Here is a 461373-nt window from a genome sequence, read left to right as displayed (position 1 = left end):
CAGAATCAGCACGGCGACCGCGCCCATCGACGCGAGCCGCCCGAACCGCAGCACGGCGCCCGAGGCCGGGCGGGAAGCTCTGTGGGAGTGGGCGGCGGGGGCAGGCATGGCCGGGATCATTGGCCATGGGCCCGCACGTGGTCAACTCCTGCGCCACCCGCCGGGCGGACAAGTCAGGAGTTGTACGTGCTTTGCGCCCGCTCAAGTCCCTCGGACACCAGTGCCTCCACCGCGTCCGCCGCCCGGTCCACGAAGAAGTCCAGCTCCTTGCGCTCACCGGACGAGAAGTCCTTCAGCACGAAGTCCGCGACCTGCATACGCCCCGGAGGACGCCCGATCCCGAACCGCACCCGGTGGTACTCCGCACCGAACGCCTTCGTCATCGACTTCAGCCCGTTGTGGCCGTTGTCCCCGCCACCCAGCTTCAGCCGCAGCACGCCGTAGTCGATGTCCAGCTCGTCATGGATCGCCACGACGCCTGCGACCGGCACCTTGTAGAAGTCCTTGAGCGCGTTCACCGGCCCACCGGACAGGTTCATGAACGACATCGGCTTCGCCAGGACCACCCGCCGGCTCGCGGGACCGGGCGGACCGATCCGCCCCTCCACGACCTGGGCCTGCGCCTTACCGGCCCGCTTGAACCGGCCCCCGACCCGCGCGGCCAGCAGATCGGCCACCATGAAACCCACGTTGTGCCGATTGCCCGCGTACTCGGGCCCCGGATTGCCCAGCCCGACGATCAGCCACGGGGCACCTGCAGGGGTGGTCACGTCCATGTCTCCTCACGTGCAACAGCCGCCGCCCCCCGAAGGGAGCAGCGGCTGGAGCTTATACGGCGCCTGTCGGGGCTCAGGCGTCGGCGGCCGCGTCGCCCTCGCCCTCGGCCGCGGCCTCCTCGGCCTGCGCGGCCAGGACCTGCAGGACGACGGTGTCGTCCTCGACGGCCAGCGTGGTGCCCTTCGGCAGGGTGATGTCCTTGGCGAGGATGGAGTCACCGGCGGCCAGGCCCGCGATGGAGACGGTGACCGACTCGGGGATGTGCGTGGCCTCGGCCTGGACCGGAAGCGCGTTCAGGACGTGCTCCAGCAGGAAGGCGCCCGGGGCCAGCTCGCCCTCGGTGTGCACGTAGATCTCGACGTTGACCTGCTCGCCGCGCTTCACCAGCTGCAGGTCGACGTGCTCCAGGAAACCCTTGATCGGGTCACGCTGCACGGACTTCGGGATCGCCAGCTCGTTGCTCTTGCCGTCGATGTCCAGGGAGATCAGGACGTTGGACGTACGCAGGGCGAGCTGCAGCTCGTGGCCCGGCAGGGTCAGGTGGATCGGGTCGGAACCGCGACCGTACAGAACACCGGGAACCTTGCTCTCACGGCGGATACGGCGGGCGGCGCCCTTGCCGAACTCGGAACGGGTCTCGGCGGAGATCTTGACCTCGGACATATGGATCACTCCTCGTAGAAAAAGCCACGGACGTGGTCACCCGGCCACGAACGGCCTGCTACGAAGAGCGCGTCGATAACGGACCGCCGTATCCCTTCTTGCGAAGCGGTACGGCCTCCCTCGCCGAGCAACTGGAGCAGTCTACTCGGAGAGGGAGGCCGTACCCAAAAGGATCTTCAGCAGAACCCTTACTGCTCGTCGAAGAGGCTCGTCACCGAACCGTCCTCGAACACCTCACGCACCGCACTCGCGATCGTCGGCGCGATCGACAGAACCGTGATCTTGTCCAGGTCCCGGCCCAGCTCACCCGGCGTCGGCAGGGTGTTCGTGAACACGAACTCACTCACCCGGGAGTTCTTCAGACGGTCCGCCGCCGGCCCCGACAGCACACCGTGCGTCGCCGTCACGATGACGTCCTCCGCGCCGTGCGCGAACAACGCGTCCGCGGCCGCACAGATGGTGCCACCCGTGTCGATCATGTCGTCCACCAGGACACACACACGGCCCTTGACCTCACCCACGACCTCGTGGACGGTCACCTGGTTCGCCACGTCCTTGTCGCGCCGCTTGTGCACGATCGCCAGCGGCGCACCCAGCCGGTCGCACCAACGGTCCGCGACCCGCACCCGGCCCGCGTCCGGAGACACGACCGTCAGCTTGCTCCTGTCGAGCTTCCCCTTCACGTAGTCCGCGAGCAGCGGAAGCGCGAAGAGATGATCCACGGGACCGTCGAAGAAGCCCTGGATCTGGTCGGTGTGCAGATCGACGGTCAGGATCCGGTCCGCACCCGCCGTCTTCATCAGATCCGCGATGAGCCGCGCCGAGATCGGCTCACGGCCACGGTGCTTCTTGTCCTGCCGCGCATAGCCGTAGAACGGCACGATCACGGTGATGGAGCGGGCCGACGCCCGCTTCAGTGCGTCGATCATGATCAACTGCTCCATGATCCACTGATTGATCGGAGCCGTGTGGCTCTGGATCACGAAGCAGTCCGCACCGCGCGCCGACTCCTGATAGCGGACGTAGATCTCACCGTTCGCGAAGTCGAAGGCCTTCGTCGGGACAACCCCGACATCCAACTGCTGGGCGACCTCCTCGGCAAGCTCGGGGTGGGCGCGGCCGGAGAAGAACATCATCTTCTTCTCGCCGGTCGTCTTGAACCCGGTCACAGCACTGTCTCCTCAGAGGTGTCTCAGCCGACTCTCGACAGACCGCGCCGCTGGGCGCGACGGGCCATCTCAGCTGGTGGGGTGCGGGTGTGCACTTATCACGGTACGACGACTTCGGCGCACCTGTTTCCGGTCAGTCCTCACTCACGCCCTCCCGGGAAGCAGCCTCGGCAGCCCTCGCCGCCGCACTCCCCGGACGCTTCCGGGCCACCCAACCCTCGATATTCCGCTGCTGGCCCCGGGCCACGGCCAGCGAACCGGGCGGCACATCCTTCGTGATCACCGACCCCGCCGCGGTGTACGAGCCATCCCCGACCGTGACAGGAGCCACAAACATATTGTCCGAACCCGTGCGGCAATGCGACCCGACGGTCGTGTGGTGCTTGTCCTGACCGTCGTAGTTCACGAACACGCTCGCGGCGCCGATGTTCGTGAACTCACCGATCGTCGCATCCCCGACGTAGGAGAGATGCGGGATCTTCGCCCCCTCCCCGATCGTCGCGTTCTTCGTCTCCACAAATGTCCCGATCTTGCCCTTCGCACCCAGCCGGGTACCCGGACGCAGATACGCGAACGGTCCCACAGTCGCCGCCTCGCCGATGTGGGCGCTGTCGGCGACCGTGTTGTCGACCCGGGCGCCGACCCCCACCTGGGTGTCCCTGAGCCGGCTGTTGGGGCCCACCTCCGCGCCCGCACCGACATGCGTCGAACCGTGCAACTGCGTACCCGGGTGCACGACCGCGTCCTGACCGAACGTGACCGTCACATCCACCCACGTCGTCGCCGGATCGATCACCGTGACACCCGACAGCATCGCGCGCGTCAGCAACCGGTCGTTGAGGATCCGCCGCGCCTCCGACAGCTGCACACGGTTGTTGATCCCGGCGATCTCGCGATGGTCACCGGCAACGCAGGCACCCACCCGGTGACCGGCCTCGCGAAGAATGCCGAGAACATCCGTCAGGTACTCCTCGCCCTGCGAGTTGTCCGTCCGCACCTTGCCGAGCGCGTCCGCCAGCAACTGCCCGTCGAACGCGAACACCCCGGAGTTGATCTCCCGGACGGCCCGCTGGTCGGCACTCGCGTCCTTGTGCTCGACGATCCCCGTCACCGCACCCGAGACACCGTCCCGCACGATCCGCCCGTAACCCGTCGCGTCCGGCACCTCGGCCGTCAGCACGGTGACCGCGTTCCCGTCCGAGGAATGCGTCGCGGCCAGGGAGTTGAGCGTCTCACCGGTCAGCAGGGGGGTGTCCCCGCACACGACGACCACGGTCCCGTCGACGCGACCACCGAGCTCCTCCAACGCCATCCGTACGGCATGCCCGGTGCCGTTCTGCTGCGCCTGCACGGCGGTTCGTACGTCGGCGTCCGTGCCGGCGAGATGCGTGGTGACCTTCTCCCGGGCGTGCCCGACCACGACGACGAGATTCTCGGGGTCCAACTCGCGGGCCGCGGCGAGTACATGGCCCACCAGGGGGCGGCCACAGATCTCGTGCAGGACCTTGGGTGTGGCCGACTTCATACGGGTGCCCTCACCCGCTGCGAGAACGACGACGGCTGCCGGGCGAATGGCGCTCACGGGATGCCCTTCGGCTGTGGAGGGGGTGGGTGACCTCCGCAGGATACCGGGGCGTTTCGTGGGGGACATGAGAGTGGGCCCTGGCAGTGCTGTCACCGATCAGGACCCGAACTGAGTGTGGCTCCCCCGCCAGGACTCGAACCCGGACATATGGCACCAAAAGCCACAGTGCTGCCAATTACACCACGGGGGAACAATCTCGACTGAACCGGACATTTAGCCAGGTCGTCGAGTGGCGCCTCCTACTATGCCGTACCACCGGCCTTCGATGCGACGGTGCAGATCGGCGCTCCCGAGCACCGCGACTCAGTGATACCGGGTCGTTTCGTGGTCGATCGGTCACTCGATGTGGTGTAGGCCAGTCGTCGAAAGTCACCGGAAATCCGGCGGGCGCCGAACGTAGGCTGAAGGCATGACCACGACGGGGGAAGACAGCGCGACGGCCCGGACGGGGCCGTGGTGGTGGGCATGGTGGCGCAGTGCGGCGTTGGACGTGGGGCTGGCGGCGGCGTCCGCGGTGGAGTGTGGGTTCGAGGGGATCCGGTTCGCGGAGGACGCGGGGATCCCGATGGCCGCGGGGATCGTGTTCGGTGTGCTGGCCGGGTCAGTTCTGGTCGTGCGGCGGAAGTGGCCGATCGCTGTCGTTCTCGTTTCGATCGCGATCACGCCCGCCCAGATGGGCTACCTGATGGGCATCGTGGGCCTGTACACGCTGTCCGCGTCCGAGCTGCCGCGCCGGATCATCGGCTCGCTGGCGGGGATGTCGCTGGTCGGGATGCTGATCGTGATGTTCGTGCGGGTGCAGCAGGATCCGGGCCGGGGAAATCTGGACCTGGGGGACTGGTTCGTACCGTTCGTGTCGATCACGACCGCGATCGGCATGACCGCGCCGCCGTTGCTCCTCGGTTTGTACGTGGGGGCCCGGCGCCGGCTCATGGAGAGTCTGCGGGAGCGGGCCGACAGTCTCGAGCGGGAGCTTCAACTGCTGGCGGAGCGGGCGGAGGAGCGCGCGGAGTGGGCGCGGAACGAGGAGCGGACCCGTATCGCGCGCGAGATGCACGACGTCGTCGCGCACCGGGTGAGCCTGATGGTGGTGCATGCGGCCGCGCTTCAGGCGGTGGCCCGTAAGGATCCGGAGAAGGCCGTGAAGAACGCCGCACTGGTGGGGGACATGGGGCGGCAGGCGCTCACCGAGTTGCGGGAGATGCTCGGGGTGCTGCGCAGTGGGGACGGGTTCGGGCGGCAGGAGCGGGCGGCGGTGCCGTTGGTTGCGGTGGGAGTGGCGGCGGCCGCGGCGGCGTCTCGGGTGGTGGAGGAGGCCGAGGGGCCCTGTCTGGATGATCTGGATGTGTTGATCGGGCAGTCGGCGGCGGCGGGGATGGCCGTGGATCTTTCGGTCGAGGGTGATGTGCGGTCGTATGCCGCGCAGGTCGAGCAGACGGCGTTCCGGGTGGTGCAGGAGGCGTTGACGAACGCCCACAAGCATGCGGCGGGGGCGAAGACGCATGTGCGGCTGGCGCACCGGGTGTCGGAGATCGCGATGCAGGTGGAGAACGAGCCGCCGCCGGATGTGCCGTCGCCGGCGTCGGCGCGGTTGCCGTCGGGGGGCAACGGCCTGGTGGGGATGAAGGAGCGGGTCTCCGCGCTGGGCGGGGTGTTCGTGTCCGGGCCGACGGATGCGGGCGGTTTCAGGGTGTCGGCGGTGATTCCGGCGGTGTAGGGCCCCGGTTCAGCCCGCGGTGAGGCGGGCGGGTTCGATGCCGGAGACGAGGCCGGTGAGGGCCTGGTCGATGTCGGGGCCGAGGTACCAGTCGCCGGTGTGGTCGAGGACGTAGACGCGGCCTTCGGTGTCGATGGCGATGAGGGCCTGGGTGTCGGTCTCTGCGCCGATGGGGCAGACCTCGGTGTCGAGGGCGCGGCCGAGGTCCCCGAGGGTGCGGGCCATGTGGAGGCCGTGCAGGGGGTCGAGGTGGAGGTGGGCGGGGGCGACCTGCCGGCCGGGGCCGGTGGGGGTCAGGTGCAGTCCGCCGAACTCGGCCCAGGCTTCGACTGCGGCGGGGAACACGGCGTGCCGGTGTCCGGCGGTTGACGTGTGTTCTCGCAGGGTGTCGGCCCAGATCTCGGCCTGCTTTATGTCCCAGCGTCCGGGTTGCCAGCCGGCGGTGCGCAGGGCGGCGTCCACGGGGACGGGGAAGCGGGTGCTGTTGGTGCGTTCGGGGTGCATCTGCCCTTCGCGTTCGTCGAGGTCATGGTGGGCGCGGTGGTGCTCGGGGCGCCGTCGTGCGGGTGGTGCCGGTGTGTGGGGGGTGGGGGTATCAGCCGCCGGTTGCCGTCGGGTCGACGATGTGGACGCCGAAGTGGGCGCTGAGGGCGGTGCAGGCGCGGCAGGGTGGGGCGAAGCTGCCGTGTAGGGGGTCGCCGTCCTCGCGGATGCGGCGGGCGGTGAGTTTGGCCTGCTTGAGGGTGCGGCGGGCTTCGCCGTTGGTCATCGGTTTGCGGGCGGCTCGCCTGCTGCGGGCGGCGTCGGCGGCGGCGATGTGCCGGGATATGAGCATGGCTTCGGCGCAGCGGCCGGTGAAGCGGTCGCGTCGGTCGCTGCCGAGGGTGTCGAGGAAATCCTGGACGAGGGGGTGCAGGGGCGGCGTGAGGTCGCCGCGGGCGGCGGTGGAGGTGAGGGTGGCGCCGCGGACCGAGAGGGCGGCTGCGACCGTGGGGAGTATGCCGTCGCGGCGGTGCCGTAGAGCGGGTGCGTGGGGTCTCTCCGCGCTGCTCCAGCCGATGCGCGGGTCGCCGCCCGCGCCGGTGTGCGGGTCGTCGGTGCCGCTCGTCGTCCCGTTGTGCGGTCCCTGGCGCGGTCCTGTCTGTGTCGTGTTCACGTGCGTTGTCCCCTCCCGTGCATCCCCCCGGATGTCACAGACTGCCAAACGGCGTGGCTGGTGCGGAAGCTGGGGCGGTGCGACACGCCCGGGTTTGGGCTGGCTGTCACGGCGGGGTGACGGCTGGTCACGGAAGTGGATGGGGGCCGGCCGGTGCCCGGTGACCGGTGTCGTCGTACCGCATAGGCTGTCGGCACCGCGATCCACGTGGTTGCCGCGGTGCGCGCGGTTGACGCGTGGGGGACGGACGAGACAGTCGATACGGTGCGCGGCAGCCGAGGGTTGTTGCGAGCCGTACCAGAGTGCCGCAGGGGGCTTCAGCCATGACGACAGGTCGGCTCGGGCAGCAGGCCGCGCCGCCGAACGCGGCCTATGCCGGGCAGGTCGTGCATTTCCCGGATCCGGTCCGGGCCGCACGTCATCCCAGAGGGGTGCGGGTGGACGAGCACGGCTATCCCGACTTCTCGCCCTACGCGCGTGCCGCCGCGGAGATCGCCGAGCCGCCGGAGGGTTTCGGGGTCGACGAACTGCGGCTGACGGACTACGTGTCGGCGAACGCGGCGTTGTCGGCGACCGGTCATGCCCTGTGGGACACGGTGCCCGCGGTGGCGACGCCGCACGGCTGGACGTGGCATCACGTGGTGGGGTCGCGGCGGCTGGAGTTGGTTCCGGTCGAGGTGAAGGCGTTGCTGCGGCATCACGGCGGGATCTCGACGACACGTGTCGATCAGACGAAGCGGGGGACGCGGCCGCTCCAGGAGACGCGGCCGGCGCATTTCGGGCTGCCGAAGTCGTCGGTGGCGGTGACCGAGTCGCAGGTGCTGGGGGTCGAGGAGGATCTCGGGTACCGGCTGCCGGGTGCGTACCGGTCGTTCCTGAAGGCGGCGGGCGGATCGGCGCCGGTGGGGGCGGCGCTGGACGCGGAGTTGGGGCTCCTGGTGGACCAGCCGTTCTTCACGGTGCGGGACGAGGCGGCGGTCAACGACCTCGTGTACGCCAACAAGTGCCTGCGTGACCATCTGACCAAGGACTATCTGTGTGTCGGGTTCGTCCAGGGTGGTCTGCTGGCCGTGAAGGTGAAGGGCGAGGGGATCGGTTCGGTGTGGTTCTGCGCGTACGACGACGTGCGCGACGTCGATCCTTCGCTGGCGCCGGCCGAGCGGGTGCAGCGGTTGTTGCTGCCGTGCGGTGTGGACTTCGACGTGTTCCTGTCCCGACTGGCCGGTAATCCGCCGGAGTTGGAGACGGTGGCGAACCTGATGGTGGACGGCGGGTTCGCGCGGTCCGTTCCGGTTGCTGGGGAGTGAACTGACCGATGGTGACGTTCGCGCAGGCGCAGGAGCGCGCGGAAGAGTGGATCAACGGGGACGTGCCGTCGTATCAGCATCGGGAGGTGCGGGTACGGGAGTTCGGCCTGGGGTTCGTGGTGTGGGCCGAGGACCGTGCGGAGGGGCCGCGGTCGGACGGGGGTGCGCAGCGGCTGGTGATCGCCCGGGACAGCGGGGAGGCCACGTTGTGGCCCTCGTTGCCGGTGGGTGAGGTGATCCGCCGCTACGAGGAGGAGTACGGGCGTGAGGACGGGCCCGAGGACGCGGGGCCGGGGGGTGCGGCGGCTGCTCGGGTCGACCTGAACCAGACGTCGTTTCTTCTGTCGCCGCCGGAGTGGTTGCAGGACGCGGCGGACAAGCTGGGGATCGGCGCTGCGGGGGCGGAGGCCGGTGCCGGTGCGCCTGCCGGTGCCGGTGCCGCTGTCGGTGATGAGGTGGCCGGGGGTGCCGAGGTGCCGGCCGGGGCGAGGCCGTGGACCGGGACCGACACCAACGGGGGTGAGGACCTCTCCGTGGCGTTGCCGGAGACGGTGTTCTCACCGCCGCTGAACGTGCCGAGCGGTACGGAGGAGGTCGCTTCGCCGGACTCGGAGGTCTCCGACTCCAGGACCGCGCGGATCTCGGGGACCCGGGGCGACGGGGCGGGGAGCAACGGGGCCGGGGTGGCTGGTGCTGTGCCGCCGTCTGCGTCTGCGTCTGCGTCGCCGTCGGGGGCCGGTGGGTCGTCGTACGGGTATCCGCAGGGGCCGGGTGCGGCGGGTGGGCCTTCTTCGGGTGGGCCGGGGACCGGTGCTGTGCCGCCTTCTTCGGCTGTGTCGGGTGGGTCGTCGTACGGGTATCCGCAAGCGGTCGGCAGTGGGCCGGGAGGTCCCGGGGGGCACGGTGTTCCGGGGCCGCCGCCCGCGCCGAGTGCCGGGGACATCGCCGATGTCGCCACCAGCAGGCTGGCGCCTCCGACGCGGGGCGAGCAGGCCGCGGGGTCGACGCCGCCGCATCCGCCCGGGGCCCCGGGAGCGCCCGGGGTGTGGCAGGGGAGCGGCCCGACTCCGCCGCCCGGCGGGGGTGGTTACGTGCCCACGCAGTTCGTGTCGGCGCCGGGAGCCGACGGGACCGCGAGCCCGGGGACACCGCAGAACCCGCCGGTTCCGGGGCCCGCTGCTGCCACCCCGCATCCGCCCGGTCCGCCGGGGTTTCCCGGCGCGCAGGGTTGGGCCGGTGGGCCGCAGTCGTCCGGCGTGACGGGTGCACCGCAGGGGGCGCAGGGTGGCCCGGGTGCCGTGCATCACGCGGAGACCATGCTGTCCGCGCCCCCGATGGGCGGGCCCGGTATGCCTCCGCCGCCTCCCGGTGCCGTAGCGGCTCCGGGTCTGGCGCCTCCGCCCGGACAGCCCGTGCCCGGGCCGCCCCCGGCCTACGGCTATCCGCCGCAGTCGCAGCCCACCGTCGGTCCCGGCTACCAGGCCGTCCTTCGCTACCGTGCGCAGGACGGGTCGGAGCAGCAGCTGATCCGGCGGTCGGCGCCGGGCACCCCGCACCCGGAGTGGCAGATCTTCCATGAGCTGCGGGGCATGAACGTGCCGCCGGACCAGGTGCTGGAGCTGCACACCGAGTTGGAGTCGTGCGAGCTGCCGGGCGCGTACTGCGCGCGGATGATCCGGGAGCAGTGGCCGCAGGCGCGGCTCGCGAGCATCGCGCCGTACGGGACGGATCACGCGAGCCGGCAGCAGGGCATGCGTCAACTGCTGCTGCACCAGGGCGAGTTGCATCAGGTGGCGGACGGCCCGGCCCGCCCGGCACCCGTGCGGTCGCCGTTGCCGCCGGTGCAGGCGGCGCCGCCGGTTCCGCCGGAGGGCGTGGCGCAGGAACTGGCGGGGGCGTTCGGGCCGGGGATCTTCCGGTTCGAGCAGGCGGCGGTGTCCCGGCAGGGTGTGCCGCCGGTCGTGGCGCACTCGTTGGTGGTGGCGGGGCTGCCGTTGGACATGGGGCCGTTCTTCTGGGCGCAGGCCCAGCCGGGGCGGCCGGTGCCGACGCTGGCGGAGCTGGCGGCCGAGCGCGGGGTGCAGCCGGCCTCGGACGCGGGCTCGTATCTCGTGATGGGCAGCGACTTCGGCAAGGCGGTCTGCGTGCAGTACGGGACGGCGAACATCGTCGCCGTGCCGGTGGAGGCGGGGCCGGGGGGTGCGCCCGTACCGCCGCAGTTCGTGAACACGGGGCTGCCCGAGTTCCAGCGCTGCCTGGCGTTGCTGGGCCGGATGTGGCGGCTCCGCTTCGGCCTGAACCAGGAGCAGGCGGGCCGTTGGACCGTCGACTTCCAGGCCCAGCTGGCCTCGCTCGACCCGGCGGCGCTGGGTTCGCCGGAGAGCTGGTGGTCGGTGCTTCTCGAACAGATGTGGGACGGGCTGCTGTGACGCCCCGCCGCTGATCCACACGCGTATGGAGGGCCGGGCCCGGTCGTAACGACCGGGCCCGGCCCTTTCGTGTACGCGCGACGGCGGAGACGGTGGCGGTGCTGCCCGTGACCTGTACGCGGAGTGTCGCGTTATGAACATTTCCGTCCGATACATCAAGATGTGCGCGAAATCATCATTTCGCGCCCGTTCGTGTCGTTTCGGCGGAGAGGGATTCCAGGATGAGCAGCGCATCGGTGTCGCCCCGGGGGTTCGTGGCCGTACGGGGGCGTGGTTACCGCCCCGAACAGGTCGACGCATACGCAGCCGCCCTGTCCCGGGACCGTGACGCGGCCTGGGAACGGGCCGCGCGGCTGACCGTGCTCGCCCGGGAGATGGAGGCGGAGACGGTCCGGCTGCGAGAGGTCGTGGCGGCGCTGGCCCCGCAGTCGTACGAGTCGCTCGGCGAGCGGGCGCGGCGGCTGTTCGAGCTGGGGCAGGAGGAGGCCGTGGCCGTCCGGGAGGGCGCCCGGCAGGAGGCGCGGCGCCTATTGGACGAGGCGCGGGCGCACGCGGACGGCGTACGGGATGCCGCGCAGGCGCACGCCGACACCGTGCGCGCCGAGGCCGACGAACGTGCCCGCCACCGGCTGCTCGCCGCACGCGCCGAGGCCGACGAGATCCGTGTCGCAGCGCGGCGTGAGCTGAAGGAAGGGCGCGGGCAGGCGCTCGCCGGGTTGCGCGAGGTGCGGCAGAGCACCATCGGGATGCTCGCCGAACAGGCCGACGAGGAAGCAGAACGCTGGGCCGAGGTGGAGCGGGCCGAGGAGAAGCGGGCGGCCGAGACGGACGCGTGGAGCGCCGAACGGGTGACGCGGGCTCAGGCGGCGCTGGCCGAGGCCGAGCAGGACTTCGAGGATGCGGGGGCATCGGTGCAGCGACGCGAGGAAGAGGCACACGCGCGTGCCGAGGAGATCCTCGCGGAGGCACGGGCGCGGGCGGAGCGGATCGCGAGGGAGACGGAGCGGGTGCTGCGCGAGCACGGGGAGCGCTGGGACGACGTACAGGCGCAGATGGACCACGTACGCAGCAGCCTGACGGCACTGACGGGGAGGACGGCGCCGTTGGAGTGACACAGGGACGCTGGGGAGTCGGGGCGGCTGTACCCACCTACGGGCGCGGGACTGTATCGATCTGCGGCTCCGCCGCGTGGGCGCGACCATCCCCCACCTGCCCGCACCCGACAACCGCCCCCGCCTCCCCCGTCTCACCCCCACGTCACCCCCTCCGCACCGCACCCGCCAGAATCCACCCCTCCACCGCCTCGTACTGCCTGCGGTGCTCCTCCGCCTTCCGTCGCCCGGAGATCACCGTCCCCAGCCACCCGAAGGCGAACCCGGCCGGGATCGAGATCAGCCCCGTAGTCGTGAACGGCAGCCAGTTGAAGTCGGCTTCGGGAAACGCCGACACCGGTGACCCGGAGACGAGATTGGTGCCCGGCATCAGTACCAGAACCGTCAGCGTGCCACTGATCAGCGTGCAGAGCAGTCCCGTCCGCGTGTAGCGCCGCCAGAAGAGGCTGTAGACGAGGGCGGGGGCGAGCGCCGACGCGCCGACGCAGAAGGACAGGATCACCAGCGGCTGCAGGCTCCGGTGCTGGATCTGCGTCGCGAGGAAGATCGTGGGGACACCGACCGCCAGCGCGGACACCCGGGCCAGCAGGATCTCGCGGCGCGGCGACATCGACGGGGTCCGCGCCGCGAACACGTCGTGGGCGAGGGAGTTCGCGCAGGCGAGGATCATGCCGGCGACGGAGGCGAGGAGGGTGAGGAAGAGGGCCGTGGTGACCGTGGTGAACAGGAGGGTCTCCCCGGTCGAGACCTCCGGCCCGAAGGCCGCCCGCGACCCCAGGAGGTACGCCGTGTTGCCCTGCGGATCCGCCTGCGCGATCGCCGCCCGCCCGACCAGGGCCGTCGCCCCGACCCCGACGACCGTGATGACCACGACGAACACGGCCACGGCCGACACCGCCCAGGACATCGAACGCCGCACCTGGCGGGCGCTGGAGGCGGTGTACATGCGCATGGTGACGTGCGGCAGACAGGCGCCGCCGATGACGACGGCGAGCTGCGAGGTGATCATGTCGACGCGCGGATACGGCCCGCCCGCGAACTCCAGTCCCGACGTCAGGAAGTCCCGCCCCACCCCGCTCTGCCGGGCCGCCGTGTCGAACAGTGCGCTCGGGTTCCAGGAGAACCGGTGCATGACCAGTACGGCGATCACGGCGCCCGACCCGAGCAGCATGACCATCTTCAGGATCTGGATGAGCGCGGTGCCCTTCATGCCGCCGATGGCCGCGTAGCTGATCATCAGCAGGCCGAGGCCGATGATGAAGCCCGTCTTCAGCGAGTCACCGGAGAACCCCAGGATGAACGCCAGCAGTTGGCCGGCCCCGGCGAGCTGCACCAGCATCAGCGGCAGCAGCGCGGCGAGGGTGACCAGGCACGCCGCGATCCGCACGGCACGCCCGGGCATCCGGCGCGCGAGCGCGTCCCCCATGGTGAACCGGCCCGCGTTGCGCAGGGGTTCGGCCAGCAGGAACATCAGCAGCATCAGCGACAGGGCGGTGCTCAGGGCGAGGACGATGCCGTCGTAGCCGCAGAGTGCGATGACCCCGCCGGTGCCGAGGACGGTCGCGGCGGAGATGTAGTCGCCCGCGATGGCGAGGCCGTTGCGTACGGGGGACAGGGAGTTGTAGCCGGTGTAGAACTCGTCGAGGTCGTCACCGTCCGGGCCTGTCATCACACACAGCAGGAGGGTGAGGGTGGCGACGGCGGAGAACGCCACCAGGCTCATCGCCTGCGCGGAGTCGCTGAAGCCGGTCATCGCGCTCCCGCCCCTCGCCTCGCGTCGACCTCGGACTGCTTGCGGATGCGGTCCGCGAGCGGGTCGACGTAGCGGCGGGCAGTGTGCTCGTACACGGCGATCGCCAGCCAGGTGACGGGCAGTTGGAGCAGGGCGAGGAGCAGGCCGGTGGGCAGTCCGTCGGTGCCGCCGCCCGCCATGAAGGACGGGGCGCAGGCGGAGAGCACCAGGAAGAGCGTGAAGTAGCCGAGCGCGGTGAGGGTGGCGGTGCGCCGCTGCCAGCGATAGGCGCTGCGCAGGATTCGCAGGTCGCTGTGGTGGCCGAGCGGGGGGCGGTGCCGAGGGCGCCGGGGGACCGGCTCGGGCGGCGGGGCGGGCGGCTGCCAGGGGTAGCTGGTGTACGGCTGTGACCGGTCGTGGGACATCCCGGTGCTCCTTGTGCGGCTCGGGTCCGGTGCGGTGCGGACCACAGGAGTTGGGGGGTGGAGGGGTGAGCGGAGCCCCGCACGTTACTCGTCGGTTCGGAGTTGTACATCCCTTTCGCCAAACTGATCGGTCGGTATGCGCTTACTTCTCTGACCTGCGGTGTTACCCCCGTTAACTCAGACTTTTGGTCTCATCGGAGCGTGCGCGGACGCCTACTTCGGGTGCATGGACGGCGACTTCGCGCATGGTGTTCGGCAGTGTGGTGTTCGTGCGTGCGGGCTTGTCCGGATGGACGCTTCCCACCGTGTCAGTGACCGAGGTGCACGCGCGCGTAGTGGACGGCGGGGCGGTCGTTGAGGGTGAACGTGCCGGTGACGGTGAAGCCGTTGCGTTCGAGGACGGTCCGGGACGCCACGTTGTCGAGCGTCACGCGCGCGGTGATCCCGGTGAGGCCGTACGCCGTCGTGGACAGCCGGCACACCTCCCGTACCGCGGCCGTCGCCACACCGCGCCCCGAGGCCGACTCGGCCACCCGGTAACCGAGTTCGGCGGTGCCGCCTTCCGCGTCCATCAGGTTCATCCGCCCGATCAGCTCGCCGTCCTCGTCCAGGACGACGTGGAAGTGGCAGACACCGGCGTCCTGTTCGTCGAGGAGCGCCTGAAGTCGTGCGGGGAACTCGGCGAAGAACGCGTCGCCGCGGTCCGGAATGGAGCGGGCGAAGTAGGCACGGTTCGTGCGCTCGAAGGCCAGCAGGGCATCGAGGTGATCGGCTCGCAGGCGCTCCAGTTCGACCATGCGAACCAGCGTAGGCGGGCCCCGGTTCTCGAACACCTGGATAAGTCCCCGCATGGTCTGGCGCGGTCCTCTTCGCGCGCTGTCCCGGCGGGTTCCGGCGCTTCGGCTCACTGCTCCTTGAGCACCGGGAAGCGCCGGGGCGCCGGCGTCAGCAGCACCACGAACGCCAGTGCCGCCGCGCCCGCCGCCCCCAGATGCACCGCGTGCACCGCGTCCGCGATGGCCGCGCGGGTCGCCTCCGGGCCCGTACTGCTGTCCAACGCGCGCGTGACGGAGGCGAGGGCCGCCGGCGCCATCGCGAGCATCGGAGCGGCCACGACGGCTCCGTGCCGGTCCGTCGACAGGCGCTCCGCGGACTCGCCTGTCGCCGGCTTCGTGTCGTCCACGCCGATTCGTTCCCCCTGCACCTATCTGCCGTACGACAGCTTCCCACCCGTCCTCACATGGCGGCAGGGTGCAGCCCGGCTGCACCGAAGGGTGGAGGCGAACCCCTAGATCGCCTCCACCCGGCGGTGGACTGCCCCTAGGGGTACCTCCGTACTACGGCTGGGGGTGGGTTCGTACTGCCGGAGGAGGAGAGAGGCCCCGGTCCGTCCTTAACCTGGTTTTACGCCGCTGGGGAGCGGTGGGGAGGGACGGCCGGAGCTGCGGGGGTGGGGTTTTCCCCCGTAGAAGAGGGTGCCGAGCACCAGCGCGCCGGTCCGCCTCGCGGCACCAGACTGAACGCCGTAGCCAAGCAGGCAACAAGCACCAGCACCTACCGAACGCCGGGCGATCCCGGCGGCTCATTGGCTGACCGATATAGGAGACATACCGTGACATCGGCTGTGACCATCACCAGGCACGGGGGCACTGGAGGGCGTACGGCCGTTGCCGCGCGGGCGCGACAGGTCGTCAAGGCATACGGGTCCGGTGAGACCCGTGTCGTCGCCCTCGACCATGTGGACGTGGACATCGCTCGCGGTCAGTTCACCGCGATCATGGGCCCCTCGGGGTCGGGCAAGTCCACCCTCATGCACTGCCTCGCCGGGCTCGACACCGTGACGAGCGGTCAGATCCATCTGGACGACACCGAGATCACCGGCCTGAAGGACAAGAAGCTCACGCAACTGCGCCGGGACCGGGTCGGGTTCATCTTCCAGGCGTTCAACCTGCTTCCGACGCTCAACGCCCTTGAGAACATCACGCTGCCCATGGACATCGCCGGGCGCAAGCCGGACAAGCAGTGGCTCGCGCAGGTGGTCGACACGGTCGGCCTTTCCGACCGGCTCAAGCACCGGCCCACCCAGCTCTCCGGCGGCCAGCAGCAGCGCGTCGCAGTGGCCCGCGCCCTGGCCGCCCGGCCCGAGATCATCTTCGGCGACGAGCCGACCGGAAACCTCGACTCGCGCGCGGGTGCCGAAGTGCTGGGCTTCCTGCGCCGCTCCGTCGACGAACTCGGGCAGACCATCGTGATCGTCACGCACGACCCGGTGGCCGCCTCCTACGCGGACCGTGTGCTGTACCTCGCCGACGGCCGGATCGTCGACGAGATGTACAAGCCGACCGCCGAGGCCGTCCTGGACCGCATGAAGGACTTCGACGCCCGGGGGCGCACGTCATGACCGTCATGAAGACCTCCAGGCGCAATTTCTTCGCGCACAAGGGACGCATGGCCCTGTCGGCCGTGGCCGTCATTCTGTCGGTGGCCTTCGTGTGCGGGACGCTGGTGTTCACGGACACCATGTCCACCACGTTCGACAAGCTCTTCGCTGCCACCTCCTCGGACGTGACGGTGAGCGCCAAGGGCGCCTCCGACAGCGGCGAGACGACCTCCGACAACGGCAAGCCGCCGGTCATGGCGGCCGCCGTGGTCGACGAGGTACGCAAGGCGCAGGGCGTGAAGACGGCGGAGGGGACCGTCTTCTCGACCTCGGTGACCGTGGTGGACGCCGACAAGGACAGCCTTTCGCCGTCCGGCGGCGGCCCGACCATCGTCGGCAGCTGGAACGGCAATGACGCCCGCACCATGAAGGTGACCTCCGGTGCGGTGCCGAAGAACTCCGGCCAGGTCATGGTCGACAAGGACACCGTCGACAAGCACCACCTGAAGCTCGGTGACGAGATCGGCGTGATCAGCGCCGTCGGCACGCACACTGCGAAGATCTCCGGCGTCGCCGCGTTCCAGGTCACCAACCCCGGTGCCGCGATCTTCTACCTGGACACGAGGACGGCCCAGGAGACGCTGGTCGGCAAGGCGGGCGTGTTCACGAACGTCAACGTCACGGCCGCGTCCGGGGTCACCGACGCCCAGCTGAAGAAGAACGTCGCGGCCGAGCTCGGCGGCGGATACAAGGTGCAGACGGCCAAGGAGACCGCCGACGCCAACCAGAAAGACGTCGAGGGCTTCATGAACGTCATGAAGTACGCGATGCTCGGCTTCGCCGGGATCGCCTTCCTCGTCGGCATCTTCCTGATCATCAACACCTTCTCGATGCTCGTCGCACAGCGCACCCGTGAGATCGGGCTGATGCGGGCCATCGGGTCCTCGCGCAAGCAGGTCAACGGCTCTGTGCTGGTCGAGGCGCTCCTCCTGGGCGTGTTCGGGTCGGTGCTCGGGGTGGGCGCCGGCGTCGGGCTCGCGGTCGGGCTGATGAAGCTCATGGGCTCCATGGGCATGCACCTGTCGACCAGTGACCTCACGATCGCCTGGACCACCCCGGTCGTCGGGCTGCTTCTCGGCGTGGTCGTCACCGTCCTCGCCGCCTGGCTGCCGGCCCGCCGCGCGGGCAAGGTCTCGCCCATGGCGGCGCTGCGCGACGCGGGTGCCCCGGCCGATGCCAAGGCCGGCCGGGTACGCGCCCTGGTGGGCACGCTCCTGACCGGTGTCGGCGTCGGCCTGCTCTACCTGGCTGCCAACGCCGACAAGGCCCAGGAGGGCTCCGCGTGGCTGGCCCTCGGCGTGGTGTTCTCCCTGATCGGCTTCGTCGTGATCGGCCCGCTCCTCGCGGGTGTCGCGGTTCGCGTCCTGGGCGCGGTCGTCCTGCGGGTGTTCGGTCCCGTCGGCCGCATGGCCGAGCGCAACGCCCTGCGCAACCCGCGCCGTACGGGAGCCACGGGCGCCGCCCTGATGATCGGCCTTGCGCTGGTCGCCTGTCTCTCGGTCGTCGGCTCGTCCATGGTCGCCTCGGCCACGGACGAGCTCGACAAGACGGTCGGCACGGACTTCATCATCCAGTCCGACAGCGGGCAGATGGTCACGCCGGCGGCTGTGAAGGCCGTGCGGAACACCCCGGGACTCGAGAAGGTCACCGAGTACAAGACGACGGAGGCCGACTACACGACCCCCGACGGCAAGACGCTCAAGGACACCGACATCACGGCGGCCGACCCGACGTACGCGACCGTTCTGCGGACCAAGACGGTCGCCGGAACGCTCGCCGACGCCTACAAGCCCGACTCGATGTCCGTGCACGAGAAGTTCGCCAAGGCGCACGGCATCCACCTCGGGTCGAAGATCAGGATCGCCTTCAAGGACGGTGCGACCGCGAACCTGACGGTGCGGGCCATCACGAGCAGCGAGGGCATCATCGACGCGGGTTCGAAGTACATCTCCACCGCCACCCTCGCCAAGTACGTGCCGGCCGACAAGATGCCGCTCGACCAGCTGGTCTTCGCCAACGCCAAGGACGGGCAGCAGGACGCCGCGTACACGTCCCTGAAGTCGGCGCTGCACGACTACCCGCAGTACACCGTGCGCGACCAGACCGACTACAAGCAGGCGTTCAAGGACCAGATCGGCCAGCTCCTCAACATGATCTACGGCCTGTTGGCCCTCGCGATCATCGTCGCGATCCTGGGTGTCGTGAACACCCTGGCGCTCTCGGTGGTCGAGCGGACCCGGGAGATCGGCCTCATGCGGGCCATCGGCCTCTCGCGGCGCCAGCTGCGGCGGATGATCCGCCTGGAGTCGGTGGTGATCGCGCTCTTCGGCGCACTGCTGGGGCTGGGGCTGGGCATGGGCTGGGGCGCGACCGCGCAGAAGCTCCTCGCCCTGCAGGGTCTGAAGGTCCTGGAGATCCCCTGGCCGACGATCATCGCGGTCTTCGTCGGCTCGGCCTTCGTGGGCCTGTTCGCCGCCCTGATCCCGGCGTTCCGGGCGGGCCGGATGAACGTCCTGAACGCGATCGCGACCGAATAGCCACCCACAAGCCACCCTGACACGGGGGAACGCCCGGCGCCGAGAAGTCACGGGGGACTTCTCGGCGCCGGGTTCTTTCGTTCCCGGTGGGGGGTGCGGGGGTGCGGAGCGCGGGGCGGTGTTGGGTGTGCGGGGATGCTGGGTGCCGCCGAGTGGGCGGTGGCGATAGCCGGTGGCGGTGGCCGGTGGCGGGGCGGAGGTTGTCCACAGGCTCCGACGGCCGGGCCGACGCCGTCGTAGGCTGGAGACCCCCCGGCTCTTCACCGCGTCGGGCCCTTCGCGTTGCCCGCCCCCAGTCGACCACCCTGTCGAACCCCCGGACGAAAGCCGCCCAGAATGAGTCTGCACGGTCTGCTCGACGCCGTCGTCAAGGACCCCGCCCTCGCGGAAGCGATCACGGCGGCCCAGGACGGCAACCGCATGCACGTCGACCTGGTCGGTCCCCCGGCGGCGCGCCCCCTCGCGATCGCCGCCCTCGCGCGTGAGGCCGGCCGGCCGGTGCTCGCGGTGACGGCGACGGGCCGCGAGGCGGAGGACCTGGCCGCGGCCCTGCGCTCCCTGCTCCCGCCGGCGGGGGTCGTGGAGTACCCGTCCTGGGAGACCCTCCCGCACGAGCGCCTCAGCCCCCGCAGCGACACCGTGGGCCGACGCCTGGCCGTCCTGCGCCGCCTCGCACACCCCCGCCCCGACGACCCCGAGACCGGCCCGATCTCCGTGGTCGTCGCGCCCGTACGGTCCGTGCTCCAGCCGCAGGTCAAGGGGCTCGGCGACCTGGAACCGGTCGCCCTGCACACCGGGCAGACCGCCGACCTGAACGCGATCGTGGAAGCCCTCGCCGCCGCCGCGTACGCGCGTGTGGAGCTCGTCGAGAAGCGCGGGGAGTTCGCCGTACGAGGCGGCATCCTCGACGTCTTCCCGCCCACCGAGGAACACCCCCTGCGCGTCGAGTTCTGGGGCGACGACGTCGAGGAGATCCGCTACTTCAAGGTCGCCGACCAGCGGTCCCTTGAGGTCGCCGACCACGGACTGTGGGCCCCGCCCTGCCGCGAACTGCTCCTGACGGACGACGTACGAGCACGCGCGCGTGCCCTCGCCGAACAGCACCCCGAGCTGGGCGAGCTGCTGGGCAAGATCGGCGAGGGGATCGCCGTGGAGGGCATGGAGTCCCTGGCTCCCGTCCTCGTCGACGACATGGAACTGCTGGTCGACGTCCTGCCCAAGGGCTCCATGGCCGTCGTGTGCGACCCGGAGCGGGTACGCACGCGTGCGTCCGATCTCGTCGCGACCTCGCAGGAGTTCCTCCACGCCTCCTGGGCGGCCACCGCGGGCGGCGGCGAGGCGCCCATCGACGTCGGCGCGGCCTCCCTGTGGTCCATCGCGGACGTCCGGGACCGTGCGCGCGAGCTGGACATGATGTGGTGGTCGGTGTCGCCGTTCGCGGCGGATCTCGAGTTCGAGGCGGACACGCTCCAGCTCGGCATGCACGCTCCCGAGACCTACCGCGGCGACACCGCCAAGGCGCTCGCCGACACCAAGGGCTGGCTGGCCGAAGGCTGGCGCGCGGTCTTCGTGACCGAGGCGCACGGCCCCGCGGCCCGTACGGTCGAGGTGCTGGGCGGCGAGGGCGTCGCGGCCCGCCTTCAGTCCGACCTGGGAGCGATCTCCCCGTCCGTCGTGCACGTGGCGTGCGGCTCGATCGACTACGGCTTCGTCGACCCGGCGCTGAAGCTCGTGGTCCTGACCGAGACCGACCTGACCGGGCAGAAGGCGGCCGGCAAGGACGGCGCCCGCATGCCGGCGCGCCGCCGCAAGACGATCGACCCGCTCACCCTGGAGGCGGGCGACTACATCGTCCACGAACAGCACGGTGTCGGCCGTTACATCGAGATGGTCCAGCGGACCGTGCAGGGCGCCACGCGCGAGTACCTCGTCGTCGAGTACGCCCCCGCCAAGCGCGGCCAGCCCGGCGACCGGCTCTACATCCCCACCGACCAGCTGGAGCAGATCACCAAGTACGTCGGCGGTGAGGCCCCCACCCTGCACCGGCTCGGCGGCGCCGACTGGACGAAGACCAAGGCGCGCGCGAAGAAGGCCGTCAAGGAGATCGCCGCCGACCTGATCAAGCTGTACAGCGCGCGGATGGCGGCACCCGGGTACGCGTTCGGCTCGGACACGCCCTGGCAGCGCGAACTGGAGGACGCCTTCCCGTACGTGGAGACACCCGACCAGCTCACCACCATCTCCGAGGTCAAGGAGGACATGGAGAAGTCGATCCCCATGGACCGCCTGGTCTGCGGCGACGTCGGCTACGGCAAGACCGAGATCGCGGTCCGCGCCGCCTTCAAGGCCGTCCAGGACGGCAAGCAGGTCGCGGTGCTGGTGCCGACCACGCTGCTGGTGCAGCAGCACTTCGGGACGTTCAGCGAGCGGTACTCGCAGTTCCCGGTGATCGTGAAGGCGCTCAGCCGTTTCCAGACCGACACCGAGGCGAAGGCCACCCTGGAGGGCCTGCGCGAGGGCTCGGTGGACGTCGTCATCGGCACCCACCGCCTGTTCTCCTCGGAGACCAAGTTCAAGGACCTCGGCCTGGTCATCGTCGACGAGGAACAGCGCTTCGGCGTCGAGCACAAGGAGCAGCTGAAGAAGCTCCGCGCGAACGTCGACGTCCTGACCATGTCCGCGACCCCGATCCCGCGCACCCTGGAGATGGCGGTCACCGGCATCCGCGAAATGTCGACGATCACCACGCCCCCGGAGGAGCGCCACCCGGTGCTCACCTTCGTCGGGCCGTACGAGGAGCGGCAGATCGGCGCGGCCATCCGCCGTGAACTGCTGCGCGAGGGCCAGGTCTTCTACATCCACAACCGCGTCGAGTCGATCGACCGGGCGGCCGCCCGCCTGCGCGAGATCGTCCCCGAGGCGCGCATCGCCACCGCGCACGGCCAGATGTCCGAGCAGGCGCTGGAACAGGTCGTCGTCGACTTCTGGGAGAAGAGGTTCGACGTGCTCGTGTCGACCACGATCGTCGAGTCCGGCATCGACATCTCCAACGCGAACACGCTCATCGTGGAGCGCGGCGACAACTTCGGCCTCTCCCAGCTGCACCAGCTGCGCGGCCGGGTCGGGCGCGGGCGCGAGCGCGGCTACGCCTACTTCCTCTACCCGCCTGAGAAGCCGCTCACGGAGACGGCCCACGAACGCCTCGCCACCATCGCCCAGCACACCGAGATGGGTGCGGGCATGTACGTGGCGATGAAGGACCTGGAGATCCGGGGCGCGGGCAACCTGCTCGGCGGTGAGCAGTCCGGGCACATCGCGGGCGTCGGCTTCGACCTCTACATCCGCATGGTCGGCGAGGCCGTCGCGGACTACCGGGCCGCCCTGGAGGGCGGGGTCGAGGAGCAGCCGCCCCTGGAGGTCAAGATCGAGCTCCCGGTCGACGCGCACGTCCCGCACGACTACGCGCCGGGCGAGCGGCTCAGGTTGCAGACGTACCGGGCGATCGCCTCGGTCAACACCGAGGAGGACGTCAAGGCCGTACGCGAGGAACTCGTCGACCGCTACGGCAAGTTGCCCGAGCCGGTCGAGAACCTGTTGCTCGTGGCGGGGCTGCGGATGCTCGCACGCGCGTGTGGCGTCGGCGAGGTCGTCCTCCAGGGCACCAACATCCGCTTCGCGCCGGTGGAGTTGAGGGAGTCCCAGGAACTGCGGGTCAAGCGGCTGTACCCGGGCACCGTCATCAAGCCGTCCGTGCACCAGGTGCTGGTCCCGCGCCCGAAGACGGCCAAGGTCGGCGGAAAGCCGTTGGTCGGACGGGAGTTGCTCGGCTGGGTGGGCGAGTTCCTGACGTCGATCCTGGGTTCATGACGGTGTGACCTGCGGTCTGGGCGTGGGTACGGCGGTGTGACCTGCGGTCGGGCTGTGGGGGCGGTGTGCCTCGCGGTGGGGCCGTGAGCGTGGCGGTGTGCCTCGCGGTCGGGCTGTGGGCGTGACTGCGCGGTCCCGGGCGGGTCCGGGGTGTCCCGGCGAGGCCCGCGGTCGGGCCGTGGGCCCTGCCCGGCGGTGTGCCTTGCGGCCAGGTCCCGCGGCTCAGGGTCTCCGTGTCTCAGGGTCTCCGTGTCTCCGTGGGGTCAGGGCGTGCGGAAGAGCGTCGTCGCCAGGGTCCGGAACATCTCCTCGGGGTCCTTGTCGCCGACCGGGCCGTCCAGGTTGTGGCTCAGGAGCAGCGTGGCGAAGCCGTGGGCGAGGGACCAGGCGGCGACCCCCGCGAGGCGGCTGTCGATGCCGAAGTCCTCCGCCTGTACGGCCGAGACAGAGGTGCGCAGGGCATCGGCGGCCAGGGCACGGGCCGTGGTGAGTTCGAGGTCGTCCGCGCGCAACAGCTCGGGCGTGAACATCACCTGGAAGTGGGCGGGGTGCTCGCGGGCGAAGCGTACGTAGTGCACGCCCGCGTCCTTGAGGTCCGAGGCCTCCTTGAGGGTGGCCGCGAGCAACCCGAAGCCCTCGGCGGCGATCGCCGTGAGGAGCCCGGTGCGGTCCCTGAAGTGATGGGCCGGGGCCGCGTGCGAGACGCCGGCGCGGCGGGCGAGGTCCCGCAGGCTCAGCCCGGCGGGGCCGTCGGCGGCGATGACATCGAGCGCGGCGGTGAGGATCGCGCGGCGGAGGTCGCCGTGATGGTAGGGGCGGTTCGGCTGCTTCGTTTCCGCGGGTGCCATGGTCAGCAGCGTACGCGGAATCTTTCCATTGACAAGTTCGGCCGGGTGAGGCAATCTAGTCAGTGTCAAGTTGTGGATGCGGTGGAGGGGGCAAACCATGTCGAAGTACGACGGTGAAGCTGTGGCCGGTATGGGCGGCGGCGCTGTGGAACCGGCCCGTGTGCGTCAGCTCTGGCACCTCCTGGAACCCCTGCACGCGGTCCTCTACTACGCGCCGGAGGTCTTCGAGGAGGCGGCCGCGCTCGGATACGACACGAAGGAGCGTTGGCCGAGCTACTTCCCCCTCCGTGCAGCGCCGTTGGGGCCGGTGGGTGCCGAGCGAGTGGCCTCCGCCTTCTACAGCTTCAGCCCGCGCATGGTCGCCGAGCACATCGACTCGGCGTGGGCGGCAGCCGATCCCGAGGCGGTACTCGCGGCGAGGTTGCGCGGGATCGACCGGGCCTACCGGACGATCCTCGGTGACCGCGTCGACGGTCCCGAGCTGGCGGAGGCCGCCGCCCTCGCCCGCAGAGCCGCCGAGTCGGTGAACACGGCGGGTCGCCCGCTCGCCGCGGCCAACGCCGAACTGAAGTGGGCCGAGGCCCCGCACCTCCAGCTGTGGCAGGCGGCGACGATCCTGCGTGAGCATCGGGGCGACGGCCATCTGGCGGCCCTGCTGGTGGCCGGCCTCGACCCGGTCGAGTCGTTGGTCTCCTTCGCCGCGATCGGCGCCGCGTCCGTGCCGCGCTTCGAGAGCCGGGGCTGGAGCCCGGGGGAATGGGAGTCCGCGCGGGACCGCCTGGCAGCGCGTGGCCTGGTCGACGAGAGGGGTGGAGCCACGGACGCCGGCCGCGACCTCCGGCACCGAGTGGAACACCACACCGACCAACTCGCTGCCTCCCCATGGCAGTTGCTCGGCGCAACGGAGACGGGCCGACTCGCGGACCTGCTCGGCGACTTCTGGGTCGCGGTGCTGTCCTCCGGACTGCTTCCGTCGGAGACGACCCTGGGCATAGGGAGGGTCTGATCGTGATAGGCAGGGCGGATGCTGGGGCGACTTTCTCTCGCGGAGCAGTTGGACGGATTCCGCACCGTGCTCGGCCGGAACGAGATCCTGACCGAGGTGATCGCCGGCACGGCGAGGCTTGACCTGCCGGGCTGGTACGTGACAGCGGGCTGTCTGTTCCAGACCGTGTGGAACGAGGTCACCGGCAGGCCTCCGGCCCATGGCATCAAGGACTACGACGTCTTCTACTTCGACGACACCGATCTCTCCTGGGAGGCCGAGGACGCCGTGATCAAGGCCGGGCGAGAGGTGTTCGACGGCCTGCCGGCCGAGGTGGAGATCCGCAACGAGGCCCGGGTGCATCTCTGGTACGAGCAGAAGTTCAAAGTGCCCTGCCCTCCCCACGACTCCACCGAGTCCGCCATCGACCGCTTTGCCGCGACGACTTGCTGTCTGGGCGTGCGACTGGAGCCCGGCGGCGACTGGCGCGTGTACGCACCCCACGGACTGTCCGACGTGTTCAACCTCGTGGTCCGGCCCAACCCGGTGCTCGCGCCCAGAGAGGTCTACGAGGCCAAGGCCGCACGCTGGAAAGAGGTGTGGCCGGAGCTCACGGTGCTGCCGTGGCCGGCCTGAACCTCGCGATGCCTGGTGCAAGCTCGCGGAACGCAGAAGCCGCCCGCGGGAGACGGAACTCCGCGGACGGCCTCTGGGCCGGAGGTGAAGGGGAGCCCGCTCGGGCTGTGCTCGGCGGGACCCGGTGTCCTCCGTGGGTCTTCGGGCTTTCGGTCCAACGGGGTCTTGGGCCTTCGGCCTTACGGCTGTTCGGGCCTGTCGCGATCCATGCCGAGCGACCCTTCGATCTTCTGCTGCGCGTCGTCGACCTGGCCCTCGTACTTGTTGCCCGTTTTCTCGTTGGCCTTTCGTTCCGCCATGTCGGACATGCCCTTGGCCTTGTCCTGCATCTGGCGGTTGCTCTTGAACCTGTCGAGGATGCCCATCCAGAGCTCCTTCCGGAGGCGACTCAGAAACGACGATACGACCGTTATGCCCGCGATGCCCACTCGAAGGGGTGGCGGTCCGGACCTTCTGAATGCCGCCGTGCGCCCGCTCGCTACGGTGTGCGCGGCGTCGTTCAGGGAATGCGCTCCCTGCGGGGGCGGACCGGGTTGCAAGGGGAGGGGCGCAAGTGATGCGTCTGAGGGGCGGGGCCGCGGCTGCCGTCGTACTGGTGTTCGCTGTGGCCGGGTGCAAGGCGGAGACGACCGCAGGGTCCGGCGGGCCGGAGGAGAGCGGGGGCTCGGGTGCGGCCCTCACCGCCGCGAAGTCGCTCACCGTGAAGGGGCGGGCGCCCAAGACGGGGTACGACCGCGACAGGTTCGGCACCGCGTGGGCGGACACGGACTCGAACGAGTGCGACACCCGCGACGACATACTCAAACGCGACCTGGAGGACGTGAAGTTCACCAGCGGGGACTGCAAGGTGTCCTACGGCGTGCTGCAGTCGGACCCGTACTCGGGCAAGGAGGTGACCTACCGGCGCGGGCGCAGCCAGGTCGACATCGACCATATGGTCGCGCTCTCCGACGCCTGGCAGAAGGGCGCCAAGTACTGGGCCGCCGGCAAACGCATAGCCCTTGCCAACGACCCCCTCAACCTTCTCGCCGTGGACGCGAGTACCAACCGCTCCAAGGGTGACGGTGACACGGCGACGTGGCTGCCGCCCAACAAGGCGTACCGGTGCACCTATGTGGCCGCCCAGGTCGCTGTGAAGAAGAAGTACGACCTGTGGGTCACGGCTGCCGAGAAGTCCGCGATGGAGAAGGTCCTCTCGGGCTGCGCCGGCCAGAAGCTGCCGACCGGTGGTAACCCGACGGCCGCACCGCCGAGGTTCCACGCGGACTGAGGGGCCTTGCGGGGCCGGGGAGTTGCGCCGGGCCTGCTGCGGGCTCGGCGCCGGGCGGTCGTGTGCCGTGGCGGGCGGGAAATGCGCTTTCCGGTGCTCGGCGCCGCGCCTACGGTGACCGCATGGAGCTGAAGGTGTCGAGTCTCGCCGAGCGCCCCGAGATGCGGGAGCGCGTCCTCGGCATGGCGAACAGCTGGCCGGAGTTCGTGACCGAGGATCCCGTGGGCAACGCCCACTACGGCCGGATCTCCGCCGAACTCCCCGAGTATGTGCTGTTCGCCGAGGACGAGCGAGGTGAGGTCGTCGCGCACGCCCACAGCGTGCCCTTCGCCCTTCACGCCGAGGGGCGCGGTGAACTGCCCGCCCGGGGCTGGGACCAAGTGCTCGTGTGGGCCTTCGACGATCTGCGCCGAGGCGTACGGCCGGACACGGTCAGCGCGATCTCGGTCGTCGTCGATCCGCGTCTCCAGGGCCACGGCCTGTCCGCCCGGATGCTCTCGGCGATGCGTGACAGCGCCCGCGCCCACGGCTTCAGCGAGGTGGTCGCCCCCGTCCGCCCCAGCGCCAAGCACCTGGAGCCGCGCACCCCCATCCACGAGTACGCCCACCGCGTACGCCCCGACGGCCTGCCGCACGACCCCTGGTTGCGCGTCCACGCCCGGTCCGGGGCCGTTGTCCACGCGGTGGCACCGGCCTCCATGACGGTGTCCGGCTCGCTGGAGCAGTGGCGTCGCTGGACCGGGCTGCCCTTCGACACTCAGGGCGACATCGAGGTCCCGGGGGCGCTGGTGCCGGTGCGGTGCGAACCGGAGCGCGGGTACGCGGTGTACGTCGAGCCCAACGTATGGATGCGGCACACCCTTTGAGTGGGCCGCAGCCCGGGGCGGCGTCCTGGGGTGGTGGGACGGTCCCGCGGTTCAGCCGCCGAGGGCGTCGAGGTCGAGGATCCGGCCGGCGGGCTTCTGCGTCGGGACCGGCTTGTCGAAGTCGCTGAAGAACACGGACCCCTGGTCCGCTCCGGCGGTGCTGTCGATCCGCAGCAGATACGGCTTGCCCTCGGTTGCGACGTACAGGGTGTAGCGGTCCTTGCCGTCCTTCTCGTGCAGGGTGATCGCCGGTGCCCCCTCGACGGTGGTCGTCTTCCCGCGGCTCGCGTCGGAGTTGGTGTCCTCGGCGCCGTCGAGCACCGAGCCCAGGTCGCAGAAGCTCTCGAACTCCTTGGCGTCGGAGCCCGTCGCCTTCGTCTTGGTCCACTTGCCGGCCAGTAGGGCCACGGCCGCCTCGGTGTCCGACGTCGACTCGCCCTTGCTCTGCTCGCGGAGCAACGCCTCGTCGAACTTCATGTACACGGTGTCGCCGGTCTTGATCAGTTCGGCCTTGCCCTTGCCGCCCAGGCCGATCGTGCCGGCGCACTCGCCCTTCTTGTTCAGGGTGACATCGAGGCTGATGATGCCGCCGCTCTCGTCGTCAGGGATGTGGCCCTTCACGCGCAGCGAGGAGGCGCCGGTCGTCGCCTTCGTGGCTTGGTCGGCTATTTCGCCGCCGTTCAGCCCGGCGAACGCCTCCTTCTTCGCGGCGGACTTGCTCGGTGAGGCGGACGTGCTGGACGTGCTGGACGTGCCCGTCCCAGTGTCCGCCGTGTCCTGGCCCGGCCGGCAGCCGGTGAGTCCTGCGGTGGCCACGGCAGCGATGCAGAGGGCGGCAAGTGCGGTACGACGCATGGCGATTCCTTGGTGGGTGGCGGTGAGGTGATGGCGTGAGGTGCTGAGGCGGGGCGCGTTGCGCTGAAGCCGGTCGCACCTCGAGCGGGGTGAGCACGCCCATGGCTGTGTCCCCCTCCGACGCGGCGACCATTGCCTTTCGGGCAGTCACTCGTTCGCTGGGTCAATAACAGCAGAGCTTGTGAACCGAGTCAACCGCGTTCACATGGCATAGCATGTACACGGGCGTGAACGGGTAGATCTTGCGTACGTCGGTATGCTCAGCGCACACGCGGGGCGCAGGGTCGGCCCGTACGACGAGGGGAGCGCGTGGTGCAGGACAACGCGACTGAGGTGACCGCTGCCGGTATCGCACGACTGGCCGGCGTCGGCCGCGCGGCCGTCAGTAACTGGCGCCGTCGGCACGCCGACTTCCCGAGGCCCGTCGGCGGCAGCGAGACCAGCCCGTCCTTCGCACTGGCGGAAGTCGAGTCCTGGCTGCGCAAGCAGGGGAAACTCGCCGAAGTGCCCCTGCGGGAGCGCGTCTGGCAGCAGCTCTCGGGCCATCCCGAGGGCCCGGTCACCGCACTCACCCACGCGGGCTGCGTCCTGTTGCTGATCCACGACCGCCCACCGGTCTGGCTGGACGTGAGCGCCGGCTCCGACGAGCGTCTTGCGGACATGCTGCCGGGGGCGCTGCGGGAGGTGCTGACGCCGCGATTCGGATCAGCGCCGACTGTGAACACGCCTAACGCCGTGAACACGCCTCGGGCCGTGAACACCCCGGCCGTCGTGAACACCCCGGGCTCGGTTCCGGCACGCGACGCCGCCCGGCCTGCAGGCGTGAACACCGCGAACATCGCAAGCGCCGAGCGCGCCGCGACCAACCCCAAGAACGGCGCGCACACCCCGCCCACCGCCCCTCCCGTGAACACCCGCCCGGCCGTTCACGCCCCCACCGCCCCCGAACTCCGCCCCTCCGCGCCCCTCCTGCGCGGCGTCGCGGAGCTGGCCGCGGAGCTGGGCGCCCGTCAGACGTTCGAGTTCCTGCTCGGCAGGTACCTCGACGCCAACCCGCGTCAGTACACGCTCACCCCCGCCGACCTGGCCGCCCTCATGGCCGACCTCGTCGGCCCCGCCCGCACCGTCCTCGACCCGGCCTGCGGCACCGGAGCCCTCCTGCGGGCGGCAGCCACCCGCCCCGACCAGGAGCTCTACGCCCAGGACAGCGCCCCCGAACTTGCCGCTCTCACCACGCTCCGGCTCGCCCTGCACACCTGGTCCACGATCCACGGCGCCACCGGCGACACCCTGCGCGCCGACGCCCACCCTCGGCTGCACGCCGACGCCGTCCTGTGCCACCCGCCGTTCAACGAACGCAACTGGGGCCACGACGAACTCGCCTACGACCCCCGCTGGGAGTACGGCTTCCCGGCCCGCACCGAGTCCGAGCTCGCCTGGGTCCAGCACGCGCTCGCCCGCCTCAAGGACGGCGGCGCCGGCGTCCTGCTCATGCCGCCCGCCGCCGCCTCCCGCCGCTCCGGCCGCCGAATCCGCGCCGACCTGCTGCGCCGCGGTGCCCTGCGCGCCGTGATCGCCCTCCCGGTCGGGGCGGCACCGCCGTACAACATCCCGCTGCACCTGTGGGTGCTGCGCCGGCCGGAGAAGGCGCCCGCGCAGCCGGAGGTGCTGCTTGTGGACGTGGGGCAGTTCGCGGGGGAGGGGCGCGGCGGACCGGACTGGCGGGCCGTGCGCGAGGCCGTGCTCGACGCCTGGCAGACCTTCGGCCGGGCCGGCCGTTTCGCCGAACGGCCCGGTCTGGCCCGCGCGCTGCCCGTCATCGAACTCCTCGACGACGACGTGGACCTCGCCCCCGCCCGCCACCTGCCACCCGCCACGATGGCCGACGGCGCCGAACAGCTCACGGCCGTGCGCGAGCGCCTGAACGAGACGCTCCGCCTGACCGTCGACCTCACCCCGCCGCGCGCCGACGCCGCGCAGCCCTCGCGCTGGCCGCTGACCACCATTGGCGAACTCGCGCGCGGAGGCGCTCTGTTGCTGCGCACGGGCGGAAACGGCGGCCACGCGCGTGTGCCCGTCCTCACCGACCACGACGTCCTCTCCGGGACCGACCCCTCCGGGACGCTTCCCGAGAGCGAGGAGGAGGCCGTGCTGACCGAGCCGGGCGACGTCGTCGTACCGGTGCTCGGCGGGGGTTCGATGGCGCGCGTGATCGACGAGGCGGCCGGGGGCGCCGTCCTGGGGCGCAACCTTGTGCTGCTGCGCCCCGATCCCGCCGCGCTCGACCCCTGGTACCTCGCCGGCTTCCTGCGCGGCACCGCGAACAACCGGCAGGCCAGCAGCTACGCCTCCACCGCGACACGCCTGGACGTGCGCCGGCTTCACCTGCCCCGGCTCCCGCTCGACGAGCAACGGCGTTACGGCGAGCGCTTCCGCGCGCTGGACGAGTTCGAGCGGGCGCTCCGACGCGCGGGCCGGCTCGGGGAGCAGCTCGTGCGCGGGATGTACGACGGACTGACGGACGGGACGGTCGCGCCCGACTGAGGCGGAAGCCGCAACTCCGCGCGACCTGCGCGGCCGTGGGAAGTGATCAGCTCGACAACGGTTCGGTACAACCCGGGAACGCATGTCCGTGTCGGCCTATACGCTCGAACTCCGTCCCCATCGGCTTCACCGGTCCAGGAGCAGTCATGTACGGCCACGGCGCGGTGCCGCCCACCCGCAGCGCAGGCACCGTCATCACCCTGCGCGTGCTGTTCGCCGCCGCCGGTTTCCTCTCGTGCGGTCTGTTCGCCTGCGCACCGCTGTTCCGGGTCGCCTTCCTGCGCGGACGCGGGATCGACTGGGTGCTGGCCTGGGCGAGCCTGCCGTTGTCCATCGCGTGCCTCTCGGTGGTCGGCTCGCTGCCGGAGTACGACCACAGGACCGACATCGCCCTGTCGCTGGTCCTGCTCCTGGGCCTCTTCAGCAGCGTGTACTTCCTGGTGACGGACATCCGGTTCCACCAGCAGTTGCGATTCACCGGCTACCCGCCGCCCCAGGGCCCGACCGCCCACTCCGGCTACGGGTATCCGCAGCCGGTGCCGCAGCCGGCCCCGCCGTACATCCCGACCACCCAGCCGCACCCGCATCCGCACTCGCAGTCACAACCCCAGCAGCCGTCCGTGCCTCCGGTCCCGGGGCCCGGTGTCGTACCGCCACCGCCCCAGCGCCCCGCGCCCGTCCGCATCGACCAGGTGCGCGCCGAACTCGACGAACTCAGCGACTACCTGCGCAAGCACGACGGGAACCCTGGCGGCACCCAAGAGAGCGGCTGGTGACCGTGGCGGCAGGACGTGTCGTCGCCGGCCGCTATGAACTGTCCACGCTCATCGGACAGGGCGGCATGGGGCAGGTGTGGACGGCGTACGACGGGCGGCTCGACCGGCGCGTGGCGGTGAAACTGCTGCGCCCCGACAAGGTGGCCGGACAGGAGGCGGACGAACTGCGCCGCCGGTTCGTGCGGGAGTGCCGGGTGACCGCGCAGGTCGACCACCCGGGCCTCGTCACCGTGCACGACGCGGGCAGCGAGGGCGAGGAACTGTTCCTCGTCATGCAGTACGTCGACGGCGCGGACCTCTCCGACCATCTCGCCGAGCACGACCCGTACCCCTGGCAGTGGGCGGTCGCGGTCGCCGCGCAACTGTGCGCCGTGTTGAGCGCCGTGCACGCCGTGCCGATCATTCACCGCGACCTCAAGCCACGCAATGTGATGGTGAAGCAGGACGGCACGGTCACCGTCCTCGACCTCGGTGTCGCCTCCGTCATGGACACCGACACCACCCGCCTCACCCACACCGGCTCGCCGATCGGCTCACCCGCCTACATGTCGCCCGAGCAGGCGATGGGCGGCGCGGTCGGCCCGTACACCGACCTGTACGCACTCGGCGTCGTGCTGCACGAACTGCTCAGCGGCGACGTCCCGTTCGCCGGTTCCACGGCGCTCGGCGTGCTGCACCGGCACCTGTACGAGCCCCCGCTGCCCGTGCGCCGCAGCCGCCCCGAAGTCCCCGAGGCGCTGGAGGCACTCGTTCTGCGCCTGCTCGCCAAGGACCCGCAGCACCGCCCGGCCTCCGCGCAGGACGTCTACGAGGACCTGTCACCGCTCCTGCCCACGCTCGGCACGCCCACCGGAGCGCCCCTCGACCCCACGCGCCCCTTCCTGCGTCCACACGCCCCCTGGCCGGACCGCGCACGCACGCCCGCGCCCCAGCCCGCGCCGGTCACCCCCGTTCCGGAGAAGGCCGAGAAGCCGGATGTCGCGCGCGCGGTCGACGAGGTCAAGCGGCTGCTCGGCGAGGGCCGCATCACCCAGGCCGTCGACATCCTCGGCGGCATCCTGCCCGCGGCCGCCGAACAGCACGGCGTGCACTCCCCGGTCGTCCGCACCCTGCGCAAGCAGTACGCGGCCACCCTCATGGACGACGGCCAGTACCGGCGCGCGCTGCCCGAACTGCGCCGCCTCGCCGACGAACGCGCCGCCGAGGCGGGCCAGGCGGACCCGCAGTCACTGCGCTTCCGCTACGACGCCGCCCAGTGTCTGGAACAGCTCGGCGAACCGGCGGCGGCCCTGGCCGAGTACCGTGCGCTGCTGCCGTACTACGAGAACCAGTACGTCGCCGGCGGCCCCGAACTCGCCCACGACGTCCGCCGCCGCATCGGCCACCTGCTCCTCGCCCTCGGTGACCGCGCCGCCGCCCACGACACCCTCGCGCGACTGCTGCACGACGTGGAACGGCTGCAGGGGCCCGGGCAGCCGCTCGCGGTGGAGATCCGCCGGACGCTGCAATGGCTGAGCCAGGTGCGCGGCTAGAATTTTCCGCTCCCTTGGGAAACCGGTGAACCACAGGGGCCTACGTTTCCGAAAGGCATGGTCGGCGCCGGATAGCTTTACGCTTCGTTGCAGCCATGCACGTCATGTACAGCACAACCAACAGCAGAACCAGGGGTGGGGTCGTCCATGTCCAGCCACAGGCAGTCGAAGAAGCGCAGATACGCCACGTGGGGCGTCGCCGGCGCGGCCGTCGTCGCCGGAGCGGGACTCGCCGCACAGAGCTCGATGGCCGCGACCACCTGGCCCGCCCAGAAGACGTACACCGGCCGCGCGTTCGACACCTGCGCCGCTCCCTCCCTCTCCGCCATGAAGGCCTGGCACGGCGGCCTCTACGGCGCCGCCGCCGTCTACATCGGCGGTAAGAACCGCGGCTGCGCCCAGCCCAACCTGACCGCCTCCTGGGTCAAGTCGGTCAGCACGGTCGGCTGGAAGCTCATCCCCCTCTACGTCGGCGCCCAGCCGTCCTGCCAGACGGGCTCCAGCCCCGAGAAGCTCACTGCCTCCACCGCCGCGTCCCTGGGTGCGAAGGACGGCACGGACGCGGTGGCCAAGGCCGCCGCGCTCGGCATGAAGGTCGGCAGCCCGATCTACCTGGACATGGAGTCGTACGACATCACGAACAAGGCGTGCAACGACGCCGTGCTCACCTATGTGCGCGCGTTCGGCAAGACCCTGCGCGCGAAGACGTACCGCGCGGGCTTCTACGGCTTCACCAGTTCCAGTGCCAAGGCGATCGCCAACGCGACCGACAAGACCGACCTGCCGGGCAACCTCTGGTACGCGCTGTGGGACAAGCAGAACACCACCACCGCGGACTGGCCCTTCGGCGCCAAGCAGTACACGGATCACAGCCGCGGTCACCAGTACCTGGTGAACAGCAAGGAGAGCCGCGGCGGCTACACGATCACCGTGGACCGGGACGCCTGGGACGGGCCGGTCGCGATCACCGGCTGAGAGCCGCACACGCGTGTGGGGAGGCAATGGCGCGGTGCGGGCCGCGCGGCGGTGCCCGAAGTCCCGGTGAATCGTTGGTCGAATGGCTTGGCCCCAGCCCAGCCACTGCCTACCATCGATCACCGCAAGACCTTGTGCGCCCGCCCGTCGCCCGACCACCGCCCCTCAATGAGCCGCTACGCGGCGCACCTTGCCTGCACAATCTCCTCGGGAGGCTTCCTTGCACCGCCGCCGTCGCACCGCGCTAGTCCTCTCCGCCGCCCTCGCCGCAGCGGCACCACTTCTCACCGCCTGCGGAAGCGACGCGCATCCCGGCGCGGCGGCCGTCGTCGGCAACCAGCGGATCACCGTCGCACAGCTGGAGAACCGGGTGACCGAGGTGCGTGACGCACAGCGGACGGTCGGCACGGACCAGACCGGGCAGACAGTCGCCCTCAAGGGCACGCTCGCCCGCGACGTCCTGCACAACATGGTCCTCGACCGCGTGCTGCACCGGGCGGCCGAGAACGCGGGCGTGACCGTGACCCGCAAGGAGGTCCAGCAGCTGAGGTCCGCCCTGGAGGAACAGGCCGGCAGCGCCAAGGCTCTGGAGACGGCCTGGTTCGACCAGTACGGCATCGCGCCCGAACGTCTCGACGACAACCTCCACCTCCGGCTGGAGGCACAGAAACTCGCCACCGGGCTCGGCACCGAAACCGGCACCCCCGCCTTCTGGAGCGCCCTGAGCAAGGCCTCCAAGGAACTCGACGTGGACCTCAACCCGCGCTACGGCACCTGGGACGCCAAGACGAGCACTCGCGTCGACGTGAAGACCCCGTGGGTACGGGACGTCACGGCGACGGGGAGCGAGCAGACCACGTAGCGGGGCCGCGGGGCCGCTCGGACCGGCCACCCGTCGGGGACACGTGGTGTCGTGAGGTGACGACACCACCGCATGCGGAAGATCATACGATCGCATCGCACCCCCCGGCCTGTGGACAAACCGATCTCCCCGTCGGCGGCGTGCGTTAGCTTCGAATCGTGAACGCAACCGGCTTCGAGCCCGCCCCCCACCAGGACCCCGACACGGCGTCCGCCCCCGGCCGCATCGTCCTGCTCACCACCAGCCACCGGGTAGCCCCGGGCCTGCTGTCCTGGCCCGCCTGGCAGGCGCTGCACGCCGCCGACCGTGTTCTCTGTGCGGACGGGGCCCACCCCCAGCTGCCGTATCTGCGCGAGGCGGGCATACGGGTCGACGAGACGTCCCCGACCACCGAGGAACTGGTCGGCGCCTGCGCGGGCGGTCACACGGTGGTCGTCGTGGCCACGGGCGAGGGCGAGCCGGCCCTCACGGACGGTCTGGCCCGCCTCGCCGGTTCCGGACGCACACAGATGCCCGACCTGGAGCTGCTCCCCGCCTCCTACGACCTACCGGGCGCCCGGCTCCTCGACCTCGTCCAGGTCATGGACCGCATCCGCGCCGAGTGCCCCTGGTCCTCCCAGCAGACCCACAAGGGCCTTGCGAAGTACGGCATCGAGGAGGCGTACGAACTCGTCGAGGCCATCGAGGAGGGCGACCGCGACGAACTCCGAGAGGAACTCGGGGACGTCCTGCTCCAGGTCGTCTTCCACGCCCGTATCGCCGAGGACGACCCGGACGCCCCGTTCTCCGTCGACGACGTCGCCGGCGGCATCGTCACCAAGCTCATCCACCGCCACCCGCATGTCTTCGGCGACGAGACGGCGACGACACCGGAGGAGGTCAAGGCGCACTGGCTGCGTACCAAGGCGACGGAGAAACAGCGCACCTCCGTGACCGACGGCGTCCCCCTCGGCCAGCCGGGCCTGGCCCTCGCCGCCAAGCTCACCTCCCGTGTCCGCACGGCCGGCCTGGAGGTCCCGCTCCCGGACACCGGGGGCATCGGCTACGAACTCCTCGCCCTGGCCGCCCGCGCCGAGACGGAGGGCATCGACCCGGAGGCGGCCCTGCGCGCGGCGGCGCGGGCGTACCGGGACGCGATCCGGGAGGCCGAGACACCGCACCACGCCGGATGACCACGCCGGATACGGTCGAGGCGTGACCGACCAGCCCGCCGCCACCCCCGCGACTCCCACCCCCACGAGCCCAACCCCTGAGACTCCGGCTCCCGCGACTCCCGCCGCCGCGAGCCCCACCCCCGAGACGACCACCCCCGCGACTCAGGCGTCCGCAACCCCCGTCCCCGCGAGCCCCACTCCAGCGGCGCCCTCCACCCCCACAACCCCCACCCCCGAGCTGTTCTCCTGGGAGTTCGCCACCGACCCCTACCCCGCCTACGCCTGGCTCCGTGAGCATGCTCCCGTGCACCGGACCCGCCTCCCCAGCGGGGTGGAGGCATGGCTGGTCACCCGGTACGCCGATGCCAAGCAGGCGCTCGCCGACCCGCGGCTCAGCAAGAACCCGGCGCATCACGACGAGCCCGAGCACGCCAAGGGCAAGACCGGTATCCCGGGGGAGCGCAAGGCGGAGCTGATGACGCATCTGCTGAACATCGACCCGCCGGACCACACCCGCCTGCGACGGCTCGTCAGCAAGGCGTTCACGCCCAGGAGGGTCGCCGAGTTCGAGTCGCGGGTGCAGGAGTTGACCGACCGTCTCATCGACGAGTTCGCGGAGAAGGGGTCCGCCGACCTCATCCACGAGTTCGCCTTCCCACTCCCCATCTACGCGATCTGCGACCTGCTCGGCGTCCCCCGCGAGGACCAGGACGACTTCCGGGACTGGGCGGGCATGATGATCCGCCACGGGGGAGGCCCGCGGGGCGGGGTTGCGCGGGCCGTGAAGAAGATGCGCGGCTATCTCGCCGAACTCATCCACCGCAAGCGGGAAGCGCTGCCCGCCGAACCGACTCCCGGCGAGGACCTCATCTCAGGGCTCATCCGCGCCTCCGACCACGGCGAGCACCTGACCGAGAACGAGGCCGCTGCCATGGCCTTCATCCTCCTGTTCGCAGGTTTCGAGACCACCGTGAACCTCATCGGCAACGGGGTCCACGCCCTTCTCACCCACCCCGAACAGCGAAACCGGCTCCAGGCGTCTCTGGCGGCTCAGGAGAGAGGGCTTCTGGAGACCGGCGTGGAGGAGCTCCTCCGGTACGACGGCCCGGTCGAGCTGGCCACCTGGCGGTTCGCCACCCAGGCGCTGCGGATCGGCGGACAGGACATCGCGGCAGGTGACCCCGTGCTGGTGGTACTCGCCGCCGCGGACCGGGATCCGGAGCGGTTCGCCGACCCCGATGTCCTCGATCTCTCCCGCCGTGACAATCAGCACCTCGGTTACGGCCACGGCATCCACTACTGCCTCGGTGCCCCGCTCGCCCGACTGGAAGGGCAGACCGCGCTCGCGACGCTCCTCACCCGCCTCCCCGACCTGCAACTCGCGGTGGATTCAGCTGATTTGCGCTGGCGCGGCGGACTCATCATGCGCGGACTACGCACTTTGCCCGTGGAGTTCACGCCCGTGCCGTAATCGACCGAGACGTCCGGGCTGGCCCGGTGAAGGGCCGCTTAAACATGACACGCACTCAAGTCTGTGATCTTCACGTGATCTACGCGGCATTAACTTGTGACAAGTGATCGAACCCCTATACGTTCACGGACCAGCGCGGTGCTCTCGTGGAGCTCCGCGCGCGTTTCTGCTCCCTCGGGAAAGGTCCCTCCATGCTCTCCGGGAACGGTCGTCACCGTCGCCCCCGTCAGGCTCCGGCTCTCCTCGTGGCAGCCGGTGTGACGGGATCAGCCATTGCGATCCCACTGCTCGGAGCGACCGGGGCGAGCGCTGCGACCGGCACCACCTGGGATCACGTCGCGGAGTGCGAGAGCGGCGGCTCCTGGAGCGCGAACGACGGCAACGGCTACTACGGCGGCCTGCAGATGTCCCAGACGAACTGGGAGAAGTACGGCGGCCTCTCGTACGCCGAGACCGCGGACCAGGCCAGCCGCAACCAGCAGATAGCCGTGGCCGAGAAGCTCCTCGACGACCAGGGCATCGCCGCGTGGCCGACCTGCGGCCTGCTCGCCGGGCTCAGCAAGGACTCGAGCGCGGCCGACGTCGACACGGGTGTGGGGAGCGGAACGCCCTCGGCCTCAGCGTCGGGTTCATCGCAATCATCCGGTTCATCCGGTTCGTCTGATTCCAACGCGTCGGACTCCGAGGACTCTTCCGGTCTGCTCGACTCGCTGGACGGATCAGCCGCGACGCCTTCGCCGTCGACCTCTTCGTCCAGCGGTGATGACGATTCCGGCAAGTCGGGCAAATCCAGTCCTTCCGGATCGGATGGATCCGACGGATCCGCCGCGGAGAGTGCGCAGCCTTCCAGCGGCTCGCCCGTTGTGAGCCCGGAAGAAGACGAAGCGGACAAGTCGTGGCAGCAGGGCGGCGCTTCGGCCCTCGTCGACGTCGGCTCCCTCGGCTCCGGCAAGCACCGCGGCGACAGCGCCGGCGAGGTCGCGACGAAGAGCGCGCCCGCCGTCGCGGGTCGCCATGCCGCACAGACCTACACCGTCCAGGAAGGCGACTCCCTCGCCTCCATCGCCGACTCCCTTGGCCTCGACGGCGGATGGCGTGCCCTCTATGCCGAGAACAAGGACCGCATCGGCTCCGACCCGAGCGACATCGCCGCCGGTCAGACGCTAGACACAGGGGCTGAATAGGGCTGAAAAGTCCAGAAAAACAACGGGAGTTCGCGTCATACTTCGCCACTGAATGTCCACTTTGGTGAAAGTGTGGGATGAGTCTCAGAAGCCCTGATCGTCTTTGAAATTCCGCCGGGCGCGTGTCTACGGTCGTGACCGCTCGGCAACCCGAGCCCCGTCGGTCGCAACGCCGAATCCTGCCAGTGGCCGAACGGGAACAGTCGTCGCGTAAAGCGCCGTAGGCAGGAGCGGGGGACCCAAGGTAAGTGCCGGGCCCAGCAGTTCACGCTGGACCGGCTTGGGGTTAAGTCGTGCACCGGGAGGTGCGCGGCCGGGCAACTCAACCGGCCCGAACCCGACAGCTCACCTCGCAGGCGTCGGTGAGGGGATCCACCATGCTGTTTTCCGGTCAGGGCAAGCACCGTCGTCCTTCCAAGGCCACCCGCGTCGCCGCGCTCGCCGGTGTCACCGGTGTCGCCATCGCCGCCCCGCTGATGGCGGCGGGCACCGCCTCCGCCGCCACCGCCTCCGAGTGGGACACCGTCGCCCAGTGCGAGTCCGGCGGCAACTGGTCCATCAACACCGGCAACGGTTACTACGGCGGCCTGCAGTTCTCGGCCTCCACCTGGGCCGCGTACGGCGGCACGGCGTACGCCTCCACCGCCAACCAGGCCAGCAAGTCGCAGCAGATAGCCGTCGCCGAGAAGGTTCTCGCCTCCCAGGGCAAGGGCGCCTGGCCGAGCTGTGGTGTGGGCCTGTCCGGCGCCTCCTACAGCGGCGGCAGCAGCTCGTCCTCCTCCGGCAACTCCTCTGCCGGCTCCTCGAACACGAGCACCCGTTCGTCCGACGAGCAGAGCGCCTCGCGTTCGTCCGAGCGTCCGGCCGCCAAGAAGAAGACCGTCACCACACCGACCGGCAAGAAGGTCAAGAAGGGTGACGGCGAGTACAAGGTCGTCAAGGGCGACACCCTCAGCTCGATCGCCGAGAAGCACAAGGTCAAGGGCGGCTGGCAGAAGGTGTTCAAGCTGAACAAGGACATCGTCACCGACGCCGACTTCATCTACCCGGGTCAGCAGCTGCACCTCAAGTAACAAGGGGTGCTCGTAGCTGAACCACAGTGCCCTCACAGCCGTGTCCTCAAGGATGAAGGCGTCGTGAGGGCCCCCCGTCCCCACGGGCTCCCCGCTCCGGTGCGTGTTCCCCCGTACGCACCGGGGCGGGGCTTTTTTCTGCCCGGTTTCCGGGAGTGTCTTTGTTCAGTTCAGAAACAATTTACCCTCGGTTCTGTCCAGGGGGCGGTCCACACGGTGGCTGATCCCCCGGAGCCGGTTAGGCTCGGTCTCGCAGAACCCACCGCGGTCCTGGCGGACCGTGTCACATCCAAGAAGGAGATGCTCGTGCCGTCCATCGACGTCGTCGTAGCCCGGGAAATCCTCGACTCGCGAGGGAACCCCACCGTCGAGGTCGAGGTCGGCCTCGACGACGGCAGCACGGGTCGTGCCGCCGTTCCGTCCGGCGCCTCCACGGGTGCCTTCGAGGCCATCGAGCTGCGTGACGGTGACCCCAACCGCTACTTCGGCAAGGGCGTCGAGAAGGCCGTCCTCGCGGTCATCGAGCAGATCGGCCCGGAGCTCGTCGGCTACGACGCCACCGAGCAGCGCCTGATCGACCAGGCGATGTTCGACCTGGACGCCACCGACAACAAGGGCTCGCTCGGCGCCAACGCCATCCTCGGCGTCTCCCTCGCCGTCGCCCACGCCGCCTCCGAGGCCAGCGACCTCCCCCTCTTCCGCTACCTGGGCGGCCCGAACGCGCACCTGCTGCCGGTGCCGATGATGAACATCCTGAACGGCGGCTCGCACGCCGACTCGAACGTGGACATCCAGGAGTTCATGATCGCCCCGATCGGCGCGGAGTCCTTCTCCGAGGCGCTGCGCTGGGGCGCCGAGGTCTACCACACCCTCAAGAAGGTGCTGAAGACCAAGGGCCTGTCCACCGGCCTGGGCGACGAGGGCGGCTTCGCCCCGAACCTGGAGTCGAACCGCGCCGCGCTCGACCTCATCGTCGAGGCCATCAAGCAGGCCGGTTACATCCCCGGCGAGCAGATCGGCCTCGCGCTCGACGTCGCCGCGTCCGAGTTCTACAAGGACGGCAAGTACGAGTTCGAGGGCAAGTCCCGCTCGGCCGCCGAGATGACCGAGTACTACGAGGAGCTCGTCGCCGCGTACCCGCTGGTCTCCATCGAGGACCCGCTGTACGAGGACGACTGGGCCGGCTGGAACGTCATCACCGCGAAGCTGGGCGACAAGGTCCAGATCGTCGGCGACGACCTCTTCGTCACCAACCCGGAGCGCCTCGCCCGCGGCATCGAGGAGGGCTCCGCCAACGCCCTGCTCGTCAAGGTGAACCAGATCGGCTCGCTGACCGAGACCCTGGACGCCGTCGAGATGGCCCAGCGCAACGGCTTCAAGTGCATGATGTCCCACCGTTCCGGCGAGACCGAGGACGTCACCATCGCCGACCTCGCCGTCGCCGTGAACTGCGGTCAGATCAAGACCGGCGCCCCGGCCCGCTCGGACCGCGTCGCCAAGTACAACCAGCTGCTGCGCATCGAGGAGATCCTCGACGACGCGGCGGTCTACGCCGGCCGCAGCGCCTTCCCCCGCTTCAAGGGCTGAGCCTTCCCCACGTCCGCTGCGCGGACCACGGGCACAGCAAGGGCTGACCCGACCCGGGTCAAGGCACAGCCCCATAGCCAGTCGTACGTACGTCCCCGTACCCGGTCCCGTACCGTGTGCGGGGACGTACGCACGTAGAAGGGGAGGCGGGACATGGCCGTGAAGGACCGGGACCGGTTCTCCACCACGACCAGGATCAAGCTGCTCGGCGAACAGACGGCGGCCCGCGTCTACCGCTCCCAGACGAAACGGCAGGCGCGCCGTTCCCGGCTGACCGGCCGGGCCGCGCTGCTGGCCCTCGTGCTGTGCACGCTGGTGGTGGCGCTGGCGTACCCGATAAGGCAGTACGTCTCCCAGCGCGCTGAGATCGCCGACCTCCAGCGGGAGCAGGCGCAGGCCGCCGCGCGGGTCGAGAAGCTGCGCGACCTCAAGGCACGCTGGCAGGACGACGCGTACGCGGAGCAGCAGATCCGGCAGCGGCTGCACTACGTGATGCCGGGGGAGACGGGCTTCATCGTCGTCGACCCGGACGCGGCCAAGCAGTCCCGCACCGACCTCGGCGCGGCCGACCGGCCCTGGTACACCAACGTCTGGGACGGCGTCGACAAGTCCGACGCCTCCGACCGCTGAACCCACAGATCCACAGACCCACGGACCCACAGCCCCGTAGCCCCGTAGCCCCGTAGAAAGACAGGCATGGAAACGCCCCCGCCCTCCACCCCCCGCACCGAGCCGACCGACGCGGATGTCGAGGCCTTCAAGCAGCAGCTCGGACGGCCGCCGCGCGGACTGCGGGCGATCGCGCACCGCTGCCCCTGCGGACAGCCGGACGTGGTGGAGACGGCCCCGCGCCTCCCCGACGGCACGCCCTTCCCGACGACGTACTACCTGACGTGCCCGCGCGCCGCCTCGGCGATCGGCACCCTTGAGGCGAACGGCGTCATGAAGGAGATGACGGAGCGGCTGCAGACCGACCCTGAGCTCGCGGCGGCCTACCGGGCCGCGCACGAGGACTACATCGCGCGCCGCGACGCCATCGAGGTCCTGGAGGGCTTCCCGAGCGCGGGCGGCATGCCGGACCGGGTGAAGTGCCTGCACGTCCTGGTGGGACACTCGCTGGCCGCGGGCCCGGGGGTCAACCCGCTGGGCGACGAGGCGATCGCGATGCTGCCGCAGTGGTGGGCGAAGGGGCCGTGCGTGACGTCGGCCTCGGCCGAGGAGGAGACCCGATGACCCGCGTCGCCGCCGTCGACTGCGGTACGAACTCCATCCGGCTTCTCGTCGCCGACGCCGACCCGCGGACGGGTGAGCTCGTCGACCTGGACCGGCGGATGACCATCGTGCGGCTCGGCCAGGGCGTCGACCGGACCGGCCGGCTCGCCCCCGAGGCGCTGGAGCGGACCTTCGCCGCGTGCCGGGAGTACGCGGCGGTCATCAAGGAGCTCGGCGCCGAGCGGCTGCGGTTCGTGGCCACCTCGGCCTCCCGGGACGCCGAGAACCGGGACGAGTTCGTCCGTGGGGTCATCGACATCCTCGGGGTCGAGCCCGAGGTCATCTCCGGCGACCAGGAGGCCGGGTTCTCCTTCACCGGGGCGACCAAGGAGCTCACCGGCAGCGACCACCTCGCCAGGCCGTACCTGGTCGTGGACATCGGGGGCGGTTCGACGGAGTTCGTCGTGGGCGACGACCATGTGCGCGCCGCACGTTCCGTGGACGTGGGCTGTGTGCGGATGACCGAGCGGCACCTGGTCTTGGACGGGAAGATCACCGACCCGCCCACCGCGGAGCAGATCGCGGCGATGCGCGCCGACATCGAGGCCGCTCTCGACCTGGCCGAGGAGACCGTGCCGCTGCGCGAGGCGCGCACCTTGGTCGGACTGGCCGGCTCGGTCACGACCGTCGCGGCGATCGCGCTGGGACTGGACGAGTACGACTCCGCGAGGATCCACCACTCACGGATCGGCCGCGATCGAGTGAAGGGCATCAGCGACGCCCTCCTCAAGGCCACCCATGAACAGCGCGCGGCACATCCGGCGATGCATCCGGGGCGCGTGGACGTCATCGGCGCGGGGGCTCTCGTACTGCTGTCGATCATGGAGCGGATCGGCGCCGAGGAGGTCGTCGTGAGCGAGCACGACATCCTCGACGGCATCGCGTGGTCTTTGGCCTGACCGCCTACAGGTTGCGGTACACGTCCCGCCGGTCGCCCACCTTGACGACGAGGATGACGAGTTCGCCATCGTTGATCTGGTAGGCGACCCGGTAGCTTCCGACCCGCAGCCGGTAGAGCCCCGACGGGCCGGTGAGCTTCTTGACGTCGGCGTCCTCGCGATACGGGTCGTCACCGAGTGCGGTCAGCGCGGTCAGGATGCGCATGGCGTCGAATCGACTGATGGCCCGGAGCTGCCGCTGCGCCGCCGTGGTGAACCGGAAGGCGTACTTCACGCGGCGCCTTCACCGTGCTCGGTGAACAGATCTGCCAGCAGCTCGGCCATGGTCACGGTGGGGCCGTTCGCGGCCAGGACCGCTTCGGCCTCTCGGGCCAACATGACGTCGGCCGCCTCTTCCAGGGCTTCGAAGTCCGCGATCGGCACCACGGCAGCCACCGGAGTGCCGTTGCGAGTGATGACCGTCGGGGTGCCTTCCTCGGCCAGGTTGATGCGCTCCGCGAGATGGGCGCGGGCTTCCCGTATGGTCACGGTGTCCTCGGTCATGACGTCAGTGTACGCACATGTGTGTACACGCGGCCGGGATGGGTCGTGTTTCGTTCGTGGGAACTCCTCGACGGCATCGCGTGGTCCGTTGCCTGGCCCCTGCTGTTGCCCTCCCCTGAGCAGGGAGAACAACGTATGAGCGGGTCCGAGGGGTCCTTCCGGGCCCCTCGTTCTCGTGCCGCCGAGAAAGTTCGTGAAGTTCTTCACAAGGAATTGGGCTCCGTCGGACGAGGAATGTGGTCCGGTTGGCCCTTCCGGGGGCCCGACACCCCTGTGAACACGTTCAAAACGGTGGGATGCGGACCTCGCGCGAGGAGTGCGTGAGGGGGCTGCGAGAGTCTCCGGCGGGGGGTCTTCGGCACGGAGGGGCAGCTCACGCGGCATTGACAACGGTGATCCGTACACCGTGGTTCCCACTTCGCGCCATGACCTGGATCACGCGAGTCGCGGAGGATAACACACCCTCTGCAAGAGCTTGTGAAGGGGCGCACGAGCGACCCCCCTGGGGCGGGTGGATACTCGATGCCATGAGCACCACGGAGCGTCCCAGGATCCTCGTAGTAGGCGGTGGGTACGTAGGCCTGTACGCAGCTCGGCGCATCCTCAAGAAGATGCGCTACGGCGAGGCGACCGTCACGGTCGTCGACCCCCGGTCGTACATGACCTACCAGCCCTTCCTTCCCGAAACCGCCGCCGGCAACATCTCCCCGCGCCATGTCGTCGTCCCGTTGCGACGCGTGCTGCCCAAGGCGGAGGTCCTCACCGGCCGGGTCACCACCATCGACCAGGACCGCAAGGTCGCCACGATCGCCCCGCTGGTCGGCGAGGCGTACGAGCTGCCCTTCGACTACCTGGTGATCGCGCTCGGCGCGGTCTCCCGCACCTTCCCGATCCCCGGCCTCGCCGAGCAGGGCATCGGTATGAAGGGTGTCGAGGAGGCCATCGGCCTGCGCAACCACGTCCTCGAGCAGCTCGACAAGGCCGACTCCACGAAGGACGAGGAGATCCGCCGCAAGGCGCTCACCTTCGTCTTCGTCGGCGGTGGCTTCGCGGGCGCCGAGACCATCGGCGAGGTCGAGGACATGGCCCGCGACGCGGCCAAGTACTACACCAACGTCTCGCGCGAGGACATGCGGTTCATCCTCGTCGACGCCGCCGACAAGATCCTGCCGGAGGTCGGCCCCAAGCTGGGCCAGTACGGCAAGGAGCACCTGGAGAGCCGCGGCGTGGAGATCTACCTCTCCACCTCGATGGACTCCTGCGTCGACGGCCACGTGGTGCTCAAGAACGGCCTGGAGGTCGACTCCAGCACCATCGTGTGGACCGCCGGCGTCAAGCCGAACCCGGTCCTGTCCCGCTACGGCCTCCCGCTGGGCCCGCGCGGCCACGTGGACACCCAGGCCACGCTCCAGGTGCAGGGCACCGACTACATCTGGGCCGCCGGCGACAACGCCCAGGTCCCGGACCTCGTCGGCCGCAAGGCCGGCAACGAGAACGCCTGGTGCCCGCCGAACGCCCAGCACGCCCTGCGTCAGGCGCGCGTCCTCGGTGACAACGTGATCTCCGGTCTGCGGGGCTTCCCGCAGAAGGAGTACAGCCACGGCAACAAGGGCGCTGTCGCGGGTCTCGGCCTGCACAAGGGCGTCGCGATGATCGTCATGGGCAAGATGAAGATCAAGGTCAAGGGCCGTCTCGCCTGGTACATGCACCGTGGCTACCACGGTCTGGCCATGCCGACCTGGAACCGCAAGGTCCGCGTCTTCGCCGACTGGACCCTCGGTATGTTCCTCAAGCGCGAGGTCGTCTCCCTCGGCGCGATGGAGCACCCGCGCGAGGAGTTCTACGAGGCCGCGCGCCCCGTGCCCGCCGCCGAGCCGAAGAAGACCGAGGCGAAGGCCTCCTGACCGGTTCCGGTCGCTGATCCACCCCGAAGGACCTCCCGCCATCCGTGGTGCGGGAGGTCCTTCGGCGTTCCGCGACCCGACAGGCATGTGTGGCTACGGCATCTTTTTTGCCCAGGCGTGACCGGGTACCGGGACTGCACCCCGCCGTGTCGATGTTTGACCAGGTGGACAAAACCGGAATCCTCGTCACGGAGGTGTGCGCCATGGCAGATGTCGCGCAGCGGCTCAGAGAACTCTTCGAAAAGCTGCTGGGAGTACCGCTACCGGTGCGGGTCCGCGCCTGGGACGGGTCGGAGGCCGGGCCCCCGAACGCGCCCGTGCTGGTCGTGCGCAACCGGCGGGCCGTACGCCGGCTGCTGTGGAAGCCGGGTGAGCTGGGACTCGCGCGGGCGTGGGTGGCGGGGGACCTGGGCATCGAAGGGGACCTGTACACCGCCCTCGGACTGATCTCGGGGCTGGTGTGGGAGCGCGGCGAGGACGCCCGCGGTCTCCGCCAGGCGCTGCGTGACCCCGAGGTCCGGGCCGCCGTACGCGGGCTCGTCGCCCTCGCCGGACCGCCGCTGCCGCCCGCCCCGCCTCCCGAGGAGGTCCGCAGGCCGCGCCGTCATCTGCACACCAAGCGCTCCGACAGACGCGCCATCAGCCACCACTACGACGTCGGCAACGACTTCTACGAGCTCGTCCTCGGGCCGTCGATGGTGTACTCCTGCGCCTACTGGGAGGCCCCCGGGCCCGACGGCACCCTGGAGCGCGCCCAGCGCGACAAGCTCGACCTCGTCTGCCGCAAGCTCGGACTCCGGCCCGGACACAGGCTCCTCGACGTCGGCTGCGGCTGGGGCTCGATGGCCGTCCACGCCGCCCGCGAGTACGGCGCGAGCGTCGTCGGCGTCACCCTCTCCCACGAGCAGGCGGCCTACGCCCGCAAGCGCGTCGCCGAGGAAGGGCTCACCGACCGGATCGAGATCCGGGTGCAGGACTACCGGGACGTCGCCGACGGGCCGTACGACGCGATCTCCTCCATCGGTATGGCCGAACACGTCGGCGCCGAACGGTACTTGGAGTACGCCGAGGACCTGCTGAAGCTGCTCCAGCCGGGTGGGCGGCTGCTCAACCACCAGATCGCCAGGCGCCCGCACCGCGACGAATCGGCGTACACCCTCGACGGGTTCATCGACGCCTACGTCTTCCCCGACGGCGAACTCGCCCCCCTCGGCACCACCGTCACCCAACTGGAGCGCGCCGGGTTCGAGGTGCGGGACGTCGAGTCGATCCGTGAGCACTACGCCCTCACCCTGCGCGGCTGGGTCACCAACCTGGAGGGCGAGTGGACGCGTGCGGCGCGGCTCGCCGGGGCCGGCCGGGCCCGGGTCTGGCTGCTGTACATGGCCGCCTGCGCCCTCGCCTTCGAACGCAACCGCATCGGCGTCAACCAGGTCCTCGCCGTCAGAGCTCCCGAGTCCGGCGCCTCCGGGCTGCCGTTGCGCGCCCGCACCTGGAACTGAGCAGCGAAAAGGGGCCCGTTGACCGGCAACGGGCCCCGACCGCCGTACGGCTACTCCGCCTTGATGGCGGCCAGCATGTTCATCCGGGCCGCCCTGCGGGCCGGCCACAGCGCCGCGAGGATGCCCACCGTCGCCGCCAGGAGAAGGAAGACCGCCATCCTGGCCCAGGGCACGACGAGTTCGTACGTCGGCATCTTCGTGCCGAGGAGCTCACCGGCCGCCCAGCCGAAGAACACGCCCAGACCGATGCCGAGCACCCCGCCGAAGAGCGAGATGACCAGGGACTCCAGACGGACCATCCGCTTGATGCCCTTGCGGTCCAGGCCGATCGCGCGGAGCATGCCGATCTCCTGGGAGCGCTCGAAGACCGACATCGCCAGGGTGTTGACGACCCCGAGAACGGCGACGATCACCGCCATGGCGAGCAGGCCGTAGAGCATGTTCAGCATCAGCGTGAACATCTGCGCGATGGAGTCGGACAGGTCCTTCTTGTCCTGGACCTTGATGGCCGGGTTGGAGCCGAGGGCCTTCTCCAGCCTGTCCTTCGTGGCGTCGGAGACACCGCCCGACGTCTTCAGCATGACCTGCATGTCGGTCACGTCGGTCAGGTGCGGTGAGACCGTCGCGGTGTCGAGCATGATGCCGCTGATCAGCTCGTTGCCCTCGTAGACCCCGGAGACCGTGAGCTTCTGCGCCTTGCCGTCCTCGTAGTGGGCGGTGAAGGTCGAACCCGCCCTCCAGCCGAAGGACTTGGCCCTGTCCTTGTCCACGACCACCTTGGTGCCGCCGACCTCGAACGCGCCGTCGTCGACCTTCAGGTCGGTCAGAGCGCCGATGGCCGAGCCGTTCACGCCGGTCAGGTACTCGGTATCGCCGTCGATGCGGGCGACCGCGTTGCGCAGCGGGCTCACCGCGGTGACGTCGGCGACGTTCCGCAGCTTCTTCTCGACGTCCGGCGAGAGCTCGTTGCCGTTCGCCATGGAGACGACGTAGTCCGCCCTGATCGCCGACGTCGCCATCTTGTCGATCGACTTCTGGAGGCTGCCCGCCATCACCGTCATCCCGGTGATCAGGGTGAGGCCGATCATCAGCGCGGAGGCGGTGGCGGCCGTACGGCGCGGGTTGCGCACCGAGTTCTGACGGGCCAGCTTCCCCGAGATGCCGAACACGCGCATGGCCGGGGCCGCCGCCGCGATCAGCGGGCGGGAGAGGAGCGGGGTGAGGATGAAGACGCCGATGATCAGCAGGACCGCGCCCATGCCCATGGGGGCCTGACCGTCGGAGCCCTCCATCGTCGTCGCCGCGAGGACGACGGCGACACCCGCGCCGCTGAACAGCGCGCCCAGCGTGTTGCGCAGCACCAGCGACTTGGTGGTCGCCTTCGCGTGCAGGCTGCTCATCGCGGCGACCGGCGGGATCTTCGCCGCTCTGCGGCCCGGCAGCCAGGCCGCGAGCATGGTGATCAGGACGCCGACCGCGAGGGCCGCGCCGATGGTGCCCGGCGTGATGACGAGCGGCCCGTCCGGGACGGTGGCGCCGAGCGAGCCCATCAGCGAGCGCAGTCCGGCCCCGATGCCGATACCGGCGACCAGGCCCGTCACGGCGGCCACCAGACCGACCAGGAACGCCTCGGCCAGTACCGACCGGGTGACCTGCCTGCGGGACGCGCCGACCGCCCGCAGCAGCGCGAGTTCCCTGGTGCGCTGGGCGACCAGCATGGTGAAGGTGTTGGTGATGATGAAGGTGCCGACGAACAGCGCGATGCCCGCGAAGACCAGCAGGCCCTGCTTCATCCCGCTCATCTGCGAGGAAATCAACTTCGCCTGGGAGTCGGCGAGTTCCTTGCCGGTCGTGGTCTCCACCCGGTCGGCGGGGAGCGCCTTGAGCAGAGCGGCCTGCAACGCGCTCTGGGAGGTGCCGGCGGCTGCCTTCACGTCGATCTCGTCGTACGTTCCCGGCTTGCCGAACAGCTTCTGGGCGGTGGCCGTGTCGAACAGCGCGAGGCTGCCGCCGGCCGCGACATTGCCGTCGTCGGTGGTGAAGATGCCGGTGACGGTGGGCTTCAGGACCGGGCCGTCGACCGAGAGGCGCACGGTGTCGCCGATCTTGTAGCCGGTCCGCTTCGCCGTCTCGGAGTCGATCGCGACCTGGTTCGCGCCGTGCGGCGCCGAGCCCTTCGCCAGCGGGTACCGGGGGTCCTCGGTGCCCGAGTAGTTGCCGCCCTGCGACTGGAATCCGCCGCCGATGAGCTTGCCGTCCTTGTCGGCGATGGCGGTGAAGCCGCTGACGACGCCGATCGCCTTGGCCGCGCCCGGCACCTCGGCGCTCCGGTCCAGCAGAGCCTGCGTCAGCTTGTGGCTCTTGCCGATCGTGTTGCCCTTGTCCTCCTCGGACTTGGCGGTGACGGCCACGTCGACCTGGCCGAAGCCCTTGGCCGAACTCTTCTGGTAGGCCTCGGAGATGGTGTTGGTGAAGACCAGCGTGCCGGACACGAACGCCACGCCGAGCATCACGGCGAGCACGGTCATCAGCAGTCTGGCCTTGTGCGCGAACACGTTGCGCAGGGCGGTGCGGAACATCAGGAGGTACGGCCCTTCGCGTCGAACCGCTTCAGGAAGTCGAGCACGTTGTCGGCGGTGGGCTTGTACATCTCGTCCACGATCCGGCCGTCCGCGAGGAACACCACCCGGTCCGCGTAGGCCGCGGCCACCGGGTCGTGGGTCACCATGACCACCGTCTGCCCCAACTCCCGTACGGAGTTGCGCAGGAAGCCCAGGATCTCGGCACCGGCGCGCGAGTCGAGGTTTCCGGTCGGCTCGTCACCGAAGATGATCTCGGGCTTGGAGGCCAGTGCCCGGGCCACGGCGACGCGCTGCTGCTGACCGCCGGAGAGCTGCGAGGGGCGGTGACTGAGACGGTCCCGCAGGCCGACCATCCGGATGACCGAATCCAACCACTCCTTGTCAGGCTTGCGGCCGGCGATGTCCATCGGGAGCGTGATGTTCTCCAGGGCCGTCAACGTCGGCAGCAGGTTGAACGCCTGGAAGATGAAACCGATCTTGTCCCGCCGCAGCTTGGTCAGCTGCCTGTCCTTCAACGAGCCCAGCTCGGTCTCACCGATCCGGACCGAACCGGAGGAGAAGGTGTCCAGGCCGGCCACGCAGTGCATCAGGGTGGACTTGCCGGAGCCGGAGGGGCCCATGATCGCGGTGAACTCGGCCTGCCGGAACTCGAAGGTGACCCGGTCCAGGGCGACCACCTGGGTCTCGCCCTGTCCGTAGATCTTCGACAGATCCGTGGCGCGTGCGGCCACGGCGGTGGCACGGCCGGCGACTGGTGTGGTGGTCACAGGATGGAACTCCTAGCGGGACGACATCGTTGAAGGACGTCTCCCATCGTGCTGTCCGGTCCCTGCCGTGTAGTCAGCCGCAGTCCTGGTTCCGGGGGCAGACTTCGGACGGACAGCACGGCTCGCCGTCATACCTGGGGATGACGGGGGCCCTGATCGGGGCCCGTGCAGAGAACAGGTGGAGCGTCCTCGTTCGGACGGTGAAATTCCGTCATTCCGCATGCGTGGCCGGGTGCCCCGCGCAAGGCTATTGGCAAGTGCGGATGGCCTGTTCCATGGTCTGATGCACCCTCAGACATCAATAAAATAAGACAACATCGGTCCGCCCGCCCGCTGTTGGAAGGATGCGTCCCGATAGGCTCGGAACTTCAAACGCGGAGCCCATGACCTGCCCGGATGGTGGAATGCAGACACGGCGAGCTTAAACCTCGCTGCCCCTTCGCGGGCGTGCCGGTTCAAGTCCGGCTCCGGGCACTTTCGCGCCCACGTGGTGGTTCTCCACCCGTGGGCCGTCACCCCTCGTACACGGTCAGTACCGCACCGTCGATCTGAATCCGGCGGCCCGCGCGCAAGCCGTCGCGGCGCAGTGTTCTCAGACAGGTGTGGAAGAGGGGCAGCTCGTCCGCGTCCAGGACGGCGGCGGCCAGTTCCATGAGTTCGGTAACTGACTCGTCGGTCAGTACGTCGGGCAGTTCACCGGAGAGCAGAACGACCGACTCACCGGCAGGTCCACGGACCACGACCGTGGCCGGACCGCCATGCACGAACAACACATTCCCCCCTGGGAGCCCGGGGTCGTGCGTCTCTCGCTCCTCGGGCAGGACGAGAGACTAGCGGGCAGGACCGGCACTTTCGGGCGCAGTCGAATTCTTTTTCCGACTGCACGGAAGAGTGAACATCCGCGGTCGCGGAGCGCCGGGACCGGCTTCCGGACGGTCACTTCCTTGGCCGGGGGCGCGGTCTCGCGCCGGATCTTGAGCGGGGCCCTGGGCGTGGTCCTGGAACGGGTTGCGCCGGGTGGGGGCGGAGCTCGGGTGGTGGGTTCTGTCGGGGCGGGGCCTGCGGGTAGCGGTGCGGCCGGTTGACGGCCGGGCCTCTGCTCCGCGGCCCGGGGTCACTTCTTCGGTGCGGGGGGCGTGGAGCGGTCCAGGAGGGACTCCACGAGGGCGGCGACGTGGCGGCGGTCGTCGGCCGAGAGTTGCTGGACGCTGGCGATCAGCAGATCCACCTCGGGGTCGGCCGGGCGGGCGGCGCCCTCGGAGTCCTGGCCGGCCGGGGTGCCGTACACGTGGATGCCGCAGGCCTCGGCGGCGGAGCGGCGCACGGTGTCCAACGGGAGTTCCAGTCCCTTGGACAGGCCCTCCAGGGTGGTCGACTGGGGCATGCGGACGACGCGCTCGGCGGTCGCCAGGTGGTGGACGGTGGAGCGCGGGATGCCACCGCGGCGCGCCACATCGCCGTAGGACCAGCCCTTGCGGTCCAGGCGCTCACGGATCAACTGCTGGAGTGCGTTGGCCACGGGTGGGTCACTTCCTGCTTGCCGCTCGGCGGAACCGTCCATGTCGGGGCCGATTCTACGGGCGGCCCCACCCCGCATCGAAAGGGTGATTCCCCGAACGGGTTGCGCGACGGCCCCGCGAGGCCCTAGTGTCCAATCTCGTTGGACAGCACGTCCGACCAAGTTGGACAGAGTGCGGGGGGAACCTGACTCGGTCCGACCGGAATTGCCCATCCCTGAGGGGGACTTGATCATGATGGACATGCACGAGCTCGAGGCCGAGTCCGCGGAGCTGCTGCCGGGCCGGGAGGCCCTGGGCAAGCTGAAGTTCAGCTTCAACCGGACGACCAACGTGACCAAGCACGTCGCGAACGTCGAGGCGCACAACTCGTCCCTGGCCCTCAACGACCACTCCGTGTCGTCCGTGGCCAGCTCCGGCGCCTCGCAGGCCATCAGCGTCAACCAGTAGCTCCCGCGCACCACCTCCACAGCCGTCGTCACCACCTGAAAGGACATCCATCATGAGCATGGACATGCACGAGCTCGACACCGAGTCCGCGGAGCTGCTGCCGGGCCGGGAGGCCCTGGGCAAGCTGAAGTTCAGCTTCAACCGGACGACCAACGTCACCAAGCACATCGCGAACGTCCACGCCGACAACCAGTCCGCGGCCGTCAACGACCACTCCGCGTGGTCGGCCGCCGAGTCGCAGGCCTCGCAGTCGATCTCCGTCAACCAGTGACCCTGCGCTGACGACGCCCGCCGGGGCGGACCGCGCACAGGTGCGGTCCGCCCCGGCGGCCATGACGGGGGCAGGACATGGGGGGAGACCACGTATGACGGTGCTCGGAGGCGGGACCCCGACGCTGTACGACTCCGGGCCGGTGCCCGGGCCCGGCGGCTGGCCGGTGACCTACGAGCAGGTGGCGACGGGCAGCCTGCCGGTCGTCGAACAGCGGTTGGTGCCCCGGCTGAGCGCGGGACTGCGGCTGCACGGCGAGTACCAGGGGTCGGGATTCACCGAGCCCAAGTACATCGCCCGTCGGGGGGACGGGCAGGTCGTGCAGCTGTCACGGCTGCTGCATCTCGTGGCGTCGTCGGTCGACGGCCTGCGCGACATCGAGTCGATCGCCCACCGGGTGAGCGCGCGATTCGGCCGCGAGGTCAGCTCCGACAACATCCGCTACCTGGTGGAGAAGAAACTCGAACCGCTCGGGGTGACCGTCCCCGAGGGCCAGGAGAGCGACGAGGTCGACGCACCCCGCTCCGACCTGCTGCTCGCGCTCAAGGGGCACCGGGTCATCTTCAACGAGCGGCGCACGGACCGGATCGCGCGGACGCTCGGCTGGCTGCACCGGCCGGTCGTGGTCACGGCCGTGCTGCTCTCGGCCGTGGCCCTGGACGTGTGGCTGTTCGGCTTCTTCGGGGCGATCGAGCCGGTCCTGGAGGTCCTCGACCAGCCGGTGCTCATCCTGCTCGTGTTCGGGCTGACCGTGGCCTCGCTCGTCTTCCACGAGTTCGGCCACGCCTCCGCGTGCAGATACGGCGGCGCCCGGCCCGGCTGCATCGGCTGCGGGATCTTCCTCATCTGGCCGTCCATGTACACCGACGTCACCGACGTCTACCGGATCGGACGCGGCGGGCGGATCAGGACCGACCTGGGCGGGGTCTACTTCAACGTCGTCTTCATGCTGGGCATGGCCGGGCTGTACTTCGCCACGGGGGAGCAGTTCTTCCTGGCGGCGGTCTACCTCGGGCACTTCGAGATCCTCGAACAGCTGATGCCGGCCGTGCGGCTGGACGGCTACTACATCCTGGGCGACCTCGCGGGCGTCCCCGATCTCTACGGCAAGATCAAGCCGATCCTGCTCGGCCTGGTGCCGGGGAGCAAGGGACGGGCCGCGCGCAAAGAGGTCGCCGGACTGAAGAAGTCGGCGCGGACCATCGTTGCCGTGTGGGTGCTGACCATGGTGCCGCTGATCATCGGCGAGATGGGCTACGCGCTCTGGAACCTGCCCAGGATCCTCGCCACGATGACCCGGTCCATGGTCGAGCAGTTCTCCGGCACCGGGGCGGCCCTCGCGGACGGCAAGGTCGTCGACGGGCTCGTCGGGGTGCTGGGCTGTCTGATGCTGCTGATCCCGATGGGCGGGGTCGTCTACCTCTCCGTGAAGATCGGCGGGCGGATCCTCCGCGCGGCGAAGCGGTCCACGGCGGAGCGGCCCCTGTTGCGGGTGACACTGTGCGCGGTGGTCCTCGCCGGGCTGACAGGCCTCAGCTATGCCTGGACGTCCGGACTGACACCCCAGCCGCTCCCGAAGAAGCCCCCGATCGCGCCGATCCTGCAGCCCGGGGTCTCGACGGAGGAACCAGCGCCCCGTCAGGCGGCGACTCCCGACGGCGACGCGTCGACGTCGGGCGGGGACACCGCGAACGACCCTGCGGTCAGCGGTTCCGGTACGGCCGCGCCGTCTTCGGCGGGCCGTCCCTCGGGCTCCGGCGCCCCCTCCTCCGGTGGCTCCGCCGCCGCGTCGGCGTCCGCCTCACCGGCCGCGTCGGCGTCGGCTCCGGGCACGTCTGCCGGGGGCACCTCCCGCGGGCCGGCGTCCCCGGCCCAGGGCACCTCGGCGGCCCCGGAACCGTCGTCACCTGGCACGGGTGAGGGCACGAGCCCGGCCCCGTCCCCGATCCCCTCGGAGAGCGTCCCGCCCTCCCCGGTCGACTCCCCGTCCCCACCCCCGTCCGCCGCCTCCCCGGCAACGCCCTGACCGACTGACGCCGTGAACGGCTCGGGGGTGGGGGGCGCGGCCGACCTCAGGTCGGGATCGGGACAGACCCCGGAGCGAGGAGCGCGGCCGGTCCCGACCCGGGCCGTCGTCAGGCCCGGCCGGAACCGAGGGCGGCCCCGAATCGGGGGCTGCGCCCCCCACATCCGCACTGATCCATGAACCTGAGGAGATCCCTTGAGCAGTCACCGAAAACCGCGTCCCACCTCTCCGCTCACCCGGCGTGCCGTCCGCGTGGGGCTGTTCGCCGCCGGGGTCGCCGGTGTGGCGAGTGCCGTGCCGGCGCAGGCCGCCACCGGCGGGCCGTCGCGGCCCGCCGTCGCGTCGGACCATGTCTTCAGCCACGCCAACCGGCTGGACCACACGGAGACGAAGGACTCGTTCACCATCCGGCAGTACGGCAAGGTGAACGCCGCCGCCGTACGCAACCAGGCCAACGCGGTCTCGTCGGGCTGCTCCGCCGACGACGAATGCCGTTCGGTCGCGCTGTCCTTCCAGATCGTCACGTTCGCCGGCGAGCAGACACGTCTGAACGCCGTGAACCTCAGCGACGCCGCCAACAAGAACTGCACCGGCTGCCAGACCCTGGCCGGCGCCTACCAGTTCGTGGTGTCCACGCCCACCCCGCTCACCCTCGACTCCGCCCATCGCCGCCAACTCGCCGACATCCACCGCCGGCTGGACGCGCTGACCCGCTCCAAGGTCCCCGCGGCCGACCTGCGTACCCAGGCGGACGGCCTCGCCGCCGAGGTCAACGCCGTCCTCAAGGACGCCGTGGCCGACGCCCCGAAGGGTGACGCACAGGACGACGTCACCATGCACCGCCACCTGGACGGCTGGCCCGGCCGCTGACCCGTCGGCCGTCCGGCCCGCGGCAGCCTTCCGCGGGCCGGACGGCCGCGCAGACCGTTGACATCGGCAGACCCCGAGCGCAGACTCAGGACACAAAAGTGAAAGAAACTTCACCTTGCGAACAATCGCAGGTGCAGTCGCTGACGTCAGCCGAGAACCAAGGTCTCCGAAGGGAACCCCCCGATGCGTACCACCGTCGGCATCATCGGAGCCGGCCCCGCCGGTCTCCTCCTCGCCCGGCTCCTCCATGGCGCCGGTATCGACTCGGTCGTCCTGGAGAGCCGCGACCGCGACTACGTCGAGCACCGCCAGCGCGCCGGGATCCTGGAGCAGGGCACGGTCGACGTGCTGCGCGAGGCGGGCGCCGGTGAGCGCATGGACCGCGAGGGGCTCCCGCACGACGGCATCGAACTGCGCTACGACAGGAAGCGCCACCGCGTCGACTTCCCCGCCCTCACCGGCGGCCGGTCCGTGATGGTCTACGCCCAGACCGAGGTCTGCAAGGACCTCATCGCCCTCCAGCTCAAGGACGGCGGCCCGCTGCTGTTCGAGGCGGAGGCCCTCGCCGTCGAGGGGGCGGACGGAGACAGCCCCCGGATCCGCTACCGGCACGAGGGACGCGAGGACGCCCTGGAGTGCGAGTACGTCGTCGGCTGCGACGGCTTCTGGGGTGTCGCGAGGAAGGCGATCCCCGCCGAACTGACCCAGGTCTTCGAACGGACGTACCCCTTCGCATGGCTCGGCATCCTCGCCGACGTCCCGCCCTCCCACGACGAACTCGTCTACGCCCGCCACGACCGCGGCTTCGCCCTTCTGTCGATGCGTTCCCCGTCCGTCTCCCGTCTCTACCTCCAGGTCCCGGAGGGCACGGACGCCGAGAGCTGGGGCGACGAGGAGATCTGGGACGAACTGGAACGCCGCTTCGAGACCGACGACGACTGGACGCTCGACCGGGGGCCCATCACCCAGAAGTCCGTCACCCCGATGCGCTCCTACGTCCACGAGCCCATGCGGCACGGCCGTCTCTTCCTCGCGGGTGACGCGGCGCACATCGTGCCGCCCACCGGTGCCAAGGGACTGAACCTCGCCGTCGGTGACGTCGTGACCTTCGCGAGGGCGCTGGCGCACAAGAGGGAGACCGGTTCGGCGGAGCGCCTCGACGCCTACTCCGAGACCTGCCTGCGCCGGGTGTGGCAGGCCGAACGGTTCTCGTACGACATGACGGGCCTTCTGCACCGGGCGCCCGACGCCACCGCCTTCGAGGACCGGATGCAGCGGGCCCGGCTGGAGCGGATCGCCGGGTCGACGGCGGCCGAGACCGACCTCGCCGAGGGGTACACCGGCTTCCCCTTCGAGTGAGCGGCCCCTCCGGTGCCGGGAATCACGCGTACGCGTAGCGTGTTGGCCAGCACATCGAGGGAAGATCCTCCTCAAGCACTAGGGTCATTCCTTTGCCTACCTATTACTCTTGAGGCAAGGTCCACACACGGTGGCCACGGAGGAGTGAAATGAGGAGCAGCAACCCGGTCTTCTCGCGACGGGGCTTCAGCCGCGACAACGGCTACGCGGGCTTCAACACCGCGCCGCAGGCCGGGGGCGCAGCCGTAGGCGCGCAGGGCACCAACCCGTACGCGAGCAACCCCTACGCCCAGCAGGACCTTCAGCAGGGGGCGCCGCCGCAGGCCCCGGTGACCACCGGCCGGATGACGATGGACGACGTCGTCATGCGCACCGGCACCACGCTCGGCATCCTGGTCGTCACGGCCGCGCTCGCCTGGGCGCTGCTGCCGGTCGACGACGCCAACATCGGCCGCTCGTACGGCATCGGTATCGGCGCCGCGCTGATCGGCATGGTCCTGGCGCTCGTCCAGTCCTTCAAGCGCAAGGCCTCGCCCGCGCTGATCCTGTCGTACGCCGCGTTCGAGGGCGTGTTCCTCGGGGTCGTTTCCAGCGTCGTCGACAACCGCATCGCGTCCGGCGCGGCCATGCAGGCCGTGATCGGCACCCTGGCGGTCTTCACCGCCGTACTCGTGGCGTACCGGGCCGGCTGGATCCGCGTCAACCGGCGGTTCTACGGCTTCGTCATGGCGGCCGCGCTCGGCTTCGTCCTGCTGATGATGGTCAACATGCTGTTCGCCGTCTTCGGCGGCGGTGACGGCCTCGGCTTCCGCAGCGGCGGCCTCGGCATCATGTTCGGCATCATCGGCGTCCTGCTCGGCGCGTGCTTCCTGGCGCTGGACTTCAAGCAGGTCGAGGACGGCATCGCCTACGGCGCCCCGCGCGAGGAGGCGTGGCTGGCGGCGTTCGGTCTGACGCTGACGCTGGTGTGGATCTACATGGAGTTCCTGAGGCTCATCGCGATCCTCAACAGCAACGACTAGTACACACGCGTAGTACACACGCGGCGTGCGAAAGGGCCCTGGGTTCCTACCCGGGGCCCTTTCCCGTGTGCGCGGCTAGAAGTACCTGCGCGCGGCCCTCCTCAGGTCGTACTCGTGGATGAGCGCTTTCGCGTGGCCGTACGCGAGGTTGTGTTCGTGGCGGAGCCAGCTGACCTTCTCCTCGAAGCGGAAGAGAGCCGGGCCTTCGTCGACGGTGCGGAGCCAGTCGGACACTTCACGACCGGTGCAGTGAGGGATGCGGGCGAGCATGTTGCGGTGGGTCTCCTCGGAGAAAACTTGGGACATCGGCGCCTCCGTGCGCATGGGCTGTAAGCCGGTCCTTCAGGTCACCGTGCCTGAGCGTTCGCGCGTTGGCAACAGTCCCGGTGGGACGCGTACGGTTGCCGGGTGGCTGATACCGAGCGTCTGACCCAGGCCGTGGACCAATTCGCCGACCGGTTGCGGGCCGCGCCGCAGTCCCGTCTGCAGCGGGGCGCCGCCGCTGAGGCGCTGGGGCTGGCCCGGGAGTTCGTCCGTCGGACGCAGGTTCTGGAGGAGCCGGGTACCGAGCTCCGCGAGATGCCGGATGCGGGGATGTTCGCCGCGGCCGACCAAATCACCGTCGCGGTGCACGACTTGGCCCTCGTGCTCGATGACGAGGGCCAGGTTTCCGAGGCTGTGCGGTTGGTGGAGGAAGCGCAGAAGCGGGCGGGCGTCTGAGGTTCGGCGGCGACCGCGGGCCGGTGAGGGCCGGTCGCGCCCACACCGCTACGGCCCCTAGAGGCTCGCTATGACCCGGTCCGCGAGAATGTAGACGTTCTCCTCGCCGCACGCGAACGTCAGCGTGTACGCGCCCGAGATGCCCGAGCCGCCCAGCAGGACCGGGGTCTGGCCCGCGCGCAGGGCCGCTGAGAGGCGTTCCGCCGTCTCCCGGTGGCCCGGGGTCATGCAGAGGGTCGTGCCGTCGGCGAAGACGTAGACGTCGAGGGTGCCGAGCGGACCCGGACGGACGTCGGCCAGTTCGGTGCCGGAGGCGGCCAGGTCCTCCAGGGTCGCCACCGTGCGTTCGTGGTCGCCGACGGTGGGTGAGCCGACCGGGACGAAGTCCGGGTGGGAGGGGTGACGGCGGCGGGCCGCGGCCAGTTCGGGGCTGTCCCCGGCGAACTCGTCCGCTTCCGTGGACGGCTCCGTCACCGACTCCAGCGGCTCCAGGCCCACGAAGTCGGTCTGCCGGGGCAGGAACAGCTCGCTGTCGGGCAGGCCGAGCAGTGAGGGCGCCTCGGAGGCGTCACGGGACTCCTGGGCGGCCCAGAAGGCACGCGCCTCGGCGAGTTCACGCTCGCGTTCCTCGGCGAGGGCCTCGGCCACGGCGGCGCGTATCTCGTCGACGTCGGTGGCGGGGCGGGCGGCCGGTACGAGGCCCCGCAGCGGCACGGTGTTGTTCTTGGCGAGCTCGGTGTGCAGGGCGGCGACCTGTCGGCGCAGCACCATGAGGGTGCGCAGGACGGCGACGCCCACGGCGCCGGTGGCGGCCGTGGTGACCAGCAATGCGATCGGCATGGCGCTCACTGACGTACTCCCGGTTCAAAGTCGACCCCCGACTTCCTACATCAGCTTGAAGGGCGGACTATCCAGCTGTCAGTGCGTAACGTCACGAAACGGACAGGACTTTGGACCCGGGGTTTGGTGGTGAAACGGCTCTGACCTGCGCACATCCCTTCTGGAAGGGAGATAGGTCACATCCTGGGGGAGATTGGATCACAAACGGGCCCAGAACCCAGGAGTTTCCCGGGTTCTGGGCCAGAGGGTGGCGCTGTGTTCCCGCGCGGCTACTTTCCGTACGGATATGGGGTGTTGATCAGCTCAGGCGCTCGATGACCATCGCCATGCCCTGGCCGCCGCCCACGCACATGGTCTCCAGACCGAACTGCTTGTCGTGGAACTGGAGGGAGTTGATGAGCGTGCCCGTGATGCGTGCGCCGGTCATGCCGAAGGGGTGGCCGACGGCGATGGCGCCGCCGTTGACGTTCACCTTCTCCAGCGGGATGCCCAGGTCGCGGTAGGAGGGGATCACCTGGGCGGCGAACGCCTCGTTGATCTCGGCCAGGTCGATGTCGTCGATGGTGAGGCCGGCGCGGCGCAGGGCCTGGTTGCTGGCGTCGACCGGGCCGAGGCCCATGATCTCGGGGGAGAGGCCGGAGACACCCGTCGACACGATGCGGGCGAGCGGGGTGAGGCCGAGCTCGCGGGCCTTGGTGTCGGACATGACCACGACCGCGGCGGCGCCGTCGTTGAGGGGGCAGCAGTTGCCCGCCGTGACGAGACCGTCGGGGCGGAAGACCGGCTTCAGGCCCTGGACGGCTTCCAGGGTGACGCCGGCGCGCGGGCCGTCGTCCCTGGAGACGACGGTGCCGTCGGGAAGCGTGACCGGGGTGATCTCGCGCTCCCAGAAGCCGTTCTTGATGGCTTCCTCGGCGAGGTTCTGCGAGCGGACGCCGAACTCGTCCATGTCCTGGCGGGTGACGCCCTTGGTGCGGGCCAGGTTCTCCGCGGTCTGGCCCATCGCGATGTACGGGTCGGGGAGCAGGCCGTCCTCGCGCGGGTCGTGCCAGGAGGAGCCCTCGGACGCGGCGGTGGCGGCGGTGCGGGCCTGTGCCTCGGCGAAGAGCGGGTTGGTGGTGTCCGGGAGGCCGTCGGAGCTGCCCTTGGCGAAGCGGGAGACCATCTCGACACCGGCCGAGATGAAGACGTCGCCCTCGCCGGCCTTGATGGCGTGCAGGGCCATGCGGCTCGTCTGCAGCGAGGAGGAACAGTAACGGGTGATCGTGCAGCCCGGCAGGTGGTCCATGCCCATCTGCACGGCGACGATCCGGCCCAGGTTGTAGCCCTGCTCGCCGCCGGGCAGACCGCAGCCGAGCATCAGGTCGTCGATGTCCCGCGGGTCCAGCTCGGGGACCTTGGCGAGGGCGGCCTGGATGATCGTGGCGGTGAGGTCGTCGGGGCGCAGGTCCTTGAGTGAGCCCTTGACGGCGCGGCCGATGGGGGAGCGGGCGGTCGAGACGATCACTGCTTCGGGCATCACGGCTCCATTGGCATGCGGGGGTGTTCTTCCGGGCGTGGCTGCTTGCGAAGTTACCCGGACGTATGGCCCAGGTCACGGGCGTCGCGGTGTGACCTATGTCTAAGCGCTTGCTTTTTTCGCCCCCGCCGCCCCTACCCGTCCCGTCCTCCAGGGGGCTCCGCCCCCTGGACCCCCGCTCCTCAAACGCCGGAGGGGCTGAATGAGGTCAGACGCCGGACGGGCTGGTGGGTGACGGCTCCGTCGCCCGGACCCGCCGCCTGCGCCTGCGCTTCAGCAGGACCCAAGGCCCCTTCGGGCCCGTCGGCATCGCCGCCACGACCTCCGTGCCGGGCTCGGACACGGCCTCCGCCGCCGCCCTGGCCACCGGCAGGAAGCCCTCACGGCGCGAGGCGTCCGGACGGTCCTCGTCCGCCGGCCAGAGGCCCAGGGCCGCGCACACCGTCGGCAGCACCGCCATGGCCGCTGTCGCGTACCCCTCCGCGGAGGGGTGGTAGTTGTCCGGGCCGAACAGCTCCCGTGGGTTCGCCGCGAACTCCGGGCCCAGCAGGTCGCCCAGGGACACCGTGCGGCCGCCCTGCTCGACCGCGCCGATCGTCTGGGCGGCCGCCAGCTGGCGGGAGGCTCTGCGGGCCAGCCAGCGCAGGGGCTGCTGGACCGGCTCGATCGTGCCCAGGTCGGGACAGGTGCCGACGACGACCTCGGCACCGGCCGTGCGCAGACGCCGTACCGCCGAGGCCAGGTGGCGCACGGAGCGCGTCGCGGGCATCCGGTGCGTCACGTCGTTCGCGCCGATCATGATCACGCAGATGTCGGGGACCCCCCCGGGGTCCGCCAGCGTCAGCGCCACCTGGCGGTCCAGATCGTCGGACGTGGCCCCGGGCAGGGCGACGTTACGGAACTCCACCGGCCGTTCCGCCACCGCGGCCAGGCCGGACGCCAGCAGCGCACCCGGCGTCTCGCCCGCCCGGTGCACACCCTGGCCCGCGGCCGTGGAGTCGCCCAGCATCACCAGCCGCAGGGCGGGTTCACCGGGCGTGGCGTAGACATGGCCGTACCGGCCCTCGGCCTGGGGGACGTGCGGCGTCACGCCGTTGCCCACCTGCCGTCTCGCCAGCCGTGCCTCCGCCAGCAACAGCCCCATGGCCGCGGCGCCGACCAGGCCGATCCCGCCGCCGCCGTAGGCTGCGCCCGCCGCGATCCGCCGGGCCACCCTCGCCCTCGACATGCTCGTCATACGTTGCGCCACCTCCGTCGTACCCGCTACACACACTCCTTGCCCCGCACGGACCGTGGCCCAATCCCAACGGGGAGTGAACGGCCGTCATGGCGCCCGATCAGGCCATAGGCTGGCGGAACCATTTCGACCACTTCCTTGCAGCATCCGGAGACAACGGTGCAATTCCACGACTCGATGATCAGCCTCGTCGGCAACACCCCGCTGGTGAGGCTCAACAGCGTGACCAAGGGCATCCGGGCAACCGTCCTGGCCAAGGTCGAGTACTTCAACCCCGGCGGTTCCGTGAAGGACCGCATCGCGCTGCGCATGATCGAGGCGGCGGAGGAGAGCGGGGCACTGAAGCCCGGGGGCACCATCGTCGAGCCGACCAGCGGAAACACCGGGGTCGGGCTCGCCATCGTCGCGCAGCAGAAGGGGTACCACTGCATCTTCGTGTGCCCCGACAAGGTGTCCACGGACAAGATCAACGTGCTTCGGGCCTACGGCGCCGAGGTCGTCGTCTGCCCCACGGCCGTCGACCCCGAGCACCCCGACTCGTACTACAACGTCTCCGACCGGCTGGTCCGTGAGACGCCGGGGGCCTGGAAGCCGGACCAGTACTCCAACGCCAACAACCCCCTCTCCCACTACCACTCCACCGGCCCCGAGCTGTGGGAGCAGACGGAGGGGCGGATCACCCACTTCGTGGCGGGCGTCGGCACCGGCGGCACCATCTCCGGGACCGGGCGGTATCTGAAGGACGCCAGCGACGGCCGGGTCCAGGTCGTCGGCGCCGACCCCGAGGGGTCCGTGTACTCGGGCGGCTCCGGGCGGCCGTATCTCGTCGAGGGCGTCGGCGAGGACTTCTGGCCGACCGCCTACGACCGCAGCGTCGCCGACGGCATCGTCGCCGTGTCCGACAAGGACTCCTTCCAGATGACCCGCCGCCTCGCCAAGGAGGAGGGCCTGCTGGTGGGCGGTTCCTGCGGCATGGCCGTCGTCGCGGCGCTGCGGGTCGCCGAGGGGCTCGGCCCGGACGACGTCGTGGTGGTCCTGCTCCCCGACAGCGGGCGCGGCTACCTCTCCAAGATCTTCAACGACGAGTGGATGGCCGACTACGGCTTCCTGGAGGACGAGGGCCCGAGCGCCCGCGTGGCCGACGTCCTCAACGACAAGGTGCACGGCGCCATCCCCTCCCTCGTCCACATGCACCCGGACGAAACCGTCGGCGAGGCCATCGAGGTGCTGCGGGAGTACGGCGTCTCGCAGATGCCGATCGTCAAGCCGGGCGCCGGCCACCCGGACGTGATGGCCGCGGAGGTCGTCGGGTCGGTCGTGGAGCGGGAGCTGCTGGACGCGCTGTTCACCCAGCGGGCCTCCCTCGGCGACCCGCTGGAGAAGCACATGTCGTCCCCGCTGCCCCAGGTCGGTTCCGGCGAACCGGTCGGCGACCTGATGCAGGTGCTGGGTTCGGCGGACGCGGCGATCGTCCTCGTGGAGGGCAAGCCCACCGGAGTGATCAGCCGGCAGGACCTGCTGGCTTTTCTCGCCAAGGGCGGGAAGTAAGCGCATCCTGCGGGAAAACGTCCGGTGAACAGGGCGTGGGCGCGGCGGACTTCCGGTTTCCCACCGAAAGGGTGGACTTCGCGGAACTGGTACGAGCGCGTCACGTCCACGCAGCACACGCTTAACACGAGTCGGGCACATTAGTGGATGTCGGCAGGGCGGGAGCGGCTCCCCGCCCCAGCCGACACCGAACGTCCAAGGACCTCCGGAGCGGCTCCCGGACCTCCAAGGACGCTGGGCGTCAGACCAGGCCTGACCCGGTCGACGCCTCTCGCGGGGACCGCCGTCGTCCCGCCCCCCGGCAACGGGGGTGCGGCGGTCCCCGCGCATACTTTTTTCTGCGCTTCAGCGGGCTGTCGCCCGGTTCCCCAGCTGTTGCAGCCGCCCCCGGCACGTCAACCTGCGTCGGGTCATGGTGCTGCCGACCCGGCCGGGGTGTGCGTCGGGTCAGCCCTCCCAGTCGCTGTCCTGGGTCTGCCGGTGGCGGCGGCCGCGGAAGATCTCCGGGTTGGACTTCGCGGCCTGGAAGGCGTTCACGCCGACGATGCCCGCCCAGGCCACCAGGAGGCCGGGCAGGTGGGCGATGCCGCCGCCGATCGCGGAGAGCGGGATCGCCAGCACCATGGAGACGATGCCGAAGCCGAAGCGTTCACCGAAGGAGTCGGTGGACTTGGGTGAACGGGCGCCCCGGGCCGACACCATCTGCTGCTCGGCGAGCTGCCGGCGCACCCGGCGGTCCACGACGCCGTCGATCCGCTGGTCGACCTTCTCCAGGAACGAGTCGACCAGCGCGGACTCGTACTCCTCGCCCAGTTCCCTGCGCGCATGCAGGGTGGCGTTGAGTTCCTTCGTGAGTTCGGGGTCCCGCGCATCCATTCCGGTCATGGGCTCCACGGTAGGAAACGGACGCGCGCGCCGCACTGGGGATAGCCCCCCTGTTCGGAGTCGGGATCTCAGGACTTCGCCAGCCCGTGCTGCTTCGCGTACGCGTTCGCCACGTCCTCCGGGTCCTTCTTGTCGTTGTCGACCTGGCTGTTGAGCTGCGTGAGCTGTTCGGTGGTCAGGACGTTGCCGAGCCGGGCGAGGGCCTTGCGGACCGTGTCGTCGGCCTTGCGGTCGGCGATGAGGGGAACGATGTGCTGGCTGGGGATGAGGTTCTTCGGGTCGGTCAGCACCACCCAGCCGTTGGCCGCGATGTCGGTGTCGGTGGTGAAGAGGTTCGCCACGTCCACGTCGCCCTTCTTCAGGGCGCCCTTGACCAGCGGGCCGTCCGAGTCGAGCGACTTGAACTCCTTGAACTCGACGCCGTACACGTCCTTCAGTCCGATCGCGCCCACCCGGCGCTTCTTGACCTCGGGCGCGGCGCCGATGACGAGCTTGCCGTTCTGCTTGGCGAGGTCGGCGAGGGTGACGAGGCCGTACTTGCGGGCGGTCTCCCGGGTGACGGCGAAGCAGTCGGAGTCGGCCGCCTCGCTGTAGGGGAGTACCTGGAGGCCCGCGGGCAGGGCCAGGGTGAGGGCGTTCTGCATGGTGCCGGGCTCCGACGAGGCGTCCTTCGGGGCCAGGTAGTTGAGGAGGGCGCCCTGGTACTCGGGCAGCAGGTCGATGTCGCCCGCCTTGAGCGCGGGGATCACGATCTCGCGGGTGCCGAGGTTCGGGCGGACCTTCACCTTCACGCCGGCCTGCTGGAGCACCGCCGCGTAGAGGTAGCCCAGCACCTGGTTCTCGGTGAAGTTGGCGGTGCCGATGGTGAGCCCGCCCTTGCTGGAGCCGCTGCCGCCGGCCGAACTCCCCTGACCGTCGAGGGAGGTGACACCGCCGGAGCAGGACGAGAGGACGGGGACGGAGGCCGCCGCGAGGAGGCCGCCGAGGAGCGTACGTCGGTTCATCTGGGGTCCCTAGGCGGTGCGGTGGCGGAAGAGGAGGCGCTGGAGGCCGGAGAGCAGCAGGTCGAGGGTCACGGCGACCACGGCGACCAGCACCGCACCGCCGAGGACCTGGACGAGGTCGCGCTGGGCGAGGCCGTCGAAGACGTAGCGGCCGAGGCCGCCGAAGGAGACGTAGGCCGCGATGGTCGCCGTGGCGACGACCTGGATCAGTGCCAGGCGCAGGCCGGTCATGATCAGGGGGAGCGCGAGGGGCAGTTCGACCTGGAGGAGGACCTGGTGGCCGCGCATGCCCTGGCCGCGGGCGGCGTCCTTCACGTCCGGGTCCACGGCCGTCATGCCGGCGTAGGTGTTGGTGACGATCGCCGGGACCGCGAGGGCGACCAGGGCGACGTAGACCGGCAGCATGGACAGCCCGCCGGCCAGGAAGACCAGCACCACCAGGCCGACGGTGGGCAGGGCACGGCCGAAGGACGCGAGGTTGATCGCGACGAAGGCGCCCTTGCCGGTGTGGCCGATCAGCAGGCCGAGGGGGAGGCCGATCGCGGCCGCGACGAGGGTGGCCAGCAGCGAGTACTGCAGGTGCTCGGCGAGCCGGTGGGCGATGCCGTCGGTACCGGACCAGCTCGCGCCGCTGGTCAGCCAGTCGCCGAGGTTCTTGAGGAGTTCGTACATGTCAGGCTCGCCTCCGCCGCCACGGGGTCAGGACGTACTGGAGGGCCACCAGCAGGGCGTCGGCGACCACGGCGAGCAGGAGCGTGAGGACCACGCCCACGATCACCGGGGTCGGGAAGTCGCGCTGGAAGCCGTCGGTGAAGAGCTGGCCGAGGCCGCCGTCGCCGATGTAGGTGGCGACGGAGACGAGGGAGATCGACATGACGGTCGCGATCCGCACGCCCGCCATGATCACGGGGAGTGCGAGGGGGAGTTCGACGGTGAGGAGCGTGCGCAGGGGGCGGGTGCCCATCGCCTTCGCTGCCTCCTTCGTCTTCGCGGGGACCGAGTCGAGGCCCTCGACGGTGTTCCGCAGCAGCACGACCAGCGTGTAGACGGTCAGACCGATGACGGTCGTGGTGCGGGTCAGACCGCTGATCGGCAGCAGGAGCACGAAGATCGCGATCGACGGGATCGTGAACAGGACGTTCGAGAGCCCGAGCAGGAAGCCGCGCAGCGGGCGGACCCGGTGGGCCACCACGGCGAGGGGCAGGCTGATCAGCAGGCCGAAGAAGACGGCGCTCAGGGCTGCCTGGAGGTGGGAGACCGTCAGGGTGGTCAGGTCGTCGGTGTGGCCGGAGATCCACGACCAGTCGATGGTCATACGACCACCCGGGCTTCCGAGTGCGCCCGGCCCGCGTGCCGGTGGATGTCGTCACGGGACGTGACGCCGGTGAGCACGCCGTCGGCGTCGACGCGGGCGACCAGGCCGGTCGGGGAGGAGACGGACTCGTTGAGGGCCGCGAGCAGGGAGTCGCCGTCCCGCAGCGGCCGTACGGGGATCTCGGCGTCCTTCGAGGACCAGTGCAGGGGCCTGTCGCCGGCGTCGAGCATGAGGGTCCAGCCGCTGTCGTGCGGCGCCGGGCCCTGCGGGACCTCGGCCAGGGTCTTCAGCGAGAGCAGCTTGAGGCCGCGCTCGGCGCCGAGGAAGTCGGCCACGAAGTCGTCGGCCGGACGGGCGAGGAGTTCGGTGGGCGGGGCGCACTGGACGAGGTGACCGCCGGTGCGGAAGATCGCGATGCGGTCGCCGAGCCGGACCGCCTCGTCGATGTCGTGCGTGACGAAGACGATGGTCTTGTTCAACTCCTTCTGGAGTCGCAGCAGTTCGTCCTGGAGCTGAGTGCGCACGACCGGGTCGACCGCGCCGAAGGGCTCGTCCATGAGCAGCACCGGCGGGTCGGCGGCCAGGGCGCGGGCGACGCCGACGCGCTGCTGCTGGCCGCCGGAGAGCTGGTGCGGGTAGCGCTTGCCGGCGTCGGCGGTCAGGCCGACGGTCTCCAGCAGTTCCGCCGCCCGCGCACGGGCCTTGCGGCGGCCGTGGCCCAGCAGGAGCGGGACCGTGGCGATGTTGTCCAGGACCGTGCGGTGCGGGAAGAGGCCCGACTGCTGGATGACGTACCCGATGGAGCGCCGCAGTTCGGCCGCGTCCTGGCGGGTGACATCCTTGCCACCGACCTTGATGGTGCCGGAGGTCGGCTCGACCATCCGGTTGATCATCCTGAGGGTGGTCGTCTTGCCGCAACCGGAGGATCCGACGAGGACGGTCACGCCGCCTTCCGGCATGTCGAGGGTGAGGTCGTGCACTGCTGTCGTGCCGTTGGGGAAGCGTTTGTGGACCGCGTCGAACTGGATCATGTGGTTGTCCCTTGCCCGGCTGTATAACGTCATGCAGAGTTCTCTGTAGCTGAATGGATTGTCAACGGCCTGGTGTTAATCCGCGGTTACGGATGACCGAAGAGCAAGATCGATCGTCCGGTTTGAGGGGAGTTACTGTCTTATGTCGTCTCGAATCGTGGACACCTTGTATGTCGTGCCGGTCGGGCGCACCGGTCTCGTGGTCCTCGACGGGATCGGGCTGGCCGTCGCGGATGTCGTCGCTCTCGCCGACGGAACCGCCCGACCGGTGGCCGGGACCGAGGCGATGAAGCGGGTGAACGAGTCCTGGGACGCCGCCCGGCAGATCGCCGCGACCGGGCGCGTCTACGGCCGCTCGACCGGCGTCGGCGCCAACCGGAACGAGGACGTGCCCACCGACACGGCCGCCGAGCACGGCCTGCGGCTGCTGCGCAGCCACGCCGGTGCCATCGGCGAGGAACTACCCGCCCGGCAGGTCCGCGCGATGCTCGCGGTACGGGCCAACCAGCTGCTCGCGGGGGGCGCGGGACTGCGGCCGACCGTGGTGACGGCGCTGTGCGAGGCGCTGGAGAGCGGCGCCTACCCGGTGGTCAACGAGTTCGGGTCCGTGGGCACCGGGGACATCGCGGCGCTGGCCCAGGCGGGGCTGGCGCTGGTGGGGGAGCATCCCTGGCGGAACGCCGGGGGGCCGGGGGGCGCCGAGGTGCGGGTGGCTGATGCCGCCGGGGGTTCTGTCTCCGGCGGGTCGGGCGCGGGAGGCTCGCTCGGCTCGGGCGCGGACGTCGCGGTCGGTGCGGGTGCGGGTTCGGCTGCGGGCGCTCGTGGTGGCCGGGGAGCCGGTGCTTCAGGCGGGGCGCGTGAGGTGACCGGCGCCCCCGAGCCCCAGTCGCTCGACAACAACGACGCCCTCGCCTTCATCAGCAGCAACGCCCTCACCCTCGGCCAGGCCGCCCTCGCCCTGCACGAACTGCGCGGGCTCATCGAGGCCACGCAGATCGTCGGCGCCCTGTCGCTGCTCGCCGTGGACGGATCGCACGAGGCGTACGCCGCCCCCGTGCACGCCGCCCGGCCGCACCGCGGCTCCTCCGAAGTGGCCCGGAAGATGCGGGAGTTGATCGGGGCGGAGGACCGGCCCACCCCGCCGCTGGGCCGGATCCAGGACCCGTACGGCTTCCGCTGCCTGCCCCAGATCCACGGGCCGGCACACGACGCCGCCGACGTCCTGGAGGAGGTCCTAGCCATCGAGATCAACGCCGCCGCCGAGAACCCCCTCATCTGCCCCGAGGACATGGCCGCCTACCACCACGGCGGCTTCTACCAAGCCCAACTCGCCCTCGCCCTGGACCACTTCAGGCTGGCGCTCACCCAGGTCGCCCGCCTCTCCACCTCCCGGCTCTCCACGCTCAACGAGCCCGCCTTCACCCGCCTGCGGCCCTTCCTCGCCGACCAGGAGCCCGCCTCCTCCGGCGTGATGATCCTGGAGTACGCCGCCGGCGCCGCCCTCGGAGATCTGCGGGCCTTCTCCGCGCCCGCCTCGCTCGGCCACGCTGTACTCTCCCGGGGCGTCGAGGAGCAGGCCAGCTTCGCCTCGCTCGCCGCCCGCCAGACACTGCGCGCGTGCGGCGCGTACCGTCTCGTCGTCGGCTGCGAACTCGTCGCCGCCGTACGGGCGCTGCGCCAGCGCGACCTGCGGCCCGGCCCGGACCTTCCGGTGGGCCGCGCGCTGGAGCTCGCCGAGGCGGTGCTCGACGACGACCCGGCCGACCGGCCGCTCACGGGCGACGTGACGGCCGCGGTCGCACTGCTCGACCGGTTCACGCAGATCTGGAGGGGGAGCGAGGCATGAGCGACATGGCCGGTGCGGGTGTGGCGGACACTCCCGCGGGACGTCTACAGGCGCTGTTCGAGGGGCATCGGCTCACGCCGACCCAGCGGCGCATCGCGCACAGCATGGTGCGGCGCGCCGCCGACGTGCCGTTCCTGTCCAGCGTGGAGCTGGCCGAACTCGCCGGGGTCAGCCAGCCCTCCGTCACCCGCTTCGCCGTCGCCCTCGGCTTCGACGGCTACCCCGCGCTGCGCCGGCACCTGCGCGAGGTCACACCCGCCGAACAGACGGCGGCCTCCGCGTCGTACAACGAGTACCAGCAGGCCGTCGAGGCCGAGATCGAGAACCTGAGGCACCTGGCGGAGATCCTCGCCGACCCGCGGCCGGTGCAGAGGGCCGGCCGGCTGCTGGCCGCCTCCCGCCCGCTGCCGGTCCTCGGGCTGCGGGCCGCGGCCTCCCAGGCGTACGGCTTCGCGTACTTCGCCGCCAAGGTCCACCCGGACGTACGGCTGCTCAACGAGGGCGGCACGATGATCCACGACCGCATCGACGCCGCCGTCCGCGCGGGCGCCTCGACGCTGCTGTGCTTCGCGCTGCCCCGGCATCCCCGTGAGGTCGTGGACACGCTCGCCTACGCCAAGGAGGCCGGCCTGAGTGTCGTCACGGTCGCCGACTCCGCCTTCGCACCGGTCGCCAAGGTCTCCGACCTCCTCCTGCCCGCCGCGGTCGGCACCGGCCTCGCCTTCGACACCGCCTGCGCGCCGATGCTGCTGGGCCGGGTGCTGCTGGAGGCGATGTGCGACGAGCTGCCGGACGCGCAGGCCCGGCTGGAGCAGTTCGACGCCGGGGCCGCGGCGCGAGGACTGTTCGTGGAATAGCGGGCCTTTCTCAGCCTTGTCTCACGTTCGCTCGTTACCCTCCCCGCCCATCAGGACTGTGCCGGGACGACGAGGAGGCAGGACGTGGCACACGGAGATCGCAGGGCTCAAGGGCTGGCCCGGGTGGCCGTCGTCGTGCGCGCCGGGGCGGCGCCGCTGTGGTGGCTCGGGGTGTTCGCGGCGGGGATCGGGCTGCTGGTGCCGGGGCTGACCGGACGCCGGATCGGCGTGATGGCGGGAGCGGCGCTGTTCATCGTCGCCGCGGCCGTGGTGTCGTACAGCCGTCGCGAGCGGTACACGACACTCGGGCGGGCGGCCGCCCGGGCCGGGAAGCACGACGTGCTCCAGGACCGTGCGGTCAGTGTGCGCAACTGGCGCCGGGGACACCGCTGGTGGCTGCTGGGGGCCTGGCTGGTGGCACTGCTGAGTTCGTTCGCCGTGCCCGTCGCGGGCGGCATGCTGCTCGCCGGGTGCGGTACGGGACTCATGCTCAAGGCCGCCTGGCTGGGACGGCAGGAGCGGGCCGGCGACGCGCTGCTGTGGGTGCGGGTCGACTGGCTCGCCGCGAACGGCGGGCGCCCGGCCGGCAAGACGGTGAAGGCGTACCGCGGCACGGGTATCGCGGCGGGCGACGCGGCCCCCGGCGGGTCGCGCCGCCGCAGCGCGGCACTGGTGTAGGGCGGGTTTCGGCAGGAGCGGCGTCGGCCCCGGCGCCGTCCGGTGCGTGCGAGCGCACGGCGCCGGGCCGCCCCCGATACCGGGTGTATCGGGGGCGAGTCCGGCAACGCGGCCGGGATGCCTTCCAGGCAGGAGGGACCTTCGAAACACGCCCCCCTTAGCGCTCGGTCACACCTCCAGGTCCGCTTCGATCGCCTTCAGCTGGTGGCGGGCCATCGCCAGGTTGGACCTCTTGGCGTCGAGGACCAGGTAGAGGAAGAGCCCGTTGCCGCCGCGCCCGGCGATCAGGCGGATCAGGTGGTACTGGTCGGACAGGGTGATCAGGATGTCCTCGATCTGGCCCTTGAGCCCGAGGTGCTCCATCGTGCGCATCTTCGCGCGGACCACGTCGGTGTTGCCGGCGGCGGCCACGTTCAGGTCGAAGCCCTTGCTGCCGCCCATCGTGCCGAGCGCCATGCCGCTGGTGTAGTCGACGAGGGCGACGCCGGTCGCGCCCTCGATGGAGGCGAGGGCCTCCTTCAGTGCGGTTTCGGTGTTGGCCATGACTGTGTCTCCTCGGTTCTCTCAACTTTCGGTGGTGGTGCGGGCCACCGTCGGAGCGGTGGCCGTGGCGCGGGTGTCCGTGGGCTTGGCCCGGGACGTGCGGGCCGCTCTGGCACGTGCCGGAGCGGGTTTCGCGGGCGCCTTCGTGGTGGTCTCGGTGTGTTCGGTCCGTTCGGACTGTTCGGTGGGGCCGGTGGGGCCGGTGGGGTCGGTCGCGGCGAAGTCGACGAGCTCCCCGATCCGGGCGCCCGCCCGCCGGCCCTCCAGGTGCAGGCGGCCGACGTTGACGCGGTCCTGGGCGAGCAGCGTGACGACGGCCCCGGCGCCCGCCGCGTACGTGGCGACATAGCCGTACACGCCACGCACGAGGAGTTCGCGCAGGTCCCCCTGGCCGGTCTCGTCGGCCAGCTGTGCGGCCAGTGCCCGGGTGGCCCCGGTGAGCGCGGCCACGGTCTCCGGGTCGACGCCCGGGGTGTCCTGGGCCAGGACGAGACCGTCGACGTCGGCCGCGAGGGCGCCCGTGAGCTGCGGCACACGGGCTCTGAGCCGACGCAGCTCCTCCAGGATCCCGTCCTGCGCTGCTGCCATCAGGTCTCTCCTCTCGGCGCGGAACCGCTGCCGTTCAAAGGGCCTCCAGCGCATCCCTGAGCCTCTTCAGCAACGTGATGTGGGGATCGACGGGCGCGACGCTGCCGACGAGATCGACGGGGGGACGGGTGACTTCGGGGCCGGTCAGCTGCCCCGGCATCGGTCCGGGTACCGCTACGGGCAGCTGACCGGGCGGCTGACCGGGCAACGATCCGGACATCGGTCCGGGCATTGCTCCGGGCATTGCTCCGGGCATCGGCTCGGGTGGTGCTCCGGACCACGGGCCCGCCATCGCCTCGGCCAGCGGGCCCGGCAGCGGGCACGGCGAGACGGCCCCGGCCGCCACCAGCCGCCGTAGGTCGACCAGGGTGTGGAACGCCGGGCGGCCCAGCGCGCGGGCGATGTCCGATGCCGTGCGGACGCCGTCCACGAGGGCCAGTACGGCCTGCCGCCGGGCCGGGATCGGCGGGGTCGCGGGGCGGTACTCGCGGGTCAGCGGCACCTCGTCCGGCAACGCGTGCGGCCAGATGCGGTGCAGCAGGTCACGCCGCCGCAGTGTCTCGCGCTCCAGGGCGGCGACCGGGACGGGATGCGGGATGCCGGGACCGGTGAGGGCGTCGCCGTGGACACCGCCGGGTTCGCCGGCCCGTGCGCTGCCGTGTTCGCCGACGAGCGCGTCGGGTTCGCCGCCGGGGGCGCCGGGCCCGTCCTCGGTGCCGTAGCGGAAGCGGCCCGGGCTGCTGCTCGGGGCGAGCGCGAAGTACGCCGCGTCGTACAGGGCGGTCAGCCGGCACATCTCCAGGGCACCCGGGGTGAGCAGCCCGTCCTCGACCAGCCGGCGGCCCGCATGGTGCACGACGTCCGCGCCGGTGAGGCGATGGGCTCCGGTTCCGACGATCCCGGCGCCGCCCGCGAGCCCGGCGCTCTCGGGGTTTCCGGCATCCGCGGCACCCGCGGCGCTCGCCGCGCTCTCGGCCAGGGCCCGGCGCCAGACCTCGGCGTCGAGGGTGCCGTGGGCGGCGAGGAGGACGTGGGCGCCGGGGGCGGCCGGGCTCTCGGCGTGCACCACCTTGCCGTCGGCGAGGTGCAGCGTGCCGCGCTCGCGCACCAGGACGCCGGTGGCGCGCTCGGCGGCCAGCCGGGTCAGCATGGGCGAGACACCGCCCCAGCCGCGTCCCAGGGCCGCCGCCTTGTCGCGGACCGGCAGCCGGGGCGGCGGGGTGGCGGGAGTGGTCCGCACCGTCGTCATTCGAGCTCCAGCCGTCCGGCCATCTCGCCGAGCCGGATCCGGGCCAGCGCGAGGTTGCCCTCCGCGCGGGCCAGCCACAGATGCAGGAACACGCTGCTGTCGAAGGACGTCGGCACGAACCGCAGGACGTGGTAGCTGTCCCGGTTGCTGAGGATCAGATCCTCGACCGGGGGATCCGGCTCGTCCCCCGCGGCATCCGACTCGGCGGCGGAGCTCCCGGAGGAGAAGGCGCGCTGCTCGGCGGCCAGCCGGGCGAGCTCGGCGGCCTCCGCGGCGGCCGCCTCCTGGTCGCCGCCGGGGGATTCCCCCACGACGCCCAGCGCCAGCCCGCTCGTCCAGTCGACCAGCGCGGCGCCCCGCGCACCTGGCAGTCGCATGGCTTCAAGCAGGCACTCGTCGATTCCCTGCACCGTGGCTCCCCTCCCGCCTGGGGTTCGGCTGAGTGACGCCGAAACTACGCAACGTGTGCGTGACGGGTGAGGGATCTGGCATTTTCCGGTGGAACATGCTCCGGGTGGCTAGAGTGGGTCAACTTGCCTTGATTTACAGGCAATTTGATCAGTAGCCCCCCGGGTGCACGTCAACGGTTCCCGGGTGCGCGAAGGGTGGTGAGCGCGTCGGCGTACGCCCCTCCCGACTCGGCCACGATCTCGGCGATCGTCTGCGGTGCCCGCACGGTCGCGAACGCGACACGTCCCGCCGGGTCGGGCGCGAAGCCGTGGACGCCCGGCCGGGCGAGCGAGTTGTACGCGTAGTGGTGCGCGAAGTAGTACGCCCCCGTGTCCAGCGCGGCCGCGTAGTCCCCCTGGTCCAGGAGCGGCAGTGCCCGCCCCTCGGCCAGCAGGTCGCCCGCGAAGCAGGCGGGGCCGGCCACGTCCTGCACCACCACGGGCCCGTTCTTGGGCCGTCCCTTGCCGTCGTACGCCGCGACCCTGAGCGGCCACGACCCCGGCGCGTACACCGTCCGCGTCGCCACCTGCACGCCCGCGTGCGTCACCGCGACCGGCCGGCCGCCCGCGCTCTTGGTGTACTCCACCCGCGCCACGATCGTGCCGTGCTCGGCCAGCAGCGACCGGCCGAACTCGGTCACCAGCCCGTACCGCCCGTCGAACAGCCCCGGCACCGCCGCCCTGAGCGCCCGCGCGTACTGCGCGTACGTCGGAGTCGTCACGTCGGAGGTGAAGTTCACCGGCAGCCCGCCGCCGATGTCGATCGTGTCGATCTGCGGCCGCCCGATGTGGCGGTTGATCTCCTCGGCGAGCGCGTACGTCTCCTCGACGCCCCGGACCATCAGGTCGAGCGGCATGCCCTGCGAGCCGGTGTGCGCGTGCAGCCGGCTCAGCCAGGGCCGCTCGTCAAAGGCGCGCGCGACCCACTCCCGCGCCCCCTCGTCCCGCAGCGCCACCCCGAACTTCGAGGTCGCCGTCGCCGTGGAGGTCGCCCCGATGGAACCGCCGCCGACCTGCGGGTTGACGCGGATCCCGAGCGGGGAGCGGCTGACGGCCGACCGTACGAGGCCGTCGATGCGGTGCAGCTCCTGAGGGTTGTCCGCGTTGACGGCGATCCCCAGCGCCAGCGCCTCCCTGAGCTCGGCCGGCGTCTTGGCGGGCGAGTCGAGGACGGTCCGGGCCGGCGGGATTCCGGCCGCCCGGGCCAGTGCCAGCTCGCCGGGACTCGCCACCTCCGCGCCGATGCCCTCCTCGCGCAGCAGTCGCAGCACCGGCACCAGCGGGGTGGCCTTCACCGCGAAGGCGTGCAGCACCGGGGTGCCGGGCGCGGTGACCTCGTCGAAGGCCGCGCGGAGCTCCGCGGCCGACTCCCGGATGCCGGTGACGTCGAGAAGCCCGACGATGGGGGAGTCCGGCCCCAGCAGTCCCTGTTCCACGGCCGCGCGCACCGCCTCGTCCCGGCGGGCGGCCCGTCCTTCGCCGGTGTTGCCGTACTCGTCCACCACGTCTCCTGTCTGTTGTCGCCCGCTCCCGGACCCCCTCGGGTGTCCGACGGAACATCCCTGCCCCACTCACGCTGACGCGAGAACGTATTGACTAGTTCTATTCAGGAAGCCAGGATGTGAATATCGACAACAACAGGCTGCGGCCGGAGCCCTCAGGAGGCAGACCATGTCAGGACCCCGCCCCGTACGAGCGTCGCGCGGTACGGAACTGAGCACCCTGGGATGGCAGCAGGAAGCCGCCCTGCGGATGCTCCAGAACAACCTCGACCCCGAGGTCGCCGAGCACCCCGACAAGCTCGTCGTCTACGGCGGCACCGGCAAGGCGGCCCGTGACTGGCGCTCCTTCGACGCGATGGTCCGCACGCTGCGCACCCTCAAGCAGGACGAGACCATGCTCGTGCAGTCCGGCCGCCCGGTCGGCGTCATGCAGACCCACGAGTGGGCCCCGCGCGTCCTGATCGCCAACTCCAACCTCGTCGGCGACTGGGCCAACTGGGAGGAGTTCCGCCGCCTGGAGGCCCTCGGCCTCACCATGTACGGCCAGATGACCGCCGGCTCCTGGATCTACATCGGCACCCAGGGCATCCTGCAGGGCACCTACGAGACCTTCGCCGCCGTCGCCGCGAAGAAGTTCGGCGGCACCCTGGCGGGCACGATCACGCTGACCGCCGGCCTCGGTGGCATGGGTGGCGCCCAGCCGCTCGCCGTCACCATGAACGACGGTGTCGCGATCTGTATCGACGTCGACCCGCGGGCCATCGAACGGCGCATCGAGCACCGCTACCTGGACGTGAAGGCGGACTCCCTCGACCACGCCCTCCAGCTGGCCGTCGAGGCCCGCGACGCCCGCCGGCCGCTGTCCATCGGCGTCCTCGGCAACGCGGCCGAGCTGGTGCCGCAGCTCCTGACGTCGGGCGCGCCCATCGACATCGTGACGGACCAGACCTCGGCGCACGACCCGCTCGCGTACCTCCCGGTGGGCGTCGACTTCGAGGACATGGCCGACGCCGCCGCCAAGGACCCGGCGGGCTTCACCACCCGCGCCCGTGAGTCGATGGCCCGGCACGTCGAGGCCATGGTCGGCTTCATGGACGCCGGGGCCGAGGTCTTCGACTACGGCAACTCGATCCGCGGCGAGGCCCAACTCGCCGGATACGACCGGGCGTTCGCCTTCCCCGGCTTCGTCCCCGCCTATATCCGGCCGCTGTTCTGCGAGGGCAAGGGCCCCTTCCGCTGGGCCGCCCTGTCCGGTGAGGCGTCCGACATCGCCAAGACCGACAAGGCGCTCCTGGAGCTGTTCCCCGAGAACGAGTCCCTCGCCCGCTGGATCAAGCTGGCCGGTGAGCGGGTCCACTTCCAGGGCCTGCCCGCCCGCATCTGCTGGCTGGGCTACGGCGAGCGGGACAAGGCAGGGGAGCGGTTCAACGACATGGTGGCGAGCGGGGAGCTGGCGGCGCCGCTGGCGATCGGGCGCGACCACCTGGACGCCGGGTCCGTCGCCTCGCCCTACCGGGAGACCGAGGCCATGCTCGACGGGTCCGACGCGATCGCCGACTGGCCGTTGCTGAACGCCATGGTCAACGTGGCGTCGGGGGCGTCCTGGGTGTCCATCCACCACGGCGGCGGCGTGGGCATGGGACGGTCCCTGCACGCCGGACAGGTGACGGTGGCCGACGGTACGGAGCTGGGCGGGGAGAAGGTCCGGCGGGTACTGACGAACGACCCCGGCATGGGCGTCATCCGGCACGTGGACGCCGGCTACGACATCGCGGAGTCGGTCGCCGACGAGCGGGGCGTACGGGTGCCGATGCGTGAAGGCGAGTCGGCGTGACGGAGCGCGGCAACTCCTCGGTGGGGGCGGTCCCGTCGCCGGACGCGGATCCGGCTGCCCCCACCCTGCCGGGCGGCAGTTCGTTCCACTCCATGTGGCGCGAGCTGCTCCCCATCGGACGGCACCCCGACTCCCGGGGCTACCGGCGCTTCGCCTGGACCGGTGCCGACACCGACTGCCGGACCTGGTTCAGGGAGCAGACCGAGAGCCGGGGACTGGCCTACGAGGTCGACCGGAACGGCAACCAGTGGGCCTGGCTCGGTGACCCCGCCCGAGGGGACGCCGTCGTCACCGGGTCGCATCTCGACTCCGTGCCCGACGGCGGTGCCTTCGACGGACCCCTCGGAGTCGTGTCCTCCTTCGCCGCGTTCGACGAACTCCGGGCGCGGCGCGCCGAGTTCGACAAGCCCCTCGCCATCGTCAACTTCGGCGACGAGGAGGGGGCCCGGTTCGGGCTCGCCTGTGTCGGGTCGCGGCTCACCGCCGGACAGCTCACCGTCGAGCAGGCACACCGGCTGACCGACGGGGAGGGAGTTACGCTCCCGCAGGCCATGGAGGCCGCCGGACACGACCCCGACGCCATCGGAGCCGACCCCGAACGGCTCGCCCGCATCGGCGCCTTCGTCGAACTGCACGTCGAGCAGGGCCGGGCACTGGACCTGTCCGGCGACCGGGTCGGCATCGCCAGTGCCATCTGGCCGCACGGCCGGTGGCGGTTCGACTTCCGGGGCGAGGCCAACCACGCCGGCACCACCCGCCTCGTGGACCGCCGCGACCCCATGCTGTCGTACGCCGAGACCGTGCTCGCCGCCCGTCGCGAGGCCGAACTCGCCGGTGCCGTCGCCACCTTCGGCAAGATCTCCGTGGAACCGAACGGCGTCAACGCCATCCCCTCCCTGGTGCGCGGCTGGCTCGACTCCCGTGCCGCCGACCAGGAGAGCCTGGACCAGGTGGTCGGCGGGGTCGAGAAGGCGGCCAGGGAGTACGCCGACGCCCACGGCATCGCCCTCGACATCGTCCGGGAGTCCTTCACCCCCGTCGTCGAGTTCGACCACGCCCTGCGTGACGAACTCGCCCGCGTCCTGGGCACCGACGCCGGCCTCACGGTGCCCGTCCTCGGCACCGGCGCCGGACACGACGCCGGGATCCTCTCCGGGAGCATTCCGACCGCCATGCTGTTCGTGCGCAACCCCACCGGCGTCTCGCACTCCCCGGCGGAGTTCGCCGCCGAGGACGACTGCGTGGCCGGGGTCCTCGCGCTCGCCGACGTACTGGAAGGGCTGGCCTGCCGGTGACACCGAAGACCTACTGGCTGGAGCACGCCTGGCTCGACACCCACGTCGAGCCGGGCGTGGCCGTCGACGTGCGGGACGGCCGCGTCACCGCCGTCTGCACGGCCGCCGACACCCCGCCGCCCGGCGCCGAGATCCTGCGCGGACTGACGCTCCCCGGGCTGGCGAACGCCCACTCGCACGCCTTCCACCGGGCCCTGCGTTCCACCGTCCAGGTCGGCTCCGGGACCTTCTGGACCTGGCGCGAGGTCATGTACTCGTTCGCCGACAAGCTGACGCCGGAGACCTACCACGCGCTGGCCCGCGCCGTGTACGCCGAGATGGCGCTGGCGGGCGTGACGGCGGTCGGCGAGTTCCACTACGTGCACCACGCCCCCGGCGGCACCCGCTACGCCGATCCCAACGCGATGGGCGAGGCCCTCGTCGAGGCCGCCGCCGACGCCGGTATCCGGATCACCCTCCTGGACACCGCCTACCTTTCCTCCGGCTTCGGGCAGCCCCCCAACACCCACCAGCTCCGCTTCTCCGACGGCACGGCCCAGGAATGGGCCGAACGCTGTTCAGTTCTCAAGGACCGGGATCACGCGAGGATCGGTGCGGCGATCCACTCCGTACGGGCCGTGCCCGCCGACCAGTTGGCGACCGTGGCGCGGTGGGCCGAGGAGCGGCGGGCCCCGCTCCATGTGCACCTGTCCGAGCAGACCGCCGAGAACGACGCCTGCCGCGAGGCCCACGGGTGCACGCCCACCCGGCTGCTCGCCGAGCACGGCGTCCTCGGGCCGCGCACCACCGGCGTCCACAACACCCACCTCACCGACGAGGACATCGCCCTGATCGGTGACAGCGGCACCGGCACCTGCATGTGCCCGACGACGGAACGGGACCTGGCGGACGGCATCGGACCGGCCGTCGCCCTCCAGAAGGCCGGCTCCCCGCTCTCCCTCGGCTCCGACAGCCATGCCGTCATCGACCTGCTCGAAGAGGCACGCGCGATGGAGCTCGACGAGCGCCTGCGCACCCGCAGGCGAGGTCACTGGACGGCGGCGGCCCTGCTGCGGGCGGCCTCGGCCGACGGCCACGCGGCCCTCGGCTGGGACGGTGCGGGCACCCTGGAGACCGGCGCGCTCGCCGACTTCACCACCATCGCCCTCGACTCGGTCAGGACGGCAGGGCCGCTTCCGCGGCTCGGGGCCGAGACGGCTGTATTCGCCGCGTCGGCAGCAGACGTGTCGCACACGGTCGTGGGAGGCCGGCACGTCGTACGGGACGGGGTCCACGTCCTGGTGCCGGATGTGCCGAAAGCCCTCGCGGACGCCGTCGCGGCCTTGCGCGGCTGAAGCGGATGCCGCCCGCCCCCCTGCCCGAACCCGCCCCCACCGCCGACCAGGCCACCGAGGACGCCATGAGCAACGCGACGACCGTCAGCCCCGCCCACTCCGCGAGCACCGCCAGCACGCTCATCACCAACATCGCAGCCCTGGTCACCAACAACCCCTCCCTCGATGAGGGATCCCCCCTCGGACTGATCCAGGACGCGGCCGTCGTCATCGAAGGCGACCGCGTCGTGTGGACCGGTGATCAAAGCAAAGCACCCGCCACTGACAACCGGGTCGACGCAGCCGGCAGGGCGGTCCTCCCCGGTTTCGTCGACTCCCACAGCCATCTCGTCTTCGCGGGCGACCGCACCGAGGAGTTCAACGCCCGCATGTCGGGCCGGGCCTACAGCGCGGGCGGCATCCGCACCACGGTCGCCGCGACCCGTGCGGCCACGGACGCGGAACTGGAGGCCAACCTCACCCGCTACCTCGCCGAGGCCCTCCGCCAGGGCACGACGACCTTCGAGACGAAGTCCGGCTACGGCCTGACGGTCGAGGACGAGTCGAGGGCCCTGCGCATCGCCGCCGCCCACACCGACGAGGTCACCTACCTCGGCGCCCACATCGTGTCCCCGGACCACGCCGACGACCCGGCGGCCTACGTCTCCCTGGTCACCGGCGAGATGCTCGACGCCTGTGCGCCGTACGCCCGTTGGATCGACGTCTTCTGCGAGAAGGGCGCCTTCGACGGCGACCAGGCCCGCGCGATCCTCATGGCCGGCAAGGCGAAGGGCCTGCACCCCCGGATCCACGCCAACCAGCTCTCCCACGGCCCCGGCGTACAGCTCGCAGTCGAACTCGACGCGGCCAGCGCCGACCACTGCACCCACCTCACCGACGCGGACGTCGACGCCCTGGCCAACAGTGCGACCGTGGCCACCCTGCTTCCCGGCGCCGAGTTCTCGACCCGTGCCCGCTGGCCCGATGCCCGCCGGCTCCTGGACGCCGGTGTCACCGTCGCCCTGTCCACCGACTGCAACCCCGGCTCCTCGTTCACCTCCTCCGTCCCCTTCTGCGTGGCCCTCGCGGTGCGGGACATGGGGATGACCCCGGACGAGGCGGTGTGGTCGGCCACGGCGGGCGGCGCGGCGGCCCTGCGTCGCGAGGACGTCGGCCGCATCACCCCCGGCGCCTACGCCGACCTGATCCTCCTGGACGCCCCGAGCCATGTGCACCTGGCGTACCGGCCGGGGGTGCCGCTGGTCAGCGGGGTGTGGCGGCGGGGCACACGCGTGCTCTGACGGCAGCCGCCCCTACGACGCCCCCGCCCGCCACCGCTGCCCCGCACCCCCAGTCAGCGGTTCAAGCGCGAGTCCGCCACCGCCCCCCGGCGTCAGAGCCGTCGCGATGGCGATCGCCGGGCGGATCACCCCGTCGGAGTCCACGGTGAAGCGCAGGTTGTCGCCGTGGTCGCCGTCGACCGAGTCGCAGGACCAGATGCCAAGGCCCTTGTCGACGTCACCGCGGCTGTCGAGGCAGAAGCCGGGGTCGGCGGAGGACTGCAGGATGCCGCGGGCGGTGTCGACGCGCCAGCGCTGCGAGCCGGCCGAGGTGCAGGGGGCCGTGACGACGTCCGCGCCGTCGGTGAAGTCGCCGGAGACGTCCAGGCAGCGGGCCGTGGAGACGTTGACCACCTGGGCGTAGGAGCCGCCCGGCGGGCGGAACGGCGGGCTGCTCTTTCGGGGCGGCGCCGAACTCCTCGTCGGGGAGATGGAAGCGGAAGGGGACGACGGCCTGCTCGTGGACGGGGAGGCCGAGGGCGGGACCGTCGCCGTCACCGTCACCTGCGGTGGGCTCGGCAGCGCCCCGCCGCCCGCCGAAGCCGACGCGGACGCGCCCGCCGGGGGTCCGTCCCCCTGTGACACCAGGAACAGCAGCAGCGGTGCCAGAGCCACCCCCAGTGCCGCCGACGCCAGGACGAGCCGACGCGGGCGCGGCCACCCGCCGGAGGGCGCATGGGACCCCTTCCGCGGCCGGGTCTCCTGCTCGGCCGCGCTCCACCCCACGTACGCCGTCCCGCCCCACGGCAGCAGGCCCTCGGCCAGTGCGGTCCTCGGGGTGTCCCGGACCGCGCACAGTTCCTCGTGCGCCGCCGCACAGTGCGGGCACTGGGCCATGTGGGTGTGCAGGTCGGTGCTGACCCGGGGGCTGTCCGGTCGTACGGACTCCTCGATGAGGCGGTGGAAGTCCGCGCAGCGCGGGTCGTCGGAGGCGGCGAGGCGGAACTTCAGACACGTCCGGGCCAGGGACTGCAGGGCCCCCTCCGTGCCGTAGACCACGTCCTCGCGGGTGAGGCCCAGGTGGTCGGCGGTGCGGCGTTCCGGCTCGGCCTCCACCAGGCCGTACCAGACGAGGCCCTGGGTGCGGGCCGGCAGGGACTCGAAGGCGGCGAGCATGGGCGGTACCGGGCTCCCCGGCGCCGCCGTGTTCAGGAGCAGGAGGACGTTCGGGTCCAGGCCCGCCGCACGCTGGTCCCCGGCCCAGGCCGCCGCCGACCGGGCCGTCAGCAGCAGGAGCCGGTGGCGCCAGGGGACGCCGGGGTCGACACCGCGGGCCGTCTCCCGGGCCGCGAGGGTGAAGGTCTGCGCGGCCAGCTGCCGGGCGGCGCTCTCGCCCGCCGTGCAGAGCCGGGCGTAGGCCAGGACGGCGGGCTGGTGGCGGCCGCGGAGTTCCAGCAGGGCGGTGTACGCCGTGGTGGTGTCGGCGCGCAGCAGCTCGGTGAGCCGGGCGTCCGACGCTCCGGCGTGCACACCGCCTCCGGCCCCCTCGGCCCGACCCATGCGCGCCCTCCTCCTGACGTACCGGCCAGTCTGTGAGGGACCATAGTGAGGGAAGCGAACCCTTGGGGAAAGGGTTTCTCCGAGTAACCGCGGGGTGCCCCGGACGCACGGCGCCCGGTGTCCCATCGGACACCGGGCACACGCGCAGGTCAGTGGCGCCGACGCGTCACTCCTCGACGGTCAGACCCTTCCGCAGCCGCACCAGCGTGCGCGACAGCAGCCGCGAGACATGCATCTGCGAGATACCGAGTTCGTCGCCGATCTCCGACTGGGTCATGCCCGCGACGAAGCGCAGCGAGAGGATCTGACGGTCCCGGGACGGGAGTTCGGCGATCAGCGGCTTCAGGGACTCGACGTACTCGATGCCTTCGATGCCGTGGTCCTCGTAGCCGATCCGGTCGGCCAGCGCGCCCTCGGAGTCATCCTCCTCGGGCTGGGCGTCCAGCGAGGAGGCGGTGTAGGCGTTGGAGGCGGCCATGCCCTCGACGACCTCGTCCTTGGACAGCCCGAGCCGCTCGGCGAGTTCGCCCACCGTCGGGGCGCGGTCGAGCTTCTGGGCCAGTTCGTCGCCGGCCTTCGCCAGGTCGAGCCGGAGTTCCTGGAGACGGCGTGGCACCCGTACCGACCACGAGGTGTCGCGGAAGAACCGCTTGATCTCACCCACGATGGTTGGCATCGCGAAAGTGGGGAACTCCACTCCGCGGCTCAGTTCGAAGCGGTCGATCGCCTTGATCAGGCCGATGGTGCCGACCTGGATGATGTCCTCCATCGGCTCACTGCGGGAGCGGAAACGGGAGGCTGCGAACTTGACCAGGGCGAGGTTCAGTTCGACGAGCGTGTTGCGCACGTACGAGTACTCGTACGTGCCCTCCTCCAGCGACTCCAGCCGCGCGAAGAGGGTCTTGGAGAGGGCCCGCGCGTCCACGGCCCCGACCTCTTCGAAGGGTGGGATGTCCGGAAGTCCGGCGAGCACATCGCCGTCGCTGTCCTGCTCGATGGGATTCAGATGTTCCGGGGGGGATGTCGACGTCGCTTGCTGGGTATGCGATGCGTCGAGCCGGGGTGACATGATGTCCTCCATCGTTCTCGGCATAAGGCTGCCGAAGCCAGTTCGTGCACTGCGGTGTGCGGCGCCTCCAAAGCCGGCCGTGTCGAGTACGTGTCTGTACTAGCCCTACCCGGTTTCCCGAGCCGACCGCAAGTGTGTTCTGTGTGGTTATGTCCGTTTGTGGGCGATTGTTCGGGTGTCGGAGGGTGTGGAGAAGGCGTAGTGTTCGAGGACGTCAAAGCAGCCACGACGTCGGGAGAGAGAGACGGCATGGACCGCGGGACGGTCGGCAGCGCACAGTCTGGTCGGCTTCTGGTTGAGGTGCGGCAAGAGGGCTCCAGCGCCGTCGTGACTCCGGCTGGTGAGTTGGATCACCACACGGCCGATTTGTTGCGTGAGCCACTCGAGGCCTGCCTCGCCAAGGGAACGAGCCGACTCGTCGTCGACTGCACACGGCTGGAGTTCTGTGACTCCACCGGTCTCAATGTGCTGTTGGGGGCGCGGCTGAAAGCCGAGGCGGCGGGGGGTGGCGTACACCTTGCGGGCATGCTGCCCGTCGTGGCACGGGTCTTCGAGATCACGGGAGCCGATGCGGTCTTCACCGTGCACGACACCCTGGACGAGGCCCTGGCGGACGGGGCCGGAGGCTGAGGCGGTGAGCCGAGAGGCGGGTCCTGTGCCCCCGCTCGTGCCCCGCTCGTCTCCTTCGACCGGCACTCACCGGGTGTCACATTCCTCCTGGCGGACATACGTCCCGAATGGAGAGGTGTTCTACCGGTCCGGTCGGGCAGGAGACATCCGTACTGACTGTTCGGTGAGCGACCTTGCAGTGACGTTCTGACATCGTGAACCGGTGAATCGGTGAGGTGAAGCGCTGATGAGCACCACCCGGCCCTGCACGCCGGGCGACCGTGACCCGGAGCCCAGCGTGGAGCCAGGCGGCGAGGCCGACGTGCCGACGGGACAGCAGGTCCGCCGCCTGAGCTTCGACGGGGAGAGCGGGGTCGTTCCGCTCGCCCGCGACTTCACCCGGCAGGCGTTGTACGCGTGGGACTGGCTGCCCGCGGCGTCCACGGACCGGCGGGCCGCGGCGGAGGACGTGCTCCTCGTCGTCTCCGAGCTGGTGACGAACGCCTGCCTGCACGCCGAGGGCCCCGACCAGCTGTCGATCTCCTGCGACAACAAGGTGATCCGGGTCGAGGTCTCGGACACAGGCACCGGGGAGCCCTCGCCGCGGACTCCGCACCAGGCGGGACGGCCCGGCGGCCACGGGATGTTCATCGTCCAACGGCTCTGTCTGGACTGGGGCGTCCTGCGGACTCCCGGGACGGCCGGCAAGACCGTGTGGGCGGAACTGGGAACACCCGCCTGACACCGGGCGGGCGGCCGGACGGCCTCCGCCCGGCGGTGTCCCCACAGTTCCGACACTTCCTTATCTCTTCCTTCCTCCGGTGCCCCGGCGTACCTTGACGGCCGATCTGATGTGCCGTCAGGAACGAGTAAGGGGAGCGGAACCGTGTCATACCCGAAGCGAACCGCCGCGCTCGCGTCCGTCGCGGCCCTGGCCGGCTCGGCGGTGCTGATGACCGCCCCCGCTGCCCACGCCGCGGTCGTGAACGTCAACTACCAGTGCAAGACACCGATCGGGGACAAGAGCGCCCTCTCGCCCATCGACATCAAGGGCGTCAAGAGCGGCAGCGGCTACCGGATGACCATGTCCTGGCAGAAGGGCGTCTCGTCCAGCCCGGTCGACCTCGGCAAGGGCGCGATGAACCCGAGCGCCACCATCAAGGTGGGCGGCGCGGACAGCGGGACGGTCGACGTGACGGGCCCGGCCAACCAGGCGACCGTCCCCGCCAACACCCCCATCAAGATCAACGACCTGACCGGGACGTACACCCCGAAGAAGTCCGGCAAGGTCACCTTCACCCCGGGCGTCCTCACCATCAAGGCGCTCGGTACGACGACCACGTGCACGCCGACCAACAGCCCCGGCGCCGCGCTGACCCTGGACGTCACCGCGGCCTCGGGTTCCTCCGGCGGCACCCAGAGCGACAGCGGTGGTGACGACTCGGGCGGGGCACTTCCGCAGACCGGTCCCGAGGACTCGGTGATCGCCCTCGGCACGCTCGGCGGCACGGTGCTGCTCGCGGGCGCGGCGGGCACGCTGTGGCTGACCCGGCGCAACCAGGCGGCCCGCGTGCGCCGCTGACCGGCCCGTACCGGTCTCGTACGCCCGCGCGCAGTCCCTCAGCGAGACGCTGCGCGCTGCCCCTCCTTCGCCGGAGCCCGCTGGAGCCGCCCATGCCGTCCGCCGCCCGTGTCCTGTCCCTGGCCCTCCCGCGTCCCCTGCCGGGGTCCGCCCCCGACGCCGGGGGACGACGGCCGTCCAGGACACGGTGCCGACGGTGTCGTACGGCCGAACCCGTACCCGGATCCCCGTGTGCGGAAGCCGAGTTGACGGGAGTCACGACGTGAGCCCGAGCGGCAAGGCGCGGTTGGCGGTGTGGGCGGCGGTGCTCGCGCTGCTGCTCGCGCCCCTGGCGGGGACGGCGGCCGCTGCGGACGGCCCGAGCGTGAAGCTGTCCAAGTCCCAGGCGGGGACCGGAGGTTCGATCACCGTGAGCGGCGACGGCTGGCGCAAGCGGGCGTTGCTGATGATCCTCATGTGCGGACAGGCCGTGCCCTCGCGCGGGGTCCCCGGAGGCACCAACTCCTGTGCCAACGCCGACGGCCGCGCCGTCACCACCGACTCGGCCGGCCGCTTCAGCAAGAAGGTGCCGGTCGCCGAGCCGCCCGTGCCCTGCCCCTGCGTGGTGCACGTGGCCACCGTGACCGGGGCCAAGGCCGACGCCGACGTGATCTTCCAGGTGGCCGGACACGCCGTGGAACCGCTCCCGGCGGACACCTCCGGTGGCCGGTTGTCCCTCCTCACCGACACCCGGCTGGACGGCTCCGGGGGCCTGCTGGCCTGGTTCGGGGCACCCCCCGCCCGCACCCTGGCCTTCACCGTCGGCAACATCGGCACCTCCGACGTCAAGAACCCCGTCTTCCAGGTCGGCACCGCACACGGCGTGTTCGCCCCGCAGTGGGACGAACAGCAGTGGCGCGGCACGATCCGGCCGGGCGGGAAAGCCCGGGTCGAACTGCCCGTCGAGCTCTCGGGCGGCGCGCACGGCGACTACACGGTGTCGTTGAAGTACGCCGGCAAGGTGCTCGCCGAACAGCCCTGGGGCGTGAGCCGGCCCTGGGGCGTGACCCTGTTCTGGATCCTGGTGTGCCTGGTCGTGCCGGCGGCACTGTTCCGGATCGGCATGGCCGTCGTGGACCGGATCCGGCCGCGGCCCGCCCGGGGCGCCCGGCGCCGCGGCCGGCGACTGCCCGAACTCGCCCTGCGCCTACCGGGATTCAAGCCCTCCACGGCCGCGCACGCGGCCACTCCGACGCCCACCCTGCCGTGGTTCACCCCGGACGCAGATCCGGGCGCGGCCGGTGGCCGGCTCTCCGCACCGCACGACGACACCCCGACGAGTCCGACGACTCCCACCAGAGAGGGAACCAAGTGAGCTTGCGAAGGAGAGCCACACCGGCCGGCGGGCCCAGGGCCCATCCGATGGATCTCCGCGGCGTCGCGACGCCCGGCGCGCCCCCTCGCCGCACGGCGCGAAGGGCCAGGTGGCTCCGCCACATGACCCGCCACACCGCACGCCGAGCGCAGGCACCGAACTCCGCTCCCTCTCCCACGGAGATCCGTCGGAAGGGCCCTGGACGAACGGGCGCGGTGGGCCTGGTGCTGGCGCTGACCGGGGCGGGCGCGGTCCTCGGCCTGGCCGCCGGGCCCGCCCAGGCCGCGGAGGTGTCGTTCGCGACCCGGTGCGTGCCGCCCGCCGGCGTCGGACTCGACCCCGTCAACGGCACCACCAAGGTCGAGATCACCGCACCCGCCACGGCGAAGGTCGGCGACCAGATCGACGTGGTGTGGAAGTTCACCCAGGCCGCGTCCAAGAACCCGAACATCATCGACCTGCCGGCCGACTCGGTGCAGCCGAGCGGCACCCTCAAGGCGTCCGGCGCGCAGAGCGCCGACATCGCGATGACCGGGACGCGCAAGAACCCGGCCATTCCCAAGGGCGGCGCCATGGTGCTGTCCGACATGAAGGGCACGTTGAAGCTGACGGCGGCCGGGGAGCTCACGCTGACGCCGGGCGCGTACACGGTGAACGCGCTGGGGACCAACACGGTGTGCACGCCGACGGAGACGGTTCCGAAGGCGGCGAGCATCGACGTGGCCGCGGGAGACGGCACGTCGACCCCGACACCTACGGCGACCGGGACCGAGTCGCCCGACCCGACCGACAGCGCCACGCCGACGGACAGTGCCACACCCACCGACAGCGCGAGCCCGACCGCCACCGCGTCGGACGACGGCCAGACCGACTTCACCGGCAAGGCGGTCGACATCCCCTACACCTGCCAGTCGCCCCTCGGCGAGAAGAAGGCCACCTCCACGATCCAGGTCAACGCCAAGAAGAACGGCGGCAGTTACGGCCTCACCGTGCAGTTCAAGAACTCCCCGATGGACAGCCCGGCCGACATCCCCGCGAACTCGGTCAAGCCCTCCATGGAGGTGGTTCTGGGCGGCGCAGACAAGGGCTCGGTCCATGTCGAGGGTCCCACCAACACCGAGGCCATCAAGACGGGCGACCCGATAGAGATCTCGGACATGACGGGCACGTACAAGCCGGGCGCGACGGGTGAGTCGACGCTGTCACCGGGTGTCCTGACGATCGAGGCCCTGGGCACGACCACGACCTGCACGCCGGACAAGACGGAGGCCTCCCTGACCCTGACCACGCAGGAGCAGGAGGGCGGCGCGTCCGGCGGCACGTCCGGCTCGGGCGGCACGAGCGGTTCGTCGACCAGCGGCGGCCTGGCGGCGACGGGCGCGGACGACCACGCGGCCCTGAAGGCGCTGGGTCTGGTCGCGGGAACGGCGGTGCTGCTGGGCGGTGCGATCTTCACGTTCATGCCCGGAAGGCGGACCAGGTAACGCGCTCAGGGGCGCGCGGAACCGCGCACAGCACGTGAACCGACGGGGCCCCGGAACCCGCATGGATTCCGACGGCCCCGTCGGTTCGGACGGACGCTAACGAACGTCACCCATCAGCGACTTCACCTTCCGCCGGTACATCCACACCGTGAACCCGGCGAGCGCCGCGAGCGCCGCCTCGCCGAACACCGCAGGCGTCCCGCTGAGGTCGACCCCCGCGATCGCCGGGTTGGACAGCAGACCGGTGATCGAGTCGCCCGCGGTGACCGCGAGGAACCACACCCCCATCATCTGCGAGGCGTACTTGGCGGGAGCCATCTTCGTCGTCACCGACAGCCCGACCGGCGACAGGCACAGCTCACCCACGGTCTGGATGAAGTAGACGCCCACCAGCCACATCGGGCTGACCGCGGTGCCGCCCGCCGCCATGGCGATCGGGACCAGGAAGAAGAAGAACGAGACACCGACCAGCACCAGGCCCATCGAGAACTTCACGATGGTGCCGGGCTCCTTGCCCTGCCGGTTCAGCCACACCCAGACCCAGGCGAAGACCGGGGCCAGCGCCATGATGAACAGCGGGTTCAGCGACTGGTACCAGGAGGTCGGGAAGTCGAAGCCGAGCAGCGAGCCGGCGGACTTGTCGTCGTTCGAGCCGAACGCCTGGACCGTGGACGCGCCCTGGTCGTAGATCATCCAGAACACGGCGGCGGCGACGAAGAACCAGATGTAGCCGGTCATCTTCGACTGCTCGGTCGTCGAGAGCTCCTTGTCACGCTTGATGCGCAGCAGCACGCCCGCCGGGACGACCAGACCGATGACGGTGAGCGGGATCATCGCCCAGTTCAGCGTGAAGTGGCCGGTGACCCCGACGACGCCGTAGAAGACGGTCGCGGCGATCACCCACAGCAGGCCCTTGCGCAGCCAGGCCGCGCGCTCCTCGGCCGCCAGCGGCTTGGGCACGACGGCGCTCCGCGGGCTCAGGTTGCGGGTGCCGAGCAGGAACGCGGCCAGACCGATCGCCATGCCGACCGCGGCCATGCCGAAGCCGAGGTGCCAGCTGACCTCCTGGCCGACGGTGCCGATGGCCAGCGGGGCGAAGAAGGCGCCCGCGTTGATGCCCATGTAGAAGATCGTGAAGCCGCCGTCGCGGCGCGGGTCGTCCGGGCCGTCGTACAGATGGCCCACCATCGTGGAGATGTTGGCCTTGAGCAGACCGGAACCGGCCGCGACGAGCGCGAGACCGGCGAAGAACGGCGCCTGGCCGCCGGGCAACGCGAGCACGAGGTGGCCGGACATGATCGTGACGGCCGCGATGGCGACGGTCCTGCGCGGCCCCCAGAGCCGGTCGCCGAGCCAGCCGCCCGGCATGGCGAGCAGATAGACCATCGCCGAGTAGACGGAGACGATCACGGTGGTGGTCGCCAGGTCCATCGCGAGGCCGCCGCCCATGGTGCCCTTGCCGGCATCGGGGCCGCCGGAGAGCAGATAGAGGGTGAGCAGGGCCTTCATCCCGTAGTAGGAGAACCTCTCCCACATCTCGGTCATGAGCAGTGTGGCCAGTCCGCGGGGGTGGCCGAAGAAGGCTTTGTCGGAACCGGGGGTGCCCGGAGTCACCGAGTCCTTCGTCAGGCTGGACGCCATGGTCGTTCCTTGCTGGTGGAGGTGTGCCGCACATGAAAGAGACCTTCGGCGCAATACATGCCAAAGGTCTCCGCAGTGCTGGAGGCGCCTATCACCATACGGCAGGACACTGCCGGAAATAGAATGACTTGAGAGATGGATCACAGGCAACGGGGGAAACGTACACCCTGTTTCCAAGGCCTCCTTGCGGTTCTCACCCCACAGACACAGGTTCGCTCGGGTAAGTCGAAAGGTAAGAATCACGGGACGGTGATCACACCACAGCATCTGCCAGGAGCGGTCTACCATCAGCTCATGACCCGTGTACTGCTCGCCGAGGACGATGCGTCCATTTCGGAGCCGCTGGCCCGCGCCCTGCGCCGGGAAGGGTACGAGGTCGAGGTGCGTGAGGACGGACCCACCGCACTCGACGCCGGAATGCAGGGCGGCATCGACCTGGTCGTGCTCGACCTGGGTCTGCCCGGCATGGACGGCCTCGAGGTGGCCCGCCGACTGCGCGCCGAAGGCCACGCCGTACCGCTCCTCATCCTGACCGCGCGCGCCGACGAGGTGGACACCGTCGTCGGTCTCGACGCGGGCGCCGACGACTACGTCACCAAGCCCTTCCGGCTCGCCGAACTGCTCGCCCGGGTCCGGGCCCTGCTGCGGCGCGGAGCGGCCGAGCCGGCGCAGCCGCCCGCCACCCACGGGGTGCGGATCGACGTCGAGTCGCACCGCGCGTGGATGGGCGACGAGGAACTCCAGCTCACCGCGAAGGAGTTCGACCTGCTCCGGGTACTGGTGCGGGACGCCGGCCGCGTCGTCACCAGGGACCAGCTGATGCGGGAGGTCTGGGACACCACGTGGTGGTCCTCGACCAAGACGCTGGACATGCACATCTCCTGGCTCCGCAAGAAGCTGGGGGACGACGCCGCCAACCCCCGGTACATCGCCACGGTGCGTGGTGTCGGGTTCCGGTTCGAGAAGAGCTAGGGGCCACGGGCCGTCGCGCGACTGACCGCCCTGCGCGGTCGGTCGCGCCGCCCCTGAGCGGACCTGGCCGGAGGGCTTTGTGCGTCGCCGTTTGATTCAGTCCACGCTCGCCGTCGTGCTCGTGGTCATCGCCGTGTTCGGTGTGTCCCTCGTCATCGTCGAGACGCGGACCATCAGCAACAGCGCCCAGGAGCGCGTCGACTCCGAGGCGATCCGGCTGGCCGGGATCGTGGACAGCCGGTTGTTCGCCGCGGAGGTCGTGTCCGCGGAGATACTGCGTGACCAGGTCGCGCAGGAACGGTACGCCGTGATCCGGATCCCCGGGAAGCCGCTGATCGAGGTCGGCTCCCAGCCGTCCGGCGAGGTCATCAGCTCCACGGAGAAGGGCGAGGAGGGCGAGACGGTCACCGTGCAGGAGCCGCGCTCCTCGGTGACCCGCGAGGTCGGCCGTACGCTGCTGATCATCGGCCTGGTGGCGCTGCTCGCGGTGATCGCGGCGGTGCTCCTCGCGATCCGCCAGGCCAACAAGCTCTCCGCGCCGCTCACCGACCTCGCCGAGACCGCCGAACGGCTCGGCTCCGGCGACCCGAGGCCCCGGCACAAGCGCTACGGCGTCCCCGAGCTGGACCGGGTCGCCGACGTCCTGGACGCCTCCGCCGAGCGCATCGCCCGCATGCTCACGGCCGAACGACGCCTGGCCGCCGACGCCTCCCACCAGCTGCGCACGCCGCTGACCGCGTTGTCGATGCGCCTTGAGGAGATCACCCTCACCGACGACCCGGACACGGTGAAGGAGGAGGCGAACGTCGCGCTCACCCAGGTGGAGCGGCTGACGGACGTGGTCGAACGACTGCTGACGAACTCCCGCGACCCCCGCGCCGGCAACGCCGTCACCTTCGACCTCGACGAGGTCATCCAGCAGCAGCTCGCCGAGTGGCGGCCCGCGTACCGCAGTGCCGGGCGGGCCATCGTCAGCTCCGGCAAACGGCACCTCACCGCCGTCGGCACACCGGGAGCGGTCGCCCAGGTCCTGGCCGCGCTGATCGAGAACTCCCTGATGCACGGCGGCGGCACAGTGGCCCTGCGTACGCGCGTCACCGGCAACCAGGCCGTGATCGAGGTGACCGACGAGGGTCCCGGGGTGCCCGCCGATCTCGGTGCGCGGATCTTCGAGCGGACGATCAGCGGCCGCAACTCCACGGGTATCGGACTGGCGGTCGCGCGGGACCTCGCGGAAGCGGACGGCGGCCGTCTGGAGATGCTGCAGGCTCAGCCGCCGGTCTTCGGCCTGTTCCTGTCCAGGACGCCGTTGAAGTCGACCGTCGTGGAAGACGAGCCGACGGTGCGCTGACCCGAGGAGGCAGCCGCCCCGTCAACCGGTCGGCTCAGCGGACCCGCTGCTTCGGCCGCCGGGCCCCGGGCGCCGCCGCCTGCTCGGCCTCCTCCAGGAAGGACTCCGCGCTGGCGACCGCCTCGCGGGCGGGCAGGGTCTTGAAGACCCAGCTGCGGTAGGACCAGAAGCGGAACAGGGTCGCGATGCCGATGCCGACGAACTTGAAGACGTTGCTCTGCAGCGGGCTGTCCCAGCCGAAGCCGTAGGTCGCCGCGTACAGGATGCCGTTCTCGATGACCAGGCCGACCGCGCTGAACAGCAGGAACAGCGTCAGTTCCTTCGTACGGCCGGTCTTGTCGCGGTCGCGATACGTGAAGTACCGGAACCCTATGTAGTTGAAGACGATCGCCACGACGGTGGCGATGACACTCGCGCGGACCACCGGCAGCCCGGTGAGATGCCGGACGAGGTTGAAGACGACGAGGTTGACGAGAAGGCCCACTCCGCCCACCGCACCGAATGCGGCGACCTCACGCACGGCCCTTCGCAGCCCTGAGGAACCATGTCCCATGGTCGTACAGGCCCCCAGTCGATTGGTTTCGTCAACCCAGCCATGCTAACCATCCCCCGTGGCGGTTGCCTGTGGATGAACTCACACTCATGGGAACAAGCTGGTAAGAGCACGGGTAAGAGGCGCGGAATCCGGCCGCCGTGGCGTGACCGATACCCTGGGGTCGTGACGTTCCCGGTAGTCGGCATGGTCGGCGGAGGCCAGCTCGCTCGTATGACACACGAGGCAGGCATCCCGCTCGGCATCAGATTCAAGCTCCTCAGTGACACTCCTCAGGATTCCGCGGCGCAGGTCGTCGGCGATGTCGTCATCGGCGACTACCGCGACCTCGACACGCTGCGCGAGTTCGCGCGCGGGTGCGATGTGATCACCTTCGATCACGAGCACGTACCCACCGAGCACCTCAGAGCCCTGGAGGCGGACGGCATCCCCGTGCGCCCCGGCCCCGACGCGCTCGTGCACGCCCAGGACAAGGGCGTGATGCGCGCGAGGCTCGACGCGATCGGCGTCCCGTGCCCACGGCACCGGATCGTCAGCGATCCCGAGGACGTGGCGGCCTTCGCACAGGAGGGCGACGGCTTCCCCGTCGTCCTCAAGACCGTGCGCGGCGGTTACGACGGCAAGGGCGTGTGGGTCGTGGACACCGTCGAGGAGGCAGCGGACCCCTTCCGGGCCGGCGTCCCCGTCCTCGCCGAGGAGAAGGTCGACTACGTCCGCGAGCTCGCCGCCAACGTCGTACGGTCGCCGCACGGCCAGGCCGTCGCCTACCCGGTCGTCGAGTCCCAGCAGGTGAACGGCGTCTGCGACACCGTGATCGCCCCCGCGCCCGGCCTCGACGAACTCATCGCGCTCAGGGCCGAGGAGCTCGCCCTCACCATCGCCAAGGAACTGGACGTCGTCGGCCACCTCGCCGTCGAGCTGTTCCAGACCCGCGACGGCCGCATCCTCGTCAACGAGCTCGCGATGCGCCCGCACAACTCGGGCCACTGGTCGATGGACGGCGCGATCACCTCGCAGTTCGCCAACCACGTCCGGGCCGTCCTGGACCTTCCGCTGGGCGACCCGCGCCCGCGCGCGAAGTGGACCGTGATGGTCAACGTCCTCGGCGGGGACTTCCCCGACATGTACTCCGCGTACCTGCACTGCATGGCCCGGGACCCCAAGCTGAAGATCCACATGTACGGCAAGGACGTGAAACCCGGCCGCAAGGTCGGCCACGTCAACACCTACGGCGACGACCTGGACGACGTTCTCGAACGCGCACGTCACGCTGCCGGCTACCTGAGAGGCACGATCACAGAATGAGCCCCGTTGTTGGCATCGTCATGGGTTCGGACAGCGACTGGCCCGTCATGGAGGCCGCCGCGCAGGCCCTCGACGAGTTCGAGATCGCCTACGAGGTCGACGTCGTCTCCGCGCACCGCATGCCGCGCGAGATGATCACGTACGGCGAGCAGGCGGCCGAGCGCGGCCTGAAGGTGATCATCGCGGGGGCCGGTGGCGCAGCCCACCTCCCCGGCATGCTCGCCTCGGTGACCCCGCTGCCGGTCATCGGCGTCCCGGTCCCGCTGAAGTACCTCGACGGGATGGACTCGTTGCTGTCCATCGTGCAGATGCCGGCCGGCGTCCCGGTCGCGACCGTCTCCGTCGCCGGCGCCCGCAACGCGGGCCTGCTCGCGGCCCGCATCCTCGCCACCCACGACGAGGAACTCCTCGGCCGGATGCGGGAGTTCCAGCAGGAGCTGAACGACCAGGCCACCGAGAAGGGCAAGCGCCTGCGGGCCAAGGTCGAGAGCCCGGGCAACGGTTTCGGCTTCGGGAAGTGACGGCCGTGACCGCACTGGAGACAGCCCGCGAACTCCTCGCCGAGTTCCCGGTCGTCGACGGCCACAACGACCTGCCCTGGGCACTGCGCGAACAGGTCGGCTACGACCTCGACGCCCGCGACATCGCCACGGACCAGTCGGCCCACCTGCACACCGACCTGGCGCGGCTGCGGGCCGGCGGGGTCGGCGCGCAGTACTGGTCGGTGTACGTCCGCTCGGACCTGCCCGGCGCGGTCCCGGCGACGCTGGAACAGATCGACTGCGTACGGCAGTTGATCGCGCGGTACCCGCAGACGCTGGCGCCCGCGCTGACGGCCGCCGATATGGAGGCGGCGCGCTCCCAGGGCCGTATCGCCTCCCTCATGGGTGCCGAAGGCGGCCACTCCATCGCCAACTCCCTCGCCACGCTCCGTGCGTTGTACGCGCTCGGTGTGCGCTACATGACCCTCACCCACAACGACAACGTGGACTGGGCGGACTCGGCGACCGACGAGCCCGGTGTCGGCGGCCTGTCGGCCTTCGGCCGTGCGGTGGTGGGGGAGATGAACCGCGAGGGCATGCTCGTCGACCTCTCGCACGTGGCGGCGACGACCATGCGGGACGCGCTCGACGCCTCGCTCGCGCCGGTGATCTTCTCCCACTCCTCCGCGCGGGCGGTGTGCGACCACCCGCGCAACGTCCCGGACGACGTGCTGGAACGGCTCCCGTCCAACGGCGGCATGGCCATGGTGACCTTCGTCCCGAAGTTCGTCCTGCAGGCCGCCGTCGACTGGACGGCCGCGGCCGACGAGAACATGCGCGAGCACGGCTTCCACCACCTCGCGACCACCCCGGAGGCGATGAAGGTGCACCGCGCCTTCGAGGAGCACCACCCGCGCCCGGTCGCCACGGCCTCGACGGTCGCCGACCATCTGGACCACATGCGCGAGGTGGCCGGCGTGGACCACATCGGCATCGGCGGCGACTACGACGGCACGGCCTTCACCCCCGACGGCCTCGACGACGTCTCCGGCTATCCGAACCTGATCGCCGAACTCCTCGACCGGGGCTGGTCGAAGCCCGACCTGGCCAAGCTCACCTGGCGGAACGCGGTCCGGGTGCTCGGCGCGGCGGAAGACGTGTCCAGGGACCTGCGGGCGACGAGGACCCCGTCCAACGCGACCATCACAGAGCTGGATGCCTGAGGCCCCGGGCCAGGAGCTTCGCCTCCGAACGCCGGGCCGGCGATCGCAGCCCGTCCGGCGTTCGGGGACGAGGCCTCTTGAGGGCCGAAGGGGCGGCAGCCGGGCAGGGGCGGCGGACACCCTCGACGACGTCATCGAGGCGGCGCGCGACCACTGAGCCGGCGTACCCCCGAACGCGCCGCCCACCAGGAAGGCCCCCGCGCTCCGTGCGACGGTGACCGTACGGCGATCAGGCGATCACGACGTACGGAGCCCGTCATGGCAGACCTCCAGGACGAACTGCACGGCACGGCCGAGGTGGGCGAACTGCCCCGCCTCTTCGAGGCCGTGCCGGAGCTGTACACCCCCGTCCACGACCCGGACACCGAGCTCCTGGAGCAGGCCCGCGCCATCCTCGCCACGCACCCCGTCGCCGACGGCTACAGCGGACTTCCCTGGGCCCTGCGGCACCTGCCCTGGTTCGATCTGGAGCTCGGCGAGAGCGCCGTCGACACGGACGTGCCGCGGCTCAGGGAGGGACACGTCGGTGCCCTGCTGTGGTCGCTGCACCTGCCCGAAGGCCTGGACGGGGACCCGGCGGTGGGCGCCACGCTGGAGCAGCTGGACCTGGTGAAGACGGTCGTACGCAACCACCCGGAGGGGTTGCGGCTCGCCTGTACCGCCGACGAGACCGCCGACGCCCGCAAGTGCGGCCGGGCCGCCGTCCTGCTCGGCCCCGCCGGTGCCGCCGCCCTCGGTGACTCGCTCGGCATCCTGCGCTCCCTGCACGCTCTCGGCCTGCGCGCCCTCACCCTGACCGGGGTGTGCTGGGCGAGCGAGGCGGGGCTCACCCGGTTCGGCGAGGAGGTGCTGCGCGAGATGAACCGGCTCGGTGTGCTCGCCGACCTCTCCGGCGCCTCCGACGCCACCGTGCGGCGCGCCCTGGCGGTCTCCAAGGCGCCCGTGCTGTTCACCCGCTCCGCCGCCCGCGCCCTGCGTCCCCACCCCGCCAACCTCCCCGACGACCTGCTGGCCGAGGTGGGCGCCGCCAAGGGGCTGTGCATGGTGCCGCTGACCGCCGAGCAGACCGGCCCGACGGTCCGGGACGTCGCCGATCACCTCGACCATGTGCGCGTGGTCGCGGGCGCCGAGTGCGTGGGACTGTCCGGCACCTATGACGCCGGGACCGCGCATCCGCAGGAACTCGGCGATGCCTCCTGCTACCCGCACCTCGTCGCCGAGCTGCTGCGCCGCGGCTGGACGGAGACCGACCTCGCGCTCTTGACCTGGGGCAACGTCCAGCGCGTGCTGCGCGGGTCGGACTTCACCGCCCGCGCGGCCCAGCAGCGGCGCGAGCCGTCCACGGCGAAGATCGCCGAACTGGACGGCTAGGGCCCTAGGCCCCCTCAGAGGGGCTGCGGCGGGTCGATCCGGCACAGGCAGAACGGGTGGCCCGCCGGATCCGCGTACACCCGGAAGTCCTCCTTGTCCTCGGCGTGCAGCAGCCGGGCTCCCAGCTCCAGCACCTTGGCCTGCGCGGCCTCGATCTCCTCCCAGGTGCTCCCGCCGTCGAGGTCGAGGTGGAACTGCTGGGAGTTGCGGTCGGCGCGCGGCCACTCCGGCGGGGTGAACCCCGGTGCGCTCTGGAAGGCCAGCCGGGGTCCGCCGGGGACCTGCAGGACGACCCAGTCGGGGTCCTCGTCCTGCGGGGCGCCGCCCACGATCCCGGCGTAGAAGCGGGCGAGTGCGCGGGGGTCGGGGCAGTCGATCGCCACGGAACGAAAAGACGCTACAGGCACGGGAGATCCTCCTGGGTCAGCAGGCACATCAGCAGGCACAGAGGCAGAACGGGTGCCCCGCCGGGTCCGCGTACACACGCCAGCCGCGCGAGCGGTCGTCGGCGTCGAGGGGCTTGGCGCCCAGTTCGAGGACGCTCGCCTCGGCCGCGTCCAGGTCCTGGACGGTCAGGTCCAGGTGGAACTGCTGCGAGGCGTCGGGGGCGGGCCACTTCGGCGGTACGAGACCGGGGGCGGCCTGGAAGGCCAGCGCCGGTCCGCCGGGGATCTTGAGGTCGGCCCAGTCGCTGTCGCCCTCGACGGTGCCGCCGAGGACGGCGGCGTAGAAACCGGCGAGGGCGCGGGGGTCCGGACAGTCCAGGACGACGACTCCGAGTTCGGCGATGGCCATGGCTTCCTCCTTGAAGCACGGTTACCTGTAGAGCTCGGCAACCAGTAACGGTTACCGCATGCTCCCGCATCGGAGGTAACGTCGCAAGGGAATTCACCAAGCATCCGGACAGGTGGCGTGCAGCCATGAGTGAGCGATCGCCCGCGCCAGGAGGCCTGGGACTGGTCCAGTCCCTGGTCAACACGCTGGACCTGGAGTCCGGTGCCGACTCCCTGGACACAGCGGAGGGACGGGCGCACTTCGGGCTCACCGGGAGCGAGACGGCGGTGGCGCGTGAGCTGCGCGAATCGCTGCGGGTCGCGCTGCTGGCCCACGCGGGCCATCCGCCGCACCGCGCCGTGACACCGCTGGGGGACCTGCTGGCGTCGGCGCCGCTGGTTCTGACGGTCACCGCGTCGGACGGCTCGGCCGCGCTCGTCCCCGCCGACGCCGGGCCCCTGGTGTCCCGCGTCGCCGCCGCCGTCGCCGAGTCCCTGGTCGCGGGTACCTGGATCCGGCTGAAGGCCTGCGAGGCCGTCGACTGTCACTGGGCGTACTACGACCGCAGTCCGGCGGGGCGGGGGCGGTGGTGCTCGATGCAGGTGTGCGGGGCCCGGGCGAAGATGCGGCGGTACCGGGCCAAGGACTGACGAGGCCCCTTCACGGGGTCAGGGACGCACGGTCAGAGGTCCTCCGCCCGTGCCCGTGACGTGCGTGAACCCACCAGCAGGAGACACAGGACCGCCACCCCGGCCACCAGTCCGGCCAGCACCAGCAGGGGGTCCAGAGGGCGGGCCGTCGAGGCGGCCGTCTGCGTGGCGGGAAGCTGCGCCGGCTGCGGTACGACCGCCTCGGGCGCCGTGGACGACGGGGGCGAGGACGGCATCGGCATCGTCATCGCCGGCGCCGAGCGGGGGGCACGGGACGGAGTCCGCGTGGGTGTCGTCGCCTCCTGGTGGGTGGCGGAGCCGGAGTGCGCATGCCGGGTCGGTGCCGCCGAGGTCCTCGCGGGAGCCGGAGCGGGGGCCGCCGCGCGGACCGTGATCCCGGCCGTCATGTCCGGGTGGACCGTGCAGACGTAGCCGTAGGAACCGGCCGTGGTGAACGTGAAGCTCCAGCTCTGGCCCTTGTTCAGCATCGGGGAGTGGATCGGGAGCGGGCCGGAGGTGGTCTTCACGTCGTGCGGGGCCGTGTCGTAGTTGGTCCACGTCACCGTGGAACCGGCCGGGACGGAGAGCGTGGCCGGTGAGAAGGCGTACCCCTTCATGGCCACGGCGTAGCCAGCGGCCGACGCCTGTCCCGACGGCAGCAGCCACACGGTGAGGAGGGCGAGCGCCGCCGCGGCCCGCAGCAACCCCCTCACGCGAACTCCCCCGCGACGAGCAGCCGCAGCCGCGTCGCCGGCAGTCGCCACGGCAGCCGGAATCCGGTGGCCCGGCGCAGCAGCCGGTACGGCAGCCGGGCCGTGCCCACGACGAGCAGCCGGTCCGTCGCCCGCTCGACCACGCGCAGCCGCAGCAGGACGGGAAAGGCGAGGTCGTCGAGGACGAGGTCGGCGGTGAGCTGGAGCCGGTCGCCCGGCAGGTCCTCGACCTGCTCGGAGGTGAGAACGGCCCGCAGCTCACGGTGGTCGAACTCGAAGCGGAACGCGGACCGTGCGGCGTCCTCGGACATCTCCAGGGCGGCCCCGGCGAGCGGCACCCGCCGTCGTCGTACCGGCAACGGCCCGTACCAGGCGGTGAGTTCGGCGAGCGAGCGGCCGGGGGCCACGGTGAGACGGCGGGGCGGAGGAACGGTGGGCAGGGTGACGGTTGTCATCCCGAACTCCTTGGAAAGCGGTTCCCGAAATGTGGCGGGGGTGTGGAGAATGACCGTGGACGCCGTTCCGGCCGGCTGAGCCCCGGCCGGAACGGCGTCCACCCAGGTGTCAGCAGCTGGTGGTGAGGAAGTCCGTGGTCGGCGTGAGCAGGTGCTCCGCCCAGACGGTGTGCATCTTCACGTAGGCGTCCGGGTTCAGCAGATCGGTGACCTGCTGCCCGAGCGACTCCTCCAGGTGCGCGGAGTTGATGTGGGCCAGCAGCACGCTGAGCGTGCTGTCGAGCACCGTGCCGCCGTCATTGACGGCCGGCTTGAGGATGCTCTCGAGCCACACCGTGTGCATCTTGATGTACGAGTCCAGCGACAGCGCGTCCTGCACCTGCTGGCCCGGCGACTCCTCCAGGTGTGCCGCGTAGAGGTGCTGCAGGATCGGCAGGAGCTCGTTGCGGATGCTGGTGCACTGCTCGCCGTCACCGCTGGTGGGCGTCGCCGTCGGAGTACCCGTCGGCATCGGCATGCCGGTCGGGGTCGACGTGGGGGTGGCCGTCGGCGTGGCCGTGGGGCCCGTCGTCGGGGTCGCCGTGGGAGCCGTCGAGGTCGGCGTCGGCGCGGGTGTCGTACCGCCACCGCCGGACGCCGCCACGACCTTCACGGAGGACACCATGTCCGGGTGTACCGCGCAGTAGTACTCGTACGTCCCCACCTTGGTGAAGGTGTACGACCACGAGTCGCCCTGCTTGAGCGTTCCCGAGTCGAAGGCCACCGGGGCCTTGGTCGTGGTCACCGTGTGCGGCGCGCTGTCGTGGTTGGTCCACTGCACGGTCTGGCCGACCTCGACGACGAGCTGCTTACCGTCGCCGAACTTGTAGCCCATGATGTCGACCTGGTGGTCGGGAGCGGCCGCGGCCTTCATGTCGGCTGCTGCGGCAGCGGGCGCCTGAGCCGCGCCCGCGGCCTGCTGCGAGGCCGCCGTGGAGCCCGTGGCCGCGCTCAGCAGTCCGAGACTGAGCACCGCCGCGAGCGCCGCGCCGAGCCCTGCGACCAGCAGGGACCGGTTTGTGGTCCGCCCGGTGCCCGGCTTGCGCCGCTCACCGGTGTCGTCGCTACTTTTCACTTCAACTCCTATTGTTTCCCAGGGAGTTGTTTCCCATGGACCATGGAGGTCAGCGGCCGGGATCGGCCGTGACCAGCAGACTCGTCACGGCGAGCACGACGAGGACGAGCCCCGTCTCGGCCGCGACCGAGTAACCGAAGGGCCGCACGGTGGCGGCGTCGCCGCGCAGCAGCACGGCGAGGTCGAGACGGGTGCGCACCCACTGGCGGCTCGCGAAGGCGGCCACCAGGACACCCCCGAGGACGGCGGTCTTGACGAGCAGCAGATGCCCGTACGACGTGTGCAGCAGGGCGCCGTACGACCCCACCACCTGCCACGCGAGCACCAGCCCGGCGCCGACGATGCCCGTGACGCTCACCGCCGCGAGCCGTGAGTAGCCCGGCACGATCTCGGCCAGCTCCCCGGCCCGCCGGCGTGGCAGCACCGCCAGCGCGAGCATGGCCAGCCCGCCGATCCACAGCGAGGCCCCGAGCAGGTGGACGAAGTCGGCAACCGCGCCCCAAGTAGGCTCACTGCCCTCGGAGTTGTGGCCCGTCATGCCGGTGGTGCGCAGCAGCCCGAACGTCACCGCGAGCGCGCCCACCCGCCAGCCCGGCGAACGCGCGGCACCCTGGAGCAGTGCGGCGAGCACCACGGCCGCCAGCACCCACATCAGAGCGCGCGCGGCGAGCACGATGCCGGGTTCGGTGGCCAGGACGTCGGCGTACGTGGCCGGCCGAAGCGCGTCCCGCAAGTCGCCGAGGGAGGCGTACGCCCCCTGCAGTCCCACGGCCGCCACCGTCGCCAGCAGCCCGCCCGTCCAGGCGAGGCCCAGCAGCGCCCGGGCCCGCGGCTCGTACGCCCCGGACGGCCACAGCAGCGCGACGAACGCGAGCCCGCCGACGAACAGGGCCAGCGCGAGGTATCCGGCCCAGCGGACGGCGACAAGTGCCTTGCGCACCGTGGGGGACGGCGCGGGAGCGGCGGCCGTGACCGCGGCGCCGTCGGTCCCGGTGGCGGCCGCCCCCACGGCGAAGGCGATCCGTCCGGAGGAGGCGTGCCCGTCCGCCGCGTCCACGACCGACCAGACGACCGCGAACCGCCCGTCCGCGGGACTGTCGAGCGCGACCCGCACGACGTTCTTCTCCGGCGCCCGGGACACCGGCAGCCGGTCCCCGTCCGGTGTCAGGACCCGTACGTCGGCCGGGTCGACGGCCTCGTCGAAGGTGAGGGTGAGACGGCTTGGGGCCTTCGCCGGCGTGGCTCCGTCCGCGGGGGAGGAACTCACCAACCCGGTATGGGCGAAGGCGGGTTGGGCCGCGCCCAGTAGGGCGCAGAGGAGGGCGGCGAGGAGCAGCAGGGTGCGACGCACGGTCCTCATGGCGTGGCCTCCGGCTGCGGGGAGGCGGATGCGGTGGCGGACAGGACCCCGCCGAGCAGGCTGGAGACGGGCGCGAGGCCGACACAGGGGGACGGCGTGGGCGTCGGCGTAGGCGTCGGTGCGGGGGAGGCGCTCGCGCCGCCCAGGAGACCGAGGACGGGCTCGGTGAGCCCGGTGAGCAACGGCTGGACGAGGGTGACCTCGCCGTCCTGACAGGTGTTCGTGGGGGAGGGTGTAGGGGTGGGAGTGGGGGAGTCGGAGCCCTGGGGCGGTGGGGTCCCGGACCCGGACCCGGACCCGGTGCCGCTGCCGCCGCCGTGCCCCGCGCCGTGTCCCGCGCTCCCGTCGACGGGGACGGTACCGGTCACGACGCCCCCACCGCCGTACCCGAGGTCCGCGCCCGCGACGCCTCCGCCGTACGACGGCAACTCCCCGGAACCCACCGGGAGTTGTGCCGCCCCCGGGGCGGTCGTCATCGGCGCCGTGACCGCCGGTGACGCGGCCGGCGGAACCGCGGCCTCGGCCGCCCCTGGGGCGCCGATGCCCGACGCGTACCCCAGCACGATCACCACGGCCCCGACGAGCGCCCCGGCGACCAGCTCGTCGCGATGGTCGCGCGGCCACTCCCCCTTGCGGAACAAGGGCATGACTCAACTCCTGACATGCTCAAGTCAATCCGACCGAAGAACTCGGCGATGACGAACAGTGGAGTCGAGGGCGGATTCCGCTTGACTACGCGTCGGTTAACCGATCGTTGCCTACCTCTCCTTTACGGGGGCATGGCCTGTGAGAACGGTCAATTCGGCACCGTACTCGAATGCAAATCGAACTCCTGTTGATGATTCCGGGGAAGACCGCATATGCCGTCACAGCACCCGGCGAACACCTCAGAGCAGACGGGCGACGATGGCGTCGGCCTGTTCCGGCTGTTCCCCGAACCACGCACCGAGGCGTTCCCGCACGACTTCCGCTACGCACAGGTGCGCCACCTCGTTCGCCAGCCCGCCGCGCGTGGCGCCGCAGAACTCGGGATGGTCCAACTTGACCGACAGGACCGCCGTCAAACCCTCGCCGATCCGGCGGGCGCCCGGATCGGGATCGGCGGCCGTCAGCAGACCCCGCTCACGGGCGTACGCGGTGATCGCGGCGGCCAGTCCGTCGCGGAACCCCAGGACATGCATGTCGCCCTCTGGCTCGACAGGGCGTTGGTGACGCAGGGGCCGACACCGAAGAGCCCCGACGTCAGCGCCTGACGGCCGCCGGGATCCGGCCCGAGGAGGGGGCGGGTCAGCAGGGTTTCGAGTGCCCTGGATCTGAACCTCCGAGCGGCGGGGCTTTCGTCCTCGGCCCTGTCGCTGTCTGCTGGCGCCGTCCCTCAGGCCGTCGGCCGCCCCATCGCCCGGTACGTCCATCCGGCCTTGCGCCACAGCGCCGGGTCCAGGGCGTTGCGGCCGTCCAGGATCACCTTCGCCGCCGTGACCTCGCCGAGGGCCGCCGGGTCCAGCTCGCGGAACTCCCGCCACTCCGTGAGATGCAGTACGACGTCGGAGCCGCGCACGGCGTCCACGGCCGTGTCGGCGTAGCCGAGGGTCGGGAAGACGCGGCGGGCGTTGGCCATGCCCTTCGGGTCGTAGACCGTGACCTGGCCGCCCTGGAGGTGGATCTGCCCGGCGACGTTCAGCGCGGGGGAGTCCCGGACGTCGTCCGAGTCGGGCTTGAAGCTGGCGCCGAGCACCGCGACCCGCTTGCCGAGGAACGGCCCGCCGCCCAGTATCTGCCGGGCCAGCTCCACCATCTGGCCGCGCTGGCGCATGTTGATCGAGTCGATCTCACGCAGGAAGGTCAGCGCCTGGTCGGCGCCGAGCTCACCCGCACGGGCCATGAAGGCCCGGATGTCCTTCGGCAGACAGCCGCCGCCGAAGCCGATCCCGGCCCGCAGGAACTTCTTCCCGATCCGGTCGTCGTACCCGATGGCCTCGGCGAGCTTGGCGACATCTCCGCCGGAGGCCTCGCACATCTCCGCCATCGCGTTGATGAAGGAGATCTTCGTGGCCAGGAACGAGTTCGCGGACGTCTTCACCAGCTCCGCGGTCGGGAAGTCGGTCACCACGAAGGGCGTGCCCTCGGTGAGCGGCGTGGCGTACACCTGGCGCAGCAGCTTCTCCGCGCGCTCACTGCGCACACCGACCACGATCCGGTCCGGGTGCAGCGTGTCGTTCACGGCGAAGCCCTCGCGCAGGAACTCCGGGTTCCAGGCGAGCTCGGCGTCCGCGCCGACGGGGGAGTTCTCCACCAGGTAGCGGGCGAGCCGGTCGGCGGAACCGACGGGCACGGTCGACTTGCCGACGACGAGGACGGGGCGCGTCAGGTGCGGGGCGAGAGAGGCGAACGCGGAGTCGACGTACGACATGTCGCTGGCGTACTCGCCGTGCCGCTGCGGAGTGTTCACGCAGACGAAGTGGACGTCACCGAAGGCGCCCGCCTCGGCGAAGTCCATGGTGAAGCGCAGCCGGCCGGTGGAGCCCTCGATGCCGACGACGTGCTTGCGCAGCAGGTCCTCCAGGCCGGGCTCGTACATCGGGACCTCGCCCCGCTGGAGCATCTCGATCTTCTCGGGGACGACGTCGAGTCCCAGCACCTCGAAACCGAGCTCGGCCATGGCCGCGGCGTGGGTCGCGCCGAGGTAGCCGGTGCCGATCACGGTGATCTTGAGGCTCATGATGCTCCAGACGAGTCTGCAGAGGGTCTGCGGTCATGCGGTGCCCGAGCATAGTCGGGCCCTGCGACGGGCAGTTTTCCCCCTGTCGCCAAGCTCACGTATCCCTCCCGTGGGCGGACCCCTAACATTTGAGTTACTTAACGGTAATTAGCACAGGCACCGCAGCGTCTTGGAGCGTGAGAGAACCTTGGCCGGATCGGCTGACTTCGACCTGTACCGCCCGTCCGAGGAGCACGACATGCTCCGGGACGCCATCCGCTCGCTGGCGGAGGCGAAGATCGCGCCGTACGCCGCCGCGGTCGACGAGGAGGCCCGCTTCCCCCAGGAGGCGCTGGACGCGCTGGTCGCAAGCGACCTGCACGCCGTGCACGTCCCCGAGGAGTACGGCGGCGCGGGCGCCGACGCACTGGCCACGGTGATCGTGATCGAGGAGGTCGCGCGCGTCTGCGTGTCCTCGTCCCTGATCCCCGCGGTGAACAAGCTGGGCTCGCTCCCGGTGATCCTCTCCGGCTCCGAGGACCTGAAGAAGAAGTACCTCGGCCCGCTCGCCAAGGGCGACGGGATGTTCTCGTACGCCCTCTCCGAGCCGGACGCCGGCTCCGACGCGGCCGGCATGAAGACCAGGGCGGTCCGCGACGGCGACCACTGGATCCTCAACGGAGTGAAGCGCTGGATCACCAACGCCGGCGTCTCCGAGTACTACACGGTGATGGCCGTGACGGACCCGACGAAGCGCTCCAAGGGCATCTCGGCGTTCGTCGTCGAGAAGTCGGACGAGGGCGTCTCCTTCGGCGCCCCCGAGAAGAAGCTCGGCATCAAGGGCTCCCCGACCCGCGAGGTCTACCTCGACAACGTCCGCATCCCCGCCGACCGCATGATCGGCGACGAGGGCACCGGCTTCGCCACGGCGATGAAGACCCTCGACCACACCCGCATCACCATCGCCGCCCAGGCACTCGGCGTCGCGCAGGGCGCCCTCGACTACGCCAAGGGCTACGTCCAGGAGCGCAAGCAGTTCGGCAAGGCGATCGCCGAGTTCCAGGGCATCCAGTTCATGCTCGCGGACATGGCCATGAAGATCGCCGCCGCCCGCGCCCTGACCTACCAGGCCGCGGCCGCCTCCGAGCGCCTCGACAAGGACCTCACCTTCCAGGGCGCCGCCGCCAAGTGCTTCGCCTCGGACGTGGCGATGGAGGTCACCACCGACGCGGTCCAGCTGCTGGGCGGATACGGCTACACGCGGGACTACCCGGTGGAGCGGATGATGCGCGACGCGAAGATCACCCAAATATATGAGGGTACGAACCAGGTCCAGCGGATCGTGATGGCACGGAACCTGCCGTAATCGAGTCGTTCGGCACGACAGCGAGGGCGCCCCTTTCCAGGGGCGCCCTCGCTGTTTCCTGTACCGAAAGAGAGAAAGACACGGAACTTGGCATGTGTCGTGTTCCGGGTTGTATGCTTTCTGTGTGACCGGGGGCTACCCGGCACATGGCGGCTGCTGTGTGCTGCGCTACGTTCAAGGAATGGTGACAGAGCGAGGGGATGTCGTGCTGCCCGAAGGGTGGCGCGTGGATGGCGACGACCTCGTGCACGAGGCCGAGCTCCATGGTTGGAGATTGACCGTGGTGAGTGTCTTGAGCGCTCCGTGGGATGGTCCCACCAGCCTTCGGATCGATCCCCCCGACGACCTCGACGCCGTGGTCGAGACGGACGGCATCACAGCGGAACTCATGCGGTCGATCTCCATGGCGGAGATCCGCAGGACGACGAGAGAGCTTCGCGCACGACTGGGGCGTGCGGCTGATGGTTCGGTGGCTGGGGGCGTACTCGAAAGAGTCGAGACAGATCACGACTACGCCCTGATGTCCCGTGAGTACGTGCGGCTGGTGGAGCAGGGCTACCGAAGCCCGATCACTCGACTGGCCATGGCGTGGGGAATGAGCCGCAACACCATCAGCGGTCGCATCAGGCGTGCGCGAGCAACGGGTTTCCTCGACGGGCCGCCAGGCAAACCTGCGGACCGCTTGACCGACAAGGCGAAGCGGTTCCTGGAGGGGGAAAGACATGGGGCAGGACGGGATCATCCGGACCGGGAGTGAGCCGCTCGTCGAGGTGTTCGCGGAGTGGGCGACCACGCGCGGTGTGGAGAACAGCAGCGTCAAGCAGTACCGCAGCATCCTCGGGCGTGGTGTGGAGCCCTTCTTCGGCTCGCGGCCCATCGGAACGCTCAGTTCGTCCGATGTCAGTGAGTGGGTCGAATGGATGACCCGCACCCGCTCGTACAAGCCTTCCACCGTGCGGTTTCGCTTCAACATCCTTACGTCGGTGTTCGCTTGGGCTGTGGAGAACGGGCTGGACGCGGCGAACCCGTGCAAGGGGGTGACCCTCCCATCCAGTCGGGCCCGTACACACCGCGATCAGCGTGCCGAAGTGCATATCCCCAGTACGGGAGTGGTGCACGCCGTCATCGGGGCGGCGCCGGAGCGCTATCGCGGGATGCTCTGGCTCATGGCAGGGTGCGGGCTCCGGCTGGGTGAGGCCATGGGGATCGGGCGCGACCGGGTTCGTTTCCGGGACAGGATGATCACAGTCGACCGTCAGGTTGCCTGCGACGGTGACACCGGCTCCGGACGATACGGCCGTATGCGGCTGCGGCACATCAAATGGCGCGAGGAAGGCGACCGAGGGCGAGAAGTGCCGCTTCCCGAAGTGGTTGCGCTCGCGGTACGACGTCATCTCAAAGAGCACGGCACCTGGGGCGTCGAGGAATTGCTGTTCAGCAATGTCAGCGGGACCGGGCTGTTGTATCCCCAGTACTGGTACACGAGGATCTGGAAGCCCGCTCTTGCCGGAGCGGGTGTCGACTACTTCAAACCGCACAGCTTCCGGCACTTCTATGCGGCATCACTTCTCGCGCAGGGAGTGCCGGTGACGGAGCTGTCGGCCTGGCTGGGCCATTCGTCGGTGAGTTTCACCGAGCGGTACTACGGGGACCTCATGCCGGACGCCCCGGACCGGGCCAGGCTTGCCATGGACGGTGTCCTGGGCGTGGTGAGACCTGTCGGTGTCGATGCCGGACCTGTGCGGTTGCATGGGGTCGCGTGAACACTTATGTCGGCTTCAGCGTTTGGCAGCCGATGTGCGTAAGCGTCGGTGACCCCTGTAGCGGTCGCCGACGCCAAGGGTGTCAGCTGCATGCCAAGCGCCAGGGCGGCATCAGGTGGAGGACCTTCCTTGTCCGCCCGATGGCGCCCGGTCCGGGACAGGCGTAGGACGGTAGGGCACGGGACCCGTCCCGGGTTCCCGCATCCCCCAGGAGGAGCCATGACCCAGGCCGAGAGCATGTCCGTGATGAGCAAGGAGATGCAGGACTGCGTGGCGGCGTGCATGGAGTGCCACAGCGTGTGCGAGGAGACCATGAGCGCCTGCATGCAGGCTGGCGGCCAGGCGCAGATGCAGGTCATGCGGGCGCTCATGGACTGCGCCGACATGACCCGCATGTGCGCGGACATGATGATGCGCCGCTCACCCATGTCGGCGGAGATGTGCGCGATGTGCGCCAAGGCCTGCGAGATGTGCGCCGAGGCGTGTATGGCCATGCCGGACGACCCTCAGATGATGCGCTGTGCTGAGGCGTGTCGTCGCTGTATGGAGACCTGTCGGGCGATGTCGGGCATGGCCATGTGACATCGGCGTCCGGTCGGCCGGATCGAGGGCACCCGAGGGGGTGCCCTCGATCGTCGGTGCGGCAGGGTGAGGTGGGTGACCACACCCGAGAACACGACCCCCGAGAACACGACACCGCCGTACATGGACGCGCACGGGCAGCCCACCGACCGGCTTTTCCGGCCGCCGCCGCTGCCCCCGGAGACGGACGCCTCGGTGGCCTTCGACGCCGCCGAGCGTGAGATGTGGCAGGGCCGTACCGAGGCCTACGCCGGGAGTTTCGCGCGGCTGTGCGCACACCCGGTTCAGGCGCTGCTGGACGCGGCCGGGGTCGGGGCGGGGACACGGGTCCTCGACGTCGGGACCGGCACCGGTACGGCGGCCGTGGCGGCGCGGGCGCGTGGGGCCCGGGTGAGCGCGGTGGACGCCGACGCCGGGATGGTGGCGGCGGCACGGGCTCGCGGGATCGATGCACGGACCGGTGTGCTGCCCGAACTCCCTTATCAGGACGGCGAGTTCGACGCTGTCGTCGGCAACTTCGTGCTCAACCACGTCGGCCGCCCCCGTCCCGCCCTCGCCGGACTCCACCGTGTTCTGCGTCCCGGTGGCCGGCTCGCGCTGACGACGTGGAGTGAGCGCCGCGGCGCCGGACAGGACCTGCTCGGCCGGGCCTGCGCGGCGGGCGGGGCCGTAATTCCGGCGTACATTCCGCGGCTGGATCCGGCGGAGGACTGGACGCGTACGCCGGAGGGGTTCACCCAACTCCTCGGCGGGGCCGGGTTCTTGGAGGTGGAGGCGGCCGAACTCGCCTGGGACCACCGGGCCGGGGTCGAGGAGTGGTGGAGCGGCGCCTCGGGCGGGGTCGCCACCATCGGACTGGTCGTCACCTCGCAGGACGCGGAGACCGTCGTACGGATCCGTCGGGAGTACGAGCGTCTGTGTGCCGAATACGCGGATGCGGAAGGGCAGTTGGCCCTTCCGCACATCGCGCTGCTCGCCTCGGGACGGCGGACCTAGGCAGGGCCCAGGCCCTCAGTTGCCGGTGACCGTGACCTTCTCGTCGTTGTTCAGCTCCTGCACCAGCTGCTTCACCTTCGCCTTGTCCCAGACGAGGTTGCCGCCGGTGGACCCGGAGATCGGCATGTTCAGCGAGGTGCCGTCGCCGCCGTTGACGCCCTTCATCGCGAAGAACATGGACCCCAGGTCGTACAGGCCCATGTCCTTGTCGACGATGAGCGAGTCCAGGCCCGCGCCGAGCGTCGGGTAGAGCTTGAAGGGGTTCAGGACGGTGCCGGGGGTGGCCACCTGGTGGGCGAGGGCCGCGAGGAACTTCTGCTGGTTCTTGGTGCGCTGCAGGTCGGACGCGGCGAACGCGTGCCGGGTGCGGACGAAGGCGAGCGCCTGGTCGCCGTTCAGCGTCTGCTTGCCCGCCTTGAAGTCGGCGCCGGAGTACTTGTCCTTGAACCCCTTGTCGATGTCGATCTCGACCCCGCCGACCGCGTCCACGATGCTCGCGAAGCCGGCGAAGCCGATCTCGACGTAGTGGTCGATGCGCAGTCCGGTGTTGAACTCGACCGTGCGGACCAGCAGTTCGGGCCCGTCCTCGGCGTAGGCGGCGTTCAGCTTCACGTGCCGGCCGGTGCCCTTGTAGGTCTTGCCGGACTCGGAGCCCACGAAGCTCGGGATCTCCACGTCCGAGTCACGCGGCAGCGAGATCAGCGTGTCGCCGTTGCCGCCGGTGTGCAGGATCATCATCGAGTCGGTGCGCTTGCCCTCGGCGGAGCCGGTGTGCAGCTGCTTCTTCTGCTCGGAGGACAGTCCGGCGCGGCTGTCGGAGCCGACGATCAGGTAGTTCGTGCCGTCGCCCTGCTCCGGCCGGTCGATGACCTTGGACAGGTCGACGTCGCGGTGGAGCTTGGAGTCGGCCCAGAAGTAGGTGCCGACGGTGGTCACGACCAGTCCGGTGATCACGACGATCGCGGTCCACTTGATGCGCTTGCGCCAGTTCGGCGCCGGGCGCGGACCCCGGGCGCCGCCCGGATCCACGGGGCCGCCGTGGCCACCGCCGCCGGGGTTGCCGTAGACATGGCCCGTGTTGTAGCCGCTGTCGTACCGGTCGTAGTCGCCGCCGTGGCCCTGGCCGTCGATGTACGACGGCTGCTGGGGCACACCGTTGCCGTACGGCGGCGCGGACGGGCCCTGGGGGCCGTAGCCGCCCTGTCCGGGCGCCGACCGGTCACGGCGGACCTGCCGCATGACGCGGGCGCTCTCGGGCTGCGGGTTCGCGCTGCCGCGTCCGTACCGGTCGGCGCGGTTGTCGCCGGACCATCCCTCGGGCCAATCGTTCATGGGGCCAGTGTGCAGGTACCTGCTGTGCCCTATACAAGGGTCGTCGGAAAATCAGGGCATCCCTGTTGCCAAGCTGACACAAATTCCCGGATTGTCATCACGGCATAGGGTGGAGGCCATGACAGACCAGGCCACCACCGTCGCGGAACCGGAGACCCCGGAGATCCCGGGCAAGCCCACCTCGGCGTCCCGCACCACGCTCAGCCACATCATGACCCAGGCCGACACCAACCTGCTGGGCACCGTGCACGGCGGCGTGATCATGAAGCTGGTGGACGACGCGGCGGGCGCGGTGGCCGGCCGGCACAGCGGCGGGCCGGCGGTCACCGCCTCGATGGACGAGATGGCGTTCCTGGAGCCGGTCCGGGTGGGCGACCTCGTCCATGTGAAGGCCCAGGTCAACTGGACCGGCCGGACCTCGATGGAGGTCGGTGTGCGGGTCCTGGCCGAGCGCTGGAACGAGTCCACCCCCGCCACCCAGGTCGGCTCCGCCTACCTCGTCTTCGCGGCCGTGGACGCCGACGGATCGCCCCGCCGGGTCCCGCCGGTGCTTCCGGAGACGGAACGTGACGAGCGCCGCTACCAGGAGGCCCAGATCCGCCGCACCCACCGCCTCGCGCGCCGTCGGGCGATCATGGAGCTGCGGGAGAAGCGGGCGGCGGAGGGACTGGACGACTGAGCTCGGCGAAAGGGCCCCCGAGGGGAGCTACGCGCACCCCACCTCGTCCCCCGTCACCACCCCGAACTCGCCCTGGCTCTCGTCCTCGGCCCGTACCTTGCGGACCTTCTCGAAGTCCGTGCCCGCGATCACCTTCAGTACGGGTCCCTGTCCCTTCACCGCCCGCAGCTCGCTCCCGGGCAGCGCCGCTCCCAGCGAGCGGGCCGAGCGGTCCCAGCGGGGGTCGTAGGTGATGACCGTGCGCTTGGCCGAGTGATCGGCCGAGGCCGTCGGCGTACCCGTGGTACGGAATCCCGTCGACGCCAGCGCCGCGTCCACCCGGCTGCCGAGGCCGCCCGTCGCCGTGCCGTTCTCGACCTGGACGCGGATCTGCTGCGGCGCCACGGGGACGAGCAGCGCCTTGCTCTTCGGCTGGTGCGCGGCGAGCGGCTTGTCCTCGCGCAGGGACTCGAAGAGCCGCCCGGACTTCACCGGGTCCCACTTCAGGGTGGAGCCGACGCCCTTCACGGCGTACCCCATCTGCCCGATCGGCACGGTCGTGAACTCCGACGACGAGGGCGAGAAGTTGCGCATGGCCCGGCCCAGGTCGAGCAGCTCGCCGGTGCCGAACTCCTTGTCGGCCCGTACGGAGCCGAGGACGGCCCGGGTCACGTCGCGGAACCTCATCGGGTTGAGGAGGATGCCGGAGGAGGTCGCGCGGTCGATCAGCGCCGCGAGGAATCTCTGCTGCCGCTTCATCCGGCCGAGGTCGGAGGACCCGTCGGCGTGCCGGGAGCGGACGTACTGCAGGGCCTGGCCGCCCATCAGCTGGTGCCGGCCGGCCGGCAGGTCGAGTCCGGTGTAGGTGTCCTTCAGCGGGTCGGCGTTGCAGATCTCGACGCCGCCGAGCACGTCCACCGTCTTCATGAAGCTGGTGAAGTCGACCTCCAGATAGTGGTCGACCTTCACATGGGTCATGTTCTCGACGGTGCGGACGGTCAGCTGGGGTCCGCCCTCCGCGTACGCCGCGTTGAGTTTGATGGGGTGGCCGTGGTGGCTCTCGCCCGTGGTCTGGTCGACGTGCTCGGGTGTCATCGCGTACGAGTCGCGCGGCAGGCTCACCACGCTCGCCCGCTCCCGGTCCTCCGAGATGTGCACGATCATGATCGTGTCGGTGCAGTGGCAGGGCGCGCCGCCCAGCCGGTACTTCTGCCGCTCGGCCTCGGTGATCTTGTCGCGGCCGTCGGTGCCGACCAGCAGGACGTTCATGCCGTGCCCGGCGCGCGGCCGGTTCTTCATGTCCTTGAAGGGGTCCACGCGCGAGATGTCCGCGTCGAGGCTGGTGAGCACCGCGTGTCCGATCCCGGCGGAGGCGAGCACGACGACGGACAGCGTGGTCACCGCCCGCATGGCCCAGCGGGGCCGTTTACGTCGTACGGGTGGCCGGGAGGGCCTGCGCTGTGGTGGGCGAGGGCGGGCGGCGGAGGGGCGTGGCGGCGTGGCGGGCATGGGGGGACACCTCCGCGATAACGGCCGAACGAGGGATCGTGAGAACCGTAGGCCCATACGATCTGCGACGACCGGCACCGCCCCGGGCGGGGCGCGGCGGTGTCCCCCGTTCGCGGTAACGTGAGCCCTCTATGAACGCCAAGCCCGACGTGCAGCTCCCCGCCGTTTCTGTGATCATGCCCGTCCTCGACGAGGAACGGCATCTGCGCGGAGCCGTCCAAGCGATCCTCGCCCAGCAGTACGACGGTGAGATGGAGGTCGTGATCGCCCTCGGTCCGTCCACGGACCGCACGGACGAGATCGCCGCGGAACTCGTGCGCGAGGACCCCCGCGTCCACACCGTCCCGAACCCCACCGGCCGTACGCCCGCCGCGCTCAACGCCGCGATCAAGGCCTCCCGCCACCCGGTCGTCGTCCGCGTCGACGGGCACGGCATCCTCTCGCCGAACTACATCGCGACCGCGGTACGGCTTCTGGAGGAGACCGGCGCGCAGAACGTCGGCGGCATCATGCACGCCGAGGGCGAGAACGACTGGGAGCACGCGGTCGCCGCCGCGATGACCTCGAAGATCGGCGTCGGCAACGCGGCCTTCCACACCGGCGGTGAGGCCCAGCAGGCGGAGACCGTCTACCTCGGGGTCTTCCGGCGCGAGGCGCTGGAGCAACAGGGCGGCTACAACGAGGAGTTCATCCGCGCCCAGGACTGGGAGCTCAACTTCCGGATCCGGGAGGCGGGCGGGCTCATCTGGTTCTCGCCCGAGCTGCGGGTGTCGTACCGTCCGCGGCCGTCGGTGAAGGCCCTCGCCAAGCAGTACAAGGACTACGGCCGTTGGCGGCACGTCGTCGCCCGCTACCACGAGGGCTCCATCAACCTGCGCTATCTCGCCCCGCCGGTCGCGGTGTGCGCGATCGCGGCCGGGATCGTGGTCGGCGCCGCGCTGACCCCGCTCGGCTTCGTGATCCCCGGCGGCTACCTCGCGGCGATCGGCCTCGGCTCGCTGCCCGCGGGCAGGGGGCTGCCGCTGAAGGCCCGGCTCCAGATCCCCGTCGCCCTCGCCACCATGCACATGTGCTGGGGTTACGGCTTCCTGACGAGCCCCAGGTCCCTGGCGAGGAAGGTCATCGCGTCCCGGCGCCCGGCGGTGCTGAACAAGGTCTGACGGCGGTGCGGACCACCACGGTGTGACGAAAGGGCCCCTGCGCGCAGGGGCCCTTCGTTCACGACCAGGTGAAGCCCGGGTTCACGTGCATGCAGGCCGACTCGTCCGCGCCGTTGAGGGCCTCGGCCGTCTTCGGCGTCGTGTCGTCCTTCTTGGCCGCCTTGGCGGCCTTGTACGTCGTCCCGGTCCGCCAGTCCGCTCCCACGACGAGAGTGACCCCGGAGACGTCGGTGGACTTCTTCACCGAACTCATGGGGATTCCCAGAGACTTGGCGACCGCCTCGGCGTCGCCCTCCAGTTCGGCGCTCGGATAGCGCACCAGCGTCTTCGCCTCGCTCAGGGAGCTGGACCGGTCGGCGGCCGCCTTGTCGTAGCCCTTGTCCACGAGCAGCCCGGCCACGGTGCTCGCGCGTCCGCTCGCCGCGGCCAGGGCGTCGGTGCGGGTGCCGTTCCGCACCAGGACCCCGATCTCGTCCTTCGCCGCGGCCGGATCGGCCGAGGCCGCCTCGGACTTCTCGGCGGTCACCTTCTTCGCGTCCTTGCCGTCCAGCGCGATGTCCTCGCGCACCAGCCGGAAGAGCTGCTCGGCGTCCTCGGTGGGCTCCACGCGCGCACCGACGTAACGATTCGGCATGGTCGTCATGGTGATGCGCGCCGGCTCCACCTTCCGCAGCTCGTTGCTGAGGTCGTAGAGCTTCTTGACGGTGCCGAGCCCCGAGTCCACGGTGATCGCCCTCGTGGCCTGCTCGGCGAGCCTGCGCAGCTTGTTCGGGCTGCTCATGGTGGCGTTCTCGCGCAGCTGACGGACCATCGAGTTCATGTACATGTGCTGGGCCTTGGCACGGGCCAGGTCGCTGCCGTCCTCGAAGCCGTAGCGGGTGCGCAGCCACTGCAGGGCCTGCTCGCCCTTGACGGGGGTGGTGCCCTTCTTCAGCTTCAGACCGGAGCCGTGGCCCTGGCTGTCCCGGGAGAGGATGTTCGCGTCCACGCAGACCGGGACCCCGCCGATGGCGTCCGCCATGGAGACCACGCCCGAGAAGTCGACCATCATGAAGTGGTCGATGTGGATGCCGGTGAGCGCCTGCCAGGTGGCCACCGTGCAGCCGGGGCCGCCGTGGCCGAGGCTCTGGTTGGTCATCACCCGGCCGTCGCTCGCCTGGTACACCTTGCCGTCGTCCGGATCCGTGCACTTGGGAATCTTGAGGAGGGTGTCGCGCGGCATGCTGACGACCGAGAGGTTGCTGCGGTCGGCGGACAGGTGCAGCAGCATCTGCACATCCGCGAGCGGCGTGGAGCCGAACGTCTCCTTGGCGCCGCCGAGTGCCTGGTTCTCCTTGCTGTCCCGCGCGTCGGACCCGATGACCAGGATGTTCAGCGGGGTCTGGCCCGCGGAGTTGGGCGTCGGCTCGGAGACCTTGTTGTCCCCGAGGTTCAGCTCGTCCTGTTCGATGTTGGCGTTCAGGTGCCGGTAGTAGAGGTAGCCGGTGCCGGCCACCCCGAGTATCAGCACCGCGAGCGTGGCCGCGGACCATCTGAGCATCCGGTGCTTGCGCGGTGCCCGCGTGCTGCCGGGGCCGCCGTCCCCCTCGGTGGCCGGCTCAACTTCCTTCACCCTGTATTGCGTTGTCAACTTTCCCGTCCTCCCACCCACCCCACCGGACCCGCGGTCATGCCACGGGCCCGCCGCACGTCTTAGACATACGACGGGCCCGTGAGGTTGCCCTACGAACCTGTGCGATACCTGGGGGGCCCGCTCCCGCTTCCGCGCCGTGCCCGGTCCGCCGCAGGGCTCAGCTCGCGCACTGGGCCTTGTCGGCGGTCGACTTCTCCACGTCCGGCGTGGCCGCCGCGGCGGAGCTGAGCTTGGTGCCCGCGCCCTTGAAGTCCTTGCCGAGGGTCAGCGTCATGGTGGGCAGGCCCTGGGAGTTGGTGACGCTCTTGCCGGGCTTCAGCGCCGAGCCGGACAGGCCCATGATGTCCGCCAGCCGACGTGCCTGGTCGGCCTGGTCGGGGGCGTACTCAAGGGTGGTCTTCGCCAGCGACGCATCCGCGTTGCCCGCGTTCTCCGACTTCAGTACGCCCTCCTCGTTCTGGAGGTACACCAGCTCGGCCTGCGCGGCGCCCCCCGCCGCACCGCCGTTGAAGATGCGCACCCGCACGTCGGAGGCGGCGGACTTGCTGCCCTTGAGCCGGGCGGCGACCGCCGCCTTCTCCTTCTTCTCCTGCGCCTTGACCGCCGTGAACGAGACGTCGTTCGTGATCGCGTCGAAGACCTGGGGGGCCCTCGCCTCGTCGACGACCACCGTCACCGGGGTTGCCTCGGCGGGGTTGTCCTTGACCGGGGTCGTCATGAAGCTGATGTTCTTCGCCGGCACCTTCTTCAGCTCCAGGGCGATGTCCTTGAGCGTGCCGACCTTGCCGATCGCCTCGTCCACGGTGAGCGCGTTCGTCGCGGCCTCCGCCAGCTTCAGCAGCTTGGTGGGGCTGGTGAGGGTGTCGCCGGAGGTCATCTTGCGCATCAGCGAGCCCAGGAACTGCTGCTGCACCTTGATCCGGTCCAGGTCGCCGTGGTTGCCGAAGGCGTGCCGGGTGCGCACGAAGGCGAGGGCCTGCTCACCCTCCACCTTCGACTCGCCCGCGGGCAGCACGAGCTTGGACTGCTTGTCGTTGACGGCCTTCTCCACGCAGACGTCCACCCCGTCCACGGCCGTGGTCAGGGTCTTGACCGCGTTGAAGTCGGCCATCACGAAGTGGTCGGGCTTGATACCGGTGGCCGCCTGGACCGTGCGCATCGTGCAGCCCGCGTCCCGGCCGCCCTGGCCCAGGCTCGTGTTGAAGCGGACGTCCTCCGTGCCGGCGACGACGTCCTTGGTGCCGTCCTTCTGGATGGTCTCGCAGTCCGGGACGTCCACGATGAGGTCGCGCGGGATGCTCAGCGCGGTCGCGTTCGTACGGTCCTTGGAGACGTGCAGCAGGATGTTGGTGTCCGCGTGGCCCACGCTGCCCGCGTCGCCGTAGCCCTCGTTGCCCGCGCCCGTGCGCTTGTCCGTGCCGATGATGAGGATGTTGAAGGCCTCGTCCTTGCTGAAGCTGCTCGCGGCCGCGTCGCCGACGTCGGTCGTGCCGACGTTGCCCTCAAGGTGCTTGAGGTAGAAGTAGCCCGTCGCGGCACCGGCCACCAGCACGAACGCCATCGTCCCGCCGGTCCACAGCAGGGTCTTCTTCGCCTTCGACGGCTGCTTGGCCGGCCTCCGCCCCCGGCGCCCCGGCAGCGGCTCCTCGGGTGCGCCCCGGCGCCTGCGCGGCGGCGGGACACCGGGACCGGGGGCCACAGGGGTCGTCGTACGGCCGCTCGGGCCGGCCGACCTGTTCGGGACGGGCGCGGACCTGCGGGGACCGGGAACGCCGGACTGCGGCGCTGAAGGCGTCAGCCGCAGTTCGTATTCACCGGTGTTCGGATTGAGTACCCACTGGTCTGCGGGATCGACGTCGTCCGCCCGCCCACGGCCTTGTGTGTCCACGGTCCGAATCCTCCGTCAGGGCCACGTGGCGATCAATGGATCGCTCACACTATCCGCCCGGTCGGGCCTTGAGCGACGTGAGATGTTCCTGTTCCGGTTCTGTGAGTAGGTACGTACGCCCCGGCCGCTCCGTTCGGCATCCGGCCGACCTGTTCGATCACCAGCGGTAGACCGAGTACACGTCCATGCACTTCGTGGTGTCCGAGCCGTTGATGGCGTCCGAGTTGCCCGGCAGATCACCGGCCTTGGCCTCGTTCTGCTTCGGATACGCCGTCCCGGTACGCCAGTCGGCGCCCACGACGAGGGTGACCCCGGAGACGTCGGTCGACTTCTTCACCGAACTCAGCGGAATCCCGAGGGACTTGGCGACGCGCTGGGCGTCGCCCTCCAGGTCCGCACTCGGGTAGCGCACGAGCGTCCGGTCCTCGGAGAGCCCCGTCGTCGCATCCTTGGCCGCCTGCGAGAAACCCTTCCGCACGAGCTCGGCGGCGAGCGTGCCCGCACGTCCGCTCACCGGGCCGAGCGTGGAGCTCGCGGTGGCGTTCCGGACGAGGACGCCGATCTCGCCGTCCGGCCCGGAGGGGGCCTTGGTGGGCTGCGCGGTCTTCTTCCCGGCCGTGGACCCGCCCGAGGACGCCTTGCCGTTCTTGTCCAGGGCCACGTCGTCGCGGAGCATCTCCCAGAGCTTGTCGGCGTTCGTGCCGTCCGGCACGACGTGGTCGTCGTTGCGGGGGTCCGGGACGTTCGGCATCGTCACCGAGGTGATCCGGTTCGTCGGCACCGACTTGAGCTGTGTGCCCAGGTCGTACAGCTTCTTCACGGTGCCGATCTCCTCGGACACCTGAAGGGACTTGGTGGCCGCCTCGGCCAGGTCCATCAGCCGCGGGGTGTCGGTGAAGACGTTCTGCCCCTTCAGCGTGCGCATCATCGAGTTCAGGTACATGTGCTGGGCCCTGGCCCGCATCAGGTCGCTGCCCCAGGCGTGCCGGGTGCGCAGCCACTGCAGGGCCTGCTTGCCCTCGACCTTGTGCGTGCCCGCCCGCATCTTCAGGCCGGAACCGCCGGGCACCGCGGCCGTCGGGTGGTCCCAGACGTTCTGCTTCACGCAGACGGAGACACCGTGGATGGCGTCCGACATCCGCACCACGCCCGAGAAGTCGATCGTCATCCAGTGGTCGATGTAGACCCCGGTGAGGTTCTCCCAGGTGGCGAGCGTGCAGCCGGCGCCCCCGCGGGCCAGGGACTCGTTGATGATGTCGGTGGTCTCCGGGAACGTCTTCCCGGTGTCCGGGTCCTTGCAGGCGGGGATGTTGACCCGGGTGTCGCGCGGGATGCTCACCATCGCGGCGCTCTTGCGGTCCGCGGACAGGTGGATGAGCATCTGCACATCACCCCGCGGTGGGTCGCCGCGATTGTCCCGGCTGCCGCCGAGCTCGACGTTCTCGTCGGAGTTACGGCTGTCCGAGCCGATCAGCAGGATGTTCAACGGCGTCTGGCCGGCCGCGTTGGCCTCGGACCTGTGCGCCTTGGCGTCGCCGCTGCTGCGCTCGCCCTTGCGGATGTTGCCGTTGAGGTGCTGGTAGTAGAGGTATCCGGCGCCGGCCGTCCCGAGTATCAGTACGGCGAGTGTGGTCGCGGACCATCTGAGCACCCGGTGCTTGCGCAGGGCCCGCCGCCGTCCGTGCCCGCGCTGCCCTCTGCCACCGTCCCCGCTCTCGGACCCGCCGTCCCCGCCGCCCCCGTCGGGTTTCCGTGGAACCTGAACGTGCCGCGAAACCGGCCGCGTCCCGTCCTCGTGCACACCGCTGCGCGCCATCCCCTGTCTCCCCACCCTCACGCCGAACGAACGAAAAGACCTGCCGTACGCCCCGTTAGACGCACGACAGGCCCCTCAGGTCACCGCTGGACGGCTCTCACTTGGCGCATTCGACCTTGTCGGCCGTGGACTGCTGCACCCCCTCCGGTGCCTTCGTCGCCGTGGTGAAGGACACCCCGGCGCCCTTGAAGTCCTTGCCGAGGGTCAGCGTCATGGCGGGCAGGCCCTGGGAGTTGGTGACGCTCTTGCCGGGCTTCAGTGCCGAGCCGGACAGGCCCATGATGTCCGCCAGCCGACGTGCCTGGTCGGCCTGGTCGGGGGCGTACTCAAGGGTGGTCTTCGCCAGCGACGCATCCGCGTTGCCGGCGTTCTCCGACTTCAGTACGCCCTCCTCGTTCTGGAGGTACACCAGCTCGGCCTGCGCGCTGCCCGCTTCCGCACCGCCGTTGAGGACGCGCACCCGCACCTCCGACGCGGCGGACTTGCTGCCCTTGAGCCGGGCCGCCTCCTCCGCCGCCTTTGCGTTCTTCGACGCGCTCGCCTTCTTCTTGACCTCGGTGAACGACACGTCGCCCTTGATCATGTCGAAGACCGTGGGCGCCGTCGCGTTGTTGAGGACGACCGTCGCCTTCACCTTCTCCGCCGGGTTGTCGACGACCGGCACGGTGGTGAACGTCAGGTTCTTCACGTTGAGCTTGCCCAGCTCCAGACCGAGGTTCTTCAGCTTGCCGATGTTGTCGAGCTGCGAGTCGACGGTCAGCGCCTTGGTGCCCGCCTCCGCCAGCTTCAGCATCTTCGCCGGGTTGGTGAGGGTGTCGTTCGACTTCAGCTTGCGCATCAGCGCGCTCAGGAACTGCTGCTGGAGCGTGATCCGGCTCAGGTCACCGCCGAAGCCGACCGAGTGCCGGGTCCGCACGAAGGCGAGGGCGTCCTCACCCGAGATGGTGTGCTTGCCCTTGGACAGCTTGAGCTTGGAGTCCTTGTCGTCGATGTCCTTGGCCAGACAGATCTCGACACCGCCGACCGCCGTGGTCAGGGTCTTGACCGCGTTGAAGTCGGCCACGATGAAGTTGTCGGCCTGGATGCCGGTGAGCTCGGTGACGGTCCGCACCGTGCAGCTGGGCGTCCGTTCGTCCTGGCCCAGGCTCGTGTTGAAGCGGACGCCGTCCGTGCCCGCGATGACCTTGGTGGTGCCGTCCGCCTGCGTGGTCGGGCAGTCAGGGACGTCGACGATCAGGTCGCGCGGGATGCTGAGCGCGGTCGCGTTCGAACGGTCCTTGGAGACGTGCAGCAGGATCGTGGTGTCCGCGTGCCCGACGCTGTCCTTGTCGCCGTAGCTCCCGTTGCCCGCGCCGGTGCGCTTGTCGGTGCCGATCAGCAGGATGTTGATCGCCTTGTCCGTCTGGAAGCCACCGGTGCTCGCGCCGTCGTCGGCGACGGATGTGATGTTGGAGTTGAGGTGGCGGATGTAGAGGTAGCCGCCACCGGCCGCCGCGACCAGCACGAACGCCATCGTGCCGCCCGTCCACAGCAGCGCCTTCTTCGCCTTCGACTTCTTCTTGACCGGCCGCCGCCCGCGTCGCCCCGGCAGCGGCTCCTCGGGCGGTGCGCCCCGGCGCCTGCGCGGCGGCGGGACCTCCCGGCCGGGCGCCACGGGTGCGGTCGTACGACCGCCCGGCGCGCTCGCGCGATACGGCGAGGGCGCGGCTCCCCGGGGACCGGGAACGCCCGACTGCGGTGCGGAAGGGGTCAGTCGCAGTTCGTATTCACCGGTGTTCGGGTTGAGCACCCACTGATCTGCGGGGTCGATGTCGCTCGCCCGCCCACGGCCTTGTGCGTCCACGGTTGCTGAATCCTCCGTCGGCCGGATGCACCGGAGCGCTCACACTAACCCTCCGATTCGCCGACGGGTTACGACGGTGACACATTCCACTCCCCTACAACCGGGCAATCCGCCCATTTGATCGGACACCGCTTCGCCGCTTTGGGAAATGCTTTACCCGCAGGTGTCCTCGGCCGCCGTGTTGCCGTGGAAGACGGGCGTGCCGACGCCGTCCTCAGATTCTTCATAGGGTTCTTCGGTAGGGGAATGTTCTGAAACTTTCGGGACTTTCTTCGCCACCGTCACCGGTGCGTCCTTGCGCAACCGTTCGAAAAGCCGCTGCGCCTCGGGTTCCACGAGTTGATCGCGATTGCTGTCGTAGACATACGACTCCCGCGGCACGGTAAGGAATTGAACACGCTCCGTGGGGATGTCCCGCAGCCCGCGTACGAGTTCGTACAATCCGCGCAGACTCGCCAGATCCGGATCGGTGGTGAGCGAGGAAGTGGCCGCGTCCAGCACGGGATAGAGCTTCACCGGATTCAGCAGTACGTCATTGCTCTGCACCTTGTTGACCAGCGCTCCGAGAAAACGCTGCTGACGGTCCATCCGGTCGGTGTCGCTGCCGTCACCCAGCGACTTGCGGGCGCGCACATAGCCGAGCGCCTCCTCACCGTCCAGCGTCACCCGTCCCGCCGGAAGCCGCAGCCTGGCCGCCTTGTCGTCGATCGGCTCGGCGAGGCAGACCGCCACTCCGTCGACCGCGTCCACCATGTCCTTGAACCCGTGGAAGTCGACGACCATGTGATGGTCCACGCGAATGTTCGTGAGTTTCTCGACGGTCCGGATCGTGCAGGCGGAACCGCCTTTCTGGAAGGCGTGGTTGAACATCGCGAACAAGGGCTCGCTGCGGGTCCCGTCCGACTCCCGGCAGGCCGGCACCTCCACCATCAGGTCCCGCGGCAGCGACACGGCGGTCGCGGTGTGCCGGCCGGCCGCCAGATGCAACAGGATCGTGGTGTCCGACCGCTCGGTCCCGGAGTCCCGCCCGTAGCGCGCGTTCCCGTCCCCGGACCGCGAGTCCGAGCCGATGAGCAGGATGTTCTGCGCGTCCTTCACGAGCGAGGTCGGCCGCTCGTTCTCGTACCGGGCGAGCTCGGCGGCGGCGTCGTCGTCCGGGGTGATGTTCCCGTCGAGCGCGGCATAGAGCGCCCACCCCGTCCCGACGGTACCCGCGACGAGCAGCACGGCTCCGAGCCCGCCGTACCGGACCCACCTGCGCCGACGCCGCCGTACGAGCCCTTTCCCGCCGGCGGACGATCCTGCGCCGGGCCCGAGGGTTCCTGCGCTGTCGGTCACGAGCGGGTCCCCCTCACGGCGTACGGGAGTGTGTGCTGCCTGCTCCTACGACCATGGCGTGAAGAGGCCCTTGAGGGCGGCCACTGCTGCGCCATGCGGGTGACCGGACCCACTCGGGGCGCGGGGCGGGGGCCCCTTCGTGTCGCAGAGCCGTCGCCCGGGCGAGGGTGATGAACCCGCCGGATCGAGCGACGGGTCGTGCTGACGTCGCGCGGCAAGCCGCGACAAGCCATGTCAAGCAGTGACGAACCCGCGCACGCCGGACCGGCGACGTGCCCTTTCAGTAGCGCGAAACAGTGACCCTTTCACTCTCGACCCGCTTGGCCAGGGCTTCCTCGCCCAACTGCTCGAGGTTCCGGCACAGCACCACGGACCCCCCGGTCGCGAGCGGCCCGTACAACCCCGCGTTCACCCCGTCCCACGTGTCGTACGGCAGAGCCGACAGCAACCGGGACCCCGGACCCGTGAGTCCCAGCCCCACCGCCTCCGCCCGGGCCCGCTCCACGACCTCCGCCGCGCTGAACTCCCGTCCGCCCACGGCCAACGCGGGCTCATCGGGGTCCACCGGAGCGAACGGCGCGAACCGGTCGCCCTGGCCCGGCACCTCCACGGCGTAGTCCACGAACCCGTCCGGTGTCTGCGGGAACCGCCCGCCCAGCGGTCGCAGGGCCAACGCGACCCGCTCCCCGGAACACGCCCGGGCGGCCTCCAGGGAGTCCGGCCCGCTCACCACGACGTCGGCCGCCCCCGGGTCCCCGCCGACGTCCGCGACCACTCCCACCGACGCGCACGCCAGCAGCCACACCGCCGTCTGCCAGTGCGCGGGCAGCAGCAGGGCCACCCGGTCACCCGGCGCGGCGGCGAGGTCGCCCTGGAGGAGGTTCGCGGTCTTGGCCACCCAATTGGCGAAGGTGGCCACGGACAATTCGACACGTTCACCCGTGGCGTCGTCGTAGAAGGTCACCAGGGGGCGGCCGGGATCCGCGGCGAGCGCGGAACGCAGCAGGTCGGCAGGGGTGCGATCGGTGGCGTTCACCCGCAGAAGCGTACGCGGGCGCGCGGCCGGACACCCTCGCCCGGGGCCACCGGTTCGGCGCAGTGGCACCCGACGGTCCGTCAGTTCCCGGATGGACAGATTTATATGACTATGTCCAAGATCGGGAGCATGCGTGGACTTCTTGCTTCCTCGATCGGCGTCACCTGCGCCGCCGCCCTCGCCCTGCCCCTCGCCTCGCCCGCGGTCGCGGCCAGACCGGTGTCCCCGGCGACCGTGAGACCGGCGTCGGGTGCGGAAGCCCTCGGCGGCATCCAGTCGTTGCCCCTCGCGCCCCTCGCCTCCCGTGAGCGCACCCTCGCCCCGGTGGCCGGCGAACAGGGCCTGCCCCGCCGGGACGTACGGCACTTCTCCCTCGTCGGCGTGATCTGGGACGATCCGGACACCGTCCTGCACGGCCGAGTTCAGGTGCGCACCCGCGCGGCCGGGACCGACACCTGGTCGAGCTGGCAGGAGCTGGAGGCCCACAACGACGACGCCGCCGACCCCGGCACGGCCGAGCGCACCTCCGGCCGCGTCCACGGAGCCACCGCACCGCTGTGGGTGGGCGACTCGGACGGGGTCGAGGCACGCGTCCGCGCGGAGACCGGCCGCAGGACCGAGGACACGGCCCGCGGCTCCCGTACGGCGACGGCGAGCGCTCTCCTCCCGGCGGGCCTGCGTCTGGAACTGGTGGACCCGGGGGAGAGCGCGCCGGCGCCCGACGAGCGGCAGGCCGCAGCCGCGGGCGCCCCTCACCGCGGCACCGCTCACCGGTCCGCCCCCACCGACGAACCGCCCGCGGTCCGTGCCGCGCTGGACGCGTCCGCCGCCAACGCCGGCCTGACCGCGCCCGGCGCCGCCGAGATCCCGGAGCTGGACCGCAAGCAGACCGAACAGGAGCTGTTCGCCCTGAGCGCGGGGGAGTTGACGCAAGCGCAGAGGGTGAAGCCGTACATCGGACCGCGCCCGCGCATCGTCACCCGGCGCGGCTGGGGCGCCGACGAGACGCTGCGTGAGCGGCAGTTCGTCTACACGAAGAAGGTCAAGGCGGTCTTCGTGCACCACACGGCGTCCGGCAACGGGTACCGCTGCAGCCAGGTCCCCTCGCTCATTCGCGGTATCTACCGCTACCACGTCGAGAGCATGGGCTGGCGCGACATCGGCTACAACTTCCTCGTCGACAAGTGCGGAAACATCTACGAGGGCCGGGCCGGCGGCGTGGCGAAGCCGGTCCTGGGCGCCCACACCCTCGGTTTCAACACCAACAGCATGGGGATCGCCGTCCTCGGCAGTTTCGGCTCGGCCAAGCCGCCCGCCGCCGCGGTGAAGGCCATCGCACGGCTCGCCGCGTGGAAGCTCGGACTCCACGGCGTCAATCCGAAGGGCAGGACATATCTGAAGTCGGGCGGTGGCAACCTGTACCGCAAGGGCACGAAGGTACGACTGAACGTGATCTCCGGCCATCGGGACGGCTTCGCCACGGAGTGCCCCGGCCGGCTGCTCTACCGCAAGCTCGGCTCCACCCGCTCGACGGCGGCCCGTCTCCAGGGCCGCTGAGCATCGGGGGAGCTCGGGGGGACCACCCGTTTCACCGTCGTCAGGGGGCAGGCGCGTATGCCGCACAGCCGTCGAAGGCGCCGCACAACGGACTGCATACACTGGCCGGTCGAAAGACAGTTCGGGCCGGTCCCGGCAGGAAGCGGAGACGACAGGTGACAGAAGCGATCCTCCTGGTCGGCGGCAAGGGCACCAGGCTGCGGCCCCTCACGGTCCACACGCCGAAACCCATGGTCCGTGCGGCGGGCGTCCCCTTCCTCACCCACCAGCTGGCCAGAGCGAGAGCGGCGGGCGTCGACCACATAGTCCTCGCGACGAGCTATCTCGCGGAGGTCTTCGAACCGCACTTCGGCGACGGCTCGTCCCTGGGCCTGCACCTGGAGTACGTGACCGAGGAGGAGCCCCTCGGCACGGGCGGCGCGATCCGCAACGTGGCCGCCCGTCTGCACTCCGCCCCCGACGACCCGGTGCTGATCTTCAACGGGGACATCCTGACGGGCCTCGACATCGGGGAGCTGGTCCGCACCCACCGGCGGACCGGCGCCGACGTCTCCCTCCACCTCACCAAGGTCGCCGACCCCCGGGCCTACGGCCTGGTCCCCACGGATGAGAACGGCAGGGTCCTGGCCTTCCTGGAAAAACCCCAGACCCCCGAGGAGATCGTCACCGACCAGATCAACGCGGGGGCGTACGTCTTCCGCCGCTCGGTCATCGACACCATCCCGCAGGGCCGCCCGGTCTCGGTGGAACGCGAGACCTTCCCCGAACTCCTGTCGGCCGGAGCCCACCTCCAGGGCATGGTGGACTCCACGTACTGGCTCGACCTCGGCACCCCGGCCGCCTTCGTCCGCGGCTCGGCCGACCTGGTCCTGGGCCGTGCCCCGTCCCCCGCGATCCCCGGCCGCTGCGGCGACCGCCTGATCCTCCCCACCGCACGAGTCGCCCACGACGCGAAGCTGACGAACGGCACGGTGGTGGGCGAGGGCGCCTACGTCGCGGAAGGCGCGCGGGTCTCCGGCTCCACGATCCTCCCGGGCGCCGTGATCGAACCGGGCGCGGTGATCACCGACTCCCTGATCGGAACCAGAGCCCGAGTCGGCGAACGCTCCGTCCTCACCGGCACCGTCATCGGCGACGGCGCGGTCATCGGCGCCGACAACGAACTGCTGGCCGGCATGAGGATCTGGTGCGACGCCAGAATCCCAGCGGGATCGGTCCGCTTCTCGTCGGACCAGTGAAATTCAGCCCCTCCGGCGTTTGAGGAGCGGGGGCCCAGGGGGCAGAGCCCCCTGAAGGACGGGACGGGTAGGGGCGGCGGGGGCGATAAAAACCCCTGTCCCCCCGGCACCGTCACAACCGCCCGATGTCCCCCCGAGTCATCCGCGGGGCCCGCCTCGGCGGCGTACGCCCACTCAACAGAATCAACCGAGCCGCCCGATGCCGCTGCCCCGCATAAGGCTCCAGCAAGGACAACATCACCGAGTCGTCCGCATCCCGGTCCCCCGCCAGCGCGAACCCCACGATGCCCGGAAGATGCAGATCGCCCACGGTCACCGCATCCGGCGCCCCATGACTGCGCTGCACCACCTCCGCCGAGGTCCACGGCCCGACCCCCGGCACCAGCTCCAACCGCGCCTGCGCGGCCGAAGGAGACATCCCCACCGCCTCCTCCAGCCGGGAGGCGACCCGCACAGCCCGCAGAATCGTCGAGGCCCGCTTGTTGTCCACGCCGGCCCGATGCCACTCCCACGACGGGATCAACGCCCACGCCCGGGGCGACGGCATCACCCACAACCGCCCACCCGCCGCGGGCCCGGGAGCCGGCTCCCCGAACTTGCGCACCAGCAACCGCCACGCCCGGTACGCCTCGTCGGTCGTGACCTTCTGCTCCAGCACGGAAGGGATCAACGACTCCAGCACCAGCCCGGTCCGCGTCAGCCGCAGCCCGGGCCGCCGATGCCGGGTGTGCGCCACGACCCGGTGCCGGGGCACGAAAGCGGAAGGGTCGTCGGCGGCCCCCAGCAACTCCGGCAACCGCGAGAGCAGCCACTCGTTCCCCGGCCCCCACGCCTCCCCGCGCACCTCACCGCCGTACACGCGCACCCGCAGCGTCCCGGGTCCGGCCGGCGTGCGACTGGCCCGCCACACGGACCCGTCGGGCATCGCCCGGAACGTCGGATCCGCGGGCCCCCGCCGGAGCGCCCCGAGTACCAGCCCGAGATCGACGGGCCACTCCGGCGCCCAGGTCCGCACCAGCCCTGCCTCCGCCCGCGGCGCCTCCCGGCGCGCGGCGGGCACGACGACCTCCCCGCCGCGCACAGGCATGGGGGCCCCTCCCACGCCCTCAAGGCTGTGGGGGAGGGTGGGCCGCGGATCGAAACGTCCTGCCACGAGTGAAGTCCCCGGGATACGTGGGATACGAGAGAAGCCCTACGAGACTAGGCCCAGGCCGAGACCCGGCACCGCACCTCGACGAAAACCGACACCGGTCACCGCACCTCGATGAAGCCCCCCGCGTCCCGCTCCGGCCGCGGCCGCGGTTCCTCCGCCGGATGCCCCACCGCGACGGCCCCCATCGGATCCCAGTCCTCCGGCAGCCCCAGCGCCTCACGCACCACGTCCCGGCAGAACATCGTGGACGACACCCACGCCGACCCCAGCCGCTCTCCGGCCAGCGCGACGAGGAAGTTCTGCACCCCGGCCCCCGTGGCGACGACGAACATCTCCCGCTCGGCCCCGTCCCGCCGCGGGTCGCCGTAACTGTGCGACCCGTCCATCACCAGACAGGGCACGACGAGATACGGCGCCCTCCGCAGGACGTCACCCCGCCGGACCCGCTTGGCGATGGACTCCTCGGACTTGCCGTCCCGCCGCAGATCGGCGATCCAGGCGTCCCGCATGGCGTCCAGCAGCCCGGTCCGCGCGCCCTCGGACTCCAGGAGCACGAACCGCCACGGCGTCGTGTGATGCGGTGCCGGCGCGGTGACGGCCGCGGCGACGGCCCGTCGTACGGCTCCGGGGTCGACCGGCTCGTCGGTGAAGGCCCGGACGGTACGGCGCTGGGTGACCGCCTCCCGGACGGCCTCCGAGGTCCCCAGCCGGAACATGTCGTCGCGCGCGTCGCGCACCATGGCCCGCGCTCCCTCCCCGGGCTCCTCGGCCACCACGTGCGCCAGCCCGCGCACGACGGCGACGGGCAGCCCGGCTGCCTTGCCTTTGACGAGGTCACCGGCGGCGGCCAGCTCGTCGGCGGTCGCCACGACGGTCGCGCCGAGCGGATTGCCGTACGCGTCCGTGCCGCCCCGCAGATCGTCCAGCACCCGCACCCCGGCGGCGCCGATCGCGACATCGGTGAGCCCCGCGCGCCAGGGCCGCCCGAAGGTGTCGGTCACCACGACGCCCACCCGGACCCCGAGGACGTCCCGCAGCCCGTCCCGGATCGCCCGCGCGGACGCGTCCGGGTCCTCGGGCAGCAGCAGCACGGTCCCCGCGGGGGTGTTGGAGGCGTCCACCCCGGCGGCGGCCATCACCAGCCCCTGCCGGTTCTCGACGATCCGCAGCGCCCCGCGCCGCGCCACGACGCGCACGGTCTCGGCGTCGATCGCGGCCTCCCGGTCGCTCGCCTCGACGACCCGTCCCTCCGCCTTGGAGACGATCTTCGAGGTGACCAGCAGGACGTCCCCGTCTCGGAGCCCGGGTTCGGCGGCGGCGATCAGCTTGGCGAGATCGTCTCCCCGCGAGACTTCCGGGAGGCCGGGCACGGCCCACACGCGGTAGCCGTCCGAGGACTCCGTCTTCTCCTCCGCCGCCGTCTCCCGGGATTCCGGATCCCCTGCGGTGCTCCCGCCGCTCAAGACGTCCGCACCTCCTCCGCCAGCCGCAGCGCCTCCTGGGCCATCCGCGTGGTCGCGTCGAGGTCGCTCATCATCAGCGGCACGGCCCGGCAGCGGATGCCCGCCGACTCGATCCGCTCGACCGCGCCCGCGTCGACGGTGTCGACGAGCCAGCCGTCCAGCAGCCCTGAGCCGTAGTGCTCGGCGACCGCCGCGGCACTCGACTCGACACCGACCGCCGCGAGGACCTTGTCGGCCATGCCGCGCACGGGTGAGCCTCCGACAATGGGGGACAGGCCCACCACCGGCACCCCGGCCTCGGCGATCGCCTCACGGATACCGGGCACGGCGAGGATCGTGCCGACGGACACGACCGGGTTGGACGGCGGGAACAGCACGACGTCCGCCTCCGCGATCGCCTCCAGCACCCCCGGCGCCGGCTTGGCCTGCTCCGCGCCCACGGGCACGATCGCCTCGGCCGGCACCGAGGCCCGCAGCCGCACCCAGTACTCCTGGAAGTGGACCGCCTTGCGCTCCCCGTCGACCTCGACGGCGACATGCGTCTCGATACGGTCGTCGCTCATCGGGATCAGCCGCACCCCCGGCTTCCACCGGTCGCACAGCGCCTGGGTCACCGCGCTCAGCGGGTACCCGGCGCCGATCATCTGCGTCCGCACGATGTGCGTGGCGAAGTCCCGGTCCCCGAGCCCGAACCACTCGGGCCCGACGCCGTACGCCGCGAGTTCCTCCTTGAGGTGGAAGGTCTCGTCGGCCCGCCCCCAGCCCTGCTCCTCGTTGATACCGCCGCCGAGGGTGTACATCACCGTGTCGAGGTCCGGGCAGACCTTCAGCCCGAAGAGGTGGATGTCGTCCCCGGTGTTGCCGATGACCGTGATGTCCGCGTCCGGCGCGGCCTGCTTCAGACCGCGCAGGAACCGGGCACCGCCGATGCCGCCTGCCAGAACCACAATGCGCATGGGAGCAAGTCTTGCAGGCGGGTACGACAACGCGTCATGCGGTCACGGCGTCGACCTCGCCGTGGCTCTCGCGGGCGGTGCAGGCGATGGGGGTTCCCCCGGCCGAGCGAAGGTGGGACTGGGGGAGCATCGGCATCTCGGTCAGGCCCGGGTAGTAGACGTGCAGGCTCACCGCCGGCTCCAGCGCGTCGTTGACCACCTCGTGCACATACCCCGGCACGAACACCCGCTGCCCACCCGCCCCCAGCGTGCGCGTGCCCCGCTCGGTCCGCTCCGTCAGCGCGCCCTCCAGGACCGTGAGGATCCCGGAGGAGCGGCCGTGGTCGTGCAGCCCGCTGCCCTGTCCCGGCACCCAGGACAGCAGCCACACCTCGTAGCCGGGGCCGGTACGCAGCCGGTGGTACCAGCGGCTCGTCGCGTCGTACCGGACGAGGTGCGCCCACTGCGAGCGGTCGTCGGCGATGGAGCGGGCCAGGCCGACGAACTCGGCGACGGTGGCCGGGTGCTCCCGCGGAGCCTGGAGGAGGTGCGGGACCTCGAGGAGGTCGCCGGCGATCTGGAGGTCGTTGTCGCTGTTCATGGAGTGCGGTGGGTCCTCAGCGGAAGAGTGTGGGGATGGCTGGGTGTCGCGTGCCGTCCGCCCGGGTCACGGAAAGACAGGAATGCCCTGGTGCGGGCGGGGAACAAGCAGCCGAGTCACGGTGGACTCAGAAACAGCCGGAGCGCGTTGGACTCAACAGCTGGAACAACAACAACAGCTACAGCGAACGAGGACAGCACCGTGGGACCCGGCGGAGCGGATCGAGGTGAGTGTCAAGTTCGCGAGCATGCCCACAAGGACAGCGGCTCACACTCGCACTGTCAACTCGACACCCGGTATGTGGGACATGTTTCACCTCATCCGGTCCATCTCCGTGGTGAAAGGTTTGTTCATGTGTCTACCGGGACACATGGCGCTCAACCGGGCGCACGGGCCGTGACTTTCCTCGCGACTTCCACATGCGCGTACGGAACGAGATCGAACTGGTGGGCGTCCTTCCCCGTACAGGCCTGAATTGCCTGGTGCGGCTCGGTAGCCCTCGCGGGCCGCATCTGCTTGTCAAGGTTTATGCCGATTTGAACACTTTCTGCTAGGCCTTGGTTCCGCAGAGTGAATAAGGGGCCCAATAGCAGATCTCGGCTTGACTCGCCCGGAGCAGCACACTTGTAATTTCACTCGTGTCGTTCAGCCGACATCGGTAACGGCTACATCACGGGGACGCGAAAGACAGACGAGGGGCGCACATGACCGAGACGGTGCAGCAACTGCTGGTCGACGACGCGGACGAGGAACTCGGCTGGCAGGAGCGCGCGCTGTGCGCCCAGACCGACCCCGAGTCCTTCTTCCCGGAGAAGGGCGGCTCCACCCGCGAGGCCAAGAAGGTCTGCCTCTCCTGCGAGGTCCGCTCCGAGTGCCTCGAATACGCCCTCGCCAACGACGAACGCTTCGGCATCTGGGGCGGCCTGTCCGAACGCGAACGCCGTCGGCTCAAGAAGGCCGCCGTCTGACACGGGTCACTCTTCCCGGCACTCCGCGCAGCACTTCTCGCACGCAACCGAACGGCCCGTCGCACCTGGGTTATCCACAGGCGGCGGGCCGTCGTCATGCCCAGCCGATAGTGTGGGCGCTCGTCCGAGACGCCTCGCCGCCCCCAGCGGGCACAGGCGCCCACCGCAGTCCACCGAACCGGGGCCCGTACCTCGATGTCCGTGCACAGCCACACGGCAGCCCACGACCACGCTGCCACTCCTGAGTTCCCGCGTCACGTGGTGACCGCGGTGCTCGTCTCCCACGACGGCGCCCGCTGGCTGCCCGACGCGCTCGCCGGGCTGCTCGGCCAGGAGCGCCCCGTGCAGTTCGCCATGGCCGCCGACACCGGCAGCGCGGACGACTCCGCCCAGCTGGTCACCGACACCCTGGGCGCCGACCGGGTCCTGCACCTCGCCCGGCGCACCGGCTTCGGCCAGGCCGTCGAGGAGGCGAACCGCACCGCCCCCGTCCTCACCCCGGACGAGCTGCCGTACCTGAAGCGGCCCAGCGGCTGGGACCCGGTCACGCGCACGTGGCGGGACGACGCCTACGACCTGCCGGAGCTGCCGCACGGCGAGCCGGTCCAGTGGCTGTGGCTGCTGCACGACGACTGCGCCCCCGAACCCGACGCCCTGGCCCAGCTGCTGCGCGTCGTGGAGAACGAACTGGAGCTCGGCCGGGACGACGTCGCCGTGGTCGGCCCCAAGCTCCGCGGCTGGTACGACAAGCGGCAGCTCCTGGAGGTCGGCGTCTCCATCGCCAACTCCGGCCGCCGCTGGACCGGCATCGACCGCCGCGAGCAGGACCAGGGCCAGCACGACCACGTCCGGACCGTGCTGTCGGTGTCCACCGCCGGCATGCTGATCCGTCGCGACCTCTTCGAGCAGCTCGGCGGCTTCGACCGGCGGCTGCCCCTCATGCGTGACGACGTCGACCTGTGCTGGCGCGCCCAGGCCGCCGGCCACCGCGTCCTCGTCGCCCCCGAAGCCGTCGTACGCCATGCCGAGGCGGCCTCCCGGGAGCGCCGCGCCGTCGACTGCGCGGGCCGCACCACCGCGTCCCCGCACAAGGTCGACAAGGCCGGAGCCGTCTACACCCTGCTCGTCAACACCCGTACGGCCGGGCTGCCCTGGGTGCTGGTGCGGCTGATCCTCGGCACCCTCGTGCGGACCCTCGCCTACCTCGTGGGCAAGGTTCCCGGCCAGGCCGTCGACGAGATCCGGGGCCTGCTCGGCACCCTGCTGCGGCCCGAGCGGATCATCGCGGGGCGGAGCAAGCGAGGCAAGCCGGTCGTCGACAAGGAAGAGCTCAGGCAGCTGTTCCCGCCGTCCGGCGCGACCGTGCGGGCCACCGTGGAACAGGTCGCCGGCGACTTCTTCGGCGGCTCCGAAGCCGAGGCCACCGCGGCCGGACGCCATGGCGGCGGCATCGAGTCCGGGCCCGGCGGCGACGACGCGGACTTCCTGGAGATCGAGCAGTTCGCCCGCCTCAAGCGCATCGCCCGCAAGCCCGGACCGGTGCTCTTCCTCGCACTGCTGCTCGTCGCCCTGGTCGCCTGCCGCGGCCTCCTGGGCGGCGGCGCGCTCGCGGGCGGCGCCCTGCTGCCCGCCCCGGCCGACGCGAGCGACCTGTGGTCGCGCTATGCGGACGCGTGGCACGCGGTGGGGGCCGGTGGTACCTCGTCCGCGCCGCCGTACCTGGCGATCATCGCCGCGGTGTCCTCCGTCCTGTTCGGCTCGACCGGGATCGCCCTGACGGTCCTGCTGGTCTGCTCGGTGCCACTGGCCGGCGTCACTGCCTACTTCGCCTCCCGCCCGCTCGTCGAGTCCCGCCTCCTGCGCGCGTGGGCGGCCGTCGTCTACGCCTTCCTGCCCGCCGCCACCGGTGCCCTCGCCGGCGGCCGCGTCGGCACCGCCGTCCTCGCCGTCCTGCTGCCGCTCCTCGCGCGCACGGGCGTCGCAGCCGGCGGTCTGTTGAACACCACGGGCGGGCGCGGCAGTTGGCGGGCCAGCTGGGCGTTCGCCCTCCTGCTCACCGTCACCACCGCGTTCACGCCGATCATCTGGCCGATCGCGCTGCTCCTCGGCCTCGGTCTGCTGGCCGTGCGCCGCACCGACATCACCGCCTACGGCCTGCGCTTCCTGGCCCAGTTCGGCACCCCGCTGCTGGTCCTCGCGCCCTGGTCGCTGACCCTGCTCCCGTTCGGCTTCTTCGAGCAGGCCGGCCTGGAGTACGGCTCCTCCAGCGCGTCCGCCCTCGACCTGCTCGGTGCCAGCCCCGGCGGCCCCGGCACCGTCGACGGACTGATGCTCATCGGCGTCGTGCTGGCCGCGCTCGCCGCCCTGCTGCGCACCGAGCGGCAGTTCGGCATCTGGACGGCCTGGGTGGTGGCCCTGCTGGGCCTCGTCTTCGCGGTCCTGTCCAACGACTCGACCTGGGCGGGCCCCGCCACCCTCGTCTACGGCCTCGCCCTGCTGGCCGCCGCCGTGCTCGGCGCCGACGGGGCACGCGCGCGCGTGGCGGAGCAGAGCTTCGGCTGGCGCCAGCCGGTCGCCGCACTGATCGCCTTCGCGTCCGCCGCGGGCCCGCTGCTCGTCGCCGCGGGCTGGATGATCGGCGGCGCCGACGGACCGCTGGAGCGCCGCGACCCTGTCCAGGTGCCCGCGTTCGTCGCCGAGGAGAGCGGCACCCGCGACCAGGCCCGCACCCTCGTCCTCGACAGCGACTCCTCCGCGCACGTCGGCTACATGCTGGTGCGCGGCTCCGGCGCCCGCCTCGGCGACGCCGAACTCGCGGCGGCCGACGGCGTGAACAGCAAGCTCGACAAGGTCGTCGCCAATCTCGTCGCCGGCTCCGGAGCCGACCAGGCCGACCAGCTCGGCGGCTTCGCCGTGCGCTACGTCCTCGTCCACAAGGGCGCGCCCCGCGCGGTCACCCGCGTGCTGGACGCGACGCCCGGCCTGACCCGGCTCAGCCAGCAGGACGGCAGCGGACTGTGGCGGGTCGACCAGGAGGTGGCGCGCGCGACCATCGTCGCGAAGTCCGGCTCCGGCACGGCGCAGCCCGTCGCCGCGGGCCCCGTCGACATCCGCACCACGATCCCGTCCGGCGCCGACGGCCGGATCCTGCGCCTCGCCGACACCGTGGACGAGGGCTGGACGGCCACCCTGGACGGCAGGCCGCTCACCGGCACCACCGTCGACGGCTGGGCCCAGGGCTTCGAACTCCCCGCCTCCGGCGGCACGCTGGACGTCACCTTCGACGACCCCTTCACCCACACCCTGTGGCTGTGGATCCAGGGCTCCCTCGCCGTCGTCCTCGTGGTCATGGCCCTGCCCGGCCGCCGCCGCGACGTCGACGACGACCTCCCCGAGGAGCCGGCGATCCCGGCCCAGGCCGTGGAAGGCGAGGGCCGCCGCGCCCGACGCCTGCGCGCCCAGGCCGAGGAGACCGCGCCGGGCGAGGACGTCCCTCCCCCTCAGGAGGAGGAGGCTCCCGCCGCCGTCCCGCAACAGCAGCCCTACGGCGACTGGGACGCACCGAACTACGCGAACGCCGAGTACAACACCTACGCGGGCGACCAGTACCAGGGCACCCCTGAGCAGTACCCGGCGGGCGGCTACGACCAGCAGCAGTACCAGGCCGACCCGTACCAGGGCGGCCAGTACGACCCGTACGCCTACGGGCAGCCCCAGCAGACGTCGTACGACCAGACGTACGGCGGCCAGTACGAGCAGCAGTACGACCAGGGCTACGACCCCGCGTACGACCCGGCGCAGCAGCACCCGGGCTCCGCCGACAGTGAGCGCCCCGACGGGAGTCAGCAGTGAACCGCGCCACCCTGTCCTTCCTCGCCGGCCTCGCCGCGCTCGCCGCCGTCACCGGCTTCGCCACGCTCAGCCCGCCGCAGGCCGCGGGCACCGCGGGGACGGCCGCCGAGCTGCCCGTGGAGCGCACCAGCCTGCTGTGCCCGGCGCCGAGCACCTCCGACATCGCGGAGACGTCGTACACGTCGTTCACGCCGGTCACCAAGGACGCGGGCAGCAGCGGCAAGGCCGAACTGCAGGCGGCCGCCGAGGAGTCCGGCGGCAAGAAGGCGGCCAAGAAGAAGGCCGCCAAGCCGGTCCTCGCCCCCGTGGAGCCCGGCAAGCCCGCCACCGGGGACACCTCCGGCGGCGGCGCGTCCGCCCTCGTCGGAACCGCCGAGGGCACGTTCGCGCCCGGCTGGACCGTCCAGGAGACCACGTCGGTCGCCGCGGGCTCCGGACGCGGCCTCCAGGGCGTCAACTGCTCCGCCCCCGACACGGAGTTCTGGTTCCCGGGGGTGAGCACGGCTGCCGACCGCACCGACTACGTGCACCTGACCAACCCCGACGACTCCGCCGCCGTCGTCGACATCGAGCTCTACGGCAAGGACGGCGCCCTCGACTCCACCCTGGGCGAGGGAATCACCGTCGCGCCGCACTCCAGCGACCCGATCCTGCTGTCCACGCTCACGCAGGAGAAGCAGGACAACCTCACCATCCATGTGAACGTCCGCAGCGGGCGCGTGGGCGCCGCCGTGCAGGCCCTGGACGACAAGCTCGGCGGCGACTGGCTGGCCGCGTCCACGGACCCCTCCGGCAGCCTCGTGCTGCCCGGCATCCCCAAGGACGCCACCGCCGTACGCCTGGTCGCCTTCACGCCCAGTGACGCCGACGCCGACCTGAAGGTGCAGCTCGCGTCGCCGTCCGGGTTGATCACCCCCGCCGGCAACGAGACGCTGCACGTGAAGGGGGGCATGACGACCGCCGTCGACCTCGGGGACGTCACGCGCGGGGAGGCCGGCTCGCTGGTCCTGACCCCGACCGACACCTCCGTGCCGGTGGTCGCCGCCCTGCGGGTCGTCCGCGGCAAGGGCGACAACCAGGAGACGGCCTTCATCCCGGCCACGCGTCCCGTCGGCACGCGCGCGACGGTCGCCGACAACCGCGCCAAGGGCACCACCCTCTCCCTGACCGCCCCCACCCGGGCGGCCACGGTCAAGGTCACGGCCTCCGCGGGCAGCGAGGGCGGCGAGGCCGTCTCGAAGACCTTCACCCTCAAGGCGGGCACCACAGAGAACGTCGAGGCGCCCGTCCCGACCGGCCTCAAGGGCACCTACGCCCTGACGGTGGAGCCCGTCTCGGGCGGCCCGGTCTACGGCGCCCGCACCCTGGCGGCGACACAGGACGGCGTTCCCGGCTTCACCGTCCAGACCCTCCCGGACGACCGGGGCATGGTGGCCGTACCGGAGGCGGACGAGGACCTGTCGGTGCTGCAGAAGTAGGTGCTCCGAAAGGAGCGGTGCCGAACCGCGGGCGGCTCAGTCCTCGCCGTACCGCGGATCGACCGTCTCAGGGGTGAGTCCCAGCAGCTCGGCCACCTGTTCCACGACCACCTCGTGCACCAGCGCCGCCCGCTCGTCGCGTCCCTTGGTGCGGATCTCCACCGGCCTCCGGTAGACGACCACGCGCGCGGGACGGTCCTCGTGCGCGGGAATCGTCCCGCCCAGGGGCACCGCCTCGTCGTTCCAGGCCTCCCCGGGCCCGTCCAGCCGTGGCACCTCCAGAACCATGAAGTCGATGTCGGCGAGCTGCGGCCAGCGTCGCTCCAGGCGCTCCACGGAGTCCTGCACCAGGTCCGCGAAGGCCTCGGCGCGACTCGCGGCGAGCGGCACCTGCGGCGGGGCGATCGGTCCGCGCATGCCTCGTCCGTGGCGATCACGGCGGCGGGGCCCGGGGCCGGTGGCGCGGGGCGGTACGGCGTTGTCCATCACTGGTGAAGCGTAATCCTCGCCGCACTTCCGCGCCCGGCACCCACGCTGCGTCCCGGCCGCTGTCCGAAATGACGTACAGCGCCCCTCATGCGTCATGTCGGCAGTTGACCATTCCAGCCAAGATTGGGCTCGATTCCGTATCTCTCCCAGACCGTCTTTATCAAGGCAATTGACATGTTTTCCACCAAGTGGTGATTGCGTTCAGGGGTGTTCGGCCCCTCGAAAGCGGGTGTCCGTGCAGGTCACCGCGGTGTGGCCGGTGTGACGTGTGGGGCGTTTCACAACACGACACGGTGGAGTGACCTGGGGGCGAGTCGTCGCGGCCCGCTCAAGAGTGCGGTACCGTCCAACGTCGTGAGCCCTGTACGTCGCTGTTCGCGCACCGCTTGCGGCCGCCCCGCCGTCGCGACGCTGACGTACGTCTACGCCGACTCGACCGCGGTCCTCGGCCCGCTCGCCACCTACGCCGAACCCCACTGCTACGACCTGTGCGCCGTGCATTCCGAGCGCCTCACCGCCCCGCGCGGCTGGGAGGTCGTCCGTCTCCTCGACAGCTCGGCTCCGGCCCGGCACAGCAGTGACGATCTGGAAGCGCTTGCCAACGCCGTGCGCGAGGCGGCCCGTCCGCAGGAGCGCGCCGCTGACGTGAGCGGGGCCCGGCGGGCCGATCCGATGGAGGTCGCGCGCCGCGGCCATCTGCGAATCCTGCGTTCACCGGACAACTGAGCTGCTCCGCCCGCTTCTTGCGCTGTACGAGCTCCGGCAGGTGACGCACGACCGACCACTGGCGTGTGCTTGGCACGGACACGACCATTCCGTAAGCCGAAGTGAGACAGCGCTTTCCGCATGACGGAACGGGGAAGCGCCCGTGTACGTCCAGGAACCCGAACGCGTCGCCGAATCGCTCTGGCCGCCCGCCCTCTCGTCGTTGCCCTGCCCTGGTGATCGTTCTCGTCCTGCTCGGTGGCGTCCGCATGAAGGCGCATCCGGTGGGCCTCACAGGCCTGTTGGCGGCCGCGCTGGTCGCCGGTACCGCGCCCTCGCCTGCGTCGCCATGGGCACACCGGCGTGACACTCGCCCAGGCCACCGGGCTGCCTTTGGGCGACGTCGCCTCCGTGATGAGCCGTCAAACACCGTTGCCGGCCCTGGTGGTGCCCCGGTGCTGGTCTTCCTGGTCGACGGGAAGCGGGTGCCTGCACGAGACCTGGGTGCCCGCACCGCTCCGCGGAATCGCCCTCGCTGTCACGTAGTTCGCGGCCTCCCGCCACGTCGCCGCGCAACTCGCCGACATCGGCCCGGCCTTGGCGGGCGCGGGCACCCTCGCCGCCGTACCGCACGTGCGCGTACCGGCCGATGAATCCGTACCCGGGTCCGTACGGACAGGGGCACGCATTGAGGACCTCGACGAGAGCGACCCGCGCGGTGAAGTCCTGCGCGCCCACGCCCGTACGCGCTGATCGTTGTGATCTTCTCCGTCGCGCATATCCCGGCCGTCAAGGACTGGCCGGCGAGGCGACCTGGGCCTACGACTGGACGCTCCTGAACGTCGTGGATCCCGACGGGGATCCGACCAGAGGCAAGTCTTCACCTGCCCGATCGTCTCCACCGACGGCATCCTCATGCTGTCAGCGGAGATCCTCACGGCGTTCTTGCTCGGCGTGCACACGCGTGTGGCCGTTCGTGAATGGGCCGCGACCGTGCACGAGTTGCGGTTCGCGATCCTAACCGTGACGTCCGTGCCGGCGCTCGCGTACGTCATGAACCTCTCCGGGTAGGCGGCCGGCATCGGCCACTTCGTGGCGGCGGGGGGTGCCGGACCGGCCTTCCTGTCACCGGTCCTGGGCTGGTTCGAGGTGGCCGTGTCCGGCTCCGACGCCAACGCGCTGTTCGGGCACTCCAGGTGACCGCCGCCCGGGAGTCCGGGCTCTCCCCGGAGCTGGTCGCCGCAGCCCACAGGTCCGGCGGGGTCCTCGGCAAGCGTCGGGCTCGGGGGCCGCGAAGGTGACCTGCTGCGCACGGTGCTGCCCTGGAGTCTCGGACTGCTGCTGGTGATGTGCCTGATCGTGATCGAACGGAGCACGCCGGAGCTGGGTTGGATGCTGCCCTGATCCACGGACGCCTTGTGACGTCAGAGCCCGGACGCCGTGGGACTTCGGAGTGCGGCTGCCTTCGGGCCACAGGACAGAAGCACCTCCGGCGCGCACCGGCGGTGCACTGGAGCGCTGACCTGACATTACGGCGGGGCGTCCACTCAGCTCCCGCACAGCGAGCTGTCAGTGCGGGCGGGTAGTTTGTGGTGACCGACAGGACTTTCAGAAGGGTTGGCCGTGGCTGATCTGTCACAGCTCGTGAAGGCGTACGACGTTCGGGGAGTCGTCCCGGACCAGTGGGACGAGACGCTGGCCGAGCTCTTCGGCGCCGCCTTCGTGCAGGTGACCGGCGCGAGCGCGATCGTGACCGGCCACGACATGCGGCCCTCCTCCCCGGGCCTGTCGCGTGCCTTCGCGCGGGGAGCGGCCGCCCGCGGAGTGGACGTCACCGAGATCGGCCTGTGCTCGACCGACCAGCTGTACTACGCCTCCGGCGCGCTCGACCTGCCGGGTGCGATGTTCACGGCCTCCCACAACCCCGCCCAGTACAACGGCATCAAGATGTGCCGCGCGGGCGCGTCCCCGGTCGGCCAGGACACCGGCCTCACCGAGATCCGCGAACTGGTCGAGCGGTGGAGCGAGACGGGCGGCCCGGCAGCGGCCGCAGAGGCGGGCACCCTCACCCGGCGGGACACGCTGAAGGACTACGCGGCCTACCTCCGTGCCCTCGTCGACCTGACGTCGGTACGCCCCCTGAAGGTGGTCGTCGACGCGGGCAACGGCATGGGCGGCCACACCGTCCCGACGGTCTTCGAGGGCCTGCCCCTGGACGTCGTCCCGATGTACTTCGAGCTGGACGGCACGTTCCCGAACCACGAGGCGAACCCGCTGGACCCGGCCAACATCGTCGACCTCCAGAAGCGGGTCCGCGAGGAGGGAGCCGACCTCGGCATCGCCTTCGACGGCGACGCCGACCGCTGTTTCGTCGTCGACGAGCGGGGTGCCCCGGTCTCCCCGTCCGTCATCACCGCCCTGGTGGCCTCCAGAGAGCTCGCCAAGAACGGCGGCAAGGGCACGGTCATCCACAACCTGATCACCTCCTGGTCGGTCCCGGAGGTCGTGAAGGAGCAGGGCGGCACACCGGTACGCACACGTGTGGGCCACTCCTTCATCAAGGCCGAGATGGCCAGGACCGGAGCGATCTTCGGCGGCGAGCACTCCGCGCACTACTACTTCAAGGACTTCTGGAACGCCGACACGGGCATGCTGGCCGCCCTGCACGTCCTGGCAGCGCTGGGCGGCCAGGAGACCCCCTTGTCCGCCCTCGTCGCCCAGTACGACCGATACGCCGGCTCCGGCGAGATCAACTCCACGGTCGCCGACCAGTCCGACCGCCTGGCGGCCGTCAGAGCGGCCTACGACGGCCTGGAGGGCGTACAGCTCGACGAACTGGACGGCCTCACCGTCACCGCCACCGACTGGTGGTTCAACGTCCGCCCCTCCAACACGGAACCCCTCCTGCGCCTGAACGCGGAGGCGAGGGACGAGGCGGCGATGGCGAAGGTCCGCGACGAGGTACTGGCGATCATCAGAGCTTGAGCCGGCGCTCCGCACTATGCAGCCCCTCCGGCGTTTGAGGAGCGGGGGTCCAGGGGGCAGAGCCCCCTGAGAGCGGGGTCGAAGGGGCGGCGCCCCTGGAGGACGGGTAGGGGCGGCGGGGGCGACACCCCAACGGCACCCTGCCCCCGACCTCGCCCGCACTCAGCCCGCACTCAGCCCCCGCCCCAGCCTGCACCCCGACCCCGACCTCGCCCCAACCCCGGCGCCCCCCTCTCCCCGGCGGTACCCTGACCAGGCACATCCGCACAAGCAGCCGTACCGCCCCCGAAGGGAACCCCTATGCCGCTCGAAGCCGGTCTCCTGGAGATCCTCGCCTGCCCGGCCTGTCACGCCCCCCTCAAGGAGCAGGACACCGAGTTGATCTGCACAGGCCAGGACTGCGGCCTCGCGTACCCGGTCCGTGACGGCATCCCCGTACTCCTTGTCGACGAGGCCCGCCGCCCCGCCTGAGCGCGCGGCCGCCGTAGACGAGACAGCGCCCCCGCAGCGGCCGGCGACCGGCGCACCACGCCCCCGCAGCCGTTAGCGACAACGACACAGCGACCACCGGCGTCCCGGCCCCGCACGACCGACGACCCGGCGAAGCGACAACCCGGTGTCCCGGTGTCCCGGAGACCCGGCGATCGGAGGCTGCCGCCCTATGCTCGACGAATCGCTGCTGGACACCCCCGAGGCACTCTCGGAGGCCGACCGCCGAGGCCTGCTCCGCGGTGCCGCGGAGGCCGGCGCCCGCGTCCGCACAGCCGCCCGGCACGCCACCGAGGCCGGGGTGAACGACCTCAAGCCCGACGGCCGCCCACGCGCGGTCCTCATCGCGGGCCCCGGCGCCGCCGCCACCTCGGTCGCCGACCTCCTCGGAACCCTCGCCGGTGCAGGCAGTCCCGTCATCCGTCTCGCCCCCACCGGTGTCGCCCCCGCCGCGGGCGCCCTGCGCTGGGAACTCCCCGGCTGGACCGGCTCGGTCGACCTGCTCCTGATCGCCACCCCCGACGGCACCGAACCGGGCCTGTCCCTCCTCGCCGACCAGGCCTACCGCCGCGGCTGCACCGTCGTCGCCGTGGCCCCCGCCGACACTCCGCTCAGCGAGGCGGTGGAGGGCGCCCACGGCCTGTTCGTGCCTCTGGCGACGGCCCCGTACGACCAGGCCACCCCCCTCACCGCGTCCGCCCCCGGCGTCCTGTGGGCCCTGCTCACCCCCCTCCTCGCGATCCTGGACCGCACCGGCCTGCTTGCCGCGCCGCCCGACGTGATCGAAAAGATCGCCGACCGGCTCGACCACATCGCCGAGCGCTGCGGTCCCGCCATCGCGACCTACAGCAACCCGGCCAAGACCCTCGCCACCGAACTCGTCGACTCGCTCCCGGTGATCTGGACCGAGGGCACCTCCGCAGGCCCCGCCGGCCGCCGCTTCGCCGCCGCCCTCGCCGAGCTCTCCGGCCGCCCCGCCGTCGTCGCCGAACTCCCCGAGGCCCTCGCCGCGCACAGCACGCTGCTCGCCGGCCCACTGGCCGCCGGCGCCGACCCCGACGACTTCTTCCGCGACCGCGTCGAAGAGGCACCCGCACTGCACGCACGCGTGGTGCTCCTTCGCGACCGGCCGATCGCCGGTCTCAGCGCCGCCCCGGCCGCCCGTGAGCTGGCCCTCGGCCACGACACGCCGATCAGCGAACTGGAACCGGAGCCCGGCGGCGAGATCGAGACCCTCGCGGAACTGATCGCCGTCACGGATTTCGCCGCCGTTTACCTGGCGCTCGCCTCGGGGGCCTGACGTTGCCCGGGACGCCCCGAGCGGCGTACGCCAGGACCCGCTGATCGCCGGACGTACAGAAAGAGCCTGATGGACCGCCTCGACAACACCATCCGCCCCTACGCCTGGGGTTCCACCACCGCCATCCCCGGGCTGCTCGGCGTCGGGCCGACCGGGGAACCGCAGGCGGAGATGTGGATGGGCGCCCACCCGGGAGCCCCCTCCCGCACCGCACGGGGCACGCTCGTCGAGGTCATCGACGCGAACCCGTCGCGCGAGCTGGGCGAGGAGACCGTCGCCAAGTTCGGTCCCCGCCTGCCCTTCCTCCTCAAGATCCTCGCCGCGGGCGCCCCGCTCTCCCTCCAGGTGCACCCGAACCTCGCGCAGGCGAAGGAGGGTTACGAGAACGAGGAGCGCCGCGGCATCCCCGTGGACGCGGGCAACCGCAACTACAAGGACGCCAACCACAAGCCCGAACTGATCTGCGCACTCACCGAGTTCGACGGCCTGTGCGGCTTCCGCGAGCCCGCGCGCGCGGCCGAGCTGCTCGACGCGCTCGGCGTCGACTCCCTCAAGCCGTACGTCGACCTCCTGCACGCCCGCCCCGAGGAGGCGGCCCTGCGCGAGGTCCTGACGGCCGTCCTCACCGCCGACCGGGAGGAGATGGCCGACACGGTCACCGAGGCCACGGCCGCCTGCGCCCGCCTCGGCGGCGACCACGCCCCGTACGCCGAGATCGCCCACCACTACCCGGGCGACCCGGGTGTCATTGCCGCGATGCTGCTCAACCACGTCCGGCTCCAGCCCGGCGAGGCCCTGTTCCTCGGCGCCGGCATCCCGCACGCCTACCTCAACGGCCTCGGCGTCGAGATCATGGCCAACTCCGACAACGTCCTGCGCTGCGGCCTGACCCCCAAGCACGTCGACGTCCCCGAACTCCTGCGCATCGTCCGCTTCGAGGCCGCCGACCCCGGGGTGCTCCGCCCCGAGGCGTCCCCCGCGGGCGAGGAGGTCTACGACACCCCCATCGACGAGTTCCGGCTCTCCCGCTACGTCCGGGCCGAGGGCTCCGCCGACCACGACCTCACCCGTCCGACCCCGCAGATCCTGCTCTGCACGGCAGGTTCCGTCCGTACCGGGGAACACGAGCTGAGCCCCGGTCAGTCGGTCTTCGTGCCGGCGGGGGAGAAGGTCATGGTGTCCGGGACGGGCACGGTCTTCCGGGCCACCGTGATCGCCTGACCGCAACTTTGTGATCGTATGACCGGGGCTGTGGACGCGTGAGACGCCCGCGCCGGGAGAGGCTGCAAGAATGGCCCACCGGCAAAGGACGGGCAAAGGCCGGGACGGCGTAGAGGCACTTGAGGCGAAGGGACAACGCGAGCAGATGAGCGCGTCAGGCGGAAACAAGGCGATCGTGGCGGCACTCGGTGCCAACCTCGCGATCGCGGCATCGAAGTTCGTGGCGTTCGCGTTCAGCGGCTCGTCCTCGATGCTCGCCGAGGGCGTGCACTCGCTCGCCGACTCGGGCAATCAGTTCCTGCTGCTGCTCGGCGGCAAGAAGGCCCAGCGCGAGGCCACCCCGCAGCACCCCTTCGGCTACGGCCGCGAGCGATACATCTACGCCTTCCTGGTCTCCATCGTGCTCTTCTCGATCGGCGGCATGTTCGCCGTCTACGAGGGCTTCGAGAAGATCAAGCACCCGCACGAGATCGAGCGCTGGTACTGGCCGGTGGGCGTCCTCATCTTCGCGATCATCGCCGAGGGCTTCTCCTTCCGTACGGCCATCAAGGAGTCCAACCCGCTGCGCGGCGACCTCTCCTGGAAGGAGTTCGTGCGCCGCGCCAAGGCGCCCGAGCTCCCGGTCGTTCTCCTGGAGGACTTCGGCGCCCTCGTCGGTCTGCTCCTCGCCCTCGGCGGCGTCGGCCTCGCCCTGCTCACCGGCGACGGCGTCTGGGACGGCATCGGCACCCTCTGCATCGGCATCCTGCTCATCCTGATCGCGCTCATCCTGGCCGCCGAGACCAAGTCCCTGCTGCTCGGCGAGTCCGCGGGCATCGAGGAGGTCAAGAAGATCGAGACCGCGATCGTCGACGGCCACACCGTCACCGGCATCATCCACATGCGCACGCTTCACCTCGGCCCCGAGGAACTGCTGGTCGCCGCCAAGATCGCCGTTCAGCACGACGACTCGGCCGCCGAGGTCGCCTCGGCCATCAACGCCGCCGAGTCCCGCATCCGCGAGGCCGTCCCGATCGCCCGGGTCATCTACCTCGAACCGGACATCTACAGCGATGCCGAGGCCGCCAAGGGCGCCGACCAGGAGGCGACCCCCGGGGGACCGGCACAGCAGCCGACCCCCGGCCACTGACGTCCTGCCGCGATACGGTGACGGGGCCGGCCGATCCCTCGGCGGGCCCCGTCACCTCTCGGCCATCCGACAGCTAGCGGATGTCCCCCAGCACTGACAGCACGGCCCTCTCGTCCGGCGCCGCGGTGAGCCGCTCCCGGAACTCGGGATCCATCAGCTTCCGCGACAACAGCGCGAGGATCCGCAGGTGTTCGTCGCCGGCGGCCGCCTCCGGCACCGCGATCATGAAGACCAGCCTGGCCTTCGTACCGTCCAGTGAGCCCCACTCGACGCCCTCGTCGGACCGCGCGAACCCGACGATGGGGGCGGTCACCGCATCCGTCTTGGCGTGCGGGATCGCGATCTCCTCCCCGAGCCCGGTCGTGCCCTGCTCCTCGCGCCGCAGGGCAGTGGCGACCAGCTCGTCCGCGTCGGTCACCTTGCCGGTCCGGGCGAGCAGCGCGGCCATCTCCCGGATCGCGCTCTCCTTGGAGCGGGCGTCGAGGGCGACCTTCACAGTCTGGTCGGTGAGGTAACCGGAGAGGACCTTCCCCTCGGCCTCACCGCCGGCTTCGGTGCCGGTGCGGGCGTCGGTGTCGGTGACTTCCGCGGCTTCGGCCGACATCGCCTTCGTGGCGGGAGCACCCGAGGTCACGACGCTCTGTGCCATCACGGCTCCGACCGCTCCTGCTCCCGCCACCCCCGTGCCCACCCCGACCAGTGCGGGTTCGAGAGGCCCGGGCTCGAACGACCCGGACGCACCCGGCGCGGCCACAGGCACAACGCCCTTGCGCCTCCGCTCGCCGATGTCGACCAACGTGACCGTCGTCAGCGCCGTGACCACCGTGCCGATCACCACGGCCACGAAGAACATCGGCACCCCGCTCACCGCACCCAGCACCGCCACGATCGGCCCACCGTGCGGCACCGCGTCCTCGACTCCGGTGACGCCGGCGACCGCACCGGCCACCGCCCCGCCGACCATGTTGGCCGGAATGACCTGCGCGGGCCGCGCCGCCGCGAACGGGATGGCGCCTTCCGAGATGCCGAAGCAGCCCATGAACAGCGAGGCCAGCCCGGTCTCCCGCTCCTGCTCGGTGTAGAGCCGCTTCCGTATCAGGGTCGCCAGCCCCTGTCCGAGCGGCATGACCGGGATCGCGGCCGCGCACATGCCCATCACCGTCTGGTTGCCGGTCGCGATGAGCCCCGCGCCGAACAGGAACGCCGTCTTGTTGACCGGCCCGCCCATGTCGAACGCGATCATGAGCCCGAGAATCGCGCCCAGCAGGATCGCGCTCGTCCCCGTCATCCCGCTGAGCCAGCTGGTGAGGTGCTCGAACACCCACGAGATCGGCCGGCCGATGACGTAGATGAAGAACAGCCCGAGCGCCGTGGTCGCCACGATCGGGATCACGATGATCGGCATGATCGGCCGCACGAACGTCGGCACCCTGACCTTCTTGATCCACAGCACCAGATACCCGGCGAGGAACCCGGTCACGATCGCCCCGATGAACCCGGCGCCCGCCTTCGAGTCGTACAGCGAACCCGTGTTGGCGATCCAGCCGCCGATCATGCCGGGCACGAGCGCGGGCCGGTCGGCGATGGCGTAGGCGATATATCCGGACAGAATCGGGATCATCAGCTGGAAGCCGATGACACCGATCTGATTGACGTCGGCCCAGAAGGTGCCCTCAGGAATCACATAGCCCTTGGCTGTCGCGTCGCCGCCGAGCGCGAGCGAGACCGCGATCAGCAGACCGCCGACGACCACGAACGGGATCATGTACGAGACGCCGTTCATCAGCGCCTTGTAGACCGTGCTCCGCTGCTTGCCGCCGTCGGCCGACGCAGTCTCTGTCGGCGCATCGCCCGCTGTGTGCACCGGTGCCGACCGCACTCGCTCGATCAACTGCTCGGGGTGGTGGATTCCCTCCGCCACCCCCACGGTCAGGACCCGCTTGCCCACGAAACGGGCCAGGTCCACATCCTTGTCCGCGGCGATGATCACGCCGTCCGCGGTGCTGACATCGTTGTCATCCAGGATGTTCTCGGCCCCGATGGATCCCTGGGTCTCCACCTTCATGTCGATGCCACGGCTCTCGGCGGCCTGCGTGAGCTTCTCCGCGGCCATGTACGTGTGGGCGATGCCGGTCGGGCATGCGGTTACCGCGAGCAGCTTCAATCGCTGCTGCTCCCTGCTGCCGCCGCCTGTGGGGGGAGGTCCGGCCGGACTTGTCACGTCGATCTCCTCACGCCGTTGTGCTGCGGAAACGCCGTCCAGGACGCCCCGCAAGATCGATCAGATGTTCCGATCGCTCGCATCCTTCCTCGCCTGCCCCGGACGCCCACGGAGCAAAAGTGCCTGGATGACCTGCTCTGTTTCCGACTGTTCCGAAGTTCGTAGGCCTGTTGTCACCTCAGCCGGGGCACCCTGTCGGAACAACCGGCGGCGCCCTGGCGATGACCCGGGCCGCAGCCCGTGTTCGGCCTGATGTATTCGGAGGCGGGCTGGGGTCGCCCGGCGGACCGGTGTAGCTTGGGACGAAGCCAGACGTCGCTGCTGATGGCGGTCGGGCGGTCCCACCGCGGACCGACCGAGGGAGAGAGGGCCTCCGACGGACTGCGCTGCGCGCACCGGGCATGCCTGTGTCCTCTTCGGGCACCCCTGTGTCCGCCGCCGCGCAGACCAGCCGTACCCACCTCGCCCCAACCCCGAGGAGCAGCCCGTAATGACGATTGTGGACAACCGACAGGACTTCAAGGTCGCCGATCTCTCCCTGGCCGAGTTCGGCCGCAAGGAGATCACTCTCGCCGAGCATGAGATGCCGGGTCTGATGGCGATCCGCAAGGAGTTCACGGCCACCCAGCCGCTGGCCGGCGCCCGCATCATGGGCTCGCTGCACATGACCGTGCAGACCGCCGTTCTGATCGAGACCCTGGTTGCCCTTGGCGCCGAGGTCCGCTGGGTGTCCTGCAACATCTTCTCCACCCAGGACCACGCGGCAGCCGCTGTCGCCGTAGGCCCGAACGGAACGCCCGACAACCCCCAGGGCATCCCGGTCTTCGCCTGGAAGGGCGAGACCCTGGAGGAGTACTGGTGGTGCACCGAGCAGGCTCTGACCTGGCCGAACACGCCCACCGGCGGCCCGAACATGATCCTGGACGACGGCGGCGACGCCACCATGCTCGTCCACAAGGGTGTCGAGTACGAGAAGGCCGGCAAGGTCCCCTCTGCGGACACCGCCGAGTCCGACGAGCACCGTGTCGTCCTCGAAGTCCTCGACCGGACCATCACCGACGGCTCGCAGAAGTGGACCCAACTCGCCTCGGAGATCCGCGGCGTGACGGAGGAGACCACGACCGGTGTCCACCGTCTGTACGAGATGCAGCGCGACGGCGCCCTCCTGTTCCCGGCGATCAACGTCAACGACGCCGTCACCAAGTCGAAGTTCGACAACAAGTACGGCTGCCGCCACTCCCTGATCGACGGCATCAACCGTGCCACTGACGTCCTCATCGGCGGCAAGACCGCAGTCGTCTTCGGCTACGGCGACGTGGGCAAGGGCTGTGCGGAGTCTCTGCGCGGACAGGGCGCCCGCGTGATCGTCACCGAGATCGACCCGATCTGCGCGCTGCAGGCGGCGATGGACGGCTACCAGGTCACGACGCTGGACGACGTTGTCGACAAGGCCGACATCTTCATCACCACGACCGGCAACAAGGACATCATCATGGCCGCCGACATGGCCAAGATGAAGCACCAGGCGATCGTCGGGAACATCGGCCACTTCGACAACGAGATCGACATGGCCGGCCTGGCCAAGATCCCCGGCATCGTCAAGGACGAGGTCAAGCCCCAGGTCCACACCTGGAAGTTCCCCGACGGCAAGGTCCTCATCGTGCTGTCGGAGGGCCGTCTGCTGAACCTGGGCAACGCCACCGGGCACCCGTCGTTCGTGATGTCCAACTCGTTCGCGGACCAGACCCTGGCCCAGATCGAGCTGTTCACCAAGCCCGACGAGTACCCGACCGACGTCTACGTGCTGCCCAAGCACCTCGACGAGAAGGTCGCCCGCCTCCACCTGGACGCGCTCGGTGTGAAGCTGACCGAGCTGCGCCCGGAGCAGGCGTCGTACATCGGTGTCGAGGTCGACGGCCCGTACAAGCCGGACCACTACCGCTACTGAGCCCGAAGGGCACGGCAGCAGTTCCTCCGAGGCAGGCCCCCGCACCCCCGTGTCGGGGGCCTGCCCCATTGGTCCTGCAACCCATCGCCCTGTGCGACCGTCAGGCCGGACAGCCCGTCAGAACCCAGGACCTCCATGCCCCGCGGCCGTTATTCGCTTCACGACCCGCACGATCACGCTCCCCTCGCAGACGAACACTTCCAGTGCGCCCCCGGCCCGTCCGGCTGGCGCTACGTCTCTCAACGGACGACCCCCGCCGGCGGTCACAGCGGCTCGGTCGACCTGACCCTCGACGAACTCGGTCGCCCCATCCGCCTCGAACTCCACGCCGAGAGCTGGCAGGTACGCGGCGCCGCGCTCGACGGTGTCACCTGGGTCCGCACGGACCCCACCGGATCCCACGCCACCGAAGGCAACGTCGCCGCCCATGCCTTCACCGGCACTTCCCCCGCATTCCTCGTCGCCACCACCCGTCTCCTGCGCCTCACCGCCTTCAACTCAGCAACTCGCGTACGCCTCGTGGCCCTCACGGACCCCGTCCTCGCCCCGCGCACCGTGGACCAGTCCTGGACCTTGCTGAAAAGAGAAGCACACGCCACTGACAACGGCCCGCTGATCGTGGAGGAGTACCAGGTCACAGCCCTGGACACCGGCGAGCAGCACTCAGTGCACATCGCTGGGGACGTGGTCCTCGCAGCCCCGGGAATCGAGCTGGAGGACCTCGAATCCCCACCGTCGGCGTTCCCTGAACCACCCCTCGACTGAACCGACTTCAGTGGGTGCCGGCTCCGTTCACCCCGCCAAAAGCGTCACAGGGACCGGCAGGATCACGCAGGCGGAACGAACCCGGACGCGGGCCTGCCTGCTGGCGGTGCGCTGGACCGGCCCCCGTCAGAGACGCCCTCGGCGTCCTCGGACAAGGCCCCGCCTGCCGGAATTTCGCCTGCCGGAACAGTGCCGGGAGGCCGCCCCACCGGATCCGCTTCGTATCCGTACGCGACAGCCGGCGGAGGAAAGGACGGGGGCGTAGGCCGCACCCCCGGGTACGGATAGCCACCCGGCACCCCGACCGCAGGGGCGGGCCCCGTTACGGGCAACGGCCCAACCCGCGCCGTACCGTTGCCGAAGGCTCGCCGGGCCTCGCGGGCCTGCCGTTCCTGCACCACCGCCGCCAGATACGCCCCCGGCGGCACACCCTGCGGCGCCGGAGCTCCCGTACGAGCCGCGAGATCGGACGCCAGCCGCTCAGCCATCGCCCACCCGACCTGCTGATCCAGCTGGTGCATCCGCGTCAGGTACTGCCGGATGGCAAGCCACAGGCCATCGGGAACCGCCGACAGATCGAGCTCCGAGAACCGCCCGGCCAGCCAGGGCGGAGGTGGCGGCACGAATCCGCCGGGTGCGACGGGAATCCGTTCCCGTACGACCAGCGTCCCCGCGAACACGTCACCGAGCCGCCGCCCGCGCGCCGAAACCAGCGAAGCGATACAGGCGACGACCCCGAACGTCATCAGGATCTCGACCACGCCGATCGCGCCCCGCACCAGCGCATGCCGGAACCGGATCGGCCCGCCGTCGTCCCGCACCACACGAAGCCCGACGGCGAGCTTCCCCAACGAGCGCCCATGGCTCAGCGTCTCGACCGCGATCGGCCCGCCCACCAGCACCAGGAGGAACGCGGCGATCGAAAGGGCGACCTGCGCCGCATCGTCCAACGACGCGGAAGCCGCCACCAGCGCAATGATCACGGCGATGTACACGACCATGACCACGGCCAGATCGATAACCACGGCCAACACCCTGCTGGGCAGCCTCGCAGGGCGCAGCTCAAGCGCCACCGCCTCGCCCGTCACCAGCTCACTCACGTCCGCCGCCCTTCCCCTGCCCTGCCCAGTCGATGGCCAGTCTGCCAAGCTGAGAGCGCATCGTGCCGCAGTACGACAAGCTGACACCCGCGACGGACCGCCGACGATCAGCCGAGGAGCAGGCAAACCGATGGACCTCGACGTCTTCGTCTCCGCCCACCGAGCCGAATGGGACCGCCTGGACGCCCTGCTCCGGCGCCAGCGCCGACTCAACGGCACCGAGGTCGACGAACTTGTAGCCCTCTACCAGCGCACCGCCACTCACCTCTCCCTGATCCAGTCCAGCGCCCCCGACCCACAGCTCACGGGCCGACTCAGCCAACTAGTGGCACGCGCGCGGAGCGCCGTCACAGGAACCCGCCGCGCCTCCTGGCGCGACGTCACCCGCTTCCTCGCATACGGCTTCCCAGCCGCCGTCTACCGGTCACGGCACTGGTGGGTCCCCACCGCACTGCTGTCCACCTTCGTCGCAGCTCTCCTGGGCTGGTGGATTGGCACCCACCCCGAGGTGCAGTCCTCCATCGCGGCCCCCAGCGAACTGCGCGAGCTCACCCGCCCGGGCGGCCAGTACGAGACGTACTACTCAAGCCATCCCGCGGCCTCCTTCGCCGCCCAGGTGTGGACGAACAACGCCCAGGCCGCTGCCATGTGCCTGGTCCTGGGAGTCTTCCTGGGCCTACCGGTCCTGTGGATCCTGTTCCAGAACATGCTCAACCTCGGCGTCGGCCTGGGCCTGATGTCCTCGGCCGGCCGCCTGGAGACCTTCCTTGGCCTCGTCCTCCCACACGGCCTGCTCGAACTCACCGCGGTCTTCGTAGCCGCCGGCACAGGGCTGCGTCTCGGCTGGACTCTGATCGACCCGGGCCCCCGCTCCCGACGTGCCGCACTGGCCGAGGAGGGCCGAGCTGCCGTGGGTATGGCGATCGGCCTGGCCCTGGTCCTGTTCGTCTCCGGCGCCATAGAGGGCTTCGTGACCCCCTCGGGCCTGCCCACCTGGGCCCGCATAGCCATCGGGGTCATCGCCGAGCTGGCCTTCCTCGTCTACGTCTTTGTTCTCGGCGGACGAGCGGCGCGTACCGGTGACACGGGCGATGTCGAAGAAGCGGAACGCAGCGCCGGCGTCCCCATCGCCGCCTGATGTGCGGGTGACCGTACAGAGCTGCTACTGTCTCCTTCGCCCCGCAAGAGCCGTTGACACGGACGATGCGGGGAGGTAGATTCGAACAGTTGCCTGGAGCCGGGTTCATCCCGCTCGGCAGCAGTGAGTGTCTGTCTGCTTCTGGAAATCTTGCATTTCGAAGAAGCCCCTTCCCGATGATATTCGGAAACAGATGGCCGGTCAGTCCGGCCTGAAACTTCTGATAATGTTGGGATCGCCGGAAAGGGAAACGCGAAAGCGGGAACCTGGAAAGCACCGAGGAAATCGGATCGGGAAACGGTCTGGTAGAGTCGGAAACGCAAGACCGAAGGGAAAAGCCCGGAGGAAAGCCCGAGAGGGTGAGTACAAAGGAAGCGTCCGTTCCTTGAGAACTCAACAGCGTGCCAAAAATCAACGCCAGATATGTTGATACCCCGTCTCCGGCCTTCATGGTCGTAGATGAGGTTCCTTTGAAGAATACACAGCGAGGACGCTGTGAGTGACCGCCTTATTCCGGTGGTTGCTCCGCTCTCGTGATGTGTGCACCCGATTACGGGTAAACATTCACGGAGAGTTTGATCCTGGCTCAGGACGAACGCTGGCGGCGTGCTTAACACATGCAAGTCGAACGATGAACCACTTCGGTGGGGATTAGTGGCGAACGGGTGAGTAACACGTGGGCAATCTGCCCTTCACTCTGGGACAAGCCCTGGAAACGGGGTCTAATACCGGATATCACTGCTACGGGCATCTGTGGTGGTTGAAAGCTCCGGCGGTGAAGGATGAGCCCGCGGCCTATCAGCTTGTTGGTGAGGTAATGGCTCACCAAGGCGACGACGGGTAGCCGGCCTGAGAGGGCGACCGGCCACACTGGGACTGAGACACGGCCCAGACTCCTACGGGAGGCAGCAGTGGGGAATATTGCACAATGGGCGAAAGCCTGATGCAGCGACGCCGCGTGAGGGATGACGGCCTTCGGGTTGTAAACCTCTTTCAGCAGGGAAGAAGCGAAAGTGACGGTACCTGCAGAAGAAGCGCCGGCTAACTACGTGCCAGCAGCCGCGGTAATACGTAGGGCGCAAGCGTTGTCCGGAATTATTGGGCGTAAAGAGCTCGTAGGCGGCTTGTCACGTCGGGTGTGAAAGCCCGGGGCTTAACCCCGGGTCTGCATTCGATACGGGCAGGCTAGAGTGTGGTAGGGGAGATCGGAATTCCTGGTGTAGCGGTGAAATGCGCAGATATCAGGAGGAACACCGGTGGCGAAGGCGGATCTCTGGGCCATTACTGACGCTGAGGAGCGAAAGCGTGGGGAGCGAACAGGATTAGATACCCTGGTAGTCCACGCCGTAAACGGTGGGAACTAGGTGTTGGCGACATTCCACGTCGTCGGTGCCGCAGCTAACGCATTAAGTTCCCCGCCTGGGGAGTACGGCCGCAAGGCTAAAACTCAAAGGAATTGACGGGGGCCCGCACAAGCAGCGGAGCATGTGGCTTAATTCGACGCAACGCGAAGAACCTTACCAAGGCTTGACATACGCCGGAAAGCATCAGAGATGGTGCCCCCCTTGTGGTCGGTGTACAGGTGGTGCATGGCTGTCGTCAGCTCGTGTCGTGAGATGTTGGGTTAAGTCCCGCAACGAGCGCAACCCTTGTCCTGTGTTGCCAGCGTGCCCTTCGGGGTGACGGGGACTCACAGGAGACCGCCGGGGTCAACTCGGAGGAAGGTGGGGACGACGTCAAGTCATCATGCCCCTTATGTCTTGGGCTGCACACGTGCTACAATGGCAGGTACAATGAGCTGCGATACCGTGAGGTGGAGCGAATCTCAAAAAGCCTGTCTCAGTTCGGATTGGGGTCTGCAACTCGACCCCATGAAGTCGGAGTTGCTAGTAATCGCAGATCAGCATTGCTGCGGTGAATACGTTCCCGGGCCTTGTACACACCGCCCGTCACGTCACGAAAGTCGGTAACACCCGAAGCCGGTGGCCCAACCCCCTTGTGGGGAGGGAGCTGTCGAAGGTGGGACTGGCGATTGGGACGAAGTCGTAACAAGGTAGCCGTACCGGAAGGTGCGGCTGGATCACCTCCTTTCTAAGGAGCATCTAGGCTGCCGGGCTTGCCCGGTGGTCCAGGGCCATTACGTCGGCACACGTTCGACGGTGGTTGCTCACGGGTGGAACGTTGATTATTCGGCATCGTCAGTCATCTCGGGCTGCAAGTACTGCTCTTCGGAGCGTGGAAAGCTGATCATGAGTGGCGGGGATGCCGGGCACGCTGTTGGGTGTCTGAGGGCACGGCCGTAAGGTCTGTCTTCGGGTGCCGGCCCCAGTGAACTCGGAGTGTAGCTCCGGGGTGATGGGTGGCTGGTCGTTGTTTGAGAACTGCACAGTGGACGCGAGCATCTGTGGCCAAGTTTTTAAGGGCGCACGGTGGATGCCTTGGCACCAGGAACCGATGAAGGACGTGGGAGGCCACGATAGTCCCCGGGGAGCCGTCAACCAGGCTTTGATCCGGGGGTTTCCGAATGGGGAAACCCGGCAGTCGTCATGGGCTGTCACCCATACCTGAACACATAGGGTATGTGGAGGGAACGCGGGGAAGTGAAACATCTCAGTACCCGCAGGAAGAGAAAACAACCGTGATTCCGGGAGTAGTGGCGAGCGAAACCGGATGAGGCCAAACCGTATACGTGTGAGACCCGGCAGGGGTTGCGTGTGCGGGGTTGTGGGATCTCTCTTTCACAGTCTGCCGGCTGTGAGGCGAGTCAGAAACCGTTGATGTAGACGAAGGACATGCGAAAGGTCCGGCGTAGAGGGTAAGACCCCCGTAGTCGAAACGTCAACGGCTCGTTTGAGAGACACCCAAGTAGCACGGGGCCCGAGAAATCCCGTGTGAATCTGGCGGGACCACCCGCTAAGCCTAAATATTCCCTGGTGACCGATAGCGGATAGTACCGTGAGGGAATGGTGAAAAGTACCGCGGGAGCGGAGTGAAATAGTACCTGAAACCGTGTGCCTACAAGCCGTGGGAGCGTCGCTCACAGAGTTTACTCTGTGGGTCGTGACTGCGTGCCTTTTGAAGAATGAGCCTGCGAGTTTGCGGTGTGTTGCGAGGTTAACCCGTGTGGGGAAGCCGTAGCGAAAGCGAGTCCGAATAGGGCGTTTCAGTAGCACGCTCAAGACCCGAAGCGGAGTGATCTAGCCATGGGCAGGTTGAAGCGGAGGTAAGACTTCGTGGAGGACCGAACCCACCAGGGTTGAAAACCTGGGGGATGACCTGTGGTTAGGGGTGAAAGGCCAATCAAACTCCGTGATAGCTGGTTCTCCCCGAAATGCATTTAGGTGCAGCGTCGTGTGTTTCTTGCCGGAGGTAGAGCACTGGATAGGCGATGGGCCCTACCGGGTTACTGACCTTAGCCAAACTCCGAATGCCGGTAAGTGAGAGCGCGGCAGTGAGACTGTGGGGGATAAGCTCCATGGTCGAGAGGGAAACAGCCCAGAGCATCGACTAAGGCCCCTAAGCGTACGCTAAGTGGGAAAGGATGTGGAGTCGCACAGACAACCAGGAGGTTGGCTTAGAAGCAGCCACCCTTGAAAGAGTGCGTAATAGCTCACTGGTCTAGTGATTCCGCGCCGACAATGTAGCGGGGCTCAAGCGTACCGCCGAAGTCGTGTCATTCATACAATAGGGCCAACGCCTGTATGGATGGGTAGGGGAGCGTCGTGTGCCGGGTGAAGCTGCAGCGGAAGCTAGTGGTGGACGGTTCACGAGTGAGAATGCAGGCATGAGTAGCGATACACACGTGGGAAACGTGTGCGCCGATTGACTAAGGGTTCCTGGGTCAAGCTGATCTGCCCAGGGTAAGTCGGGACCTAAGGCGAGGCCGACAGGCGTAGTCGATGGATAACCGGTTGATATTCCGGTACCCGCTGTGAAGCGTCAAACATTGAATCAGGCGATGCTAAGTCCGTGAAGCCGTTCCGGACCCTTCGGGGAATGGAAAGTGGTGGAGCCGGCGAACCAGACTTGTAGTAGGTGAGTGATGGGGTGACGCAGGAAGGTAGTCCATCCCGGGCGGTGGTTGTCCCGGGGTAAGGGTGTAGGACGAATGGTAGGCAAATCCGCCGTTCATATAGTCTGAGACCTGATGCCGAGCCGATTGTGGTGAAGTGGATGATCCTATGCTGTCGAGAAAAGCCTCTAGCGAGTTTCATGGCGGCCCGTACCCTAAACCGACTCAGGTGGTCAGGTAGAGAATACCGAGGCGTTCGGGTGAACTATGGTTAAGGAACTCGGCAAAATGCCCCCGTAACTTCGGGAGAAGGGGGGCCATCACTGGTGATCCGATTTACTCGGTGAGCTGGGGGTGGCCGCAGAGACCAGCGAGAAGCGACTGTTTACTAAAAACACAGGTCCGTGCGAAGCCGTAAGGCGATGTATACGGACTGACGCCTGCCCGGTGCTGGAACGTTAAGGGGACCGGTTAGTCACATTTCGGTGTGGCGAAGCTGAGAACTTAAGCGCCAGTAAACGGCGGTGGTAACTATAACCATCCTAAGGTAGCGAAATTCCTTGTCGGGTAAGTTCCGACCTGCACGAATGGCGTAACGACTTCTCGACTGTCTCAACCATAGGCCCGGTGAAATTGCACTACGAGTAAAGATGCTCGTTTCGCGCAGCAGGACGGAAAGACCCCGGGACCTTTACTACAGTTTGATATTGGTGTTCGGTTCGGCTTGTGTAGGATAGCTGGGAGACTGTGAAGCGGGCACGCCAGTGTCTGTGGAGTCGTCGTTGAAATACCAGTCTGGTCGTGCTGGATGTCTAACCTGGGTCCGTGATCCGGATCAGGGACAGTGTCTGATGGGTAGTTTAACTGGGGCGGTTGCCTCCTAAAGAGTAACGGAGGCGCCCAAAGGTTCCCTCAGCCTGGTTGGCAATCAGGTGTTGAGTGTAAGTGCACAAGGGAGCTTGACTGTGAGACCGACGGGTCGAGCAGGGACGAAAGTCGGGACTAGTGATCCGGCGGTGGCTTGTGGAAGCGCCGTCGCTCAACGGATAAAAGGTACCCCGGGGATAACAGGCTGATCTTCCCCAAGAGTCCATATCGACGGGATGGTTTGGCACCTCGATGTCGGCTCGTCGCATCCTGGGGCTGGAGTCGGTCCCAAGGGTTGGGCTGTTCGCCCATTAAAGCGGTACGCGAGCTGGGTTTAGAACGTCGTGAGACAGTTCGGTCCCTATCCGCTGCGCGCGCAGGAATATTGAGAAGGGCTGTCCCTAGTACGAGAGGACCGGGACGGACGAACCTCTGGTGTGCCAGTTGTCCTGCCAAGGGCATGGCTGGTTGGCTACGTTCGGGAGGGATAACCGCTGAAAGCATCTAAGCGGGAAGCCTGCTTCGAGATGAGTATTCCCACCCCCTTTGAGGGGTTAAGGCTCCCAGTAGACGACTGGGTTGATAGGCCGGATCTGGAAGGCGGGTAACCGCTGGAGGTGACCGGTACTAATAGGCCGAGGGCTTGTCCTCAGTTGCTCGCGTCCACTGTGTTGGTTCTGAAACCACGAACAGCCCCACATCCCTGTGGTTTACGAGGGGGTGTGGTGTGGCATGGTTCGACAGTTTCATAGTGTTTCGGTGGTCATAGCGTGAGGGAAACGCCCGGTTACATTCCGAACCCGGAAGCTAAGCCTTACAGCGCCGATGGTACTGCAGGGGGGACCCTGTGGGAGAGTAGGACACCGCCGAACTCCTTTTGAATGGAAAGGCCCACACCTTATGGTGTGGGCCTTTCTGTATTTCCGATCCGGTTTTTCTCAAAGGGGCGCCCAGCGCCCCCTTGATTTGTTTACAGGCGTCCTGCTGCCTTCAGCGCTAGATACGCGTCGGCCAGCACAGGAGCCAGATTGTCCGGTGTCGCGTCGACGACGGTAACGCCGTGCCGGCGGAGTTGCTCCGCTGTGCGCTGGCGTTCTGTCTGGGCCTGGGCCGCCGCTGCGGCTTCGTAGACCGACTCTGTGTTTCCACGGGCCGTCGCCATGCGAGCGATGTTCGGGTCAGCCACTGAAGCCAGAAGCACTGTGTGGCGCTGGGTGAGCTGAGGAAGGACGGGCAGCAGGCCCTCCTCGACCGGCGCGGCGTCGAGGCTGGTGAGCAGCACGATCAGGGAACGGCGCGGTGCCGCACGGAGAGCTGTTGCTGTCAGACCCCGAGCGTTCGTCTCGACGAGCTCCGGCTCGAGCGAGGCCATCGCGTTGACCAGAGAGGGGAGGAGATCGTTTGCTGTTCGGCCTTGGACCAGTGCACGTACCCCACGGTCGTACGCGAGCAGGTCCACGCGGTCGCCGGCTCGTGATGCGAGGGCTGCCAGGAGGAGGGCCGCGTCCATGGAGGCGTCCAGGCGGGGGGCGTCGCCGACGCGTCCTGCTGATGTGCGGCCGGTGTCGAGGACCAGGAGGATGTGGCGGTCACGTTCGGGGCGCCAGGTGCGTACGGCGACGGAGGTCTGGCGGGCTGTGGCTCGCCAGTCGATGGAACGGGTGTCGTCTCCGGGGACGTACTCGCGCAGGCTGTCGAATTCGGTGCCTTCGCCTCGGGTGAGGACGCTGGTGCGGCCGTCGAGTTCGCGTAGGCGGGCGAGCTTCGAGGGGAGGTGCTTTCGGCTGGTGAAGGGGGGAAGGACGCGGACCGTCCAGGGGATCCGGTGGGTGCCCTGCCGGGAGAAGAGCCGGAGGGGGCCGTAGGAGCGGATCGTCACTCGGTCGGCCTGGCGGTCGCCGCGGCGGGTGGGGCGTAGGCGAGTGGTGAGGCGTCGGCGTTCGCCGGCGGGGACGGTCAGGTGGTGGCGGGAGGCTTCCATCTCTGTGCCCTGCTGCCAGCTGCTGGGAGGCCAGGCGTCGCGGACGTGGGCGCGGAGCGGGCGACCGGACGGGTTGGTGACCGTGAGGGTGACGTCTGCCGTCTCGCCGAGGCGGGCGGAGGTGTCACCGGAGCGGGTCAGGCCGAGCCGTCGTACCGGCGCTGCCAGTGCGAAGTCGCAGGCGCAGGCCACCGCCAAGGGGGCGTTGACCGCGAGGATGCCCGTCCAGCTGGGTTCCCAGATGCCGAGGGGGAGGGCCCCCAGGGCTGCGAGGAGTGCGGCGCGGCCGGTGAGGGGCATCAGCGGGGGACCGGGACGTGGGCGAGGATCGCATTGATGACGGAGTCGGCCGTCACGCCCTCCATCTCGGCCTCGGGGCGGAGTTGTACGCGGTGGCGGAGGGTGGGGAGGGCCAGGGCCTTCACGTCGTCGGGGATGACGTAGTCGCGGCCGGTCAGCCATGCCCACGCGCGCGACGTGGCCAGGAGGGCCGTGGCGCCGCGTGGGGAGACGCCGAGGGTGAGGGACGGGGACTCTCGGGTGGCGCGGCAGACGTCGACGACGTAGGCGGTGATCTCGGGGGAGATCGTTGTCTTGGCGACTGCGGTGCGGGCGGCTTCGAGGTCGGCCGGTCCTGCTACGGGCCGTAGGCCGGCGGCACGCAGGTCGCGGGGGTTGAAGCCCTCGGCGTGGCGGGTGAGGACGTCGATCTCGTCCTGGCGGGAGGGCAGCGGGATCGTCAGCTTGAGGAGGAAACGGTCCAGCTGGGCTTCGGGGAGGGGGTAGGTGCCCTCGTACTCGACCGGGTTCTGGGTCGCTGCGACCAGGAACGGGTCGGGGAGGAGGCGCGGGGTGCCGTCGACCGTGACCTGGCGTTCCTCCATGGCCTCCAGGAGGGACGACTGGGTCTTGGGCGGGGTGCGGTTGATCTCGTCGGCCAGGAGAAGGTTGGTGAAGACCGGGCCCGGTTGGAAGGAGAACTCGGCGGAGCGGGTGTCGTAGACCAGGGAGCCCGTCACATCGCTCGGCATGAGGTCGGGGGTGAACTGGACGCGCTTGGTGTCGAGTTCGAGAGCGGATGCGAGGGCGCGGACGAGCAACGTTTTGGCGACCCCAGGGACTCCTTCTAGTAGTACGTGTCCACGGCAGAGGAGGGCGACGACGAGACCGGTCACGGCGGGGTCCTGGCCGACCACGGCTTTGGCGATCTCGGCGCGCAGGGCTTCCAGGGAGTCCCGGGCGGTTCCCGGATCCCCGGTGGTCCCGGCGTTGTCAGTGGTCGGATCCATCATGAACGGCGTACCTCTCTTTCGAGGGCGTCGAGTTGGTCGGCGAGGGAGATGAGGGCCGCGTCGTCACCGGGCGGCGGGCCGAAGAGGAGGGACTGCAGGGACTGTCCGTGGGTGTCGCTGTCCAGGTGGGCGGCCAGTGCCGCAAGCAGGGCTTCGGGCGCGTGCGCCTGGGTGACGGGGACGCCTACTAGGGGGGCGAGGCGAGTGCGGGTGGTGGAGCGAAGAGCGGTGGCCGCACGGTCACGGGCGTTGGTCTTGCGGTAGAGGCGGGCGCGGCCTTCGACGGTTTCGGAGGCGCGGATCGCCACGGGGAGCTTTTCCGGTACGAGCGGGCCGAGTCGGCGTGCCCTCCAGAATGCGGCGAGTGCTGCCGCGAAGAAGAGCTGGAGTGTGCCCCAGAGCCAGCCCGACGGGAGCAGGTCGAGAAAGCTCTTCTCGTCGTTCGGGTCGGCGGCGGAGGAGTCGGAGAGCGAGGGGAGGTACCAGACCAGATGGGGGCGGGAGCCGAGGAGTTGGAGGGCGAGCGAGGCGTTTCCCTGCTCGTCGAGGGTGTCGTTGTAGAGGATGTCGGGCGCGCCGAGTACGACGGTGTCGCCGTCCCCGGAGGTTGCCGGGACGCGCACCAGGGTGGGCAGGCGCTCGCTGGGGTAGCACTCGTCGTTGCCGGGGTGCGTGACGGTGTAGCGGATGCCGCCGGTGTCGGCGCTGCCCGCGCGTCGGGCGGCCGGCAGGGAACAGTCGGGGGAGAGCGTCGAGTCGACGCTGGTGGCGGGGTCTGCGACGACGCCGGGCGCCAGCCGTTCGACGGACCAGCTGCCGGGGGCGACGAGGACGGTGCGGCCGTCGGAGTCGGCGGTCGCGGAGCGCAGTTGACTCTGCTGGCGGTGTGTCAGGAGGTCGGGTCCGGCGACCAGGAGTGTGGTGTCCGGGCCTGCGGCCGCGCGTGCCTCGTCCAGGGTGGTGACCACGCGGGTGTCGACGCGCCGGTCGGCGAGGAGTTCCGCGACGGCGCGGCTGCCGTAGGGGTCGGCGGAGCGTGGGTCGAGGCTGCCGTGCCGTTCGTTGGACCGGATCGCCGCGATCACCACGGCCGCGACGAGGAGGAGCACAAGGGCGATCACGACGCCTCGCGCGCGGGCCCATATCTGGCCGGGGGTGCGGGAGACCGAGGTGGACCGGAACGTGGCCTCGGTGGTCATTCGGCGGCTCCCTGGCGGGCGTTGTGGTCCGCACTGTGGGTGCTGCTCAGGGTGGTCGCGAGTACCGGTTTGGCGCGCTCCAGGTCACGGTCGAGTTCGGTGATGCCGACGTACGCCTCTTCGGTAGCGGTCCGGCCGCCGTACGTGACGTCGTCGAAGTCCCGGGCTGTGGAGCGCAGTCGGTCGGTGTGTGAGGGCAGGGCGCGGCCCGCTTCTGCGGCGGCCTCGTCCGCGGTGCGACCGGGGCGGACGTCCAGGAGGGCGCGTTCCTCCAGGGAGCGGACGATGGCGCGCATGCGTTCCTGGACGGCCTGGTTCCAGTGGCCCTGGGCGGCGTGTGCCTCGGCGGCCGAGCGGTGGTCGGCGGCGCTGCGAGGACGGTCGTCGAACAGGGCGGCTGAGGACGCCGGACCCCGGCGCGGGGCGCCCAGGCGCCACCACAGCGCGCCGACGACCAGGAGGAGCACCGCGACGACGACGAGCAGGCCGAGTGGTCCTCCTGGTGTTCCGGACGAGGCGGAACTGAACAGCCTGTCCACCCAGTCCCAGATGGCGTTCAGGGTGCGCTGGAGCCAGTTGGGGTCGTTCTCGTGGTACATGCGCTTGGCCAGCTCGCGACGGGCCGCCTCGTGCGCGGGGTCGCGCGGGACGGTCAGTGGCGGTTCGTCGGCTGACCGTGCCGGTGACAGCACGGATGTTCCGCTTGCGCGCAGCATGATGAGCACTCCCCCCGGCAGCACCGCATCAGCTCCCGGGAGTGGGGCCGGTGGCGTTGTCCTGGACAGCGGCAGCGCGGACCAGTTCGAGGTCGAGGGCCTCGCGGCGGATGCGCTGGTCGATGTAGAGGAGCACGGTCACGCCCGCCGTGATCGGGAAGGTGATCATGGAGCCGATCACCGAGCCGATGCCGCTGATGATGAGGAACGTCCAGCCCGGGTCGCCGGTCCCGTTGACGAATCCGGAGAGACCTTCACCGCTCAAGGCGGCGGCGAGGAAGGTGAAGGGGACGACGACGATCGCCGCGACGATGTTCGCGATGATCCCGGCCAGCAGCTGAATGCCGAAAACCCGCCACCAGGAGCCGCGGACCAGCTTGGTGGAGCGGCTCATCGACTTCACGATGCTCTGCTTCTCCAGCATCAGCGCGGGCGAGGCCAGCGAGAAGCGGATCATCAGCCACAGTGCGACGACGCCGGCGCCGAGGATGCCGAGGACGGCGAGCGCGATGCCACCGTCGTTGGAACCCGTGGCGGCCACGAGGATGCCGGGCAGCGCCCCGACGGCGAGCACACCGAAGGTGATGAGCAGCAGCAGGAAGATCAGGCCGAACAGCTTGGGTACCTGCGGGCGGGCGTCGCGCCAGGCCTCGCCGGTGGTGACCGGCCTGCCGAGCACGGCCCGGCTGGTGACAGTGGTGAGCAGCGCCGTCGCGGCGACCGTGCCGATCAGGGAGATCAGGAAGACGACGGTGGTGCCGAGCATGGTCTCGCCCATGGCGTGGGTCAGCTCGTCGACGGTGGCGCTGGGGTCGTTGAGGGCCTCGCTCCCGGCGCTGTCGTTCAGGACGAAGCCCTGGAGCAGGATGACGAGGACCTGGGTCACGACCGCCACGGTCAGCGAGATGCCCAGGACCGTGCGCCAGTAGGTGCGCATGGTGGATACCGCGCCGTCGAGGATCTCGCCCACACCGAGCGGGCGCAGGGGGATCACGCCGGGCTTGGCCGCGGGCGGAGGGCCGCCCCAGCCGCCGTGTCCGCCGCCCCAGCCCGGAGGGCTGTAGCCTCCGGGCGGGCCGGTGGGAGGCTGGGATCCCCAGCCCTGGCCGGGCGGCGGGGGCGAAGCGGCGTGGCCGGGGGCGGCGGGGCCTGTGGGAGCGGACCATTGGCCGGGTGGCGGCTGCTCCTGGGACCACTTCGAGCCGGCGTCCTGCGGGGCGTCCTCAGGCTGCTGCGCGGGGTTCGTGGCGCCGGGTCCTTCGGTGGGCTCGGCGGAACCGGGCGTGCCGGGCTCGTGCCCGTCGGACGGGGCGGATCCGGGCGAGGCCCAGCCCGGAGTGTCTTTCATCGTCGCTCCTTCACGGTGCCCGTCCGCGGGCGCGGCGGCAGGTTGGCAGCCATCGTGTCATGGGGTGGTCGGCGAGGGACCAGCCGCGGTATGGGCTGCGCACCTTCAATACTCCGCCGGACAAGGGGCAGACTGACCGCATGGCTGATCAGTACGCGCAAACCGTCGAGGACAGCAAGCCCACCGAGATACCGGCGATCCGCTGGGAGGAGCCACCCGAGGGTCCCGTACTGGTGCTTCTCGACCAGACGAGACTGCCGGCCGAGGAGGTCGAACTGGTCTGTACGGACGCGTCCGTACTGGTGGAGGCGATCCGTTCGCTCGCCGTGCGCGGGGCGCCGTTGCTCGGCATCGCGGGGGCGTACGGGGTCGCGCTCGCCGCCGCGCGGGGCTTCGACGTGGACGAAGCGGTGACCGTGCTGGCGGGGGCGCGGCCGACCGCGGTGAACCTCGGTGTCGGGGTGCGCAGAGCCGAGGCTGCGTATCGCGCCGAGCTCGTGAAGAGCGGCGATCAGGAGCGGGCGGCCGGGGCGGCACTGGTGGCGGCACGCGGGCTGCACCGGGAGGACGCCGCGGCGAGTGCAGCGATGGCCGAACGCGGGCTGGCGCTGCTGGACGAGCTGCTGTCGGGTGGCGGGCACCGGATCCTGACGCACTGCAACACCGGTTCGCTGGTGTCGGGCGGCGAGGGGACGGCGTTCGCGGTGGCGCTTGCGGCCCATCGGGCGGGGCGGTTGCGGCGGCTGTGGGTGGACGAGACGCGTCCCCTGCTTCAGGGGGCCCGGCTGACGGCGTACGAGGCGGCGCGGAGCGGGATGGCGTACACCCTGCTGACCGACAACGCGGCCGGCTCGTTGTTCGTGGCCGGGGAGGTCGACGCCGTGCTGATCGGGGCCGACCGGATTGCTGCCGACGGCTCGGTGGCGAACAAGGTGGGGAGCTATCCGCTCGCGGTCCTCGCCCGGTATCACCATGTGCCCTTCATCGTGGTGGCGCCCGTGACCACGGTGGATCTCGACACGCCTGACGGGGCGTCGATAGAGGTGGAGCAGCGGGCCGGGCACGAGGTGACCGAGATCGCCGCGCCGCAGGTACCGGTGGCGGGGGCTGAGGCGGGCGGCGGGATTCTGTTGGCGCCGTTGGGAACCCAGGCGTACAACCCGGCTTTCGATGTGACGCCGCCCGAGCTGGTGACGGCGATCGTCACGGAGGAGGGCGTGGTGTCGCCGGTGACGGCCGAGGCCCTTGCCGAGCTGTGTGCCAGGTCCGACGGATGACGACCGGCTGATCCAGGAACGGGGTCGGAGTGGTCCGCCACGAGGCACGCCCCGTGGAGAAGGTGGCCCCAGCCGGCCACCGGTGCAGGTTCTGGCAGCGATCGGGCCCTTGGCAACGGGAGCGACGGACTGCCACGATCAAGCCGTGGTTGACGTGGCGAAGATCGCGAGTTGGGCGAAGACCTTCCTTGACCTGGTCGGCGGTCCTGCAGTAGGTCTCCTGCTGCTGTCTCTCGGCATGCGGACCTACCACAGCGGTGGATCTGTAGGCTGGCCCATCGCGGGATGCACCGTGTTCTTGATCAACGTGCGGGTGGCCTGGCGACGATTCGCACGACTCAGGAAACCGACGTCGGCGGTGTAGCAACGTATGACGGCCGCCTGTCCGCTGTGTCCTGATCATGAGGCGAGGGTCGCGGAGCGTAGTGCTCTATGTCCCTGCTGTCAGAGTTCGTCACCAGCGCGGCCAAGTTGCTTGAATGGATGGCGCTGACATCCGTAGCTGACATCAATGCCGACGGACGAGGGCAGACAGTGCCGGTCACGTACGACTATCGTCACAGGCCAGTGACCCTGCTCACCAGCGCCCCGGTCACTGTTACGAGAATGGGATGATGTCGTTTATGAAGGGACGAGTCCTTGTCGTCGACGACGACACCGCACTTGCCGAGATGCTTGGCATTGTGCTGCGTGGTGAAGGTTTTGAGCCGTCTTTCGTAGCTGACGGCGACAAGGCGCTGGCCGCGTTCCGCGAGGCCAAGCCGGATCTGGTGCTGCTGGACCTGATGCTGCCCGGCAGGGACGGCATCGAGGTGTGCCGCCTGATCAGGGCGGAGTCCGGGGTGCCGATCGTGATGCTGACGGCCAAGAGCGACACCGTCGATGTCGTTGTGGGGCTGGAGTCCGGCGCCGACGACTACATCGTGAAGCCGTTCAAGCCGAAGGAGCTCGTGGCCCGGATCCGGGCGCGGCTTCGGAGGTCGGAGGAGCCGACGCCCGAGCAGCTCGCCATAGGCGATCTGGTCATCGACGTGGCCGGGCACTCCGTGAAGAGGGAAGGGCAGTCGATCGCGCTGACGCCCCTGGAGTTCGATCTGCTGGTCGCGCTCGCGCGCAAGCCGTGGCAGGTGTTCACGCGTGAGGTGCTGCTCGAGCAGGTGTGGGGTTATCGGCACGCCGCTGACACCCGGCTCGTCAACGTGCATGTACAGCGGCTGCGCTCCAAGGTCGAGAAGGACCCGGAGCGGCCGGAGATCGTGGTGACCGTCCGTGGTGTGGGTTACAAGGCAGGACCCAGCTGACATGTCCGGAGACAGTGCCGCTTCGTCGCCCGGGCGGACCGGGGCGAGTGCGGGGCGGCCTGTCGGGCGGACCGGGGCAGGCTCCCGCTGGGGGCGGTTCCTGGAGGGTGGTCTGCTTCAGGGCGGAGTCCAGGGCAGTCCGGTCCTGAGGCTGTTCATGCGGTGGGTGCGTCGGCCGCTGCTGCCCGTGATGCGGCTGTGGCGGCGCAACATCCAGCTCAAGGTCGTCGCCACGACCCTGTTGATGTCGCTCGGTGTGGTTCTCCTGCTGGGCTTCGTCGTCATCGGGCAGGTGCGCAACGGCCTGCTCGACGCGAAGGTCAAGGCGTCGCAGAGCCAGGCCTCCGGTGGGTTCGCGGTGGCCAAGCAGAAGGCGGACGAGGCCGGGGCCGGGACAGACGACGCAGCCCCGGCGGACGGTCAGTCCGACCAGTTCGTCATCGAGTGGATGAGCAACCTCGTTTACTCGCTCTCCAGCGGTGGTCAGGGCGCCTTCGACGTGGTCAGCCTGCCCGTGGGCGGCGACAGCGGGAGCGGGCGCGGGCCGCGTGCCTCCGGCGACGTCGATCCCACGTCCAGCGTCCCCGAGGCACTGCGCGAGAAGGTCGACGAGAGTACGACGGCGGCCCAGAGCTACACCCGCATCGCTTACGACACTGACGAGGAGTCCCAGCCGGCCCTGGTCATCGGCAAGCAGGTCAACGACCCCAACGGCGACCCGTACCAGCTGTACTACCTCTTCCCGCTCACGCAGGAGGAGAAGTCGCTCAGCCTGGTCAAGGGCACCCTGGCGACCGCCGGCCTCTTCGTCGTCGTACTCCTCGGAGCCATCGCCTGGCTCGTGGTGCGCCAGGTCGTCACGCCGGTGCGGATGGCGGCCGGAATCGCCGAGCGGCTGTCCGCGGGGCGGCTTCAGGAGCGGATGAAGGTCACCGGTGAGGACGACATCGCGCGGCTCGGTGAGGCCTTCAACAAGATGGCGCAGAACCTTCAGCTGAAGATCCAGCAGCTGGAGGACCTGTCGCGGATGCAGCGGCGGTTCGTGTCGGATGTGTCGCACGAGTTGCGGACGCCCTTGACGACCGTACGTATGGCCGCCGACGTCATCCATGACGCGCGCGCGTCCTTCGATCCGATGACCGCGCGGTCGGCCGAACTGCTCGCCGACCAGCTGGACCGGTTCGAGACGCTGCTCGCGGATCTGCTGGAGATCAGCCGCTTCGACGCGGGCGCGGCGGCGCTGGAGGCGGAGCCGATAGACCTCAGGGAGGTCGTACGGCGAGTGGTCGGCGGGGCCGCGCCGCTGGCCGAGCGCAAGGGCACGACGGTCAGGATCGTCGGCGACCAGCAGCCCGTGGTCGCCGAGGCCGACCCCCGGCGGGTGGAGCGGGTGCTGCGCAACCTCGTCGTCAACGCCGTCGAGCACGGTGAGGGCAAGGACGTCGTCGTGAAGCTCGCCTCGGCGGGCGGGGCGGTGGCGATCGCGGTGCGCGACTACGGCGTCGGGCTCAAGCCCGGCGAGGCCACGCGCGTGTTCAGCCGCTTCTGGCGGGCCGACCCGGCACGCGCGCGTACCACCGGCGGTACCGGGCTGGGGCTGTCCATCGCCCTGGAGGACGCACGGCTGCACGGCGGTTGGCTGCAGGCGTGGGGTGAGCCGGGCGGCGGCTCCCAGTTCCGGCTGACGCTGCCCAGGACGGCCGACGAGCCGCTGCGGGGCTCGCCGATACCGCTGGAACCCAAGGACTCGCGCCGTCACCGTGGACTCGACGACGCCGGACTGCCGCGCGCGGGCGGTGAGAAGGCGGCCACCGTGCCGGCCCAGCAGGCGGGCGACCAGGTGACCTCGCGGGACCCGATAGCGCCCCGGCAGGGTGCTGTGACACCGACCGCCGATCCGACGGCACTGCCCGGCAACGGCGCGCGCGTGGTGTCCCGGTCGACGTCGAACGGGCGACGGCAGGACGGCACGTCCGCCGCGGGCGGAGCCGCTGGTGGGACCGCGAGCCGCTCGGGCGCCGGGTCGGGGGAGTCGTACGAACAGCAACAGCAGGGGGAGGCATTCCGTGGGCGCTGACCGCGAGGGGAGCGGCCGGCGCAGGCCGGCGCGCGCGGTGGCGTACGCCGCCTGTGGCGTCGTACTGCTGGCGGGATGTGCCTCCATGCCGGACAGCGGGGACCTGCGCGGTGTCGACGCCACCCCGCGGCAGGACACTCAGGTGCGGGTCTTCGCGATGCCGCCGCAGGAGGACGCCGAGCCCCTGGACATCGTGCAGGGCTTTCTGGAGGCGCTGACCAGCGATGATCCGAACTACGAGACGGCCCGTAAGTACCTGACCGGGAATGCGACGAAGCAGTGGCAGCCGGGGCTGTCCACAACGGTGCTCGAGGACGGGCCGGGTGCATCCCTCACGCAGCCGGTCGGCCGGGAGCGGACCGACGACGACACGTCGTTCACGCTGACGGGCACCAGGGTGGCTGTGGTGGACGCGCAGCAGTCGTACTCGCCGTCCTCCGGTGACTACCAGCAGACGGTGCACCTCGTGCACGACAAGAAGACCAAGCAGTGGCGGATCGACAGCCTTCCGCCGGGTGTCGTCATGGGGAAGTCGGACTTCCAGCGGATCTACGTGTCGGTCAACAAGTACTACTTCGCCTCCCACACCAAGGCGGTGACGGCTCCCCAGACTGTGGCGGTCGCCGATCCCGTGTATGTGCGTGAGCGCGTGGACCCCATGACGCAGCTGGTGCGGTCCTTGCTGAGCGGGCCGACACACTGGCTCGACCCTGTCGTCAGGACACGCTTTCCCACCGGTACGGCCCTGATGAAGGGCGTCTCCTCGTTGACCCCCGACGACCAGAACACGCTGACGGTCCCGCTCAACAACAAGGCCAGGAACGTCGGTTCGGACCAGTGCGAGGCGATGGCGGCCCAACTGCTGTTCACCCTGCAGAACCTCACCCCCGCGGTGGATGACGTCGAACTGCGTGCGGGTGGCAAGCAGTTGTGCTCCATCAACGAGACCCAGGCCGACGGCGCCGCCACGCGCGGCTCGGTCGAGGCGCCCGAGTTCCTGTACTTCGTGAACGGCGAGCACCGGCTGGTACGGATTCCGGCTGATCCGGAGGGCAGTACGAGGGCCGACCCGGTGCCGGTGCCCGGGGCGTTGGGTGAGGGCGACAAGGAGCTGCGGTCGGTGGCCGTCTCGCGGGACGAGCACATGGCGGCCGGTGTCGGCCTTGACGGCAGGGCGCTGTACGTGGGTTCGCTGGTGTCGGGCGCGTCGCTCGGGGAGCCGGTGCTGGTCAGCGCCGGCAAGAGGGCCGACGACCGGCTCACCACGCCCAGCTGGGACACGGAGGGCGACCTGTGGGTGGCCGACCGGAACCCGGCAGCTCCGCGGCTGCTGCTGTTCAAGGAGGGCGCCGGCGAGCCGCTGAAGGTGCAGACCCCCGGGCTCGACGGGCGCATCAAGGACCTCCGGGTGGCCGCCGACGGGGTGCGCATCGCGCTCGTCGTGGAGAAGGGCGGCAAGCAGTCGCTCTTCGTAGGGCGGATCGAGCGGGAGGGCAGGATCGGGGACGCGCAGAGTGTCTCGGTCCGGGAACTGCGCTCGACGACACCGGACCTGGAAGAGGTCACGACCATGTCCTGGGCCGGCGACAGCAGGCTCGCGGTGGTCGGGCGTGAGCAGGGCGGCGTGCAGCAGACGCGGTACGTCCAGGTCGACGGCTCCACGCCCGAGGGGCCGCCGCCGGCCGCTCTGACGGGGGTGAAGGAGATCGCGGCGTCGGAGGACGTCGAGATGCCGTTGGTGGCGTACTCGGAGGACGGGATCGTACGGCTGCCGTCCGGGGCGCAGTGGCAGAAGGTGGACGCGGACGGGACCGCGCCGGTGTATCCGGGGTGAGGTGACGGGACCGCGCTGTCGGGAGCGGCCGCTTTTGCCGGGACGGGGTCCTGGTGGGAGTGGCCGCTTTTTTCTGGGCCGATGGGGAATCGCTCCGGGCGGTGAGGAATCGCCGCTGGCAGGCGGGCCGGAATCGTGGGGCGGAGTGGTTCGCTTTCGCCGGGGACGGAGCGGATTCGTCGGAGGGAGAGGCGGATTCGTCGTACGAGGGGTTGATTGACGGGCCTGAGCGGAGGCCTCGCCGATTGGTTGTATAGGGCCGGAATTTACGGTGGGAACAGCTGTTCGTCCGGGGGTGGGGTTTTCCACAGGGAGTTATCCACAGGGGTGGCCGGTCGGCTCCGACGTTGGCACAGTGGTGGTCATGCGGGGGTGGTGGCAGGACCTCACCGATCTGGTGCTGCCGGCCGAGTGCGGAGGCTGCGGAAGGCCTCGCACGGTGCTCTGTCCGGAGTGCCGTGCCGCCCTGAACGGGAACGCACCGCGCCGGGTGCGGCCGGTGCCGGAGCCGCCCGGACTGCCGGCCGTGCATGCGGCGGCTCGGTATGCGGATGCGGTACGGGCGGTGCTGCTGGCTCACAAGGAGCGGGGAGCGCTGGCTCTTGCGGGGCCACTCGGTTCGGCTCTGGCGGGAGCTGTGTGGGCGGGGGTGTGGGAGGCCTGTGAGTCGGGTGGCGTGGGATCGGCGCCGGGGTGTGTTCCGGGGCCCAGGGAGCGGAGGTACGTGGGTGGGGACGGGGGGTTGTGGGCCCCTGGTGCGTCGGATGCCGAGGCGTGGAGTGCGGAGGCTGTGGCGCGTGGCGGCGATGGAAGGGTGCCTGGGCTCGTCGGCGCAGGCGAAGTGGGACCAGAGGACAGGGTGCGTGGTGGTGGCGGGCAGGTGGGTACGGAGGCCAGTGTGCGTGGCGGGGGCGTGAGGTCGGGCGCGGGCGCCAGGGCGTGCGGCGGGGGCGGGCAGGTGAGTGCGGAGGCTTTGGCGTATGGCAGCGGAGTGCATGCGGGGGCCGAGGCCTTGACGCGGGGTGGTCACGCGGAGCCGGGCTGGAGTGCCGGTGGTGCTGGGCAGAGGGGCGGGATCGGGGTGCCTGTGCTGCTCGTTCCCGTGCCGTCTGCGCGGCGGGCGGTGCGAGCTCGCGGGCATGATCCTGCACGGCGGATCGCACTCTCGGCGGCGGCGGAACTACGGCGGGCGGGAATGCCGACGCGGGTGGCGGCAGTCCTACGCCAGCGGCGCGGGGTGGCCGACCAGTCGGGGCTCAACTCCCGGCAGCGGCTGGAGAATCTCGCCGGCGCCCTCATGGTGGCCCCCGGTGGGGAGCGGCTGCTGACACAGGGGCTGGTCGTGCTGGTCGACGACCTGATGACGACAGGCGCGTCCCTGACGGAGGCAGCGCGGGCCGTCCGGGAGGCGAGGCTGCGGGAGAACACGGAACGCGCCGGTGAACAGGCTCGGCGCCACGGTGAACAGACGGCGTTCGGAAACCGTGATCAACGGCAACACGGGAGGGGTGGGCCGCCCGGCCACGAACAGCGGGCCACGGCCGGAGGGCGTGGCGGGCGATCTAGTGGACGGGAAGTGGATGGATGCGGTGGTGAAGGGGCAGGCGTCGTGTACACGGCTGCAACCCGGGAAGGCATGGGGGAACGGATGGTCACAGTGACGGAGGAGGACACGGGCCGGGAGCGCCGCTCGGCGCCGGCGTCGGGCGCCGGTGGCGTCCATGATGCGATCTGCGCTGCTGTGGTCGCGGCCCCGCCGGATTCCTTCGGAATAAACCGGAACTGACTGCGGAGTTGCATCGTTGCAGGTTACGAGAGGGTCGAATCACCTGAACGGAGGTACACCGCGGTAGAGGGTGACGACATCCGTCCAGGCGAGATATGTTCGGTTGTGAGAGAAAGGCGCAGGCCACACCTCGCAAATCCGAATGTCGTGCCGCGGGATTTCCACCAGCACGCACGACGGTGGAATGGAGATCTTGCCCGCGGGGGAGGAGGTGGAAGTCACCGAGTCCGAGGTTCCGGGGCTCACCGGAGCCTGGTGCAAAAGGGAGACGCTCCGCATCGAAGCGGAGCGATCCGGGAACGGAGTTCTGCGTGGACATCGTCGTCAAGGGCCGCAAGACCGAGGTGCCCGAGCGGTTCCGCAAGCACGTGGCCGAGAAGCTGAAGCTGGAGAAGATCCAGAAGCTCGATGGCAAGGTGATCAGCCTCGACGTCGAGGTGTCCAAGGAGCCGAACCCCCGACAGGCCGACCGCTGTGACCGAGTGGAGATCACGCTCCGCTCCCGCGGTCCGGTGATCCGGGCGGAAGCGGCAGCCAGCGACCCGTACGCGGCACTCGACCTGGCGGCGGAGAAGCTGGACGCCCGGCTGCGCAGGGAGCACGACAAGCGTCACACCCGTCGAGGCGCACGGCGGCTCACCGCTGCCGAGGTCGCCGACCACGTCCCGGGTGCGGCGACGCTCAACGGCAACGGACAGGCCGTCCACGAGGAAGAGCCGGACGGTGTGCCCGTCACGAAGATCGGCTCGCTGGAGATCAAGGGTGAAGGCCCCCTCGTCGTACGAGAGAAGACCCACGTCGCCTCCCCGATGACCCTCGACCAGGCTCTCTACGAGATGGAGCTGGTCGGCCATGACTTCTATCTGTTCGTCGACTCCGAGACCAAGGAACCGAGTGTCGTCTACCGGCGGCACGCCTACGACTACGGCGTCATCCACCTGAGCACGGACCCGATGGTCGCCCGGGCGCACTCTTCCGCGGCCGGCGGCACGACAGGTGGCTGACCCTGCCGGATGACAGGTGAGCCGGTGCCCCTGGAGCGCGTGTGCGCCCCCAGGGGCACCCGCGTGCGACCCTTTCGCGCCCCGCTCTGTCACCTCACTGTCGTCCGGGCATGGAATCATGGCTACACCGGCCCAACCGGTGGGACGGTGCCTTTGGTTGGCGATGGCACAGGACCAGCCACAGCCTTCAGGGGGAGGAACGATGGCGGACAGCTTCGGACCGCTGCACGGCGAGGACGCCGGCGACGGCGTCGTCAGCATGGGCACGGACGCGGGCTCTCCACGCAAGGAGCCGATCCGGGTTCTTGTAGTGGACGACCATGCTCTCTTTCGGCGTGGACTGGAGATCGTGCTCGCGGCCGAGGAGGACATCCAGGTCATCGGCGAGGCAGGCGATGGCGCGGAGGCCGTCGACAAGGCCGCCGACCTGCTGCCGGACATCGTTCTGATGGACGTGCGGATGCCCAAGCGGGGCGGGATCGAGGCCTGCACCTCCATCAAGGAGGTGGCACCCAGCGCCAAGATCATCATGCTGACGATCAGCGACGAGGAAGCCGACCTCTACGAGGCGATCAAGGCCGGCGCGACCGGATATCTCCTCAAGGAGATCTCGACGGACGAGGTCGCCACCGCCATTCGCGCTGTGGCCGACGGACAGTCGCAGATCAGCCCCTCCATGGCGTCGAAGCTGCTCACCGAGTTCAAGTCGATGATCCAGCGGACGGACGAGCGTCGTCTCGTGCCGGCGCCGCGGCTGACCGACCGTGAGCTGGAAGTGCTCAAGCTCGTCGCCACCGGGATGAACAACCGCGATATCGCCAAGGAACTGTTCATCTCCGAGAACACCGTGAAGAACCATGTGCGCAACATCCTGGAGAAGCTGCAGCTGCACTCCAGGATGGAGGCGGTGGTCTACGCGATGCGGGAGAAGATCCTCGAGATCCGCTGACGCCGCCCCGGATCCCCGCTGACCCGAACCGCGCTCAGCGCAGGGTCGTGGTCAGTGCTCGGGTCACCTCTTTGGCGAGGGCGTCGCGCAGCTCGGGCGCGTCCACCCGTTCCACGCGGATGTCTGTGCTGCCCACCCAACTCGCCGCCTCGACCAGTGCCTGGGCCACTGCCGGGACCGCCTTCGGGCCGTCCAGGGAGACCTGCCTGGCCACCAGCGTGCCGCCCTCGCGGGCCGGGTCAACGCGGCCGACGAGCCGGCCACCGGCCAGCACCGGCATCGCGAAGTAACCGTGCACCCGCTTGGGCTTGGGGACGTAGGCCTCCAGACGGTGGGTGAATCCGAAGATCCGCTCCGTCCGCGCGCGCTCCCAGATCAGGGAGTCGAACGGGGACAGCAGCGTGGTGCGGTGGCGGCCGCGCGCGGGTGTCTCCAGGGCCGCCGGGTCGGCCCAGGCCGGCTTGGACCAGCCCTCGACCGTGACCGGCAGCAGGCCCGAATCGACGATCACCGCGTCGACCTGTTCGCCCCTCAGACGGTGGTAGTCGGCGATGTCGGCGCGGGTGCCGACGCCCAGGGACCGGCCGGCCAGCCGGACCAGGCGGCGCACGCACTCGGCGTCGTCCAGTTCGTCGTGCAGCAGGTCGGCGGGGACGGCGCGCTCGGCGAGGTCGTACACCCGCTTCCAGCCGCGGCGCTCCACGCAGACCACCTCGCCGTACATCAGCGCCCGCTCGACGGCGACCTTGGTGCCGGACCAGTCCCACCACTCGCTGGTCTTCTTCGCACCGCCCAATTCCGTGGCGGTGAGAGGGCCTTCGGTGCGGAGCTGCTTGATGACCTGGTCGTAGGTGCCGTCCGGGAGCTGGTGGTTCCAGTGCGGGCGGCCGCGGTAGGCGCGGCGTCGGAAGGCGAAGTGGGGCCACTCCTCGATGGGGAGGATGCACGCCGCGTGCGACCAGTACTCGAAGGCGTGGGGCGCGCCCGTCGGACCAGGCTCCCAGTACGCGTCCTCGACCGTGCTGCGGCCCACCGCACCGAGCCGGGCGTACGGGATCAGCTCATGGGACCGGGCGAGGACCGAGATGGTGTCGAGCTGGACCGCGCCGAGGTGACGGAGGACGCCGCGGACTCCGGCCCCGCGGTCTGGGATACCGAGGAAACCCTGGGCGCGCAGCGCGATGCGGCGGGCCTCGTCGGCCGAGAGGTCGGTGGTGGGACGCGGGGTCGTCATGGGTCCGAACGATAGAGGCCGGCACTGACAGTGCGAGGAGACCTGTGGGACATGAGCGCGGAGAGCCTGTTGGACATGAGCGTGCCACCGGCCGGCATCATCGCTGCGGTGGCTACCGAGGGGCGGGGAGATACGGCGCTGTCGACGGCAGCCCCAGGTCGGACGGCAGCAGCGCGCCCATCCAGCAGTCCCGGCGTACGCCCCGGTGGACCATTGCGGACCGCAGGACGCCCTCGATGACGAAGCCCGCGCGCTCCGCCACGGCGAGGGAGGGCTGGTTGCCCACCTCCGCACGCCACTCCACGCGGTCGGCCGACAACTCGGTGAAGGCCCAGCGACAGCCCGCGCTGACGGCCTCGCTGACATAGCCGTTGCCGCGGTGTTCCTTGGTGCCCCAGTAGCCGATCTCGAACGTGCCCGGCGAGCGTCTGCTCAGGCTGAGCATGCCCACCAGGTCCGCCCCTTCGGGGAGGAAGAGGCCCCAGGTGAACATCGTGCCGTTCGCCCAGCCGTCCGGGACGAGCTGTTCCGTGAAGCTCTGGGCGTGCTCGGGCAGGTACGGGGAGGGGATCGTGACCCAGCGCAGGATGTCGGGGTCCTGGGCGGCCGCGAGGACCGTACCGGTGTCCCGCGCGGCGGGTGTGCGCAGCAGGAGACGGTCCGTGGTCAGCGTGATGGGTTCCATCGGCTGATTCTGCTCAGGTGTTCTTGAAGGCGCCATCGTTTTTGCTCTGGGTGAGCGGGTGATCACAATTCGTGCAATTCGCGAGCGGGGCGCGGCACCAACGGCGTTGCCCGTCCGTTGTCACCTTTGAAACAGATTTGAAGGAGCTGACAGTCGGCGTACCCGGCAGGCCTCCCGACGTGGCGGGGTCCTCGCATACGATGGCCGTTGCTCAGTAAGCCAAATTGAACCGACCGTCCCAGGCCCGACCGGCAAGGAGACCAGCCCCCGTGTCCGTCATCTCAAAGATCATGCGTGCAGGCGAAGGCAAGATCCTGCGCAAACTGCACCGCATCGCGGACCAGGTCAACTCCATCGAAGAGGACTTCGTCAGCCTCTCCGACGCCGAGCTGCGGGCCCTCACGGATGAGTACAAGCAACGGTACGCAGACGGTGAGACCCTGGACGACCTGCTCCCCGAGGCGTTCGCCACCGTGCGTGAGGGTGCCAAGCGCGCTCTCGGCCAGCGCCATTACGACGTGCAGATCATGGGCGGCGCCGCCCTCCACCTCGGCTACGTGGCCGAGATGAAGACCGGTGAGGGCAAGACCCTCGTCGGCACGCTGCCCGCATATCTGAACGCGCTGTCGGGCAAGGGCGTCCACCTGATCACGGTGAACGACTACCTGGCCGAGCGCGACTCCGAGATGATGGGCCGCGTCCACAAGTTCCTGGGCCTGGAAGTCGGTTGCATCCTCGCCAACATGACGCCGGCCCAGCGTCGCGAGCAGTACGCGTGCGACATCACGTACGGCACGAACAACGAGTTCGGCTTCGACTACCTGCGCGACAACATGGCGTGGTCCCAGGACGAGCTCGTCCAGCGCGGCCACAACTTCGCCATCGTCGACGAGGTCGACTCCATCCTGGTCGACGAGGCCCGTACGCCGCTGATCATCTCCGGCCCGGCCGACCAGGCCACCAAGTGGTACGGCGACTTCGCCAAGTTGGTCACGCGCCTGAAGAAGGGCGAGGCCGGCAACCAGCTCAAGGGCATCGAGGAGACCGGCGACTACGAGGTCGACGAGAAGAAGCGCACCGTCGCCATCCACGAGGCCGGTGTGAGCAAGGTCGAGGACTGGCTGGGCATCGACAACCTCTACGAGTCGGTGAACACCCCTCTGGTGGGCTACCTGAACAACGCCATCAAGGCGAAGGAGCTCTTCAAGAAGGACAAGGACTACGTCGTCATGGACGGCGAAGTCATGATCGTCGACGAGCACACCGGCCGTATCCTCGCGGGCCGCCGCTACAACGAGGGCATGCACCAGGCCATCGAGGCGAAGGAAGGGGTGGACATCAAGGACGAGAACCAGACCCTCGCCACGATCACCCTCCAGAACTTCTTCCGCCTCTACAAGCGCCACGACCACAACGACAAGGAACAGGCCGGCCTCTGCGGCATGACCGGTACGGCGATGACCGAGGCCGCCGAGTTCCACCAGATCTACAAGCTCGGTGTGGTCCCCATTCCGACCAACCGGCCGATGGTCCGCAAGGACCAGTCGGACCTGATCTACCGCACCGAGGTCGCGAAGTTCGAGGCGGTCGTCGACGACATCGTCGAGAAGCACGAGAAGGGCCAGCCGATCCTCGTCGGTACGACGTCGGTCGAGAAGTCCGAATACCTCTCGCAGCAGCTGTCCAAGCGCGGTGTCCAGCACGAGGTGCTCAACGCCAAGCAGCACGACCGTGAGGCGACGATCGTCGCGCAGGCCGGCCGCAAGGGTGCCGTGACCGTGGCCACCAACATGGCCGGCCGTGGTACCGACATCAAGCTCGGTGGCAACCCCGAGGACCTCGCGGAGGCGGAGCTGCGTCAGCGTGGCCTCGACCCCGAGGAGCACATCGAGGAGTGGGCCCAGGCCCTGCCCGCCGCTCTGGAGAAGGCCGGGCTGGCGGTCAAGGCGGAGTTCGAGGAGGTCAAGGACCTCGGCGGGCTCTACGTCCTCGGTACCGAGCGGCACGAGTCGCGCCGTATCGACAACCAGCTGCGCGGCCGCAGCGGCCGTCAGGGCGACCCCGGCGAGTCCCGCTTCTACCTCTCCCTCGGCGACGACCTGATGCGCCTGTTCAAGGCCCAGATGGTCGAGCGCGTCATGTCGATGGCGAACGTCCCGGACGACGTGCCGATCGAGAACAAGATGGTCACGCGCGCGATCGCGTCCGCCCAGTCGCAGGTCGAGCAGCAGAACTTCGAGACCCGTAAGAACGTCCTGAAGTACGACGAGGTCCTCAACCGGCAGCGCGAGGTCATCTACGGCGAGCGGCGCCGCGTCCTGGAGGGCGAGGACCTGCAGGAGCAGGTCGTGCACTTCATGAACGACACCATCGACGCGTACATCAGCGCGGAGACCGCCGAGGGCTTCGCCGAGGATTGGGACCTCGACCGGCTCTGGGGTGCGTTCAAGCAGCTCTACCCGGTGAAGATCACCGTCGAGGAGCTGGAGGACGCGGCCGGCGACCGCGCGGGCCTGACCGCCGAGTACATCTCCGAGTCCATCAAGGACGACATCCTCGAGCAGTACCAGTCGCGTGAGACGCAGCTCGGCTCCGAGATCATGCGTGAACTGGAGCGCCGCGTCGTGCTGTCGGTCCTGGACCGCAAGTGGCGTGAGCACCTCTACGAGATGGACTACCTCCAGGAGGGCATCGGCCTGCGCGCGATGGCGCAGAAGGACCCGCTGGTCGAGTACCAGCGTGAGGGCTTCGACATGTTCACCGCCATGATGGAGGGCATCAAGGAGGAGTCCGTCGGCTACCTGTTCAACCTGGAGGTCCAGGTCGAGCAGCAGGTCGAGGAGGTCCCGGTCGAGGACGAGAGGCCGTCCCTCGACAAGCAGGACGTGGTTCCGGCGCAGGCCGGCGCGCGTCCCGAGATCCGCGCGAAGGGGCTCGACGCCCCGCAGCGTCGGGACCTGCACTTCTCCGCGCCGACCGTGGACGGCGAGGGCGGTGTCATCGAGGGCGAGTTCGCCGACGACGACGATGAGCCCGTGCGTTCCGAGGCGGACGGTCTCACCCGCGCGGAGCGGCGCAAGCAGTCCCGCGCGCGGGGGCGCCGCAAGAAGTAGTGCGTACGGTGCCGGTGGCGCCGTAGGGGATTCACGTGACGGCACCTGTGGTGCCGAGGCGGAAGGGCCGGGTCGCTCATTGACCCGGCCCTTCCGCGTGCGGGCCTGCGGGGCCTGAGGGGCTTCTCCGGGCCCGTCAGTCGTCGTGCGGGTGCGGAGCCCGAGGGCCGCCCAGTTCGACCGCTGTGCAGCGCCAGCGGCGGTCCTGGCCCAGTTCCAGGCGGAAGGCCATGGCGCGCAGCTGGTCGCCGGCGCCGATGCGGGCGAATGCCTCCACGGCGCCCGGGCGGGCCACGTAGTAGCCGATGTCCCGGACCACGGGGCGGGTGCCGCGGGTGCGCAGGGAGCCGCGTTCAGCCAGCCAGGCCAGCTCGTCGTAGGCGCGCCCTGCGGTGTGCCGGAGCATCGAGTGGACGGGGCGTCGGCCGCTCAGGACGCCGAGGAGCAGGTCGGCGAAGCGGTCGGTGGGGCGGGGCTGGGGGATCAGCGGGCGGCGCGGGGTCTGGGCGGGGACGACCGGGTCCTGGTGAGACGCGGGGGCCGGGTCGTGGACCGTCGCGCCGGCGGGGGCGGTGGTGCGGCCGGGGGCGCCGAGGGGGCGGCTGTCCGTGGGGCCCGTACGGGTGCGGGGGCCGGTGCCGGGGGAGCCCGGCGGACGGCCGTCGCCCGGGGCCGTACGGGGCGTGCTGCCGCCGGGCGTGCGGGGCGGTGTGCCACCCGGGCGGCGGGCGTCGCGGCGCGTCGGCGGGCGGGTGCCTGAGTGGTGCTGAGCCCTGGTCATGACCTTGTTCATGGGATCCCCGTTCTGCCGGCCCGGCGAGTACCGGGCGGTAACTTTGTGGATGAGGATCTTGTACGGGGCCGTGGACCTCGACGGCAAGAAAGCGGTGGGCCGGATCGGGCGGCCGAAATGTTCACCTATCAGGGTGATCGTGGCAAGCGGAAGCCCGTGATCCCAGGGGGGTGGCGGGTGAATTCCGGGCCTGGGGTGGACGCCTCACGAGGGCTGGGCAGGGACTCGAAAGGGGACGCCCGCACGTATCCTGAAGGCCTTCGCGGCGCCCCTGCGACCACGTTGCCCGACCACGAAAGCGGCCAGCCATGCGCGTCTACGTCCCCCTGACCCTCTCCGGTCTCGCCGAGGCGTACAAGACGGGTGAGCTGGGAGCCGGGCCGCTCCTCGCGTACGCCGTCACGCCCGCCCTGCGCGAGTGGTACCTCTCCGACGACATCGAGGAGCTGGAGTACGCGGCGCTGAACCGGGCCGGGCTGGCCTCGCTGCGGCTGCTCGCGGCGGACGCCGGGGCCGTACGGCGGCGGGTCGTGGTGGCCGTCGACGTGGCCGACGGGGCAGCGGCCGCCGATCCCGACCGGGGCCTCGACCCCGCGGCACTCGGCGAGGTGCGGGTCGACGGGGCGGTGCGGTTGGCCAAGGCGGCCGCGGTGCACCTCGACTCGGACGACGCGCAGGACGACGTCACGGCCGCCGTGGACGCGCTCGCGGCGGCGGACGGCGGGGACGACGACGCGCAGTTCGTCGTGGACGGGGCCGAGGACCACGAACTGCTCTGGTACGCGACGCAGGAGATCCCGAACTTGCTGGGCCTGGGCGGCTGACCCCGTCTCGGACTGCCCCGAATCGCGGCTTTACCTGCCTTGACCTGCGAACCTCTTGATTGTCAGTGGAGGCGGGTACGTTTTTGGCATGGGGAAGATGACAGGGGCGCACATCGTCTGGGACTGGAACGGGACGCTGTTCCACGACAACGACGCGATCATCGGGGCGACGAACGCCGCGTTCGGCGAGCTGGGGCTCGCGCCGATCACGATGGAGCGGTACCGGGCGCTGTACTGCGTGCCCGTGCCGAAGTTCTACGAGCGGTTGCTCGGCCGGTTGCCCACGGAGGCCGAGTGGGAGGTCATGGACGTGACCTTCCACCGGTACTACACCGAGCATCGGGTGGGGTGCGGGCTGACCGACGGGGCGGTGGAACTGCTCGCGGGGTGGCGGTCGGCGGGGCGCAGCCAGTCGATCCTCAGCATGTACGTGCACGACGAGCTGGTTCCGTTGGTGCGGGGGTTCGGGATCGAGCCGCACTTCCTGCGGGTGGACGGGAGGACCGGGCCCTCCGGGGGAAGCAAGGCGGAGCACATGGAGCGGCATCTCGCGGCGCTGGCCGGGGTGGAGGCTGCGCGCACCGTGGTGATCGGTGATGCTGCGGACGACGCGGTGGCGGCCCTGCGGGTCGGGGCGCGGGCCGTGCTGTACACCGGCGGCTCGCACAGTCGGGCCAGTCTCGAGGTGGCGGGTGTGCCGGTGGTGGACACCTTGGCGGAGGCGGTCGCGGAGGCTGAACGCATAGCCGCATAGCCGCATAGCCACATAGCCGAGTGGCCGCGTAGACGCATAGGTGCATGGCCGTCTGGTCGCCTGGCTGCTCAGCGGTCGGTGCTGCTGCGATGTCGGTGCGCCTTCGCGTAGCCCCCGCGGCACCCCGTCGGTCAGGTCACCGGTGCCTTCGCCCTCAACACCGTCAGGAACTCCCGCATCCAGCCCGAGTGGTCCGGCCACGCCCGGGAGGAGACCAAGGTGCCGTCCACCACCACCTCGGCGTCCTGGAACACCGCGCCGGCGGACTGCATGTCGGGTTCCAGGGCCGGATAGGCCGTGACGCGGCGACCGCGGAGGCCGTCGATCGCGGCGGTGAGCAGGGGGCCGTGACAGATCTGGGCGACCGGCTTGTCCGCGTCGAAGAAGGACTTGAGGATCTTGCGGAGTTCGGGGTCGTTGCGGAGGTACTCGGGGGCCCGGCCGCCGGGGATGACGAGGGCGGCGTACTGGCCGGGGTCGACCTCGGCGAAGGCCAGGTCGGCGGGCCAGGTGTAGCCGGGCTTCTCGGTGTAGGTGTCGAAGCCGGGTTCGAAGTCGTGGACGACGAAGCGGAGCGTCTTGCGGTCGGGGGCCGCGATATGGACGTCGTAGCCCTCCTCGCGGAGGCGCTGGTAGGGGTACAGGACCTCCAGCGACTCCGCGGCGTCGCCGGTCACGATCAGGATTTTGGCTGTCATATCGGCAACGTGCATCCAGGAGACGGGGTTGCCAAGGGGGTGCGCATCATCGGGAACATGCAGGGACGGGCCGCGGGGTGATCCGTCCCGACGAGCTTCTGCGGGAGTCGATTCCGTTGGACGAGCTTCGGTTGGACGGGCTTCCGCTGAACGCGCCTCCGGCGACTAGCTGTGGGGCGAGCGGGGGCGAGCCCTTCGGTGACTCGGCCCGGCCTGACTCGGCCCCGCCCACCGGGTCGGCTCGGCCCGGCGTACCGGCCCCGCGACCCAGACCGAGGCGCGGCCGGCGAGGCGCCTGACGAAAGGTCCGGCGGAACCGCCCGGCGGCTTGTCCGGCGACCCGCCGGAACGCGCGCTGGGTGACCCGCTGGAACACGCGCTGGGCGACCTGTCGGGACGCAAGTTGGGTGACCCGTCGGAACACGCGCTGGGCGACCTCCCGGAACGCGCGCTGGGCGACCTGTCGTATTACGACGGCTTCGCCCCTTCCGCCCCTGTGCAGACTGTCAAAGTTCGACCCCTGCTTTTGTACACATACGGCTCATGACGCCCCCCCTGCAAGGAGCGATAGCCTTGGTGGCGTGATCAGCGCGATAGTTCGCGGGGGCGCTGTGGCCCCCGCCCTGCGCCCGGTGCGCACGGAACACCTCCGTCGCCGGGCGGCGGCCGCTGGTCCTCGCGGGCGGGACGGGGCCGTAGGGGCCCTCATGACGCCGAGTACACCCTCGTCACCGGCGCGGCAGAGAGCAGCGTCACACCTGGCGGGCGTGTCGAGAATGGCTGATATCCCCCCGCTCATCTCACCTTGCGGCATAGCGTCGGAGCAGACCGGAGACCCCGGGGCCGTGGCGTCCGAGCCGCAGGGGAAGAGCCGTACTTCCTTCTACGTCACGCAACGGCGCGCGACAGGAGTCAGAGGACAATGCAGACCAAGCTGGACGAAGCCAAGGCCGAGCTGCTCGAGAGGGCTGCACGGGTAGCTGAGAACAGCCCGGTCGGGGGGCACCTACCGACTGGGACGACCGACGAGGACATCTCCCGCACCCCGGACACCCCGGACAGCGAGACCGTGCTCGCGTTCCTCCAGCGCTACTACCTGCACACCGCCCCGGAAGACCTGACCTCCCGCGACCCCATCGATGTCTACGGAGCCGCGCTCTCGCACTTCCGGCTGGGCGAGAACCGCCCGCAGGGCACCGCCAACGTGCGCGTCCACACACCCACGGTGGAGGAGAACGGGTGGACGTGCACCCACTCGGTCGTCGAGGTCGTCACCGATGACATGCCCTTCCTCGTCGACTCCGTCACCAACGAGCTGACCCGGCAGGGACGCGGCATTCATGTCGTCATCCACCCCCAGGTCGTCGTCCGCCGTGACGTCACCGGCAAGCTGATCGAGGTCCTCACCGCCCCGCCTTCCGCCGGGGACCTCCCGCACGACGCGCACACCGAGTCGTGGATCCATGTCGAGATCGACCGCGAGACCGACCGTGCCGACCTGAAGCAGATCACCGCCGACCTGCTGCGCGTCCTGTCCGACGTCCGCGAGACCGTCGAGGACTGGGAGAAGATGCGGGACGCGGCCCTCCGTATGGCCGACGAACTGCCTGCCGAGCCCGTCGCCTCCGATCTGCGCGACATGGAGATCGACGAGGCACGCGAGCTGCTGCGCTGGCTGGCCGCCGATCACTTCACCTTCCTCGGCTACCGGGAGTACCAGCTCAGGGAGGACGACTCCCTCGTGGCCGTCCCCGGCACCGGACTCGGCATCCTGCGCTCCGACCCGCACCATGCCGACGAGGAGAGCCACCCGGTCAGCCCGTCCTTCGAGCGGCTGCCCGCCGACGCCCGTGCGAAGGCCCGTGAGCACAAGCTGCTCGTGCTGACCAAGGCCAACAGCCGGGCGACCGTGCACCGGCCCTCGTACCTCGACTACATCGGTGTGAAGAAGTTCGACGCGGCCGGCAACGTCGTCGGTGAGCGGCGCTTCCTCGGACTGTTCTCCTCCGCCGCCTACACCGAGTCGGTGCGCCGCGTCCCGGTGATCCGCCGCAAGGTGGAGGAGGTGCTGGAGCGGGCGGGCTTCTCACCCAACAGCCACGACGGCCGTGACCTGCTCCAGATCCTGGAGACCTACCCGCGCGACGAGCTCTTCCAGACCCCGGCCGACGAGCTGGAGTCCATCGCCACCTCCGTCCTGTACCTCCAGGAGCGGCGCCGGCTGCGTCTGTACCTGCGTCAGGACGAGTACGGCCGCTACTACTCGGCCCTCGTCTACCTGCCCCGCGACCGCTACACCACCGGTGTCCGCCTCAGGATCATCGACATCCTGAAGGAGGAACTCGACGGCATCAGCGTCGACTTCACCGCCTGGAACACCGAGTCGATCCTGTCCCGGCTGCACTTCGTGGTCCGTGTCCCGCAGGGCACCGAGCTGCCGCAGCTCAGCGACGACGACAAGGAGCGCATCGAGACCCGCCTGGTGGAGGCCGCCCGCTCCTGGGCCGACGGTTTCGGCGAGGCGCTCAACGCCGAGCTCGGTGAGGAGCGCGCCGCCGAACTGCTGCGCCGCTACGGCACCGCCTTCCCCGAGGGATACAAGGCCGACCACACCCCGCGCTCCGCGGTCGCCGACCTCGTCCACCTGGAGAGGCTCAACGAGGACAACGACTTCGCGCTGAGCCTGTACGAGCCGGTGGGCGCCGCCCCCGAGGAGCGCCGTTTCAAGATCTACCGCAAGGGCGACGCGATCTCCCTGTCGGCCGTCCTGCCGGTCCTCAGTCGGCTCGGGGTCGAGGTGACGGACGAGCGGCCCTACGAACTGCGCTGCTCCGACCGCAGCATCGCCTGGATCTACGACTTCGGCCTGCGCATGCCCCGGTCGCAGAACGGCACCGGTGACCACCTCGGCGACGACGGCCGCGAGCGATTCCAGGAGGCCTTCGCCGCCACCTGGACCGGCAAGGCGGAGAACGACGGCTTCAACGCCCTGGTGCTCAGCGCCGGCCTGAACTGGCGGCAGGCGACGGTGCTGCGGGCATACGCGAAGTACCTGCGCCAGGCGGGCTCGACATTCAGCCAGGACTACATGGAGGACACCCTCCGCCACAACGTCCACACCACCCGGCTGCTCGTCTCCCTGTTCGAGGCGCGGATGTCTCCGGACCGGCAGCGCGCCGGGCACGAACTCGTAGACGCCCTCCTGGAGGAGCTCGACGCGGCCCTCGACCAGGTGGCCTCACTGGATGAGGACAGGATCCTGCGGTCCTTCCTGACCGTCATCAAGGCGACCCTGCGCACCAACTTCTTCCAGGAGGCCGCGGGCGGCAAGCCGCACGACTACGTCTCCATGAAGTTCGACCCGCAGGCCATCCCCGACCTGCCGGCCCCGCGCCCGGCGTTCGAGATCTGGGTCTACTCGCCGCGTGTCGAGGGCGTGCACCTCAGGTTCGGCAAGGTCGCGCGCGGCGGGCTGCGCTGGTCCGACCGGCGCGAGGACTTCCGTACCGAGATCCTCGGCCTGGTCAAGGCGCAGATGGTGAAGAACACCGTCATCGTGCCGGTCGGCGCCAAGGGCGGCTTCGTCGCCAAGCAGCTGTCCGACCCGGCCGTCGACCGCGACGCCTGGTTGGCCGAGGGCATCGCCAGCTACAAGATGTTCATCTCGGCCCTGCTCGACATCACCGACAACATGGTGGCCGGAGACGTCGTGCCACCGGCCGACGTCGTGCGGCACGACGAGGACGACACCTACCTGGTGGTCGCGGCCGACAAGGGCACGGCGACGTTCTCGGACATCGCCAACGGGGTCGCGGAGTCGTACAACTTCTGGCTCGGCGACGCCTTCGCCTCCGGCGGCTCGGCCGGCTACGACCACAAGGGCATGGGCATCACCGCCCGCGGCGCCTGGGAGTCCGTCAAGCGGCACTTCCGCGAACTGGCCGTCGACACCCAGTCCGAGGACTTCACCGTCGCCGGCATCGGCGACATGTCCGGTGACGTGTTCGGCAACGGCATGCTGCTCTCCGAGCACATCCGCCTGGTCGCCGCCTTCGACCACCGGCACATCTTCATCGACCCGAGGCCCGACGCGGCCACCTCCTACGCCGAGCGCCGCCGCGTCTTCGAACTCCCGCGCTCCAGCTGGGCCGACTACAACACCGAGCTCATCTCCGCGGGCGGCGGCGTCTTCCCCCGCACCGCCAAGTCCATCCAGGTCAACGCCCACATCCGCGAGGCCCTCGGCATCGAGGACAAGGTCGCCAAGATGACCCCGGCCGACCTGATGAAGGCGATCCTCAAGGCGCCGGTGGACCTGCTGTGGAACGGCGGCATCGGCACCTACGTGAAGGCGTCCACCGAAACCCACGCGGACGTCGGCGACAAGGCCAACGACCCGATCCGCGTCGACGGCGCCGACCTGCGCGTACGGGTCGTCGGCGAGGGCGGCAACCTGGGCCTGACCCAGCTCGGCCGGATCGAGTTCGCACTGCACGGCGGCAAGATCAACACCGATGCCATCGACAACAGTGCGGGCGTGGACACCTCCGACCACGAGGTGAACATCAAGATCCTGCTCAACGGCCTCGTCACCGACGGCGACATGACCGTCAAGCAGCGCAACAAGCAGCTCGCCGAGATGACCGACGAGGTCGGCCACCTGGTCCTGCGCAACAACTACGCGCAGAACACCGCGATCGCCAACGCGCTCGCCCAGTCCAAGGACATGCTCCACGCCCAGCAGCGCTTCATGCGCCATCTGGTGCGCGAGAGGCACCTGGACCGAGCTCTGGAGTTCCTGCCGACCGACCGTCAGATCCGCGAACGCCTCAGCGCCGGACAGGGGCTGACCAGCCCGGAGACGGCCGTCCTGATGGCGTACACCAAGATCACGGTCGCCGACGAACTCCTGCACACCTCTCTGCCGGACGACCCGTACCTGCGCACACTGCTGCACGCGTACTTCCCGTCCGCGCTGCGCGAGAAGTTCGCCGACCACATCGACAATCACCCGCTGCACCGCGAGATCATCACGACCGTCCTGGTCAACGACACGGTCAACACGGGCGGTACGACCTACCTGCACCGCCTCCGCGAGGAGACCGGCGCGTCGCTGGAGGAAATCGTCCGGGCGCAGACCGTGGCCCGCGCGATCTTCCGCTCGGCCACCGTGTGGGACGGGGTCGAGTCGCTCGACAACCAGGTCGAGGCCGCCGTACAGACCCGGATCCGGCTGCACTCGCGCCGCCTCGTCGAGCGCGGCACGCGCTGGCTGCTCAACAACCGGCCGCAGCCGCTCCAACTCGCCGAGACCATCGAGTTCTTCGGTGACCGCGTCGAACTGGTGTGGTCGCAGCTGCCAAAGCTGCTGCGGGGCGCGGACCTGGAGTGGTACCAGAAGATCTACGACGAGCTGACCGGCGTCGGTGTGCCGGACGAGGTCGCCATGCGCGTGGCCGGGTTCTCCTCCGCCTTCCCGACCCTGGACATCGTCTCGGTGGCCGACCGCATGGGCCGGGCCCCGATGGACGTCGCCGAGGTGTACTACGACCTCGCCGACCGCCTCCACATCACCCAGCTCATGGACCGCATCATCGAGCTGCCCCGCGCCGACCGCTGGCAGTCCATGGCCCGCGCCTCCATCCGCGAGGACCTCTACGCCGCCCACTCGGCGCTGACCGCGGACGTCCTGGCGGTCGGCAACGGCACCTCGACCCCCGAACAGCGCTTCAAGGCCTGGGAGGAGAAGAACGCCCCGATCCTGAGTCGGGCGCGCACCACCCTGGAGGAGATCCAGGGCTCGGACGCCTTCGACCTCGCGAACCTCTCCGTCGCGATGCGCACGATGCGCACCCTGCTGCGGCAGCACTCGTAAGCCGTACGGCCGTTGCGTCGGGCCCACGACGACGGGGGCGCCCGGGACTTCATGTCCCGGGCGCCCCCGTCGTCGTACAGCGGCAGTTCAGACGGCTGCCGCGGGCTGCTTGGCCCTGGCCTTGTCCGGGCCGCCCGTGAAGTCCTCGTAGGCCGCCAGGACCTCGTCCGTGGGGCCGTCCATGCGCAGTACGCCGCGCTCCAGCCAGAGCACCCGGTCGCAGGTGTCACGGATGGACTTGTTGCTGTGGCTGACGAGGAACACGGTGCCCGCGTGCTTGCGCAGTTCGCGGATGCGTTCCTCGGAACGCTTCTGGAAGGAGCGGTCGCCGGTGGCCAGGGCCTCGTCGATGAGGAGAACGTCGTGGTCCTTGGCGGCGGCGATGGAGAAGCGCAGCCGGGCCGCCATGCCGGAGGAGTACGTCCGCATCGGGAGGGTGATGAAGTCACCCTTCTCGTTGATGCCGGAGAAGTCGACGATCTCCTCGTAGCGCTCCCTGACCTGTTCGCGGGACATGCCCATGGCGAGGCCGCCCAGGTAGACGTTGCGCTCGCCGGTCAGGTCGTTCATCAGAGCCGCGTTCACGCCGAGGAGGGAGGGCTGGCCGTGCGTGTAGATCTGCCCGTTCTCCACCGGGAGGAGGCCCGCGACCGCCTTGAGCAGGGTCGACTTGCCGGATCCGTTGGTGCCGATCAGACCGATGGCCTCGCCCTTGTACGCCACGAACGAGACGTTCTTGACGGCGTGCACGGTGCGGACGCCCGCCGCCTTCTCGGCCTGGCCGCGCCGCATCATGCGGTTCAGCGCGGCGGTGGCGGAGCCCCTGCCGGCCCCGGTGCCGTTGATGCGGTAGATGATGTCGACGCCGTCGGCGACGACGGTGGGGATCTGGTCGTTCGCGATGTCAGCCACGGCCGTACGTCTCCTCAGCCTTCCAGAAGTAGATGAAGCCGCCGACGCCGGCGACCAGCGCCCAGCCCACCGCGAGCGGCCACACGTGGTGCGGCAGTTGGCTCGCGTGGAAGCTGTCGATCAGCGAGTAGCGCATCAGGTCGATGTAGACGGCGGCCGGGTTGGCCTGGAGGACGGGGACCACCCAGTGCGGCCAGTTGTGGTGACCCTTGGCCAGCTTGTCGATGCTCCACATCACGCCGGAGACGTACATCCAGGTGCGCAGGATGAACGGCATCAACTGTGCGATGTCCGGCGTCTTCGCCCCCATCCGCGCCATGATCATCGAGACGCCCGCGTTGAAGACGGACTGCAGTACCAGCGCCGGGATCGCCAGCAGCCAGGACGCGGCGATGGGCACACCGAAGCAGAGCAGGATGACGACCAGGGCGGCCATCGAGAAGAGCAGCTGCTGGAGCTGCTGGAGGGCGAACGAGATCGGCAGCGCGGCCCGCGGGAAGTGCAGGGCGCGTACGAGGCCGAGGTTGCCGGCGATCGCGCGGGTGCCCGCCATGATCGAGCTCTGCGTGAACGTCCAGATGAACACGCCCGTCACGAGGAACGGGACGTAGTCCGGCACGTTCCTCTTGGTGCCCAGCAGCACGCCGAAGATGAAGTAGTACACCGCCGCGTTCAGCAGCGGGGTCATGACCTGCCAGACCTGGCCCAGCTTCGCCTGGGCGTACTGCGCGGTGAGCTTGGCGGTGGCGAACGCGGTGATGAAGTGACGCCGTGCCCACAACTGGCGGACGTACTCGGGCAGGGAGGGACGGGCACCGCTGACCGACAGGCCGTGACGGACGGCCAGGGCCGCGAGGTCGTCGCCGGCGGAGGGTGCTGTCGGGGGCGGTGTGTCGAGGACCTGGCTCACATCCGCTGCTTTCGTTCGGGGTGGGGGAGAAGGGGAGGCGCATGCGGGCGGTCGGTCCGTCACCTGATGTTTCCTTACGTGATTCTTCACGTTTTCTTACGTCGGGACGGGACCGTATCGTCGCATCGTGAGCGTAGGACGAGTGAGCGTCGGAACGCAACCGTTTCGTCGCGACGAATGACGATGGAACGTAACCGTATCGTCGTCACGGCCGTCGCCGGAACGAGACCGTCCCGTCGTAACGAGTCGCGTCGGGACGGGACCGTTTCGTCGCTACGCCCTATGCTGGTCCGCATGACGACCAACGCCGACGCGCCGCAGACCCGTCCGCGCCGCCGTGCCCCGGCAGGAGCCGCCGTACTCCGCGAGGACGTGACGGATGCCATCAGGGCGGCCGTCTTCGAGGAGCTGGCGGCCGTCGGCTACGCGCGGATGTCGATCGAGGGCATCGCGCGCCGCGCGGGCGTCGGCAAGACCGCTGTCTACCGTCGCTGGCGTTCCAAGCTGCACCTGGTCCTCGACGTCGTCTCGGAGATCGCGGTGATGGGCCTGCCCGTGCCGGACACCGGCTCCCTGGAGGACGACCTGCGGATGCTGTACGAGGTGACGTCCCGGGCCCTGCGGCACCCTGTGGCCTCGCAGATCATCCCCGATCTGCAGGCCGAGGCGGCCCGCAACCCCGAGATCGCCGAGGCCCTCCAGAACGCGTTACAGAAGGGGCAGGAGGGCGTCGCCAGCAAGATCGTCGTCGCGGCGGAGGGACGCGGTGAGCTCCGCGCGGGCTTCAACGACGAGCTGGCGCTGGATCTGATCTCGGGCCCGCTCTACTGGCGCTCGGTCGTGATCCGCAGCCCGAAGCTGCCCAAGGGGTACCTCGCGGCGCTGGCCCGGGCAACGACGGAGGCACTCAAGGCACTCTGAGCCTCATCGGGCTCGGCAGGTGCCAGGTGCCAGGTGCCAGGTGCCGCGCGCAGGGCGCAGGGCGAGGAGTGCCGGTGCGCGGCCCCGGATCCCTGCTGCCGGCGCCCCGCAGGGCCCGGCGTGCGCACGATTCGGGAGTTGCTGCCGGTCCTGGGGGCCTGAGGGTGGACTGTCGAGCGGTTGGACTCCTCAGGCGATCAGGAGAAGGGTCAGGGCTGCCAGGTCTGCCGCGCTCAGAACCCGGTCGGCGAAGCCCGGCAGCGGCACGTGCAGTGCGGCGGTCCAGTGTTCGGGGACGGCAGTGATGCCGTGGACCGCGCCGGCCAGGGCGCCGGTCACCGCTGCCACCGTGTCCGTGTCGCCGCCCAGGTCGATCGCGGCGCGGACTGCCGTCTCGTAGGAGATTGTCGTGCGCAACGCCCAGACCGCGGAGCCGAGGCAGGGCCATACGGCGCCGTTGAACTCCGTGGCTTGGTCAGGGTGCCAATCGGGGGCCAGGACGGTGGCGTAGCGGCGTCGGTGGTCGGGGTGGACGGCTGCGAGGGTGGCTGCCACGGCGTCCAGCGGGTCCCCGCCGGCCAGAGCGACCCGCATCAGCTCGTGGAGGACAGCCGTGCCTTCCCAGGCCGCTCGGTCGCCGTGGGTGAGGGCGGCCAGGCGGCGGGCCGCGTCCATCGTGGCGTCGCGGCCCTGTGCGGCGAAGTACACGGCGGAGGGGGCCGCCCGCATCAGCGAGCCGTTTCCCGCGGCCCGCTGGCTCACCTGGAAGTGCAGAGCGGCAGCGGTGTCCCAGGGGTCGCCGCCGCTCAGCACGGCCTCCGTCTGGAGGCCGATGTCCTTCGGCTCCGCTGCCGCCCACTGCCGGAACCGCCTGAAGACGTCCGGGAGTTCCAGCCCGCCGCAGTCCACCAGGGACTCGGCGACCAGAACCCCCATCTGCGTGTCGTCGGTCGCCTCGCCGGGGTCCCAGCCGCCACCCCCGCACATCTCACCGCCGTGCCCCGGCTCCGGGAACCGTGCCGAAAAGGCGCCCTCCGGTCCGAACTCGAAGGGCGCGCCCAGCGCGTCACCCACGGCGGATCCGATGACGGCGCCCAAGGCGCGCTCTACGGGAACGACCATCCGCGCAGGCTAGCCCCCGAGTCGCCACCGCCGCCTCGCGGAAGGCCCAAGCCGCCACCGCCGCCTCGCGGAAGCCCCAGGCCGTCACGGCCGCCGCCCTACGACGCCCCCGAGTCCCCGAGCCCTCCCCCTGGCGGCCCGCCCCGCCGCTACCCCCGGGCCGCCCCCGGATGCAGCCGCAGCCATCCCTCCCAGGCCGAAGTGATCATGTCCTGGATGTCGTGCTTGGCCTTCCAGCCGAGTTCTGTGGCTGCGAGGTCGGCCGAGGCCACGACTCGGGGTGGGTCGCCGGGGCGGCGGGGAGCGATCGTCGGGGGGCGGTCGTAGCCGGTGAGGGCGTTGATGCGGTCGATCATCTCGCGGACGGAGACGCCTTCGCCGCGGCCGATGTTGACGGTGAGGCCGCGGCCGGGGGACGACTGGAGGGCGCGGGCGGCGGCCACGTGTGCCTCGGCCAGGTCGGCGACGTGGATGTAGTCGCGGACGCAGGTGCCGTCAGGGGTGTCGTAGTCGTCGCCGAAGATGCGCGGGGGCGCGTCCGCCGTGAGTTTCTCGAAGACCATCGGGATCAGGTTGTAGACGCCCGTGTCGGCCAGCTCGGGGGCCGCAGTGCCCGCCACGTTGAAGTAGCGCAGGCAGGCCGTGGCGAGGCCTGTCGCGCGGCCCGTTGCGCGGACCAGCCACTCGCCGGCCAGCTTGGTCTCGCCGTACGGGGACATCGGCGCGCACGGCGTCTCCTCCGTCACCAGGGGGACGTCCGGCATGCCGTACACGGCCGCGGAGGACGAGAAGACGAAGGAGGGGACCCCGGCAGCGGTCACCGCCTCCAGGAGGACGCGCAGGCCCTCGACGTTCTCCCGGTAGTAGTGCAGCGGCAGCTCCACCGACTCGCCGACCTGCTTCTTCGCCGCCAGGTGGACCACGCCGGTGACCTCGTGGTCCGCGAGGGTGTGTGCGACCCGTTCGGCGTCCAGCGTGGAGCCCACCACCAGCGGCACGTCGGCCGGCACGCGCTCGGCGATCCCGGTGGACAGGTCGTCGTACACGACCGCCTGCTCGCCCGCCTCGGTCATCGCCCTCACGACGTGCGCCCCGATGTAGCCGGCGCCGCCGGTGATCAGCCAGGTCATGTACTGCCGTCCCCTCGTCGGTTGACCCGTGTCGACTGTCGGCCCGTGGCCGCGTATCAGTGAACCAGGCGAACGGGTCCGGCGGGCGCCGTCGGGGTGACCACGAGTGAACCGGGGGACACGCGCGGTGCCGGAGGGAGGGGGACGGTCGAGCGCCACACGCGTGTGCGGGAGAGCGCCCGGCCCGGCAGCAGCCCGGGGAGGAGCAGGAGCGGCCCGGCGCCATGCGCGAGGACGTCGACCGGTGATGGCGGAGCCGCCGCCACACCTCGCGGCCGACGGCGTCCCAGCAGCGTCCCGACCGGCGACCGGCGACCGGCGACCGGCGAGCAGCCGCAGCACCCGGGCGCGGGCGGCCTGCCAGGCGGCGGGCGAACCGGTCGCGGGACGTCCCGCCAGGGCGGATCGCAGGCGGGCATGTGCCGCGCAGGCCTGAAGCGCCGCTGGTTTTCGGTAAGTGTCAGTCCCCGTCGGGAAGTTCGGCGTGCACCGCCGCGTCCAGCGCCGAGGTGAGCTCGTCCAGGCGGGAGCGCAGTCGTCCGATCTCGTCCACGTCGAAGCTGGTCGCCGAGACGATCCGGCGCGGCACCTGCTCCGCGCGTTCGCGCAGGGCGACGCCCTCCTCGGTGAGCCGCACCAGCACGGAGCGCTCGTCGAGGGTGCTGCGCTCGCGCCGTACCAGGCCGGCCGTCTCCAGCCGTTTGAGCAGCGGCGACAGGGTGCCCGAGTCGAGCCGAAGGTGCTCGCCCAGCTTCTTGACGGGCAGGTCGCCGTGCTCCCACAGCACCAGCATCACGAGGTACTGGGGATAGGTGATCCCCAGATCCTTGAGGATCACGCGGTACACGCTGCCGAAGGCGCGGGAGGCGGCGTTCAGGGAGAAGCAGATCTGTTGGTCGAGGCGGAGCCAGTCGGTGGCGGTCGGTGGCGTGGTCATGGTTCCAGGATAGCTCTTGCGGGCCATTTAGTTGTACACAACTAAATTGTGTGCTCTACTTGTGGTCGTGAGGCGGTCGAACGAAAGCCGCCAGAACAAGACTTCGAGAGGGATGGTTTTCCATGGACGCGCTCTACACCGCTGTCGCCACCGCCACCCACGGCCGCGATGGTCGCGCCGTCTCCAACGACGGCAAGATCGACCTGAAGCTGGCCCCGCCGGTGGAGCTGGGCGGCAACGGGGAGGGCACCAACCCGGAGCAGCTGTTCGCCGCCGGTTACGCCGCCTGTTTCGGCAGCGCTCTCGGTCTCGTCGGCCGCCAGGCCAAGGTCGACGTCAGTGACGCCGCCGTCACCGCCGAGGTCGGCATAGGCAAGCAGGGTGAGGGCTTCGGCCTCAAGGTCACCCTCCGCGTCGAGCTGCCCGACACGGTGGACACGGAGACCGGCCGCAAGCTCGTCGAGTCGGCCCACCAGGTCTGCCCCTACTCCAACGCCACCCGCGGCAACATCGAGGTCGAGCTCGTCGTCGAGTAGGACCGAAAGGCCGGCGCGGTCGAACGCGGCCGCCCCGTGGGGCGCCACGTGGTCGGCCGGGTCGGAGTGGGATGGGACGGGCTGGACGGCATGCCGGGGTCCTTCAGAGGGTTTCGGTGACGGTCGTGTTCGGTGCCGGCCGCTCCACGCTGGTCAGCGGCGCACGCTCCGACGCGGCCACCGCCGACGGCACCGGGTGCCGCTCCGCAGGCGGGATCACCGGCGGCAACCCGGCCTCGCCCAGCACGACATGGCGTACGACCCGTTCGGCGGCGCGGCCGTCGTCGTACGGGCAGAACCGCTCGCGGAACGCGGAGCGCAGCTGCGTGGAGCGGGAGCCGCGCCAGTGGCCGGTGGCGAAGATGTCGATCAGTTCGTCCTCGTTGCGCGCGATCGCCCCAGGCGCGAAGGACCGCAGGTCGAAGTAGGTGCCGCGGGCCGCCTCGTACGCCTCCCGGTCGTCGGCGTGGATCACGATCGGCCGGTCCAGGCCCGCATAGTCGAACATCAGGGACGAGTAGTCGGTGACCAGGGCGTCCGAGGCGAGACACAGGGCCTCGACGCTCGGATGGTCGGTGACGTCGATGACCCGGGCCGGCGCCGGGGAGACGAGCGGGCCGCCGTGCCGGTGATGGGCGCGGGCCAGCACGACGAACCGGGGGCCCAGACGGCGCAGCAGCCGGTCCAGGTCGAGAGCGGCGCGCTGGGTGCGGCGGTAGTCGCGGTGGGTGGGCGCGTACAGGATCGCCACCGTGCCCTCGGGGATGCCGAGGGACGCGCGCACCCGCCGTACGTCCTCCGAAGTCGCTCTCTGGAACACGTCGTTGCGGGGCTGGCCGTAGGGGAGCGTGGTGTAGCCGCCGGGGTAGACGCGCTCCCAGGTCAGGGTGGTGTGGCGGTTGGGGGACAAGACGTGGTCCCACTTGTCGACGTCGGCGAGGAGCTGCGCGAAGTCCATGTCCCGTGCCGCCGCGGGGCGTTCCTGAAGGTCGAGGCCCATGTGCTTGAGGGGCGTGCCGTGTTGGGTCTGGACGAGGACCTGACCGGCGCGCTTGATCAGGCGATGGTCGAACTCGGTGTTGTTCACGAGGTACTTGGAGCGGGCGAGCGCCGTCCAGTAGGCGGCCGTGCCCGGGCGGATCCGACGGGTCGCGGTCGGGATCGTGTGGTGGTGCTCGGGGCGGGCGATCCACGCGGTGCGGATGTGCGGGGCGAAGGTGCGGAACGCCTCCTCCAGGGCGCCCGGGTTGCAGCCGTGGCCGCGGCCCCCGTACGCGGCGAAGACGGCACGGTCCGCACGCAGGGGAAGCCGGCGCTGGACGCGGTAGTGGAGCCGGAGGGCCGCCGCGCGCAGCGACTTCGCCAGACGTACGACCGGTTCGGTGGTCCGGTGGCTCAGCCTCCGGGCCAGTTGCCGTGCTCGGAGGGTGCGGTACAGATTCAGCCGGATCGTCCGGTGGCGCAGCCGCGAACGCGCCGGGACCGGGTGACCTGGGACACGACGGGCGCGGTAGTGGTCGCGGGCCCGCCGCAGGAACTCCGCGTGGGTGCCGCGCGGGAGCCGGCCCCTCTCGGTGAACACCGCCCACAGATGGTCGACCATGCGGTGGAACAACACCGGCCGCCACTGGGCGAGTTCGGGACGCGAGTCGATGTACGCGAAGACCCTGTCGTACTGGTCGAAGACGTCGAATTCGGTGCCGTCGACCGGGCTCGCCGTGTCCGGGACGCCGACCTTCCGGTGCTGCCGGTGGTGGACGCAGACCCGGTCGAGGGTGGCGATGGTCTCCGCGGTCATCAGGACGGGGTAGGTCCAGGCCGGGTCCGCGTGATGACCGGGCGGGAAGGCGAAGCCCCCGCGCTCGGTGAACTCCCTGCGGTACGCCTTGTTCCAGGCCGCCGCCGGTACCAGGAGCAGTCCCGGCCGGTCCTCCAGACGGAACGGGGCCGGGCCCTGCTCGGTGAGCTGTCCCGCGAACGCGTCGCGGACGGTCTCGCCCGACCAGGGGGCGAGCGCGTGGCCGTAGACCAGGACGTCCGGCTCACCCGTCTCCTTCAGCCGGTCGGCGATCGCCCGCAGCGCGTGCGGGGCGAGGGTGTCGTCGCCGTCCAGGAACACCAGGTAGTCACCCGTGGCCTCGGCCGCCCCCGCGTCGCGGGCGGGACCGACACCCCTGTTCCGCGCCAGGTGGACGGCCCGTACGCGCGGGTCGCGGGCCGCGAACTCGTCGGCGATCTCACCGCACGCGTCCGGGGAGCGGTCGTCGACCGCGATCAGCTCCAGATCCTCGTACGACTGTGACAGCACCGATTCCAGGCAGGCGGGCAGATACGCCTGCACCTTGTACGCGGGGACGATGACACTGAACCTGGGCACGGCACATCCATGGGTCGGCGCGGGCGGTCTGCCCGGGAACGCCCCATGAAGGCCGTTGGTTACGGTCCGTACGGCATTCGGGCGAACGGGAAGGGGCGGACCACTATTGGTCCGCCCCTTCAAATCGGTTGCCCGACCGGCTACTTGACGGCGCCCGCCATCACGCCGGTCACGAACTGCCGCTGGAACGCGAAGAACACGATCAGCGGGATCACCATGGAGATGAACGCGCCCGGCGCCAGCACGTCGACGTTGTCGGCGAAGGCGCGCATCTGGGTCTGCAGGGCCACCGTGATCGGCTGGCTGTCGGCGTCCGTGAACACCAGGGCGATCAGCATGTCGTTCCACACCCACAGGAACTGGAAGATGCCCAGGCTCGCGATCGCGGGCCCGCCCAGCGGCATCACCACCCGTACGAACAGGCGCAGTTCACCCGCGCCGTCGAGCCTCGCCGCCTCCAGGAGCTCCCGGGGGATCTCCGCGAAGAAGTTCCGCAGCAGGAACACCGCGAACGGCAGACCGAAGCCCGTATGGAAGAGGATCACCCCGAAGATGTTGCCGAACAGGCCGATCTTGCCGAAGAGTTCGGCGATCGGGATCAGCGCCACCTGCACCGGCACCACCAGCAGCCCGACCACGGCCATGAACCACCAGTCGCGGCCCGGGAACTCCATCCACGCGAACGCGTAGCCCGCGAGCGAACCGATGACGATCACCAGGACCGTCGCCGGGACCGTGATCAGCACGGTGTTGACGATGGAGCCGGTGATGTCGCTGTTCTGGAGGAGCTTGTCGTAGCTGTCGAAGGTGAGCTGGGAGGGCTTGGTGAAGACCTGCCACCAGCCGCTCGCCGTCAGATCGCCCGGGGTGCGCAGCGAGGAGATCATCAGCCCGATCGTCGGCACCAGCCAGAACAGGGCGACGATGACGAGGAAGACGCTGATCAAGCCGCCGCTGACCCGCTCGACGAGCCGTGAGCCGAGCGACTGCTTCGCCTTCACCCCGCCGGCCGGTGCCGTCTCGGGAAGCCTCTGGGCCTCGGTGGTCATCGCCGTACCTCCCGCCTGAGCCGACGAATGTTGAACCACATCACCGGGATCACCAGAAGCAGCAGGAACACCGAGATGGCGCTCGCGATGCCCGGCTGGTCCTCGGCGAAGCCCTTGCGGTACAGCTCCAGGGCGAGGACGTTCGCGTCGTCCTGCGAGGAGCCCGGGGCGATGATGAAGACCAGGTCGAAGATCTTCAGGACGTTGATCATCAGGGTCACGGTGACGACCGCGAGAACGGGTGCCAGCAGGGGGACCGTGACCCTGCGGAAGACCTGCCACTCGCTCGCGCCGTCGACCCGGGCCGCCTCCAGGAGTTCCCGGGGGATGCCCGCGAGCCCGGCCGCGATCAGCACCATCGCGAAACCGGCCCACATCCAGATGTACGACCCGATGATCGCCGGAGTCACCAGCGACGGGCCGAGCCAGTCGAGGCCGTTGTAGGCCTCCTTGAAGTTGCCTGCCGGGAGCCGCAGTTGGGCGCCGTCGGCCTTCGGGGAGAACGAGAACGTGCCGTCGTCGCCGGCCTTCACCGTCTCGACGACCTTGCCGTCCCTGACCGCCTCGATCTTCATGCCGGGATAGCCCAGCTCGGTCGGGTCGACCCCGCCGAGCGTGCCCACACCCTTGCCGCGGGTGAAGTCCTGCCAGGTGGTGCCGGTGATCCGGCCCGGGTCGGCCTGCGGCGGTACGGCCTTCTTCGCCTCGCCGGGCATCTGGTCCGGGGCGACGCCGACCAGGGGGAGCGTGACCGTGCCGCCGGTGTGGACCACGCCCTTGGTGAGGAAGCCGCCCTTCTCCGCGACCAGCGGCGAGTTCCGGCCCGGGTGCGCCTTCGGGAACGCCGAGGACTGCGCGAACGTGTCGTGCACGCCCACCACCACCGCGTTCGCGAAGCCCTTGTCCGGGTCCTGGTCGTAGACCAGCCGGAAGATGATGCCGGCCGCCAGCATCGAGATCGCCATCGGCATGAAGACGACCAGCTTGAACGCCGTTCCCCAGCGCACCCGTTCGGTCAGCACCGCGAAGACCAGACCGAGCGCGGTGGCGATCGTCGGCGCGAACACCACCCAGATGATGTTGTTCTTCAGGGCCGTGCGGATGCCGTCGTCGGTGAACAGCGCCTTGTAGTTGTCGAAACCGGCGAAGCCGTCACCGGACTGGTTGTAGAAGCTGCGGACCAGCGAGTACCCGATCGGGTAGACCACGAGCGCGCCCAGCAGCACGAGAGCGGGCAGCAGGAACAGCGCTGCCACGGTCCTGCGCGTGCCGGTCACGCTCTTGCGCGACTTCGGGGAGGCGGGGGTCGGGGGGACCCCTGCCTCCGTGGCCGACGTCATCGCGTCAGTTCCCGTAGGCGGCCGCCGCGTCGGCCTCCAGCTTGGCCTGCGTGCCCGCGATGTCCTTCGGGTTGGTCAGGAAGTCCTGCAGCGCCTTCCACTCGCCCTTGCCGGGCGTGCCGCCGAACGCCTGCGGGGCCTGGTCGGACATGTCGAAGCGGAAGTCGTCGCCCGAGCCGACCAGTGCCTTGGCGATCTTCTGCTGCACCGGGTTCGGATACGCCGAGATGTCCACGCTCTTGTTCGGCGAGAGGTAACCGCCCAGCTTGGCCTGGATCGTTGCCGCGTCCGGCGAGGCCAGGAAGGTCGCCAGGGCCTGCGCCGCCTTGGAGTCCTTCAGGATCACGGCCGCGTCGCCGCCGGAGACCACGGGGGCGGTGTCGCCGACCTTCGGGAACGGGAACACCTTCGCGTCGGTGCCGACCTTCGCCTTGGCCGTCTGGATGTTGACCTGCGCGAAGTCACCCTCGTAGACCATCGCCGCCTTGGGCTGGTCGCCGCCGGTGAACGTCTGCGTCACCGAGGCCGGGAAGTCCGTCTGCAGCGCGCCGGTCGCGATGTAGTCCTTCTTGCCCCACACCTGGGCCAGCGTGGTCAGCGCGTCCTTCACGGACGGGTCCGTCCACTTGATCTCGTGCTTGGCCAACTGGTCGTACTTCTCCGGGCCGGCCTGCGAGAGATAGACGTTCTCGAACCAGTCGGTGAGGGTCCAGCCCTCGGCGCCGCCGACGGAGAACGGGGTCACACCCGAGTCGTAGACCGTCTGGGCGGTGGTGAGAAGTTCGGCCCACGTCTTCGGCTCGGTGGCGCCCGCGTTCTCGAAGACCTTGGCGTTGTACCAGATCAGGGACTTGTTGGCGGCCTTGTAGTAGACGCCGTACTGGGTGCCGCCGACCTTGCCGATGTCCTGCCAGCCCTGCGAGTAGTTCTTCGCGAGCTCGGCCTTGGCCTCCGCGCCGAGCGGCTTCGCCCACTTCTTGTCCACGGCCTGCTTGATGGCGCCAGGCTGCGGGAGCATCGCGACGTCCGGCGGCTTGCCGCCCGCGACCTTCGAGCCCAGGAAGTTGACGATCGGGTCCTGCGCGGGCACGAAGGTCACCTTGGCGCCGGTGCGCTTCTCGAACTCCGCGAGGACCTTCTTGAAGTTGGCCTGCTCCTCGCCGCTCCAGACGGCGGCGACTTCCAGACTCTCGCCGTTCAGCTTGGGGAGGGTGACGGTGGTGCCGGACTCCTTGGCGCCTGTCGCGCCCGTGTCGCCGCCCTTGTCGTCGCCACCGCCGCATGCGGTGAGTGAGAGGGCGAGGGCCGTCGCGAGGGCGGCGGCCGCGGTTTTCGCTGCCCTGGGCTTTCGGTTTGTGCTGCTCGTGCTGCGCATCACGTCCCCGTTCCTCGTTCCTCGTCGAACGTTGAGGGTGTCCCGTGCGAACTGGTCTACGCCGGGAGAACGGGGTCGGCAAGTGCGCGTCCGCTGTCAAGCAGGAGATCGTTGCTGCCTCGTGACCAGTGCGGGGGCGTTGTGGCGCGCGACTTGGGAGGTACTGCCGATTTCGGCTAGAGCAGTGACGGCACCTCTGTCGCTGCGACTTCCCTCGCCGCCCGTTCCAATGCGCTGGCGAGCAGTGCAAGATCCGTCGGGCCGTTGCCCAGCTCCCGGACCGGGCGGCGCGCCGGGGGGTCCCCCATGCGTTCCCACTCCAGGGGGACGACCGTGGGGCGCAGGGTCGCTGTACGGGGGATACGGCCCGTGACCCGGCCCGCCTGGAAGGCGGTGACCCGGCCGTCGGACGAGGTCAGACGGCCGCGACCTGGGGACGGTTCGTCCGGGCCCGTGGCCGGGGAGTCCAGGGTGACGCGGAGCGTGGCCCGGCGGGCCGGTTCCGACTCCGCCGTACGGCCGTCCGGGCCCGTCGCGGCCACCAGGTGGACGCCCAGACGCTCACCCTCGCGGGCCACCGCCTCCAGTGCGCGTATGACCGAGCCCGCGGCCGGCCTGCCGGGGGAACCGAGGGGCGGCGACACCAGGGCGTCCAGGTCGTCCACGACCACCACCAGGCGGGGTAGCGGGGGTGCCGCCTCCGTCTGCCGGCGGGCCGCCGCCGGACGCAGCCGGATCGTCGAGGTGGGTGGGGAGTCGAGGTCACCGGTGGCCGGGTCGCCGAAGGTGCGCGTGGAGCCGGCCGTGCCAGGGGACGCCGAGCGCTGGGCGACCAGCCGGCCCGACAGCTCCCGGCCGGTGTGCCACTCCGCGAAGTCGGAGCGGCCCAGCAGCTCCGCGCGCCGCTTCAGCTCGGCGCTCAGGGACTGGGCGAACTCCCGCATGCGGACCGGGTCGTTGGCGGTGAGGTGGGTGGTCACATGCGGCAGGTCCGTGCACACGCGCAGGCCCTCGCCGTGGCCGCCGGCCGCGCCCACGCTGTCCCGGCCGTCGACCAGGACGACACTGAGGCGGTCCGGGCGCTCGGCCGCCGCCAGCGAGGCGACGACAGCTCGCAGCAGTTCCGTACGGCCGCTGCCCGCGGGGCCCTCGATCAGCAGATGCGGGCCCTCGGCCACCAGGTCGGCGCAGACCGGGCCGCGCGGGCCGGCCCCGAGCACAGCCCAGGCACGCCCGCCCAGCGACTCCGGGTCGTCGGCCGCGTCCGCCCAGCGCGTCATCAGCGACGGCGGGGTGGCCCTGGCCAGCCCCAACTCGTCCAGCAGCCGCGCCGCGCGGGGCAACGGCGACGACACGCGCGCGTGCCGCCCGTCGGCGGCCCCGTCCGTGCGCAACGGCGCGAGTGCCCGCGCGAACCGCTCGGCCCAGGCCGCGGAGACGGCGTCCACGGCGGCCACCGTGCCGTGGCCGACGGGAGTGGGGGCGGGGTGCCCGGCGTCGGCGGTGTTGCGGGACACGTCGGCGGGGGAGGCGGCCGCCGTGGGGCGGGGCACGGTGTGGGTGGTCTCCGAACCGGAAGGCCGGGGGCGGGGGCGGGGGCGCGATGCCTCCGTGTCCGGTCCGCCGCCGTACGCCTCCGCGTCCTCGCTCGCACTCGTGGACCCGCCGTCACCGGCGCCCGTGTTCGCGGGAACTCCCGCCCGTGCCACCCGCATCAGCCGCAGTGCCGTCGCCACGTCCCCGCTGAGCAGGCCGACCGCACCGCACTCGCGAAACGTCGGGGCCGCCGCACACGCCGCTTCGTATGTGTCCGTCACGGGGGATGCCGGTGAGGCCGGGGCGGTCTCGGCCAGGCACACGACGTGGATGCCGGCCAGGGGACCCTCCGCCGCCAGCCGTGCCACCGCCTTGCGCAGGTCCGCGCCACCGGGGTCGCCGTCCACGACGACCACGGTGTACGGCCCCGGGAAACCGCCGCTCTTCACGTCCTCGGCCTCTTCCCGGGCCCAGGAGGGGCGACGGGCGGCGTCCCTTTGGAGGTGGTCCTGCGTGGCGGCGGTGCGGGCCGCCGGGATCGTCCTGCGGGCCGGTGCGGACTCCGCGTCGGTCAGGTGGTCGTCCAGGCGCCGGAGGAGTTCGTCGGTGCGGGCCGCGGCCTGTTCGCGGTCGTGGGCCAGGAGGAGACGGCAGTCCTGGCCGTGGCCCGGACGGACATGCGGGAGCCAGCCCAGCCAGGACCACTCGGCGGTGCGTTCCTGCGCGGGGCGGGAGCGGTCCGCGCTGATCAGGACGATCTCCAGGGTCTCGGGCGCGTGCAGGGCGGCGAGTTGGGCCACCACCGCGCGGGCCAGCCCCGCCAGACGCGCGCGGGGACCGGCGAGACCCAGCGCCCCGGCCTCGCGCAGATCCGCGGTGACCGGAACGGCCGGCAACAGGCCCGTCCCGTCGGGTGCCGCGCGGTCGGCGGTGCCGAGCCGCACGGTGAGCGCCTCGGGGTGCCCCGGTCCGCGCTCCCACAGGCGTGCGCCCGGACCCAGCGCTGTCAGCAGCAGAGCCGCGGGGTCCGGCCAGGCCTCGGGCATCTGGGCCGTGGTGGTCGGCGGAGCCGGGGCCGGGGGCGCCGGCTTCTCGTCGTCGACCTCGCGCTCGGCAGCCTCCTGCTCGCCCCGTCCCCCGGTCAGCCGCCGCGCCCACGCGGACAGCCCTCCGCGTCGCCGCACACCCTGCGGTACGTCGGTTCCGCGCAGGGGAGTGCCTTTGCGGCGGCCGGTTCCGGGGGCGTCCGGGGCTCCGGCGTCGGGAGCGGAGGGCGGGTCCTGGTGGGCCACGGACGGCGAAGGCGTGGCAGGTGTGCGGGGTGCATCGAAGGAGCCGATCCCGGACCGGCCGCCGTGTGTGTCCCCGACAGGGCCAGTGCCGCGCCCGCGGTCCGGACGTCCGTCGCCGGTGGCCGTCCCGTTCGCACCGCGCCCGCTTTCGCCGACGTCAGCGGCTACTCCGGTCGCGCCCCGGTTCTCGATCCGGGGCGCACCGCCCTGCCCCGGTACGACGACCGGCGATCCGACGGGACGGTGTCCCTGTTCTCCCGCGATCCCGGGATCCCCACCGGACGCGCCCCAGCCGGCCGAGCCGTACGTGTGGTGAGTCCGGTCGGCGGGCGGCGGGGGCGGCACGACGCCGCCGTCACGGGCCCCACGCACGCGTGCCGAGCCGGAGCCCGGGGTCGTCCCGGCATCGGAGGCGGATCCGGTGCCCGGGCTCGATCCGGAGCCTGAGGCAGCCCCCGCTCCTGCGGCCCACCCGGCTCCCGATCCCGATCCGGCATACCTGGCCGACCCGGTTCCCGAGCCCGACCCGTTGCCCGACACCGCGCCCGAACCCGACCGGGCGCTTGAGTCCGATCCGGAGCCTGAGGTCGCCCCGGCTCCCGGTCCCGCCCCGGCATCCCCGGCCGACCCCGACCCCGACCCGGAGGTCGACGCCGACGTGGTCCGGCCACCGGCCCCGGTTCCTCCCGAAGCGCCTCCCGACACCCTGCGTCCCCGGCCCGCGCCCGGCGCGTAGCGGGCCTCGCCGCTCTCCCCCGTGCTTCCCCGCGCCGCGCGCCCCTGTTCCTGTCCGTCTCGCTCGGTTTCCCGGGCGTCGCCGGGAGCCACCCGCACGTGCCCCTCGCCGTCCGGTTCCGTCCCCAGCCGGGAGCCCCCGCTCGGCGCCAGCCGGAGTACCGACTCGCCGATCCTCAGGAGTGCCCCCGGAGGGAACCGCACCGGGCGGGTGCCCACGCGGGTGCCGTCCAGGAGCGTGCCGTTGGTGGAGGTGAGGTCGGCCACCGAGACGCGGCCGTCGCCGGCGACCGTGACCGCGCAGTGCAGGCGGGAGACGTCGGGGTCGTCCAGCGGGACGTCGGCGTCGGCGGAGCGGCCGATGTGGATCTGGCCGCCGTGCAGCAGGTGGACGCCGCCGGCGTCGGGGCCGGCGACCACATGGAGCTGGGTCGGGGCGTCGTCGAGCTCGGGGTGGGGTTCGGGGGCCGCGGGGGCGCCCAGGGACAGCACGGCACCGTCGACCAGCGGGGGCTCGCCCAGAGTGGCGCGCTGGGTGTCGAGGCGCTCGCCGTCCGCGTACAGCACGACCGGGCCTCCGCCGCGCTCGGCCTCGCTCGCGCGGGAGGTGTTCCCGTCCCCCGGGACCGCCGAGGCGAGTGCCGCCGCCACCGCGGCCAGCGCTGTGCCGACGGGAGCCGTGACCAGCACGTCGCAGCTCGTGGCGCGGCTCCGGGCGCGGTCGGGCGGGCCCAGCGGGTCTACGACGGTCAGCCGGATCTGCATCGCCGTCAGCGGTCCCTTCTGCGCGGACAAGTTCGCGGACAAGCACGCGCCCAAGTTCGTCGGCCTTGACGGAAAGCATCCTCGCACCTGCCACTGACAACGCGCCCGTCACCCGAGGGCAAGTGATCTTGATTGGTCAGCTCTGCCCCTAAAAGTGCCTGACCAGTGCCGCGCCGATGATCACTTGAGATCGGTCACGTCAACGCCCGGCAACCGGGAGACCGGACGGAGCGTCTTCCCTTCGAACGTGCCGGGCAACACATACGTAGTGCCTTGGGAGAGCGGCACTACAGTGGATCGGAACGACAGCAAGCAGCAGGGAGTGCATGACGTGCGGCCGGTAGGCAGCAAGTACTTCCTCGAGGAGCCGCTCGGACGCGGTGCCACGGGGACCGTCTGGCGAGCACGCCAGCGGGAGACCGCGGGCGCCGAGGCCGCTGTGGCCGGGCAGCCCGGCGAGACCGTGGCGATCAAGGTCCTCAAGGAGGAGCTCGCCAGCGACCCGGACATCGTGATGCGGTTTCTTCGCGAGCGTTCGGTCCTCCTGCGGCTGACCCACCCGAACATCGTGCGGGTGCGCGACCTGGTCGTCGAAGGTGATCTGCTCGCGCTGGTCATGGACCTCGTCGAGGGCCCGGACCTGCACCGCTACCTGCGGGAGAACGGCCCCTTCAGCCCCGTCGGCGCCGCCCTGCTCACCGCCCAGATCGCCGACGCCCTCGCCGCCAGCCACGCGGACGGTGTGGTCCACCGCGACCTCAAGCCCGCCAACGTGCTGCTGCGGCAGTACGGCGGCCAGATGCACCCCCTCCTGACCGACTTCGGCATTGCGCGTCTCGCGGACTCCCCGGGCCTGACCCGGACCCACGAGTTCGTCGGCACGCCCGCGTACGTCGCTCCCGAGTCCGCCGAGGGCCGCCCGCAGACCTCCGCGGTGGACATCTACGGCGCCGGCATCCTGCTGTACGAACTCGTCACGGGCCGTCCGCCGTTCTCCGGCGGCTCCGCCCTGGAGGTGCTCCACCAGCACCTGAGTGCCGAGCCGCGCCGCCCCTCCACGGTTCCCGACCCGCTGTGGACGGTCATCGAGCGCTGTCTGAGCAAGAACCCGGACCGGCGGCCCAGCGCCGACAACCTCGCGCGCGGGCTGCGTGTCGTCGCCGAGGGCGTCAGCGTGCACGCGAACTCCGCGCAGATCGCCGCGGCGGAGAACGTCGGCGCGCTGCTCCTGCCCGACCCGGCCCCGGCAGCCGTCCCGGGTGTGCCCGGCGCCGCCGACCCGACACAGGTGCTGCCGCACGGCGCGGGCGGCTTCGACCCGAACGCCGCGACCAGCTTCCTCCCGCACACCGGCCCCGGGAACGCGGGCGCCGCCGACCCCACCGCCGTACTCCCGACGAACCGGGGCGCCGCCGACCCGACCGCCGTCATGCCTCCGGTGCCGCCCGGACAGCCGGGACAGTACGGGCAGCAAGGACCGTACGGACAACAGGGACAGCAGGGGCAGCAGCCCGGTGGGCCCGAGGATCCGCACCCCTGGCAGAACCAGCTGCGCGCGGCCCGGGACCGTAACGAACAGACGCAGGTCCAGTACCTCGACCCGAGCGAGGATCCGCTGCGCCGCCGCCCCCAGCGGCAGGCGCCCCGGCCGCAGCAGCGGCCCCAACAGCAGCAGCCTCAGCAGCAACGGCCTCAGCAGCGCCCCCCGCAGGGCGGTCGCGGCCGTCAGCCGCAGCAACAGCCCCAGCAGTACGCCCCGCAGCCGCAACAGCAGCCGCAGCGGTACGCGCCCCCGCCACAGGCCGAGCGGCCCGCGCGGGAGCCCAGGCAGCCGCGGCAGCGCAGCGCCAACCCGATGAAGATCCCGGGTCTGGGCTGTCTCAAGGGCTGTCTGTTCACGATCGTCATCCTGTTCGTGGCGAGCTGGCTGATCTGGGAGCTGAGCCCGCTCCAGGAGTGGATCGGTACAGGAAAGAGCTACTGGCAGCAGCTCGGCGACATCATCGACACGGTGAGCGGATGGATCGGCGATCTGAGCGGTAACTCCTCAGGTCAGCAGTAAGTCTGGAGATTTGTCGACACCCAGCGGGTGATTTCCGTCTCCGCGGTGAAGGTTGGCTCTTCCGGCGCGTAGTTTTAGCGACAACACGCGTCCGTAGGAGCAGTTTTGGCACGGAAGATCGGTAGCCGGTACACCGCCAACCAGATCCTGGGGCGGGGCAGCGCCGGCACGGTGTGGCTGGGCGAGGGACCCGAGGGGCCCGTCGCCGTCAAGCTGCTGCGCGAGGATCTCGCGTCCGACCAGGAACTCGTCGGCCGCTTCGTGCAGGAGCGCACGGCGCTGCTCGGTCTCGAGCATCCGCACGTGGTCTCCGTACGCGACCTCGTGGTCGACGGCAACGACCTCGCGCTCGTCATGGACCTGGTCCGGGGGACCGACCTGCGCACCCGGCTCGACCGTGAGAAGCGGCTCGCGCCCGAGGCGGCGGCGGCGATCGTGGCCGACGTCGCGGACGGGCTGGCCGCCGCGCACGCGGCCGGGGTCGTGCACCGGGACGTGAAGCCGGAGAACATCCTGCTGGACATGCAGGGGCCGCTGGGGCCCGGGGGCTCGCACCCGGCGCTGCTGACCGACTTCGGCGTGGCGAAGCTCATCGACTCGCCGCGAAGGACCCGGGCCACGAAGATCATCGGTACGCCGGACTATCTGGCGCCGGAGATCGTCGAGGGCCTGCCGCCGCGCGCGTCCGTGGACATCTACGCCCTCGCGACCGTCCTGTACGAGCTGCTGGCCGGGTTCACGCCGTTCGGGGGCGGCCATCCGGGAGCGGTGCTGCGAAGGCATGTGACGGAGACGGTGGTTCCGCTTCCGGGGATCCCCGATGAGCTGTGGCAGCTGATGGTGCAGTGCCTGGCGAAGGCGCCGGCCTCCCGGCTGCGGGCGTCCGAGCTGGGAGCGCGGTTGCGGGAGCTGCAGCCGCTGCTGGTCGGGATGCCGCCGTTGGACGTGGACGAACCGGACGCGGAGCTGGAGGAAGGGCAGGACGGGGAGGACACGGCGGACACCGCACCGGGCCCGGGTTCGGCCGAGGGGGCCGGGTCCTCCGGGCGCCCGGTGCGGCGGGGAGCCGTGCCGTTGGTGCCGGGAGCGAAGCCCGCCGACTCCAACCGGGACACGCACACGTCGATGAGGGTGCCGGGACCGGACGAACTGGCCGGGGGTGCGCGCGGGACGGCCCGGGTGCCGAGGCCCGCCGGGGCGCCCCGGCCGGGATCAGCCCGGCACCGGGCGACCACACGGCGGCGCAGGCTGGCCGTCGGGGCCGCCGCCCTGGTGCTGGTGGCCGCTGCGGGGGCCGGGGTGTGGGCGGCCACGTCCGGGGACGACGCGGGGGCGTCGCCGCAGGACACGAAGAACTCGGCGCCGGCTGCGCCGTGAGCGGGCCGGGGCGGCAGCCCCGGTGACGGTGGAGGCCGGACGTGGTCGGTTGCCACAGCCGTTAGGCTGGAGGGCGTGGCAGTCGTCGATGTATCCGAAGAGCTCAAGTCCCTCTCCTCGACCATGGAGTCGATCGAGGCCGTTCTGGACCTCGACAAGCTGAGGGCAGACATCGCCGTGCTCGAGGAGCAGGCGGCCGCGCCGTCCCTGTGGGACAACCCGGACGAGGCGCAGAAGATCACCAGCAAGCTGTCCCACCTCCAGGCCGAGGTCCGGAAGGCGGACGCGCTGCGCGGCCGGATCGATGATCTCTCCGTGCTGTTCGAGATGGCCCAGGAGGAGGACGACCCGGACACCCTCGCGGAGGCCGAGTCCGAGCTCGTCTCCGTCAGGAAGGCACTGGACGAACTGGAAGTCCGGACACTGCTCAGCGGTGAGTACGACTCCCGCGAAGCGCTGGTCAACATCCGTGCCGAGGCCGGTGGCGTCGACGCCGCCGACTTCGCCGAGAAGCTCCAGCGGATGTACCTGCGGTGGGCGGAGCAGAAGGGCTACAAGACCGAGGTCTACGAGACCTCGTACGCCGAAGAGGCCGGCATCAAGTCGACCACCTTCGCCGTGCAGATCCCGTACGCCTACGGCACCCTCTCCGTCGAGCAGGGCACGCACCGGCTGGTGCGCATCTCGCCCTTCGACAACCAGGGGCGCCGCCAGACCTCCTTCGCCGGTGTCGAGATCCTGCCCGTGGTCGAGAAGACCGACCACATCGAGATCGACGAGTCCGAGCTGCGGGTGGACGTCTACCGCTCCTCCGGGCCCGGCGGCCAGGGCGTGAACACCACCGACTCCGCGGTGCGCCTCACCCACCTGCCCACCGGCATCGTCGTCTCCTGCCAGAACGAGCGGTCGCAGATCCAGAACAAGGCGTCCGCGATGAACGTCCTGCAGGCCAAGCTGCTCGACCGGCGCCGCCAGGAGGAGCAGGCCAAGATGGACGCCCTCAAGGGCGACGGCGGCAACTCCTGGGGCAACCAGATGCGTTCGTACGTCCTGCACCCGTACCAGATGGTCAAGGACCTGCGTACCGAGTTCGAGGTCGGCAACCCCGAGGCCGTCTTCAACGGTGAGATCGACGGCTTCCTGGAGGCCGGGATTCGCTGGCGCAAGCAGCAGGAGAAGTAACTTTGTCGACTTGACAATGTCCCGCAACTGCCGCCCACCGGGCGGCAGTTTGCTTTATGTCTGGGTTTTACATCACACTCACAGACCGCTTTCCCCGGCAAAGACCGCTTACCTGGACATCGCACGCGCAACGGCCTTGACGATGCTTTGAAAAATGGGAAAGGTAAAGCGTGGCATGCGTATCTCTGGGGCGCATGTGAACCGGGGGACTTGAAGACAGCTACCTTCCCCCGTCGATCACGGCCCCGAGCGCCGCCTCATTGACGATGAGCTACTGGGGGTAGCAACCACATGACGAAGAAGACGCGCATCCGGATCGCGCGCATAGCCGCCGGTGCCGTAATCGCGGCCGGCGCCTCGCTGACCGCTGCCGGCGCCGCATCCGCGCTGGAGATCGGCGTGAACGTGGGCGACAGCGGTGTCGCCGTGAACGTCGACACCGGCCTCGGCGACGACCCGACCGACCCGTCCACCGACATCCCGACGGATCCTTCCACGGACCTGCCGACCGACCCGTCGACAGATCTGCCCACGGACCCGTCGACGGACCTCCCGACCGACCCGGTCACGCCGCCGGTCACCGACGACCCGACCGAGCCCACCGACGAACCCACCGAACCCACCGACGACCCGACCGCCGACCCGACCGACAGCTCGGGCACCGGTAACGGCACCGGCGGCAACAACGCCGACCCCGACGGTGGCTCGGACACCTCCGCCCAGGAGGAGGGCTCCTCGGCCCTCACCGACACCGGCACGGACACCGCCGCCCAGGGCACGGGTGGCGCGCAGCTCGCCGAGACCGGCGCCGCGCAGACCACCTTCCTGGTCATCGGTGCCGCGACGATGATCGCCGGTGGCATCGGCTTCCGCATCCTGCCGCGCCTCGCGAGCGGCCGCGGTGGCGCTGCCGCCTGAAGGTGACTCCCGGTAGCCGCATATCAGCCTGATGTGCGCATGCTGTACGGCGAAGGGCCCCGGAGCGAAGTCGCTCCGGGGCCCTTCGTATGTCCTTGGGCCGCCGTCAGGCGGTCTGGTGCGCCAGCAGTGCCAGGGCCGCGATCAGAATCGCGAGCAGCGCGATGAGAGCCATCGGGTTCAGGCCCGCGAAGGGATTTTCCTGCTGCAGCCGCTCACGGTTCGCCCGGCACACGTGGCACCGGCCCTCACTCACGGGCGAAGCGCAGTTTGCGCACACCAGGCGGTCGTACGTCATGCGCGTCACCCTTCTTGCCGACGGTTCCGTACACCAGAACGCTCAGGGGTAGCAGAACGTTCCCTTCTCCACTGTGCCAGGTTCCTCCGGGCGCTGCCTGTGCACTTGAAGAGTGTGGGCTTCCAGGTGGGCACAAAACCGCCCATCCGATGCGCAACCCCAACCCGTGCCTGCGCCGCCGCACCCGATTCGCGTATGGTCACGCTCATCTACCCCCGGCCTACCGTGGTGCATCCGTGATCCGATTCGACAACGTATCCAAGGTCTACCCCAAGCAGACCCGCCCCGCACTCAGGGATGTGTCCCTGGAAGTGGAGAAGGGCGAGTTCGTGTTCCTCGTGGGGTCCTCCGGCTCCGGAAAGTCCACCTTCCTGCGGCTGGTGCTTCGCGAGGAGCGCACCAGCCAGGGGCAGGTGCACGTTCTGGGCAAGGACCTCGCGCGCCTGTCCAACTGGAAGGTGCCGCAGATGCGCCGCCAGCTGGGGACGGTGTTCCAGGACTTCCGGCTGCTGCCGAACAAGACCGTCGCCGAGAACGTCGCCTTCGCGCAGGAGGTCATCGGCAAGTCGCGCGGCGAGATCCGCAAGTCCGTGCCGCAGGTGCTCGACCTCGTCGGGCTCGGCGGCAAGGAGGACCGGATGCCGGGCGAGCTGTCCGGCGGTGAGCAGCAGCGCGTGGCCATCGCGCGGGCCTTCGTGAACCGGCCCAAGCTGCTGATCGCGGACGAGCCCACCGGCAACCTCGACCCGCAGACCTCCGTCGGCATCATGAAGCTGCTCGACCGGATCAACCGGACGGGCACGACCGTGCTGATGGCGACGCACGACCAGAACATCGTGGACCAGATGCGCAAGCGCGTCATCGAGCTGGAGCAGGGCCGCCTCGTCCGTGACCAGGCACGTGGTGTCTACGGCTACCAGCACTGACCGCCGTTCGTCGAGTCCACGGAAAGGCCTGAAGAAGACGCCATGCGCGCCCAGTTCGTACTCTCCGAGATCGGTGTCGGTCTCCGTCGCAACCTGACGATGACGTTCGCCGTCATCGTCTCCGTCGCCCTGTCGCTCGCCCTGTTCGGCGGGTCGCTCCTGATGAGCGACCAGGTCGGCGCCATGAAGGGCTACTGGTACGACAAGGTCAACGTCTCGATCTTCCTCTGCAACAAGAGCGACGCCGAGTCGGACCCCAACTGCGCCAAGGGCGCGGTCACCGAGGACCAGGAGAAGGACATCCTCTCCGACCTCAAGAAGATGTCGGTCGTCGAGACGGTCATCCACGAGTCCCAGGACCAGGCGTACAAGCACTACAAGGAGCAGTTCGGCGACTCCCCGCTGGCGGCCTCCCTCACGCCGGACCAGATGCAGGAGTCGTACCGGATCAAGCTGAAGGACCCGGAGAAGTACCAGGTCATCGCGACCGCCTTCAACGGGCGTGACGGGGTGCAGTCCGTGCAGGACCAGAAGGGCATCCTGGACAACCTCTTCGAGCTGCTGAACCTGATGAACCGGGCCGCGCTCGGTGTCATGGCGCTCATGCTGATCGTCGCCCTGCTGCTGATCGTCAACACGGTGCGCGTCTCGGCGTTCAGCCGTCGGCGGGAGACCGGGATCATGCGGCTCGTGGGCGCGTCCGGGTTCTACATCCAGGCACCGTTCATCATGGAGGCCGCCGTCGCCGGTGCGATCGGCGGCGGGCTCGCCTGTGTCTTCCTGGTCGTCGGCCGGTACTTCACCATCGACCACGGCATGGCCCTGTCCACGAAGCTCAACCTGATCAACTTCCTGGGCTGGGACGCCGTACTGACGAAGCTGCCGCTCATCCTCGCCGCGAGCGTGCTGATGCCCGCGTTGGCCGCGTTCTTCGCGCTGCGCAAGTACCTGAAGGTGTGACACACGCCAAGAGGGCCGTACGGTCAACCAGCCGTGCGGCCCTCTTGCGTTGTCCTAGACTCACCGGCATGTCGGGACGAGACCTGTTCTGTCAGCCCCGCCGCATCCGCCGCGGGGCGGCCCTGACATTGGTGTTCGCGAGCGTCCTGGTCGCCGGCGCGGCGACCGGCTCCTTCCCCGAGACCGACCGCGGCGACCGGAAATCCTCCCCGGACCTGGCCCGTTCGGCCGCTTCCGTCGCGGATCGTCACGAGGACGTGGCCGCGGCGGCCGAGGCGGCCATGGCCGACGGCAAGTCCCCGATGGAGGCCGCCGAGCGTGCCGTCAGCCGCAGCGGGGACCGCTGGGGGGCCGTCTACTCCCGTGGCGAGTACGAGGAGTTCGAGGAGGCCCTCGACGGCGAGTACACCGGCGTCGGCCTGTGGGCACGGCGCGAGCGGGACGGCCGTATCGAAGTGACCAAGGTGAGCTCCCGGTCGCCCGCGGCGGCCGCCGGGATCCGCAAGGGCGACCGGCTGCGCAGCGTCGACGGGGAGAAGGTCGACGGGCAGCCGGTCACCGACGTGGTCTCCTTACTGCGCGGTGACGCCACGGACGCGGCGGCCGGTACGGCGGTCCGGCTCGGCCTGCAACGCGGCACACACGCGTGGACGCAGACCGTGCGGCGCGCTCGGCTGTCCACGGACTCGGTCACCGTTCGAGAGCTCGCCGGCGGGATCACCGTCATCAGGATCGGCTCGTTCACCAAGGGCGTCGGGGACCAGGTCCGTGACGCCGTGCGTCAGGCTCCGGCCGGCGGCGGGGTCGTCCTCGACCTGCGCGGGAACTCCGGCGGTCTGGTCACCGAGGCCGTCACCACCGCGTCCGCCTTCCTCGACGGGGGGCTGGTCGCGACGTACGACGTCGAAGGGGAGCAGCAGGCGCTGCACGCCGAGCCGGGCGGGGACACGACCAGGGCGTTGGTCGCTCTCGTCGACGGCGGGACGATGAGCGCGGCGGAGCTTCTCACCGGGGCGCTGCAGGACCGTGGGCGCGCGGTGGTCGTGGGGTCCAGGACCTTCGGCAAGGGGTCGGTGCAGATGCCCAGCCGGCTGCCGGACGGGTCGGTCGCCGAGCTGACCGTGGGGCACTACCGGACTCCGTCGGGGCGAGGTGTCGACGGGCGGGGCATCACCCCGGACCTGGAGGCCGACACGGGAGCTCTTCAGCAGGCGGAGACGGTGCTCGGAGGGCTGGGCGACTGAGAGGTCGCGGCGGCGCGGGGGAGCGGCATCCCGGCACCCTGCCCCTGTCCCTGTCCCTGTAGAGGCCTACCGACCGCCCCGCCGATAAGCACTGGTCTCCAGGCCCCCTCGTAGTGCGAAAATGGTCAGCACTATGAGCAAGGGAATGTACGTACCGAAGGAGTCCCAGCCGAAGCAGGCCGGCGGGGGCGGCAAGGCCGAGGACGGGCAGAAGGGCGGCAAGCGGAAGCTGGTCGCCCAGAACAAGAAGGCCCGGCACGACTACGCGATCGTCGACACCTACGAGGCCGGACTCGTCCTCACCGGGACCGAGGTCAAGTCGCTGCGTGAGGGGCGGACCTCGCTGACCGACGGCTTCGTCCAGATCGACCAGGGCGAGGCGTGGCTGCACAACGCCCACATCCCGGAGTACCACCAGGGCAGTTGGACCAACCACTCCGCCCGCCGCAAGCGCAAGCTGCTGCTGCACCGGGAGGAGATCGACAAGCTGGAGTCGAAGCTCCAGGAGACGGGCCACACGATCGTGCCGCTCGCCCTGTACTTCCTCAACGGCCGGGCCAAGGCCGAGATCGCCCTCGCGCGAGGCAAGAAGGAGTACGACAAGCGGCAGACGCTGCGGGAGCAGCAGGACCGGCGGGAGTCGGACCGGGCCATCGCGGCGGCCAAGAGGAAGCAGCGGGGCCAGTAGGCGTCCGTAGGGCGAGGCCGGCCGAGGGTCGCCGGGAATTCGGTGGCATCGGCGGGCGTGGGTCACGTACGATGGTGTCAACACCGGCCGCGACCGGTGGGTGATTGGCTGTACATAACTCAATAGCGGAAAACATGGGGATGATCGGTTTCGACAGCGGCTGTTGAAGCAGGTGAAGCGTGTCGAGGAAGCGGCAATGATCTCGTTAACCATATGTCGCAACCAATAATCGCCAATTCCAAGAGCGATTCCCGCGCCTTCGCCCTCGCTGCCTAATAAGCAGTGAGTGAAGGCCCTTACGGGTGTCAGCCCGGGAGTGTTCCCGACCCGGACCCTGGCATAATCTAGGGAACTAAACCATCGAGCCCGGTCACGGGGTTCGATGGGAAATCAAACAGTGACTGGGCCCGTCGGCGACTTGTTCGCGTGATCGCCGGGGCCGAGAAAATCACAGCGAACTGCACACGGAGAAGCCCTGATTCTGCACCGTTGGACGCGGGTTCGATTCCCGCCATCTCCACTCGCCTCTTCCGATCTTCCAGAGGCAACCCCATGTTTGTGTGGCAACACACTGGCAAAGGCCCCGTCGCTTCGAGTGACGGGGCCTTCGTCATGCCCTGCCCCGAACTGCACGAGCTGCCCGGACACCACGGGCTTCACATGTTTCCCACATGTAACCCAGAACACTCTTGTCCTGCACCCGACAGGTATGTCTAAGGTAAACGCCGCGCCGGGGGGAGCCGACCACTCCGACTCAGAGCGCGTTCACGGCGGCCGGGGGAACACCGCCGCCACGGGGAGGACAGACCAACATGCCGAGATATCGGCTCTTCACGCGTGCCCGCACGCGATCCAGACTTTTGACGCCGTTGCTGACATCCGCGGTCGCCGTTGCCCTGCTCGGCTCAGTGGCCGTACAGCCGGACCTGATCAGCCGGTACGCGGCAGACGACATGGCTGCCGTGGCCGACACCGGAGACAGCTACGACGGCTTCGACGCCAAGGCGGCCGAGCAGCTCCGACAGGACCAGTGCCTGCTCGCCGAGTCCCTGCGGACGGGGGGTCAGGCCATGTCCGGCGTCGCGCAGGACGGGCTGAACCAGACGCCGGACAAGCTGCACACCGCGGCGAACCGGGAGTACTGGAACACCACTCCGCTGTCGACGGCGTTCCAGCAGGACGCGGACGCCGCCGAAAAAGAAGGCCACGCGCTCTACGACCACATCGGGGACTTCGGGATTTCCGGGCTGCCCACCCCCGGCGGCTTCAAGTCGGTCACCGACTTCGAATGGCCGCCGGGCGTGGGCGGCGACGACCGCCCGAACTTCTTCCAGCAGACCGGCATCGCCAAGTGGATCTGGGAGCAGTTCTGGAAGGACGAGGGAGACTTCTACCGCGACCTGACCCCGGGGGCCGACGCCGCCACCGTCAAGGCGGTCAAGGACCTCGGCGAACCGCTCTACGGCAAGACCCCCGACCCCTCGATGCCCACCGAGCAGCGCCGGCAGGCCTATGCCGAACACGAGGCATACGACCAGCTCGTGAACTGGTCCATGGAGCCGGTGGCCGCCGACAACGCCCGGCTCTTCCTGGCGTACGGCGGTTTTCCGCGCACCGCGCCCGAGCCGGGCAGCGTCGAATTCCGCATCGCGGTCGAGGATCTGAAGACCCGGTTCGCCTCCTGCGCCTGGCGCACCCCGGTCGACCCGAACAGGGTGCTCGGCAGGGAGGTCGCCGCCGCGTCCGCCGAGTGGCAGCAGGAGATCGCCGCGCAGGCGGCTCCGCGCAACCAGGTCCTGACCGCCAACAAGAACGCCACCAAGGCCCTCGCCGCCGGTTCCAAGGCGCTCGGCGAGATGCTCGGGCTCTCCTGGCGCGCCGACCACCTGGTCCGCTGGCAGGACTACTGGTCGGCCGGCGGACCCGGCTGGATCGGTGACAGCCCGTTCGTCGTGCACGCCCACGGGGCGAGCGACAAGTGCCTCGACGTGGCAGGCGGCAAGAAGGACAACGGCACGCCCGTGCAGATCTACACCTGCAACGGCAGCGTCGGGCAGAAGTGGCAGATCTCCGGCGACCGCCTGTCCAATCCCAACTCGGGCAAGTGCCTGACCGTCAAGGGCGGAGCGAGCGCCAACGGCACGGCCGTGCAGATCTCCACCTGCGGCACCGGGGCTTCGCAGAAGTGGGAGTACGGCACGCACGGCACCTCGCGGTTGTACAACCCGGGCACCGGCAACTGTCTCGACCTCGCCGACTACACCAACAGCCGCGACGGCCGGATGTGGGACTGCACCGGCAAGGCCCCGCAGCAGTTCGACGTCGTCCCGTCCGGGCACCAGGGCACCGACAGCCTCGACTACCCGACCAAGGCCCAGTTCGACAAGGCGGCCAAGGGCGTGACGGACGCCCAGACCGCGGCGAAGAAGCAGCTCGACCTGCTCAAGGCCCAGGCCACGGCGGCGAAGACGGCCGCCACCACGTCGGACACCGCGCTGACGGCGGCGTACGGCATCGCCGACGAGGCGGGTGCGCCGCGCGGCCGAGGTCTGCTCGTCGGGCAGCAGAAGGCGCAGGTCACCAAGGCGTCGGCCGCCGCGCTGGACGCTCTGGCGAAGGCCGGTGACACCGCTTACGCGGCCACCCGCGCGGCCGCCGGGGACAGCGCCACCATCACCGCCCGCGCGCTGACGCAGGCCGCGCAGTCCAAGGCCGCCTTCCGTACCGCGGCGGCGAACGAGGCCCGGGCCCAGGCGAAGGCCGCCGCCGACGCGGCCGCCGTACAGGCGCAGACCGCCAAGGCCGCCCGCGACCTCGCCAAGGCCAAGCTCGCCGAGACGCAGAAGGCCGAGGCCGACGCGAAGGCCGCGGCCGCCGACGCGCACGCCAAGCGGCTCGCGGCGGAGGCCGAGGCGGCGACGGCGAAGGCGGAGAAGGAGACCGCCGCCGCCAAGCAGGCCGAGGCGGCGCAGCACAACGAGAACGCGCAGGGGTACGCGAAGACCGCCCAGGAGGCCAAGGGCCGGGCGGAGAACGCCGAGTCCACGGCCCGCGCCAAGCGGCAGGACGCCGAGGGCGCCCGGGACCGGGCCAAGGGCAAGCGGGACGACGCGTGGGACGCCGAGAGCAAGGCGAACGCCGCCCGTGCCAAGGCCGATGCCAAGGACGCCTACGCCGAGGCCCATGATTCGGCGTCCGACGCCAAGGAGTCCCGGGCCGCCGCCGACGAGGCGGACAAGGCAGCGGGCGACGCAGAGTCCGCCGCGGGTTCGGCCCGCTCCGAGGCGGACGCGGCGACCCAGGCCGCGGCCGACGCGGACGCCGCCGCCACGCGCGCGGAGGCCGCCGCCACGCGGGCCCGCTCCGACGCGGACGCGGCCCAGGCCGCCAAGCTGCGGGCCGACGCGGCCGTCCGTACGGCGACCAGCGCCGCCGCCGACGCGATCAAGGCGTCCGAGGCCTCCGCCTCCGCCGCCCGGACCGCGGTCAAGCTGGCCGACGAGGCCGAGAAGCACGCCGCCGACGCAATGAAGCAGGCGGACGCGGCGAAGGCCGAGGCCGCCAAGGCGGTCGCGGGCGCGGCCGATGCCGCCGGGCACGCCTACACCACCGCACAGGCGGCGGAGGACGCCGGCAACGCTGCACAGCAGGTGGCGGCTCCGGCGAACGACGCGATCCAGATGGGCGCGCCGTACGTCACCACCGACTCGGCGGCCGGCCTTGTCGTCCTGAGCGGGCAGGCGTCGAAGACGATCGCCGAGCAGCAGCAGGCGGTCGCCGAGGCGCACGCCGTCAACGCCCAGAAGAACGCGGCCCAGGCGGCGAGTCTCGCCGCCGCGGCGACGGGTGACGCGAAGGCGGCGTACACGCTGGCCGCGGAGGCCGCCGGTTTCGCGGCCGACGCCCGCAGGTCGGCGAAGGAGGCGCTGGGTTACGCCGCCGAGGCCGCCCAGTACGCGGCGGACGCGCAGGCATCCCTGGCCCGTGCCAAGGAGTACGACCGCCAGGCCACCGTGGACGCGGCCGCCGCCGACCAGGCCGCCGACCGCGCCGAGAGCTACGCGGTCGACGCACGCTCCTCCGCCGACCAGGCCGCCCTGGACGCCGAGGCCGCCCGCACGGCGGCCGCCGAGGCCGAACAGTCCGCGAAGGACGCCCGTGCGGCGGCCGACCGGGCGGACGCGGAGGCCACCGCGGCGGAGCAGGCGGCGAAGGACGCGCAGAAGTACGCCGAGTCGGCGCAGCAGGCTGCCGACCAGGCCGCGCGCAACGACGCCAACAGCCAGGTGCAGGCGGGTGCCGGCACCGGGCTCGGCGGGGTGTTCTCCGTCATCGACGACATCAAGCAGCGGGGCGACCCGCAGCGGCTGCCGGACGACTGCTCGCGCCTTCCCTGCGACCTGGTGTACGAGGTGCACTTCGACGCGACCGTCAGCTACTACCTGTGTCTGGACCCGGAGGTGCCGGCCACCGAGTCCGGCTGCCCCGCGGCGGACACGCAGTTCCTGAAGACGAAGACGTTCACGGATCTGAGCAAGAAGGTCAAGATCTCCTCGTGGGAGGCGACCAAGGACCTGTGGAAGGGGCTCTTCGACTCGATCATCGGTGACTTCGTCGGCTGCTATCACAAGATCACCACGGCCGACGACGGCGGCAGCTACGGCGACTGCGCCTGGGCCGCCACCTGGCTGCCGCTGGGCGGCCCGATCGCGAGGGTCACCGAGGCGATCCGTGCGGTGGACGCCGCGATGCGCACCGGCATCGGGGTCTCCGACGCCCTGAAGGCGCTGCGGGTCCTGGACGTGGACGCCCGCGCGCTGGCCGCGATCGAGCGCAGCGCACGGACGTACGAGGAAGCGCGCACGGCCTGCATCCGCAACAGCTTCCCCGGTGACACCCAGGTGGTCCTCGCCGACGGCAGCCGCAAGGACATCCGTGACGTGCGGTTCGGCGACCGGCTCCTGGCCACCGACCCCGACACCGGAAGCACCCGGGGCGAGCCGGTCACCCGGACCTTCTCGCACCCCTCCGCCGACCTGCTGGACATCACACTGGCGTCCGGCGGCGACCTGACCAGCACCTCGGGGCACAAGTTCTTCGTCATCGGCCGGGGTTGGACCCTCGCGTCCGACCTGCGTCCCGGCGACAGCCTGCGCACCCCCGGCGCGAGCCCGCGCACGGTGGCCGCGGTGCTCGACCGCGACGCCTCGGCACCGCAGACCGTGTACGACCTGACCGTCGCCGGACTGCACACGTTCTACGCGGTGGCGGGCAGCACCCCGGTCCTGGTGCACAACTGCAGCGACCTCATCCTGGACGAGGCGAGCTTCCCCGAGCAGGCGCACACCCTCAAGGACCACGTGCGCCCCAACCAGGCGGACGCGGAGGCCATCGCTCACGACAAGACGGTCAAGAACGGCTATGACACACCGAACAGCGTGTTCATCGACCAGCAGACCGCACAGCAGGTCGTCGACTACGCCCTGGCCAACAACGCGAACAAGATCCGCAAGTGGATGGCTGAGAACAAGACGAACGAGCTGACCTGGTCGGGTACCTTCGGGCGGAACAACTCCCTCGGCACGGTCTACTACGACAACGGCCGAGCCGCTCCGAAGGCCACGGGCAACGGCTTCTTCATCAAGCTCGTGCGGGCGCCCAAGGTGGAGGGCCAGGCGAAACACCCGCTGGGCTACTACGTGCAGACCTGCTATCCGAAGTAAGGAGGGTGACCGCCGTGCAGCGCTTCACCGAGTTCGACTTCGGTGTCCCGTGGGTGATGAGTTTCTTCCACCAGGACTGGTCCTACGAGGCGGACACCGCCGCCGAACTCGTTGCACGGCGCCTGCCGGACGGGGCCGGTGAGTACGCCCTGGGGGTGCGTCGCGACGCCCGGACCCTCCTCGACCGCCTTCCGGCACAGACGCTGGAGGTGTTGTGGACGGCCGGCTCGCAGTACGGCCCGGCCTTCCGGCAGACCACGGGAGCAGAGTGGACGCGTACCGTCGTCGACGTGTGCGACACCTGGCTGTCCGCGCGGACGGAGGTGCCGCCGCCGCTCACCGGAGCCGACACGGAGGACGGCCTCGCCCACCGGGACGAGGTCGTCGCCGAGATCGAGCGGATGGGCTTCCTGACCGCCGAGGTGCGCCGGGCGCTCGTGGACTGCGCTCGCGAGTGCACCCCGGACCTGGCGTTGCGGGTACTGCTGAGGGTGGTCGAGTACACCGCCGGCGCGTCGTTGTCCGAGGAGCAGTACAAGAGGCTGGAAGGCCTCGGATCGGCCCTGCACTACGGTGAGTTCGTCGTGCAGAACGTCGAGTTCCTGGTCTCCGACGACTAGAGCGAGGTCCGTGAGGGCCCCGCCTTCCACACCCTGTGGAAGGCGGGGCCCTCACGTGCAGCAGCCGAGGCGTCAGGGAACCGTCCGCCGCCCCGTGCTCGCCCGTTCCGTCATCCTCGGCGGCAGCAGGGTCGACTCCGGTACGGCCGTCCCGTCCAGCTTCTTCATGAGGAGCTCCACCGCCCGCGCGCCCACCTCCGCGGACGGCAGCGCGACCGAGGTGATGGGGACGCGGACCGAGGCGGCCAGTTCGTCGGGGCAGATCGCGGTGACCGACAGATCGGCCGGGACCCGCAGGCCGAGTTGCTCGAAGGCGTCGACCAAGGGTTCGAGCAGGGCCTCGTTGTGAACGACCACGCCCGTCAACGCCGGTTGTTCGCGCAGCAGTTGCTCGGCGAGCGCGCGGGCCCCGCCGGGCTCGCAGGGGTGGACGGCCGACGACATCCCGCTGCGGTCGGCGGCGGCCGTGAAGCCCTGGACCACGCGCTGGGCGAACGCGGTCCGGCGGACGTAGACCTCCGGCGGGGAGCCGATCAGGGCCACCGAGCGGTGGCCCAGGCGCGCCAGGTGCTCCACGCACGCCTCGCCCGCCGCCCTGAAGTCGAGGTCGACGCAGGTCAGGCCCTCCGGGGCGGCGGGGAAGCCGATCAGCACGGACGGCAGGTCCAGCGACCGCAGCAACGGCAGCCGGGGATCGTCCAGTTGGACGTCCATCACGATCAGCGCGTCCACCAGTGCCGTGTCCGCGACCCGGCTCAGTCCGTCCTCGCCCTCCTCCTGGGTCAGCAGCAGCACGTCGTGGTCGTGGCGCCGGGCCGTCGTCACGACCGACACCGCGAACTGCATCACGGTCGGGACGTGGATCCCGGACCGCAGGGGCACGACCAGCGCAAGCACGTTGGACCGTCTGCCGGCCAGGGCGCGGGCACCCGCGTGCGGGCGGTAGCCCAGCTCGCGGATGGCCGCCTCGACCCGCTGCCGGGTCTCCTCGGAGATCGGGCGCTTGCCGCTGAGGACGTAGGAGACGGTGCTCGGGGAGACCCCGGCCCGCCGCGCCACCTCGGTGATCTTCGCCATCAGCCAAGCTCCAGGGAGAGGAACCCGGTCCCGGCCCGCGCCCGCGCCTCGCGCCCGCCCGCGGCGAGACCCCAGGGCGCCGACGGGTCCGCGCAGGACGCCCGGAGCGTGTCCCCCTCGCGTACGACGGTGAAGGCGACCTCGCCGACCCGCACCGTGACCTGCTCGCCCCGCCCCAGGCCGTACGCCCGCAGGGTCACCCCGTCGGCGTGGTCGTAGTCGGGCCGGTCGTCCACCGCGCCGATCGGGAGCACGGCACCCGGCCTGACCAGCAGCGGCACACTGAGGAAGTCGTGCTTCTCGCGCACCCAGCGCGGCCCGGTCACCGTCTCGCCGGTCACGAAGTGGGTCCAGGTGCCCTCGGGGACGTAGTAGGAGACCTCGCCCTCGTCGCTGAACACCGGGGCCACCAGCAGGTCGGGGCCGAGCATGTACTGCCGTTCCAGATGCGCGCATCCGGGGTCGTCCGGGAACTCCAGGACCATCGCCCGCATCACCGGCACGCCCTCGGTGTGGGCGGTGCGCGCGGCCTCGTAGAGATACGGCATGAGGCTCAGCTTGAGGCGGGTGAAGTGCCGCAGTACGTCCACGGACTCCTCGTCGAACAGCCACGGCACCCGGTAGGAGGAGCTGCCGTGCAGGCGGCTGTGGGAGGACAGCATGCCGAAGGCCAGCCACCGCTTGAACAGGGCGGGTGTCGGGGTGCCCTCGAAGCCGCCGATGTCGTGGCTCCAGAAGCCGAAGCCGGACAGGCCGAGGGAGAGTCCGCCGCGCAGCGACTCGGCCATCGACTCGTAGGTCGCCTCGCAGTCGCCGCCCCAGTGCACCGGGAACTTCTGGCTGCCCGCGGTCGCCGAGCGGGCGAACACCACCGCCTCCTCCTCACCGCGGTGCTTGCGCAGCACGTCGAAGACGGTCTGGTTGTAGAGGTAGGTGTAGTAGTTGTGCATCCGCTCCGGGTCGGAGCCGTCGGACCACTCCACGTCCAGCGGGACCCGCTCACCGAAGTCGGTCTTGAAGCAGTCGACGCCCTGCGCGAGAAGCGCCTCCAGCTTGCCGGCGTACCAGTCGCGGGCGGCCGGGCTGGTGAAGTCGACCAGGGCCATGCCGGGCTGCCACAGGTCCCACTGCCAGACGCTGCCGTCGGGCCGCTTCAGGAGGTGGCCGAGGGTCTTGCCCTCCGCGAACAGGGGCGATCGCTGGGCGATGTACGGGTTGATCCACGCGGAGACTCTCAGGCCCCGCGCGTGCAGCCGCGCCAGCATGCCCTCGGGGTCGGGGAAGACCCGCGGGTCCCACTGGAAGTCGCACCAGTTGAACTCGCGCATCCAGAAGCAGTCGAAGTGGAAGACGGACAGGGGCAGTTCACGCTCCCGCATGCCGTCGATGAAGGACGTCACGGTCTCCTCGTCGTACGACGTCGTGAAGGACGTCGACAGCCACAGGCCGAACGACCAGGCGGGCGGGAGGGCCGGGCGGCCGGTGAGGGCCGTGTACTTGCGGATGATCTCCTTGGGGGAGGGCCCGTGGATGACGTAGTACGTCAACTCCTGGGTCTCCGCGCTGAACTGGACGCGCGACACGGCCTCCGAGCCGACCTCGAAGGAGACCTTGCCCGGGTGGTCGACGAAGACGCCGTAGCCCGCGTCCGTCAGGTAGAACGGGACGTTCTTGTAGGCCTGTTCGGTGGCGGTGCCGCCGTCGGCGTTCCAGATGTCGACGACCTGGCCGTTCTTGACCAGGGGTCCGAAGCGTTCGCCCAGGCCGTACACGGAGGTGCCGACGGTGAGGCCGAGCTGCTCACGCAGGTAGTGCGCCCCGGCGGCGTCCCGCATGATGCCCATGTTCTTGGTGCCGCTGCTCGTGAGGACCCGGCCGTCGGCGAGGAAGTCGACCTGCCAGGGCCCCGAGCGGGCGAACCGGACCGACAGGGTGCCGGAGGTGAGGGTCGCGAACTCCTCGTCGGACCCGGAGTGTGGGGTGAACTCCTCTTTGGCGAGGTCGAATTCGGGGCCGTCCGGCTGATCGCCCTCGAAGTGGGTGAAGGTGATGCCGATGACGTCGGGCATCGGCGCGTGGGCGCTGATCGTCACGACCGGTCCCTTCAGCAGGTCGCCGCGGTGGCGGATGGGCTGGGACGGCGCGTGGATGTCGAGCCCGCCGTCCGACGCGACGACCTCGTGGACCACGGCCGGATGGTCCGCGGTGACGCCCTCCCGCAGCAGCCAGTAGCCGTCGGTGAATTTCATGTGGGGGTCCTTATTTGACGGCACCCACGGCGATGCCGCGAGTGAGGGTTCGCTGGAAGACGAGGAAGAACACGATCGCGGGGAGCACACCGAGCAGGGCGGCGGCGTTGGTCATCGTGGCGTCCATCAGACGCTGGCCCTGCAGGACGCCGAGGGCCACGGACACCGTCTGGTTGTCGTTGGAGATCAGCATGACCAGGGGGAGCAGGAACTCGTTCCAGGTCCAGATGAAGAAGAAGACCAGCAGCACACCGAGGGTGGGGCGGCTGACGGGGACGACGATCCGCCACAGGACCTGCCACTTGTTCGCGCCGTCGATGCGGGCCGCTTCGAGGATCTCGCGGGGGAACTGGCCGAGGACGGAGGCGAGGAGATACGTGCCGAAGGCCGCCTGGATCACCGTGAACACGATGATCACGCTCAACCTGGTGTCGTAGAGGCCGACTTCCTTGCTCAGGTAATAGACCGGGTAGACCAGCGCCTCCTGCGGCAGCATGTTCGCGAGGACGAAGAAGGCCAGGACCCAGGTACGGCCCTTGATCCGGCCGATGCCGATCGCGTAGGCGTTGAGGACCGACAGGACGACGGCGAGTACGGCCACCGAGCCGCTGATCAGCACCGAGTTGACGAGCTTCTGTCCGAAGTCGACGCGCTCCCAGAAGTCCTTGATGCCGTCCGTGTAGAGGCCGTCGGGGAGGCTCAGGGGGCCGTGCTGGGCGTACTCCGCGGGGGACTTGAAGGCGTTGACCGTGACGATCAGGAACGGCACGACCATGAACAGGGCGGCGATGCACAGGGCGATCAGCACCGGGTAGCGGCGCAGGGCGGCGGTCATGACGCGTCCCCTTCCTCCGCGCGGGACTGGAGTCCCAGGCCGATCAGGGAGAGCGCGAGGATGATCACCGTCAGCACGGTGGAGATCGCGGCGCCGTAGCCGACCTGGGTCTTCTCGAAGAACGTCGTGAAGGAGAAGTAGGAGGGGACGTTGGTGGCGCCGCCCGGCCCGCCCTTGGTCAGGACGTACACCGCGCCGAACACCTTCAGTGCGGCGATCGAGCACCAGGTCAGGACGACGTAGATCTCCGGGCGGATCTGCGGCAGCGTGATGTGCCAGAAGCGGCGCCACCAGCCGGCGCCGTCCAGCTCTGCGGCCTCGGCCAGCTGGGGGTCGGCGCGTTGCAGTCCCGCCATGAAAATGACCAGGGGGAAGCCCAGTTGGACCCAGACCATCACGCCCATGACGCTGTAGAGGGCGAGGTCGGGGTCGCCCAGCCAGTCCTGCTGCCAGCTGCCCAGCCCGACGGCCTTCAGGAGCGAGTTGAGCGAGCCGTTGTCCGGGGCGAGGATCCAGCTCCAGACGATGCCCGCGACCGCGATCGGCAGGACCTGGGGGAGGTAGAAGCAGGCGCGCAGGACGGCGGCGATCCGGGTGCCGAAGTGCTTGCCGACGTGGTCGAACAGGGCGGCGGCCAGGACGAGCCCGAGGGCGGTGGGGATCGCCGCCATCGCCACGACCATGAACAGGCTGTGCCGGAAGGACTCCCAGAACTCCGAATCGTCCATCAGCGCGCGGTAGTTGGCGAGCCCCGACCACTGCGGGGAGCCCACGCCCTGCCAGTCGGTGAAGCTCACGTACGTGTTCATCACGAACGGCAGGACGATGACCGCGAGGAAGGCGAGCGTGCCGGGGAGCAGGAAGAGGGCGTAGGAGTCACGGGGGCGGCGCGGGGGCCGGGCGGCGTCGCCCTTGCCGACCGCCCGCGCACCCCGTTCGACGGTCACCGTCATTGCTTCGGCGCGCCCTTGTCGTAGGCCTCCTGCAGATCGCTGAGGTAGCCGTCCGGCTTGTCGCTGCCGGTGATCAGCTTCTGGGTTCCGGAGACGAGGACGTCGTAGAAGCCGGGGACCGGCCAGTCGGGGTAGAACGCCAGGCCGTCGTCCTTGGACAGGGTGTTGAAGTCGTCGATCAGTGCCTTCGACCGGGGGTCGGTGATGGCGGAGGCATCGGCCGCGACCGGGACGCCGCCGGAGTTGCCCAGCAGGTTCTGGATCTTCTCCGACAGGGTGATGTCGATGAAGTCGTAGGCGAGGTCCTTGTTCTTCGAACTCTGCGGTACGACCCAGAGGTTGCCGCCCGAGCCGAGGGTGAGCTTCGAGCCGGGCCAGCGGAAGGTGCCCCAGTCGAACTTGTTGTCCGTCGTGAAGCGGCCGTACCACCAGCTGCCGGAGAACAGGATCGGCGTCTTGCCCGAGGTGAAGGAGACGCCGGCGGCCTCCTCGTTTTGGCCGCTGGAGGACTTGCTGAAGTAGCCCTTCTTCACCCAGTCGGCGAAGGTCTCGGCGCCGTACGTCCAGGCCGCGTCATGGAAGTCCGTCTTCCCCTTGTACAGCTGGTAGGCGTTGACCCAGGAGCGGTCGGCCTTCGACAGTGCCAGCTGGTACAGGTACTGCTGGGCGGGGTAGGCGGCGCCGCCGTTGGCGAGCGGGGTGATGCCCTTGGCGACGAACTTGTCCATGGCAGCGGTGAGTTCGTCGAGGGTCTTCGGTACGGCGATGCCGTACTTCTTGAAGAGGTCCTTGTTGTAGTAGGCCATCGTGTACTCGGCGTAGTTGGGGATGCCGAACCACTTGCCGGATCCCATCACGCCGTTGGTGTCGTACAGGCTGGTGGTGCGGACGCTCGGGCTGAGCTTCTTGTCCCAGCCGTGCTTGGTCACCTCTGCCGTGAGGTCCGTGAGCAGGCCCTGCTTGGAGAGCAGGCCCGCGGTCGCGTTGCCCTTGTTGTACTCCATGATGTCGGGCGCGTCCGAGGAGTTGAGGACCATCGGGGCGGTCTTCTGCATCTGGTCGAAGCTCTTCTCCTCGACCTTCACCTGCACGCCCGGGTGCCGAGCCTCGAACTCCTTGATCGCCTCGTTCCAGGCGATGCCCATCGCACTGGTCGGGCTCTCGTAGTGCCACAGCCTGAGCGTCTTTGCGTCGGAGGACCCGCTGTCCGAGCCTCCGCAGGCGGTCATCAGCAGCGATCCGGTCAGGATCACCGCCGTCGCCACCACACGCCGTCGTGCCGTCAACATCCCGTACCTCCGGGCGAGTCGGATGGTGCTTCGGGCCGTACCGCCTGGCAGGGTCGTCGATTCGATTCGATTCGACGACTCCTGTCGAAGCGCTTCGACACAGGAACGTATGTGGCGCCTTCGAAGGCCGTCAATGGGTTGTGCAGGATCAGGCGAAGCGATTCGACGATCCGGCCGAAACGAGTGCGATCATCAGGGCCGCCGCAGCCGCCGTGGCCGGAACGCCGTAGCCCGCCACCGGCGACACGTGCTCCACCGTCCAGCCGCCGGCCGCGCTCCCGCAGGCGATCCCGCCGAGCAGGCCGGTCACCGCGAGGGTCAAACCCTCGTTCAGGCGGCCGGGCGGGGTGCGCCGCTGGACCAGGGCCATCCCCGTGACCATCGTCGGGGCGGTCGCCATCCCGGCGACGAGCAGCGTGGCCGCCAGGACGAACAGGGAGCCGGTGAGGGCGGCTGCCAGCAGGGGCAGCGTCAGCAGGGCGGTCATGGCGGCGACGCACCACACGTACCGGACCTCGGCGGAACCGGTCCACCGCGTCGCCCCGTACACCAGCCCCGCCGCGCACGAACCGGCCGCCTGGAGCGCCAGCACGACCCCGGCCGCCGAGCGGTGTCCCTGCGCGTCGGCGAACGCGATGGTGACGACCTCCATGGAGCCGAAGACGGCACCGAGGGCGAGGCAGACGGCGAGCAGCGGCGGGATGCCGGGGGCGCGGAAGGGAGCCGGTGAGGGGGAGCGCTCACGCACCGGTGGCTCCGTCGAACGCTGTGCCGCGAACACCAGCACGCCCGTCACCAGCAGCACCATCCCGGCCAGCGTGCCCGCCTCCGGGAACAGCGTCCCGCACAGCAGGGCCGCGAGCACCGGCCCCGTCATGAAACACGCCTCGTCCACGACCTGCTCGAAGGAGCTCGCGACATGCAGCAACTGCTCGTCGCCGTCCAGGAGATGGGCCCAGCGGGCGCGGGACATGCCGCCGAGGTTGGGGGTCGTGGCGGTGGCGGCGTAGGACAGGAAGAGCGTCCAGGCCGGCGCCCCGAAGCGGACGCAGAGCAGCAGCGCGAGCGAGCCCAGTGCCGCAAGTGCCGTGGCGGGTACGGCGATCCGGGCCTGGCCGTGCCGGTCGACGAGCCGCGCGGTCCACGGGGCGACCACCGCGGTCGCCGCCAGACCTGTCGCGGTGACGGCACCGGCGAGGGCGTACGACCCACGCGTCCCGGCGATCATGACGACCGCGCTGACGCTGAACATGCCCATGGGGAGGCGGGCCAGGAGGTTCCCGACGGTGAAGGCGCGGGCGCCGGGGGTGGCGAGGAGGCGGCGGTAGGGGCCGGGGGTGCGCGGGGTGCGCGGGCCTCGTGGGCTGAAGTCGACGATGACGAGGGCGTCGGCGGTCGTCGTGAACATCGGTCGGGGCGGCTGTCGAGGTGGCTGTCGGGGCGGTTGCGGCATGGACCCACCGTCGCGCGGAGCCGATCAAGGGGTCCAACACCTTCTCCGCGCCGATTCACGCACCTGTGTTGTAAGTTCGCCGGATGCCCGCGCCCCCTCCGGTCTCCGGTCCCGGTCCCCGCCACCTTGACCCCCGCCTCCTGCGCGCCTTCCTCGCCGTCGCCGACGAACTCCACTTCACGCGCGCCGCGGCCCGTCTCTACGTCGCCCAGCAGGCGCTCAGCCGGGACGTGCGGCGGCTGGAACGGGAGCTGGGCGCCGAGCTGTTCGTGCGGACGACCCGGCAGGTGACGCTGACGGCCGACGGCGAGCGGCTGGTGCCGTACGCCCGACGTGCCCTGGATGCCCAGGACGAGCTGCTCGCCGCCTTCGGGCAGGCCAGGCCGCTGCTGGTGGACCTGAACTCCCCGGGCCTGGCCACCGGCCGCAGCGTGCTGCACCGGGCCCGCGAACTCGCCCCCGACCAGGAGCTGATGGCCCGCTACGAGAGCGGCCTGACCGGTGCGGCGGGAGAGTTGCTGGCCGGCCGTCTCGACGTGTCCTTCGGCCGGTTCGCCGGCCTGGACCCGGCGCTGCGGGCGGCCCTCGACCACCAACCCGTGCGCTACGAGCCCATGGCGGTCGTCCTGCCCGAGGGGCACCGGCTGGCGTCGCTCGCACAGGTCCCGCTCGCGGCGCTGGAGGGCGAGACCGTGTACGCCGGGGCGGGAAATCCGCGTACTCCGGAATGGACCGATCTCGCTCGTCGGCTGTTCGAAGGCCGGGGCATCGAGATCGCCCCGCCGGCGCCGCTCGCGGTCGGCGACGAGGAGTTCCAGCGGATCATGGCGAAGACCCGGAACCCGATTCTCGTGGTGGTGGATTTTCCGGCCATGCCTGCCGGCGTGCTGCGTCCGCTGGTCGACCCGGTACCTCTGTCGCCCGTGTCCCTGGTGTGGCGCAAGGGCCTGACGCATCCCGCTCTCGATGCCCTGCGACGGGCCGCAATCGAACTCGGCGTCGAACATGACTGGCTCCGCCGACCCGTTGATGGATGGATTCCGGCCATCGACGAGCGTCATATGACCGTCCGTCATTGACACGCGGCACACACACAACCTTCGCGTGCGATACATTCGTGACTTGAGCAAGATGTGATAAAAGGGGCGCTTGGGCTGGGTGGGGGCCCGGTTCGACCGGTTGTATTCAGGGTCGTACGCGCACCTGGACGGTCCTGTGGGGGGATGTATGCGCGTGAAAAAGTGGCGGGAAGAAGCCCAACCGGAATGGCCCGAGGCTGCATCAGGCACCCAGGCCGTACAGGCGGTCGGGGCCGGCACCCAGACCTTCCCGGAAACCGGAACGGCTCCGGCCGCAGAGACCCGAGTCCCGGAGACCCGAGCTCCCGAGACCCGTGCCCCCGAGGCTCGAACCCCTGAGGCTCGAACCCCGGGCGCGAGGCTCCTTGACGCGGGAGGCGCGGGAGGTCCGGGCGGCCCGGGCGGCGCACCGGACTTCCCCGGGGCCCCGAGAGCGGACCGCGCGAGCGGCTTCCCGGAGCAGCCCGGCCGTAGGTCCGTCGTGCGCGACCCGTGGGACGAGTCCGGCAGCACCGAGGAGTCCGGCAGCACCGCCGGGCAGAACCACGACCCGGACGAGGTGACCGTCCAGCTCGACGGCGGAAGCGCCGACAGCCGCATCGAGGGCAAGCCGGCCGGCGACAGCGCGGCCGAGGGCTCCGACGGCCCGGTCTTCGTCGACGAGTCGGGGCGCCGCGGCCGCAGGTACCGCCGCATCGGCTTCGCCGTGGGCATCGCCTGCGCGGTCTACGCCGTCGTCATCGTCGTCACCCTGCTGTCCGGCAACTCCAACGCACCCTGGGTGCCGATGACCGGTCCGAAGGACGACGCCCCGGCCGGCAAGGTGGACACCAGCCCGGTGCCGGCGGAGTCGGCGCGGCCTTCCGCCCCCGTGGGTGTGCTGCTGCCGGGGATCACCCCGACCGTGCGCAGCGGAGTGACACCGGCTCCCGCGATCAGCGGGACCGCACCCGGGGCCACCGCGAGCCCGGGCAGGACCGGGGCGCCCGTCGTCCCGTCGGCGCCCGCCACCCAGCCGGGCGGCAACCCGTCGGCGAGCACCCTCCCGTCGGCGACCCCGACGCAGTCGGTCAACCCGCCGGCCAGCCCCACCCCGACCCCGCCCGTCACCCCCAGCCCCGACCCCTCGGTCGCCCCGAGCGAGACCGCGGGCGGTGGCAGCGCCGGGCCCGGGACGGTCGCCGACGGCCCGGCCGAACCCTCACCCATCGCATCGGAGACCTCGGGCACCGGCACCACCGCTGCCGCCACACCGTCCGAGGTCCCGCCCGCCCCGTCCCCGGAGCACATCCTCTGATGGCATCCCGCACCCGCCGCCCGGGGGCCGCACCAGCGGTCCCCGACGGTTCCAGGCGCCGCCGCCTGCCCATGCGCCTGCTGCTGCCGCTGCTCGTCCTCGGCGCCCTGATGGCGATGCTGATGCTGCGCGGCTACGTCCACAGCGAGATCCTCGCCGACCACCGTATCCAGGCAGAGGCCTCGACCGACAAGGTGCCGGAGAAGATCCTCGACGGCGGCCCGGTGATCGACACCCGCAGCGGCCGCGCCACCAGCCTGCAGATGCCCGACCGCCGCATCGTCCTGACCTTCGACGACGGCCCCGACCCGACCTGGACCCCCAAGGTCCTGGACGTCCTCAAGAAGCACCACGCGCACGCGGTCTTCTTCGTCACCGGCACCATGACCTCCCGCTATCCGGACCTGGTCCAGCGCATGGTCGACGAGGGCCACGAGGTCGGGCTGCACACCTTCAACCACCCCGACCTGTCCTTCCAGTCGAAGAAGCGCATCGACTGGGAGCTCTCCCAGAACCAGCTCGCGCTCGCCGGGGCGGCCGGCATCCGCACCTCGCTGTTCCGCCCGCCGTACTCCTCCTTCGCCGACGCCATGGACAACAGGTCCTGGCCGGTCACCGAGTACATCGGCTCCCGCGGCTACGTCACCGTCGTCAACAACACCGACAGCGAGGACTGGCAGAAGCCCGGCGTCCGGCAGATCCTGCGCAACGCCACCCCGAAGAGCGGCAAGGGCGCGATCGTGCTGATGCACGACTCCGGCGGTGACCGCCACCAGACGGTCCAGGCGCTCGACCGGTTCCTGCCCGACATGCAGGGCAGGGGCTACGCGTTCGACAACCTCACCGAGGCCCTCGACGCGCCCAGCGCGCTCACCCCGGTCGCCGGACCCGAGCTGTGGAAGGGCAAGGCGTGGGTCTTCCTCGTCCAGGCCTCCGAGCACATCACCGACGTCCTCGTCGCCGGGCTCGCCGTCATCGGCTCCCTGGTCATCGGCCGCTTCCTGCTGATGCTGCTGCTCTCGGGCATCCACGCCCGCCGGGTGCGCCGCAAGGACTTCCGCTGGGGAGAGCCGGTCACCCAGCCGGTGTCGGTGCTGGTCCCGGCGTACAACGAGGCCAAGTGCATCGAGAACACCGTGCGTTCACTGATGGCGAGCGAGCAGCCGATCGAGATCATCGTCATCGACGACGGTTCGAGCGACGGCACCGCCCGGCTCGTCGAGGCGATGGGCCTGCCGAACGTCCGGGTCGTCCGCCAGCTCAACGCGGGCAAGCCCGCCGCCCTCAACCGCGGCCTGGCGAACGCCCGTCACGACATCATCGTGATGATGGACGGCGACACCGTCTTCGAACCGGCCACGGTCCGTGAACTGGTGCAGCCCTTCGGCGACTCGCGCGTCGGAGCCGTCGCGGGCAACGCGAAGGTCGGCAACCGGGACTCGCTGATCGGCGCCTGGCAGCACATCGAGTACGTGATGGGCTTCAACCTCGACCGCCGGATGTACGACATCCTGCGCTGCATGCCGACCATCCCGGGCGCGGTGGGAGCGTTCCGGCGCTCGGCCCTGGAACGCGTCGGCGGCATGAGCGACGACACGCTCGCCGAGGACACCGACATCACCATGGCCATGCACCGGGACGGCTGGCGCGTGGTGTACGCCGAGAAGGCGCGCGCCTGGACCGAAGCCCCGGAATCCGTCCAGCAGTTGTGGTCCCAGCGCTACCGCTGGTCCTACGGCACCATGCAGGCGATCTGGAAGCACCGGCGCGCACTGGTGGAACGTGGCCCCTCGGGCCGTTTCGGCCGCGTGGGTCTGCCGCTGGTCTCGCTGTTCATGGTCGTGGCGCCCCTGCTGGCGCCCCTGATCGACGTGTTCCTCCTCTACGGCGTCGTGTTCGGCCCGACCGAGCGGACGATCGTGGCCTGGCTGGGCGTCCTCGCGATCCAAGTGGTCTGCGCCGCCTACGCCTTCCGGCTGGACCGCGAACGCATGACCCACCTGATCTCACTGCCGTTGCAGCAGATCCTCTACCGCCAGCTCATGTACGTCGTGCTGCTCCAGTCCTGGATCACAGCGCTCACCGGCGGCCGTCTGCGCTGGCAGAAGCTGCGCCGCACGGGGGTCGTCGAGGCGCCGGGCGGACCGGTGCCGCGACAGCGGTCGGGCAGTGAGAGCGACGAACGGAGGCCGGTCGGATGACGCAGGACTACGCGGCGGGTCGGCACAACGCCTCCGTGCCGGAACAGCGTGGGGCTGCGCCCGCAGCGCCCAAGGCACCCGGCCGGGACCGCTACCTGGACCTTCTCCGCTCCCTCGCCCTGGTCCGGGTGGTCCTCTACCACCTGTTCGGGTGGGCGTGGCTGACCGTGCTGTTCCCGTCGATGGGCGTGATGTTCGCGCTGGCGGGCTCGTTGATGGCCCGTTCGCTCGGCCGGCCCACGCTGAGCGTGATCAGGGGCCGGGTCCGCCGACTCCTGCCGCCGCTGTGGGCGTTCAGCGCGGTGGTGCTGCCGTTGATGTTCCTGGGCGGCTGGAACCTTTCCAAGGACCCCGACCACAGCGGCACTTGGGGGCTGCTGGAGATGGTCAACTACGTCATCCCGATCGGCGCGCCGCCGTATCCCTGGGAGGTCGGCTTCCCGTCGAGCCTGCTGGAGAGCACGTGGGCGGACCAGGCGGTGGGCCCGCTGTGGTACCTCCGCGCGTACCTCTGGTTCGTGGTGGCGTCCCCGCTGCTGCTGTGGGCGTTCCGCAGGGTGCCGTGGGCGACCCTGCTCGCCCCGCTGGCCCTGACGGCCGTGCTGGGCACGGGACTTGTGACCATCCCCGGCGAACTCGGCAACGCGGTCACCGACTTCGCGGTCTACGGCAGCTGCTGGGTCCTCGGCATCGCACACCACGAGGGGGTGCTGGCGAAGGTCCCGCGCTATCTCGCCGTCTCCGGCTCGGTCATGGTGATGGCCTTCGCCCTGTGGTGGGCCTCCGGCCATCTGGGCCCCGATGGCTGGGACCTCAACGACATCCCGCTCGCCCAGGCGGCCTGGTCCTTCGGGTTCGTGGTGATCCTCCTCCAGTACTCGCCGTCTTGGCAGGAACTGCCGGGCCGCCTCGCCCGCTGGGACAAGCTGGTGACCCTCTCCAACAACCGGGCCGTCACCATCTACCTCTGGCACAACTTGCTGATCATGGCCACGGTCCCGATCATCGACCTCGCCTACCGCCTGCCCTTCATGCAGAGCGACCGCGCGGTCGCCGCGCTCGACGCGACGGACATGCTCTGGATGTTCGTCCTGGTCTGGCCGCTGATCGGGCTCGCGATCCTGGCGTTCGGCTGGATCGAGGACCTGGCGGCCAAGCGGCGTCCGAGGCTGTGGCCGAACGGGGTTCGGCGGGGGCGGGCGAAGGCGCGGGTGACCGCGGGGTAGAGGGCTGAGCGGTCGGTCTGCTGACGGGCTGTCGGGCTGTCGCAGCGGCCGTGGAGTTGAGGACCGTACGGGTCTCAGCGGTGCGTCCGGCGGGGCGTCGGCTGACTGAACGCCGGTCTCTCCCGACAAGCTGCCGGGATCCCAGCGCGGTCGGCCCGACCGCCCGCCGGGACGCCTCAGCGGCGGCCGAGCCAGCGGACCAGGCCGATCGCCAGGGTGGCCACGACGATCACGGTGACCAGGATCGCGATCTTCATTCCCGTGTCCATGGTGCTGAACATGTGTACTCCTATGTCTGGTTGCCGGGCGCCGGGTCGGACGTCCGGTCGGAGGGCTGTTCGGGGCGGTGGCTGAGCAGGTCTCCCGGCTGGCACCGCAGTACTTCGCAGATCCGGGTGAGGGTCGTGAACCGGATGGCCTTCGCGCGGCCGTTCTTGAGCACGGACAGGTTGACGTTGGTCACGCCGACGCGGCTCGCGAGTTCGGTGACGGTCATGCCGCGCTCGCTGAGAAGCCTGTCGAGGTGGACCTCGATGTGGTGGCCCTCGTGCTCGTCGGCGGCCATCAGACGACCCCTTCGAGGTCCTCGCGCAGGGCCGTGCCCACGCGGGTGATCCGCGCGAAGACAAGCAGGCCGAGACCGGTCAGCACGGCCAGATAGGGCGGTGTCCACAGCTCCAGCCAGGCCCCGGCCGTGAAGTCCGAGGTCCTGGACAGTGCCGCGAGCAGCGCCGCCCCGGCGTTCGCCTCGGTGATCGCGGCCACCAGGCTTCCGACGAGCAGCCACCAGCCGAGCAGCCGCAGCCGGGACGCGGTCCGTTCGGTGTGGACACCGTCCCGTGCGGCTCCCCGCAGCAGCCGGTCCAGCAGGAAGAGACCGCTGATCAGCAGCAACGTCGAGGGCAGGGTGCCGAGTTGGTGCAACAGGACCAGATGCGCGTCGGGTGACTCGGCGCAGTAGCGGGGCACCGCGTCGACCTGCGCGCCGCGCTCGGCGACGATGCCGGTGGCGACTCCCGAGACGGTGGTCGACCAGTCGGTGACGCAGATGACGGTGTCCGTCCAGCTGCCGCGTACGACTCTGAGGACGAGCCCTGCCGTCAGGAGGGCCACCAGCACGCGCAGGACTACGGACACGACCGTGGCCATCGGTTCGAGCAGCTTCCGGTCTCCGGACATGTCGCCCCCCTATCGTTTTTCGATGTTATCGAGGAACGATAAGGCTGGATGACGTGAAGGCGCAACCCCCGGGTTCTCGACCTTTTCGGGCATGTTGCCGCGCGACCCTCAATTGCAGCTCAAATACGTGAAGAATGCTCGCTCATGGCGTGTCCGCCGTGGAAGGATCATGCTGCGCGGGGTCGCCGGGGGAAATGGCGGAAACCGCTTGCACGGGGGGTGGGCAGACCTGAATGCGGTTGATTGATTTCGCGCGTGGCGCGCTTTCCCTGTTCTGATTCTCCATTCACACGCATGCGGGCTCAGTCATGCCCGTTTACCTTTCGAGAGTGACATGAAGAGACGAATATGGACGACGGTCGCCACCACGGTGATGGCCGTGACACTCGGCGCGATTCCGGCCCACGCGGCCGTGTCGACCGTGTCGGCCGGTTCGACCGTTTCCGCGGGAAGTGCCGTGGCGGCGGGAAGTGCCGTGGCGGCCCCGGCGGAGGACGACCCGATCGATCCACCGCTGTACGACCGGACTGCCGGCGGTGGCACCGTCCGGGTCATCGTCGTCACCGAGAACCGTGACGACCTCTCCGGCGCCGCGAGTGTCGGCGAGACCGTGCAGACGTACGAGACCCTGCCGATCGTCACCCTGCGGGTCGACAGGTCCGGACTGGACGAACTCGCCGGGCAGGACGGGGTCGTGAGCGTCACCGAGGACACCCTGGCCGAGCCCACGCTCGACGAGAGCATCCCGGTCATCGGCGCCGACCACGCCATCAAGGCGGGCAAGACCGGCAAGGGAAGCGCGATCGCGGTCATCGACACCGGCGTCGCGACCAACCACCCGTTCCTGGGCGGCCGGGTCGTCGCCGAGGCCTGCTTCTCGCCCATCGACGCCGCCTACGGTGCCACCAGCCTGTGCGGCAACGGTGCCGCCACCCAGGAGGGCACCGGCGCCGCCAACTCCGCCGCCGGAGTCTGCGCCACCATGGAAGGCTGCGAACACGGCACCCATGTCGCCGGCATCGCCGCAGGTGACGGCACCGGCCTCACCGGCGCCCCGGCCACCGGGGTCGCACCCGACGCCGACATCGTCGCCATCCAGGTCTTCTCCAAGTTCGACTCCGCCAAGTACTGCGGGACCGCCGCCGCCACCCCCTGCGTGCGCAGCTTCACCAGCGCCCAGATCGCGGCACTGGAGAAGGTGTGGCAGCTCAAGCAGGGCGGCACCCCGATCGTCGCCGCCAACCTCAGCCTGGGCTCGGCGAGTTACACCAGCGCCTGCACCAAGGACGCCCGTAAGGCCGCCATCGACAAGCTCTTCGACGCGGGCGTCGCCACCGTCGTCGCGGCCGGCAACAACGGCCTGGCCACCGCGGTCAACGCCCCCGCCTGCGTGCCCAACGCCATCTCCGTCGGCGCGACCACCGACGACGACGAGATCGCCTCCTTCTCCAACCACGGCCCGCTGCTCGACGTCTTCGCCCCCGGCAACGGCATCATCTCCTCGGTTCCCGGCGGCGGTTACGACTCCCTGAGCGGCACCTCCATGGCCACCCCGCACGTCACCGGAGCGCTCGCCGTGCTCAGGCAGGCGTATCCCACCGAGGGCCTCGCCAGCCTGGTGTCGCTGCTCGCCACCACCGGCTCGCCCATCACCGACGAGGCGGGGGTGACCGTTCCCCGTATCGACGTGGGCAAGGCGGTCGCCGCGGTCGATCCGAAGCCCGAGGCGGACAAGAAGCCCCGCGCCTTCCAGGTCGACAACGACAAGGACATCGCCATCCCGGACGCGCCGACCGGCGGTACCGGCACCCCGGTCACCTCCCCGTTGACCGTCGCCGAATACCCGGGCAACGCGCCGAAGAACCTCAAGGCGTTCGTCAACATCACCCACGCCTACCGGGGCGACATCAAGCTGGAGCTGCTCTCCCCGGCCGGCTCGACCTACCTGCTCAAGGCCGCGAGCGCCACCGACGGAGCGGACGACATCGTCGCGGAGTTCACCGTCGACGCCTCCGCCTCGCCCGCCAACGGCGAGTGGAAGCTGCGGATGAGCGACACCGACGACGGGGACGCCGGCACGCTGACCACCTGGTCGCTGATCTTCCCGACGCCGTTCGAGAGCACCACGGCCAAGGCCATCCCGGACTCCGGCACCGTCTCCTCCACCATCGATGTGACCAGCGTCGACGGCAGAGCGGCTGGTCCGCTCCAGGTCTACGCGAACATCACCCACACCAGGATCGGCGACCTGCGGCTCGTCCTGACCAGCCCGGACGGCAAGTCGTACACCCTCAAGCCCTACGGCTCCGAGGCCGGCGGCACCCTCCAGACCACCTACGGTGTGGACGCCACCGACGCCGTCGCGAACGGCACCTGGACGCTGAAGGTGACCGACTCCGCCACCGGGTCCACCGGTGACCTCAAGGGCTGGTCGCTCGGGTTCCCGTCGTACGAGAACCAGACCGTGAAGGCCATCCCGGACAAGGACTACACGGAGATCTGGACCAAGACCTCAGGCCTGTCCGGCGTCGGCTCCGCCAAGCTCCAGGTGTACGTGCACGTCGAGCACCAGTACCTGGGTGACCTCAAGATCGACCTGATCGCGCCCGACGGCTCCATGCACCTGCTGAAGGACAACGGCGAGCAGGCCGGCGGCACGCTCAAGAAGGTCTACACGATCGACGCGACCGATCTGCCGGTCAACGGCTGGTGGAAGCTCCGCGTCGACGACGTGGCCACCGGCGACACCGGGACGGTGAACAACTTCGTCGTCCGGTTCTGATTCCGGTCGGCCATCGAATTCCCTGGGAACGCCCTGCACGGCACTGTGCCGTGCAGGGCTTTTTCATGCCCGGAAAACAAAGCTCAATTGAAGCTCAAATAAGCCGGAAAGGGCTTTCTCGGCACCGCTTGTCATGGAAGGATCATGCATGAGCGGGGACGCCGGGGGAGGAAAGGCGAAAACCGCTTGTAGGGGGGCGTGGAAATCTATTTTCCTGCTGCTCTGTGCAATTCGTGTTGCTCATCCACGTAACGGAGGCAGTAGATATGCGTAATACCGTGAAGGCAAACCGTAAGAGACTCGTCGGAATGGCCGTCGTCACGGCGGCGGCGCTGAGCATGGTGGCCATGCCGACCACGGCGTCCGCGGACGACACCGGCACCACTCCCGAGGCCTACGAGTCCTACCTCGTGGAGCAGGTGGAGCTGGGTGACGGGGACGCCCAGGAGACTCTGGACCAGTACCAGGAGCTGTCCGAGGGCGAGCAGGAGCAGTTCGTCACGCTCCTCAACGACCCGCAGCGCGGCCAGGAGCTCGGCGACTTCCTCTCGGACGTCTCCGACGTCGAGTCCATCGACGAGGAGAACTACACCACCGAGCTGCGCAAGGAAGCCGCGGACGGCGACGTCGTGCTGGAGGCGACCCTCGGTGTGGAGGAGACCGAGACGCCCCCGACCACCGACGAGGAGCTCTCCGACCCGAGCGCCCGGTACTACGACCGGAGCGCCTGGTACAGCGTCTCCGACACCATCTTCGGCGTGAAGGTCACGACGGTGAAGATCGGCATCAACTACCGGACGACCTCGTCCCGCGTCGTCAAGGCCTACAACGGCTGGGCCTCGCACCGTAACTACGTGCCGTTCGCCGAGTTCTCCAACAGCCCGGTCAAGGAGTGGATCTCCTCCGACCCGGCGAACAACGCCACCGCCGAGACGATCTGGCAGGGCAAGTGGGCGGGCTTCAGCTGGGACGCCCGCGAGCGCATCTGGGCCGACCAGGGCGGCTTCAAGGGCGGCTACCTGAAGTAGGCCCCGGCCCTGTCACCATGACGCCGGCCGTACCGAGCGATGTCCGTTCGGTACGGCCGGCGTCGTTGTTGTGGCCAGCGTCGTGGTGGTCGGCGGGGCGCACACGCGGGTCGCCCCGGGCCTACGTCCCCCTCCCTGTCACCCGATGGCGATGCGGGTCTGCCAGTAGCTCGACGGTCCGATGATCTCCGTGCCGGAACCCGAAAGAGCGGTCTTGCTGCCCACGTGGAACCGCACAGAACCGTTGGCGCGAACCGCCCAGATGTCGGGGATGCCGTCGCTGTTGGCGTCCGGTGTCCCCATCAGCAGCGGGACGTCGGAGCTGAACCAGCCGGAGGCGCCGTACTCGGTGTCCGTACCGCCGGAGGAATTGGCTGCGGAGGTAAGGGAGTTGAGGTCGGTCCCGCCGCCGCTCGCGGCGATGCCCTTGCGGAGTAGGAGACGTCCGGAAGCGTCGGTGCGGTAGATCATGTCGGCGGTGCCGTCGCCGCTGACATCCATGACGGTCACCAGATCGCGACTGGCCCAGGAGGTGGCCGACAGGAGGACGGCCTGGTCGACCGTCGCCCCGTGGTAGCCGGTCAGTGCCCACAACGCGTCGCCGACGGTGGCCAGGAAGTCGGTACGGCCGTCCCCGGTGATGTCGCCCGCGGCGACGATCTGGGTGAGGGCGGAGGGGCTGGGAGCGCCCGCGGGGAGCAGGATCTCCTGCCGCCTGTCGGTGTTGACGGCGCCATAGCCGTCTCCGGGGTAGACCCACAGTCTGCCGCCGACCCGCACGACGAGGTCCTGGAGACCGTCACCGCCGTAGATGTCGCCGTTGTGGGTGATCAGGGCGCCGGTGAAGTGCCCGTTCGCGGCGGCCATGAACGGCGGCAGGCCGTCGTTGCCGTTGGGGTCCTTCTCGGGGTTCGCGCGATAGGCGCCCGGCATCGAGTAGTCCAGATCGCCGGTGCCCTTGGTCAGGTCGGTCGGCAGGGACTGGGAGGGGTACAACCCGAGGTTGCCGTCCTTGGTGACGACCATCATGTCGGGCAGCTGGTCGCCGGTGAAGTCGCCGGGTTTGTCGGCCTGGTCGCGTGGGGTGACGTAGAAGAAGTACTTGGTCGGCTCGGACACGTTACCGGCGCCGTCCACCGTGCGGACATAGAGCACGTTGGGTCCGGCGGAGGGCGGCTTGGCGTTGCCGATGCTCGCCCAGACAGTCGTAGCCGTGCCGTTGAGTCGGGGCACACTGCCGGTGTAGCTGGGGGAGTTGTAGCCGTACTCGTAGCGCACGACGTCCGTGTTCAGGGCCCGCACGGCGAAGGTACCGGCGGTACCGAACTTCGTCACGGACCACTTGGTGTCCTCCCCACCGCTGCCGAAGCCGTTCTGGCTGCCGTCGGCGTTGGGGAAGTCGGTGGACGTCACCACAGGGGGACGTGGTGCGGTGGTGTCGAGGACGAAGCGGCAGGGCGTTTTCGGATACCAACCAGAGGTGGAGCCCGCGTCGTCGAAGACCTGCACCCGCCAGGAGTACGTGGCGCCACTCTTGAGCTTGCTGGTGGCGAACCCGTCGGTGGTACCCAGGGCTGTGCCTGTATTAGCGGCTAGGTCGATCCTGCCGGTCGACTTCAGCAGATCGCCCGTGGTGTCCCACTTCCCCGTCTCCCACAGGTCGAAGTCGAAGCGGTCGAGGTTCTTGTCCTTGTCCGTGGCCTTGGCCGTGAAGGTCAGATCTGCGGAGCCCATGCGGACGTACGGCTTCGTGGTGGTGCACTTGCCGTCGGGGCCGAGGTCGAGGGAGTCCGAGACGATTGAGGGCTTGCGGTTGTAGACGAGTTCCAGCACCGGTGCGCCCTGGTCGCCGTCGGCGATGAACTTCTTCCATGCGTACTGGGAGTCCTCGTCCCGGGCACGCAATCCGAAGGTGATCATGTCCGCGCCCGTGTCGGCTCGCTTCTGGGCGCCCTTCCTCACGTCGAAGGTCTCGTAGGCGTCGCGGCAGCCGGACTTGTAACCGTGCGCGAAGCTCTTGGTGGTGAGCTTGTTTCCGTCATGCAGTTCGGGCGCGTTGTCCCAGTTGGTGTGTGAGTTGACCTCGCTCGTGAGGTGCACGCTCATCGAGCGTGCCTGGCAGGACCAGGAGTATGTCTCCAGCAGGCGCAGCTTGGCGGTGTCGATCTTGGTGCCCTTGAGGTCCTTGTCGAAGGCGATGTTGAAGAACGACCGTGACGTACCCCAGGTGTCGGACTCGAAGCCGACCCGAGCCTCGTGCGTGCCGCCTTTGTTGAAGCCCCTGCCGTTGTAGAACGTGGCCTTGGGATGGCGATCGTAGGCGGTGGTCCAGCCCTGGGTGTGCTTCTTGACGGACGGGTCGATGAAGACCGGGTAGGTCGTTGCCGGGTCGCTGAGGAAGTCCTGATCGGGCGTGAGGGTCCATTGCCCCGTGGACAGATCGGCTTTCACCAGTTCACCGCGCGAGTTGGGCGACGGCCCGTCCAGGGAGGGCAGGCTCAGGCTCGCGGAGGAGCCCGTCTGGGGTGGCGCCGGGGTCGGCTCGCCGGGGGCTGAGGGGAGCGGGGCCTCCGAAACGGTCGGTTCCGGACCATCGCTGGCGGAGGGGAGGACCTCGGTGTCTGTGTCGCTCTGCTCGTCGGACTCGACTTCCTCCTCCGACGGGCTGGGAGTGTCCGAGAGCGTGTCCGTCGGGGAGCCCGTCGGATCCGGGGACTCCGCCTCGGTGGGCTGAGCGGTGGCGCCGACCTGCCCGTCGGTGACGGCCGGGGTGCCACTGCTGTCCCACATCAGCGGGGTCGGAGACACGGCGACCTCGTCGTTGGACAGATTCACCGCGCTGACCATTCCTGACAGCGGATCCAGACGGAACGAGAGATCGCTGGAATGCAGACCGTAGGTCATCTGCCGGACATGCGGGTCGGACGCGGCCTGCCGGTTCTTCACCACGAGGGTCTGGCCGAAGCCGTCGTCGTCCGCCGTCAGCACCAGGTCGCCGCCCGGGAAGATCTCCGGGTACAGGATGCGATTGCCGTCGACGATCGGCGTCGGTATGGAGCCCGGCCAGGTCAGCTGGATGGTGTGGTCACCATTGTCGCCGACATACAGGGTGGCCAGGGGAGTTCCGGTGTCGGCGGCTGCAGAGCTCACCAGGGAGACGCGGTGCGCGGTCGAGCGTGAAGAGCGCTCTTCGTCACGTTCCTCCGACCCTGCGGAGAACACCATCCGGGTGTTGGTGGCCTTCGGCTCCCAACCCTGCGCGGTGCGGTGCAGGTTGGGGTCGATCCCCTTCCACTCGCCGTCCACCTTGGCCCGGATCGGGGAGGAGTACAGCTGCTTCGCCATCTGGCCGTCGGGCCGGGCCCATGTGGTGGAACGGGCGGTGCGAGCCGCGGTCACCTCGACGGACTTCCCCGTCCTCGCAGCCCGCGCGAGCGCGACGGATTCGGTGACCGTCGGACTGCTTCGGCCGCGGGCCCTGTCGTCGTGGACGTCGTCGGACAGCCGGAAGCCGACGTAGACGATGCCGGTCGTGGTGACCGCGGCGGCGAGCAGTGCCGCTCCGGCCCGACGGCCGGGCAGGCGGCGCCGGTTGTGCGTCATCGGGCGGGTTCCCCTTCCCCCTCGTGTGGCCAGCCGATGATGACCTATGGGGGAACTGTCGTCACCCTGTGCAGATCTTCGGGGCTTCCTCCCTTGCGCGGGCGCGCTGCTCTGGAAGGAGCGTCGAGCGATCCTGGGCACCCGCTCGCAAAGCGATGTGAACCAGGGCAAATAGTCTGCATCGGCATGCCTTATGTCGCAAGGTTCTTGAATTTCCTCAATGGTCGATAAAGGGGAAGTCAATCCCACGTAAAGCGAAATCCCGCTTTGAAGGGTATTCGCAGCGTAATGATGTGTTACACACGGTGACGATCATCACATCGGTCCGTCGCATCTGGTGTTTTTTCACAGAGTGATCACAGAATCTGTGCTCTCAGGTAAGTCGTCACGCGTGGTCCTTCATCGGTCCCGCTTCAAGTGGTCCGGGGGGACCTTGTCGTGTTCGATGGACTTTCGCATGCTCGCAGGCGCCGTCTTGCACACGCAGTCGTCCCGGTAACGGCCGCGGTGCTGCTGGTCGGACTGCTTCCCGCACAGGCGATGGCGCTCCCCCCGGATCCGGCGCAGGCAGAGGTCGGCCGGGAGACTCTGACCTTGGAACAGCTCGAGAAGGAAGAGTCGATCCCAGGCGAAAAATTCAGCCTGGACCGCTCGACATTGCGGGCCAAGGTCCCCAAGGACCGACTCGAAGCGCCGGCCAACACGACGACCACTCCCGCCGGGACGCAGCCAGTTTTTTTCGGTTCGTCCATCACAGCGGCCTCGGGCCGCACCGCCGGACGGGAAGCGGAACAGGCGGCGCTGACACCTGCCGGCAGCCTGCCGGTGAGCCTCGGTCAGGCGGCCGACCAGCCGGTGCCGACAGGCACATGGCAGGTGACGATCCCGCAGCGCACCGATCCGACGGCCCAGGGCGTCGACGGCGCCGTCATCGTTGTGGAGGCCCCCGCTGGCGGGGCGGTCCCGATCTCCGTGAAGCTGGACTACGCCAAGTTCGAGAACCTCTACGGCGCTGACTGGGCATCCCGGCTGCGCTTCGTGCAGTTCCCCGACTGCTACCTGACGGCGCCGGACGACGAGGCATGCCAGGCGTACGAGGAACTGGAGACCACGAACGACACTGCGTCGGCATCGCTCACGGCCACGGTCGACCCCGCAGCCGACGGCACGGTGACCCCTGCCTCGGCGAACTCCGTAAAGCCCTCGAACTCCGGTGTCGTCCAAGCGGCTTACCACCGGGCAACACCGGTCGCCACCGCGGGAAGTGGCACAGCAGTCGTCGGCGCGGTCGACTCCGGCTCCGGTGGCGGCGGCACCTTCAAGGCGACACCGCTCACCTCCGACGGCAAGTGGACCGCGGGTGGATCATCGGGCGCGTTCAGCTGGTCGTACCCGCTCACGGTGCCGAACCCGCCCGCGGGGCCGACTCCCGCGATCTCCTTCAACTACAGCTCGCAGAGCGTGGACGGCCGTACGTCCGTCTCCTCGCCCCAGGCATCCTGGATCGGCGAGGGCTGGTCGTACGACCCTGGCTACATCGAGCGCCGCTACCGCGCCTGCCAGGACGACCGCAAGCCTCTCAAGGCCGGAACTCCCAACAACACAGCCAAGAAGGACAAGACCTCCGACCTGTGCTGGGTGTCGTACAACGCGGTGATGTCGCTGGGCGGCAAGACCACGGAACTGGTCCGGGACGCGGCATCCGGCAGCGACCCCGACAAGGACACCGAGATCTACCGTCCCCAGCAGGACGACGGCACCCGGGTCGAACACCGCGTGGGCGGTACCAACGACGACAACAACGGTGAGTACTGGGTCGTCACCACCACAGACGGCACCCAGTACTACTACGGCCAGAACACGGTGGGTGGAGGCCACGCGACCACCAACTCCGTCTCCACCGTTCCGGTCTTCGGTAACCACTCGGGTGAGCCGTGCCACGCCACGGCCTTCGCCGACTCCCGCTGTGGGGCAGGCAAGCAGCAGGCCTGGCGCTGGGGCATGGACAAGGTCGTCGACGTCAACGGCAACACGATGATCGTCAACTGGAAGCAGGAGACCAACTACTACGCCGTCCGTGAGAAGTTCAAGTCGCCCGAGCAATACGACCGTTACGCGTACCCGGCGTCCATCGAGTACGGCATGCGCCCCGACGGTCTGACCAAGCCGTCGGCGACCGTGGACTTCGGTGTCAAGCAGCGCTGCCTCAAGTCGGACACGGCCTGCACCGAGACCAACTTCGCCAAGACCGACGACCCGGGCGCCTATCGCCCCTGGTGGGACACTCCCGGCAACCTCAACTGCAAGTCCACGTCCAAGCTGTGCCCGGCGTTCCCGTCGTTCTGGACGCAGTGGCGTCTGGACACGGTCACGACGAAGGCGGCTCGCGCGGGGCAGACCAGCCTGGGCCCGGTCGACAAGTACACGCTCCGCCAGTCCTTCCCCGAGGACTGGTACGACACCGCCCCCGGTCTGTGGCTCAACTCCATCACCCGCACCGGTTACGCGCCCGGAGACACGACCGGCACCGTCCAGTCCAACTACGGGGTGAGTTTCGCGCAGTACACGGTCGGCTCCTCCTCACCTCTCCACGGCCGTCTCCAGGACCGCCAACTGCCCAACCTGGTACTGACGGGCAAGAACGACCAGCGTCCCGGCTTCACCCGCCCTCGCATCGGAACCGTCTCCACGGAGAACGGCGGGGACGTCCAGGTCGAGTACACGGGGGGCTGTGCCACCGAGCCCGCCGAGGACAAGGGAAGGAGCAACGGCACCTGCTTCCCGGTGCGTTGGTCACCCGACGGTGACGAGAAGACCCCTGCCAAGGCGTGGTTCAACAAGTACGTCGTCGATTCGGTGACGGAGACGGACAAGGTCACCTCCCGGAGCAAGCCGGTCACCACGAAGTACGAGTACTCCGGCGCCGCTTGGGCCAAGAACGACGACGAGTTCACCCGTCCCGCACTGCGCACCTACAGCGACTGGCGTGGCTACCGACAGGTGAAGGTCGTCGAGGGCGAGACGGTCACGTCCGAGGTCGGAGAGGCGCAGTCCCAGTCTCTCTCAGTGACCCGCTATCTCCTGGGCGTCGGTGGTGAGGTGAAGGACTCCACCGGCACCTACACACTCGTTGCGGACGACGCTCCGCAGTACGCCGGCATGACCGCGGAGACCATCACCTACCGGGACTCCGACGGCAAGGTCCTCAAGCGCACGCTCGACTACCCGTGGTCCGCGCAGACGGCTTCCCGAGCCCGCGAGAACGAGGACGGAACCGCCGCCGACCCGCTGCTCGCCCACCGCACCGGCGTCAGACGAACGGACGAGATCCAGACCCAGGACTCGGGATGGCGCGCCGTGCGCACGCTCACCACGGTCGACGACACCTATGGCCTGCCCACCCAGGTCGAGACGGCCGTCGTCAAGCCCGACGGCACCGCCGAGACCCTCTCCGACCAGACGTGCACGAAGACGTCGTACCTCCACAACACCACCGCGTGGCTGATCGGTCTGCCGAAGGAGCAGCGCAGCACGGGCACTTCATGCGCGGCGCACGACTCTGCGGACCCTGCCACCAAACTCAGGTCGGCCGCGCGGTTCACGTACGACGGTCTTTCCTACGGCGCGACGCCGACCAGAGGCATGGTCACCTCGAAGGCCGAGATCGACGGTGCCGGCACGGCGTACTCCTTCGTCGTCACGACCACCTACGACCCGCTGGGCAGGGTCCGAACCGTCACGTCTCCCGGCCAGGGCACGACGGAGACCAGGTACACCCCGGCCGACGAGGGCGGTCCGGTCACCGAGGTGAAATCCCTCGACGCCAAGGGCTACGAGACCATCACGGCCTATGACCCCGGGCGCGGTCTCCCCCTGTCGGTCACCGATCCCAACGGCCGTGTCACACGCACCGAGTACGACGCTCTCGGCCGTCTGGTGAAGGGTTGGTCCTCGTCCCGCTCGGGCGCGGGACAGTCGCCGAGCGTGCAGATCGCCTACCAGGCCGCGATCGCCACGAGCGCGGAGAACCGTCCGGCGGCGGTGACCGTCAAAACCCTGAAGGACGACGGTTCCTACGCCACGGGCATCACCCTCTACGACGGTCTGGGGCGCGAGGTCCAGCAGCAGGCGGAGGCCCATGGCCCCGGCCGCATCATCGTGGACACCAAGTACGACGACCACGGCCTCGTCCACGAGAAGACGGGGGGCTATCTGGCGAAGGGAGAACCGGACACGGCTCTGTTCGCCCCGAAGTCGAAGTGGCTGTTCCCCTCATGGACCGAGTACCGCTACGACGGCCTGGAACGCGAGGTCCGGGCGACTGCCTACCAGGGCGACGACTACAAGGACGCGACCTACACGTCCTACGGCCTGTCCAGCACGTTCGTGGACCCTCCGGGCTCGACCCGGCCGAAAACCTGGACGTCCTACGACGCCCTCGGCCGGGTCACCATGCTGAAGCACTACACCCAGAAGGACTCCGACGCGGGCCGCCTGACCACCTACGAGTACGACGCGAGGGGCAACCGCTCCAAGGTCACCGATCCGGCGGGCAACGCATGGACGTACACCTACGACGCCCGAGGCAGGGTGACATCCGCAACCGACCCCGACACCGGCAAGACGGACACCTGGTACGACTCGGCCGACCGCCCCAACCACGTTGCGAGCGCGCTCGACCAGCACACCTACACCGAGTACGACGTCCTGGGGCGCGTACTGAAGGTGCGGCAGGGTTCCACGACCGCCACGCCGGTCAAGGAGTACACCTACGACGACGCGCCCGGCGGCATCGGCCAGCCGCTCTCCTCCAAGCGGCACACCGACACCGGTGACTACGTCAGTCGTGTCACGGGCTACGACGCCGAGTACCACGTCACCGGCAGCGAGACGGTCATCCCGGCCAACTCGATGACGACGGGGCTGTCAGGCACTTACGCGTACTCGTACACGTACACGCCGACAGGCAAGCCGCTGTCCGTCACCCTGCCCGCCGCAGGCGGACTGGCACGGGAGAAGGTCGTCACCCGCTACAGCGGCGACGGTCTGCCGGAATCCACCTCGGGCCAGACCTGGTACACCGCCGACGCCGCCTACTCGCCCTACGGCGAGGTACTGCGCGCCGTCTCCGGATCCCAGCCCTACCGCGTCTGGACGACGAACTTCGTCAACCCGTTCAACGGTCAGCTCCAGCGCACGGTCACGGACCGCGAGACCGCCGGCCCACACCGCATCGCGGACAACTACTACTCCTACGACGCCTCCGGCACGATCACCTCCAACTCCCGCCAGCTCGGTGACCCGGCGGACAAGGTCTGGGACACCCAGTGCTTCACCTACGACGTCCTGGGCGAACTGGTCCATGCCTGGACGTCCAAGGTCGCCCCGGCCGGCGATGGAACGGGCTGCAAGGCGGCGAGCGGGACCACCTGGGGCCACCGCACCGACTACGCGACGTCCTCGGGCCCGGTCACCGATGCCCCCGATGAATCGACGGATGCCGCAACTCCGGACTCTGCGCTGAAGTCGACGCTTTCCGCCGCCGCTCCGGACACCACGACCGTCTCCACGGGCGCCACCGCCTACCGCCAGTCGTTCACCTTCGACTGGCTCGGCAACCGCGCCGCCATGACCGAGCACGACCCGGCGGACGCGACGAAGAACGTCACGTTCACCTACGGCTATGGCAAGACGATCGATGCCACGCCGACCACTCCGGCGTACCGGACACAGCCACACACCATGACGACGGTCAGCTCGAACCCGTCGGGACGGGGCAGCTCCTACACGTACGAGGCGACGGGCAACACCACTGTCCGGGCCCTGTCCGGCGCCACCCAGAACCTCCTCTGGTCGCCGGAGAACAAGCTCGACTCGATCACCGCCGGCGGCAACAAGACGACGTACATCTACGACGCCGCCGGCAACCGCCTGCTGGAGAACTCGTCGTCCGGCTCGACCCTGTACCTGGGCGAGACGGAGCTGACGACGAATGCGACCGGCACCATCACCAAGGCCTCACGCTCCTACGCACAGGCCGGCGCACCCACGGTCGTCCGCTCCACGACCAACGGCGCCACGACGGGTCACAAACTGACCGTCCTGATCTCCGATCACCTCGGCACGGCGAACACCTCGGTCGACCTGTCCAGCGGCCAAGCGGTCACCCGCCGCGACTTCAAGCCCTACGGCGATGTCCGCGGCGCGAAGCCGTCGACTTGGCCCAACAAGCGGAGCTACCTGGGCGTCGGAATTGACGACACGACAACCGGCCTGACGCATATCGGGGCCCGCGAGTACGACCAGGCTTCGGGCCACTTCCTCTCCGCGGACCCGGTCATCGACCTGGCGGACCCGCTTCAGATGAACGGGTACGCGTACTCGAACAACAGCCCTGTCAGCAAGAGCGACCCGACCGGTTTGATGCTGAACGGCGATTCCGGCGGAACTGCGCCTTGCACCAAGGTCGGCGGCTGTGTGCGGGACGACCCTAGCAAGCCTCCGCCGAGCACTTGGAAAGACGAGGGAAACGGCCAACTCGACTACGACGGTGACGGGTACATCTCGATCTTCCCCACTGTCAAGGTTCCGACCAAGTGGAGTAAGGCTCATCAGTACATAGACGCCTTCTATGCGCAGCTCGACGATCTGTGCTCCCTGTACGGGCGTAACGAATGCACGGACCTTTCTGCCCCGATCAACGCCTCGAATGTCAACAATGCGAAGGGAGCTGCCTGCCTCGCGGTGGGCAGGGCGTGCCCGGGCGGGCTGAGTTGGGGAATGTCCGCCTCCATGGCCACGGGGGTCAGCGCGGCCATGGACGGCGGCGAAGGGCCAGGGCTCGGAAGCATCGCGTTCGGTGGCAAACGAGGGCCGAAGAGCAAGTGCAACCAGTGCTTCCTTGGCGGCACGAAGGTACTGCTGTCCGACAAGTCCTCGAAGAACATCGAGGAGATTCGGGTCGGCGACAAGGTGCTGGCCACGGATCCCGAGACCGGCGAATCCGGTCCACGCAAGGTGACCCGGCTGATCATCACCGAGGACGACAAGCACTTCAACGAACTCACGATCAAGACCCCGGAGGGCGAACGCAAGCTCACCGCTACCTATGAGCACCCGTTCTGGGTCCCCGAGGCCGGCCAGTGGCTTGAAGCACGCGACCTCACACCCGGCACGACCCTACGCACCCTCGACGGCTCAACGGTCACGGTCACCGCAAACCGCGCGTTCTCCAAGCACGCCCGTACCTACAACCTGACCGTCGAAGACCTGCACACGTACTATGTGCTGGCGGGTGAGACGTCGGTACTCGTTCACAACAGTAACTGTTCTGGTGATCCGAATGCCAAGGGTGGGATCTATACACTCCGGGATGTGGACGGCAATGTTGTCAGAACTGGGCGAACAAACGATTTGGAGCGACGGGAACGCGAGCATGCTCGAGGGGAAGACACCGCCGACTACAGCTTCCAAGTCGAATATCGCACCGATGTCTACCGAGAGCAGCGCGGTTTGGAACAAATCGTGTGGATTCAGAGTGGACGTCCTACGTTGCCCGGCGTGAGAAGGACAGCCGGAGTCAGCGTGAGGAATCGGAACTACAACAAGTACATGGATGCCGCTGGTCGATTCTTTGCCAAATGGTATCCAGGGCAAGGTGGTTAGGCGTGACTCGAAAGTTGCCATACTCCCCGGGGGATATCTTCACAGTGCCTCTTCGCGATCATGGATACGCGTTGGGTGTGGTGGCCAGGGCAGACGGCAAGGGTATTGTGCTTGGATACTTCTTCGGCCCGCGTTTGGAGGCCCCTGAACTTCCATCGCAAGGTTCGCTTGAACCGAATTCCGCGATCAAAATCTGCAGGTTCGGTGATCTTGGGCTTATTCGCGAGAAGTGGCCGATCATAGGGAGGGTGGAATCATGGAACCCTGCCCTGTGGGGCGTTCCTGACTTCTGTAGGAATGAAGAGATCCGTGTCGTTTACGACGACGATTCCCTCAGTATTTCTCGCGAGGAACAGCTGAACGCGGAAGAATGTCGACTTCTTCCTCAGGACGGGCTTGAAGGGGCGGGGTTTGTAGAGATTAAGCTCACTCGTCTCCTCGGGGTTTGACGCCGCCGCCTAGACTGCGTGTTCGGAGAGATTGGCTCGGATGTGTCTGACCGCAGGAAACGCGTATCAGGCGCCCAGGCTTGGTTGTCCTGCTGCCGGCTGGTGGGGCCGTCTGTCTGCTGTCGCATGGAAAATGAAGAGCCGCCAGACGGATGGCTGGAAGGCGAGTTGAGGGCCTACTGCGATCTTTGAGTCGCGGATGTGGATGAAGGCAGGGGTCTCGGCTATCTCAAGGCAGTTCGAGCTGTCGCCGCTGTAGCTGGACTTCTGCCAGTGGAGGATCTGCACGGTACGGCCCTTTCACGTGTCCTGAGTGAGGCGATGGATGAAGTCCCGCGACTCGGTGGTGTCGAGGGCGCAGGTCTCCATGTGGTCAAGCACGGCACGGTACTTGCTCAACCATGCCTCCGTGTCGAGGAAGCCGCAGCCCCCGTGGTGTGTGTCCAGCTGGACCGTGGCGAGTTGGGGGACGGCCCCCTCGACGTAGTCGAAGGACTGGCCTGTGCTCGGGAAGAACTCCGTGCCGAAGGGGATCACTCGGACTGTGAGATGGGCCAGTTCGCTCATGTCCAGCAGGTGCTTGAGCTGGCCGCGTACGACGCCGGGACCGCCGAAGCCCATACGCAGGGCCGTCTCGTGGATGAAGGCCGAGTACAGCGGCGGATCTTCCCGGTGCAGGATGCCCTGCCGCTTCATACGGTGGGTGAGGCGGTGCTCGATCTCGTACTGCCGCATGGGTGGCACAACTGCCCGGAAGAGGGCTCGGGCATGGTCGGTGGTCTGCAGCAGTGCGGGGATGTGAATCACGAGGGCCACCCGCAACCCCGTTGCATGGTGCTCCAGTTCGGCCAGGTCGACCAGCGCCGCCGGTAGGTGATCGCGGTACGTCTCCCACCAGTCGGGAGTCCGCCGCCCTGTCATGTCGGCCAGGGCGTCGATCAGGGCCTCGTCGGAGCAGGCATAGGTGGACGCCATGGCGCGGACTAGGTCGGCGCTCAGAGCGCTGCGGCCGGTCTCGATCATGCTGATGCGCCCTTGGTTGACGCCGAACAGTGAGGCGGCTCCGGTCGTGGTGAACCCGGCCTGCTCGCGGAGTTTGCGCAGTTCGGCCCCCAGTCGGCGCTGGCGCAGCGTGGGGTTGCTGGTGGGCGGCAAAGCGCCTCCTCTCGGGCGGCGACACGGTGGTCGTGTAACCCACACGAAGTAATCCGGTGAGTATCTCCTGGATTCGGGAGATGTATCTCCCGTAGGCCTCTACTGTACTTCTTGTCGCCCAACTCCCCGCCCATAAGCCGGAAGCGCACCCATCCGGGCAAAGCCACCGCCGGCGCGGTCGTTGAGCGAGTAGTCGTCGAAGCTCCCTTTCTCTTCCGCCGGAGGTATCCGATGGTCACCGTAGCCCTGCCCGACACCTGGGTGTACGCCCTTCGCCTGCCGCATGACCCGAGAGCCGCACGTGTCGCACGTATGACCGTGCGGGCCGCGCTGAACAGCCATGGCATGGCCGAAGTCCTCGATACCGTCGAGCTGTTGACGTCGGAACTCGTCACCAACGCCTACCGGCACGCCAAGGGCCCCGCGTCCCTGCGGCTGACGGCGCTCGGGGAGGGACGGTTGCGGGTCGGGGTGTGGGATGCCCACCCCTATATCCCCGCTCCCTTCGCCGAGCCTCCCGACGGTCGTCTTCCACTCTCCCCGGTGGGTGACATCGGAGGGCGTGGACTGTTCCTCGTGCAGGAGTTCGCCGACTCGTGGGGTGGCTGGTCACTGGGGGACGGGCTCCTCGACCGTGGCGCGGGGAAGCTGCTGTGGTTCGAGGTGGGCGGGGGTGGCCGGTGCGGTGAGAAGCGCTGGGCGGTGGAGTGAGCGGCCTTCCGGCCGTGACGGTCGTACGTGCCTGACATGCTGCTGTTAGCCTTGTTTCAGTCAGGCTAAATTGAATCAGGCTAACCGTAGAAGCGCGTAGCGAGCGGACCGTCATCCAGGAGGCCGCCCCATGACCATCCCCAAGCCGGCCGACGTCTTCGGCCGGACCCACGAGTGGGACGAGCTCGCCCGGTTCTGTACCGAGCAGGCGTCCGGCCTGCGTATCGGTGTCGTACGAGGGCGTCGGCGGCACGGCAAGTCCTTCCTGCTGGAGCACCTGTGCCGGTCCGTCGACGGTGTCTACACCCTGGCCCTCCAGCAGAGCCGGGCCATGGCGCTCGACCGCTTCTCCGAAAGCCTGGCCCGGGGTACCGGGGTCAGGACGGGGCGGTTCACCTCGTGGGTGGAGGCCATGGATGCGGCCGCCGACGTGCTGACGAGCCGCAGGGACACGCAGACCGCTGTCCCTCTCCTCGTCCTCGACGAGTTCCCCTACCTCGTCGCCCACTCGCCGGAGCTGCCCTCCGTCCTCCAGGCCCTGTACGACCAGCGCGGCCCGTCGTCCGGGAAGCCGCCCCTGCGGATCATCCTCTGCGGTTCCGCCATCTCGACCATGTCCACGCTGCTCGCCGGAGACCAGGCTCTCCGCGGTCGCGCCGTGATCGACATGCGCATCGGCCCCTTCGGGTTCCGGGACGCGGCCGAGTACTGGGGAACGGCCGATCCCGAGACGGCCTTCCTCGTGGACGCCGTTCTCGGCGGGGCGCCCGGATACCGCGACGTGGTGGGGAACGCTCCCGACCCGGGCGACGAAGGGTTCTACACCTGGCTCAGCCGCAGCGTCTTCAATCCCTCGCACATCCTCTTCACCGAGCCGGAATATCTCCTGGCGGAGGATCCACGGATAAGCGATCGCGCCACCTGTCACGCCATCTGGGAAGCCGTGGCATCCGGAGCGGCCACCCCCACCCAGATCGGCGGGCTCGTCGGTATGGACGCCAAGTCGCTGACCTACCACCTCAACATCATGAAGGCCGCCGCCTTCATCCGGTACGACCAGGACCTGCTGCTCCAGCGCAAACCCGTCATCACCGTGGCCGACCCGATCGTGCGCTTCCACGACCTGATCGTGCGCCCGAACCTCGTCGACTTCGAGATGCGGGAGGGGCGGGCCGCCTGGGAGCGGTCGAGGGAGACCTTCTCCTCCAAGGTCCTCGGGCCGCACTTCGAGGACCTGGCCCGCCAGTGGACCCTCCGGTACGGGCGGGAACGCGGCCTCGACGACATCGGGCAGGTCGGTACGGCGACGGTGGCCTGCCGGGAACACCGTGGTCACGAGATCGACGTCGTCGCGCTCAGCCGTGCCTCCCGCCCGCGTGACAAGAGCGCACGTATCACCCTCCTCGGCGAGGCCAAAGCGACGAACAAGCCCCGAACCGTCGCCGACCTGCGTCGACTCGAGCACATCAGGGATCTGCTGTGCACCCAGGGCTGGGATGCCGGGGGCGCGGTCCTGGCTGTCTACGCACGAAAGGGGGCCGCTCCCGATCTCGTGGACGCGGCGGGTGCCGGGCGGGGGCTGCTCGTGGACATGGGAGAGTTGTACGGCGCGGGCCCGGGGGAGTGACCACACGCTCAGGGACGTGACGCGGATCAGCTCTCACGCCCCGGCCCCCGCACCGGAGCTGTTCGTAACACAAAGTGCTCAGGACCTCTCATCCCGCCCCGCCCCGGGGTGAGAGCAAAGTTCCCTTCCGGTCACCCGGTGGCACAGGCAGGAAACGCGTCCTCCCTACCTTCGGGATCAGCCACTCAAAGCAGGACCTGAGCCCCGTCGCACCGTGGAGGCGTCATGACAGCCCCTAGTACAGCCCCCGCACCCCAGAGCAGGGGCGGCCGCTGGATCGAGCAGTGGGATCCGGAGAACGAGACCTTCTGGAAGGAGACCGGCGAGAAGGTCGCCCGCCGGAACCTCCTCTTCTCCGTCCTCTCCGAGCACATCGGTTTCTCGATCTGGACCATGTGGTCCGTGCTGGTGCTCTTCATGGGCCCGGAGTACGGCCTGACCCCCGCCGACAAGTTCCTGCTGACGTCGATGGTGACGCTGGTCGGCGCCGTCGCCCGCGTGCCCTACACCTTCGCCGTCGCGATCTTCGGCGGGCGGAACTGGACGATCATCTCGGCCAGCCTCCTGCTGGTCCCGACGATCGCCGCCTTCGCGGTGATGAAGCCGGGGACGTCCTTCGACACCTTCCTGTGGATCGGCCTGCTGGCCGGCATCGGCGGCGGCAACTTCGCCTCCTCCATGACCAACATCAACGCCTTCTTCCCGCTGAAGAAGAAGGGCTGGGCGCTCGGCCTCAACGCGGGTGGCGGCAACATCGGCGTGCCCGTGATCCAGCTCATCGCCCTCGCCGTCATCGGCGCCAGCGGCGGCCCGCGCGTGCTGCTCGGCATCTACGTCCCGCTGATCCTGGTCGCCGCCGTCCTCGCCGCCCTCTACATGGACAACCTCTCGTCCGTGAAGAACGACACCGGCGCCGCCAAGGACGCCGTGAAGGACGCCCACACCTGGATCATGTCGTTCCTCTACATCGGGACGTTCGGGTCGTTCATCGGCTTCGCCTTCGCCTTCGGCCAGGTCCTCCAGGTCCAGTTCGGGCGTACGCCGCTGCAGGCCGCGTACCTCACCTTCATCGGCCCGCTGCTCGGCTCGCTGATCCGGCCCCTGGGCGGCTGGCTCGCCGACAAGTACGGCGGCGCGAAGATCACCCTCTACAACTACGTCGGCATGGCCGTCGCCACCGGTGTCCTGGTCATCGCCAGCATGGAGAAGTCGCTGCCGCTGTTCGTCTGCGTCTTCGTGGTGCTGTTCGTCCTCAGCGGGCTCGGCAACGGGTCGACCTTCAAGATGATCCCCGGCATCTTCCAGACCAAGGCGCTCGCCAAGGGACTGGAGGGCGACGAGGCCGCCGCCTACGGCCGCCGTCTCTCCGGCGCCTCCATGGGACTCATCGGCGCGGTCGGCGCGCTCGGCGGAGTGGGCATCAACCTGGCCTTCCGCCAGTCCTTCCTCAGCAACGGCTCCGGCACCGGCGCCTTCGTCACCTTCCTCGTCTACTACGCCCTCTGCTTCGGGGTGACCTGGGCCGTATACCTTCGCCGTACGGCCCCCCAGGAGCAGACCGCCGCTGCCGCGGAGACGAAGCCGCAGCTCAGCTACGCCAAGGTGTGACGTAACACTGGCGACATGAACCGGAACCGAGCCTGTCACGAGCCGTTGACAGGCTCGGTCGGCATGTAGGTCAGACGACAGACTGCGGGACGACAGCCATGTACGACGAACAGCAGCCAGCAGAGCAACACGGCCCCCTCGCGGGGTTCACCGTGGGGGTCACAGCCGCGCGCCGGGCCGACGAACTCGGTGCGCTGCTCCAGCGTCGCGGGGCCGTCGTACTGCACGCGCCCGCCCTTCGGATCGTGCCCCTCTCCGACGACAGCGAACTGCTGGCGGCGACGAAGAACCTCATCGACCAGGCACCGGACGTGGTGATCGCCACCACGGCGATCGGTTTCCGCGGCTGGGTCGAGGCCGCCGACGGGTGGGGGCTCGGTGAGCCGCTCCTCGACCGGCTGAGCGAGGTGGAGCTGCTCGCGCGCGGACCCAAGGTCAAGGGGGCCGTACGGGCCGCCGGGCTGACGGAGGACTGGTCGCCGTCGTCCGAGTCCATGGCCGAGGTGCTCGACCGGCTCCTGGAGGAGGGCGTCGAGGGGCGCCGGATCGCCATCCAGCTGCACGGCGAGCCGCTGCCGGGGTTCGTGGAGGCGCTCAGGGCCGCGGGCGCGGAGGTCGTGGGGGTGCCGGTGTACCGGTGGATGCCGCCGGAGGACCTCGCGCCGCTCGACCGGCTGCTGGACGCGGCCGTCTCGCGCGGGCTGGACGCGGTGACCTTCACGAGCGCGCCAGCGGCGGCCTCCCTGCTGTCACGGGCCGAGGACCGCAGCCTGCTGCCGGAACTTCTCGCCGCGCTCAACCACGATGTGCTTCCGGCGTGTGTCGGGCCGGTGACCGCGCTGCCGTTGCAGGCGCAGGGAGTGGACACGGTGCAGCCGGAGCGCTTCCGGCTCGGACCGCTCGTGCAGCTGCTGTGCCAGGAGCTGCCCGGACGCGCCCGATCGCTGCCCGTCGCCGGCCATCGGGTGGAGATCCGGGGGCACGCGGTGCTGGTCGACGGGGCGTTGCGGCCGGTGCCGCCCGCGGGGATGTCGTTGCTGCGGGCGCTGTCGCGGCGGCCCGGCTGGGTGGTGTCCCGGGCGGAGCTGCTGCGGGCGCTGCCGGGCGCCGGGCGTGACGAGCACGCGGTGGAGACGGCCATGGCCCGCCTCCGTACGGCCCTCGGGGCGCCGAAGCTGATCCAGACGGTGGTGAAACGGGGGTACCGGCTGGCGCTGGACCCGGCGGCGGACGCGAAGTACTCCGACGTGTGAGGGGTTCGCCCCCGCCGCCCCTACCCGTCCCGTCCCGTCCTCCAGGGGCTCCGCCCCCGGACCCCCGCTCCTCAAACGCCGGAGGGGCTGGATCCGAGCGGGCCAGGCCCGGATCAGGTGTTCCCGCCGGCTCGACATGGCCGAGACGCGCCGCCGCATGCCCGCACATCCAGGTACCGCTCCCGGTCCGGGGGGTTACGGCGGCGGGGGCGGGAAGGCACTGTTAGGGGGAGCCCCGAACACCCCGACGCACCTCACCGACCCCTTCCGACCGGGGCACCCCTAGGCGGTGACAGGCACATGGCACTGGGTACGGCCACGGTCGCGTACGAACTGCGCTTCGACGCCGGACGGATCTGTCTCGACCTCCTCGCGACCACCCACCCCGAGGAACGCCTCGACTCGACGCAGGTGCTGTGCGCCTGGATCGTCGGCGCGGGGCTGGTGCCGGACGGGACCGGCCTGACGCACGCGGACCCCTCCTGGCTCGTCGGCTTCCGCGAACTGCGCGGCTGGATCGGACAGTTGGTGCGCGAGGGCCCCGGGCACGGCTACGACCTCGCGCTCGCCCACGTCAACGGCGCCGCCCGCGCCGCGCCCCCGGCCCCGCGGGCGGTGTCCGGTGCGGACGGCTTCCTGATGCGGGAGTTGGACGGTCCGCCCGACTGCGCGGCACTGCTCGGGGCCGTCGCGAGGGACGCCGTGGAGCTGCTCACCGACCCGGTCGCGCGGGCAGGGATCAGAGAGTGCGAAGGGGACAACTGCACCATCGTGTACCTGGATACATCACGGGGGCGCAGGAGGCGCTGGTGCTCCAGTGAGGTGTGCGGAAACCGCGAAAGAGTGGCCCGGCATCGGAGGCGCACGGCCGTCTCGCGCGCCTGACCGGTCGTTATGTCCCTTCTGTGGAGGGCCTGTCGAAGTGATTTCGATTACATATCGTTTACTCGCTCAACCTCACGGGCCGTAGTGGTGATCACTCAAGCGTGGTGGAAATGTGAAGATCGAGCGGCGGGAATGTGCACGCATGTCCCGTCTCGTCACGTCACTACGAAGAAAACTGTCGTAGCACTTTGAACACTCCGCACCCCACGTCCGTACCCGTAGTCGAGCGACCGACTGGGGGAACCCCCGGACATCGGAGGTGGGCGTGCGCAAGGATTCTGTCGTGGCCAATGAACGTGGATCGAGGGCCCGACATCGCATGTCCCAGCCCTCGGAACCTGATGAGGAGCTGATGCGTGCCCTGTACAGGGAGCATGCCGGGCCTCTCCTTGCGTATGTCCTCCGGTTGGTTGCGGGAGACCGCCAGAGAGCCGAGGACGTGGTGCAGGAGACGCTCATCCGTGCCTGGAAGAACGCCGGACAGCTCAATCGAGCGACCGGATCGGTACGCCCCTGGCTGGTGACGGTCGCCCGGCGCATCGTCATCGACGGACACCGCAGCCGGCAGGCCCGGCCGCAGGAGGTCGACCCGTCACCGCTGGAGGTCATCCCCGCGGAGGACGAGATCGACAAGGCGCTGTGGTTGATGACGCTGTCGGACGCGCTCGACGACCTGACCCCGGCCCACCGGGAGGTGCTCGTCGAGACGTACTTCAAGGGGCGTACCGTCAACGAGGCGGCCGAGACCCTGGGCATACCCAGCGGAACTGTCCGCTCGCGGGTGTTCTACGCCCTGAGGTCGATGAAGCTCGCACTGGAGGAGCGGGGGGTGACGGCGTGATGAGTGTGTACGGGGGTAACCAGGGGTTCGGTACAGGTGGTTCGGGTATGTCAGGTTCCATGATGGGATCTCCGGTGCCGAACGAGCACGAGACCGTCGGCGCCTACGCCCTCGGGATCCTCGACGACGCCGAGGCAACCGCCTTCGAAGCCCATCTCGCGACCTGTGAATGGTGCGCCCAGCAGCTCGACGAGCTCGCCGGCATGGAGCCGATGCTCGCCGCCCTCGCGGACCTGCCGGGCTCCGGCACACCCGCGATCGGGGAGTCGCTCTCCGCGAAGCCCAGCCCACGGATCGTGAACAAGCTCGTGGACGAGGTCGCGGAGCGCCGTGCGCACAAGCGGCGCCGCAGCTTCTACATGGTCGCTGCCGCGGCCGCCCTGATCATCGGCGGTCCGTTCGTCGCGATGGCGGCCAGCGGAGGCGACTCGGGCACCCAGCCCAAGCAGAACCAGGTCCTCGCGAGTACCGCGAAGGAACTCTTCGAGTCCATGAGCGACAAGGTCTCCGGCAACGACCCCTCGACCGGGGTCAGCGCGACCGTCGCCATGCAGCAGAAGGACTGGGGCACCTCGCTCGGCCTGGAGCTCAAGGGCGTCAAGGGACCGCTCAAGTGCTCCCTCATCGCCGTCGCGGACAACGGCGAACGCTGGACGGCGTCCACCTGGTCCGTCGGCAAGTGGGGCTACGGCATCACGGACGGCAAGACCCCGGAGTCCAAGAAGCCGCTCTACATCGGTGGGGCCGTCGCCCCGGCCCAGGGCGACATCGACCACTTCGAGGTAGTCGACTCCAACGGCAAGAAGCTGGTGCAGGTCGACGTGTAACTTCCCGCTAGGGGCCCCCTTCGCGTACGGTTGACGGCTGCCCAGCACGTCAGAAGGGGGCCCGGTGGCCGCTCAGGCTCAACCGACCGCGGTCGACTCGGTTTCCGACTCAATTCGGGACCGCGAGATCAGCGTGGAACAGGAACATCTGGACCGGGTGTACCGGCGCCTCGAGGAGAAGATCCACGAGGCAGAGTTCCTGATGAACGACGCGGCCAAGCGCGGCCAGGTGGGCACACCTGGCGCGCTCGCGGAGCGGGACGCCCAGGTCTTCCGGGCCGGCGTCCACCTCAACCGCCTCAACAACGAGTTCGAGGACTTCCTCTTCGGCCGGATCGACCTGCTCCTGGGCAGGGACGGCAGGAAGGGCCCGGACGGCGCCTACACCGCCGTGGAGCCCGCCGACGGCGCAGTCCGGGAGGACAACACCGCGGACATCGCGGAGACCCTGCACATCGGCCGGATCGGCGTCCTGGACTCCGAGTACGCCCCGCTGGTCATCGACTGGCGGGCACCGGCCGCAGCGCCCTTCTACAGGTCCACTCCGGTGGATCCCGGGCGTGTCGTACGGCGCCGCGTCATCCGGTCCAAGGGCCGCAGGGTGCTCGGCGTCGAGGACGACCTCATGCGCCCCGAGCTCAAGGCCCTCCTCGACGGCCACGAGCTGCCCGTCATCGGCGACGGCGCCCTGATGGCCGCGCTCGGACAGGCCCGCAGCCACACCATGCGGGACATCGTCGCCTCCATCCAGGCCGAGCAGGACCTGGTCATCAGGGCCCCCGCGGCCTCGGTGACGTACGTCGAGGGCGGCCCCGGCACGGGCAAGACCGCCGTGGCCCTGCACCGCGCCGCGTATCTGCTCTACCAGGACCGCCGTCGCTACGCGGGCGGCATCCTCATCGTCTCGCCCACGCCCCTGCTCGTCGCGTACACCGAGGGCGTCCTGCCGTCCCTCGGCGAGGAGGGCCAGGTCGCCATCCGGGCGATCGGCTCGCTCGTCGACGGCGTCGAGGCCACCGTGTACGACTCCCCGTCGGTGGCCCGCGCCAAGGGGTCGTACCGGATGCTGAAGGTCCTGCGGAAGGCGGCGCACGGGGCGCTGGAGACGGGGACCCGGAGCCTGGGGAGCGGCAGCGGCAGCGGCCCCGGGCAGCTGGCCTTCGGCGAGGAGGACACCCCCGGGATCACCTCCGGGGCGTCCGGAGGCGCCGCCACCCGGCTGCGCGTCGTCGCCTTCGGGCGCCGGCTCGAACTGGAGGCGGACGAGCTGGAACGTATCCGCCAGTCCGCCCTCAGCGGCACCGCGCCCGTCAACCTGCTGCGCCCCCGCGCCCGCAGGCTGCTCCTGGACGCCCTGTGGACCAGGTCCGGGTCGGGAACCCGGCACGCCGATCCGGAGCTGGCCGCCGAACTGCGGTCGTCGTTCGACGAGGACATCACCTCGGAGGACAGCTTCATCGCGTTCTTCGACGCCTGGTGGCCGGAGCTCACTCCGAAGTCCGTCCTCGCCGCCATGGCCGACGAGCGGCGCCTGGGCCGCTGGGCCCGCCGGATCCTCAACCCCGGCGAGGTCCGCAGGGTCGCCCGCTCGCTCAGACGGGACGGCCTCTCCGTGCACGACATCGCCATGCTCGACGAGCTCCAGGCGCTGCTCGGCGTCCCGTCCCGCCCGCGCAGGAGGCGGGACCTGGATCCGCTCGACCAGCTCACGGGCCTGGAGGAGCTGATGCCGGTCCGCGAGGAGACGCAGCGCGAGCGGGCCGAGCGGCTCGCCCAGGAACGGGTCGAGTACGCCCACGTCATCGTCGACGAGGCCCAGGACCTCACGCCGATGCAGTGGCGCATGGTCGGCCGCCGCGGCCGGCACGCCACCTGGACGGTCGTGGGAGACCCGGCCCAGTCCTCCTGGTCCGACCCCGACGAGGCCGCCGAGGCCCGCGACGAGGCCCTCGGTACCCGCCCCCGCCGCCGCTTCCAGCTCACCGTCAACTACCGCAACCCCTCCGAGATCGCCGACCTCGCGGCCAAGGTCCTCGCACTGGCCATGCCCGGTGCGATCTCCCCGTCGGCCGTACGGTCCACCGGCGTCCAGCCGCGTTTCGTGACCACGAACAGCCGACACGGCACGGTCGTACGGAAATCCCTGGGCGACACCGTCCGGGAGGAGGCGGCCCGGCTCCTCGACCTCGTCGACGGCACCGTCGGCGTCGTCGTCGCCATGAACCGGCGCGAGGAGGCGGCCCGCTGGCTCACCGGGCTCGGCGACCGCGTGGTCGCGCTGGGCAGCCTGGAGGCCAAGGGCCTGGAGTACGACGCGTCGATCGTCGTCTCCCCGGCCGAGATCGCCGACGAGTCACCGGCCGGCCTGCGTGTGCTGTACGTCGCGCTCACCCGGGCGACCCAGCAGCTGACCGTGGTGTCGGCGGACCGGGACCAGCCAAACGCGGACGGGGTGCCGGATCTGCTGAGAGATTGAACTCGCGGGACGGGAATGGTCTTTCGGGATCCGTTTGTTAGCCTGGGTGTGACACCGGCCCGATCCAAGCCCCCGGGCCCAACCTTCGTCGCCACGAGCGACCACTTGCCGCGAGGCGAGCATGGCGGGTCGGTGTCACTGACTTGACGAGAGGCCCACGTCCAGGGGACGTGGGCCTCTTCTCGTGAACACAAAGTCCGCAACCCTGTGCGGCTAACGCCTACTCCTCAGTAGGTGCGACGATCGGACGGCATCAGCGCACAGGTGGCTGCGTCTTTCCCGGGAGATAACCCCCGGACCCCCGGCAGAAGAGCAGGTCGGTGGGAAGACCGGCGCGGACACTGCGCGGCGAACCAGAGTGAAAGCAGAGGAAGTCGGCCATGGCAACGGCGCCCAGCGTCTCCTACTCGATGACGGTCCGGCTGGAGGTGCCCGCGAGCGGAACCGCCGTATCGCAGCTCACCACCGCTGTGGAGTCCTCCGGAGGCTCGGTGACCGGCCTCGACGTCACCGCCTCCGGTCACGAAAAGCTCCGGATCGACGTCACCATCGCGGCCAGTTCGACCACGCACGCCGAAGAGATCGTCGAGGAGCTGCGCGGCATCGAGGGCGTCACGCTCGGCAAGGTGTCCGACCGTACGTTCCTCATGCACCTCGGCGGCAAGATCGAGATGGCGTCGAAGCACCCCATCCGCAACCGTGACGACCTCTCGATGATCTACACGCCGGGTGTCGCCCGGGTCTGCATGGCGATCGCCGAGAACCCCGAGGACGCGCGCCGCCTCACCATCAAGCGCAACTCCGTTGCGGTCGTGACGGACGGTTCGGCCGTGCTGGGCCTGGGCAACATCGGCCCCATGGCCGCCCTCCCGGTCATGGAGGGCAAGGCGGCCCTCTTCAAGCGGTTCGCCGGCATCGACGCCTGGCCGCTGTGCCTGGACACCCAGGACACCGACGCGATCGTCGAGATCGTCAAGGCGATCGCCCCCGGGTTCGCCGGTATCAACCTCGAGGACATCTCCGCGCCGCGCTGCTTCGAGATCGAGGCCCGCCTGCGCGAGGCCCTCGACATCCCCGTCTTCCACGACGACCAGCACGGCACGGCGATCGTCTGCCTCGCCGCCCTGACGAACGCACTTCGCGTCACCGGCAAGGCGATCGAGAACATCCGGGTCGTCATGTCCGGCGCCGGCGCGGCCGGTACGGCCATTCTCAAGCTCCTCATCGCCGCGGGCGTCAAGAACGCCGTCGTCGCCGACATCCACGGCGTCGTGCACGCCGGCCGCGAGGACCTGGTGGACGCCGCCGCCGACTCGCCGCTGCGCTGGATCGCCGACAACACCAACCCGGAGAGCCTGACGGGCACGCTGAAGGAGGCCGTGCGCGGCGCCGACGTCTTCATCGGCGTCTCGGCCCCGAACGTCCTCGACGGCGCCGACGTGGCCGCCATGGCCGAGGGTGCGATTGTGTTCGCGCTCGCGAATCCCGACCCCGAGGTCGACCCGACGATCGCCCGTGAGACGGCGGCTGTCGTGGCCACCGGCCGCTCCGACTTCCCCAACCAGATCAACAACGTGCTGGTCTTCCCGGGTGTCTTCCGCGGTCTGCTGGACGCTCAGTCCCGCACCGTCAACACGGAGATGATGCTCGCGGCAGCGAAGGCGCTCGCGGCCGTCGTGACCGAGGACGAGCTGAACCCGAACTACATCATCCCGAGCGTGTTCAACGACAAGGTCGCCGGTGCGGTCGCGGGTGCGGTGCGGGACGCGGCGAAGGCCGCGGGGGCGACGGCGTAGGGCCGCGTCTACAGTGGGCGCCGGCTGTGAGGATCGCCACGGTGGCCCTCCGGCCCGGCGCGTCGCGAAACCGGGCGCTTCACGTCACCCTCTATGGTGGCGCCACGCCCAGGCCCCTGTTCGTGTGACCCCCTAGGGTGTTCTCACGAGTCCTGCGGGTGCCGGATTGGCTTTCCCGCAGCAGGTAGGGGCAGGATGCGTCACTGGGCGCGAGCGCATCGGCTTCGCTGTGCCACGTGTGCGGCCCTGCCGCGAGGCACACCCCAACGGCAAGAAGAACACGGGAGTAACAACATGAACCGCAGTGAGCTGGTGGCCGCGCTGGCCGACCGCGCCGAGGTGACCCGCAAGGACGCCGACGCCGTTCTGGCCGCGTTCGCCGAGACCGTCGGCGAGATCGTCGCCAAGGGTGACGAGAAGGTCACCATCCCCGGCTTCCTGACCTTCGAGCGCACCCACCGTGCCGCTCGTACCGCGCGCAACCCGCAGACCGGCGACCCGATCCAGATCCCGGCCGGCTACAGCGTCAAGGTTTCGGCGGGCTCCAAGCTCAAGGAAGCCGCCAAGGGCAAGTAAGCCTGACGGTACGTCCCGGGACGACGTACAGGCTCAGTAACGCCAATGGGGCGGCCTCTCTCACCGAGGGCCGCCCCATCGTCGTACCCACGGCCCTGCTGTCACGGCCGGACGAGGTTCCGCATGCCGATGGGGCAGGCTTCCGCAGTGGGAGCCCGCCCCATCGGTGTATGTACGACCTGCTGCTATCCGAGTGCCTTGCCCGGCAGTTCCACCTTCGCGCCCAGCTCCACGAGCTTCTCCATGAAGTTCTCGTAGCCGCGGTTGATGAGGTCGATGCCGTGGACCCGTGAGGTGCCCTGGGCGGCCAGCGCCGCGATGAGGTACGAGAAGCCGCCGCGCAGGTCGGGGATGACCAGGTCGGCTCCCTGGAGGCGGGTCGGACCCGAGACGACCGCCGAATGGAGGAAGTTGCGCTGGCCGAAGCGGCAGCTCGAGCCGCCCAGGCACTCGCGGTACAGCTGGATGTGAGCACCCATCTGGTTCAGCGCGGAGGTGAATCCGAGGCGGGACTCGTACACCGTCTCGTGGACGATCGACAGGCCCGTGGCCTGCGTCAGGGCGACCACCAGGGGCTGCTGCCAGTCCGTCTGGAAGCCCGGGTGCACGTCGGTTTCGAGCGCGATGGACTTCAACTGGCTGCCGGGGTGCCAGAAGCGGATGCCCTGGTCGTCGATCTCGAAGGCGCCACCCACCTTCCGGTAGGTGTTCAGGAACGTCATCATCGAGCGCTGCTGGGCGCCGCGGACGTAGATGTTCCCCTCGGTCGCCAGCGCCGCGGACGCCCAGGAGGCCGCCTCCAGACGGTCCGGCAGGGCCGCGTGGTTGTAGCCGCCGAGCTGGTCCACACCGGTGACGCGGATGGTCCGGTCGGTGTCCATCGCGATGATGGCGCCCATTTTCTGCAGAACGCAGATCAGGTCCTCGATCTCCGGCTCCACGGCCGCGTTCGAGAGCTCGGTGACGCCCTCGGCGAGGACGGCGGTGAGCAGCACCTGCTCGGTCGCACCCACCGACGGGTACGGCAGCCGGATCTTCGTGCCGCGCAGCCGCCGGGGCGCCTCCAGGAACTGACCGTCCGCGCGCTTCTCGATCGTCGCGCCGAACTGCCGCAGCACCTCGAAGTGGAAGTCGATGGGCCGGCCGCCGATGTCGCAGCCGCCGAGGCCCGGGATGAACGCGTGCCCGAGGCGGTGCAGCAGCGGCCCGCACAGAAGGATCGGGATGCGGCTCGACCCCGCGTGGGCATCGATGTCAGCGACGTTGGCGCTCTCGACATGGGTCGGGTCCATCACCAGCTCGCCCGGTTCCTCACCCGGACGGACCGTCACCCCGTGCAATTGCAGCAGCCCTCGTACGACGCGCACGTCACGGATGTCCGGAACGTTGCGCAGTCGACTCGGTCCGCTGCCCAGCAGGGCGGCGACCATGGCCTTCGGTACGAGGTTCTTCGCACCGCGGACACGGATCTCACCCTCCAGCGGGGTTCCGCCGTGGACAAGCAGTACGTCGTCTGAGCCGTTGACGGTCATGTATCTCGCGTTCCGATGAGTCGGGCAGGGACCAGAAGGGAAAGGGTAATCGCCGCCCACCCCCCTTCTGTAAGCCCAAGTGCCGCCCAACCACGTCATAGCTCTGTCACAACACGGGCCGTTCCCTGTCGGGCACATGGGGTCACGGGCGCGTGTCGCACGCGTGGGGCGCACGGTTGCGCTCTGAGCTGCAACCTCGGCGGTGAACGCATTGCCTCCACACTTCGAGGGAAGATGCGGGATCATGTCTGGCATGACCGAGGTGTCCTCGCTCACAGGGCGGTTGCTCGTGGCAACACCCGCCCTGGCGGACCCGAACTTCGACCGCGCGGTGGTGCTCCTTCTCGACCACGACGAGAAGGGTTCGCTCGGTGTGGTCCTCAACCGCCCCACCCCGGTGGACGTCGGCGACATCCTGGAGGGCTGGGCGGACCTCGCCGGCGAACCCGGTGTTGTCTTCCAGGGCGGCCCGGTCTCCCTCGACTCGGCCCTGGGGGTCGCCGTCATACCCGGCGGCGGGGCCGTCGACGGGGCCCCGCTGGGCTGGCGCAGAGTGCACGGCGCGATCGGACTGGTCGACCTGGAGGCCCCGCCCGAGCTGCTCGCCTCGGCCCTCGGTAGCCTGCGCATCTTCGCCGGTTACGCGGGCTGGGGCCCCGGCCAGCTGCAGGACGAGCTGGTGGACGGAGCCTGGTACGTCGTCGAGTCGGAACCCGGCGACGTCTCCTCGCCGTCCCCGGAGAGACTCTGGCGCGAGGTCCTGCGCCGCCAGCGCAACGAACTCGCGATGGTGGCCACCTACGCGGACGACCCTTCGCTCAACTGATGCATGTGACCTTCAGTACTCTTGGCTTCATGAGCACTCTCGAGCCCGAGCGCGGGACTGGTACGGGGACCCTCGTAGAGCCGACGCCGCAGGTGTCCCACGGTGACGGCGACCACGAGCGCTTCGCCCACTACGTCCAGAAGGACAAGATCATGGCGAGTGCCCTCGACGGGACTCCCGTCGTGGCGCTGTGCGGCAAGGTGTGGGTGCCCGGCCGCGATCCCAAGAAGTACCCCGTGTGCCCCATGTGCAAGGAGATCTACGAGTCCATGGGATCCGGGGACGACGAGGGCGGCAAGGGCGGCGACAAGTAGTCCGGTCCGTCGTGTGACGCTCTGAGGATTTCGAAGGCCCCCCGGGTCGCGTTGCGGCGCGCCACGGGGGGCCTTCGCGTGTGCCGGAGCGGGCCGAGGGTCACGAAGTGGTTGAGACCTCTTGTGGGCGTGTTCATGTAACCCATAACCTCCGTTGCGTTGAGCGAAACCGTCATTGCATATGTTGCAACGCACGCCCGGAGGAACACTCCATGAAGCTCTCCCCCCACCTTCCCGCCCTGCTCCTGGCCGCCCTGGTCGTCACCGCCTGCGCGCCCCAGACCTCCTCCAACTCCTCCTCCGACAAGGACGAGAAGACCGGCACCCTGCGCGTCTGGCTCTTCCAGGAGGTCGGCAACAAACCGAAGGAGAAGGTCGTCGACTCCGTCGTCGCCTCCTTCGAGAAGGCTCACCGGGACACCAAGGTCGACGTCGAGTACATCCCGGTCGAGACCCGCGCCCAGCGCGTCAAGGCCGCCTTCAACGATCCGTCCTCCGCACCCGACGTGATGGAGTACGGCAACACCGACACCGCCGGCTATGTGAAGGACGGCGGACTCCTCGACGTCACCAGGGAGTTCGGCGACTGGAACCAGGCGAAGGACACCGACCCCACGGCCAGGCAGTCGGTCACCGTGGACGGCAGGATCTACGGCTCGCCCTTCTACGTCGGCGTCCGTGCCCTCTACTACCGCACCGACGTCTTCAAGGAACTCGGACTCGAAGTCCCGAGGACGATGGCCGAGTTGGCCACCACGGCCCGCACGATCCGCGCCGCGAAGCCCGAGTTGTACGGCCTCGTCGTCGGCGGCGCCTACACGTACGGCGCGATGCCCTTCATCTGGGCGGGCGGCGGCGAACTCGCCGAAGGCAAGGGCGGGTCGTACGCCTCCGCGATCGACAGCGCGGCCGCGCAGAAGGGCATCAAGGAGTACACCTCGCTCTTCACCGACACCAACTGTCCCGCCGCGAAGTGCGCCGGCATGGGCGGCAACGACACGATCACCGCGTTCGCGGCGGGCAAGGCGGGGATGGCGATCGGCGGCGACTTCAGCCATACGGCCGTCGAGGCCGGGAAGGTCAAGGGCGAGTACGCGGTGGTGCCGCTGCCCGGGATCACCGCCGGGTCGATAGCTCCCGCCTTCGCGGGCGGCAACAACATCGGCGTGCTCAAGAGCACGGCCCACCGGACGCTGGCCGTGGACCTGATGGAACAGCTCACCTCGAAGAAGACGCAGGCGTCGATGTTCGGCGCGATGGGGTTCCTGCCGACGTTCGCGGACGTCCGGCAGCAGGCCGCCGCCGAGCAGCCGTATGTGAAGCCCTTCGCGCAGACCCTCGCCGCCGGGACGAAGTTCGTGCCCGCCTCGCCCGCCTGGTCGCAGATCGACTCCTCGCTGGTGCTGCCGACGATGTTCCAGGAGGTCATCAGCGGCAAGAAGGACGTGGCGGCGGCCTCCGGTGAAGCGGCGAAGAAGATGGACAACGCCTTCGGCTCCGTCGGGTGACCTCGGTGACGTCAGTGATCAACCGCACCACCCGGGCACCCTGGCTCTATCTCGCCCCCGCCCTCGTCGTCCTGGGCGCACTGCTTGTCTACCCCGTCTGGCAACTCGGTCTGATCTCCTTCTTCCGGTACACCCAGGCCCAGGTCAGCGGCGGTGAACCGACCGCCTTCGAAGGGCTCGGGAACTACTCCGCGCTGTTCTCCGACCCGCAGTTCTGGCAGGTGCTGCTGGCCACCGTGCTGTTCGCGGGGGCCTGTGTCGTCTCGACGCTCGCCGTCGGGTGCGCGCTGGCCGTGCTCCTCACCCGGGTACGGGCCGTGCCGCGGCTGGCGTTGATGCTGGCCGCGCTGGGGGCGTGGGCGACACCGGCGGTGACGGGGTCGACGGTATGGCTGCTCCTCTTCGACCCCGACTTCGGACCGGTGAACCGCGTCCTCGGGCTCGGCGACCACTCGTGGACGTACGGGCGGGTCAGCGCCTTCCTCCTCGTACTCCTCGAAGTCGTCTGGTGCTCCTTCCCGTTCGTGATGGTCACGGTGTACGCCGGGATCCGTGCCGTGCCGGGCGAGGTGCTGGAGGCCGCCGCGCTGGACGGGGCCTCGCAGTGGCGGATCTGGCGGTCGGTGCTCGCGCCGATGCTGCGGCCGATCCTGGCCGTCGTCACCATCCAGTCGGTCATCTGGGACTTCAAGGTCTTCACCCAGATCTACGTCATGACGAACGGGGGAGGCATCGCCGGACAGAACCTCGTCCTGAACGTCTACGCCTACCAGCAGGCCTTCGCCTCCTCGCAGTACGGCCTCGGCGCGGCGATCGGCGTCGTGATGCTGCTGATCCTGCTCGCCGTGACGCTGGTGTACCTGCGGCTGCTGCGCCGCCAGGGGGAGGAACTGTGAGCCTTCCACGCGCCCGGGCCCGGCTGTCCGTACGGCGTCCCTGGCGGCTGGCCGCCGAGGGGTCCGCGTTGCTGATCGCGGTCGTCGTCGCCTTCCCCCTCTACTGGATGGTGCTCAGCGCCTTCAGACCGGCCGGCGAGATCGAGTCGGCCCAGCCCCGGCCCTGGACGCTCTCGCCCTCGCTGGATTCCTTCCGGCGAGTGTTCGGGCAGCAGGATTTCGGTCGGTATTTCGTCAACAGCCTTGTCGTGGCGGGCAGTGTCGTGATCGTCTCGGCGCTGATCGCGTTTCTCGCCGCGACGGCCGTCACACGATTCCGCTTCCGCTTCCGGACCACCCTCCTGATCATGTTTCTGGTGGCCCAGATGGTGCCCGTGGAGGCCCTCACCATCCCCTTGTTCTTCCAGATGCGGGACTTCGGTCTGCTGAACACGCTGGGCTCGCTGATCCTGCCCCACATCGCCTTCTCGCTGCCCTTCGCGATCTGGATGCTGAGAGGGTTCGTGAAGGCCGTACCGGAGGCTTTGGAGGAGGCCGCGTACATCGACGGGGCGAGCCGCGCGCGATTTTTGTGGCAGATTCTGTTCCCCCTCGTCCTGCCCGGTCTGGTGGCCACGAGCGTGTTCTCCTTCATCTCCGCCTGGAACGATTTCCTCTTCGCCAAGTCGTTCATCATCAGCGACACCTCGCAGTCCACGCTGCCGATGGCCCTGCTGGTCTTCTTCAAACCGGACGAGCCGGACTGGGGCGGCGTCATGGCCGCCTCGACGGTGATGACGATTCCGGTACTGGTGTTCTTCGTACTCGTACAGCGACGCCTGGTCTCGGGGCTGGGCGGAGCGGTTAAGGACTGATGTGACCTCGCTCGCAGAACTGATTCCCGCGGCGCGCAGTGTCGTGGGACCCACTCCATGCGGCTTCGTGTTCGGGCCGGACACCGCCCTGTGGGGCGCGGCCGGCACCGACTCCACCCAGCGCTGGCTGCGCGCCACCCTGGGCGCGGCCCTCGGGCTGCCGCTGCCGCCTGGGCAGGAGGGCGCCGAGAACACGCTCACGCTGCGTCTCGACGACACCCTGGACCCGGAGGGCTACCGGCTGAAGGTCACCACCGGCTGGGGTGTCGAGATCACGGGCGGCGGGCCGGCCGGAGTGTTCTGGGGCGCGCAGTCACTCCGTCAACTCCTCGGCCCCGACGCCTTCCGGCGCGCACCGGTCGCCCCCGACGTGCAGTACGGCGTCCGGCACCAGACCGTCGAGGACGCCCCCCGATTCCGCTGGCGTGGCCTCATGCTCGACGTGGCCCGGCACTTCATGACCAAGGACGGGGTGCTGCGCTACCTGGATCTGATGGCCGCGCACAAACTCAACGTCTTCCACTTTCATCTGACGGACGACCAGGGCTGGCGGGTCGAGATCAAGAGGTACCCCCGGCTCACCGAGGTGGGCTCATGGCGGGCGCGTACCAAATTCGGCCACGGGGCCTCACCGCTGTGGGAGGAGAAGCCGCACGGGGGCTTCTACACCCAGGACGACATCCGGGAGATCGTCGCCTACGCCGCCGAGCGGCATATCACCGTCGTCCCCGAAATCGACGTGCCCGGACACTCGCAGGCCGCCATCGCCGCGTACCCGGAACTCGGCATCACCGACGTCATCGACACGACCTCCCTCACGGTCTGGGACAGCTGGGGCATCTCTCTGAACGTACTCGCCCCCACTGACAACACCCTGCGCTTCTACGAGGGCGTGTTCGAGGAACTGCTGGAGCTGTTCCCTTCCGAGTTCATTCACATCGGCGGCGACGAATGCGCCAAGGAGCAGTGGCGGGAGTCGTCCTTCGTCCAGGCCCGGATCGAGGAACTCGGCCTCGCGGACGAGGACGAGTTGCAGTCCTGGTTCATCGGACACTTCGACAAGTGGCTCTCCGCGCGCGGGCGTCGGCTCATCGGCTGGGACGAGATCCTGGAGGGTGGGCTGGCCGAAGGCGCGGCGGTCTCGTCCTGGCGCGGCTACGCGGCCGGCATCGCGGCCGCCCGCGCGGGCCACGACGTCGTCATGTGCCCCGAGCAGCAGGTGTACCTGGACTACCGGCAGGACGCGGGCGCGGACGAACCGGTCCCCATCGCCTACGTCCGCACCCTGGAGGACGTCTATCGGTTCGAGCCCGTTCCACCGGAGTTGACGCCCGAGGAGGCCGCGCACGTCCTCGGCGCGCAGGCCAACGTGTGGACCGAGGTGATGGAGGACCAGGGGCGCGTCGACTACCAGACCTTCCCCCGGCTGGCGGCCTTCGCCGAGGTGGCCTGGAGCGCTCTGCCCGCTCCGGCGGAACGGGACTTCGCGGACTTCGAGCGGCGAATGGCCCTTCACTACGAGCGACTTGACGCCCTGGGCGTCGGCTACCGGCCGCCCACAGGGCCGTTGCCGTGGCAGCAGCGGCCCGGAGTGCTCGGCCGGCCCATCGAGGGGACGCCACCGAACAGGTAAGGGAAAAAAACCCCAAGAGCCATTTAAGAGAGTCAATCGGTATGTGCCGGTGATGCCGTGCGAAAACGGACCATCTCCCGGACGGGGCGGGCGAATGCCACCGAATGCCTCCTAGCGGACCCCTGTCTTCGGGTGTTGCGAAGATGTGCCAGAGTTGCCACGTCCGCCCTGTCAGCACGTACCGTACGGCAGCAACAGGCAGGGCCAGGTGGGACAGCGGGAAGGGGCAGCCGGTTTGACCACGCACGCACCGCAGGCGACGCAGGCCGTCACGCTGCCCACAACGCTGGACGAGGCGGTGGCGGCCCTCACGGCCATGCCCGCCGCCGTGCCCGTCGCGGGCGGCACCGACCTGATGGCCGCCGTCAACTCCGGGCAGCTCAGGCCCGCCGCGCTGGTCGGCCTCGGCCGGATCAGCGAGATCCGCGGCTGGCAGTACCAGGACGGACACGCCCTGCTCGGCGCGGGTCTCACACACGCGCGTATGGGCCGTCCCGACTTCGCCGCCCTCATCCCGGCGCTCGCGGCCGCCGCCCGCGCCGCAGGCCCGCCGCAGATCCGCAACGCGGGCACCCTCGGCGGCAACATCGCCTCGGCGGCACCCACGGGCGACGCGCTGCCCGTTCTGGCCGCCCTGGAGGCGACCCTGATCATCGCGGGTCAGGACGGAGCCCGCCGGGAGATGCCCGTCTCCCACCTGCTGGCCGGCATGGAGATGCTCCGCGCCGGAGAGCTCATCGGCTTCGTCCGCGTACCGCTGCTGCACGCCCCGCAGGTCTTCCTCAAGGTGACCGGCCGCACCGGCCCCGGCCGTGCGATGGCCTCGGTCGCGCTGGTCCTCGACCCGGCCCGGCGCGGGGTCAGGTGCGCCGTCGGTGCCATAGCGCCGATGCCGCTGCGGCCCCTGGACGCCGAGCAGTGGGTCGCCCGGCTCATCGACTGGGACAACGGCCGCGCGATCGTCCCGGAGGCCCTGGAGGCCTTCGGCGAGTACGTCGCCGCGGCCTGCATCCCCGACCCGGCACCGGCCGTGGACGGCTCCGTACCGCAGCATCCGCCCGCCGTACTGCACCTGCGGCGCACCGTCGCCGCGCTGGCCCGACGAGCACTGGGGAGGGCACTGTCATGACCGACGACCAGCACGGAGAGGGCACGCCCCGGGCCGCGGGCCGCTGGGACCCCCTGCCCCAGGGCGACTACGACGACGGCGCGACCGCCTTCGTGAAGCTCCCCGAAGGAGGCATCGACGCCCTCCTGGCCTCCGCCGACAGTCCGCTCGCCGCGCGCGGCCAGGGCTATGTGCCGCCGCAGATAACGGCCGCACCGGGCGACGGCACCGGAACCGACCCGGCGGGCACGGGCGCGTGGGGCGCCCCCGCCGAGGGGACCGGCTGGCCCGACCCGAACGCGGTGCCGCAGGGCCAGACCGGACAGTTCACGTACAACCCCGCGTCCACCCAGCAGTGGAACGTCGAGGACACCGCGGCCGCGCCCGTGCCGGGCCACGACGTCACCGGGCAGTGGTCGATCCCCGTCGTCGGCGGAGACCTCCCGGACGAATCGGGCGAGTTCACCACGTCGGCCCTGGTTGAGCAGTGGGGCGGCACCCCTCCCGCGACCCTGCCGGGCGGCGCGTCCGCACCCTGGGCGACACAGCCGGCGCAGCCGTGGGACGACCCGGCCCAGGGCGGCGCCGGAGCGGCCGACGAGCGGCACGCGCACGTCCCGCACGGCGAGGGGCACGCCGGTGACGCCTACGCCGTAGAGGCCGCCGAGACGCAGGCCGACACGCACACCGACGTGCATGTGCCGCCCGCCGCGCACACCGAGGACCACGCGCCCGCAGACCCGTCGGAGCAGCCCACGCCGACCGCGCACACGCGCGCCGAGCCGGGCCGTGCGCCCCACGACCCCGCCGAGCCCTCCGCGGACAGCCCCTCCACGGCCGCCTCACGGCCCACTCCCGGCGCCGGCGAGGCTCCGGCGGCACCTGAGGACTCCGACGACGCCCACGGGGCCGTGGAAGCCGCTGACGGCCCCGCCGAGCCCGGCACGGAGCACGCCCCGCCCGTCGGCGACGACGACGAACCGGAGTCCGAGGCAGCCGAGGAGCACGCGGCCGACCCCGACGCCGACGAGAACCCTGACGAGCGGGCCCCCGCACACTCCGGCGAGGAACACCCCCTCGCCTCCTTCGTCCTGCGCGTCAACGGCGTCGACCGCCCGGTCACCGACGCCTGGATCGGCGAGTCGCTGCTCTACGTACTGCGCGAGCGGCTCGGCCTCGCCGGCGCCAAGGACGGCTGCTCGCAGGGCGAGTGCGGGGCGTGCAACGTCCAGGTCGACGGACGGCTCGTCGCCTCCTGCCTGGTGCCCGCCGTGACCGCCTCCGGCAGCGAGGTCCGTACCGTCGAGGGCCTCGCCGCGGACGGCCGCCCCTCGGACGTGCAGCGCGCGCTCGCCCGGTGCGGCGCCGTGCAGTGCGGCTTCTGCGTGCCGGGCATGGCGATGACCGTGCACGACCTGCTGGAGGGCAACCCGGCGCCCACCGAGATGGAGACCCGCACCGCACTGTGCGGCAACCTCTGCCGCTGCTCCGGCTACCGGGGCGTCGTCGACGCCGTCAAGGAGGTCGTCGCCGAGCGCGAGGCCCACGCGACGGGCGACGGTGAGACGGATGGCGACGAGGCACGTATTCCGCACCAGGCGGGCCCCGGGGGCGGAAGCGTCCACGCGTCGGCGTTCGACTCGCCGGGCTTCCCGGGCGCCGCCGGACCGCATGAGCAGGCGTACGGACAGGGACAGGACGGAGGCCAGGCGTGAGCAACGAAGCCGCCACCGCGACCACCGCCGCGGAGGCAGCACCTGCCCCGGAGCCGATTCCGCACGGCCTCGGCGTCTCCCTGCCGGCCGCCGACGCGCGCGCGAAAACCGAGGGCACCTTCCCCTACGCCGCCGACCTGTGGGCCGAGGGCCTGCTGTGGGCCGCCGTCCTGCGCTCCCCGCACGCGCACGCGCGCATCGTGTCCATCGACACGTCCCACGCGCGTGACATGCCCGGAGTCCGCTCGGTCATCACCCACGAGGACGTCCCCGGCAGCCCGGTGCACGGCCGCGGCAAGGCCGACCGCCCGGTCTTCGCCTCCGAGGTCGTACGCCATCACGGCGAGCCCATCGCGGCCGTCGCCGCCGACCACCCCGACACCGCGCGCATGGCGGCGGCCGCCGTCATCGTCGAGTACGAGGTGCTGGAGCCGGTCACCGACCCGGAGCAGGCCTTCGAGGCCGAGCCCCTGCACCCCGACGGCAACCTGGTCCGCCACATCCCGCTCCACCACGGCGACCCGGACGTCGTCGGCGAGATCATCGTCGAGGGCCAGTACCGCATCGGCCGCCAGGACCCCGCCCCCATCGGCGCCGAGGCCGGCCTCGCCGTGCCCCGCCCCGACGGCGGCGTCGAGCTCTACCTCGCCTCCACCGACCCGCATGCCGACCGCGACACCGCCGCCGCCTGCTACGGCCTGGAGCCCGAGCGCGTCAAGGTCGTCGTCACCGGCGTCCCCGGCGCCACCGCCGACCGTGAGGACCAGGGCTTCCAGCTCCCGCTCGGCCTGCTCGCGCTGAAGACGGGCTGCCCGGTGAAGCTCACGGCCACGCGCGAGGAGTCCTTCCTCGGCCATGTGCACCGCCATCCCACGCTGCTGAGATACCGCCACCACGCCGACGCGGACGGCAAGCTGGTGAAGGTCGAGGCGCAGATCCTGCTCGACGGGGGCGCCTACGCGGACACCTCCGCCGAGGCCCTGGCCGCCGCCGTGGGCTTCGCCTGCGGACCGTACGTCGTCCCGAACGCCTTCATCGAGGGCTGGGCCGTCCGCACCAACAACCCGCCCTCCGGCCATGTCCGCGGCGAGGGCGCGATGCAGGTGTGCGCCGCCTACGAGGCGCAGATGGACAAGCTGGCCAAGAAGCTGGGCGTCGACCCGGCGGAGCTGCGCCTGCGCAACGCCCTCGCCACCGGTGACGTACTCCCGACCGGCCAGACGGTGACCTGCCCGGCCCCGGTGGCCGAACTGCTCCAGGCCGTACGGGACTTCCCGCTCCCCGAGCTGCCCAAGGACACCCCCGAGGACCAGTGGCTGCTGCCCGGCGGCCCCGAGGGCGCGGGCGAACCCGGCGCGATCCGCCGGGGCGTCGGCTACGGCCTCGGCATGGTCCACATGCTCGGCACCGAAGGCGCGGACGAGGTCTCCACGGCGACCGTACGGGTCCAGGACGGCGTCGCCACGGTGCTGTGCGCGGCCGTCGAGACCGGCCAGGGCTTCACCACGCTGGCCCGCCAGATCGTCCAGGAGACGCTCGGCATCGACGAGGTGCACGTCGCTCCCGTCGACACCGACCAGCCCCCGGCCGGCCCGGGCGCTCGAGGCCGCCACACCTGGGTCTCCGGCGGCGCCGTCGAACGCGCGGCCAAGATGGTCCGCACCCAGCTCCTGCAGCCCCTGGCGCACAAGTTCGGCATGTCCACCGAGCTGCTCCAGATCACCGACGGCAAGATCACCTCCTACGACGGCGTCCTGTCGACGACCGTCACCGAGGCCATGGACGGCAAGGAACTGTGGGCGACCGCCCAGTGCCGGCCGCATCCGACCGAGCCCCTGAACGAGGCGGGCCAGGGCGACGCCTTCGTGGGGATCGCGTTCTGCGCGATCCGCGCGGTCGTCGACGTCGACGTCGAACTGGGCTCGGTCCGCGTGGTCGAGATGGCACTCGCCCAGGATGTCGGCCGGATCCTCAACCCCGCCCAGCTGGAGGCCCGTATCGAAGCGGGCGTCACCCAGGGCGTCGGGATAGCGCTGACGGAGAACCTGCGCACCGCGCGCGGACTGATCCGCCACCCGGACCTCACGGGGTACGCGCTGCCGACGGCCCTGGACGCGCCGGACATCCGGATCGTCAAGCTCGTCGAGGAGCGGGACGTGATCGCACCGTTCGGCGCGAAGGCGGCGAGCGCGGTGCCGGTGGTCACCTCCCCGGCGGCCGTCGCCTCCGCCGTACGCGCGGCTACCGGCCGTCCCGTGAACCGGCTGCCGATCCGCCCGCAGGCCGCGGTGGTGACGGACCGATGAGCCTTCCCGTTCAGGAGCCCGTGGTGGGCGGCGTCTCCTCCGCGTGAACGGCGTCGTCCTGGTCACCGGCGTGATGGCGGCCGGCAAGTCGACGGTCGCGCAGGCGCTGGCGGAGCGGCTTCCGCGGGCCGCGCATGTCCGCGGGGACGTGTTCCGGCGGATGATCGTGTCGGGGCGCGAGGACTACGTACCCGGGGCGTCCGGTGAGGCCGACGCCCAACTGCGCCTGCGGTACCGGCTGTCGGCGGCGACCGCGGAAGCGTACGCGGAGGCCGGTTTCACGGCGGTCGTCCAGGACGTCGTGCTCGGCGAGGACCTGACGGCGTATGTGGCGCTGGTCCGGACCCGCCCCCTGTACGTCGTGGTCCTCGCGCCGGACGCCGGGACGGTGGCCGCCCGGGAGGCGGGCCGGACCAAGTCGGGCTACGACGACGCGGCTTGGACGGTCCCCGCGCTGGACGCGGCGCTGCGGGCGTCGACGCCACGGATCGGCCTGTGGCTGGACACCTCCGAACTGACCCCGGCGCAGACGGTGGAGGCGATTCTCGCGGGACGGGAACGCGCGAGGGTGCTCTGACGTCTCCCTGATACGGGGGGCGTTGTCAGTGGCGGCGCGTAGTGTTTCGAGCAGTGGGGGATGAGCGCCGGCCAACCTGGTTCGCCGTGCCGTGCCCTGCCAGGGGACCGTGAGAGACGTGCCCAGGGGACTGCGCAAGGAAACACACGGGGGAGCCATGAGCACGACCGATGCCGCCGTAGCGGCGATCAGACTGACCGAGGACGAACTGCGCCCGTACATCACTCACGTGTCCACCCGCCGCTGGCTCAGCGGCCCCGGACTGCCCGGTGACAGCGACCTGTTCACCTTCGAGGAACTGCGCCGCGACGGCCTGCGCACGGTGGCCGACGCGACGGCCGACCCGGCGGGCCGGCTCAGCGACGGGCTGCGCGACCAACTGGTGATAGGCGGACTGACGGACCTGCACGGCATGGAAACGGAGTCGGTCCTGCTCGACGGAGTCACGGGCGAGGTCTCGACGACGGCCTTCTTCCACGCCCGCCCCGACCTGATGGACCGCACCCCGCTGGCCCCGTCGCTCCCCACGCTGGTCCGCTTCGCGACGGCGACGGACGAACTGACAGAGGTGCGAGGCCAGTTCGCCGCGTACGCCGGCCGCTTCGGTCCCACGGCGGTGGAGGAGGCGACCCGTCAACTGCTGACGGTGTTCGAGGAGGGCACGGGCGGTGCGGTGCCGACGTTCTGGAAGATCGCGGCCCTGATCCGCCCCCTCGCCCTGGTGGCGGGCCCGGGCACGGCGTCCGGCCTGGCCCTTGACCTGCCGCCGCGCCTGCTGGACCAGGAGTTCGGCCGCAACCGGGTCGCCCGCTTCGAGGACATCGACTTCCCGTCCACGCTCACCCATGCCCCGACCCGCCGTTTCCTCGCGGAGACGGGCCTGCCGGAGGACGGCGTCCTCTTCCACACCGACCCGGACGCCCCGCTTCCGACCCTCGCGGAGCACCAGGCCGACCGGCTGGTCGCCCTCCCGCCCCGGGCCGACCACCTGATCGTCCTGGGCCATCTGATCGAGGACAACACCTTGGTGGTCGACGGCGAGACCGGCGCGGTCCTGAACTGGAGCGAGCGGGAAGCGATCCTGCACCCCCTCAACACCGACATCTCCACCCTCGCCTTCACCCTCTGGCTCCTGCACCGGGAGCGCCAGATAGACGAGTCGCTCTCCCACGAGCTGACGAACTCCCTGTACGTCCAGGTCGCCAAGACGATGATCCGGGCCCTCTCCACCATCGACCCCACGGGCACGACGACGGACGCGGACTGGCACTACTGGACGGAGCTGTTCCAGGACGAGGCGGGCGGGGTGCTCTAGTCGTCTTCGCGCCGCAGGGTCGCCGAGAGGTGGTGCTGCAACGGCCGGCCGACCGCGGCGAGGTCGTGGACGAAGGTGAGGGTGTCCCCGCCGGACAGGTTGTAGCGCCGCCGGGTGGCGGTCACGTCCTTGGCGGTGGGGGTGAGAGCGACGATGTGCGTGGAGAGATCGACCGCGCCGTCCGCGGCATGGCCGACGAGGATCTCAGTGATGCCGGTGGGCTGGGTGATCAGCGCCTCTACTCGCCCGTCCGGCTGAAGCCGCCACCAGCCGCTCTCCCGCGCCGCCGGCCGCAACGGCACCCCGTCGCCGTCGAGCAGCCAGGCCCGGGCCTCGTACCGGAGGAAGGGGCGCCCGTCATGGCTGAAGGTGACTTCCTGCGCGTACGCGAAGTCGTCGTCGAGCGTCGGATACCCGCCCTGGCCCCGCCCCCGCCACGACCCCAGAAACCCGAGCACAGGCCCGAGCAGCGAATGGGGAGCGGGCGCCTGATCAGCCCGACAGGCTTCGGGGAAGGGCTGCTCCGATGCGGTCTCACACACGTCCTGGCTCCTCTACCCACACGGCGGCTACGGCCCGCAAGCGTAGGCCCCGCACCGGCGAAGGGGCGGCACCTTCGAGGGTGCCGCCCCTTTCGCCCTGCATGGTCGGACAGCTGAGGCCGTGGCGGGAATCGAACCCGCGTAACTCGCTTTGCAGGCGAGTCCCTGAACCACTCGGGCACACGGCCGGGTCGGTGTGGAGTGGGGTGCTCCTGCCGAGGTCGGTGAAATGAACGTACGGCGGGGAGCGGGGTGGGCTCAAGGGGATCGCGGGGGCTGCAACGGGACTGCCATACGCCGTTCATGAAGCGCGGGCGGGGCGGGGGGTGCTTGTGAGGAGGACGCCGAGGTGATCACCGGGGCTGCACTGGGACTGTCGTACGGCGTTCGTGAAGCGGGTCCGTGCGGGGGTGGTCGTACGTCCAAGGTCCTAGGGGGAGGCGGTCTCTTGACAGGGGTCAAAGGGAGTTGCGGGACTTACTCTGGCGGGCATGGCAGCTCTCGAACCGCGTGACGTCGGTGTCACTGATGACCCTGTGGGCCCGTTCGTCGATGGGGCAGGGGAGGGGGTGCTGGGGCGGTCCCACCGGGCGCTCAGTGTCGGGATCGTCTCCGTCGTGGTGCTGATCGCGTTCGAGGCGACCGCTGTCGGGACCGCGATGCCCGTGGCCGCGCGGGAGTTGGACGGGGTCGCGCTCTACGCGTTCGCGTTCTCCGGGTACTTCACGACCAGCCTGTTCGGGATGGTGCTGTCCGGGCAGTGGTCGGACCGGCGGGGGCCGCTCGGGGCATTGACGGCCGGGATCGGCGCGTTCGCCGCCGGGTTGCTGGTGTCCGGGACCGCCACCACCATGTGGCTGTTCATCCTGGGGCGGGCCGTGCAGGGGCTCGGGGGCGGGCTGGTCATCGTCGCCCTGTATGTCGTGGTCGGGCGGGCGTACCCCGAGCGGCTGCGGCCCGCGATCATGGCTGCGTTCGCCGCCGGGTGGGTCGTGCCGTCCATCGTGGGGCCGCTCGCTGCCGGGGCGGTGACCGAACATCTCGGATGGCGGTGGGTGTTCGTGGGGATCCCGGTGCTCGTGGTCTTTCCGCTGGCGCTCGCGCTGCCGCAGATACGGCGGCTCGCGGGAGGGCCGGTCGACAGCGCCCACGGGAAGGCCTCCTTCGACCGTCGCCGCATCCGGCTCGCCCTCGGGATCTCCCTCGGCGCGGGGCTCCTCCAGTACGCCGCCCAGGGCCTGCGTCCCCTCTCCCTGCTCCCCGGCCTCGCGGGCGCCGCGCTGCTCGTGCCGGCCGTGCTCGGGCTGCTGCCGCGCGGTACGTACCGGGCGGCGCGCGGGCTGCCCTCCGTCGTGCTGCTGCGCGGGGTCGCCGCGGGGTCCTTCGTCGCCGCCGAGTCCTTCGTGCCGCTGATGCTGGTCACCCAGCGGGGGCTGTCGCCGACGCTCGCCGGGTTCTCGCTCGCGGCGGGCGGCGGTACGTGGGCGCTGGGGTCGTGGGTGCAGTCGCGGCCGCGGGTGGAGCCGTACCGGGGACGGCTGATGACCGTGGGGATGGTGCTGGTCGCCGCCGCGATCGCCGCCGCGCCGAGTGTGCTGATCCACTCCGTGCCCGTCTGGACCGTCGCCGTCGCCTGGGGGTTCGGCTGCTTCGGGATGGGGCTGGTGATCTCCTCCACGAGCGTGCTTCTGCTGCATCTCTCCGCCCCCGAGGAGGCCGGCACCAACTCCGCCGCCCTCCAGATCTCCGACGGCCTCTCCAACGCCGTTCTGCTGGCGGCGGGCGGAGCGGCCTTCGCTGCGCTGGGCGGGGGCTCGGTGAGTCATACGGTGAGCGAGGCGTCCGGCTCGCAGCATCCGGTGGCCTTCGCCGTGGTGTTCCTGCCGATGGCGGGGGTGGCGTTGGTGGGGGCGTGGGTGACGACCCGGCTCCACGCCAAAAGCGCGATGCCACCGAGTGGTACCAAGTGAACGGCCACCCGCTGGACGCGGACTTCGATGTCGACGAGGCCGAGCGGTTCGTGTTGGACGTCTGCCAGGGCCGCCTGGACGTACCCAAGATCGCAGCCCACCTGCCGCGCTTCGCGCGATGACTGTGACCTCGGTCCCACCCAGGACCGACCCGGCCCCGTCCGGACGGTGACAGCGCCGGGCCGCCGGTAAGGTGACCCGGTCGTCATACACAGCCCGAGAAACAGCAACCGAGAAACAGCCCAGAACGCAGCCGAGCCGCTCGACCCCCGACGGAGACCGTGACTACCACCGCCGCCTCCTCCCACCACCTTTCTCCCGCCTTCCCGGGCCGCGCCCCCTGGGGCACAGCGAACAAGCTGCGGGCCTGGCAGCAAGGGGCGATGGAGAGATACGTCCAGGAGCAGCCGCGTGACTTCCTGGCCGTCGCGACCCCCGGCGCGGGCAAGACGACCTTCGCCCTCACCCTCGCCTCCTGGCTGCTGCACCACCACATCGTGCAGCAGGTGACCGTCGTCGCGCCGACCGAGCACCTGAAGAAGCAGTGGGCCGAGGCGGCCGCGCGGATAGGGATCAAGCTGGATCCCGAGTACAGCGCGGGGCCGACCGGCAAGGACTACCACGGGGTCGCCGTCACCTACGCGGGTGTGGGCGTACGGCCCATGCTGCACCGCAATCGCGTCGAGCAGCGCAAGACGTTCGTCATCCTCGACGAGATCCATCACGCCGGTGACAGCAAGTCGTGGGGCGAGGCCTGCCTCGAAGCCTTCGAGCCGGCCACGCGACGGCTCGCGCTCACCGGTACGCCGTTCCGGTCCGACACCAACCCCATCCCCTTCGTGACGTACGAGGAGGGCAACGACGGGATCCGACGGTCGTCCGCCGACTACACCTACGGCTACGGCAACGCGCTCGCCGACCACGTCGTGCGGCCCGTCATCTTCCTGTCCTACAGCGGGCAGATGCGGTGGCGGACCAAGGCCGGTGACGAGATCGCGGCCCGGCTCGGCGAACCCATGACCAAGGACGCGATCAGTCAGGCCTGGCGTACGGCCCTGGATCCGCGTGGTGAGTGGATGCCCAGCGTGCTACGGGCCGCCGACCAGCGGCTCACCGAGGTCAGGAAGGGGATCCCGGACGCCGGGGCCCTCGTCATCGCCTCCGACCAGGAATCGGCCCGGGCCTACGCCAAGCTCATCCGTGACATCACGGGGTCGAAGGCCACCCTCGTCCTCTCCGACGACACCGGCGCGTCCAAGCGGATCGACTCCTTCAGCGCGAGCAACGACCGGTGGATGGTCGCCGTCCGCATGGTGTCCGAGGGCGTCGACGTCCCGAGGCTCGCGGTCGGGGTGTACGCCACCACCATCTCGACGCCCCTCTTCTTCGCCCAGGCCGTCGGCCGTTTCGTACGGTCCCGGCGGCGCGGCGAGACCGCCTCCGTCTTCCTCCCGACCGTCCCCGACCTCCTCACCTTCGCCAACGAGATGGAGGTCGAGCGCGACCACGCCCTCGACAAGCCGAAGAAGGAGGGCGAGGAGGACCCCTACGCCGAGTCCGAGAAGGAGATGGAGGAGGCGAACAAGGAGGAGGACGAGGACACCGGCGAGCAGGAGCAGTTCGCCTTCGAGGCGCTGGAGTCCGACGCCGTCTTCGACCGCGTTCTCTACGACGGCGCCGAGTTCGGCATGCAGGCGCACCCGGGGAGCGACGAGGAGCAGGACTACCTCGGCATCCCGGGCCTGCTCGAACCCGACCAGGTGCAGCTCCTCCTCCAGAAGCGGCAGGCGCGGCAGATCGCGCACAGCCGCAAGAAGCCGGACTCGGAGGCCGACCTCCTTGAGCTGCCCGCCGAGCGGCGGCCCGTCGTCTCCCACAAGGAGATGATGGAGCTGCGCAAGCAGCTCAACACCATGGTCAGCGCGTACACCCACCAGAGCGGCAAGCCCCACGGGGTGATCCACACCGAGCTGCGCCGGGTGTGCGGCGGTCCGCCGAGCGCCGAGGCCACGGCCGGGCAGCTGCGGCAGCGCATCGCCAAGGTGCAGGAGTGGGCCACGCGGATGCGGTGACGGGGACACCTGTCCCATGTCGGACGCGGGGGTCGGCCGGGGCGCTCACGCAGTGCCCCGCGCCCCCGTCGGAGCGGATCACGCCTGTACGTATCAGGGCAAACGGAGCGGTCCGTACCGGCTGCTGCCCGGATTCTGGACGGAGGCTTCCGCTGAGCGAACCCGCTTCGCTACTGTCCCGCTACGCACACGCCCCGTGGCAGCGCCGCCGCGGAGCGCAGCCGTGAAGCGACGCGGCCCGGAAACAGACCGGGCCGCCGGCCGATCGGCGGCCTCTGAAGCGCGTCGCCGACGGGACTCGGTGACGCATCCGTCGCGAGGGGGCCCGCCGACCTCACCACTTGGAGGAGTGGGCGTCGTGACCGCGGAGACCTCTCAGACGCTTGACCGGGGACTGCGTGTCCTCAAGCTCCTGGCCGATACGGACCACGGGCTCACCGTCACCGAGCTTTCCAACAAACTGGGCGTGAACCGGACCGTTGTGTACCGGTTGCTGGCCACGCTGGAGCAGCACGCACTCGTACGGCGTGATCTGGGCGGGCGTGCCCGCGTGGGACTCGGGGTGCTGCGGCTTGGGCGGCAGGTGCATCCGCTGGTACGGGAGGCCGCGTTGCCCGCGCTGCGCTCGCTCGCCGAGGACATCGGGGCGACGGCTCACCTCACGTTGGTGGACGGCGCAGAGGCACTGGCCGTGGCCGTCGTGGAGCCCACGTGGACGGACTACCACGTGGCGTACCGGGCAGGGTTCCGGCATCCCCTGGACCGCGGGGCCGCGGGGCGGGCCATTCTCGCGGCCCGGCAGCAGGGCTTCGGCGAGCCGGGGTACATGCTGACCCACGGGGAGCTGGAGGCCGGTGCGAGCGGGGCGGCCGCGCCGCTGCTGGGAGTCACCGGGGTCGAGGGCAGCGTCGGCGTGGTGATGCTCGCCGACGCGGTGCCGGAGCGGGTGGGACCGCGGGTGGTGGACGCGGCACGGGAGGTCGCCGAAGCGTTGCGCTGAGCGCTGGGCTGGGCTGGGCTGAACAGGGCTTCGCCCGGCTCACTGTTCGCACCCTCCGCCCAGCTCACCCAGTCCCACCCACCCCCGCCAGCGTTCTCAACTGGAGCCACAGCACCAACCGCTCGTCGGGATCGTCCAGGTTCACTCCGAGCTGTTCTCGCACCTGCTTCAGCCGGTAGCGGCATGTGTTCGGATGCACGGCCAGCAGTTTCGCCGCCCCCGTCATGTCGCAGCCCGCGTCGAACCAGCAGGCCAGCGTGCGCGCATGGTCGGTGCCGTGCTCATCGTCGTACGCCAGTACCCGCCGCCACGCCCCCGCGCTCAACTCCCGCCGCTCACCGAGCACTTCGGTCAGCCGTAGCAGCGTGACGCGTGGGCGGACCTCCTCGATGGTGGCCACGGGCAGGGCCGGGCCCAGGACCCGCAGCACCAGGTCGGCGTCCGCCCGTGACATCGCCGCCTCCCCGAGCCCCGCCACCACCTCGCCCAGCCCCGCCCGCACCGGCACCCTGAGCGACTGTCCGGCCCGCGCCACGATGTCCTCGGCCAGCCGCTTGTGCCGGCCCCCGGCGTGCTCACCGGCGGCCGGCAACAGCGCGTACACCACCCCGTCGACCGGCACACACGCGTGCCGCCCGTAACGCGCCTCGCACTGCAGCCGTACGACGTCCAGCAGCCGCAGCCCGGTCTGCTCGGCGTCCGGAAGGCCGGCCACGTCCAGGACGAACGCGGCCACCCGTACGGGACCCTCGACTCCCAGCCGGTCGGCGGCCGTCACCGCGTCCGCTGTGCCGTCCAGCAACCGCCGCAGCAGATCGCTGTACTGGTGCCGGGCCAGCTCCTGTGCCGCCCGCGCCCGCAGCAACAGCAGTGCCGCCGTCGACGCCCCCTGTGCGAGCGTCTCGCGCGCGTCCGCCGCGAGCGTGCCGTCGTCGACGACCCATACCGACCCGAGGGTCTCCCCGCCGGCCCGGACGGCGACCGCCAGGCGCGGCAGCCAGTCGCCCCGGAGCGCGGGCAGCCACAGCGGACCGTCGGCCGCGAACAGTGCCCGGTAGTCCTCGGAGTTCTCAGGGCTGTCCGGCACCTGGAGGCCCAGGATGCCCTGGCGGCGGTTCTCGTCGACCGGCTGGTCGGGGACCGTGGAGTAGGCGAGGATCCGCCGGCGCGGGTCCTCCACGAGGACGGCCCCGCCGGTCGCCGCCGCGATGGCGTCGGCGAGTGCGAACAGGTCGCCGTGGCCGCCCGCGGGGGACACCGGCCGGGCGCCGATCGCCGAGGCCAGCAGCAGATGTGCCCGGTGCCAGGCGGTGTCCGCGGCGACGGACAGCAGCGCCACCCCGTACGCCTCCGCCTCGGCCGTCGGCCCGTCCGGACCGCGCACCACGATCCCGGTCAGCCCGGCCTCGGCAGCCGTCCTCATCAGCGGCCCGGCCGCAGCCGCCGGCACCCCGACCGCCAGCAGCAGCGCGCCCGGCACCCGGGGGAGCGGGGCGTGGGCGTCGTACAGGAGGACCTCGGTGACCGGGTCGGTGAGCCCGGCGGGGGAGGTGTGCAGACGTACGGAGGCGCCGACGACGTCCAGGAGGTCGCCGAGGGTGAAGGCGTCCATGAGTGCCCCCAACTTGGCGGTTTGGCGGATCCGCAAAAGAACGTACGCAGATGTTGTACGGCCGCACAACCCGGGGCGGTCGATCGGCTCCGAGACTCGACACATGAGCGAAGTGAGCATCCGTACCGTCCACGACGTCGCCGGCCTCGGTGCTGTCAGCGCGTACTTCGGCGAGGTGTGGCAGACCCCGCGCACGGCTCCGCCCTACCCGGCGGAGGTCCTGTGCAGCCTGGTCCACACGGGCGGCGCGGTCCACGTCGCCCACCGCGGGGAACGGCTGGCCGGGGCCTCCGTCGCCGTCTTCGGCCCCGGAGGGGACGTGTACTCGCTGGTCGCCGCGGCCGACCAGGGGCTGGGCCTCGCCGTGAAGCAGGCGCAGCGGGCCTGGGCCCTGGAGAGCGGCGCCCGCACCATGCGGTGGACCTTCGACCCGCTCGTCGGCCGCAACGCCCGCTTCAACCTGGCCAAGCTGGGCGCGGTCGGCACCGAGTACGTCGTCGACTTCTACGGCCCCATGTCGGACGGCGTGAACGGCGGCGACGAGAGCGACCGGTTGACGGCGACGTGGGACCTGGCGGCGCCGGGACGGCCGTACGACCCGGGGGACCGCGAGGGCGCGCCCGTCACGCACCGCGCACCCGACGACGGGCCCCTCGCCCGCCGCGACCTCGCCGGCCGGCACATCTGGTGCCGGGTCCCGGACGACGTCGTCAAGCTGCGGGCCGCCGACCCGGAGCTCGCGCTGCGCTGGCGGCGGGCCGTGCGCGAGGTGTTCACGGAGGCCTTCGCGCAGGGATTTCGGGCGACCGGGATGTCCCGGGACGGCTGGTACACACTCACCCGAGAAACTGAGGGAGACGCATGAAAATCGAACGCGTCGAGGTCGTCCATGTGGCGATCCCGCTGGTCAGCCCCTTCCGGACGTCCTTCGGGACGATGACGACGAAGGACACCTTCCTGCTGCACGTCGTCACGGACGGCGCCGAGGGCTGGTCGGAGTTCGCCGGCGACCCCCGGCCGCTGTACTGCCCGGAGTTCGTGGCGGGCGCGGAGATCGTGCTGCGGGACTTCCTGGTGCCCCGCGTGGTGGCGCTCCCCTCGCCGACGGCGGCGCTGGTCGGGCCCGCCGTCAGCGGGATCAAGGGGCACGAGCTGGCGAAGGCGGCGCTGGAGACGGCGATCCTGGACGCGGAACTGCGGTCGTACGGCATGTCGCTGGCCGGCTATCTGGGCGCGGTGCGCGAACGGGTCCCGGCGGGGGTGTCGGTCGGCATCAAGGAGTCGGTCGCGGAACTGCTGGACACCGTCGAGGGATACCTGGCCGAGGGATACCTGCGGATCAAGCTGAAGATCGAACCCGGCTGGGACATCGAGCCGGTACGGGCGGTCCGGGCACGCTTCGGCGCCGCGCTGCCCCTACAGGTCGACGCGAACACGGCGTACACACTCGCGGACACGGAACACCTGCGGCGGCTCGACGAGTTCGGGCTGCTGCTGATCGAGGAGCCGCTGGAGGAGGACAACCTCCACGGCCACGCCCGCCTCCAGAGCCGTATCGCCACCCGGGTCTGCCTCGACGAGTCCCTGCACAGCGCGCGGGACACCGCCTCCGCGATCGCGATGGACGCGTGCCGGGTCGTCAACATCAAGCCCGCGCGCGTGGGCGGCTACCTGGAGGCCCGCCGCATCCACGACGTGGCCCGCGCGCACGGCGTGCCGGTGTGGTGCGGCGGCATGCTGGAGACGGGAATCGGCCGCGCCCCGAACCTCGCCCTCGCCGCCCTGCCCGGCTTCACGCTCCCCGGCGACACCTCGGCGTCCTCGCGCTACTTCGCCGAGGACATCACGGAGCCGTTCGTCCTGGACGACGGCCATCTGCGCGTCCCGAGCGGGCCGGGCATCGGGGTCGAGCCCCTGCCCGAGGTACTGCGGCGATTCACCGTTCGGCGGCAGGATCTGTACGGGGGCTGACCGGCTCGTGGCCGGAAGTGACCGCCGCGTTAGATTGATCCCGTGCTCTCTCGCCTCACGCGCCCCCAGGCCGTCGCCGTCTGTGCCCTGCCCGTCGTGGCACTGCTCGCCACGGCCCTCTTCGCACCGCTGCCGTTCGCGCTGGCGCAGCCCGGGATGACGGCGAACGTCCTCGGCGACAACAAGGGCACACCGGTGATCACCGTCTCCGGCGCGAAGACCCGAACGACGAGCGGGCAGTTGCGGATGACGACCATCGAGGCGACCGGGCCCGACACTCACGTCTCGTTCGGCGACGTCTTCGACAGCTGGTTCCGCACCGACCGGGCGGTCATGCCGCGCGACGCCGTCTACCCCAGCGGGCAGAGCGTCAAGGAGATCGAGCAGCACAACACCGAGCAGATGCAGGACTCCCAGGACGCGGCGACCGAGGCCGCCCTCACCTACCTGAGGCTCAGCGGCGACAAGGTCAAGGTCACGCTGAAGCTCGCGGACGTCGGCGGGCCGAGTGCGGGCCTGCTGTTCACCCTGGGGATCATCGACAAGCTCCACGGCGACGGCGCCGGAGGCGACCTCACCGGCGGTCGCACCATCGCCGGGACGGGCACGATCGACGCGGACGGGACGGTCGGCGCGGTGGGCGGTGTGGCCCTGAAGACCCAGGCCGCCAAGCGGGACGGGGCGACGGTGTTCCTGGTCCCCGAGGACGAGTGCGCCGACGCGAAGGCGGAACTGCCGAAGGGGCTGCGGCTGGTCCCGGTGACCTCGCTGAAGGGGGCGGTGAGCGCGTTGACCGCGCTGGAGAGCGGCAAGGGGTCCGTGCCGAGCTGTTAGTGCACGAAGGCCGGCCGGGGAGAGGCCAGCCGGAGGCCGACTTCCACGAGGGTCCAGCCGAGGCGGGCCCGGATGGCGTACGGCCGTTTCGCCTCGGCCGCGAGCCGGTACGCGTCGGCTTCGGCGCGGAGGTCGGCGGCGCGGAGGTGGTGCTGGGCGAGGTGGGTTGCGGGATGCATGGCGGGGTCCTTTCAGTCCGTGGCGACGGGGAAGGCGTGGGTGTGGATGCGTACCTGGGCCGCGTTGTCCCCGGTGGTGGACCGCTCGCGGTAGGTGTCGACCAGTGCGTGCATCTTCTCGATGAGTTCTTGGGTCAGCTCCGGGGTCAGCCGTAGCGTGGCGCTGCTCATGTCCCAGACGCGGTTCCACTCCTCCGGCCAGGTCGCGCGGTCACCCAGCCAGGCGGAGAGGTTCTGGATCTGGGCGGTGGCGACCTCGTGGAGGTACAGGTCGGCGGCGCCGCGGACGGTCGGATCGCTGTCCGTGAGCAGGGCGTCGTCGAAGCGCAGCCCCTTGTGGACCGCCTTCCACCAGCGCTCGCGTCCTTTGCCCCGCTCCGGGGCGTCCTCCACGAAGCCGTGCGCGGCGAGCTGGCGCAGGTGGTAGCTGGTGGCTCCGCTGGACTCGCTGAGTCTCTCGGCGAGTTGGGACGCGGTGGCGGGGCCCCCGTAGCGCAGGGCGTCCAGCAGCTGCATCCGCAGGGGATGGGCGAGTCCGCGCAGTGAGCGGGCGTCAAGTTTCCGTACGTCGGGCTGTTCCGGCATGCGTACAAAGATAGCTATGCAAAGACTTCTTTGCAACAGGTTCTTTGGAAGTGACCCCCTACCTCACGAACCCCTCCGCCTTCATCCAGTCCAACGCCACCTGGTGCGGATCCTCCCCGTCGACGTCCACCTTGGAGTTGAGCTTCCGCGCCACTGTGTTGGTCAGCTTCCGCGTGACCGGGTCGAGGACCTCCGTGATCGCCGGCCACCTCTTCAGGGTCTTGGAGTTGATCTCGGGGGCTGCGTTGTAGTTGGGGAAGAACGTCCGGTCGTCCCGCATCACCGCCAGGTTCATGGACGTGATGCGGCCGTCGGTCGTGAAGACCTCCCCGTAGGTGCAACTCCCCTTCGCGGCCTGGGTGTAGATGATCCCCGTGTCCATCTGGGTGATGCTCCCGGCCGGGACGCGCATCCCGTACGCCTTCTCCATGCCCGGCAGTCCGTCCGCCCGGTTGGCGAACTCGCTCTCCACGCACAGGGTCACCGCCCCCGGATCGGACTTGGACAGCGCGGCCACGTCCGACAGCGTCCGCGTGCCGTACTTCTTGAAGTTGGCCCGGTTCATGGCGAGGGCGTAGGTGTTGTTGAGGGGCGCCTTCGGCAGCCACGTCAGCCCCGTCCCCAGGTCCTCCTTCCGTACGGCCTCCCACTGCGCCTGCGGATCCGCGATCGGCTCGCTGTTGCCCTGGTAGGTGATCCAGGCGGTGCCCGTGTACTCGTACATCCCGTCGGCGTCCCCGGACTTGACCGCCTCCCGGGCTCCGACCGACCCCTGGATCCCGGTGCGGTCGAGCACGTCCGCGCCGGCCGCCTCGAAGGCGATCCCCATGATCGCGCCGAGGATCAGCTGCTCGGTGAACTCCTTGGAGGTGACGGTGAGATCGGCGCCCTTGAGGGGCTCGCCGTGGCCGATCGAGCCCGGCCTCACGTCGTCGACCATGGGGGAGCCGCTGGTCAGTCCGCAGGCGGAGAGCGTGCTCAGCACCACGACGGCCGCCAGGAACGGCCGCTTCACCGCGCACCTCGAAAGGCCGCCGGAAGGACCGTCGGGCCGCGGGTGACGGGAGCCGGGAACCACTCCACTTCCGGCTGGGGTAGGGGTCACGTCTCCACCTCCAACCCCCGTGGTCTGAGCAGCAGTTCGGCGAGGGAGGCAAGCCAGTCGACCAGCAGGGCCAGCGTCACCGTGAGGATCGAGCCGAGCATCAGCACCGGCATCCGCTGGTTGGTGATGCCGGTCGTGATCAGGACGCCGAGGCCGCCGCCCCCGCCGAAGGTCGCCAGGGTCGCCGTACCGACGTTCAGGACCAGGGCGGTGCGGACGCCCGCGAGGATCAGGGGGACGGCCAGCGGCAGTTCGACCTTCCCGAGTACGCCCAGCGGCGACATGCCGATGCCGCGTGCCGCCTCCAGCAGGGTCGGATCGTTCGCCTTCAGGCCCGCGATCGTGTTCGACAGGACCGGCAGGACGGCGTAGGCGATGATGCCGATCAGGGCCGCCTTCGTGCCGGTGCCCAGCCAGATCACCAGCAGGGCCAGCAGGCCGATCGCCGGGGTGGCCTGGCCCGTGTTGGCGACCGCCATCACCACCGGACTCGCCTTGCGGAAGGCCCGCCTGGTCAGCACGATGCCCAGCGGGATCGCGATGACCAGCACGAAGAACGTCGAGATCACGGTCAGCTTCACGTGCTGCCACAGCGCTTTGGACACCTGCCCGTCGGACAGGGCGTTCTCGGAGAGCGGGTCCAGGTCGGCCTGTTGGAACCACAGCCAGGTCGCGAGCAGCACCGCCACCAGGAGCGCGGGCAGCAGGGTCAGTTGCTGCCAGGTGATGCGCGGCACCGGCCGGCCGGGCGGCGGGGGAGCCCCGACCTCCTCCTCCCGGTCCTCCACTTCGGAGACGGTCACGCCTTCCCCTCCCCTGTGCCGGCGCCTTCCTGCTCGGCGTGCGTGCGGTGGGCCCGGGTCTCCTCCAGCTCGTGCTGGTGCTCCATGGCGTCCAGCCGGTCGGCCTCCAGGAGTTCGTGTACGGAGTTCATGAGCGTCTCCATGTCGACGACCCCGGTGTACTCGCCGCGCCGCCCGGTCACCGCGACCCGCCCCGCGTTGTCCGTCAGCACCGCCTCCAGCGCGTCCCGCAGGGTGGCGTCCCTGGTCACCGTGTCGCTCACCAGCGTCCCGGCCCGGGCCAGCGAGCCCCTGGCGCGCATCAGGTCCCCGCGCCTGAGCCACTTGTAGGGCCGGCCGCGCTTGTCGAGCAGCAGGATCTCGTTCGTCCCGCTTCCCCGGAGCCTGGTGAAGATCTCCTGAAGGGGGTCGTCGACGGTCACCGTCGGATAGTCGGTGATCGGCACGTCCCGTACGCGGGTCAGGTTCAGCCGCTTCAGGGCCGCCCCGGCGCCGACGAATCCGGACACGAAGTCGTCGGCCGGGTTGGTGAGGATCGCCTCGGGGGTGTCGAACTGGGCGATGTGCGAGCGTTCGCGCAGAACGGCGATCCGGTCACCGAGCTTGATCGCCTCGTCGAAGTCGTGGGTGACGAAGACGATCGTCTTGTGCAGCTCGTGCTGGAGCCGGATCAGCTCGTCCTGGAGATGGTCCCGGGTGATCGGGTCGACCGCGCCGAACGGCTCGTCCATCAACAGGACGGGAGGGTCGGCGGCCAACGCCCGTGCCACGCCCACCCGTTGTTGCTGACCGCCCGAGAGCTGTCGCGGATAGCGGCCGTGGAACTCACCCGGGTCGAGCCCGACGAGGTCGAGAAGTTCCTCCACCCGGTCCCGGATCCGGGCCTTCCCCCAGCCGATCATCTTCGGCACGAGTGCGATGTTCTGCGCGACGGTCATGTGCGGGAAGAGACCGGCCGACTGGATCGCGTACCCGACCTTGCGGCGCAGCTTGACCGGATCGATGTCGGTCACGTCCTCGCCGTTGATCCGGATGCGTCCCCCCGTCGGCTCGATCAGCCTGTTGATCATCTTGAGTGTCGTCGACTTGCCGCATCCGGACGGCCCGACGAAGACGACGAGCTCGCCCGCCCTGATCTCCATGGTGACGTTGTCGACGGAGGGGTGGGGGGTACCGGGATACCTCTTGGTCAGGTTCTCCAGCTCGATGGACGCGCCTGAGGTGCCGGACGTCTCAGACACGGATCCCCCTCGGAATGGTCAGCCGCCCGACCAGGACGTACGCGGCGTCGAACAGCAGGGCCAGGGCGATGATCCCGAGGGTGCCCGCGAGCACCTGGTTGAGCGCGTTCTTGCTGCCCAGGGAGGCGATGCCCCGGAAGATCTCGTTTCCGAGCCCGGGCCCGGAGGCGTAGGCGGCGATCGCCGCGATGCCCATCAGCATCTGTGTCGAGACCCGGATCCCGGTCAGGATCGGCGGCCACGCGAGGGGCAGCTCGACCCGCACCAGACGCATCACCCGGGACATCCCGATGCCCTTCGCCGCGTCCACCAGGGACGGGTCCACCCCGCGCAGGCCGACGATCGCGTTGCGCACGATCGGCAGCAGCCCGTACAGCGTCAGGGCGATCACCGTGGGCGGTACTCCGAGGCCCACGACCGGGACGAGCAGTCCGATCATGGCGAGCGACGGGATGGTCAGGATCGTCGAGGTGGCCGTCGTGGCGAGGCTGCCCGCCCAGTCGCTGCGGTAGGTCACGACCCCGATCAGCACCCCGGCCAGCGTGGCCACGACCATGCACTGCAAGACGGCGCTCGCGTGCTGGTAGGCGTCCGTGAGGAGCTGCTGGTGGCGGTTGCCCAGGTACTCCCAGAAGTTCACAGTGCCTCTTCCCATGCCGGCTGTGTCACGTCCCGGGCGCCTCCGGCAGGCTCGCCTGCTCCACCAGCGGGATGATCCGCAGCGGAACGGGGTTCTCCATGACGATCGCCGTGGCGGCCCGGACGATCCCATCGAAACCGACAACCCGGTCGATCACACGTTGGAGATCGGCGTTGGAGCGGGCCACCAGCCGGCACAGCATGTCCCCGCTGCCGGTGGTGGTGTGCAGTTCGAGGACCTCCGGCACGGTCGCCAAGTGCGCCCGTACGTCGGCCCCTTGCCCCTGCCGGATCTCCAGCGTGGCGAACGCCGTCACCGGGTAGCCGAGCGCCGCCGGATCGACCTGCGGACCGAATCCCCGGATGACTCCGTTCGACTGAAGCCGGTCGAGCCGCGCCTGCACGGTCCCCCGGGCCACCCCCAGCCGCCGGGACATCTCAAGGACCCCGATCCGCGGCTCCCGCGCGAGGAGGACGATGATCCGCCCGTCCAGCTCGTCGATCGCCACGCCGGCCTCCCCGAGAGATGGTCATCCTGTACAGAAGGGCCGCCAGCGCGCCCGTATCGCTGAACACATTGTCCAGTGGATACGCGAACTATTGCGCACCCTGCAGAGTGCGGCCAGGCTGCGGGCATGACGCAGACCACTCACCACACTCCCGACACCGCCCGGCAGGCCGACCCCTTCCCGGTCAAGGGAATGGACGCGGTCGTCTTCGCCGTCGGCAACGCCAAACAGGCGGCGCACTACTACTCGACCGCCTTCGGCATGCGGCTCGTGGCCTACTCCGGACCGGAGAACGGCAGCCGCGAGACCGCGTCGTACGTGCTCACCAACGGCTCCGCCCGCTTCGTGTTCACCTCGGTCATCAGGCCCGCCACCCCCTGGGGCCACTTCCTCGCCCGGCACGTGGCCGAGCACGGCGACGGCGTCATCGACCTCGCCATCGAGGTCCCGGACGCCCGCCGCGCCCACGCCTACGCCGTCGAACACGGCGCCCGCTCGATCGCCGAGCCGCACGAGCTGAAGGACGAGCACGGCACGGTCGTCCTCGCCGTGATCGCCACCTACGGCGAGACCCGCCACACCCTCGTCGAGCGCACCGGCTACGACGGCCCGTACCTCCCCGGCTTCGCCCCGGCCGACCCGATCGTCGAGCCGCCCGCCCACCGCACCTTCCAGGCCGTCGACCACTGCGTCGGCAACGTCGAACTCGGCCGGATGAACGAGTGGGTCGGCTTCTACAACAAGGTCATGGGCTTCACGAACATGAAGGAGTTCGTGGGTGACGACATCGCCACCGAGTACAGCGCGCTGATGTCGAAGGTCGTGGCCGACGGCACCCTCAAGGTCAAGTTCCCGATCAACGAGCCCGCCATCGCCAAGAAGAAGTCCCAGATCGACGAGTACCTGGAGTTCTACGGCGGCGCGGGCGTCCAGCACATCGCGCTCAACACCAACGACATCGTGCAGACCGTACGGACCATGCGGGCGGCCGGCGTCCAGTTCCTCGACACCCCCGACTCCTACTACGACACCCTCGGCGAGTGGGCCGGCGACACCCGCGTCCCGGTCGACACCCTCAGGGAGCTGAAGATCCTCGTCGACCGCGACGAGGACGGCTATCTGCTGCAGATCTTCACCAAGCCGGTCCAGGACAAGCCGACCGTCTTCTTCGAACTCATCGAACGGCACGGCTCGATGGGCTTCGGAAAGGGCAACTTCAAGGCCCTGTTCGAGGCCATCGAACGAGAGCAGGAGAAGCGGGGCAACCTCTAGCTAGGCTGACCCCATGGCCAGGATCAACGACGTGGGCGGCACCCAGGGCTTCGGGGCGATCGACACCACCGACGACACCGAGCCGTTCCACGCGGACTGGGAGGCCCGGGTGGTCGGGCTCTACAACACCCTGCGCGCACAGGGGATCTTCAACACGAACGAGTTCCGGGACACGATCGAGTCGATGCCGCCGGCGGAGTACCTGGCGGCCTCGTACTACGAGCGCTGGTTCCTGGCGATCTGCTCGCTCCTGGAGCGCAAAGGCGTGATCGAACCGGGTGAGCTCGATGACTGACGCGCCCCCCGACCGCTTCCCGCCCGGCACCCGCGTCCGCACCTTCCGCCACGACCCGCCGCACCACACCCGCCTGCCGAGGTACGCGCGCGGCAAGCGGGGCGTCGTCGTCGAGCCGGAGGGCCCGGACGAACTGGCCGACGTCAGCGCGCAGGGCCGGGGCGACGCACCCGTCGAGCAGATCTACGCGGTCCGCTTCGAGGCCCGTGACCTCTGGGGCGAGGGCGACCACCACGTCGTACTGGACCTGTGGGAGAGCTACCTGGAGGAGGACCGTCCCGATGAGCGGTGACCACCACACCGACGCGACGACCGCCCGGCGGGTGCGGCGACTGGAGACCCTCCTGGAGGAGAAGGGGCTGGTCACCGGCGAGCGGCTGGACGAGGCGATCGACGCGTTCCTCGCGGAGTCCTCGCCGGCGAACGGGACGCGGGTCGTCGCACGCGCCTGGACCGACGCCGGCTTCAGGTCCCGCCTGCTGAGCGACGGCACGGCGGCGGTCCGCGAACTCGGTTACATGGAGGGCTCGTTCCAGCGCCTGCGGGTCGTCGAGAACACCGAGACCCGCCACAACGTCGTCGTCTGCACCCTCTGCTCCTGCTATCCGCTCCGCCTCCTCGGCCCGTCCCCCAGTTGGTACAAGTCCGAGGCCTACCGCTCCCGCGTGGTCCGCGAACCCCGCGAGGTACTGCGGGAGTTCGGGCTCACCCTCCCCGAATCCGTGGACATCACGGTCTGGGACTCCAGCGCGGAGACCCGCTACCTGGTCCTGCCCCGCAGACCGCAGGGCACCGAAGGACTGGGGGAGGAGGAGCTGGCGGCGCTGGTGACGAGGAACGCCCTCATCGGTACGGCCGCGGTGTGACCGCCTTCGCGTCCATCGCGTCCGTCACCGGCAGCCCCGTGTCCGGCACGTCCCCCAGCACCGCCAACGCCTCCCGCGCCGCGCGCACCCCCGAGGGCGAGAAGTACGGGTTGATCCGCAGCGCCTCCTGAAGATGCCGGCGCGCGGGGGCGTACTGCTCCAACTCCTTCTCGATCATGCCCAGGTGATACGCGTACGGCGCGCTGCGCACCCTGCCGCCGTGCACCCTGTCCGTCGCGATCCGGGCGTATCCCAGAGCCTCCCCGTCCCCGCCCGCCCGGTGCAGCGCCCACCCCAGGGCGTCCGCCACCTCGATCCCCGGCTGCCGTCGCCACTCGGCCCGCAGCCGCCGTACGGCAGCCACGGGGTCCCCGTGGTCCGCCTCGAACCGCCCGAGGACCAGCTCCTCGTCGGCCCCGGAGCGTGCCGCGGCCCGCACCCGGTCCCGCAGCAGGTCGTACTGCACCCGGGCCGCCTGCCCCAGCCCCAGAGACTCGTACAACTCGCCCAGCTCCAGGGCGTATTGGGGCAGCGGCTGCTTCGCGAGAGCCATCCGGTAGGCGTTCAGGGCCTCCGTGGTGCGGCCCAGCGCCGCCAGTACCCGGCCCTGTCCGGCCTGCGCGGCCCGCTGGTCGGGGTCGACGCGGACCGCCTCCTGGAAGTGCCGCAGCGCGTCCTCGAGGTCACCGCGCTCCCAGGCGAGCTCCCCGGCCCGCTCCAGACAGGCCGCCCGCTCCGCCGGTGCCTGCGCCCGCGCCGCCGCGTCCGCGAGCTGGGCCGCCGCGTCCTCGCGCCGTCCGCGGTCCCGGTACACGGCGGCCGTCCGGGCCATCACCGCAGGACCCGAGCCCAGCTCCGTCAGCTTCTCCAGCGCCCTGTCGGCCGCCTTGTAGTCGCCGAGCCCCGTGTACGCGTCGATCAGCTGTGGATACGTCGTCCACCGCCTCGGCTCCAGCTTCCGCGCGGCCTCACCCCAGGCCCGTGCGGCCCGGAAGTCCCGGCGCGCGTTCGCGAGGGCGGCCAGAGAACCGAGGGCCTGCGCGCTGCCGCGTACCTTCAGGGACGTCCGCAGCGCCGTGTCGGCCCGCGGATAGAACGCCGTGTCGGCCGTGCGCCGCCCCTGCTCGACATACGCCGTCCCGAGCACCGCCCACGACTCGGCGTCCTGCGGATGCCTGCGCAGATGGCTCTCCCGCTCACCGATCAGCACCGCCAGATCGGGCAGCGCGGCCGGCACCCCGGCGGCGACCGCCGTCAGCGCCTGGGCGCCCGGGGCCGGGGCGGGTGCGCGGGTCGCCGTACGGTCCGAAGGCAGCAGCATCAGCACCGTACCGAGCGCGGCGCACCCCGCGACCGCGGCCGTCACCAGCCGCCCGTACAGCCGGACGCGCCGCTCCTGCGGCGGGTTCTGCGTGGCTTGGTTCTCCATGGCGCTCACTGTGCGTCAATACGACGACCACACCCCGGTGCGCGGCAGCTGCCGCAGACGGGGTTCACACCGATGGCCCCCGGTGCGACGCTGTGATCATGAGCCGTATCGAAGCGCCCCGCGACGAGGTGACCGGCAACCTCGTCGACCGTCTGCTGGGCGGTCTGCCCGCCGAGGCTGTCCTCGTCGACCCGGACGTCACGGCCTCCTACGCCAACGACATGGCGAGCTTCTGCCCGTCCGGCACCCCCGCCGTGGTCGTCCTGCCGCGCACGGTCGAGCAGGTCCAGCACGTCATGCGCATCGCCACCGAACTGCGCGTCCCGGTCGTCCCGCAGGGCGCCCGCACGGGCCTGTCGGGCGCGGCCAACGCCTCCGACGGCTGCATCGTGCTGTCCCTGACGAGGATGGACCGGATCCTGGAGATCAACCCGGTCGACCGCATCGCCGTCGTCGAACCGGGCGTCGTCAACGCGACGCTCTCCCGCGCGGTGAACGAGCTCGGCCTCTACTACCCGCCGGACCCCTCCAGCTGGGAGATGTGCACGATCGGCGGCAACATCGGCACCGCCTCCGGCGGGCTGTGCTGTGTGAAGTACGGCGTGACGGCGGAGTACGTCCTCGGCCTCGACGTCGTCCTCGCCGACGGACGGCTCATGTCCACGGGCCGCCGTACCGCCAAGGGTGTCGCCGGATACGACATGACCCGCCTGTTCGTCGGCTCCGAGGGCTCGCTCGGGATCGTCGTACGGGCGACCCTGGCCCTGCGGCCGCAGCCGCCCGCACAGCTGGTGCTGGCCGCCGAGTTCGCGTCCGGGGCCGCCGCCTGCGACGCGGTGTGCCGGATCATGGCGGGCGGGCACGTGCCGTCCCTCCTCGAATTGATGGACCGTACGACGGTCAAGGCCGTCAACGACCTGGCGCACATGGGGCTCCCGGAGAGCACCGAGGCCCTGCTCCTCGCGGCCTTCGACACCACGGACCCGGCGGCCGACCTCGCGGCCGTCGGCGCGCTGTGCGAGGCGGCGGGCGCGACGCAGGTGGTCCCGGCCGACGACGCCGCCGAGTCCGAACTCCTGCTCCAGGCCCGCAGGCTGTCCCTCACCGCCCTCGAAGCCGTCAAGGGCACCACGATGATCGACGACGTGTGCGTGCCCCGTTCCCGGCTCGCCGAGATGCTCGAAGGCACCGAGCGGATCGGCGAGAAGTACCAGCTCACCATCGGTGTCGTCGCCCACGCGGGCGACGGCAACACCCACCCCACGGTCTGCTTCGACGCGGCCGACCCCGAGGAGTCCCGGCGTGCCCGCGAGTCCTTCGACGAGATCATGGCCCTCGGCCTGGAGCTCGGCGGCACGATCACCGGCGAGCACGGGGTGGGCGTACTGAAGAAGGAGTGGCTGGCGCGCGAGATCGGCCCGGTGGGGGTGGAGATGCAGCGCGCGGTGAAGGGGGTCTTCGATCCGCTGGGCATCCTCAACCCCGGCAAGCTCTTCTGACGCACCCCGTCTCATTCACCGTCCGTCAGCTCGTCGCTCGGCCACGGGTCGCGCAGCCAGAGGTCGTCGGCCGATGGGGATCCCCCCGCTTGAGCGGAGCCGAAAGTGGGGGAGGGTGCCAGCAGCTCGGCGAGGCCGTCGTCAATGCCGAGCTGCGCGCCCTCAGAGCCCGGGGGGACCACCCTCAGCGTGCGCTCCAGCCAGGCCGACACCTGCGCGGCGGGGGCCTCCAGAAGGGCGTCGCCGCCGGGCGAGCTCAGCGCCATCAGCACGACGCTGCGGCCTGCGGACTTCGTCGGCCACACCCGCACGTCCCCGTGCCCGCACGGACGGAACACCCCCTCCACGAGGAGTTCGCGGGCGAAGGTCCAGTGCACGGGGTGGTCCGAGCCGACGTGGAAGGTGACGTGGACGGCGAAGGGGTCGTCGCTGCGGTAGGCCAGCCGGGCCGGGACCGGAATGCTGCGTTCGGGCGACAGGATGAGTTTGAGCTCCAGTTCGCGCTCAACCACGGTGTGGTGCATGTCGTTCGTTCCTCTCTCGGCTCTCGTACGGGTCCTGTGGCGGGCCCGTACGAGTGGAGAGGGGGGAGGGGCCGGAATCATTACGCGGGTTCGGCGAACTTTTTTTCGCCGGTCCCAAGGTCGGCACCACGACCGGTCTCGCGGCCGGTATCACGGTCGTGCTCAAAAGGGGTGGGTCCGGTGGGACTGGCGGTGGGTCTTGCGCCGGTCTGATAGATGTGGAGCCCCCTCTATTGACCCCCGAGCAGATACGGGACGACGGACATGAGCGCCCCAACCCCGGCACCCGGTGACGACAGGCCCCGCGAGGGCTATTACCCGGACCCGTCCATTCCTGGATATGTCCGTTACTGGAACGGTGGCTCCTGGGTGCCGGGCACCAGCCGCCCCGCCCCGGCGGCCGGCGAACCGCTCGCCGCACCCGCGGGCGAGGGCTCCGCGCCCGCTGCGGCCCCGGCCCGGGTCGAGGAGACGGGCCCGCACTTCTTCGACGAGGACCCGGCCGGCGGGCCCGCCGCCGACGCCCTGCACGGCAGCCGCCCCGAACCCGCGTCCGCGTGGTCCGCGGACCGGGCCCACCAGGCGGGCTTCGGCGGCGATCAGGACCGCCGGGTGTCGTGGGGGTCCCCGCAGGGCGCCGCGCAGGCTGAGCAGGGCGGGGCGCCTCAGGGCGTCCAGCAGGGCGTGCCGCAGCAGAGTGGGCCGCAGGGTGCCCAGCACGGCGTGCCGCAGCAGGGTTCCCAGCAGGGTGGGCCCCATGGTGCCCGGCACGGTGGGCCGCAGGGTGCCGATCCGAGGGTGGCCGGTGCCGGTCGCGGTGCCGAGGTCTCCGCCCCGGCCCAGCCGGACGGCCACGCCGCCCGTACCGACGGCTCGGCGACCATCCCGCCCGCCGAGCCCGACGAGGACGGCGGCACCCGTGTCTTCCGCAGGCCCACGGCAGGGTCCGGGGCGGCAGCGGGAGCCGCGCAGCGGACCGGCGGCAACGGTCCCGGCGCTCCCCGCGTCCCCGGTCCCGCCGACTCGGGCGACGACGACGGCACCATGACCTTCCGTGCGCTCTCCCCGCGCACGGCGCAGCAGAACGCGGGTCCCGGGGCGCAGAGCGGGAGCACGCCCGGTCCCGCGTATGCCGGCCCCACCGCCCAGCCCCCCGCCGGCCCCCAGAGCCCCGGCTTCGGTGCAGGCAAGGCCGCGGCCGAGCGGGCCGCGGGCGCCGGTGCTCCAGGCCCGCAGGGCCCCGCCTCCGCCCCCGCCGCGGGTCCGCAGACGGCCTCTCCGGGCCTGCCCCAGCAGGCGCAGCACAACGGCCCCCACCAGGCGGCCGGAGCCCAGCCCGCCGCCAACCCCATGAGCGCCCCCATGAGCGCCGGTCACGGTGGCGGTCAGCCCTCATGGGCGCAGCAGGTGCACCGGCTCGCCGGGCCCGACGAGGAGCAGCCGGCTCCCTGGAAGCCGCCGGTCGAGGACATCTTCCAGGCGGCCGCCCGCCGCCAGGCCTCGGCGAGACCCGCGGGCCTCGGCAAGCGCCTGGCCGCGCGGCTCCTCGACACCCTCGTCGTCGGCGCCGTGACCGCCGTGGCGGCCGTACCCCTCGGCGCCAAGGCGGCCGACCATGTGAGCGAGAAGGTCGACGCGGCCAAGCTGTCCGGCGAGACCGTGACGGTCTGGCTGCTGGACGGCACCACCTCGGTGTACCTGGGCATCGTGGTCGCGGTCCTCCTCGTCGCCGGAGTCCTGTACGAGGCGCTGCCCACCGCCAAGTGGGGCCGCACCCTCGGCAAGAAGCTGTTCGGTCTGGACGTGCGGGACATCGAGGGCCACGAGCCCCCGTCGTTCGGCGGTGCCCTGCGCCGCTGGCTCGTCTACAGCGTCCCGGGCCTGCTCGGCATCGGTCTCGTGGGCGTCGCGTGGTGCCTGTTCGACCGGCCCTGGCGCCAGTGCTGGCACGACAAGGCGGCCCATACGTTCGTGGCCGGCTGAGCGGGTACGGCGAAGGGCGTACACGATTCGGTACTCCGGACGGCCGCCCGCCGGATGCGGAGCCGGGAGGTTCGCGGTCGACTCGGGCCATGAGCAGCGAACCGCCTCCCGGCTCCGGCCAGCAGCCGCCGGATGACGACAAGTTCAGGAAGCAGCCCCCGCCTGCCGAGGGCTCGGGATCGCCGTACAGCACGCCGCCGCCTCCGCCTCCGCCGCCGCCCTACGGCGGCGGACCCCAGGGCGGCGACCCGTACGGCGGCGGCTCCTACCCCTCCGACCCGCTGTCCGGCATGCCGCCCCTGGCCTCCAGTGGCCGGCGCACGCTGGCGCGCATCATCGACCTGATCCTGGTGGCCGTCGTCGTCTGGCTGATCACTTGGGGCCTCGGGGTGAGCGAGTACGACGTCAACAGCGACAACGTGGAGTACGGCAAGTCGCTCGCGCAGTCGCTCCTCGCGGCGGTGCTCTACATCGGCTACGACACCGTCATGATCTCCCGGTCCGGGCAGACGCTCGGCAAGAAGTGGCTCGGCATGCGGGTGGCGAACCTCGACAACGGCTCCACGCCCTCCGTGCAGACCACGCTGATCCGCTCGGCGGTGCTGTGGATCCCGTTCGCGTTCTGCTGCGCCTGCATCTGGACGGCGATCTCGGGCGGCTGGAGCTACTTCGACAAGCCCTACAAGCAGGGCCTGCACGACAAGGCGGCGAAGACGGTCGTGGTCAGCACCGACTGACCCGGACGGTTCGGGCCGTCGCCGCCGGGAGCACCCGGCCGGCGAGGCGGCAGAGGCAGGGACAACGCGACCGCGCGCCCGGACCGCCCCGATGAAGCCTGGGGGCGAGCCGGAGCGCGCGGTGCGGTGAACGCAGTGTTCAAGCGGCGGTCTTGGAGCTCGTGGCCACGGCAGGCACGGGCTCTTCCGCCATGTGCTGCACGGGCTTGCGCAGGGCCACCACGCGGGACTTGGGCTGTGGCACCGTCATGGCGACCAGCAGGCCGAGGGCGAGCGCCGAGACGGCGACAACCGCGGTCCCCACGGTCGAACTCGTCTGTGACAGCAGCAGCATGGCGAGCGCCGAGAAGATGACGGTGATCGAGCCGTAGACGAGCTGTGCGGCGGTCGGACGAGGCATGGCAATCGTGTCCTCGGAATTGGGGGTCCACGGGGGGTGTCGTCCTGGCTTTCCGCCGACACCCGGGCGTTCCGCCAACCGACTCTAATCGGCTGTGTGCCCGACTGGAACGAGCGGTAAGCGTGACCTAACCAACAGTGCCGGAGCACAGGGGGCGCACGGAGTCATGGCGTCCACCAAGTGGACCTCTGTGCGCGCCTGTCGTGGCGCGGTCACACGTCCGTAATGCGAACACCGGCTCCGTATAATGCAATTGACGCGTCCAAGTCAAGGTCTGTCTTTTCTTCCCAACCTTTAGTCAAATACGGATCACTTGACTAAAGGGAGTGGCTCAAGTGACAGAACGATCCTGGACGTTCAGAACGGCAGCGACGGTGGTCGCCCTCGCGGCGGCTTCCGTCACGTTCTCGACGTTCGCCGTGGCGCAGGCCGCGGACGACAAGTTCGCGGAGACCTCCGCCGTCGACCGGCAGGACCCGCAGCCGGCGAAGGCCAGGGAGCACGACTTCGACGGCCCGCTGACCAAGACCCGGCAGGCGCAGCGCCAGGAGGCGCTCGACCAGGTCATATCCGGCGCCGCCACGGTGAAGAACCGTGACGGCTCCAAAGTGGTCCAGCTCAAGAGCCGCAAGGGCGACAGCAAGTACGTCGAACTCGGCCGCGAGAAGACCGACAAGATCTTCACCATCCTGGTCGAGTTCGGCGACCAGGTCGACCCCCGCTACGGCGGCACGGTCGGCCCGCTGCACAACCGGATAGCCCAGCCCGACCGCACCAAGGACAACAGCACGGCCTGGCAGGCGGACTACAACCAGTCGCACTTCCAGGACCTGTACTTCGGCACCGGCAAGAAGAGCGAGTCGCTGAAGAAGTACTACGAGAAGCAGTCCTCGGGCCGGTACTCGGTCGAGGGCGAGGTCACCGACTGGGTCAAGGTCCCGTACAACGAGGCCCGTTACGGTTCCAACGACGCCACGACCGGCGCCTGGTACGCGGTCCAGGACGGCGTCAACGCCTGGGTCGCCGACCGCGAGGCCGCCGGCGACACGGCCGCCGAAATCAGCGCGGAACTGGCCCAGTTCGACCAGTGGGACCGCTACGACTTCGACGGCGACGGCAACTTCAACGAGCCCGACGGCTACATCGACCACTTCCAGATCGTGCACGCCGGCGAGGACGAGTCCGCGGGCGGCGGCGCGCAGGGCGAGGACGCCATCTGGGCGCACCGTTGGTACGCCTTCGGCACCGACGCCGGCTCCACCGGCCCCTCCGCCAACAAGCTCGGCGGCACCCAGATCGGCGACACCGGCATCTGGGTCGGCGACTACACCATCCAGCCGGAGAACGGCGGCCTGGGCGTCTTCGCCCACGAGTACGGCCACGACCTCGGCCTGCCCGACGAGTACGACACCTCCGGCGGCGGCGAGAACTCCACCGGCTTCTGGACGTTGATGTCCTCCGGCTCCTGGCTCGGCACCGGCAAGCAGTCGATCGGCGACCTGCCGGGCGACATGAACGCCTGGGACAAGCTCCAACTGGGCTGGCTCGACTACGACGTGGCCAACGCGGGCAAGCGCTCCAACCACAAGCTGGGCGTCGCGGAGTACAACACCAAGAACGCGCAGGCCCTCGTGGTCCAGCTGCCCCAGAAGACGGTCACCACCCCGGTGGTCACCCCGGCCCAGGGCACGACCCAGTGGTGGAGCGGCAGCGGCAACGACCTGCGCAACACCCTGAGCCGTTCGGTCGACCTGACCGGCAAGGCGTCGGCGGCACTGACCCTCGACGGCTGGTGGGACACCGAGCAGGACTACGACTACCTCTACACCGAGGTCTCCACCGACGGCTCCAACTGGACGCCGATCGACGGCACTCTGGCCGACGGCACCGCCATCCCGAAGGACGGCAGCGGCAAGCCCGCCCTCACCGGCACGGTGGACGCCTACCAGAAGCTGACCTTCCCGCTGAACGCCTACGCGGGCCAGAAGATCCAGCTCCGCTTCCGCTACGCCACCGACGGCGGCGTGGCCCAGAAGGGCTTCACGGCCGACGAGATCACGGTGACCGCCGACGGCGCGACCCTGTTCTCCGACAACGCCGAGACAGCGGACGCCGCTTGGACCGCGACCGGCTTCTCCCGCATCGGCGCGTCCATCACGGACAACTACGCGCAGTACTACCTCGCCGAGAACCGCCAGTACGTGTCCTACGACAAGGTGTTGAAGGTCGGCCCCTACAACTACGGCTTCTCGACGACCCGTCCGGACTGGGTGGAGCACTACGCCTACCAGAACGGCCTGTTGATCTGGAAGTGGGACACCTCCCAGGCCGACGACAACACCAGCCAGCACCCGGGCGAGGGCCTGATCCTGCCGATCGACTCCCACCCGACCGCGCTGAAGTGGTCCGACGGCACGCTGATGCGCAACCGCATCCAGGCCTACGACTCCACCTTCAGCTGGTACCCGACGGACGCGATCACGCTCCACAACGCCGACGTCGCGAAGAAGATCAAGTCGCAGCCGGGCGTCCCGGTCTTCGACGACCGGCGGTCGACGTACTACGACACGTCGAACCCGCTCGCCGGTGTCAAGATCACTGACACCAACACCCGGATCGTGATCGTCAAGGAGCCGCTGAACGGCCAGACAGTCACGCTCCAGGTCGGACCTTCGGCCAAGAAGAAGTAAAAACGCAGGTCAAAAGCGTATCGGCGGCAACCCCTGGCGGGTTGCCGCCGATCGTGTTTAGGTGCGTCCTATGGCTTTCTTATTGACACCGACGCCCACGGGGGTGTGACTGCATGGCCGCAGGAGGTTTCTGCAAGCTGCCGAACGGCATGGTGGTGGTGGCACTGAACCTGCCCCGCCCGCCCACCGACGGCTGCGGCAGCGTGCGGGTGCTCGTGCACTCCCACAACCGGGCGCGCGCCCTGACCAGGCTGCGCAACCTGGGCCTGCGCGCGGTGTACCTGCGGGGCAACGCCGAGCCGCCGAGCCCGGACGAGATCACCGCCGTACTGCACCACCCGGACGGCCTGATATGGCGTACGGCCCCCGACAACGCTGTCGTGAGCGGTCCCGAGCTGGCCCAGGAGCTGTGGCACCCGATCAGGAGCCTGCTGAGGCGCCCGACGGCCCCGGCGTAGACGGCACCCGGCCCAGCCGGACAGGGCGGCGCACTCCGACGAGGTGTCGGTGTACGCCGCCCTGCGGTGGGACGGGGTGCGGGAGCCGGCCCGCGCTGTCACGGCGGCTACTTCGGATCCTGGTCGAACCTCGACGCCGACCAGCGGTACCCGAGCACCGCGAGGCCCAGGCACCAGGCGACGGCGAGCCAGCCGTTGTTGCCGATCTCGGTGCCGAGCAGCAGACCGCGCAGGGTCTCGATGGCCGGCGTGAAGGGCTGGTACTCCGCGATCGGCTGGAACCAGCCCGGCATCGCGTCGACCGGGACGAACGTACTGGAGATGAGCGGCAGGAAGATCAGCGGCATGGCGTTGTTGCTCGCAGCCTCGGCATTGGGGCTGACCAGCCCCATTCCGACCGCGATCCAGGTGAGCGCGGTGGCGAAGAGCACCAGCAGGCCGAACGCCGCGAGCCACTCCAGGGCGGTGGCGTCGGTGGAGCGGAAACCGATGGCGACGCCGACGGCCCCCACCAGGACCACGCTCACGACCGACTGGAGGACACTGCCGACGACGTGCCCGACGAGCACCGAACCGCGGTGGATCGCCATCGTCCGGAAGCGGGCGATGATGCCCTCGGACATGTCGGTGGAGACGGACACCGCCGTCCCGATGGTGGTCGAGCCGATGGTCATCAGCAGGAGCCCCGGGACCAGATACGCGACGTACGCCGAGCGGTCGGCGCCGCCGCCCCCGATCCCGGCGCTCATGGTGTCGCCGAAGACGTAGACGAAGAGCAGCAACAGCATGACCGGCGTGAGCAGCAGGTTCAGCGTCAGGGAGGGGTAGCGCCGGGCGTGCAGGAGGTTGCGGCGCAGCATCGTCGACGAATCGCGTACGGCGAGGGAGATCCGGGTCGGGCGGGCGGGAGTCAGGGGGGAGCTCATCGGACGGTCTCCTTGCTCGGGTCGGGGACGTCGGCGCTGCCCGTGAGGGCGAAGAACACGTCGTCGAGGTCGGGGGTGTGCACGGTCAGCTCGTCGGCCTCGACGCCGGCCGCGTCGAGGCGGTCGAGGAGGGCGCGCAGCTCGCGCTGGGTGCCGTCGCCGGGGATTCGCAACGACAGCGACTCGTCGTCCCGGGCGACGTCACCGAGCGCGGCGGCGGCGCCCCGGTAGTCGTCCGGATCGGTGAAACGGAGCCTCACGTGGCCGCCGGGGACGAGCCGCTTCAGCTCCTCCGCGGTGCCCTCGGCGGCGATCCGCCCGTTGTGGAGCACGGCGATCCGGTCGGCGAGCTCGTCGGCCTCGTCCAGGTACTGGGTGGTGAGGAAGACGGTGACGCCGTCGGAGACCAGTTCCCGGATGATCTGCCACATGGTGTGCCGGGAGCGCGGGTCGAGGCCGGTGGTCGGTTCGTCGAGGAAGATGATCCGCGGGCTGCCCACCAGGGTCATGGCGATGTCGAGGCGGCGCTTCATGCCCCCGGAGTAGGTGGAGGCGGGCTTCTTCGCCGCCTCGGTGAGGTCGAACCGCTCCAGCAGTTCGGCGGTGACCTTCCGGCCTTCGCGCTTGGAGAGGTGGTGCAGGTCGGCCATGAGGAGCATGTTCTCCTCGCCGGTGATGAGTCCGTCCACGGCGGAGAACTGCCCGGTGACCCCGATCGCGGCACGCACGGCCTGCGGGTCGGCGACCAGGTCGTGGCCGCCGATGTGGATGCCGCCGGTGCCCCGGTCGGCGGAGACGAGGGTGGAGAGGATCTTGACGACGGTGGTCTTGCCGGCACCGTTCGGGCCGAGCAGGGAGAAGATCGTTCCTTCCGGGACGGCCAGGTCGACGCCGTCCAGGACGGTCCTGTCGCCGTAGGACTTGCGCAGCCCGTTCGCCGCGATGGCCAGGTCGGTCATGAGGGGTGCTCCTCCTGAGAAGTGGGTGTCAGAGGCTGCGTGCGGTGATGTCGCCGTGCGTGGTGGTGGCGCGGATGTGCAGGTCGGCGGCGGGGCCGTCGCTGTTCCGGAGGGTGTTGTCGATACGGCCGTAGCCGGTGCCGGCGTCGAGGGTGGCGGAGGTTCCCCGGGCGGTGGCGACCGAGATGGAGCCCATCTGCGTGGTCAGTTCGACCGCGCCGCGTACGGCCTCGGTGACGCGGATGTCGCCCTTCTGTGTGGTGATCCGGGCGGGTCCGGTCAGGCGGCCGACCGTGATGTCGCTGTCGGCGGCGGTGAGCTCGATGCCGGCGGCCTCGTCGATCTTGACCGGGCCGTGTGCGCCCTTGAAGGCGACGTCGCCGAGGCGTCCGACGGCCCGGAACCCGGCGGCGGCCGTGGTGGCCTCCACATGCGAGCCGGACGGGACCTGGACGGTGACCTCGACGGATCCGGAGTTGCCGAGGATCCGGTTCGCCGGGGCCGGAGCGGTGACCCTGAGGACGCCGTCGTCGTAGGCGACCGCGATCTGCTCCGCGGCCCGCACGTCGCGGCTCTTGCCGGGGTCGACGGGCAGCACCTGGACCGTGGTGTCGGTGCGGTCGGCGGCGATGACCTGGATACGGCCGGCGGGGAGGTCGAGGACGGCGGTGACCGGGGTGGTGGTGTCGAACTTCTGCATCATGCTCTCCTGTGCTCGTCGCTGTTTCCGATGAGGGAAAAGCTACGTTGCGTTCACGGTTCAGGCAACAAGCTTGTTGCATTCCAGTGGCATCGATGCAGGTCAGATGGTCAATTTCATTGCAACGAACCAGAAGGTAACGCAACGTCAGGAGTTATTTCGTTGCAATAGTCAGAAGGTGAACGCTATGCTGGAGACCCCACGCACCACGTAAGGAGACCGCGATGCCGGGAGGCAGGCTCACCCAGCAGGCACGTCAGCAGATCGCGCTGGGACTGGCGGACGGCCTCGCCTACGCCGAGATCGCCCGGCGCCTGGACCGCCCGACCTCGACCATCACGCGCGAGGTCATGCGCAACGGCGGCCCCACCGCCTACCGCGCCGACCTCGCCCACCGCGCCACCGAACGCCGCGCCCACCGCCGCAGGCAGTCCATGCCCCGGGGGACGGACGCGCCGCCGCAGGCCCACGGCCGTGACGCCGAGGCCGTGCGCGAGTACGAGGAGACGATGACCACCGTCTTCATGCAGTCCGGCATGCCCAAGATGACGGCCCGGGTGATGGCCTGCCTCATCCTCAGCGACGCGGGCAGCCTCACCGCGTCCGAACTCGTCCAGAGCCTTCGGGTCAGCCCGGCGTCCGTCTCCAAAGCCGTCGCGTTCCTCGAAAGCCAGGACCTGGTCCGCCGGGATCGCGACGAGCGCCGCCGGGATCTCTACGTCGTCGACAACGACGTCATGTACGAGTCGATGATGGCCAGCGCCCGGTCCACCGCCCAGGTCGCCGAGACCGCGCGCCAGGGCGTCGGCGTCCTCGGCTCGGGCACCCCGGCCGCCACCCGCCTGGAGAACATGGCCCGCTTCCTCGACTTCGTCTCCGAGAGCATCGCCCGCGCCGCGGACCAGGCCCGCGACATCCTCCACACGAAACCCGAAACACCCTGGCCCACTCCGGCCGAGCCGACCACGTACCACTGACCAGCGGCCCACACCGGCGGTCTACGGGTTGCCCGCCGGCCGCGGTCCACGGGTCTCGCCGTCAGGCGTCTCCGGCGGCTCTACGGCTGGACCACCGCCCTGGACCACCCGCCCCCTAGACCACCGGCTTCCCGGACAGTTCCACGCCCGCCTCGCGCAGTTCCTCCAGCGCCCGCTCGGTCGTTCCCTCGGCGACCCCGGCGGTCAGGTCCAGCAGCACCTGCGTGCGGAAACCCTCCCGCGCCGCGTCCAGAGCCGTGGCGCGTACGCAGTGGTCCGTGGCGATCCCGACCACGTCCACCTCCGACACGTTCCGCGCCCGCAGCCAGTCGGCCAGCGTCACGCCGTTCTCGTCGGCGCCCTCGAACCCGCTGTAGGCGGCCGCGTAGGCCCCCTTGTCGAACACGGCGTCGACCGCCCCGGAGGCCACGGCCGGCGCGAAGTTCGGGTGGAACCCCACTCCCTCCGTACCGGCGACGCAGTGCGCGGGCCAGGAGTGCGCGAAGTCCGGGTTGTCGGCGAAGTGGCCGCCGGGCGCGATGTGGTGGTCGCGGGTGGCCACCACATGCTGGTAGCCGGAGCCCGCCGCCTGCCCGATCAGCTCCGTGACGGCGGCGGCCACATCGGCACCCCCGGCCACCGCGAGACTGCCCCCTTCGCAGAAGTCGTTCTGCACGTCAACGACGATCAAGGCGCGGCGCATGGTGGTGTCCTTCGACGGCGGTCCCCCGACTCCTGTGAACCCGGGGGAGGGTGAACTTACGAGCCTAGAGACTTCGACGGCACTGCGGGAGGGCGCACCCGCATTAGCTACCCGGGCGCCCCTGTGCGTACTCCGTCGGAATGACCGGCTCTCCGCGCGACAACTGGGTTGCCGACAACGGCAGGTTGGCCCGCGCGGCCGCATGCCGGTCCCGTACGACGTCCAGCGCTTCCCGTGCGACGACCTCGCCACCCTTGACCAGCTCGACGAGCAGCTGCCGGTCCGCGAGCGCGGGCGGAACCGGTCCCGTGCCCACCACCTCGGCCTCCGCGACCCCGTCCGCGTCCAGCCGCCGTGCCGCCCACTTGCGGCCGCCGACCGAGGTCTTGCCCCCGGACGACTTCTTCGCGACCGGGATCAGCGGCGCCTTCGGGTCGTCGGACTCGGCGCGCGCGACCAGCTTGTAGACCATGGAGGCGGTCGGATGCCCGGACCCGGTCACCAGCTGGGTGCCGACGCCGTACGCGTCCACCGGGGCCACGGCCAGCGAGGCGATGGCGTACTCGTCGAGGTCGGAGGTGACGATGATCCGCGTCCTCTTCGCGCCCAGCTCGTCCAGCTGCTGCCGCACCCGGTGCGCGACGAGGAGCAGGTCGCCGGAGTCGATGCGCACGGCCCCCAGCTCGGGCCCGGCGACCTCCACGGCCGTACGGACGGCTTCGGTGACGTCGTAGGTGTCCACGAGCAGTGTGGTGTTGCGGCCCAGCGAGTCGACCTGGGCCTGGAAGGCGTCCCGCTCCTGGTCGTGCAGCAGGGTGAAGGCGTGGGCGGAGGTGCCCACCGTGGGGATGCCGTAGCGGAAGCCGGCGGCGAGGTCGGAGGTGGTGGCGAAACCGCCGACGTAGGCGGCGCGGGCGGCGGCCACCGCGGACAGCTCGTGGGTGCGGCGCGCGCCCATCTCGATCAGCGGCCGGTCGCCCGCGGCCGAGGACATCCGGGAGGCGGCCGCGGCTATCGCGGAGTCGTGGTTGAGGATCGACAGGATCACGGTCTCCAGGAGCACGCACTCGGCGAAGGAGCCCTCCACCCGCATGATCGGCGAGCCCGGGAAGTACACCTCGCCCTCCGGATAGCCCCAGATGTCACCGCGGAAGCGGTAGGAGGCCAGCCAGTCCAGGGTCTCCTCGTCGACGATGCCCCGCTCGCGGAGGAAGGCGAGGACGTCCGCGTCGAAACGGAAGTTCTCCACCGCGTCCAGCACCCGGCCGGTGCCCGCGACGACGCCGTAGCGCCGCCCCTCCGGGAGCCGCCGGGTGAAGACCTCGAACACGCTGTGCCGCTCGGCGGTACCCGCCTTCAGCGCGGCCTGAAGCATCGTGAGCTCGTACTGGTCCGTGAAGAGCGCCGTCGAGGGAACGTCCACCGGCAGCCCAAGATCTGCTGTGTTCATGAGGGGCATGCTACCCCCGTTCGCGTCAGTGTGACGATTTGTGCTGTGCGTGGCAGCATGGGCCGTGTGACGTCACCCGCTCCCGTAGAGATCGAACGCACCGAGTCGGCGGAAGAGGTCTTCGCCGTACCCGAGCCGGACGTCCCCTGGGTCACGATCGTGCACAACGACCCCGTCAACCTCATGAGCTACGTGACCTACGTCTTCCAGACGTACTTCGGCTACACGAAGGACAAGGCCACCAAGCTCATGATGGACGTCCACCACAAGGGCCGGGCGGTCGTCTCCAGCGGCAGTCGCGAGGAGATGGAACGCGATGTGCAGGCCATGCACGGATACGGCCTGTGGGCCACCCTCCAGCAGGACCGGAAGTAGCGATATCCACTGATGCCCGGACACTTCGAACCGCTTCCCGGCGGCGGCGCGGCCGTCGCCCTCGACGACGTCGAGATCTCCATCATCCGGTCGCTGGCCGTCCAGCTCCTGGAGCTCATCGGGCCCGGGCCCGCCGAGGACGCCTCCGACGACCCGCTCGCCGAGCTCTTCGCGGACGGCCCCACCGAGCCGCCCTCCGATCCCGTGCTGCGGCGCCTGTTCCCGGACGCCTACGGCGACCCCGAGGGCGCCCCGCAGGCCAAGGAGGCCGAGGAACAGCGGGAGTACTCCGCGGAGTTCCGCCGCTACACCGAGAACGACCTGCGCACCGGCAAGCGCGAAAGCGCCCTCGTGGTGATCCGCTCCCTGGACGCGCTGCACTCCGCCGGCGACGGCGGGGCGGTCCTCAAGCTGTCCACCGGTGAGTCCCAGAAGTGGCTCGGCGCCCTCAACGACCTGCGCCTGGCGATCGGCTCCCGCCTCGACATCACCGACGAGGAGGACACCGACCTCCTCTACCGACTGCCGGACGAGGACCCGCGCAAGCCGATGGTGATGGCGTACCTCTGGCTGGGCGGCCTCCAGGAGACCCTCGTGACCACCCTTATGCCGTGAGATGTGACGGTTTTGTGTTCGCTCAGAGAGCGCTCAAATCGGGATAACGATCACGTCACCGCGCTCACGGCATTCGCGTTTTCCGGACGCCGTTTGTCCGCTTCTTCCTGTGTCCTGCGCCACATTCCGCCCGGGTGATCAACGGTACGGCCGTGATAAATCTGCACGACCGCCCGGCGAACACCACCCGCATGTTCGGCCGGGTGCGCCACCGAGCCGACGACCGTCGGCCAGGCACCACTCCATCAATCCGGGGGGATCGAACCCGATCCGAGGCCGACGAGAGGCCCGGTTCGGAATGGAGAAAGGCGCACCACAGACATGACCTCCGCTCAGGTCGACACAGGCTCGGACCCGGAGAAGACGTCCGAAGAGGGATACGAGCGCGGACTCGGCAGCCGCCAGGTCCAGATGATCGCGATCGGCGGCGCCATCGGCGTCGGCCTCTTCCTCGGCGCCGGCGCGAACATCGCCAAGGCCGGCCCCAGCCTCATCCTCATGTACGCCCTCGCCGGCGTGATCGTCTTCTTCATCATGCGGGCGCTCGGTGAGCTCCTGCTCTACCGCCCGGTCTCGGGCTCCTTCGCCGAGTACTCCCGTGAGTTCCTCGGCCCGTTCTTCGGCTACTTCACCGGCTGGACGTACTGGCTGATGTGGGTCGTCACCGGCATGGCCGAGCTCACGGCCGCCGCGATCTACGTCAACTACTGGTTCCCCCACATACCGCAGTGGGTGACCGCGCTGACCTTCCTGGTGGTCCTCTTCGGGGTCAACCTGATCTCGGTGAAGGTCTTCGGCGAGCTCGAGTTCTGGTTCTCGATGGTCAAGGTCACCGCCCTGATCGGCATGATCGTCATCGGCCTCGGCGTCCTCACCTTCGGCTTCAGCTCGGCCGGCGACACCGCCGCCGTCTCCAACCTGTGGGCCTTCGACGGCTTCTTCCCCAAGGGCGTCGGCTCGTCCCTGATGACCCTGCAGGGCGTCATGTTCGCCTACCTCGCCGTCGAGCTCGTCGGCGTCACCGCGGGCGAGTCCGAGAACCCGGAGAAAACCCTCCCCAAGGCGATCAACACCCTGCCGTGGCGGATCGCGCTGTTCTACGTCGGCGCGCTCACCGTCATCCTCTGCGTGGTGAAGTGGACCGAGTTCGCCCCGGGCGTCTCGCCGTTCGTCGAGGCCTTCGCGAAGATCGGCATCCCGGCGGGCGCCGGCATCGTCAACTTCGTCGTCCTCACCGCGGCCCTGTCCTCCTGCAACTCCGGCATGTACTCCACCGGGCGCATGCTGCGGAACCTCGCCGAGCGCCGTGAGGCCCCGGCGGTCTTCAGGAAGCTGTCGTCCACGAAGGCGCCCGCCTTCGGCGTCACGGTCTCCGTCCTCTTCATGGGCATCGGCGTGGTCCTCAACTACGTCGTCCCCGAGAAGGCCTTCGGCTACGTGACCTCGGTGGCCACCGCGGCGGGCATCTGGACCTGGCTGATGATCCTGGTCAGCCACGTCCTGTACCGCCGCGCGGTGGACGCGGGCCGGCTGCCGGCCTCCTCCTTCCCGGCGCCGGGCGGCTCGGTGTGCTCGTACATCGCGATCGTCTTCCTGCTCTTCGTGACCTGCCTGATCGCCTACGACGCGGACGCCAGGATCTGCCTGTACGTGATGGCCGGCTGGGCCGCCGCGCTCGGCATCGGCTGGGCCGTCCTGAAGTCCCGCAACCCCGGGATCACGGACCGCCAGGACCCGGAGTTCGAGAAGGTCGCCGGCTAGAGAAGTCCAGCATGTGGGCCGCCGCGTACCGTTCCCCGGTACGCGGCGGCCCTCTGCTTATCCTTTTCGGCATGCTGACCATCACCCAGGCACTCGTCGACCAGATCGTCGCGCACGCGCGCAAGGACCACCCCGACGAGGCGTGCGGAGTCGTCGCGGGTCCGGAGAAGTCGGACCGCCCCGAGCGCTTCATCCCCATGCTCAACGCGGCCATGTCGCCGACGTTCTACGAGTTCGACTCCGGCGACCTGCTCAGGCTCTACCGCGAGATGGACGACCGCGACGAGGAACCGGTGGTCATCTACCACTCCCACACCGCGACCGAGGCCCACCCGTCCCGGACCGACATCTCCTACGCCAACGAGCCCGGCGCCCACTACGTCCTGGTGTCCACGGCGGACACCGACGGCCTCGGGGACTTCCAGTTCCGCTCGTTCCGGATCGTGGAAGGCGTGGTTACGGAGGAGGAGGTCACGGTCGTCGAGGCCTACTGATCTCGCGATCCGGTCGGAAACCATCCAGCATCCGAGATCACACTCCGGGACCCGGGCCGGGAATCGATACGATGAGCCCATGGTTCTGAACGACGTGAGCGAGAAGACGCCGGGCATCCTGCTCGTGGCGCGGCTGCACGTCGACCTGTGCAGGCTGAACAGCGCCATCTGTTGACCTTCCCTGCCGCCGTACGGCCGTGAGCCGCGGCGTGCGTTCGTCGTGCGCCCACCGACCAGACCACTTTCCGACAGGAGCCCGCCACCATGGCCATCGAGGTCCGCATCCCGACCATCCTCCGCACCTACACCGACGGCCAGAAGGCGGTGGAGGGCAACGGGACCACGCTCGCCGAGCTCTTCACCGACCTCGAGACCCGGCACGCGGGCGTCCAGGCCCGCATCGTGGACAACGGCGAGCTGCGCCGCTTCGTCAACGTCTACCTCAACGACGAGGACGTCCGCTTCCTCGACGGCATCAACACCAAGCTCACCGACGGCGACAACGTCACGATCCTGCCGGCCGTGGCCGGCGGCATGGCCTGATCGTCGATGCGTTACGACTCCCCGCTGGCCGCGGTGGGCAACACCCCCCTGGTGCGTCTGCCGCGGCTCTCGCCGTCCGCCGACGTCCGCGTCTGGGCGAAGCTGGAGGACCGGAACCCCACCGGCTCGGTCAAGGACCGCCCCGCCCTGCACATGATCGAGCAGGCGGAGAAGGACGGCCGCCTGACCCCCGGCTGCACGATCCTCGAACCCACCTCCGGCAACACCGGCATCTCGCTCGCCATGGCAGCCCGCCTCAAGGGCTACCGGATCGTGTGCGTGATGCCCGAGAACACCTCGCGCGAGCGCCGGGACCTGCTCGCCATGTGGGGCGCGGAGATCATCTCGTCCCCCGCCGCGGGCGGCTCCAACACCGCCGTACGGGTCGCCAAGGAGCTCTCCGCCGAGCACCCCGACTGGGTGATGCTCTACCAGTACGGCAACCCGGACAACGCCGGCGCCCACTACGCGACCACGGGCCCGGAGATCCTCGCCGACCTCCCCTCCATCACCCACTTCGTCGCGGGCCTCGGCACCACCGGCACCCTGATGGGCGTCGGCCGCTACCTCCGCGAGCACCGGCCGAACATCAAGATCGTCGCCGCCGAACCGCGCTACGACGACCTGGTGTACGGGCTCCGGAACCTGGACGAGGGCTTCGTACCGGAGCTGTACGACGCCTCCGTCCTCACCACCCGCTTCTCGGTCGGCTCCGCCGACGCGGTCACCCGCACCCGCGAACTCCTCCAGCAGGAGGGCATCTTCGCGGGCGTCTCCACGGGCGCCGCCCTGCACGCGGCGATCGGCGTCGGCAACAAGGCGGTGAAGGCGGGGGAGTCCGCCGACATCGTCTTCGTCGTGGCCGACGGCGGCTGGAAGTACCTCTCGACGGGCGTCTACACGGCGGCCACCACGGAGGAAGCGATCGAGACGCTCCAGGGCCAGCTCTGGGCGTGACCCGGCTCGCAGGGCCGGCTCTGGGCGTGAGCTAACTCGCCAGGTGACGGACCTGGTCCCACAGGACCGGGTCCACCACACCCGCCCGCCGCCGGAAGTCCCCCACCGGCACCTGGCGCAGCTCGTCCGTCTCCAGGAAACTGGCCCGCCCCTGCGCGTCGCCCACCGAACCCGGCGGCAGCGGGATCACCCCGGCCCGCTCGTCGTGGTACTTGCTGGTGATCTTCGCGACCGTCGCCCGCCGCCCGCGCACCGCGAGCACCAGACAGGGGCGGTCCTTGGCGCCCGGCCCGTCCTCGAACGGCACGTTCGCCCACCAGATCTCCGCGGGCCGCGGCCGAGGCCCGGTACGCCCGGCCGGCCGAGTCGTACGGTCCGTACGCCCCCGGGGCCGATGCCCCCGTCCCCACCCGTCCACGAGCGTCGCGACCAGCGCGAGCAACACCACCGCCGCGAGCGCGAGCCACCAGGACGTGTCCATGAGGACGACGTTACCGGCGCGCGATCAGCCCCGCGCGCCCTCTGCGCAAGCCGTAAGCCTGCTCACACTTCTCCCGCGCCCCCGGACCAGCCGAACCGGTGACACCACAGGTGAGTTCGCCCACAACAGCCCTGGGCGGAGGAGCGACCAGAGGTTTTGCGCCTTACGCTCGACGAACCGCACGACCCCCGTTCTCCTTCCCAGAAAAGTCCCGCCCGCGGAGGTTTCTTTTTTATGAAGCTCACCGTCGTCGGCTGCTCGGGGTCGTTCCCGTCCGCGGAATCGGCCTGCTCGAGCTACCTCATCGAGGCCGACGGCTTCCGGCTGCTTCTCGACATGGGCAACGGTGCCCTCGGCGAGCTGCAGCGCCACTGCGGTCTCTACGACCTCGACGCGATCTTCCTCAGCCATCTGCACGCCGACCACTGCATCGACATGTGCGCGTACTTCGTCGCGCGCTACTACCGCCACGACGGCGGCCGCTGCGACCCCATCCCGGTCTACGGCCCCGAAGGCACCGAACACCGCCTCACCACGGCCTACGCCGACACCCCCACCGCCTCCTCGATGAGCGAGGTCTTCGACTTCCACACGGTCAAGCCGTCCACCTTCGACATCGGCCCCTTCACGGTCCACACCGAGCGAGTGGCCCACCCCGTGGAGGCGTACGGCATCCGCGTCGAGCACGGCGGCACCTCCCTGACCTACTCCGGCGACACCGGCCTGAGCCCCGCCCTGACCCAACTCGCCCGCGACACCGACCTGTTCCTGTGCGAGGCGGCCTTCACGCACGGCAAGGAGAACATCCCCGACCTGCACCTCAACGGCCGCGAGGCGGGTGAGACGGCGACCCGGGCAGGCGCCCGCCGCCTGGTCCTCACCCACATCCCCCCGTGGACCGACCCCCAGGTCAACCTCGCCGACGCCCGCGCGGTGTTCGACGGCCCGGTGTCCCTGGCGACGCCGAGGCAGTCGTACGACATCTAGCCCGAGGCACGACGAAGGCCCCCGGAGAGGTTCAGGACTCCGGGGGCCTTCGACGTTCCCTCAACGGCGACTCACGCCTTCGTGAGGTCCTCGATCTCCTCCTCGGGCTCACGGCCCGGGGTGGGGAGGTTCCACTTGACGATGGCGAAGCGGAAGACGGAGTAGTAGACCGCGCCGAAGGCAAGGCCGACCGGGATCAGCAGCCAGGGCTTGGTGGAGATGCCCCAGTTGATGAAGACGTCGATGAAGCCTGCCGAGAAGCTGAAGCCCATATGCATGCCCAGCGCCCACGTCACGGCCATCGAAACCGCCGTCAGGACCGCATGGATGGCGTAGAGCACCGGGGCGATGAACATGAACGTGAACTCGATCGGCTCGGTGACACCCGTGACGAACGAGGTCAACGCCATCGACATCATCATGCCCATCACGGCCTTGCGGCGCTCCGGGCGGGCCGAGTGAGCGATCGCGAGGGCGGCGGCGGGCAGACCGAACATCATGATCGGGAAGAAGCCGGTCATGAACATACCGGCGCTCGGGTCGCCACCGAAGAAACGCGGCAGGTCGCCGTGGAAGACGGTGCCGGAGGAGTTGGTGTACTCGCCGATCTGGAACCAGGCCACGGAGTTGACGAACTGGTGCATGCCGATCGGGATCAGTGCACGGTTGATGAGACCGAAGAGGGCCGAGCCGAAGGCACCGAGACCGGTCATCCACTCGCCGAAGTTCGTGATGACGTTGCCGATGGGCTCCCAGCCCACGACGACCAGAACACCGAGAACCGTGCCGACGGCGGCCGTGATGATCGGGACGAGCCGACGGCCGTTGAAGAAGCCGAGCCAGTCGACGAGCCTCTTGCGGTGGTAGCGCTGCCACAGCACCGCGGTCAGCAGACCGAGGATGATGCCGCCGAGCACGCCCGGGTTCTGGAAGCTCGCGGTCTGCGCGGCCTCGGTGCCCTTCTGCCAGAAGCCGCCTCCGAGGCCGGTCGGCGTGTAGGTGGCGCCCTCGTGCCCGTCCTTGATCGGGTACTGGTGGATCACCGCGTAGTAGGCGAGGAAGCCGACCACCGCGGCCAGCGCCGTCGAGCCGTCGGCCTTCTTCGCGAAGCCGATGGCCACACCTATACAGAACAGCAGGGGCAGACCGAAGGAGCTGTCGAGCAGAGCGCCACCGGCACCGGCGAACACCTTCGCCACGTCGGCGGGTATGTGGAACTTCTTCTGGGAGTCCGCTTGACCGAGTCGGAGCAAGAGCCCCGCTGCCGGCAACACGGCGATGGGCAGCTGCAGGCTGCGGCCGACCTTCTGCAGGCCTTGGAAAAGACCGGATCCCCGCTTCTTCGCGGGGGCGGCCGCCGTCTCGGTGGCGGTGCTCATACGTCCTCCATCGGGTGGTGGTCTACACCACTCAGTGGTGTAGACCTGTTGTACACGATGGGGTCGATATAAGGAACCCGTCAGTTCCGCAACCGGAGAGCTACGCCCCGTCAGGCCCCGAGCGGACTCCCGGGTTGGCGACCGCCCGTCAGGTGGTGTAGACCAGCAACGGACGATTGGGTTGCTGTGACGTCATCTATCGGTACGTACGGCGCAATCGCTCACGAAGCTGGGCCACCTGTGCGTGAGGAGACCGACATGGCCACCAAGGCAGAGAAGATCGTCGCCGGACTCGGCGGCATCGAGAACATCGAAGAGGTCGAAGGCTGCATCACCCGCCTGCGCACCGAAGTCGTCGACGCGAGCAAAGTCGACGAAGCCGCCCTCAAAGCCGCCGGCGCCCACGGCGTCGTCAAGATGGGCACCGCCATCCAGGTCGTCATCGGCACCGACGCCGACCCCATCGCAGCGGAGATCGAAGACCTGATGTGAGCCACCCGTTCACGCGAAAAGGGCCCCTTTCCCCCGCGGGAGGGGCCCTTCCCACTGGTGCGGATAGGCTCAGCGCCATGTCTCGAATCGACGGCCGCACCCCCGAACAACTCCGCCCGGTCACCATCGAACGCGGCTGGAGCAAGCACGCCGAAGGCTCCGTCCTCGTCTCCTTCGGCGACACCAAAGTCTTCTGCACCGCCTCCGTCACCGAAGGCGTCCCCCGCTGGCGCAAAGGCAGCGGCGAAGGCTGGGTCACCGCCGAATACTCCATGCTGCCCCGCGCCACCAACACCCGCGGCGACCGCGAATCCGTCCGCGGCAGGATCGGCGGCCGCACCCACGAGATCAGCCGCCTCATCGGCCGTTCCCTGCGCGCCGTCATCGACTACAAGGCACTCGGCGAGAACACCATCGTCCTCGACTGTGACGTCCTCCAGGCCGACGGCGGCACCCGCACCGCAGCCATCACCGGCGCCTACGTCGCACTCGCCGACGCCATCTCCTGGGCCCAGGGCAGGAAGCTGATCAAAGCTGGCCGCCAGCCGCTGACGGGAACCGTCTCCGCGGTCTCGGTCGGCATCGTGGGAGGGGTGCCGTTGCTGGACCTCCGCTACGAAGAGGACGTCAAGGCCGACACCGACATGAACGTCGTCTGCACCGGCGACGGCCGCTTCGTCGAGGTCCAGGGCACCGCCGAGGCCGAACCCTTCGCCCGCGACGAACTCAACACCCTCCTCGACCTCGCCGTATCAGGCTGCACGGACCTTGCCGCCCTGCAGAGCAAGGCACTCGACACGGTCCTCGAAAGGTAAAGAGAACGCCAAGGAATCCGGTGGCGGCACGCAACCCCACCGACCTCCCTGACGTCTCTGGAAGTACGGGCGCCTGCTGTGCACAGCAGGCGCCCGACCAACAACGGGGGCCTGTGAGGCCTGCCCACAGGAGGGAACAGAACCATGGCCGCGAGCCGACGCCGCCGTACCACCACCACCATCGCCGCCGCCGTAGCCGCCGTCGCACTGACGATCGGCCTCACCACCGGCTGCGACGCGGTCAGCAAGGCACTCGACTGCGTCCAGACCGCCGACGCCATCGCCGACAGCGTCACCGACCTCCAGCAAGCCGTGGAAAACGCCTCCAACGACCCCACCCAGCTGGAGGAGTCCCTCAACTCCATCGACAAGAACCTCGACCAGATCGGCGACAAGACGGACAACGCCGACGTCAACAAGGCGGTCGACAACCTCGGCGACGCGGTCACCAACGTCCGCTCGGCAGTGGAGAAGGGTGACGCGACCCCCGACCTCAGCCCGATCACCGACGCGGCAGGCGAACTGACCAAGGTCTGCACCCCCTGACCGGACTTGGATACTGGTGGACATGACCCGCCTGATCCTCGCCACCCGCAACGCCGGAAAAATCACCGAACTCCACGCCATCCTCGCCGACGCAGGCCTGCCCCACGACCTCGTCGGCGCGGACGCGTACCCCGAGATCCCCGACGTCAAGGAAACCGGCGTCACCTTCGCCGAAAACGCCCTCCTCAAAGCCCACGCCCTCGCCCAGGCAACCGGGTTGCCCGCCATCGCCGACGACTCAGGCCTCTGCGTCGACGTCCTGAACGGCGCCCCCGGCATCTTCTCGGCCCGCTGGGCAGGCACCCACGGAGACGACAAGGCCAACCTGGCGCTGCTCCTGGCCCAGTTGTCGGACATCGCCGACGAACACCGCGGCGCCCACTTCGCCTGCGCGGCGGCGCTGGCACTTCCGGACGGCACGGAGCGAGTGGTCGAGGGCCAACTCCGAGGCGTCCTCCGCCACACCCCGACCGGCACGAACGGCTTCGGCTACGACCCGATCCTCCAGCCGGACGGCGACACACGAACCTGCGCCGAACTGTCGCCGGCCGAGAAGAACGCGATCAGCCACCGGGGGCAGGCGTTTCGGGCGCTGGTGCCGGTGGTTCGGGAGTTGTTGGGCTGACCAACACGAGAAGGGCCGCCCAGTCGGGCGGCCCTTCGTGCGGCCGGTGGGATTCGAACCCACACGGGCTTTCGCCCACTGCGATCTAAACGCAGCTCGGCTGCCAGTTACGACACGGCCGCTTAAAACGGTCATCAGGCTCGACCGGCGGCACCAAGTCTACGGGGACCAGCGCTCACCTCGCGAGAGGGGCTCTTGCCTTCTGACGGCACCACGTCTCGGTCAGCGAATGACAGTTGGGACACAGATATCGCAGGTTCTCCCGACGATTGTCGCGCCAGTCACCATTGATGTGGTCGATCTGCAAGGTAAGGGGGCGGCCTCGCCACTCGCCGCTGTTGCCGCATTCCGTGCACGCATACGGCTCTCCCACTTCGGTCAAGGCCCGGTGCAGTCGGGTTCTGTTCGTCCGTCCTGCTTGATCTGGCAGGACGGTCAGTACCCGAGACGCGGTTGGTGGGGGTCCTGGGCGCTCGGGTCGTGCCCAGGATCGACGCTTGAAGTGACTGGTGTCGAGATGGAGGCGCGAGGCGGCACGCCGGACACGCCGATGGTTGGTGTCGTTGACTTCCAGGCCGAGGCCGCGCATGACGTCGGCGTAACTCGTCGAGTTCTGCACGAGGTTCCGTAGTTCGCCCTCGGGAGTTGCTGCTCGCCGATGGGAGAAGTGGCTGACGTCGATGTGTTGGGCGGCCAGCATGCGTGCCAGCGTCGTCCGGGACCGACTGTCGTCGGGAACTCCCAGGGCGCGCGCCACGCCACGCACACTCGTGGCTGTTGCTGCGGCGGTCTGGAGTTCGTGGCGGGTGAAGGGTAGATCCACCTCCGGGCGACCAATACCGGGGAAATGGCTGATGTCGATGCCCGCCGCGGCAATACGGCGCCGGATGTGGGAGAGCGTTCCCGTGGCGGGGGCGGCACCCAGCTTCGCGGCTACTTCCCGCAGCGACGAGGACGAGGCCGCAGCTTCGGCGATCGCGCCATCGGGGTACTTGCGCCACGGGCTGCGTTTGACGAAATGGCTGGTGTCGAGTCCGTAACGGGTGATTTTCTCCTGCAACACCCGCCGTTGGCCTCCGCTTGGGCTTAGGTCGAGCCGCCGCATCAGATCAGTCCAGTTACGAGCCTTGGCGACCTCCGGCTCCAGCCGCTCCCGCGTGTACGCGCTTGCCCCCACCGAACCCCCTCCGTTCTCGGCCGCATGTTCGCGACCTCGTACGGAGTAACGAACCGCTTATCGGACAGTCACGCCCGAAACGTAAAGCGGCTCGCACCGGGTAATCCGGTGCGAGCCGCTTCGACGAGGGAAACGCGGGAGCTCAGATCCCCAGGTCCTTGAGGAGCTTCGCCACGTGTCCCGTCGCGCGGACGTTGTAGAGGGCGTGTTCGACCTTGCCCTCCTCGTCGACGATGAGGGTGGAGCGGATGACGCCCATGTAGGTCTTGCCGTAGTTCTTCTTCTCGCCGAACGCGCCGTAGGCCTCGGTCACCGACTTCTCCGGGTCGGCGAGGAGGGTGATCTTCAGGGATTCCTTGTCGCGGAACTTGGCCAGTTTCTCCGGCTTGTCGGGGGAGATGCCGATGACGTCGTAGCCCGCGCCGGCCAGCACCTCCAGGTTGTCGGTGAAGTCGCAGGCCTGCTTCGTGCAGCCGGGGGTCAGGGCGGCCGGGTAGAAGTAGACGATGACCTTGCGGCCCTTGTGGTCCGAGAGGGACACGTCGTTGCCGTCGGCGTCGGGCAGGGTGAAGGCGGGGGCCACGGCCCCGGGCTGGAGTCGCTCGCTCATTGGGTCAGCGTAACCGGGGGTCCTGACAGTGCGGTCGCGGGCGGAGCTGACAGACTGTCCAGGACACAGCCGCAGCCAACTTCGGAGGCCCCACCGTGGCGGACACGTCGGACATCAGAACCCCGGCGCAGATCGAGGCGGACATCAAGCGCCGCCGCGAGCTTCTGGCTGAGACGCTCGACGAGATCGGGGTGCGGGTGCACCCGAAGACGATCGTCGGTGACGCGAAGGCCAAGGTCGTCTCCAACGTCGACCACGTGCTCGGGCGGGCGTACGTCTCCGTCAACAGGGCTGTCACCGAGGTGAAGGCCCAGTTCGTGGACGAGGAGGGTGCTCCTCGTCTTGAGCGGGTGGTGCCGGTGGCCCTCGTCGCCGTGGGTCTCGTGGGGCTGCTGGCTCTGGGTGCCCGGCGTCGAAGGGCCTGACCCGGGGGCGTACGCGGGCTTCGAAGGCAGGTAGGTTCAGTGGCGTGAGCGCCAAGAGGATCGACACCCACGACGACAAGCTGCCCATCCGGATGCTGCACGACCGTGTGCTGGTGCGGCAGGAGAACGGCGAGGGCGAGCGGCGGTCGGGCGGAGGCATCCTCATTCCCGCCACCGCGGCCGTCGGGCGCCGGCTGGCCTGGGCCGCGGTCGTGGCGGTGGGGCAGAACGTGCGGACGGTGGAGCCGGGTGACCGGGTGCTGTACGACCCGGAGGACCGTGCCGAGGTCGAGGTGCGGGGCATCGGGTACGTGTTGATGCGGGAACGGGATCTGCACGCGGTGGCCGCCGACCGGTTCGAGGGCTCCGAGGACTCGACGGGGCTGTACTTGTAGGCAGATGGCGAAAGGGGCCGGTGACTGTGGTCACCGGCCCCTTTCGTCGTGTCGCGGGGGTGGTCAGTCCCATCTGGAGATGGTCGCCGGGCCTCCGCCCGTTGTCGTTCCTTCGGATGAGCCGTTCGTGGTGCCGCCGGTCGTGTCTCCGGTGGTTCCGCCGGTGGTGTCGCCCGTGGTGCCGCCGGTGGTGGTGTCTCCGGTGGTGCCGCCGGTCGTCGTGCCGCCGTCGGTGGTGGTGCCGCCGGTCGTGTCTCCGGTGGTTCCGCCGGTGGTGTCGCCTGTGGTGCCGCCGGTGGTGGTCGTGCCGCCGTTGTCCTGGCCCTGGGTCTGGCCCGGGGGGGCCGTCCCGCCGGTGGTGTCTCCGGTGGTGCCGCCGTTGTCCTGGTCGCCCGTGGTCGGGTCGGCCGGGGCCTGGGTGCTCGGCGCCTGGGTCTCGGCGCCCGGCTGGAGTTCGAGGTCGAAGTCGGTGACCGGCTTCCCCTTGAGGGCGGCCTTGGTGTACTGCGCCCAGATCTCGGCCGGGGGGCCGCCGCCGTTGACGCGCTGCAGGCCCATCGCGCCGTACAGCGACTTGTGGTCGGCGGTCACCGGGTCCTGGCCCATGACGGAGACGACGGTGGCGAGTTCGGGGGTGTAGCCGGCGAACCAGGCGGCGGTGTCCTCCTCGGCGGTGCCGGTCTTGCCCGCGGCGGAGCGGTCGGCGGCCTGGGCGGCGGTGGCGGTGCCGTTGTCGACGACGCTCTGCAGGACGGAGGTGGTGGTGTCGGCGGCCTGGCGGCTGATGGCCTGTGTGGTCCGCTGCTGGGGCAGCTCGACGGCTTCCGAACCGTCCTTGGTGATCTTGTCGATCATCGTGTACGTGCCGTGCCGGCCGTGGTTGGCGAGCGTCGCGTAGGCCTCGGCCATGTCGAGGACGCTCGCGGTGTTCACGCCGAGGGCGATGGAGGGTGTGGCCGTGAGGTCGGGGGTGTCGGAGGGGATGCCCATGTCGATGGCGGTCTGCTTGACCTTGTCGGAGCCGACGTCGACGGCCATCTGTGCGTACACCGAGTTGACGGACTTGTCGGTGGCCGCGCGTACGGTGATCTCGCCGTAGGAGCCGTCGTCCTCGTTCTCGGGGGCGTAGGTGCCGCCGTTCCACCCGACGACGGGGCGCTTGTTGGTGCCGTCGTAGTAGGTGTTCGGGGTGATGAGCCGGCCGTCCTGGGTCTCGGAGTGGTTCTGGACGGCGGCGGCGAAGACGATGGACTTGAAGATGGAGCCGACCTGGAAGTCGCCGCGGGTGGCGCCGTTCGTGTACTGCTTGACGTAGTCGACGCCGCCGTACATGGCGACGACCTTGCCGGTCTTCGGGTCGACGGAGGCGCCGCCGGCGCGGACGTAGTTGTCGACCTTGTTGTTCTTCTTGTCGAGCTTGTCCATCACCTTGTCGTTGACCGCCTTGACGAAGGCGTTCTGCTTGTTCTTGTCCAGGGTGGTGGTGATGCGGTAGCCGCCGGCTTCCAGCTGCTCCGAGGTGACGATCTTGTTGGTGGTGAGGTAGTCCTTGATGGCCTGGACGATGTAGCCGCGCTGTCCGGACAGGCCGGTGGAGATGGTCTGTTCCTTGGGCATCGGGAACTTCAGTCCGGTGCGTGCGGACTCGCTGAGCCAGCCCTTCTTGACCATGCCGTCCAGGACGTAGTTCCAGCGGGCCTCGGCGGCGGCCTTGTTCTCGGGGTGGGCGACGACGTCGTACTCGCTGGGGGCGTTGACCAGTGCGGCGAGGTAGGCGGCGCGGGCCGGGTCGAGGTCGACGGCGTCGATGCCGTAGTAGGCCTGGGCGGCGGCCTGGATGCCGTAGGCGTTGCGGCCGAAGTAGCTGGTGTTGAGGTAGCCCTCGAGGATCTCGTCCTTGGACTTCTCGCGGTCCAGCTTGATCGAGATGAAGAACTCCTTGGCCTTGCGGGTGACGGTCTGTTCCTGGGCCAGGTAGTAGTTCTTCACGTACTGCTGGGTGATCGTGGAGCCGGACTGCTTGCCCTTGCCGGTGGCGGTGTTCCAGGCGGCGCGGAGCATGGCCTTGGGGTCGATCGCGGACTCGGAGTAGAAGTCGCGGTCCTCGGCGGCCAGGATGGCGTGCTGTGCGTCCTTGGAGATCTGTGCGAGGCCGACGTTCTCGCGGTTGATCTCGCCGTCGCGGGCGAGCTGGCTGCCGTCGGAGTAGAGGTAGACGTTGGACTGCTTCATGGCGAGTGCGTTGGCCGGTGGGATGTTGACCATGGAGTAGCCGACGTAGAACAGTCCGGCCACGACGATCAGTCCGACGACGAAGGCGCCCAGCACCATGCGCCAGGTCGGGATCAGCCGTCGCCAGCCCGTGCGCTTGGGCCGCTTGGGCTTCTTGGCCTTCTCGGCTTTCTCGGCCTTTTCCTGGCCGGGCTCTTCAGCCGCCTGCGGTTCTCTGGGTGCCCAGCCCTCGGTCGGCTGCTGCGGCTGGTCGCTCATGTCGTGCACGGACTCCTGTTTCGCGTCATACGTTCCCGTACGACCTCGTACGTCTTCTCTGCTCCCTGTTGAAGACTCTCGCACCATGCGTTCCGTTCCCGGATATGGCGCGCGTCTCGCCCAGAAAATGGGTGGCCCGCCTCATCACCTGCGCAGTAGGCTCCGGCGCTTTGGTGTCGGCGGGCCGAGGAGTGCTGTGGATGTGGGTTCCGGGCGGTTGTACGCGGCCGTCGCGGCGGGTGGATTCAGACGGTACGCGACCTATCGGGCGGCGACACTCGCAGGGGTGTTCACCAACACCGTCTTCGGTGTGATCCTCGTCTACACGTATTTGGCGTTGTGGGACGAGAAGCCTCATCTCGGGGGCTACGACCAGGCGCAGGCGGTCACCTATGTGTGGCTCGGGCAGTGTCTCTACTCGACGCTCGCGATCCAGGGCGGCGGGGCGGAGAAGGATCTGATGGACCGCATCCGCACGGGGGAGATCGCGGTCGACCTGTACCGGCCGGCCGACCTCCAACTGTGGTGGCTGGCGAGCGACTTGGGGCGGTCGATGTTCCAGCTGATCGGGCGGGGGGTGATCCCGTTCGCGTTCGGCGCGCTGTTCTTCCCGATGGCGCTGCCCACGGACGTGATGTCCTGGGCGGCCCTTCTGGTGGCGCTGTTCCTCGCGATGCTCGTCAGTTTCGGGATCCGGTATCTGGCGGCGTTGAGCGCGTTCTGGCTGATGGACGGCCAGGGCATCTCCCAGGCCGTGATGATCCTGGGCATCTTCTGCTCGGGCATGGTGCTTCCGCTGAACGCTTTTCCGGGTGTGTTCGGCGACATCGTGCGCGTGCTGCCGTGGGCGGCGCAGTTGCAGATGCCGGCGGACGTGCTGATGGGGAGGACCGATCCGCTGGGGGCGTATGCCTTCCAGGCGGTGTGGGCGGTGGTGCTGCTGGCGGCGGGGCGGCTGCTGCAGTCGGCGGCGACGCGGCGGGTGGTGGTGCAGGGTGGATGAGACACCGCGCCTGGACCACACATCGAGTGTGGATGACACACCGCGCCCGGGTGAGGCATCGGGCCGGGGTGGGACACCGCGCCTGGGGGAGATACCGCGCCTGGGGCAGGTAGCGCGCCTGGGTGAGGGGCTGCGGGCCTACCGGCTGATCGCGGGCATGTGGATCCGCTCCGCCATGACCTACCGGACGTCGTTCGTCGTCACGGTGTTCGGCAACCTGGCGGTGACCGGCCTGGACTTCGTCGGGATCCTGCTGATGTTCTCCCAGGTCGACTCGCTGGGCGGCTGGACGCTGCCCGAGATCGCCTTCCTCTACGGCCTGTCGGTCACCTCCTTCGGCATCGCCGACCTGGTGCTCGGTTCGATGGACGTGCTGGGCTCCCGGATCCGCGACGGCTCCTTCGACATCCTGCTGGTGCGGCCCGCGCCGGTGCTCGCGCAGATCGGCGCGGACCACTTCGCGTTGCGCCGGCTGGGCCGGATCACGCAGGGCGCGGTGGTGCTGGTGTGGGCGCTGACGGCGGTCGACGTCGACTGGAGCGTGGCGAAGGTGCTGCTGGTGCCGGTGATGGTGGTGAGCGGCGCGGTGATCTTCAGTGCGGTGTTCGTGGCGGGCGCGGCGTTCCAGATCTACGCGCAGGACGCGAGCGAGGTGCAGAACGCGTTCACGTACGGCGGTACCACCCTGTTGCAGTATCCGCCGGCCGTGTTCGGGAAGGACTTCGTGCGCGGGGTGACGTTCATGCTGCCGCTGGCCTTCGTCAACTGGGTGCCGGCGTCCTATGTGTTGGGGCGGCCGTACCCGCTGGAGCTGCCGGGGTGGGTGGCCTTCGTGTCCCCGCTGGTGGCGGTGGGGTGCTGTGCGCTGGCCGGGCTGGCGTGGCGGGCGGGGCTCGGTTCGTATCGGAGTACGGGGAGTTGACGACGGACGTGGCGGTGGACGGGACGACGGACGTGGTGATGGACGCCTTCATTGAACTCGACCAGGTCGAGAAGGTCTTCGACGTGCGCAAGAAGACCGGCTTCCTGAAACGGGAGCGGCGCGAGGTGCGGGCGGTCGACTCGATCTCCTTCACCGTGGCGCGCGGCGAGATGGTCGGGTACATCGGCCCGAACGGTGCCGGGAAGTCGACGACGATCAAGATGCTGACGGGCATCCTGACCCCGTCCGGTGGCCGGCTGCGGGTGGCGGGGATCGACCCGTCCCGTGAACGCACGCGCCTGGCCCACCGCATCGGCGTGGTCTTCGGCCAGCGCACCACCTTGTGGTGGGACCTCCCGCTGATCGACTCGTACAAGCTGATGCACCGCATGTACCGCATCCCGGACGCCCGTTATCGCGAGAACCTCGACCGCTGTGTCGAACTCCTCGAACTGGGCGACCTGTTGGACGTCCCGGTACGGCAACTGTCGCTGGGGCAGCGGATGCGGGGGGACATCGCGGCGGCACTGCTGCACGACCCCGAGGTGCTGTACCTGGACGAGCCGACCATCGGGCTCGACGTCATCTCCAAGGCCAAGGTGCGGGGATTCCTGCGGGAGTTGAACACCGAGCGCGGCACGACGGTCCTGCTGACCACGCATGACCTCCAGGACATCGAGCAGCTCTGCTCGCGCGTGATGGTCATCGATCACGGGCGCCTCATGTACGACGGTCCGCTCTCCGGTCTCCATGAGGTGGGGGAGAGCGAGCGCACCCTGGTGGTGGATCTGGAACGGGAACTTCCGCCGATCGAGGCGGCTCCCGCGCGCGTGGTGCGGGTGGAGGGGCCGCGGCAGTGGCTCGCCTTCCCGGCGTCCGAGTCGGCGGCGGCGCTGGTGGCGCGGGTCGCGGCGGAGTATCCGCTGGTGGATCTTTCGGTGCGGGAGCCGGACATCGAGGCGGTGATCGCGAAGATGTACGCGGAGCGGGCCGGCGCATAGTGCCGGGCCGGGAGACCTCGTACGCTGCCCTGTATGACCGACGCTGTGTCTTCCGGGGGGACGCCCCCCAGGCCCCCAGGCCCGGAACTCCGGGCTTCCGACGCCGATCGTGAGCGGGTCGCCGAGGTCCTGCGGGACGCCCTCGCCGAGGGGCGCCTCGACATGGAGGAGTTCGAGGAGCGGCTGGAGACGACGTTCAGGGCCCGGACGTACGGGGAGCTCGCGCCGATCACCCGGGACCTGCCGGTCGGGCAGGTGGCCGTTCCCCGGGTCGACATGGTGAAGCGGCCGGAACCGGACGGGAGTTGGGCGTCGCGGATCGTCGGCGGCGAGGGGTCCTCGACGTGGGCCGTCGCCGTGATGTCCGGGTTCCAGCGCAAGGGGCGGTGGACCGTGCCCCGGCGCTTCAACTGCTTCGCCTTCTGGGGCGGCGGGGAGATCGATCTGCGGGAGGCGAACTTCGCGGACCGCGAGGTCGAGATCAACTGCGTGGCCGTCATGGGCGGCATGCAGGTGATCGTGCCGCCGGGGGTCGAGGTCGTGGTGCGTGGGATCGGGATCATGGGCGGGTTCGACCAGCGTGAGGAAGGGGTGCCGGGGGAACCGGGGGCACCCCGTGTGATCGTGACCGGGTTCGCGTTCTGGGGCGGGGTCGAGCGCAAGCGCACCAGGGCGGAACGGCAGCAGCTCCGGGAGGAGCGGCGCCAGGAGAAGCTGGACCGCAGGGCGGCCGTCCGTGAGCTCAAGGAGTCGGCCCGGGGCGATGCGCGGGATGTGCACCGGCGGATGATCGAGGGACATCACGACCTGCGGTGGGCCCGGCATCAGGAGCGCAGGGAGCGGCACGAGGAGCGCAGGGGGCGCCGGGAGCGGCGCCGGCGCGAGGAGGACTGAGGGGGCGGTGGGTGGCTGCGGGTGCGGGTGCGGGTGCGGGTGCGTTGTGGCTGGTCGCGCCCACGCGGCGGAGCCGCATGTCGATACAGCCCCGCGCCCCTGGGTGGGTGCGGTCGCGAACTGCCCAGCTGTACCCATAGGGGCGCGGGGAACTAAAGACGTGCCGCCGTCGAACCCTTCAGGTATTCCAGGTCGAAGGAAGACGCCATCCGCTCGTACCCCCTGTCGTTGGGGTGCAGCCGGTCCCCGGAGTCGTACATCATGCGGAGGCTACGGGGGTCGTAGGGGTCCCTCAGCGCCTTGTCGAAGTCGATCACCGCGTCGTAGACCCTGCCCGAACGGATCTCCGCGTTGACGGTCTGGCGGACGCCCTCGCGGGCCTCGGTCCAGGTGGTGCGCTTGCCGACGGGCATGAGCGTCGAGCCGACGACCTTGATGCCGCGGGCGTGCGCCTGGCGGACCAGGTCGCGCAGACCGGTGAGGAGATTCTGGGGGTCGACGGTGCCCGGCGTGCGGAGGATGTCGTTGATGCCGAGGTCGATCACGACGATCTTGACGTTGGGGCGGTCGAGGACGTCCCGCCGGAAGCGGCGGATGCCGGCCTGGTTCTCCAGGGGGCGGCCCCGGGCGTCTGCGAGGACCCGGTTGCCGCCGATCCCCTCGTTGACGACGCTGTAGCGGGGCAGGTCCCGGCCGGCGGCGAGCGCGGTGCGCAGGCGTCGGTTCAGAAAGTCCGGCCAGCGGGCGTTCGCGTCGGCGGTGGAGTTCTTGCCGTCGGTCAGCGAGTCGCCGAAGGCGACCACCGTGCCGTCGGCCTCGTCGCTGAGCACGTCCAGCGCGGTGAGGTACCGCCAGTGGTCGACCTGCTGCGTGTACCCCGTCCCCGTCTCGTCCTCGGTGAGGTCGCCCGGACCGGCGTACGAGGTCTGCCGGGCCGTCGGATGGTAGGTGACCGGGCCGGAGAGGGTGGGGGAGTAGGTGGTGACCAGGACGTCTGCGCCCGCCGGGACGGCCAGGGCGACGGCGTCGCTGAGCATCTGCCCGCCCGCCGGGATGACGGCCGTGGTGCTGCCTGCGAACGTGAGGCGGCGCATGGTGCCCGCGTTCGCCGCGGCGGTCCTGGTGCCGGCGGCGAGCGCGAGGGTCGCGTGGGTGATGGTCAGCGGGCTCTTGCCGTAGAGGTTGGACAGCGTGATGCGGGCACTCGTACCGCCGACACTGGTGTGGACGACGTTGCGGAGCGAGCGGCCCGTCATGCCCTCGTTGCCGGTGCCGGGCTCGGCGCCGACCGGGGATGCGGACCAGGTGCCGACCCAGACTCCGGCGGAGACGGGGGCGGCGGAGGGACGCGAGGGCCCGGGGCCGGTCAGTGAGGTTCGGTCCCTGGGGCCGGTGCCGGCCGCCACCGCGACGTAGATGGCGGTGGACAGGGCCACGATCGTGGCGACGATCGCGGCGAGCAGGGCGTAACCATGACGCCTTGTCATGTGGTGCTGGTCTCCTCAGGAGATGGGAGCCCGGGGCTCCGATCTGATCACCTCATGATGAGGCATGAACCTGGGGCACGTGACGAGACCCCCTCCGGATCCCTCGTCCGGTCGGACTCCGGGAACTCCTGTTCCGTTCCGGGAGTCGGTCAGGAAGGGACAATGGGTGAGGGATCACCGAACGGGTGGAGCGGATGGAACGTACGAAATCTGAGGAAACCGGACCGTCCGACGTGGGCGTGGAGGGACCTGCCCGGACGGGCGGGACCGCCGGGACCGTCGGGGCGGCGAACCGTGCCGCGCCCGCCGGGCCCGCCGCGCCTGTCCGGGCGATGAACACCTTCAGCGAGGCCGACCTGGAGAAACAGCGCGGTGTGCGGCGCATGAAGCTCACCGCGACCGGACTGCTGCTCTTCGTGGCGCTGGTGTACGTGCTGGCCACATGGGCGTCCCACGAAGGTGCCGGGACCTGGGCGGACTACGTCGCCGCGGCCGCCGAGGCGGGCATGGTCGGCGCGATGGCCGACTGGTTCGCGGTCACGGCCCTCTTCCGCCACCCGCTGGGCCTGCCCATCCCGCACACCGCGATCATCCCCACCAAGAAGGACCAACTGGGCGTGTCGCTCGGCGAGTTCGTCGGCGAGAACTTCCTCTCCGAGGACGTCGTACGGCAGCGGCTGCACGCCGTGGGGATCGGCAGCCGGCTGGGCGCGTGGCTCGCGGAACCCGAGCACGCCGACCGGGTGACCGCGGAACTGTCGGCCGCGCTCCGGGGCGCCCTGACCGTGCTGCGCGACTCCGACGTCCAGGCCGTGGTCGGCGAGGCGATCACCCGGCGGGCCGACGCCCAGGAGATCGCGCCCGGCATCGGGAAGATGCTGGAGAAGGTCGTCGCCGACGGCGGACACCGGCGAGCCGTCGACCTGGTGGTGACCCGCGCACATGACTGGCTCGTGCTGCACGACGCGCAGGTCATGGACGCGGTGCAGGGCGGAGCGCCCGGCTGGACCCCGCGTTTCGTCGACAAGAAGGTCGGCGAGCGGGTCTACAAGGAACTGCTGCGGTTCGTGACGGAGATGCGGGACATGCCGTCGCATCCGGCGCGCGGAGCACTGGACCGGTTCCTGTCGGACTTCGCCTCCGACCTGCAGTCCGACACCGACACGCGCGCGCGTATCGAGCGGCTCAAGGGTGAGGTGCTGGGGCGTGGCGAGGTCCAGGACCTCATCGCGTCGGCCTGGACCGCCGTACGGTCGATGATCGTCTCCGCCGCCGAGGACGAGCGCAGCGAGCTGCGGCTGCGGGTGCGGGCGTCGCTGCTGTCGCTGGGCGCGCGGATGGCCGTGGACCCCAAGGTGCAGGCGAAGGTCGACGGATGGGTGGAGGGGGCCGCGGTGTACGTGGTCACCACCTACCGGCGCGAGATCACCTCCCTGATCACGGACACCGTCGCCGGGTGGGACGCCGAGCACACGACCCGGAAGATCGAGGCGAACATCGGGCGTGACCTGCAGTTCATTCGGATCAACGGCACGGTGGTGGGGTCGCTGGTGGGGTTGCTGATCTACACGGTGTCGCGGGCGTTGGGGGCGTAGGGGCTGAGGGCGTAGACGCGCTGGTCGGGGGAACCCGGGGGAGGTTCGCCCGACCCCGTACGCCTTGAGGAGGGAGCGGTCCCTTGACCACCGCGCAGGCCGATTCCGGCCGTACTGTGACGACGAACGTCCCCGCTCGGCTCGACCGGCTCCCCTGGTCCCGCTGGCACTGGACGATCGTCATCGGACTCGGCACCGTATGGATCCTCGACGGCCTGGAAGTCACGGTCGTCGGCAACATCGCGAGCCGCCTGTCGGAACCGGGAAGCGGACTGTCGATCTCCTCCGGACAGGTCACCGGCATCGCGGCGGCGCTGTACGTGGCCGGCGCGTGCGTGGGAGCCCTGTTCTGGGGGCGGCTGACCGACAAATGGGGCCGCAAGAAGCTGTTCATGATCACGCTGGCCGTGTATCTGGCGGCCACGGCCCTGACCGCGATGTCCTTCGACTCCTGGTGGTTCTTCCTGTTCCGCTTCCTGACCGGGTTCGGCATCGGCGGGGAGTACGCGGCGATCAACTCCGCGATCGACGAGCTGATCCCGGCGCAGTACCGGGGACGGGTCGACCTGATGATCAACGGGAGTTTCTGGCTGGGAGCGGTGGGTGGCTCCCTGCTGTCGATCGTCGCGCTGAACACGGAGCTGTTCGCGAAGGACGTCGGCTGGCGGCTGACGTTCGCGCTGGGCGCCGTGCTGGCCTTCGTGATCCTCCTCGTACGGCGACATGTGCCGGAGAGTCCACGGTGGCTGCTGATCCACGGGCAGGACGAGGAGGCCGAGCGGATCGTCACGTCGATCGAGGAACGGGTGGAGGCCGAACGGGGCGAACCGCTGCCGCGGGCCGAGGGCGACATCACGATCCGCCAGCGGCGCAGCGTGTCGTTCGCGGAGATCGCGCGGACGCTGTTCTCGGACTACCGGCGGCGTTCTGTGCTGGGGTTCTCGCTGTTCATCGGGCAGGCCTTTTTGTACAACGCGATCACCTTCGGCTTCGGGGCGATCCTCACGACGTTCTTCGACGTGCCCAGCGGGAACACCGGGTACTACTTCGCGGTCATCGCGGTCGGTAACTTCTGCGGGCCGCTGCTGCTGGGCAAGCTGTTCGACACGGTGGGGCGGCGGGTGATGATCTCGTCGACCTACCTGCTCTCGGGGCTTCTGCTGTTCGCGACGGCCTGGTTGTTCGACCAGGGGTCGCTGAGCGCGAACACCATGACGGCGTGCTGGTGCGCGGTGCTGTTCTTCGCCTCGGCGGGCGCGTCCAGCGCCTACCTCACGGTGTCCGAGGTGTTCCCGATGGAGACCCGCGCGATGTCGATCGCCTTCTTCTACGCGCTGGGTACGGCCGCGGGTGGCATCAGCGGGCCGCTGCTGTTCGCCGACCTCACCGGTACGGGGAAGGTCGGCGACACGGTGCTGGCGTTCCAGATCGGGGCGGGGCTGATGTGCGCGGCGGGGCTGGTGGCGGCGGTTCTCGCGGTGCGGGCGGAGGGGCGGTCGCTGGAGGACATCGCGAAGCCGCTGACGGCTGCGTGATGCCTCCGGCGGTTGGGCGGGTTCTTGTGTGCGGGTTCGGTGGGGGCGGGCGTTGTGCGCAGTTCCCCGCGCCCCTATATCGCCTGCGGCGTCGTTGTGGGTCGGGGCCGGGGTGGGGGGTGTCCGTCCTCGGTCCGGCGGCTCGGTTGCTTCATCAGTACTGGATAACGGACGCCGGCCGCTGCGGGCGGACACCCCCCACCCCGTCCCCTTCACGCCGTCGGCGGCCGCGGGAGCGTTGTGCTTTTAGGGGCGCGGAACTGCGCGACAAGCCACGACGTGCCCGCAGCTGCCTCCGTGAGCGGCGGTCACCGGTCCTGTCGTGGCGCGGGCGACCGCAACTCCTCAGGGGCGCGGGGAACTGCGCGACCAACCCCCACCGGCCCGCAGCCCCTACTCGGCGCTTCCACCCCGGTCCCGCCGTCGCAGTAGAAGCAGGCCCCCCGCCACCGCAGTGATCCCCGCGGCTGCGGACCAGCCGATGATGTCGTCGGAACCGGTGGCCGCGAGGTCCTGGTCGGGGGCGGGAGACGCCGTACCCCCCGTCTGCGGACGTGGGCCGGAGTCCGGGGAGGCGCTGGCGGTGGCCGCCGTGTCCGCCACCCTGTCCCGCGTGAACGCCAGTGTGCCGAAGCCGAGTTGGTCATAGCCACCGCTGTTGGGGCCGTAGTCCCCGCCCCCGCCCTCCGGTGTCGACCTCGCCGCGACCCGTGTGACGTACGGCGCCGAAAGCCCCCGGCGCTTCGTGTAGTGGTTGGCGATCATCGCCCAGATGGGGCGGGTCATCGCGGGGTCGACACCGGCCGCCGCGGACGCCGTCTCCCTTCCGGACCAGCCCCCGATCGCGCCCTTCGCGCGGGTGTTCGCGGTGTAGGAGACCTCCCCTCCCATGCTCCACTTCGCCACGTACTGGGCGCCCTTGAGGAACCGGCTGTCGTCGTAGCCGTACAGGTCGTATCCCTGGTTCCACGCCATCTCGCAGAACGTGCCCATCAGCCCGACGCCGAGGAGGGCGTGCCCCTGGTCGCGGCCCGCCTCCAGCCATTCGGCGAGGCCGTCGTCGGACACGACGGGGATGGCGTTCCTGATCGCGCCGAGGCCTTCGCCGTGCTTGAAGTAGTCGACCGCGCGGGCGACTTGGGAGCTGTCGTCGCAGAAGATGCCGGTGGCCAGGACGCACGCCATGGCGCACAGGTCCCAGTTGGTCCAGTAGTTCGTGACGACTGCGCCGTTGTGGCGGACCAGGAAGTCGTCGCTGAGCGGGGCGAAGACCTTGGCGAGCATTTCCTGGAAGCGGGAGAGGTCGAAGTCGGGGTGGTCGCGGACGAGTTCGGCTGCGTTTGCGAACTGGTAGCCGTAGAGCCCCGCGGCGAGGAAACGGTCCGCGCTGCCTTCGACGGAAGTCAGCTTCGCCGACCAGGCGTTGAGGATCGCCACGGCCGTGTCGGCGTACGCGTCGTCACCGCTGACGTGGTGGCGCAGACCGTTCTGGTAGGCGGCGTGGATGTCGTTGTAGAGGGTCGCGTAGTTCTGGGGGCTGCCCGCGCCCCGGTACACCGTCGCCTGCGGGTTGGGCGTCCAGCCGCTCTGCGCATGGCGGTTGGCGGTCAGCTTGGCGAAACCGGCCGTGTAGGGCGCGGCGCCCGCCTTCACCTTGGCGGCCATGCGGTCGAGGTCGGCTCGCGTGTGCAGCAGACCCGGGTGCGCGAAGGCCGAGCCGGCCGCCGTGGCGGTGGTCGGGGTCGCGATGGTGACGGCGGCCACTGTCACACCGGCGGCTCCCGTCGCCTTGAGCATGCTGCGGCGGCTGATCTGAGAAGTCACGTACGTCATTCCTCGCGTGCCGGTGGCTGGGGACGCTCAGGAGACGCGAGGGTGGAGGAGGCGATAACAGAAAAGGCGCCGGTCATGGAAAGGGAGCCGTGTTCATGAGTATTCGCAGGATCGTGCCCGACATCCACGTCGAGTCCGGGGAGGCCATGACCGCCAACCGGGACTTCTACGGCCTCCTCGGCTTCGAGGAGGTCATGGACATGGGGTGGGTCGTGACGCTCGCGTCTCCCGCCAACCCGACCGCCCAGATCAGCTTTCTCACCGAGGACCGCACCGCGCCCGTCGTCCCCGACCTGAGCGTGGAGGTCGAGGACGTCGACGCCGTGTACGCGCAGGTCGTGGCGTCGGGCGCGGAGGTCGTACGGGAGCTGCGGGACGAGGAGTGGGGCGTTCGGCGCTTCTTCGTGCGTGATCCGAACGGCCGGGTGGTGAACGTACTGACCCACCCGGCCGGGGGAGCGGGAGTGGTCGGCTGACCCTCAGGCGTTGCGGTCGGCCACCGCCCAGGACGCCAGCGCCTCCCCGTGGCCGAGCAGGCCACGCCACGCCGGATCCAGATCACGGGCTGTGACAGCGGCCGTCGGCAGATCAGCGGCTGAACCTCGCACAGCAGACGGTGGTGTCCCGCGGACCGGCCCCCTGACCCTCGTTCCCGGGTCTGCCGAGTCCAGCAGCCCGGGCGCGAACGGCTTTGGTGGAGCCCACAGTTCCGGCAACAGGACTGTCACGGACGGCGCGTGGGGAGGGGGGGAGTCTTCCCTCACGCACCCAGAGGGAGGGCAGTTGACCGGTCATCCCCAACTGGTCCGCTCCCTGGTCCTGGCCGAGGCCGACCCGAACCCGGAGTTCCCCGGCGTGATCGCGGGCCGGCTGGACGGCTGGCCGGAGCCGATCGAGGGCTCCGAACAGGGCGAGGTGGAGTACGAACTCCTGCGCACGGACTGGGAACAGCGCCGCCGCGGGGCATCGTGAGCGGCGGCGAGGAATCGCGACCGGCGATGATACAGGTACATATGAACACGAGCTGCCGGGGCAACCCTCCTCTCCCCGAGTGCACGAAATCAGCTCAGCTCAACTCAACTTGGCCTGGGCCTCTTTGGCGGACGACTCCAGCCTGCCCCGGTACTCCCGGTACCAGGTCTCGTCGCCGCCGTCCATGTTGCTCTTGGTCTCCCGCATGCCGACCTTGCCGTCGATCAGCTCGCGGACGATGTCGGCGTGGCCTGCGTGCCGGTTCGTCTCGGCCGTCATGTGCAGCATGACCCGCTGAAGCGTCACGTGGCCGTCGTCGCCCCACCATGGAACGTGCCCCATCGCGTTGAGCGGCAGCGTCTCGATCGTCGCGTCCGCGTGCGCCCAGGCACGGTGGTAAAGGCCGAGGACGTCCTCGCGTGACTCGTCGGCGGGTGCCCACATGTCCGCGTTGGGCTCGGACTCGTCCTCGTGCCAGGGGAGGGACTCGTTGTGCGGACGGCCGAAGGTCGGGCCGAAGTAACCGAGTTCGACGCTGGCGAGGTGCTTCACGAGGCCGAGGAGGTTGGTGCCGGTCGGCGTCATGGGGCGGCGGATGTCGTACTCGGACAGTCCGTCCAGCTTCCAGATGACGGCTTCGCGTGCCGCTTTGAGATAGCGGTGCAGGTCGTCCTTGGGATCGTTTGGCTTCATGAAGGCCGAGTCTCGCATCACTCACCGCCACGACGGCGTGGATTTTCGGTTGCCCGGAAGGCGTCGGCCGCCGACCGTGCCGTCCGTGCCCGAACAGGCCGCCGCGCCCGAGAGCCCTGGAGCCCTGGATGCGGCAGGCATCCCGCAGAGCGGCTACGCCCAGTCGTCCGGCGCCCCCGCCGGGCGGCCGAAGGCCCAGATGCGGTCGAACTCGGACTGGAAGTTCTCGTACCAGTGGCCGTCGCGGCCGGAGCGCAGGGTGAGGACCGCGTCCCCGGTGGCGGAGTTGTGGGAGTAGATGTCGACGTGGATGAGGCCGTTCGGCCGTTGTGGATCGAGGAGGACCAGACCGAACGCCGGGACGAAGGGGAGCAGCCGAACCTCCACCCGGTCCAGGGCTCCCGGGGCCTCCGTCAACTCCCGCAGCAGGTCGAGGGAGGAGCGCAGCCGGTTCTCGTACACGGAGGGCCGGTCGGGCATCGTGCTGCGCCGGGCCGCCTCCGCCGGAGTGGACCCGCCCGGGTCGATCAGCGCCACTCTGACCGTCGCCCCGGCGGCCACCCGGCTCTGCAGTTCGTCGATCAGGTTCCGCAGGGTCCGGCCCAGCGTCACCCCGACGATCCTGATGTCCTGCGCCCCGCGGACCTGTTGGACGAGTTCGGGCTTGTCGTGAGCCAGGAAGTCCTCCGCCGAGACCTCTCCGGCGACGCGTGCACGCACCTGATCCGCCAGGTCCGTCACCTGCCTGCGGCTGCCGAGCAGTCCACCGGCGAGCAGGGCCAGCGTCGCGAGAGTGGCTGCGGCCAGGGTCTTGCCGCCGACCAGGTCCAACGCTCCGAGTACCGCGAGAGCCAGTGACAGCAGGGCAGTTGAGTAGATCTCCAAGTTCTCGCCCCGGGACAGATCCCGGGCCACTCGCCGCAGGAAACGCATGCGGGCCAGTGTGGGTGTGGGGTGCGCCCCTGTCGAGATCGCCGCCTCACACCTCGTCGAGCAGTGTCGCGAGCCCGTGGTCGAGATGTGCGCCCAGGTCCTCGGCGCCCGGCTCGACGACGCCGTAGGAGCGCAGCAGGAAGCGGCGGAGGGCGGCCGTGCCGAAGCGGATCACCGCGAGGCCCAGGGGCGAGTGGAACTCGATGACGGTCCGGGCCCAGCCGTACGGCCGTATCCGTACGTCCCCCTCCCCGGCCGGTGACCCGAGTCCCTCCTCCAGCAGCGATCTCGCGAACATCCACGTCACGCCCTCGCCGTCGGCCGAGACCTGCGCGGGGAAGTCGATGCGCACGGCGAACGGGTCGGCGGAGCTGTAGCGCAGCACGGGGCGTACCGGGAGTTCGGGGAGGTCGGCGGTGATCAGGCGGGCGCGGACGGTGTGTTGGAGGGTGGTGTGGCGCATGGGAGTGGGTCCCCGTTCCGGGTGAGAGGTGAGTCGGCTGCCTTTTCGACTCACCGCAGTGCCCCTTGATTACGCCGTAATCGCAGACCTTTTATGTGATCTGGATCACTCCTGGAACTGGATGATTGAAAGTTTTGTCATCTAGGCTGACAAATCCATCCGAGCCCCGGCCGCCGGGAACTGGAGCGTTCCTGCATGACCGATCAACCGGCCAGAGTGCCCGCCCAGGCGTCCCCCTCCGTCACCGCCGCTTACGTGCGGATCTACGAGGAGGAACAGCCGCGCCTCGTCGCGTACGCCCGCTCGCTCACCCGCAACACCTGGGCGGCCGAGGACCTCGTCTCCGAGGCGCACTTCCGCGTCTGGCGGCGGCTGTCCGCGGGGCACGAGATCGACAACGTCCCGGCGTACCTCATGACGACCGTGCGCCACCTCGCGTCCTCCGTCGCGAGCGCCACGCACGAGACCCCTCGGGACCCGCAGGTCCCCGAACAGGCCATGGGTACGGCGGCCTTGGGCGGTTCCGCCGGCCACGCGCAGGACCCGGCCGAACAGGTCTCTTCCACCGACCTGTTGGTACGCGTCCTCGGTGAACTCCCCGAACGCTGGGTGCAGGCCCTGTGGCTCGCCGACGCCGAGGGCCAGCCGCTGGAGTCGGTCGGCCGGCAGATCGGCGCCAAGCAGGGCGCCACGGCCGTACTGCTCCACCGCGCCCGCGAAGGCATGCGCCAGGCGTTCCTGCGCTCCCAGACCGAGGCCCCCGACGATCCCGCCTGCGAGGTCCACTGGGTCCGCATGCCGGCCTACGTCCGCGGCAACGCGACCCCGCGCCAGTCCGAACGCCTCCTCGCCCACGTCGACGCCTGCGCCGAGTGCCGCGGGCGCCTCGCCGTCCTGATCCGCGCCAACAACCGGCTGCCCGCGCTCGTGGGACCCGCGCTGCTGGTCTTCGTGGTGGGCGGCGGAGGCACGGGGAAGTTCCTGGCGTCGCTGACGGCGGGGACTGCGGGGACGGCGGTGTCCTCCGGGGTGTTCGGTTCGGCCGGCGGGAACGGTCTCCTCCGTACGGCCCGTGCGACGGCCCCGAAGACCAAGGCCGCCCTCGCCTCGGGCACGGCGGCTGCGGCGGCCGTCGCGGCCGTGGCGATCGTGATCGCCTTCGGGGCGAACGAGTCCCCCGCGACGGTGACTCTGCCGGGCAGGGCGCCGGTCGCACAGGCGCCGGTGGCGGGGCCGTCGACGGGAACTGCGGGCGAGCAGCCCGGGAACCCTCCCGCCGACGAGCGGGGCCGGGGCCGTAGCCGGGATCGGACTCGCGACGACGAGGCCGGTGCCGGGGCGGGCGTTGGGGGCGTCCAACTGGTCGTGGATGCTCAGGGTTCCGGGGGTTCTGACGATCCCTCGGGTGCCGTGGACGACCCGCCTCCGTCGGAAGGGCCCGCGCCGGGAGCGCCAGCCCCGAGTCCGAGCCCGGTTGCGCCCGCGCCCGGGGGAGAGAAGCCGACGCCGCCGGCCGTAAAGACGCCGCCCCCGACCTCGACGCCGGAACCCGAGCCGGAGTCCCCCCAGCCCACGGAACCCGCGAACCCGGAGCCCGGCAATCCGGGCGAGGTCACGCCCGCACCGGAGCCGACACCGGACACCCCGACTCCCGCGGATCCCGACCCTGTCGGGAAGACACCGGAGCCACCGACGCACTCGGAGCCGTCGCCCGCGCCGGTGTCGCCTGCGCCGGTATCGCCGGAGCCGTCGCCCGCGCCGGAGTCGCCCGAGCCGTCGTCTCCGCCCGCGTCACCGGAACCGTCAGTGCCGACCGAGCCTTCGCCGCCTTCGTCGGATCCGTCGCCGCCTTCGTCGGACCCGTCGGACCCGTCGGATCCGTCGGACCCGTCGGTGTCGCCGACCACCCCGGCGCCCCCCTCGGAGCCATCCGTACCCCCCACCACCCCCGAGCCCCCGTCGGAGCCCCCGGCCGCCCCCTATCCCCCAGCCACTCCCGAGCCCCCCACTGCACCCGCGGAACCGTCGACCGATCCCGCCCCGGAGACTCCTCCGACCGCTCCGCCGACCGTTCCTCCGGTCACCGGCGGCGGCTGCGGACCCCAGCCCACCTCCTGACCCCGCCCCCCGATCCCGCCGCCCAAAACCCCGGCACCGGCAAGGGAGTTGAACCGGGCGTATGGAAAGCTGACGCGAGCCGTCGCCTGCCGCCGCGGCCGTCTGAGAGGAGCGCACCGTGAGAGAGAACGGCTTCCGTGCCGAGGAGATCGACACCAGCAAGCCGCACCCCGCACGGATCTACGACTACCTCCTGGGCGGCAAGGACAACTACGAGGTCGACCGCGAGGCCGGCGAGCGGCTCGTCGCGGTGGCCCCGGAGGCGCGGATCGGCGTACGGGCCAACCGGGCCTTCCTGCGCCGGGCCGTCCGCCACGTCGTGGGCACCGGTGTCCGCCAGATCCTGGACATCGGTACCGGCCTGCCCACCTCACCGAACGTCCACGAGACGGCACTTGAGGTGGCACCGGACATCCGCGTCGCCTACGTCGACAACGACCCGATCGTGAACACCCACGCCGGCGCACTGCTCAGCGCGGACGGCACGACCGGCATCGCCCTGGCCGACCTGCGCGACCCGCGGGCGATCCTGGACGACCCCGACGTCCGCAGGGTGATCGACTTCGACGAGCCGGTGGCCCTGCTCCTGGTCGCGGTGGTCCACTTCCTCACGGAGGCGGACAAGCCGGAGGAGATCATCGGAACCCTGCGCGACGCCCTCGCGCCCGGCAGCCACCTGATTCTCTCCCACGCCACGGGCGACTTCGCGGAACGCGGCGACGCGGCGGCGGTCTACGCCAAGGCGACCGCCACCATGAACCTCCGTACCCGTACCGAGATCGAGCGCTTCTTCGACGGCTTCGAGCTGATCGAACCGGGCGTGGCCCAGGTCCCGTTCTGGCGCCCGGACGCGACCCCGCCGCCCCGCTCCGAGGAGATCGGCTTCTACGGCGGGGTGGCCCGCAAACTCGGCTGAAGCCCGGGCCGCGCCCCTCAGTGCTGGTGCGGCTGCTGCGGGGCCTGCCCGTGCACCTGACCCCCGGGCGAGGCACCGGCCGCGGCCTGCGCCTGCAACTGCTCCGCATCCTGGGCGTTCACCTTGTGCTCCGCACCGCAGAAGGTGCACTGCGTCGCGTACTTGGTGGAGATGGGAAACAGCGGCACGAAGAACAGCGTGAACTTCGTGACCCGCTTGCGCAGCGTGTGCGCGGCCGGGTTCCCGCACTGCCCACACACGAGTGTGAGTATCGCGAGCTGGTACAGGTACCCCTTGGTGCCAAAGAGGATGAACATGGTGTCGCCTTCCAGGATCGTTGCGTGAGAGGCAGTATCCCTGCAGTCGGCGTCGCAGCCGACGCCCGGACCGTTCGGAGCTCCGGCAGCACGCGGTCGCAGAAGACCGCGCACGGTCCGTCAGCGCACACCGACTCCGTACACGACACCGCTCACGAGCGTCGCCGCGCAGCCCACACCGAGCCTGTCGAATGCGCCGTTCCCCGATCGACCGGGTCTGATCCACCCGACCTGATCCACCCGACCTGATCCACCCGACCTGATCCACCCGACCTGATCCACCCGACCTGATCCACCCGACCTGATCCACCCGACCTGATCCACCCGGTCTGATCCACCCGGTCTGATGCACCCGACCTGATCCAGCGATCTGACTCGGCACTCTGCCTCAGCGAACTGATCCAGCCGACCTGCTTCAGCAGCCCTCGCTCCCCAGCCGACTCAACGCCTGCATGGCCTCGCGCTCGACACGCGACAGATCACAGAGCGTCGTCCCTGCCCGGACGAGGTACTGCTCCTCGCCCGACTCTCCGGCCCGCGTGATCAACGCGGCGACCTCCGTCCACAGGACGGCCGCCTCGGCGTACAGCCGGTGACCGTTGCGCAGGTGGTCGCTGTCGAGGGACTGGGCGCATTCGGCGAGGAAGTCGCGGTAGAGGTTGCGGAACAGGGCGCCACCGGTACCGGCCTTCTCCATCAGGAGCGCGGCCTGCGGCAGATCCCGCCGCGGGTCGTCGGTCCGCCGCAGCCATGCCCGTACCAACCTGCCGGCCTTGTCGATGCCACGGTGCCCCAGGTTGGCGATGGGCGGGTTGAGGAACGCGTCGGCGCAGCCGGTGATCGCGGACACGATCCGGCTCTCCGGCGCGGGCAGTCCCTCGGGAACGGTGAGCGTGAAGGACCGGTGCCGGGCGGTCATCGGCCCCCGCGCGGCCCTGGCCTGAGCGAGCCCCTCCAGACCGACGGAAACCGCACCCCCCTGGTGCTCGGTGTCCACGAGGTAGGCGTTGCGGTCGTCGTACCCGTACAGGGCGACGACATGACCGCCGAAGTGCACCTTCGACCCGAAGTAGTCCAGGTGGTAACTGTCGAGCTGCAGCCCCACGGGACGCCCGGCGTCGACGGCGGCCACCACGTTCGCCCACCCCTTCCGAGGAGAGGCGGTCTCCTGCACCCGAAGATCCAGTCCAAGGGTGCCGGCCAGATTCCGGGTGAGTTCGAACGGCCTGACCCGCCCTCCGAGAAAGGGAAAGCCCATGCTCTTGCTGTCCCAGTAGACGAAGGACAGCCCAGCACCGAGACCGAACAGCATGGGCTCGGACAGATCAACTCCCTGATGCCGCAACAGCACCCCGAGAGCGGTCGTCTCACAGTGCCGCATACCGCGGGCGTCGACGCCCTCTACTGTGCTCACGCGTGCGCTCCTGAACGTGGAGGACCGGCCGGGTCGCCAGGTCCACACCCGGGCCGCCGCAGAAGCCGAACAGGCCCACAGGTACAGCCACTTACGGGACTCCTACGGACCTTGACCCCTACGCCAAGGGAGGCACCCATCATGCCCAACCCGGACAGCCAGATCCCCTACTGGAACGCCGCCGCGACCACGAAGACCTTCACCCATCCCCTCCACCTGCCCTGGCTGAACGGTCTCGACAGACGCGCCGCGATCCTCGACTACGGCTGCGGATACGGCCGTGTCATGTCCGACCTCGCACGGCACGGCTTCGACAACCTCACCGGTGTGGACACCTCGCCGGAAATGATCAGCAGGGCCCGCCGCGAACACCCCACCCTGTGCTTCACGACCCCCGCCGATCTCCCCAGTTCACCGGGATCCTTCGACGTGGCCCTGCTCTTCGCCGTACTGACCTGCGTCCCCGCCGACGAAGCCCAACACCACCTGATCACCGACCTGCACCGCCTCCTGCGCCCGGGCGGCACCCTCTACATCAGCGACCTGCTCCTCCAGTCCGACGACCGCAACCGCCGTCGCTACGACCGCGACGCCGACGTCCATGGCACCTACGGCGTGTTCAGAACGAACGACGGGGCGACCTGCCGCCACCACTCCCGCGAACGGCTCTCCGCCCTGCTCGCCGACTTCGAGATCACCGAAAGCCGCACCCTCACGGTGCCGACGATGAACGGGCACGCGGTGACGGGAATCCAGATCCTCGCCCACAAGCCCGCGAACTGACGCGGGAGCCCGGGCACATCGCCGGAACGCGGATGGAGGCGACGAGCCGGTCGCCCGGTTTCAGGTACGTCGTCAGGGAGTTGTCCAGCGACTGCTCCGTTCCAAGGGCGTACGGCAGCGCAGGCCCACCAGGGAAACCCGGTTGCCCGGCCCGAACGTCGTTGACAGGGTTTCGGTCATGCCCACCTTCTCCGCGTATGACGGGACCGAGCTCGCCTACCAGGTGTTCGGAGACGGCCGTCCGCTGGTCTGCCTGCCCGGCGGCCCGACGGATTCCGCATACCTCGGTGACCTCGGCGGCCTTTCCGCACACCGGCAGTTGATCAGGCTGGATCTCCGCGGCACCGGCCGGTCCTCCACACCGCGGGACACCACCTCCTACCGCTGCGACCGACTCGTCGACGACGTGGAGGCCCTGCGTGAACACCTTCGCCTCGACCGGATGGACCTGCTCGCGCATTGCGCCGGCGCCAACCTGGCCGCGCTCTACGTGAGCCGTCACCCGGAGAACACCGACAAGCTCGCGCTGATCACCCCGAGCGTCAGGGCCGTCGGCCTCACGATCACGGGGGACCTGCGGCTTGAGACGGCGCGACTCCGCCGGGACGAAACGTGGTTCCCGGATGCGTTCGCGGCCTTGGAGGCGATCGTGGCGGGCAGAGCCACCGCCGACAGCTGGAAGGCGGTCGCACCGTTCTCCTACGGCCGCTGGGACAAGGCGGCTCAGGCGCACCAGGTCGCCGGGGACGAGCGGATGGACCCGGACGTGGTCGCTGCCTACGGCGCCGAGGGTGCCTTCGACCCGGAGACCACCCGCGCCGCACTCGCCCGGCTCACCTCGCCGGTCCTCCTCCTGGCCGGTGAAGCCGACCTGGGAGCCCCTCCCACCACCATGGCCGAGTTCGCGAACCTCTTCCGGAACGCCGAACTCGTCGTCCAGCCCGGCGCCGGACACTTCCCCTGGCTCGACGACGCCGCCCGCTTCGTGACGGCCACCGCAGCGTTCCTGGACGCCCCGAGCACCTTCACCGGCCGGGAGGGCTGACTCGCCCCTCAACGGGTAGGTGAGTCCCAGGCAGCACACTCGCCAGCACCGACGGAAGGAGCCGCCATGCCAGGCATCCTGCAACGCATCAAGCAGTTCGCAAGGAGCCCCCAGGGCCGCCGCACGGTCGAACAGGCCCGCCGCGCGGCATCCGACCCCCGCCGCCAGGCCCAGGCCAAACGCCTACTGGGCAAGCTCCGAGGCGGCCGCCGCTGAGCAGTTCCGCCGCGCCTCACCGTGTCCTACGCGGTGAGGCGGACGGACAACCGCCCAGTCCACGCGGGTGGTTGAAAGGCCTCACTGCCGACCAGGTGGGCAGACCCGCACACCTTGCCGGTCCGCAAACGGCCTTCACGTCCTCCTCGTGAGCCCCGGCTCAAGCGTGCCGATTCTCTGGGACGGACGGTCGAGCCACACCGCGTTCTCTTCGGGCGTCACTGTGAGCCCGTATCGCCCCAGTTCCGGGCATCCGGCACCGAACCACTCCGAGACGGCCGCTTCAATGGAGAACCAGAGACTGCGCGGACCGCCCTGGAAGACGCGCGAGGTGCCCCCGAGGCCCGGTTCCAGGGCTGCCCAGGAGCCGTCGGGGTGCAGGAACCAGCGGCCCGGTACGCCATTGAGGCTGAGCCCGACGGTCAGTGTCCCCGCCAGCCGGAGCTGAACCGCCCACATCAGTGACGGAACCGACAGCAGAGTGGGGGCAATGTTCGACAGCAGGCCTTCCGTGTTCTGACGTTCGTCAACCGCCGGCCGAAGCAGCAGCCCCACCTCGGACCGCGGCGCGTCCCGATCCGGCATGAAGGAAACGGTGCTGTCGATGAACCGCCCCCGCGCCAGCTCTGGGGACTCCACGCGCACCCTGGCGTAGCCGTAGGCGCTGAGACTGCCGACGAGCGACGCGAGGATGACTCCGCCGGGGACCGACTGTTCCAGCCAGGCCGCTGGAATGTGCGTGGGCGAGTACGTGGCGATGATCCGGTCGTACGGAGCCCGGTCGGGGCACCCTGCGGCAGCGTCGCCTGTCACGGCCCGGGGCCGGTAACCGAGAGACGCGAGCCGCTCGCGTCCGAGCCCCGACAGCGCCGGGTCGTACTCGGCTCGGGTTACCAGTCCGTCCCCGAGCCGCTCGCAGAGAAGGGCGGTCGAGTAGTCCGAGCCGCCTCCCGCCTGGAAGACCGACATTCCGTCCCCGATGTTGAGGTCTTCGAGCATGCGCACGACCGAGCCCGGCAGCGTGGACGAGCTGGTCGGGATCCCTCTCACCGGAGAACCGGCCCAGGTTGTGGCCCCGTTGTCGAGCTGCGTCACCCACGTCTTGTTCTCGTAGCAGAGGCGCAGCCACTCGTCAGGGGTGCGATCCCGGCTAACGCACGTGTACTCGGTCACCCCGTCGGCGCCCGGAGCATCCCGGAAGAACTCGGGCAGGAACACATGACGGGGAACTGCCCCGACGGCCCTGCGCCACTCGGGGGTTCGCAACGTCGCGTCAGCAGCCAAGTCGCTGACGAGCTGACTGAGGAGCGCCCCTGGCCCAGGTGACTCACCGGCTGCCATTCGCTGTGCCCTTCTCCAGTAGTTCGGCGATGCTGCGGGCGATGGGCATGCCTGTCTCCTGCTCGATCCAGTGCCACTGACCGTTGGCGTTCACCTCTAGGAACCGCCATGCCCCCTCGGGTGTGACGACGAAGTCGAACGCGCCGAAGGTGAGCTGGAATTGGCGCATGAAGGCCTTCACTCGCAAGCGCACGGCTTCTGGGACAACTGTCGGGCGATAGGTGAGGCTGCCGTAGTCGGTCCGCCAGTCGACCCGAGCCGCGTCCGACCCGGCGTGGATCTCCACCGCGAAGAAGCGCGATCCGACCACTGTCAGCCGTACCTCGTGCGCCTTGTCCACCCACTCCTGGAAGAGATGAGCACAGAGGCGGACCGAGTCATCGAACTCGTCCGGTTCGACGACCACCGTGTCCACCGGGGATCCCAGAGACTTCGTGATGATGGGAGCGCCGACATCGGCAGCGAACTTGCGTCCGGATACCGGGTCGTTGGTCACGATCGACCGGGGCGGATTGAGTCCGAGCTCCTCAGCGGCTCTGAGCTGCCACGGCTTGTAGTTCGCCTGCTGCTCCCGCGCGGGATGGTTGATCCACAAGCAGGGAAGGGAGGCGACCACCCCGAGGAAGCCCGCCCGCGACTGTGCGGCAGCGAACCGGCGCTCAGCCTCGGACATGCCGCCGGGCAGCCGGAACTCCTCGGGCCTGCGGTAGTAGACCGCTCTCACATCGGAGAGGTCGAGCCGGCGAACTCCGTTGTCGAGAACGCCGTTCCAACCGTCCTTGAGTGTGGCGGACAGCGTGAGTTCCTGGGGGAACTCCGCCGTGTCGCAGCGGAAGACAGGCACCCCGCGGTCGTTCAACCACGACACCACCGAATCCGCGGTTGCGTCGAGCCGGTTCGTGAGGACCAACACCGACCCCTCGGCGGCAACCGTCACCAGAGATCCGTTCCTTCGTCGTTCTGGCTGTCGCTGTTGGTGTTGCTGCTCGTGTCGTTGGCCATGAGATCGGCCCAGGGGTTGCCGACCGCCGTCAAGGCGATTTGCAACGTTGGGTCGTAGGTCACGCCGTCCGTGTCCGGAGCCGTGCTGGTCTGCCGCGCGGCGAACCGCATGGCGAACGGTGTCGTTTCGGGGGTTACGGCTGTCATCTGGACTCTCTCTCCATGGACGGGCTCGCTGGGCACGCCCACGCGTACAGGCCCAGCATGGGAACGCTAGGGGCGCGATGTGTTCCACTGCCAGCGATGTGCATGGATGTGCACACGATGGTTCAAGGAGGCCTTTTGCTCCTACGCGCTCTTGACACCGCATCGAACCGGAGCGAACTTGGTGCACATCAACGCACGCCCAGTGGGAGGTAGTTGTGCGCTTACGCTTCATCGGTATCGACCCCGACACAGGGAAGAACGGATCCCCAACGGCATGGGTGGATCTGGACAGCGGGGACATCGTGATTCAGAGCTACACGGCGGACGAAGTGACGCGGACCCAGTGTGTGGAGAACACCGCGCCCGGACACGCCAGGGGCATCCCTGACCATGAGACGGTGATTCGCGTCCCCGCACGCCTCGTGCCGCTTCTGAGGGAGGCCTGCGATGCCGCAGAACGTACCCAGCTTTGACGAGCTCATGGAAACGGCACAGCACTCGGCCGTACACCTCGAAATGCGGGACCAGTACTCCGTCGGCGATGAGGTCGGCGACTTCGAGACCTGGCTGCGTACGGGTTCGCGGGACTCCGATCCCGCCTCGGAGTACTGGGCACCCTGGGTCGACATGATCTCCCGAGCGGTCGCCCGCGGGGTCGCCGTACGGCGAGCACGCATCGTTTCCGAACCGGTCACCGACTACATCCGCTACGAGCACGCGGGAGCCGTCGTCAACGTCGCCGCCGGAGAACAGGTGCGGTGGCTGCCCCGCCGACGAGCAGTGGACCTGCTGCTGCCGGGCGCTGATCTGTGGATCTTCGATGGGACGCAGGTCCTCTTCAACCATTTCAGCGGAGCGGGAGACTGGGCCGACCCTCCTATGGAGATGCGCAGCGAACCCGAACTCGTCAAGCAGTGCTCGGATGCGTTCGAGGCGATCTGGGAACGCGGCGTCCCACACAGCGAGTACGCGATCCACTGACGGAAAGCATCATTGGTCGGCTCATGCCCATATCCCCGTCTTCCTCAGCCCAGGCCGCACGAGAGAGAGTGGCCCGGCAACTGCGCGACCTGAGGAGAAACGCCGGCCTGACGGTCACTGAGCTGGCCTCGCAATGCGGATGGCACCACGCCAAGACCTCTCGTATCGAAAACGCCCGAACTCCGCCATCGCCCACGGACATCCGTCTGTGGTGCAGCGCGACTGGCACCGCCGAGCAGGTCCCCGATCTGATCGCAGCCTCTCAACACGCGGAATCCCTCTACCGCGAGTGGCGACAGCGTGTGCGGACAGGGCTGAAGAAGCTGCAAGACAGCTATGTAGAGCTGTACCGGTCGACGGAGTTGCTGCGCGTCTACTCTCCGGTGCTGGTGCCCGGACTGCTACAGACCGAGGGGTACGCGCGAGCGCTACTGAGTACCAACGCCCGCCTTCTCGACGTTCCCGACGATGCGGCCGAGGCCGCGGCGGCACGTATGCAGCGCTCGCAGATCATCCATGAACCAGGTCGTCGCTTCTCGATGGTTGTCGAGGAGGCTGTCCTCTACTACCAGCTCGGAAACTCAGAGGCCATGGCTGCCCAGTTGGGCTACCTCCTCACCGCCGGCGCACTCCCCGCGATCTCCTTCGGCATCATCCCGATGGCGACCCCAGAGCGGACGCTGTGGCCCCAGGAGACGTTCGACGTACACGACGACACCCTTGTGTCCGTCGAGTTGATCTCCGCGGAGGTGAACATCACTCAGCCTTCCGAGATCGCCTTGTACATCAAGGCTTTCGAACGGCTGCGGCGCATGGCCGTCTACGGTGCCGAGGCACGAGCTCTGATCCTCAGGGCCATCGAGGCGTTGCACTGATGCCGGCGAAGTGGGTATGACCAAGAGAATTCACCGTCAGCAACCGAGGGGAGCCCTCTGTGACCAGCTCGGTGCCGTGGCAACAGCGTCTGTCCACCGGAACAGAAGACATCCAGGACGAGGTGGTCCGCTGGTACCAGCAGACGCGGCACGGTAAGGCGTACGTCCCCTCCATGATCTGGGGCACGCTCCAGACCGAGGCCTACGCCACCGCGATCCTCCGCCGGGTCGTCGACTTCCTCGAAGTCCCGGACGACGTGCCCGCGGGCGTGGCCAAGCGGATGGAGCGCCAACAGGTCCTGTACGACGGCGAACACCACTACGACGTGGTCCTGGGAGAGCAGGCCCTCTACACGAACATCGGAGGGCCGACCGTGATGCGCGGGCAGATGGAGCGCCTCCTTCGCGACATCGACCTCCCGTCCCTGACCCTCGGTATTCTCCCCAGCACCGTCGAGATGCCTGTGGTCCCCATGCCCGGCTTCAACATGTACGACAACGGCCGAGCCCACTACGAACTCGTGTCGACCGGCGTGGACATCACCGACCCGACCGAACTCGCCCTTCACGACAAGGCGCTTGCTGCTCTCAGCGAGGCCGCGTGTTTCGGGGACCCGGCCAAGGATCTGATCAACAGGGCCTTGGTCTTCTGGAGGAACGGTTGACGGTTGGCTACCGCGACCCGGCTGTGGAGCCGACCGCCGCCGAAGGTCACCCGAGTTCGTTCACGTACTTGGAGAACGGCAACGAGTGAGCCAGCGCAATGCGCTTCCACTCCAAGTAGGGGGAGGTGTCACCGGCGAACATCTCACGGCTGATCTGAGTCCCGTCCGGTCGGAAGTTCAGATGCACTACGTGCGTATCGTCGAACCTCCACCAGTCGATTTCCGACAGGGGAAGGCCGTAGTCCCGCTGCGTGGCATCCAGGATGCGGATGTCCTCTCCGGCCGCAATATTGCCGGGAATTCCCCATGCGAACTGATACCGCTGGTAGTCCGTCAACGGCTGCCGCACAACCCGTACGCGCCCGATGGTGCGTCCTGAAGTCACGTACGCGTGCACCCGCTCATGCCAACGCGCATTGTGGTCGGCCGGCTTCGGCTCACCGTGAAGGAAGCGGGCGACGTTGTCTGCTTCCTTGGGCATTGTGTAGGTGGGCTGGGCCTCGAACCGCCACGCGTCACGTTCATACGCGTCGAACGTCCTACGCCACTCGTCACCGCCCAAGAGCATGTATGGCCTCCTTGAGTACCGAGTCCGGGAGCTCCACCAAGTCCTCGCCTTCCGGCGATTGGACGGTGCCCGGCACATTCCCCTGAACCGTGATGCGGCCGGTCGTCGTGCGGCAAACGTTCGGGCAGTCATTGGCATCGCAGTTCGGAAGTGGGGCCGATGTTGTCAGCAGGTGACGGCCAAGAACTCTCGCCATGCCGCGGCTGACACTGTGACATGAGGGCCTTCCGCGTGCTTGGAGTCTCGCAGCAGAACGCCCGTGGCTATGAAGGCGGCCTCGACACACTCGGTTGTGTTGCCGCCGCTGTACGACGACTTGAACCAGACGGGCTCGGCGACGGACCGATAGCCAACCGACATTCACAGCTCCTTGCGGGCGCGATGGATCATGGCGGAGGAGGCCTCCATGTCCAACGCTTGTGCCCGGAGGTACTCGAACGCAAGTCTGTAGCGCTCCAGTTCCTCGTCTTTCTCCAGGAAGAGGGAGCCGGTGTGGAAGTCGACGTAGACCACGTCCAGGGCGGGTTCTGTGCCACCGATGATGACGAAGCTGCCCAGAGCAGCCGCGTGGGCTCCCTTGGAAAAGGGCAGTACTTGAAGAGTCATGTGGGGTGACTCGTTCGCATCGAGCAGTCGGTCGAGCTGCTCCTTCATGATCTGCGGTGATCCAACTACGCGGCGGATCACCGACTCATCGAGGATCGCCCACAGGTGCAGCGGCTTCGGCCGGGTCAGGATCTCCTGCCGTTTCATGCGAATGTCGACGAGCCGCTCGATTTCCGCTGGTTCCAGAGGCACTTCGTTGGCCTTCTGCAGGGCTGTGCTGTAGGCGCACGTCTGGAGGAGACCAGGGACGTAGACACAGGAGAAGTGGCTCTCGCGCACGGCCTCGTCTTCGAGCGTCAGCAGCAGGTTCATGCTCTCCGGAATGGAGTCGGCGAAGGAACTCCACCAGCCTTGCTGCTTGGCATCCTTCGCCAGTCCCACAACGGCCTTGCGCTCAGCCTCCGTTGCTTCGTACTCCCGGCACAGGGCGTCGACGACGATCCACTTGACTGGCCCGGCCTGCGTCTCGTACCGGCTGACCGTCGCCTTGGACACACCGACGAGCCCGCCGGCTTCCTCAAGGGTCAGACCCTTCCGGGCGCGCAACTTGCGCATCATCGCGCCTAGTTGGCGGCGGCGGGTGGTGGTTCGTTCGGGCATTCGACTCCTTCGCCACGTGCCGGGCAGACAAGCCCGGAGATCGCTATCAGGCTAGGCAGCGAGTACCTGGACTCACCATCAGATTCACTCGATGGATTCTTGTGAGAAGTTACATGGTGAGACTTCTCTGTGCCATGCTCACTCACAGGTCGCTACGCATTGCAGCCGTATGAGCACGGTGAGCTTCAGTATGTGCGTGGCCAGGGAGGGAGGAGTGGCCATGTCTGGCTGCGAAGTCACCGAACCCCGACTGCGCTCTGTCCTGCCGTTCGAGGCGGCGGCAGGAGAAGTGCGCTTGTTGAGGAGAGCTGCTGCCAAGCAGCTGAGCCGGTGGGGCATGCCCGCCGCTACTGATGAGGCCGAGCTGCTTGTCACGGAACTGGCGACGAATGTCGTCAAACACGTCGGCGAAGGGGCGGCGGCGACTCTGATCCTTGAGTGGCGGGGTGAGCGGCTACGCCTCGAAGTCCACGACAAGAGCCGAGCGGCACCGTCACTCAAGTCGGCGGCATGCGACGAGGAGTGCGGACGTGGACTGCACCTGCTCGCGACGCTGGCGGTCGACTGGGGGACGGTACTGACCGCGACAGGTAAGGCGGTCTGGTGCGAGATCCCGGCCGGCGCGGGACGTGCCTGCCAGCGCATCGAGCGGGCTGTGGAGGCACTTGAGAGGTACGACCAGACCGGTGACGGATTTGCCTTGCCTGGAAGAGGACGGGATGCGGGCCTGGAGGAGACGGCGGTGGAGCTGATCGCAGACCTGCTCCACTGGACTGCCGCCCGCGGCCATGATCCGGACGACATCCTCGACCAGGCGCAGATGCACTACGAAGCCGAAGTGGAAGCGGCCTAGTGGGGCGCGGCCTAAGCAGGCTTCCGGATCCGCTCACGAAGGGCGGCCGGGGTGCGCCAGGATTCTCCAGGACGGCTCCTGTGGCACATGCGGTGGCAGTTGGCGCATACGCATGCGAGGTCGTTGAGCCTGGTCTCGCGGATCCCGGAGACGTAAAGGGGAGTGACGTGATGCACTTCGATGTAGCCCTCGCCCAGATCCCCGTAGGTGCTGGCGAAGTCGAAGTCGCAGACCTCGCACTGGAGCGGACGCCCACTGCGCCGCACTTGTTCGATCTTCCGCGAGCGGAGCTTCGGATCCCGCTCACGGGCAAGGGCTCGGCGGACGAGGAGGCGTCCCTCGATCGCGGTGGCACCGCTTTCGTCGATCTCGTCCATCTGCGGGGGAATGCGGTGCAGCTCGCCCGAGGCGATGCCTTCCTCAAGGGCCTGGGCTGCCTGGAGCATCTCGGCCTTGTGATCCGTGAACGCCTCGATCATGAGGAGCGTGGGCTTGCCGCAGCGGGTGGCCTTGCCCGAGTACAGCCTGTGGTTCGTCATGAAGTCCGTGGTCTTGCGGCTCACGCTGTCAGGAGAGCGGAAGCCGGGAAGGGCGCGCTCCTCCGGCGTGTGGATCGGAAGCGAGCGAATCAGCTCCGACAGCTCCTGGACCGCCCGGTCATTGGTCCGCAGCTCTCGCCAGCCGTTCTTCACGACGAGGGCTCCGGCCAGTACGAGTTCATCCTCAGCCCAGGCAGGTATCCGCATGTGCAATATCGTATGAGTGTTCGGCGCTACGGAGGGTGCGTTCAACAATCCGCGGGGCGTCCGGCACACTTGGTGCGGTCTCGTTGTCAGTGGGGTCTGTCACCCTCAGTGATGGTGGATTGCAAGATGTGTCCGCCGCTGTACGACCGTAAGGAGGGGGCATGACCCGCACGAAGGACCGCAAGTACACCTCAGTGGAGATCTGCGCTGGGGCTGGGGGGCAGGCTGTTGGGCTGCACAACGCAGGCTTCAAGCATGTGGCGCTCATTGAGATCGACAAATACGCCTGCGAGACCCTCACGGCCAACACTGAGAGCAATCCGGAGTGGGAGGCGTGCAGAGTCATTGAGGCTGACCTGCGCGAGTTCGATCCGGACGCCCTGGGTCTAGAGCCCGGAGTGTTGGATCTCCTGGCAGGTGGAGTGCCGTGCCCCCCTTTCTCGGCAGCAGGTAAGCAACTCGGTCGTGACGACGAGCGAGACCTCTTCCCGAGGATGCTGGAGCTCGTGGATCACCTTGAGCCCAAGGCTGTGATGATCGAGAACGTGCGTGGCCTGCTTGATCCAAAGTTCGCCGAGTACCGCCAGGACATCATCAAGCGTCTCAAGTCGATGGGCTACGAGAAGTGCTACTGGGACGTCCTGGAAGCCAAGAATTACGGTGTCCCGCAGCTCCGGCCGCGGGCGATCCTCGTCGCGATGAAGCCGGAGTACGCCCGCTACTTCGAGCACCACAAGCCCGCTGAGGCCAAGTTGGTCACTGTGGGTGAGGCTCTCGAAGACTCCATGAGGGAGCGGTACGACGCTGTCTCGAACGATCCCAGGGCTGAAACGGCGTTCAAGAACTGGTACGAGAAGGCACTGGAGGGTGTGGCGCCTACGGTTGTAGGCGGTTCGAAGAAGCATGGCGGTGCCGACCTTGGTCCCACGCGTGCCAAACGGGCCTGGGCGGAACTGGGCGTGTGCGGGATGGGAGTTGCCAATGAGCCGGATGAGATGAAGGACGTAGACCGTGATCTCTTCGCTGCGGCGGGTCCCAAGCTCACAGTGACCCAGGCGGCGTTGATCCAGGGCTTCCCCAAGGACTGGAAGTTCTCCGGACGCAAGACCGCGGCATACCGGCAGGTTGGCAATGCCTTCCCGCCGCCTGTGGCACAGGCCGTCGGTGACCAGATCTACGCTGCGTTCGAGGCTGCTGCCAAAGCGAAGAAGAACTGAGGCGGAGTATCACCCGTTCCTGGGTTTCCTCAGACGACTGACGGTTGCTGCGATTTTCACGGCACAATCGTCGGCAGGATCGTGTTCCCAGAACCGGAGCACGGTCCAGCCGGCGGCTCGGAGCTGCTCGTCTGTGTCCCGGTCACGAGCCATGTTCCGGGCGACCTTGTCTGACCAGTAGCCAGAGTTGGTCTTGGGCGGCACGTAGTGGTCGGGGCAGCCGTGCCAGTAGCAGCCGTCGATGAACACGGCGACCTTCGCAGGGCGAAAGACGATGTCAGCCGTCCGCCGAAGGTCCGGTAGTGGCTTGGCAGCCACTCGGTACCGCAACCCCTGAGCGTGAAGCAGACTTCTTACCAAGCGCTCCGGCTTCGTGTCACGACTGCGGATGGCTTGCATATTGCGACGTCGGGCAGCAGACGATGCCCAGGATCCTTCAGGCGGAATCCACGGCTCGCCAATCGCTTCGTTCGTAGGTCCTTGCATCTTGTTTTTCCGCTATAGCGTTCAGTCGTCCGTTCCCGGCTTCTTCTTTGTCTCTGGCAGCAGGGGGGCTCGTTCTTCTGGGTCATCGGGAGTGGCTTTGACCCAGTGGCGGCCCTCAAGCAACACGCGAGGCTGTCCTTCGTGATGTGGCTTGGCTTCTACAATGCGGATGCTGACGTTCTCGCCCTCTTGAGGAACTGGAAGGCCCAGCTGCGCCGCGACGGCTTGGTGATTCGGATAGTCGCCGCAGATGAGGATGCCCTCATTGCGGAGTTTTTCACGCGCACCTCCGTTGTACCGCACACGCTTCATGTAGTCCTTCTGCCGAGCTAGGGTGCGGATCACTGTGCGGTTGATCCGGCGTCCTTGTGCCTTGCGGAACAACTCATTGACCTTCGCCTGCCCAGGGCTGCGCTTTGATCCTGCCCCAGCGTTGAGGATGGCTGCCTGAGTCTGCTTGTCGATGTGAAGCAGAAGGTTTTCCTCCAGAGGTGCCTCGGGCCAGAGCCAGCACACGAGGGAACGGTGGTCCTTCGTGAGCCGGAACTTGCCGTCCCGGTTGCCCTTCTTCGTCACGTTCCCGCTGATCGTGAGCCGAGCGCGGTCGGCGCGTAGTAGTCCCGCACTCCACAGCCCCTTGTGGTCGTCTGCCCAGACGACGAGGCAGATCTCATCAAGTGCCTCCGGCGGGATCATCCAGCCGTACTGCTTCTGGGAGAATTTGCAGTCGACCTCGATCCCCTCGATCAGGTAGTCCAGGTCATCGCCACTGGCGAATCCAAACTCACGCAGAAGATTGATCTCGGTGAGGGTCCCCGCATGGGTCTTCTCGGTCTTGTGCAGGTCGTTCCAGTCGAACCTGCCTGTGTGCTCCCCATCCAGAAGCTGGTCGATGGTGTCTCGCAGGACACGTGCGAAGCGCACACCCTCCGGGTCGAGCGAGAGCAAGTGCTGGCGTACGAGCATCAGTTCCGGATCGTCAAAGACACCTGGTGCCGGACCGAAGTGCTCGAAGAGAGTCACAGGCGAGCTCCTGGGCATCGAAGTGGACACGCGGTTCTCATAAGTATCATTGATCGCTGGCGTAGGCGTGCGAGCCGAGGTGAAGGCCAACTGGGCTGCTGTGTGGCCCAGTTGAAGGACTGGACCAGGCAAGGCTGGTCGAGGACCGTAGAGGATGCCCCCAGCTCTGCAAGTGGAGTAGTCCTCGGAGTCGGGAACTGGAATCTGCTCAACTGGACTGTGATTTGGGTCCTTGATCGGCGTGCCCTGCGTCCTCACGCAGGGCAATCCATTCACCAGTCTTGAGGGAGATGCCGCGTGCGGCAGCCTGTTCCCGTGACTCTGGCCAGGTGCCACACAGGACGGTTAGCCCCTGTTGGGCTGCTCTGTCCCTCAGTTGACGCGCGCGTCGCATCGGGTCCTGTTTGCCTGCGCCTACAGTCAGGAAGACGTTCCTCGGAATGACTCTGCCTTCAAGGTATTGGAACATTTTCAACATCCGCTCAACCTGACCAGGTTTCGCACCGAGAACTTCGGCGGCCTGCTCCTCGGTCAAGTAGCGCAGTGGGTTGATGGGTAGCTCAGTCCAGTTGTAGAGCGGCAGACTCCAGTGTTCGCGTGCATGCACGGCGAGACCGCGCTTCTGATCCTTATTTCCCTTGCCGCGGTAGAGCCATGACCGATGCGCGCGAACGAGCCATGACCTGTGCCTGTTGTTCTTGAGTTGCATCTGCGTGCAGATGCATAGGCGACAGTGCGCCTCGGTGGGGATTGCCCAATTCGCACCGACGGTTGCCTTCATGTCTACTGGGATTTCGGTGATGTGGGTGTCTAGCGGTTTGGTCTTCGGCAGGTTGAAGCCTCTAAGGATCTCGTACTCAAGCTTGGCCCCCACAGAAGCTCGCTCACCTGGATGCACCTCAGGCGACAGTAAGTCGAACCTGCCTGTTCTCCCGCCGTCGAGTACATAGTCGATCGCATTCCGGATTGCATCGGTGTAGATCTCGTCCACTGGGTGATTATTCAACCAGCCCGCAACAGACTGAAGTTCCGTATCGTCCTCTGGCGCCAGCAGCAGATGCTCCTCGCCGTCATCGTTGGAGCAGATCTCTCCAATTGGTTGAAGGATCAGCCTTGTCAAGGGTTACTCCACTGCTCGTCGGGCTGGTTGGAGGCCAGAGGGCACTCATCTCACCCCTGCCTCCTCGAGTAGGTCAAGCCAGGCTTGTCTCCCCACTCGGCAGGGCAGGGCAGGTGCCCTGCTGCCGGGGAGGTGCAGCTTTCCGGGTGGGCATGGAAGCCCGAAGCTCAGTCTCGGCCCGTTACCTGCCGCGGATATGTTGTCGGAATGAATCGGATCTTCGATGACGGGCAGGGTTCCCAACGCCTGGCTGACAAAGTTGTGGTTGTCACCGGCGCAGCCCGAGGGCAAGGAGCCGCTGAGGCTGCCGCGTTGGTGCAGGCCGGGGCCACGGTGATCCGGGCGGATGTGCGGCCGGAGGGGGACGCGTGTCGACGGCTCGACGTCAGCAGTGAGGCCGACTGGGCCGAGCTCGCCGCCGAGCTCAAGGAGGAGTACGGCCAGGTGCACGGGCTGGTCAACAACGCGGGGATGATTCAGCGGGATCGTATCGACAGTGTTCGTGCTGAGGACTTCGCGCAGGTGCAGGCCGTGAATACCGTGGGGCCGCTGCTCGGAATCCAGTATCTCTCCCCGCTCATGCCGGCCGGGGCGTCCATCGTGAATGTGGGGTCGTCTGCCGCGCTCACCGGGTACTACCCCGTCGCGTACACCGCGAGTAAGTGGGCGCTGCGTGGGGTGTCGAAGGTTGCTGCCATGGAGTTGGGGCCTCGGGGAATTCGGGTCAATACCGTTCATCCCGGGTATATCGAAACGGAGATGACCGCCGGGGCCACGGAGGCATTTCGGCACGCGACCATCGGGGAGACGCCCCTCGGGCGGAGCGGGACCGTTGATGACATCGCGCCGCTTGTGGTGTTTCTGCTTTCCGATGAGGCGTCGTTCATCACGGGGGCGGACATTCCCGTGGACGGGGGGCTCACCGCGCACGGTGGGGTCAAGTCCATCTCGGATGCCATGAGGGCTGATTGAGCGGGGACTTGTCCTGCTGCGGCAGGGTGACAGGGACGATGATCTATGGGTACCCGGGAGCGCGACCGCAAGGTGTACCGGCCGTTGTGGCGGGCCGGGCTTGAGGTGATCCCGGACGCCGTGCCGGGCGGTGTGATGCCGTTTGTCCTCGGATACGAGGCCGAAGACGTGTCCGGCGGCTTCTCCCACCGGTACGACACCCCGCGGCTTGTCGAGCGACTCAATGCGGACTGGTACGACCTCGCCGTCTCATCGGGCCTTCTCGACCACCGGCGCGAGTTCCTCGTACAGCTTCCACAGGGCACCCGGTCACACCGGGCCGCCGTGCGGCACCTGCACGGCGGCAGCCATGCCGCGCCGGCGGTCTGGGCCCGGGTCCGGCTCCGGGAGCGCTGGGACATCATGGGCCGGGCCGCGGCTTCGGCGTTCCTCGGCGTGCACGCGGGCCATCCGGGCTTCGCCATGATGGCTCTCGACGGCAGCGTGTACGTCCACGCCTCAACGGGCGAGGTCGGCGTCGACGTACTCGCGGTGCGTCATCCGGACCGCTCGGAGAACGTCCTGCGGCGCCTGGAGTGGATAACGGTCCACGAAAGTCCCTACGTCAACCGCGAGTTCAAGGAACGCATCGCCGTCTGGCTCGCGGGGCACGCGCCTGACGACGCGGCCCGCCTGCGTGGCGCTGATGAGCCTGTCCCCGGCCGAGAAGGGCCACAAGGGGGCTGACGTCGGGCGCGTGCAGCCGGCCGAGCAGCGGGCCCGGCCGGTGGGCACGGCCAGCGAGCGGCACAGCCGCATACCCGGTCGGCCGCCTGCTGTGGGTTCAGAGCGCCTGCACGGGGCATCGCCGTCGGCGGCAAGCCGCGCCATCCGTCATTCGCCGGCTCCGTTGGCAACGGCTGAGCAATGATGCACGCGTTCGAGCCGCGCCAACAAAAGACGAGGCCACTCCGACGGGGAGCCACTCTGGCAGGGGGTGCGAACGGATCCGCGACTTGATGACAAGTACTGGGTGAGACCGTCGTCCGGCGGTCGGAGACGGAGATTCCGTGAAACCGGATACCCGGGAACACGAGAAGCGCAGCGACGGCGCCCTCAACCGTGACGGCGACAGCGACGCCCAGCTGACACGGTCGGCGGCGGGGGACACGGCGGCGTTCACCCCGCTGGTCGAGGCGTACTCGCCCGCCCTGCACGGCTACTTCGCCCGGCGCATGCCCGGCGCGGCGGACGATCTGCTGGCCGAGGCGTGGTTGCAGGCGTTCGCCGCGCGGCGCACGTTCGACCCCTCGCGCGGCTCGGCGCGGGGCTGGCTGTTCGGGGTGGCCCGCAACGTGCTGTCCCAACACCTGCGGCGGGCGGGGCGGCAGGAGGCCGTACCGGGAGTGGAGATCACCGATCCCTGGCAGGCGGTGGACCAGCGGCTCGACGCGGCCGCGCTGGCCCCCGCGCTGCGCCGGGCGCTGGCCGAACTGCCCGTCGAGGAGCGGGAGGTGCTGCTGCTTGTCAGCTGGGAGCAGCTCTCCCCCGCCGAGGCGGCCGCCGCCGTGGGCATCCCGGCGGGCACCGCCCGCTCGCGGCTGCACCGGGCACGGGGTCGGCTGCGCGACCGGCTCGCAGCAACCCGCCCGGCCGGACGGCACCTGAGCGTGACGGGAGACGTGGCATGAGTTCGTACGACGTGGAGAGGACCGGCATGAGTACGCAGGACGTGGAGGAGACCGGCATGAGCGAGCGGGCGGTGTTGCTGGACTTCCCCGGCGCCGATGAACTGGTGGCCGCAGGGCGGGTCGAGCCGCCGTCGGCACAGGCGCTGGCCAGGGCACGGGCGGGGATCGAGGCGGCGGTGGCCGCGCAGGAGGCCGGGCACGCCGCCGGGCGCAAGAAGGGCGCGGTGGTGACCGTACCGCTGCGGGGAATGTCCGGGCGCCGCCGGGCCCTCGTCGGCCTGTTCACCGCCGCCGCGGTCGCGGCCGGTGTGGTGACGTACGCGAACACCGGTGAGACACCCACGGGCACGCGGAGCGAGGCGCGCGCGGACACCGCGACCGTCTTCCTCAACGACATCTCCACGGTGGCCGCCACCCAGTCGGCCTCCTCGGGGAAGTACTGGAAGACGCACCTGACGATCGGCGACTCGTACCTCTCGCAGTCCATGGACTTCTACGTCATCAACAACGGCAAGGCGTACAAGAAGGGGCGCCAGCCCGACTGGCAGCTCGGGCCCAAGGACCTCGACTGGAAGGGCCTGGACCAGCTGACCACGGACCCGGCGAAGCTGCTCCAGCTGCTCCAGACTCCGCCGAGGCCCAAGAGCATCTCCACCTTCGACCAGGGGGTCACCCTGCTCGGCGGGTCCCCGGCGAGCCCGAAACTGCGGGCAGGGCTGTTCAAGGCGATGGCGGGGCTGAAGGGCGTCAAACTCGTCGGGACCGTCAAGGACAGCACCGGGCGCGGCGGGACCGCCCTGGAGTTCGCCGAGGCCAAGAGCACCGGCCGGGTGATCGTCGACCCGAAGACGAGCTCCATTCTGGAGTACACCTTCACGTGGACGGCGGGAGCCAGCAAGGGCAAGGTCACCCATCAGACATTCCTGTCGGTGGGCTTCACCGACAAGATCGGCTGACACCGCACTGGCGGGGAGGTCCTCGAACGACCGAGGGCGCCCGGGGGCGTACAGCGCCCCCGGGCGCCCTCGGGCAGTTGTTTCTGCTCCTGACGGCGGCGGTGTGCATGGTCGTCACGCTGAGGACGACCCCCCAAGCCCCGCCCGGAACACGCGAGCGTGACCGTCACGAAATTCCGACCAGACCCTTGAATCACCACACGCGGTGCTCAAGTGTGGGACAAACCTGTTCCGTTGAGTTCCCCGGCTCCGTCGGCGCGTGTCGAGACGGCGGTAGCGGGGTCCGCGGGTTCGATGGTCCGTCGGCCACGTGCGCTCGCGGGGACGTGCATGACGCGGCGCCGTCAAAGAGTGCGTAGCAGCCAGGTCAGTTCCAGTTCGCGGGCGGTCAGGCCGGAGGTCTCGCGGAGCGTATCCGGTTCGGCTCCAGGGGGCAGTTCGCCGGCGAGAGTGAGGGCCGCTGCCGCCGTTTGTGGGCGGGCGCCGAGGGATGCACGCAGGTGGTAGGACCGGCGCAGGTGGGCGATGCCTTGTTCGCGGTCCTGCTCCAGGAGGTGGCCTCCGATGTGGCGTACGGCGTAGGACTCCAGCAGTGCGTCGTCATGTTCCCGGGCGTGCCCCAGTGCCTGCCGGTAGGCCGTTTTGGCGGCGTGGGGATCCTTGTTGACGTTGTCGGCGAGAACTCCGAGCCAGAACGTGGCCCAGCCGGTCAGCCGTCGGTCGGCCGTGGCGGTGGTGAAGCCTTCGCGAGCCAGCTGCAGGTCCTCTGGGAGCGACTCCGGGCTGAACAGCAGCCGGGTGTAACGGATCTGTGCGGTGAGGTATCCGGCGAGCACGGGGTCGGACGGCTGGAGTGCGCTGACCGCCTCCTCAGCCGCCGCGGCGCCGTCCAGCCTCCACCAGTAGCGGTCCACCAGGATCTCGGCCCGCTCTGCCGCTGCGTCCGGCGGCAGCATGGTGAGCGCCTCGTCCCACCGGCCCATACGGTGCAGCATTCGCGCGACGGCGGTTCCGCCGTCCATCATGTAGGCGGCATCAGTAGTCATGATGCCTACTCTTCAGGCTGGGAGGTAGGTGGTCAAGTGCGTTACGTCGACTACATCGGGAATCTGACCAGACTTGCGGTCGAGATCGTCAATGGCGACGACCCGAGCGAGTTGCGCCGTGAGATGTTCCGCCAGCACCGGATTGCCGAACCGGACCCCGAGCGGCTCGGCGAGCTTCTGCCCAGGCTGCTCGGCGCGGTGGAGGCCGCATGCCATGGCGGGCCGCTCGGCCCCGTCAATGCCCTGCTGGAACAGCACCCGCCGCTTGTCCGGGTCGACGACCACAACGGCGAAGGCTCGCCACATCTGCACTTCGCTCCCAACGGCGAGGACGCCGTGAGCTGGCTCGGGCGCAGTTGCTCCGCGGCACTCGCGCATGTCGTCTGCGGCGACCCGGCCGTGACGATCGGCCGCTGCCACGCCGTCGACTGCGAGCGTTTCTACGTCGACGACTCCCGCAACCGCACCCGGCGGTTCTGCTCCAACGCCTGTGCCAGCCGGACCACCGTCGCCGCCTACCGTGCCCGCCGCAAGGCTGGAGACTGACCCGGCGCGTCCGCCCCTCACGGATCGCCAATCGCTCTTCGGCCCACGCCCTCCCCGCATCGTTGCCGAGCGAACGACCTGGGGCGAAGAGCTCTGGCTGAATTCCGGTCCGGAGATCCCCATCAGGGGCGCGTTCGTCGCCTCCGGCCCGGATGCCCTCTCCCCGTGGGAGACCCCCGTGTGGGATCCCCCGCCGGGCGGTCGAAGGTCCTGCCGGTGCCGGTGCCGGTGCCGGTGCCGGTATCGGCCGCGGATGAGCAGGGAACCAACTCCGGCGAACCTGCGTGACGCCACGCCTGACGCCCACCGCGGGGAAGCGCTTCGATGAAAGGCCCTCCTGGGCTCGATCCATTTTCCATGCGGATCAGCCCATTCTCTCCGCCGCCGGGCTGCGCTAGGCTCCCGCAACGTGTCGAAGCGCTTCGACGTTGAGTTGACGCCGCCGACATGAGGGCAGGCCATTCGACTCAATGGAGAGCTCTATGCCGCGTTCAGCCGGTTTCACTCGCCGCCAGGCCATGACGACCTCCGCGGCCCTCGCCGTCGCGGCGTTGTCCACCCCGTCGGCCGCCCGGGCCGCCACCCAAGCCGCTGCCCGGCCCACTGGCTCCGCCGGCTCGGCGTCCGCGCTGGACGTGGTCGCGGACATGCAGCCCGGCTGGAATCTGGGCAACACCTTCGAGGCCATCGGCGCCGACGAGACGGCGTGGGGCAACCCGCGGGTGACCCGCGCGTTCTTCCGCAGGCTGAAGGCGCAGGGCTTCAGGAGCATCCGGATCCCGGTGACCTGGGGCCAGCACGAGGGCCCGGCTCCGGCCTACACCCTCGACCCGGTGTTCCTGGCCAGGATCAAGGAGGTAGTCGACTGGGCCCTGGCCGATGGTTTCCACGTTCTGATCAACATGCACGGCGACGCGTGGCAGTGGGTGCTGAACATGCCGGCCCAGCATGACGCGGTCCTGGCCCAGTACACGGCAACCTGGCAGCAGATCGCGGCCACCTTCCGGGACGAGTCGCGCCGACTGCTTTTCGAGAGCGTCAACGAGCCCTTCTTCACCGGCAGTTCAGGCGACGAGCAGAACGCCGTCCTGATGAACGAGCTCAACACGACCTTCCACTCCGTCGTGCGCGCGACCGGCGGAGGCAACGCCGACCGGCTGCTGGTCATGCCGACCCTGGGGGACACCCCGGACCAGGCCAAGATCGACACCCTGCTCGCCACCTTCACCGCGCTCGACGACCCGAACCTCGTGGCCTCGGTCCACTACTACAGCTTCTGGCCCTTCAGCGTGAACCTCGCCGGCTACACGACCTTCAACGCGGCCACCCAGCAGGACCTGACCGACACGTTCGACCTGGTCCACAAGGCCTTCGTGGCCAACGGGATCCCGGCCGTCGTCGGTGAGTACGGGCTGCTCGGCTGGGACTCCGGCCCCGGCACGGTCGAAGAGGGCGAGACGCTCAAGTACCTTGAGTATCTGGGCTATTACGCGCGCTTCCGGGGCCTGACCACGATGCTGTGGGACAACGGCAGTCGCTTCAACCGCCGCACCCTGCAATGGAACGACCCGAGCCTCTACGCGCAGATCCGCTCCAGCTGGACCGGGCGCTCCGGCACCGCCTCCACCGATCAGCTCTTCGTGCCCAAGGGCGGGGCCCCGGCGGACGCGACGATCACGCTGAACCTCAACGGCACACGGCTGACGAGGATCGACGTCGTCGGCGCCCGCCACCTGGTCAGAGGTGTGGACTACACCGTCAGCGGCAGCACGCTGACGATCGCCGCGGCGACCCTCGGCCGGCTGACCGCGTCACAGGAGTACGGCACGAATGCCGTCCTGTCCCTCCGCTTCACGGACGGAACTCCCTGGGCCGTCAACGTCATCACCTATGACAAGCCGGTGCTGACGAGCGCGACGGGTACGACCGCCTCGCTGGCGATCCCCAACGCGTTCAACGGCGACAAGCTGGCGACCATGGAAGCCGTCTACGCCGACGGCAGCCCCGCCGGTCCGCAGTCCTGGACGACGTACAAGCAGTTCAACGTGGCCTTCACACCGGACTACACCGCAGGCACGATCATCTTGCCGACCGCGTTCTTCGGCGATGTCACCGACGGCGCCGCCGTGACCCTCACCTTCTACTTCTGGAGCGGGACACGACTGACGTACACGCTGACCAGGTCCGGCACCGGGGTCACCGGCACCGCCTCCTGAAAACGGGGCTGTCGGGAATTCGGCGGCCGCACAGCCGGTGAGGTGGTGACCACCTCGAAGCGATCGGCACCGTCCTGAAGCCCGGACGCACCCTGACCGTCTGCCAGTTCGAGGTCTACGGCGTCCAGGCCGACGGCGCCCGGAAGCTCGTCGCGAACGGCCGGCAGACCCTGATCCGCGTGAACAGAACCGCTGCATGAGCGGCACCCACACCGCGGTGTCGCCGAGCTCGGCCAGCCACTCCGGATGCGTGAACAGGCGCTTGAAGTGCGACCACCTCGGCGAAGATCAAGTACTGGCGGCTTTTGGGCTTACCTCGGCGCTACCCCAGAAGGGCAATACAGCTAGGGCAAGTTCCTGGACGTTGGGTCTTTACCTACCGCGGCTATGTTGTCGGCCATGACTCGGATCTTCAACAGTGGTCAGCGTTCCCAGCCCTTGACCGCCAAGGTCGTAGTAGTCACCGGCGCAGCCCGAGGGCAAGGAGCCGCTGAGGCTGCCGCCTTGGCTCAGGCGGGGGCCACGGTGATCCGGACGGATGTGCGGCCGGAGGGGGACGCGTGTCGACGCCTCGACGTCAGCAGTGAGGCGGACTGGGCCGAACTCGCCGCCGAGCTCAAGGAGTCGTACGGCCAGGTGCACGGGCTGGTCAACAACGCGGGGATGATTCAGCGGGAGCGGATCGACACTGTTCGGGCTGAGGACTTCGCGCAGGTGCAGGCCGTGAATACCGTGGGGCCGCTGCTCGGAATCCAGTATCTCTCCCCGCTCATGCCGGCCGGGGCGTCCATCGTGAATGTGGGGTCGTCTGCCGCGCTCACCGGGTACTACCCCGTCGCGTACACCGCGAGTAAGTGGGCTCTGCGTGGGGTGTCGAAGGTTGCTGCCATGGAGTTGGGGCCTCGGGGAATTCGGGTCAATACCGTGCATCCCGGGTATATCGAGACCGAGATGACCGCCGGGGCCACGGAGGCATTTCGGGACGCGACCATCGGGGAGACGCCGCTCGGGCGGAGCGGGACCGTTGATGACATCGCGCCGCTTGTGGTGTTTCTGCTTTCCGATGAGTCCTCGTTCATTACCGGTGCGGAGATTCCTGTGGACGGGGGGCTTTCCGCGCACGGTGGGGTCAAGTCCATCTCGGATGCGGTGAGGGCCAGTGCGGCGGGTGCGGGAGAGAGGGAGTAACGGAGTAAGGGCGACTCCAGGCATACCGGCACGGCACGGCACCGCACGGCATGTCACCGCACGGCACCCGCACGACGAGTGCGTCCAGCGCCCGCCGCCGACACCCCCTCCCGCGCAGCCCACCCCGCCAGTTCACGAGAGCCGCATATTTCGGCGCCGCAATGTGCCGGCTTCCAGCCATGGTCAGTCAAGACGCGGCATATTCCGCCAACGCGCCCGGCTCCCCACGACCGTCCGGCATAGTGACGCGCTCACCTTGTGTGAGGAGGTGGGGGACGGTTGGTGACTCGGCGGCGGTACAGGACATCGAGCGCGGTACTGGTGATCCTTACCGGTGGGGTCCTGGTCGCCGTGACCGCTGTGGTGACGGGCCGGCAGCCGGTGCTCGGCATGCTGCTCGTCGGTCCTGTCCTGGCCGGCGCTCGCTTGGGGCCGCGTGCCACCGCCGCCGTCGCGCTCTGGTCCATCGGGCTGTCCGCGGCGATCGACATGTGGAGCGGCGAAGTCCCGCCGCTCGACGCCGTATGCGACGGCCTCGTACTGATTGCCGGTGGTGCCGCCGCCGTCTACGGAGCGGGCCGTCGCGTCGGACGGGAGGCCGAACTGCTCCGTGTCGTGCGGCAGTCGCAGAACGCGGTACTGCGGCCTCTGGCCCTGGAGGTCGGCGGCGTGAGCATCATCTCGCGGCATCACCCCGCGGATCGCAGCGGTCTCAGCGGTGACCTCTACGACCTGGCGCATTCGCCGTACGGGCTGCGTGTGGTGATCGGAGACGTGCGCGGCCATGGCCCGGAGGCGGCCCTGCTGTGCGCGGCCACGGTCAGTGCCTTCCGCGACGGCGCCTACACGACGCCTGGGCTGGTGGATCTGGCCACCCACCTCGACACCCGGATCAGCCCCGAGCTGGGCCCGGAGGACTTCGTCACGGTGGTGCTGGCCGAGTTCGTACCGGGTGAGGTGCGGCTGGTGAACTGCGGGCACCCTGCTCCGCTGCGGGTGGGGCGCCGGGTCGAGCCGCTCCCGCCGAGCCGGTGCTCGCCCCCGCTGGGGTTGCATCCTGTGCCCAGCCTCCAACGGGCCCGGTTCGGAGCCGGGGAACGGCTGCTGCTCTACACCGACGGGCTGAGCGAGGCGCGGGACGCGAACGGGACGATGTTCGACCTGGACAAAGGTGTCCGGCGGGCGCTGTGCCAACCCTTGCTGGAAGAATCGCTCGATGCCCTGGTCTCCCTGGTCACTGCGCATGCCGGCGGCCCGCTCCAGGACGATCTGGCCCTGTTGATCTGCGAACCGCGCGCCGCGGCGCACGCGGACCGGCCGACAGGGCCACGCGGATCCAGCGGATCCAGCGGGCCCAAGGGAGACATACCCGCGCTCGGCACGTGAGCCGCGATCGCTCCCTTCCCGATTCCGCACCGGTACGAGAGCACGAGAGATACGAGAGCACGAGAGAGCCGAGGAGGTACGGCCATGACACAGTCCGGGCAGCAACTGGGGAACCTGCCGACGCGGACCACCACGCTGGTCGGGCGCCACTCGGAGCTGGCCCAGCTGGCGCGGCTGTGCCGGCGTTCGCGGCTGGTGACGCTGACCGGCGTGGGAGGGGTGGGCAAGACCCGCCTGGCCCTGGGCACGGCGCTTCACCAACAGCCCGGATTCACCGGCGGAGTGTGGTGGGTGGAGCTGTCCGGGGTGCGGGAAGGGGCTCTGGTGGCCCACGCGATCGCGGAGGCGCTGCCGCTGGCCGACCAGACCACCCGCCCCATGATCGACGTCGTGGCGGAGTACCTGGCCGACCGGGACGTGCTGCTGGTGCTCGACACCTGTGAACATCTCACGGATGCCTGCGCGATGGCCGCCGAAGTGCTGCTGCGGGCCGCGCCGGGACTGCGCATCCTGGCCACCAGCCGCCGACGGCTGGGACTGATGGTGGAAGAGGCCTTCACCGTCGACCCGTTGCCGGTGCCCCGCCGCGACGACGACACGGCCGACTCGGCGGCGGTGACGCTGCTGGCCCAGCGGGCCGCCGACGCCGTGCCCGGTTTCACCGTGTCCGCCGCCAACGCGGCCCATGTGGCGCACCTGTGCCGGCTCCTCGACGGGCTGCCGCTGGCCATCGAGCTCGCCGCGGCGCGGCTGGCCGAGACCCCCGTGGCCGAACTGGCCGGGCGTCTCGCGGACCGCTTCGAGGTCCTGCACACGGCCGACGGGACGGCGGAGGCGGATCCGCCCTGGCACCGGGCGCTGCGCACCGCGATCGGCTGGAGCCACGAACTGTGCACGCCGGCCGAACGGCTGCTGTGGGCGCGGCTGTCGGTCTTCGCCGGAAGCTTCGACACCGAGGCGGCCGTGGCGGTGTGCTCCGACGAGCACCTGCCCCAAGAGCACATCCCGCGGATCCTCGGCGCGCTCATGGACAACTCCCTCGCCACGTGGCAGCCGACCTCCGACGGTACGGAGCGGTTCCGGATGCTGGACACGCTGCGTGAGTACGGCGCGTACTGGCTGAGTGAGTTGGGAGAGGAGGAACAGCTGCGGCGCCGGCACCTCGCGTACTACCGGGCGTTCGCCCGCCGGGCGGACGCCGCCTGGCTCGGACCAGGGCAGGTCGCGTTGCAGAACCGTGCGACGGACGAGCACGACAACCTGCGCACCGCCCTGGAGTTCGCCCTGGTCCGGCCCGAGGGGCACAACGCGCTGGAGCTGTCGGGAAACCTGTGGTTCTTCTGGCACGCGTGCGGATTCGACAAGGAGGGCCAGCACTACCTGCGGCGGGCCCTGGCCGCGGACAGTGAGCCGTCCCCGGAGCGACTCAAAGCGCTGTGGGCCGAGGCTTTGGTCCTCGTCACTCTCGGTGATCCTCGCGAAGCCGGCGCCCGGGCCCCCGAGATGGCCGCGACGGCCGCCCGGTTCGGCGACGTCGAGGGGGCCGAGCGCGCGCGTTCCATCGAAGCGCTCTCCGCCGTCATGTGCGGCGACGCCGTCCGGGCCGTTCCCCTGGCGCAGGGTGTCCTCGACCGGCACCGGTGCGACCCGCTGGTCCATCCCCCGCTGGCGGCCGCACTCGTGCGTGCCCAGGCGCACATCATGGAAGGCCGCGTCGACGAGGCCGTTGTCCTGCTCGACCACATGCGCGCCGACTGCGACCGGCATGGCGAGCAATGGCTGCGCGCCTACGGCGACTTCATGTGCGCACGGGCCGAGCTGGCACGCGGCCGCCCCGCGACGGCGCTCGCCCATGCCCGGGCGTCCTGGGTCGTCAAGCGGCGGCTGCGGGACCGGCTGGGCATGGCCATGGCCCTGGACGTGCTCGCCGCGGCGGCGGCGGCGGACGGTCGCGCCCGGGACACCGCCCATCTGCTCGGCCTGGCACAACAGTTGTGGGACACCCTCGGCCACCCGCAGATCGGGGTCACCGAATGGACCGCCGCCCGGGACTCCTGCGAGCAGCAGGCCCGGCGCGCCCTCGGCGACGACGCGTACGCCACCGCGTTCCGCGACGGCCACCGCGCCGACCAGGACGAGGCCGATCCGCTCACCCCGTCCAGTGTCTAGCGGGCGGCCGCCTTGGAGGAGCGAGAACCTTCAGTGGTCGTCCCACGCCGCCGTACCCCCGCGTAAGAGATCTACGTGAACCGCCCAGGGACTCTGCCGCCCCCCGCGATCTTCTGTGTACCGTCCTGCCTGTGTTGAGCGGTGGACATGTCAATAGTCCGTTCACTGTTCTACGCGCGAAGAACCGGCCCCCGCACCGGCGTTCCGTACTCCCAACTCGCCCCCCCACACGGAGGTTCACGCGATGCTCGGCATCGGTACCACCACCCCCCGCCGCTTCACCACCGCCCTCACCGTCCTCGGCCTGCTGGCCGCCGGTGCCACCCTTCAGGCGGCCGCCCCCGCCGCCGCTGCCACCACTCACCGTGTGCTCTTCGACAACGGGCACGCCGAGACGGCCGGCAACGCCGACTGGATCATCTCGACCAGCCAGCCCGACCCCACCGGGCAGAACGCCTCGCCCTCCAAGGAGACCGACTGGACCGGGGCGCTGTCCTCCTGGGGCGTCGCCCTCCAGAAGACCGGCTCCTACAGCCTCAAGACCTCGACCAGCGCCCTGACCTACGGCGGCACCGCGGCCACCGACCTCTCCAACTTCGACACGCTCGTGCTGCCCGAGCCCAACGTGCTCTTCACGACCGCCGAGAAGACCGCGCTCATGAACTTCGTGAAGAACGGCGGAGGGCTGTTCATGATCTCCGATCACACCGGTTCCGACCGGAACAACGACGGCAAGGACGCGGTGGCGATCCTCAACGACCTGATGACCAACAACAGCGTCGACTCCACCGACCCGTTCGGCTTCTCCATCGACTCGCTGAACATCAGCTCCGACTACCCGAGCGCCATCAGCGACAGCAGCGACCCCGTCCTGCACGGCTCCTTCGGTGCCGTCACCAAGAGCCTCATCGCCAGCGGCACCACGGCCACCCTCAAGCCCGCCGACAACTCCGGTGTCAAGGGCCTGCTCTACCGCACCGGTTACTCCGGCAACACCGGTGCCTTCTTCCTCACCAGCACCTTCGGCAGCGGCAAGGTCGCCTTCTGGGGCGACAGTTCACCCATCGACGACGGCACCGGCCAGTCCGGCAACACCCTCTACGACGGCTGGAACGACACCGGCGCCACCAACGCCGCCCTCGCCCTCAACACCACGGAGTGGCTGAGCGAGTAGGCCGGACAAAAGAAGGGGCCCGAGGAACCGACCAGCAGTTCCTCGGGCCCGCCCAGGCGCTCACTCCCCGTGGCACTCCCCGTAGACGCGCCCCGAACCGCACCAGCACGCCGTCCCCCGCTGCGGCGGCCACTCCACCGCACGGCCCCGAGCCGCCAGGGTCGTCGCGTACTGGGGGAGCAGGGTCGTGTCCGCCGGGGACGAACCCTCCGACGCCGCGAACGCCTCGTACGAGGGGACCGTGCCCGTCACGATGCCCAGGTTCGCCGTGCCGGAGGCGGACAGTTCGCGCAGGGAGGCCTCTATGGTCGCCAGGTGCTCCTCGTGGGAGGGGTACTCGGACGACAACGACGGGTAGCCGCCCACCAGTTCGGACAGTTCGGAAGCAGGCCAGTGCAGGACCGCCACCGGGAAGGGGCGGGACAGCGCCTCCCTGAACGTGCCGAGTTCGGCCCGCAGTCGGGAGATCTCCGCCTGCAGCTCCGCCGGGTTGTCGGAGCCGAGGGACCACACGCGCTTGGGGTCGTGGAGTTCGTCCAGCGGGACCGGCGAGCCCGACGACGAGTGCAGGGTGTCGGCCAGCATGTCCCACTCGTCGTGGGCGGCGTTCAGCATCCGCCGGACACGGTGGCGTCCGAAGAGCAGCGGGTGGGTGGAGTACGGCGGCTCCGCCACGTCCGTCAGGAGCACCCGCGCCCCTTCCGTGAACGTCTCGTGCGCCTGCTCCAGCTCGTCGTGGGCCTCCAGGGCCTCCGCCACGATCACCCAGGGAGCCGGGTCCCGGGGCGCCGCCGCGCGGACGCCCTCGATGATCGCGCGGGCCTCGGCCTCATGGCCGTACTCCCAGAGGTTCGCGGCCTTCAGGGCACGGACGAGAAACGGGTTCTCCAAGCCGGCCTGTGCGGTCAGCAGGCGGTCGTAGAGGGTGGTCGCCGATGGGCGGTCGCCGGCCAGCTCCAGATGGGCCGCGGCCTGCACGAGCAGGGCTTCGGCGTCCTCGGGATACCGGTCGGCGGTCCGCTCCAGGCGTGCCGCTTCGGCGTTGTGGTCGACGTTCTCGGCAGGCGTGTCGGGGCGCATGGATGACACCGTACTGCCGATCAGTGACATGGGGGGAGAGAGGTGCAGGCCAGGGCCCGGACGGCACGTCGACGGCGTCCGGAACCCGGCCGCACCGGGCCCACCGGGCTCAGATCGTCACACCGTCGATCTGAAGCGTCTGCACGGACTTCGCCGCGAAGGACACCGCCACCGACTTCCCGCTCAGGTAGGTGTTGGAGTACGCCGCGTACTTGTCGCCGCCCGTCGTCACCGTGTTCCAGCGCGGGACCAGGCCGCCGGAGCCGCCGGTGACCGTGGTGAACTTCGACAGGTCGAAGGTCAGGGTCTGGGCCGACGTGGCGGTGTTCAGGGCGACGATGACAAGGCGCTTGGCCGAGGCGTCGTAGGCCGCGACCGCGTTGCTCACACCTGTGTCGATGATCTTCATCCCGGGGCGGATGTGCCGGGCGAACTGGGCCATGACGTAGTACTTCGTCTGGACCGCCGTCGGCTGGAGGGTGGACTGGTCGTACGCGATCATCGCCCAGCCCGACGACGGGTCCATGACCTGCCAGTAGACCCAGGCCGTGGGGTGCAGCCAGCGGAAGTCGTAGAGGAGGTTGAAGGCCATGGTGTAGCCGGTGCCGTCGCTGTCACCGGTCTCCGAGTTCCACAGGGCCTTGCCGGCCGTCGTCACCACGTCCGTGTACAGGAGGTCACGGCGGCCGCCCGAACCCTGGTAGCCGTGGACGTTGACCCGGTTCACATACCCCTTCGTCGTCGAGCTGAAGGCGCTCCAGGTGGTGCGGGCGAGGTCGTAACTCGTCTCGTCCGACGCGGAGATCTTCGTCCCCGTCAGGCCGCGCGCGTCCAACTCGCTACGCATGTACGGCAGTACGGCCGCCTGGACCGTCGAGTCCATGTGGCAGCCCTCCTGGGTGCCGGTCGCCGTCCACCAGGCCGACGAGGGCTCGTTGAAGGGGTCGACCGTCGCGAAGTTCACGCCCCAGTTGTTCTTGGCGTACAGGGCGGTCGCGGCCAGGTGCGAGGCGTGCTGGCGGTAGTTCCAGGTCTGGAGGTTGTTGCCACCGCCCGAGGCACCCGACGGGTTGTGGTTGGAACACATCCACCACATCGGGGAGTTCGCGAAGAGCTCCGAGGTCGCGCCCCTGGACGTCGCCTTCACCAGCATCGCCCGCTGGTTGGCGTCCGCCGTCCAGTCCCAGGCGCTCGACGTCGGGTCCTCGTTGTTCCAGTCCTGCCAGTAGCCCTCGATCTGCTTGAAGGCGGGGATGTTGGCCGACGCGACCATCGACGAGCCGCTCACGGTGTTCCAACTGCTCGCGCCCAGGTTGTAGCGGGCGATGTTCAGGCCGAGACCGGGGAGCGAAGTGCCGTTGTAGGACGTCGACTTGGTGGTGAAGAAGATGTCGGCGAAGTCGTCCCGGGCGCCGAACACGTTCGCCCACCAGGCCAGGGAGGTCCCCCAGCCCTCCCAGGTGCCGTACGACGTGCCCGGGGTGACGGCGATCGTGGCGTCCGCGCGGGCGGTGCCGGTGGCCAGGGCGCTGCCGAGGAGGGTTCCTCCTGCGGCTGTCAGCAGCGTTCTGCGTCGGATCATGGCTGTCTTCTCCACCTCATTGTGGGGCTCGGCCGCTGTCCCTCAACAGCGGCCGAGCAGTGAGAACCAAGTGGCTCGCCCAGCTCTCCCCCGCGTGCCAAGACGAAGCATCAGGTGTGGTGGGTGGGGTTGTCGAGAGGCGTGACAGCGCTTTCTTTCTATCGGGCTTTCTATTTCTCCAACGGTTATGACAAGGGGTGGTCATTCCGGACGGGCTTCTGGGTGGCCCTCCTGGCGAGCTGACAGGCGAGTCCTCAGGCGGGCTTCGGCGGGCAGGAAGCCTGGCCACTTGGCGTCCGAGCCCCTATCGTGCGGGCCCGGTGGAGGGAGACGTACGCCATGCGGGTCGTCGTCCTGGAGCACGGAACCCGGCGCCGCCGTGAGCGTCGCCGACGGGCGTGGTGGACTGGGGGAGAACTCCTGGTCACCGTAGGGATCGTGCTGCTGTTGCTCGTCGTGCACCAGCTGTGGTGGACCAACCGGGAGGCCAAGGAGGGCGCTCAGCGGAAGGTCGAGGCGCTGGAGCGGGAGTGGGGGCGCGGTGGGGGCGCCGACTCCGGTACGGCCGCGTCTTCGGAGCCCGGGTCCCCGTCCTCCTCTCCGGCCGCGGGCGAGGCGAGCGTCCGCGTCACCATCCCGGACGGCACCGTCGCGAACCCCGCAGGGTCCCAGTCGTACGCCGTCCTCACCATCCCCCGCCTCCACCTCCGGGTCCCCGTCGCCGAGGGCGTCGGCAAGCAGAGCGTGCTCAACAAGGGGTACGTCGGCCACTACCGGAACACCCAACAGCCGGGCCAGGCAGGGAACTTCGCGCTCGCCGGGCACCGCAACACCCACGGCGAGCCCTTCCGGTACATCAACCGGCTCGCCCCGAAGGACACCATCCAGGTGGAGACCGAGGCGGCGGTCTACACGTACGTCGTGGACAGGACCCTCCGCCAGACCTCGGCCCGCGACTCGGGGGTGATCCGCCGCACCCCCCGTTCGACGGTCCATCCCGCCTACGGCTACACCAGCCCCGGCTACTACATCACCCTCACCACCTGCACCCCCGAATACACGTCCCGCTACCGGCTGGTGGTGTGGGGCAGGCTCTCCTCGATGCGGCCCCGCTGAGAGTCGCAGCCCCGCTGAGAGTCGCGACCCCCTGCGGTGCGACCGACCTCGCTTGCGGCCGGTCCCGGCCGATCGGGTATAACCGAAGGAGACCGCAGCGAGAGGGGGCGCCATGATCCGCAGCTGGACGAGTGTGCGTCCCGCCGCCGTGCTGCTGCTTCTCGTTCTCGACGTCGTCCTGCTCGACACCGGCAGCCTCTCCGCGGCCGTCGCGCTGGCAGCCACCGCCGCGGCCGGCTCCGCGTTCGCCGCCTGCTCGCTCATCGCCTCGCGCTGCGCGTCCGCCGTACCGCCCACCCGGGTCCGTACGGCCATCCGCGACCGCGACCGCCGCACGGCCTTCCTCCCGCAACGCGACCCCGACGCCAAGGGCCGCCCCCGCCCCCGAGCGCCCGGACACGCCCTCCCGGCGACCGCCGCGTAGGGGACCACTCCTGTAAGGACACCCCGCGCGGGTCGTCATGCCGCCTTCGTCACTTCCGGCACGACGAGACCCCCGGAGGGCTCACCCATGTCCGTCTTCTCCGTGTTCGCAGGACTGGTCCAGGACCTGGCCGACCTGCTCCAGCCGTTCTTCGGCGCCACCGCGGCCGCCGCCGCGATCGTCCTGTTCACCGCGTTCGTACGACTGCTCGTGCACCCCCTGTCCCGCGCCGCCGCCCGCGGCCAGAAGGCCCGCACCAGGCTCCAGCCGAAGATCGCCGAACTGCGCAAGAAGCACAAGGACAGCCCCGAGAAACTGCAGAAGGCGGTGCTGGACCTGCACGCCGAGGAGAAGGTGTCACCGATGTCCGGCTGCCTGCCAGGACTCTTCCAGCTGCCCGCGTTCTTCCTGCTGTACCACCTCTTCTCCAACACGACGATCGGCGGAAAGGCGAACGAACTGCTCGGCCACGAGCTGTTCGCCGCCCCGCTCGGCGGCCGCTGGGCCGACGCCCTCGGTCATGGCGGAGCGTTCGGGGGAGCGGGGCTCGTGTACGTCTGTCTCTTCGCGTTCGTGATCGTGGTGGCGACCTTCAACTACCGCCGTACGAAGCGGATGATGGCCACGAACCCGGTCATGCCGGTGACGGACGGGCAGCCTGTGCCCGGGATGGGCGTGATGAGCAAGGCCATGCCCTTCATGTCCTTCTTCACGCTCTTCACCGTGGCGGTGGTGCCTCTGGCGGCCGCGCTGTACGTGGTGACCAGTTCGACCTGGGCCGCGCTGGAGAGGGCAGCCCTCTACCGCTGACCGGTCCAGTCCGTGAACCGGGTATTGCGGAGCGGACATCGACCTTGGAGGATCGACCAGTCATCCGATGGCTGCACCCGCCGGACGGCACCCCGCGATCTAGGGAGACAGTGATCATGAAGCTGCTGCGAGTCGGTACGGCGGGAACGGAGACGCCCGCCCTGCTCGACGCCGACGGGGTCCTGCGGGACCTGTCCGGTGTCGTGGACGACATCGACGGGACGCTCCTCGCCGACGACGCGGCACTCGGCCGGGTCCGCGCGGCCGCGGAGGCCGGGGAACTGCCCACGCTGGACGCCACCGGGCTGCGGGTCGGGCCGCCGGTCGCGCGCATCGGGAAGATCGTCTGCATCGGCCTGAACTACCACGACCACGCCCGCGAGACGGGCGCCGAGCCGCCCGCCGAGCCGGTGATCTTCTTCAAGGCCGCCGACACCGTGGTCGGTCCCCACGACACGGTCCTGGTCCCGCGGAAGTCGGTGAAGACCGACTGGGAGGTCGAGCTGGCGGTCGTGATCGGCCGTACCGCCCGGTACCTGGAGTCCCCGGAGGACGGGCTCGCGCATGTCGCCGGGTACGCGGTCGCGCACGACGTGTCCGAGCGGGAGTTCCAGATCGAGCGGGGCGGGACCTGGGACAAGGGGAAGAACTGCGAGACGTTCAACCCTCTCGGCCCCTGGCTGGTGACCGCGGACGAGGTCGGCGACCCCCAGGATCTCTCCCTGAAGCTGTGGGTCAACGGGGAGCTGAAGCAGGACGGCACGACCGCCGAGCAGATCTTCCCCGTGGGCGAAGTGGTGCGCTACGTCAGCCAGTTCATGACCCTGTACCCCGGTGACGTCATCAACACCGGTACTCCGGCCGGGGTCGCGCTGGGCGCGCCCGAGCCCAAGCCCTTCCTCCGGGGAGGGGACGTCGTGGAGCTGGAGATCGCCGGACTCGGGCGCCAGCGGCAGGAGTTCAAGGACGCGTAGCCGCTCCGCGCGCAGTCCCCGGTTCGGTCAGGCCAGTAGGGACGCGAGCCTGCGCCAGGCATCCTTCGGGAGGTCGTGGCGTGGGCCGCCGTCCACGATCTGCAGGGCCACGTGGTCCGCGCCCGCATCGAGGAAGTCGTCGACACGGGCCCGGATCGCCGTCTCGTCCCCCCAGGCGAAGACCGCGTCGACCAGACGGTCGCTGCCGCCGTCCTTGATGTCGTCCTCCGTGAAGCCGTTGCGGAGGAAGTTGTTGGTGTAGTTGGGAAGGCCCAGGTAGATGGACAGGTAATTGCGGGCCAGGGTGCGGGCCGTCGTCGGGTCGGATTCGAGGACGACCTTCAACTCCGGCGCCAGCAACGGGACTTCGCCCAGCAGCTCACGGGCCTTGGCGGTCTGCTCCGCGGTCACCAGGTACGGGATGGCGCCGGCCGCGCGGTCCCGGGAGAGCTCCAGTGTCTTCGGGCCCAGCGCCGCCAGGAGGCGGCCGTGCGCGGGGGCGCCGGCCTTGTCGAGGGCGTCCAGGTAGGCGACCAGCGCCGAGTACGGGCGGCGGTACTGGTCCGCGAGCTTGGCGTGACTGACACCGAGGCCCTGGGCGAAGCGGCCGGGGTGGGCCCTGTCGAGCTCGGTGTACCGGGCCGCGGCCACCTCGGGCTCGTGCTCCCAGATGCTCTGGATGCTGGTGCCCACGACGATCCGGGAGGTCGCCTCCAGCAGCGGGACGGCGTGGTCGGCGTCGCTGTTGCCGCCGATCCAGACCGCGCCGTAGCCCAGCTCCTCCAACTCGGCCGCGGCTTCGCCGACTTCGCCGCGGCGGTCCGGGTCCTTCGAGCGCAGCCCGCCGCCGTTCCAGATGCCGTACCGTCCGACGGCTTCCTTCAGGTCCTTCGCGGTCATCGGGTGATCTCCTCCGGTCGGTGTGCCGTCACGGGCGTCAACCGGCGGGTGCCTCGGGATCTTCCCGTCAGTCCCCCGGGCCCAGGAACTGTTCCAGGGCCTCCACGACGAAACGGTGGTCCTGGAGCTGGGGCAGCCCCGACACCGTCACCGTGCCGACGACGCCCACGCCCTCCACCGTGACCGGGAAGGAGCCGCCGTGGGCCGCGTACTCGTCGGGGTCCAGGCGCGAGGACTCCTCGAAGGTGCTGCCCTTGGCGCGGAAGCGGGCGCCGACCAGGTAGGAGGCGGATCCGTAGCGTTCGACGACCCGGCGCTTGCGGTCGATCCACGCGTCGTTGTCCGGGGCCGAGCCGGGGAGGGCGGCATGGAAGAGCTGCTGGCCGCCGCGGTGGATGTCGATGGCGACCGGAGCCTGCCGCTCCCGGGCCAGCTCGACGAGGAGTGAGCCCAGCGCCCAGGCGTCCTCGTACGTGAACTGCCGGAAGACCAGGCGGCGTTCCTGCGCCTCCAGCTCCTCCAGGGGCGGGGTGAGTTCCGGCTGGAACTTCGGGGTCAGCCCGGTGTTGTGCGTCACAGCTGCACCGCCACTTCGTCGCGGGCCGAACGGCGGGCCGCTTCCAGTACGTCGAGGGCGGCGGCCGCCTCCAGCGCGGTCACCGGGTTGGTGCCGCCCTCGGTGAGGGCCCTGGCCACGGCCGCATAGTAAGCCGGGTAGTCGCCGGGGAGGGTGGGCACGGGGCTGCCGCCGCCGGTCGCGGGGGACTCCCCGGAGCCGAGCCGGCCCCACGCCGATTCGGGCTCCCGGCCCCAGTCGGCCGAGGTGCCGGGGCGCTCGCCGTCCCGCAGCGCCGCCTCCTGCGGGTCCAGGCCGTACTTCACATAGCCCGCCTTCGAGCCCAGCACCCGGAAACGGGGGCCGAGTTGGGCGGTGGTGGCGGACATGTACAGATGGGAGCGGACGCCGTTCGCGTGGGTGATCGCGAGGAACGTGTCGTCGTCGACGGAGGCACCCGGGCGGCGGATGTCCGCCTCGGCGTACACGGAGGCGGCGGGCCCGAAGAGGGACAGGGCCTGGTCGACGACGTGGCTGCCGAGGTCGTACAGGAGACCTCCGATCTCTTCGGGGTCACCGGACTCGCGCCAGCCGCCCTTCGGCTGCGGCCGCCACCGCTCGAAACGGGACTCGAACCGCCACACGTCGCCCAGTTCGCCCTCGTCGAGGAGGCGGCGCAGGGTCAGGAAGTCGTTGTCCCAGCGCCGGTTCTGGAAGACGGACAGGAGCAGCCCGCGCTCCTCGGCGAGGGCGGCCAGTGCGCGTGCCTCGGCCGCCGTGCCGGCGATCGGCTTGTCGACCACGACCGGCAGGCCCGCCTCGAGGGCGGTGGTGGCGAGCGGGACGTGCGTCTTGTTGGGGGACGCGATCACGACGAGGTCCAGGTCGGCCGCGCGCGCGAACAGCTCGTCGGCGTCCGCGACCGTACGGACGCCCGGGAACTCGGCGCGGGCCTGTTCCTGGCGCTCGGGGTTCGAGGTGACCACCGTGTCGAGGGTGAGGCCCTCGGTGGCGGCGATCAGCGGGGCGTGGAAGACGGAGCCCGCGAGGCCGTAGCCGACGAGGCCCACGCGGAGGTCAGCAGCAGTCATGCCTCCCACTTTCGCAACGGTGTTGCCAAAGTGCAAGCGCCGAGGACAATGGTCCGCGTGAACAGGACGAACGGCGGCGTCAACCTCCTGGCCCTGCGCAGCCACAACGCCGCGCTCGTGCTCGACCTGCTCCGGCGGGCGGGCGCCGAGGGGATCAGCCGGCTGGAACTCGCCGAGCGCACGGGACTGACCCCGCAGGCCGTCAGCAAGATCACCGGACGGCTGCGGGACGAGGGCCTCGCGGCACAGGCGGGCCGCCGCGCCTCCACGGGCGGCAAACCGCGAACCGTGCTGCGGCTGGTCCCCGAGGCGGGCCACGCGGTGGGAGTCCACCTGGACCGGGACGCGCTGCGGGCGCTGGTGGTCGACCTCGACGGGTCAGTCGTGGCGGAGCGGTGTGCTCCGCTGGATCTGGGGGCGGGCGCCGAAGCCGTCGTGGGGGAGGTCGGGCAGGCGGTCGAAGAGGTGCTCGGCGGGACCTTCGCCGGGGGTGCCGCCCTCCGCGAGATTCCTTCCCTGCTCGGCGTCGGTGTCGCCCTGCCCGGGCCGCTCGACCATGCGCGGGGCGTCCTGCACCGGGTGACGGGGTTTCCCGAGTGGGACGGCTTCCCCCTCCGCGAGGTGCTGCAGCGCAGGCTGGGGGTGCCGGTCGTGGTGGACAAGGACACGAACGCGGCGGCGCTGGGACTGGCGGCGGCCGGCGAGGGCGGCGGCGGTTCCTTCGCCTATCTGCACCTCGGCACGGGGCTGGGTGCCGGACTCGTGATCGGCGGGGCGGTCCACCGGGGGGGCCGGACGGGGGCGGGGGAGTTCGGGCACCAGGTCGTGCAGCTGGACGGGCCGCCGTGCACCTGCGGGAACCGGGGGTGCATCGAGGCGCTGTGCCTGGGCGCGATGACCCGTCAGGACGCGGAGGAGGCGGCCCGGGTGCTGGGCGCGGGTGCCGCGAACCTCGTCGGCCTGCTGGACATCGACCTCGTACTGCTGGGCGGCCGTACCGTCACCGCGACACCGGACGTGTTCGTACGGGGTGTCGCCGCCGCACTGGCGGAGCGCGCCCGGGGCGAGCACGCCGTACCGGTACGGCTCGCGCCCGGCGGTGCTCGCGCGGTCGCGCAGGGGGCGGCCCAGCTGCTGCTGGGTCCCTTGTTCGGGAGGCCCGACGGCTGAGGGGAAGGGAACTGCGGCGGTCGGCCGATCGGGGGGTCTCCGGGGCCGTTCGAGGGGGCCGAGCGGAATGGCGGCGCTGTCAGGCCGCCCCCGTCCAGCATGGTCATGTGTTCATGCGACTGTGTACGCCTGTCAACGTCAGCCTCGCAGCGGCAGCCGCCCTCCTCACCGCGCCCATGCCGCGCGCGCACGCCGAACCCGGCCCCGACGGGCACGGATTCCCGATCACCACCCGGATCCACGGCGGCCCGGACACCTACGCCGCCGGCGGCGGCCCCGGCACCTGGTACCTGGACCTCACCAACACCACCGGCCGCACTCGCACGGACATCCACCCCGTCGTCGTCCTCGTCGACGACAAGAGCGCACTCGAACCGTCCCAGGCCCGTCTGGAGTTCTACGACGGCGCCCGCCCCCACCCCGTCCGCTTCGAGGAGACCGACGCGCACGAACTCGTCGGCGCCTTCGACGACGGCTTCCCCGGCTTCACCGTCGCCGCCGGCAGGACACTCACCGTGAAGGTCCGGCTCGGCATCACCGCGGACGCCGTACCGAACGGTGTCACCGCCGCCGCGGCCGTCGTACAGCGCCACACGGACGACGGGGACTGGGTCGGCCAGTCGAACGACTACCGGTTCGGCATCGACATCGAACCGGACCGCACCCCGGCCCCCGGAACCAGTGACGCCCCGCTGCCCTTCGCCGACGAACTCGCCCGCACCGGCCTCGGCGCGTCCGGCGTCGCGATGGCCGCCACCGTCGCCCTCCTCGTCACCGGCAGCGCGATCCTGCTGGCACGGAGGCGCCGCTGACCCGGCCGCGACACCCTCCGCACCGAGGGGACGCGACCGTCAGACGCGGCCGTCAGACGCGGTCCACCAGGTCCGCGATGGAGTCCACGACCTTCGTCGGCCGGTACGGGTACCGGTCGACGTCGGCCCTGCTCGTCAGCCCGGTCAGCACGAGGAAGGTCTCCATCCCGGCCTCCAGCCCGGCCAGGACGTCCGTGTCCATACGGTCGCCGATCATCGCGCTGGTCTCCGAGTGCGCGCCGATGGTGTTCAGCGCGGTCCGCATCATCAGCGGGTTGGGCTTGCCGACGAAGTACGGCTCCTTGCCGGTCGCCTTGGTGATCAGTGCGGCGACGGACCCGGTCGCCGGAAGCGCGCCCTCGGGGGAGGGGCCGGTGTTGTCGGGGTTGGTGGCGATGAAACGGGCGCCGTTGTTGATCAGCCGGATGGCCTTGGTCAACGCCTCGAAGGAGTACGTGCGGGTCTCGCCCAGGATCACGAAGTCGGGGTCGGAGTCGGTCAACACGTACCCGGCGTCGTGCAGCGCCGTGGTCAGGCCCGCCTCCCCGATCACATAGGCGGTTCCGCCGGGATGCTGGTTGTCCAGAAAAGTCGCCGTGGCCAGGGCGGAGGTCCAGATGTTCTCCGCCGGGACGTCCAGGCCGATCCGGTTCAGCCGGGCGTGCAGATCACGCGCGGTGTAGATCGAGTTGTTCGTCAGCACCAGAAACGGGCGCCCCGAATCCCGCAGCTTCTTGATGAAGGCGTCCGCGCCCGGCACCGGGACGCCCTCGTGCATCAGCACCCCGTCCATGTCGGTGAGCCACGATTCGATGGGCTTGCGATCAGTCATGGGCGCGGGCTCCTGGTGCATGCGTACGTGTGAGACGACCCATGCTATGCAGTCGCCCCACAGCGGCAACGGCCGTGCCAGGGCATCTCGACCCGCGGTCACCTCCCCACACCGCGGCCCCCGGACACCGCGACCCGAGTGGAGCAGTACCGGACCGCCCCGGGATGCGGAACCGGGCTCCCCGGGGGATTCTCCAGATACCTGGAGGTTCACGATGGGTTCCCTACGTCTCACTCTCTGTACGGCGGTCCTGGCCGTCGCCGCCTTCACCCCGGTCGCTCAGGCCGCGAACGGCGGCAGCGTCTCGGTGACCCCGTCGTCCCCCGCGCCCGGCGCCGACCTCGCCCTGCGGGTCACCGGCTGCGCGGGGAAGACGGCCACCGCCGCCTCGGCCGCGTTCGTCGCGGACGCCCGGTTGACGGGGGCCGGCGGCAGCCTCGCCGGCGAGACCCGCGTCCGCTCCTCGATCGCGCCCGGCTCGTACGACGTGAAGATCACCTGCGCCGACTTCGAGGTGAAGGGCAGGATCACGGTCGTCGCGGACAAGAGCGCCACCCCCACCGCCCCCGCGTCCCCCGCCGCACCCGTGAACGCGGGCGGCGGCTGGACCGCCACCCACCTCTCCGCCATGCAGCCCCGCGCCACCGGCCCCGGCACCGGGCACGCGGTGACCGGTCTGGTGCTCGCCGGGGTCGCGGCTGTGGCCGTCGTGCTGCGGAGCAGCCGCCGGAGCCGCAGGACGGACTGACCGGCGATGTCCGACCGCTTCTCGGACCAGGGCGGCGAACCCGCGGGAGGGGACCGTGTGTCCGGCAGCGGACGCCTGCTGACCGGCGTGGCCTGGGCCATGCTGCTGCTCGGGCTGTGGCTGTGGGGCCGAGAGGTGAGCGACCTGCGGCACGGCGGGTCCGCACCGACCACGGGTGACGTGGCCGCCGTCGGCCGCCCACCGGACCTCGAACTCCCGCCCCCGGCAAGGCCGTTGAGGCAGGCGCGACCGCAGCGCCTGGACATCCCGGATCTCGGCGTGCAGGCGCCGGTGGTGGCCCGTGGCCTGGACGCGCGGGGCGCCCCGGACCCGCCGCCCTTCGACCAGCCCGGGGTCGTCGGCTGGTACGCGGCCGGCGCGAAACCGGGGGCCGCCGGGACCGCGCTGATGGTGGGCCACGTCGACACCGCGACCCGGCGCGCGGTCTTCTACAAGCTCAGCGCCCTCAAGCCCGGCGAGAGAGTCCGGGTGGTCCGCGACGACGGCAAGGTCGCCGAGTTCACCGTCGACGACGTCCAGGTCCTCACCCGCGACCGCTTCGACGCCCGAAGGGCCTACGGACAGCGCACGCCGGGACGGGCCGAACTGCGGCTGATCACCTGCGGCGGCACCTTCGACCGGACGAGCCGCAGCTACACGGCGAACGTCGTCGTCTCCGCGTATCTGACCGGCACCGGCCACTAGGAAACGCGCCCCGGTACCTGGCCCGGTCGGCGACCCGCTCCCCCCGGAAGCCGCCGACCGGGCCGGTCCTCGACCGCGCGCGCTCGGGTTGCGGGAGTAACCCGGCGAGGCGCGGGAGGCATGGAGGCTCGGTGGTCATGACTGCGGCCAGGGGCTGGGGCCGTATGGGACGACTGTAGAACGGATGAACGCCTGGGCCTAGAGGCTGTTGACGCCAAGTCCCAGGCTGTGGCTCTCCGTCATATGTCCTGGTCGTCCCGGGTTCTACGCGGGTCCGTCGGCGCTTACGTCGAGCTCGCGGCGCAGTTCGGCGTCGTCCGCGACGCCCTCGATGACCGCGCTCGCCACCCGGTCCAGCGGGAGCCGGTGCCGTCGCGCGTACTGCCTGAGCGCCACGAACGCCTGGTCGGGGCGGATTGCCCAGCGCTCGGCGAGCACGCCCTTGGCCTGCTCGATGCGGACCCTGCTGGACAGGGCCTCCTGCAACTGCCCGGACAGGGTGCGGTACTGGTCGCAGGTGCGGCGGTTCTGCAGGCCGAGGGCGGCGGCGTCGGCGAGCGCCTGGGCGAGGTGGACCTCGGGCGCGACCTCGGCCGGTGTGTCGTCGGGCAGCGTCGGCACGAACACGTTGAGGGCGCCGAACAGGGTGTCGTGGCGGCGCAGCGGGACCGCGTAGGTCGTCACGATGTCGTGCCGCAGCGCCCGTTCGGTGAAGTCGGGCCAGCGGGCGCTCGCGTGGGCGACCCGGATGGAGACGGGCGGCACGGGCCTTCCCGAGCCGTAACTGTCCACACAGGGACCGCCGCCGCGCTGCGCCGCCAGCAGCTCCAGCGCCACGTCCTCGTGCCGGCTGCTGGCGGCCAGTGACACCGACCGGCCCCCGTCGATCAGCATCACCCCGGCCGCCCAGGCGTCCAGTAACTCCACACAGTGGTCGGACACCCGTTGTAAGTACCGTGGTGCCTCGAAGCCTTCGTCGAGAGTGTCCGCCGCCGCGACCAGTGCTGAGGCCAGCCGTATCTCCCTGGTGGTGTCCTGCATCTGAGAAGCACTCCCCTTCATGGACGAGCGCCCCCCTGCAGACGCGCACCTACCCCCGACCTTCGGTGCTGTAACAGCTCCTGGACAAGGCTCCGGCGATCTCGTGGGCGACTCGACCGGTGTGTCACGATTGGGACTTGGCATGGTGCACCCAGGGGGGAAATGGATGTACGTCAGCAGGGGGGCCAGGAGGGGGACCCGTGCAGGGGCTTCCGCGGCGGTGCTGGGGGCGGCACTGCTGCTCGCCGCATGTTCGTCGCCGGGCGACGGGACGGGCGACGGCGACAAGACGAGTGCCGCGATCACCCAACAGCCCAAGGAGGCCGACCCGTTCTGGGTCAACCCCGCGGGCAACGCGGCCAAGCAGGTCGCCGCATATGTGAAGAGCGGCCAGGGCGACAAGGCCGAGCAGATCCGCAAGATCGCCCAGCAGCCCACCGGTGAGTGGATCGGCCCGGAGAACCCGGAGCAGGAGGCGCGCGGTTTCACCGAGGCCGCCGACAAGGCGGGCCGTACGGCTCTCCTGGTCCTCTACAACATCCCGCACCGCGACTGCGGCCAGTACTCCCAGGGCGGCGCCGCCGACGGCAATGCCTACCGGACCTGGATCGACGGTGTGGCGGCGGGCATCGGCGACCGCTCGGCGACGGTGATCCTCGAACCGGACGCTGTTCTGCACCTGGTCGACGGCTGCACCAAGGACGAGTTCCACGAGGAGCGCTACGACCTGCTCACCGGCGCCATCGAGAAGCTCAAGTCCCTGACGAACACGAAGGTCTACCTGGACGCGGGCAACGCGGGCTGGGGCCACCCCGCCGAGATCTTCGAGCCCCTCAAGTGGGCCGGCATCGCCAAGGCCGACGGCTTCTCGGTGAACGTCTCCAACTTCTACTCCACCAAGGACTCCATCACCTACGGCAAGCAGCTCTCCTCCAAGGTCGGCAACAAGCACTTCGTCATCGACACCAGCCGCAACGGCAACGGCCCGTACAAGGACGGCGACGAGAACGAACGCTGGTGCAACCCACCGGGCCGGGCGCTCGGCGAGACTCCGACGGCGAAGACGGCGGACTCCCTGGTGGACGCCTACCTGTGGGTCAAGAGGCCCGGCGAATCGGACGGCGAGTGCAAAGGCGGCCCGAAGGCGGGCCAGTGGTGGCCCGACTACGCGATGAAGCTGGCGAAAGCCTCAACACCCTAGGGGTGCGGGGAACTGCGCGACCGGCCACAGCGCTCCCGCACCCGAAAGGCATCCCGCGGGAGCGCTACGGCACCCGCACCCACTGGGCCTTCGACGGCGTTCCTTGGTCATCGTCGACGAACAGCATGTACCACCCCGACTGCACCAGATTCTTGTTCTCCGGCACCGTCACCTTCACCTTGTCCCCGGACACCGTGAACTTCAGCTCGACGGACCGCTGATCGACGTCGGTCACATGTGTCGACGCACTGGGCCGGATCAACCGCACCTTCTTGATCACCGAGGCCTGCGGAGACGTGAACGTCCCCGACCCGCCCCGGGCGATCGTCTGCGGACCCCCGGACAGCGACGGCCGGGAATCCCGGTACAGATAGGGCGGCGTGTAGATCTCGATGCGCTGCTCGAAGACACCCGGCTTGGTGTTCGCCTTGTCGCCGTACAACGAGTCCGACCCGAAGAACATCACCCGCCCGTCCGGCAGCAGCAGCGACCCGGAGTGGTAGTTGCGCCCCACCAGGGGATCGGCCACCGACTCGAAGGAGTTCGTGTCCGGGTGGTAGAGCCGGGCCTGGAGGATGTTGGAGTCACCGCGACCCCGGTAGTCCTCCGCCCCCCCGGACACCAGCACGCTGTCGTCGGGAAGGATCGATGCCTGCGCATACCGCGTGCCCTTCTCCAGCGTCGGTCCGTCCACGAATCTCGGACCGGCCGCCTTCATGTCCACGATCCGCGTCCGGTTGCTGGACAGCGCCGACTCACCGACCCCGCCGCCCCCGATCACCATGAACTTCTCGTCCTGCGCCGGTGGCAGCAGCACGGTTGCGGAGGTCTCCATCCTGTTGGCGTCGCTGAGCCCGGGGATCTTCGTGAACTTGTTGCTCTCCACGTCCCAGATGCCCGGCACACGGCCCACGTTGTCCGGCCCGTACCCCGCGTTCGACCCCGAGTAGAAGACCTTGCCGTTCTGCATGAGGAACAGTGCCGGGTAGGTCGGGAACTGGCGGGTGGTCGGCAGATACGTCCACCTCCTGGTCTTCGGGTCGAAGACCTCGTTCTTGCCCGGCACCAGCTGACCGATGTCGTCGAGCCCGGAGACACTGAGGATCTTCCCGTCGCTCAGGGTGGTGAGCGTCGGATACCAGCGGGCCTCCTTCATCGGGTCGACCTTGATGTACTTCTCGGCGACCGGGTCGAACTCGAAGGCGTCCCGGATCCCCTGGAAGTCCTTCTTGTCGAGGGCGAGCTTCTGCGCGATGCCGTAGGTGTTGCGGGCCTCGGTCCCGGTCAGCCCCTGGATCCGGTAGTTGTCCTGCGTACCGGTCTCGTACTTGGCGCCGCTCCGCTGCGCCTCGACATAGATACGCCCGAGGCCCGGATCGTTGCGCAGGAATCTCCCGGTCTGCTTGTCGAAGACCTTCGTGGCCCGCTCCACGACCACCGGGTCCTTCGACACGAAGGTCTTGCCGCCCTCCTTGCCGGTGAACTTGGTGCCCGCAGGCAGGGTGATCGGCCGGTCCGGGTTCTCGTTGTGGACGATCATCAGGCCGCCGGCCTTGGTGACGTCACCCTTGAGCTTCTCGTACCGCTTGGTGCCGCCGGCGATCAGCAGATTGCCGTTCGCCAGCTGGGTGTGCCCCGTGCAGAACAGGTCCTTGGGCGTCGGCACCTTCTTGATGGTGCCCTTGACCGGGTCCCAGATCCGGGTGTCGAACCTCTTCGCGTCGAAGTTGTCCTGGTTGTTGCCCGAACCCGCCACCAGCAGCACCTTCCCGGTGCGCAGCAGCGCCGCGTGGATGGTGTTCTGCCGGTACTTCTCGGGGAAGTCGACGATCTCCCACTTGCCGTTGTCGGCTTTGTACTCCGGTTTGTTGATCTGGTACTGGTGGTATTTTCCGGTCCCGAAGCGGTACAGCCACGGCCCGTTCATTCCGGCCAGCGCGAGTACCACCGCCGTACCGATCGCGAGCCGACGGACGCGGCGGCGGCCTGCACGGTCGTTCATTCCTTACGTCCCCCAAGTCCACCGAGGGCGATCTGCATCGTCTGGTCGTTGCCCTCGTCGCGCGTGTTCGAGTCGGCCCAGGTCGGCTTGTGGGCCGGGGCGTGCTGCGTCGGCAGCGGCTGCGGCTGGTACTGCGGCTGAGCCGGCACCTGAGCCGGGACCACGGCCGCCGGAGGCCCGGCCGCCGCCTTCTTCTTCGCCTGCCGCAGCATGTGCCGCCAGGTGAGGATCGGCGTCGCGGTGATCAGCATGGCGAAGATCGCCCAGGTGATCATGGCGGGGTGCGAGTGCCCGAGGACGAGGCCGGCGCCGATCGAGCCACCGAAGATCGCGATGAAGTACCAGTGGTACCGGAAGGTCGCGAACCAGCGGTCGGGGCTGGCCGAGTCGCCCTTCGGCGTGACGACGAACTTGCTCTTGCGCCGCAGCAGCGCGTCGACCAGCGCCTTCGCGTACAGCGGGGCGGACAGCGCCGACATCACCATGCCGGCGACACCACCGGAACCCTCGGGCTCGTGCGGCGAGACGTTGTGCCGGCGGTTCCAGATGTACAGGCCGATCTGGAGCGCGGAGGCGTTGCCGTAGAGCATCAGCCACACGGTCGGGTCGATGTTCACACCCGAGGCGCCCAGACCCAGGAACAGTGCGCAACTCAGGGCCGCGAGGATCCAGTTGAGAGCGGACATCGGGTAGAAGATGATCATCATCGTGTAGTTGAAGAGCCGGCTCGGCGGCAGCGAGTACCAGCCCTTCCAGTACTGCTTGAGGATCGTCTCGTACGTCCCGCGCGACCAGCGCATCTGCTGAGTGAAGAAGTCGGTCCAGGCGCTGGGCCCCTCACCGACCGCGAGCACGTCCGGGGTGTAGACCGAGCGCCACTTGTGGCCGGTGGCCGGGTTCTTGTGGCGGTGCATCTCGAAACCGGTCGCCATGTCCTCGGTGATCGAGTCGTACAGCCCGCCGATCTGCTGGAGCGCCTTGATCCGTACGGCGTTGGACGTGCCCACGAACATCGGGGAGCCGTACTTGTTCCCGGCGCGCTGGATCAGCGCGTGGAAGAGGAACTGCTGGGACTCGGCGGCCTTGGTGACGAAGTTGTCGTAGTTGCCGTATACCTGCGGGCCGATCACGAAGCCGATGTCCGGGTCGCGGAAGAAGCCGAGCATCCGCTCCAGGTAGTTGGGCAGCGGCACGTGGTCGGTGTCCACGGAGGCGAAGTAGTCGTAGTGGTCGCCGTGCGCGTCCAGCCAGGCGTTGTAGTTGCCGTGCTTGGTCCTGGCGCGGTGCGGGCCCTTGGGCCGGTTCCACTTCTCGACACCCTTGCGGGAGAAGTGGTGCACGCCGAGCCGGGCGCACACCTCCTTGACCGCCGGGTCGTCGCCCTCGTCCAGGAGCCAGACGTGCAGGAGGCCGCGGTGACGGATCTTCACCGCGGCTTCCAGTGTTCTCGTCACCATCTCCAGCGGCTCCTTGCCGGGCACGAAGGAGGTGAGGAAGGCGACTCTGGTGCCGGTCTCGGGCACGACGGGCACCGGGTCGCGGGCGACCAGGGTGGCGTGCGCGTTGGACAGCACGTTCATGCAGCGGAAGAACTCGATCAGGCCGATCGAGACGAGCATCACGATGTCCAGCGCCGGCAGCCAGGAGAAGGCCGGGTAGTCGCGCTCGGTCCAGTGCTCGGGCTGCAGCAGCCAGGCCAGCAGGACCAGCGAGAGCAGCGGTGCGGCGGCGAGCATCAGGGCGACCCGGATGCGGTGCGGCTCCTGCGAGAGCAGCGAGCGGTACTGGACCTTGTAGGGCTTGCCCGGGTCGGGCTGTGTGAGGGGACCTGCCAGTCTGCTGTAGTGCTCGTAGTCGTATTTCGGAAGCGTCTTCTTTATCCGGCCCAGTGCGCCGGTCCGATGCGATGGCAGTCTGAGCTGCGCGGTTTCGGACGGGTCGAAGTTCTGCCGGGCGCCCGTCGGCGTCGACGTCATGAGTCATCCCCCCACACGCGGATCAACCGCGTGTCGTCGGTTCCTTACGACTGCTCTGGTCCCCCTCGACCTTCACAGGCGTATCAGTGGTGGGCCGCAGTCACCACAATCTTCACAGCTGTAGACAGGTAACCGCGCCCTTCCGGTTGCAGACGCCCCCCTCGGCGTCCTCGTCAACGGGGCCCCCTTTTCCCCGCAAGACCGGCAACCGGCTCCTTGCCCCCCAACTGCCGCGTATACGCAGCATCTTGAAATCCAGGGTTCTACGGTGCTCATCATGATCGCAAGATGCGAAACGCGGTGTTTACCGGTCATACGCGTTCAATGTGGCGCCTGTCATACAAGAAGGCCCCCCGGTCGAGCGAGGGACCTCACCTGTCCGTGCGCCGCCAGGGCCTCGAACCGCGGTCCGGCTGGTGCCGTGACGTTCGGGAGTCCCCCCGGATCCCCGGCCGTCTGTGCCGAGCCGGCGGTCGCCCCGCCGTGTCGAAGCGGCTCCCGGAAACATGGCAGGCCCCCCGCTTTCGCGGGAGGCCTGTCGATGTCTGTGCGCCGCCAGGGACTCGAACCCCGGACCCGCTGATGCTGTGTCTTTCCGGGGGATGACCCCCGGACCCCCAGCCGCCTGTGCGGGGCTGTTGTTTGCTCGGTCGGCCGAAGCGACTCGCCTCAACGTCGAAGGCCCCCCGTTTCCACGGGGGGCCTTCGGTGTCTGTGCGCCGCCAGGGACTCGAACCCCGGACCCGCTGATTAAGAGTCAGCTGCTCTAACCAACTGAGCTAGCGGCGCTTGCTGACCTGCGCAACTGTACCGGACGCCGAGGGGTGCTCCGGGTCGCCGTACATCATTCGGACCGTCAGCATGCGCGTCGGGGCGACAGTTGAGAAACTGGTGAATGTGCACAGTTGCGGACATTTCGACCTGGAGTGTGAGGGGCGTCGCATGGAGACTCCGGTATTCGAGGACATCGACCCCGCGGACGACTGCGACTGCCCCGGATGCGTCCACTGGCGGCGCGTTCTCCCGCGGTCGACCGGCGGCCACCCGGCCGCCGCCCGGGCCCTGATCCTCGCCGCCGCGGCCTCCACCGCCCTCGGTGCGATGCATGCGGCCCCGGCCTTCGCCGCCCCCCACATCCCCTCCCGTCCGGGCGTTCCCGCAGGTGACGAACCCGACACCCCGCAGGGCCGCAAGACCCCGCTGCACGGTCCCGGCGGACGGCCGGCGATCATCAAGGCGCCGGTCACCACCCGTGCCGACATCATCAGGCGAGCCAAACTCTGGGTCGCCGCGAAGGTGCCGTACAGCATGTCCGCGTACTGGGGCGACGGCTACCGGCAGGACTGCTCGGGCTTCGTGTCCATGGCCTGGAACCTGCCGGGCAACGAGTGGACGGGCAGCCTCGACCAGTACGGGGTGCGGATCGCCAAGGACGACCTCCAGCCCGGCGACATGCTGCTCTTCCACAACCCGGACAACCCGCAGAGCGGCTCCCACGTCGTCCTCTTCGGCGGCTGGACGGACTACACGCACACCTACTACCTCGCCTACGAGGAGACCCGCCCAAGCGCCCGCAAGCAGGCCACCCCGTACGCCTACTGGAGCAACTCGGCCCGGTACGTCGCCTACCGGTACAAGGGCCTGGCGGGCAGTACGGCGGGCGGCGAACCGGGCACCACCGCACCGGGCACCACCCAACCCGACACCGCCAAGCCCGAGGCGCCGGAGGCGACGCCCTATCCGGGGGCCGCCTACTTCGGTCCCGGGGCCAACAACAAGTACGTCACCCAGCTCGGCCGCATGCTCGTGAAGCGCGGCGCCGGGCGCTCCTACACCTCCGGTCCCGGCCCCCGCTGGACGGACGCGGACCGCAGGGCCACCCAGGCGTTCCAGCAGGCGCAGGGCTGGCGGGGCGACGACGCGGACGGGCTGCCCGGGGCGCAGACCTGGACGCTGCTGATCACCGGCGGCGGCAAGGACGTCGGCGCGGGTGCTGCGGGACCGCAGGCTCCCTCCTCGCACGGCGTCCCCGGCTATCCGGGCCGCGCGATGTTCCGGCCCGGCGCGAGAAACGAGTACGTCACCCGGCTCGGCGGGCAGCTGGTCAAGAAGGGATTCGGCAAGTACTACACGAGCGACCCGGGGCCGCGCTGGGGCGAGCCGGACCGGCGAGCCGTCGAGGCGTTCCAGCGCGCCCAGGGCTGGCGCGGCGGCGCGGCGGACGGCTACCCGGGACCGGAGACCTGGCGGCGGCTCTTCTCGTAACCACCTGTTGTGACATCTGGCGCGGAGGCTGGAGACACGCATGAGCACGACCACTTCACCCACACCTGAGCCCGAGGGGCACGCACGCCCCGCGCGGCTCATCCAGAACGAGGCGACCACCGAGATCCCGATCCATCTGCTGTTCCGCGACGACCCCGACCCGGTGTCGGTGCCGTTGAGGCCCGCGGTGGTGGCGCGCCGGCAGGGCACGGGGGAGCAGCCCCGGCTGCGCAGGCCCGCTCAGGTCACCCCGCGCCCCGCCCCCGACGTCGACCCCGAACTGACCGAGCGCCCCGCACGGGTGCTGCCGGGCTCGGTGGGTGTCCTCGCCGGCGCCTGCGGACTGGCCGGATGCGCGGTCACCTCGTGGTGGGCGGGCGTGCTGCCGCCGCTCGCCCTGCAGGCGCTGCGGCTGCCGTGGTACGCGGGAGCGGGCCTCGGTCCGGCGCAGTGGGCGGCGTACGCCGGGGCCGGCGCCCTCGGCCTGTTCGGCTTCGGCGGACTGGCCCGGGGCCGGACCGGGCGGGCCTGGGTGCTCGGACTGTTCGGCCGCTACCGCGGGACCGTCCGGCGCACCGGCCTGATGTGGGTCAATCCGCTGCTGCTGCGCCGCCGGGTCGACGTACGGCTGCGGCACTGGCGCGGCGAGCCGATGTCCGCCGCCGACGCGAGCGGGGTCGCGCTGCGGGTCGTCGTCCTGGTGGTGTGGCGGGTGCGGGACACCGCGCGGGCCACGCTGGGCGTCGACGACCACGAGACGTATCTGCGCGAGTGTGTGGAGGCCGCGCTGGCCAGGGTTCCGGTGGAGGCGCCGGGATCCGGCCGCGGCTCGGCCGACGCGGCCGGAGAGGCGCTGACCCGGCTGGTGGCCGCGGAGACCGCGCCCGTCGGCGTCGAGGTGTTCTCGGTCCAGCCGCTGCGCATCGAGTACGCCCCCGAGGTCGCCGCCGCGATGCACCGGCGTCGCATCGCCGCGCTGGACGCCCAGCACCGGGCCACCATGCTGACGTCGGTCGTGGACTCGGTGGAGGACACGGTGACCCGGCTGACCATGCGGGGCCTGGTGGAGATGGACGACTACGAACGCAAGGCGCTGGTCAAGGACCTGACGGTGGCGTTCTGTTCGGGGCGGGGAGAGACAGGCCAGTGATTGGTCTGGACATGCTCAAGTAACGGCAATAATCTGGGACTTGGTCTAGACCTGTACGCCTCACGGAACATCCCCCACGTTCTCCAGGAGCGGCAGCATGCGCAAAAAGACCAAGTGGTACGCCGCCGCGCTCGGGCTCACGACGACGGGCGCGCTGGTGCTCTCGTCCGGCGGTGCGAGCGGCCACGGCTACACCGACCTCCCCATCAGCAGGCAGAAGCTCTGCCAGAACGGCACCGTGACGAACTGCGGCGACATCCAGTGGGAGCCGCAGAGCGTCGAGGGCCCCAAGGGCTTCCCGGCCGCAGGCCCGGCCGACGGTCAGATATGCAACGGCGGCGCGAGCCGCTTCAGTCAGCTCAGCGCGCCGAGGACGCCGTCGGGCACCGCCTGGCCGACGACAAAGGTGACGGGAGGTCAGAGCTACACGTTCCGCTGGCAGTTCACCGCCATGCACGCCACGACCGACTTCAAGTACTACGTCACCAGGGCGGGTTGGAACCAGAACCACAACCTGGCCCGCTCCGACCTCAACCTCACCCCGTTCCTGACCGTCCCCTACAACGGTCAGCGTCCACCGGCGACCCTCTCGCACAGCGGCACCCTGCCGTCCGGGCTCAGCGGACGGCACGTCATCGTCGCGGTGTGGACGGTCGCCGACACGACGAACGCGTTCTACGCCTGCTCGGACGTGGCTTTCTGAGCATTGCTTTCTGAGCATTGCTTGAGGCAGTCCAGACTTCCCCCGGGGTAGGTTCCCCCACACAAGCAGTACCTGACCTCGGGGGATGCGCCATGGATGCCTTCTTCTACATCATTCCCGTCCTGATCATGGCCGGAGCCCTCTTCGGCGCCTACCGCGTGGTGCGGCAATGGCTCCAGATGCGCAAGGCGTGGAACAGCGGACTGACGGCCGAGGCGCGCTGCCTCAAGATGTTCACCACGGTCCACGGCGGCGCCAACGACACGTCGGTGCGCACCACCGTCCACCACGTGTACGAGTTCACGGCCCGCGACGGCCGCGCCGTCCGCTTCGAGGAGGAGGACGGCCCGGCGACCAGGCTGGAGGGCGACTTCGTCACCGTGTACTACGCGGAGGGCGCGGACGTGGTCGCCACGGCCCAGGAACCCCGCCGCGCCAAGCACGCGGCGGCCACCTTCGGTGTCCTGGCCTTCCTCGGCGTGATCGTGGCCTTCTGCGTCGGCTTCATGGTCACCTTCACCGAGATGAACTCGTCTCTCCACATCTGACGGTCCGTCAACTACCGTGCGCCTCCATGGACTCCAGGAGGCGCACGGTCGCAGAGCTCGTCGCCGGCCGGTGGGACGACCACCGTCCCGGGCTGTGGTTCGAGGGGCGGGCGCACACCCACCATGAGATGGCCGCGGGCGCCGCCGCCCGGGCGGCCCTGCTCACCGACCTGCTGCCACCGGGCGCCCATATCGGCGTCCTCCTCGACAACACCCCTGAATACCCCCTGTGGTTGAGTGCGGCCGCGCTCTCCCGCGCCGCCGTCGCCGGTATCAACCCCACCCGCCGGGGACCCGAACTCGCCCGCGACATCCTGCACACCGAATGCCGCCTGCTGATCACCGAACCGTCCCAACTCCCTTTGCTGCGCGGCCTGGACCTGCCCGGCGTCCGCCTGCTGGTGACCGGCACCGACGAATACGACACCCTGCTCGCGCCCTACGCCGGCGCCGAACCGGACGCCTCCCGCGCCGCCCCCGACGACCGACTCCTCCTCTACTTCACCTCCGGCTCGACCGGCGCCCCCAAGGCCGCGCTCTGCTCCCAGGGCCGGCTGGCCGCCGCCGGGCGCTCGCTGGCCGACCAGTTCCGGCTCGGTCCGGACGGCGTGCACTACGTCTGCATGCCGATGTTCCACGGCAACGCGGTGATCGCCGACTGGGCGCCCGCGCTGGCGAGCGGGGCGGGCGTCGCGCTCAGGCGGCGGTTCTCGGCGTCGGGGTTCCTGGCGGACGTACGGGAGTACGGGGCGACGTACTTCACCTATGTCGGCCGGGCGATCCAGTACGTCCTGGCCACCGAGCTGCGCGAGGACGACCGGGACAACCCGCTGCGGCTCGGCTTCGGCACCGAGGCCGGTGCGGTGGACGCGGCCGCGTTCGAGCGGCGGTTCGGGGTGCGGCTGGTCGAGGGGTACGGGTCCTCCGAGGGCGGGGCGGCGATCCAGTGGGCGCCCGGCACCCCGGAGGGCGCGGTCGGACGGGCGGGGCCAGGGCTCGCCGTACTGCATCAGGAGACGCGAGCGGAGTGCCCGCCCGCCGTCCTCGACACGGCCGGGCGGCTGCTGAACGGGGACGAGGCGATCGGGGAGCTGGTGAACAAGGGGCCGAACCCCTTCGAGGGGTACTGGCGGAACGCGGCGGCGGAGGCCGAGCGGCTCCGGGACGGCTGGTACTGGACCGGCGACCTCTTCTACCGCGACGCCGACGACTACCTCTACTTCGCCGGGCGCACCGACGACCGGCTCCGCGTCGACAGCGAGAACCTGGCCGCCGCGATGATCGAGAACATCCTCGCGCGGTACGAGGGGGCGGTGGCCGTCGCCGTGTACGCGGTGCCCGATCCGGTGACCGGGGATCAGGTGATGGCGACGATCGCCGGGACCTTCGAGCCGGTGGCCTTCGCGGACTTCCTGGCCGCCCAGCCCGATCTCGGGACGAAGATGGCGCCCCGGTTGGTGCGGGTGGTGGAGCACATGCCGGTCACCGCGACCAACAAGATCCACCGGGCACGGCTGCGGAAGGAAGGGGTGCGATGCGCCGACCCGGTGTGGTGGCTACCGCCGGGCGAACGGACGTACCGGAGGCTGGGAGACGCCGAAGGCCCTTCACCGGTGCGCCGCCAGGGACTCGAACCCCGGACCCGCTGATGCTGTGTCTTCTGGGGGGCGACCCCCAGACCCCCAGCCGCCCCCGCGGTGCTGTGGGGAACGCGGAAGGGCCCCTCGCTCCCACGAGAGGCCCTTCACCGGTGCGCCGCCAGGGACTCGAACCCCGGACCCGCTGATTAAGAGTCAGCTGCTCTAACCAACTGAGCTAGCGGCGCATGACTCTCGCCGTCCGCGCTGTGGCGGTTGGCGACAGAGAAAATACTACCCGGTTGCAGGGGGTGCTTCCGACCACCGCGGGGCTGTGTCGATGGGTGGTTTTGTCGCGTGGGCGCGGCCGGTCCACGCGGGGCCGCGGGCGACGGACGGCCTCCTGTTCCGCTCCTAGATCGCCAGCGACAGGAGGACCGGTGTCGCGCCTCTGTTCAACCGGTCCGTCGCCTGGCGGAGCCGATGCGCCTGGTCGATCGGGAGGGACAGGGCCAGACAGCCCACCGACGAACCTGCCGTGATCGGGACCGCCGCGCACACCGTGCCCACCGCGTACTCCTGCAGGTCGAGGTGGGGGACCGTCGGCGGCTGGGCCTCCAGGCGGGAGAGCAGCAGCCTGTCGTTGGTGATGGTCCGGGAGGTGAGGCGGGTCATGCGGTGTCGGGAGAGGTGGTCGCGGCGGCCGTTGTGGTCGAGCTGGCTTAGCAGGCTCTTGCCGAGGGCCGTGGCGTGCGCGGAGGAACGGAAGTCCACCCACTCGTTGACCGCGGGGGTCGCGGGGCCGTCGGCGTACTGGGCGATGGTGACCTCGCCGTCGACGTACCGGCTGATGTAGATCGCCGCGCCGATCGAGTCGCGCAGTTCGTCGAGGGTGCGCTGGAGCTGGTCGCGCAGGGCCTGGTCGCGTTCCTGGGTGGAGCTGAGCCTGGTCAGGGCCTCGCCCGTGACATACGCGCCGTCGGCGACCTGGGCGACGTATCCCTCTCGGCGCAGCATCCTCAGGAGCGCGGTCAGCCGCTCGGGGTCCAGACCGGTGGTGCGGGCGAGTTCGACGTCGGTGACTCCGGCGGAGTGCCGCGCCACCGTCTCCAGGACGCGCAGTGCGTCCTGGGCCGAGTGGTACGGCGCGGTCGGCTCGTGCTTCAGCGCCACGGTGTTTCCCCCTGCGGCTCGCTCGGTGCACTACTACTGGGCAGTAATCCGAAAAGCGATCCCTTCCACGATAGCCGTCAAAGGGCTGGTAGTGAGCGGGTGTTGACGAGATTCAGGCCCCGGCCCGGGCCTCTCAACAGGGGCGCTGACACGCTGGCATATGCCAGCGGCACCACCCGAGCCGGGGACCTCGAAGATTGAACTTCGTTCACTTCTTGTGGTCAGAGAACCGCGCTGAGAAATTCCCGGGTCCGGTCCTGCTCGGGGTCGCTGAAGATCTTCTCCGGGGCGCCCGACTCGATGATGCGCCCGGCGTCGAACATCAGGACCTGGTCGGAGATGTCCCGCGCGAAGTTCATCTCGTGGGTCACACAGAGCATCGTGATGTCGGTGGTGCGGGCGATGTCCCGCAGCACGTCGAGTACGCCCGCGACCAGCTCCGGGTCGAGCGCCGAGGTCACCTCGTCGAGCAGCAGTACCTGCGGCCGCATGGCCAGCGCCCGCGCGATCGCCACCCGCTGCTGCTGCCCGCCGGACAGCTGGGTCGGCTGGGCCCCGGCCTTGTCGGCGAGGCCCACCAGGTCGAGCAGCTCACGCGCGCGTGCCTCCGCCTCGTCCTTGGGCAGGCCGAGCACGGTGACGGGCGCCTCGGTGATGTTCCTGAGCACCGACATGTTCGGGAACAGGTTGAACTGCTGGAAGACCATCCCGATCTTCTTCCGCACCTCGCGGAGCTGCTTCTCCGGTGCCGGGAACAACTGCTGCCCGTCGACGGAGACCGTGCCCTCGTCGGGCTCGGTCAGCGTCATCAGCATCCGCAGGATCGTGGTCTTGCCGGACCCGGAGGGACCGATCAGCGTCACGTGCTTGCCGGAGTCCACGGAGAAGTCCAGCCGGTCCAGGACCGTGTTCGACCCGAAGCGCTTGGTCACGTTCTCGAAGCGGATGAGCTCGCTGCCGTCCACCGGCGGGTTGGTGTTGGCGTCGGGTTCCTTCATGAGAGGGGTGTCAGCGGACAAGACGTCGCTCCAGGGATCGCAGAAGAAGGGAGGCCAGATAGGAGATGACGATGAAGGCCACGCCGATCACGGTCAGGGGCTCGGTGAACTGGAAGTGCTGCTGCGAGTACAGCCGCGCCTCGCCGAGCATCTCCAGGACCGTGATCACCATCAGCAGCGGCGTGTCCTTGAGCATCGAGATCACGTAGTTGCCGAGGGCCGGCACGACCCGGCGGATCGCCTGCGGCAGGATCACCACCTGCCAGGTCCGCATCCGCGGCAGGTTCAGCGCCGTCGCCGCCTCCCACTGGCCGGCGGGCACCGCCTCGATACCGGCGCGGTAGACCTGCATGGTGTACGTCGAGTAGTGCAGCCCGATCCCGATGACACCGGTGGCCAGCGCCGAGAGGGTCACACCCCACTCGGGCAGCACATAGAAGAGGAAGAACAGCTGGACCAGCAGCGGGGTGTTGCGCACGAACTCCGTGACCACCCCGACCGGCCAGCGCACGAACCGCGACGGCGCGCGCATCAGCAGCGCCCACACCAGCCCGAGCGCGAAAGAGATCAGCGAGCCCAGCGCGAGGGCCTGCAGGGTGACCAGCAGCCCGTCCCAGAACTGCGGCATGAAGTCGCTTACGGCACTCCAGTCCCATGTCATCCGACACCACCTCCGACAGGCTGGGGCACCTTGACCTCACGCGTGGGTTCCTTGCCGACCCCCGCCTTGAGCTTCTTCTCCAGACCGCGCATCAACCGGGTCAGCAGGAACGCGATCACGAAGTAGATGAGCAGCAGATACGTGTAGATCCCGGCGCTCTCCTGGAGGGCGAGCCGTACCAGGTTGCCGCTGAACGCCAGGTCGCCCATGCCCATCACGGACACCAGCGCGGTGCCCTTGAGCAGTTCGATCAGCAGGTTGGAGAACGGAGGGATCATCTCCGGCACCGCCTGCGGCAGCAGGATCAGCCGCATCCGCTGCCAGGGTGTGAAGCTCAGCGCGATCCCGCCCTCCTGCTGCGCCGGATCGACCGCCTTGAGCGCCCCGCGCACGATCTCCGAGCCGTACGCCCCGTAGGTCAGCCCGAGTGCGAGCGTGCCTGCCCACATCGGCACCAGCTGCCAGCCGAAGGCCGGGGGCAGCACGAAGAACACCCAGAAGATCATCACCAGCGCGGACGTCCCGCGGAACACCTCGGTGTAGAAGCCCGCGAGGAAGCGGACGATCCACAGCCGGTGGGTGCGCGCGACGCCGACCACGAAGGACACGGCGGCGGCGAGCAGTGAGCTGAAGACCAGCAGCTGGACGGTGGTCCAGATGCCCTTGAGGACCAGTTCCCAGAGTCCGGTTGTCATCCGCCGCACAACTCCTTCGCCGTGAGGTCGGTCATCTCGGCCTCTGTGAAGCCGAAGGGCTTGAGGATCCTCAGCACCTCCCCGCTCTTCTTCAGCTTGTGCAGCTCGACGTTGAAGGCGTCCCGCAGGTTTGTCTCGGTCGGCCGGAACGCGAAGGCGCCGCCGTCGAGGTGCGGCTTGCCGTCCACGATCGCGGAGAACGGCTTGGTCGCCTCCGCCTTGCGGGACTTCGTCACCACGGCACGGGTGGTGACGGCGGTCCCGGCGAACACGTCGACGCGGCCGGCCTCCACGGCGTTCAGTCCCGCCACCTGGTCAGGGACGAGCAGGATGTCGCTCCTCCTGTACCCCGCGTCGATGACGTACTGGATCTGCGCGTTACCCGTCGCGGTGCTGAACCTCGCCTTCTTCCTGACGACGTCCTCGTAGTTGTGCAGACCCAGCGGATTCCCCTTCCGCACGACGAAGGAGTCCTGGATCTGATAGTCGGGGTCGGCGAAGATGACCTGCTCGCAGCGCTCGGGGGTCACGTACATCCCGGCGGCCACGACGTCGAACTGCTGCGACTTGAGCCCCGGGATGAGCGAGCCGAACTCGGTCGGCACGGGCTGCACCCGGTCCACCCCGAGCCGCTTGAAAACGACCCTCGCGAGTTCGGGTGCCTCCCCGGTCAGTTCGCCGTTCCTGTCGATGTATCCGAAGGGGATCTCACCCGCGATTCCCAGCCGTACGACACCTGCCGCGCGCAGCCGGCCGAGCAGGTCGCCGCCTCCCGTGGCCGAGGCGGTGGCCACGCGTGAGCAGCCGGCCGCGCCCAGCGCGCCGAGCGCCGCTACCCCCGCGAGCAGCGATCGGCGGGTGGTCCCGGATTTCTTTTCGCCATGTTCCAGTGGTGGAGCCATGGCGGCGCGGCTACCCGACCGGATGCGACTTATGCAGGCCGATTTGAGCCCCGTTCCGTGCCGACGCCCTCTTGACCGGCGGGGCACCATGGAATGCATGGCTGACCGATACATCGAAGTCTCGCTGGTCAAGCGGGGGATCACCGCCACGGCAAAGCTCCTCGACGACCGGGCGCCGGTCACCTGCGGGGCTGTGTGGGACGCACTCCCGCTAACCGGTGACGTCTATCACGCAAAGTACGCACGCAATGAGATCTACGCCCTTTTCCCGCCTTTCGCGGAAACGGAACCACCGCTGGAGAATCCGACAGTTACTCCGATTCCCGGAGATCTCTGTTATTTCTCCTTCGCGGGTGCCCAACTCGGCACGGCGTCCCACGGCTATGACCGCGAGGTTCCCGCCGGCACGACCCTGGTCGACCTGGCCCTGTTCTATGAGCGCAACAACCTGCTCCTGAACGGCGATGTGGGCTGGGTGCCGGGCATCGTGTGGGGGCAGGTGGTGGACGGCCTGGAGGAACTGGCCGACGGTTGCAACGATCTGTGGCGGACGGGGGCGATCGGAGAAACGCTGAGCTTCCGCCGGGCGTGACGCCCCGGGACCGGAGCCCAGCCGTGGGTGAGGGGCGGCCCCTGCGGGACGCGGCTCGTCGCCTACCTTGCTCGTGGAGTCCGGCCGGGGATCGTGGTCGCCGCGGCGCCCCCGCTCTCGTACAGGCTGTGCGCCGCCCGTAGTACCAGGTCGTCCCGATGGCGGGCGGCCACGATCTGCAGTCCGACCGGCAGGCCGTCGCCGTCGGTTCCCACCGGGACGGACGCGGCGGGCTGCTGCGTCATGTTGAAGGGGTACGTGAAGGGCGTCCAGCCCGTCCAGCGGTGGTGCCCCGAGCCCTTCGGGACCTCGGTGCCCGCCTCGAACGCGGTGATCGGGAGGGTCGGGGTGACCAGCAGGTCGTAGGAGTCGTGGAAACGGCCCATCCGGCGGCCGAGTTCCATCCGGACGTCCACCGCGGCGAGGTAGTCCAGCGCACTCATGCGTGCCCCCGAACCGCAGATCCCCCGGAGACCCGGGTCCAGCAACTCCCGCTGGTGCGGCCCGAGATGCTGCGTGACGCGGGCCGCCCCGCTGAACCACAGGGTGTGGAAGGCATCCACCGGATCGGCGAAGTCGGGGTCGGCCTCGGTGACGTACGCGCCGAGTTCGGCGAGGCGTTCCACGGCACGGCGGACCGCGGCCGCGACCCCGGGCTGCACCGCCACCTGGCCGCCGAGGGACGGGGAGTACGCGACCCGCAGGCCCCGCACCCCGCCCCGCAGGGCCGCCGTGTACGGGCCGGCTGCCGGACCCAGCGCCGACCAGTCGCGGGAGTCCGGCGCCGCGATCACGTCGAGCAGCAGGGCCGCGTCCGCCGCGTCGCGGGCCATCGGACCCACGTGCGCGAGGGTCCCGAAGGCACTCGCCGGGTAGAGCGGCACCCGGCCGTACGTCGGCTTCAGGGCGAAGATCCCGCAGAACGCGGCCGGGATCCGGACACTGCCCCCACCGTCCGTGCCCAGCGCGAGCGGCCCCGCACCGAGCGCCACGGCCGCCGCGGCGCCCCCGCTGGAGCCGCCCGCGGTGCGCGTCGGGTCGTGGGGATTGCGGGTCACGCCGGACAACGGCGAGTCCGTGACGCCCTTCCAGCCGAACTCCGGGGTCGTGGTCTTGCCGAGGAGGACGGCGCCCTGCTCGCGCAGCCGGGCGACGGACGGGGCGTCCTCATCCCAACTGCCGCTCTCGGAGATTGTTTTGGAGCCCTTGAGTGTCGGGGCGCCGCGCATCAGCAGAATGTCCTTCACCGTGACCGGTACGCCGTCCACCGCGCCGGAGGGCTCCCCGCGCCGCCACCGGTCGGCCGACACGCGGGCCTGCGTCAAGGCCTCCTCACCGGTCACGCGCACGAAGGCGTTCACCTCCGGCTGGATCCGCTCGGCCCGTTCCAGGGCCGCCCGGGTCGCTTCGACGGGGCTGAACTCGCCCTTGCGGTAACCCTCGACGAGTTGTACGGCGGTCAGTTCGGTGAGGTCCTGCATGTGTGCCCCTCCGTCGACGTTCAGTGCCCTGGCACGTACCCGCGTTGCTTGTCGACCACGTTCGACAGCGCTCGGCCCGCCTCCCAGCGGTCGTACAACTCCACGAACTGGGTGCCGAGTTCATCACGCCAGCCGATCGTGTCGCCGCTCATGTGCGGGGACACGATCAGCCCCGGGACCTGCCACAACGGGCTGCCGGGCGGCAGGGGTTCGGTGTCGAAGACGTCGAGGGCGGCGCCGGCGATCCACCGCTTGGACACCGCCTCCACCAGTGCGTCCTCGACGACCAGCTGACCCCGGCCGATGTTGATGAACCGTGCGGAGGGCTGCATCATGCCGAACCGGCGGGCGTCGAACATGCCGTGCGTCTCCGAGGTGAGCGGAGCGGCCGCGATCACCCAGTCGGCGCGGGCCATCAGCCGGTCGAGGTCGTCGGGGCCGTGGATCCCGGTGCGGGAGCGGCGCCCGACCAGGGCGGTGGTGATGCCCAGCGCCTTGAGGGTGCTCACGATCGCCCGCCCGATGGGCCCGGAACCGACCACGCACGCACGGGTGCCGGCGACCCGCTGGGACTCGCGGTGCCGCCACACGCCTTCGCGCTGCAGCTCCAGGGTCCGGGGCAGGTCCTTGGCCATCGTGAGGACCAGCGCGGCCACGTATTCGGCGATCGGCTGGTCGAAGACACCGCGGGCGTTGGTCACCCTCGTGTCGGAGGCGACGAGTTCGGGGCACATCAGGTGGTCCACGCCCGCGCTCGCCGTGTGCACCCAGCCCGGTCGCGAGCCCTCGCCCGGCCACGCGTCCCGCACCGCGGTCGACGTGAAGTCCCAGACCAGCAGCACGTCGGCGACCGGCAGCCGCTCGGCGAGCCCGGCCCCGTCCGTGTGCAGGATCCGGGCCCTGCCGGTGAGTCTCCCGAGGCGCGGCGGGGGGTCTGCGTCAAGGACCAGAAGAACGGGGACGGACATCGAGGCACCGTTTCTACGGATTTTCGCGGGGTTGCCGGGTGTCTGACGTGGGCGGGAACACCGGCGGTGACACCGGTGTGACGTGTGCGTGACATGGGCGGATTGACCACGCTCGCACCCGAACCTACCTTCGTCAACACGGGCGTTGAGCACGTTCCGCTGTCCCACCGTCTCTCACCGTGAGGCCGGTCTCTGCCATGGACGTTTCCTTTCTGGGTGGTCCGCGCCCTCAGCGCGGTGTCGGTGTCGTCGCCCCCTTCGACTTCGCGCTCGACCGCGAACTGTGGCGCTGGGTCCCCGACGAGATCTCGCTCCATCTGACCCGCACGCCGTACGTCCCCGTCGAGGTCAGCCTCGACCTGGCCCGCCTGGTCAGCGAGCACGAGACCCTGCACGAGGCGGTGCGCACACTCCACGCCATCGCCCCCGAGGTCGTGGCCTACGCCTGCACCTCCGGCAGCTTCGTCGGCGGGATCGCCGGCGAGCGGGCCATGTGCGCGGCCATGACCACGGCGGGTGCGGTCCCGTCCCTGACCACCTCGGGCGCCCTGCTGGACGCGCTCGCCGAGCTCGACGTGGGGCGAGTGGCGCTGGTGACGCCGTACACGGTGTCGGTGACCCGGTCGCTGGAGGCGTACGTCGCCGAGGCGGGCGTGGCGGTCACCGGGTGCGCCTACATGGGCCTGACCCGGCACATCTGGAAGGTGCCGTACCGCCAGGTCTCCGAGATGGCGCACAAGGCCGTACGGCACGACGCCCAGGCGCTGTTCATCAGCTGCACCAACCTGCCGACCTACGACGTCATCCCGCAACTGGAGGCGGAACTGCGCATCCCGGTGATCTCGGCCAACCAGGTGACGATGTGGGCGGCACTGCGCCGACTGGGTACCCGAGCGGTGGGACCGTACCAGGCGCTGATCGACCCGGCGGCGAGGAGCGGCCCCGTACGCCCCGTACTGCCGGACGAAGAACCGCAGCAGGAAGGCTGGACATGACCGCACTCGGATTCCTCTACCCGGGCCACTCCGCGGAGGACGACTACCCGCGCATCGAACAGCTGCTGGGCAGCGACATCCGCCTGGACGTGGTCCATACCGACATCGGCACCGACGCCCACCGCGTGGACGCGCTCCTGGAGATGGGCTCGGCCGAACGGCTCGCCGCGGGCGTCGAGGAACTGCGCATGTCAGGTGCCGAGTCCATCGTCTGGGCCTGCACCAGCGGCAGTTTCGTGCACGGCTGGGAGGGCGCCCAGGAGCAGGTGCGCACCCTTGCCCGTACGGCAGGAATGGCCGCCTCCTCCACCTCGTTCGCCTTCGTCCACGCAGCCCAGGAGATCGGGGCCGGGCGGGTGGCGGTCGCGGCGACCTACCCGGACGACGTGGCGGACCTGTTCGCGCAGTTCCTGCGGGCCGGCGGAGTGGAGGTCCTCCAGGTCCACGGAGCCGGGATCATCACGGCGGCGGAGGTCGGCACCTGGGGGGAGGAGGAGGTCTTCGCACTGGCCCGGGCAGCCGACTCCCCGGACGCCGTGGCGGTCCTCCTCCCGGACACCGCCCTCCACACGGCGACCCATATCCCGGCCCTGGAGAAGGAACTCGGCAAGCCGGTCCTCACCGCGAACCAGGTCACCGTCTGGGAGGCCCTGCGCCTGACGGACCGCAGGGTGAACGCCCCCGCGCTGGGCGCGCTGTTCACCAGGGAGCCGGTCGTCCAGGTCTGAGATGCGGTGTGCGCTGCGCGCTGTTCAGGGACTCACTGCCGACGGTCCGTGCGGTCCGCGGCGGCGGCTTCGGCGGTGAGTTCCGCGCGCATGGCGCACAGTCGCTGGCACTGGCGGTTCCCGTAAAGGATCAGCCGGCCGAGGAAGACCCCGGCGAACAGGGCCATGCCGAGGGTCCGCGGCAGGCTCGCGGTCAGGGCCGTCGCCGCCACGACCCCGCAGAGCATGACGGCGAGGAGGACCTGGGCCGCGACCCGGTGCCGGGTGCGGTGCAGCCGGGCCTCGACCAGGTCGCGCATGGCCTGCCGTTCCTGGGGCGGTCCACGCGATGTCGCCGATCCGGGCGGACGGTGCTTCGGCGTGCTGCCTGGTACCGGGTTGCAGCCGTCCTGGCTCCGACGGCCGTGACGTGTTCTCCCGCGTCATGGGCGATCCCTCCGGTTGGTGAGGTGGTGCGCGCCGGGTACCCGGGGGACCTTGCGGCAAGCGGTCAACTGCCGCACGGGATACGGAAGATGAGGATCCAGGGAGACGTGTGACCACACCCGGGAATAACCGGGGACACTCTCCTGTTGTGGCCAGGACGACAGCGCACGGCACATGAGCAGGAGGCACCCCACCGTGGCGGAAGACGAGATCCGAGGTACTGCACAGGGCACCGCCCCAGTACCTCTCTCGGTGCTCGACCTGGTCACCGTCGGCGCCGGACGCACGGCCACCGACGCCCTGCGCACCAGCGTCGCCATCGCCAAGCTCACGGAGTCCCGCGGCTTCCACCGCTACTGGATCGCCGAGCACCACTCCATGCCGGGCGTGGCGTCCTCGTCGCCCGCGGTGATCCTCGCCCACCTCGCCGCCCACACCACCCGCATCCGGCTCGGCTCGGGCGGCGTCATGCTCCCCAACCACGCCCCGCTGGTGATCGCGGAACAGTTCGGCACCCTGGAGGCGATGGCCCCGGGCCGTATCGACCTGGGCCTCGGCCGGGCTCCCGGCACCGACGGCGCCACCGCCGCGGCCCTGCGCCGCACGGACCGGCTCAACGAGGGCGCCGACGACTTCCCCGAGCAGCTCGCCGAACTCACCCGCTTCCTGGACGACGACTTCCCCGACGGCCACCCCTACCGCCGTATCCACGCGGTACCCGGCCCGGTCCAGGCGACCTCGCCCGGCGGTGTCCAGTCCCCGCACCGGCCGCCTCTGTGGCTGCTCGGCTCCTCCGGGTTCAGCGCCAGGCTGGCCGGCACCCTCGGCCTGCCGTTCGCCTTCGCGCACCACTTCTCGGCGCAGAACACCGTCCCGGCCCTGGACCTCTACCGCGAGTCCTTCCGGCCCTCCGCGATCCTCGACGAGCCGTACGCCCTCATCGGCGTCTCCGCCCTCGCCACGGACGAGGAGAAGGAGGCCCGCCGCCAGGTCCGCGCCGCCGCCCTCAGCATGATCCGGCTGCGCACCGGCCGCCCCGGCCTGGTCCCCACCCCCGAGGAGGCCGAGGCCTACGAGTTCAGCCCCATGGAGGAGGAGTTCGCCAACTCCTGGAACGCCAACGTCATCCACGGCACCCCTGACGAGGTCCGCTCCGGCCTCGACGACCTCCACAAGCGCACCGGCGCCGACGAACTGATGCTCACGGGCAACGCCCACAGCGGCGACGTACGCCTGCGCTCCTACGAACTCCTCGCGGACGCCTACGGGTTGCCGACGGCCTGACGGTCAGACCTGGGCCTCCATCAGCCCGGAGATGCGATCCGGCGACACCGGCCGCGAGTACAGCCACCCCTGGCCGGTGTCGCAGCCGATCCGGCGCAGGCGGCTGGCCTGGGCCGAGGTCTCCACGCACTCCGCGGTGACGGTGAGGCCCAGGCGGTGGGCGAGCTGGATCATCGCCTCGACGACGACCTCGTCGGCCGGGTTGGGGGCGACGCCCTCACCCTCGTACTGGAATCCGCGCACGAAGGAGCCGTCCAGTTTCAGGACGGAGACCGGCAGCCGGCTGAGGTAGGCCAGGTTCGAGTAGCCGGTGCCGAAGTCGTCGATGGCGATCCCGACGCCCATGTCGCTCAGCGCCTGGAGCGCCTGGAGCGGGCGGCCCGCGGAGCCCATCACCGCCGACTCGGTGAGTTCGAGCTGGAGCAGGTGCGGGGCCAGGCCGGTCTCCGCGAGGGTCTTCGCCACGTCCGCGACCAGGTCGGAGTCCCAGACCTGCCGGACCGCCACGTTGACACTGACGAAGATCGGCGGCTCGTCGGGATGGTCCAGCTGCCACTGACGGGCCTGGCGGCAGGCGGTGACCAGGATCCAGCGGCCGAGCGGGACGATCGAACCGTCCTCCTCGGCCAGTGCGATGAACCGATTCGGCGCCAGCATCCCGAACTGCGGGTGGTTCCAGCGCACCAGCGCCTCGACCCCGCGCAGTCGGCCGTCCTCCATGCCCACCAGCGGCTGGTACTCCAGCTGGAACTCGCCGCGTTCGATGGCCGGGCGGAGCGTCGAGGCGAGGGCCTGACGGGTCACGCGGTGGGCGTTGCGCTCGGGGTCGAAGAGCGTCCAGCGGTCCCTGCCGTCGGCCTTGGCCCAGTACAGCGTGGTGTCGGCGGCCTGCATCAGACCCGTCGCCGAGGTGCCCTCCGCCTGCCGCTCCACGACCCCGATCGACGCCGACACCGACAGCCGCCGGCCGGAGATGTCGAAGGGTGCCTGGACGGCCTTCAACAGCGACTCGGCGAGGTCGGCGAGCTGTTCCGTGCCCGTGGAGTCCTCGACGAGCAGGGCGAACTCGTCGCCGCCCAGCCTCGCCACCAGGGGAGTGGTCGCCCGGCCGTGGCCCGTCTCGTCCGCGCAGCGTGTCAGGCGCTCGGCGACAGCGGCCAGCAGCCGGTCGCCGACCCGGTGGCCGAGGGTGTCGTTGACGGCCTGGAAGCCGTCGAGGTCCAGGTAGCACAGACCGATCCGGCCCGTGCCGCCCTGTTCGTACGACTCCGCCTCCAGCGCGGCGGTCAGCCGCTCGAAGAACAGGGTGCGGTTGGGCAGCCGGGTCACCGGGTCGTGCATCTGCAAGTGCCGCAGCCGCGCCTGGAGTTCACGCCGGGCGGTGATGTCGGCGACGGAGAGCAGGACACCGGGGGAGCCCTCGGCGCCCTCCGTCAGCGGCGCGACCGTGATCTGCGCCCACAGCGAGTGCCCGTCGGGATGCTTGAGCCGGCGCTTGCAGCGCAGCTTCGCCTGCCGGCCGCGCAGTACCTCGCGGTACGCGTGCCAGGTACGGGCGTCCGAGGCCAGGTCCACCAGTTCGGCGGCGACCGCCCCGGTCAGCTCCTCCGGCACGGCGCCGAGCAGCTCGCCGAAGGCCGGGTTGGCGTCGACGACCGTGCCCTCGCGGTCCACCACCGCCATGGCCAGCGGCGCCGCCGCGAAAGCCGCGCGGTGCGCCGGGGGCTCGATACGAGCAGGCGCAGTGATGTCACTCTCTGTTACGGCTGCCCCGTCGAGGTCTGTCGCGGGCGCCGGCCCTTCGGACGTTCCGTTCACCGCTAGCTCCCGCAGTGCACTCGATCGCTGTCCGCGCAGGAAAGTGTGCCGATCATAGAGGTTGCCCCCAGGCCCTTCCAGCCATTGCCCAGTCTCGATGACCGGCAACCCCTTCTGGCAGATCGTTTCTGCCCGCAGCTGGACGGGTTCTTCGGGCCCGAGACCGCTTGTGACGTTCCGTGAGCGATTCGGGGGTGTCGGGCGGTTCGACAGGTCACGCCATCTCACTCATCCGGTGCAGATAAACAGGGCGTATTACCGCAAACGCACACAGGCTGGGTGCGGTGTCCCGTGAACCGCTCCCGGAGGTCAAGTTGCCGCGCCCGTTTCCGCGCACCCTTCCGCGCCCCCGACTGCGCAGCACCGCGGCCGTGTTCACCACGATGGCGGCCCTCGCCGCCACGTCCCTCGTCACCGGACCGTCGGTCGCCGAACCCTTCTCCTCGGAGCCCTGCACCCTGGAACGCACCGAGGCCCACCACTCGGAGGGCGTGGACACCTGGAACACGGCCTATCCGCGCCCGGCCCGCTCCCTCGACGCGGTGATGGTCTTCCTCTCCTTCCCGGACGCCCTCCCCCTGACCAGCCCCGCCGAACTGACCGCCGATCACTTCCCGGCCACCACCCGCTTCTTCGAGCGCGCCTCCTACGGCCGCTTCACCCTGCGCCCGCACCCGCTGCGGCACTGGATCCGGATGCCGCGCGCGTCCACGGCGTACGCCATACAGCGCGACTGGAGCGCCAAGGACCGGGCCGCCTACCTGCGTGACGCGCTCGCCGCGTCCGACGGGCAGGTCGACTTCTCGCGCTACGACGTCGTCTACTTCGTCGCCGACCCGGACGCCCCCGGCGTCGACTCGGACGCCACGAAGGTCGTCAACCTGGACGTCCCGCTGCGTGCCGACGGCACGGACATCCGGCGGGTCGTCACGGTCTTCGAGAAGCACCCGCCTGACCGGCTGGTCCTGGCCCACGAGACCGGGCACGTCTTCGACCTGCCGGACCTCTACCACCGGCCGATGGACGGCAAGGGCGACTGGGACACGTACGTCGGCGACTGGGACCTGATGGGCAGCCAGTTCGGCCTCGCCCCCGACCTGTTCGCCTGGCACAAGTGGAAGCTCGGCTGGCTGGAGCGGCGGCAGGTGGCGTGCGTACGGGGACCTCGGCCGGTCCGGCTGACGCTGGAGCCGCTGGAGGCCGGCCCCGGCCCCGCCGGGATCTTCGGACCGGGGCGCGGCACCAAACTCGCCGTCGTGCGCACCGGGACCGACAGCGCGCTCGCCTTCGAGGCACGCGGGGCGGTCGGCAATGACGCGGCGGTCTGTCGGCAGGGCGTGCTCGTCTACCGCGTCCACAGCGGTGCCGCGTCCGGCGGCGGCCCCGTCCAGGTCATCGACGCCCACCCCCGCACCGAGGCCTGCTGGGAGAACTCCGTCTACCCACCCCTCGCGGACGCCCCCGTCGAAACGGGCGAGAGCTTCACGGTGCCGGGAGAGGGCGTACGGGTGAAGGTGGCGGACCGAACGGCCTCGGGGGCGTGGAACGTGGAGATCACGGCGCCGTAGGGGTGGGGCACGCGAAAGGCCCCCCGTGTTGACGGGGGGCCTTCGTTGTCTGTGCGCCGCCAGGGACTCGAACCCCGGACCCGCTGATTAAGAGTCAGCTGCTCTAACCAACTGAGCTAGCGGCGCCTGCTGACGTCGTAGACCTTAGCATCCTGATCGGCTGGGGGAAAAATCGATATCCGCACCGCCGTGCGCGCCGCCCGCACGGCCGCCCAGACCAGGATTTCCGGCCCTGGCAGCCAGGGATGACGGGTGTCCGGGGCGACCAGCCAGCGGGTCGTCAGCGTGGACTTCGCGGTGCCCAGCGGGGGCGGGACGGTCACCGCGTCGCCGGTGCCGTGACACAGCAGCGGTGGGATCGCGCCGGTGCGGCCGAACTCCTCCCAGCGCAGCAGGGACGGCAGCCGCTGGGCCGTTCCCGGCGCCGCGAACAGCAGCATCCGGCCCCTGAGTGCCGCCACCGGCCCCGAGCCCGGCCCCTCGTCCCACAGCCGGTCGACCATCCCGCGCCCGAAGACCGCGGGGGCGCTGACCACGTCGAAGGCGGTACCGCAGGGCAGCACCACCGGGGCGGTGGGCCGCTCCTCCCAGAACGCCAGGGTGCTGCGCGGATGCGGTCCTGCCGAGGCGAGCCAGGCGGCCCCGTCCGCGGTGACGCCCGAGACGTCGAAGCGGTCGGAGAACGGTTCGTCGCGTGTGCTCATGCCACCTACATTTACCGGGTGTGAGCGAACCGTCTCCGAGGGTTGCGGGAAACCGGGACAGGGCGGGGTGGCAGGGAGTATCTTGCCCACCTGGCATATGCCAAGGATTTTTGACGGGAGTCACGGCGGCGACAGCTCACACCGGATCGGCGTGCCCCGCCCCGCCCTCCGCGCCGCGCAGCAGATCCCGGCCGAACTCGACCATCTTCTTCGCGTAGTCCTCGGTCCACTCGGCGCGCTCGGCGATGTCAGCCGTCGTCAGCCGGTCGAAACGGCGCGGGTCGGCCAGCTGGGCCGCCGCCATCGCCTGGAACTCCACGGCACGGTCGGCCGCGGCGCGGAACGCGTGCGCCAGCTCGGTGGACCGGGCCAGCAGCGCGCGGGGATCGTCGATCGACTCCAGGTCGAAGAAGTGCTCCGGATCGTCCGCGACTTGCGTGGGCTCGAACAGCAGGGGCGCGGGGCGTAGCCGCGGTTCGTTCCGACGCGGCGTGGGCTCCGCCATGTCTTCATCCTCCTCGTACGTCGTGCGTACCGACGGCCCGCATACGGCCGGGCCACCGTCCATTGTCCCGCGCCCGTGCAAGAGGGCCGGACGCCTCCGGCGGTACCGACGCCGGACCTTGCTCAAGGTCGCCACGGCACCCGGTGTTCGGCCAGTCGTGCCAGTACCGCGTGGTTGGCCTCCCAGCCGTCCGGGAACTTCACCAGGGTTCCCAGCTGGACCGGTTCCGTCGACGGGTAGTCGTCCAGCAGGTCGCTCACTCCGGCCCGGCAGACCACGATGCACGCGTGGCGGTGGCGGGAGGCCAGGACGCACAGGCGGCCGGTCTCCAGGTGGAAGGCGGTGGCGTCGGGGCGGCCGGAGAGGGGGTGGAGGACCACCGTGACGTCGTACTCGCGGCCCTGGAGGCGGTTCGCCGTGTCGACGGTGACGTCGCCGACGCCCAGGTCGGTGAGCGCCGCGCGGACGGCCGCCGCCTGGTCCCGGTGGGCCGTGCCGACGGCGATGCGGTCGGCCGTCAGGGGGGCCGGGTCCGGCGAGCGCTCCGACGTGGCCGCTCCTCCCCGGTCCAGCAGCCGGCGTACGACGGCCGCAACCGCCCGCACCGCCTCCGGGTCCGTGCGGGGAGTGTGCCGCGCGGGCAGCTCCAGCAGGCCCCAGCCCGACTCGGCCGCCGCGTCGATCACCCGGTCGGGACCCGAGCCGTCCGAGGGGACCGCGAAGGCGAGCCGGCGGTCGTCGTGGCCGGTGCCGCTGCGGAAGGGCGTGTACGGGTAGAAGGCGTCGGAGACGAGCGGTGCCGCTGACGCCGGGAGCCGCCAGGACACCGGCAGACGGTGCTGGGGCAGCTGCGGGTTGTGCGCCAGCAGGGTCGTCACCGCCGAGGCCGACGGGTCGTACGACAGCCCCGCCCACTGCTCGCTGCCGACGATCGCGAACGGGTCCAGCTGCCCCGGGTCACCCACGAACAGCGCCCGCTCGAACAGCCCCGCCACCGCGAGCAGCGAGTCCGAGCGCATCTGGTAGGCCTCGTCCACGATGGCGTGCGCCCACGGCTCGTCGACCTTGACGTGTCCCCACTTGGCGGCCGTGGAGATCACCACGGGCAGCCCGGCCAGGTCACCGGCCCTCGCCGACTTCCGTACGGCCGGCAGGGCGTCCAGGGCCCTGTCGTACGGGTCGGCGTCACTGCTGTGCAGCCGGCCGACGGGGAGGTCCGGGTTCTTCTCGGCGAGCCTGAGGACCAGGTCGTCGACCTGGGCGTTGGTCTGCGCCACGACCATCAACGAGCGCCCGGCGTCGGCCAGTTCCAGCGCCGCCCGGACCACCAGTGTGGACTTCCCGGCACCGGGCGGGGAGTCGACCACGACACCGCGGTCGGTGCCGTGCAGGGTGTCGTGGAGGATCGCGTCGGTGGCCCGCCCGGCCTCGGCACCGGGGTCGAAGGTACGGGTGGTCACAGGACGTCCTCCCGGGTCAGGGGATCGGCGTTCTCCTGGACCGCCTCACCGGGCGGTCCGCCGTGCGTCCACGGGGTGTTCTCCGGGTCGGGCAGCTTCGCGCCGCCGCGCTGTTCGTGCTCGAAGAGCGTGAAGCACACCCGGTCGCCCTTCTCGGGGACGGACCCGGTCTCCGGCTCTTTGCCGCGGCCCATCTTGTCGAGGACCTTGAGGACGATCAGGGCGCCCTCCTCCTCGTTCCCCACGAACTCGGCGGACTGCGGCTTCCCGCCCAGGGAGCGGTACACCTTGGCCCGCTCGCCCAGATGCGGCCGGTCGTCGGTCCGGACGGTGACCAGCGGGCGCGGGCTCGGCCGCTTGCCCTCGCTGTACGTCATCACGACGTCCGTGACCTCCCCGGCGAACGCCTCCCCGGCCAGCCGCCGCCCCGCCATCACCAGCGGGTCGTCGAGCGCCTCCTGCGCCTCCAGACGGGCCTGTTCGCGCTCACGCGCGGCGAGCTTGTTGGCGGCGGTGACGGCGTCGTCGCGGCGCGGCTGCGGGGGCTCGCCGGCGCTGACACGGTCCCGGTGGCTCGTGAACGACCAGCGGTCGCGCGTCCACCGCTCCTGCGCGTGCGCGCCCTCGGGCAGTTCCCGCAGCAGGTCGAGGCCCCGCCACACCGCGTCCCAGGTGGGGCGCGTCCGGCTCACGACCAGGGCGCGGATCTCCCGCTCGGCGGCGGTGAGCGCACCGAGCCGGTCGTCGGCCTCCAGTCCGTCCTCGGCGGCGGCCAGGGCGGTACGCGCGCGGTCGTAGCGCTCAAGGGCGGGGGCGAGCAGCTTGTTGTCGAACGCCGGGTCGGTGGCGGGCCCGGCAGGAGGGTGCAGCAGCTGCCCGCGGTCGTCCCTGGCGAGCTCGGCGGTGAGCGCGGCCTCGGCGCCGGAGCGGCCCTCGGGCGGGTCGATCCACGCGAGCAGTGCGCCCAGGTGCTGGTCCTCCAGAGTGGACTGGCCGGTGGACCAGTGCCGGGCCAGTACGTCCGTCATCGCCAGCAGCAGCGAGGATCCGGGCACCCGGGCCCGCTCCCCGAAGTGGGTCAGCCACCGGCCCAGCAGCGGCACCCGGGGCGGGGCGGGATACGGGGTCTCCGGGTCCTGCTCCGCCGTACGCCGAAAACGCATGGACCGCCCGAGCAGCCGTACGAAATCGACACCCGCGCGGCTCGGCAGGATCAGCTGCGGGGCGTCCGCGCACAGCTCCACCTCGACCTTGACCCGCTTGCCGGTCTCCGGATCGGTCTCGCTGCGCTCGGCGGCCTCGACCGCCTCGGCGTACTCGTCGACGTGCGGCAGGACGACGTCCGCCAGCTCGGCCAGGAACGCGAACCGGAGGTCCCGGTCGCGCGGCTGCGGTACGACCAGGAGGTGCGGCGCGTCCCGGTCGGTGCCGACGAGCGCGCCGAGCGGGGCGCCGGCCTCGCCCGCGGTGGTCAGCGGGACGAGGACGAGGGGGCGGTCGGCGAGGTGCCGGTGGCGGACGGTGGCGGCGGGCTGGGCGCGGCCGGTGCTGACGGCCTCCAGCCGGGCGAGCGTGGTGATCAGTGACACAGGGGCTCCTGGAGACGCGGGGCGAAGCGCGGGCTTCGCGCGTGTGCGGCACCGCGCGGCGGTGCCGGGACCGCCGTCACCACCCGGCCCCTCCCGCCGTGACGGGCGCCGGGACCTGCGGTTGGTGGCCCTCCAGCGCTTCGGCACGCAGCCGCGCGGCCCTCCGCAGAGCCAGCACCGCCGGGTCGTCGGGGTCGCCCGACTCTCCCCGGGCCGCCGCCAGGACGTCCTCCACCGTCGCCAGGCCGCCCAGTTCCGCGCGCACAGAGCGGCCCAGGGAGGTCACCGCACCGGCCTCGCGGGAGCGGGTCCGGCAGTGGAAGGCGAGTTCGCACGCGGACAGGCACTCGGGGGCGTAGGCCGCCGGGACCGACTCGACCGCGGCGGTCAGTTCGGCGGGAGGCAGGTCCGGGGCGAAGCAGGTGCCCTCGGGGAGGGCGTCGGCGATGTCCTCGATGCGGGTGAGGCGGGTCAACTGGCGGGCGGTGACCGCGCGCTGCTTGCGGATGTCCACGGCCGAGGCGGTGGGGAGGTTGGAGAAGTCCTTGGGGCACACCAGGAGGGCCCGGTGGCGGACCTTCGGCGCCGGTTCCAGACGGGCGGCGACCTCCTCCAGCGCCAGGACGTACACCGCGGCCTGGCGGGCGGCGGCGCCCACCTTCGACGGGTCCGCCGAACCGTCCAGCATCGGGAAGGACTTGATCTCCACGACGGTCCAGGTGCCGTCCGGGTGCACGACGACGGCGTCCGGCTCCAGGTAGGCGGGGGAGCCGGCGACGTCGAGGGCGAGCATGGGGTGGTCGAGCAGCGTCCACCCCTGGGAACCGGTGGCCTCGCGCAACGCCAGCGCGGTGCGGGCCGTACGGCCCTCGGGGCCGATCGCGGTGAGGTCGGGGACCTGGGCGTCCGCGGGCGGCTCGGCGGTCCGGTCCAGCCGCTCGTGGACCAGCCGCAGCAGCTCCGCGCCGCCGTCCGCCTTGACCTTCGCCTCGAAGGCGTTGCCCCGGGTCAGGGCGAACTGCGACTGCCCGAAGGCGGACGGCGAACCGAGCGCGCTCGCCAGCTCCGTCTTGTTCACCCCGGCGCCGTCGAGGATCGCGCGGCGCTTGCACCCGGGGTTCGCGGCGAGGGCCGCGAGGGCGCGCGCGTCCAGTGCCTTGGCCGGTACCTCGGGGCCGCGCAGCTCAGCGAGCCGCTGCCTGAGCGCCGTCCCCCGCGTCCGTGGAAGAGGGACTCGGCTCGGCTCCGTCTGCGAACCGTGACTCGCGCTGCCGTGGAATGTGCTCACCCGCGGAAGTCTTGCATCCGTCACTGACAATTGAGGGCTCTGCGTCACGGGAGACGACGGGGACGGGGGATATCCGGGCCCGGATGCCCACCGTGGCCCGGTTCGCGGCGCGGGTGACGTACGGGGCGAGCAGGAACCCGAGTCCCATCACGGCCGCGCCCGCGACCGCGTCGAGGAAGTAGTGGTTGGCGGTGCCCATGACCACGATCGTGGTGATCAGCGGGTAGGCGACGGCCGCGACCTTCGTCGTACGCGTCGTGCCGTACCGCCAGAGCATCACACCGCACCACAGGGCCCAGCCCACATGCAGGCTCGGCATGGCCGCGTACTGGTTCGTCATGTCGCCCATGCCCCGGGGGGCACTCGCCTCGCCGCCCCACCAGCCGTACGAGCTGTACTGGGCCATCGTGTCGACGAAGCCGTGGCCCGCCGAGAGGAGACGGGGCGGGCAGGTCGGCAGCAGGGTGAAGCCGATCAGGCCGATGAAGGTGGACGTCATCAGCCAGGTGCGGGCCGCGCGGTACCGCGCGGCGTGGGAGCGGAACAGCCAGATCAGGACGGCGGGCGTGACCAGGTAGTGCAGCGAGGCGTACCAGAAGTCGGCCGGTACGCCGATCCAGCTCTCGCTGGTGAACAGCCGGTTCAGGGGATGCTCGGCGTTGATGTGCAGGACCTTCTCGATCCTCAGGATCGTCAGTCCGTGGTCGACGGCACCGCTGACATCGTTCGGGGCGAGAAGCCGGCCCGCGCTGTAGCAGGCGTACACCAGCACGATCAGAGGCAGCTCGGTCCACCAGCGCAGCCGCGTCCCCGGGGCTGCCTCGGTGCCTGGTGTCTCGGTCTGCGGCATCCGATCCTTTCCCCTTTCGTTTCGCGCGGCGTCCGGCGGTCGTCGTCCGGTCGTGCCACTTTACGGCGTATGCGCGGGCCCTCGTGGATCGGCCCCACACAGCGCCTTCGGCCTTCAAAGACGCAGAGATCGCCCGCCGGGTTGCCCTCCGACAGGGTGCGGGATGATGGAGGAGTTCCGCCTCCGCTTTCCCCCGGAAAGGTCTTTTCATGGCACCGCGCGTTCTGCTGGCCCGGCACGGCCAGACCGAATGGTCGCTGTCCGGCAAGCACACGGGCAGGACCGACGTGCCGCTTCTGGAGGAGGGCCGGCGGGGGGCCAAGCTGCTCGGGGAGCGGCTGCACCGGGCGCCCTACGACGGCCTGACCGGGGCGGAGATCCGCACGAGCCCCCTGGCACGCGCGCGTGAGACGTGCGAACTCGCCGGGTTCGGGGAGCGGGCGGCCACCTGGGACACGCTCATGGAGTGGGACTACGGCACGTACGAGGGCATGACCCCGGAGGAGATCCAGACGGTGCGGCCGGGCTGGCTGATCTGGCGGGACGGGGTGCCGCAGGGGGAGTCCCTGGCGGAGGTCACCTCGCGCGCGGACGAGGTCGTCGCGTGGGCGCGCGCCGCCGACCGGGACGTGCTGGTGTTCGCGCACGGGCACATCCTCAGGTCCATCGGGGCGCGGTGGCTGGGGCTGCCGGTTGCCTTCGCGGCACGGATACGGCTTAATCCGACGTCCCTTTCGGTGCTCGGCTGGGCTTACGGCGAGCCCGCGATCGAGAGCTGGAACGACTTGGGGCATCTGGGGTCGTAGTCGGCTGCGGGTGCTTCGTGGCTGGTCGCGCAGTTCCCCGCGCCCCTGGGGCGGTGGGGTCATGGTCTGCCCGGCTGTACCCACTCAGGGGCGCAGCCCCACCGGGCCGCGGCCGAACGACTGCCCGTCACGCCGTTCTCGGCGTCGACGCATGGCGTTCCAGGAACGCCGACACCCCCGACGCCCTCCGGTGCGGCAGCAGCACCCTCGCCGTCCCGGCCAGCATCGTCTGGATGCGGGACGACTGGACCTCGCCCAGCAGCTCCAGCACCCGCAGGCCCGCCGCCGAGGCCTCGTCGGGGTGACCGCCGCGGGCCAGGTCGTCGGCCAGTTCGGCCGTGTACAGCGCGATGTTGCGGGTGAAGTGCGGGTCCTGGAGCTCCGCCGCCCGGTGTGCGTGCCGGGCGGCCCGGCGCCAGTCGCCCAGGGCGGACCAGCACTGCGCCTCCAGACCCTCCAGCTCCGCCTCGCCGTAGAAGCTCATCCACTCGGGGTCCGCGTCGCAGGTGCCCCGCTCGAAGAGGACCTGGGCGCGGACGAGGGCCTGCTCGCATCCGGTGCGGTCGGCGAGCCCTGCCCAGCCGCCCGCCTCGCGCAGGGCGAGCAGCGACATCAGACGGGCCGAACCCAGTGGCCGCGCCACCCGTTGCGCGGCCTGCGCGGACCGCACCGCCTCACGCGGGCGGCCCGCGTCGCGCGCGAGGAAGGCCGTGTTGCAGAAGGCGTGCGCCTCCAGGGCGTCGTCATCGGTCACCCGGGCCGTCGCGAGCGCCTCCGCGTAGTGCGAGCGGGCGTCGTCGAACCGGCCCGAGTCATGCGCCAGCCAGCCCACAGAGATGGCGAGTTCACCGGCACCCGCGTGCAGCCGGTCGACGGTCGTCTGCCGGGTCGCGCCCGCGTCCAGCAGTGCGTAGGCGGCGCGCAGCGGAGCAGCCGCGCGCCGGTACAGGCCGTCCGCGCCGTGCCGGTCGTCGAGCAGCCGGATTCTGCGTACGGCCTCTTCCAGGGCGCCCGCCTGGCTTGCCCCGGCGCGGCGCAACGGCCGTCCGGCACCGGTGGCGGCGGGCGTGGCGGCCGCGGCGTCGGTGGCGAGCCCGAAGGGGCCCAGCGAGGCGGCGGCCACCGTGGCGCCCCCGCCGGTCATGAATGCGCGACGCAGCACGTCGCTCTCCTCGTAGTCGTCGTACGTCTCGTCGGGGTCGTGCGTGTCCTGCGTGTCATACGGATCGTGGGTCCCCTGCGTCTCATCCGCGGTCGTGCGCGTCCGGCGCCCGCGTACGGATGCGCGGGGCGCGAAGCCCAGATCGGCGAGCGTGCGGCCGGGGAACATGTGCAGGAACACCCGTTCGTACGCGTAGTTGGGGCAGCGGATCTCGCCCGCCTCGACGCGACCCACGTAGCGTGCGTCGCAGCTGACCCGCTCGCCGATCTCGCGCGCGGACCGCCGTACCGCCGCGGCGAACTCGGCCGGCGAGCGCTGACCGCGCAGGCGCCGGAGCGCGAGGTTCGGCCTCGGTGGCATGGGGGACTGGGACGGGGTCACCATTGACGACGCCATGGCCGGGCCCTCTCGTGCGAACCGTCGAACCGTGCCGGAGGTGGGGCGAGTTGACTGGTTTGTCAGTGTGACGACCTGTTTCCGGCGGGCAAGAACGTACCGGCTGTGTCCGGGCCGCCACGCGGGGTTTGGCTACAAACCGGATATCTCATCCGGGATCTGCCATGAACTGCCATCCTTTGCGGCGGACTTCCGCCGTAGCCCTTGACGCGAGCGCGCGTTGAACTACTCGGAGTCGGACGAGGGTTCCTTGGTGGAGGCCGCGATGGAGATCAGCCCGAGCGTCGATCCTTGTGCACAGGTGTCCTGTGACGTGGTCACGGTGCCGACGCGACACGGCCTGGAGGCCGTCGACATCCTGCGGCGGGGGGTGAGCGAGTCGGTGGGCCCGGTGCTGCACGACGACGGCGGCAAGACGCTGGGGTTCCTGGTGCCACCGGGGACGGCGGCGGCATGGGACGTTCCCGGGAGCACGTGTACGGAGACCAACGGGCGCGGGCTGCGGCTGACCCCGGAGCCGGAACCGCCCGTCGAGGGGTCGGACTGGTTGCTGCCGCCGGGGGACACCGACCTTGCGACGGACCCCGCGGTGCTGCGAGCGGCACTGGGGGAGGCGGCGAGACTGATCGAGGCCGCCGACAACTGCCGGTGACCGCGCCCACTCAGGGGCGCGGCCGGCCCCCACCGGGCCCGCGGACGCGCGACCACCCCCCGCCGCCGATAATGGCGTCATGGGTAAGTCCAGGAGTTCCCGGCGTGGCAACGCCACCGCCGAAGCCGTCGTGGAGCCAGTGGACGGCGGCCTCGCCGAGCTCATCCCCGACCGGGAGCGCACGCACGCGTGGACGCTGCTCATCGACGGAGCACCGCAGTCGCACGTGGACCTGGACGACCCGGCCCACCTCTCCTTCGAGTACCAGCGCCGGCTCGGCCACGTCATCGACCTCGTCGCGCCCCCCGGCAAGCCCGTGCACGCCGTGCACCTCGGCGGCGGAGCCCTCACGCTCGCCCGGTATGTCGCCGCCACCCGCCCCCGCTCCACCCAGCAGGTCGTCGAGCGGGACGCCGCACTCGTGCAACTGGTGCGGCAGAAACTCCCGTTGGAACCGACAGCGCGGATACGGGTGCGGGCCGTGGACGCCCGGGAAGGCCTCGCCAAGGTGGCCGACGGCTGGGCCGACATCGTGATCGCCGATGTGTTCAGCGGCGCCCGCACCCCCGCGCACCTCACCTCCACCGAGTTCCTCGACGAGGTCCGAAGGGCGCTGCGGCCGGGCGGGCACTACGCCGCCAACCTCGCCGACGGGCCGCCGCTGGCCCATCTGCGCGGCCAGATCGCCACCGCCGCCGCCCGTTTCCCCGAACTCGCCCTCGTGGCCGACCCGACCGTCCTGCGCGGCAAACGCTTCGGCAACGCCGTCCTGGTCGCCGCCGACATCCCCCTGCCGATCGCGGAACTGACCCGCCGCGCCGCGTCCGACCCGTACCCGGGCCGCGTCGAACACGGCCGGGGACTCCTCGACTTCACCGGAGGCGCCGTACCCGTGACGGACGCGGCAGCGGTCGCCTCACCGGCGCCGCCGCCCTCGGTGTTCCGGTGACCTGACGCGATGAGCCGACGCGGTGGGCCGACTCAGTAGGTTCCGATCTCCACCCTCGGCGGTCCGTCGTGCCATGTGCAGAACACCGACACCCGGTCCGTGCCCGAGGTGAACTCCACCCGGATCCACGACTCCGTCTTCCACACCTGCATCGACCAACCCGCGCCGGGCGTCGCGGACACCAGCGTCGCCGACGTCTCACCGAGGTCGAAGACCGCGCGGCCGCCGTCCGTGTCGTAGCTCCTGACCTGGCCGGACGCGGTGGCAGAAGGACTCGTGGCGGGGCTCGGCCGGGTGGGCGTGGCGCTCGGCGTCGGTGACGGACTCCTCGACGGGGCCACCCGCTTCGTCGGGGTCGGCGACGCCAGCGGTTTTGACTGCTGTGTGGTCGCGTCGGCCGCGGTGATGGGCAGGGCACGCGGCGGGTCGTAGGCCGTGCCCGCCATGACCGTGTGGACGCCCCACCACGACAGCGTGACCGCCGCGCCCGTGGCGAGCAGCCAGGCCAGTACGTGTACGAGTCCTCTGCGCATCGCCCGTCATAGTGCCTCACGCGCCTCACAGTCCGCACACGGACCGAGTTATCCACAGGCCCGGATCCGTGTCCCCCGCATGGCGTACGGTGCGGCGCATGGCAAGTGTGCTCGTGGTCGAGGACGACCAGTTCGTCCGCTCGGCGCTCATCCGGCACCTGACCGACGCGGCACACACAGTGCGCAGTGTCGGGACGGCGCTGGAGGCCCTGCGCGAGGTCGCCCACTTCCGTTTCGACGTGGTGATCCTGGACCTCGGTCTGCCCGACCTCGACGGGTCCGAGGCCCTGAAGATGCTGCGCGGGATCACCGACGTCCCGGTGATCATCGCGACCGCCCGGGACGACGAGACGGAGATCGTCCGCCTGCTGAACGCGGGGGCGGACGACTACCTCACCAAGCCCTTCTCGGTCGAGCACCTCGCGGCCCGCATGGCCGCCGTCCTACGACGGTCCCGGGCCGCCGGCGGTGACGCCTCACCGGAGGCCGTGCTGCGCGTCGGCGGTCTGAGCGTCGACCCGCTGCGCCGCCAGGCCGAGCTGGACGGCGCCCGCCTCGACCTCACCCGCCGTGAGTTCGACCTGCTCGCCTTCCTGGCCTCCCGCCCCGGCGTGGTCGTCCCCCGCAAGGAACTCCTCGCCGAGGTCTGGCAGCAGTCCTACGGCGACGACCAGACGATCGACGTCCATCTGTCGTGGCTGCGGCGGAAGCTGGGGGAGACCGCCGCACAGCCCCGCTATCTGCACACCCTGCGGGGCGTCGGCGTGAAGCTGGAACCGCCGGGCGGGGGACTGCCGTTGTGAGATGGGCCCTCGTCAAGGTCTGCCTGGCGGTCACCACCATGGTCGTGGTCGCCTTCGCGATCCCGCTCGGCCTGGTCGTCAGGGAGATGGCCCGGGACCGCGCGTTCTCCAACGCCGAGCGGGAGGCCGCCGCGGTCGCCCCGGCCCTGTCCATCACCACCGACCGCGACCAGTTGGAGCGGGTCGTCGCCTCCGCGGGCGCGGACTCCGGGATGGCCGTCCACATACCGGCCGACGGCGATCAGAAAGGTGATCGGACGGGCGGTCGCACGGTCGGTCACCAGGGCATCGACATCGGACGGCAGCGGGCCGCCGCCGAGGACATCGCGACCGTGCGGAAGCTGGGCCGCGCCTCCACCACCGAGGTGCCCGGGGGCTCCACCCTGCTGCAGCCGGTCGCGCTCAGCTCGGGTGCGATAGCCGTCGTCGAGGTCTACGTCCCCGAGTCCGAGGTGAGCAACGGTGTCGCGACCGCCTGGGCGGTCCTCGCGGGCGTCGGTATCGCCCTCGTCGTCGGCTCGGTCGCGGTCGCCGACCGGCTCGGCGTGCGGATGGTGCAGCCCGCGCAGAAACTCGTCGAGGGCGCCCACGAGCTGGGGGAGGGGAAGCTGGGAGCGAGGGTTCCGGAAGAGGGACCGACCGAACTGCGGCTCGCGGCGGTCGCGTTCAACTCCATGGCCGACCAGGTCGTCCAACTGCTCGCGAACGAGAGGGAGCTGGCCGCCGACCTGTCCCACCGGCTGCGCACCCCGCTGACCGTGCTGCGGCTCAACGCGGCCTCGCTCGGGGACGGTCCCGCCGCCGAGCAGACCCGGGCCGCGGTCGCGCAGTTGGAGCGCGAGGTCGACACCATCATCCGTACCGCCCGGGAGGCCAAGCCGCAGACCGCGGCCGCCGGGCCGGGCGCCGGGTGCGACGCGGCCGAGGTGGTCCGGGAGCGGATGGGGTTCTGGTCGGCGCTCGCCGAGGACGAGGGCCGCAAGTGGCGGGTCGCCGGCACCGAGCGGCCGGTGCGCATACCCGTGGCCCGGGCCGACCTCGCTGCCGCGCTGGACGCCCTGCTCGGCAACGTCTTCCGGCACACCACGGAGGGCACCGCCTTCGCGGTCGACGTGCACAACGGCGAGGACGCGGTGATCGTGCTCGTCTCCGACGCGGGCTCCGGGATCCGCGACCCCGAGGCCGCGATGGCACGCGGGCGGGGCTCGGGGAGCGCCGGGTCGACCGGGCTCGGACTCGACATCGTGCGCAGGCTCGCCGAGTCGACCGGCGGGGACGTGCGGATCGGGTCGTCGGTCCTGGGCGGCACCGAGGTGCGGATCTGGATCCAGCTGGAGGGGCGGGCACCGGAGCGCCGGGGACACCGGGTGCGCAGGCGCCGAACGGGCAAATTGGTCTCGACCTTTAACCGGTCCCGATCCCTTCCTTAAGCGCACCCTAAGATCCTCAACGTCCGCCCTGATCAGGTCATTTGCCCGATTCCGGATCGCTAGCGTGCCACGCCATGAGCATTCATCGGCGCAGAGTGAACGGCACGAACAAGGTGATCGGCGGGGTGGTCGCAGCCGCCGTGGTGGGGACCGGCGCGGTCCTGCTGAGCGGCACCGCCCAGGCGGCCGGGATCGGCGCCGCCTACACGAAGACCAGCGACTGGTCGACGGGGTACACCGCGCAGTACGTCGTGACCAACAACAGCACGGCGGCGGACAAGGCCTGGAAACTGGAGTTCGACCTGCCGACGGGCGCGCGGCTGAGTTCGCTGTGGAACGCCGAGTCGGCCGTCGCCGGACAGCACGTCACCGTGACGTCGGCGAAGTGGGACATCGACGGGCTGGCACCCGGCGAGTCGGTCACCGTCGGCTTCGTCGTAGGCGGCACGGCGGACCCGACCGGCTGTCTCGTCGATGGCGCGCGGTGCTCCGCCGACGGCACCGCGACCCCGGAGCCGAGCGGCCGCCCGACCGGGCCCGCGACCCCGACGGCCACGCCCACTCGGAGCACGACACCTACTCCTACGGCCACGCCCACCGCCACCCCCACGAAAGGCACCGGCGCCACCGCCGGCTTCGCCCCCTACGTCGACACCTCCCTCTATCCCGCCTTCGACCTCCTCGCGAGCGCCGCGGCCACCGGCGTGAAGGACTACAACCTCGCCTTCGTCACCGACGGCGGCGGCTGCACGCCCAAGTGGGGCGGGGTGAGCGACCTCGCGAGTGACGCCGTCGCCGGACAGATCGGTGTGCTGCGGGCGAAGGGCGGTGACGTCCGGGTCTCCTTCGGCGGCGCCTCCGGCTCCGAGCTGGCCACGACCTGCTCCTCGGCGGACGCGCTGGCGGCGGCGTACGGCAAGGCCGTGGACGCGTACGGCCTCACCAAGGTCGACTTCGACGTGGAGGGCGGCGCGCTGCCGAACACGGCCGCGAACACCCGGCGCGCCCAGGCGATCGCCAGGCTCCAGCGGGAGCATCCGAACCTCGACGTTTCCTTCACTCTGCCCGTCATGCCGGAGGGCCTGACCCAGGACGGGGTGAGCCTGCTCTCCAACGCAAAGAGCAACGGCGTGCGCATCGACACCGTCAACATCATGGCGATGGACTACGGGGCCTCGTACAGCGGAGACATGGGCGGCTATGCCGAGCAGGCCGCCACCGCCACCCAGGCACAGCTCAAGAGTGTCCTCGGGCTGTCCGACAGTGCGGCGTGGAAGGCGGTCGCCGTCACCCCCATGATCGGTGTCAACGACGTGGCGTCCGAGATCTTCAAGGTCGACGACGCGGCTCAGCTGGTCTCCTTCGCCAAGGCGAAGGGTCTCGGGTGGCTGTCGATGTGGTCGGCGACCAGGGACAAGCAGTGCCCCGGTGGTGCGAAGCCCTCTGCCGATGCGACCTGCAGTTCGATCGTTCAGGGCGAGTCCGCCTTCTCGAAGGCTTTCGGGGCGTACAACTGACCCTGTCGTTGTGAAGCTCCTGTGTCACCGGGAGGCAGGTATGTCGGTCACGTTTCGACAAATCGGGCCAGTAGCTATTGACGCATGACCGGACATACGGCTGTCATAGCGCCACCGTGTTCGGTCAAGTTGATTTCTGGTCGATTAAGACCGGTCTTCGAAACCCTCCATGACCGGACCCCTGCCTTCAGGAGCCGTCCATGCAAGATCTCTCGTCCTCCTTCCCCGCGCCCAGCCGCCGTGGTGTGCTCAAAGGCGTGGGCGGTGCCGCCCTGCTCGGCGCCGGCATCCCCCTCCTGAGCGCCTGCGGCGGCAGCGGCAGCTCCTCGGACCCCAAGACCGTCACTCTGGGCTCGAACCAGTCCGACGCCGTGCCGAAGAAGGCCTACGGGGAGATCTACACGGCGTTCACGAAGCAGTCGGGTGTCACGGTCAAGGTCAACACCAAGGACCACAACACCTTCCAGGAGCAGATCAACTCCTACCTCCAGGGCACGCCGGACGACGTGTTCAACTGGTTCGCCGGCTACCGCATGCAGTTCTTCGCGGCGAAGAAGCTGGCCTCCCCGATCGACGACGTGTGGGACAAGATCGGGGGCAACTTCCCCGACGCCATGAAGAAGCTCAGCAAGGGCGCGGACGGCAAGTACTACTTCGTGCCGCTGGTCACGTACCCGTGGGCGATCTTCTACCGCAAGAGCGTCTTCGCGGCGCACGGCTACGAGGTTCCCACCACCTGGGACGCCTTCCTCGCCCTGTGCAAGCAGATGAAGAAGGACGGCCTGGTCCCGATCGCGTTCGGTGACAAGGACGCCTGGCCGGCGATGGGCACCTTCGACCAGCTCAACTTCCGCACCAACGGCTACGACTTCCACGTCGAGCTGATGGCGGGCAAGGCCTCCTGGACCGACGCCAAGGTCAAGAACGTCTTCGATCACTGGGCCGAGATCCTGCCCTACCACCAGGACGGCTTCATGGGCCGCACCTGGCAGGACGCCGCCCAGACCCTGGTGGCGAAGAAGGCCGGCATGTACGTGCTGGGCACCTTCGTGGCGCAGCAGTTCACCAACAAGGCCGACCTGGACGACCTCGACTTCTTCGCCTTCCCGGAGATCAACTCCGCGTACGGCCAGGACACCGTCGAGGCGCCGGCCGACGGCTTCATGCTCAGCAAGGCGCCGAAGAACAAGGCGGGCGCCACCAAGCTCCTGGAGTACCTGGGCACTCCGGCGGCCGAGCAGATCTACCTCAAGTCCGACACCAGCGTGGTGGCCGCCTCCAACAAGGCCGACACCTCCTCGTACACCGCCCTGCAGAAGAAGGCGTACGAGATGATCACCGGCGCCAAGAGCCTCACCCAGTTCATGGACCGTGACTCGCGCCCGGACTTCACCTCGACGGTGATGCAGCCCGCGCTGCAGAAGTTCCTGCAGAACCCCAAGGGCGTCGACAGCCTGCTGTCCTCGATCGAACGCCAGAAGAAGACGATCTTCGCATCCTCATGAGCTCCGAGACCCCCACGAAGACCCCGGAGGCGGCCGCCGTGCCGCCTTCGGGGCCCGCGCCTGTCAAGAAGGTTCCGCGAGGCCACAAGCGCCTGCTGACCCGTCGTGACCGGATCACGCTCGGCTTCATGGCCGGCGTGCCCACGGTCCTGCACGTGGCCCTTGTCTGGGTCACCGCCCTCGCCTCGATCGCTCTGGCCTTCACCAGCTGGGACGGCATCGGCTTCGACTCCATCAAATGGGTCGGCCTGGACAACTTCCAGCAGTTGTTCACCGACAACCCGCAGTTCTGGCCCGCCCTGCAGCACAACGTCATCTGGTTCGTGGTGCTCATCTGCATCCCGACCCCGTTCGGGCTGTTCCTGGCCGTCCAGCTCGACAAGAACATCCGCTTCTCCCGGGTCTACCAGACCGCGTTCTTCCTGCCCGTCGTGGTCTCCCTGGCCGTCACCGGCTTCGTGTGGCAGCTGGTCTACAACCCCGACACCGGCCTCATCAACAGCCTCATCGGCGCCAACAAACCCGGCCACTACATCGACTGGATCGGCGACCCCCACCTGAACCTGTGGGCCGTCCTGATCGCCGCGTCCTGGCGCCACACCGGCTACATGATGATCCTCTACCTGGCCGGCCTCAAGGGCGTGGACCCCTCCCTGCGCGAGGCGTCCTCACTGGACGGCGCCAACGAGTGGCAGACGTTCAAGAACGTCATCTTCCCCACCCTGCGCCCCACCAACACCGTCGTCCTGGTCGTCACCATCATCGAGGCCCTGCGCGCCTTCGACCTGGTGTTCGTCTTCAACAAGGGCGCCCAGGGCACCGAGCTGCTCTCCATCCTGATCACCAACAACATCATCGGCGAGTCCAGCCGCATCGGATACGGCTCCGCCATCGCCGTGGTCCTCCTGGTGATCTCCCTCGTCGTGATCATCCCCTACCTGATCGCGACCTTCCGGAAGGAGCGCAGCGCATGAGCACCCTCACCACCACCGCCCCGCCCCCCGTGGGACCGGGCAAGCCACGCGCCCCGCTGCGCCCCGCCCGGATCCTGCTGCACGTCTTCCTGGCCGGCACCTCGCTGGCCTGGCTGGCCCCGCTGCTGTGGGCGGCCTTCGCCGCCCTGCGCCCCTACGCCGAGACCAGCGACAAGGGATACGTGTCCTGGCCCGACACCCTCAACTTCGACAACTTCAAGAACGCCTTCACGCAGTCGGACATGCTCCACTACTTCGGCAACACACTGATCATCGCGGTCCCCGCCGTGCTGATCACCCTGCTGCTGTCGTCGATGGTCGCCTTCTACGTCGCCCGCTTCGACTTCCGCCTCAACATCGCACTGCTGCTGGTCTTCACCGCAGGCAACCTGCTCCCCCAGCAGGTCATCATCACCCCCCTGTACCGGCTGTACCTGCTCATCGACCTGCCCGGCATCACCATGAGCGGCAAGCTCTACGACTCCGCACTCGGCCTGGTCCTCATCCACGTCGCCTTCCAGTCCGGGTTCTGCGCCTTCGTCCTCAGCAACTACATGCGGATGCTGCCGCACGAACTCACCGAGGCCGCCCTGGTCGACGGCGCCTCGGTATGGCGGATGTACTGGCAGATCGTCCTGCCACTGTGCAAGCCCGCGATGGCCGCCCTGGGCACCCTGCTGTCCATCTGGATCTACAACGACTTCTTCTGGGCCATCGTCCTCATCTCCACCGGCGAGAACATGCCGATCACCTCGGCCCTGAACAACCTCTCCGGCCAGTACTTCACCGACCCCAACCTGGTCGCCGCAGGCGCCCTCCTCACCGCGATCCCCACCCTGATCGTCTACTTCGTACTCCAGCGCCAGTTCGTCAGCGGACTCACCCTCGGCGCCAACAAGGGCTGACCGCCCTTCACTTGAAAGAGAACCACCGTGCCCCACCCCTTCACCCCGGTCGCCTCCGTGCCCCTGGACGCGCGCGAGGCGCGCGTCCACGAGGAGGGCTGGCAGTCCTGGAGTCCCAGTGGCGCCTACGCCCTCGGCGACAAGCCGTACCGCCCGACGAACGACAACTGGGCGACGGTCTGTTACCGGCCGGGCGTCACCGTCCCCGAAGGCGCCTTCCAGGGCGAGGGGCTGCTGGCGCTCGACCCGGGCGACGGCTCCCCGGTGCGGCTGTGGGCGGCGGCGGAACCCACGCGTGAGGTCCCGTCGATCCGCCTGGTCGTCGAGGGCGACACCGCCGAGGTGAGCGCCGACGGCCCCGTGAAGGAGTTCACGGGTACGGACATCCAGGCGACGCTGGCCGAGTGGGCCGCCGGTCTCGGGGTCACGGCCCCGCGCCCGGCGCCCACCGTCTGGTGCTCCTGGTACGAGTACTTCACCGCCGTCACCGAGGACGACATCCACGAGAACCTCCGCGCGATGGACACCCTCGACCTGCCGATCGACGTGGTCCAGATCGACGACGGCTACCAGAAGGCCCTCGGTGACTGGCTCACGCTCTCCGGCCGCTTCCGCTCCCGCGCGGGCATCGCCGACGCGATCCGCGCCCGCGGCCGCCGCGCCGGAATCTGGACAGCCCCCTTCCTGGTCGACCCGGCCAGCGACCTGGCCGCCGAACACCCCGACTGGCTGGTCAAGGACCTCGACGGCGGCTTCCTGCACGCAGGCCGCAACTGGGGCCACGACCTGAGCGTCCTGGACACCACCCACCCGGAGGCGGCCGCCTACCTGACCGAGGTCTTCCGGACCCTGCGCGCGGAGGGCTACGACTACTTCAAGGTCGACTTCCTCTACGCGGGCGCCCTGGAAGGCGTACGGCACGGTTCCGAGGACGCGCTCCAGGCCTACCGCGCGGGCATCGAACTGATCCGTGCGGCGATCGGCGAGGACGCCTATCTGCTCGGCTGCGGCGCGCCCCTCCTGCCGTCCGTCGGACTGTTCGACGCGATGCGGGTCAGCCCCGACACGGCCCCGCACCGCCGCTCCGAGGCCGACGACTACAGCCAACCCGGCCAGGACCCGGCCGAGTTCACCGGCGTCGGCCGCCAGTGGCAGCACGGCAGCTTCTGGGTCAACGACCCGGACTGCCTGATGGCCCGCCCGGCCGTCGAGACACGCGAGCGCTGGGCCGCCCACGTGGAGGCCACCGGCGGCCTGATGGCCTCCAGTGACCGCCTGCTGTCCCTGGACCTGTGGGGCGTGGAGACGACGCGCCGCCTTCTCGGAGGAGTTGACCGATGATCCCCGAGGGCATCGCCTACGGCGGCGACTACAACCCCGAGCAGTGGCCCGAGGAGGTCTGGGCCGAGGACGTACGCCTCATGCGCGAGGCGGGCGTGAACATGGTCAGCGTCAACATCTTCGCGTGGGCGCTCCTCGAACCGCGTGAGGGCGAGTACGACTTCACGCGCCTCGACAAGATCCTCGGCCTGCTCCACGAGAACGGCATCGCCGCCGACCTCGCGACCCCGACGGCCGCCCCGCCGGCCTGGTTCTTCCGCAAGCACCCGGAGGCGCTGCCGGTCGACAAGGACGGCAGGAGGCTGTCGTACGGCAGCCGCCAGACGTTCTGCCCGTCGAGCCCGGCGTACCGCGAGGCGGCTCTGCGGATCACGGGCGCGGTGGCCGCCCGGTACGCGGACCACCCGGCGGTCGTGATGTGGCACATCCACAACGAGTACGGCTGCCACAACGCGGAGTGCCACTGCGATGTGAGCGCCGCGTCCTTCCGGCGCTGGCTGCGCTCCCGCTACGGCGACCTGGCGGCCCTCAACGACGCCTGGGGCACGACCTTCTGGAGCCAGTGGTACTACGACTGGGACGAGATCATCCCGCCCCGCGCCACGGGTGCCGTCCCGAACCCCACCCACCAGCTGGACTGGCGCCGCTTCTGCTCGGACGAACTGCTGTCGCTGTACAAGGCGGAGCGCGAGGTGCTGCGGGAAGCGGCCCCCTCGGTGCCGGCCACCACCAACTTCATGGTGATGTATAACTTCGACGCCCTCGACTACTGGCGCTGGGCACCGGAGTTGGACTTCGTCTCCAACGACCACTACCTGCGCTCCACCGACCCCGAGTCGGAGATCGACATCGCGCTCAGCGGCGACATCGTGCGCTCGCTGGCCGGCGGCCCGTGGCTGCTGATGGAGCACTCGACGGGCGCGGTGAACTGGCAGCCGGTCAACAGGGCCAAGACGGCAGGGGAGTTGCGCCGCAACGCGCTCGCACACGTCGCCCGTGGCGCCGACGGCATCGCCTACTTCCAGTGGCGGGCCGCGAAGGCCGGTGCCGAACAGTGGCACTCGGCGATGCTGCCGCACGCGGGCACGGACAGCCAGATCTGGCGTGACGTGGTGGCGTTGGGCGCGGACCTGAAGGCGCTGGCGGAGGTGCGGGGCAGTTCGAGCCCGGCGTCGGTCGCCGTCGCCTGGGACTGGAACGCCCGCTGGGCCCTGGAACTCCCCTCACAACCAAGCGAGTCGGTCCGCTACCTGGACGTCGTACGGTCGTGGTACGAGCCGCTGTGGCGGTCCGGCGTGGCCGTGGACTTCGTCCATCCGTCGGCGGACCTGTCGCAGTACCGCCTGGTCCTGGCCCCCGCCCTGTACCTGGTGGACGACGCGTCGGCGGCCAACCTCACCGGCTTCGCGGCGGGCGGCGGCACCCTCGCCGTCGGCTTCCACAGCGGAGCCGTCGACGCCAACTGCCACATCCGCCTGGGCGGTTACCCGGGCGCCTTCCGCGAGACGCTCGGCGTCAGCACGGACGAGGTGTTCCCGCTGCTGCCCGGCGAGACGCTCTCTCTCGACGGCGGTGGTACGGCGTCGCTGTGGTCGGAGCGGGTCCGGCTGGCGGGCGCCGAGGCGGTGACGTCGTACGGCTCGGGGCCGTTGACCGGAGTCCCGGCGGTCACCCGGCACACGTACGGCGACGGCACGGCCTGGTACCTGGCCACCCACCCCGATCCCGGCACGCTCGCGGGCCTCCTCGACCGCATCCGCACCGAGGCGGGCGTGGAGCCCGTCCGGGAGACGCCGGAGGGTGTGGAGGCGGTGCTGCGCCGGGGCGAGGACGCTGACTATCTCTTCCTGATCAACCACGGTGAGGGCGACGCGTCGGTGCAAGTAGCCGAGCGGGCCACCGAGTTGCTGACGGCGAGGAGTATCGAAGGCGGCCTGGTGACCGTGGCGCCGGGCGATGTCGTGGTCGTACGGGAAGCACGCTGACACCACCGTGGGACACGGCGGGGCGCGGCACCCCCCTCGGCTGCCGCGCCCCGTCCCCCGTCCCCCGTGTTCGTGGTGGCTACTGGATGCTCTCGACCTCCGGGAGCGTGCCCGAGCGGGCCGCCCGGCCGTACCAGAGGGCGCTCGACTTGGGTGTCCGTTCCAGCGTCGTGTAGTCCACGTAGACCGCGCCGAAACGCTTCTCGTAGCCGTACGCCCACTCGAAGTTGTCCAGCAGGGACCACAGGTAGTAGCCGCGTACGTCCGCGCCGTCGGCGATCGCGCGGCGGACGGCGGCGAGGTGGCCGTGCAGATACGCGATGCGCTCCGGGTCGTGGACGCGGCCGTCGGGGTCGGGCTTGTCGTCGTAGGCCGCGCCGTTCTCCGTGACGTACAGCGGCAGACCGGGCGCCTCACGCGTGTACCGCATGATCAGGTCGTGCAGACCGGTCGGGTCGATCGTCCAGCCCATCTCCGTGCGCTCGCCCGGCGTCTGGTGGAAGGTGACGTCGTCCGCGCCCGGCCACGGGGAGTGCGAGCTCGCGCCGTGGCCGTCGGCGCGCGGGCCGCTGGTGTCCGTGTCGGCCGCCGAAACCAGCGTGGGCGTGTAGTAGTTGAGGCCCAGCGCGTCCAACGGCTGGTTGATCAGGGCGAGATCGCCGTCCTCGACGAACGACCAGTCCGTGACCAGCTCCGTCGCCGTGATCAGCGTCTGCGGGTACGCCCCGTGCAGGATCGGCCCGTGGAACACGCCGTTGGCCAGGTCGTCGATCTTCTGTGCCGCCGCCAGGTCCGCCGCGTCCTGCGAGAAGGGGCGCACCACCGACGAGTTGAGGCTGAGCGCCACCGAGTTGCGGGCCGGCATGGACGCCCGCAGTGCCGAAGTGCCGAGCCCGTGTGCCAGGTTGAGGGTGTGTGCGGCCTTCAGCGAGGCCGCCGGGTCCGTGCGGCCCGGCGCGTGCACCCCGGAGCCGTAGCCCAGGAAGGCGCTGCACCAGGGCTCGTTGAGGGTGATCCACTGCTCCACCCGGTCGCCGAGGGCTTCCCCGACGATCTGCGCGTACTCGGCGAAGCGGTACGCGGTGTCGCGCTCCGGCCAGCCGCCCGCGTCCTCCAGCTCCTGGGGCAGGTCCCAGTGGTAGAGCGTGACGGCGGGCTTGATGCCGTGCGCGAGCAGTTCGTCCACCAGCCGGCGGTAGAAGTCCAGGCCACGCTGGATGGCGGGCCCGCGGCCGGTCGGCTGCACCCGGGACCAGGAGACCGAGAAGCGGTACGCCGTCAGGCCCAGGTCAGCCATGAGCGCCACGTCGTCGCGGTAGCGGTGGTAGTGGTCGACAGCGATGTCACCGTGCTCACCGCCCGAGGTCTTGCCCGGAGTGTGGCTGAAGGTGTCCCAGATGGAGGGCGTACGGCCGTCCTCCCGCACCGCCCCCTCGATCTGGTACGCGGAGGTCGCGGCGCCCCAGAGGAAGGCAGCGGGAAAGGTCACCGGGGTCGCCGGCGTTGCGGACTCAGGCATGGAAGCGCTCCCATTTGAGGTCGCAGGACCTCTTGGTAGAGGGGGAGGGGAGAGTGGAAGGGGGCCGGAGCAGCGGTGGCCCGGCCCCCGGGAAGCCGAGGTCAGCCCTTCACGGCACCCTGCATGATGCCACCCACGATCTGCTTGCCGAAGATCGCGAAGACGATCAGCAGCGGCAGCGTGCCGAGCAGCGCGCCCGCCATGATCAGGGACTGGTCGGGGGTGTAGCCGCGGCCGAGGCCCGCGACCGCGACCTGCACGGTCGGGTTGCCGGTCTGGGTCAGGACCAGGAAGGGCCACAGGAAGTCGTTCCAGGTCTGCACGAACACGAGCATGCCCAGCACGGCCATCGCGGGGCGCGCGGCCGGGAACACCACGTGCCACACGACCCGCCAGCTGCTCGCGCCGTCCACCCGGGCCGCCTCGATGATCTCGTCCGGCAGTGCCTGGATCAGGTACTGCCGCATGAAGAACACACCGAACGCGCTCACGAGCGACGGGAAGATCACCGCCTGGAGCTGGTCGGTCCAGTCGAGCTTGGCGACCATCATGTACAGCGGGATCACGCTCAGCTGCGGCGGCACCATCATCGTGCCGATGACGAGCAGCATCAGGGCGCCCCGGCCCCGGAACCGCAGTTTGGCGAAGGCGAACCCGGCGATCGTCGACAGGATGACGACAGTGATCGCCGAAACCCCGGCCACGAACGTGGTGTTGAAGAACGCCTCACCCAGGTTGGCGTCGTTCCAGGCGAGGTCGAGGTTCTTGAAGAGGTTCCCGCCGAACCAGAACGGCGGCGGCGACTCGGCCAGCCGGTTGTTGTCGCGCGAGGCGGCGATCGCCGTCCACACCAGCGGGAACAGCGAGACGATGCTGAAGACGATGAGGATGAGGTAGGCGACGGGGCCGGCGTGCAGCTGCCCGCCCGCGCGTGCGGCCTTCGGGCCGCGTGAGCGCTTCGGCGGCTCGGGCGCCGCGTCGGCCGGAGGTTTGGTCAAGGTAGTCGTCACGGCCGGTTCTCCTAACTGCTGGCGCGCAGCCGGCGCGAGATGACGTAGTTGACGATGCCGATCACGATGAGGATCAGGAACATCGTCCAGGCGATCGCCGAGGCACGGCCCAGGTGCTGGTTGACCCAGCCCTGCTCGTACAGGTACAGACCGAGCGTCTGGAACTGGTGTTCCGCGCCTCCGGAGGAGCCCTTGTTGACGTCGAACAGCAGCGGCTCGCCGAACACCTGGCTCGCCCCGATCGTCGACACCACGGCCGTGAACAGGATCGTCGGACGCAGCGACGGCAGCGTCACATGCAGGAACTGCCGCCAGCGGCTCGCCCCGTCCAGGGCCGCCGACTCGTACAGGTCCTGCGGAATCGCCTGCATCGCCGCGAGGTAGATCAGCGCGTTGTAGCCGGTCCAGCGCCAGACGATGATCGTCGAGACGGCGATCTGCGAGGGCCACTTGTCGCCCTGCCAGTCGATCGCGTCGATGCCGACGAAGTGCAGCGCCCAGTTGATCATGCCGTAGTCGCGGCCGAAGAGCAGCACGAACACCAGCGAGGCGGCGGCGATCGAGGTCGCGTACGGCGCGAGCATCACGACCCGGTAGAAGGTCGACGCGCGCAGTTTGTAGTTGAGGATGTGGGCGATGCCCATGGCCATCAGCAGCTGCGGAACGGTGGAGATGATGCCGATGGTGAGAGTGTTCTTCGCCGCGTTCCAGAAGAACTCGTCGTCGAAGATCCGGGTGTAGTTGCGCAGCCCCACCCAGCTCATGTCGGTCGGTGCGGTCAGCTCCACCTGGTGCAGCGAGGCCCAGCCGGTGTAGATCAGCGGGAACAGCCCGAACGCGAGGAACAGCAGGAAGAACGGCGAGACGAACGCGTACGGGCTCCAGCGCATGTCCCGCTGCCAGCGGCGGGACAGCCGGGCGCGCTTCCTGGCCGCCTCGGGCGATACCGCGTCGGCCGGCGGGCGGCCCGGGGCCGCGCCCCCCTCCTTGGTGGGGGGCGCGGCGGTGTCGTTACGGGTGGCCATACGGGTCACTGGTCCAGGTTGTTGTCGATGGTCTTGACCGCCGTGTTCCAGGCCTCCTCAGGCGACTTGCCCTTCGTCACCAGGATGACGCCGTTGTCCGACAGACCCTGCATGACGATCTGGTCCTTCGGGCCGATGACCTGCACCGGGGCCGACTTGGCCGCCTCGGCGAAGACCGGGCCGATCTTGTCCGAACCGGTCATCTCGTTGGTGGCGCCGGTGACTTCGGGCATGGTGTAGGCGGCCGGGGCGCTCGGGAAGCTCGCCTGCACCTTGAACAGCGTCGCCTGCTGCTTCGGCGCGGTCAGCCAGGTGATGAACTCCTGGGCCTCCTTCACGTGCTTGCCGCTCTTCGGCACGGTCAGGAAGGTGCCGCCCCAGTTACCGCTCTTGGGCGAGGTGGCCACGGCCCACTTGCCCTTCGAGTCCGGCTGCGCGTTGCCCTTGATCGTGCCGAGCATCCACGGCGGGCAGGCGATCGCGGCGAACTTGCTCTTGGCGATCGTGGTGTTCCATGCCGGCTGGAACTGCGTCTGAGGCTGGACCAGACCCTCCTGGGCGGCCTTGGCGGTCAGGTTGAACCCGGCACGGATGGCGGGGTTGGTCTTGTAGATGACCTTGCCGGAGGCGTCGTAGAACTTCTCCTTCTCGCTGCTCAGGATCGCGTTGAGCAGACCACCGGGGGAGTCCATGAAGTAGGTGCCCTTGGGCGCCTTCGCCTTGTACTGCTTGCCGACGTCGACGAGCTTGGACCAGTCGCCCGCCCACAGTGCGGCGACCTTGTCGGGCTCCGTGGGCAGACCGGCCTGCTGGAAGAGGTCCTTGCGGTAGCAGATCGCCATCGGACCGACGTCCGTGCCCAGGCCGATCGTCTGACCGTCCTTCGTCGTGGCCTGCTGCCACTTCCAGTCCAGCCAGTTGCTCTTGTCCACGCCCGCGACCTTGGACATGTCCGTGAGCTTGTCCGCCTGCGTGGCGGTGACCTCGGCGATGTTGGCGACCTCGACGGCCTGGACGTCCATCAGACCGCTGTTGGTGGTGAGGTGGTTCACGAGCGGCGGGTAGTAGTTCTCGTTCCGCTCGATGACGTTCTGGCTGATCTTTATGTTCGGGTGGAGCTTCTCGTACTCGGTGTAGAGGCCGGCTTCCTGGAAGCCCATGGTGCCGAACAGCCCCACCGTGATCGTGGTCTTGCCCTTGCCGCTGCTGTCCGACGAACCGGAACCGTCTCCGTCCTTTCCGTCGTCGGCACAGCCGGCCAGCAGCCCCGCGCCCAGCGCGGCTACGGCGGCGAGGACCACCGTTTTGCGGGCGGTTCGGGTACGTGCTCGCATTGCGTCCTCCTGTTGCCCTGACGTGCCGACCCCCCGGCCAACTGCGTTGTTGGGCCCGTTAGTTCTAGCTGCGGCTCGGGCGGGGAACGTGCGGGATGTTTATGTCTCAGGTACCGTGGGAGCGCTCCCACCGGTGATGTGTTGAAGGGTCGCGGGTTGGAGCGAGGGTGTCAAGGGAGTCGGCGAGGGGAGATGCCTTCAGTTATCAGCCTGTTAACTGGACCGACTCGGACCGCGCTCAACCCGTCCCGGCGACGGAGGTGAGGCCGTCCAGGCCGGAGCGGGTGTGCGTGGCGACGGCCACCGCGACGGCCGACGGAACAGGCGGGACTGTTAAATTCCAGGCCAGCGTGTAGACAACGGCGGAAGGCGGAGCCCAATGGCAAGCCACGGAGCGCGGAGCCGCAGCGGTGGCCGGCCCACCCTCGAAGAGGTCGCCGCGCGCGCCGGCGTCGGCCGGGGGACCGTCTCCCGGGTGATCAACGGCTCGCCCCGGGTCAGCGACGCGACCCGCGCGGCGGTCGAGGCGGCGGTGGCGGAACTCGGGTACGTCCCGAACACGGCCGCCCGCGCCCTGGCGGCCAACCGCACGGACGCGATCGCGCTGGTGGTGCCCGAGCCGGAGACACGGTTCTTCGCGGAGCCGTACTTCTCGGACATGCTCAAGGGCGTCGGCGCCGAGATCTCGGACACCGAGATGCAGCTCCTGCTGATCTTCGCGGGTAGCGACCGCGAACGCCGCCGGCTGGCCCAGTATCTGGCCGCGCACCGGGTCGACGGCGTCCTGCTGGTCTCCGTCCACGCCGACGACCCGCTCCCCGACCTGCTGGCCCAGCTGGAGATCCCGGCGGTGATCAGCGGTCCCCGCTCGGCCGGGGAGACGCTCCCCTCGGTCGACTCCGACAACTACGGCGGCGGCCGCTCGGCCGTGGAGCATCTGCTGGCCGGCGGCCGTCGGGCCATCGCCCACATCACGGGCCGCCTAGACGTGTACGGTGCCCAGCGCCGCGTCGACGGCTACCGCGACGCGCTGCTCGACGCGGGCCACGAGGTGGACGAGCGGCTGATCGAGCCCGGTGACTTCACCGAGGAGGGCGGCCGCCGCGCCATGACGACGCTGCTGGCCCGCCGCCCCGACCTGGACGCGGTCTTCGCCGGTTCCGACGTCATGGCGGCGGGCGCCCGCCAGGTCCTGCGCGAGGAGGGCCGCGCCATCCCCTCCGACGTGGCCCTGATCGGCTACGACGACTCGGCCATAGCGCGCCACATGGACCCGCCCATGACCAGCGTCCGCCAGCCCATCGAGGAAATGGGCCGCCGCATGATCGACCTCCTCCTCACCGAGATCGCCGACCGCCGCCCGGCGGTCTCCCGGGGGCTGGAGCGCAGGCAGGTGGTACTGGCCACGGAACTGGTGGAGCGGGCGTCGTCCTGACGGCGGAGACCGCAGCCCGGCTGCTCGACCGGGCACGGCCCTTCCTGCGAGCGTCCCACATCCCGCGACCGTGTCCGACTCCACCGCGGTTTGCGGGAGTTGACGAAGGGGAGCAACATGCCCGGTCCCGGAAACGACCTGAGCCGGTGACCTTGTTTCCAAGGTCACCGGCTCAGGTACTGAGGGTGAGTGACGGGACTTGAACCCGCGGCCACCTGGACCACAACCAGGTGCTCTACCAACTGAGCTACACCCACCATGTTCGGCTGCTCGGATCTCTCCGACCGGCCGAGAAAAAGTGTACAGGGTCTGAAGGGGTGCTCGCTCCCGGCTTTTACCGCCCAGGAAGGACGTGCTTGGCGGCGATCGTCTTCGCCGTGTCGGAGTCGGGGCCGGGCTGCGGGACGAAGATCGCCTCGCGGTAGTAGCGGAGTTCGGCGATGGACTCGCGGATGTCGGCGAGGGCGCGGTGGTTGCCGTTCTTGTCCGGGCTGTTGAAGTAGGCCCGCGGGTACCAGCGCCGGGCGAGCTCCTTGACGGAGCTGACGTCCACGATCCGGTAGTGCAGGTAGTTCTCCAGGGCGGCCATGTCACGGAGGAGGAAGCCGCGGTCCGTGCCGACGGAGTTGCCGCACAGGGGCGCCTTGCCGGGTTCCTTGACGTGCTCGCGGACGTAGGAGAGGACCTGCTCCTCGGCGTCGGCGAGCGTCGTGCCGCCGGACAGCTCCGTGAGCAGTCCGGACGCGGTGTGCATCTGACGCACCACCTCCGGCATCGTCTCCAGCGCCTGGTCCGGCGGGCGGATGACGATGTCCACACCGTCGCCGAGCACGTTCAGCTCGGAGTCGGTGACGAGGGCGGCAACCTCGATGAGAGCGTCGTCGGACAGCGAGAGGCCGGTCATCTCGCAGTCGATCCACACCATGCGATCGTTCATGCGAACACCCTACGGCTGACGTCCGCTTTTAGGTGCCCCGCGTCGGCGTCGGGCACACGGCTCGCCTCGGTCGTCCGGGACCCGAAACGCCGGGCGGGCTCTGTGGCCCGCCCGGCGTCAGGACGTCACGCTCCGCTGCGCTGCCCCGGCACGCTCGCCCGGCCGCTGACGTACAGCTCGCGGCCGTTCTCCGACGGCGGGCCCACGGGAGCGGGGGTGCGCCGGGTCTGCAGGGGTACCGGACCGCCCTCCGGGTGCATCTGCACGGGCGCGCTGGGCGCGGGACCCGTCGGGCCCCCCAGCGAACCGTCGCTGTCCACCGGCTTGTCGCTCTGCGGACGGCGCGCCCGGTACGCGGCCCGGTAGGCCGCCGGGGACGAACCCAGCTGCCGCCGGAAGTGCCCGCGCAGCGCCACCGGCGAGCGGAAGCCGCAGCGGCCCGCGACCTCGTCCACCGAGTAGTCCGACGTCTCCAGCAGCCGCTGCGCCTGCAGCACCCGCTGGGTGATCAGCCACTGGAGAGGGGCCGAACCCGTCAGCGAGCGGAACCGGCGGTCGAACGTACGACGGCTCATGTACGCCCGCGCCGCCAGCGTCTCCACGTCGAACTGTTCGTGGAGGTGCTCCAGCGCCCAGGCGACGACCTCGGCGAGCGGGTCGGCGCCGATCTCCTCTGGTAAAGACCTGTCGAGGTAGCGCTCCTGGCCGCCCGAGCGGCGCGGCGGGACCACCAGACGGCGGGCCAGCGCACCGGCCGCCTCGTTGCCGTGGTCCGTCCGCACGATGTGGAGACACAGGTCGATTCCGGCCGCGGTGCCCGCCGAGGTCAGCACGTCGCCGTCGTCCACGAAGAGTTCTCGTGGATCGACGTGCACCGACGGATAGCGCTTGGCCAGTGTCGGCGCGTACATCCAGTGTGTCGTCGCGGGGCGGCCGTCCAGCAGGCCCGCCGCGGCCAGCACGAATGCGCCGGTGCACAGCCCGACGATGCGGGCGCCCTCTTCGTGTGCCCGGCGCAGTGCGTCGAGCGAGTCCTCAGGCGGCGGTGAAGTGATCGAGCGCCAGGCCGGCACGACGACCGTGCCCGCGCGTGAGATCGCTTCCAGGCCATGTGGCGTGGTGAGTTCCAGGCCCCCTGTGGTCCGCAGTGGGCCTTCTTCGCCGCCGCACACCAGCAGACGGTATCGGGGTACGCCGGCGTCCTGGCGGTCGATCCCGAACACCGACAGTGGTATGGAACTCTCGAAAATGGGGCCGCCGCTGAACAGCAGCACCGCGACGATCTCCTTGCGGCGTCGCCCGGAAAGCTTCCGGGCCGCGGCTTCCGGCGCGGCAGTGGAGTCGTGGCTCATACTGCTAAGCCCCCCTCGGTGGTCGCGGCGCCCCTAACTTGTCGGGCATGTCGCTCCAGCACGTTTCCCCTCGGTCCTGCACGAGTCCCCCGCCGTAAGACGTCAAGATCGAATCTACTGTGTCCCGTGGTGTCGGCGTGACCAGTTCGTCATCCGGCACATTGTCGACTTGGCAACTTGGCGTAAAGCATTCGATCACGAAGCGTTGCACTCGTGGGCCGTGCAGGGAAGTGCGCCTTGTCGCAGTGGCTAATCCACGTAGGGTGCGCGGGGCTCCGGAGACCCTATCCGTGCAGGTGGAACGCGGGTTGGGGGGTAGTCGGACCCAAGGACACGCGGAACGTGGAAGTTGGCTGAAAAGAGTCGTCCCGGTGTATGAAAACCGGTCAGCCGACCGGTGTGCTTCCGCCGGTGTGACGACCGCCTCGACGGGGCCCGCCGCCGCTCCTGTGACGGTGTCCGCGATGGGGCGCCCGCGCCTCCTGGGCCAGGCGGGCCGCGCCGCGCTCCGACTGGCGCAGGAGGATACGGCAGACGGCCGTGACGGCGGCGAGGCCGAGCGCGGTCCCCGTGGCGCCGGCGAGCGAGGTGCCGTACAGGACGAGGACCACCGGGACCAGGACGCAGCTGAAGACCGCCCAGCGGACCAGGTCGGTGGTGGAGTCCTCGGAGGGCGGCGGTCGGTGTCCGGTCATCGTGTGCTCCCTGGGGCGTCTCCCTGCGGCGTGGCTCACAGGGGTCAACGCGCGTTCGACCGGTCGGTCACTGCGCCGGGGGCCGTTCGGTGGGCACGGGCCGGGCCGGGGCGCAGCAACGGGCGCGTGAATCCTGTGCAAACCGCCTGTACAGCGCAGCAACCATTGCGTTACGGGCGCGCCCTCGTGCATGCTCCCTGGAACCCCCACGCTCCGAGGGCGGGATCTGGGCCAAGGAAGCGTGCAGCCGTACCCTTGGGGGTATGGGGTTGGGAAGATGATTCCCGGACACAGCTCCGCCGCTCACTGTCGTCCCTCCGTATAAGGATCACAACGCCGAGACAGCCATGGCCGGTCACGAATTCTTCGAACCAGCGGACCGCAAGCGGCCTGTCGCCGATCCCACGGCGGCCGAGCCCCTGGCGGCGGAAGAGCCACGCCACTCCTGCGACCCTGCCTTCAAGCACGGCGTCGTCGTGGGCTTCGACGGCTCGACATCCAGCGAGCGCGCCCTCGCGTACGCGATCGGCATGGCCCATCGCTCCGGCTCGGGCCTGATCATCGTGCACGTCGCCAACCGGCTGCCCACTACCGTGTGGGCCGGCTGCGAGCCACCGGTCTTCGTCGACGTGCCGGACCACCGCACCGAGGTGCTCGGCCTGGAGCTGGCCTGCGCGGACTATCTGGCCGAGGTGCCCTGGATCCTCGTCGAGCGCGGTGGGGACATCTGCCACGAACTCGAGGAGGTCGGGCGGGAGTACGAGGCGGACGCTATCGTCGTCGGCTCCACCCACGGCCTCGTGGGGCGCATTTTCGGGTCCGTCGCGGGACGGCTCGCCAAGCGGGCGAAGCGGCCCGTCATCGTGATTCCGTAACTCGCCGTTCTCCCAGGTGGGATGAGCGAATTTCCTCGTGCGCAGAGGTGTTTGTGCCCTTGTGAAGGGCATATATCGGTCACCGTACAACTGCACACGCACGAAGGGAGCCCGCTGTGGACAAAGACGTCTCCGCGGGAAGCGCGACCACTACCGTGGTCGGCCGACTGGCCCTGGGTATCACCCTGTTGGCGTTCGGACTCGGCCACACCGATGTGATCAACGGCGTGACGGCGGCTGACGCCGTCTCAATCGCCCAGTACGTGGGGGGCGTTGCCCTCTTCGTAGCAGGACTGCTCGCCTTCCGCGACGGCGACTCCGTCGGGGGCACGGCGTTCTCGGCGCTCGGGGCCCTGTGGTTCACCTGGGCCGTCTCGGCCGACAACCAGATGTCCGCCAACGCGGCAGGACTGTTCCTGCTGCTGTTCGCCCTCGTGGCGCTCACGCTGAGCCTCGCGGGCGGCGACCAACTCGCCCAGGGAACCTACGGGTTGTTCTTCGTCTCCCTCGTACTGCTCGCGATCGGTGTCTTCGCGGGCAATGACGGGCTGGGCAAGGTCGGGGGCTGGTTCGCCGTGGCTGCGGGGGCCGTTGCCTGGTACGCGGCGACGGCTGCGCTCGCGCACTGGCCGACGGCGCTTCCGACGCGTGCTGCCGGCCGGGGCGTGACGGCCACCGGCTAGCCGCACGGGCCGGGGGGTTGGGCGGCTCCCCGGCGACGAGACGGACCCCCAGTGCCAGGTGGCATCACGTGGGGGTCCGTTCCGTTGTGTGGCCTCTGCGGGTGCGTGGGGGCTTGTCGCGCAGTTCCCCGCGCCCCTGGCTGTGCTTACTCGACCGTTACCGACTTGGCGAGGTTCCTCGGCTTGTCGATGTCGCGGCCGAGCGCAAGTGCCGTGTGATAGGCGAGGAGTTGGAGGGGGATGCCCATCAGGATGGGGTCCAGTTCGTCCTCGTTCTTGGGGACCACGATCGTCTCGTCGGCCTTCTCCTGGTGCTGGTGGGCCACCGCCAGGATCCTGCCGCTGCGGGCCTTGATCTCCTCCAGGGCGGCGCGGTTCTTCTCCAGCAGGTCGTCGTTCGGGACGATCGCCACTGTGGGCAGGGCGGGCTCGATCAGGGCCAGGGGGCCGTGCTTGAGCTCGGAGGCGGGGTAGGCCTCGGCGTGGATGTAGGAGACCTCCTTCAGCTTCAGGGAGGCCTCGCGGGCCACCGGGTAGCCCCGGACGCGGCCGATGAAGAGCATCGAGCGGGACTCGGCGTACTGCTCGGCCAGCTTCTTGATGTGCTCCTCCTGCTCCAGCATCTCGGTGATCTGCGCGGGCAGCCGGCGCAGGCCCTCGATGATCCGCTTGCCGTCGCGGACGGAGAGGTCGCGGGTGCGGCCCAGGTGCAGGGCGAGGAGCGCGAAGGCGACCGTCGTGTTGGTGAAGCACTTCGTGGAGACCACGCAGACCTCCGGGCCCGCGTGCACGTAGATGCCGCCGTCCGCCTCGCGGGCGATCGCCGAGCCCACCACGTTCACGACGCCCAGGACCCGGGCGCCCTTGCGCTTCAGCTCCTGGACGGCCGCGAGGACGTCGTACGTCTCACCGGACTGGGAGACCGCGATGTAGAGCGTGTCGGGGTCGACGACCGCATTGCGGTAGCGGAACTCCGAGGCCGGCTCGGCGTCCGCGGGGATGCGGGCCAGCTCCTCGATCATCTGGGCGCCGATCATGCCCGCGTGGTACGAGGTGCCGCAGCCGAGGATCTTCACCCGGCGGATCTGGCGGGCCTCGCGGGCGTCCAGGTTGAGGCCGCCCAGGTGCACGGTGGAGAAGCGGTCGTCGATACGGCCGCGCAGGACGCGGTCCACGGCGTCGGCCTGCTCGTGGATCTCCTTGTGCATGTAGGTGTCGTGGCCGCCCATGTCGTAGGAGGCGGCCTCCCACTCGACGGTGGTGGGCTCGGCCGTGGTGCGGGTGCCCTCCGTCGTGTAGGTGCGGAAGTCGTCGGCCTTGAGGGTGGCCATCTCGCCGTCGTCCAGCGTCACGATCTGCCGTGTGTGGGCGACCAGCGCGGCGATGTCCGAGGCGACGAACATCTCCTTCTCGCCGATGCCGAGGACGACCGGGGAGCCGTTTCGGGCCACCACGATGCGGTCGTTGAAGTCGGCGTGCATCACGGCGATGCCGTAGGTGCCCTCGATCACCCGCAGGGTGTCGCGGACCTTGTCCTCCAGCTTCTCCGCCTGGGAGCGCGCGATGAGGTGGACGAGGACCTCGGTGTCGGTCTCGGAGAGGAACTCGACACCGTCCGCCTCCAGCTTGCGTCGCAGGTCGGAGGCGTTGTCGATGATGCCGTTGTGGACGACGGCGACCTTGCTGTCGGCCGACATGTGCGGGTGGGCGTTCACGTCGGAGGGGGCGCCGTGGGTGGCCCAGCGGGTGTGCGCGATGCCGGTCGTGCCCTTGAAGCGGGCCGGGACCTTGGCCTCCAGGTCACGCACCCGGCCCTTGGCCTTGACCATCCTCAGGCCTGCCGTCTTCGGCGAGGTGACGACGATGCCCGCCGAGTCGTAGCCGCGGTACTCCAGGCGCTGCAGGCCCTCCAGGAGCAGGGGTGCCACGTCGCGCTTCCCGATGTATCCGACGATTCCGCACATATATACGTATTCCTCAGCGTTCCCGGCGATCTCGGTGGATCAGCCGTAGACGATGCGGCGCAGCTGCCTGAGCGTGAGCTCCGGCGGGGCTACCGCCCGGTATGTCAGGTCCGCCTCGATCTGTCCGAAGATCTCCGCGTTGACCAGGCCCTGGGTCTGGAGTTCACGGTGGCGGCGACGGACGAACTCCGTGGTCGTCTCGTCGAAGTAGGCGAGCACGTCCTGGATCACCCGCAGCGCCTCGCCCCGGCTCAGGGGCGTGGATCGCGTCAGATGATCAACGAGTTCGTCGTGCACCCGGTAGATCCTGAGGGACGTCGGCGGGTTATGCAAGAAATCTGCCCGATATCGGGCAACGGTCTGTTAGAAATCCTTGGGCGAACATTGAATCTCTCATGAGTCGCTGTTCGCGGACTGTCCATACGGCGTCTTGCGGGACGTCGCTCAGGGAGACGAGTTTCAGACGCCATGGACATTCCTCGTATGGGAGTACCGGACCAGCTCGCCGAGCGCATGAGCATGGCCGAGCAGCACGAGTACCTGCGCGCCAGATTCTCCCGGCGCAACATGATCAGGGGCGGCGCCGTCACGCTGGGCGCCGTCGCGGGTGGCGCGTTCGTCCCGGGCGCCGTCGCCCAGGCCGCCACGCCCACCCAGACCTTCGCCTCCGCCGCCACCGTCGACGGCTCGCTGGTGGCCCCCTTCGGCCGCCACCTCGCCTACGGCACCGACGCCCGCACCGAGATGACCGTCTCGTGGCAGGTCCCGGTCGCCGTCAAGCGGCCCTTCGTCCGCATCGGCGCCCACCCCTGGGACCTCTCGCGCAAGATCGAGGCCGAGGTGCGCAGCCTCTACACGCCCGCCGGCGTCGGCGCGAGCGGCGACCACACGCAGTACTACGTGCACGCCAAGCTGACCCACCTGCGCCCCGGCCAGACGTACTACTACGGCGTCGGCCACCAGGGCTTCGACCCCGCCGAGCCGCACCTCACCGGCACCCTGGGCACCTTCACCACCGCGCCCGCCCACAAGAAGCCGTTCACCTTCACGGCCTTCGGCGACCAGGGCGTCAGCTACCACGCCCTCGCCAACGACAGCCTGATCCTCGGCCAGAACCCCGCCTTCCACCTGCACGCCGGCGACATCGCCTACGCCGACCCGGCCGGCCAGGGCAAGGCCTCCGACACGGTCTTCGACTCGCGCACCTGGGACCAGTTCCTCGCCCAGACCGAGTCGGTCGCCAAGTCCGTGCCGTGGATGGTGAGTTTCGGCAACCACGACATGGAGGCCTGGTACTCGCCCAACGGCTACGGCGGCGAGGAGGCCCGCTTCACGCTCCCCGACAACGGGCCGGACAAGAAGAACCTGCCGGGCGTCTACTCCTTCGTCCACGGCAACACCGCGGTCATCTCGCTGGACCCGAACGACGTCTCCTTCGAGATCCCGGCCAACCTCGGCATCTCCGGCGGCACCCAGACCAAGTGGTTCGAGGGACAGCTCAAGAAGTACCGGGCCTCGAAGGACATCGACTTCATCGTCGTGTTCTTCCACCACTGCGCCTACTGCACCTCCACCGCGCACGCCTCGGAGGGGGGCGTGCGCCAGGAGTGGGTGCCGCTGTTCGAGAAGTACACGGTGGACCTGGTCATCAACGGCCACAACCACCAGTACGAGCGCACCGACGTCATCAAGGGCGACAAGGTCGTCAAGAAGCTCCCGATCGGCGAGACCGCGTACTCCGAGACCGAGGGCGTCGTCTACGTCACGGCGGGCGCGGCCGGCCGCAGCCTGTACGCGTTCACCGCGCCGGACTCCTACGAGGGGCACCTGAACGAGGTCGACTCCGTCGCCTCCTTCATCAACACCAAGGACGGCAAGGTCAACGAGACCGTCACCTGGTCCCGGGTGCGGTACCTCAACTACTCCTTCCTGCGCGTGGACGTCGAGCCCGCGCCGCGGGGCCACTACGCCAAGCTGAAGGTGTCGGGTATCGCCGAGACCGGTGACCGCATCGACCACTTCACGGTGGCGCGCAGGGCGAAGTAGCGTCCCCGCAAAGGCTGTTACATCCCCTTGAGGACCGCCTGTTTCGCCATCGTGAACTCCTCGTCCGTCAGCACTCCGGTGCGGTGCAGCTCACCGAGCTCGCGCAGACGGCGCAAGAGGGCGTCATGGCCGTCCTCGGCAGGGGCGACCGGAGGGGAAGGCGTTTTCGGTCGCAGGTCCTTCTTCGCGGGTACGTCGACGGCGGCGGCCCGGGCCGGGTGCGGAATCCTGGCCTGGACCGCCGCCGCGACCAACGCCATCAGCGCGTCCTTCCTGAAGCCCCACAGCTCCACCGCGTTGGGGTCGTACTTCGGCGGGGCCTTGGTCGGCGCGTGCCGCACGGTGAAGCGCAGATGGCCGTTCTCCAGGCCGGCAGCGGGCTGCCACTCCACGGCGACCACATCGGTCACGGCAATGGTGCGGGTTCCCGCGGAGGCCTTGGCGTCCTCCGTCTTCCAGTTCCACTCCAGGCGGATGTGCTCGCCGTCGAAGGAGGCGGTGCCGTCGCCCGCGGACACCGAGAGGGGCACGGCCGGGCCCGGCAGCAGGTACCCGTCGACCGGGTCGGCCGGGACCTGGTCCAGGAGCAGCGCGTTCCTGACCTCGTCCACGAAGTACTCGGCGACTCCGTAGCGGTCCGACTCGACGGTCAGCTGGTAGGGGTCGTGCGGCTCGGACAGCCGGCCGCCGGTCGCGTGCAGCAGGGGGTCGGCGCCGTCCCGCAGCCGTAGTCTCAACCGGCCGCTCCTCTTGCCCTGTTCGAAGGAGATCCCCGCCAACGCCCCCAACGGGACGACCAGTTCACCCAGCGTTTTGCGGAGCAGTCCGACGTTCTTGTCTCTTCCCGGAGTCAGCCGCAGAGCGTCGCCGTCGAAGACCCATGTGCCGTCCTTCTGGAGGATTTCCGCCATGGGGAAATTCTGTCATTCGGGGCTCAGTTGCCCAGCGCCCTGTCCAGGGCGTCGTCGAGAGCGAAGCGGATCGCCCGGCCCGCGGTCGCGGTCGACAGCATGCGGATCTCGCCGTTGCTGATCCCCACGGCGATGGCGGGGTTGTCCTGGCAGACCAGCGTGAAGCTCTTGTCCTGGTGGGTCCTGAGGACGAACGCCTGGTCCTCCGGGTAGGGGGCGCGGTCACCCTGCTGGTAGGCGCACCGCCGCATCTGCATGGGATCGCCCAGGGCGCGGTAGCCCGCGATGTCCAGACAGAGCGTCGACGCCACGTGCTGGAGGCCGACGGCCCCGCCGCCGATGTCGACGACCCGCCACCGCTGCGCCGCGCCTTCGTCACAGGCGGCTGACGCGGGGATGTTGTCCGGGGAGTCGCCGGCGCCGGCCGTGACGCACCGGCCCGGGCTACCCGTGCTCTGCAGCGCGACGGTCGCGAGCACGGTCCCGGCGTCCGGGGAGGCCGAGGCCGAGACGGGGGCCGACGGGATCGGCGAGCGTGCCCGGTACGGCGGACCGTAGGAGTCGACGGCCGTTCCGGTCTGGGTCCCGGACCACAGGTTGAGGGCGACGGTGGTGGCGACCGCGGTGACCACGACGGCGACGGCTATGGCGAGGACGGGGCGTCGCGGGGCCGGAACGGTGGAGAGGGGCAGCGCGGGGGCGTCGGGGACGCTCTGGCCGGGCCCGGTCGTGCCGGCCGCCCCGGGCCACGCCTGCGGTGCGGCGGCCGAGGGCGGGCTCTCCACGGAAACTGACACGGACCCGACCGTTCCGCCGGCCGCCTTCGTCGCCGGATCCGGTCCGGACCCGCGTCCTCCCCTGACACGTACCGCCACCCTGGCCCACCGGCCGGGCCTGGCCCGCGGGCCCCGTTCCATGGACGCTCCCGGCACCGTCGGCGGGACCTTCTCCGGGGTCGTCGGCCGCCTTTCATCGGTGCGCGTCGGCGTCAAGGGTTTCGCCGCCCGGTAGGACGGGCCGCCCCACACCAGGAGCCGGTCGACGAGCAGGGCCCGCAGCTCCTGCGCCTCTCCCGAGGTGAGCGTGCGCAGCAGTGCCATGTCGTGGGTGCAGAACTCGCAGGTCTCCAGGTGCTGTTCGAGGTCCGGCGGAGTCTCTCGGTGCGTGCCGCGGGCGATCGCGCCGAGCATGCCGCCGTAGTGCACGCAGCGGGCGTCGGCCGTGTGCTCGGTGCGCAGCCGCAGGAAGGTGTCGGCGAGCCGGGAGCGGGCCGACTCGGCCATGGACGCGGCGAACTCCTCCGAGGTGTTCAACACGCGTGCGGCGAAAGCCGGTTCGCCCTCCGCGAGGCACAGCCACAGCGCGATGCGCGGCTGGTCGGCCAGTTCCGTGAACGTCCGCAGCAGCAGCGCGTTGTGCTCCAGGCGCCGCAGGGTGTCCGCCGTGCCGAAGGTCTCGCCGGCCCACCGGGCCCAGTCCCGGAAGCCGGGGCGAAGGAGCCCGGAGCGGCCGTCCCCCAGCCATCCGAAGGCCGTCCGCCGTACGTCGGCCAGGAGAGCCGTGCGCATGGCGGACCCCTGCTGTCCCGCGAGTACTTCGGCGGCGAGCCGGGCAGCGGCGTCCGGTCTGCCGCAGAACGCGCCCGCGTAGGCGTGGACGGCCGCGACGTCCTCCGCGGGGATGCCGGGCGCCGGGTCGTGCAGGACCTGCTGTGGCGAGTGCTCGGACATCATCGTCTCGTCTCCAGGGAGCGCGGTCACGGCAGCATGTGGACCGTAGTGGCACTCACTATGACGATGCTGTGCCCGCTGTGTGCTCAACGGCGACGAGAAAAGCCGGAAAGGGGCGGGGCGCGGGAGGACCGTACTCCCGTGCCCCGCCCGGTGGTTGGGCCGTACTACAGGCCGGCGACGGGGTTGTTCAGCGTGCCGACCAGCTGGAGCGCGCCCGACGGGTCCGCCAGGTCCACCATCTGCTTGTTGTTGCGCAACTGGAGGCGGTTGAGGCAGGAGAGGGCGAACTCGGGCGCGAACATGTCGTACCGCTCGAACTTGTCGGCGAGTTCGGGCACCGAGTGCTGGTAGTCGCGGGTGACCTCGGCGACCGTGCGCCAGAAGTCCTCCTCCTCCAGGATGCCCTCGGCGGCGAGGTTCGCGGCGAGGAAGCGGAAGAAGCAGTCGAAGACGTCCGTGAAGATCGACAGCAGCTTCTTGTCGTCCGGGACCTCGACGCGCAGCCGTTCGACGGCCGGCGGGAGGACCGCGTCCGGGTCCAGGACGGCGATCTCCTCGGCGATGTCCTTGTAGATCGCGCGCTCGACCACACCGTCCTTGAGGACCAGGATGACGTTCTCGCCGTGCGGCATGTACACCAGGTCGTAGGCGTAGAAGCTGTGCAGCAGCGGGGTGTAGTAGGCGTGCAGGTAGCGGCGCAGCCAGTCCGTCGGGGTGAGTCCCGACCGCTCGATGAGCGCGCCCGCGAACGACCGGTCCTCGTGGTCGACATGGACCAGGGAGGCCATGGTGGCGAGCGACTCGCCGTCCCGGAGGGAGGGGACCGGGCTCTCGCGCCACAGGGCGGCCAGCATCTTGCGGTACGGCGAGTAGCGGTCCGTCGCCGCCTCGTACTCCAGGTGCCGGTAGCCCACGGCGGCCCGCTCGCGGATGATCGACAGACCGGTCGACTTCAGCACCGGGTCGCCGTCGATGAGCCCGGCGAGCCAGTCGTTGATGGCCGGTGTCGCCTCCATGTAGGCGGCCGAGAGTCCGCGCATGAAGCCCATGTTGATGACGGACAGGGCCGTCTTCACATAGTGCTTCTCCGGGTGCGAGGTGTTGAAGAAGGTCCGGATGGACTGCTGGGCCAGGTACTCGTCGTCGCCCTCGCCGAGGCAGACGAGGAGGCCGCGGGCGATCTCGGCGGCGAAGGTGACGCTGAGCTTGTTCCACCACTGCCAGGGGTGGACGGGGATGAGGAGGTGGTCGGCCGGATCGAGGCCCTTCGCGCGCAGGACGCCGTAGAGGCGCTCGACGGTCTCCTCGCCCAACTCCTGGCGTACGAACGGCTCGTACTCGATGCCGACCCCGGCCGTGAACGCGGCGCGCGAGCGGTGCGCGGCGAGCCAGACCAGGCGGACCGGGCTCGCGGTCTCGGGGGCGTACGAGAGGTACTCGTGGATGCCGAAGCCGAGCCGTCCGTTGTTGGCGACGAAGCAGGGGTGGCCCTCGGTCATGCCGGTCTCGATGTCCTGGAAGGAGCTCTTCGCGAGCTCGGCGACCGGGATCTGCGGCTTGGTGAGTTTGTAGCAGGTGCCCGAGAGGGTGGAGGAGATCTCCTCCAGGTAGACCGGCAGGATCTCGTCGCTCAGGCCGAGGGTGTTCTTCAGTTCGATGAAGAAGTCCAGGGCGGCGAGGGGGAGTTCGGCGCCGTCGCGGTGCCGGGTGATCGAGTCGGCGTCGACCTGCCAGTGGTCGAGGGCGCGGCGGACGGCGGTGAAGTCGTAGCGGGTCTTCCCGTCGTCGCTGCGGACGACGTACTGGTCCTTGTCGCTCTCCTCGGGCTCGATCAGCCGCTCGTGCGCGAACTCGGCGAGGCCCTTGCGGATCAGGAGTCGGTTGGCGGTCTCCCAGCGCTCGGGGGAGAGATGGGCCACGGCGTCGGCGAGGCTCATGCGGCCACCCCCGTCGCGACCATGAACTGCTCCCGGGTGCAGAAGCTCAACAGGGCCATTTTCTCCGGCTTCCGGATCTCTCGCTCGGGCACGAACCCGACCGCCCCGTTCAGGGCGTGGACGGCCTCGTTGGAGACGTCCGGCTCCACGACCACGCGCCGGGCGGCCGGGTCCTCGAAGAGGTGGGCCATCACGGCGGTGATGACGGACCGGGTGAAGCCGCGGACGGGCTTGTCGGTCGCCGGGGTCAGGAAGTGCATGCCGACATCGCCGGGCAACGGCTCGTACAGGCCGACCAGTTCCCGGTGTGCGGGGTCGTACTTCTCCATCAGGAAGGCGGGAACGCCGTGTTCGTCGAGGCCCAGCAGCGCGTGGTGGTGCTCGTCGGCGGCGACGTCCATGTACGCGCGCTCGACGTCCACGAGCGTGGCGTCCTGCATCATCCAGTACGCGGCCTTGGGGTGGGTCAGCCACCCGTGCAGCAACTCGGCGTCCTTCAGGGGGTCGAGGGGGCGGAAGGCGAAGGTCATACGGCGAACTCCTGGAACGCGATCGTCTTTTCGACCGGGTAGTACTCGGTGCCGAGCAGCTCTCGGATGATGGAGCTGTTGCGGTAGGCGCCCATGCCCAGGTCGGGGCTGGTGATGCTGTGCGTGTGGACGCCGGCGTTCTGGAGGAACACGCCTCTGCCCGTCACGTCGATCGCGTAGGTGCGGGACACGTCGAAGTTGCCGTGCGAGTCGTAGCGCAGACGGTCCTTGACCGGTGCCAGGAACTCCGGCTCGGCGTACCTGTAGCCGGTGGCCAGCACCAGGCCCTGGGACTCCAGCTCGAAGTCCTTTTCCTGCTCCTCCTGGCGGAAGGAGAGCGTGTACGTGCCGTTCTCGTGACGCGCGCTGTTCAGCGAGGAGTTGGTGAGCAGCCGGGTGGGCACCGGGCCGCCGAGGTTCTTCTGGTAGAGCAGGTCGAAGATCTCGTTGATGAGGTCACCGTCGATCCCCTTGAACAGGCCCTTCTGCTCGGCGGTGAGCCGGTAGCGGGTGGCCTCGGGGAGCTCGCGGTAGTAGTCGATGTACTCCGGGGAGGTCATCTCCAGCGTGAGCTTGGTGTATTCGAGGGGGAAGAAGCGCGGGGAGCGGGTGACCCAGTTCAGCCGGTAGCCGTGGACGTCGATCTCGCCGAGGAGGTCGAGGTAGATCTCGGCGGCCGACTGCCCGGAACCGACGAGGGTGATCGACTCCTTCTTCACCAGTTCCGAACGCTGCTGCATGTAGCGGGAGTTGTGCAGGAAGTCGCCGCCCAGTCCCTGGCAGGCCTCCGGGACGTAGGGCGGGGTGCCGGTGCCGAGGACCAGGTGGCGGGCGCGGAACTCGTCGCCGGCCGAGGTCTTCACGACGTAGAGGTCGTCCTCGTACGTCACCTCCGTCACCGTCGTGCTGAAGCGGACGTTGCTCAGTCTGTTCGCGGCCCAGCGGCAGTAGTCGTTGTACTCCACCCGCAGCGGATAGAAGTTCTCGCGGATGTAGAACGAGTACAGCCGGCCCCTGTCCTTCAGGTAGTTGAGGAAGGAGTACGGCGAGGTCGGGTCGGCGAGGGTGACCAGGTCCGACAGGAACGGGGTCTGGAGGTGGGCGCCGTCCAGGAACATGCCGGCATGCCACTCGAAGTCGGGCTTGGAGTCCAGGAAGATCCCGTCGAGTTCGTCGATGGGCTCGGTGAGACAGGCGAGGCCCAGGTTGAACGGGCCGAGCCCGATCCCCACGAAGTCGTAGGTGGCGGACGGGTTTTCAGGACGCGCGGTCAAGGGACTCTCCCAGGTACTGCTCGGCGTGGCCGGCGATCAGGTCGAGGACGACGGACATGTCCTCGACCGTCGTCTCGGGGTTGAGCAGGGTGAACTTCAGGTAGTGGCGGCCCTGGACCTTCGTGCCCGCGACCACCGCGTCGCCGGAGGCGAACAGGGCCTTGCGGGCGTACAGGTTGGCGCGGTCGATCTCGGCCGGGTCGGTGACGGCGGCGGGGATGTAGCGGAAGACGAGGGTGGACAGACTCGGTTCGACGACCACGTCGTAGCGCGGGTCGGCGGCGAGCAGGTTCCAGCCCTCGGCGGCCAGGTCGCAGACCTCGTCGAAGAGCTGGCCGACGCCGTCGGCACCCATCACGCGCAGGGTCATCCACAGCTTCAGCGCGTCGAAGCGGCGGGTGGTCTGGAGGGACTTGTCCACCTGGTTGGGGATCCGTTCCTGCACCATGCGGAGCGGGTTGAGGTACTCCGCGTGGTAGGTGGCGTGCCGCAGCGTGGCCGCGTCGCGGACCAGCACCGCGGACGAACTCACCGGCTGGAAGAAGGACTTGTGGTAGTCCACGGTGACCGAGTCGGCACGCTCGATGCCGTCGATGCGGTGCCGGTACTTGTTGGAGGCGAGCAGACCGCAGCCGTAGGCCGCGTCCACGTGCATCCAGGTGCCGTACTGCTCGCACAGCTCGGCGATCTCGGGCAGCGGGTCGATGGAGCCGAAGTCGGTGGTGCCGGCGGTGGCGACGACGGCCATCGGGACCAGGCCGTCGCGGCGGCAGCGCTCCAGCTCGCGGGCGAGGGCGACGGTCTGCATGCGCTTGTCGTGGCCGACGGGGATACGGACCACCGAGTCCTGGCTCAGACCGAGGAGCTTGGCGGACTTCTGCACGCTGAAGTGGCTGACCTCGGAGGCGAAGATGCGCAGTTTGGCGAAGGTGTCGGTCTTGGCCTCCTCGCGAGCCAGGAGCAGCGCCTGAAGGTTGGACTGCGTGCCGCCCGAGGTGAACACGCCGTCGGCGGCGGGGCCCAGGCCGATGCGCGCGGTCGTCCAGTCGATCAGTTTGCGCTCGATGAGTGTGCCGCCTGCCGACTGGTCCCAGGTGTCCAGGGAGGAGTTGACAGCGGAGAGGATCGCCTCGCCGAGCACGGCCGGGATGACGACCGGGCAGTTGAGGTGGGCGAGGTAGCGGGGGTGATGGAAGTAGACCGCGTCGCGGAGGTACACGTCCTCCAGCTCGTCGAGCACCGCCGCGGTGTCCAGCAGGGGCTTGTCGAGGTCGATGCCGTCGATGCGGGGGGTGAGGTCGTCGACGGTGACGCCGGTGAACGGCCTTGTGGTGGTGGCGAGTTTGGCCGCCACCCGCTCGACTCCTTCGGTCACGGAGCGGCGGTAGCTCTCCGCGGTCGTGTCATTGAGCAGGTGCGAGCGCATGAGGGGGTCCTCCGGTGGGGACGATCCGTGCGGGGCGGGGGGCAGGAGCGGGGCAGGGCCACGGCTTCAACTTAGGTAAGCCTAACCTAAGTCGATCGAGGGGAAACCCGCCTCATCCGTGACTGACGTCACGCCGATGGAGGGCTACCCGGCCGCCCGCAGCTGCTCCTCGGTCATCCCCTGACGCCAGTAGCCCACGAACGTGACCCGGCGCCGGTCGACCCCGAGCTCGCGCACGAAGTGCCGGCGCAGCTCCTTCACGCACCCGGACTCACCGGCGATCCAGACGTACGGCCGCGCGGCGGGAGGGAGTTGGGCATCGCGCAGGGCGCCGAGTGCCGACGGGGACACCTCGGCCCCGGTCCGCTCCCTCACGAGCCAGGTGATCTCGGCGTCGGCGTCGGTGACCAGATCCTGGATGTCCCCGGCGTCGTGCACCTCCAGCCAGACCCGGGCACGCTGTCCGGCGGGCAGCGATTCGAGGATCGCCGAGACGGCGGGGAGCGCGGTCTCGTCTCCCCACAGCAGCACCAGATCGGTGTCCTCGGGCGGCCGGAACCGGATCGCCCGGTTGTCGGCGACCGCCGGCCCGAGCAGCTGGACCCTGTCCCCGGTGCGGGCCCGCGCGGCCCAGCGGGAGGCGGGCCCAGCGGGCTCGTGCAGCACGAAGTCGATGTCGATCTCGTCGGGATCGCGTCGCAGACCCCGCAGGGTGTACGACCGCATCACCGCCCGCTCCTCGTCCGGCAGTTCCCGCCAGGCCTGCCACCAGCCGTCCCCGAGCTCGACGGGAACGCCGGGCTCGGTCCGCCCCTCGGCGGGGAGGAACAGGGACAGGGACTGGTCGTGTCCGTCGGAGAAGAAGTGCCGGAGATCCTCTCCGGTGAAACTGACCCGGACGAGAGACGGCCCGAGCCGCCTCGTCCGTACGACCTGGAGGGAAAAGAAACGGAACGGGGCGGCCACGGCCGTAGTCATGGGGTAACTCCTGAATCGACGTCAGGGATGCCTGTGCGGGGGTGCGGGGCCCGACGGCTAGCTGACCTTCTTCGCGGTCTCGATCGCCTTCGCGAGGTTCTCCACCATCGCCACGCACTTGTCGTACGACGGGATCGGCTCGGGGGAGCGGGAGATGACCTGGCCGGCCTTGACGGCGGGCAGCTTCTTCCAGGTCGCCTCGGTGATGTCGGCCGGCTGGATCGTCGCCGTACGGTCGTCCATCATGATGATGTCGGCCTTGTACTTGTCGACGTTCTCCCAGCTCAGGTTCTCGAACCAGCCACCGCTCGCCTTCAGTACCGACGCCGACGGCTCCACGAAGTTCACGCCGAGGGCCTTGAAATACTCCAGGTCGACGGAGAGGTTGGAGCCGGAGACGTAGAAGACGTCCTGTGCCGCGGACCCGGCGAGCACCTTGATGTCGGGGTGCGCCTTGGCGGCGGCCCGCAGTCGCTGCGACGCCGCCTCGAACCGCTTCTTCGCGTCGGTGACCTGGGCGGCCGCCATGTCGGCGCCGAGGGACTCGGCCAGCTCCCACACGCGCTGGAGAGGCGCCGTGAGCTGGCGGTCGTAGACGGAGATGCCGACGCTCGGCGCCAGCTTGGCGATCTTGGAGGCGGAGGCGGCGGGGACGTACCAGAGGGTGCCGGCGCCGTCGAAGATCGTGGTGATGAGGACCTCGGGCGCGAAGGCCGCGTACTCCTCGACGTTGAACTGGTCCCAGACGTTGCCGAAGACCGTCAGCTTGCTGACGTCCATGTCGCCGGCCTGGACGTCGGCCTTGCCGTCCTTGGTCTTGGTGGGTCCGAAGACGCCCTTGACCTCGATGCCGTAGTCGTGGAGCGCGGCGGCGACGCCGACGAAGGCGACGATCTTCGTCGGGACCTTGTCGAGCTTCACGGTCGTACCGCGGTCGTCCTTGAAGGACCAGGGGCCGGAGGCCTTGGCGGGCGCCGACGAGTCCGAACCGCTGCTCGTGTCCGAGTCGTTGTCGCCGCACGCGGCCAGGGCGGCACCGAGTCCGAGCGCGCCGCCGGCGGCGAGGAGACCGCGACGGGTGAAGGGGACGGGGCGGGCGTTCGACATGACTGTTGTCTGCTTTCGTGCGTGCGGGGCCACAGGGGGGTACGCGCCGACGGCGGGTGACCGGAACGAACTTAGGTTAGCCTAACCTCGCCTGTCATCCAAAGGGCGGTGTGCCCCCGCCGGACCCCTGTGGCGGCCGCTCAGCCCGTCAGCCCCAACTCCCTTGCGATCAGCATCCGCTGGACCTCGCTCGTGCCCTCGCCGATCTCCAGGATCTTGGAGTCGCGCCACATGCGGGCGACCGGGTACTCGTTCATGAAGCCGTAGCCGCCGTGGACCTGGGTGGCGTCGCGGGCGTTGTCCACGGCGATGGTGGACGAGTACAGCTTGGCGAGGGCCGCCTCCTTCTTGAAGGGCTCGCCCAGGACCAGGCGCGAGGCCGCGTCCCGCCAGGCGAGGCGGGCCGTGTGGGCCTTCATCTCCATGTCGGCGATCTTGAACTGGATGGCCTGGTTGGCGCCGATGGGCCGCCCGAAGGCCACCCGCTCCTTCGCGTACTTCACCGACTCGTCCACACAGCCCTGCGCGAGCCCCGTCGCGAGGGCCGCGATGGCGATCCGGCCCTCGTCGAGGATGCGCAGGAACTGGGCGTAGCCGCGGCCCTGTTCGCCCAGCAGGTTCG

At 69.9% G+C, this 461373-nt stretch carries 394 protein-coding genes, 8 tRNA genes, 3 rRNA genes, 1 other RNA gene, 7 pseudogenes and 1 riboswitch (2 of these 414 running past the window's edge); of the genes and pseudogenes, 228 read left to right on the top strand and 185 right to left on the bottom strand.

What is annotated here, in order from left to right:
* From OHT57_RS21260 to OHT57_RS21235, 6 genes are all read right to left on the bottom strand, one after another.
* Positions 1-120: the 5' end (the start) of a hypothetical protein gene (locus tag OHT57_RS21260; RefSeq protein WP_328748048.1), read on the bottom strand. 396 nt of this gene lie to the left of the window's left edge; 120 of the gene's 516 nt are visible here — the first part of the coding sequence; it begins with the start codon at positions 118-120; its stop codon lies beyond the left edge, outside the window.
* A gap of 53 nt (positions 121-173) precedes the next feature.
* Positions 174-776, bottom strand: coding sequence for an aminoacyl-tRNA hydrolase (gene pth, locus OHT57_RS21255; protein WP_328748047.1), 603 nt, complete (start codon positions 774-776; stop codon positions 174-176).
* A 73-nt stretch (positions 777-849) separates the two neighbouring features.
* The gene (locus OHT57_RS21250) at positions 850-1440 is read right to left on the bottom strand and encodes a 50S ribosomal protein L25/general stress protein Ctc (RefSeq protein ID WP_328748046.1); all 591 of its coding nucleotides are present in this window, start codon (positions 1438-1440) and stop codon (positions 850-852) included.
* A gap of 188 nt (positions 1441-1628) precedes the next feature.
* A complete protein-coding gene (locus OHT57_RS21245; RefSeq protein WP_328748045.1) occupies positions 1629-2609 on the bottom strand; it encodes a ribose-phosphate diphosphokinase in 981 nt (326 codons plus the stop codon).
* A 133-nt stretch (positions 2610-2742) separates the two neighbouring features.
* Positions 2743-4191: a bifunctional UDP-N-acetylglucosamine diphosphorylase/glucosamine-1-phosphate N-acetyltransferase GlmU gene (gene glmU, locus OHT57_RS21240; RefSeq protein WP_328748044.1), complete on the bottom strand. Its 1449-nt coding sequence runs from the start codon at positions 4189-4191 to the stop codon at positions 2743-2745.
* Between the two features lie 118 nt (positions 4192-4309).
* A tRNA-Gln gene (locus OHT57_RS21235) sits at positions 4310-4384 on the bottom strand.
* 219 nt (positions 4385-4603) lie between these two features.
* Here OHT57_RS21235 and OHT57_RS21230 point away from each other — a divergent pair.
* On the top strand, positions 4604-5911 hold the full coding sequence (locus tag OHT57_RS21230) for a sensor histidine kinase (RefSeq protein ID WP_328748043.1): 1308 nt from the start codon (positions 4604-4606) through the stop codon (positions 5909-5911).
* A gap of 9 nt (positions 5912-5920) precedes the next feature.
* On the opposite strand, the gene OHT57_RS21225 is transcribed toward OHT57_RS21230, so the two are convergent.
* Together OHT57_RS21225 and OHT57_RS21220 are read right to left on the bottom strand one after the other, a co-directional pair.
* Entirely contained in the window at positions 5921-6415 is a 495-nt protein-coding gene (locus OHT57_RS21225) for an SUKH-3 domain-containing protein (RefSeq protein ID WP_328748042.1), read from the bottom strand.
* Between the two features lie 91 nt (positions 6416-6506).
* Entirely contained in the window at positions 6507-7067 is a 561-nt protein-coding gene (locus tag OHT57_RS21220) for a YwqJ-related putative deaminase (protein WP_328748041.1), read from the bottom strand.
* A gap of 323 nt (positions 7068-7390) precedes the next feature.
* Between OHT57_RS21220 and OHT57_RS21215 the strand changes: the two genes are divergently transcribed.
* The 3 genes from OHT57_RS21215 to OHT57_RS21205 all read left to right on the top strand — a co-directional run bounded on the left by OHT57_RS21215 (position 7391) and on the right by OHT57_RS21205 (position 11915).
* A complete protein-coding gene (locus OHT57_RS21215; RefSeq protein ID WP_328748040.1) occupies positions 7391-8374 on the top strand; it encodes an SMI1/KNR4 family protein in 984 nt (327 codons plus the stop codon).
* Between the two features lie 8 nt (positions 8375-8382).
* A complete protein-coding gene (locus OHT57_RS21210; protein ID WP_328748039.1) occupies positions 8383-10803 on the top strand; it encodes an SUKH-4 family immunity protein in 2421 nt (806 codons plus the stop codon).
* Positions 10804-11024: 221 nt separating this feature from the next.
* A complete protein-coding gene (locus tag OHT57_RS21205; RefSeq protein ID WP_328748038.1) occupies positions 11025-11915 on the top strand; it encodes a cellulose-binding protein in 891 nt (296 codons plus the stop codon).
* Positions 11916-12060: 145 nt separating this feature from the next.
* Here OHT57_RS21205 and OHT57_RS21200 read toward each other — a convergent pair whose 3' ends face one another.
* From OHT57_RS21200 to OHT57_RS21185, 4 genes and pseudogenes are all read right to left on the bottom strand, one after another.
* Complete coding sequence (locus OHT57_RS21200) at positions 12061-13668, bottom strand: sodium/solute symporter (protein ID WP_328748037.1); 1608 nt, start codon at positions 13666-13668, stop codon at positions 12061-12063.
* Positions 13665-14072, bottom strand: a complete 408-nt coding sequence (locus OHT57_RS21195; protein ID WP_328748036.1) for a DUF485 domain-containing protein — start codon at positions 14070-14072, stop codon at positions 13665-13667. The genes OHT57_RS21200 and OHT57_RS21195 overlap by 4 nt, the downstream gene beginning before the upstream one ends.
* Positions 14073-14380: 308 nt before the next feature.
* Positions 14381-14869 (bottom strand): GNAT family N-acetyltransferase, encoded by a 489-nt coding sequence (locus tag OHT57_RS21190; RefSeq protein ID WP_328748035.1) that lies wholly within the window; start codon positions 14867-14869, stop codon positions 14381-14383.
* A gap of 107 nt (positions 14870-14976) precedes the next feature.
* Positions 14977-15150 (bottom strand): annotated as a pseudogene (locus tag OHT57_RS21185) (MFS transporter); the annotation flags it as partial.
* A gap of 534 nt (positions 15151-15684) precedes the next feature.
* Here OHT57_RS21185 and OHT57_RS21180 point away from each other — a divergent pair.
* From OHT57_RS21180 to mfd, 3 genes are all read left to right on the top strand, one after another.
* Positions 15685-16473 (top strand): ABC transporter ATP-binding protein, encoded by a 789-nt coding sequence (locus tag OHT57_RS21180; RefSeq protein ID WP_328748034.1) that lies wholly within the window; start codon positions 15685-15687, stop codon positions 16471-16473.
* Positions 16470-19049 (top strand): ABC transporter permease, encoded by a 2580-nt coding sequence (locus tag OHT57_RS21175; RefSeq protein WP_328748033.1) that lies wholly within the window; start codon positions 16470-16472, stop codon positions 19047-19049. The genes OHT57_RS21180 and OHT57_RS21175 overlap by 4 nt, the downstream gene beginning before the upstream one ends.
* Positions 19050-19385: 336 nt before the next feature.
* On the top strand, positions 19386-22916 hold the full coding sequence (gene mfd / locus OHT57_RS21170; protein ID WP_328748032.1) for a transcription-repair coupling factor: 3531 nt from the start codon (positions 19386-19388) through the stop codon (positions 22914-22916).
* A 263-nt stretch (positions 22917-23179) separates the two neighbouring features.
* Here the strand turns inward: mfd and OHT57_RS21165 are convergent, their stop codons facing one another.
* Positions 23180-23764: a TetR/AcrR family transcriptional regulator gene (locus OHT57_RS21165; RefSeq protein ID WP_328748031.1), complete on the bottom strand. Its 585-nt coding sequence runs from the start codon at positions 23762-23764 to the stop codon at positions 23180-23182.
* 130 nt (positions 23765-23894) lie between these two features.
* Between OHT57_RS21165 and OHT57_RS21160 the strand changes: the two genes are divergently transcribed.
* Both OHT57_RS21160 and OHT57_RS21155 read left to right on the top strand, forming a co-directional pair.
* Positions 23895-24770, top strand: a complete 876-nt coding sequence (locus OHT57_RS21160; protein WP_443053623.1) for an SCO6745 family protein — start codon at positions 23895-23897, stop codon at positions 24768-24770.
* Positions 24771-24788: 18 nt separating this feature from the next.
* The gene (locus tag OHT57_RS21155) at positions 24789-25385 is read left to right on the top strand and encodes a nucleotidyltransferase family protein (RefSeq protein ID WP_328748029.1); all 597 of its coding nucleotides are present in this window, start codon (positions 24789-24791) and stop codon (positions 25383-25385) included.
* 179 nt (positions 25386-25564) lie between these two features.
* Here the strand turns inward: OHT57_RS21155 and OHT57_RS21150 are convergent, their stop codons facing one another.
* A complete protein-coding gene (locus tag OHT57_RS21150; protein ID WP_328748027.1) occupies positions 25565-25750 on the bottom strand; it encodes an antitoxin in 186 nt (61 codons plus the stop codon).
* A 191-nt stretch (positions 25751-25941) separates the two neighbouring features.
* On the opposite strand from OHT57_RS21150, the gene OHT57_RS21145 reads away from it, so the two are divergent.
* Complete coding sequence (locus OHT57_RS21145; RefSeq protein ID WP_328753274.1) at positions 25942-26655, top strand: HNH endonuclease family protein; 714 nt, start codon at positions 25942-25944, stop codon at positions 26653-26655.
* A 122-nt stretch (positions 26656-26777) separates the two neighbouring features.
* Positions 26778-27521: a GNAT family N-acetyltransferase gene (locus OHT57_RS21140; protein ID WP_328748026.1), complete on the top strand. Its 744-nt coding sequence runs from the start codon at positions 26778-26780 to the stop codon at positions 27519-27521.
* Positions 27522-27572: 51 nt separating this feature from the next.
* Here OHT57_RS21140 and OHT57_RS21135 read toward each other — a convergent pair whose 3' ends face one another.
* Positions 27573-28376 carry a hypothetical protein gene (locus OHT57_RS21135; protein WP_328748025.1) on the bottom strand — a complete coding sequence of 268 codons (804 nt, stop codon included), beginning with the start codon at positions 28374-28376 and terminating at the stop codon, positions 27573-27575.
* A 312-nt stretch (positions 28377-28688) separates the two neighbouring features.
* Here OHT57_RS21135 and OHT57_RS21130 point away from each other — a divergent pair, with 312 nt between their 5' ends.
* The 13 genes from OHT57_RS21130 to OHT57_RS21070 all read left to right on the top strand — a co-directional run bounded on the left by OHT57_RS21130 (position 28689) and on the right by OHT57_RS21070 (position 43705).
* Positions 28689-30920: an N-6 DNA methylase gene (locus tag OHT57_RS21130; RefSeq protein ID WP_328748024.1), complete on the top strand. Its 2232-nt coding sequence runs from the start codon at positions 28689-28691 to the stop codon at positions 30918-30920.
* Positions 30921-31066: 146 nt separating this feature from the next.
* A complete protein-coding gene (locus OHT57_RS21125) occupies positions 31067-31696 on the top strand; it encodes a hypothetical protein (RefSeq protein ID WP_328748023.1) in 630 nt (209 codons plus the stop codon).
* A gap of 38 nt (positions 31697-31734) precedes the next feature.
* The gene (locus OHT57_RS21120) at positions 31735-33228 is read left to right on the top strand and encodes a protein kinase domain-containing protein (RefSeq protein WP_328753273.1); all 1494 of its coding nucleotides are present in this window, start codon (positions 31735-31737) and stop codon (positions 33226-33228) included.
* A gap of 147 nt (positions 33229-33375) precedes the next feature.
* Positions 33376-34203, top strand: a complete 828-nt coding sequence (locus OHT57_RS21115) for a glycoside hydrolase domain-containing protein (protein WP_328748022.1) — start codon at positions 33376-33378, stop codon at positions 34201-34203.
* A gap of 220 nt (positions 34204-34423) precedes the next feature.
* Positions 34424-35065: a SurA N-terminal domain-containing protein gene (locus tag OHT57_RS21110; protein ID WP_328748021.1), complete on the top strand. Its 642-nt coding sequence runs from the start codon at positions 34424-34426 to the stop codon at positions 35063-35065.
* A 158-nt stretch (positions 35066-35223) separates the two neighbouring features.
* Positions 35224-36237, top strand: coding sequence for a nucleoside triphosphate pyrophosphohydrolase (locus OHT57_RS21105; protein ID WP_328748019.1), 1014 nt, complete (start codon positions 35224-35226; stop codon positions 36235-36237).
* 220 nt (positions 36238-36457) lie between these two features.
* Positions 36458-37690 carry a cytochrome P450 family protein gene (locus tag OHT57_RS21100; protein WP_328753272.1) on the top strand — a complete coding sequence of 411 codons (1233 nt, stop codon included), beginning with the start codon at positions 36458-36460 and terminating at the stop codon, positions 37688-37690.
* Between the two features lie 191 nt (positions 37691-37881).
* Entirely contained in the window at positions 37882-38874 is a 993-nt protein-coding gene (locus OHT57_RS21095; RefSeq protein WP_328748018.1) for a LysM peptidoglycan-binding domain-containing protein, read from the top strand.
* Positions 38875-39080: 206 nt separating this feature from the next.
* Positions 39081-39248: riboswitch (cyclic di-AMP (ydaO/yuaA leader) on the top strand.
* A 3-nt stretch (positions 39249-39251) separates the two neighbouring features.
* The gene (locus OHT57_RS21090; RefSeq protein WP_328748017.1) at positions 39252-39947 is read left to right on the top strand and encodes a transglycosylase family protein; all 696 of its coding nucleotides are present in this window, start codon (positions 39252-39254) and stop codon (positions 39945-39947) included.
* A gap of 306 nt (positions 39948-40253) precedes the next feature.
* The gene (gene eno / locus OHT57_RS21085; protein ID WP_443053468.1) at positions 40254-41534 is read left to right on the top strand and encodes a phosphopyruvate hydratase; all 1281 of its coding nucleotides are present in this window, start codon (positions 40254-40256) and stop codon (positions 41532-41534) included.
* A 153-nt stretch (positions 41535-41687) separates the two neighbouring features.
* Complete coding sequence (locus OHT57_RS21080) at positions 41688-42164, top strand: FtsB family cell division protein (protein ID WP_328748015.1); 477 nt, start codon at positions 41688-41690, stop codon at positions 42162-42164.
* Between the two features lie 66 nt (positions 42165-42230).
* Positions 42231-42767 (top strand): DUF501 domain-containing protein, encoded by a 537-nt coding sequence (locus OHT57_RS21075; protein ID WP_328748014.1) that lies wholly within the window; start codon positions 42231-42233, stop codon positions 42765-42767.
* Complete coding sequence (locus tag OHT57_RS21070; protein WP_328748013.1) at positions 42764-43705, top strand: Ppx/GppA phosphatase family protein; 942 nt, start codon at positions 42764-42766, stop codon at positions 43703-43705. The genes OHT57_RS21075 and OHT57_RS21070 overlap by 4 nt, the downstream gene beginning before the upstream one ends.
* A gap of 4 nt (positions 43706-43709) precedes the next feature.
* On the opposite strand, the gene OHT57_RS21065 is transcribed toward OHT57_RS21070, so the two are convergent.
* Positions 43710-43979 (bottom strand): type II toxin-antitoxin system RelE family toxin, encoded by a 270-nt coding sequence (locus OHT57_RS21065; RefSeq protein WP_328748012.1) that lies wholly within the window; start codon positions 43977-43979, stop codon positions 43710-43712.
* Complete coding sequence (locus OHT57_RS21060) at positions 43976-44248, bottom strand: type II toxin-antitoxin system Phd/YefM family antitoxin (RefSeq protein WP_328748011.1); 273 nt, start codon at positions 44246-44248, stop codon at positions 43976-43978. The genes OHT57_RS21065 and OHT57_RS21060 overlap by 4 nt, the downstream gene beginning before the upstream one ends.
* 527 nt (positions 44249-44775) lie before the next feature.
* Between OHT57_RS21060 and OHT57_RS21055 the strand changes: the two genes are divergently transcribed.
* Together OHT57_RS21055 and OHT57_RS21050 are read left to right on the top strand one after the other, a co-directional pair.
* Positions 44776-46152, top strand: a complete 1377-nt coding sequence (locus OHT57_RS21055; RefSeq protein WP_328748010.1) for an NAD(P)/FAD-dependent oxidoreductase — start codon at positions 44776-44778, stop codon at positions 46150-46152.
* 203 nt (positions 46153-46355) lie between these two features.
* Entirely contained in the window at positions 46356-47654 is a 1299-nt protein-coding gene (locus OHT57_RS21050; protein WP_328748009.1) for a class I SAM-dependent methyltransferase, read from the top strand.
* A gap of 50 nt (positions 47655-47704) precedes the next feature.
* On the opposite strand, the gene OHT57_RS21045 is transcribed toward OHT57_RS21050, so the two are convergent.
* Positions 47705-50233: an ABC transporter permease gene (locus tag OHT57_RS21045; protein ID WP_328748008.1), complete on the bottom strand. Its 2529-nt coding sequence runs from the start codon at positions 50231-50233 to the stop codon at positions 47705-47707.
* Positions 50233-51003, bottom strand: coding sequence for an ABC transporter ATP-binding protein (locus OHT57_RS21040; RefSeq protein ID WP_328748007.1), 771 nt, complete (start codon positions 51001-51003; stop codon positions 50233-50235). Before OHT57_RS21040 ends, OHT57_RS21045 begins: the two co-directional genes overlap by 1 nt.
* A 390-nt stretch (positions 51004-51393) precedes the next feature.
* Here OHT57_RS21040 and OHT57_RS21035 point away from each other — a divergent pair.
* Positions 51394-51477: transfer RNA gene (locus tag OHT57_RS21035), tRNA-Leu, on the top strand.
* Between the two features lie 38 nt (positions 51478-51515).
* On the opposite strand, the gene OHT57_RS21030 is transcribed toward OHT57_RS21035, so the two are convergent.
* Together OHT57_RS21030 and OHT57_RS21025 are read right to left on the bottom strand one after the other, a co-directional pair.
* Positions 51516-51776 (bottom strand): hypothetical protein, encoded by a 261-nt coding sequence (locus OHT57_RS21030; protein ID WP_328748006.1) that lies wholly within the window; start codon positions 51774-51776, stop codon positions 51516-51518.
* Positions 51777-52117: 341 nt separating this feature from the next.
* A complete protein-coding gene (locus OHT57_RS21025) occupies positions 52118-52522 on the bottom strand; it encodes a helix-turn-helix domain-containing protein (protein WP_328748005.1) in 405 nt (134 codons plus the stop codon).
* Positions 52523-52754: 232 nt separating this feature from the next.
* Here OHT57_RS21025 and OHT57_RS21020 point away from each other — a divergent pair, with 232 nt between their 5' ends.
* From OHT57_RS21020 to OHT57_RS20995, 6 genes are all read left to right on the top strand, one after another.
* Positions 52755-52970 carry a hypothetical protein gene (locus OHT57_RS21020; RefSeq protein WP_328748004.1) on the top strand — a complete coding sequence of 72 codons (216 nt, stop codon included), beginning with the start codon at positions 52755-52757 and terminating at the stop codon, positions 52968-52970.
* 52 nt (positions 52971-53022) lie between these two features.
* Positions 53023-53241: a hypothetical protein gene (locus OHT57_RS21015; RefSeq protein WP_328748003.1), complete on the top strand. Its 219-nt coding sequence runs from the start codon at positions 53023-53025 to the stop codon at positions 53239-53241.
* A 94-nt stretch (positions 53242-53335) separates the two neighbouring features.
* Positions 53336-55267, top strand: a complete 1932-nt coding sequence (locus OHT57_RS21010; protein ID WP_328748002.1) for a hypothetical protein — start codon at positions 53336-53338, stop codon at positions 55265-55267.
* Positions 55268-55462: 195 nt separating this feature from the next.
* Positions 55463-56137 carry a hypothetical protein gene (locus OHT57_RS21005; RefSeq protein ID WP_328748001.1) on the top strand — a complete coding sequence of 225 codons (675 nt, stop codon included), beginning with the start codon at positions 55463-55465 and terminating at the stop codon, positions 56135-56137.
* Between the two features lie 183 nt (positions 56138-56320).
* Positions 56321-57496, top strand: coding sequence for a 4-hydroxybenzoate 3-monooxygenase (locus OHT57_RS21000; protein WP_328748000.1), 1176 nt, complete (start codon positions 56321-56323; stop codon positions 57494-57496).
* A 149-nt stretch (positions 57497-57645) separates the two neighbouring features.
* Positions 57646-58518, top strand: coding sequence for a Bax inhibitor-1/YccA family protein (locus OHT57_RS20995; RefSeq protein ID WP_328747999.1), 873 nt, complete (start codon positions 57646-57648; stop codon positions 58516-58518).
* Positions 58519-58593: 75 nt separating this feature from the next.
* On the opposite strand, the gene OHT57_RS20990 is transcribed toward OHT57_RS20995, so the two are convergent.
* Positions 58594-58824: a DUF4287 domain-containing protein gene (locus tag OHT57_RS20990; protein WP_328747998.1), complete on the bottom strand. Its 231-nt coding sequence runs from the start codon at positions 58822-58824 to the stop codon at positions 58594-58596.
* A 132-nt stretch (positions 58825-58956) separates the two neighbouring features.
* On the opposite strand from OHT57_RS20990, the gene OHT57_RS20985 reads away from it, so the two are divergent.
* Complete coding sequence (locus OHT57_RS20985; protein ID WP_328753270.1) at positions 58957-59238, top strand: hypothetical protein; 282 nt, start codon at positions 58957-58959, stop codon at positions 59236-59238.
* A gap of 57 nt (positions 59239-59295) precedes the next feature.
* On the opposite strand, the gene OHT57_RS20980 is transcribed toward OHT57_RS20985, so the two are convergent.
* The 3 genes from OHT57_RS20980 to OHT57_RS20970 all read right to left on the bottom strand — a co-directional run bounded on the left by OHT57_RS20980 (position 59296) and on the right by OHT57_RS20970 (position 62834).
* Entirely contained in the window at positions 59296-60078 is a 783-nt protein-coding gene (locus OHT57_RS20980) for a hypothetical protein (RefSeq protein WP_328753269.1), read from the bottom strand.
* Between the two features lie 298 nt (positions 60079-60376).
* Complete coding sequence (locus OHT57_RS20975; protein ID WP_328747997.1) at positions 60377-61597, bottom strand: acetyl-CoA C-acetyltransferase; 1221 nt, start codon at positions 61595-61597, stop codon at positions 60377-60379.
* Between the two features lie 208 nt (positions 61598-61805).
* Entirely contained in the window at positions 61806-62834 is a 1029-nt protein-coding gene (locus OHT57_RS20970; protein WP_328747996.1) for an SGNH/GDSL hydrolase family protein, read from the bottom strand.
* A gap of 159 nt (positions 62835-62993) precedes the next feature.
* Between OHT57_RS20970 and OHT57_RS20965 the strand changes: the two genes are divergently transcribed.
* Positions 62994-64382, top strand: a complete 1389-nt coding sequence (locus tag OHT57_RS20965) for a cystathionine beta-synthase (protein WP_328747995.1) — start codon at positions 62994-62996, stop codon at positions 64380-64382.
* A 447-nt stretch (positions 64383-64829) separates the two neighbouring features.
* On the opposite strand, the gene OHT57_RS20960 is transcribed toward OHT57_RS20965, so the two are convergent.
* The 5 genes from OHT57_RS20960 to OHT57_RS20940 form a co-directional block, all read right to left on the bottom strand.
* The gene (locus OHT57_RS20960) at positions 64830-65258 is read right to left on the bottom strand and encodes a hypothetical protein (RefSeq protein WP_328753268.1); all 429 of its coding nucleotides are present in this window, start codon (positions 65256-65258) and stop codon (positions 64830-64832) included.
* A gap of 77 nt (positions 65259-65335) precedes the next feature.
* On the bottom strand, positions 65336-66271 hold the full coding sequence (locus OHT57_RS20955; RefSeq protein WP_328747994.1) for an ABC transporter substrate-binding protein: 936 nt from the start codon (positions 66269-66271) through the stop codon (positions 65336-65338).
* Between the two features lie 9 nt (positions 66272-66280).
* Positions 66281-66943 carry an ABC transporter permease gene (locus OHT57_RS20950; RefSeq protein ID WP_328747993.1) on the bottom strand — a complete coding sequence of 221 codons (663 nt, stop codon included), beginning with the start codon at positions 66941-66943 and terminating at the stop codon, positions 66281-66283.
* Between the two features lies 1 nt (position 66944).
* Complete coding sequence (locus OHT57_RS20945) at positions 66945-67586, bottom strand: ABC transporter permease (protein WP_328747992.1); 642 nt, start codon at positions 67584-67586, stop codon at positions 66945-66947.
* On the bottom strand, positions 67583-68617 hold the full coding sequence (locus OHT57_RS20940; protein ID WP_328747991.1) for an ABC transporter ATP-binding protein: 1035 nt from the start codon (positions 68615-68617) through the stop codon (positions 67583-67585). The genes OHT57_RS20945 and OHT57_RS20940 overlap by 4 nt, the downstream gene beginning before the upstream one ends.
* Before the next feature lie 142 nt (positions 68618-68759).
* Between OHT57_RS20940 and OHT57_RS20935 the strand changes: the two genes are divergently transcribed.
* The 3 genes from OHT57_RS20935 (at position 68760) to OHT57_RS20925 (ending at position 71998) form a co-directional block, all read left to right on the top strand.
* The gene (locus tag OHT57_RS20935) at positions 68760-70463 is read left to right on the top strand and encodes an aromatic amino acid ammonia-lyase (RefSeq protein WP_328747990.1); all 1704 of its coding nucleotides are present in this window, start codon (positions 68760-68762) and stop codon (positions 70461-70463) included.
* A 5-nt stretch (positions 70464-70468) separates the two neighbouring features.
* Positions 70469-71320, top strand: coding sequence for a MurR/RpiR family transcriptional regulator (locus OHT57_RS20930; RefSeq protein ID WP_328753266.1), 852 nt, complete (start codon positions 70469-70471; stop codon positions 71318-71320).
* A gap of 84 nt (positions 71321-71404) precedes the next feature.
* Positions 71405-71998 carry a hypothetical protein gene (locus OHT57_RS20925; protein ID WP_328747989.1) on the top strand — a complete coding sequence of 198 codons (594 nt, stop codon included), beginning with the start codon at positions 71405-71407 and terminating at the stop codon, positions 71996-71998.
* 168 nt (positions 71999-72166) lie between these two features.
* Here OHT57_RS20925 and OHT57_RS20920 read toward each other — a convergent pair whose 3' ends face one another.
* The 5 genes from OHT57_RS20920 to OHT57_RS20900 form a co-directional block, all read right to left on the bottom strand.
* The gene (locus OHT57_RS20920; RefSeq protein ID WP_328747988.1) at positions 72167-72541 is read right to left on the bottom strand and encodes a hypothetical protein; all 375 of its coding nucleotides are present in this window, start codon (positions 72539-72541) and stop codon (positions 72167-72169) included.
* Positions 72542-72562: 21 nt separating this feature from the next.
* Positions 72563-73129 carry a roadblock/LC7 domain-containing protein gene (locus OHT57_RS20915; protein ID WP_328747987.1) on the bottom strand — a complete coding sequence of 189 codons (567 nt, stop codon included), beginning with the start codon at positions 73127-73129 and terminating at the stop codon, positions 72563-72565.
* 34 nt (positions 73130-73163) lie between these two features.
* Complete coding sequence (locus OHT57_RS20910) at positions 73164-74378, bottom strand: hypothetical protein (protein ID WP_328747986.1); 1215 nt, start codon at positions 74376-74378, stop codon at positions 73164-73166.
* Positions 74375-74788: a hypothetical protein gene (locus tag OHT57_RS20905; protein ID WP_328747985.1), complete on the bottom strand. Its 414-nt coding sequence runs from the start codon at positions 74786-74788 to the stop codon at positions 74375-74377. The genes OHT57_RS20910 and OHT57_RS20905 overlap by 4 nt, the downstream gene beginning before the upstream one ends.
* A 170-nt stretch (positions 74789-74958) precedes the next feature.
* Positions 74959-76329 carry a diaminopimelate decarboxylase gene (locus tag OHT57_RS20900; protein WP_328747984.1) on the bottom strand — a complete coding sequence of 457 codons (1371 nt, stop codon included), beginning with the start codon at positions 76327-76329 and terminating at the stop codon, positions 74959-74961.
* A gap of 169 nt (positions 76330-76498) precedes the next feature.
* Here OHT57_RS20900 and hutU point away from each other — a divergent pair, with 169 nt between their 5' ends.
* The 4 genes from hutU (at position 76499) to hutI (ending at position 82072) form a co-directional block, all read left to right on the top strand.
* On the top strand, positions 76499-78163 hold the full coding sequence (hutU, locus tag OHT57_RS20895; RefSeq protein ID WP_328747983.1) for a urocanate hydratase: 1665 nt from the start codon (positions 76499-76501) through the stop codon (positions 78161-78163).
* 92 nt (positions 78164-78255) lie between these two features.
* Positions 78256-79458: an allantoate amidohydrolase gene (locus OHT57_RS20890; RefSeq protein ID WP_328753265.1), complete on the top strand. Its 1203-nt coding sequence runs from the start codon at positions 78256-78258 to the stop codon at positions 79456-79458.
* Positions 79455-80792 carry a formimidoylglutamate deiminase gene (locus tag OHT57_RS20885; protein ID WP_328747982.1) on the top strand — a complete coding sequence of 446 codons (1338 nt, stop codon included), beginning with the start codon at positions 79455-79457 and terminating at the stop codon, positions 80790-80792. The genes OHT57_RS20890 and OHT57_RS20885 overlap by 4 nt, the downstream gene beginning before the upstream one ends.
* Positions 80793-80797: 5 nt before the next feature.
* On the top strand, positions 80798-82072 hold the full coding sequence (gene hutI, locus OHT57_RS20880) for an imidazolonepropionase (protein ID WP_328747981.1): 1275 nt from the start codon (positions 80798-80800) through the stop codon (positions 82070-82072).
* A 12-nt stretch (positions 82073-82084) separates the two neighbouring features.
* Here hutI and OHT57_RS20875 read toward each other — a convergent pair whose 3' ends face one another.
* Positions 82085-83611, bottom strand: coding sequence for an RICIN domain-containing protein (locus OHT57_RS20875; protein ID WP_328747980.1), 1527 nt, complete (start codon positions 83609-83611; stop codon positions 82085-82087).
* Between the two features lie 166 nt (positions 83612-83777).
* A complete protein-coding gene (locus tag OHT57_RS20870; protein WP_328747979.1) occupies positions 83778-84692 on the bottom strand; it encodes an RNA polymerase sigma factor SigF in 915 nt (304 codons plus the stop codon).
* Positions 84693-84929: 237 nt separating this feature from the next.
* Here OHT57_RS20870 and OHT57_RS20865 point away from each other — a divergent pair, with 237 nt between their 5' ends.
* The 5 genes from OHT57_RS20865 to OHT57_RS20845 all read left to right on the top strand — a co-directional run bounded on the left by OHT57_RS20865 (position 84930) and on the right by OHT57_RS20845 (position 89709).
* A complete protein-coding gene (locus OHT57_RS20865) occupies positions 84930-85310 on the top strand; it encodes an STAS domain-containing protein (RefSeq protein ID WP_328753264.1) in 381 nt (126 codons plus the stop codon).
* A gap of 226 nt (positions 85311-85536) precedes the next feature.
* On the top strand, positions 85537-86031 hold the full coding sequence (locus OHT57_RS20860) for an ATP-binding protein (RefSeq protein WP_328747978.1): 495 nt from the start codon (positions 85537-85539) through the stop codon (positions 86029-86031).
* Positions 86032-86175: 144 nt separating this feature from the next.
* Positions 86176-86871 (top strand): LPXTG cell wall anchor domain-containing protein, encoded by a 696-nt coding sequence (locus tag OHT57_RS20855; protein WP_328747977.1) that lies wholly within the window; start codon positions 86176-86178, stop codon positions 86869-86871.
* 262 nt (positions 86872-87133) lie between these two features.
* On the top strand, positions 87134-88225 hold the full coding sequence (locus OHT57_RS20850; RefSeq protein ID WP_328747976.1) for a hypothetical protein: 1092 nt from the start codon (positions 87134-87136) through the stop codon (positions 88223-88225).
* Positions 88226-88347: 122 nt separating this feature from the next.
* Complete coding sequence (locus OHT57_RS20845; RefSeq protein ID WP_328747975.1) at positions 88348-89709, top strand: hypothetical protein; 1362 nt, start codon at positions 88348-88350, stop codon at positions 89707-89709.
* 96 nt (positions 89710-89805) lie between these two features.
* Here OHT57_RS20845 and OHT57_RS20840 read toward each other — a convergent pair whose 3' ends face one another.
* Positions 89806-91350, bottom strand: a complete 1545-nt coding sequence (locus OHT57_RS20840) for a peptide MFS transporter (RefSeq protein WP_328747974.1) — start codon at positions 91348-91350, stop codon at positions 89806-89808.
* 294 nt (positions 91351-91644) lie between these two features.
* Here OHT57_RS20840 and OHT57_RS20835 point away from each other — a divergent pair, with 294 nt between their 5' ends.
* Both OHT57_RS20835 and OHT57_RS20830 read left to right on the top strand, forming a co-directional pair.
* Positions 91645-92322 carry a response regulator transcription factor gene (locus OHT57_RS20835; protein ID WP_328747972.1) on the top strand — a complete coding sequence of 226 codons (678 nt, stop codon included), beginning with the start codon at positions 91645-91647 and terminating at the stop codon, positions 92320-92322.
* Positions 92323-92401: 79 nt separating this feature from the next.
* The gene (locus OHT57_RS20830) at positions 92402-93673 is read left to right on the top strand and encodes an ATP-binding protein (protein WP_328747971.1); all 1272 of its coding nucleotides are present in this window, start codon (positions 92402-92404) and stop codon (positions 93671-93673) included.
* A 34-nt stretch (positions 93674-93707) separates the two neighbouring features.
* On the opposite strand, the gene OHT57_RS20825 is transcribed toward OHT57_RS20830, so the two are convergent.
* Complete coding sequence (locus OHT57_RS20825; protein WP_328747970.1) at positions 93708-94226, bottom strand: GtrA family protein; 519 nt, start codon at positions 94224-94226, stop codon at positions 93708-93710.
* Between the two features lie 165 nt (positions 94227-94391).
* On the opposite strand from OHT57_RS20825, the gene OHT57_RS20820 reads away from it, so the two are divergent.
* The 4 genes from OHT57_RS20820 (at position 94392) to OHT57_RS20805 (ending at position 98607) form a co-directional block, all read left to right on the top strand.
* A complete protein-coding gene (locus tag OHT57_RS20820) occupies positions 94392-95531 on the top strand; it encodes a 5-(carboxyamino)imidazole ribonucleotide synthase (RefSeq protein WP_328747969.1) in 1140 nt (379 codons plus the stop codon).
* Positions 95528-96052, top strand: a complete 525-nt coding sequence (purE, locus tag OHT57_RS20815) for a 5-(carboxyamino)imidazole ribonucleotide mutase (RefSeq protein ID WP_328747968.1) — start codon at positions 95528-95530, stop codon at positions 96050-96052. Before OHT57_RS20820 ends, purE begins: the two co-directional genes overlap by 4 nt.
* Positions 96049-97236: a dipeptidase gene (locus tag OHT57_RS20810; RefSeq protein ID WP_328747967.1), complete on the top strand. Its 1188-nt coding sequence runs from the start codon at positions 96049-96051 to the stop codon at positions 97234-97236. Before purE ends, OHT57_RS20810 begins: the two co-directional genes overlap by 4 nt.
* 258 nt (positions 97237-97494) lie before the next feature.
* Positions 97495-98607: a dipeptidase gene (locus OHT57_RS20805; RefSeq protein ID WP_328747966.1), complete on the top strand. Its 1113-nt coding sequence runs from the start codon at positions 97495-97497 to the stop codon at positions 98605-98607.
* A gap of 14 nt (positions 98608-98621) precedes the next feature.
* Here OHT57_RS20805 and OHT57_RS20800 read toward each other — a convergent pair whose 3' ends face one another.
* Positions 98622-99014: a VOC family protein gene (locus OHT57_RS20800; RefSeq protein ID WP_328747965.1), complete on the bottom strand. Its 393-nt coding sequence runs from the start codon at positions 99012-99014 to the stop codon at positions 98622-98624.
* A gap of 28 nt (positions 99015-99042) precedes the next feature.
* Complete coding sequence (locus tag OHT57_RS20795; RefSeq protein ID WP_328747964.1) at positions 99043-99402, bottom strand: VOC family protein; 360 nt, start codon at positions 99400-99402, stop codon at positions 99043-99045.
* A 125-nt stretch (positions 99403-99527) separates the two neighbouring features.
* Here OHT57_RS20795 and OHT57_RS20790 point away from each other — a divergent pair, with 125 nt between their 5' ends.
* Entirely contained in the window at positions 99528-100031 is a 504-nt protein-coding gene (locus tag OHT57_RS20790) for a CGNR zinc finger domain-containing protein (RefSeq protein WP_328747963.1), read from the top strand.
* A 32-nt stretch (positions 100032-100063) separates the two neighbouring features.
* On the opposite strand, the gene OHT57_RS20785 is transcribed toward OHT57_RS20790, so the two are convergent.
* The 7 genes from OHT57_RS20785 to OHT57_RS20755 all read right to left on the bottom strand — a co-directional run bounded on the left by OHT57_RS20785 (position 100064) and on the right by OHT57_RS20755 (position 106392).
* Entirely contained in the window at positions 100064-100744 is a 681-nt protein-coding gene (locus OHT57_RS20785) for a cupredoxin domain-containing protein (protein WP_328747962.1), read from the bottom strand.
* Positions 100741-101199 (bottom strand): hypothetical protein, encoded by a 459-nt coding sequence (locus tag OHT57_RS20780; protein ID WP_328747961.1) that lies wholly within the window; start codon positions 101197-101199, stop codon positions 100741-100743. The genes OHT57_RS20785 and OHT57_RS20780 overlap by 4 nt, the downstream gene beginning before the upstream one ends.
* Positions 101200-101308: 109 nt before the next feature.
* Entirely contained in the window at positions 101309-102313 is a 1005-nt protein-coding gene (locus tag OHT57_RS20775) for a cupredoxin domain-containing protein (protein ID WP_328747960.1), read from the bottom strand.
* Between the two features lie 49 nt (positions 102314-102362).
* A complete protein-coding gene (locus OHT57_RS20770; RefSeq protein WP_328747959.1) occupies positions 102363-103673 on the bottom strand; it encodes a copper resistance CopC/CopD family protein in 1311 nt (436 codons plus the stop codon).
* Positions 103670-104320, bottom strand: coding sequence for a hypothetical protein (locus OHT57_RS20765; protein ID WP_328747958.1), 651 nt, complete (start codon positions 104318-104320; stop codon positions 103670-103672). Before OHT57_RS20765 ends, OHT57_RS20770 begins: the two co-directional genes overlap by 4 nt.
* Before the next feature lie 240 nt (positions 104321-104560).
* Positions 104561-104854 carry a hypothetical protein gene (locus OHT57_RS20760; protein WP_328747957.1) on the bottom strand — a complete coding sequence of 98 codons (294 nt, stop codon included), beginning with the start codon at positions 104852-104854 and terminating at the stop codon, positions 104561-104563.
* Between the two features lie 194 nt (positions 104855-105048).
* Positions 105049-106392 (bottom strand): UDP-glucose dehydrogenase family protein, encoded by a 1344-nt coding sequence (locus tag OHT57_RS20755; protein ID WP_328747956.1) that lies wholly within the window; start codon positions 106390-106392, stop codon positions 105049-105051.
* Between the two features lie 187 nt (positions 106393-106579).
* Between OHT57_RS20755 and OHT57_RS20750 the strand changes: the two genes are divergently transcribed.
* From OHT57_RS20750 to OHT57_RS20730, 5 genes are all read left to right on the top strand, one after another.
* On the top strand, positions 106580-107737 hold the full coding sequence (locus OHT57_RS20750) for an acyl-CoA dehydrogenase family protein (protein ID WP_328747954.1): 1158 nt from the start codon (positions 106580-106582) through the stop codon (positions 107735-107737).
* Positions 107738-107861: 124 nt separating this feature from the next.
* Positions 107862-108494 carry a hypothetical protein gene (locus tag OHT57_RS20745; protein WP_328747953.1) on the top strand — a complete coding sequence of 211 codons (633 nt, stop codon included), beginning with the start codon at positions 107862-107864 and terminating at the stop codon, positions 108492-108494.
* Entirely contained in the window at positions 108460-109500 is a 1041-nt protein-coding gene (locus OHT57_RS20740) for a tyrosine-type recombinase/integrase (protein ID WP_328747952.1), read from the top strand. Before OHT57_RS20745 ends, OHT57_RS20740 begins: the two co-directional genes overlap by 35 nt.
* A 219-nt stretch (positions 109501-109719) precedes the next feature.
* A complete protein-coding gene (locus OHT57_RS20735; RefSeq protein ID WP_328747951.1) occupies positions 109720-110082 on the top strand; it encodes a four-helix bundle copper-binding protein in 363 nt (120 codons plus the stop codon).
* A 222-nt stretch (positions 110083-110304) separates the two neighbouring features.
* Complete coding sequence (locus OHT57_RS20730) at positions 110305-111078, top strand: class I SAM-dependent methyltransferase (RefSeq protein ID WP_328753263.1); 774 nt, start codon at positions 110305-110307, stop codon at positions 111076-111078.
* A gap of 15 nt (positions 111079-111093) precedes the next feature.
* Here OHT57_RS20730 and OHT57_RS20725 read toward each other — a convergent pair whose 3' ends face one another.
* Positions 111094-112410, bottom strand: a complete 1317-nt coding sequence (locus OHT57_RS20725) for an LCP family protein (protein WP_328747950.1) — start codon at positions 112408-112410, stop codon at positions 111094-111096.
* 118 nt (positions 112411-112528) lie between these two features.
* Here OHT57_RS20725 and OHT57_RS20720 point away from each other — a divergent pair, with 118 nt between their 5' ends.
* Entirely contained in the window at positions 112529-113089 is a 561-nt protein-coding gene (locus OHT57_RS20720; RefSeq protein ID WP_328747949.1) for an acyl-CoA thioesterase, read from the top strand.
* Positions 113090-113116: 27 nt separating this feature from the next.
* On the opposite strand, the gene OHT57_RS20715 is transcribed toward OHT57_RS20720, so the two are convergent.
* Positions 113117-114577: an LCP family protein gene (locus OHT57_RS20715; RefSeq protein WP_328747948.1), complete on the bottom strand. Its 1461-nt coding sequence runs from the start codon at positions 114575-114577 to the stop codon at positions 113117-113119.
* A gap of 131 nt (positions 114578-114708) precedes the next feature.
* Between OHT57_RS20715 and OHT57_RS20710 the strand changes: the two genes are divergently transcribed.
* Entirely contained in the window at positions 114709-115737 is a 1029-nt protein-coding gene (locus tag OHT57_RS20710) for a glycosyltransferase family 2 protein (protein WP_328747947.1), read from the top strand.
* 58 nt (positions 115738-115795) lie between these two features.
* Here the strand turns inward: OHT57_RS20710 and OHT57_RS20705 are convergent, their stop codons facing one another.
* The 6 genes from OHT57_RS20705 to OHT57_RS20680 form a co-directional block, all read right to left on the bottom strand.
* Entirely contained in the window at positions 115796-117349 is a 1554-nt protein-coding gene (locus tag OHT57_RS20705) for an LCP family protein (RefSeq protein ID WP_328747946.1), read from the bottom strand.
* Positions 117350-117527: 178 nt separating this feature from the next.
* Positions 117528-119258, bottom strand: a complete 1731-nt coding sequence (locus OHT57_RS20700) for an LCP family protein (protein WP_328747945.1) — start codon at positions 119256-119258, stop codon at positions 117528-117530.
* A gap of 157 nt (positions 119259-119415) precedes the next feature.
* On the bottom strand, positions 119416-121074 hold the full coding sequence (locus OHT57_RS20695; protein WP_328747944.1) for an LCP family protein: 1659 nt from the start codon (positions 121072-121074) through the stop codon (positions 119416-119418).
* Positions 121075-121171: 97 nt separating this feature from the next.
* On the bottom strand, positions 121172-122917 hold the full coding sequence (locus tag OHT57_RS20690) for an LCP family protein (RefSeq protein ID WP_328747943.1): 1746 nt from the start codon (positions 122915-122917) through the stop codon (positions 121172-121174).
* 153 nt (positions 122918-123070) lie between these two features.
* Entirely contained in the window at positions 123071-124255 is a 1185-nt protein-coding gene (locus tag OHT57_RS20685; protein WP_328747942.1) for an LCP family protein, read from the bottom strand.
* Positions 124256-124535: 280 nt separating this feature from the next.
* Positions 124536-125291: a TIGR03089 family protein gene (locus OHT57_RS20680; RefSeq protein WP_328747941.1), complete on the bottom strand. Its 756-nt coding sequence runs from the start codon at positions 125289-125291 to the stop codon at positions 124536-124538.
* A 129-nt stretch (positions 125292-125420) separates the two neighbouring features.
* Between OHT57_RS20680 and OHT57_RS20675 the strand changes: the two genes are divergently transcribed.
* Both OHT57_RS20675 and OHT57_RS20670 read left to right on the top strand, forming a co-directional pair.
* Positions 125421-126848 carry a peptidoglycan recognition protein gene (locus OHT57_RS20675; protein WP_328747940.1) on the top strand — a complete coding sequence of 476 codons (1428 nt, stop codon included), beginning with the start codon at positions 125421-125423 and terminating at the stop codon, positions 126846-126848.
* Positions 126849-127003: 155 nt separating this feature from the next.
* Positions 127004-128086 carry an NDP-sugar synthase gene (locus tag OHT57_RS20670; RefSeq protein ID WP_328747939.1) on the top strand — a complete coding sequence of 361 codons (1083 nt, stop codon included), beginning with the start codon at positions 127004-127006 and terminating at the stop codon, positions 128084-128086.
* 112 nt (positions 128087-128198) lie between these two features.
* Here the strand turns inward: OHT57_RS20670 and OHT57_RS20665 are convergent, their stop codons facing one another.
* From OHT57_RS20665 to OHT57_RS20650, 4 genes are all read right to left on the bottom strand, one after another.
* Complete coding sequence (locus tag OHT57_RS20665; protein WP_443053467.1) at positions 128199-129239, bottom strand: DNA-3-methyladenine glycosylase family protein; 1041 nt, start codon at positions 129237-129239, stop codon at positions 128199-128201.
* 98 nt (positions 129240-129337) lie between these two features.
* Positions 129338-130702, bottom strand: coding sequence for a coenzyme F420-0:L-glutamate ligase (locus OHT57_RS20660; protein WP_328747937.1), 1365 nt, complete (start codon positions 130700-130702; stop codon positions 129338-129340).
* Positions 130699-131658 (bottom strand): 2-phospho-L-lactate transferase, encoded by a 960-nt coding sequence (gene cofD / locus OHT57_RS20655; protein WP_328747936.1) that lies wholly within the window; start codon positions 131656-131658, stop codon positions 130699-130701. Before cofD ends, OHT57_RS20660 begins: the two co-directional genes overlap by 4 nt.
* Positions 131659-131692: 34 nt before the next feature.
* Complete coding sequence (locus OHT57_RS20650; RefSeq protein WP_328747935.1) at positions 131693-132238, bottom strand: cysteine dioxygenase; 546 nt, start codon at positions 132236-132238, stop codon at positions 131693-131695.
* A 704-nt stretch (positions 132239-132942) separates the two neighbouring features.
* Between OHT57_RS20650 and OHT57_RS20645 the strand changes: the two genes are divergently transcribed.
* The 3 genes from OHT57_RS20645 (at position 132943) to OHT57_RS20635 (ending at position 138536) form a co-directional block, all read left to right on the top strand.
* On the top strand, positions 132943-133206 hold the full coding sequence (locus OHT57_RS20645) for a WhiB family transcriptional regulator (protein ID WP_020137941.1): 264 nt from the start codon (positions 132943-132945) through the stop codon (positions 133204-133206).
* Positions 133207-133401: 195 nt separating this feature from the next.
* Positions 133402-137058: a glycosyltransferase family 2 protein gene (locus OHT57_RS20640; protein WP_328747934.1), complete on the top strand. Its 3657-nt coding sequence runs from the start codon at positions 133402-133404 to the stop codon at positions 137056-137058.
* The gene (locus OHT57_RS20635; protein WP_328747933.1) at positions 137055-138536 is read left to right on the top strand and encodes a DUF5719 family protein; all 1482 of its coding nucleotides are present in this window, start codon (positions 137055-137057) and stop codon (positions 138534-138536) included. The genes OHT57_RS20640 and OHT57_RS20635 overlap by 4 nt, the downstream gene beginning before the upstream one ends.
* 36 nt (positions 138537-138572) lie before the next feature.
* On the opposite strand, the gene OHT57_RS20630 is transcribed toward OHT57_RS20635, so the two are convergent.
* The gene (locus OHT57_RS20630) at positions 138573-139022 is read right to left on the bottom strand and encodes a metallopeptidase family protein (RefSeq protein WP_328753262.1); all 450 of its coding nucleotides are present in this window, start codon (positions 139020-139022) and stop codon (positions 138573-138575) included.
* 306 nt (positions 139023-139328) lie between these two features.
* On the opposite strand from OHT57_RS20630, the gene OHT57_RS20625 reads away from it, so the two are divergent.
* The 7 genes and pseudogenes from OHT57_RS20625 (at position 139329) to OHT57_RS20595 (ending at position 146854) form a co-directional block, all read left to right on the top strand.
* Complete coding sequence (locus tag OHT57_RS20625; protein WP_328753261.1) at positions 139329-139751, top strand: DUF3499 domain-containing protein; 423 nt, start codon at positions 139329-139331, stop codon at positions 139749-139751.
* Between the two features lie 218 nt (positions 139752-139969).
* A pseudogene (locus tag OHT57_RS20620) lies at positions 139970-141134 on the top strand (L-lactate permease); the annotation flags it as partial.
* A gap of 213 nt (positions 141135-141347) precedes the next feature.
* Positions 141348-142715 carry a phosphomannomutase/phosphoglucomutase gene (locus OHT57_RS20615; RefSeq protein ID WP_328747932.1) on the top strand — a complete coding sequence of 456 codons (1368 nt, stop codon included), beginning with the start codon at positions 141348-141350 and terminating at the stop codon, positions 142713-142715.
* Between the two features lie 300 nt (positions 142716-143015).
* A complete protein-coding gene (locus tag OHT57_RS20610) occupies positions 143016-143186 on the top strand; it encodes a Trm112 family protein (protein ID WP_007382472.1) in 171 nt (56 codons plus the stop codon).
* 190 nt (positions 143187-143376) lie between these two features.
* Positions 143377-144504: an SIS domain-containing protein gene (locus OHT57_RS20605; protein WP_328747931.1), complete on the top strand. Its 1128-nt coding sequence runs from the start codon at positions 143377-143379 to the stop codon at positions 144502-144504.
* Between the two features lie 69 nt (positions 144505-144573).
* A complete protein-coding gene (gene manA, locus OHT57_RS20600; RefSeq protein ID WP_328747930.1) occupies positions 144574-145725 on the top strand; it encodes a mannose-6-phosphate isomerase, class I in 1152 nt (383 codons plus the stop codon).
* A gap of 145 nt (positions 145726-145870) precedes the next feature.
* Positions 145871-146854, top strand: a complete 984-nt coding sequence (locus tag OHT57_RS20595; protein WP_328747929.1) for a cation diffusion facilitator family transporter — start codon at positions 145871-145873, stop codon at positions 146852-146854.
* A 73-nt stretch (positions 146855-146927) separates the two neighbouring features.
* On the opposite strand, the gene OHT57_RS20590 is transcribed toward OHT57_RS20595, so the two are convergent.
* Entirely contained in the window at positions 146928-149075 is a 2148-nt protein-coding gene (locus tag OHT57_RS20590) for a PTS fructose transporter subunit IIABC (protein WP_328747928.1), read from the bottom strand.
* A gap of 490 nt (positions 149076-149565) precedes the next feature.
* Here OHT57_RS20590 and ahcY point away from each other — a divergent pair, with 490 nt between their 5' ends.
* Positions 149566-151023 (top strand): adenosylhomocysteinase, encoded by a 1458-nt coding sequence (ahcY, locus tag OHT57_RS20585; protein WP_328747927.1) that lies wholly within the window; start codon positions 149566-149568, stop codon positions 151021-151023.
* Between the two features lie 135 nt (positions 151024-151158).
* Positions 151159-151788 carry a hypothetical protein gene (locus OHT57_RS20580; RefSeq protein WP_328747926.1) on the top strand — a complete coding sequence of 210 codons (630 nt, stop codon included), beginning with the start codon at positions 151159-151161 and terminating at the stop codon, positions 151786-151788.
* Between the two features lie 62 nt (positions 151789-151850).
* Here the strand turns inward: OHT57_RS20580 and OHT57_RS20575 are convergent, their stop codons facing one another.
* Positions 151851-152888, bottom strand: coding sequence for an RDD family protein (locus OHT57_RS20575; protein WP_328747925.1), 1038 nt, complete (start codon positions 152886-152888; stop codon positions 151851-151853).
* 130 nt (positions 152889-153018) lie between these two features.
* Between OHT57_RS20575 and OHT57_RS20570 the strand changes: the two genes are divergently transcribed.
* From OHT57_RS20570 to rrf, 4 genes are all read left to right on the top strand, one after another.
* Positions 153019-154026: a stage II sporulation protein M gene (locus tag OHT57_RS20570; RefSeq protein WP_328747924.1), complete on the top strand. Its 1008-nt coding sequence runs from the start codon at positions 153019-153021 to the stop codon at positions 154024-154026.
* Positions 154027-154589: 563 nt separating this feature from the next.
* A 16S ribosomal RNA gene (locus OHT57_RS20565) occupies positions 154590-156117 on the top strand.
* A gap of 315 nt (positions 156118-156432) precedes the next feature.
* A 23S ribosomal RNA gene (locus tag OHT57_RS20560) occupies positions 156433-159556 on the top strand.
* Between the two features lie 104 nt (positions 159557-159660).
* Positions 159661-159777, top strand: a 5S ribosomal RNA gene (gene rrf, locus OHT57_RS20555).
* The 16S, 23S and 5S rRNA genes sit together here, the layout of an rRNA operon.
* Positions 159778-159875: 98 nt before the next feature.
* Here the strand turns inward: rrf and OHT57_RS20550 are convergent.
* From OHT57_RS20550 to OHT57_RS20530, 5 genes are read right to left on the bottom strand one after another with little or no spacing between them, the layout of a single operon-like run.
* Positions 159876-161186, bottom strand: a complete 1311-nt coding sequence (locus OHT57_RS20550) for a DUF58 domain-containing protein (protein WP_328747923.1) — start codon at positions 161184-161186, stop codon at positions 159876-159878.
* The gene (locus OHT57_RS20545) at positions 161186-162175 is read right to left on the bottom strand and encodes an AAA family ATPase (protein WP_328747922.1); all 990 of its coding nucleotides are present in this window, start codon (positions 162173-162175) and stop codon (positions 161186-161188) included. Before OHT57_RS20545 ends, OHT57_RS20550 begins: the two co-directional genes overlap by 1 nt.
* Positions 162175-163377: a DUF4350 domain-containing protein gene (locus OHT57_RS20540; protein WP_328747921.1), complete on the bottom strand. Its 1203-nt coding sequence runs from the start codon at positions 163375-163377 to the stop codon at positions 162175-162177. Before OHT57_RS20540 ends, OHT57_RS20545 begins: the two co-directional genes overlap by 1 nt.
* Positions 163374-164093 (bottom strand): DUF4129 domain-containing protein, encoded by a 720-nt coding sequence (locus OHT57_RS20535; protein ID WP_328747920.1) that lies wholly within the window; start codon positions 164091-164093, stop codon positions 163374-163376. Before OHT57_RS20535 ends, OHT57_RS20540 begins: the two co-directional genes overlap by 4 nt.
* A 28-nt stretch (positions 164094-164121) precedes the next feature.
* Complete coding sequence (locus tag OHT57_RS20530; RefSeq protein WP_328747919.1) at positions 164122-165441, bottom strand: hypothetical protein; 1320 nt, start codon at positions 165439-165441, stop codon at positions 164122-164124.
* A 140-nt stretch (positions 165442-165581) separates the two neighbouring features.
* Here OHT57_RS20530 and mtnA point away from each other — a divergent pair, with 140 nt between their 5' ends.
* The 8 genes and pseudogenes from mtnA (at position 165582) to OHT57_RS20490 (ending at position 175669) form a co-directional block, all read left to right on the top strand.
* Positions 165582-166718, top strand: coding sequence for an S-methyl-5-thioribose-1-phosphate isomerase (gene mtnA, locus OHT57_RS20525; RefSeq protein WP_328747918.1), 1137 nt, complete (start codon positions 165582-165584; stop codon positions 166716-166718).
* 611 nt (positions 166719-167329) lie between these two features.
* Positions 167330-168019, top strand: a complete 690-nt coding sequence (gene mtrA, locus OHT57_RS20520) for a two-component system response regulator MtrA (RefSeq protein WP_328747917.1) — start codon at positions 167330-167332, stop codon at positions 168017-168019.
* A gap of 1 nt (position 168020) precedes the next feature.
* The gene (mtrB, locus tag OHT57_RS20515; protein ID WP_328747916.1) at positions 168021-170096 is read left to right on the top strand and encodes an MtrAB system histidine kinase MtrB; all 2076 of its coding nucleotides are present in this window, start codon (positions 168021-168023) and stop codon (positions 170094-170096) included.
* On the top strand, positions 170086-171930 hold the full coding sequence (locus OHT57_RS20510) for an LpqB family beta-propeller domain-containing protein (protein ID WP_328747915.1): 1845 nt from the start codon (positions 170086-170088) through the stop codon (positions 171928-171930). The genes mtrB and OHT57_RS20510 overlap by 11 nt, the downstream gene beginning before the upstream one ends.
* A gap of 364 nt (positions 171931-172294) precedes the next feature.
* Positions 172295-172586: pseudogene (locus OHT57_RS20505) on the top strand (ComF family protein); the annotation flags it as partial.
* A gap of 302 nt (positions 172587-172888) precedes the next feature.
* A pseudogene (locus OHT57_RS47475) lies at positions 172889-173344 on the top strand (ComF family protein); the annotation flags it as partial.
* A 683-nt stretch (positions 173345-174027) separates the two neighbouring features.
* A complete protein-coding gene (gene hpf / locus OHT57_RS20495; protein WP_328747914.1) occupies positions 174028-174720 on the top strand; it encodes a ribosome hibernation-promoting factor, HPF/YfiA family in 693 nt (230 codons plus the stop codon).
* Positions 174721-174922: 202 nt separating this feature from the next.
* Complete coding sequence (locus OHT57_RS20490) at positions 174923-175669, top strand: response regulator transcription factor (RefSeq protein WP_328747913.1); 747 nt, start codon at positions 174923-174925, stop codon at positions 175667-175669.
* Between the two features lie 34 nt (positions 175670-175703).
* Here the strand turns inward: OHT57_RS20490 and OHT57_RS20485 are convergent, their stop codons facing one another.
* Entirely contained in the window at positions 175704-176903 is a 1200-nt protein-coding gene (locus OHT57_RS20485; protein WP_328747911.1) for a winged helix-turn-helix domain-containing protein, read from the bottom strand.
* Between the two features lie 112 nt (positions 176904-177015).
* Positions 177016-177588, bottom strand: coding sequence for a GNAT family N-acetyltransferase (locus OHT57_RS20480; RefSeq protein ID WP_328747910.1), 573 nt, complete (start codon positions 177586-177588; stop codon positions 177016-177018).
* A gap of 269 nt (positions 177589-177857) precedes the next feature.
* Here OHT57_RS20480 and secA point away from each other — a divergent pair, with 269 nt between their 5' ends.
* The gene (gene secA / locus OHT57_RS20475; RefSeq protein WP_328747908.1) at positions 177858-180701 is read left to right on the top strand and encodes a preprotein translocase subunit SecA; all 2844 of its coding nucleotides are present in this window, start codon (positions 177858-177860) and stop codon (positions 180699-180701) included.
* Between the two features lie 136 nt (positions 180702-180837).
* Here the strand turns inward: secA and OHT57_RS20470 are convergent, their stop codons facing one another.
* Positions 180838-181494 (bottom strand): Rv3235 family protein, encoded by a 657-nt coding sequence (locus OHT57_RS20470; protein ID WP_328747907.1) that lies wholly within the window; start codon positions 181492-181494, stop codon positions 180838-180840.
* A gap of 308 nt (positions 181495-181802) precedes the next feature.
* Between OHT57_RS20470 and OHT57_RS20465 the strand changes: the two genes are divergently transcribed.
* Positions 181803-182318 (top strand): DUF6912 family protein, encoded by a 516-nt coding sequence (locus OHT57_RS20465; RefSeq protein WP_328747906.1) that lies wholly within the window; start codon positions 181803-181805, stop codon positions 182316-182318.
* An 88-nt stretch (positions 182319-182406) separates the two neighbouring features.
* The gene (locus OHT57_RS20460; RefSeq protein WP_328747905.1) at positions 182407-183072 is read left to right on the top strand and encodes an HAD family hydrolase; all 666 of its coding nucleotides are present in this window, start codon (positions 182407-182409) and stop codon (positions 183070-183072) included.
* Between the two features lie 131 nt (positions 183073-183203).
* Here OHT57_RS20460 and OHT57_RS20455 read toward each other — a convergent pair whose 3' ends face one another.
* Positions 183204-183770 (bottom strand): DJ-1/PfpI family protein, encoded by a 567-nt coding sequence (locus OHT57_RS20455; protein ID WP_328747904.1) that lies wholly within the window; start codon positions 183768-183770, stop codon positions 183204-183206.
* A gap of 922 nt (positions 183771-184692) precedes the next feature.
* On the opposite strand from OHT57_RS20455, the gene OHT57_RS20450 reads away from it, so the two are divergent.
* Positions 184693-189645, top strand: a complete 4953-nt coding sequence (locus OHT57_RS20450; protein WP_328747903.1) for an NAD-glutamate dehydrogenase — start codon at positions 184693-184695, stop codon at positions 189643-189645.
* 87 nt (positions 189646-189732) lie between these two features.
* On the opposite strand, the gene OHT57_RS20445 is transcribed toward OHT57_RS20450, so the two are convergent.
* Positions 189733-190557 (bottom strand): ABC transporter ATP-binding protein, encoded by an 825-nt coding sequence (locus OHT57_RS20445; protein WP_328747902.1) that lies wholly within the window; start codon positions 190555-190557, stop codon positions 189733-189735.
* Positions 190550-191467 carry an ABC transporter permease gene (locus OHT57_RS20440; protein ID WP_328747901.1) on the bottom strand — a complete coding sequence of 306 codons (918 nt, stop codon included), beginning with the start codon at positions 191465-191467 and terminating at the stop codon, positions 190550-190552. The genes OHT57_RS20445 and OHT57_RS20440 overlap by 8 nt, the downstream gene beginning before the upstream one ends.
* Positions 191468-191761: 294 nt before the next feature.
* Here OHT57_RS20440 and OHT57_RS20435 point away from each other — a divergent pair, with 294 nt between their 5' ends.
* On the top strand, positions 191762-192388 hold the full coding sequence (locus tag OHT57_RS20435; RefSeq protein ID WP_328747900.1) for a TetR/AcrR family transcriptional regulator: 627 nt from the start codon (positions 191762-191764) through the stop codon (positions 192386-192388).
* Positions 192389-192577: 189 nt separating this feature from the next.
* On the opposite strand, the gene OHT57_RS20430 is transcribed toward OHT57_RS20435, so the two are convergent.
* The 3 genes from OHT57_RS20430 to OHT57_RS20420 all read right to left on the bottom strand — a co-directional run bounded on the left by OHT57_RS20430 (position 192578) and on the right by OHT57_RS20420 (position 195577).
* Positions 192578-193510 (bottom strand): ADP-ribosylglycohydrolase family protein, encoded by a 933-nt coding sequence (locus tag OHT57_RS20430; RefSeq protein WP_328747899.1) that lies wholly within the window; start codon positions 193508-193510, stop codon positions 192578-192580.
* A 149-nt stretch (positions 193511-193659) separates the two neighbouring features.
* On the bottom strand, positions 193660-194640 hold the full coding sequence (galE, locus tag OHT57_RS20425) for a UDP-glucose 4-epimerase GalE (RefSeq protein ID WP_328747898.1): 981 nt from the start codon (positions 194638-194640) through the stop codon (positions 193660-193662).
* Between the two features lie 460 nt (positions 194641-195100).
* Positions 195101-195577, bottom strand: coding sequence for a MarR family winged helix-turn-helix transcriptional regulator (locus OHT57_RS20420; protein WP_328747897.1), 477 nt, complete (start codon positions 195575-195577; stop codon positions 195101-195103).
* A 122-nt stretch (positions 195578-195699) separates the two neighbouring features.
* On the opposite strand from OHT57_RS20420, the gene OHT57_RS20415 reads away from it, so the two are divergent.
* Complete coding sequence (locus OHT57_RS20415; protein WP_328747896.1) at positions 195700-196113, top strand: organic hydroperoxide resistance protein; 414 nt, start codon at positions 195700-195702, stop codon at positions 196111-196113.
* A 103-nt stretch (positions 196114-196216) separates the two neighbouring features.
* On the opposite strand, the gene OHT57_RS20410 is transcribed toward OHT57_RS20415, so the two are convergent.
* The 5 genes from OHT57_RS20410 to OHT57_RS20390 all read right to left on the bottom strand — a co-directional run bounded on the left by OHT57_RS20410 (position 196217) and on the right by OHT57_RS20390 (position 206582).
* A complete protein-coding gene (locus OHT57_RS20410; protein ID WP_328747895.1) occupies positions 196217-198490 on the bottom strand; it encodes a bifunctional glycosyltransferase/CDP-glycerol:glycerophosphate glycerophosphotransferase in 2274 nt (757 codons plus the stop codon).
* Positions 198491-198630: 140 nt separating this feature from the next.
* A complete protein-coding gene (locus OHT57_RS20405) occupies positions 198631-199539 on the bottom strand; it encodes a carbohydrate ABC transporter permease (protein ID WP_328747894.1) in 909 nt (302 codons plus the stop codon).
* Positions 199536-200879, bottom strand: a complete 1344-nt coding sequence (locus OHT57_RS20400) for a carbohydrate ABC transporter permease (protein WP_328747893.1) — start codon at positions 200877-200879, stop codon at positions 199536-199538. The genes OHT57_RS20405 and OHT57_RS20400 overlap by 4 nt, the downstream gene beginning before the upstream one ends.
* A 4-nt stretch (positions 200880-200883) precedes the next feature.
* A complete protein-coding gene (locus OHT57_RS20395) occupies positions 200884-202254 on the bottom strand; it encodes an ABC transporter substrate-binding protein (protein WP_328747892.1) in 1371 nt (456 codons plus the stop codon).
* Positions 202255-202430: 176 nt separating this feature from the next.
* The gene (locus OHT57_RS20390; RefSeq protein ID WP_328753259.1) at positions 202431-206582 is read right to left on the bottom strand and encodes an FHA domain-containing protein; all 4152 of its coding nucleotides are present in this window, start codon (positions 206580-206582) and stop codon (positions 202431-202433) included.
* 331 nt (positions 206583-206913) lie between these two features.
* Here OHT57_RS20390 and OHT57_RS20385 point away from each other — a divergent pair, with 331 nt between their 5' ends.
* The 4 genes from OHT57_RS20385 (at position 206914) to OHT57_RS20370 (ending at position 212121) form a co-directional block, all read left to right on the top strand.
* Positions 206914-208644 (top strand): serine/threonine-protein kinase, encoded by a 1731-nt coding sequence (locus OHT57_RS20385; protein WP_328747891.1) that lies wholly within the window; start codon positions 206914-206916, stop codon positions 208642-208644.
* Between the two features lie 105 nt (positions 208645-208749).
* On the top strand, positions 208750-210021 hold the full coding sequence (locus tag OHT57_RS20380; protein WP_328747890.1) for a serine/threonine-protein kinase: 1272 nt from the start codon (positions 208750-208752) through the stop codon (positions 210019-210021).
* A 75-nt stretch (positions 210022-210096) separates the two neighbouring features.
* A complete protein-coding gene (gene prfB, locus OHT57_RS20375; RefSeq protein ID WP_328747889.1) occupies positions 210097-211203 on the top strand; it encodes a peptide chain release factor 2 in 1107 nt (368 codons plus the stop codon).
* Between the two features lie 291 nt (positions 211204-211494).
* Positions 211495-212121: a hypothetical protein gene (locus OHT57_RS20370; RefSeq protein ID WP_328747888.1), complete on the top strand. Its 627-nt coding sequence runs from the start codon at positions 211495-211497 to the stop codon at positions 212119-212121.
* 106 nt (positions 212122-212227) lie between these two features.
* On the opposite strand, the gene OHT57_RS20365 is transcribed toward OHT57_RS20370, so the two are convergent.
* Entirely contained in the window at positions 212228-212419 is a 192-nt protein-coding gene (locus OHT57_RS20365) for a hypothetical protein (protein ID WP_328747887.1), read from the bottom strand.
* 236 nt (positions 212420-212655) lie between these two features.
* Here OHT57_RS20365 and ftsE point away from each other — a divergent pair, with 236 nt between their 5' ends.
* From ftsE to OHT57_RS20330, 7 genes are all read left to right on the top strand, one after another.
* Positions 212656-213345, top strand: coding sequence for a cell division ATP-binding protein FtsE (ftsE, locus tag OHT57_RS20360; RefSeq protein WP_164433344.1), 690 nt, complete (start codon positions 212656-212658; stop codon positions 213343-213345).
* Between the two features lie 42 nt (positions 213346-213387).
* Entirely contained in the window at positions 213388-214305 is a 918-nt protein-coding gene (ftsX, locus tag OHT57_RS20355; RefSeq protein WP_328747886.1) for a permease-like cell division protein FtsX, read from the top strand.
* Positions 214306-214373: 68 nt separating this feature from the next.
* Positions 214374-215549, top strand: coding sequence for a S41 family peptidase (locus OHT57_RS20350; RefSeq protein WP_328747885.1), 1176 nt, complete (start codon positions 214374-214376; stop codon positions 215547-215549).
* A gap of 145 nt (positions 215550-215694) precedes the next feature.
* Positions 215695-216237 carry an SsrA-binding protein SmpB gene (gene smpB, locus OHT57_RS20345; RefSeq protein WP_328753258.1) on the top strand — a complete coding sequence of 181 codons (543 nt, stop codon included), beginning with the start codon at positions 215695-215697 and terminating at the stop codon, positions 216235-216237.
* Positions 216238-216373: 136 nt separating this feature from the next.
* Positions 216374-216760: a transfer-messenger RNA gene (gene ssrA, locus OHT57_RS20340) on the top strand.
* A gap of 289 nt (positions 216761-217049) precedes the next feature.
* Positions 217050-221960, top strand: a complete 4911-nt coding sequence (locus OHT57_RS20335) for a ricin-type beta-trefoil lectin domain protein (RefSeq protein WP_328747884.1) — start codon at positions 217050-217052, stop codon at positions 221958-221960.
* A 14-nt stretch (positions 221961-221974) separates the two neighbouring features.
* A complete protein-coding gene (locus OHT57_RS20330) occupies positions 221975-222580 on the top strand; it encodes a hypothetical protein (RefSeq protein ID WP_328747883.1) in 606 nt (201 codons plus the stop codon).
* 72 nt (positions 222581-222652) lie between these two features.
* Here OHT57_RS20330 and OHT57_RS20325 read toward each other — a convergent pair whose 3' ends face one another.
* The 6 genes from OHT57_RS20325 to OHT57_RS20300 all read right to left on the bottom strand — a co-directional run bounded on the left by OHT57_RS20325 (position 222653) and on the right by OHT57_RS20300 (position 230436).
* Positions 222653-223657, bottom strand: coding sequence for a LacI family DNA-binding transcriptional regulator (locus OHT57_RS20325; protein WP_328747882.1), 1005 nt, complete (start codon positions 223655-223657; stop codon positions 222653-222655).
* Positions 223657-225906 carry an alpha-xylosidase gene (gene yicI, locus OHT57_RS20320; protein WP_328747881.1) on the bottom strand — a complete coding sequence of 750 codons (2250 nt, stop codon included), beginning with the start codon at positions 225904-225906 and terminating at the stop codon, positions 223657-223659. Before yicI ends, OHT57_RS20325 begins: the two co-directional genes overlap by 1 nt.
* Positions 225907-225916: 10 nt before the next feature.
* Entirely contained in the window at positions 225917-226741 is an 825-nt protein-coding gene (locus OHT57_RS20315; RefSeq protein WP_328747880.1) for a carbohydrate ABC transporter permease, read from the bottom strand.
* Positions 226738-227694 carry a carbohydrate ABC transporter permease gene (locus tag OHT57_RS20310; RefSeq protein ID WP_328747879.1) on the bottom strand — a complete coding sequence of 319 codons (957 nt, stop codon included), beginning with the start codon at positions 227692-227694 and terminating at the stop codon, positions 226738-226740. The genes OHT57_RS20315 and OHT57_RS20310 overlap by 4 nt, the downstream gene beginning before the upstream one ends.
* Positions 227691-228983, bottom strand: a complete 1293-nt coding sequence (locus OHT57_RS20305; protein WP_328747878.1) for an ABC transporter substrate-binding protein — start codon at positions 228981-228983, stop codon at positions 227691-227693. The genes OHT57_RS20310 and OHT57_RS20305 overlap by 4 nt, the downstream gene beginning before the upstream one ends.
* A gap of 148 nt (positions 228984-229131) precedes the next feature.
* On the bottom strand, positions 229132-230436 hold the full coding sequence (locus OHT57_RS20300) for an MFS transporter (protein ID WP_443053466.1): 1305 nt from the start codon (positions 230434-230436) through the stop codon (positions 229132-229134).
* 83 nt (positions 230437-230519) lie between these two features.
* Between OHT57_RS20300 and OHT57_RS20295 the strand changes: the two genes are divergently transcribed.
* From OHT57_RS20295 to OHT57_RS20280, 4 genes are all read left to right on the top strand, one after another.
* On the top strand, positions 230520-231515 hold the full coding sequence (locus OHT57_RS20295; RefSeq protein ID WP_328747876.1) for a LysR family transcriptional regulator: 996 nt from the start codon (positions 230520-230522) through the stop codon (positions 231513-231515).
* A 481-nt stretch (positions 231516-231996) separates the two neighbouring features.
* Positions 231997-232812, top strand: coding sequence for a hypothetical protein (locus OHT57_RS20290; protein ID WP_328747875.1), 816 nt, complete (start codon positions 231997-231999; stop codon positions 232810-232812).
* Positions 232812-235013, top strand: a complete 2202-nt coding sequence (locus OHT57_RS20285; protein ID WP_328747874.1) for a glycosyltransferase — start codon at positions 232812-232814, stop codon at positions 235011-235013. Before OHT57_RS20290 ends, OHT57_RS20285 begins: the two co-directional genes overlap by 1 nt.
* Positions 235010-236239 carry an acyltransferase family protein gene (locus tag OHT57_RS20280; RefSeq protein WP_328747873.1) on the top strand — a complete coding sequence of 410 codons (1230 nt, stop codon included), beginning with the start codon at positions 235010-235012 and terminating at the stop codon, positions 236237-236239. Before OHT57_RS20285 ends, OHT57_RS20280 begins: the two co-directional genes overlap by 4 nt.
* A 289-nt stretch (positions 236240-236528) precedes the next feature.
* Here OHT57_RS20280 and OHT57_RS20275 read toward each other — a convergent pair whose 3' ends face one another.
* Both OHT57_RS20275 and OHT57_RS20270 read right to left on the bottom strand, forming a co-directional pair.
* Entirely contained in the window at positions 236529-236804 is a 276-nt protein-coding gene (locus OHT57_RS20275; protein ID WP_328747872.1) for a helix-turn-helix domain-containing protein, read from the bottom strand.
* Positions 236804-237418 (bottom strand): DUF2975 domain-containing protein, encoded by a 615-nt coding sequence (locus OHT57_RS20270; protein WP_328747871.1) that lies wholly within the window; start codon positions 237416-237418, stop codon positions 236804-236806. Before OHT57_RS20270 ends, OHT57_RS20275 begins: the two co-directional genes overlap by 1 nt.
* A gap of 334 nt (positions 237419-237752) precedes the next feature.
* On the opposite strand from OHT57_RS20270, the gene OHT57_RS20265 reads away from it, so the two are divergent.
* Both OHT57_RS20265 and OHT57_RS20260 read left to right on the top strand, forming a co-directional pair.
* Positions 237753-240200, top strand: coding sequence for a proprotein convertase P-domain-containing protein (locus OHT57_RS20265; protein ID WP_328747870.1), 2448 nt, complete (start codon positions 237753-237755; stop codon positions 240198-240200).
* Between the two features lie 308 nt (positions 240201-240508).
* Positions 240509-241228, top strand: a complete 720-nt coding sequence (locus tag OHT57_RS20260; RefSeq protein WP_328747869.1) for a hypothetical protein — start codon at positions 240509-240511, stop codon at positions 241226-241228.
* A gap of 138 nt (positions 241229-241366) precedes the next feature.
* Here the strand turns inward: OHT57_RS20260 and OHT57_RS20255 are convergent, their stop codons facing one another.
* Positions 241367-244831: a DNRLRE domain-containing protein gene (locus OHT57_RS20255; RefSeq protein WP_328747868.1), complete on the bottom strand. Its 3465-nt coding sequence runs from the start codon at positions 244829-244831 to the stop codon at positions 241367-241369.
* Between the two features lie 540 nt (positions 244832-245371).
* Between OHT57_RS20255 and OHT57_RS20250 the strand changes: the two genes are divergently transcribed.
* On the top strand, positions 245372-252496 hold the full coding sequence (locus OHT57_RS20250) for a polymorphic toxin-type HINT domain-containing protein (RefSeq protein ID WP_328753257.1): 7125 nt from the start codon (positions 245372-245374) through the stop codon (positions 252494-252496).
* A 2-nt stretch (positions 252497-252498) separates the two neighbouring features.
* Positions 252499-252945, top strand: coding sequence for an immunity 26/phosphotriesterase HocA family protein (locus OHT57_RS20245; RefSeq protein ID WP_328747867.1), 447 nt, complete (start codon positions 252499-252501; stop codon positions 252943-252945).
* 66 nt (positions 252946-253011) lie between these two features.
* Here the strand turns inward: OHT57_RS20245 and OHT57_RS20240 are convergent, their stop codons facing one another.
* Both OHT57_RS20240 and OHT57_RS20235 read right to left on the bottom strand, forming a co-directional pair.
* On the bottom strand, positions 253012-253233 hold the full coding sequence (locus OHT57_RS20240) for a DUF397 domain-containing protein (protein ID WP_328747866.1): 222 nt from the start codon (positions 253231-253233) through the stop codon (positions 253012-253014).
* A gap of 12 nt (positions 253234-253245) precedes the next feature.
* Positions 253246-254100 (bottom strand): helix-turn-helix domain-containing protein, encoded by an 855-nt coding sequence (locus OHT57_RS20235; protein WP_328747865.1) that lies wholly within the window; start codon positions 254098-254100, stop codon positions 253246-253248.
* A 231-nt stretch (positions 254101-254331) separates the two neighbouring features.
* Between OHT57_RS20235 and OHT57_RS20230 the strand changes: the two genes are divergently transcribed.
* The 10 genes from OHT57_RS20230 to OHT57_RS20185 all read left to right on the top strand — a co-directional run bounded on the left by OHT57_RS20230 (position 254332) and on the right by OHT57_RS20185 (position 266700).
* On the top strand, positions 254332-254811 hold the full coding sequence (locus OHT57_RS20230; RefSeq protein ID WP_328747864.1) for an ATP-binding protein: 480 nt from the start codon (positions 254332-254334) through the stop codon (positions 254809-254811).
* Between the two features lie 130 nt (positions 254812-254941).
* Positions 254942-256438, top strand: a complete 1497-nt coding sequence (locus OHT57_RS20225; protein ID WP_328747863.1) for an ATP-binding protein — start codon at positions 254942-254944, stop codon at positions 256436-256438.
* 225 nt (positions 256439-256663) lie between these two features.
* On the top strand, positions 256664-258046 hold the full coding sequence (locus OHT57_RS20220) for a nitrate/nitrite transporter (protein WP_328747862.1): 1383 nt from the start codon (positions 256664-256666) through the stop codon (positions 258044-258046).
* A 98-nt stretch (positions 258047-258144) separates the two neighbouring features.
* Positions 258145-259299, top strand: coding sequence for a uroporphyrinogen-III synthase (locus tag OHT57_RS20215; protein WP_328747861.1), 1155 nt, complete (start codon positions 258145-258147; stop codon positions 259297-259299).
* Between the two features lie 300 nt (positions 259300-259599).
* Positions 259600-260184 (top strand): CGNR zinc finger domain-containing protein, encoded by a 585-nt coding sequence (locus OHT57_RS20210; protein ID WP_328747860.1) that lies wholly within the window; start codon positions 259600-259602, stop codon positions 260182-260184.
* Between the two features lie 319 nt (positions 260185-260503).
* A complete protein-coding gene (locus OHT57_RS20205; protein ID WP_010039908.1) occupies positions 260504-261025 on the top strand; it encodes a sigma-70 family RNA polymerase sigma factor in 522 nt (173 codons plus the stop codon).
* Positions 261026-261072: 47 nt separating this feature from the next.
* On the top strand, positions 261073-261852 hold the full coding sequence (locus tag OHT57_RS20200) for an anti-sigma factor family protein (protein ID WP_328747859.1): 780 nt from the start codon (positions 261073-261075) through the stop codon (positions 261850-261852).
* Between the two features lie 64 nt (positions 261853-261916).
* Positions 261917-264328 carry a HelD family protein gene (locus tag OHT57_RS20195; RefSeq protein WP_328747858.1) on the top strand — a complete coding sequence of 804 codons (2412 nt, stop codon included), beginning with the start codon at positions 261917-261919 and terminating at the stop codon, positions 264326-264328.
* Positions 264329-264708: 380 nt separating this feature from the next.
* Positions 264709-266124: an NAD-dependent malic enzyme gene (locus OHT57_RS20190; protein ID WP_328747857.1), complete on the top strand. Its 1416-nt coding sequence runs from the start codon at positions 264709-264711 to the stop codon at positions 266122-266124.
* A 294-nt stretch (positions 266125-266418) separates the two neighbouring features.
* Positions 266419-266700, top strand: a complete 282-nt coding sequence (locus OHT57_RS20185; RefSeq protein ID WP_007382399.1) for an HU family DNA-binding protein — start codon at positions 266419-266421, stop codon at positions 266698-266700.
* A gap of 185 nt (positions 266701-266885) precedes the next feature.
* On the opposite strand, the gene murA is transcribed toward OHT57_RS20185, so the two are convergent.
* Positions 266886-268232 carry a UDP-N-acetylglucosamine 1-carboxyvinyltransferase gene (gene murA / locus OHT57_RS20180; protein ID WP_328747856.1) on the bottom strand — a complete coding sequence of 449 codons (1347 nt, stop codon included), beginning with the start codon at positions 268230-268232 and terminating at the stop codon, positions 266886-266888.
* A gap of 253 nt (positions 268233-268485) precedes the next feature.
* On the opposite strand from murA, the gene OHT57_RS20175 reads away from it, so the two are divergent.
* The 11 genes from OHT57_RS20175 (at position 268486) to OHT57_RS20125 (ending at position 281284) form a co-directional block, all read left to right on the top strand.
* A complete protein-coding gene (locus OHT57_RS20175; RefSeq protein ID WP_328747855.1) occupies positions 268486-269058 on the top strand; it encodes a YqgE/AlgH family protein in 573 nt (190 codons plus the stop codon).
* A gap of 29 nt (positions 269059-269087) precedes the next feature.
* A complete protein-coding gene (locus OHT57_RS20170; RefSeq protein WP_328747854.1) occupies positions 269088-269372 on the top strand; it encodes a DUF3039 domain-containing protein in 285 nt (94 codons plus the stop codon).
* A gap of 212 nt (positions 269373-269584) precedes the next feature.
* On the top strand, positions 269585-270880 hold the full coding sequence (locus OHT57_RS20165) for an extracellular solute-binding protein (RefSeq protein ID WP_328747853.1): 1296 nt from the start codon (positions 269585-269587) through the stop codon (positions 270878-270880).
* A 5-nt stretch (positions 270881-270885) separates the two neighbouring features.
* Positions 270886-271776: a carbohydrate ABC transporter permease gene (locus OHT57_RS20160; RefSeq protein ID WP_328747852.1), complete on the top strand. Its 891-nt coding sequence runs from the start codon at positions 270886-270888 to the stop codon at positions 271774-271776.
* Positions 271773-272630, top strand: coding sequence for a carbohydrate ABC transporter permease (locus OHT57_RS20155; RefSeq protein WP_328747851.1), 858 nt, complete (start codon positions 271773-271775; stop codon positions 272628-272630). The genes OHT57_RS20160 and OHT57_RS20155 overlap by 4 nt, the downstream gene beginning before the upstream one ends.
* Before the next feature lies 1 nt (position 272631).
* Positions 272632-274263 carry a beta-N-acetylhexosaminidase gene (locus tag OHT57_RS20150; RefSeq protein ID WP_328747850.1) on the top strand — a complete coding sequence of 544 codons (1632 nt, stop codon included), beginning with the start codon at positions 272632-272634 and terminating at the stop codon, positions 274261-274263.
* A gap of 235 nt (positions 274264-274498) precedes the next feature.
* Complete coding sequence (locus tag OHT57_RS20145) at positions 274499-275392, top strand: FAD binding domain-containing protein (RefSeq protein ID WP_328747849.1); 894 nt, start codon at positions 274499-274501, stop codon at positions 275390-275392.
* Complete coding sequence (locus OHT57_RS20140; protein WP_328747848.1) at positions 275389-277086, top strand: 2Fe-2S iron-sulfur cluster-binding protein; 1698 nt, start codon at positions 275389-275391, stop codon at positions 277084-277086. The genes OHT57_RS20145 and OHT57_RS20140 overlap by 4 nt, the downstream gene beginning before the upstream one ends.
* Positions 277083-279392: a xanthine dehydrogenase family protein molybdopterin-binding subunit gene (locus OHT57_RS20135; RefSeq protein WP_328747847.1), complete on the top strand. Its 2310-nt coding sequence runs from the start codon at positions 277083-277085 to the stop codon at positions 279390-279392. The genes OHT57_RS20140 and OHT57_RS20135 overlap by 4 nt, the downstream gene beginning before the upstream one ends.
* A 43-nt stretch (positions 279393-279435) precedes the next feature.
* On the top strand, positions 279436-279969 hold the full coding sequence (locus OHT57_RS20130; protein ID WP_328747846.1) for an AAA family ATPase: 534 nt from the start codon (positions 279436-279438) through the stop codon (positions 279967-279969).
* A gap of 157 nt (positions 279970-280126) precedes the next feature.
* Positions 280127-281284, top strand: coding sequence for an SUKH-4 family immunity protein (locus OHT57_RS20125; protein WP_328747845.1), 1158 nt, complete (start codon positions 280127-280129; stop codon positions 281282-281284).
* Here OHT57_RS20125 and OHT57_RS20120 read toward each other — a convergent pair.
* Positions 281281-281826, bottom strand: a complete 546-nt coding sequence (locus OHT57_RS20120; protein ID WP_328747844.1) for an FABP family protein — start codon at positions 281824-281826, stop codon at positions 281281-281283. The two genes, OHT57_RS20125 and OHT57_RS20120, sit on opposite strands and share 4 nt — an antisense overlap.
* Positions 281827-281942: 116 nt before the next feature.
* Positions 281943-282014: transfer RNA gene (locus OHT57_RS20115), tRNA-Cys, on the bottom strand.
* 303 nt (positions 282015-282317) lie between these two features.
* On the opposite strand from OHT57_RS20115, the gene OHT57_RS20110 reads away from it, so the two are divergent.
* The 4 genes and pseudogenes from OHT57_RS20110 (at position 282318) to OHT57_RS20095 (ending at position 286868) form a co-directional block, all read left to right on the top strand.
* A complete protein-coding gene (locus OHT57_RS20110) occupies positions 282318-283796 on the top strand; it encodes an MFS transporter (RefSeq protein ID WP_328747841.1) in 1479 nt (492 codons plus the stop codon).
* A pseudogene (locus OHT57_RS20105) lies at positions 283793-283918 on the top strand (death-on-curing protein); the annotation flags it as partial. The gene OHT57_RS20110 and the pseudogene OHT57_RS20105, both read left to right, overlap by 4 nt.
* Positions 283919-284077: 159 nt before the next feature.
* Positions 284078-285868, top strand: coding sequence for a DEAD/DEAH box helicase (locus tag OHT57_RS20100; RefSeq protein ID WP_328747840.1), 1791 nt, complete (start codon positions 284078-284080; stop codon positions 285866-285868).
* Between the two features lie 358 nt (positions 285869-286226).
* Positions 286227-286868: an IclR family transcriptional regulator gene (locus tag OHT57_RS20095; protein ID WP_031041623.1), complete on the top strand. Its 642-nt coding sequence runs from the start codon at positions 286227-286229 to the stop codon at positions 286866-286868.
* Between the two features lie 64 nt (positions 286869-286932).
* Here OHT57_RS20095 and OHT57_RS20090 read toward each other — a convergent pair whose 3' ends face one another.
* Positions 286933-288480, bottom strand: coding sequence for a PucR family transcriptional regulator (locus OHT57_RS20090; RefSeq protein WP_328747839.1), 1548 nt, complete (start codon positions 288478-288480; stop codon positions 286933-286935).
* 103 nt (positions 288481-288583) lie between these two features.
* Between OHT57_RS20090 and OHT57_RS20085 the strand changes: the two genes are divergently transcribed.
* The 3 genes from OHT57_RS20085 to OHT57_RS20075 are packed head-to-tail and all read left to right on the top strand — an operon-like array spanning position 288584 to position 291285.
* Entirely contained in the window at positions 288584-289345 is a 762-nt protein-coding gene (locus OHT57_RS20085; RefSeq protein ID WP_328747838.1) for a chorismate synthase, read from the top strand.
* Entirely contained in the window at positions 289342-290451 is a 1110-nt protein-coding gene (gene menC, locus OHT57_RS20080; RefSeq protein WP_328747837.1) for an o-succinylbenzoate synthase, read from the top strand. Before OHT57_RS20085 ends, menC begins: the two co-directional genes overlap by 4 nt.
* Positions 290452-290493: 42 nt before the next feature.
* Positions 290494-291285, top strand: a complete 792-nt coding sequence (locus tag OHT57_RS20075) for a YlbL family protein (protein ID WP_328747836.1) — start codon at positions 290494-290496, stop codon at positions 291283-291285.
* Here OHT57_RS20075 and OHT57_RS20070 read toward each other — a convergent pair.
* The 7 genes from OHT57_RS20070 to OHT57_RS20040 form a co-directional block, all read right to left on the bottom strand.
* Positions 291282-291464, bottom strand: a complete 183-nt coding sequence (locus OHT57_RS20070; RefSeq protein ID WP_328747835.1) for a hypothetical protein — start codon at positions 291462-291464, stop codon at positions 291282-291284. The genes OHT57_RS20075 and OHT57_RS20070 overlap by 4 nt on opposite strands.
* A 12-nt stretch (positions 291465-291476) precedes the next feature.
* Complete coding sequence (locus tag OHT57_RS20065) at positions 291477-292049, bottom strand: ArsR/SmtB family transcription factor (RefSeq protein ID WP_328747834.1); 573 nt, start codon at positions 292047-292049, stop codon at positions 291477-291479.
* A gap of 58 nt (positions 292050-292107) precedes the next feature.
* Positions 292108-292989, bottom strand: coding sequence for a glycine betaine ABC transporter substrate-binding protein (locus tag OHT57_RS20060; protein ID WP_328753255.1), 882 nt, complete (start codon positions 292987-292989; stop codon positions 292108-292110).
* A 161-nt stretch (positions 292990-293150) separates the two neighbouring features.
* Positions 293151-293957, bottom strand: a complete 807-nt coding sequence (locus OHT57_RS20055; protein WP_328747833.1) for an ABC transporter permease — start codon at positions 293955-293957, stop codon at positions 293151-293153.
* Positions 293954-295198, bottom strand: coding sequence for a betaine/proline/choline family ABC transporter ATP-binding protein (locus OHT57_RS20050; protein WP_328747832.1), 1245 nt, complete (start codon positions 295196-295198; stop codon positions 293954-293956). Before OHT57_RS20050 ends, OHT57_RS20055 begins: the two co-directional genes overlap by 4 nt.
* Positions 295191-295838: an ABC transporter permease gene (locus tag OHT57_RS20045; protein WP_328753254.1), complete on the bottom strand. Its 648-nt coding sequence runs from the start codon at positions 295836-295838 to the stop codon at positions 295191-295193. The genes OHT57_RS20050 and OHT57_RS20045 overlap by 8 nt, the downstream gene beginning before the upstream one ends.
* Before the next feature lie 25 nt (positions 295839-295863).
* On the bottom strand, positions 295864-296346 hold the full coding sequence (locus OHT57_RS20040) for an Lrp/AsnC family transcriptional regulator (RefSeq protein WP_328747831.1): 483 nt from the start codon (positions 296344-296346) through the stop codon (positions 295864-295866).
* 126 nt (positions 296347-296472) lie between these two features.
* Here OHT57_RS20040 and hppD point away from each other — a divergent pair, with 126 nt between their 5' ends.
* The 4 genes from hppD to nthA are packed head-to-tail and all read left to right on the top strand — an operon-like array spanning position 296473 to position 298779.
* Entirely contained in the window at positions 296473-297618 is a 1146-nt protein-coding gene (gene hppD, locus OHT57_RS20035; RefSeq protein ID WP_328747830.1) for a 4-hydroxyphenylpyruvate dioxygenase, read from the top strand.
* Positions 297619-297631: 13 nt separating this feature from the next.
* Positions 297632-297913, top strand: a complete 282-nt coding sequence (locus tag OHT57_RS20030) for a hypothetical protein (protein WP_328747829.1) — start codon at positions 297632-297634, stop codon at positions 297911-297913.
* On the top strand, positions 297906-298205 hold the full coding sequence (locus OHT57_RS20025; protein WP_328747828.1) for an SH3-like domain-containing protein: 300 nt from the start codon (positions 297906-297908) through the stop codon (positions 298203-298205). The genes OHT57_RS20030 and OHT57_RS20025 overlap by 8 nt, the downstream gene beginning before the upstream one ends.
* Positions 298195-298779 (top strand): nitrile hydratase subunit alpha, encoded by a 585-nt coding sequence (gene nthA / locus OHT57_RS20020; protein ID WP_328747827.1) that lies wholly within the window; start codon positions 298195-298197, stop codon positions 298777-298779. Before OHT57_RS20025 ends, nthA begins: the two co-directional genes overlap by 11 nt.
* Here nthA and OHT57_RS20015 read toward each other — a convergent pair.
* Positions 298757-300208, bottom strand: a complete 1452-nt coding sequence (locus OHT57_RS20015; RefSeq protein ID WP_328747826.1) for a tetratricopeptide repeat protein — start codon at positions 300206-300208, stop codon at positions 298757-298759. The genes nthA and OHT57_RS20015 overlap by 23 nt on opposite strands.
* Before the next feature lie 92 nt (positions 300209-300300).
* Here OHT57_RS20015 and OHT57_RS20010 point away from each other — a divergent pair, with 92 nt between their 5' ends.
* The gene (locus OHT57_RS20010; RefSeq protein ID WP_328747825.1) at positions 300301-301707 is read left to right on the top strand and encodes an FAD-binding oxidoreductase; all 1407 of its coding nucleotides are present in this window, start codon (positions 300301-300303) and stop codon (positions 301705-301707) included.
* Between the two features lie 11 nt (positions 301708-301718).
* Here OHT57_RS20010 and OHT57_RS20005 read toward each other — a convergent pair whose 3' ends face one another.
* Complete coding sequence (locus tag OHT57_RS20005; RefSeq protein WP_328747824.1) at positions 301719-302231, bottom strand: SsgA family sporulation/cell division regulator; 513 nt, start codon at positions 302229-302231, stop codon at positions 301719-301721.
* Positions 302232-302495: 264 nt separating this feature from the next.
* On the opposite strand from OHT57_RS20005, the gene OHT57_RS20000 reads away from it, so the two are divergent.
* Together OHT57_RS20000 and OHT57_RS19995 are read left to right on the top strand one after the other, a co-directional pair.
* Positions 302496-304214 (top strand): RDD family protein, encoded by a 1719-nt coding sequence (locus tag OHT57_RS20000; RefSeq protein ID WP_328747823.1) that lies wholly within the window; start codon positions 302496-302498, stop codon positions 304212-304214.
* An 89-nt stretch (positions 304215-304303) separates the two neighbouring features.
* The gene (locus OHT57_RS19995; protein WP_328747822.1) at positions 304304-304951 is read left to right on the top strand and encodes an RDD family protein; all 648 of its coding nucleotides are present in this window, start codon (positions 304304-304306) and stop codon (positions 304949-304951) included.
* Between the two features lie 139 nt (positions 304952-305090).
* Here OHT57_RS19995 and OHT57_RS19990 read toward each other — a convergent pair whose 3' ends face one another.
* The gene (locus OHT57_RS19990; RefSeq protein ID WP_328747821.1) at positions 305091-305351 is read right to left on the bottom strand and encodes a hypothetical protein; all 261 of its coding nucleotides are present in this window, start codon (positions 305349-305351) and stop codon (positions 305091-305093) included.
* A 335-nt stretch (positions 305352-305686) separates the two neighbouring features.
* Between OHT57_RS19990 and OHT57_RS19985 the strand changes: the two genes are divergently transcribed.
* A complete protein-coding gene (locus tag OHT57_RS19985; RefSeq protein WP_328747820.1) occupies positions 305687-308041 on the top strand; it encodes an immune inhibitor A domain-containing protein in 2355 nt (784 codons plus the stop codon).
* Between the two features lie 113 nt (positions 308042-308154).
* A complete protein-coding gene (locus tag OHT57_RS19980; protein ID WP_328747819.1) occupies positions 308155-308499 on the top strand; it encodes a hypothetical protein in 345 nt (114 codons plus the stop codon).
* Positions 308500-308606: 107 nt separating this feature from the next.
* Here OHT57_RS19980 and OHT57_RS19975 read toward each other — a convergent pair whose 3' ends face one another.
* The 3 genes from OHT57_RS19975 to OHT57_RS19965 are packed head-to-tail and all read right to left on the bottom strand — an operon-like array spanning position 308607 to position 311084.
* Positions 308607-309425 (bottom strand): ABC transporter permease, encoded by an 819-nt coding sequence (locus OHT57_RS19975; protein WP_328747818.1) that lies wholly within the window; start codon positions 309423-309425, stop codon positions 308607-308609.
* Positions 309422-310384, bottom strand: a complete 963-nt coding sequence (locus OHT57_RS19970; protein WP_328747817.1) for an ATP-binding cassette domain-containing protein — start codon at positions 310382-310384, stop codon at positions 309422-309424. The genes OHT57_RS19975 and OHT57_RS19970 overlap by 4 nt, the downstream gene beginning before the upstream one ends.
* A 28-nt stretch (positions 310385-310412) precedes the next feature.
* Complete coding sequence (locus OHT57_RS19965) at positions 310413-311084, bottom strand: DUF4097 family beta strand repeat-containing protein (RefSeq protein ID WP_328747816.1); 672 nt, start codon at positions 311082-311084, stop codon at positions 310413-310415.
* Positions 311085-311308: 224 nt separating this feature from the next.
* Here OHT57_RS19965 and OHT57_RS19960 point away from each other — a divergent pair, with 224 nt between their 5' ends.
* Positions 311309-312061, top strand: coding sequence for a helix-turn-helix domain-containing protein (locus OHT57_RS19960; RefSeq protein ID WP_328747815.1), 753 nt, complete (start codon positions 311309-311311; stop codon positions 312059-312061).
* 115 nt (positions 312062-312176) lie between these two features.
* Here the strand turns inward: OHT57_RS19960 and OHT57_RS19955 are convergent, their stop codons facing one another.
* Both OHT57_RS19955 and OHT57_RS19950 read right to left on the bottom strand, forming a co-directional pair.
* Positions 312177-312764 (bottom strand): isochorismatase family protein, encoded by a 588-nt coding sequence (locus OHT57_RS19955; protein ID WP_328747813.1) that lies wholly within the window; start codon positions 312762-312764, stop codon positions 312177-312179.
* A 103-nt stretch (positions 312765-312867) separates the two neighbouring features.
* Positions 312868-314214 (bottom strand): nicotinate phosphoribosyltransferase, encoded by a 1347-nt coding sequence (locus OHT57_RS19950; RefSeq protein ID WP_328747812.1) that lies wholly within the window; start codon positions 314212-314214, stop codon positions 312868-312870.
* Positions 314215-314271: 57 nt separating this feature from the next.
* Between OHT57_RS19950 and clpS the strand changes: the two genes are divergently transcribed.
* The 7 genes from clpS (at position 314272) to OHT57_RS19915 (ending at position 318959) form a co-directional block, all read left to right on the top strand.
* The gene (gene clpS / locus OHT57_RS19945; protein WP_030603862.1) at positions 314272-314589 is read left to right on the top strand and encodes an ATP-dependent Clp protease adapter ClpS; all 318 of its coding nucleotides are present in this window, start codon (positions 314272-314274) and stop codon (positions 314587-314589) included.
* A gap of 12 nt (positions 314590-314601) precedes the next feature.
* Positions 314602-315204, top strand: coding sequence for a DUF2017 domain-containing protein (locus OHT57_RS19940; RefSeq protein ID WP_328747811.1), 603 nt, complete (start codon positions 314602-314604; stop codon positions 315202-315204).
* Between the two features lie 321 nt (positions 315205-315525).
* Complete coding sequence (locus tag OHT57_RS19935) at positions 315526-316965, top strand: amino acid permease (RefSeq protein ID WP_328747810.1); 1440 nt, start codon at positions 315526-315528, stop codon at positions 316963-316965.
* 71 nt (positions 316966-317036) lie between these two features.
* Positions 317037-317459: a M67 family metallopeptidase gene (locus OHT57_RS19930; RefSeq protein ID WP_328747809.1), complete on the top strand. Its 423-nt coding sequence runs from the start codon at positions 317037-317039 to the stop codon at positions 317457-317459.
* A gap of 79 nt (positions 317460-317538) precedes the next feature.
* Entirely contained in the window at positions 317539-317634 is a 96-nt protein-coding gene (locus OHT57_RS19925) for a putative leader peptide (RefSeq protein ID WP_020940333.1), read from the top strand.
* A gap of 89 nt (positions 317635-317723) precedes the next feature.
* Complete coding sequence (locus OHT57_RS19920; protein WP_328747807.1) at positions 317724-318002, top strand: MoaD/ThiS family protein; 279 nt, start codon at positions 317724-317726, stop codon at positions 318000-318002.
* A gap of 6 nt (positions 318003-318008) precedes the next feature.
* Entirely contained in the window at positions 318009-318959 is a 951-nt protein-coding gene (locus OHT57_RS19915) for a PLP-dependent cysteine synthase family protein (protein WP_328747805.1), read from the top strand.
* A gap of 31 nt (positions 318960-318990) precedes the next feature.
* Here the strand turns inward: OHT57_RS19915 and OHT57_RS19910 are convergent, their stop codons facing one another.
* Complete coding sequence (locus tag OHT57_RS19910) at positions 318991-319440, bottom strand: type II toxin-antitoxin system PemK/MazF family toxin (RefSeq protein WP_328747804.1); 450 nt, start codon at positions 319438-319440, stop codon at positions 318991-318993.
* Between the two features lie 234 nt (positions 319441-319674).
* Between OHT57_RS19910 and OHT57_RS19905 the strand changes: the two genes are divergently transcribed.
* Positions 319675-320427 carry an MBL fold metallo-hydrolase gene (locus tag OHT57_RS19905; protein ID WP_328747803.1) on the top strand — a complete coding sequence of 251 codons (753 nt, stop codon included), beginning with the start codon at positions 319675-319677 and terminating at the stop codon, positions 320425-320427.
* A 71-nt stretch (positions 320428-320498) separates the two neighbouring features.
* Here the strand turns inward: OHT57_RS19905 and OHT57_RS19900 are convergent, their stop codons facing one another.
* The gene (locus tag OHT57_RS19900) at positions 320499-321806 is read right to left on the bottom strand and encodes a PTS transporter subunit EIIC (protein WP_328747802.1); all 1308 of its coding nucleotides are present in this window, start codon (positions 321804-321806) and stop codon (positions 320499-320501) included.
* A 258-nt stretch (positions 321807-322064) separates the two neighbouring features.
* Between OHT57_RS19900 and OHT57_RS19895 the strand changes: the two genes are divergently transcribed.
* The 4 genes from OHT57_RS19895 (at position 322065) to rdgB (ending at position 324284) form a co-directional block, all read left to right on the top strand.
* On the top strand, positions 322065-322298 hold the full coding sequence (locus tag OHT57_RS19895; protein ID WP_328747801.1) for a PTS glucose/sucrose transporter subunit IIB: 234 nt from the start codon (positions 322065-322067) through the stop codon (positions 322296-322298).
* A gap of 77 nt (positions 322299-322375) precedes the next feature.
* Complete coding sequence (rph, locus tag OHT57_RS19890) at positions 322376-323113, top strand: ribonuclease PH (protein ID WP_328747800.1); 738 nt, start codon at positions 322376-322378, stop codon at positions 323111-323113.
* Between the two features lie 144 nt (positions 323114-323257).
* Entirely contained in the window at positions 323258-323659 is a 402-nt protein-coding gene (locus OHT57_RS19885; protein WP_328747799.1) for a hypothetical protein, read from the top strand.
* 22 nt (positions 323660-323681) lie between these two features.
* Positions 323682-324284: an RdgB/HAM1 family non-canonical purine NTP pyrophosphatase gene (gene rdgB / locus OHT57_RS19880; protein WP_328747798.1), complete on the top strand. Its 603-nt coding sequence runs from the start codon at positions 323682-323684 to the stop codon at positions 324282-324284.
* A gap of 38 nt (positions 324285-324322) precedes the next feature.
* On the opposite strand, the gene OHT57_RS19875 is transcribed toward rdgB, so the two are convergent.
* The 3 genes from OHT57_RS19875 to bcp form a co-directional block, all read right to left on the bottom strand.
* Positions 324323-324406: transfer RNA gene (locus OHT57_RS19875), tRNA-Leu, on the bottom strand.
* A gap of 53 nt (positions 324407-324459) precedes the next feature.
* Positions 324460-325461: an HNH endonuclease gene (locus OHT57_RS19870; protein WP_328747797.1), complete on the bottom strand. Its 1002-nt coding sequence runs from the start codon at positions 325459-325461 to the stop codon at positions 324460-324462.
* 142 nt (positions 325462-325603) lie between these two features.
* Positions 325604-326071 (bottom strand): thioredoxin-dependent thiol peroxidase, encoded by a 468-nt coding sequence (gene bcp / locus OHT57_RS19865; RefSeq protein ID WP_328747796.1) that lies wholly within the window; start codon positions 326069-326071, stop codon positions 325604-325606.
* A 95-nt stretch (positions 326072-326166) separates the two neighbouring features.
* Between bcp and OHT57_RS19860 the strand changes: the two genes are divergently transcribed.
* Both OHT57_RS19860 and OHT57_RS19855 read left to right on the top strand, forming a co-directional pair.
* Complete coding sequence (locus OHT57_RS19860) at positions 326167-326496, top strand: DUF3618 domain-containing protein (protein ID WP_328747795.1); 330 nt, start codon at positions 326167-326169, stop codon at positions 326494-326496.
* Positions 326497-326588: 92 nt separating this feature from the next.
* Complete coding sequence (locus OHT57_RS19855; protein WP_443053622.1) at positions 326589-326891, top strand: GroES family chaperonin; 303 nt, start codon at positions 326589-326591, stop codon at positions 326889-326891.
* Between the two features lie 63 nt (positions 326892-326954).
* On the opposite strand, the gene OHT57_RS19850 is transcribed toward OHT57_RS19855, so the two are convergent.
* Complete coding sequence (locus OHT57_RS19850) at positions 326955-329381, bottom strand: transglycosylase domain-containing protein (RefSeq protein WP_328747793.1); 2427 nt, start codon at positions 329379-329381, stop codon at positions 326955-326957.
* A gap of 202 nt (positions 329382-329583) precedes the next feature.
* On the opposite strand from OHT57_RS19850, the gene OHT57_RS19845 reads away from it, so the two are divergent.
* The 4 genes from OHT57_RS19845 (at position 329584) to OHT57_RS19830 (ending at position 333201) form a co-directional block, all read left to right on the top strand.
* On the top strand, positions 329584-330384 hold the full coding sequence (locus OHT57_RS19845) for an ABC transporter permease (RefSeq protein ID WP_328753253.1): 801 nt from the start codon (positions 329584-329586) through the stop codon (positions 330382-330384).
* A 157-nt stretch (positions 330385-330541) separates the two neighbouring features.
* The gene (locus OHT57_RS19840) at positions 330542-331306 is read left to right on the top strand and encodes an ABC transporter permease (protein ID WP_443053620.1); all 765 of its coding nucleotides are present in this window, start codon (positions 330542-330544) and stop codon (positions 331304-331306) included.
* A gap of 38 nt (positions 331307-331344) precedes the next feature.
* The gene (locus tag OHT57_RS19835; protein WP_328753251.1) at positions 331345-332307 is read left to right on the top strand and encodes an ABC transporter ATP-binding protein; all 963 of its coding nucleotides are present in this window, start codon (positions 331345-331347) and stop codon (positions 332305-332307) included.
* Between the two features lie 33 nt (positions 332308-332340).
* A complete protein-coding gene (locus OHT57_RS19830; RefSeq protein WP_328747792.1) occupies positions 332341-333201 on the top strand; it encodes a DUF1707 SHOCT-like domain-containing protein in 861 nt (286 codons plus the stop codon).
* 152 nt (positions 333202-333353) lie between these two features.
* Here the strand turns inward: OHT57_RS19830 and OHT57_RS19825 are convergent, their stop codons facing one another.
* Positions 333354-334688 (bottom strand): SGNH/GDSL hydrolase family protein, encoded by a 1335-nt coding sequence (locus tag OHT57_RS19825; protein WP_328747791.1) that lies wholly within the window; start codon positions 334686-334688, stop codon positions 333354-333356.
* A gap of 194 nt (positions 334689-334882) precedes the next feature.
* Here OHT57_RS19825 and OHT57_RS19820 point away from each other — a divergent pair, with 194 nt between their 5' ends.
* Together OHT57_RS19820 and OHT57_RS19815 are read left to right on the top strand one after the other, a co-directional pair.
* Positions 334883-336283, top strand: coding sequence for a DUF445 domain-containing protein (locus OHT57_RS19820; RefSeq protein ID WP_328747790.1), 1401 nt, complete (start codon positions 334883-334885; stop codon positions 336281-336283).
* A gap of 83 nt (positions 336284-336366) precedes the next feature.
* Entirely contained in the window at positions 336367-337818 is a 1452-nt protein-coding gene (locus OHT57_RS19815) for an MFS transporter (protein ID WP_328747789.1), read from the top strand.
* A gap of 393 nt (positions 337819-338211) precedes the next feature.
* On the opposite strand, the gene OHT57_RS19810 is transcribed toward OHT57_RS19815, so the two are convergent.
* Positions 338212-339615 carry an alginate lyase family protein gene (locus OHT57_RS19810; RefSeq protein WP_328753250.1) on the bottom strand — a complete coding sequence of 468 codons (1404 nt, stop codon included), beginning with the start codon at positions 339613-339615 and terminating at the stop codon, positions 338212-338214.
* A 131-nt stretch (positions 339616-339746) separates the two neighbouring features.
* Here OHT57_RS19810 and OHT57_RS19805 point away from each other — a divergent pair, with 131 nt between their 5' ends.
* On the top strand, positions 339747-340127 hold the full coding sequence (locus OHT57_RS19805) for a VOC family protein (protein WP_328747788.1): 381 nt from the start codon (positions 339747-339749) through the stop codon (positions 340125-340127).
* A gap of 307 nt (positions 340128-340434) precedes the next feature.
* Positions 340435-340623: a hypothetical protein gene (locus tag OHT57_RS19800; RefSeq protein WP_328747787.1), complete on the top strand. Its 189-nt coding sequence runs from the start codon at positions 340435-340437 to the stop codon at positions 340621-340623.
* Between the two features lie 99 nt (positions 340624-340722).
* On the opposite strand, the gene OHT57_RS19795 is transcribed toward OHT57_RS19800, so the two are convergent.
* The 3 genes from OHT57_RS19795 to OHT57_RS19785 form a co-directional block, all read right to left on the bottom strand.
* The gene (locus OHT57_RS19795; RefSeq protein WP_328747786.1) at positions 340723-341316 is read right to left on the bottom strand and encodes a DinB family protein; all 594 of its coding nucleotides are present in this window, start codon (positions 341314-341316) and stop codon (positions 340723-340725) included.
* Between the two features lie 153 nt (positions 341317-341469).
* Positions 341470-342249 (bottom strand): hypothetical protein, encoded by a 780-nt coding sequence (locus OHT57_RS19790; protein ID WP_328747785.1) that lies wholly within the window; start codon positions 342247-342249, stop codon positions 341470-341472.
* A 46-nt stretch (positions 342250-342295) separates the two neighbouring features.
* Positions 342296-342712, bottom strand: coding sequence for an SsgA family sporulation/cell division regulator (locus OHT57_RS19785; RefSeq protein ID WP_328747784.1), 417 nt, complete (start codon positions 342710-342712; stop codon positions 342296-342298).
* Between the two features lie 195 nt (positions 342713-342907).
* On the opposite strand from OHT57_RS19785, the gene OHT57_RS19780 reads away from it, so the two are divergent.
* Both OHT57_RS19780 and OHT57_RS19775 read left to right on the top strand, forming a co-directional pair.
* Positions 342908-344830: a sigma-70 family RNA polymerase sigma factor gene (locus OHT57_RS19780; RefSeq protein ID WP_328747783.1), complete on the top strand. Its 1923-nt coding sequence runs from the start codon at positions 342908-342910 to the stop codon at positions 344828-344830.
* Positions 344831-344948: 118 nt separating this feature from the next.
* Positions 344949-345746 (top strand): SAM-dependent methyltransferase, encoded by a 798-nt coding sequence (locus tag OHT57_RS19775; protein WP_328747782.1) that lies wholly within the window; start codon positions 344949-344951, stop codon positions 345744-345746.
* A gap of 17 nt (positions 345747-345763) precedes the next feature.
* Here the strand turns inward: OHT57_RS19775 and OHT57_RS19770 are convergent, their stop codons facing one another.
* Both OHT57_RS19770 and OHT57_RS19765 read right to left on the bottom strand, forming a co-directional pair.
* Positions 345764-346063 (bottom strand): zinc-ribbon domain-containing protein, encoded by a 300-nt coding sequence (locus OHT57_RS19770; RefSeq protein ID WP_328747781.1) that lies wholly within the window; start codon positions 346061-346063, stop codon positions 345764-345766.
* Positions 346064-346478: 415 nt separating this feature from the next.
* Complete coding sequence (locus OHT57_RS19765; protein ID WP_328747780.1) at positions 346479-347477, bottom strand: BtrH N-terminal domain-containing protein; 999 nt, start codon at positions 347475-347477, stop codon at positions 346479-346481.
* A 141-nt stretch (positions 347478-347618) separates the two neighbouring features.
* On the opposite strand from OHT57_RS19765, the gene OHT57_RS19760 reads away from it, so the two are divergent.
* The 3 genes from OHT57_RS19760 (at position 347619) to OHT57_RS19750 (ending at position 349521) form a co-directional block, all read left to right on the top strand.
* Complete coding sequence (locus OHT57_RS19760; RefSeq protein ID WP_328747779.1) at positions 347619-348260, top strand: class I SAM-dependent methyltransferase; 642 nt, start codon at positions 347619-347621, stop codon at positions 348258-348260.
* Positions 348261-348438: 178 nt separating this feature from the next.
* The gene (locus tag OHT57_RS19755) at positions 348439-349305 is read left to right on the top strand and encodes an alpha/beta fold hydrolase (protein ID WP_328747778.1); all 867 of its coding nucleotides are present in this window, start codon (positions 348439-348441) and stop codon (positions 349303-349305) included.
* A 66-nt stretch (positions 349306-349371) separates the two neighbouring features.
* Positions 349372-349521: a hypothetical protein gene (locus tag OHT57_RS19750; protein WP_328747777.1), complete on the top strand. Its 150-nt coding sequence runs from the start codon at positions 349372-349374 to the stop codon at positions 349519-349521.
* A gap of 135 nt (positions 349522-349656) precedes the next feature.
* Here the strand turns inward: OHT57_RS19750 and OHT57_RS19745 are convergent, their stop codons facing one another.
* Genes OHT57_RS19745 through tgmA form a run of 3 tightly spaced genes read right to left on the bottom strand, consistent with a single transcriptional unit; the run spans position 349657 to position 352011 of the window.
* Complete coding sequence (locus tag OHT57_RS19745) at positions 349657-350805, bottom strand: hypothetical protein (RefSeq protein ID WP_328747776.1); 1149 nt, start codon at positions 350803-350805, stop codon at positions 349657-349659.
* 43 nt (positions 350806-350848) lie between these two features.
* Positions 350849-351799 (bottom strand): ATP-grasp ribosomal peptide maturase, encoded by a 951-nt coding sequence (gene tgmB / locus OHT57_RS19740; RefSeq protein WP_328747775.1) that lies wholly within the window; start codon positions 351797-351799, stop codon positions 350849-350851.
* A complete protein-coding gene (tgmA, locus tag OHT57_RS19735) occupies positions 351796-352011 on the bottom strand; it encodes a putative ATP-grasp-modified RiPP (RefSeq protein ID WP_328747774.1) in 216 nt (71 codons plus the stop codon). The genes tgmB and tgmA overlap by 4 nt, the downstream gene beginning before the upstream one ends.
* 215 nt (positions 352012-352226) lie before the next feature.
* Between tgmA and OHT57_RS19730 the strand changes: the two genes are divergently transcribed.
* From OHT57_RS19730 to OHT57_RS19715, 4 genes are read left to right on the top strand one after another with little or no spacing between them, the layout of a single operon-like run.
* On the top strand, positions 352227-352484 hold the full coding sequence (locus OHT57_RS19730; RefSeq protein WP_328747773.1) for a hypothetical protein: 258 nt from the start codon (positions 352227-352229) through the stop codon (positions 352482-352484).
* On the top strand, positions 352459-352992 hold the full coding sequence (locus OHT57_RS19725) for a DUF6879 family protein (RefSeq protein ID WP_328747772.1): 534 nt from the start codon (positions 352459-352461) through the stop codon (positions 352990-352992). Before OHT57_RS19730 ends, OHT57_RS19725 begins: the two co-directional genes overlap by 26 nt.
* A 23-nt stretch (positions 352993-353015) precedes the next feature.
* Positions 353016-353867, top strand: coding sequence for a helix-turn-helix domain-containing protein (locus OHT57_RS19720; RefSeq protein WP_328747771.1), 852 nt, complete (start codon positions 353016-353018; stop codon positions 353865-353867).
* Between the two features lie 59 nt (positions 353868-353926).
* The gene (locus OHT57_RS19715; RefSeq protein ID WP_328747770.1) at positions 353927-354532 is read left to right on the top strand and encodes a DUF5753 domain-containing protein; all 606 of its coding nucleotides are present in this window, start codon (positions 353927-353929) and stop codon (positions 354530-354532) included.
* Positions 354533-354578: 46 nt separating this feature from the next.
* Here the strand turns inward: OHT57_RS19715 and OHT57_RS19710 are convergent, their stop codons facing one another.
* The 3 genes from OHT57_RS19710 to OHT57_RS19700 form a co-directional block, all read right to left on the bottom strand.
* Positions 354579-355100 carry a DUF6879 family protein gene (locus OHT57_RS19710; RefSeq protein WP_328747769.1) on the bottom strand — a complete coding sequence of 174 codons (522 nt, stop codon included), beginning with the start codon at positions 355098-355100 and terminating at the stop codon, positions 354579-354581.
* Between the two features lie 165 nt (positions 355101-355265).
* Complete coding sequence (locus tag OHT57_RS19705; RefSeq protein WP_328747768.1) at positions 355266-355460, bottom strand: DUF397 domain-containing protein; 195 nt, start codon at positions 355458-355460, stop codon at positions 355266-355268.
* Positions 355461-356306: a helix-turn-helix domain-containing protein gene (locus OHT57_RS19700; protein ID WP_328747767.1), complete on the bottom strand. Its 846-nt coding sequence runs from the start codon at positions 356304-356306 to the stop codon at positions 355461-355463.
* A 169-nt stretch (positions 356307-356475) separates the two neighbouring features.
* On the opposite strand from OHT57_RS19700, the gene OHT57_RS19695 reads away from it, so the two are divergent.
* Positions 356476-357159: an ATP-binding protein gene (locus OHT57_RS19695; protein WP_328747765.1), complete on the top strand. Its 684-nt coding sequence runs from the start codon at positions 356476-356478 to the stop codon at positions 357157-357159.
* An 11-nt stretch (positions 357160-357170) separates the two neighbouring features.
* On the opposite strand, the gene OHT57_RS19690 is transcribed toward OHT57_RS19695, so the two are convergent.
* Complete coding sequence (locus OHT57_RS19690) at positions 357171-357905, bottom strand: HNH endonuclease (protein WP_328747764.1); 735 nt, start codon at positions 357903-357905, stop codon at positions 357171-357173.
* A gap of 161 nt (positions 357906-358066) precedes the next feature.
* On the opposite strand from OHT57_RS19690, the gene OHT57_RS19685 reads away from it, so the two are divergent.
* Complete coding sequence (locus OHT57_RS19685; protein WP_328747763.1) at positions 358067-359122, top strand: DNA cytosine methyltransferase; 1056 nt, start codon at positions 358067-358069, stop codon at positions 359120-359122.
* Positions 359123-359131: 9 nt separating this feature from the next.
* On the opposite strand, the gene OHT57_RS19680 is transcribed toward OHT57_RS19685, so the two are convergent.
* The 3 genes from OHT57_RS19680 to OHT57_RS19670 all read right to left on the bottom strand — a co-directional run bounded on the left by OHT57_RS19680 (position 359132) and on the right by OHT57_RS19670 (position 361751).
* Entirely contained in the window at positions 359132-359608 is a 477-nt protein-coding gene (locus OHT57_RS19680) for a very short patch repair endonuclease (RefSeq protein ID WP_328747762.1), read from the bottom strand.
* A gap of 21 nt (positions 359609-359629) precedes the next feature.
* Entirely contained in the window at positions 359630-360631 is a 1002-nt protein-coding gene (locus tag OHT57_RS19675) for a NaeI family type II restriction endonuclease (RefSeq protein WP_328747761.1), read from the bottom strand.
* A 208-nt stretch (positions 360632-360839) separates the two neighbouring features.
* Positions 360840-361751, bottom strand: a complete 912-nt coding sequence (locus OHT57_RS19670; protein WP_328747760.1) for a NaeI family type II restriction endonuclease — start codon at positions 361749-361751, stop codon at positions 360840-360842.
* A gap of 207 nt (positions 361752-361958) precedes the next feature.
* Here OHT57_RS19670 and OHT57_RS19665 point away from each other — a divergent pair, with 207 nt between their 5' ends.
* From OHT57_RS19665 to OHT57_RS19650, 4 genes are all read left to right on the top strand, one after another.
* Positions 361959-362723, top strand: a complete 765-nt coding sequence (locus OHT57_RS19665; protein WP_328747759.1) for an SDR family NAD(P)-dependent oxidoreductase — start codon at positions 361959-361961, stop codon at positions 362721-362723.
* Positions 362724-362768: 45 nt separating this feature from the next.
* On the top strand, positions 362769-363449 hold the full coding sequence (locus OHT57_RS19660) for a hypothetical protein (protein ID WP_328747758.1): 681 nt from the start codon (positions 362769-362771) through the stop codon (positions 363447-363449).
* Between the two features lie 323 nt (positions 363450-363772).
* Positions 363773-364393, top strand: a complete 621-nt coding sequence (locus OHT57_RS19655; protein WP_328747757.1) for an RNA polymerase sigma factor — start codon at positions 363773-363775, stop codon at positions 364391-364393.
* Positions 364390-365349, top strand: a complete 960-nt coding sequence (locus tag OHT57_RS19650) for a hypothetical protein (protein WP_328747756.1) — start codon at positions 364390-364392, stop codon at positions 365347-365349. Before OHT57_RS19655 ends, OHT57_RS19650 begins: the two co-directional genes overlap by 4 nt.
* Before the next feature lie 344 nt (positions 365350-365693).
* Here OHT57_RS19650 and OHT57_RS19645 read toward each other — a convergent pair whose 3' ends face one another.
* Entirely contained in the window at positions 365694-366395 is a 702-nt protein-coding gene (locus OHT57_RS19645) for a hypothetical protein (RefSeq protein ID WP_328747755.1), read from the bottom strand.
* A gap of 36 nt (positions 366396-366431) precedes the next feature.
* Between OHT57_RS19645 and OHT57_RS19640 the strand changes: the two genes are divergently transcribed.
* From OHT57_RS19640 to OHT57_RS19610, 7 genes and pseudogenes are all read left to right on the top strand, one after another.
* Complete coding sequence (locus tag OHT57_RS19640) at positions 366432-366941, top strand: CGNR zinc finger domain-containing protein (RefSeq protein ID WP_328747754.1); 510 nt, start codon at positions 366432-366434, stop codon at positions 366939-366941.
* Between the two features lie 482 nt (positions 366942-367423).
* Positions 367424-369157, top strand: coding sequence for a cellulase family glycosylhydrolase (locus tag OHT57_RS19635; protein ID WP_328747753.1), 1734 nt, complete (start codon positions 367424-367426; stop codon positions 369155-369157).
* A gap of 44 nt (positions 369158-369201) precedes the next feature.
* Positions 369202-369357, top strand: a pseudogene (locus tag OHT57_RS19630) (DUF4442 domain-containing protein); the annotation flags it as partial.
* Between the two features lie 199 nt (positions 369358-369556).
* Positions 369557-370345: an SDR family oxidoreductase gene (locus OHT57_RS19625; protein WP_328747752.1), complete on the top strand. Its 789-nt coding sequence runs from the start codon at positions 369557-369559 to the stop codon at positions 370343-370345.
* A gap of 351 nt (positions 370346-370696) precedes the next feature.
* Entirely contained in the window at positions 370697-371731 is a 1035-nt protein-coding gene (locus OHT57_RS19620; protein ID WP_328747751.1) for a PP2C family protein-serine/threonine phosphatase, read from the top strand.
* An 84-nt stretch (positions 371732-371815) separates the two neighbouring features.
* On the top strand, positions 371816-373900 hold the full coding sequence (locus OHT57_RS19615) for an ATP-binding protein (RefSeq protein ID WP_328747750.1): 2085 nt from the start codon (positions 371816-371818) through the stop codon (positions 373898-373900).
* Positions 373901-374144: 244 nt separating this feature from the next.
* Positions 374145-375068, top strand: a pseudogene (locus tag OHT57_RS19610) (hydrolase); the annotation flags it as partial.
* Between the two features lie 66 nt (positions 375069-375134).
* Here the strand turns inward: OHT57_RS19610 and OHT57_RS19605 are convergent.
* The gene (locus tag OHT57_RS19605; RefSeq protein ID WP_328747749.1) at positions 375135-376154 is read right to left on the bottom strand and encodes an SEC-C domain-containing protein; all 1020 of its coding nucleotides are present in this window, start codon (positions 376152-376154) and stop codon (positions 375135-375137) included.
* A gap of 109 nt (positions 376155-376263) precedes the next feature.
* Positions 376264-377736 (bottom strand): beta-1,6-galactanase, encoded by a 1473-nt coding sequence (locus OHT57_RS19600; RefSeq protein WP_328747748.1) that lies wholly within the window; start codon positions 377734-377736, stop codon positions 376264-376266.
* Positions 377737-378075: 339 nt separating this feature from the next.
* Here OHT57_RS19600 and OHT57_RS19595 point away from each other — a divergent pair, with 339 nt between their 5' ends.
* The 4 genes from OHT57_RS19595 (at position 378076) to OHT57_RS19580 (ending at position 381060) form a co-directional block, all read left to right on the top strand.
* Complete coding sequence (locus tag OHT57_RS19595; RefSeq protein ID WP_328747747.1) at positions 378076-378852, top strand: class E sortase; 777 nt, start codon at positions 378076-378078, stop codon at positions 378850-378852.
* Positions 378853-378964: 112 nt separating this feature from the next.
* Positions 378965-379276, top strand: a complete 312-nt coding sequence (locus OHT57_RS19590) for a DUF6412 domain-containing protein (RefSeq protein WP_328747746.1) — start codon at positions 378965-378967, stop codon at positions 379274-379276.
* A gap of 87 nt (positions 379277-379363) precedes the next feature.
* A complete protein-coding gene (locus OHT57_RS19585) occupies positions 379364-380086 on the top strand; it encodes a YidC/Oxa1 family membrane protein insertase (protein ID WP_328747745.1) in 723 nt (240 codons plus the stop codon).
* A gap of 116 nt (positions 380087-380202) precedes the next feature.
* The gene (locus OHT57_RS19580; RefSeq protein WP_328747744.1) at positions 380203-381060 is read left to right on the top strand and encodes a fumarylacetoacetate hydrolase family protein; all 858 of its coding nucleotides are present in this window, start codon (positions 380203-380205) and stop codon (positions 381058-381060) included.
* Positions 381061-381087: 27 nt separating this feature from the next.
* Here OHT57_RS19580 and OHT57_RS19575 read toward each other — a convergent pair whose 3' ends face one another.
* The 3 genes from OHT57_RS19575 to OHT57_RS19565 all read right to left on the bottom strand — a co-directional run bounded on the left by OHT57_RS19575 (position 381088) and on the right by OHT57_RS19565 (position 383607).
* Positions 381088-381960, bottom strand: a complete 873-nt coding sequence (locus tag OHT57_RS19575; RefSeq protein ID WP_328747743.1) for an LLM class F420-dependent oxidoreductase — start codon at positions 381958-381960, stop codon at positions 381088-381090.
* Between the two features lie 67 nt (positions 381961-382027).
* Positions 382028-382537 (bottom strand): heme-degrading domain-containing protein, encoded by a 510-nt coding sequence (locus tag OHT57_RS19570; RefSeq protein ID WP_328747742.1) that lies wholly within the window; start codon positions 382535-382537, stop codon positions 382028-382030.
* Positions 382534-383607 carry a Gfo/Idh/MocA family protein gene (locus OHT57_RS19565; protein ID WP_328747741.1) on the bottom strand — a complete coding sequence of 358 codons (1074 nt, stop codon included), beginning with the start codon at positions 383605-383607 and terminating at the stop codon, positions 382534-382536. The genes OHT57_RS19570 and OHT57_RS19565 overlap by 4 nt, the downstream gene beginning before the upstream one ends.
* Before the next feature lie 48 nt (positions 383608-383655).
* Between OHT57_RS19565 and OHT57_RS19560 the strand changes: the two genes are divergently transcribed.
* Together OHT57_RS19560 and OHT57_RS19555 are read left to right on the top strand one after the other, a co-directional pair.
* Complete coding sequence (locus OHT57_RS19560) at positions 383656-384777, top strand: ROK family transcriptional regulator (RefSeq protein WP_443053465.1); 1122 nt, start codon at positions 383656-383658, stop codon at positions 384775-384777.
* A 113-nt stretch (positions 384778-384890) separates the two neighbouring features.
* Positions 384891-385589, top strand: a complete 699-nt coding sequence (locus OHT57_RS19555; RefSeq protein ID WP_328753249.1) for a hypothetical protein — start codon at positions 384891-384893, stop codon at positions 385587-385589.
* Positions 385590-385641: 52 nt separating this feature from the next.
* Here the strand turns inward: OHT57_RS19555 and OHT57_RS19550 are convergent, their stop codons facing one another.
* The gene (locus OHT57_RS19550) at positions 385642-386421 is read right to left on the bottom strand and encodes an HAD-IIA family hydrolase (RefSeq protein ID WP_328747739.1); all 780 of its coding nucleotides are present in this window, start codon (positions 386419-386421) and stop codon (positions 385642-385644) included.
* 214 nt (positions 386422-386635) lie between these two features.
* On the opposite strand from OHT57_RS19550, the gene OHT57_RS19545 reads away from it, so the two are divergent.
* Complete coding sequence (locus OHT57_RS19545) at positions 386636-387169, top strand: hypothetical protein (protein WP_328747738.1); 534 nt, start codon at positions 386636-386638, stop codon at positions 387167-387169.
* Between the two features lie 6 nt (positions 387170-387175).
* Positions 387176-387874, top strand: a complete 699-nt coding sequence (locus OHT57_RS19540) for a class F sortase (RefSeq protein WP_328747737.1) — start codon at positions 387176-387178, stop codon at positions 387872-387874.
* A 264-nt stretch (positions 387875-388138) separates the two neighbouring features.
* On the opposite strand, the gene OHT57_RS19535 is transcribed toward OHT57_RS19540, so the two are convergent.
* A complete protein-coding gene (locus tag OHT57_RS19535) occupies positions 388139-388915 on the bottom strand; it encodes a GAF and ANTAR domain-containing protein (protein WP_328747736.1) in 777 nt (258 codons plus the stop codon).
* Positions 388916-389081: 166 nt separating this feature from the next.
* Here OHT57_RS19535 and OHT57_RS19530 point away from each other — a divergent pair, with 166 nt between their 5' ends.
* Positions 389082-390116 (top strand): glycoside hydrolase family 6 protein, encoded by a 1035-nt coding sequence (locus tag OHT57_RS19530; protein ID WP_328747735.1) that lies wholly within the window; start codon positions 389082-389084, stop codon positions 390114-390116.
* A 64-nt stretch (positions 390117-390180) separates the two neighbouring features.
* Here the strand turns inward: OHT57_RS19530 and OHT57_RS19525 are convergent, their stop codons facing one another.
* From OHT57_RS19525 to OHT57_RS19515, 3 genes are all read right to left on the bottom strand, one after another.
* Positions 390181-392118: a kelch motif-containing protein gene (locus tag OHT57_RS19525; protein ID WP_328747734.1), complete on the bottom strand. Its 1938-nt coding sequence runs from the start codon at positions 392116-392118 to the stop codon at positions 390181-390183.
* Positions 392115-394094 carry a glycosyltransferase family 2 protein gene (locus OHT57_RS19520; RefSeq protein WP_328747733.1) on the bottom strand — a complete coding sequence of 660 codons (1980 nt, stop codon included), beginning with the start codon at positions 394092-394094 and terminating at the stop codon, positions 392115-392117. The genes OHT57_RS19525 and OHT57_RS19520 overlap by 4 nt, the downstream gene beginning before the upstream one ends.
* Positions 394095-394809: 715 nt before the next feature.
* Positions 394810-394883 (bottom strand) — tRNA-Lys (locus OHT57_RS19515).
* Between the two features lie 153 nt (positions 394884-395036).
* On the opposite strand from OHT57_RS19515, the gene OHT57_RS19510 reads away from it, so the two are divergent.
* The 5 genes from OHT57_RS19510 to OHT57_RS19490 all read left to right on the top strand — a co-directional run bounded on the left by OHT57_RS19510 (position 395037) and on the right by OHT57_RS19490 (position 400409).
* Positions 395037-396359 carry a peptidoglycan-binding protein gene (locus OHT57_RS19510; protein ID WP_328747732.1) on the top strand — a complete coding sequence of 441 codons (1323 nt, stop codon included), beginning with the start codon at positions 395037-395039 and terminating at the stop codon, positions 396357-396359.
* Between the two features lie 40 nt (positions 396360-396399).
* Entirely contained in the window at positions 396400-397509 is a 1110-nt protein-coding gene (locus OHT57_RS19505; protein WP_328747731.1) for an SPFH domain-containing protein, read from the top strand.
* A 97-nt stretch (positions 397510-397606) separates the two neighbouring features.
* Positions 397607-398212, top strand: a complete 606-nt coding sequence (locus tag OHT57_RS19500; RefSeq protein ID WP_328747730.1) for a lytic polysaccharide monooxygenase auxiliary activity family 9 protein — start codon at positions 397607-397609, stop codon at positions 398210-398212.
* A 92-nt stretch (positions 398213-398304) separates the two neighbouring features.
* Positions 398305-398760, top strand: a complete 456-nt coding sequence (locus OHT57_RS19495) for a DUF3592 domain-containing protein (RefSeq protein ID WP_328747729.1) — start codon at positions 398305-398307, stop codon at positions 398758-398760.
* A gap of 26 nt (positions 398761-398786) precedes the next feature.
* Positions 398787-400409 carry an AMP-binding protein gene (locus tag OHT57_RS19490; protein ID WP_328747728.1) on the top strand — a complete coding sequence of 541 codons (1623 nt, stop codon included), beginning with the start codon at positions 398787-398789 and terminating at the stop codon, positions 400407-400409.
* A gap of 102 nt (positions 400410-400511) precedes the next feature.
* On the opposite strand, the gene OHT57_RS19485 is transcribed toward OHT57_RS19490, so the two are convergent.
* The 6 genes from OHT57_RS19485 to ehuB all read right to left on the bottom strand — a co-directional run bounded on the left by OHT57_RS19485 (position 400512) and on the right by ehuB (position 404766).
* Positions 400512-400585: transfer RNA gene (locus tag OHT57_RS19485), tRNA-Lys, on the bottom strand.
* A 166-nt stretch (positions 400586-400751) separates the two neighbouring features.
* The gene (locus tag OHT57_RS19480) at positions 400752-401510 is read right to left on the bottom strand and encodes an IclR family transcriptional regulator (RefSeq protein ID WP_328747727.1); all 759 of its coding nucleotides are present in this window, start codon (positions 401508-401510) and stop codon (positions 400752-400754) included.
* A gap of 221 nt (positions 401511-401731) precedes the next feature.
* Positions 401732-402508, bottom strand: a complete 777-nt coding sequence (gene ehuA, locus OHT57_RS19475) for an ectoine/hydroxyectoine ABC transporter ATP-binding protein EhuA (protein ID WP_328747726.1) — start codon at positions 402506-402508, stop codon at positions 401732-401734.
* A 10-nt stretch (positions 402509-402518) separates the two neighbouring features.
* Entirely contained in the window at positions 402519-403169 is a 651-nt protein-coding gene (gene ehuD / locus OHT57_RS19470; protein ID WP_328747725.1) for an ectoine/hydroxyectoine ABC transporter permease subunit EhuD, read from the bottom strand.
* Positions 403166-403864, bottom strand: coding sequence for an ectoine/hydroxyectoine ABC transporter permease subunit EhuC (gene ehuC / locus OHT57_RS19465; RefSeq protein WP_328747724.1), 699 nt, complete (start codon positions 403862-403864; stop codon positions 403166-403168). The genes ehuD and ehuC overlap by 4 nt, the downstream gene beginning before the upstream one ends.
* A complete protein-coding gene (ehuB, locus tag OHT57_RS19460) occupies positions 403861-404766 on the bottom strand; it encodes an ectoine/hydroxyectoine ABC transporter substrate-binding protein EhuB (protein ID WP_328747723.1) in 906 nt (301 codons plus the stop codon). Before ehuB ends, ehuC begins: the two co-directional genes overlap by 4 nt.
* Positions 404767-404863: 97 nt before the next feature.
* Here ehuB and OHT57_RS19455 point away from each other — a divergent pair, with 97 nt between their 5' ends.
* The gene (locus tag OHT57_RS19455) at positions 404864-405358 is read left to right on the top strand and encodes a DUF3830 family protein (protein WP_328747721.1); all 495 of its coding nucleotides are present in this window, start codon (positions 404864-404866) and stop codon (positions 405356-405358) included.
* A 62-nt stretch (positions 405359-405420) separates the two neighbouring features.
* Here the strand turns inward: OHT57_RS19455 and OHT57_RS19450 are convergent, their stop codons facing one another.
* The gene (locus tag OHT57_RS19450; protein ID WP_328747720.1) at positions 405421-406839 is read right to left on the bottom strand and encodes an amidase; all 1419 of its coding nucleotides are present in this window, start codon (positions 406837-406839) and stop codon (positions 405421-405423) included.
* 20 nt (positions 406840-406859) lie between these two features.
* A complete protein-coding gene (locus OHT57_RS19445; protein ID WP_328747719.1) occupies positions 406860-407807 on the bottom strand; it encodes a D-2-hydroxyacid dehydrogenase in 948 nt (315 codons plus the stop codon).
* A gap of 197 nt (positions 407808-408004) precedes the next feature.
* Here OHT57_RS19445 and OHT57_RS19440 point away from each other — a divergent pair, with 197 nt between their 5' ends.
* Together OHT57_RS19440 and OHT57_RS19435 are read left to right on the top strand one after the other, a co-directional pair.
* A complete protein-coding gene (locus tag OHT57_RS19440; protein WP_328747718.1) occupies positions 408005-408802 on the top strand; it encodes a maleate cis-trans isomerase family protein in 798 nt (265 codons plus the stop codon).
* Complete coding sequence (locus OHT57_RS19435) at positions 408799-409530, top strand: maleate cis-trans isomerase family protein (RefSeq protein ID WP_328747717.1); 732 nt, start codon at positions 408799-408801, stop codon at positions 409528-409530. Before OHT57_RS19440 ends, OHT57_RS19435 begins: the two co-directional genes overlap by 4 nt.
* A 32-nt stretch (positions 409531-409562) precedes the next feature.
* Here OHT57_RS19435 and OHT57_RS19430 read toward each other — a convergent pair whose 3' ends face one another.
* On the bottom strand, positions 409563-409829 hold the full coding sequence (locus OHT57_RS19430) for a hypothetical protein (RefSeq protein WP_328747716.1): 267 nt from the start codon (positions 409827-409829) through the stop codon (positions 409563-409565).
* 301 nt (positions 409830-410130) lie between these two features.
* On the opposite strand from OHT57_RS19430, the gene OHT57_RS19425 reads away from it, so the two are divergent.
* Positions 410131-411240 carry an LLM class flavin-dependent oxidoreductase gene (locus OHT57_RS19425; protein WP_328747715.1) on the top strand — a complete coding sequence of 370 codons (1110 nt, stop codon included), beginning with the start codon at positions 410131-410133 and terminating at the stop codon, positions 411238-411240.
* Between the two features lie 3 nt (positions 411241-411243).
* Here the strand turns inward: OHT57_RS19425 and OHT57_RS19420 are convergent, their stop codons facing one another.
* Positions 411244-413058 (bottom strand): putative bifunctional diguanylate cyclase/phosphodiesterase, encoded by a 1815-nt coding sequence (locus OHT57_RS19420; RefSeq protein ID WP_328747714.1) that lies wholly within the window; start codon positions 413056-413058, stop codon positions 411244-411246.
* Positions 413059-413342: 284 nt separating this feature from the next.
* On the opposite strand from OHT57_RS19420, the gene OHT57_RS19415 reads away from it, so the two are divergent.
* On the top strand, positions 413343-414626 hold the full coding sequence (locus OHT57_RS19415; protein WP_328747713.1) for a M6 family metalloprotease domain-containing protein: 1284 nt from the start codon (positions 413343-413345) through the stop codon (positions 414624-414626).
* A gap of 52 nt (positions 414627-414678) precedes the next feature.
* On the opposite strand, the gene OHT57_RS19410 is transcribed toward OHT57_RS19415, so the two are convergent.
* From OHT57_RS19410 to OHT57_RS19380, 7 genes are all read right to left on the bottom strand, one after another.
* Positions 414679-414752 (bottom strand) — tRNA-Lys (locus OHT57_RS19410).
* Complete coding sequence (locus tag OHT57_RS19405) at positions 414743-415330, bottom strand: bifunctional DNA primase/polymerase (protein ID WP_328747712.1); 588 nt, start codon at positions 415328-415330, stop codon at positions 414743-414745. Before OHT57_RS19405 ends, OHT57_RS19410 begins: the two co-directional genes overlap by 10 nt.
* Positions 415331-415466: 136 nt before the next feature.
* Positions 415467-415835 carry a hypothetical protein gene (locus OHT57_RS19400; RefSeq protein ID WP_123989515.1) on the bottom strand — a complete coding sequence of 123 codons (369 nt, stop codon included), beginning with the start codon at positions 415833-415835 and terminating at the stop codon, positions 415467-415469.
* Between the two features lie 122 nt (positions 415836-415957).
* Positions 415958-417295: an AAA domain-containing protein gene (locus OHT57_RS19395; RefSeq protein ID WP_328747711.1), complete on the bottom strand. Its 1338-nt coding sequence runs from the start codon at positions 417293-417295 to the stop codon at positions 415958-415960.
* Entirely contained in the window at positions 417292-418884 is a 1593-nt protein-coding gene (locus OHT57_RS19390) for a hypothetical protein (RefSeq protein WP_328747710.1), read from the bottom strand. The genes OHT57_RS19395 and OHT57_RS19390 overlap by 4 nt, the downstream gene beginning before the upstream one ends.
* A 76-nt stretch (positions 418885-418960) precedes the next feature.
* On the bottom strand, positions 418961-420172 hold the full coding sequence (locus OHT57_RS19385; RefSeq protein ID WP_443053464.1) for a hypothetical protein: 1212 nt from the start codon (positions 420170-420172) through the stop codon (positions 418961-418963).
* A complete protein-coding gene (locus OHT57_RS19380) occupies positions 420069-421022 on the bottom strand; it encodes a phosphatase PAP2 family protein (RefSeq protein ID WP_328747709.1) in 954 nt (317 codons plus the stop codon). Before OHT57_RS19380 ends, OHT57_RS19385 begins: the two co-directional genes overlap by 104 nt.
* 209 nt (positions 421023-421231) lie before the next feature.
* Between OHT57_RS19380 and OHT57_RS19375 the strand changes: the two genes are divergently transcribed.
* On the top strand, positions 421232-421828 hold the full coding sequence (locus tag OHT57_RS19375; protein WP_328747708.1) for a histidine phosphatase family protein: 597 nt from the start codon (positions 421232-421234) through the stop codon (positions 421826-421828).
* A 127-nt stretch (positions 421829-421955) separates the two neighbouring features.
* Here OHT57_RS19375 and OHT57_RS19370 read toward each other — a convergent pair whose 3' ends face one another.
* The gene (locus OHT57_RS19370) at positions 421956-423386 is read right to left on the bottom strand and encodes a tetratricopeptide repeat protein (protein ID WP_328747707.1); all 1431 of its coding nucleotides are present in this window, start codon (positions 423384-423386) and stop codon (positions 421956-421958) included.
* A gap of 301 nt (positions 423387-423687) precedes the next feature.
* Here OHT57_RS19370 and OHT57_RS19365 point away from each other — a divergent pair, with 301 nt between their 5' ends.
* Together OHT57_RS19365 and OHT57_RS19360 are read left to right on the top strand one after the other, a co-directional pair.
* Complete coding sequence (locus OHT57_RS19365; protein ID WP_328753247.1) at positions 423688-424038, top strand: hypothetical protein; 351 nt, start codon at positions 423688-423690, stop codon at positions 424036-424038.
* 79 nt (positions 424039-424117) lie between these two features.
* A complete protein-coding gene (locus tag OHT57_RS19360) occupies positions 424118-424987 on the top strand; it encodes a spermidine synthase (RefSeq protein WP_328747706.1) in 870 nt (289 codons plus the stop codon).
* A gap of 32 nt (positions 424988-425019) precedes the next feature.
* On the opposite strand, the gene OHT57_RS19355 is transcribed toward OHT57_RS19360, so the two are convergent.
* Positions 425020-425520, bottom strand: a complete 501-nt coding sequence (locus OHT57_RS19355) for a hypothetical protein (RefSeq protein WP_328747705.1) — start codon at positions 425518-425520, stop codon at positions 425020-425022.
* A gap of 98 nt (positions 425521-425618) precedes the next feature.
* Here OHT57_RS19355 and OHT57_RS19350 point away from each other — a divergent pair, with 98 nt between their 5' ends.
* From OHT57_RS19350 to OHT57_RS19315, 8 genes are all read left to right on the top strand, one after another.
* On the top strand, positions 425619-426323 hold the full coding sequence (locus tag OHT57_RS19350) for a response regulator transcription factor (RefSeq protein ID WP_328747704.1): 705 nt from the start codon (positions 425619-425621) through the stop codon (positions 426321-426323).
* Complete coding sequence (locus OHT57_RS19345) at positions 426320-427753, top strand: sensor histidine kinase (protein WP_328747703.1); 1434 nt, start codon at positions 426320-426322, stop codon at positions 427751-427753. Before OHT57_RS19350 ends, OHT57_RS19345 begins: the two co-directional genes overlap by 4 nt.
* A gap of 74 nt (positions 427754-427827) precedes the next feature.
* Complete coding sequence (locus OHT57_RS19340; protein ID WP_328747702.1) at positions 427828-429270, top strand: glycoside hydrolase family 18 protein; 1443 nt, start codon at positions 427828-427830, stop codon at positions 429268-429270.
* A 200-nt stretch (positions 429271-429470) separates the two neighbouring features.
* The gene (locus tag OHT57_RS19335) at positions 429471-430775 is read left to right on the top strand and encodes an ABC transporter substrate-binding protein (protein WP_328747701.1); all 1305 of its coding nucleotides are present in this window, start codon (positions 429471-429473) and stop codon (positions 430773-430775) included.
* On the top strand, positions 430772-431749 hold the full coding sequence (locus OHT57_RS19330) for a carbohydrate ABC transporter permease (RefSeq protein ID WP_328747700.1): 978 nt from the start codon (positions 430772-430774) through the stop codon (positions 431747-431749). The genes OHT57_RS19335 and OHT57_RS19330 overlap by 4 nt, the downstream gene beginning before the upstream one ends.
* A complete protein-coding gene (locus tag OHT57_RS19325) occupies positions 431746-432654 on the top strand; it encodes a carbohydrate ABC transporter permease (RefSeq protein WP_328747699.1) in 909 nt (302 codons plus the stop codon). Before OHT57_RS19330 ends, OHT57_RS19325 begins: the two co-directional genes overlap by 4 nt.
* Before the next feature lie 27 nt (positions 432655-432681).
* On the top strand, positions 432682-433995 hold the full coding sequence (locus OHT57_RS19320) for a glycoside hydrolase family 36 protein (RefSeq protein ID WP_328747698.1): 1314 nt from the start codon (positions 432682-432684) through the stop codon (positions 433993-433995).
* Positions 433992-435980, top strand: coding sequence for a beta-galactosidase (locus tag OHT57_RS19315; RefSeq protein ID WP_328747697.1), 1989 nt, complete (start codon positions 433992-433994; stop codon positions 435978-435980). The genes OHT57_RS19320 and OHT57_RS19315 overlap by 4 nt, the downstream gene beginning before the upstream one ends.
* Positions 435981-436059: 79 nt before the next feature.
* Here OHT57_RS19315 and OHT57_RS19310 read toward each other — a convergent pair whose 3' ends face one another.
* The 4 genes from OHT57_RS19310 to OHT57_RS19295 all read right to left on the bottom strand — a co-directional run bounded on the left by OHT57_RS19310 (position 436060) and on the right by OHT57_RS19295 (position 440868).
* Positions 436060-437499: a GH1 family beta-glucosidase gene (locus OHT57_RS19310; protein WP_328747696.1), complete on the bottom strand. Its 1440-nt coding sequence runs from the start codon at positions 437497-437499 to the stop codon at positions 436060-436062.
* Between the two features lie 101 nt (positions 437500-437600).
* The gene (locus tag OHT57_RS19305) at positions 437601-438509 is read right to left on the bottom strand and encodes a carbohydrate ABC transporter permease (protein ID WP_328747695.1); all 909 of its coding nucleotides are present in this window, start codon (positions 438507-438509) and stop codon (positions 437601-437603) included.
* A gap of 11 nt (positions 438510-438520) precedes the next feature.
* Positions 438521-439534 (bottom strand): carbohydrate ABC transporter permease, encoded by a 1014-nt coding sequence (locus OHT57_RS19300; protein ID WP_328747694.1) that lies wholly within the window; start codon positions 439532-439534, stop codon positions 438521-438523.
* 5 nt (positions 439535-439539) lie between these two features.
* Positions 439540-440868 (bottom strand): ABC transporter substrate-binding protein, encoded by a 1329-nt coding sequence (locus tag OHT57_RS19295; protein ID WP_328747692.1) that lies wholly within the window; start codon positions 440866-440868, stop codon positions 439540-439542.
* Positions 440869-441247: 379 nt separating this feature from the next.
* On the opposite strand from OHT57_RS19295, the gene OHT57_RS19290 reads away from it, so the two are divergent.
* Positions 441248-442303, top strand: a complete 1056-nt coding sequence (locus OHT57_RS19290; protein ID WP_328747690.1) for a LacI family DNA-binding transcriptional regulator — start codon at positions 441248-441250, stop codon at positions 442301-442303.
* 184 nt (positions 442304-442487) lie between these two features.
* Here the strand turns inward: OHT57_RS19290 and OHT57_RS19285 are convergent.
* The 4 genes from OHT57_RS19285 to OHT57_RS19270 all read right to left on the bottom strand — a co-directional run bounded on the left by OHT57_RS19285 (position 442488) and on the right by OHT57_RS19270 (position 445287).
* Positions 442488-442560 (bottom strand) — tRNA-His (locus tag OHT57_RS19285).
* Positions 442561-442637: 77 nt separating this feature from the next.
* Positions 442638-443240 (bottom strand): oligoribonuclease, encoded by a 603-nt coding sequence (gene orn, locus OHT57_RS19280; protein ID WP_328747688.1) that lies wholly within the window; start codon positions 443238-443240, stop codon positions 442638-442640.
* A gap of 125 nt (positions 443241-443365) precedes the next feature.
* Positions 443366-444592, bottom strand: a complete 1227-nt coding sequence (locus OHT57_RS19275) for a GlxA family transcriptional regulator (RefSeq protein ID WP_328747687.1) — start codon at positions 444590-444592, stop codon at positions 443366-443368.
* A gap of 386 nt (positions 444593-444978) precedes the next feature.
* On the bottom strand, positions 444979-445287 hold the full coding sequence (locus tag OHT57_RS19270) for a hypothetical protein (RefSeq protein ID WP_328747686.1): 309 nt from the start codon (positions 445285-445287) through the stop codon (positions 444979-444981).
* A gap of 347 nt (positions 445288-445634) precedes the next feature.
* Here OHT57_RS19270 and OHT57_RS19265 point away from each other — a divergent pair, with 347 nt between their 5' ends.
* Both OHT57_RS19265 and OHT57_RS19260 read left to right on the top strand, forming a co-directional pair.
* Positions 445635-446162: a universal stress protein gene (locus tag OHT57_RS19265; RefSeq protein WP_086855635.1), complete on the top strand. Its 528-nt coding sequence runs from the start codon at positions 445635-445637 to the stop codon at positions 446160-446162.
* 116 nt (positions 446163-446278) lie between these two features.
* Complete coding sequence (locus OHT57_RS19260) at positions 446279-446845, top strand: GPR1/FUN34/YaaH family transporter (RefSeq protein WP_328747685.1); 567 nt, start codon at positions 446279-446281, stop codon at positions 446843-446845.
* 146 nt (positions 446846-446991) lie between these two features.
* Here the strand turns inward: OHT57_RS19260 and glmS are convergent, their stop codons facing one another.
* Together glmS and OHT57_RS19250 are read right to left on the bottom strand one after the other, a co-directional pair.
* Complete coding sequence (glmS, locus tag OHT57_RS19255; RefSeq protein ID WP_328747684.1) at positions 446992-448809, bottom strand: glutamine--fructose-6-phosphate transaminase (isomerizing); 1818 nt, start codon at positions 448807-448809, stop codon at positions 446992-446994.
* Between the two features lie 39 nt (positions 448810-448848).
* A complete protein-coding gene (locus OHT57_RS19250; RefSeq protein WP_328747683.1) occupies positions 448849-449106 on the bottom strand; it encodes a hypothetical protein in 258 nt (85 codons plus the stop codon).
* 186 nt (positions 449107-449292) lie between these two features.
* Here OHT57_RS19250 and OHT57_RS19245 point away from each other — a divergent pair, with 186 nt between their 5' ends.
* Complete coding sequence (locus OHT57_RS19245; protein ID WP_328747681.1) at positions 449293-450855, top strand: purple acid phosphatase family protein; 1563 nt, start codon at positions 449293-449295, stop codon at positions 450853-450855.
* Between the two features lie 17 nt (positions 450856-450872).
* Here OHT57_RS19245 and OHT57_RS19240 read toward each other — a convergent pair whose 3' ends face one another.
* From OHT57_RS19240 to OHT57_RS19200, 9 genes are all read right to left on the bottom strand, one after another.
* Complete coding sequence (locus OHT57_RS19240) at positions 450873-451766, bottom strand: DUF4429 domain-containing protein (RefSeq protein ID WP_328747680.1); 894 nt, start codon at positions 451764-451766, stop codon at positions 450873-450875.
* A 23-nt stretch (positions 451767-451789) separates the two neighbouring features.
* Positions 451790-453526: an RICIN domain-containing protein gene (locus OHT57_RS19235; protein WP_328747679.1), complete on the bottom strand. Its 1737-nt coding sequence runs from the start codon at positions 453524-453526 to the stop codon at positions 451790-451792.
* A gap of 137 nt (positions 453527-453663) precedes the next feature.
* Positions 453664-455436, bottom strand: coding sequence for an IucA/IucC family protein (locus OHT57_RS19230; protein WP_328747678.1), 1773 nt, complete (start codon positions 455434-455436; stop codon positions 453664-453666).
* On the bottom strand, positions 455433-455966 hold the full coding sequence (locus tag OHT57_RS19225; RefSeq protein WP_328747677.1) for a GNAT family N-acetyltransferase: 534 nt from the start codon (positions 455964-455966) through the stop codon (positions 455433-455435). Before OHT57_RS19225 ends, OHT57_RS19230 begins: the two co-directional genes overlap by 4 nt.
* On the bottom strand, positions 455963-457240 hold the full coding sequence (locus tag OHT57_RS19220; RefSeq protein WP_328747676.1) for a lysine N(6)-hydroxylase/L-ornithine N(5)-oxygenase family protein: 1278 nt from the start codon (positions 457238-457240) through the stop codon (positions 455963-455965). Before OHT57_RS19220 ends, OHT57_RS19225 begins: the two co-directional genes overlap by 4 nt.
* Positions 457224-458666 carry a lysine decarboxylase DesA gene (gene desA, locus OHT57_RS19215; RefSeq protein WP_328747675.1) on the bottom strand — a complete coding sequence of 481 codons (1443 nt, stop codon included), beginning with the start codon at positions 458664-458666 and terminating at the stop codon, positions 457224-457226. Before desA ends, OHT57_RS19220 begins: the two co-directional genes overlap by 17 nt.
* A 144-nt stretch (positions 458667-458810) precedes the next feature.
* Positions 458811-459644, bottom strand: a complete 834-nt coding sequence (locus tag OHT57_RS19210; protein WP_328747674.1) for a siderophore-interacting protein — start codon at positions 459642-459644, stop codon at positions 458811-458813.
* 57 nt (positions 459645-459701) lie between these two features.
* Complete coding sequence (locus OHT57_RS19205) at positions 459702-460751, bottom strand: ABC transporter substrate-binding protein (RefSeq protein ID WP_328747673.1); 1050 nt, start codon at positions 460749-460751, stop codon at positions 459702-459704.
* Positions 460752-460891: 140 nt separating this feature from the next.
* Positions 460892-461373 carry the final stretch of an acyl-CoA dehydrogenase family protein gene (locus OHT57_RS19200; protein WP_328747672.1) on the bottom strand. It continues 679 nt past the right edge of the window, so only the last 482 of its 1161 coding nucleotides appear in the window; the start codon falls outside the window, past its right edge — the gene reads right to left on this strand; it ends in the stop codon at positions 460892-460894.

Origin of the sequence: Streptomyces sp. NBC_00285 (assembly GCF_036174265.1) — a bacterium.
GTDB lineage: Bacteria > Actinomycetota > Actinomycetes > Streptomycetales > Streptomycetaceae > Streptomyces.
The sequence above is the reverse complement of the archived record's forward strand: the minus strand, read 5'-3'. Positions and strand labels throughout refer to the sequence as shown.

Bases quoted from the DNA above. Each gene is read 5' to 3' on its own strand.
- mtrA (WP_328747917.1), top strand. From the start codon at position 167,330: ATGATGTCGTTTATGAAGGGACGAGTCCTTGTCGTCGACGACGACACC.
- OHT57_RS19290 (WP_328747690.1), top strand. From the start codon at position 441,248: ATGGCAAGCCACGGAGCGCGGAGCCGCAGCGGTGGCCGGCCCACCCTC.
- hutU (WP_328747983.1), top strand. From the start codon at position 76,499: ATGTCAGGACCCCGCCCCGTACGAGCGTCGCGCGGTACGGAACTGAGC.
- OHT57_RS19805 (WP_328747788.1), top strand. From the start codon at position 339,747: ATGAGTATTCGCAGGATCGTGCCCGACATCCACGTCGAGTCCGGGGAG.
- OHT57_RS20870 (WP_328747979.1), bottom strand. From the start codon at position 84,692: ATGGAGGACATCATGTCACCCCGGCTCGACGCATCGCATACCCAGCAA.
- glmS (WP_328747684.1), bottom strand. From the start codon at position 448,809: ATGTGCGGAATCGTCGGATACATCGGGAAGCGCGACGTGGCACCCCTG.
- OHT57_RS19555 (WP_328753249.1), top strand. From the start codon at position 384,891: ATGCGACTGTGTACGCCTGTCAACGTCAGCCTCGCAGCGGCAGCCGCC.
- OHT57_RS19225 (WP_328747677.1), bottom strand. From the start codon at position 455,966: ATGACCTTCGCCTTCCGCCCCCTCGACCCCCTGAAGGACGCCGAGTTG.
- OHT57_RS20460 (WP_328747905.1), top strand. From the start codon at position 182,407: ATGGGGAAGATGACAGGGGCGCACATCGTCTGGGACTGGAACGGGACG.
- OHT57_RS21155 (WP_328748029.1), top strand. From the start codon at position 24,789: ATGCTGGGGCGACTTTCTCTCGCGGAGCAGTTGGACGGATTCCGCACC.
- OHT57_RS20370 (WP_328747888.1), top strand. From the start codon at position 211,495: ATGACGAAGAAGACGCGCATCCGGATCGCGCGCATAGCCGCCGGTGCC.
- OHT57_RS19565 (WP_328747741.1), bottom strand. From the start codon at position 383,607: ATGACTGCTGCTGACCTCCGCGTGGGCCTCGTCGGCTACGGCCTCGCG.
- OHT57_RS19505 (WP_328747731.1), top strand. From the start codon at position 396,400: ATGAGCACGACCACTTCACCCACACCTGAGCCCGAGGGGCACGCACGC.
- OHT57_RS19810 (WP_328753250.1), bottom strand. From the start codon at position 339,615: ATGCTCAAGGCGACGGGAGCCGCCGGTGTGACAGTGGCCGCCGTCACC.
- OHT57_RS19275 (WP_328747687.1), bottom strand. From the start codon at position 444,592: ATGAGCCACGACTCCACTGCCGCGCCGGAAGCCGCGGCCCGGAAGCTT.
- OHT57_RS19900 (WP_328747802.1), bottom strand. From the start codon at position 321,806: ATGAGCACCGCCACCGAGACGGCGGCCGCCCCCGCGAAGAAGCGGGGA.
- OHT57_RS21050 (WP_328748009.1), top strand. From the start codon at position 46,356: ATGGCAGATGTCGCGCAGCGGCTCAGAGAACTCTTCGAAAAGCTGCTG.
- OHT57_RS20675 (WP_328747940.1), top strand. From the start codon at position 125,421: ATGCGTGGACTTCTTGCTTCCTCGATCGGCGTCACCTGCGCCGCCGCC.
- OHT57_RS19425 (WP_328747715.1), top strand. From the start codon at position 410,131: ATGAGCAGGAGGCACCCCACCGTGGCGGAAGACGAGATCCGAGGTACT.
- ahcY (WP_328747927.1), top strand. From the start codon at position 149,566: ATGACGATTGTGGACAACCGACAGGACTTCAAGGTCGCCGATCTCTCC.
- OHT57_RS20740 (WP_328747952.1), top strand. From the start codon at position 108,460: ATGGGGCAGGACGGGATCATCCGGACCGGGAGTGAGCCGCTCGTCGAG.
- OHT57_RS20715 (WP_328747948.1), bottom strand. From the start codon at position 114,577: ATGCCCGCCACGCCGCCACGCCCCTCCGCCGCCCGCCCTCGCCCACCA.
- OHT57_RS19915 (WP_328747805.1), top strand. From the start codon at position 318,009: ATGCGTTACGACTCCCCGCTGGCCGCGGTGGGCAACACCCCCCTGGTG.
- hutI (WP_328747981.1), top strand. From the start codon at position 80,798: ATGCCGCCCGCCCCCCTGCCCGAACCCGCCCCCACCGCCGACCAGGCC.
- OHT57_RS20975 (WP_328747997.1), bottom strand. From the start codon at position 61,597: ATGCCCGAAGCAGTGATCGTCTCGACCGCCCGCTCCCCCATCGGCCGC.
- OHT57_RS19580 (WP_328747744.1), top strand. From the start codon at position 380,203: ATGAAGCTGCTGCGAGTCGGTACGGCGGGAACGGAGACGCCCGCCCTG.
- OHT57_RS19940 (WP_328747811.1), top strand. From the start codon at position 314,602: ATGCCCGGACACTTCGAACCGCTTCCCGGCGGCGGCGCGGCCGTCGCC.
- OHT57_RS19325 (WP_328747699.1), top strand. From the start codon at position 431,746: ATGAGCACCCTCACCACCACCGCCCCGCCCCCCGTGGGACCGGGCAAG.
- rph (WP_328747800.1), top strand. From the start codon at position 322,376: ATGTCTCGAATCGACGGCCGCACCCCCGAACAACTCCGCCCGGTCACC.
- OHT57_RS19315 (WP_328747697.1), top strand. From the start codon at position 433,992: ATGATCCCCGAGGGCATCGCCTACGGCGGCGACTACAACCCCGAGCAG.
- OHT57_RS19820 (WP_328747790.1), top strand. From the start codon at position 334,883: ATGGAACGTACGAAATCTGAGGAAACCGGACCGTCCGACGTGGGCGTG.
- OHT57_RS20725 (WP_328747950.1), bottom strand. From the start codon at position 112,410: ATGAACGATTGGCCCGAGGGATGGTCCGGCGACAACCGCGCCGACCGG.
- murA (WP_328747856.1), bottom strand. From the start codon at position 268,232: ATGACCGTCAACGGCTCAGACGACGTACTGCTTGTCCACGGCGGAACC.
- OHT57_RS21125 (WP_328748023.1), top strand. From the start codon at position 31,067: ATGTACGGCCACGGCGCGGTGCCGCCCACCCGCAGCGCAGGCACCGTC.
- OHT57_RS19785 (WP_328747784.1), bottom strand. From the start codon at position 342,712: ATGCGCCACACCACCCTCCAACACACCGTCCGCGCCCGCCTGATCACC.
- yicI (WP_328747881.1), bottom strand. From the start codon at position 225,906: ATGAAATTCACCGACGGCTACTGGCTGCTGCGGGAGGGCGTCACCGCG.
- OHT57_RS20535 (WP_328747920.1), bottom strand. From the start codon at position 164,093: ATGCTGCGCGCAAGCGGAACATCCGTGCTGTCACCGGCACGGTCAGCC.
- OHT57_RS19210 (WP_328747674.1), bottom strand. From the start codon at position 459,644: ATGACTACGGCCGTGGCCGCCCCGTTCCGTTTCTTTTCCCTCCAGGTC.
- mfd (WP_328748032.1), top strand. From the start codon at position 19,386: ATGAGTCTGCACGGTCTGCTCGACGCCGTCGTCAAGGACCCCGCCCTC.
- cofD (WP_328747936.1), bottom strand. From the start codon at position 131,658: ATGCGCATTGTGGTTCTGGCAGGCGGCATCGGCGGTGCCCGGTTCCTG.
- OHT57_RS19680 (WP_328747762.1), bottom strand. From the start codon at position 359,608: ATGCAAGGACCTACGAACGAAGCGATTGGCGAGCCGTGGATTCCGCCT.
- OHT57_RS20140 (WP_328747848.1), top strand. From the start codon at position 275,389: ATGACCGACGACCAGCACGGAGAGGGCACGCCCCGGGCCGCGGGCCGC.
- OHT57_RS19310 (WP_328747696.1), bottom strand. From the start codon at position 437,499: ATGCCTGAGTCCGCAACGCCGGCGACCCCGGTGACCTTTCCCGCTGCC.
- OHT57_RS20220 (WP_328747862.1), top strand. From the start codon at position 256,664: ATGACAGCCCCTAGTACAGCCCCCGCACCCCAGAGCAGGGGCGGCCGC.
- OHT57_RS20255 (WP_328747868.1), bottom strand. From the start codon at position 244,831: ATGACGCACAACCGGCGCCGCCTGCCCGGCCGTCGGGCCGGAGCGGCA.
- OHT57_RS19205 (WP_328747673.1), bottom strand. From the start codon at position 460,751: ATGTCGAACGCCCGCCCCGTCCCCTTCACCCGTCGCGGTCTCCTCGCC.
- OHT57_RS20915 (WP_328747987.1), bottom strand. From the start codon at position 73,129: ATGGCAGCAGCGCAGGACGGGATCCTGGAGGAGCTGCGTCGGCTCAGA.
- mtnA (WP_328747918.1), top strand. From the start codon at position 165,582: ATGGCTGATCAGTACGCGCAAACCGTCGAGGACAGCAAGCCCACCGAG.
- OHT57_RS19885 (WP_328747799.1), top strand. From the start codon at position 323,258: ATGGCCGCGAGCCGACGCCGCCGTACCACCACCACCATCGCCGCCGCC.
- OHT57_RS20285 (WP_328747874.1), top strand. From the start codon at position 232,812: ATGGCATCCCGCACCCGCCGCCCGGGGGCCGCACCAGCGGTCCCCGAC.
- OHT57_RS21080 (WP_328748015.1), top strand. From the start codon at position 41,688: ATGGCCGTGAAGGACCGGGACCGGTTCTCCACCACGACCAGGATCAAG.
- OHT57_RS20110 (WP_328747841.1), top strand. From the start codon at position 282,318: ATGGCAGCTCTCGAACCGCGTGACGTCGGTGTCACTGATGACCCTGTG.
- OHT57_RS20395 (WP_328747892.1), bottom strand. From the start codon at position 202,254: ATGCGCAGCACGAGCAGCACAAACCGAAAGCCCAGGGCAGCGAAAACC.
- OHT57_RS20765 (WP_328747958.1), bottom strand. From the start codon at position 104,320: ATGCCCTTGTTCCGCAAGGGGGAGTGGCCGCGCGACCATCGCGACGAG.
- OHT57_RS21115 (WP_328748022.1), top strand. From the start codon at position 33,376: ATGTCCAGCCACAGGCAGTCGAAGAAGCGCAGATACGCCACGTGGGGC.
- OHT57_RS19850 (WP_328747793.1), bottom strand. From the start codon at position 329,381: ATGAGCGACCAGCCGCAGCAGCCGACCGAGGGCTGGGCACCCAGAGAA.
- orn (WP_328747688.1), bottom strand. From the start codon at position 443,240: ATGAACGATCGCATGGTGTGGATCGACTGCGAGATGACCGGCCTCTCG.
- OHT57_RS19920 (WP_328747807.1), top strand. From the start codon at position 317,724: ATGGCCATCGAGGTCCGCATCCCGACCATCCTCCGCACCTACACCGAC.
- OHT57_RS21205 (WP_328748038.1), top strand. From the start codon at position 11,025: ATGAGCAGCGCATCGGTGTCGCCCCGGGGGTTCGTGGCCGTACGGGGG.
- manA (WP_328747930.1), top strand. From the start codon at position 144,574: ATGGACCGCCTCGACAACACCATCCGCCCCTACGCCTGGGGTTCCACC.
- menC (WP_328747837.1), top strand. From the start codon at position 289,342: ATGAAAATCGAACGCGTCGAGGTCGTCCATGTGGCGATCCCGCTGGTC.
- OHT57_RS19590 (WP_328747746.1), top strand. From the start codon at position 378,965: ATGATCCGCAGCTGGACGAGTGTGCGTCCCGCCGCCGTGCTGCTGCTT.
- OHT57_RS19700 (WP_328747767.1), bottom strand. From the start codon at position 356,306: ATGCCCGAACGAACCACCACCCGCCGCCGCCAACTAGGCGCGATGATG.
- OHT57_RS20005 (WP_328747824.1), bottom strand. From the start codon at position 302,231: ATGCACCACACCGTGGTTGAGCGCGAACTGGAGCTCAAACTCATCCTG.
- OHT57_RS20085 (WP_328747838.1), top strand. From the start codon at position 288,584: ATGAGCGAAGTGAGCATCCGTACCGTCCACGACGTCGCCGGCCTCGGT.
- OHT57_RS20795 (WP_328747964.1), bottom strand. From the start codon at position 99,402: ATGGCCATCGCCGAACTCGGAGTCGTCGTCCTGGACTGTCCGGACCCC.
- OHT57_RS19335 (WP_328747701.1), top strand. From the start codon at position 429,471: ATGCAAGATCTCTCGTCCTCCTTCCCCGCGCCCAGCCGCCGTGGTGTG.
- OHT57_RS21190 (WP_328748035.1), bottom strand. From the start codon at position 14,869: ATGGTCGAACTGGAGCGCCTGCGAGCCGATCACCTCGATGCCCTGCTG.
- OHT57_RS20480 (WP_328747910.1), bottom strand. From the start codon at position 177,588: ATGGAACCCATCACGCTGACCACGGACCGTCTCCTGCTGCGCACACCC.
- OHT57_RS20640 (WP_328747934.1), top strand. From the start codon at position 133,402: ATGTCCGTGCACAGCCACACGGCAGCCCACGACCACGCTGCCACTCCT.
- OHT57_RS20205 (WP_010039908.1), top strand. From the start codon at position 260,504: ATGTCCCAGCCCTCGGAACCTGATGAGGAGCTGATGCGTGCCCTGTAC.
- OHT57_RS20755 (WP_328747956.1), bottom strand. From the start codon at position 106,392: ATGAGCCTCAAGATCACCGTGATCGGCACCGGCTACCTCGGCGCGACC.
- OHT57_RS20450 (WP_328747903.1), top strand. From the start codon at position 184,693: ATGCAGACCAAGCTGGACGAAGCCAAGGCCGAGCTGCTCGAGAGGGCT.
- OHT57_RS19710 (WP_328747769.1), bottom strand. From the start codon at position 355,100: ATGCTCTTGGGCGGTGACGAGTGGCGTAGGACGTTCGACGCGTATGAA.
- OHT57_RS20270 (WP_328747871.1), bottom strand. From the start codon at position 237,418: ATGTCCGGAGACCGGAAGCTGCTCGAACCGATGGCCACGGTCGTGTCC.
- OHT57_RS20200 (WP_328747859.1), top strand. From the start codon at position 261,073: ATGTCAGGTTCCATGATGGGATCTCCGGTGCCGAACGAGCACGAGACC.
- OHT57_RS19360 (WP_328747706.1), top strand. From the start codon at position 424,118: ATGGGTAAGTCCAGGAGTTCCCGGCGTGGCAACGCCACCGCCGAAGCC.
- OHT57_RS19855 (WP_443053622.1), top strand. From the start codon at position 326,589: ATGCTGCACGACCGTGTGCTGGTGCGGCAGGAGAACGGCGAGGGCGAG.
- OHT57_RS20405 (WP_328747894.1), bottom strand. From the start codon at position 199,539: ATGACCACCGAGGCCCAGAGGCTTCCCGAGACGGCACCGGCCGGCGGG.
- OHT57_RS20710 (WP_328747947.1), top strand. From the start codon at position 114,709: ATGAACGCCAAGCCCGACGTGCAGCTCCCCGCCGTTTCTGTGATCATG.
- OHT57_RS20365 (WP_328747887.1), bottom strand. From the start codon at position 212,419: ATGACGTACGACCGCCTGGTGTGCGCAAACTGCGCTTCGCCCGTGAGT.
- OHT57_RS21045 (WP_328748008.1), bottom strand. From the start codon at position 50,233: ATGTTCCGCACCGCCCTGCGCAACGTGTTCGCGCACAAGGCCAGACTG.
- OHT57_RS19960 (WP_328747815.1), top strand. From the start codon at position 311,309: ATGCCGGGAGGCAGGCTCACCCAGCAGGCACGTCAGCAGATCGCGCTG.
- OHT57_RS19520 (WP_328747733.1), bottom strand. From the start codon at position 394,094: ATGACGTCGACGCCGACGGGCGCCCGGCAGAACTTCGACCCGTCCGAA.
- OHT57_RS20875 (WP_328747980.1), bottom strand. From the start codon at position 83,611: ATGGGTCGGGCCGAGGGGGCCGGAGGCGGTGTGCACGCCGGAGCGTCG.
- OHT57_RS20595 (WP_328747929.1), top strand. From the start codon at position 145,871: ATGAGCGCGTCAGGCGGAAACAAGGCGATCGTGGCGGCACTCGGTGCC.
- OHT57_RS20265 (WP_328747870.1), top strand. From the start codon at position 237,753: ATGAAGAGACGAATATGGACGACGGTCGCCACCACGGTGATGGCCGTG.
- OHT57_RS19760 (WP_328747779.1), top strand. From the start codon at position 347,619: ATGCCCAACCCGGACAGCCAGATCCCCTACTGGAACGCCGCCGCGACC.
- OHT57_RS20695 (WP_328747944.1), bottom strand. From the start codon at position 121,074: ATGGCGCGCAGCGGTGTGCACGAGGACGGGACGCGGCCGGTTTCGCGG.
- OHT57_RS20435 (WP_328747900.1), top strand. From the start codon at position 191,762: ATGACGACCAACGCCGACGCGCCGCAGACCCGTCCGCGCCGCCGTGCC.
- OHT57_RS19635 (WP_328747753.1), top strand. From the start codon at position 367,424: ATGCCGCGTTCAGCCGGTTTCACTCGCCGCCAGGCCATGACGACCTCC.
- hppD (WP_328747830.1), top strand. From the start codon at position 296,473: ATGACGCAGACCACTCACCACACTCCCGACACCGCCCGGCAGGCCGAC.
- OHT57_RS19755 (WP_328747778.1), top strand. From the start codon at position 348,439: ATGCCCACCTTCTCCGCGTATGACGGGACCGAGCTCGCCTACCAGGTG.
- OHT57_RS19400 (WP_123989515.1), bottom strand. From the start codon at position 415,835: ATGGCGGAGCCCACGCCGCGTCGGAACGAACCGCGGCTACGCCCCGCG.
- OHT57_RS20260 (WP_328747869.1), top strand. From the start codon at position 240,509: ATGGCCGTCGTCACGGCGGCGGCGCTGAGCATGGTGGCCATGCCGACC.
- OHT57_RS20420 (WP_328747897.1), bottom strand. From the start codon at position 195,577: ATGACCACGCCACCGACCGCCACCGACTGGCTCCGCCTCGACCAACAG.
- OHT57_RS19490 (WP_328747728.1), top strand. From the start codon at position 398,787: ATGGACTCCAGGAGGCGCACGGTCGCAGAGCTCGTCGCCGGCCGGTGG.
- OHT57_RS20015 (WP_328747826.1), bottom strand. From the start codon at position 300,208: ATGGAGAACCAAGCCACGCAGAACCCGCCGCAGGAGCGGCGCGTCCGG.
- desA (WP_328747675.1), bottom strand. From the start codon at position 458,666: ATGCGCTCGCACCTGCTCAATGACACGACCGCGGAGAGCTACCGCCGC.
- OHT57_RS19705 (WP_328747768.1), bottom strand. From the start codon at position 355,460: ATGTCGGTTGGCTATCGGTCCGTCGCCGAGCCCGTCTGGTTCAAGTCG.
- OHT57_RS19270 (WP_328747686.1), bottom strand. From the start codon at position 445,287: ATGACCGGACACCGACCGCCGCCCTCCGAGGACTCCACCACCGACCTG.
- OHT57_RS21195 (WP_328748036.1), bottom strand. From the start codon at position 14,072: ATGTCCCACGACCGGTCACAGCCGTACACCAGCTACCCCTGGCAGCCG.
- OHT57_RS19355 (WP_328747705.1), bottom strand. From the start codon at position 425,520: ATGCGCAGAGGACTCGTACACGTACTGGCCTGGCTGCTCGCCACGGGC.
- OHT57_RS20295 (WP_328747876.1), top strand. From the start codon at position 230,520: ATGCCCGCGCCCCCTCCGGTCTCCGGTCCCGGTCCCCGCCACCTTGAC.
- OHT57_RS20000 (WP_328747823.1), top strand. From the start codon at position 302,496: ATGAGCGCCCCAACCCCGGCACCCGGTGACGACAGGCCCCGCGAGGGC.
- OHT57_RS20305 (WP_328747878.1), bottom strand. From the start codon at position 228,983: ATGTTGACGGCACGACGGCGTGTGGTGGCGACGGCGGTGATCCTGACC.
- OHT57_RS20470 (WP_328747907.1), bottom strand. From the start codon at position 181,494: ATGAACAAGGTCATGACCAGGGCTCAGCACCACTCAGGCACCCGCCCG.
- ftsX (WP_328747886.1), top strand. From the start codon at position 213,388: ATGCGCGCCCAGTTCGTACTCTCCGAGATCGGTGTCGGTCTCCGTCGC.
- OHT57_RS21015 (WP_328748003.1), top strand. From the start codon at position 53,023: ATGAGCATGGACATGCACGAGCTCGACACCGAGTCCGCGGAGCTGCTG.
- OHT57_RS19510 (WP_328747732.1), top strand. From the start codon at position 395,037: ATGGAGACTCCGGTATTCGAGGACATCGACCCCGCGGACGACTGCGAC.
- OHT57_RS20540 (WP_328747921.1), bottom strand. From the start codon at position 163,377: ATGACCACCGAGGCCACGTTCCGGTCCACCTCGGTCTCCCGCACCCCC.
- tgmA (WP_328747774.1), bottom strand. From the start codon at position 352,011: ATGACAGCCGTAACCCCCGAAACGACACCGTTCGCCATGCGGTTCGCC.
- OHT57_RS19585 (WP_328747745.1), top strand. From the start codon at position 379,364: ATGTCCGTCTTCTCCGTGTTCGCAGGACTGGTCCAGGACCTGGCCGAC.
- OHT57_RS19615 (WP_328747750.1), top strand. From the start codon at position 371,816: ATGACACAGTCCGGGCAGCAACTGGGGAACCTGCCGACGCGGACCACC.
- OHT57_RS20720 (WP_328747949.1), top strand. From the start codon at position 112,529: ATGACAGACCAGGCCACCACCGTCGCGGAACCGGAGACCCCGGAGATC.
- OHT57_RS20845 (WP_328747975.1), top strand. From the start codon at position 88,348: ATGACCCGCCACACCGCACGCCGAGCGCAGGCACCGAACTCCGCTCCC.
- OHT57_RS20980 (WP_328753269.1), bottom strand. From the start codon at position 60,078: ATGCCGATCGCATTGCTGGTCACCACGGCCGCCACCGGCGCCGTGGGC.
- OHT57_RS20225 (WP_328747863.1), top strand. From the start codon at position 254,942: ATGACCATCCCCAAGCCGGCCGACGTCTTCGGCCGGACCCACGAGTGG.
- OHT57_RS19435 (WP_328747717.1), top strand. From the start codon at position 408,799: ATGACCGCACTCGGATTCCTCTACCCGGGCCACTCCGCGGAGGACGAC.
- OHT57_RS19545 (WP_328747738.1), top strand. From the start codon at position 386,636: ATGGGTTCCCTACGTCTCACTCTCTGTACGGCGGTCCTGGCCGTCGCC.
- OHT57_RS20310 (WP_328747879.1), bottom strand. From the start codon at position 227,694: ATGACGGTGACCGTCGAACGGGGTGCGCGGGCGGTCGGCAAGGGCGAC.
- OHT57_RS20995 (WP_328747999.1), top strand. From the start codon at position 57,646: ATGAGGAGCAGCAACCCGGTCTTCTCGCGACGGGGCTTCAGCCGCGAC.
- OHT57_RS19575 (WP_328747743.1), bottom strand. From the start codon at position 381,960: ATGACCGCGAAGGACCTGAAGGAAGCCGTCGGACGGTACGGCATCTGG.
- OHT57_RS20530 (WP_328747919.1), bottom strand. From the start codon at position 165,441: ATGAAAGACACTCCGGGCTGGGCCTCGCCCGGATCCGCCCCGTCCGAC.
- OHT57_RS19825 (WP_328747791.1), bottom strand. From the start codon at position 334,688: ATGACAAGGCGTCATGGTTACGCCCTGCTCGCCGCGATCGTCGCCACG.
- OHT57_RS19795 (WP_328747786.1), bottom strand. From the start codon at position 341,316: ATGAAGCCAAACGATCCCAAGGACGACCTGCACCGCTATCTCAAAGCG.
- ehuA (WP_328747726.1), bottom strand. From the start codon at position 402,508: ATGAAGGAACCCGACGCCAACACCAACCCGCCGGTGGACGGCAGCGAG.
- OHT57_RS21055 (WP_328748010.1), top strand. From the start codon at position 44,776: ATGAGCACCACGGAGCGTCCCAGGATCCTCGTAGTAGGCGGTGGGTAC.
- OHT57_RS19450 (WP_328747720.1), bottom strand. From the start codon at position 406,839: ATGCAGGACCTCACCGAACTGACCGCCGTACAACTCGTCGAGGGTTAC.
- OHT57_RS19990 (WP_328747821.1), bottom strand. From the start codon at position 305,351: ATGCCTCGTCCGACCGCCGCACAGCTCGTCTACGGCTCGATCACCGTC.
- OHT57_RS20490 (WP_328747913.1), top strand. From the start codon at position 174,923: ATGGCGGACAGCTTCGGACCGCTGCACGGCGAGGACGCCGGCGACGGC.
- OHT57_RS21215 (WP_328748040.1), top strand. From the start codon at position 7,391: ATGACGACAGGTCGGCTCGGGCAGCAGGCCGCGCCGCCGAACGCGGCC.
- OHT57_RS20430 (WP_328747899.1), bottom strand. From the start codon at position 193,510: ATGGTCGTTCCCGTAGAGCGCGCCTTGGGCGCCGTCATCGGATCCGCC.
- OHT57_RS21060 (WP_328748011.1), bottom strand. From the start codon at position 44,248: ATGACCGAGGACACCGTGACCATACGGGAAGCCCGCGCCCATCTCGCG.
- OHT57_RS20030 (WP_328747829.1), top strand. From the start codon at position 297,632: ATGGCCAGGATCAACGACGTGGGCGGCACCCAGGGCTTCGGGGCGATC.
- OHT57_RS21075 (WP_328748014.1), top strand. From the start codon at position 42,231: ATGGAAACGCCCCCGCCCTCCACCCCCCGCACCGAGCCGACCGACGCG.
- OHT57_RS21000 (WP_328748000.1), top strand. From the start codon at position 56,321: ATGCGTACCACCGTCGGCATCATCGGAGCCGGCCCCGCCGGTCTCCTC.
- OHT57_RS20465 (WP_328747906.1), top strand. From the start codon at position 181,803: ATGCGCGTCTACGTCCCCCTGACCCTCTCCGGTCTCGCCGAGGCGTAC.
- OHT57_RS19330 (WP_328747700.1), top strand. From the start codon at position 430,772: ATGAGCTCCGAGACCCCCACGAAGACCCCGGAGGCGGCCGCCGTGCCG.
- OHT57_RS20570 (WP_328747924.1), top strand. From the start codon at position 153,019: ATGGACCTCGACGTCTTCGTCTCCGCCCACCGAGCCGAATGGGACCGC.
- OHT57_RS20990 (WP_328747998.1), bottom strand. From the start codon at position 58,824: ATGTCCCAAGTTTTCTCCGAGGAGACCCACCGCAACATGCTCGCCCGC.
- OHT57_RS20920 (WP_328747988.1), bottom strand. From the start codon at position 72,541: ATGGCCAACACCGAAACCGCACTGAAGGAGGCCCTCGCCTCCATCGAG.
- OHT57_RS20070 (WP_328747835.1), bottom strand. From the start codon at position 291,464: ATGCATCCCGCAACCCACCTCGCCCAGCACCACCTCCGCGCCGCCGAC.
- OHT57_RS20940 (WP_328747991.1), bottom strand. From the start codon at position 68,617: ATGATCCAGTTCGACGCGGTCCACAAACGCTTCCCCAACGGCACGACA.
- OHT57_RS20650 (WP_328747935.1), bottom strand. From the start codon at position 132,238: ATGAACAGCGACAACGACCTCCAGATCGCCGGCGACCTCCTCGAGGTC.
- OHT57_RS19895 (WP_328747801.1), top strand. From the start codon at position 322,065: ATGGCCACCAAGGCAGAGAAGATCGTCGCCGGACTCGGCGGCATCGAG.
- OHT57_RS19380 (WP_328747709.1), bottom strand. From the start codon at position 421,022: ATGCCGCAGACCGAGACACCAGGCACCGAGGCAGCCCCGGGGACGCGG.
- OHT57_RS19605 (WP_328747749.1), bottom strand. From the start codon at position 376,154: ATGCGCCCCGACACGCCTGCCGAGAACGTCGACCACAACGCCGAAGCG.
- OHT57_RS20865 (WP_328753264.1), top strand. From the start codon at position 84,930: ATGGACCGCGGGACGGTCGGCAGCGCACAGTCTGGTCGGCTTCTGGTT.
- OHT57_RS19695 (WP_328747765.1), top strand. From the start codon at position 356,476: ATGAGCACGGTGAGCTTCAGTATGTGCGTGGCCAGGGAGGGAGGAGTG.
- OHT57_RS20325 (WP_328747882.1), bottom strand. From the start codon at position 223,657: ATGGCGAAGATCACCGAGGTGGCGCGGCGGGCCGGGGTCTCCCCGAGC.
- OHT57_RS20805 (WP_328747966.1), top strand. From the start codon at position 97,495: ATGGCAGACCTCCAGGACGAACTGCACGGCACGGCCGAGGTGGGCGAA.
- OHT57_RS20165 (WP_328747853.1), top strand. From the start codon at position 269,585: ATGAAGCTCTCCCCCCACCTTCCCGCCCTGCTCCTGGCCGCCCTGGTC.
- OHT57_RS20970 (WP_328747996.1), bottom strand. From the start codon at position 62,834: ATGACGAGCATGTCGAGGGCGAGGGTGGCCCGGCGGATCGCGGCGGGC.
- OHT57_RS20840 (WP_328747974.1), bottom strand. From the start codon at position 91,350: ATGGCGTCCAGCCTGACGAAGGACTCGGTGACTCCGGGCACCCCCGGT.
- OHT57_RS20175 (WP_328747855.1), top strand. From the start codon at position 268,486: ATGACCGAGGTGTCCTCGCTCACAGGGCGGTTGCTCGTGGCAACACCC.
- OHT57_RS19660 (WP_328747758.1), top strand. From the start codon at position 362,769: ATGGGTACCCGGGAGCGCGACCGCAAGGTGTACCGGCCGTTGTGGCGG.
- ehuC (WP_328747724.1), bottom strand. From the start codon at position 403,864: ATGACAACCGGACTCTGGGAACTGGTCCTCAAGGGCATCTGGACCACC.
- OHT57_RS20580 (WP_328747926.1), top strand. From the start codon at position 151,159: ATGCCCCGCGGCCGTTATTCGCTTCACGACCCGCACGATCACGCTCCC.
- OHT57_RS20350 (WP_328747885.1), top strand. From the start codon at position 214,374: ATGTCGGGACGAGACCTGTTCTGTCAGCCCCGCCGCATCCGCCGCGGG.
- OHT57_RS19375 (WP_328747708.1), top strand. From the start codon at position 421,232: ATGGCACCGCGCGTTCTGCTGGCCCGGCACGGCCAGACCGAATGGTCG.
- OHT57_RS19405 (WP_328747712.1), bottom strand. From the start codon at position 415,330: ATGAGCACACGCGACGAACCGTTCTCCGACCGCTTCGACGTCTCGGGC.
- OHT57_RS20170 (WP_328747854.1), top strand. From the start codon at position 269,088: ATGAGCACTCTCGAGCCCGAGCGCGGGACTGGTACGGGGACCCTCGTA.
- rdgB (WP_328747798.1), top strand. From the start codon at position 323,682: ATGACCCGCCTGATCCTCGCCACCCGCAACGCCGGAAAAATCACCGAA.
- OHT57_RS20125 (WP_328747845.1), top strand. From the start codon at position 280,127: ATGAGCACGACCGATGCCGCCGTAGCGGCGATCAGACTGACCGAGGAC.
- OHT57_RS21250 (WP_328748046.1), bottom strand. From the start codon at position 1,440: ATGTCCGAGGTCAAGATCTCCGCCGAGACCCGTTCCGAGTTCGGCAAG.
- pth (WP_328748047.1), bottom strand. From the start codon at position 776: ATGGACGTGACCACCCCTGCAGGTGCCCCGTGGCTGATCGTCGGGCTG.
- ehuB (WP_328747723.1), bottom strand. From the start codon at position 404,766: ATGGCTCCACCACTGGAACATGGCGAAAAGAAATCCGGGACCACCCGC.
- OHT57_RS19265 (WP_086855635.1), top strand. From the start codon at position 445,635: ATGGCCGGTCACGAATTCTTCGAACCAGCGGACCGCAAGCGGCCTGTC.
- OHT57_RS19770 (WP_328747781.1), bottom strand. From the start codon at position 346,063: ATGTTCATCCTCTTTGGCACCAAGGGGTACCTGTACCAGCTCGCGATA.
- mtrB (WP_328747916.1), top strand. From the start codon at position 168,021: ATGTCCGGAGACAGTGCCGCTTCGTCGCCCGGGCGGACCGGGGCGAGT.
- OHT57_RS19500 (WP_328747730.1), top strand. From the start codon at position 397,607: ATGCGCAAAAAGACCAAGTGGTACGCCGCCGCGCTCGGGCTCACGACG.
- galE (WP_328747898.1), bottom strand. From the start codon at position 194,640: ATGACCTGGCTGATCACCGGCGGCGCCGGCTACATCGGGGCGCACGTC.
- OHT57_RS20315 (WP_328747880.1), bottom strand. From the start codon at position 226,741: ATGACCGCCGCCCTGCGCCGCTACCCGGTGCTGATCGCCCTGTGCATC.
- OHT57_RS21070 (WP_328748013.1), top strand. From the start codon at position 42,764: ATGACCCGCGTCGCCGCCGTCGACTGCGGTACGAACTCCATCCGGCTT.
- OHT57_RS19645 (WP_328747755.1), bottom strand. From the start codon at position 366,395: ATGACTACTGATGCCGCCTACATGATGGACGGCGGAACCGCCGTCGCG.
- OHT57_RS19720 (WP_328747771.1), top strand. From the start codon at position 353,016: ATGCCCATATCCCCGTCTTCCTCAGCCCAGGCCGCACGAGAGAGAGTG.
- OHT57_RS19455 (WP_328747721.1), top strand. From the start codon at position 404,864: ATGGCTGACCGATACATCGAAGTCTCGCTGGTCAAGCGGGGGATCACC.
- OHT57_RS20770 (WP_328747959.1), bottom strand. From the start codon at position 103,673: ATGAGGACCGTGCGTCGCACCCTGCTGCTCCTCGCCGCCCTCCTCTGC.
- OHT57_RS21090 (WP_328748017.1), top strand. From the start codon at position 39,252: ATGCTGTTTTCCGGTCAGGGCAAGCACCGTCGTCCTTCCAAGGCCACC.
- OHT57_RS20065 (WP_328747834.1), bottom strand. From the start codon at position 292,049: ATGCCGGAACAGCCCGACGTACGGAAACTTGACGCCCGCTCACTGCGC.
- OHT57_RS20935 (WP_328747990.1), top strand. From the start codon at position 68,760: ATGTCGTCTCGAATCGTGGACACCTTGTATGTCGTGCCGGTCGGGCGC.
- OHT57_RS20930 (WP_328753266.1), top strand. From the start codon at position 70,469: ATGGCCGGTGCGGGTGTGGCGGACACTCCCGCGGGACGTCTACAGGCG.
- OHT57_RS19725 (WP_328747772.1), top strand. From the start codon at position 352,459: ATGCCGCAGAACGTACCCAGCTTTGACGAGCTCATGGAAACGGCACAG.
- OHT57_RS20835 (WP_328747972.1), top strand. From the start codon at position 91,645: ATGACCCGTGTACTGCTCGCCGAGGACGATGCGTCCATTTCGGAGCCG.
- OHT57_RS19950 (WP_328747812.1), bottom strand. From the start codon at position 314,214: ATGAACACAGCAGATCTTGGGCTGCCGGTGGACGTTCCCTCGACGGCG.
- OHT57_RS19350 (WP_328747704.1), top strand. From the start codon at position 425,619: ATGGCAAGTGTGCTCGTGGTCGAGGACGACCAGTTCGTCCGCTCGGCG.
- OHT57_RS20825 (WP_328747970.1), bottom strand. From the start codon at position 94,226: ATGGGACATGGTTCCTCAGGGCTGCGAAGGGCCGTGCGTGAGGTCGCC.
- OHT57_RS19535 (WP_328747736.1), bottom strand. From the start codon at position 388,915: ATGCAGGACACCACCAGGGAGATACGGCTGGCCTCAGCACTGGTCGCG.
- OHT57_RS20735 (WP_328747951.1), top strand. From the start codon at position 109,720: ATGACCCAGGCCGAGAGCATGTCCGTGATGAGCAAGGAGATGCAGGAC.
- OHT57_RS20485 (WP_328747911.1), bottom strand. From the start codon at position 176,903: ATGACGACCCCGCGTCCCACCACCGACCTCTCGGCCGACGAGGCCCGC.
- OHT57_RS19780 (WP_328747783.1), top strand. From the start codon at position 342,908: ATGACCGATCAACCGGCCAGAGTGCCCGCCCAGGCGTCCCCCTCCGTC.
- OHT57_RS19925 (WP_020940333.1), top strand. From the start codon at position 317,539: ATGGTTCTGAACGACGTGAGCGAGAAGACGCCGGGCATCCTGCTCGTG.
- OHT57_RS19525 (WP_328747734.1), bottom strand. From the start codon at position 392,118: ATGAACGACCGTGCAGGCCGCCGCCGCGTCCGTCGGCTCGCGATCGGT.
- OHT57_RS19625 (WP_328747752.1), top strand. From the start codon at position 369,557: ATGACTCGGATCTTCAACAGTGGTCAGCGTTCCCAGCCCTTGACCGCC.
- OHT57_RS20605 (WP_328747931.1), top strand. From the start codon at position 143,377: ATGCTCGACGAATCGCTGCTGGACACCCCCGAGGCACTCTCGGAGGCC.
- OHT57_RS20280 (WP_328747873.1), top strand. From the start codon at position 235,010: ATGACGCAGGACTACGCGGCGGGTCGGCACAACGCCTCCGTGCCGGAA.
- OHT57_RS20630 (WP_328753262.1), bottom strand. From the start codon at position 139,022: ATGGACAACGCCGTACCGCCCCGCGCCACCGGCCCCGGGCCCCGCCGC.
- OHT57_RS21160 (WP_443053623.1), top strand. From the start codon at position 23,895: ATGGGCGGCGGCGCTGTGGAACCGGCCCGTGTGCGTCAGCTCTGGCAC.
- OHT57_RS21150 (WP_328748027.1), bottom strand. From the start codon at position 25,750: ATGGGCATCCTCGACAGGTTCAAGAGCAACCGCCAGATGCAGGACAAG.
- OHT57_RS20760 (WP_328747957.1), bottom strand. From the start codon at position 104,854: ATGCATGTCCTGGGGTTCCGCGACGGACTGGCCGCCGCGATCACCGCG.
- OHT57_RS19965 (WP_328747816.1), bottom strand. From the start codon at position 311,084: ATGCAGAAGTTCGACACCACCACCCCGGTCACCGCCGTCCTCGACCTC.
- OHT57_RS19540 (WP_328747737.1), top strand. From the start codon at position 387,176: ATGTCCGACCGCTTCTCGGACCAGGGCGGCGAACCCGCGGGAGGGGAC.
- OHT57_RS19840 (WP_443053620.1), top strand. From the start codon at position 330,542: ATGTGGATCCGCTCCGCCATGACCTACCGGACGTCGTTCGTCGTCACG.
- OHT57_RS19560 (WP_443053465.1), top strand. From the start codon at position 383,656: ATGGTCCGCGTGAACAGGACGAACGGCGGCGTCAACCTCCTGGCCCTG.
- smpB (WP_328753258.1), top strand. From the start codon at position 215,695: ATGTACGTACCGAAGGAGTCCCAGCCGAAGCAGGCCGGCGGGGGCGGC.
- OHT57_RS21095 (WP_328748018.1), top strand. From the start codon at position 37,882: ATGCTCTCCGGGAACGGTCGTCACCGTCGCCCCCGTCAGGCTCCGGCT.
- OHT57_RS19445 (WP_328747719.1), bottom strand. From the start codon at position 407,807: ATGTCCGTCCCCGTTCTTCTGGTCCTTGACGCAGACCCCCCGCCGCGC.
- OHT57_RS19935 (WP_328747810.1), top strand. From the start codon at position 315,526: ATGACCTCCGCTCAGGTCGACACAGGCTCGGACCCGGAGAAGACGTCC.
- OHT57_RS20190 (WP_328747857.1), top strand. From the start codon at position 264,709: ATGGCAACGGCGCCCAGCGTCTCCTACTCGATGACGGTCCGGCTGGAG.
- OHT57_RS20545 (WP_328747922.1), bottom strand. From the start codon at position 162,175: ATGGATCCGACCACTGACAACGCCGGGACCACCGGGGATCCGGGAACC.
- OHT57_RS19230 (WP_328747678.1), bottom strand. From the start codon at position 455,436: ATGAGCCTCGCCGACGCCGTGGCCCATCTCTCCCCCGAGCGCTGGGAG.
- OHT57_RS20185 (WP_007382399.1), top strand. From the start codon at position 266,419: ATGAACCGCAGTGAGCTGGTGGCCGCGCTGGCCGACCGCGCCGAGGTG.
- OHT57_RS20960 (WP_328753268.1), bottom strand. From the start codon at position 65,258: ATGGATGCGCGGGACCCCGAACTCACGAAGGAACTCAACGCCACCCTG.
- OHT57_RS19530 (WP_328747735.1), top strand. From the start codon at position 389,082: ATGTACGTCAGCAGGGGGGCCAGGAGGGGGACCCGTGCAGGGGCTTCC.
- OHT57_RS19905 (WP_328747803.1), top strand. From the start codon at position 319,675: ATGAAGCTCACCGTCGTCGGCTGCTCGGGGTCGTTCCCGTCCGCGGAA.
- OHT57_RS19245 (WP_328747681.1), top strand. From the start codon at position 449,293: ATGGGAGTACCGGACCAGCTCGCCGAGCGCATGAGCATGGCCGAGCAG.
- OHT57_RS20550 (WP_328747923.1), bottom strand. From the start codon at position 161,186: ATGCCCCTCACCGGCCGCGCCGCACTCCTCGCAGCCCTGGGGGCCCTC.
- OHT57_RS20250 (WP_328753257.1), top strand. From the start codon at position 245,372: ATGGCGCTCCCCCCGGATCCGGCGCAGGCAGAGGTCGGCCGGGAGACT.
- OHT57_RS21135 (WP_328748025.1), bottom strand. From the start codon at position 28,376: ATGCGTCGTACCGCACTTGCCGCCCTCTGCATCGCTGCCGTGGCCACC.
- OHT57_RS21225 (WP_328748042.1), bottom strand. From the start codon at position 6,415: ATGCACCCCGAACGCACCAACAGCACCCGCTTCCCCGTCCCCGTGGAC.
- OHT57_RS20210 (WP_328747860.1), top strand. From the start codon at position 259,600: ATGGCACTGGGTACGGCCACGGTCGCGTACGAACTGCGCTTCGACGCC.
- OHT57_RS20860 (WP_328747978.1), top strand. From the start codon at position 85,537: ATGAGCACCACCCGGCCCTGCACGCCGGGCGACCGTGACCCGGAGCCC.
- OHT57_RS21175 (WP_328748033.1), top strand. From the start codon at position 16,470: ATGACCGTCATGAAGACCTCCAGGCGCAATTTCTTCGCGCACAAGGGA.
- OHT57_RS21020 (WP_328748004.1), top strand. From the start codon at position 52,755: ATGATGGACATGCACGAGCTCGAGGCCGAGTCCGCGGAGCTGCTGCCG.
- OHT57_RS19370 (WP_328747707.1), bottom strand. From the start codon at position 423,386: ATGGCGTCGTCAATGGTGACCCCGTCCCAGTCCCCCATGCCACCGAGG.
- OHT57_RS21230 (WP_328748043.1), top strand. From the start codon at position 4,604: ATGACCACGACGGGGGAAGACAGCGCGACGGCCCGGACGGGGCCGTGG.
- OHT57_RS19685 (WP_328747763.1), top strand. From the start codon at position 358,067: ATGACCCGCACGAAGGACCGCAAGTACACCTCAGTGGAGATCTGCGCT.
- OHT57_RS19910 (WP_328747804.1), bottom strand. From the start codon at position 319,440: ATGGACACGTCCTGGTGGCTCGCGCTCGCGGCGGTGGTGTTGCTCGCG.
- OHT57_RS19980 (WP_328747819.1), top strand. From the start codon at position 308,155: ATGGCCGCAGGAGGTTTCTGCAAGCTGCCGAACGGCATGGTGGTGGTG.
- OHT57_RS19595 (WP_328747747.1), top strand. From the start codon at position 378,076: ATGCGGGTCGTCGTCCTGGAGCACGGAACCCGGCGCCGCCGTGAGCGT.
- bcp (WP_328747796.1), bottom strand. From the start codon at position 326,071: ATGAGCGAGCGACTCCAGCCCGGGGCCGTGGCCCCCGCCTTCACCCTG.
- OHT57_RS20610 (WP_007382472.1), top strand. From the start codon at position 143,016: ATGCCGCTCGAAGCCGGTCTCCTGGAGATCCTCGCCTGCCCGGCCTGT.
- OHT57_RS20215 (WP_328747861.1), top strand. From the start codon at position 258,145: ATGTACGACGAACAGCAGCCAGCAGAGCAACACGGCCCCCTCGCGGGG.
- OHT57_RS19600 (WP_328747748.1), bottom strand. From the start codon at position 377,736: ATGATCCGACGCAGAACGCTGCTGACAGCCGCAGGAGGAACCCTCCTC.
- OHT57_RS20455 (WP_328747904.1), bottom strand. From the start codon at position 183,770: ATGACAGCCAAAATCCTGATCGTGACCGGCGACGCCGCGGAGTCGCTG.
- OHT57_RS21140 (WP_328748026.1), top strand. From the start codon at position 26,778: ATGGAGCTGAAGGTGTCGAGTCTCGCCGAGCGCCCCGAGATGCGGGAG.
- OHT57_RS19440 (WP_328747718.1), top strand. From the start codon at position 408,005: ATGGACGTTTCCTTTCTGGGTGGTCCGCGCCCTCAGCGCGGTGTCGGT.
- OHT57_RS19975 (WP_328747818.1), bottom strand. From the start codon at position 309,425: ATGAGCTCCCCCCTGACTCCCGCCCGCCCGACCCGGATCTCCCTCGCC.
- OHT57_RS20275 (WP_328747872.1), bottom strand. From the start codon at position 236,804: ATGGCCGCCGACGAGCACGAGGGCCACCACATCGAGGTCCACCTCGAC.
- OHT57_RS20950 (WP_328747993.1), bottom strand. From the start codon at position 66,943: ATGTACGAACTCCTCAAGAACCTCGGCGACTGGCTGACCAGCGGCGCG.
- OHT57_RS20090 (WP_328747839.1), bottom strand. From the start codon at position 288,480: ATGGACGCCTTCACCCTCGGCGACCTCCTGGACGTCGTCGGCGCCTCC.
- purE (WP_328747968.1), top strand. From the start codon at position 95,528: ATGAGCCCCGTTGTTGGCATCGTCATGGGTTCGGACAGCGACTGGCCC.
- OHT57_RS19835 (WP_328753251.1), top strand. From the start codon at position 331,345: ATGGACGCCTTCATTGAACTCGACCAGGTCGAGAAGGTCTTCGACGTG.
- OHT57_RS20390 (WP_328753259.1), bottom strand. From the start codon at position 206,582: ATGCAGATCCGGCTGACCGTCGTAGACCCGCTGGGCCCGCCCGACCGC.
- OHT57_RS20730 (WP_328753263.1), top strand. From the start codon at position 110,305: ATGTGGCAGGGCCGTACCGAGGCCTACGCCGGGAGTTTCGCGCGGCTG.
- OHT57_RS19995 (WP_328747822.1), top strand. From the start codon at position 304,304: ATGAGCAGCGAACCGCCTCCCGGCTCCGGCCAGCAGCCGCCGGATGAC.
- nthA (WP_328747827.1), top strand. From the start codon at position 298,195: ATGAGCGGTGACCACCACACCGACGCGACGACCGCCCGGCGGGTGCGG.
- OHT57_RS20955 (WP_328747994.1), bottom strand. From the start codon at position 66,271: ATGAACCGACGTACGCTCCTCGGCGGCCTCCTCGCGGCGGCCTCCGTC.
- clpS (WP_030603862.1), top strand. From the start codon at position 314,272: ATGGGCCGTGTGACGTCACCCGCTCCCGTAGAGATCGAACGCACCGAG.
- OHT57_RS19750 (WP_328747777.1), top strand. From the start codon at position 349,372: ATGCCAGGCATCCTGCAACGCATCAAGCAGTTCGCAAGGAGCCCCCAG.
- OHT57_RS20945 (WP_328747992.1), bottom strand. From the start codon at position 67,586: ATGACCATCGACTGGTCGTGGATCTCCGGCCACACCGACGACCTGACC.
- OHT57_RS21145 (WP_328753274.1), top strand. From the start codon at position 25,942: ATGCGTCTGAGGGGCGGGGCCGCGGCTGCCGTCGTACTGGTGTTCGCT.
- OHT57_RS21165 (WP_328748031.1), bottom strand. From the start codon at position 23,764: ATGGCACCCGCGGAAACGAAGCAGCCGAACCGCCCCTACCATCACGGC.
- OHT57_RS20400 (WP_328747893.1), bottom strand. From the start codon at position 200,879: ATGACGTCGGCCACGGAGGCAGGGGTCCCCCCGACCCCCGCCTCCCCG.
- OHT57_RS20025 (WP_328747828.1), top strand. From the start codon at position 297,906: ATGACTGACGCGCCCCCCGACCGCTTCCCGCCCGGCACCCGCGTCCGC.
- OHT57_RS21010 (WP_328748002.1), top strand. From the start codon at position 53,336: ATGACGGTGCTCGGAGGCGGGACCCCGACGCTGTACGACTCCGGGCCG.
- OHT57_RS20230 (WP_328747864.1), top strand. From the start codon at position 254,332: ATGGTCACCGTAGCCCTGCCCGACACCTGGGTGTACGCCCTTCGCCTG.
- OHT57_RS20335 (WP_328747884.1), top strand. From the start codon at position 217,050: ATGCCGAGATATCGGCTCTTCACGCGTGCCCGCACGCGATCCAGACTT.
- OHT57_RS19340 (WP_328747702.1), top strand. From the start codon at position 427,828: ATGAGCATTCATCGGCGCAGAGTGAACGGCACGAACAAGGTGATCGGC.
- OHT57_RS19495 (WP_328747729.1), top strand. From the start codon at position 398,305: ATGGATGCCTTCTTCTACATCATTCCCGTCCTGATCATGGCCGGAGCC.
- OHT57_RS19650 (WP_328747756.1), top strand. From the start codon at position 364,390: ATGAGTTCGTACGACGTGGAGAGGACCGGCATGAGTACGCAGGACGTG.
- OHT57_RS19430 (WP_328747716.1), bottom strand. From the start codon at position 409,829: ATGCGCGACCTGGTCGAGGCCCGGCTGCACCGCACCCGGCACCGGGTC.
- OHT57_RS19240 (WP_328747680.1), bottom strand. From the start codon at position 451,766: ATGGCGGAAATCCTCCAGAAGGACGGCACATGGGTCTTCGACGGCGAC.
- OHT57_RS20910 (WP_328747986.1), bottom strand. From the start codon at position 74,378: ATGACGACGGTGCGGACCACTCCCGCCACCCCGCCGCCCCGGCTGCCG.
- OHT57_RS20890 (WP_328753265.1), top strand. From the start codon at position 78,256: ATGTGGCGCGAGCTGCTCCCCATCGGACGGCACCCCGACTCCCGGGGC.
- OHT57_RS20415 (WP_328747896.1), top strand. From the start codon at position 195,700: ATGGACGCGCTCTACACCGCTGTCGCCACCGCCACCCACGGCCGCGAT.
- OHT57_RS19955 (WP_328747813.1), bottom strand. From the start codon at position 312,764: ATGCGCCGCGCCTTGATCGTCGTTGACGTGCAGAACGACTTCTGCGAA.
- OHT57_RS20300 (WP_443053466.1), bottom strand. From the start codon at position 230,436: ATGCCGCAACCGCCCCGACAGCCACCTCGACAGCCGCCCCGACCGATG.
- OHT57_RS19690 (WP_328747764.1), bottom strand. From the start codon at position 357,905: ATGCGGATACCTGCCTGGGCTGAGGATGAACTCGTACTGGCCGGAGCC.
- OHT57_RS21200 (WP_328748037.1), bottom strand. From the start codon at position 13,668: ATGACCGGCTTCAGCGACTCCGCGCAGGCGATGAGCCTGGTGGCGTTC.
- OHT57_RS19295 (WP_328747692.1), bottom strand. From the start codon at position 440,868: ATGCGAGCACGTACCCGAACCGCCCGCAAAACGGTGGTCCTCGCCGCC.
- OHT57_RS19930 (WP_328747809.1), top strand. From the start codon at position 317,037: ATGCTGACCATCACCCAGGCACTCGTCGACCAGATCGTCGCGCACGCG.
- OHT57_RS19790 (WP_328747785.1), bottom strand. From the start codon at position 342,249: ATGCGTTTCCTGCGGCGAGTGGCCCGGGATCTGTCCCGGGGCGAGAAC.
- OHT57_RS19550 (WP_328747739.1), bottom strand. From the start codon at position 386,421: ATGACTGATCGCAAGCCCATCGAATCGTGGCTCACCGACATGGACGGG.
- OHT57_RS20645 (WP_020137941.1), top strand. From the start codon at position 132,943: ATGACCGAGACGGTGCAGCAACTGCTGGTCGACGACGCGGACGAGGAA.
- OHT57_RS20060 (WP_328753255.1), bottom strand. From the start codon at position 292,989: ATGGTCGACGACGTGAGGCCGGGCTCGATCGGCCACGGCGAGCCCCTC.
- OHT57_RS19970 (WP_328747817.1), bottom strand. From the start codon at position 310,384: ATGACCGACCTGGCCATCGCGGCGAACGGGCTGCGCAAGTCCTACGGC.
- ehuD (WP_328747725.1), bottom strand. From the start codon at position 403,169: ATGACATGGGACTGGAGTGCCGTAAGCGACTTCATGCCGCAGTTCTGG.
- OHT57_RS19300 (WP_328747694.1), bottom strand. From the start codon at position 439,534: ATGGCCACCCGTAACGACACCGCCGCGCCCCCCACCAAGGAGGGGGGC.
- OHT57_RS21210 (WP_328748039.1), top strand. From the start codon at position 8,383: ATGGTGACGTTCGCGCAGGCGCAGGAGCGCGCGGAAGAGTGGATCAAC.
- OHT57_RS20790 (WP_328747963.1), top strand. From the start codon at position 99,528: ATGAGTGAGCGATCGCCCGCGCCAGGAGGCCTGGGACTGGTCCAGTCC.
- OHT57_RS19665 (WP_328747759.1), top strand. From the start codon at position 361,959: ATGAATCGGATCTTCGATGACGGGCAGGGTTCCCAACGCCTGGCTGAC.
- OHT57_RS19830 (WP_328747792.1), top strand. From the start codon at position 332,341: ATGACCGACGCTGTGTCTTCCGGGGGGACGCCCCCCAGGCCCCCAGGC.
- OHT57_RS20780 (WP_328747961.1), bottom strand. From the start codon at position 101,199: ATGACAACCGTCACCCTGCCCACCGTTCCTCCGCCCCGCCGTCTCACC.